This is a genomic window from Porphyromonas cangingivalis (assembly GCF_900638305.1).
GTDB lineage: Bacteria > Bacteroidota > Bacteroidia > Bacteroidales > Porphyromonadaceae > Porphyromonas_A > Porphyromonas_A cangingivalis.
In genome coordinates this window covers 346,028-807,400 of sequence record NZ_LR134506.1, presented here as the reverse complement: position 1 = coordinate 807,400, position 461,373 = coordinate 346,028, and the positions used below count along the sequence as shown (strand labels likewise).

Below are 461,373 nucleotides of genomic sequence, written 5' to 3'. Positions count from 1 at the left end.
TGATCCAATGAAAGGTATTTATGAGGATATAGACAGCAAGGAGACTTCTATCAAGAAGACTGCTTCATATGAATTAACGGCTACAGACTACAATACGATTGCAGGTCTTTTGGATAAGGCCAATCCACATGCGGCAGCATTCAAGGCCATGCAAGCCTTTGATCAGAATGTGACAGCTCAAGAAATGGTGCCTCATCTTCTAAAAGTTAAGTATCCTGAGTGGGGTAAGGGGTCTTCTGTTAATGTCACTTACAATGAAGTGTTACCTATAGATGGTAAGATCTCGGCGTTGGGAGAAAGGGCTTTTGTCGCTCTTAACAAAAAGGATATAAATGCTTTGGGGATTAACTCTCTGACAGATTTGACCAAAGAGCAGATCACTGCGCTCATCAATGCTGCTAAGGCGAAGGCCGGATCTGCCACCTCAATTTTGATCAAACTGACCATAGACAAAGAAAATAAGATCCTATTTGCAGTCAATGGTCAATTGGCCGGAAAAGAGTACTATGTCATTTCATGGGATGAGTTCAAACAGATGGGACTGGAGCGATTTGCCAACTTTTCACCATCTACAAAGCCTGAAGATTATATCCCTACGCTTCTTGCACAGAAGTATCCCTACGCAAAAGAGGGAGATTCGCACATCATGATTTATGCCTTCTACAATAGTGCTAAGAAGACAACTTCTGTCGATGCTGTGAAGTATGAGAAGAAAAACAAGGTTTGGGCTCCGGCACCTCTTGTTCAAGCAAAGACTTCACAGTTTATTCACACCGGTAAGGTTTGGATCTTTGATCCTACGATTGATTTCGAACTAACCTCTGAAGACTTTGCTTATCTTCATGCTTGGGTCAAGCAGAATCACCCCGGATACATCAGTGAGAGGTATAAGGATAACGAAGAGTATTGGTTCGGCGGCAGTGGATACTACAAAAACTTCAATATCGATGGTGGTAAGACTGTCGGAGAGCGACCCGAAGAAGATGGTAAGACGCCCGAAGAGTTGAAAAAGATAAGACTTCAGCGTATTATCGAGGGGCTACAGATGGTGCTTGCACGTAGATATTCTGCAAATCCAGCTCAGGTCAATGGTATCGATCAGATGTACAAGGTCAGAGTTGAGATCCGTGAAAAGAGCGTGAATACAAAGTGGCTTTATACTTTCAAGGGATTGGGCAGCGGTAAGTTCCAACTTGAAGGAAAACCCGAACAAATGTAATTGTGGATCAATAATCCTATGATTTAAATAAGAGGATGCCCTGTCTTAGAGAGGACATGGGCATCCTTTTTTTATACGAATGAAGATGGACAAAAAAGCATTTCAAGAGTATTACCCTTCCGAGTTCAGTCATTGTTTCGGTTGTGGGTGGGGGAATGAGCATGGGCTTCATGTCAAGAGTTATTGGTGTGATGAGGATGCCGGAGAGACGATTGCATACTTTCGCCCCGAAGAGCATCATACAGGTGGATTTCCCGGTAATGTCTATGGGGGATTGATCGCTGCCATCCTCGACTGTCATGGTAATGGTACAGCAGCTGCTGCCGGTTATAAGCATGTGGGGCGAGAGATGGGTACGCTTCCGGCTTTACGTTATGTGACGGCTAATCTCAATGTGAACTATAGACTCCCGACACCGATAGGCGTGGAGCTGGAATTGAGGGGCAAAGTGCTTGAGGTCACGGACCGAAAGGTCAGTATGGCTCTTTCTGTTTGGGCTAATGGTCAAGAGACTGTTTCGGCAACAATGGTATCGGTACTGCTTCCTGTCACTCCCCGGTGATAAGAGGGGCGGAGGTTCAGAATACTACCGATCGGCTCCCTGCTCATACGGGGAGAGAGTCTTCTCTTTCATTACGTTCTGTCGGGCTTCGGAATGCTTTATGTCGTATGACAGAATGTATTCTGGAGTCTGACAGAATCTTTTCTGTTGCCTGCCGGAATAGATTGATCGCTTGATCTTTTATCCTCTGTTTGAACTTTTGCGGGAGCGGGTTGACTCGTAGTATGAGGTTTCGTCGAACGTTAGATTATCTCTTCAGGATGTCCCCTTTAATTCTTATCTTTGTACTCTTAAATATCTATGTTACAAGGTAAGAATGTACTAAAAATATGAAGGGTTATAATAGAAATGAATTCGAGATCATGGCACCTGTAGGGAGCTATGATGCACTATATGCCGCGATACAAGGAGGGGCAGACTCGGTCTACTTCGGTATCCAAGGGCTCAACATGAGGGCAAGATCCTCTAAGAGCTTCACCACTGAGGATTTGAAGAAGATCGTCGAAATCTGCGAGCCTAAGGGGATCAAGACATATCTTACGGTAAATACAATTATCTACGACTCAGATATGTCTCTGCTTCATCAGATCGTGGACTCTGCCAAGGAGGCCGGTGTATCGGCAATTATAGCTTCGGACATCGCTGCGATGTCTTATGCTTATGACAGAGGCGTGGAGGTGCATCTCTCCACACAACTGAACATCACTAATGTGGAGGCACTGAAGTTTTACGCTCGCTTTGCTGATGTTGTGGTGTTGGCACGTGAGCTCAATCTTGATCAAGTCGAACACATTTACCGTGCAATACAGACCGAACAGATCAGGGGGCCTCATGGCGAACTTGTACGTATCGAGATGTTCTCGCACGGAGCTCTTTGTATGGCTGTCAGCGGTAAGTGCTATATCAGTCTCCATGAGATGAACTCTTCGGCCAACAGAGGGGCTTGCAACCAGATCTGTCGTCGAGGTTTTACAGTCAAGGATAAAGAGACAGATGTCGAGATGGATGTCGAGAATCAGTACATCATGTCCCCCAAAGACCTGAAGACAATTCATTTCATGAACAAAATGATGGATGCCGGAGTGAGGGTCTTCAAGATTGAAGGGCGTGCTCGTGGGCCTGAATATGTGCGCACCGTATGTGAGTGCTACAACGAAGCCATCGATGCGTACATCAATGACGACTATACGCAGGAGCGTATCGATGACTGGGATCAGAGGTTGATGAAGGTCTTCAACAGAGGCTTTTGGGATGGGTACTACCTCGGCCAGAGACTTGGTGAATGGACCCACAAGTATGGTTCGTCTGCCACACGTGTCAAGGTCAATGTGGGTAAGGTCGTGAAGTTTTTCAGTAACATCAGTGTGGCAGAGTTCGAACTTGAGAGTGGCTATATCGATGCCGGTGAAGAACTCATGGTGAGCGGTCCTACAACGGGCGCAGTATTCTTGGGATCGGATGATATGCGCATCGACGACAAGGCACGCGAGAAGGTACTCAAGGGGGATAAGTTCTCTTGTCTCGTGCCGGAGAAAGTCCGTCCGGGAGACCGCCTCTATGTCATGAGAGAGGTGGAGGAAAGGAAGAAATATTGAAAACAACATACAAACACGCAAATCTATATGATGAAGAAACTGCCTGAAAAGAAGTATGCTTACCTCATCGAAATGAAGGTGAGAGACTACGAATGTGACTTGCAGGGGGTGGTGAACAATGCAAACTATCAGAGGTATATGGAGCATGCTCGTCACGAATTTTTAGAGACCCTTGGGGATAATTTTTCCAGAATGCACGATAATGGTTATGACGCCATGGTGGCACGTGTGGAGATCGACTACAAAAAGTCTTTGCGCAGCGGTGATCACTTTTTTGTGGGACTTAATCTGCACAAGCAAGGGCCGAAGTTGATCTTCGAACAAGATGTCATCAACTGTGGCACGATGGAGATCGCAGCCAAGGGAAAGATCTCTGTCGTCGTTGTCAAGGATGGTGTACTTACCAGAGGTGAGTATCTCGATGAGATGATCGCTGATTATGTGACGAAGGCATAATAATTTATGGAGTGGAGTAGGGAACAGGTTGCTTTATTGACCCTTAGTTGTGTCGATGGGATCGGCTCTATCATCAGTCAGTCCCTTATAGAGCATTTTGGCTCTGCGTCGGCCGTCGTCGAGGCATCGGCAGATGAACTGCTGGAAGTCCCCGGTATGGGACGTAAACTTGTCTCCGCTCTACACAGCCCTACGGCTCATCGAGCCGCAGAGGAAGAGATGGCTTTGATCGAGAGGATGCAGGGGGCTGTCACCCCGCTATTTTGGGGTGAAGCACCTTATCCAAAGATGTTGGCCTCTTGTTTTGATGCTCCATTAGTCCTTTATGTGAGAGGTACGGTGCCTTCTGCTCCGATGATCAGTGTTGTTGGCACGAGGCGTATGTCTCCTTATGCCGAGGATGTATTACGTACGGTCTTCGTAGAGTGGGCTCATTTGTGTCCGGATCTTGTCATTGTCAGTGGCTTGGCCTATGGGGTGGACTGTGCAGCTCATAAGATAGCCTTGGAGTGTGGGCTACGTACGGTTGCCGTCGTGGCTCATGGACATCATACCTTGTATCCCTCTGCTCACACGGCTTTGGCAAAAGAGATGTGCGACAAAGGAGGTGGAATAATCACCGAGTACACCTTCAATACAAAGGCACTCAAGCAACGATTTGTCTCTCGAAACAGAATTGTCGCAGGGCTATCGTCCGGCACACTTTTGGTGGAGTCTCCAGAGAGAGGAGGGGCACTGATCACTGCGAATATAGCGTTCGATTACTGTCGTTCGTTGTACGCCGTCCCGGGGCGTTATTTTGATGCCAATTCGCAGGGATGCAATAGAATGATCGAGCTTCAGAAGGCAAGCATACTGACATCTCCCTCAGCCATGCTTGAGGATCTCGGACTTGTCTCTCAACCGAAGCAACAATCACTTCCGTTGGAGTATGATGACGAAAGTACCGAAGCAGACAATCCTGTCGTCCGCTTGCTCAAGAGTGTCGATGACATCAGTGTCGAAGATCTTGTACATCGTACTGGAGAAGCCCTCTCAACGGTATCGGCTTTGTTATTCGATTTGGAGTTGGATGGCTTGATCAGACCTTTGCCGGGTGGGCGTTATGCTTGGATTAGAAAATAAATTTAATGTTATGAGAAAAATTTGGCTGGCATTACTTTCTATGATGCTTCTTTCATCTTTCTCGCTGAAAGCAGACTGGTGGGGCGATAAGTACTCGATGTTTGTACACTATGGGCTGTACTCGATACCTGCCGGGGTATGGAACGGTAATCCCGTGAAAGAGGGGTATTCCGAACAGATACTCACCTTTGGGATCGGTTTTTCGGATTGGTACGAAGCCTATACGAGGGAGTTTGATGCCAAAAACTTCGATGCCGAAGCCATCGTTGCACTTGCCAAGAAGGCAGGTATGAGGTCTGTCGTCATGACGGCAAAGCACCACGATGGTTTTTGTCTTTTTCACACGCAGACCACGTCGTACAACTCCTTTGATGGCACACCCGCACGTCGGGATTTGATAGGTGAGCTCGCCGAAGCCTGCCATCGTAACGGTTTGGGCTTCGGTATTTATTTTTCTCTCATCGACTGGCACTTCCCTGCAGCTGTGCCTTTTTCGTCTCACAATGCCGATCCCATCACACCTGCCCATCACGAGTACAATATGGCTCAGGTGACAGAACTTCTGACCAAATATGGAGCCGTCGATGAACTGTGGTTTGATATGGGGTCTCTCTTGCCCGCACAGAGTGAGGAGCTATACAGACTGGTGCACAAGCTTCAGCCAAAATGCATGGTGAGCGGTCGTTTGGGCAATGATTATGCGGACTTCTGCGTTATGCCTGACAATCAGTTCCCTGACTATGATATGATACTTCCGTGGCAGACCGCAGCTTCGATCTTCCCTGAGACCTGGGGCTATCGTTCGTGGCAAGAGAGAGGAGAAGTCTCCACGAAAGTAAATGAGAAGTTGGAGGACCTTGTCAATGTCGTTTCTCGTGGAGGTAAATATCTGCTCAATATCGGCCCTATGGGTGATGGTGGTATCGTCCCTTTCGAGTATGAAGTCTTATCTGCTATCGGCAAGGAGTTAGAGCCTATCAGTGAAGCGATATACAACACCCTGCCTACACCTTACGAGGTCTCGACAGACGTCCCTTCTGCCACACTTTCTCAAGACAAAAAGGATCTTTATCTATTCTTCCGAAAAGACCGACATACAACTGTTTTACCTCGAACTCTCACCCCGATCAAGGAAGCTAAGATCTTAAATGCCAAGGGAAATGTCAAGATCATCAGACAAAAAGGGGCTTCTTTGACGCTCGATATCGAGGGACAACGTCCGTATTTGACTGTCGTAAAGGTTACTTTTGATGAGCCTTTGCGTGTCGACAAACCCATTTGTCAGCACAAGACGCTGTCTCCTCTCAATGCCACACCCTTGTATGCTCAGTCGGCTGTAGACTATTATTCCGGTTTCAGAAGTATTCTTGGCTATCAATGGCATTTACCCTCGGTAGGGGAAAAGGTCAAGGTTGCTTTCACCGACGAGGAATTGGGCAGAAAGTTTGTTTTAGGCCTTGATGAAAATGAGGGCGTGACTCATACGTTTGTTTCTGAACAGACAAAGACTGTGAAGTTTAATCCCAAGACCATCAAGTGGCAAGCACTGAATGTCGTCACTCAGAGAGGCCTCTTTGGAAGTGTCTCAGATGTTATCCTCTCGCACAGACTCTCGGACAAAGTGAAGTGGCAGGCACAGCCTATGACCATGAAGTATGAGAGTGATGTTTACGATCGTACGGCCGTGTACTTGCGCTATGAGATTGAGGCACAGCAGGCTGTCGAACTCCCACTTCGACTATCTTACAGAGACGGTCTTTTGATCTATCTTGATGGAACTTATTTCGAGGGTGATCTCGCTCGACCTATGGATGACAAGTCTGTCTCCACACGTACTGTGCTGATTCCCCTATCGAAGGGCAAGCACACCTTGCTCTTCAAGGTTTATAGTCGTTGGGGTGGATTGTTGGGCTTTTCTATGGAATCCCTGACGGAGTACCATCGGCATACGATGACATTGCCGGTGCCCTCCATGTTTGCTCGTCCGACGACATTGAGTATCATCAAGGAGAAGTCTGTCCCTTTGGCTTCTCCTGCGAGGTTGAACAATGTGCGTGTCGTGAAGTAATCCAAGTCAAAGTCAAAATGATATTGATAGGAGGTTTTGTCATACGACAGAATGTTTTTTCTTGTCCGATAGAAAGTATTCTGTCGCCTGAAGGAGTGTTTTCTGTTGCCTCTCAGAAGTTCTCGTCTTCGATATTAAATCACTGTAAATTCCGTTTCTTATATTGAGCCGATGTTATTGTGCGATTGGCTCACATGAGGTTCTCATATTTTTCATAACTTTACATCATGACTGATATTACACTAATCACAAAATTGAGGGAGGCGAGACAATTTTTCTTAATGTCCGGGCCTTGTGCCATCGAAGGGAGAGATGTCGTCATGAAGACTGCAGAGACCCTTGTGGCTCTATGTGACAGACTGTCTATCCCTTTTATATTCAAAGGGTCGTATCGCAAAGCCAATCGTTCGAGACTTGACTCATTCACCGGTATTGGAGACGAAAAGGCACTGAAGATATTGGCAGAGGTGCGTCGGGAGTTTGGTGTCCCCGTGGTGACGGACATACACGAAGCTCATGAGGCTGCGATGGCAGCTGAGTTTGTCGATGTATTGCAGATACCGGCATTCCTTTGTCGCCAGACAGACCTCTTGGTCGCTGCGGCAAAGACAAACAAAGTCGTTAATGTCAAGAAGGGACAGTTCCTTGCTCCGTCTTCGATGAAGTTTGCAGCCGACAAGTTGAGATCCAGTGGCAATGATCAGATCATATTGACCGATCGTGGGACTTCGTTCGGCTATGGAGACTTGATCGTCGATTATAGAGGGATACCCTTGATGCAGGAGGAAAATGACTGTCCGGTAGTTATGGACGTAACGCACTCTCTCCAGCAACCCAACACTTCGAGTGGAGTGACAGGGGGAGTCCCCGAGCGTATAGATACGATCGCTTCTGCCGCAATAGCAGTGGGTGCCGATGGTCTATTCATCGAGACACACCCCGAGCCTTCGGAGGCTCTTTCGGATGGGGCCAATATGTTGAGGCTCGATGCCATGGAACCACTCCTCAAGAAGATGATCAGAATACGAGAAGCCATATTGTAAAAGAAATAGACCAAAGATATGAAACCAACCCTTTTTATCCTTGCTGCCGGGATGGGTACACGTTACGGCGGACTCAAGCAACTTGACGGTGTCGGCCCGGGAGGTGACACGATCATGGATTACTCCGTTTATGATGCCGTCCGTGCAGGCTTCGGCAAGATCGTTTTTGTGATCAGAGAGGTCTTTGCCAAAGAGTTTAAGGAGCAAGTTGTTGCCAAATATGAGAGCATTGTTCCTGTCGAGATCGTATATCAATCCGTAGATGATCTTCCCGAAGGATTTGTTTGTCCTGCCGGTAGAGAGAAGCCCTGGGGAACAAATCATGCCGTCTTGATGGGAGCAAAAGTGATCAAAGAACCCTTTGCTGTCATCAACGCCGATGACTTTTATGGACGGCACAGCTTCCAAGTCCTTGCAGATGCATTGACCAAGGCGGAAGGTACTCAAGGCAAGTACTGTATGGTCGGGTATTATCTCGGCAATACATTGAGTGAGAGTGGCACGGTCTCCAGAGGGGTTTGCAGTGTCGACGAGCATGGCAAACTGAGGACTGTGGTCGAACGCAAGGACATCGAAAGAGGGGACGATGGCCAAATTGTGTTCAAAGAAGAGGGTCGTAAGACCCCACTTGCAGACAATACTCTCGTCTCAATGAATATGTGGGGATTTACGCCGGACTATTTTGTGCACTCGGAGAAGGCTTTCGTTGACTTTTTGAAAGAAAATATAGACAGTGCCAAAGGAGAGTTCTATATCCCCTCGGTAGTCAATGACTTGATCACGACATCCAAGGCTACATGCGATGTCTTGGAGACTTCGTCTCAGTGGTTTGGGGTGACTTATCCGGAGGATCGCCCCGTCGTCGTTGCCAATCTGAAAAAGCTGGTAGAGGCAGGCGAATATCCCGAGAAACTATTTGCATCGAAGTAAAAAGGAGGATATTCTTTCACGGCTGATAGTACAGAATATCGTATGGCAGAGACCAAAACACTGATTACCATAATGGGGCCTACAGCCAGTGGGAAGACTTCCGTGGCGGCTCATCTTGCCTATCTCACGGATGGGGTCGTACTCAGTGGAGACTCACGTCAGGTATACCGAAGGATGGATGTAGGCACGGGGAAAGATCTTGGTGACTATGTTGTTAATGGCGTACAAGTCCCATACTTCCTCATTGACATCTGTGAGCCGGGAGAGAAGTACAACATATACAAGTTCAAACAGGACTTCCATCGCATATACAACGAACTGCCGGAGGCACAGCCTAAGATCTTTTGTGGTGGGAGTGGGCTGTACATGGAGGCTGTACTTGGCGAATACTATCTTCCTGATGTGCCGGAGGATAAGGCTTTGAGGACTGAATTGCAGGATCATGACTTGCCTGCATTGGTTGAGATGCTGGCATCCTATGGACCTTTGCACAATACAACGGATACTGAAAACAAAAAAAGGGTCATCAGAGCCATAGAGATAGCGGAGTATAGAGCCAAGCACCCCATCACTTCGGCTGACACTGAGCATCAAGCTTTGACCTCAAAGATATTTGTCATCGATGTCGACCGTGATGTGAGACGTGCTCGGATCTCTTCTCGCCTTGATGCAAGGCTCAGAGAAGGGCTCGTAGAAGAGGTAAAGGGATTGCTTGATGAGGGGATCTCTGCCGAAGACCTGATTTACTATGGCTTGGAATATAAGTTCGTGACCGAGTATGTCATCGGAGAACGGACCTTTGAGAGTATGAAGGAGGCGTTGGAGATCGCCATACATCAGTTTGCCAAACGTCAGATGACGTGGCTCAGGGGGATGGAGCGCAGAGGTTTTTCTCTTACTTATATACAGCCGAGAGAGACCCCTATGGAGACGTCCCGATATATCTTGGACAGGCTTATTGACGAACGTATAATAACAATCTAAACAGTATAAGTATCAATCTTTAGATCTCAGTATAGATATGAAACAAATTATTTCTGTAGCCGTTGCTACAATCTTATTAACCCTCTCTGTGTCTGCTTATGCTCAGCAGTCTTTCAGCAAGAGGTTGTGTATCGCTTTTTACAATGTGGAAAATCTCTTCGATACTATCGATCAAGAGAATGCAGATGAAGACTTCACCCCATCAGGAGTGAATGCTTGGGACGAAACAAGATACAAGCAAAAGTTGCACAACATGTCGAGTGTCATTGCAAAGATCGGAACTGCCCAAGGTCCGGATGTCCTCGGTATGGCTGAGGTCGAAAACAGAGGCGTCCTCGAAGATCTCATCGCAATGCCTGCTTTGGCGGATAGGGGCTATGGCATCGTACATTACGACTCCCCCGACCATAGAGGTATTGACTGTGCATTGCTCTACAAGAAGAGCCGTATGGAGATTCTTCACTCTCATCCACAGCCTGTGATCATTCCCGGTGAAGAGGATATCAAGACCAGAGATGTGTTGTATGTCAAGGCTAAGGCTGACGGTGAGATATTGCACTTCATGGTTGCACACTGGCCAAGTCGTTCGGGTGGTGAGGCAGCTTCTGCTCCTCGTCGTTTGGCTGCGGCTAAGACGATGAAACATCTCTCAGACTCTATCTTGTCTACGGATGCCACTGCCAAGATCATCATGATGGGTGACCTCAATGATGACCCTGTCAGCCCAAGCATGAAGGACGGACTTAGCATCAAGTACAAGACAAAGGATCTACAAGGTACAGATCTTTATACTCCTATGTATGACCTTTACAAGGCTGGTTACGGCACACTTGCGTACAGAGATGTCTGGAGCCTTTTTGATATGATGATGGTTTCCGGAAACGTGGTGAATACTCCTGAAGAAGACGGATATAGACTTCTATTCAGCAAGACTCAAGGCTTCGGGGCTTTTATCTTCAATGATAAGATGCTCACACAAGAAAGTGGACGTTACAAGGGCTATCCCAAGCGTACCATCGTCGGTGGACAGTACCAAGGTGGCTATGCCGATCACTTCCCGGTTTATCTTTTCTTAGTGAAGTAAATCGGACACTCATACAATCCAAAACGACATCGGCGGTAGTCATGCATTTTGACTACCGCCGATGTCGTTTTATTTGAGCGATAAAGCCCTAATTCAGACGGGGCTTTTACTTGTTGCCCTTGTTGAAGTTTGCTTTGGCCGAGAAGTAGAGTCGCTGAGCCTGATAGTTTGGGATCGGGGGAGAGTTCTTTTCGATCTCTATGAGAGCTTCCATGATCATGGGGTATTCCTTCTCAAGTCTGGATAGGATACGACCTGCAACATGCTCAATGAGCTCGGACGGAGTTTTCATTTCATCTTGAATGAGTGTGTAGAGATCTGCATAGTTGATCGTTCCGGATAGTTGATCATCCTTCATGGCTTGTGTGGCATCAAACACAACTTCAAGGGTGATATAAAACTCATTTCCGACCAAAGTCTCGTGTGGCATCACTCCGTGTCTGGCATAGGCAACGACTCGTTCCAGACGGATTTTTGTTTCCTTTATTTCCATGCGGTTTCGTATTTTCTTTACGTTAGTATTAACCTATGATCTCGCTTTGTTGCTTGAGGGAGGCATCATGTATGAGGTCAAAGATGTCTCTTGCAAGTTCGGGTGATACACCGTATCGTTCAGCCCTTCGTTCTCGATCCATCATCATCGACTGGTAGCGTTCGGACTGAAAGGCCGTCTTTGAGTTTGTCGATTTCCAATGCCCGATTTCGTCAGAGACTCCGGCTCTTTCGCCAAGAAGACGTAAGATCTCATCATCGATCTCATCTATGCGTTGACGAAGGCGTTCGATATCTTCACCCAAGCAAGGGTTACAGTCTCCGATCTTGAGTCCGGAGATGATCTCTTTGAGTCTGAGGGGTGTGATCTGTTGGGCTGCATCGCTCCATGCTTCGGACGGAGAGCAGTGAGCTTCGATGAAAAGTCCTTCGTAGCACCTGTCCATCGCCTCTTGAGCCACTTCGGCAATGAGTGTACGATCTCCCGTGATATGACTTGGGTCGCAGAAGAAGGGCAGTCGAGGATAGAGCTGTCTCATTCGTGTCGGAATCTTCCACATCGGGAGATTTCGGTAATGGGTCTTATGCCCTGGTCCGAAGCCTCTGTGAATGGCTGCCAAACGTGTAAGTCCATACGAATTGAGCCTTTGTATGGCTCCGAGCCAAAGGTGCATGTCAGGAGCAATGGGGTTTTTGACCATCACTGCGATGTCGTGCCCCTGAAGCTCTTGAGCAATCTCATCGAGAGTAAACGGGTTGGATGTCGTGCGCGCCCCGATCCATACCATATCGACCTTGTGTGCAAGCGCAGCTCTCACGTGGGATGGGCTCGCAACCTCTACACCTATCTTCAGACCTGTCTCTTCTCTGGCTTCGACAAGCCACTTCAAGGCATCTTCGCCGATGCCTTCAAATCCTCCGGGGTAAGTGCGAGGCTTCCACACACCTGCTCTGAAGACACGTACTCCGGCCTCGGCAATACCTCTTGCCGAGAGGAGTATCTGCTCCCTTGTCTCTGCACTGCACGGGCCGGAGATGATCAGTGGCTTATGATCTTCCAAATCCGGGAAAAGGGGAGACAGGGATAGTGGTGTTATCTTTGCGTCCATTAGTTCAGTGATCTTGTGTCGGATGGTTCGTATGAGCTTGTCTGAGTGCTGATGTCGAACAAATGATGTCAAATGTTTGGTATACTAAGCTATACAACTTTTGGGTAGAGTTGTTTGCTTTTATTTTGTTGGGCGTGATGACGGTAAATTTTTATGGATGCATGATCTTCAGAGCTCTCATGACCAGATCATAGGTGTTGCCTAATGTGTCATAGACCTCTGCTCCTGAAGCATTTTTGTGACCACCTCCATTGAAAAACTCTTTGGCAAAGATATTGGTGGGGAAGTCTCCTTTGGATCTTAGAGAGAGTTTCGTGAGGTTGTTTACTTCGAAGATGAAGATCGAGAGTTCGATGTCTTTAGCTTCGAGGGGAACATTGACAAGTCCTTCTGTATCTCCTACGCGATAGTTGAAGTCCATCTTTTCTCTGTTGGTCAAGGTGATGATGGCTGTCTTGTACTCGGAGTAAACCTTCATGTTGTTCATTATCGCATGAGCATTGAGACGTATTTTATCGACGGTAAATCCCCGTTGTACCGCTGCAGTGAGGAAGTCCTTGCGGACGCCTTTCTCAAGCAGTGCAGAGATTGTGGTGTATATATCCGGGTCTTCCGAATTGTATGAGAAGTTGCCGGTGTCCGTCATCATGCCCCAGTATATGGCCTCTGCCACATCTTGATCGACGTGCCTCATCCAGCCCAACTCTTCGATCAAATGGTAGAGTAGGAGACAGGTCGAGGACTGTACCGGATATGAGAAGGTAATGTCCACAAACGGATGAGGGTGTAGATGATGGTCTACCAATACCTTAAATGCCTTTGACTCTTGGAGTGCAGTACTTAAGCTCTCTACACGTTTCGGTTCATTGAAGTCCATGCAGAAGATGATCTCAGCAGACTCTATAGCTGGGATGGCTTCATCATGTTTAGCGAGGGCAATGATAACATCCTCTACACCGTGGAGGACGACAAAACTTTCGGGAAAATAGCTCGGATAGACGACTTTGGTCTCGTGGCCAAGAGTCTTCAGTACCTTTGATAGAGCGAGCGTAGATCCGACAGCATCTCCATCAGGAGAGATATGGGAGAGAAGGGTGATTTTACGAGGTGTGGATAATTGATCTTTTAGAGTTTGTATATCTGACTTTTCGAAAATTGGTTTCATACGTTGGTTTTATCCTTTGGCTTATTAGGATTGTTGTTTCTATTTTTATTTCTTCTGTTTGGTCTGCGACGAGGTTTATTCTCCTTGTCTTTGTTGGGAGCAGAGGTGGTTTTCGCTCCGGTCTCTGCCGGTTTCTTTTTGTAGGGCTTTCTACGATTATTGCTTCGCTTTTGGTTGTTGCTGGGAGCGCTATTGTCCGGAGGCCTTATACCTTCAGGTAGCTCATTGATCTTTACCTTGTAACCCAAAAACTTTTCGATCTCCAAAAATCTACGCTTGTCCTTGGATGAGACGATGGTGATCGCAGCGCCTTTGAGGTTCGTCCCACGTGCAGTACGCCCGATGCGGTGTACGTAGTCTTCGGGGTCATGTGGGACATCGAAGTTCACAACCAGCTCAATGTCCTCCACATCGATACCACGAGAGATAATGTCCGTCGCAACTATTGTTTCAATCTTTCCGGCCTTGAAGTCTCTCATCACCTCTTCTCTTACACTTTGGTCAAGATCAGAGTGCATATCCATGGCCTTAAATCCTCGCATAGACAACTCGCGTTTCATCTGCTTGACCCTGTCCTTGGATGCAAAAAATGTGATGCAACGCTTCGGACGTAGCCTTGTGAAAAGGTCGATCAACAGTGCAGACTTGTCTTCATCATGACAGTAAAATACACTTTGATTGATACTTTCAGGAGGCCTTGACACTGCTATATTCACTTCTACAGGATTACGCATGATCTCTTTTGCCATCTTGCGGATATTTGCCGGCATGGTGGCAGAGAACATGATGGTCTGCACAGACTCCGGAAGGTGCTTGTAGATCTCTATGATGTCGTCATAAAATCCCATGTCGAGCATCCTATCGGCTTCGTCCAAGACAAAGAAACTCACCTCCGATAGATTTACCGTGTTAAGGTTGAGGTGCGAAATGAGACGACCGGGAGTGGCGACGACAATATCGGCACCGAGGCGTAGACCTCTTTTTTGTTGCTCCCACTCTGCACCTCCTGTACCTCCATAGATAGGGACAGCTGAGACATTCACAAAGTAAGAGAAGGCTTCGATTTGCTGGTCTATCTGTTGGGCCAACTCTCTTGTAGGAGCCATGATGACCACGTTGACATGATCCTGACTGTATTCGCCTGACGAGAGGAGGCTGAGTATCGGTAGGACAAATGCAGCAGTCTTGCCTGTACCGGTCTGTGCACATGCAATAACGTCGTGTCCATCAAGGATAGGGGGAATACTTGCTTCCTGTATCGGCGAAGGCTTGACAAAATTCATGGCGTCAAGCCCATCCAATACCCTGTCGTCTAAGTCAAAATCGTAGAAAGTCATCGGTGGTAAAATTATTTGATGGCTCAGTGAGAAGTCAATCCGTATTTTTTCAATACTCTATTCCATTCTGAGGAGCCTTTGTTTTGTTCTATTTGTCTGTTTATGAGTTGAAGGAGTTCAGAAGCATTGTCATTGAGCACCCATACTTGGTGAAGATCAAAGGCTATACCCGTCTCGACGACAAGGCCTTCTACTCGCTTGCTTATAGCCTGAGCAATGTTTCGATCACATACGGTGTAGTCTATGTCTCCCTTTAAGACTGCCAAACACAGACTTTCGGGAGTCTCATCGTTGTGCTCTTCTATCTCGATGGTAGGGTACGAAAAGTCTTGTAGGTTTTTCAGCAACACTTTGATGTCATCTGCATCCTTGGGGATGGAGATCTTGATGTCTTGCATTTCATCAAAGATCTCTGTCCATGATCTGCTCATTGAGTCCGGACGATGCACGAGGGCAAAGCCCGATACATACAGCGGTGCAGTCGTCATGAGAGCCTCCAAAGTCTCATTGGTAGACCAGGCGAAAGAGGTCGCATAGAGCTCTATGTCATTTGAAGAAAGGGCCTCAAGAGCTTCTGCTCTCGAACTGAATGGTACCCACTGTATTGTGGTATCAGGCAACAATAAGGTAAGGAGGTCATGCTGTAGACCGCTGAATTTTCCATCTTTGCCAATATTGAAATCGATAGGCGAAAAGTCGACCCCGACCTTTAATCTTGTGATGTCCGCAAGATCCCGGGATTTCGGAGTTTCGCTACAAGAACGAATGCCCCAAAACAAACCTGAAACAATCACTACGGTCAGCAGGATCCCCCATAAGCGATATTTACCTACGATATCTTTCATCACCCTCTTCTTAGTTACGCAAGTCCACGACCAGCCCCAGTCTCACGATCGCAGGGTACTGTGGATAATGAACAGTTGAGAAGTAATTTGGTTTAAAAAGCTTGGATGACAAGTTGTAGTACTGAATGAAAAATCTTGTACGTTTCAAGTGTACATTGGCATAAGCTGTCATCATAGGAGTATCTCCTCCGAGCATGATGTCGCTTTGGGGCTTAAACATCTGTGTCGTCGGATCATAGTATGGTGCATGATAGGCAGTGTGATACTTCGCATCTACACCAAACTGTATAGTCATGACCTTTGCAACCAAAGCCTTAAGATATAGGTTCGAATACACCGCAAGATCGGGTAGGGGAGCGACAGTCTTGTCGCTGGAGTTTTGCCAGACCAAGCTATTCTCCCAGTTGAGAGGTCCTAATCTCAGTCTGTGATCTACACCGACTGCAATCACCCTAAAGTTCGTCTTCGACTGATTCGGCTGAGACTTCTCATCTACATACATTGGGTTTTGTATGGTTTCGAAGTTGGCATGGATTTCGGTATTGAGAACGGGAATGCGTAGTCGTCCCCCTGCTCTCAGTCTTTGTATCATCACTAAGTCCCTGTCCCACTCATGTAGTGTGGATTTGTATCTGCGCAAGATATAGGATGGGGGAGTGTTGAATAAGTTGCCATGAACATCAAGTAAGACCTCTTTGCTGAAGAGTTTCAGCCTGCTGTTGGCTTCGGCATCTATCCGTAGCTCTCCTATCTGTGCTCCTGCAAATGCAAATTCGCCTTGTACTCGGTAGCCAAAGTTTTTGAAGTTCTTACTGCTCAGACGCCCACCTGCGTAAAAGGTGTTTTCTGTCCTGTTCAGATTATCGTCATAGACACCATATAGTGGTATCTCATAACGCTTGTGATCGAACGAGACAAATGCTGCAATGCCGAACTTCGCCCACTTATGAAAACCCTCCAGCAACTCAATACCCAAGGTGTTGGATATCTTTGTCAGGAGAAGTGTGTCGTTAGGGTAATAGGTTGCATCCAAAGGACGAGGAAGTATGGGCTCCTTGAAATCCTTCAACAGCTCTTGATCCTGACCCAAAAAACGCCTGCGCCCTCTCTCATAATGCACATCGTGGAAGAATGATGTGACAGGAGTAAAGTGCTCCACAAGCCTTACGCTGTCACCATCTTTGATACTATCGGTACGAGCTATCCCCAATGAGTATCTGTGATTGAGACGAGCCGATCCGAAGTGGATACGGTTCCAGACATTTCTATATTTCGTAGGAATATCTTTCAATAAAAGAGAACGCCGACCTTCGGTAAAGTCATCCGGATTGGTGATATAGCGGTCATCCGTGATGCCCCCATTTTCCATGTTTATGGTATTGGTGTTGCCTACAGATAAATAGGCTTGGTAGCGGTTGCCCAGATATGATGCGAAGGCTCTGTAAGTGACATTTTTTGACTTTGTCGATGCGTAATAGCCATTGGCATAGTCATAGTCAAACTGCCCCCCTACATTGATTTTCTTGCCAAGATTGCTCGAAAACAAAGTATGGAAGTTTTCCTCCACATTGTCTGACCCTCCGTTTTTGACATAAGACAGAAGGGTATAAGGTACTTTGACATCGAAGAACCTCATGTCCTTCCCTCTATGTATGAGGTGATCATAAGGATTGGTGAAGAAGAAGTCTCCCCACTGATCGATAGGGCGGTCGAAGTATATCTTGGACTGATAGGGTGAGGCATACGTGCCGGTATAAGCCTCCGCTATACTTTTTCCCTCTATCGATGAACGATGGAAGTAGTTCAGCCTCAAAGTGTCGGCAAAGGCCGGTCTCACATCTCCTGTACGGCGTACGAGATAACTGGCATGGAGGTTGCCTCGTCTGTCATTATCACTGTCGTCATACTTCTCTACTGCATCACGTTTGCGAAACTCAGCTTCGACTTGATCCCTTACCTGAGCCATGAGAGGTGTTTCCATTAGGATCAAGACTGTGAGGACGAGTAAGCCATAGCGGAACGCTTTTATATTGGTATACATAAAAATCTCTGTGCCTATCAACGTTTACGGTGCTCAAACTCCAGTGCTTTAGCTGCACGAACACCTTGCCACTCACCGTTTTTCACTACGATCGTGCCATTGAGGATTGTTGTTTCGATCTTGTTGTGAAGGATTGAACCATCGAGAGGGGTCCATCCACATTTGTAGTGTACATCTTTATCCTTTACCATCCAAGGCTTGTTCGGAGACACGAGGACAAGATCAGCAAAATAGCCCTCACGGAGATAGCCTCTCTCCTCTACTCCGAATAGAGTGGCCGGTCTGTGACACATGAGGTCTACCACATCCGTACGAGAGAAGATGCCTTGATCGGCAAGTTCGAGACACATCGCCAACGAGTGTTCAACAAGGGGACCACCCGATGCTGCCTTGAGTGCCCCCCCTCCTTTTCAGAAAGTAGGTGTGGAGCATGGTCGGTGGCTATGATGTCTATCAGTCTCGTCTTTGCTGCTTCCCTCAGGGCAGTCCTGTCTTTTGCTGTCTTTACGGCAGGATTCCACTTGATACGAGTCCCCAAAGTCTCATACTGAGAGTCATCGAACCATAAGTGATGCACACAGACCTCTGCCGTGATTTTCTTGTCCGTCAGAGGTTGATCTGCATTGAAGAACTCCAACTCCTTTCCTGTCGAGAGGTGTAGGACATGAAGTCTTGCTCCTGTCTCACGAGCGAGGGCAACAGCCTTGCGAGTGGATTCATAGCACGCTTCCTCACTTCTTATCGCTGGGTGAAATCGTACCGGTACATCCTCACCATACTGCAGGGTATAGGTTTCTTTGTTTTGGCGGATGATCTCTTCGCTCTCACTGTGTATGGCTATGAGTACAGGGGACTCGGAGAATATGCGCCTCAGGGTCTCATCCTTGTCCACCAGCATATTGCCTGTCGATGCTCCCATAAATACTTTCACCCCCGGTGTGTGACGAAGGTTCAAGTCCTTGAGTACATCTGCATTGTCATTGGTCGCTCCCATGTAGAACGAATAATTGGCAAAAGATCTGCTTTCTGCCAAAGCCATCTTATCTCTCCATGCCTCTATCGAAGTGGTCTGAGGATTGGTATTCGGCATATCCATGAAAGAAGTTACACCTCCCATGAGAGCCGCCTTACTTTCAGTCTCGATCGACCCTTTGTGAGTCAACCCCGGATCGCGGAAGTGTACTTGATCGTCAATGACGCCGGGAAGGCATAGCATCCCCTTTGCATCGATCATCTCCGATACATCACGTGGAGACTCTATCCCTTCACCCTCCAATACTTTTGAGATACGATCATCTGTGATCTCTATCGAACCTATATACTCTCTACCCTCGTTGATGATGAGGGCATCCTTTATCCATATTATCTTACTCATAAAGTCGTGTGTCCGATTTTTACTGTTTGAGTTTCTGTTGTCCTTTTTGAGGGAAACGTTTTGTCATTCCCCACCATCGGAGCTTCAGCACCCCAAAGAGAGCCTCTCCGAATATGGAGGTATTCATCTTTGATGTTCCCACCACTCGGTTGACAAATATGATCGGTACCTCCTTGATCGTGAAGCCACACAGCTTCGATGTGTACTTCATCTCTATCTGGAAGGCGTAGCCTTTGAAGTGGATCTTGTTCAGCTCTATTGTCCTGAGTACTTCGGCCTTGTAGCATACAAATCCCGCTGTGGCATCTCTTACATCCATCCCTGTGATCATGCGTACGTACACGGAGGCAAAGTAAGACATGAGCACTCGGCCGAGTGGCCAGTTGACGACGTTGACTCCGTTACAATAGCGTGATCCCACGGCAACATCCGCCCCCTCTTTGGCACAAGCTTCGTAAAGTCTCGAGAGATCATCGGGGTTGTGGCTGAAGTCCGCATCCATCTCTATGATATAGTCGTAGCCCTGTGCCAACGCCCAGTCAAACCCCGCCAAGTACGCTGTGCCGAGTCCTTGTTTTCCGGGGCGTTCGAGTAGGAAGATCCTCTCCGGAGTCTCACTCATCATCATCTTGACCTCTGCTGCCGTGCCGTCAGGCGAGTTGTCATCGACGACAAGCACATCAAAAGGCATCTCCAGCCTGAGTACTGCTGTGATGATATTACGGATGTTTTCTATCTCATTGTATGTCGGTATGATGACCAGTCTTTTATCCATCAAAATCTTAATCTGTAATCGTTATCAAAGCACGCATCATCGCTTCGCCAGCAAGCTGTACATCACATAGATGGAAGCTATCGCAAAGAGGACGATCCAAACGTTGGATGCTTCATACATAAACCCTCCGGCTACGACATAAAAAAGCGAACCGATAAAACCCATTCTGTTGAGACGTCTCTCTCGCACACTCCCATCCCTTGCTGTGAGTGAAGCCGAAAGAAAATAGGAGGTGAGTCCTATCGCACCGATGATGAAAATCCACACCGTCCATCCCAGTCTCAGGATGTGAAGGGCAGAGCCCAAGATGATGAGTAAAAATGAGAGATAGAGTATCGTTGTTGCTACTCTCGGAGGTAGTCCTTTTGCTGTCATAGGAGAGATGCTTTTAGTCTTTGAGGAGATATAGATCTTCGTCGTCCGCCTTCATCAAGAAACGTTCTCTTGCATACTTCTCCAGTTTGCTCTTTTTGAACCGAAGTTGATCCAACTTGACACGGTCTTCCTCAATCTGTTTTTTCAATCGATCGCGCTCCTTTGTCATTGACTTGAGTTGGGTACTGTATTCGATCTGACTGAAGATGCTATCCTCGTCAGGGTACAGGAGTGCCAATAACCCTATCACTCCCATTACTGCAAAGGGATTGAGACGTTTTATCCTATTGAATATATCCTTGATATTTTTCTTCTGTATCATAACCAAGTAAATGAGGTTGCACTATCATCCAAAGATACGAAAAATAGATGAACGGTAGGTGTGAGCTGAGGGGGCAAAATTGTCACACCGGTCGAAACACATTAGTGTGATTTGGAGAATTGTGTATTTGGCTTGTTGTTAATCTATCTGGAAAGGAGGATTTCGAGGGGGATGAAAAAGTCGTTTGATTCGACAAATCGATTCGTAAAACTTGATGACAAAGGTCGTAAGATTTGATTTCTCGAATCCTTTGATTTGATTTTATGAGCTTCCTTATCTGAAGGTGATTCTGTAATGTGACGGAGCGTGTGAGGATTTGACCGATTTGGCTGTTTGCTCGATTGTTGGTATCTTTGTGAGCTATTTGCCACCGTCAGCGGATGGTGTTCTTCCGAAACTCGGAAGCCTCGTTGTCCTTCTTGAGACAAGAAGTGCACAGAGGTTAAGTGCAACTTAATTCATTATTTATGAGATCGAAAACTTTCGTTCTTGGTATGCTTTCGATGCTGTTTGTAGCTTTTGCCACCCTATTTATTTCGGCAGCAGACACATCAGCAGATCCCGGTATCGGATACAACCCGGGAGAAAAAATGCCAAGTATCAAGGTGGACGACATAGACCTGCAAGAAGTCAGTGCAAAAGAGGCTACTCTTGTGGTCCTATGGTCTAAGCGCGATGCCAAGTCGCGTATGGTGAACTCTTGGTTGAGCAGTAGTTTTGAGCATCAAGTCGTTTCGATATGTGTCGATGCAGATACGGCAGAAGCAAGACTCTACGCAGATATCGACGGTGTATCGGCTGATGTCACTGTCAGAGGAGGTAGCCAAAGTGAAAAACTGATCGAGGCTCTGGGGATGACAAAAGGATTGAAGTCCCTCATGGTCGAAAATGGCGTGATCGTGGAGACAAATACAGTGGCCATGACATGGGATCAGTTGGCAAACACAGAAAGTGAATTTTCTGAGAGATAAAATCTCTCCCATAAAAAGTCGAAGGACTCGTACAGAGGTGGTGCTGAAACCTCTCTGGACGAGTCCTTTTTGTTTTGTTTATTTCGTGTGCTTTCAAGCGTGTATGATTGCTGTTTTGGGACATTTGAACAGTCGCTATGTATCCGTCAAAGTAAATGCTTGATAATGTCGAAAGAATGAAGTAAATTTGACCATTGATGGAAAGTGATAATGACTTAATTAGCGTCCGGGTATGGGGTATCTGAAATTTGACCGAAACAATATGAGTAACCTGGAGGTGTCTCTCAGCAAAGAAATACTTCGCACAAATCGCCGAGGTGCTTATCACGCTTCTTCGATCGTAGGGTGTAATACTCGAAAGTATCATGGTCTCCTTGTTGTCCCCAGTCCTTTTATGGATGGGCATGGCAACGTTCTTCTTTCCTCATTCGATGAGACGGTCATACAGCATGGCGCAGAGTTCAATCTTGCCGTGCATAAGTACAAGGATGGGACTGTCGCCCCCAATGGGCACAAGTACATAAGGGAGTTCGATATAGATATCATCCCCAAGACTTTGTATAGGGTAGGTGGGGTGGTACTCTCCAAAGAGATTATCTTTTCTCGCGGCACCAACAGGGTACTCATTCGCTATACCTTGCTTGATGCTCATTCGCCTACGATACTTAGGTTCAGGCCGATATTGGCTTTTCGTAACGTGAAGGAGCTGACTACCGAAAATGATGCGATAAATTGGGACTATCAGACCGTAGAGAATGGTATCTCCATGTGTCTGTACGAAGGTTACCCTGAGCTCTATATGCAGTTCTCCACCCCGGTGGAGTGGCATCATGCTCCCATCTGGTATAAGGACTTCTTCTATGAAAAAGAGCAGGAGAGAGGGCACGCCTGTGTCGAGGACTTGCCTACACCGGGCTACTTCGAGTGTAATATACGGAAGGGGGAGTCCGTCATATTTGTCGCCGGTGATGAGCCTACCGATCCGACAGAACTTCACGATATTTTTGAAAAAAATATACAGGTCCGCATCCCTCGTAACAGCTTCACAAACTGCCTGATCAACTCTGCCGATCAGTTTTATCTCAAAAAAGGAGAGGGACAGTGTTATCTTTTGTCCGGGTATCCATGGTTTGGGGTCAAGGCAAGGGATCAGTTTATGAATCTTACCGCGTGTACTTTCGGCATCGGTAAGCCCGACCGATTTGATGAGATCTTTGAGACGGCTTGGCCGGCTCTTGTGCATTTCATGGGTACCGGAGAAGGAGATGATACGATAAGAGGGATTCAGCATCCGGATACGTTACTTTGGGTCATCACTTCGATGCAAGACTACTCAAAGTGGAGGAGCCTTGACGAAACGCGTGAGAAGTATGGCGCATATCTCAAGACGATCATTAACTACCTCACTGACGGACACCATCCGACGATGAAAAAGATGGAGAATGGACTCCTCTATGTCATCCCCAAGGATGGTATGCCCGTGACATGGATGGATGGCAAGATCTATGGGGTTTCGGTGGTGGATCGACAAGGGTATATAGTGGAGATAAATGCGTTGTGGTACAACGCTCTTTGTTTCTATCAAGAACTGGCCGGTGAGAAGGATGAGGCCCTGTCTCATCTGATCGAGAAGGTAGCAGAGTCATTCGTTCGGGTGTTTGTCAATGAGCATAATTATCTCTTTGACTATGTCTGTGAGGGGCGTTCTCAGGATTGGAATGTGAGACCCAATATGATTTTTGCTGCAGGATTGCCATATTCTCCATTGTCTCGAGATTTGCAGCGTTCGGTGCTGGACATCGTTACAAAGGAGCTGCTTACACCCAAGGGTTTGCGTACGTTGAGCCCGAAGAGTCCGTATTACAGAGGGTATTGCAATGGCACACTACACGAGCGAGAGTATGCTTCTAACCAAGGTGCCGTGTGGCCGTGGTTGATGTATCCTTATTTGAGTGCTTATCTCAAACTTTTCAAACTTAGCGGGGTCTCTTTCGTCGAAAGGGTGCTGATCTCGTTTGAGGACGAGCTAACACTGCATGGCATCGGTACACTCAGTGAGATGTATGACGCCACGCCTCCTTTTGTCGGACGAGGTGGGATCTCCTACGCGGGGAGTATAGCTGCCATACTTCGAATACAAAATCGTCTTAATGACTTCTATCAAGAGAATGAAGCCATCGAGACATATTACAGTAAACAGTAACAAAACTGAGGAGAGATATTATACATGAAGGCATTGATGTTGGGATGGGAGTTTCCTCCTCATATACTTGGCGGATTGGGTACTGCGAGTTATGGCTTGACCAAAGGTATGAGCATTCAGCAGGACTTAGAGACGACTTTTGTGATCCCTAAGCCTTCGGGTGATGAAGATAAGTCTTTTATGAATATCATAGGGGCTTCACAAGTGCCTGTCGTTTGGCGTGATCATCCACGTGACTACGTGCAGGAGCGCATCGGACATCTCATGTCCCCCGAGACTTATTATAACTTCAGGGATCATATCTATGCTGACTTTAGTTACATACATACTGATGACTTAGGGTGCATAGAGTTCTCGGGGCGTTATCCGGACAACCTTCATCAAGAGATCAATAATTATTCTATTGTAACAGGTGTCATTGCAAGGAGTCTTGACTTTGATGTGATACACTCTCACGACTGGTTGACCTATCCTGCAGGTATACATGCCAAGATCGTCACAGGTAAACCTCTCGTAGTACATGTCCATGCAACGGATTTCGACAGGAGTAGGGGCAATGTCAACCCCATTGTCTATGCGATCGAAAAGGATGGTATGGATAACGCCGACCACATCATCACAGTCAGTAACCTTACCAGAGCTACAGTCATCGAGAAGTATCATCAAAGTCCGGACAAGGTCACAACGGTACATAATGCCGTCACTCCGCTCAGTCCGAATATCCTTGCCATCTCCGACAAACGTGGAGTCAAGGAGAAAGTCGTGACTTTCCTTGGGCGCATAACGATGCAAAAGGGTTGTGAATACTTTGTCGAAGCTGCAACAAAGGTATTGCAGAGGACAAAGGATGTGCGTTTCGTCATGGCCGGTAGTGGAGACATGATGGATCAGATGATCCAACTTGTTGCAAAGAGGAATATCTCGGATCGTTTTCACTTCACAGGTTTCATGAAAGGTAAACAAGTCTATGAGGTCTTCAAGGCGAGCGATGTATATGTGATGCCTTCGGTATCCGAGCCTTTCGGTATCTCTCCACTCGAAGCCATGCAGTGTGGTGTGCCGTCGATCATCTCAAAACAATCGGGTTGTGCCGAGATCATCAATTATGCCATCAAGGTAGACTATTGGGATACAGATGCTATGGCGGATGCCATATATGGATTGGTCACTTATCCTGCCTTCAATCAGTTTATGAGAGAAGAGGGATTGAAGGAAGTCAACAGTATCAAGTGGGAAGATGCGGGACTTAAAGTGCGCCGTATCTATGACAAGGTGACCGGGATGACAACACAGACATATTAAAAGAGGGACATAGACATGAAAAATATATGCTTTAACTTCCAAGTACACCAGCCTTTCAGGCTGAAACGTTATCGCTTCTTCGACATCGGGAATGATCATTACTACTTTGATGACTTTCAGAACGAAGAGATATTCAAGCGTATAACAAGAGAGACCTATATGCCTGCTAACCAAATGCTCCTCGAGATGATCAAGAAGTCCGATGGAGCAGTTAAGGTATCGTTTGCCATATCAGGGACAGCTATCAGTCAGTTTGAGATATTTGCCCCTGAGCTCATAGATAGCTTTGTCGAGCTCAGTAAAACCGGTTGTGTAGAGTTTCTCGCACAGCCTTATGCACACAGTTTGTCGGCATTGGGAGATCCTATCGAGTTCCGATCTCAAGTAGAGATGCACTCTCGCAAGATCAAGATGATGTTTGGGCAGGAGCCGAAGGTCTTCCGAAATACCGAGCTCATCTATTCGGACGAGATCGCAACAGAGGTTGAAGAGATGGGGTTTTCGGGGATCATTACGGAAGGTGCCAAGCATATTTTAGGCTGGAAGAGCCCCAATTATTTATATAACTCAGCCACTCCTAAAGGTCTTCCACTCTTTCTGCGCAATCAAAGGTTCAGCGATGATATCCTCAAAAACTTCAGTCGTTATGACTGGCGAGAGTATCCCTTGACTGCCGATAAGTTTGCCGGATGGTTGGGGCAGTTGCCGGAGGACGAAGAGGTTGTTTATATTGATATGGCTTACGAGGTCTTCGGGCAGGCTCAGCCTACTACATCGGGCATCTTTGACTTTTTCAGAGCCCTGCCGAGGTTTTTTGATGAAAAAGGGCTCAGGTTTGCAACTCCATCGGAAGTTATTCGTGACTGTAAACCTGTCGGGGTGGTGTCAGTCCCCTTTGCAATCTCATGGTCGGAGGAAGAGAAAAATACCAGCACTTGGCTGGGAAATGCCCTTCAGTCGGAGGCTTTCAGAAAACTTATTGACTGGGGAGAGCGAACTCGTCTCAGTCAAGACCGAAGATTATTACAAGATTGGCTATATTTGCAGAGCAGTGATCACTTCTTGTATATGACCACCACGAATAAGGACGTTCGACTATTCAGTCCGTATGAAAATCCTTACGATGCTTTCAATAATTACATGAACATCCTTAGTGATTTTCACCTGAGGGTCGAAGCCCAGTATCCCAGCTCGATAGAGAATGAGGAACTCAATGCGCTACTCCTTACAATCAAAAATCAAGGGGAGGAAATCGAGGCTCTGAAGGCTCAGCTGGAAAAGAAGAAAAGAGGAACAAAGAAACAAAGTAATATACCTAACAACTAACTACTTAACAGAACAAACCTATGCAAGAAATTGAATGGTCAAAATTGAGCTTTGGTTACTATCCAACAGCTTGGAATGTGAGATGTTACTACCGTGACGGTAAGTGGGGTGAGATCGAGGAAACTCAAGACACCAACATCAGTATGCACATGGCTGCTACTTGTCTTCACTATGGACAAGAGGCATTCGAAGGTCTTAAGGCTTTCAAGGGTAAGGACGGTAAGACTCGTCTATTCAGAGTAGAGGAAAATGCGCTCCGCATGAACCGCTCTTGCGAAGGAATCATGATGCCTGAGATGCCTGTCGAACTCTTCACTGAAATGGTGACTAAGGTTGTCAAGCTCAATATCGATTACCTTCCTCCTTATGAGTCAGGTGCATCACTTTACATCAGACCTCTTGTGATCGGTACAGGGCCACAGGTCGGTGTGCGCCCAGCCAATGAGTATCTCTTCATCATCTTTGTTACACCTGTAGGTCCTTACTTCAAGGACGGCTTCAAGCCAACTCCTATGGCTATCCTTCGTGGGTACGACCGTGCGGCACCTCTCGGTACAGGTACGATCAAGGTGGGTGGTAACTACGCAGCCGGTATCAAGGCAGGTCACATTGCTCACGAAAAGGGATATTCGGCTGTTCTCTTCCTCGATGCAAAGGAAAAGAAGTATATCGATGAGTGCGGACCTGCAAACTTCTTCGGTATCAAGGGTAACAAGTACATCACTCCAAAGTCTGAGTCCATCCTTCCATCTATCACAAACAAGAGTCTGATGCAGGTTGCAAAAGATCTTGGTATGGAAGTAGAGCGTCGTCCAATCCCGGTCGAAGAGCTTGCAGAATTTGACGAAGCCGGAGCATGTGGTACAGCAGCTGTCATCAGCCCTATCCTTCGTATCGATGACCTCGATGACAACCACAGCTATGTCCTTGCAAAAGAAGGTGAAGCCGGCCCTGTATGTACCAAGCTTTATAATGCTCTTCGTGCAATCCAGTATGGAGATGCGGAAGACAAGCATGGATGGGTGACTATCATTGAGTAATCAGGTATTCTGATCCAAGCATAAACGCTTTCGGGGCGACACATAATGAGATGATCCGGTCTCTTATGTGTCGCCTTTTTCGCGCATCATGGGGATGATGGATATTCTCGTCTGTGTCCAAATTGGTTGATCTACTTGCTCCGGTGAAATTCATCACAATTATTTTCACTAACTTTATCGTTAAATAATACTCCGGGGACACAATCCTTGTGGGTAGAAGACAAATCAAAAAGGATGACTTTTCAGAATATATATAGCCAAATCTCTTGTTCCAGATTTCGACAGTTCTTTCTGGTTGCGGTACTCTTTATGCTCTCATCGGAGCTGTTGGCACAGGAGATCGACTCTCAAGTGATCGCTGAAGATAAGTTTGTCAGCAAACAGTTGTATCTGAAGTCCCTGACTCTTGATACTCCCGGAGATGGGAATGAGTCAGCACGCTTCAATCACCTTTGGATGGCGGGATTGATGGATGCTTCTCAACCCTCTATTCGGTATAATTTGGCTTTGGGTTTTGCAGCCATAGGGATGCAGTCGGAGGCTTTTTCGATGATGCAGAGTGCTTTCGACCTTTCCGGACGACAAGACAAGGAGATCGGAGAGGCTTTGACTGAAATGGCTTACAGGACAAATCGTCTCAACGTGGCTGAAGAGACCTTGAAAGCCCTCACAGAGGCTTATCCTGATGACAAATCCTCATTCATACGACTGGTCGAAGTTTACAGGAGAAAAGGAGAGCCCTCGGCCGCCATAGAGATATTGGATAGATTGATAGAAATGGGGCAGGGAAAGCATCTTTTGATCTTTGAGAAAGCTAAGATCTTGGCCGAGATGGGAAAGATCGATGAGACCCGAAAACTCCTTGAGGAGCAGGTCGCAAGCATGCCTACGGATTTGGAGAGTGTCTCCTATCTTGCTTACCTTTATCTCTCACAAGAGGAGGTGGCAAAAGCCAAAGGCCTGATTAAGGCGACCAGGAGGTACATTGCCGATGCTCCGATATTGGACGAACTTTCTGTGTACATACACATCGCCGATAATGACTATGTACGTGCTGCTAAGGAGATACAAAAGATGGCACACACAGAAGATGCACAGCCTGCTGACATCGAGAAGTTGATGTCCCAGAGTATGTCTGCAAGTCAGGATAAGGTTGCAATGACCAAGGCTCTCATCCCGGTTCAAGAGGACTTGATCGAGGTCTATGAGCAATCAGATGGGATCAAACTCTCCTTGGCGAACAATTACTTCGTTGTCGGAGATTCGATAAAAGGTGAGACTCTGCTCTCTAAGATGATCGATGCGAAGACAGAGGAGACTTTTCCTTATACCTACTTCATCGAGAAATATATTCAGGCTCATCAGACGGAAAAGGTCATCGAACTCTCGGAAGTCGCAATGGGTGTTTTTCCGGACAAGGGAACATACTACGTTTTTGCTCTCATGGGTTATGGAGAATCGAAGGACAAGGTGAGCTCTGAGATCGTCCTTGACAAAGCCATAAAAATGGTGCCAAAGACGGATCCCGACTATGGTGATATCATGCTGATCAAGGCTGATGCAGAGTCGGAAGCCGGACGGTATGATTCGGCAAGAAACTACTACGAGGAGGCGATACAGTATGCCAAGACTCCTTTGGCGCACAATAATTACGCTTACTTTTTGGCTGTTCATGGCACGAAAGAGGATCTTGACAAAGCTGAAGAGTTGGCCAGCAAAGCGGTACAACGAGTACGCAACTTTCCGACATTTTTGGATACTTATGCTTGGGTGCTTTATCTGAAGGGTGAATATGCACTCGCAAAGGTATACATAGACAGTGCGATCAGTAATGAGGAAGTGCCTAATCATGTTTATTATGAACATCAAGGGGAAATACTCTTCAAGCTGGGTAAGATCGAAGAGGCCATCACTGCCTTCGAAAAGGCTATCCGATTCGGAGGGAAAGCCGAAGTGTTGAATGATAGAATCAAACAAATCAAATCGAAAAATGCTCAGTAATATATCATATCGTAGCCTTGTGGCCGGTGGAGGAAGTAAGGCATTGTTCTTGCTGATTCTTTTTTTTATGACAGGGTGTGGTACATCGAGGCGTGCCACAACTGTGATTAGGACTGTCGGTGCTGAGGCTCTTTCGAAGGGAGATTTTTTGCGCACATACAATCAGAAGGAGGAGCCACAAGTCATTGATGCCAAAGGTTATATCTCGGCTCTTTTTGATGGCAAGGAGGTCGGAGTCGGTGCACGATGGTCCCTCAAGAGGGATGAGGAGTTTGTGCTTTCTCTTCGGGTGTTTGGACTTATGGAGGCCGGTAAACTTACCGTGACTCAAAACAATCTGACCGTCATAGACCGTATGGGAAAGAGAGGGTTGGCTTTGGATAATCTTTCTGAGACTCTCTCTCGAGAACTCAAGGCCTATAACATCGATCCTCGCATACTGACAGCAATGGCACATCATAGACCATTTTCAAACAAACTTGTTGGTGGTAGTGCCCTCAAGGGGATGGACTTTTCTATTGGTTCTCATGAGGGGTTATATAGATTTGAAGATAAAAAGCATCGGATCATACATGACTTTGATAATGGGCTCAATCTTATCCGTAGCTTTGTAACTTTGCCGAGTGGAGAGATGATCAACATCGAATATTCTGACTTTGTGCTGATCTCGCCTCAGATACGTCCCTATCCCAAGTCTATGATCTTGACCGTGATTCCCACCGACGTGCGGAAGCAAGCGAAGGTACAGATCCAGCTGGACAATATCTCTACTCGCTTCAGTCAACGTGTCGATACCTCGATACCTGATGGATATAAGAGAATGACGGTGGATCAACTGAAAGACCTTATAATCGATTTGGATAAATAATGAAACGTCTCTTATTCATTCTGTTTGCTATCGCACTTCTCGTTCCCTTTTCTGAAGCAGATCTATGTGCTCAGAAGTCAAGGAAGGTGCGTCAGTTGGAGAGTAAACGAAAAACACTCAACGAGGAGATAAACAAGATCTCAGCACTCATAAAGGATACCGATAAATCCAAGAGTGTCAGTCTGAAGAAACTCAACCTCCTTAATCAGCAAATCAAGGCGCGTAAGGAGGTCATCGAGACTCTGACCGCTGAGATAGAGGAGGCGACTCGAGAGACGGGGCGTATGCAGTTGGAACTCGACAGTCTCTTGGGGGAGTTCAGTGTGAAGCAATCGGCTTATGTCAAGTCTCTGCAAGCAATGCAGAGTAGAGATAATGCTGAGGAGCAGTTGCTTTTTATCTTGTCGGCAAAGGATTTTGCTCATGGATTGAGACGAGTGAGGTATCTGAAGGACTATGCGACTTGGCAGAAGCAGGAAGCTGTGAGATTGAGAGGCATCCATGCTCGGGTGAAGGGTAAGCAGGAGGAGATCCAAAAACAGGCTCAGGAGAAGACCGCATTGCTTAATGAGCGTGAAAGCGAGAGGGCAAATCTCCAAAAAAGTACCGAGGAGAGTCGACAAGAGATAAATAAGCTGAACAAACAACAAAAGGAGCTCAAGGCTCAGCTGAATAAAAAGAGGAAGCAGGCCGAGGCTCTGAATAGAGAGATTGAGCAACAGATCGCGAAGGAGGTTGCTGCAGCTGCAGAAAGGGCCGAGCGAGCTGCAAAGGCAAAGAAGTCCAAAGAGACAACGACAACCGCCTCGAAGACAAAGACGGCTACCGCCAAACGCCAGAAGGCTCCTGTACAGTATCAGATGAATAGTGATGAGGTCAAGTTGTCTGGGAACTTCCAAAATAACAAGGGGCATCTACCGGTACCGATCACAGGGAGATATTCGATTGTGAGCTCGTTCGGTGAACATGCTCACGAAAGTCTCTCTTATGTCAGAGTCAACAATAACGGAATAGATATTCAAGGACAAGCCGGAGCAGAGGCTCGTGCTGTCTTCGAAGGAGTGGTCACGAGGATTTTTGTGGTCGAAGGATACAACAATTCCATAATCATTCGTCACGGTAACTATCTCACCGTTTACAGCAATATCACGAGTGTGTATGTCAAAAGTGGTGACAAGGTAACAGCCGGGCAAGCTCTCGGTAAGGTTTTTGCAGACCCTGAGATGGGAGGTGCGACATTGTTACATTTTCAGATATGGAAAGAGAGGACAAAACTCAATCCTCAACAGTGGATCAGAAGATAAATAGATAAGTATTATAACGAAGAATGAAGATTTATAGCCAAATAGACGAATTTATATCGTATCATGATGGTACTCCTATTGCTGCAACCATCGGTTTTTTTGATGGTGTGCATCGGGGGCATCAGAAACTTCTTTCAGAGCTCATACAGCGATCAAAAGAGATAAAGGGAGAATCCCTCGTGATCACGTTCGATGAGCATCCTGCCAAGGTACTTTTTCCAGAAGCGACTCCTCCTGTGGTGTTGAGCTCACTTGCGAATAAGATCAACCTGATAGCGGAGATGGGGGTGGATCACCTTATAGTGATACACTTCACCAAAGAAATTTCTGCCATAGAGCCGCATGCTTTTATCTCACCTTTGATGGAGCGTGGAGGGCTCACAGATCTCGTCATGGGGTATGATAATCGGTTTGGCCGTAGGAGCGACATGAGTCTTGATGATTATGACGCCTACATCAAGTCGTGGGGGATCTCTTTGAGGCGAATCACTCCTATGATCATCGATGGCGTGACTGTGAGCTCGTCCGTGATCAGAAGGCTTGTGGCTTCATGTGAGTTTGACAAAGTACAGACATTACTCGGTCGTCCGTATGGCTTCAAAGGCCGAGTAAAGCATGGGCAGAAGATCGGGCGTACCATCGATTATCCGACGGCAAACATTCAGCCCGTTGACCCTGATATTTACCTTCCGGAGATCGGTATCTACATCGCAGAGGTAAGGGTGGGGGATGAAATTCTCCCGGCAATGGCTTATTACGGTGGTCGTCCCACCATCGACGAGTCTCATAGACTTGGTCTGGAAGCTTATATACTCGATTACTCGGGAGATCTTTATGACAGAGAGATTGAGATAGGCTTCAGACACTTTTTGCGCGAAGACAAGAAGTTTGATTCGATCCAAGAGCTTGCCGAGCAGTTGAAAAAAGACGAAGCCGATACACGTGCATACTTCAAGGCGCATGACCTGTCGATGCTGACTCTCAAGGGGGTACTCTTAGAGGACTACAGAAGATGAAAAGGATCGAGATAGCAAAGATCATCCGACAGAAGTACAACGGCTACTTACCAAAATGGGTAGTAAGGCTCATTGAAAAGCTCATTCATCAAGATGAAATCAATGACATACTCGCCCTTCAGAACCATGTCGATGGAGTGGCTTTTGCGGACAAAGTCATGGAGGCTTTGCGATTCTCTGTCAGTGTACACAATGGCGAGCTTTTACCTCAGAGTGGACGGTATATTTTCATATCCAATCACCCTCTTGGAGGAGCTGATGGGGTTATTCTCACCTCGGTGCTGGGTAAGTTTTACGGAGGTAAGATCAACTTTCTTGTGAATGATCTCTTGATGAGTATAACGCAGTTTGGAGACGTGTTCCTACCGGTCAATAAATATGGTCGACAGAGTCGATCACACCTTCAAAAGATCGAGGAAGCACTGTCCTCTGATCGACAAATCGTCACTTTCCCGGCCGGACTTTGTTCGAGAGAGGAAGAGACTGGAGATATCAGAGACCTTCGTTGGTCTCACTCTTTTATCAAGATGGCACGCAAGTATGATAGAGATATCGTGCCAATCTTTTTTGACAGTCAGAACAGTCCAAACTTTTACAAGTGGGCACGAAGGCGTGTTCGCTTGGGAATGAAGTTTAACTATGAACTGATTTTGCTCCCTGATGAACTCTTCAGAGCCAAAGGGACAGATTACAATATCTACATCGGTAAGCCAATCCGATTGGGAGATCTTGACAAGAATGTCCAAGATGACAACTCTTGGGCTCAGTCTCTCAAGGACTACATCTATACTATACCCGTACAGCCTCAATTCCGATAATATCAATACTATGACCCCGGAACCAATAATCGCTCCCATCCCCACAGAGATAATAGCCAAGGAATTACACTCAGGTCTCTTGTTGCGGAAGACAAATAGAGCCGGCAATGAAATATATACATTCAGTGCTCACGAAGCTCCCAACGTAATGAGAGAGCTCGGACGACTGCGTGAGGAGGCTTTCAGATATTATGGAGGTGGTTCGGGGCAATCGGTGGATATTGATCGCTTCGATCTGGAAGTCGATGGTTACAAACAACTTATTGTATGGGATCCTGAGCACAAAAAGATTATAGGGGGGTATCGATATATTTTGGGTGAGGATATCAGGATCATAGACGGCAAGCCTGATATCGCCAGTGCTAAAATTTTTGATCTTTCACCACTATTTGTCCAAGAGTTTTTGCCCAAGACAATAGAGCTTGGCCGATCGTTTGTTAGGCTGGAGTACCAACAAGCACGCCTTTCTCCTAAATCTATTTTTGCACTTGATAATCTTTGGGATGGTCTCGGTGCTGTCTCTATGATGTACCACGAGTATGAGTACTTCTTTGGTAAAGTGACGATGTACAAAGAGTACAATGTCCAAGCCCGAGACCTCATTTTGTTTTTTCTCAGGACACATTTTACCAATGCTCCCGAGCTCGTAACTCCTCTGAATCCCATATCCATAGATACACCTATACAATGTCTGGAAGATGTGGTAAGAGGGAACGACTTCAAAGAGGATTACCACAGACTGAATCAGGCAGTTAGAACTCTCGGAGTCAATATTCCACCACTTGTAAATGCCTATATGGGGCTATCTTCGACAATGAGATATTTTGGCACTTCTATCAATCCGGATTTCTCTGGGGTAGAGGAGTCCGCTATTCTTGTTCCCTTCCTGGAGATCTCCGAGGACAAGAAAAAAAGGCATATGGAGAGCTTTTTGAGGGATGCTGCCAAACGTTTACCTTCGACCCTCCTTCAGCAGATCAGAAGTAAACTTGGCTGTTAGACAGCTGAATTTCCCACCAAGTGCGAAAAATAAAGTACCTTTGCGGAGCGAATAGATGACTTTTTACATAAGATCATGAATATGAGAGTAAGAAATTCCATACGTTATATTTTATTTTTTGTGGTGCTTTTCGTAGGAAATAATGTCATAAACTTATCTGCACAAGCACCCGTACAGAGTATCTTTGACCTCTTGACAAAGGGGGGAGCCAACAAGGGTAAAGTCACCATCACTCAGTCCTCATACATCAGAGGAGTCGTAGGCAAACGCCCCGAGAGCTTCATCGCGATGGATACCCAAGATGGATATTCGAAGATGAAAGGCTATCGCATTCAAGTGTATAGTGGCAATCGCTCAAACAGTAAGAATATCGCAGAAGAGCGAGCTCGTCGTATCGCTGAAGTCAAGCCGGAGTACAGTACCTACGTGCAGTATAAGGCTCCATTTTGGCGACTCCATGTCGGCAACTTCCTTACTTATCAAGAGGCTCAAGCGGCTATGTATCAGCTTAAGTCAGCAGCTCCTTCTTATGCCAAGGAAATGATTGTGGTGAGGGATCAAGTGTTTATCCAACAACTATAACTAAAATATAGCGCATGTCAATTTTAGACACATCAAAAGGGTATCATACCCAAAAAACATCAGACGAGGAAGAAGAAAAAATCATATCCGATCTCGCCGTACACTATAAGTCTACGATCAATATTCTCGGAGAAGACATCAACCGTGAGGGGCTGGTCAAAACGCCTCAAAGAGTGGCTAAGGCCATGAGATTCTTGACACAAGGGTATCGTCAAGATCCGGCTGCAGTTCTTCGTTCGGCGATGTTCAGAGAGGATTATCAGCAGATGGTCATTGTCAAGGACATAGACTTCTATTCGATGTGTGAGCATCATATGTTACCATTCTTTGGCAAGGCTCACATTGCTTATATCCCCAATAAGTATATTACGGGGTTGAGCAAGTTACCTCGGGTTGTTGATATATTTGCTCGTCGATTGCAGGTGCAAGAGCGTCTCACTACAGAGATCAAAGATTGTATTCAAGATACACTTAATCCTATGGGAGTAATGGTCGTCATCGAGGCACAGCACATGTGTATGCAGATGAGAGGTGTACAGAAGCAAAATTCAATCACAACCACGAGTGACTTCACAGGAGTCTTCCAGGATCAGCGTACTCGTGAAGAGTTCATGAGTTTGATCCGATCAAAGTAATTTATGTTGACTGTTTAGTAGCCTATATCAAAGGCTAATAGCTATGCCTATCCTGATAGATCATCCGGGTAGGCATATTTTTTGTCGAGCTCTGACGATTGCCCGAAAAGATTTGTTCTTTTGCATGACTTTTTATGGAGATGAAGACATCGCAAAAAGTACGGCGACTTGAGTATGTACTCAGGTCGCCGTCGCTTTTTGATGTTTAAGAGTCTGGGTTACCAAACCAATACTCTGTCCTCAGGTGCGAGGTACATAGGATCTCCTTCTTGGATATCGAATGCTTCGTAGAACGCCGGTATGTTGCGGAGAGTTTGGTTGACACGCCATTCACCGAGGCTATGTACATCCACCTTGGTGAGTCTGAGGATGGTTTCCTTACGGATATTTTGTCCCCATACTCTTGCATAGGCGATGAAGAATCTTTGTTCGGGTGTCATGCCATCGATGAGCTCTTGCGGCTTATCGCCCATTGCTTTTTTCATAGCTTCGAAGGCTACGATAAGACCACCTTGGTCAGCAATGTTTTCGCCAAGAGTATTATGACCATCAGCGTGTACATCGTCAGCTACGATAATTTGGTTGAACTGATCGACCAACTTAGCTGTCGAAGCATTGAACTTCTCTTCGTCTTCTTTCGTCCACCAGTTGCTCATATTACCATTCTTGTCGTATTTGCGACCTTGGTCGTCAAATCCGTGTGTCATCTCATGACCGATGACGACCCCGATGGCACCATAGTTGACAGGATCATCAGCATCAAGGTTGAAGAATGGTGGCTGGAGAATACCTGCAGGGAAGCAGATTTCGTTTGTGGTAGGATTGTAGTATGCATTGACGGTGTGAGGGTTCATGTACCACTTGTTGACATCCACAGGCTTGTTGAGATCTGCTATGTTCTTTTCTGTCTGATACTTGCCATACTTAGATACAAAGGCATATAGAGACGAGTCATCCACTTCGAGCTCTGCATAGCCCTCCCACTTGTCAGGATAGCCGATCTTTACCTTGAATGCCGCCAACTTCTCTTGTGCATTTTTCTTTGTCTCATCCGACATCCATTCGAGAGAAGCAATTCGTTCAGAGAGAGCAATCTTGAGATTTTCGACGAGTGTGGTCATGCGCTCCTTAGCTGCTGCAGGGAAGTGTTCTTTAGTATAGATCTTACCCACAACTTCACCGAAGGTGTCATCGACAAGCTCTACGGCTTCTTTCCAGCGAGGTTGCATTTCTTGTAGCCCACTCATAAGTTTGCCACTGAAGTCGAAGGATGCCTTTCTGAAGTCTTCACTCAAGTAGTCTGCCGCACCGTTGAGGGTGATGACCTTGAAGTAGTTCTTCAAGTCTTCGAGGGCGATCGTGTTGATGAAGGTATCAAACTTCTTGATGTAGTCTTTTTGGGCAACGTTTAGTGTCTCAAAGTTCTCAAGACCCTTTCTTTGGTTGAAATAAGTCTCCCATGGGAACTTATATGCCGATAGGAAGGCAGATCTCTCAGTCTTGTTCCAATTGAGCTCAGGTTCCCTGAGTTGGATCTTGGTATAGAGGATATCTGAGAGTTTCTTCTCTGTGGCATAGACATTTTTGGCGATGTTCATGGCATCTTCTTCGGTCGCGCCAGAGAGTGTCAAGAGCTTGGAGATGTAGGTGAGATACCCCTCTTGGAAGTTCTTGTAGTTAGGGGCGTCTTGATAGTAGTCTTGGTCGCCCATGATTAGAGAAGGCTGTGCAAGCTCAAGGATGTGACGGCTGCTGTTGTCGTTGTCTATGGTCACATAAGTGTAGAATAAGAACTGGTTGCCGTTGTTTGCAGACTCTGCAAGGAAGTTAACCAAACCATCCATGTCACCGATAGCATCGATACGCTCCAATGCGGCTTTCACAGGGGTCGCACCGTCTGCGTTGAGCTTGTCCTCATCCATTGCGAGGGTATAGAGGGTCTTTGCTTTAGCTTCGTCGGAGCCTGCCACAGAGCCATCCAAGTGCTCGATGATATAGCGAGCGATGCTCTGTGCCGAGTCTCTCAAGACATGGAACGATCCATAGTTACCGTACTCTTCCTTGAGTGGATTCGCAGCCATCCATCCACCATTCACATAGCGGTAGAAGTCTGCCTTGGGGTTTACACTCTTGTCCATGGCAGTCGTGTCAATCCCTGGCACGACCACTCTTTCTTTCTCTTGGCTCTTCTGTGGTTGACAACCTGTGAAGAGCATCGTTGCACATACCATTCCGGCGAATGGTAAAAGAACTTTCTTCATAAAATAAATATTGACTTAGGTTGAAAAAATATGTATGGTTTTCTCATTCAAAAACTCCGACCAGTCGTCATCTCCCGTTTATTGTCGGGGAGAGACATCACTGATCGGAGTCAGATGTTGTTATCTTGGGCTTTGTGTGCCTTTTGTCCTTATCTTACTTGATGTGAGGGTTGATAGTGTGCCACTTATCTACCGGAGGTAGGACCCCCATCTCGATGACTTGATCTCTGAGATCACAGAGGTGCTTGTAACTGCTTTGTAGCTCTGCCATCTCAGTCTCGGTGCCCTTGACATCGGTGTAAGATACACCATCCTTGGTAATCTTTGTCTCCATCGCCATCATGATGTGATCAAACCCACCGGTGGAGACATAACAACCTGAAGGCCATCTGAATGCTTCGCCACCCATGGCAGCTCTGATCATCTCGATGGATACGTACGATGGACTCTGGAAGGACGAGCGACCACGTAGCTTGATGATGTTTGCACCACCCTTTACGACTCTTTCGCGAAGGGCTGCCCAAGCCTCATTTGTAAGTTTATCCGTACCGATAAGATCGGTGAGAGGAGTCCCATCGACTTTTGCCGAAGATGCGAAGACTGCCATTTGTTCTCCATGACCACCATAAGTGCGGGTGTTAGTGACCTTGCTTTGCTCGATGCCGAAGTGCTTGGCGATTTCACTCTGAAGACGGGTAGAGTCGAGACCTGCAAGGGTCGTCAGACGAGATGGATCGATGCCTGCGTAGAGCATGGTCACAAGACCGGTGATGTCTGCGGGGTTGAAGATGATGACGACATGCTTGACGTCAGGACAATATGCCTTGATGTCTTTACCGAGCTGTGCTGCGATCTCAGCATTACCCTTTAGGAGGTCTTCGCGAGTCATACCCTCTTTTCTGGGCGCACCACCTGATGATACGATATACTTTGCACCGGTAAAGGCTTCCTTTATGTCTGATGTGAATGTGATATGGACACCTTCGAAAGAGCAGTGTCGTAGTTCTTCTGCCACCCCCTCAAGCCCATTGGCGAATGGGTCGTAAAGGCAAATGTTTGGAGTCAAGCGCATCATTGCTGCTGTCTGTGCCATATTCGAGCCGATCATACCGGCAGCTCCCACGATCGTTAATTTTTCGTTAGTCAAAAAGTTCATACTCTATTATTCTTTTGAAGGTAAATACTCGGGCTATGCCTCATGTTCACAAATATAACAACTATAATCCGAATATAATATTAATGTCGATGCCAAATTCGTACAAGTCCAAAGACTTGACTTAGATACGATATCTAAATTTATGCTACCTTTGTCGCATCATTTTTTGTAACGAAACAATTATGCGTCCTTCGATAAGCGTTATTTTCACGACATACAATCAACCCCTATGGTTGCACAAGGTTCTTGTAGGCTTCAGCATGCAGACTTTCACCGACTTTGAGGTCATCATTGCCGATGACGGATCAGGGCCGGAGACACAGCAGGTGATAGACGATGCCAAGACATGGGCTACTTACCCCATCAAGCACGTTTGGATAGAAGATACGGGGTACCATAAGTGTGACATCCTCAATATGGCTATCATGCAGGCAGAGGCAGATTATCTCGTTTTCACCGATGGCGACTGTATCCCTCGCAAGGATTATCTGCAGGTGCACTGGGACAATAAGTCTCCTCATCGTTTTCTCTCCGGTGGCGCTGTTCGTCTGCCGATGGGCATCTCTCTTGCACTCACGGATGAGGACATAAGGAGTGGGCGAGCTTTTGACCGTGATGAGCTAAACAAACTCGTCGAGGGAGAGAAGGTCAAGTCTCTCAAGCTCTCGAAGTGTCCCATCATCCCTCCTCTCATGAATGCTGTATCTACCGTGAAGGCTTCGTGGAATGGAAATAACTCTTCGTGTTACAAGGAGCATATCTTGGCAGTCAATGGTATGGATGAGCGTATGAAGTACGGCGGGCAGGATAGACAGCTGGGCGAACGCTTGACCAATATCGGTATCACGGGCAAACTTGTTCGATACAAGGCCACGATGCTGCATCTCGATCACAAGAGAGGCTATGTGACGGAAGAGGGATGGAAGTTCAACAACCAACTTCGCAAAGAAACTCGTTCAGAGAAAGTTACTTGGAGTCCTTATGGTATCTTGAAGGTAGATGAGTGTCCGAGCGAATTGAAAGAGGCTTCGTTGCGACGTAAAAAATCCTGACGTATGACTTGGACAATGAGATTGTCTCTCGTTCTTCTGTCGCGTGTCAGAATACATGCTGTCGCCGGACAGAAAGCATTTTGCCAACGCGTGGAAATATTTCTGTTCCTGTCGGAGAAAAATTGAAAAGTCTCATCTTCCTACTCTGTATAAAAAAGAGTGGAGGGATATGAGCCTGAATATCGCAGGCACATATCCCTCCACTTTTTATCTTATCGTGTACGAAGAGAGGGTGGGAGTGTGAGCTTCTCACCCAGCATGCGGTCTGCCTCGGGAGTCCGTGTGCGGTCGTGACCTCCGGCAGGAGAAAATGTGAGTTCTCCGAAATATATTTTACCTTGAGATAGGTAGAAGTCTACACGTACAAGAGGAAAATCTTGCGATAGTACATCAGCGTAATCAAACATCTTGGAGACCATCTCTCGGTCCAAGTCTGCAGGAAGTTCGCCCTCATCGCCGTATTCGATGTGTAGCCTGTTGAAATCCCGGTCGATGTACCTGAATTTGGTCTGTCCGCTCCCTCTGTCGAAGCAGAGCATGCAGCAATAGGGAACACCATTGAAGCAATATATCTTGTAGTCCACAGGACTCTCTTGCTCCTCATCCGGCTCGATATAAGCCTCAGTCAATATCTTATGAGGGATGTCTTTGTAGTGCATCTCCGCATGAGTGAGGTGAGACTTCCGTCTGTCCCATTTTTTTAGCTTTTTGATTACCTTGGAGACATCGAGGGTAGCCTTATCCTTACAGATAATGTTCATCCCGAAGCCGAAGTTGTACTTGAGAGCAAACTTCTTCGGTAAACTTTCGAAGTCGATCTCATCCGCACTGTCATACACTGCGATTAGGGGTGTGAGCAAGTGTCCCATTCCCTTTTGTTCGATGTACGCTCTTACTGCCCACTTGTCAGCACATCGTGTGTAGATCGGGTCATAAGGGTGTACATGAAGCTTCAGCCACTGTATTTTTTCGTCGAGGCTTTGGGGCTTTTCTAACTTTGGATAATAGCCATGATACCTCTTGAAGGTCCAGAGGATGTTGCACTTCGGAGACAAGCGTGTGAGGAGTTGCTTCAGGATCTTCATACGAGTAGAGGCTTACAGATATTGATCTACACCGAGATCTGCACGGTACGATGTGGAGGCCATCTGCTCTTCGAGGAGTTTTGTGTTGATGTCTAACCTCTCTGTGCTGAACGATTCATGATGAAGGTGATAGACCACACCACCTCCTTTGAGACAAGACTTTTCGACACCACTCTTAAGGAGTCTGATGATGATGTCAAAGTCTTCGGCCCCCCAGCCCTCATAGGCTTCATTGTAGCCATTGACCTTGATCAGATCGTCCCTCCAGAAAGAAAGATTACAACCCAAGGCATGAGATACCCCCTTTTTGCCATAGAATTTGGCAAAAAGCTTACGTATGAGCTTTGATCTCATGGTGTTCGAAAAGATTCTGAATGATGGCGGGAGTATCCCTTCCCAAGGTATGAGGCGTTTTGCGGCAAGTGTCTTTTCGGACATCTCTGGAGAGAGCAAGATGCGCCTTCCGCAGACAAAACCGTTCGGCTTTGCAATCGAGAGGTGATCGGCGACAAAGTGACGCTTGACGATACAATCTCCATCGACGAAGACAAGGTAATCGCCGGTAGCTTTGGCAATCGCTTTATTGGTGATTTTGGCTTTGCGGTATCCATCATCTTCTTGCCATACGTGTACGATGGGTATAGGAGATTGTGTGCGAAGTAGTTCGATCATATCTCGTGTGTCTTCTCTCGAACCATCATCGGCTATGATGATTTCGTTTGGAAGATAGGTCTGTACGAAAAATGACCTGACGACGACATACAAGGCTTCAGTCCAGTTGTATGTGGATATGATGACACTTACCTTGGGGGACGAGTTGTGTTGCTCTTTTGTTACCATGATCTAAAATTGATATACCGTGGCTTATAGGTACTGACTTACCCCTTTTTCAGTGCGATAAGTCCCTTTTTCAAGTTGTTTTTTCAGAAGTTCTCGATTGATCTGCAGTCTGTCCTGACTATTGTACGTGTGTTCCAAATGATACTGGACTGCACCTCCTTTGATACAACATTTTTCGACACCCATGTTGAAGAGTCTCACGACGACATCATCATCTTCGGCGCCCCATCCCTCGTAGGCTTCGTTGTAACCATTGATAGCAAGGATATCTTTCCTCCAATAGGACATGTTACACCCCGAAATATAGTCCAAGACTCCTCTCCCATAGTACTTTGCAAAGAGTTGTCGCATGGTGTTTGACCTGATGTTGTTGAGATAGCTTCGATAGTCTATCGAAGAGGGGTGAGCCCATAGAGAGAGCTTCTTTCTACTCAATGTGGTCTCGGTCGCCTTAGGGTCAAGATAGACCCTCCGTCCACACAGAAATCTATTCTCTTTAAGCAGTGACAGATGATCCTGTATGAAGTGTCGCTCAAGGATACAATCCCCATCAATCTGGACGATGTAGTCCTTGGTACATCGAGCTATGGCCTTGTTGCGGATCTTTGCCGCTCTAAATCCTTTGTCTTCCTGCCATACGTGTACGATGGGTATGGATGTACTTTCTCTGATGGTATCGATCAATGTCTTTGTCTCTTCTCTTGAACCATCGTCGGCGATGACTATCTCGTCGGGCGGTATAGTCTGACAGAGGGCTGACTTGAGTACGAGCTCCAATGCCTGTGGCCAATTATAAGTCGTGACCAACAGACTTATGTCAGGGTAATTCTTTGTTTTGGGCATATTAGGTTGAGAGTAAAGATAATTTGATCAGAAGTGATTGTAGCGATTTTTCCAAAATTTTTTGTGGTAGTGAAATATGAGATCTCGAACTTTCTGAGGGTCTGCACCTATAGCTTTTGCATATTCGTCCGAGAGCACTTCGAAGAATGCTTTTCTACCCCATAGTCTGCAGAAGTTGCGACATCCATCCTCAAGAGACACCGGGACGAACTTCACGCGGTTGATGTCCACCACGCAGAAAGAGTATTCTCCCGGTTCGACTTCATCAAAGAGTATGTTACCAGGAGAGAAATCCTTATGATATACTCCTTTTTTGTGAAGATCTGCTGCAAATCGAGCGAAAGCCCTTACCGTGGCATCACGACCGTTGAGATCGCTGTCCCCAAACTCATACATCGTTCTGCTCAATGGGCTTTGAAATGTCACGAGATAACTATGTTTCACGCAGAGTCCTGCACGATGAACCATGTAGCCGATAGGGGCAGGGGTATCTATACCCATTGCCTTCATTCGGATGGCATTCTCGTACGCACGTACTGCTTTGGGTTTTCTGAATGTTGCATAGATAAACCTATTGATGAGATTGGGTTCCTTGAATCTCTTTGCATTAAGTATGATGCCATTATCAAGCTCGAAGATCTTGATCTCATTTCGCCCTTTGTAGATGGTCGTCCCCTCTCTGTGAAAGGATTGATCCAATCCCTCCACAAAGTCACGATAGTTCTCACACTCCGGGGCAATGACGATAGTTCTCATATTACAATGGTAATTTGTTCAAAGTTAACCATAATAATTCATTCGCTTGTTTTTGCCCGCGGCAATCCTTCTTATCAACTAACTGTACAAGGCTTCACTCGTCTAAAAAGAATGTGTAGAAGGAGTGAAATCGAATCTTACGACTTTCATTGTCGAGCGGTAAAACTTGATGATGAAAGTCGTAAGACTTGATTTTGTCGATCGTACGGATGTTTCTTTATCTTTTCATGAGTAGGGGGATGAGTTCTTTGAAAAACTTTGATCTATCCTCATCTCCCTTGATATTCTCTATCGGGAAGCCTATCACACATGCACGGTGGGCTCTTCTGAAGAATGAGCCTGCACCTACGTTATCTTCCTTATAGTGTAGCACACGACCACCACCTTCGGCAGGGAAGATGGGTGCACACTCAGTGCCTTCGGTCAGTACGAATGTGCGTCTGTCTTGTTCGTTGCGGTGCTCCGTTTGTATGCTACTACCTTCTGTGATACTGACTGGAAGAGGATAGTCGTAGCCCAATATGTTGCGAGCAAAAGCTCTGACAGCATCCGCTTCTGACGAAAGGTCTTCGGGGGCAAATACGGAGTTTAGATAAGAGCCGGATACGAGGATACCACCGCCGTTGAAAGCAAAGGCTTCGAGTGCAAGGCGTATCTCCTCATCAAATGGGGCAAATCTTGCAGGTCTTGCAGGATGTATAGCTTGCTTAGATTTCTGCTTCCCGAGCAAGAGGTCGACCACATCGTAGTTCTCCAACACATCGGGATAAGATCGTATGTATGCTTTAGAAGCCGAGCCGTAAGAGTAGCCGGCATCCAATAAACTTTTTCCATGTCGTTTGATGTAGTCAAAAGTATTGCCTTCGATCACTTGTGGACGACCCGAGTCCGTTGGCATACCGATATCTCTACGATCGGTGATGGCTGTACCTATACCTGCAAAGACTCTCTCTGTCTCGTTGTATTCCATCTCTGCGACTTTGTCATAGCCGTTGATCACGAATACTCGTCCCTTTGCGAATGGTGAGATACCGCAACTTAGTTCTTCAGACTCGAAAGAAACTCCACCCTCATTCGCCGCAACGATCTTGAAGCGGTAGTTCCGTCCGGGTGCGATGGGTACGGTCGTAGTGGTATTCTTTATGATCTTACCTTGATCGAAATATCCCTCATCGATAGCCGTGTAGAGAATATAATGAGAGGGAGTGGCCGTAGGCTCTATGCTGTCTTGTGTGGGATGCCAAGAGAGTCGAGCCAGAGCATCCTCGGCATCGATATCTATCGAAAACTGTCGAACCGGAAGAGGGTGTACCACAAAAGGCAGGTCATACTCTGTCGATAAGTAACGCAGTATGCCTTTGTAGATCGCACGCGCTACGGTAAACTTAAATGCAGGGTCGTGTCCATAGCACATATCTTTGAAGTTTTGGTGCGACAAGAGCTCCAACAGTACCCCGGGGACACTGCCCCAGGTAGCCTCGGAGTAGTTCTTGTCCCACATCCCACGGCGTTTCCAATCCGGGTTGTGAGAGACGCGGACATCTCGTACGATATAGCTCTGAACAATGTCTGTGAGTTCTCTCGCCATGAGTCGATCCATCCCGGAAGGATAGAGACCTTGGTTCCACTTTGTATTGAAGATCGCCAATGTCCCCAGCACATCATCTACGTTTTCGCGCACTCCTGCATCGGTATGAAGGGTAAGGGAGAGATCAATGGGGATATTGAGGCCTTCCTTGTTGGGATTGATCGCCGTGCCTCCGGTGAGGTAGCTTACCCAGACAGATCTGCTCTTGTAGTCATCAGTGTAGTCGTCTTGGCTCTTGAATCCGTTGTAAAGAGAGTCCGGCACACCTGCCCACTGCATCCAATACCTGGCGGCCTCCGCATATCGTGGCATGCCACTCGTCACTTCGGGCGAAGCCGGTACTTTGACCCAGCGTCGTCTCCTCTTCACTTTTGTTGCAGGCATCGAACGTTTGATATTGCCCATCCCACCGCCTATTTTTACAGCATCGGCAGAGATGACCTTCCCCTTGTCTCGTGAGATATTGCTAAGTGATATGCCTTGATCACGTTTCCCGGCTTCAAAAGGGAACGATCCGAGGTAAATCCAAGTCCCTCCTCCCATGGTCTGATTGACCTTGAAAGACGAAGTCCCCCTCGCATGATGTACGGTATAGAGTGCATCCTCCACGCTGTTGGGAAAGCTTTGATAAGAGACATATACCGCAAGGGTCTCATCCCTGACGATGGTGGGGTGCCATCGTACTTCGCTCTCTTTGCGTGTCGATGACAAGTGTAGACGACTTGTCCCTGACTTGAATGGATTTTCGTTGTCTTTCCAAAGGCTTTGGGTGTATCCGAAGCCCTTGGATACTGTTTCCCAACCTTTGTCGGTCTCTACATACTCTCCCTTGGTAAAATGACTTTTGTCATTGTCCACGATGTACTCTTGGGCAGAAAGGTCTCTCTCATGAGGGAGGAGTACTATCGCTCCGCTATTTTCGAGCATCGGTATTACGTATGGGATCATGTAGGAGAAGCTGAGGAGATCCTCTATCGTGCCGTTCATGAGTGGGCGTTGCCACCTCCAGCGTTTTGACTTGTTGTCGTAGAAGTATCCGTGACTCCGCCACAGAGCCAGGTGTCTCCCTTGAAGGGCGGCAGAGGCTGTATGTATCGCATCGACAGGAGTCACCAATGGTCGTTGTCTGTTGTTGCCCGTGGTGAGATCGGACCATCGACCTCTTCTCCGTTCCCCACCAAAGGCGATGGGGATGAGGTCCTCGATGTTGTATTCATTGGTGCGGACACATATTTTCTTCGGACTGTGTCCATAGCGACCATAGAGCTCTCCCAGGCGGTCATAGATACTCTTTACTCTCTCTGTCCTGAATGGTATGTAGCTCGCCTGCTCATTGAGTATGATGAACAAGGTGTCGCCGCTGTAATAATGTCTGAGTGCCTTGCATCGACCGATGTGAAGCTGCAGGGGTTGCGAGTCTGTGATGATCTGAGCCACCTCTTCCAGGCTGACAGAGTCCGGTGGCACTGTCGGTGACTGAGCATGAAGGGCGGTGACTGATATGATGGTTGAGCATAAAACTCCGAAAATACGTTTGTACATATACTGAAAGTACGATTAACTTGTTCAATGATCTAAGTACAAACATACTCAATCTTTCCCTAAACGATACGATTATTGCGTGGATATATTTTCTTTTGGGTTTGGGGACTTTGTCAAGTGGGCTTTGTCAGCATAAGACGAGTGGAGGTGAGGATTCTGTCTTGCGCCGGAATGTATACTGTTGCGGAGCAGAATGCATTCTGCCGTCGTACAGAAAACTGACGAACTGTCGCATTGACATGCTGTGCATTCGCATCCGAACACATATCGCAAATGATGATATTATTACATAATTTATTGTCGTTTTTTGGTTTGCAGCTTATCTCTGTCGCTCAATTATGCTATCTTTGCGCACAATATATATATCATATAATTAAACTAAATCTTTCAATGAAACATCGTTTTTTACTACCCGCTTTGCTCGTTGTGTCATTGGGTGGCATGGAGGTTTCGGCTCAAAGTGTTGTGCCCGAACGCCCTGTGGACATCAATGTCAAGAAAATCTTCAAGAGTAAGCGTCAGAAGGCTAAAGAGGAAGCCGAGAAAAATCAAGGTAAAGCACCCTCTCAGGATGCTCGAAAGTATTCGGAGCTCACAGCCGGGGCTTCAATGTCCGATGGCTTGGTGCGCACTATATTGAAGGATGATAAGCTCTACTTTGAGCTCAATGATTCCATCTATGGTAAGGATCTGTTGATTTCCAATCGTATCTCTAAGACTTCGGACAACACAGACTTCGTTGCCGGGCAGATGGTGACTGATCCTCTCCTCTTCAAGTTGGAAAAACAGGGCAAGAAGGTCTTCATGTATTATGTCCCCACTGTCAATACTATTGATGAGGATGATCCTATCGCACCATCGTTCAAGAAAAATTTCAGTGCTCCTATCCTCAGGGTGTTTGATGTCGTTGTGAGCAATGGCGATAATGCTGTCATTGACATGACTTCTTTCTTCTTGGGTGCGGAGTCCAATATTTCTCCCATAGCCAAGGCCGGCCGTAATGGTGGTACTCAGATCGTTCAGGCTTCGCAGTTCAGTAGCGTGAAGAGTTTCCCAAAAAATGTCGAAGTCAAGAACATCATGTCTTTCCGCAGTATGGATAAGGCCTATACCATCGAGACTCACAGGTCGGTGGTGATCTTGCCTGAAGAGCCTATGCGTATGAGACTTCAGGACAACAGAGTGGGTTACTTCTCATCTAATCGCCTGAGATTTACGACGAACCTCGACAAACTTGATCCTTATCAAATCATCCACAGATGGAGGCTCGAGCCTAAGGATAAGGATGCTTATTTCAGAGGCGAACTCGTAGAGCCTATCAAGCCTATTGTGTTCTATGTCGACACTGTCTTCCCTGCAAAGTGGAAAGGTGCTGTCAAGGCCGGTATCTTGGACTGGAACATCGCTTTTGAGCAGGCCGGCTTCAAGAATGCTGTCATCGTCAAGGATTACCCATCTGCTGCGGAGGATCCAAACTTTGATCCCGATGACTTGCGTTACTCTTGTGTCAAGTACGCAACGACAACCATTGCCAATGCCATGGGCCCCAGCTATGTAGACCCACGAAGCGGTGAGATCCTCAATGCCGATGTCATCTGGTATCACAACCTCACACAGCTCCTACACAACTGGAGGTTCACCCAGACCGCTGCTGTCGATAAGCGTGTCCGCACGACTCGATTCCCTGACGAAGTGATGGCGGAGTCTATGAGATATGTGGCTGCACACGAGATAGGCCATACCCTCGGTCTGATGCACAACATGGGGGCTTCGCACGCATTTACGGTGGAGCAGCTCAGAGATCCTGCCTTTACCCAAAAGTATGGTACTACTCCAAGTATCATGGACTATGCTCGTAACAACTTCGTAGCACAGCCCGGAGACTTTGAAAAAGGGGTAAGACTCACTCCACCCCTCATCGGTGTGTATGACATCCATGCCATCAACTGGGGTTATCGTCTCATCCCGGGCGCAAAGGACTTCAGAGATGAGTACTCTGTGCTTTCTTCTTGGATAGATGCAAAGAAACATGACCCTATGTATGTCTTCGGTGCTCAGCAGATCATCACGCTCGACCCTACCGCTCAGACAGAAGACTTGAGTAACGATCAGATCAAGGCCGGTACGAACGCGATCTCTAACATGAAGTACATCATGAAGCACTACAAGGAGTGGTTGAGTGAACCCGGTAAGAGGGCTGATAACCTCGAAGAAGCTCACAGAGACATGGTACAACAGTTCCTCCGTCACCTCAGACATGTCACTCCATTTGTGGGTGGTCGTATGTACTACGAAAACAGACAAGGGGATGGACAGTATCCTGTGTACTATGTCGATAAGTCTCGCCAAAAACAAGCCATCAAGTGGGTTGTCTCTAATCTTAGAGAGATGAACAATTGGCTCTACGATAGCGAGACCCTTCAGAGTTATGATGCATCGGGTCACGCAAAGGCTGCGGCTGTCTACTACGCGATAGTGCCTTCTGTGATCTCAGACCTCTTGGCACCATACCGCCTCCTCGGCGTGATCGAAGGTAATCGTGCCAAAAAGAGTACAAAGTATTCTCTCGAAGAGATGCTTAATGACGCGACTCGTGAAATCTATGCTGCATCCTATGCAGGTCGCAAGCTCTCGGATATCGATATTGCCATCGAGGATGCCGGCATCAGGACTCTCATTGCTTATGGATCGCCAAAGAGTGCAGCGGCTGCTTCGGCACAGAAGAGACTGACCGAAGCACAAGAGACCGTCGATGCGCTCTTCACCACAATGCCTTGTCATAGCTGTGCTTCTTGTGCTTTGGGTGCAGAGCATAAGCAAGATCAGACCTCATTCGTGCGTATCAATATCATGCCGGCTCGTCCTGCAGAGTATGAAGTGAAGCCGGCAATTCTTGCCAAACTGAACGATGTCCGTAAGCTCTATCGTCAGCGTGCAGCCTCTACATCTGATGCGAAGACACGTAACTTCTATAAACTTTGGGAAGAAAAATTCAAAGACTTGCTCGATCACTGATCATAAAGAAATGAGGATGGCAACATCCCTCTGAGAATCAATAGAGAGAGGATATTTGACGAGGTTTTGTCAAATATCCTCTTTTGATTTTTTATTATTTATTCGTTACTTCTCTGTCTTTGGCAAGCCGAAATTGGAAAAATTTTTACTACTTTTGAACAGTGAAAAGACAGGTGTATATCCGCCTGTTTTTTCTTGAACTAATGATTTAATATTCTGAAATAATGAAGATAATTAAGCGAGACCACCGGCAGGAAGACTTTACGTTTGACAAGATTAAGAGAGCCATAAACAGAGCATTTTTGGCTTGTGAAGAGAAGATAGAAGATAGTGACCTGGATCTTATCTGTGAATATCTTGGTGAACAACTTGTAGGAAGAGACTCCATCACGGTGGAGACTATTCAGGACATGGTTGAGACGGAGTTGATGAAGAGAGGCTACTACAAAGTGGCCAAGGCTTATATCCTCTATCGAGACAAGCGAGGGGAGTTCCGAGCTGTGATCGAAAACTTTAGGAAGATCATCAGTGATGAGGAAATCATCCGTCTCTTGAAGGATGTTCAGGCTTCTTATAGCGCACGTCAGTACAGTCTGGAGCTGTTGTTGGTTAAGTTTCAGGCTTTCTACAAGGACGATGTCAATATCCTTGATACCCTTATCAAAGCTTCTGTCGAACTCATCACACCGGAAGCTCCCAACTGGGAGTTTGTGTCGTCTCGCTTACTTTTACTGAAGACAGAGCGTAGTATCAGACAGCAGGAGCATGACCTCGGATTGACTTCCTTGCACGATAAGCTACGCTACCTCACCAACGAAGGGCTGTATGGTGCATATATGCTGGATGCTTACAACTTCGATGATGTCCAAGAGCTTGAGGCTTACTTGAATGAGTCACGCAATAATCTTCTTACATATAGTTCTCTACATCTGATCTGTAAACGGTATTTGATCACCAATCACAACCATCAGTTGTTGGAAAGACCTCAAGAGATGTTCATGGGGATCGCGATGCACCTTGCCATCCCTGAGGGCGAGCGCAGGGTCGAGTGGGCAAAGAAGATCTATGACATCATCAGCACACTCAAGGTCACTATGGCTACGCCCACGATGAGCAACGCTCGTAAGCCACTCAGTCAGCTTTCCAGCTGTTTTGAGGACGTGATGCCAGATAGTCTCATAGGTATATATAGGACAATCAATAACTTTGCCCAAGTCTCCAAGTTTGGTGGTGGTATGGGCATTTATATGGGCAAAGTCCGTGCTGTGGGAAGTGATATCAGGGGGTTCAAAGGTGTGGCAGGTGGAGTCCTGAAGTGGATCAAACTCTGTAATGATACAGCCATTGCTGTCGACCAGCTTGGGGTGCGTCAGGGCTCTGTTGCTATTTATCTTGATGTTTGGCACAAGGATATGCCTGAGTTCCTTCAGATCCGTACCAATAATGGTGACGATCGCATGAAGGCGCACGATGTCTTCCCAGGAGTTTGTTTCCCAGACTTGTTCTGGCGAATGGTACAGGAGGATATCGACGGTAATTGGTACATGATGTGCCCTCATGAAGTCAAAACAGCCAAGGGGTATAGTCTCGAAGATTACTACGGAGAAGAGTGGGAGAGACGTTATAACGAATGTCTCCAAGATAACCGCATCTCCAAGCGTGCCATCAAGGTAAAAGATCTCATGAGGTTGCTCATCAAGTCTGCCGTCGAGACAGGTACTCCATTTATTTTCAACAGAGATACCGTCAACAGACTCAATCCGAACAAGCATCAGGGGCTTATTTACTGTTCGAATCTATGTACTGAGATCGCCCAGAATCAGAAGGCCATCAAGACAAAGCAAACGATCATCAAGGTCGAGGATGGGCAAGATATCGTTGTCGAAGAGACAATCCCCGGGGATTTTGTCGTTTGTAATCTTGCTTCCCTTGTCCTCGGTAATATCAATGTCAAAGATGACAAGGAGATGCAGGAAGTCATCAGCACGATTGTAAGAGCATTGGACAATGTCATCGACCTAAACTTCTATCCTATCCCCTATGCGGAGATCACCAATCAGAGAATGCGCCCCATAGGGTTGGGTACGAGTGGATACCATCATCTGCTCGCCAAGCATGGGATCCGTTGGGAGAGTGACGAGCACTTGGTGTTTATGGATGAAGTCTTTGAGAAGATCAATTACTATACCATACAGTCTTCTTGTCGTTTGGCTGAAGAGAAGGGTATGTACTCTCACTTCAAGGGTAGTGACTGGGACAATGGAGATTACTTCAGAGATCGTAACTATAATGATGAGAAGTGGATGGCTCTTGTTGCCGAGGTGCATAACAAAGGCATGCGCAACGGCTACTTGATGGCGATAGCCCCCACAAGCTCGACTTCTATCATTGCCGGTACTACGGCAGGTACTGACCCGGTTATGAATCGTTATTTCCTCGAAGAGAAGAAGGGAAGTATCGTCCCTCGTGTCGCTCCACAACTGTCTGATGATACGTTTTGGCTCTATAAGACGGCTCATCAGATAGATCAAAACTGGGTCGTTGATGCAGCAGCCGTTCGTCAACGTCACTTGGATCAGGCACAGTCTGTCAATCTGTATATCGATCAGACTGTCACCTTCCGAGGTGTCATGGATCTTTATTTGAGGGCATGGAGCAAAGGGGTGAAGACCCTCTACTACGTCCGAAGCAAATCTCTTGAAGTCGAAGAGTGCGAGACCTGCTCCGCTTAAGCCTCCAAGGATCACTATATTATCTAACAACAAAAAATGACAAGATATGCAAGAACTAAAGAAAAAAGCTCTTTTCAACGAGTACGGTGACGTCGAGGTGAATAAGCGTCGTCTGATCAATGGAAATACGACCAATCTTAACGACTTCAATAACATGAAGTACAGTTGGGCTTCGGCTTGGTATAGACAAGCGATGAACAACTTCTGGATTCCGGAAGAGATCAACATGAGTCAGGATGTCAAGGACTATCGTCTTCTTTCTCCTCAAGAGAAAGTTGCTTATGACAAGATTCTTTCGTTCCTTATTTTCCTTGACAGTATTCAGACCGCAAATCTCCCTTATGTCGGAGAGTATATCACTGCCAACGAGGTTAACCTCTGTCTCACCATACAAGCGTTTCAGGAGGCTGTACACTCTCAGTCATACAGCTATATGCTGGATACGATATGTTCGCCCGAAGAGCGTACGACCATCCTCTATCAATGGAAGGATGATGAGCACCTCCTTGCTCGTAACAAGTTTATAGGGGACATCTACAATGAGTTCCAAGAAAACAAGAGTCCTGAACAATTGCTCAAGACCATGGTGGCCAACTATATCCTCGAAGGTGTCTACTTTTACTCCGGATTTATGTTCTTCTACAATCTCGGACGTAATGGAAAGATGCCCGGATCGGTACAAGAGATTAGATACATCAATCGTGATGAGAACACCCACCTTTGGTTGTTCAGATCAATGATCCTCGAGCTTCAAAATGAGATGCCTGAACTCTTTACGGAAGAAAATAAGACCATCTATCGTGAGATGATCAAGGAGGGTGCAGAGCAAGAAATGAACTGGGGGGACTACGTCATCGGTGATGAGATCGAAGGCTTGAATAAGCAAATGGTCAGAGATTATATCAAATATCTCGCTAACCAGAGGTCTCGTAGCATCAATCTCGGTACTATCTATGAAGGTTATGATGATGAGCCAGAGAGCATGAAGTGGGTGTCTCAGTACAGTAATGCAAATCTCATCAAGACAGACTTCTTCGAGGCCAAACCAAGTGCCTACGCTAAGTCTACCGCTATCGAAGATGACCTATAATCCATCATAATTGTTTGTCTCTTTGTCAAGAGGGGCGATTTTGAAGAGAATAAGTCGCTACTATTGGGGGCAGTGTTGATTCTATAGAACAATACTGCCCTTTTTTATATTAGGATGTAACTTTAAAAAACAGGAGTTGAGAGATTGAGTATTCTTATTCATTTTGTCATCGAACGAGACTTAAAATGAGCTAATGTCCTTTCAACTCTTTCAAAGTATCAAAATTGTTGTTATCTTTGAAGTCCCAATGTGAGGCTATGTGTAAATGGTCTTACAACAGAAGAAAATTTTACTAATCTATAAGACTTTATTTAACATGAAAAAGTGGCTATGTGAACCATGCGGTTGGATCTACGATCCAGCTGAAGGCGACCCAGATGGCGGTATCGCTCCAGGAACTGCGTTTGAAGATATTCCAGATGATTGGGTATGCCCAGTCTGTGGTGCAGGTAAGGAAGACTTCGTTCTTGTTGAAGAATAATACTTACCCCAGCCTTTAAGCTTGGAATAAGATAAAAGGGACTGTGTCGTGACTATGATTTCGACACAGTCCCTTATCTTTTTATTTTTCTTTTATCTGTTTTTAGGGAACATTCCGTTTTTCTTACGACCTTTGCGGAGGCTTGCCTCGATGTCGGAGCAGGGCACTCAATGATACACGATTTATGATAAAGAATTTACTATTTGACCTTGGGGGGATTTTCATCAGGTTGACCAGAGATAAGAGCGTGGCACACTTCCGCTCTTTGGGGATACATGATGCTGATGAGATGCTTGATCCTTATTGTCAATCGGGGCTTTTTCTTGACCTCGAACTGGGACGATATGATTCGGTTTCTTTCGCCGAGAAACTCTCCGAGGTTTATGGGCGTAATATATCTGAGGAGGATGTGTTCAGGGCTCTGTTGGACTTCGTGAGAGAGGTGCAACCGTACAAGTTTGACTTTATCTCTGAAGAACTCCCCAAGGATCTTCGTCTCTTTTTGATCTCAAATACCAACGACTATGTCTATAAGTGGGCAAACTCTCCCACATTTCTTCCGAATGGCAGACCTCTCGATACCTACTTTGAGAAGGTGTATGCTTCGTGTAAATTGGGGATGTGCAAGCCTGAGATAAGGCTCTTTGAGCACATTATCAAAGATGCCGGTATAGATCCCGGTGAGACACTGTTTATTGATGATGGACCCGAGAATGTCCGTGTGGCACGCTCTTTAGGTTTTGTGACTTATTGTCCCGAAAACGGAGAGGATTGGACATCTGTGCTTCGAAAGATGCTTTGATACATTCAATATTGTATGGGAGGTCTTATATTTTCTTACAAAACGATTGCTGCATCGTCATCAGGTATTTTTACGGAGAAGAGGAGTAAGTTCATATCTTTTGCTTTTCCGATATCCTCGGAGGAGGAGGCAGCCATGCATATCGAAGCGATACGTAAAGAGTATTACGATGCCCGTCACGTGTGTTGGGCATATGTATGTGGTGAGAAGAGTAGGGTGGAGCGACTCAATGATGATGGAGAGCCATCATCTACAGCGGGCAAGCCAATTTTGGGTCAAATCCATAGTAAAGAGCTTACCAATACTCTTGTGGTTGTCATTCGTTATTTTGGTGGGGTGAAGTTGGGTACAGGAGGGCTCATTCAGGCTTATAAAGCGGCGGCACTCGAAGCTCTCGATGCTGCAGAGATTGTCGAGCACGAGCTGCTCACAAGATATGTGTTGGAGTTTGATTTTGACTACATCAATCCCGTGATGATGCTTCTGCGAAATTATGGTGCCATCACGATAGACAGTGATACTGATGTCAATGGTTATATTTGGACGGTGGATGTTTATGATAGGGATGTCGAACGATTCGAGCAGGAGGCAGAGACGCTTTACAAGTTGAGCGTAAAAAAGAAAACAGAAGAGGATGAATGATTTACGATCATTCATCCTCTTCTGTTTCATCATCGCTCCACCAGTCGTAGAAGTCATCGGGAGTGATGAATTGTTCCAAATCTCGTCGCTCTTTCTTTGTCGGACGCCCTGTGCCTCTTGCTCTATCCACAAATCCCGAAAGCTTTTGGAGTTCTAGAGCTTCATACTCTTCGGGTGGCGTGATATTCTTCAGAAATTCTGGTACGAGCTTGGCTCCCATACGGTTTTGGGTCAGTGCAAGTACTTCGAAGGAGAGTGTGATAGGTGCTTTACGTACCCTAACGACATCTCCGACCTTTATCATTGCTGACGGTTTGACAGCAGTATCTCTTACAAAAACCCTGCCTTTCTTACACGCATCTGCCGCTATTGAGCGAGTCTTGAACAGACGTGTTGCCCAGAGCCACTTATCTATCCTGACCTCATTCATCGTTTGGGCGTAGTGTTTGAGGAGCTTTGCCTACTCCTTTTTTGTTAAAAGCATTCATTGTGATGGCAGGTCCTGCAAGGCAGAATGAATGGATGATCTTTGCTGCTTCATCACAAAATGCAGGGATTTCCTTTTCTTCTTCTTCAGTAAAAGGTGATAGCACAAAATCCACCTGCCCACCCTTGTGAAAGTCCGATCCTATACCGAATCTCAGTCGTGAGTAGGCTTCGGTACCGAGAGTGGCCGAAATGTGCTTGAGACCGTTATGCCCTCCTGCACTTCCTTTTGTCTTTAGTCTCAGGGTACCAAATGGCAGAGCCAACTCGTCTACAATGATCAATACATTTTCGAGGGCTACGTTTTCTTTTTCCATCCAATACCTGACGGCGTTGCCACTGAGGTTCATGTATGTTGAGGGTTTGAGTAGAACCAATTCTTTGTTTTTGACCCTCATGCGGGCTGTCGCACCATATCGCCCATCCACGAAGGCAGGGATACCCTCGGGATGAAGGTGATTGACCACTCTGAAGCCGATGTTGTGACGAGTCCCACAGTACTCTTCCCCCACGTTTCCCAGTCCTACGATGAGATATTTATTGTTACTCATTTCTTGTCCTTTTTTTCTTGCTCTAAGGCATTCAAATAGACTTCTGCCTCTTGTTCCAACTTCTCATACCACTCTTCGCCAAAAGCGCGTATCAATGGCTCTTTCAAGAATTTGTATAACCTAAGTCCCAATTTCTCTCCGAGAGCCCTTGCCGGCTCACAGATCGGTGACCAACGGTGATAATTCACTGCAATGAAGTCTGTGTACTGTGTCAGTCTTATGGGGTAGAGATGACAAGAGATTGGTTTGTAAAAGATGTCATTTTTCCCCTCGTTGTATTCCTTTTCGAATGCACAACGACAGCTTCCACCTTTTTCCGGGCAGGTGAAGACGCACTCGCCACCATCGATGATGTTTGTGACGAGGTCTCCGTCTCCATCATAGTACATGAGACCATGCTCGGAGATGTAGTCTTTGTTCTTTTGAGGCAGGAGGTGTTCGACGAGAGGGTAGGCTTGGCATATCAAATCCTTCTCTACCTCCAACAATGGAGCTCCGGATTCTCCTTCGATACAACAAGCTCCACCGCACTTCTTCAGGTCACAGCAGAAGAACGTCTCTATGACTTCGGTACTGACTATAGTATTTTCTATCTCTATCATAAAAGTTGGAGAGGCAACCTGTGCCGACACAAATGGAAAAGAGCCAAGGACAGACTTAATCGTGTGTCTCTTGACCCTTTTCCTGTGATGTTATCTTATTGTCTGTTTTGTATACAGGCGATAAGGGGGGATTACTCTTCGCCTTCTTCAGCGTCTTCGTCTTCAGCCTCGAGAGCAGCCTTAGCAGCAGCACCACGAGCAGCACGAGTAAGACGTACAGCAGCAACGACTGCGTTCTTTGCGTTGAGGAGTTCGATGTTTTCGAAGCTGAGCGAACCTACTTGGATAGTCTTACCAAGGCCGAGCTTAGATACATCGATAGTCAACTTTTCAGGAACATTGCTGTAAAGAGCTTTAACCTTGAGCTTACGCATATCGAGGCTGAGCTTACCACCGGCACGTACACCGACAGCATGACCTTCAAGGACGACAGGTACCTCGATGATGATAGGTTTGTCTGCCTTGACTTCAAGGAAGTCGATGTGAAGGATCTTGTCTGTTACGGGGTGGAATTGGATGTCTTGAAGGATACAAGTCTTTGTTGCGCCACCGACAGTCATCTCGATGAGATAAATGTCAGGAGTGTAGATGAGCTTACGTACTGCATCTTGAGACACAGTAAGAGCTGTGTTGTCGTTGAATCCGTAAAGGATTGCAGGGATAAGCTCTTGTTTTCTGAGAGCCTTAGAGCCCTTCTTGCCTAAGTCCGTACGAACTTCTGCTGATAGTTGGAATGTTTTCATTTCTTGTCTGTTTTTTGTGTTACTCAAAATTAGCCTCTTCACTAATCTCCCATCACACGACAGGGCTTTTGAAAAAGCATAGCAAAGGTACGAAAAATATTTGATCCTCAGACTATATGACTTCACCAAATGGCCTTAACGATGCCAAGTTGGTCTTATTTTTGCCGAGCTTTGGTAAAATTTTGTTGTGTACATCTCACCCTTTTTTGAAAAGAACTATATTTGTCGGAGTTGTTGACTTGGTACATTGCGGTGTAAAGCCTCTCAAAAAAGTCGTAAGATTCGATCTCGAAAGTCGTAAGACTTGATGAAACGAGTCGTAAGACTTAATTGCGAGGATCCTTTGACCTTGAACCCCCATCGGGCTATTTTTGTTCTTGAAGCAACTACTTGTGTCGGACTTACTATCGCGACTGTATGCTTTTACCTTGGTCCACACTGCATGAGTTTTGTACAACTTGAGTCTTAATTTTAGGAGCTCAAAATAATATATCGTAGAATGCTGATGAATCAACAATCAGAGCCTCAAGTGGCAATCATAGGCACCGGTATCACGGGTTTGTCTGTTGCCGCCCGGCTCGAACAAGCGGGGATCCCCTTCATCATGTTTGAAAAAGAACATCGAGTGGGAGGGCAGATTCGCACCCTTAGAGAGAAGGGTTACACTTTTGAAGTCGGGCCCAATACGGGAGCGATGTCTACTTCCGAGGTGGCAGAACTATTTGAGTATGCTTCGCCTCTTGCTGTCTTGGAGACGGCCCAAAAGGAGGCTGCATATCGATGGATATGGAAGGGAAAGAGGTTCCATACGATCCCTTCGGGGCCTGTAGGGGGACTTTTGACGCCTCTCTTTACCTTGAAAGATAAGTTTCGGATACTTCTTGAGCCTTTTCGTAAGAAGGGTACTGATCCCTATGAGAGTGTGGGTGATCTTGCTGCCAGACGCTTGGGACAGAGTTTTGTCGACTATGCCGTAGATCCTTTCATCGGGGGGATTTATGCAGGTGATCCTTTCAAACTCACAACACAGTTTGCTTTGCCAAAATTGTATCAGCTCGAACAAGAATATGGGAGCTTCATAAAAGGAGCGATAAAAAAAGCCAAACAGCCTAAGTCGGACAGAGATCGGAAAGCCACAAAAGAGGTCTTCTCGGCAGAGGGAGGGCTCGAAAATCTCGTCTCCGCACTTGTGACGAAGATCTCTCGTATGGGGACGATCCTCACGGGGGTAGAGAAGATCACCACTTCGTATGTGTCTCCCAATTGCTGGGACATCACCTATGAGACCGGTGATGTCGCTTCTGCTGTGAGGGTCAGCCATGTGATCTCCACGGTACGGGCAGATTTGCTTGAGGATGTGCTACCGAAGGAGATCGCTTCGTCACTTTTACCCATTTCTTCGCTCGAATATGCTCCGATCACTGAGATTGCTGTCGGTTTTGATCACCTGCCGAGTGTAAGGCGAAATGCTTTCGGTGGGCTTGTCCCGAGTCGAGAAAAAAGGAAAATCCTGGGTATTCTTTTTCCCTCTTCGTGTTTTCGTGGGCGTGTGCCGTATGATGATAGCGCATTGTTTACTATATTTATGGAGGGTATAAGGAATGCCGATGAGTTCAGAGGCTTGTCAGAGGATGAGATTGTCAAGATCGGGCTGGGCGAACTTTATGACATGATGAAGATCCCTAAGGAGGTAGAGCCAAGTCTGATACATGTCTCTCGGTACGAAAAGGCAATCCCTCAGTATATGGCTTCGTCCGAACAGCGACTGGAGAGGATGAGGGAGTTGGAGAGTACTTATACCGGTCTGCATCTTGCCGGAGGCTTGTCCGAAGGTATAGGATTGGCACATAGGATCACTCAGGGTACTAACCTTGGAAAGGCTGTTGCAGAGTCTTTCCTCAAGAACAGAATGATATGATGGAAATGAAAGAACAAGGTCTTGAAAATCAAATGTCTCAGGCAGACGATCCTGTGACACTGGTCGAGGTCTATACCACATACAGTCTGCAGGCTGCTTATGGTGTAGTGGGGTACTTGTCTACTTATGACATAGAGGCTCTTGTCGAAGGTGAGACCATATACAGTGCCGTCGGAAGTGCTTATCTCGGAGATAGAGGGGTATCTGTCATGGTACGTAGCTCTGATCGGCAGAAGGCTGTGGATGCTCTCATTGCAGGAGGGCAGATCCCCGGCTCTGACACCGTCGACAATAAAAAGTGGTACAGTCCTTTGCCGTTCATGAAGGATGCTCCACTATGGGTACAACTGCTTGTTATTATACTTATTGTGGCTCTCATATTAGGGGCTTTGGCACTTTATCTCTTTCTGAACCCAAACAGTAACGGACTTGGAGCGTAATAATCATCTTAAAAGCAGAAGGCCTCGTCGTCGACTGTCTACCTCGCAGATCGTTTGTATCGTTTTGCTGTGGTTTTTCTTGATCTATATATTGCTGACAAATAGTCCTCGGATCGATGGCCCGCTCATTGTGATCATTCTCATGAGTGGAGCATTTGTGGGGATTCCGGTCTACAAAGAGTTAAAACGAAGAAAGGAGGAGTGATTAAAGTCACTCCTCCTTTCTTCGTTTGTTTTCGAAGTATATTTCGATGTTTCGCTTCATTCCTTCGTACTTAGCTCGGGTAGCTGCCGAACCGAAGAAGAGTGATGCGTATGTCTCTTCATCAAAGTTTCGGATATCATCCTCCGACAGGGTCAGAATCTTGGATGATGCCGGGAAGAGGCGTGTCTTGATCGGTCGGTGGTTGTAGGGACATACATCTTGACACGTGTCGCATCCATAAATACGTGAGCCGAGAGCGGCGCGTAAATCGGATGGAATCTCTCCCCTGTGCTCGATCGTCAGATAAGACAAGCAACGTCGGGCATCAAGCCCTTCTGATGATAGTGCTTGGGTAGGACAGGCTTCGATACACTTGGTACAGCTCCCACAACTGCGATGAACGGGGTCGGATGGCGTGAGATCCAAACTGGTCAGTATCTCTCCAAGGAAAATATAACTGCCAATTTTGGGGATGATGAGATTTTGATTTTTCCCAATGTGGCCTATTCCGGCTCTTTGTGCCCAATATCTTTCGGAAATGGGGGCTGTATCAATACACACTCTATAGGTATGTGATCCGAATGTATCTGTCATACGTTCGGCAAAAGAGGTCAGGACTTTTTTCAGCACCTTGTGATAGTCCCTGCCATAAGCATACTTGGATATCTGTGGTGCATCGGGAGCTTGTAGTGCTGTCGGATAATAGCTAACCGCACACACGATCATGGTACGTGCTTCCGGAAGCAGGGTACGTGGATCTTCTCTGAGCGAACGGTGTTCGACAAGATAGGACATGTCCGCGTGCTTGCCCTCGGCAATCCACTTGTCATACTTGTCCATATATCGATCTTCGACAGGGGACATAAGAGATGCCACCCCGACACGATCTATCCCCAACTCTGTGGCGATATCATCGAGTCTTAAGACCACATCGTTCATGGGTTAGGGTAAAAATTCGAACGAGTACCCTTCTTCAAGGAGATAGTCCAATGCTCGAGGAAGAGCATATCTGAGATTTTTCTCCGCTTTCAGTGAGTCATGAAAGACTATGATAGAGCCATCTCTGACGTAACGCTTGACATTGTCGAGTGTTTTTTCGGGTGTCATCCTTTTACTATAATCGCGAGTGACGAGATCCCACATGATGATCTTGTACTTCTTGCGTAGCTTGAGCAGTTGCCTCAGACGAAGGTGTCCGTGAGGTGGTCTGAAGTAGGGTGAGTTTATCAGCTCATCTGCTTTTTCTGTGTTCTCGATATAGGTTTTTGTCCTAACTTTTATCCCTTGAATATGATTGAAGGTGTGGTTGCCTACCTTGTGTCCTTCGTCGAGTACTTGTCGAAAGACATCAGGGTGCTTGCGGACATTGTCACCGACACAGAAAAAAGTGGCCTTGATGCTACGCTCTCTCAGCACTTCAAGTACCCATGGTGTAACTTCGGGGATAGGACCATCATCGAAAGTCAGATACACGACCTTCTTGCCCTTCTGTCTGATGCGCCAAAGGGCTTGAGGGAAGCATATTCGATAGAATAGAGGCGGACGTTCGATCAACATAGATATCCGTTTTGGGGGCTGTTTTAGCCTTGTTGGCGATCCATGAATGATCTCAACTGCATGTACTCTTTTTCATAAGTCTCAAACTCCGCTCCATACTTCTCCTTGAGTGTGCCCTCTACTTTGTTGAACTCGAAAAGCTCGCTGATGATGTATAATTGTAGTTCGATCTCTCTGATCACGGAGACAAACTTACTTGTGTCAAGACGATAGTACCATCTCAGTGCGCTTAGTCCGCTCTCTATCAATGCGGCAGAGATCTCTTCTGCCTTTGCGATGTCGCCGGCATTGTAGAAAGACTTGATCAAAGGTAGTGATGAGTAATTGTGAGGTACAGCTCCCGGATGGATCGCTTCCAATGAGAGGTTTAGGATTTCCTTGGCGCGTATGGTGTCTCCCTTTGCCATGAGTGCATCTGCAAGCGGAGCAAAGATCATGTTTCGATAGGTCTCGCAGGTGCGGCGTGCATTTTCATCCATATATACTCCGGGTCTGTCGGCACCACCCCAACGGAACTTATTCTTGACATTGTCATACATCCGATCTACATCGATTTCGGTTCCTGTCCCCTGTGTTCGGAAGGGCATCACTTGATAAGCCATACCCGTCTGGCGGAAGTTGGGCGTCATGCCCAAGCGCTCAGAGTCTCCCACAGTGATACAGTAATAGAACGGTCTGGTCATTTTGCTCTGCTCGTACATGTGTAGGATGGTAAGTTCGTGCTTGCCCAATACCTTTTTCTGAGAGAAGTCAAAGTGCATCTTTTGGTCACCCATAAGTGCGGAGTCTGAAGGATAGATGATTTTCTTTTCCAAAAGTTCTGCAGGGTTGTAAGCAAAACTTAGTTTGCCACTTGGGATATGATCTATCTCTTGTGCAATCTCAGGTATCCTCTTCAGTCTTGGATCATCTGACACTGCGTATGCAAGTGCATTCGCCACATCTACGGTGTCCTTGAGAAGGGGTAGGACATAGACCAAACTTCTCTTTTCGCCCCCATACTCTTTCATGCCCCAAGCGATCGGGAGAGCTTTAGAGTCGTAAGAGTCTTTCCTCATCTGTTCTATGTACCAATCTGCTTGCAAGTAAGAGGTGTTGCAGACACGAAGATCTTTGCGTACACCTTCTACCTCCTGAGCATACCAGAGAGGGAATGTGTCGTTGTCTCCGTTACAGAAAATGATGCCGTTAGGCTCGCAAGACTCCAAGTAATTACGCCCGAAGTCTGCAGCCAAGCGTCTGCCGTGCCTGTTGTGGTCGTCATAATTCTCTGCAAGGACCAATGCAGGTACCCCCATTGCCAACACTGTGGCAATGATGGCTCCTGCTGCTTTTCTGTCTTTGAGATAACGTTCGATGAGACTGTATATGGCAGGCACCGCAAATCCTATCCATATAGAGAAGGCATAGAATGAACCTGAGAAAGAGTAATCTCGCTCCCTCACTTGATAAGGGGGCTGATTGATATAGATGACGATGGCCAATCCGGTCATAAAGAAAAGAGCCAATGTGATCCAAAATGCCTCTTTGTTTCTCCTTCGTCCATTGATCTGATAGAAAAGCCCGAGCAATCCGAGGATCAACGGCAACATATAGTATCTGTTGTAGCCTTTATTGTCTTTGACGAAGTCAGGAAGGTCGTCTTGTGGTCCGAGGAAAATCGCATCAATGAATGGGATGCCTGTTATCCAATTCCCCTTGGTGATTTCGCCTTGTCCTTGAAGGTCATTTTGGCGACCGCTGAAGTTCCACAAGAAATATCTCCAATACATATAGTTCACCTGATATGCAAAGAAGTATCTGAGGTTGTCACCAAAGGTCGGTACCTCGACGCTCTTATACGAGCCCCTCTCATCGACATTCATTGTCTTTCCTGTCATGTCCGACCACAACCTATAACCCTCAGGGTAATGAGGCTGTGTATTGTTGTACATACGAGGGAAGAGCATATTCATGTCGTCACGATAGACTATTTCTCGCACTGTCGTTGCCTCGTATCGGTCCTTATCTTCCGGAGAATTTTTCTGTGCCGGCTTCCATACGGTACTTTCTTTTGTCTTCATTGAGCCATCACTTTCGTACGCAGGAAGAGAAGCAAAAGACTGACCATACAGTAACGGACTCTTGCCATACTGGTCTCTGGAGAGGTAATATCGGAGAGAGAAGACATTTGAAGGTGTATTCTGGTTCATTGGGATGTCCGAATTGGCACGAATGAGTATTACCCCATAAGTAGACACGCCAAGGAAGAACACAAACATCGAAATGACCATCACGTTAATGGTACGCAGGTGCAGGCTTGAGGCTTTGAAGAGATATATCGACAGTCCTATGATGATGAGCGTAGGGATGATCCACCCCGAGCCCATAAATGGGATACCCATCAAAATCACCGATGCCAAAAATCCTATCCGTATAAGCATAAGGTTGGCTGGTCGACGGAGGGTCGAGATATAAGTCCCGATAAGTGCTGTGAATAGAAGAATGATGTGTAGCACGAGCCCGCTGTTGAATGGCAGACCGAGCGTATTGACAGCAAAGACATCAAACCACCCTGCGACTTCAGGAACTCCTTGTACTATACCAAACATGATGATGGCAATGAGGACAAATGATAGTACAGTCGCAATGATACCACCCTTGAGGGTAGGGTTGTCATACCTCTTGAAGTAGTACAAAAGCCCCATGGCAGGGAGAGCAAGGAGGTTGAGCAAGTGTACTCCGATGCTTAGCCCCATGAGGTACGCAATAGCGACCAACCAGCGATCAGAGCCCTCATCATCAGCCACATCTTCCCATCTCAACATTAGATAGAAGACAAGGGCGGTGAAGAAGGAGGAGAATGAGTAAACCTCTGCTTCTACCGCACTATACCAAAATGTATCTGTGAAAGCATAAAGAAGTGATCCCACCAATGCTCCTCCGAGAGATACTAACACCTTTTGGGTCGGAAGTTCGGAGAGCATACTTCCCCATTCTCTGACCATGATAGATCTGCGTATGAGGTGACTTATCGTCCTGAAAAGAAGCAAGATCGTCAGACCACTCAGTATGGCACTCATCGCGTTTGCGGCCACAGATATGGACGATGGATCACCGGGGAAGAAGTGCGAGAAGAAATTGTACACAAGCATATAGAATGGGGCTCCCGGAGGGTGCCCCGCTTCCAACTTGTGAAATGTTATGATGAACTCCGGGCAGTCCCAGGAGCTCGAGGATTTTTCCATCGTGATGAGATAAACCACTGTGGAGAGTAAAAAGACGACATAGCTAAGTATGCGTTCCCAGTTTTTGTATTTCTTCTGCAACATCTCTGTATTGTAGTTATTCGGTATCGGTAAGGCTTCAAGGCCTTCCAACTATGTTATATACGTATCGTAAGTTCTGCAAATTTAGCAAAAATCGCACAACAACACTTGATTTATCTGTCTTCCCAAGTTCAAATTCAAGATGGTACTCTGAGGGTCTTTTGAACATTGAAAAAGTTGATACTTCGGGTGCCATCAGTGATATCTTTATTTGGAGAGGATCATTGAAGTGATAGCGGGAGGTTTGAGATCGTTATACTCAATAGTGAGATTAGTAGTATCATTATCACCGTTGTTCGGGCGTTGATGATACAAGACTTAATGAGGTCCGTATGTGTCAATTCTCTTGGGCTATCGCCTATATACGGCTTCTCGACCAGTTTTCCGTGATAGATGTTGGGTCCACCGAACTGACAATCAAGTATCCCGGCCAGGGCTGATTCGGGATAACCAGAGTTGGGGCTTGAGTGGTGACGGGCGTACCGCTTGATCGATCGAAATCCCCTCGCACTCGGAGGGATGGACACCATCAGCAGGGCGGTGATGCGTGCAGGAAGGTAATTGGCGGTATCGTCAAGTATTTTCGCCGCAAACCAGCCAAAGTCTCTGTATTTGTCATTCTTATAACCGATCATTGAGTCGAGCGTATTGATCATCTTGTACGCCATCATCAGAGGTACACCACCGATGGCATAGAAGAAGAGTGGAGCGATCACACCGTCGCTGAGATTTTCGGCAAGGGTCTCAAGGGTGGCTGTACGTATCTGTTGGAAAGACAGGTTGGATGTATCCCGTCCGACAATGTAGCCTACTTGACGCCGGGCGGAGGTGATATCCTTTTTGTTGACTTCTTTCTCGACTTTCAGAGCTTCATCGATAAGACTTCTATTGCATATACCGTAGAAGAAAAATACGGAATTAACGGTCCATCTCAGGATATCATAGTCTCTTAAAGACCATTCAATAAGTGCAAAGACTGCATAAGTGAGAAGCACAAGTACTGTTGCGACCAGTACCCCTTTGACTTTCCTGTGAAGCCCTTGGTTGAACTTCTTGTCACAGAAGGCTATGAGATTGCCAAATACCCGTATCGGGTGTGGGAGACGATAGGGATCACCTATGATGCTATCAAGTGTAAATCCGATGAATAGAGGGATCAGTAGATCGAAGTCGAATGCCATACTTTAGACCGTTTGTAAGTACATCTTTATACCGTGGCAGAGGAGACTGTTCAGATCATCCCCCTGCACCGATACTCGGAAGTGTTGTGCTGTGAGTCCTCTGAAGTTGTCGGCGTTTCGTATCAGTAGTTTGTGCTGAGTTGCCAGATATTCCTTGAGGTCCGCTGCAGTACCTTTCAGGAGCTTGCAGAGGAAGAAGTTACACAGAGAGGGGTAGACTTCGAGACCCTGTATTTCACCAAGCATTCGCTGCAGTTGTTCAGACTCGTCACAGAGAGCGTGAGCATCGGGGCGGAGTCCGTTATAATTGCGAACAATGAAAAGGCCGGCACTAAGTGCGAGGCTATTGACACTCCAGGGGATGCGATAGGACTGCAATGCCGACACGACTTCTGTAGATGCTATGGTATAGCCCAGTCGAAGACCCGGTATGGCAAAGGTCTTGGTCAGAGAGTGTACTGAAATAAGGTTGGGAAATTCGCTATGTAGAGGGATGAGATCTGCAGACGACGGACATAACTCTCCGTAGGCATTATCGATGATGATAAAAGTATCCGGATGCTCGGCACACAAAGCTCTGATCTTTTCGATAGGCATGATGTATCCATCGGGATTGTTGGGTAGGGCGAACCACAGAGTCCTACTACCTGCAATAGACGAGATGTTGATCTCCTTTAGATCAAGGTATGTTATGTCATGCTTGTACAAGGCGCAAGCATCTTCGTATTCTGCAAACGAAGGGTAGGTGATGATGCTCTTTGATCCCGAGAATAGATGTGCAAGGAGATAAAAGCTCTCTGCCGAACCATTGGTGATCAAGATATCTGTACCCTCATTTAGGTGATGATGCTCTCGAAGGGCTTGTGTGAGTTGGCGTGCTTGTGGATCGGGGTAGTTGTGAATACGAGATACCTCCCGGCACAAATGCTCTGCCACAAGGGTGCCATGATGGGAGTAGGGGACATTCGAACTAAAGTCGCCTATGATCCCATCGGGGTAGTTGTAAGCATCATCTCCATGTCCCGTAATCATAGTTCCAAAGTCTTATAAACGTAATCAATGTCAATGTGATCCCGAATGAGTTGTGCCAACTGGTCGTATCCTTCTTCTTTTTTGGCTTTGTAGTCAATGCCCGACGTGAATGTTGCATCGATCTGTCTGACGACAGAGGTAATCACCGATGCATTGTCAAATATACCGTGGACATAACTTCCCCATACCTTGTCGTTGAGGTAGTAGCCATCTTCTTCTCCATTGCTCAGAAGGCAAAGAGGGCGAGGGGTTGTTGTCGTCGTCTTGCCGGCATGTATCTCATAACCCTGTCCTTGTGCATTACCTTTTACAAAGTTGAATGTACATTGACTTGTTTGCTTACCCTTTTCAAGTACCGTTACTGTCGGGATGATCCCAAGACCGTCGACTTCGGAGATGGAGCCCTCTATACCATGTGGGTCGAGTACTTTCTCGCCCATCATCTGATAGCCTCCGCATATCCCGTAGAGACATTTCTCTGATGCTATATGCTGTCGGAGCACCGAGTCTATACCTTTTTCTTTGAGGACGATGAGATCTGATATCGTGTTCTTGGATCCCGGGATGATGATGATATCTGCTTGTGAGAGAGTCATCGGATCATCCGAATAGTAGAGGTGAACGCCGGGTGTTTGTTGAAGCATATTGAAGTCCGTGAAGTTGGACATATACTTCAGAAGTACCACACCTACGTTTATCTTGTCTGCGACAGGGGTTCTGCTACTGTGATCTATGGCGACGCCATCCTCTTGCTCGATGAATATATCCTTGGCATAAGGGACGACACCTACGACCGGAATACCGGTAAGATCTTCGATGATCTTTCGCCCCTCATCGAACAGTTTGAGGTCTCCTCTGAACTTGTTGATGATGATCCCTTTGATGGCTTCTCTTTGCTCCTTTGGGAGCAGTGCAATCGTCCCATACACACTCGCAAAGACCCCCCCTCTGTCGATGTCTGCCACAAGATAAGTCGCAGCTCCGGTTCTGAGGGCAACACGCATATTGACGATGTCTTTCTTCCAAAGATTGATTTCCGATATACTTCCGGCTCCCTCTATAACGATAGGATTATGCCTCTCGCTGAGCGTATTGTAGGACTTGATCACTTCTTCAAACAGGGCATCCCTATCGGTCTCATTGAAATACTCTGAGGCTGACTTGTTGCCCGAAGGTTTGCCGTTGAGGACCACCTGTGATGTGAGGTTGTTTGTCGGCTTAAGGAGGACAGGGTTCATCTCTACACAGCAAGGTATCTTACACGCTTCGGCTTGGACTGCTTGTGCTCGACCGATTTCGAGGTTGTCTATGGTGGCATAGCTGTTGAGGGACATATTTTGCGCCTTGAATGGTGCAGGACTGTACCCATCTTGCACGAACATACGGCAAAATCCCGTATTGATGACAGACTTCCCGACATCGGAGCCTGTCCCTACGAACATTATAGGACGGAGTTTCTTCATTGCCTGTTATTTGCTGAAAGTGGAGAGATTAATGTCTTGATAAGTGATGAGTTGCCCATAGTCTATGGTTGTCTGGAATGCCTCTTCTATGCTGATGCCTTCGAGTAAGTGCATGAAAGCTCTGATCACTCCGGCATGAGTGACTATCAGGATGTCCTCATCCTTTCGTGGCAAGTCTGCGATGAAATCACGTACACGCTCCACGAGAGCCTTGTAAGATTCTCCGTCTGGCGTGGATGTATTTATGTAGTCGTCGAACCACTCTTTCCCTTCCTTTGTCTCGAAGATTTGATCCCACGTCCATCCCTCCCAGACCCCGAAGTTGAGTTCTATCAATCTTGAGTCTTCTATGACTTCCGGACTCAGATGATCAGCAAGGAGCTTACATCTTGACAACGGACTTGAATATACCTTTGTAAATAACCCTTTGCCAAGGCGTGAAGATATTTCTGCCCATTCTTCCGTGTAGGATGTACGCAGGGCTACATCCATTTGACCATAGCAGACGCCTTGAGGTACGGCTACTTGAGTATGACGTAGTAGGGTGAGGGGCATGGACAGCTCAGGGGAATATACCAAGCGTTACGCTTGCAGAGAGATAAAAAGCGACTTCGCAAAACTGCTCGAGAGCTCCCAGCGTATCTCCCGTATATCCTCCTATACGTCGCTCTGTGTACCATTTCATCACAAACAATATGATTGTGTATATTGGCACGGCGACAGCTGAGACTTGCCAAGGCAGCAGTGCCAAAGGGGCTATGGCAAAGAGGGTGGCGATAGCGGTGGTGACATTGTCTATCCCTATACGTAGATGTAGTGACTTGCTCCGTTGATTTTCATTCCTCGCGTAGGTCGAGAGCCTTGAGGTTATGATTGACATCAGGCGAGCCGAAGCTCCCGAGGCTATGAATATCCAAGGGATATAAGTCGAAGGGATGGATAGAAGGAGGCTGTACTTCGTAAGAAAAATCATGATGAGAGACAACACACCATAAGCTCCTATATGGCTGTCCTTCATGATCTCCAAGGCTTTTTCTTTGTCATGAGCACCTCCGAAAGCATCGAAGAAGTCCGACAGCCCATCCTCGTGAAGAGCACCCGTCATGACGACGCCCGCAATGATACCGAATAGTATGCTGACATACTGTGGTAAGACGAGATCAGACAATACATATACCAATGCCGAAATGCCTCCCACCACAATCCCTACGAGAGGGAAGTAACGAAAAGCCTTAATCAGGTTTTCGTCCGAATAGTCTACCTTTCCTATAGGTATTCTGCTGTAAAAAAGGAAGGCGTGTCGAAGCAAATTCAGCTGGTTTCGACCTACGAGAAGATACTTTGGAGCCTTACGCATCGCGGTTGTCAGTGTTTGTTGAAGGAAAGATTGATCAACGGCAATCTATTGGTTCGTGTTGTAGAGTGGAGCCTCGTCTGTGCCCCGACAGAATTTTTTCTGTTCCGTGATAGAACGAATTCTGTCGCTTGTCGGACAAAGCCGAAATATTTATCTCGATTTGATACTTTTTTTCAAAAATATTTAGGGTGAAATACTTTTTATTCAGACGTTTTTGGATGAGATTACCTATGTTTCTCGACCTCAAAAACTCCGGTTTCGTCAAAGCTCGCCATCTCGTTGAGGAAGACAAGTGCTGACTGTATGATGGGGTAAGCGATAGCAACTCCTGTCCCTTCACCTAGTCTGAGATCCAAGTGTAAGATAGGGTCACCCTTCATGTACTCGACCATGGATTTATGTCCCGGTTCTTTTGAAGCATGGCTGAAGATGACATTGTCCAAGATATCTGGCTGCATCTCATAGGCTGCCAAGAAGCCGGATGAGGTGATAAAACCATCGGCTATGATCAACATATTGAGTCGTTTGGCTTCAAGGACTGCGCCACATATCATAGCGATCTCTATACCTCCGAAAGTGGCAAGGGTTTCAAGAGGTGTCTGAGGGTTATACTTTTCTGAGACTTCTTTGAGGATGTTGTATTTATGCTTCAGACCATCATCGGTAAGACCGGCTCCTCTCCCGACTGCGACGTCGAGAGGAGTACCCACAAACTTATGCAGAAGAAGTGAGGCCGGAGAGGTATTGCCGATGCCCATCTCTCCAAAGCCAATGACATTGCATCCTCTTTCGTACTCTTGACGGACATACTCAGCTCCCTTGTTCATCGCTGTTTGACAGAGTTCTATGGTCATCGCCGGTTCGTATCTCATGTTGCGTGTACCTCTTGCCAGTTTACAGCTCTCTACATTGAGCTCTTCGGGGAAGTCATAGTCCACACCGCCATCGATTACTCTCAGGTGGATGTTGTGTTGCTTGCAGAACACACTGATACCGGCACCTCCGTTGACGAAGTTTTGCACCATCTGCCACGTGATCTCTTTAGGGCAGGGACTGACACCTTCGTCTGCTATGCCATGGTCTGCAGCAAAGACAAGCATTGCCGGGTTGCGTAGCCCTGGCGAAAGGGTTTGTTGTATCTTACCTATTTTGAAGGCAATCTGTTCCAATTTGCCCAAAGAGCCCAAAGGTTTGGTGCGAGTATTGATTTTTTCCCAGAGTTGTTCGTCAAATGTTTTCATCAAAGAGGGTATTTAATAACTCATTATTTGATCTTTACGGGTATGCCTGAGACGGTCAGATAGACCTCATCGGCGGATGATGCCACATGCTGATTGATCCACCCATGTATGTCGGCAAAGTGACGTGTGGATTCATCTATGGGGTGTAGCCCCATGCCGATTTCATTGCTCACCACGATGAGGGTGAAGTCTTGTTCGATGAACTTGTTCCACTCTTCTTTAGCTTCCGACAGGGTGGGTTGCATCTTGTATTCGTTGTCGTGATAAATATTTGTCAGCCAGAGTGTTATACAGTCGAGTAGAACGACTTTACCCGACAGATCGTTCCTGCTGAGATACTTTTCTTCCTCCAGTGTCTCCCAGCCACTCCCCCTTGCTTCTTGATGCAATCTGATACGCTTGTCGAAGTCTGCATCCCAGTGCCTTGCGGTTGCGAGATAAATCCGATGAGCCGAAAGACTTTCTGCAAGGTTTTGTGCAAAAGCACTTTTACCCGAGCGTTGCCCTCCTGTTACAAATATGATCTTATGCATAACTTTTGGGGTTAGGTTATTAGAGTTCTGCAGACTTCAAACGCTCTGCATTTTCAGCCACTGTGAGGGCATCTATGAGAGGTTGTATATTACCTCCAATGATATCGCTGAGTTGATACAGAGTGAGGTTGATACGATGATCGGTGACACGCCCTTGAGGATAGTTGTAGGTACGTATTTTAGCCGACCTGTCACCCGTCGAGACCATGGTCTTGCGCTTGGAGGCTATCTCGTCCAGATACTTCTGATGTTCAAGGTTGTAGATGCGTGTCCGTAGTTCGGTCATGGCCTTGGCCTTATTCTTCAACTGAGATCGCTCGTCTTGGCTTTGCACGACAATCCCGGTGGGTATGTGTACCAACCGAACGGCAGAGTAGGTCGTATTGACGGACTGACCTCCGGCTCCGGAACTGCAAAAAAGGTCTATACGTATGTCAGACTCCTTGATGTCTACCTCAAACTCGTCTGCCTCGGGCAATACAGCCACTGTGGCAGCCGAGGTGTGTACACGCCCTTGGGTCTCTGTCTGCGGCACTCGTTGCACACGATGCACCCCGGACTCATACTTGAGTGTGCCATAGACACCTTCCCCTTCGACAGTGAAAACAATCTCCTTAAATCCTCCCAAAGTTCCTTCACTCATTGATGTTGTCGTGCATCTCCATCCACGAGATTCGCAGTAACGTACATACATCTTGTACAGATCTCCCGCAAAGAGTGCGGCCTCATCGCCTCCCGTGCCCCCACGTATCTCGATGATGGTGTTTTTGCTGTCTTCGGGATCCTTGGGGACGAGGAGTAGCTTTATTTCTTCTTCAAGGTGAGGGATCTCATCTTCAATCGAGGATATCTCTTCTTTGATAAATCCTACCATGTCCTCATCTTTTTCTGAAGATAGGAGTTCTCTATTTTCTTGGAGCTGATCCAAAAGTGACCTATACCTATCTGTCGTGACGACGATCGCTTCCAAGTCTTTGTACTCACGACTGAGCTTTTCGAACCTCGCCCTATCAGAGATCACATCAGGATCCGAGATCATCGTCGTGACCTCGGCGAACCTTTCCTTCAGACCTTCTGTCCGTTTGAGTATATCAAGTCCTTCTGCCATTGACATCAGTATTCAAAACGTCCTAACGGCGTATCCAAGATGAGTTGATTGTGCTCCGTCTCCTCAACACGACCAATGATCTTGGCATCGATGTTGAAACTACGAGAGATCTCAATCAACTCGCCAGCTATATCGGCAGGCACATACAATTCCATGCGGTGTCCCATGTTGAAGACTTTGTAGAGTTCCTTTGCCGGTGTTTTCCCCTCTTCCATGATTGTTTTGAATAATGGGGGGATGTCGAACCAAGCATCCTTGATGACCCTTTTCCCTTTGACGAAATGCATAACCTTTGTCTGAGCTCCTCCGGTACAGTGGATCATGCCATGAATATCTTTTCTATGCTGTCTGAGGACTTCTGCGATCACAGGGGCATAAGTACGAGTAGGGGACAGGACCAACTTCCCAAAGTCAACACCTGTACCCGGTACAGGGTCGGTGAGATTCTTCTTTCCACAGTAGATCACATCATCAGGTAGTCCTGTATCGTACGACTCAGGGTATTTCTCTGCAAGATAATGCCCGAATACATCATGTCGTGCAGACGTAAGTCCATTGCTACCCATACCACCATTGTAGGCATCTTCATAAGTCGCTTGTCCATACGAACAAAGGCCTACGATGACATCGCCTCCCTTGATGTTTGCATTGTCTATGACTTCGTCACGACGCATACGGCAAGTTACGGTGCTGTCCACAATGATTGTGCGTACAAGATCTCCCACATCGGCAGTCTCTCCACCGGTCGAGTGTATGCCTACACCTTGATCTCTCAACGACTGAAGTATCTCTTCTGTCCCATTGATGACAGCTCCGATGACCTCTCCGGGGATGAGTCTCTTGTTGCGTCCGATGGTTGATGATAAAAGTATTCGGTCTGTTGCGCCCACACAAAGCAGGTCATCGATATTCATGACTATGGCATCTTGTGCAATCCCTTTCCATACGGATAGATCTCCCGTTTCCTTCCAATACAAGTAAGCCAACGAACTCTTTGTCCCTGCACCATCGGCGTGCATCAAGTTACAATACTCGGGATCGCCACCAAGCAAGTCCGGAGTGAGCTTGCAAAAGGCTTGAGGAAAGAGTCCTTTGTCTACATTTTTTATCGCGTTGTGTACCTCCTCTTTGTCGGCAGAAACACCTCTAAGGCGATACATTTCGTTGGGATTTATAGTTGCCATAGTTTCGATTTATTTATTGCTAATGCAAATATACCAAATATTATGCTGAGATATTCTCTTTTGTTTTTCTCTGACAATGAGCCGAGCAGAGGGTTATTTTGGGTCTGATGTCCTATAGTAAGCATGCTTCTCTGCAGAGACAGTCTCTTTGCCATTTCTGACATTGTAGACGGATATGGTAAATGTGATAAGGCTGTCTTGAGGAATTTGTTTCCATGGGATGAGGATCTCATTTGTAAGACTTCTGGCGACCATGTGACTGCCACGATCGACATTCACTTCCTCGTTGGTAGAAACGTAGATGACATACATGACTCTTTCATCTCTTGATGCATCATACTGCCAAGACAGATGAAGTCCATCCTTTTGTTCTTTGATTTCTATCTGTGAGGGCTTTGTGTCAGATGCTCTGCCCTCTGCTTTGAGTGGAAGGGTGGGGCGTACAAATAAGCTGTCTTTGAGTTGCTCATAAAGACCGAATGTAGGTGATACCACCTGATCTGCTCGGAAAAAAGCCATCCCCGAAGTCTTTTCATGCTGTTGGACATACCTGACCTGAGCCAAGACCTCATCCAATTTCCAATTCCCTTCCCCTTTCATCAATCTGTAGGATCCAAGACCGACGATGATCGGTGTCTTAAATACATTCGTCCAATCCTCCACGAAAGGATAAAACAACTTCTCCTTGTAGTACAACATCGGAGCCAACGCATCTATCTTTGTCTCCTTTTCCCATTGAAGAGGATCTTGATGTACGCTTTCGAGAGCTGTCCAACCCACTTCGCCCAATGATTTCACTTCTCTGTACTTACCGAGAGGGGAGGCACTGACTTCTATCTCGGGACGAATTGCTTTGACTTGTTCGTATATGCCGGAGACTATCCTGTTGATGTTTGCTTTACGCCACTCTTCTTTGCTGAGTCTCGATCCGGATCTGGCATAAGTTTGCCTGTCGGGGAAGTCATCTTTGTTCGAAGGATAGCGGATGTAATCCAACTGAACACCATCTATCTCATACTTGCAGGCCAGTTCCTTCACGATTTTCCTTAGGTGCTTGATGGTCTCCTCTGAAGAAGGATCCATATACCACTCACCTTGGTATTTAAGGCAATGTCTTGGGTTGTTCTTGACGTATGCATTTGAGCCCAAAGTCTTGACATAAGACGCGGAGCCAAGTGGTAATGTCACAAGCCAAGCGTGGACTCTCATACCCCTCTTGTGGCACTCATCGATTGCATATTTCAGAGGATCATAAGACAGTGAAGGCAAGTATTTCCCTTTGATAGCGGGACTTATGGGTTCTATCGAAGAGGGGTATATCAAGTCACCCCTCCCTCTGACTTGGAGGTAGACGGTATTGATGCCTGCGTTGTATAGCCTGTCGAGAAAAGCAGACAACTCTTGTTGCTGTCTCTTCTCATCTTTCTGTGTCTGTGCCGGTCTTTTGGGCCAGTCGAGGTTGAATATCGTTGTAAGCCAGACGGCACGTACCTCATACTTCTTTGTGATGATGCTGTCAGGCTGTGCCTGTGCCGAAGCTCCGACAGCCTGGCCACACATGAGTGTGGAGACTGTCAGTGCGGTGAGGACTATGAGCCTTTTCATGGCTTTTATCCTTTGGAAGTGAGATGAATATGGTCTATCAGACGCACTTCTCCGCAGAATACCGTAATGCATCCGACTACATCTTCTGCTTCGTCCCATGTCTTTACGTCTTCGAGAGTACGACCATCGACAATGCTGAAATACTCGACTTTGAGGAGTGGATGCTTGTCGATCATATCGACCACAAGCCGATGGACTTCATCTACATCTGAACCCGACTTTTGAGCCTCTGAACCCGCTTGAAGAGCTTCAAATATCTTGGGCGCAGCACTTCTTTGCTCGTCTGAAAGTCTGTTGTTTCTCGAACTCATTGCAAGGCCGTCAGCCTCTCTGATGACAGGGCAGGGGACAATTTCTATCTCTTTCATATCCTCCGATACCTCTATCATGCGACGAATAACTGCTATTTGCTGGAAATCTTTTTCACCAAAAAAGGCTTTGTCCGGATTGACCAGTCTGAAGAGCTTGCTCACTACCCATGTGACCCCCTCGAAGTGGCCGGGGCGGTGGGCACCTTCCATGACTTCTGCCACTCTGCCGATGTCAAACTTAGGAGCAGTCTCTCCGGCTTCGTACATTTCTTCAGCCGAAGGGGCAAACATGATGTCTACGCCCGCGAGTTGGAGGAGGGCCTCATCTTGTACGGGGTCGTGAGGATAAGTGACCAAGTCATTTTTGTCGTTAAACTGTGTCGGGTTGAGGAAGACGCTTGCGACACAGAAGTCGGTCTCCTCTTTGCATCGTTCGATAAGACTGAGATGACCGGCGTGTAGCCCCCCCATCGTTGGCACAAAGCCAATAGTCATACCCTCAGACTTTGCTCTCTTGACTGCCTCCATGAGGGCAGATTTTTCTCTTATGATGATCATGTCTTTATCTTTGCGTTAGTGATTGTATCAGACCCCAAAGTTACAAAACATATACCATAACCGACGGTGTTTCCCAATTTATCAGCTTGCAATGCCCAAAACACAAGGTCGTAGGATCTTCAAAATTAATCCTTACGACTTTCGATCACGAGTTCTACGATCTTCTTCATCAAGTCCTACGACTTTTTTCAGAGCATCGAGAGATCTTCTTTTTTGCTCTTATATAACCTATGAGAGTCTTACGAAAGATAAATATGACAATCTCTGAGCGAATATTCATCGCCGGCTTGTCAGTTGCGAAAAAACTTATACCTTTAGTCCTGAAATGTCAAGATGAGACCTCTTCGTGTGTCTCTATAATCACAATAAATATATGTACACCATAAAAGATGAATTTCAGAAGTTTGCTACCAAGCATCTTGGTATCAGCTCTCAGACGCTCCATGACTACAACAGCATCGTAGCTCAGGGTGGAGGATATATCTCTCCAAGTATTATCGAGGAGAGACAGTTAAATATTGCACAGATGGATGTGTTTTCCAGATTGATGATGGATCGTATCATCTTCCTCGGTGCTCCTATCAACGACTATGTGGCCAATGTGATTCAAGCTCAGCTACTTTTCCTCGATACAAGCGATCCGGGCAAGGATATTTCGATTTATATCAATTCGCCCGGTGGGTCGGTATATGCCGGTTATGGTATATACGACACGATGCAATATATCAGTTGTGATGTGTCCACGATATGCACCGGCATGGCAGCTTCGATGGCTTCTGTCATTCTTGTTGCCGGAGAGAAGGGCAAACGTTTTGCTTTGCCACACTCTCGCGTGATGATCCACCAGCCTCTTGGAGGTATGCAAGGGCAGGCTTCAGATCTTGAAATCGCAGCCCGAGAGATCCTCAGAGTCAAGCAGGAACTCTATAAGATCATCTCCGATCACTCAGGCATGAGTGTGGAGCAGGTCGAGCGAGACAGCGACAGAGATTATTGGATGACTTCGGAGGAGGCTCTCAAGTATGGAATGATCGACAAGGTGCTTGTTCGTGAAAAGAAGACTAAGGAGTAAGGCGGACAATGGCAAAGAAATCTCAAAACAATAAGTTTAAGGAAGAACAATCCTGCAGTGTCTGTGGGCGACCCGAGTCGATGCTTGAGTTCCTCGTGCCTGGACCTGTGGGAAATATCTGCAACGAATGTGCCACCTCTGTTCACAATGCAGTGCAGGAGGCTATGCGACAGATCAGACCGGACTCATTCGAGATCCATCAGATGAGTGAGCTACCCAAGCCTAAGGAGATCGTCGAGTATCTCGACCTCTTCGTGATGGGACAACAAGCTGCGAAGAAGTCCTTGGCCGTTGCCGTTTATAATCATTATAAAAGGTTGCTTCATCTGGAAGATCTTTATCACAGCGAAGATAAAGATGAGGTCGAGATCGACAAGAGCAACATTATCATCGTCGGACCTACGGGTACCGGAAAGACATTGCTTGCAAAGACGATATCCAAGCTCCTGAAGGTGCCTTTCACCATCGTGGATGCCACTGTGTTTACACAAGCCGGCTATGTCGGAGAAGATGTGGAGAGTATATTGACACGCCTTCTCCAAGCAGCAGACTATGATGTGGATGCTGCTCAGCGTGGGATTGTCTTCATCGACGAAATAGATAAGATAGCCCGTAAGGGTGACAACCCATCGATCACAAGGGATGTCAGTGGCGAGGGGGTTCAGCAAAGTCTGCTCAAACTCCTTGAGGGGACAGATGTCAATGTGCCTCCACAAGGTGGACGTAAGCACCCCGAGCAGAAGATGATCGTGGTCAATACGGAGAACATTTTATTTATCTGTGGTGGGGCATTCGATGGCATAGAGCGAAAGATTGCTCAACGTCTCAACACTCGTGTGGTCGGTTACACAGCCGGCAAAAACTCAAAAGATATCAGCAAGGACGATCTTCTCAAGTATGTGACACCTTCGGATCTCAAGGCTTTCGGGCTAATCCCTGAGATTATAGGCCGTCTTCCTATCCTTACTTATCTCCAACCATTGGATAGAGATACGTTGAGGACAATATTGACTCAGCCCCAAAATGCGATCTCCAAGCAGTACAGCAAACTCATGGAGATGGATGACGTGGATCTCAAGATCGATGATGAGGTCTACGACTTCATTGTCGACAAAGCTCAAGAGTACAACATCGGTGCAAGAGGGCTTCGGTCTATCTTTGAGAGTATTATGATGGATGCGATGTATGAGATACCTTCGCAGGATGTGAGTGAGCTACACATCACGAAAGAGTATGCCGAAAAACATTTTCGACATACCGACATCGAACATATTGTAAATACTCAATGAAATACCTAACTTAGTTGATAGATTGGGCAGTGTGGGGGGATCCTCTTTTGCCTGTCGGATCTATCTAACTGATCGGGATTTATGGAAAGAACAGAGATTTTACATCAAAAACTAAGGCACTACTTTGGATTTGACAGCTTCAAAGGATACCAACAGCAGATCATCGAGAATATCCTTGATGGACGAGATACCTTTGTGCTCATGCCCACAGGTGCAGGTAAGTCTCTGTGCTACCAACTTCCTGCATTGATGCTGGATGGGACGGCGATCATCATATCTCCGCTCATCGCCCTCATGAAGAATCAAGTCGATGCGATACGTCAGCATACGGAAAATGATGCGGTGGCTCACTTCATCAATTCGTCGCTGAATAAGGTGACACTTGATCAGGTCAAGGAGGACTTGAAGTCGGGCGTGACGAAATTGCTCTATGTGGCTCCGGAATCGTTGACGAAGCAAGAGAATATTGACTTCTTGAAGACCATCGGAGTGTCTTTTTATGCCATTGATGAGGCTCACTGTATCTCCGAATGGGGGCATGACTTCAGACCCGAATACAGGAGGATACGAGAGATCGTCAACGAGATACATCGTAGACCGATGATCGCTCTTACCGCAACAGCTACACCTACGGTACAGGGAGATATACAAAAAAATCTCGGAATGGTGGAAGCAGATGTCTTCAGCAGTTCGTTCAACAGAGAAAACTTGTACTATGAGGTGCGGGAGAAGACGAACGATGTGGACCGCGAGATCATCAAGTTCATCAAGAGTAATCCGGGCAAGACGGGTATCGTATATTGTATGAGCCGTACGAAGGTCGATGAGTTCGCAAAGATCCTTTGTGCCAATGGTATCAAGGCTCATGCCTATCATGCCGGACTCGATGCCGGCCTGCGCTCCGAGAGTCAGGATGCTTTCCTCAACGAAGATATAGATGTCATCGTGGCAACCATTGCCTTCGGTATGGGTATAGATAAGCCGGATGTGAGATTTGTGATCCATTACGACATCCCTAAGAGTCTTGAGGGCTATTATCAGGAGACGGGGCGTGCCGGAAGAGACGGAGGAGAGGGTATCTGTATAGCATTTTATTGTGATAAAGATATGCAGAAGCTGGATAAGTTTTTGCACAACAAAAATAAGAGTTCTAATGAAAGAGAGATAGGTCGTCAGCTCCTCATGGAGACAGCCGAATATGCTCGGACCTCCATATGTAGACGAAAATACCTCCTCCACTACTTTGGAGAGATATATGAGCATGACAACTGTCATAACTGTGATAACTGTAAGAATAAAAGAAAAAAAGTGGAAGCAAAAGAGACTCTGCTTAACATGTTGGAGGGCATCACAGCCCTGAAAGAAAAAGTGAAAACAGAATACCTGATGGATTTTCTATTGGGTAAAAAGACATCTGACATAGAGACATTCAAGCACGATGAACTGGAAGAGTTCGGTAGCTGTGAGGAGGTGTCTTCTGAGGTACTCGATCTTATCTTGAGAGAGGCAATGATCAATGGGTACATCGATAAGAACATAGAAAAACTCGGAGTCCTGAAGCTTACAAAGAAAGGGAAAAGCTTCATCAAGACCCCTACATCATTCAATATCTCTGTACCTGATGAAGATGATGACGAACAGGTAGAAGAGGTCAAGAGTAGTGGTAGTAGCGGAGGTGCGACCGATCCACAGCTCTTCTCTATCCTTAAAGATCTGAGAAAGAAGCTTGCCAAGAAACTCGATCTGCCTCCTTATGTCATATTCCAAGAACAGAGTTTGCAGGATATGGCTACGTTTTATCCTATTACACTCACGGAGTTGCAGAACATATCCGGTGTGGGACAGAACAAGGCTCAGAAGTTCGGTACAGAGTTTGTCAAGGTCATTGATGAATACGTCAAAGAAAATGAGATCGAACGCCCTGAAGATATCCGTATCCGAACAGTCCCCAATAAGTCAAAACTGAAAGTCTCCATCGTCCAGCTTATCGACCGTAAGGTGTCGTTGGAGGATATTGCAAATACCTTTGACTTGGACTTCGACGAACTTCTCAACGAAATAGAGACAATCGTATATAGTGGTACAAAAATCAACCTCAACTACTTTATCACCGATGTGATGGATGAGGAGCATATCGAAGATATATACGAGTACTTCAAGAACTCCGAGACAGACAGCCTCGAAAAGGCTTTGGAGGAGTTGGGTCCCGATTACGAAGAGGAGGATATCAGGCTGGTTCGTATCAAGTTTTTGTCCGAAATGGCCAATTAAGTCGATTTCTATCTGAGACATGACTACTGTAGACTTATCGCCAATCACGAAGTACTTCCCCGGCTTGTCTTCTGAGCAAGTAAGGCAGTTGGGGCTTTTGCCTTCTTTGTATGAGGAGTGGAATACAAAGATCAATGTCATCTCCAGAAAAGACATTGATAACATTGTCACTAACCATATCTTGCATTCGCTTGCCATCGCAAAATTCATTTCTTTCAGAGACGAGAGTAAGATATTTGATATCGGCACCGGTGGCGGATTCCCGGGCATTCCATTGGCGATACTCTTTCCTCAGTGTCGATTTACACTCATAGATAGCATCGGCAAGAAAATCAGAGTAGTGACTGCAGTTGCTGAGGCTATCGGTCTGAAAAATGTGACTTGTGTGCATGGAAGGGCTGAAAGCATCAAGGATGATAAGTGTGATTTTGTTGTCAGTAGGGCAGCCATGCAGACTTCTGATCTTGTGGACATTGCTCGAAAGTTGGTGGATACAAGGAAACAAAGGAACTCTATGCCCAATGGTGTGATAGCTCTCAAAGGAGGGGATCTTCAGGCCGAGTTGCATCCGTTTCGAAACCTTGTCTCTGTCGAGGATCTGAGTGACATTTTTCAGGAAGAGTTTTTCGAGACAAAGAAGATTGTCTATCTACCTCTTTAACCATTCTTGATTCTATTATGATACAATACCACTCATTTACCTTTAATTTTGCCGGAGAGCAGACTTATCTTGTTTGGGATGAGACTGCCGAAGCCTGTATCATCGATCCGGGGTGTTTCACTCCTGATGAAGAGGTAGCTCTGACAAGATTTGTAGAGGAGAAAAACCTTAAGCCGGTCAGGGCTATATGTACACACTTACACTTTGATCACTGTATCGGGGCTCCTTTTGTCAAGGAAAAATGGGGCCTGGATCTTGAAGTGCCCGCATTGGAGATAGAGATGCTGCCTTCTCTTAAGGATCAACTTCGCTTGTTTGGACTTGGGCATATTCCCGTAGCGGAAATGTCGCCTGTCCCTTTGAGCGAGGGGGGGAGTGTTGCTTTCGGTAATGCCGAACTTAAAATCTTGCCTGTCCCCGGGCATTCTCCGGCGCATGTCGTCTTTTATGCAAATACCGTGGGAGTCGTTTTTGCCGGAGATACTTTATTCAATATGGGTATAGGACGTACAGACCTTTGGGGAGGCGATTATGACACATTGATCTCGGCGATAACGGCTCAGTTGTTCGTCCTCCCCGATGACACTGTTGTGCTACCGGGGCATGGGCCTGCAACGACTGTGGGCTACGAGAAGAGGAATAACCCTTATTTCTCCAAATGATAAACATTTTGCCTTCGTCATCAGTTAATAAACTATGAGAATAAATCAACTAATAATAACCGCATAAACAGATGAACACAAACGACTTTTCAATCAGACACATCGGGATAAGCCCTGATGATGAGAAAGTAATGTTGGATAAGATCGGAGTGAAAAGTATCGAAGAACTAATGAAGCAGACCATGCCTTCAAACATCTTCCTCGATGCTCCTCTCAATCTCCCTGAACCAATGACCGAACGCGAACTTATCGAGCACATCAACGAACTTGGTGCTAAGAATAAGGTCTTCTCGTCATACATCGGTATGGGATGGTACGACACTTGTACCCCTGCTCCGATCCAGCGTAATATCCTCGAAAATCCGGCTTGGTATACTTCTTACACTCCATATCAGGCTGAGATCTCTCAGGGGCGTCTCGAAGCTCTCTTCAACTTCCAGTCGATGATCACTGATCTCACTGCTCTTCCTCTCACCAACTGCTCTCTCCTTGACGAAGCCACTGCCGGTGCTGAAGCTGCCGCAATGATGTTGAACACTCGCAGCCGTGCAAAGAAGAATGCAGCGAAGCTCTTCGTGGCGGATGATGTATATGAGTCTACATTGAAGGTGATCATGACACGTTGTGAGCCTTGGGATGTGGAAGTCGTCGTCGGCTCATTGGAGTCTTTTGACTTCGGTGCAGACTATTTTGGTGTAGTCCTCCAATATCCTAACGAAAGAGGTGAGATCTTCGACTACAAGGCGTTCACCGAAAAGGCAAAGGCTGCAGAGATCAAGGTGGCAGTCGCAGCGGATCTACTTTCTCTTGTCCTCCTCACACCTCCCGGAGAATGGGGAGCAGACATCGTGTTCGGTACAACTCAACGATTTGGTATCCCGATGTATTTCGGAGGTCCATCGGCAGGTTATCTTTCAGCTCTTGATGATTTCAAGCGTTATATTCCCGGCCGTATCGTTGGACTCTCAAAGGATACTTATGGTAAGCCTGCATACAGACTTGCGCTCCAAACGAGAGAACAGCATATTAAAAGAGAAAAGGCAACATCAAACATCTGTACAGCGCAAGCACTCTTGGCTTCGATGGCCGGTATGTATGCCGTCTATCATGGCCCTAAAGGCTTGAGAGACATAGCAGGTCGTATCCACACTTATGCAGTACTTTTGGCCGAAAAGCTCGAAGACCTTGGTTATAAGCAAGAGAATAAGCTTTTCTTTGACACCCTTTATATCTCCAACATCAGTGAGGTAGAACGTGAGGCAATCAAGTCAACAGCACTTGACTGTCGTGTGAATCTTCGTTACTTCAAGAATGGCGCGATCGGTATCAGCCTTGACGAAACAACACAGGAGACTGACCTGGGTACACTTCTCTATATCTTTGCGCAAGGTAAGGGTATTGAGACTGTTCCTACTGTGGATGTGCCATCTGAGTGGAATGGTATCGAAGGTGGCTTGAAGAGGACATCAGACTTCCTTACTTACGAAGTCTTCAACAGCTATCATACAGAGACTGAGCTCATGAGATACATCAAGAGACTTGAACGTAAGGATATATCTCTTGCTCACTCTATGATTTCTTTGGGGTCTTGTACAATGAAGCTTAATGCGGCTTCAGAACTCTTCATCCTAAGCAACCCCCAATTTGCACTGATGCACCCTTATGCTCCCGAAGACCAGACCGAGGGTTATATCGAAATGCTCGATACACTAAAGTCTCTCCTTGGAGAGATCACAGGGCTTCCTGCTGTTTGTTTGATGCCTAATTCAGGGGCGTCGGGTGAGTATGCCGGCCTTCGTACCATCATGGAATACCACAAGGCGAACGGTCAGGGACACAGAGACATTATCCTGTTGCCATCGTCTGCTCACGGTACAAATCCTGCAAGTGCAGTTCAGTGTGGCTACAAGACCGTGACGACCATTTGTGACGAGAATGGTAACATTGATGTTGAAGACTTCCGCAAGAAGGCTCATGAAAACAAGGATCGTCTTGCAGGTACGATGATCACTTATCCATCTACACACGGTATCTTTGAGCCTGAGATCCGCGAACTTTGCCAGATTGTTCACGATTGTGGTGGTCAGGTCTATATGGACGGTGCAAACATGAATGCACAAGTAGGATACACCAATCCCGGATTTATCGGTGCTGACGTCTGTCACTTGAATCTACATAAGACCTTTGCTATCCCTCATGGTGGTGGTGGTCCCGGTGTAGGCCCCATCTGTGTGGCTAAGCACTTGGAAGCATATCTCCCTTCACACTCTGTTATGTATGGGGATGATCGTATTCCTGTGTCTGCAGCACCATTCGGTAGTGCTGTCGTCTTCGGTATCACTTACGCATATATCAGACTTCTTGGTGAAGCTGGTTTGAAGCGTTCGACAGCCGTTGCAATCCTTAATGCCAACTACATGGCTGCTTTCCTTGAAAAGGAATATGGTATCGTATATACCGGTACACAAGGACGTGTAGGGCATGAACTCATTCTTGAATGTCGTAAGATTAAGGAAATGAGTAATATCGATGAAAGTGATATCGCTAAACGTCTCATGGACTTTGGGTATCACGCACCAACCTTATCATTCCCCGTTCATGGCACACTCATGATTGAGCCAACAGAGAGTGAAAGTCTTGCCGAACTTGATCGCTTCATCGCAGTGATGACTAAGATCAGACAAGAGATCCAGGAGGTCATCGATGGTAAGGCTGATAAAGAGGATAATGTTCTTAAGAATGCTCCACACCCACAATACGAAGTGGTTGCAGACGAATGGACACATGCTTATCCACGTTCGAAGGCGGCATTCCCTCTTGAATATCTCAAGGAGAACAAGTTCTGGATCAATGTCAGCCGTATCGACAACGGCTTTGGTGACCGCAATTTGGTGGCTTCTCTTGCTTGCTGTGTATGGAATGAGTAAGCTGCATAGCAACAAAAAATAGATCAAAAGGCAGGTAGGGTTTACTCCTATCTGCCTTTTTCCTGCTATTGGGGGCTTACACACTTTTTCCCCTGGGGCATGCCCCAGGGGAAAAAAACTTTGAGTTTTTCGTGTTATTACTCATTACTCATTTATTTGGTGCTCCACTCTTGGAAATAGGGTAACCTCCTTGCGTAAGTCCTTTCGGTCATTTCTCGGGCTACAGAGCCCAAGAGAAAGACGACGGCATCAGCCGAGGGTAGAGCCCCACGCATACGCAGCGTACGCTTATAGCTGCGATTGAGACGCTCCACCCAATTCGTCGAGTAAATCATACGACGAACACCCTCCGGGAACATCAGGTAGGTGAAGTAGTTTATATTGCGAGGTGCCGACAAGGAGAGCAGGCTCCGGTAGCTTTTCCCCCAACGTTCTGCAAATGTACACAATTTCTCAAATGCCTTGATGGGTGTAAGACTTGTACCCGAGATCGGAAACAAGTCTTCCAACTCCTGCCTCATCCGATCCTTGTCCCTCTTCGATACGGCATTAAGTGCGTGACGCTTGAAATGAACGACACACAGCTGATGGGAGGAGTGAGGGAAAGCCGAGGCGATGGCTCGTTCAATCCCTTGTAAAGCATCTGAGATGATCAGGTCTATACGTTCGACTCCACGTGTTTTGAGGGCTTTCAACTCTGCCTCCCAATTCAACGCTCCTTCCGTGGGATGATTCACCACACAAAGCACCTCCCGACTACCGTCAGGAAGCAACCCCAACATCGTGTAATAGGCTTCCTGAGCCACACGATCATCCCGCCGTGTGTAGGCAAAGGTAGCATCGATGTACACCGCCAAATAGTGGGGCGACAGTTGGCGTTCCAACCACTTGTAGATCTCCTCTTTACTCGTGTTGGTGAGATAACTGACTTGCTGCTTGCTATAGTGATAGCCGTAGATCCGTTCGCACACCGAACCAATGTCTTCGCACGAAAGGCCTCGGGTATAAAGCTCGTGAAACAACAAGGCTCGTTCGCTCTCTTGGCTGGAAAGGATTCCCAAAATCAGGGGTTGGAAATTCCCCGAACGTGTTCGAGGAATCCGTAATTCAAAGCTACAGCCGTAGCCTCGCCATCGACGAGGACGGAAACCATTGCATTGTTCACCCTCATGCTCTTCGACAAAGAGAGCACGTTCTTGCTTCGAGAAGGTGTCCAATAGTACACGGATAAGTTCGTTAATACCTGCCTCTGATGATAGCATTTCAGAAATAAATGCCGACTTTTGTGTTGTTGTAAGCTCCATTGTTCTTAGGTTTATTTTTTTCTTACCTCAAAGTTAAGGACTAATGGGGCTTACACACTTTTTTAGGACAGTATCGTTATTACCTCTTTTTTGTGTTAGACATCAGCTCCTTGACAGCAGTTTTGAGTTGGGTATCCTCGTTGTGTAGATACTCTTCGGGGGTATTATATACAGTAATGTCGGGTTCGAGCTGTGTATTTTCGAGCACTGTGCCTTTGGAGTCGGTTACTGTCACTTGAGGAATTCCGAAAACAATGGATGGATCGATCTGTCTTTCCCACCATACGGCGGTCATTGTGCCAGGCACGGGTGCTCCGATGAGTTTACCGATACCCATTTCTCTATATACGACGGGGAAGCCATGAGCATTCGAGTAGTTCCCTTCGCCCATAAGGACAGCAGAAGGTTTGGTCCATTGTGCGAATGGGTCACTACCGATATAGCGGCCACGAGGGGTAAATCGGCCATATTCCTTACCTGTCAAGAGGATGACAAGGTCTTCGTGGAGCCAACCACCGCCGTTGAAACGAGTATCGATAACGACAGCATCACAATGGCGATATTTACCAAGCAGATCTTTGTAAGTCTGGCGGAAAGACCTGCTATCCATCCCTTCGATATGGATGTAAGCGATCTTATCGTTTGACCACTTCTTCACCATCTCTGCACGTTGAGCTACCCAACGACGATAGAGTAGGGCTGACTCACTACTTTGTGAAATGAGTTTTATGTATTCGTCTGCTTTCTTGCCGGTTCTCGGGTCTAAGAACGTCACGAGTACACGATTACCAACTTTGCCGTTGAGATACTTTTCGATAGGGGTGTTTGCAGTGATTGTCTCGCCATCGATGTTTAGTATGATTACACCTTCACGAGCTATGGTCTTAGATCTGTCGAGAGGACCACCTTTCATGATTTCTTTGATCTTGAGACCATCCCCCTTGTGCGTCTCATCGTAGAAGACACCGAAAGATGCTGTTGGGGTCGATGAGCCACGGGCGGCATAGCGAGCACCGGTATGAGATGCATTGAGTTCGCCGAGAAGTTCTGAAAGAAGATCAGCAAAGTCATGCTTATTATTGATATAAGGTAGCTGGCTACGATAGTTATCTGCGTACATCTTCCAATCTACACCGTGGAGGTTCGGATCGTAGAACTTATCTTCGACTTGTTTCACGACGTGGTTGAAGATATACTCTCGCTCCTCTTCAGGTTTATAGTCAAAGTTGGCATCATAGGTAATCGCCTTAGGCTTGCCTCCTTCGATCTTCTGTATGCCTTTGAATGTAATGACATAGAGAGTCTTGTCATCCTTGCCGAGAGTGAGCGAGCCCATTGCTACATTGGGGAGAAGGACCTTTGTTGACTTCGCGACGAGGTCTACTTCATAGAGGTTGCTTGCATTGTCGAAGTGTGCGATATAGTACAACTTCTCGCCCTTTGAGTCCATGACAAAGTCAGACTGACTGCCCGAAGCTCTGGTCATACGTACGGTACGATAGTCAAGACCATCGAAATTGAATGTGAATGGTGCTTTGACGGGCTTTTCTTCGACCTTCTTAGCCTTACTCTTCTTACTTTTCTTTTGCTTTGTGTCTTCTTTCTTCTCCTCTTTCTTCTTTGGTGTTATGAGTTCACGCTCCTCCTTGGATAGATTGAAGTGATCGAAAGCCTCTTGATCCAAGAATGCCATGTACAAGTCTTGTTCGGAGCCCCAGCTACCATGACTGCGATAGCCTGCTCTGTCCGAGAAGAACGCTACTGCTTTACCTCCGAGTACAAACTTTCCGTTTGTGTCAGAATAACCACTCTGTGTGAGGTTATGTGTTTCTCCTGAGCCGTCTGCTTTTATAAGAGCAACATCCTTGTTGTTCCATCCTCCGATGCCGATGTAGTCGGTTACGATCCACTTTCCATCAGGGCTCCACTCGAACCACTGGTCACCGTCCGCATACGAATAATTGTATTTACCATCCATGACTACACGCTCGCGCTTACTCTTCAGGTTGAGCACTACGATACTTGTGCGGTCTCTGAGGAAGGCAATTTCTTCGCCGTTTGGGCTGAACTTTGGATCGAAAGAAGGCTTTGCATCGTCTGTGAGCTTTGTTTCTTTAAGTTCTCGAGCATAGGTAAACCCTTGATCATCTTTGTTTACTAACTCACTCATGAAAATATCCCATTTGCCATCACGCTCAGCGGCATATACGAGCTTACGACCATCCGGGCTGAATACCACACTTCGCTCCTGTTGGGGAGTGTTTGTGATGCGCTTGGTAGTGTTGTATTCGACAGAGGTCACAAAGACTTCTCCTCTTACGACGATCGCAATCTCCTTGTTGTCCGGAGATAGAGCCATCTCTGTTGCACCGTTGGAGAACTTGATGGTGCGTGTGTCCATCGGAGCGTTGTCTGAATACACTTGTATTGCGACCTTCGATGGCTTACCACCCTTGGGGAGATAATACAATTGTCCATTCCAAGAGTAAGCCAAGTTGCCGGCGTTATCTGTGGAGACATACCTCACCGGATGATCCTTGTATGTGGTCAACTGGATAGGCGTTCCGTCATTGATAGGTCTCTTGTAAATATTGAACGTGCCATCTTGCTCTGATGTGTAGTAAAAGGCTTCCTCATTGGCTAACCACAACGCATTGCGATCCTCGCCCTTGAAGGACGTCAACTTTCTATGACCTTTACCCTTCTCATAAAGCCAAATGTCTCTGGTGATGGATGAGGTATGATGTTTGCGGAAAGGGTCTTCATATCCTTTGATATCGGTATAGAGTATTTTATCCCCTTTGAGCGAAGGCTCGATCATAGAGAGGGCACTGAACATGGTTGGACGACCTCCCGATACCGAGATGCTGTAAAGCTGTGTGAAGTTACGGTAGGGAAATATCCCCATTTGTGTGTCTGGGCGGATATTTGCATCGAAGATTAGATGCTCATTGTCTTTGAAAGCTACGGGGCGTTCGCCGACACTGTTGAAAGTCAGACGCCTTGCCGTACCACCTTCTCTGGAGGTTACATATACATCGAAAGAGCCTTCTCTATCCGATGCAAAAGCAAGTTTTGTCCCATCGGGGCTCCATACGGGTTGAGTGTCGTGTGCAGAGTGTGATGTTATTTGGGTAGCACGTCCACCCTGAGTAGGGACAGTGAAAATGTCTCCTTTGTAGGTGAATGCGATGACCTTACCGTCGGGAGAGAGTGCGGTGTGTCGTACCCATTGTGGTGTCTCTTGCGCCACCACTTCGCCGGAGATAGCTACCCCGGCCAAAAGGCTTAAGATGATCTTTGGTGACATCATTTTTAGTGGTTGCATGAGCGTATGATTTAAGGACAGGCATTAGTGAGGTCTTATCTTCGTGACAGGCTCTGTGTTTATTTCAATGTCAAAGATGGCCACTGACCGTAAGTCAAAGGCTGTATCTTTTCAAGTTGAGAGGTCTGATGTAACGAATAACTTGATGCCCCTCTTCTTGACCTTTGTCTTGATGCTTGTTCTTATATCAGGCTCAGGTTAATAAAATTGGTATTTGTTTGATTATAAATGTATTGTGTCTCCATATATACAAAGGGTGAGAGTAAATGTCCAAAGACACTACTCTCACCCCTATATCGTGGTGTCAGTCCTGTCGGTTAGATAAACCTTGTGAGACTTCTTCCCAATTCATTACTCGGGCATGACGAATGGGTAAGTGTACTCAGTGGGAGACAAGAATGTTTCCTTGATGTTGCGAGGGTTGACCCATCTGAGGAGATTGAGAGGTCCGCCAGCCTTGTCGTTGGTTCCCGATGCACGAGAACCTCCAAATGGTTGCTGACCTACGACAGCTCCGGTGGGCTTGTCATTGATATAGAAGTTTCCGGCAGAGTATCTCAATGCATCCATGACTTCTGTAATCGCATATCTGTCACGAGAGAAGATAGAGCCGGTGAGACCATAAGCTGTAGATGTGTCCACGAGCTTGAGGACCTTCGCAAATTCATTGTCTTCGTATACATATACTGTGAGTACAGGCCCGAAGATCTCTTCGACCATACTCTTATATGTAGGATTGGTTGTCTCGATGACGGTAGGTTGTACGAAGTAGCCGACACTTTTGTCGCATTTGCCGCCGATGACGACCTTCGCATCACTCGCTTTCTTCGCATGGTCGATGAAGCTCTTGATGTTGTCAAACGAAGCCTCGTCGATTACAGCATTGATGAAGTTAGAGAAGTCATTGACATCTCCCATTTTCATGCTCGAAAGCATCTCTTCAAGAAGTCCCTTGATCTCTTTCCAGAGAGATTTAGGAAGGTAAGCGCGAGAGGCTGCCGAACACTTCTGACCCTGATACTCGAATGCACCACGAGCGAGAGCCACAGCCACTTCTCTCGGATCTGCCGATGGATGGGCGAGGACAAAGTTCTTACCGCCGGTCTCACCCACAATTTTGGGATAGCAGCGATAGTTTGAGATATTGTTACCAATACCTTGCCATAGCGCATTGAATGTACCGGTAGAGCCGGTGAAGTGGAAGCCTGCAAGTGATGGATCTGCGAGTATCTCCTTACCGATCACACTACCTTGACCGGGTACGAAGTTGACAACCCCTGCAGGAAGGCCAGCCTCTTCGAAGAGCTTCATGAGGAAGTAGTTTGAGTGAAGAGAGGTGGTCGAAGGCTTCCATACACAAGTGTTACCCATCATCGCAGGAGCGAGGTTGAGATTGGCAGCAATAGAAGTGAAGTTGAAAGGCGTGAGTGTGAAGACAAACCCTTCGAGTGGGCGGTATTCCAAACGGTTGAATACTCCTTGCTCCGAAAGGGGTTGTTCAGCATATATCTTGCCGGCATAGTACGCACTGAATCTCAAGAAGTCGATCATCTCACATGGAGCATCGATCTCAGCCTGCATGGGATTTTTGGACTGCCCGACCATGACAGAAGCATTGAGGTCATAACGGTACTTGACGGCACATAGCTCGGCAAGTCTCATCATGATAGAGGCACGCTCCAACCAAGGCATCTTAGACCATTCCTTATGCGCTTTATTAGCCGCTTTGATAGCAGCCTTTACTTCCTTAGGACCGGCCTTGTGATAGGTGGCGATGACTTTCTTGTGGTTGTGAGGCATCACGACCTTTCCCACATCACCTGTGCGTACTTCTTTGCCATCGATGATGAGGGGGATTTCGATCTCTTGAGTTTCCCATTTCGAGACAGCAGCTTTCAGCAGCTCTCTCTCCTTTGTTCCCGGAGCATAAGACTTCACGGGTTCGTTTACGGGTCTTTCAAATGCGTATAAAATGTTGTCCATAATATAAAGTTTACTTATTTGTTGAAGTTCTTTTGACACTATAACTGATAATTCGGTTTTATTGTTGCGAGTGCTTGTAGATCTCGCCCATCATACACCTTGCAGATCCTCCGCCAAGTGTCTCTATCGTAATCAAGGATGGAGCAAGTATCCGAGCGTAACTCTCTATGTGTCGTACCTGATCAGGTGTCAGGCTATCATAAGCTTGGCGTGACATGACCATTAGAGGATAGCCGGTGTCATGTGTCCTCACAGAGAGCATGTTCCCTGCATATTTATATACTTGATCCAACGAAATCTCTATAATGTCGTGTCCTGTACTTTTGAGACTATCGAGTATCATGGCTCTTTGATGATCATCTCTGATACATTCGAGACATATCACGGCAAACTTCTCTGCCAATGCCATCATTACATTGGTATGATAGATCGGCAATCCCTCCTTGTCCAAGGCATCGAATATCACCGACTTATATCCCATTTCGTTACAGAAGATCTCAAGTAGTGGCTCTGAGATACGCTCGGAGCGACAAGCATAGACAATCTTATTGGCTCTGTCCAAAATAAGGCATCCTGTACCTTCAAGCATCAAACCTCTTTCGCGGTATGTGCGCAAGTCCGTGATTGCAGTCGGGTTGAAAGCTGACTTTATGGTCTGAAAGAGTGCATTTTTGTAACTCTCCTTGTTGCGGTTGTCCGTATACATAGGATAGAGTATCATCGTGCCATCTTCGTGCGTCGAGAACCAATTGTTGGGGAACAACGAGTCGGGAGTTGCAGGTGATGCAGTGTCCTCTGCCACCACTACCTTCACTCCATTGGATCTGAGGAGGGAAACAAACGCATCAAACTCTGCGAGTGCGAGTTCGTGCGATCGTTCTATGAGTTCCGGATCTGCTGTCTGAAAATGATTGTCTGCAGCAGTATGAGTATTGAAAGTGAAGTTGTACGGCCTCACCATGAAGACGGTATCAGTCGTCTGTTTTGCTTTATTTTCCATAGAGCAGTGGCTTGTGGATTCTTTATTGAGATAGCTCTTCAAGTGCAGCTCTGATGATTCCTATGGCTTCGTGGAGCTCACTCTCTGTGATGCACAAGGGGGGCGCAAATCGAATGATGTGTCTGTGTGTAGGCTTGGCTAGCAATCCTTTGTTTGCCATCACTTCACAGACATTCCATGCTTCGTATCCATTTTGAGGCTTGACGACCACAGCATTGAGAAGACCTTTACCTCTTACGACAGAGATAAACGGGCTGTCAATAGCCTCTAATTCATGACGGAAGATCTTTCCGAGGCGTTCGGCATTCTCCATCATGTTTTCTTCTTTTACCACAGTCAAAGCAGCTGTTGCTACTTTGCACGCAAGTGGAAATCCCCCATAGGTCGATCCATGTTCTCCCGGCTTGATTGTCAGCATCACTGAGTCATCTGCGAGCACCAATGACACAGGTAACACACCTCCTGAAATAGCCTTACCAAGAAGCACAATATCTGGGCGTACACCCTCATGGTCACACGCCAACATCTTACCTGTGCGAGCTATACCGGTCTGGATTTCATCGGCGATGAAGAGGGCATTGTGCTTCTTACAAAGTTCGACTATACCCTTAAGATATCCTGCATCGGGCACAACCACTCCGGCCTCACCTTGTATAGGCTCTGCCAGGATACCTGCCACACGAGGACCGTACTCTTCCATCACATCTGTAAGTGCCGAAAGATCGTTGTAAGGAACCTTGATGAAGCCCGGTGTGTGTGGCCCGTAGTCCGAGAACGAATCAGGGTCGGTCGACATTGAAACGATACTGATCGTGCGACCGTGAAAGTTACCTTCACAGACAACGATAATTGCTTGATCTGCAGGTATCTTCTTGACACGATAGCCCCAGCGACGGGCTAGCTTAAGCCCCGTTTCTACAGCTTCTGCACCACTATTCATGGGCAACATCTTGTCGTATCCGAAGTAGTTATGGATGAATTCCTCAAATGGCCCGAGGCTGTCGTTGTAGAAAGCTCTCGAGGTAAGACAAAGTGTATCTGCTTGTTCTTTCAGGGCTTCCACAATTTTGGGATGACAGTGTCCCTGATTGACAGCAGAATATGCTGACAGGAAGTCGAAGTATTTTTTGCCATCGACGTCCCATACATACGCTCCTTTACCTTTGGATAGGACGACACCGAGGGGGTGATAGTTATGTGCACCGAATTTATGTTCTTGATCAATAAACTGTTGAGCTTTAGGTGAAATGTTAAGCATAGTTTAGGTTTCTATTTTATAGTTTGAGTATTATGATAAATGTCTTTTCTGCTTTTGCATAAGTCCCTACAAGATATATAAAAACATCTGATTGGACAAGAAAATCATGTACTTACTGTGTAATCTATGGCCAACAGTCGTAGACGAGTAAAAAGAGATGGTGGACAAAGCTTATTTCAAGGTAATAGCTATCTCAGATTTAACTGACTTGTTTTTTGTCGTGTGCCAAAATATTCCATGGACTGACAGAAAATGAGGAGAAGTGATGCAGAAGGGAAATTATGATTGACTTTCAGAAAGATTCGGGATGTCTTTGTTTGTGAGGCGGATCAGAGGACAAAAGAGACCTCTTTGAATGCGTATTGATAGGTGCAAAGGTCTTCGACATGACGGAGACATAGTTGTCCTACGGGTGTTACTCCAATGATTGCAGCATCGAAGCGTCGCCCCTCCATGTCTCTAAATACATGTGTCATCCCATCTCGACGGAACAGGCGGCTGTGGTAATTCTCTCGAAGCTCTGTGATATGTGAAGGTAATTGATTGTAGATTTCTTGCAGATGCAAGAGTAGTCTTTCGCTCATGTCAGATAGAGGATAAGTGTTCCCTGTCTCAAGGGCGATAGAAGTAGGGTTGGGTGCATCGGAGACAAAGAGCTTCTGATTGATATTGAGTCCGATGCCTACAATGCTCGAAGATAGGTCGGCATTGATCCATTCATTTTCGATGAGGATACCTGCTACTTTGTGTTCGTTGATGTAGATGTCATTTGGCCATTTGATTTTTACTCTCTGAGATGGGATAAACTCGTCCAAAAAAGAACACAGCCCGAGAGATACAAATATATTCAGATCAAAAGGCTCGAACCCATCATATCTATTGGGATGAAGCAGGATCGATAGGGTGATGTTTTTGCCCGGTTCGCTTTCCCAACTATTGCCTCTTTGACCTCGGCCTTGGGATTGATTATGTGTAGACACGACGGTCCAAGAAGGCAAGTCCGGCCGATCAGTGATGAGAGCCTTGAGATAGGAATTTGTGGATCGGACTTCGTCCAGTTGGATATGATAGATGGTCACTGTTCAGTCGATTTGGGACAGCTCAACCTTGAGCCTTTTGGGGAGTTTGTCGTAGACAAGTCGGTAGGAATGGTGGACTTCTGCTATTACGGAGTTTTTGTCCATATCCTTGTCTCCACGAATCGTATTCCAATGTGTTTTGTTCATGTGATAACCTGGCTGGACGGCTTCATATCTCATTCTCAGCTCTATGGCTCTTTCGGGATCACACTTTAAGTTCATTGCAGCGTAAGGTTCATCCAGAGATAATATCAAAAATATCTTGCCTCCCACCTTATAGACTAAATGATCCGGACCGAATGGCATCTCTTCGGTCACATAGGGTAGGGAGAGGGCAATATCTCTGACTTCTTCGATGGTGATCATTTCTTTTCCTTTTTCCTTTTGATAAAGTGAAGAACCAACAATACTATGAACGAGCCACAGAGGACTATCGTGCCAATGTAAGCGATAAGTTCGGTCGCACGTACACTGCGAGGGGTGAACTCGAAGACGATCTCGTGCTCTCCTGCTGGTACTCTCAGTGCTCTCAGTGCATAGTCTGCTCGGAGTATCTCAGCTTCTTGGCCGTCTATCGTTGCATTCCACCCGTCAGTATAATAGATTTCTGAGAAGACTATGAGATTGTCCGTCGCTTTGCTCGATACCTTGTAGGTGATGCGGTCGGGGCTATAAGAGGTTTGAGATATGCTCGCAAGGCTGTCTCGTGTCAGACTCATTCCTTTTACCTTGTCTGAAAATGGAGGTGCGAGTACTGCAACCTTATTGAGCGGTTGGCTTCCAATGGCTGAAAATTCCTCATTGGCATCCTTGGCTTCGTAGATCCGGTCGACAAACCATGCAGCACCGTATGCTTCGTCATCAGTGATAAGGATGGCTCTTGTGCGTGTGGAGTCGGGGGTTATATAGTACTTCGTATTGAGAGCACGGAGGACATTCGTGTTCTGTTTGGAGAGATAGCCCTCTATGAGGTCTTGGTAGCGTTGTAGTTTGGCTGCGTGATACCCCCCTACAGATCTATGGAGATAAGATGTCGTGGCATCGTTGAAGGTACTGACAGTGAGATTCATCACTCTATGTGGGGATTTGTCTTTGAGAATTTCATCATCGATAGCAGTGCGTGTATGTGCACGTCGACTTACTTCCTGAGCTTCGAGATATTTACTGTCGTTTAGGTAACGCTTATCCACACTCCAGAGATCAATGAATGTGAGGGCTCCGATAAGAGCAAAGGCGACTGTTGCATTAACTTTTTTGAAGTAGAGTAGGGCAATAAGGCCTGCTCCCAAAGCTATGATGATGAGACTCCTGAGGGCATCGGCCTTGAAGATGCTTTCACGTACGCTCTGGAGATCGTTGACAAGTAGCTGAAAGTCCGGCTGCTGTGCTGTGTAGCTGGCAAAAGCTGAGGCTTCCATGCGGCTGATAAATCCTCCGCTGAGTGAGGGCATCAACCACATGATCAAAGCAACTCCTCCGGTGAGAATCAAAGAGGTATACGTAGCCCCCTTCTTGTCTCTCAGTATCTGTGGATCATGTCCTATGAGATATAGTCCCCATATAGCGAAGAGTGGAATGGTCATCTCAGCAACAACGAGGATGGAAGAGACGGTTCGGAACTTATTGTACATCGGGAAGTGATCAATAAACAGATCCGTGAGCCACATCATGTTGTGTCCCCACGAGAGCATGATGGTAAGGAGAGTAACCACTGCAAGAGCCCACTTCATCGACCCTTTGCTCACGAAGAAGCCGAAGAATGCCAAGGTCAGAACAAATGCGCCCACATAGACCGGACCTGCAGTGAATGGCTGATCGCCCCAGTATCTGTTTTGCTGGGCGATGAACTGCAAAGCTTGTGGATGTTGTACTGTGGCACCGATAGATGCAGTTTCCACCCCGATGTGTGACGAAAAACCACCCTTTGCATCAGGGATCAAGAACGTCAGCATTTCATCAATGCCGTAGCTCCACTGAGTGATGTACTCTTTGTCTAATCCGTTGCTTTTTGCCGGTGCCTTCGTTTGTGACGAGTTGTTGAGGGTAAGCTCGCTGCCACCACGCATCGTCTCCTTGGAATACTTATATGTATGGTACAGGTTAGTCGAGTTGATTGCAACACCTACTATACCTGCCAATACAACCGAAGTAAAGGCTTTTGTGAAGTGTTTCCAATCTTTGTTTCGATAGGCCTCAATACCCCATGCAATGACCATCGCAAACATAAGGAATGCGAAATAGTAGCTCATCTGTATGTGGTTCGAGTAGATCTGAAGTGCGGTAAATAGAGCCGTTACCCCAAAACCGAATAGATATCGGCGATGATGGAAAGCCAGTACAAGACCTGCGAGTGTCGGTGGTATGTATGATAGGGTAAGCAGCTTCCATATATGTCCTGCATCAATCAGGATGATAAAGTAAGAGGAGAAGGCCCACATGATTGCTCCTAAAACCGAGAGAAGAGGACGCACACGGCAAGCCCTCATAAGGATATAAAAGCCTATGAGCATCAAAAACATCAGATAAGTCTCACCGGGTAGGATATTGAAGGGGACTTTGAGTTGATAGACGCCTTGTATGCCCTTGATAACACCTGACGATGGATAGGTGGGAGAGATCTGATACATCGGCATACCTCCAAACTGACTACCTGTCCAAAGGGGGGAGTGTCCGGTTTTCTCTCTTACCTCCACGACATCACGTGCCACACCTGCAGCTCCGGCTCCATCCATCTGAAAGAGTTTGCGCCCCTCAAAAACTGCCGGATAGAAGTATGCCAACGAAATGACTATAAATGCAATAACGATTGCTATTGTCTGTGTGACACGATGTTGCCACCACTTTTTTTGTATCTCTTCTTGTGTATTCATTGTTTGGAAATTAGTCATAGAAATTCTTGTCAAACTTGGTGAAGTTGCCTTGCCTCATCAGGATTTGCTTACGGAACGAGTGTAAAAAACCCAATCCATACCCAAAGAGTTGAACGTAAGAAGCAATCACACCGTGCACCGCAAGATCCATCCATCCTGTACGGATAAATAGATCGCAGGTGATCAACAGTGCATATATGAGTGGGAAGATCAGCCAATAAGGGTTGTGAATAAGAGCCAAAAGAATGAGCACGAGATGACCAAGGACAAACAGTGCCGGCAACCAATGCACGAGCTTGAGTGTCCCCGGATGAAGTTTGTTGAGAGTGATACGAGCGATCCCACTATTGTAGACCTGTCGGAAAAACTGTCGATATGAGACTCTACGCTTGTGATAGAGCCAAGCTTCTTCATAACACTCAGATCTATATCCCGCTTCAAGGATACGCATACTGAGATCCAAATCCTCTCCAAAGCGCATGGCTCTGAAGCCTCCTACCGATCGATAGACTTCGCAATCGATCCCCATATTGAAGCTTCTTGGGTAGAATTTGTCGAGTCTCTTCTTTCCGCCTCGGATACCCCCCGTGGTGAAAAAGGAAGTCATGCTATAATCAATGGCTCTCTGGATGACAGTGAAGTCTTCACTGGCACGATCCGGACCTCCCCAAAGAGGGACAGGGCGTTCTCTTCGGGATTGTTCTACCTTTTCGAGATACTCGGTGGGTAACACCGTATCTGAGTCCAAGATGATGAGGGTCTCTCCTTGAGCCAGAGATGCCCCCTTATTGCGAGCTCCTCCCGGTCCCGTGTTCTCTTGATACACGTAGCTGACTTCTATACGATCCCGAAAACTCTCCACTATCTCTTTCGACGAGACTTTCGAACCATCTTCCACAACAATAACCTCAAAATCGATATCGCCTGAAAGACAACAAATAGATTCCAACAATTCTTTGATTTCGTCGGGTCTGTTGTAAAGTGGTATGATAAAGGAATATCTCGGTGTCATTACGTATTGTCAGTGCTCTTGTTTACTATACAAAGATACTTCTTTTCGGTTATCTCGTATTATCCTTACCGTGTGGTGAGTGAAAAATGTAAGTCCTATCGAGTAAAGTTTGATTGCCGACAATTTCTCAAATATGTCACATGATAAACGCTTGCTTGTTTAGAGTTTATTTTCATGCTTTGCAGTCTTCTTGCGGAAAACCTGAAGGTGATGATAGATATACATCGAAATCCGTGAGGAGAGTTTGAAGCAATGAATGTGAAATTTGGTGTAGTTCGCAGAGCCTTTTCAGACAGAGGCGAGTGAGACATACATTTCTCCAAGAGGTTACAGGATGGTCTGACAGGGTGGGTAAGGGGATGTCTGAGAGACGGTGAGCAAGGTGAGTGAGTTTTGAATATCGGAACTCTTGGTCGTAAAGGTGTTCTTCGAAGCGCATGGTGCAGATCGTCTTTTTTCGCTTCAATGTATCGAGAGCTTCTTCTGAATAGTGACGTCCCAGCATCCGATAAAGGACCTGAATATCAAATTCTGCATTATGAAAGACCAACACAGAGGTGTCTGATATGCTGTCAAGAAGTATTTTGCTCACTTCGGACTCATCTTTCCCATATTCTATGATCTGTTGGGTGTCAATCTTGTGAACTTTACGTGCAGAGGGGTTCCCCGGATATTCTTGGCGAATGAGAAGAGTTTTGTGAGAGATCACTTGAAAGTCCTTCGATAGGTGCAACCATGAGATTTGTATCGCATCAGGGATATCCCCTTTTTGGGTGATAAGCCCATTGGTCTGAATGTCAAGCACAGTAAACTCAATCTTTGCTTCTCTTGGAGCTTTAGGGGGGAAAAAGGGATTCTCAGGTTGAGAGACCTGTGTGGAGTTAATAGGGAGCAGTTCTATTTTATCTTCCTTTTTACTCATCCATGAAGATAACAGTAGCCATACCAACCCGATTGCAAGAATGATGATAAGTACAGTCATGGCTTTCTGATGATGAGGGCTACTCGGGTTTGATCAACTGTGTCCCACAGATGGCACAGTAATTGTCTTGAGGTTGATTGCTCTCATGTCCACAGTGGTGACAGAAGACCGAAGCATGTGGTTCGAGCTCTGAAAGATCTTTGTGCGTCTTGCCATGGACAGACTCCTTGACCACTTCGGCACTGATGATACCTGTCGGTACAGCGATGATGGAGTAACCAAGAAGCATCACAACAGTAGATACAAACTGTCCTAAGGGTGTGATCGGTGTGATGTCCCCATAGCCTACGGTCGTGAGTGTGATCATTGCCCAGTATATGGATCTGGGAATGCTACTGTAATTGGGATTAACCGGGCTTTCGATGATGTACATGAGGGTGCCAAGGAGGGATACAAGTACAGCAATCCAAAGCATGAAGACGCTGATCTTCTCATAACTGTGCCGAATGGCTTTGGAGAAAAACTTGCCTTGCCGGACAAAGGCTCCCATCTGTAATACCTTGAAAACTCTCAACAAGCGTACACTACGCAGGATGAGCATATAGTGTGCTCCACTGAATGCTATGGCTATGTAGCTGGGTAGTACAGCAAATAGATCTACGAGACCAAAGAATGAGAAAATGTATTTCCTCTTTTCCAGACTTGCATAAATACGTACACAATACTCAATCGTGAATAGGATGGTACATATCCATTCAAAGATGGAAAGGAAACGATGAAGGGTAGTGCCTATCTTGGTGATCGTATGGATAAAGACTGCTGTGACACTCAATAGAACCAAAGTGAGGATCACGATGTCAAACCTCCATCCTTCCTTAGTGTCGTTGAAAAAGAGAATGCGGTACAGCTTGCGTTGATCATACCATGGCATTTCACCATAGTTCCCTACCTCATTGATACAGAGTCTGTGTCTCTGTGTACTTTCTTTGTGTGGGTTTCGGTATTTGTCCATAATACTAAACGTTTTTAGCTTTGTTTTTGTATATGTATTTCCATATTTCCAACACATTGAGAAGCCACACGATAGACATTGGTAGTAAGACGAGTAGTTCGCTCACAAGGTTAGTGTCTGAGGCAAAGAGCCCCAAAGTGATTCCCGTGTAACTAAGCCCAAGAGTCACCCCTCCGAGGGTATATTTGGTCTTTTCGGAGAGAGTTCCGAATAACATCCAAATCACTGTTCCTGACATTGAGATCACCGAGGTATAGAGGGTATTCATACCACTGAAAAGGCCGATGAAAAGTATAATCGAACCGGAAAAGAGAGGTAACAAGCTCTGTGGAGTCTCGAGCTTACGTGCTTTGAGACATGGCAGGAGTTGAATGTGAAAGAGATTGATGACCAAGAGTCTGAGTAACCAAGGGGGTAATATCTCATATTTTCGAATCAGATGAATGACTGAAAATTCGTTTGGCAACTCTGCGACTGTCGGGATGCTCCTAAATCCTGTTATCCATCCTTTATAAGAGACCCATAGAGCATCCATAGACATGACTGTCAGTGGCAAAAGAAGCAGGATGATAGTGGCTACCAGGGCTGTGATGCCAAACTCCTTTTTATTCTTGGTGAAGAAGATGAGGAAGTATCCCAGCAGTGGATGTATTGTTAGCACACTCGCTATGCTGACAAGTACAGCACTGATCTTGGGTCTTGTCTGAAGGTACAGAACAGCAAGTACGAGCATGGGTAGTACTAAAAGTATCGGAGTGAAGTGTATGACACTGACAACCAAGGCTGGTGACAGCATGAGGATTGCAAGTCTGTATGAAACTCCTTTTTGATACCATTTATATGCGCTCCATCCCAATATCAATATGTACATCACAATAAAAAGGTGGTCTGTGATGTATGTCTTGGGAAAGAGGGTAGGGACAATATCCCAAAGTGGACCTAAGCCAAGCCTGTCATAGTAGTCGCACACGTCGGTATTTACTATTGTGGACATTAGAATTCCGAGGTGAAGTGGAACTCTATCTCAGGGAAGTCTTGTCTTGCCATGTTGAGAAGATAGCCACTGTCAGCCATATAAACATCACGACCGTGGATGTCCACAGCCATATATTGCGCCTTGCGCCGCTTGAAATCTTCGAGTGCAGCTTGATTGTCGGATGAGATCCAGCAAGCCTTGTACAAGCTCACGGGTTCCCAACGGCACTGTGCTTGGTACTCGTGGAGTAGGCGATACTCGATGACTTCGAACTGGAGTTGTCCCACTGTGCCAATGATCTTACGACCATTGAATGTGCTGGTAAAGAGTTGTGCAACCCCTTCGTCCATGAGTTGGTCGATCCCTTTTTGGAGCTGTTTGGCCTTCATCGGATCCGCATTTTCAATGTATTTGAACATCTCAGGGGAGAAGCTGGGTAGGCCTTTGAAATGCAGATTTTCTCCCGATGTCAGGGTGTCTCCGATCTTGAAGTTTCCAGTATCCGGAAGCCCGATGATATCACCTGCAAAGGCATTGTCGACAATCTCCTTTTTTTGAGCCATAAAAGCAGTCGGGCTACTGAATTTCAGATTTTTACCAAGACGTACGTGCTTGTAGTTTGTGTTGCGCTCAAATTGTCCTGAACAAATCTTGACAAACGCGATACAACTGCGGTGGTTGGGATCCATATTGGCATGGATCTTAAAGATGAATCCTGTGAAAGGCTCTTCGTATGGATCTACAGCTCTTTCCTCAGCCTGAGTTACACGTGGTGCGGGAGCTATGCGAACGAAACAGTCGAGGAGCTCCTTTACCCCGAAAGTGTTGAGTGCTGAACCAAAGAATACCGGTGCAACTTCGGCGTTTAGGTATCGTTCGGTATCGAGTGAGGGGTAGACTTCGTTTATGAGTTCCAAGTCATCTTTTAGCTTCTTTGCTTGAGCTTCTGAGATATATTCTGTGAGTTGGGCACTATCGAGGTCAAGCTCTACACGTTCAGAGATTTTTTGTTTGTTAGGCGTGTAGATATCTAACCCCTTCTCATAGATGTTGTAAACTCCTTTGAACCGTTCGCCCGAGTCGATGGGCCAAGATAGAGGAGTAACCTTGATCTGGAGCTCTTCTTCGATTTCATCCAACAAGTCGAACGGATCTTGACTCTCTCTGTCCATCTTGTTCACAAAGACAATTACAGGGGTCTTACGCATACGACAAACCTCCATTAGTCTCTTTGTTTGTTGCTCCACACCACGAGCTCCATCGATGACAATGATAACACTATCCACTGCAGTCAGCGTACGGTAAGTATCCTCTGCAAAGTCTTGGTGACCGGGAGTATCAAGGATGTTGATTTTGTAGCCCTCATAGTTGAAGCCCATCACAGAAGTCGCTACGGAGATCCCTCTTTGTTTTTCTATCTCCATCCAGTCTGAAGTGGCAGTCTTTTTGATTTTATTGCTTTTGACCGCTCCTGCCACATGGATTGCACCACCAAACAAGAGTAGCTTCTCTGTCAGTGTTGTCTTCCCGGCATCAGGGTGAGCGATGATGGCAAAAGTGCGACGTCTGGATATTTCGGCTTGATTGTACTGCATGATATAATGATATGTTGTAGATATTTTTCTTAGTTCATTGATAGTTCCAACTCATAGACTTCCTTCAGAGCCTCTTGCCAAGGTTGGGAGATATCTGTGATCTTGCTTTGGATTTTGTTGATGTCTAATGTCGAATATTGAGGTCTATTAGCCAAAGTATTATATTCCTTTTGGCTACAAGGAGTGATCTCAACGTTATGGGTCAAAGTATCTAGATCCAAGATCGCTCTTGCGAAGTCAAACCTTGAGACTTCTCCGACATCAGCATAGTGGTAAAGTCCGAATTCGAGCACATCCCCTTGCTTTATATTTTGAATGACGCGAACCACTGACTTGGCCAAACCGAAAGCAGATGTCGGACTGCCAACCTCATCATTTACTACCCTCAACTTAGCATCCTCGAGAGCTTTGCGACGGATAATATTGTAGAAGTTCTTGCCATAAGGGGAGTATAACCATGCTGTGCGCCACACGTAAGCCGTAGTGCATGTGGATAGGACTCTGGCCTCTCCTTCGAGTTTTGTCTCTGCGTAGAAATTTGCAGGACAAGGTTGATCCTCCTCTTTGTAAGGGTGTGAAGACTTCGGACAGCCCTCTCCTCCAAATACGTGATCGGTACTGAAGTGAAAAAGTATTTTATTGTGTTGTTGACATAGAGCCGCCAACTGATCGGGAAGTTCGGTGTTGAGTCGTATGGCTTCGTTGCGATTGACCTCTGCATCATCAACACCTGTAAATGCAGCCGCATTGACAACAATATCGGGCTTGTAGAAGTTGAAAAAACGTTCGACTTCTTCCGGGATGGTGAGATCTATAACACTTCTTATTGTAGGCAACCATTTGATCCCTTCCACTTCACCAAAGTTGCGAATGATTGCATTTCCGAGTTGTCCTCCAGCCCCGGTCAGCCAGACGGTGAGTTGTTTCTTTTTTTTCATACTTCTGTGGCGTTATCGACTTTTATATTACCGGCCTCTATCTCACAAAATCTATCTGCAAGAATAGCCAAGAATGTACTGATCTGTTTGATTGACTCAAGGGTTTCTGCCGATACCTCTTTCCCTTGCATCTTTAGGCTGAGATAGCCATAGATACCGACAAAGCAAGTCTCTATTTCGTTTTGTTTTGTGTCATTGCTGAGTGACCGCAGTTGAATGATCGCAGGCAAAGTTTTATAGTACACTGTCGAATATATGGACTGCACGGGCATCTTAAGCAATTGCTGGTGGATAGTGTTCAGCCTGAAAAGGAGATTTTGTATCGTCGGAAGGTGTCCCGAAGTCATCAGGTTATTGAGTACCATCTCATTTTTAAGAGTTATGTACCAATCGATAACAATTTGTGTGGGACCTTCGGTATTTTTATAGTTGTTCAAGACATACTTCTCGATGGCCTCATCATCTCCATTAAGAGCTCTTATGATGTCCTCTACCTGAAACATATATAAGATGTACTCAGATATGTTCTCTTGTCTCTTTTTCTGTGCTACAAACATAATGATCTTATATTGTCAAATGTCGTTATTCAAAGATCCAACTCCACAACGGTAATGCCTGCTCCTCCAAGATCGACGTGTTCGTCCTTATATCGCTTTACGAGAGGAATGGCCGATAGCTGTTGTCGAATAGCTTCTCTCAGTGCACCGGTCCCTGTACCGTGTAGGATACGTACCGGTGAATAGGCAAAACGTATGGCATCATCAATGAAGTAGGTTACACTTTGCATCGCTTCATCCACCCTCATGCCTCTGCAGTCCAGTTGAGGCTTGAAGTTCAGACGCCGATCATCTGCCATGTTCTCGATAGCTACCGGTTTTCGCTTTATGATCCCCGTTGCCTCCCTCATGCTTGGTTTGAGTTTACTGATAGGGAGTATCATGACTAAACTGCCCATTCTTACACGAGCCTTATTTTTCATAAGCTCAATGACCTCGCCGACTTCGTTTGACCCCTCTACGGTCACACTACCTCCGACAACGATCTTGGCTTCCACTATTTTTTTTGTGACAGTTTGGGTCGTTTTATCTTCTTTGGGTGCTTTTTCTTTTTGGGTGATGTTATTGAGTAGATTTTGCTTTTTCTCCTCCAACTTACGTCTCAGAGCCATAGTAGACTCTTTTTCTGCCTTCTTCTCTTTGATTTCACGTATAGTCTTCTCTACCGTAGCATTGGCTGAAGACAAGATCTGAATAGCCTCTTTTTCAGCCTTGGAGATAAGCTCCTTGCGATCGGTTTTGAGCTTTTCCAGACGTTCGTTGAGTTTTTGTTTGAGTTGTTCTAATTCCTTCTCCTGTTTGTGTATTTTAGTCCGCTTCTCTTCCCAATACTTCTTGTCCCTCATGATGTCCTGGAGATACTTGTCCTGCATCACGTAGTCCGTACCGACAAGATTTGTGGCATAGTCCAAGATGTCTGTGGAGAGACCGATCTTGCGTGCTATCTCTATGGCAAAAGAGCTCCCCGGTTTGCCGATGAAGAGCTGATAGAGCGGGCGAATTTCTTGTCTGTCAAAAAGCATGGCACCATTGACCACCCCTTTGTGTGTCTCAGAGAAGTCTTTGAGATTTCCATAGTGAGTAGTGATCATCCCATAGCAACCAATCTCAACGAAACGATTAAGTAAAGCTTCCGCAATCGCACCTCCGATGATCGGCTCTGTCCCCGAACCAAATTCGTCAATCAGTATGAGTGTATGTTTGTCTGCATTTTGACTAAAATACTTCATGTTGAGCAGGTGAGATGAGTACGTGCTGAGATCGTTTTCGAGTGATTGTTCATCCCCAAGATTGAGAAATATCTTCTTGAAAAGACAGCAAGTCGAATGATCCAATATCGGTATCGGAAGACCGCACTGAAGCATATATTGTAATAGCCCCACAGCTTTGAGCGTCGCTGACTTTCCTCCTGCATTCGGTCCAGAGATGACAAGGATACGATCTTCGTGAGAGAGTCTGATGTCAAGAGGGACTATCTCTTTCTTTTGGGACCTGAGGTGTTGTTCGAGAAGAGGATGTCTCGCACCGAACCACTCCATTTTCTTGTGGGGGGTAAGGTGTGGGACGATGGCTCTGAGTCTTGCTCCCAATCTCGCTTTGGCTTTTGCAAAGTCAAGGACGCCGATGAGCGTACAGTTGAGTTGGACAGCAGGCAGTTCAGGACGAAGGACACCTGTGAATTCCTTCAAGAGTTTTGTGATTTCGCGTTTTTCTTCGCTCAACTTCTCCCTGATCTTGTTGTTCATCTCAACCAATTGCTCCGGCTCCACAAAAAGTGTACGCCCCGTAGCAGACTCATCGTGTACAATCCCTTTAAGCTCTCGCTTTGCAGACGGTACGATCGGTAATAGGAGTCTTCCTTCTCGCACCGTGGGGTGCGCATCTTTCTCTACCCAACCCTGAGACTGAGCATGCTTCAGGAGGCTTTGCATCGTTGTGCCGATGGAACTGTTGAGACGTCTCAATTCGTGACGAATCTCTCTCAACTCCTTTGAGGCCGTATCCTTTATGTTTCCTTCCTCGTCAATCAGGTTATGAATACGACGACGGATATCGGGCAGACTGTCTATTCCGGATACTATCTTGGAGAGCGTGGGATAGCTATCATCGTCATCTTGTGGGCGATCGAACACCTTGACGATATCCACACACGCACTGAGCAAGTCAGCCAAGGCGACAACTCCTTCGACAGGTAAAAAAGAACCTTCGGGTCTGATCCCATGGATATGAGTTTTGAGATCGCCAAATCGTAGCGAAGGGACATCCTTCCCGGATTGCATCAGGTGCATCATCTCCTTGACCTGAGTAAGACGCTCTGTGATCTCTTTGGGGTCGGTCAAGAACGTCATTTGGTCTGTGAAGTGCCGACTTACCTCGTTGTCACAGAGACGTCTGAGGTCTGCTCGGATCACTCCGAAGTCCAGTCTCTCTTCAAAACTCGAAGGGAAGATACACTCCTTTTTGTTTGTTGATCTACTGCTATTGTTCCTCATTTAGAAAAAGAAGCGACGTATGTCATTGACATTGGCGTACAGCATGAGGAACAGTAGGAAGAACAATCCTGCCATCTGTATGCGTTCCTGTACCTTGACAGACAGTTTCCTGCGAGTAATCATTTCGTATAGGAGGAAGAGAATATGACCTCCATCCAGCCCCGGGATGGGTAGGATGTTCATCACCGCAAGGATGATCGACAAAAAGGCTGTCATGCTCCAAAATTCAAACCAAGAAAATCTCTCGGGGAACAAGCTCCCGATCGTACCGAGCCCTCCGATCTTTGAGGCACCCTCTTTTGTGGCGACATACTTGAGAGAAGAAACATAAGTGCTAAGCCTTTTACCTGTCCTCGATATGCCTTGTGGTATGGATTCCAACAGCCCGTACTTTACGGTCTCCATGCCGAAGATAAGGTCAGGGCTTGTAAACATTACACCCAACCCGGCCATAGACGTATCGACATAACTTTTGATGTTCATGAGCTCTCCTTCTCTGATGATGGAGAGGGAGATGGAGTCTCCTGCATTTTTTGATATCTCTGCGGCGACAAGTCCCATTTGTTTGATCGAATTTCCGTTTACACCTACGATCTTGTCACCTGCCTTCAATCCTGCTTTTTCTGCTTCACTTTCCTCCAAAACCTGTCCGATCACTGCCGGAAGTCGCAAGCGATACAAGGCACTATCGGAAGCGATGATTGCTCTCATGATGTCCGAAGGGATTGCAATGTCAAGGAGCTTTCCCTCTCTCTTTATAGTGAGGGTTTTACCTTTTGCGATCATCGTAAGGACGGACTCATCGAAGTACTTTATCTCTTCTTTGTCCACAGCGATCAAGGCATCTCCATCGAGGAGCCCCATACGGTGCCCTACACTCGAATATACTAAGTTGTCATCGATCTTCTGCATTGGGATCTTTGTGTCACCCCAAGCGTAAGAGATCCCCGAATAGATGGCTATCGCTAAGATGACGTTGAAAAGTACTCCGCCGAGCATCACGAGCAGGCGTTGCCAAGCCGGCTTGGCTCTAAACTCCCATGGCTGAGGATCGCTTTCGAGCCCTGTAGTATCCATTGACTCGTCGACCATACCTGCTATTTTACAGTAACCGCCGAGAGGCAACCATCCTAAGCCATATTCGGTAGCACTACCTTTGGGCTTGTACTTGAAGATCGAAAACCAAGGGTCAAAGAAGAGGTAGAACTTGTCTACTTTGATCTTGAATAGTCTTGCAAAAAGGAAGTGACCTAACTCATGTATAAATACCAAAATCCCAAGTGAAAGGATCAATTGAAGTACTTTGATTAGAAAAATGCTCATATGTCTGCGTGCAAAAATAAAAAACTTAACGGTGACGAGACCAAGCTCTGCTGCGTTGGCGAGCTTCGGTATCTATATCTTTGAGCTGGGCTACATTGGATATGTTACGGGAGCCCATACTCTCCATTGTACCTCTGATAAGGCGCGGTATGTCAGTGAATGAGAGGTTGCCTGCCAAGAAACGCTCGACGGCTATCTCATTGGCTGCGTTCATCACACATGGTGCAGTCCCGCCGATCTCGATGGATTCAAACGCCAAATCGAGACAAGGGAAAAGATCCCTGCGAGGGGTTTCGAATGTCAGTTGACATAGATCTTTCAGAGAAGGGAGAGGTAGTTCTATATCTACTCTGTGAGGGAATAACATACCATAGGCAATAGGCAGTCTCATGTCAGGAAGACTTAGCTGAGCCTTGACGCTGCCATCCTTGAAGCCTACCATAGAGTGGATGATGCTCTGGCGATGGATGGCTATCTCTATCTGCTCGGGGGGAACTCCGAAGAGCCAGTGTGCTTCAATCATCTCCAGACCTTTGTTCATCAATGTTGCAGAGTCGATAGATACTTTTTTACCCATATCCCATTTAGGGTGCTTGAGAGCTTGTTCGGGAGTGACTTTCTCCAATTGCTCTGCTGAGTAGTCCACAAACGGACCTCCCGAAGCTGTCAGATAGATGTGAGATACTGCATCCTTTTTATCCCCATGTATGGACTGGAATATAGCCGAATGCTCAGAGTCCACGGGGATGATGGGAGACATCTGCTGTCTACTGAGTTGCATGATGAGCTCGCCTGCTACCACAAGGGTCTCTTTGTTGGCCAAGGCTATCGTACGTCCACTCTCCATCGCACTTACGGTAGGGGCAAGTCCTGCGAAACCCACCATTGCGGAGAGTACAGTGTCCGCCTCATAAGACGACGCTATATCACATATAGCCTCATTGCCCACGAGTATCTCAATATTTTCACCCGAGAGTTCCTTCTTGAGGTGCTTATATTGCATGTCATTGGCTATGGCTACCACTTGGGGCTTAAACTCCTTGGCTTGATGGATGAGAAGATCTACATTGCTATGACATACAAGGGCATATACCGAGAGCAAGTCTCTATGACGAGAGATGACATCGAGAGCCTGGGTGCCGATCGAGCCTGTACTTCCGAGTATGGTTATTTTTTTAGGATTCATTTGTTGAAGACGAACAATTGTTGCTTATCGTGCTAAAGGGCTTTGCTTTAGATGAGTTATGGATGTCCTTCATCCCACCGTGAGGGAATGAAAAATCTTTACAAAGTTACAATTTTTGTCGATATTCTTGAGCGAAATACGATTAACGTAGACTACTGGAAGTTGATATTTCAAATATGATTTTGATGGGTGCATCTGGTGTTTGATCAGCTTGTCAGACTCATATTACCGAGTTTGACTTCCGGTTTGATTGAGTTGTACAGATTGATTTTGATGCATCAATGCTTTTTGCTCATGAGCAAGCATTATCTTCTCCCGAAAACACACCACCCCGACAGATCATGCTGATATCCATCGGGGTGGTATGCTTTTTATGTGATCGAATTCTTAATTCGCCTGAATGGTCGCTATCAAGTGAGATATATTTTCCGTAAAGAGCTTCACTGCCATCGCAAGAAGGATGATCCCGAAGAATTTACGCATGACATATACACCACCCTTTCCGACCATCTTTTCGACCCAGCTCACATGGCGGAGTACGAAGAAGACGATAAGTAGGTTGAGGATGGTTGCAATGATGATGTTCGATACATGGTATTGTGCTCTGAAAGAGAGTAGGGTGGTGAACGATGCAGCACCTGCGATGAGAGGAAATACAAGGGGTACAAGTGTCGCAGAACCTGAAGGGCTGTCATCCTTGAAGGCTACGACCCCAAAGATCATTTCGATGGCAAGCACGAAAAGGATGATGGCACCGGCAGCAGCAAACGATTGAAGATCCACATGTAGAAGGCTTAGGAGTGCTTGCCCGAGGAAAAGGAACGAAATCAATATAATAGCCGAGTACAAGAAGGTCTTGAAAGGCTCGATTTTTTGTCCTTTTTCCTGGAGGTTGATCACGATCGGAATCGCTCCGATGATATCGATCACTGCAAACAATACGATAAACACACTGGAAATCTCAGTGAGATTGATACTTTGTAATAGTTCTGTCATAAAAATACGATTAAAAAATGGAGTAGGTTTAGGTGTTGTTCTTGGGTGCAAAGGTAGCAAAAAAGATTAGTTCTATATTTCTTTATTTGTGCAAATGTGCTACCGCCTTCGGCAACACTTGTGCCTTTCATTCTGTTTGGGAGACAGAAAGTATTCCGGTGCGTCACAGAAAGCCCTCTGTCCTCCGACATAAGCTTGTCTGTCCACTGAGGTAAAGACTTGAAAATGATGCATGAGGCTCGGACGCCATGACGATGTCATTATGCGGAGCAGGCATTTTGTCAGACAGTCTGACATAAGTGCAGAGTTTCGCAACGATGTTTCCTTTTGGCATCGAACTTGCAGGGTTGCTTGATACAGTGAGATCAAAAATAAAATATAACCAAATATAAACGTCACACTTTTTAATCATGAGTAATCAGAATAAAAAAGGCTCGATAGGGGTACAGAGTGAAAACATTTTCCCCATCATCAAGAAGTTTCTTTACAGCGATCATGACATATTTTTGAGAGAACTTGTCTCAAATGCAGTGGATGCCACTCAGAAGCTCAAGACCCTCGTCTCCAAAGGTGAGAGCAAGGCGTCTACCGATGATTTGTCGGTCACTGTCCGTATCGAAGATGATAAACTGATCATCTCTGATCGTGGTATCGGTATGTCAGCAGAGGAGATTGATAAGTACATCAATCAGATCGCTATCTCAGGAGCAGAGGAGTTCCTCGACAAGTACAAAGATGATGCTGCATCAATCATCGGCCACTTCGGTCTGGGATTTTATTCTGCTTTCATGGTAGCCAAGAGAGTGGAGATCTATACTCAAAGCTATCGAGATAGTGAGCCCTCTATACGTTGGAGTTGCGAAGGTAACCCTGAGTTTTCCATGGAAGAGGCCGAAAAGCGTGAGAGAGGTACAGACATCATCTTGTATATCGATGAAGAGAGTAAGGAGTTCTTGGAGCCTGAGAAGATCCAATCTTTGTTACAGAAGTACTGTCTCTTCTTACCCGTGCCCATCATCTTTGGAAAGAAACAAGAGTGGAAGGATGGCAAGATGATAGATACTGATGAGGATCAAATCATCAATAACACAGAGCCTGCATGGACAAAGAAGCCAGTGGACTTGAAGGATGAAGACTATCAGAAGTTCTACAAGGAGCTCTATCCAATGAGTGAGGAGCCTCTCTTCTGGATACATCTCAATATCGACTATCCATTCAATTTGACAGGGATCTTGTACTTCCCTCGTATCAAGAACAACATGGATATCTCTCGTCACAAGGTTCAATTGTACAGCAATCAAGTTTTCGTCACAGATTCTGTCGAGGGGATATTACCGGACTTCCTGACCATCCTTCATGGTGTGCTTGACTCTCCTGACATACCTCTCAACGTATCTCGATCTTACCTCCAGAGTGATGCAAATGTGAAGAAGATCTCGGCATATATCACACGTAAGGTGGCGGACAAACTGAACGAACTCTTCAAGGACGAACGTGCGACTTACGAAGAGAAGTGGAGTGCCCTCGAACTCTTTGTCAAGTATGGTATGCTCACAGATGAGAAGTTTTATGAAAAAGCTGAGAAGTTTGCTCTCTTGCGTAACACCGAGGACAAACTCTACACGTTTGAAGAGTATCGCAATCTCATCTCAGGCACACAGACCGACAAGGACGGTAAAGTCGTCTGCCTCTATGCAGTGGATAAGGAAGCTCAGTACAGCTATATCAAGGGTGCTACGGATAAGGGTTATGATGTCCTCTTGACAAACGGTCAGCTCGATATGCCGTTCATCAGCATGCTCGAACAGAAGCAACAAGGTACAAGGTACGTTCGTGTCGATAGCGATACACTCGAAAACCTTATTCCCAAGAATGAGGAGAATAAAGACAAAGCCAATGTCTCTGAGGAGGAGAAGGAGATTGTATGTGCACTCTTCGAACAGCAGTTGCCGGAACTCTCCAAGGCTCATCTCCATATCTCTGCATCTCACCAAGGTTTTGATCAGAAGCCTATCGTCGTAGTGCAAAACGAGTTTATGCGTCGTATGAAGGATATGTCGAGCTTCCAACAAGGGATGGGATTTGGAGACTTCCCTGACTCTTATGAAATAAACCTCAATCTGGACAGCGCTCTCATCCGTGGTATTGTCGAGGTCTTTGTAAGTTCGGACAATCAGGAGTACAAGGCTTTGTCTGCCGACAAGAAGGGATACGATGCACGCCTTGATGTCCTATACAGCCAGTCAAACAGCGGAGATTTGGACGATGCTGCGAAGGAAACCAACAAGAAGGACATCGAAGAGACCACAAAGCAGATTTCTGAGATCAAAGATAAGCTCAATGGAGTGTACAAAAACTTTGGTAACGAAAATAAGGTCATCTCTCAACTCATCGACCTAGCTCTACTTTCAAAGGGAATGCTTACAGGTGCTTCTTTGGACAGCTTCATCAATCGTTCATTGGAGATTATCTCTGACAAGAAGTAATACTTAGGAGCATATATTTTGATCATTGATACCCTGCATGATGTCCTATCGGGCATGGTGCAGGGTATTTTATTTTTCATCTTTGCCTTTAAGGGACTGTCGCATTTTCTGACTATCTTTGATACTCCACAATCAAACAGATATTTTCAATGAAAAGAATAAATATAGCACTGGATGGCCACTCCTCTTGTGGCAAGAGCACAATGGCTAAAGTACTTGCTAAAAGGATAGGTTACACCTACATAGATACCGGAGCGATGTATAGAGGTGTGACGCTTTTCTCGATCCAAAATAACCTTTGGGATGGAGACAAGCCCCTTGTAGATGAGATCGTCCGGAGTTTGGATGATATCACGTTAAGATTTAAGACGGATGGGGGAGCGAATCGCCTGCTGCTCAATGGCGAAGATGTCGAAGATCAGATACGAGGCATGGAGGTCTCCAACAAGGTCAGCCCTATCAGTACGATAGCCGAAGTGCGTGCGTTCCTCGTGAAGCAACAGCAAGAGATGGCTACGGAGAAGGGCGTGGTGATGGATGGTCGAGATATAGGGACTGTAGTTTTGCCCGATGCCGAGCTAAAGGTCTTTGTCACTGCAAGTGCCAAGGTGCGAGCTCAGAGACGATATGATGAACTGAGAGCCTTGGGTAAGGAAGTGACCTATGATGAAGTGTATCAAAATGTAGTGACACGTGACCGTATCGATAGTACTCGTGAGGCAAGTCCCTTGAAGCAGGCCGAAGATGCGGTCCTCTTGGATAACTCTGACTTGACAAGGGATGAGCAGAATGAGATACTCTATCGCATGTTCGTCGAAAAAACAGCTTGATCAGTAAAGAGATGATAGATATAGAAATCAATAAGTCTTCGGGGTTTTGCTTCGGGGTGATCAATGCTATCAAGCATGCAGAGGAGGAGCTCAAGACAGAGGATTCTCTTAATTGTCTGGGAGAGATAGTACACAATAGCCAAGAGGTCGAAAGACTGGCAAACAAGGGGCTGAAAACAATAAATTATAAAGATCTTGAGGGCCTTCGTAATACCAAAGTCTTGTTCAGAGCACATGGTGAACCCCCCGAGGTATATGCATTTGCCCATGCTAATAATATCAAGATTGTCGATGCGACCTGCCCTGTCGTCTTAAGGCTTCAGAAGCGTATCCGCACCAAGTATGAGGAGACTCGTGATGTGCAGGCGCAGATAGTGATCTATGGCAAGATAGGCCATGCTGAGGTGAATGGACTTGTGGGACAGACCAATGGTGAGGCTATCGTGGTACAGAAGCTGGATGAGATAATAAAAATAGACTTCTCAAAGCCTGTTATTCTCTTTTCTCAGACAACGATGTCGAAGGAGGGTTTTGCCGAGCTGATAGAGAACATCAGTGAACGTATGGCAGATGGTGTGGATTTTGAGTATTTTGACACCATATGTAGACAAGTATCCAATCGTATTCCCGACCTTGATGAATTTGCGAGGGAGAAGGATTGGATATACTTCATCGCCGGTAAAAATAGCTCGAACGGCAAGGTATTGTATCAGATATGCAAGGATGCAAACCCTAACACAACATTTATCTCGACTGCTGATGAGATCATCGAGCCCCTACCTGATTGGGTACACCACGTAGGGATATGCGGAGCTACATCTACGCCTAAATGGCTGATGGAAGAGGTGGCAAAGAAGTTGAAAGCTATCAATCCCTGATGAGATTAAAGCTCCTTTTTGAGGGTGTCGAGCCTTAAAAAGATGAATAATAGGATGCTGAAACTCAATAGTGATGACCCTCCGTAACTGAAGTAGGGGAGCGGTATCCCGATAACAGGAACAAGACCGATGACCATCCCTATATTGATGACCAAATGAAAGAACAAGATACAGGCTACAGAATAACCGTATATTCGTGCAAAAGGATCGCTCTGTCGTTCGGCAAGATATATGAGGCGCAGAAGTAGTGCGAGGTACAGAGCGAGGACAAGGGTACTGCCGATAAATCCGCTCTCCTCTCCTACGGTGCAGAAGATGAAGTCTGTATCTTGTTCCGGTACATACTTCAGTTTGGTCTGGGTGCCATTGAGAAAGCCTTTGCCTGTAAGCCCCCCAGAGCCTATCGCAATCATGCTCTGATTGACATTATAGCCTGCTCCGGCAGGATCATCTTTGATACCGAGAGATACAAGAATGCGGTTTTGCTGATGGTCTTGGAGTACGTTGTTGAAGAAGTATTCTATCCCCATAAAGCATGCCACAGCAGTCAAGGTGAATGCTAGAGTAAATCCCAATCGTCGCCCTCTATTGATAAATAAATTGATGATGAGGTATACTGAGAAGAGAGCCAGACTGATCATTGCGGCATAGCCGAAGTCCACATCCACAAAGAAGGATGTGACGAAAGCAGAAGAAAATGTGATGATAGGAATGACTGCTGCAACGATCTTGAGATGCGGCAGATGCCCATACATCTCTATTGCAAGATAAGTCGATAAGTAGATGACCGATAAAACAACCAATGTGTCTGCTGATGTCTCGCCCCACATGACTCCCGAAAATTTCATCGCAAGGATGAATATGAGTGCTATCACGACACCAAGGGCGATGATACTCCCTGTGAGTCCCTCTCTGTACATGACGAGAAAGAAGGTCGCAAATACGACTGCAGAGCCAGTCTCATTTTGAAGTACAATGATCAACATCGGCAGTAAAAAGATCAGTAGAGAGACAAGTAAGTCTTGCTTGTTTGATATGCTGAATTCGTATCTGGAGCACCATTGTGCCAGCATCAAGGCTGTCGTCACTTTGGCAAACTCAGCGGGTTGGAGGCGCATCGTGTCGGTGATCACAAGCCACGAATGTGACCCTTTGATGTCGGGTGCTATAAATATCGTGACTATCAGCAACAACAGCATAAACACATATATCCATGGGGTGAATGCCTTGATGAAGGTCCCGTCTGAAGAAAGGATCAGGACAATAAATACGAAAGATACTCCTAACCACATCAACTGCGAACCGGTGCGACCGTGAAGATCGAATACCTCTGCATTCTGAATATCATATCCTGCGGCATAGATCGTAATCCAACCGAGAAAGACAATCAGCAGATACAGACCGACTGTGATGTAATCTAAGTTGCGAAAAAGTGATGTAGATTCGATTTTATTCATAATCAGGGTTAGGGGACTATACTATTGACCATCCTTTTTTCAATATCCAGACTGCTCTCGGATATCTTTCCGGTGAGGTAATACTCCATCATCAATTTAGCAATAGGTACTCCAAAAGAAGCACCGAATCCGGCATTCTCGACATAAACACAAATAGCTATTTGCGGATTTTCTCTGGGAGCATAGCCCATAAATGCAGAGTGGTCTTTACCATGGACGTTTTCTGCCGTTCCGGTCTTTCCGCAGACTGATATGCCCGATATGGCAGCCCCTCGACAAGTGCCTCCCAAGACAGCTGCTGCCATACCTTCGTCTATGACATCAAAGACCTCTTTGGGAATATGAGTATCCATCTTTTTAATTTTCAGTGAATCTTTAGGATAGTTAGATATACCCTTCACGACATGAGGGGTGTAGTAGTATCCTCTGTTGGCAATGATTGCCCCCAGGTTTGCGATTTGAAGTGGTGTGGTGAGGATTTCGCCCTGCCCGATGGCTATAGATATGATACTGCTGGAGTTCCATTTTCCGGCATGGATCTTGTCGTAGACATTGGCATTCGGAATGTAGCCTCGTCTTTCTCCTGGCAGGTCGATATTGAGTTTATAGCCGAAGCCCATATTGACCATGTTATCTTTCCAGTTTTCAAAAGCCTCTTGGATATTATGAAATCGCTTGTTATCCTCCAATAAAGCCCTGAGGCCCCAGCAAAAATAAGCATTGCAGGAGGTTGCCAAGGCAGGAACGAGATTGATCGGCGAGCCATGTGGGTGACAAGCAGGGCGATTTCCTAAGAGTGGGTAGCCATGATGACAAGAGTATAACGTATGTGGTGTGATGACTTTTTCTTTTAAGAATACGGCTCCTTGAGCAGGTTTGAATGTCGATCCGGGAGGGTATGTGCCCATGATAGCTCTGTTGTACAAAGGCTTTTGAGGATCTTGTTCAAGTAGCTTATGATTGTTTCCTCTTTCGCGACCTACAAGGAGAGAAGGATCAAAGCTCGGAGCAGATACCAAGCAGCGTATTTCTCCGGTAGAAGGCTCTATCATGACTATTGCACCTCTCTTGCCTGCCATCAATTTCTCTCCATAGGTCTGTAAATCAATATCAAGGGCCAATTTGAGATCGTGTCCGGATATCACATCTCTGTCATATTTGCCATTTTCATAGCTCCCTTGTATTCTACCATGAGCATCACGAAGTAATACCGTTACCCCTTTTTCCCCTCGGAGGATAGACTCATATTCTTTTTCTATTCCTGTCCGTCCTGAGTAGTCCCCCGGTACATAGTATGGATCATTGTCAAGATCCTTTTGATTGACTTCTCCCGTCGTACCTAATACAAGTGCAGCGGAATGATAGTTGTAGTCTCTTGCCATACGATACTCCACATAAAACCCCGGAAATTTATGTAGCTTCTCTTGAAGAAGACCTACTTCCTCCAACGTAATCTGAGACATGAAGAGTTGGGGAAGGTATGGGGAGTAACTTTTGTTGAGTTTTTTGTCTTTGATATACTTCATCTTTTCGATGAAGTATTCTTTGTCTATGCTTAAAGTATTGCAAAGATCAAGGGTGTCGAAGTCTTTGGTTTCTCTCGTGATGACCATGACATTGGCTGTCGACTTGTTGTACACAAGCAGCTTGTCATTATTGTCATAAATCATCCCTCGTGATGGATAGACCGCTTTTCGGAGGAATGCGATGCTATTGGCTTGTAACTTGTAATCTGAGTTAATTACTTGTAGGTAAAAAAGTCTCAAGACATAGATCAATACCACAAGTACAAATGTAGATGATATGAAGTACTTTCGGATTGCGTATTTTGAATTTTTCCGCTGTGACATGGTTGTTACCTTTTTCTAAACCCTGAAAGGGCATCCAGGATCATCATGAGAGGTACGGAGATAAGAGTAGAGCATAGGATATATGGTATTGTCTGCTCATATAGTGACAGAGAAAATGCCTCTAAAAGAAGCAACACGGCAATGTGTAAGAAGCACAGTATGAGTATATACAACAAATATTTATATCCCTTGACCGAATAGAACGAGGGGGAAAAATCTTCATCTTCTTTATCCATTTCATCTGCAAAAAATAGGTGAATGATAGGCATACGCAGGTAGCTTATCAGTGTCGCAGAGGCCATGTTTAACCCAGGAGTGTTCATGAAGGCATCTAAAATTAGCCCTGTAATGGCTCCGAGAAGGATTATTATCCAAGAGGGCGTGTGTACTGATAACTTGAATATAGGGTAAAGATAGATGAAAGGTATAAAATAGTTGAATACCCTGATATTGTTAAGAAATATAACTTGAACAAATACCAGTATGGCCAACTGAATCAGGACACTTATATACTTTCTTTTCATACCTCTATCGTTTATGTGTCAATATAGCATCCAGATTTTCTCGCTCCTCTCTATCATAATTGGTCACCACATAGACGTACTTGATGTTTTCAAGTTTCATGCTAAGCTCTACTTTCAGAGCGCAGAAATTATCGTCGATAGAGGAGCCCTCCTCCAAGATTGTCCCGACAAAAATCCCTTCAGGAAAGATTGCGGAGTAATTGCTCGTATAGACAGAATCTCCGGGAGCATACGATATATGCTTAGGCAAGTTGGTAAGGAGCGACTGTTGTGGGGTTTCACCATCCCACTTCAATATCCCGATGTATTCACCATTTTTAATCTTGCAACTGATCGCAAAGTCTTTGTTCGTCACAGGTAGTACCTGTGCATATCTCTTACCAACGGCCTTTATGATGCCTACGACACCCGAAACTCCAAGCACCGCCATGTCCTGATGCACCCCATCCTTGCTCCCAAGATCTATGGTAAGATAGCTACTGTTGCCATATGTGATGTTTCCAACAACTTTTGCTATTCTATATTCGTATGGGAACGGCTGGTCTATACTGTCTTTCATTACTTTCCGGTAGGATAGGGAGTCTATGGTGAGACGCTCAATGGTACTTCGGAGTCGAAGCACTTCTCTTTCGAGTTGGGCGTTACGACTCATAAGGGTAATATTGGCCTCTTTTAGCCCGAGGTATGAGTTAGCTACTGTGGCGGTTTCAGTGATTTTGCCGGTGATGAAGTTTGTCGAACTGAGTATGATGCTACTGTGGTAGTTGCTACCCCGATACAATAGGATAATAGCAACGACCTCCAATAGTACAAACAAGATGAGATACCCTTTGGATTTGAGCAATTCAAAAAGTTTAAGCATCTATTTTCTCTCTCTTCGATTTAATTAGACTTTTTTCGTAGCACACTCTCTTTGTCCCTATACACGGATACCAAGGAAAGGCTCTACACCTCCTTGGTATCAGGTTTATGAAAGGTATATCGATGCTTTTACTTGAAAAGCAACGTGTATTTGGTCGTGTTTTGTAGGGCTATATGTGTCCCTTTTGCGACAACGTGCAATGGATCTTCCGCCACCACAAAGTCTATCTTAAACTTATCACTCAAACGCTTTGCCAAGCCTTTGAGCTGAGCACCACCACCTGCGAGATAAATACCGTTCTTTACGATGTCGGCATAAAGTTCGGGGATTGTGTTGTCGAGTGCATTTCCGATTGCAGTTTCGATTTTTGTGATGGACTTATCGAGACATTCCGATATTTCTTTGTAGTTGACAGATACCGCTTTCGGTAAGATGCTGACAAGGTCTTGTCCGATCACCTCATAATCCGCAGGTTCATCATCCAGATGCGCAAGTGCCGACCCTACATTCTTCTTTATCTCTTCCGCTGTACGCTCACCGATACGAACACTGTGTTTGATCTTCATATGATCTACGATATCTGCGGTGAACTCATCTCCTGCGACCTTGATCGACTTGTTAGAGACGATCCCTCCCAAGCTGATGACAGCGATCTCTGTCGTTCCTCCACCTATATCTACAATCATGTTGCCGGTAGGCTCCATCACATCGAGACCTATCCCCAAAGCTGCAGCCATAGGCTCATGGATAAGGAAAACTTCATTTGCCCCTGCCTTCTCTGCAGAGTCGCGTACAGCACGTATTTCCACGTCTGTACTGCCGGAGGGCACACATACCACCACTTTGAGTGATACCGGAAGAAATCTCTTCTTGGGGTTTGCCATCTTGATAAGCCCCCTTATCATGTGTTCCGAAGCCACAAGATCTGCAACCACACCATCCCTAAGCGGACGTATGGTCTGCAGGTCATTGTTCTCCTTTTCAAATCGTCTGTAAGCTTCGTATCCTACCCATTCAACCTTCTCCGTCTTTCTGTTCATCGTGACATACGAAGGTTGATCGATGATGATTTTGCCATTTTGGATAATGACTGTATTTGCTGTACCTAAGTCGATTGCTAATTTCTGTGTAAGTGAAAAGAAACCCATCTTAGTGTTATCGTTTGTGTTATTGTTTCTACTTTTAGTTACTTATTCAGAGCATTACTCAATGTCTGAAGTGTCTGATCCCCGTGAAGCACATCGCCATATCGTGCTCATTGCAGTAGTCTATGGAGAGTTGGTCTTTGATAGAGCCTCCGGGTTGGATCACGGCTGTCACACCTGCCTTGTCTGCAATCTCCACACAGTCTGAAAAAGGGAAGAAGGCATCTGAAGCCAATACTGCTCCTTGGAGATCAAATCCCATTGCCCTTGCTTTTTCGATAGCATGACGGAGAGCATCTACTCTCGATGTCTGTCCGTAGCCGGCACCAAGTACCTGTCTCTCCTTTGCAAGGACTATTGCATTGGATTTACAGTACTTTACGACTTTCATCGCAAAGAGCATTGTCTCGATCTCATCCTTCGTCGGCATCTTCGTTGTGACGACTTTTAGATCATCTTTTGTCTCTATGCGAGTGTCGCGCTCTTGTGCGAGTAGACCACCTAAGATTGTTCGGTAGGAGTGGACAGTGTCGTCTCGACCTTTCTTGTCCAGCAAGATAATTCGCTTCTCTCTCTTTCCAAAGATGTCGAGAGCTTCTTGTGTATAAGCAGGGGCAATCAAGACTTCAAAAAATAGTTTGTCTATCTCTTCAGCAATCTCCTTGGTGACCTCTCTGTTGATGACTATGATCCCCCCAAAAGCCGATACAGGATCACAAGAAAGAGCTGTGATGTAAGCCTCAAGAGCTGTCGCTCTGCTCGCAATGCCACATGGGGTATTGTGTTTCAGAATAGCACAAGTCGGATCGTCAAACTCTTCGACAAGATGAACGGCAGTATCCACATCCAAAAGATTGTTGTATGAGAGCTGCTTGCCTTGGATGAAGTCAAAACGGTCACGGATGTCTCCGTAAAACTCGCCCTTCTGATGTGGGTTTTCTCCATATCTCAGGCTTTCGGACTGACCGAAGGATAAAGTTAGTCCTTCATCTGTGTCAAGAGAACCTTGAGCAAAATATCTCGAAATGGCTGTGTCGTACTGTGCTGTGACGGCGAATGCTTTCTTTGCGAATTGCTTACGTTGCTCAAGTGTCGTCTCTCCATTCTGACTGTCAAGTATCTTTGTTAGTTCGGCATAACCATCCTTTGCCGAGATGATGACGACATCTTTATGATTTTTTGCTGCCGCACGGATCAATGATACACCTCCGATATCAATTTTCTCGATGATTTCTTCAGTCGTGCCTCCATTTTTTACAGTATCGACAAAAGGGTAAAGATCAACGATGACGAGATCGATAGGTGAGATGTCATACATTTCACACTGATTTTTGTCCTCTTGATTGTCACGACGTGTAAGGATTCCCCCAAATATCGAAGGGTGTAGGGTTTTGACTCTCCCTCCAAGAATGGATGGATAAGCCGTAAGGTCCTCAACAGCCGTACACTCTATACCTAAGTTATTGATGAACGCCTGTGTACCTCCCGTAGAGATCAGTTCGACTTCATGACGAGACAGACACTTGATGACATCTTCCAGTCCGTCCTTGTTGAACACCGATACTAATGCTCTGTTTATCTTGATATTACTCATTGATCACTTCACTATGCAAAACTCTCTGATAGATTAGGCTCATTTTACTCAGAAACAGCCAAAACTCCCTCAAATAGTTCCGCCGATTTAATACTCTAACTCAGAATACAAAAGTAATGATAATTGCTGGATTATAAGGCTAAACAGAGGTACTTTTATAGTCTCTTAAATGAAGTTGTGAATGAACCTCTCAAAAGTCGTATGAGATGCCTACAAGGGTTGTATGACTCGTGATCGAAGATCGTAAGATTCAATTTCGCTGCGCTATGTCTGCTGTCAGATAATGGAGATGTTTTCCGGAGAAATGGTGAGGGCTCCCAATGGCATCATGGCATTGATGAGATGGATACGATCTGCTTCGAGGGTGTCTTGTATGGTGAGGTCTGCAGTCCGGATTACCCCTTGATCAAGGTAATACTGACGACGGGTACCTGCCAGTAGAGGGCGATCGGGGGTGAGATATTCGCCATTTCTCTCGATCACGACATTGGTATATGTCGTGTCTGTCAGGAGGTTTTCTCGGATGATCAGAGGTTCTTGCCCCTTTGTGCAGAGTGCTGAAAGTGGATCAAAACAGGTACGGTCGCTCCACTTGTCGGCATATTCGATACTGTCAGTAGATTCGATGAGTAGTAAGGCATGAATGGCTCTGATATGGTATGGAATAGCTCGGCAGCCGATGATGTTTGTGCGATACTCTACGGTACATCTCAAAGACGGGTGCTCGGACAGATTATCTCGGCGTATGAGATCGCAGATGGCTGATGTTACTTCTTCCAGGCTTGGAGGACAGAAGCCATGTATCTGCCCACTCCTACACATACGTTTGTGATGTAGGTCGACGCGTTGTAGAACCCCATGAACGACCTCAAAGGTCTCGATCAGGGTAGAAGAGCTGTTGCCGGGTATCATGTCTTTAAAGCAAAGGAATGTACACCTTTTGGATCACCTCTTTGTACTCTTCTTCAGGATTGCTGTTGATGGTGATGCCACCACCGCTCCTAAAGTTTTTATGCCCCTCTCCAACCTCCTCGATGAAGCGTATCAAGACACCTGTATCGAGAGTTTTTCCATCATAATAACCAACGATTCCCGTGTAGTATCCGCGCGGATCACCCTCTGCTCTTCGGATAATGTCAAGGGTTGCCTCCTTGGGAGCTCCGGAGATGGATCCCGCAGGAAGCAGACGGTCTATTATGGTTCCTAAGCGATCATGATACTGCTGAGAGAGTCTACCGACGATCTTTGAGCTGACTTGAAGGAGCCCTCGACCGTTTGGGAGCTGAATTGCATCTATATATCTGAACTTTTCCACACGTACATAATCCGATACTATATTGAGATCATTTCGTATCAAGTCCACGATGGTATTGTGTTCGGCAGTCTCTTTGTAGTCGTTGAGGATGATTTCTTCAGCATTAGGTATGGAGGCATCTATGGTGCCTTTCATCGGGTGTGAGGCAATCTCTCCTTGGGCATTGATGGTGATGAATATTTCGGGCGAAAAGCATACAAATCTGCCCGGGACATAGAGTTTGTAACGAGCTTGAGTCGCAAAGAAAACATCCCTCAGGTGTGCATTGAGCTGAACAGGAGTGGATACGGTCAGGTTGCAAAGAAAAGTGTCACCTCGTCTGAGTCCGTGATCGACGATATCAAACTTCTCCTTGTACACTTCGTAGGGTATCGGATTCGCGTGGAGAGTGATGTCTTTTTGTGGGGCAACGGAGGGAGCGTTGGTACTACCATTGATGGAGAAAAGCACCTCTTCTTGTGCCATAGGATTGGGGATAAAGATCCCTTTCTTTTGTTCGAAATCCAATATGAAAAGGCACGCCTCCCGACGCTTGCCGAAGGCGTTTATTTCCTCTATCACTTCTCGATAGCTCTTCTCGTATGATCCTGTCATAGTGTCATAAATGAATTGGTCTGTACAAAGGTAGTTATTCTTCTGTGTTTATTTGAAGTGCTGTTTGTTGATGAGGCGGACAGAATTGGTTATTTTTGTCGAGATATTTAGTTAAGACACGATATTCATTATTTATTAAATGAAGATATTTGTTTCATGGAGTGGGGGGAAAGATTGTATGTTTGCCTTATTCAGGCACCTACAAGATCATCCAGGTACAGAGGTGCATGCACTGTTGCACATGAAGAGAAAGACTTCAGCGCATGGCTTTGGGGAGGATGTCATCATTGAGCAGGCCGAGGCCATGGGGATCCCTTTGTGTATCCAAACTGTAGGGCCGGACGGATATGAGGCTGCGTTCAAGGGCGCATTGGAGCACTTCAAGGCGGAAGGAGTCTTTACGGGGCTCTTTGGTGATATTTATCTCGAAGAGCATAAGGTCTGGGTGGAGCGTGTTTGCAGTGAGGTCGGGGTACGACCACTTTTCCCTCTTTGGGGAGAGACGACTCCTGATCTCATCAAGGATTTTGTGTCGTCCGGATTCAAGACACTTGTCGTTGCCATGCGCTCAGATCTCAAGCCGGATGTTTTTCTCGGACGAGTCATTGATGAGAAGTTTATAAATGAGTTTGGACAGCTGAGTGATGTTGATCTTTGTGGAGAACATGGTGAATATCATACTTATGTCTTTGATGGTCCATTGTTCAGGAGGCCGGCTACATACGCTATGGGAGAGATTTATGAAGAGAAAAAGCATAGGATTTTACCTATACATGCAAAACAATAAATTGGTATGAAAGAAACAGGATTGGTACACATATATACCGGTAATGGAAAGGGAAAGACTACGGCGGCCGTAGGGCTCACAACGAGGGCTTTGGGTGGTGGATTCAAGGTGTTGTATTGCTCTTTTCACAAGAGACCGGAGAAGTATCAAAATTGTGAATACGACAGTCTTAGAGCCTTGGGGGCAGAGGTCTTACACTTTGCCAAGGGGCATCCGGGGTTAGACAAACGTATAGATCCCTCGGTGCAGGTGGTTGAGCTTGCAGAAGCTCTGCCATATCTTGCTCAGAGACTTAAAGAGGATCCGCCACAACTTTTGGTCATGGATGAGATCATCATTTCCGTGAGGGATAAGTTTTTGTCCGAAGAAGCATTGATAGAGTTCGTGAAAAATAAACCCGCCAACACAGAGCTTGTGATGACGGGTAGGGGAGCTACGCCTGCTCTTATGGAAGTGGCTGATTATGTCTCTGAAATATGTAAAATAAAGCACCCTTTCGACAAGAATATCCGTAGTCGTAAAGGTATAGAGTATTGACTTGGGGTGTAAGTGAAGAGAAGTAGAACCATGCGGATACTTATTGTGCGTCATGCCGAGACGATCGAGAATACTTTTAGGATTTGTCAAGGGCAAATGGATGGACAACTGTCCGAAAAGGGACATTGGGAAGCAGAGCAGGTTGCTTTGAGATTAAAGGATATAGATATATCTGTCTGCTATACAAGTGATTTGAAGAGGGCTTCAGATACCTGTGCTCGTATAGCTGTCATGAACCCTCACCTCTCCTCCGTCCGACCCGATGTGAGACTGCGAGAACGCTTCTTCGGTTCCATGCAAGGTAAGGTCTTTCCTCCTGATTATGACGAGACGCACTATCCTCCGGAAACTGAGCCTGTGACGGATATGGCTCAGAGGCTGAGAGACCTATTGAATGACTTGATAGACCTATATGCCGGTACGGACAAAACAATCTTGCTGGTCAGTCATGGATTTACGATAAGGGTATTGGTTGCCATCCTGAGAGGCTTCGCTCTCGAAAAGGTCTGGACTGTCCCTGAGATATTGAATACATCAGTGACTGTTTTTGACCATACTTTAGATAAGGGTTGGATCGAACGATTATTTAATGATGCGTCACACACCACAGTGTGATGTATCATTATTTTTTGTTTCTGAGGTGACCGACAAGGTTACAGAGGATGTATGCCCCGATAGTCGGGACAAATGCTCCCAAACCCATGAGGGGGATGCTTACAACAGCGACACCGAGCACAATGAACAGCCCCTTGTCTTTCTGCCAAGTCGGCCTTCCACCTTTGAGCGAAAACATCGGAACCTCGCTGATGAGAAGCCATGACATAAAGATTATAAGTACCGGCCAAAGAGCGTAAACCTTATATGCTATCATCCTTGGAAGTCCTTCTATCAAGGTCACATGAGTTGTGATCCAGTAAGCCAAACTTGCCCAAAAAAGGGCGTTGGCCGGAGTAGGTAGGCCGATGAATGATGTTGATTGTCTCTCATCGTGATTGAACTTTGCCAATCTATATACGGATGCCGGAACGATAAGAAATGCCAACCAAGGAAAGAAGAAGCCCAATTGTTGGAGTGCAACTGTCATCATCATTGCAGGTGCTACTCCGAATGAGATGGCATCAGCCAAAGAGTCCAAGTCTTTTCCTAAAGGTGAGAAGGCATTCAGCTTACGAGCCATAAATCCGTCAAAGAAGTCTGCGACAAGCCCCACCCCCATACAAATCATTGCAGTGGTGAAAGCCCCATGCGCAGCAAAATAAGCACCCATGGCACCACTTGTTGCATTTGAAAGACTTAGGAGATTTGGGATGTGCTGTCTTATCTTCATCGTCGTGGCAAGGTTGTGACTTTATGCTTGGGGAAGGTGGGCAAGTATGGTCTGATTACCTGTCACCTTCTCATCCATCTTGACAAGAACTTCGCTTCCTAATGGGATATAGACATCGACTCGTGAGCCAAACTTGATAAATCCCATATGGTCATCGATGTAGCACTCTTCTCCTTCTTTGGGGTAAGTCACGATGCGCTTCGCAACTGCTCCGGCCACCTGGCGAACTAAGATGTCATGCTTGTCCATCGTGCGGATGACCACCGTAGAGCGTTCATTCTCCACACTGCTCTTGGGCAAATAGGCAGCCATGAAACGCCCTTCATGGTGCCTCACATACTTTACGATACCATCGACGGGGTACCAGTTGGCATGTACGTTGAAGATGCTCATAAAGATCGAAACCATGATGCAGTCCTGCTGAAGGTATTCGGGTTCATAGACTTGTTCAATGGCAACAATGGTACCATCTGCGGATGCAATGACCTTCCCTTCCGGATCCGAAGGAAACCTCCTCAGGGGCGAACGAAAGAAGTTGAGCACCAAGCCAAACAAGATGAGTGTGATCGGAAGCACGATATAGAAGGCGATCTTCGAATTCAACGCGTAGTACAGATATATATCTGTGAAGAAGAACAGTATAAATACTCCGATCAAGAATCCTGTCCCTTCGCTATGTAGTTTGACTTTGCGCTTTCTGTATAGTTTCATCTATATGATTATAGTTATTTTCAGATACAATAAGGATTTTACTTTTACAAAGGTACGTAAATACTCTAAATTCCCTAATTATTCTCACAAAACTACCTACCATCGGTGAGTTGGCATGACTCACGAGATCATAGTCCTTTTTCCAAAGATCTTATGGGCAAGGACACTGCTCGTCCAACCTATGAGAAGGATGACCATGACGATACTCAGGATGTCTGTCCAAATGACCTTTACTGGATAGGCATCCAAAATAAAGACCCCGGAGGATATATTCTCAAGCTTGATAAACCCAAATATCTGCTGCAGGTAAGTAACCCCAAGCCCCACGACAAGTCCTATAATCAGCCCTGTGATGGAGAGCAACCACCCCTCAAAGAGAATAATTTTATCCAGCATCGACTGCCTTGCACCGAGGATGTTCAGCACTTTGCTATCTTCCTTTTTTTCGATGATAAGCATGCCTAAAGTACTTATGACGCTGAAGAGTGAGAGAAACAAAACGAAGATGAGCAAGGCAAAAGATATCCACTTCTCGACCTTGAGGACCTTGTAGATATCAGGATACTGTTGGTACTTGTCCTGTAGAGTCAGATGCTTGGGCAGAGCCTCTTGTAGTTGTTTGACTTTGGTCTTGTCCTGGATTTTCCCCATGAAAATTGCAGTGACTGCATCCGAGGGATATAGCTGAAGTCTTTGGACGAGTGAAAGAGGAACAACAACCAAGTTTTCGTGCTCAGGTTGATCTGTCTGGATAATTCCTGTGATGGGAACACTGACCTTATTGAAGCTCCTATGCGGCATAGTCATGGAGATACGGCCCTCTCTCTTGGCGACGACTAACTCCATAGGCTCCATATAACCAATACCCGCACCCAATCTTGCTGCTACGCCGAGCTCCGACATCGCTGTCGGTAGGGTTTCGTCTCCGACTCCGGTTTCCCCATCGACGACGAGCGATGCTATCGGCAAGAGTGAGAAGTAGGTCGAGTCTACTCCCAGAAGGTTGACGATCGTGTGGTTGTTGGCATAGTTGGCGATGGCTTGGCTCTCAAAGGCAAGAGTATGATGCTCTCCGACAGCTTCTTGAAAAGATGGTAAGCCCACACACTCTTTGGCAGAGAAGACCTTACCATCCTTGTGTACTATCCTGTACTCAGGAGAGATGGTTGAGATCTGAGAGGTGATAAAGCCCTCAAAACCATTGAAGATCGAGAGAATACACACCATTGCAGCTGTCACGATGGCAATGCCTATCACTGCCACTATGGCAATGATATTGACAGCATGGGTACTCTTTTTGGAGAAAAAATACCTGCCGGCAATCAAGCTTGCTATACTGATTTCGTTTTTCATATCTCAATCCGATCGCAAAGAGTGCTTACTGCTCTTCGTCTTCACTCACGGGAGAGGTAGGATTTTGACGGAGAAGCTCGTCAATGCGTTCGGCATAAGAGATCGACGTGTCCAAGTGAAAGATGAGTTCGGGTATCTTTCTCAACTGTGATCCTACCTGCTTACCGAGGTCGAATCTTACTGTCGCAGCACGCTCTTGTATAGCCTTGATGACCGCTTTCGAGTTGTCTTCGGGAAAAATGCTCAGATAAACCCTTGCGATGCTCAAGTCGGGAGATACTCTGACTTCTGTCACCGAGATCATCATCCCTCTCATCTTTTGAGTTTCCAGACGAAATAGTTCGCCCAACTCCTTCTGAAGTAATCGTGATATTTTTGTTGTTCTTAATGAGTCCATAAGCTATATTCTTTGGTTTAATTTCTTTTTACATTGGTGATGTGCCTTATGTCAGGCATCGATGACTTTTTTGTCGCTAACAGAATGTTTTCTGACATTTGACAGAGTATTTTCTGTTGCGTTTCAGAATGCTTTCTGTCCTATAACAGAATACTATAAAACGAGCATATATCCTTCCGCAAACGCTCCCTTTAAGCAGAAATCTTATACATGATGGTGAGACCGTCTCTTATCGGGAGGATGAGCTTCTCAAACTTCTTGGATGCCATCATCCTATCGTTGAACTTCCGAATGGCTACAGTCTGCTCGTCTTGCTCTTTCTCATCGATGACTTTTCCATCCCACAACGTGTTGTCGGCTATCACAACCGCCCCGATAGGGAGTCGGTCTTCGATCATTTCAATATACTCGACATAGTGACGCTTATTGGCATCGATGTAAACCATGTCGAACTCCTCCAGAGGTAGTGTCGGAAGTATCTCCAATGCATTGCCTATGAGAGGGGTCACTTTGTCAGAGAAGCCCAGACTCTCAATGGCATCTGTGATAAACGGCTTAAGTTCGTCAAAGATCTCTATCGTGGTGATGCTCGAACCGTCCGGTAGAGCTTCGGCCATGCAGGCAGTAGCATAGGCAGAATAAGTCCCCAACTCCAATATCTTGCGTGGTCTCTGCATCCTTACAAACATCTTGAGCAGACGACCTTGGAGATGCCCCGACATCATACGAGGGCTCACAAGTCGCAAGTTGGCCTTGCGAGCCAAAGCCGCTAATGTCTCAGGTTCCGGATCTGTGTGGGCTTCGATATACTCTTCGAGAAGTAATTGTCTTTGATGATCTTCAATCATTTTATTGCTCCTTGTTCTCGAAGAAGTCTATGGCATCCTTGACTCTGTTGAGCTCAAGCATCGTTGTACCCAACTTATCATGCAGACTCCCACCGATGTATGCCACCATGTCGTCCTTCTCGATGTGCTTATCATTCATCAGACTCTTTAGAGCCTTGATGTAGTAGCCTCTCTTGCTCGACCCTCTCTCCTGATATACTGTCCATATACCATAAGAGAGTGCAAGCTCACGAGTGACCCGCTCATTGTAGCAGATCGCATATATGGGAGCCGAGCCACGATAGGCCGAAAGATTACGGGCTGTCCGTCCCGAATAGCTGTCGGTGATGATGGCCTTCACACCCAGCTTCTCGACGCTCTTTACGGCTTGATTTGCAAGGAATGCGGTGACGTCCATCCTTGTGTTGTCGGGTTTTATCCTTGCTCTATATACACGATGGGTTTCGGCTTCGCTGATGATACGACGCATGGTGCGGACTGCTTCGACCGGATATTTGCCATAAGCGGTCTCTCCGCTGAGCATGACTGCATCGGTACGAAGGACAATGGCGTTCGCCACATCGGAGACTTCTGCCCTTGTGGGACGAGGAGAACTGATCATGGAGTGCAACATCTGTGTTGCCACGATGACAGGAGTCTTCTGAAGCACACATTTTTCGATGATCATGCTTTGAATGGCAGGGATCTTCTCGAGGGGTATCTCTATCCCAAGATCACCACGTGCGACCATGATACCATAGGCCACATCGATAATCTCATCTATGTTACTTACCCCTTCCTGGTTCTCGATCTTCGCAATGATTTTGATCGGACTGTTGTGCTGATCCAATATCTCTTGGATCGCCAATACATCTTCTCTGTTGCGAACGAATGAGTGAGCGATGAACTCCACATCATTCTCTATACAATACTGTATTGTGGCCCTGTCTCTCTCCGTGAGCGAAGGGAGGTTGATCTTTACACCGGGGACATTGACGCTCTTGCGGGCACCGAGTACCCCATCGTTAAGCACACCACACTTCAGTCTGTCACCTTCGTTGGCGAGTACCACAAGCTCGATCTCTCCATCATCGAAGAGGATGCTGGCACCTACGGGTACATCGTGAACAAAGCCGGTATAATTGACAGATATTTGTTCGAGTGTCGTCTTGATCTCCGGATTTGCCACAAGGTCTATGTGCATACCCGTAGTAAGCAGCAAAGGCTCATCGCAGGTGGTTGTACGTATCTCAGGCCCTTTCGTGTCCATCAAGACCGCTACAGACCGACTGACAGATCTTATGTTGCTGATGACCTTGTCGAACCCCTCTTTGGACATATGTGCCGAGTTGAGACGGATGACATTAACCCCCTCATCGACAAGACTCTTCAAGAAGGGTATGTCACATTTAAGATCCGATATGGTGGCTACTATCTTGGTAAATTTATTCATGTTCGGTGTTTCTATTTTCGTGATGTGAGATGTGCGATCGCCAATCTGTAGCCATCCAACCCCAGTCCCATTATCATACCTGCACATACATCTGTCAGTACAGTGATGTGCCTGTGTGGCTCTCTTGTTGCTATCTGAGAGATGTGTACTTCAATGACGGGAGGAGCAATTGCTTTGATGGTATCAGCTATCGCATAAGAATAATGAGATAGAGCCCCGGCATTGATCACTATGCCATCTGATGCCCTGGCGCTATCTTGGAGGTAGTCAATGATCTCTCCTTCATGATTGGACTGAAAGTAGATGATATTGCATGAGGGAAAGACGGCCCTCAACTTTTCGAGATAATCTTCGAAAGTCGTAGAACCATAGATTTCCGGCTCTCTTGATCCAAGCATATTCAAGTTTGGGCCGTTGATGATATGTATTGTTTTCATAAGTCAATCTCTTACTTTTCGTTCAGTACCAGTATCTCCAAAGGGCAGTCCAGCTCTATCAAGCGTTTTTGATGATCAAGACCGATGATCCAATCTTCTACAAATGGGACGTAGATCTCCTCTCCCTCTTTTGTTTCGAGGATGAGCAGGATATTTGCAGTACTCTCATCGATGGCTGAAAGTGTCCCGATTTGATCACCCGATGAATGGATAACCGAATACCCTATCAGGTGATACAGAGAAAGCTCTTCCATATTGTCGAGATCTACCTGTTCGTCATACAGAGACTTCAATACATAGACCTTTGCTCCTCGCAATCTCTCCGCTTCTTCGCCTGAAGAGACCCTTGATACTGCAGTGATGAGATGATCCCTCGTGCCACTCATCTCTTGGACTCTGAAGGGCACCGGGATCCCGTCTATCTCAATGAATATAAACTCAGGTTCAAGTTCAAGCAATGCCTCGTTTTCCAGCGTGACAACGAAGTTCCCCTTATGTCCATGGGTTTTGCGAATATTTCCGTAAGGGACGAGTTGGCTATTGTCTATATGATTGACCATAACGAAGATTATTCTACTCGTGATATAGATGCTCCGATGGCATTGAGACGAAGATCTATCTGTTGGTATCCTCTGTCGATCTGATCGATGTTAGCAATCTTGCTGACACCATCTGCAGACATTGCAGCTATCAACATGGCAATACCTGCACGTATATCGGGAGAAACCATGTTTGAGGCTCTCAGTCGGGTCATCTTATCAAGCCCTATGACAGTGGCTCTATGTGGATCGCAGAGGATGATCTGAGCCCCCATATTGATGAGGTTATCCACGAAGAAGAGACGACTCTCAAACATTTTCTGGTGAATGAGTACCGAGCCCTTCGCTTGTGTGGCAGCCACCAAAAAGACACTCAACAAGTCTGGGGTAAGCCCCGGCCAAGGTGCATCTGCTATCGTCATGATCGATCCATCGATAAAACTCTCGATCTCATAATGATCTTGTGAGGGTATGAAGAGGTCATCACCCTCTTGATCGATACGTATACCCAACTTTCTGAATGCGTCAGGGATGATACCGAGTTCTTTGATACAAGCATTTTTTATCCTTATCTCAGACTCTGTCATGGCAGCCATACCGATGAAGCTGCCGACTTCGATCATATCCGGTAGCATCTCATGCGTTGTGCCATCAAGCCTCTCTGCCCCTACGATGGTAAGCAGGTTACTGCCTATGCCTGAGATAGTGGCTCCCATACGGACAAGCATCTTACATAGCTGTTGGATGTATGGCTCACAAGCAGCATTGTATATCGTTGTCACGCCCTCGGCGAGAACGGCAGCCATGATGATGTTAGCTGTCCCGGTGACAGAGGCTTCGTCAAGGAGCATATAAGTCCCTTTGAGTCTGTCTGCTTGTATTGAATAGATTTCTTGCTTGCTGTCAAACTCGAAGTGAGCTCCCAGTTTGATAAAGCCCTCGAAGTGGGTATCGAGTCTGCGTCTGCCGATCTTGTCACCGCCCGGTTTTGCGATGATCGCTCTACCAAATCGACCGAGGAGAGGTCCAAGTATAAGAACCGAGCCTCTGAGTTTGGAGGTCTTTTCAAGGAAGGATTTGGAGTAGGCAAAGTCGAGATTGATGTCATCGGCGGTAAAGCTATAAGAACTGTCATCGAGTTTTCTGACTTTGACCCCGAGTTCCATCAAAAGAGCGATCAGGTTATTAACATCCAAAATGTTCGGAATGTTATGAACGATCACCTCTTTATCTGTGAGAAGACATGCTGATATGATCTGCAAAGCCTCATTTTTAGCACCTTGTGGGATGATGTCTCCTTTGAGTTTCTTTCCGCCTTCAATTACAAACATTGCCATAACTGTACCTCCTTGTTGTTTTTTGAAAAAATGAAGAGAAGAAGTTACTTCCTTTTCTTTTTCGTGTTGTTATTTTTCTTTTTCTGTTGGCTATTAGAGTTTGGTGTACCGGTACTGAGTAGATCCTTCGGGTCGGGTAGACCACAAGTAAATTCGTCAAGGTAGATTTCACCCTTAGACATCTCAAAGAGGTCTGTAAATATACGTGTATTTGCTACGTTATTCTTGTTCCATACGATGTAGTCACGCTTCATCTGTATGGCGATGAGCTTCTCATATTCATCTCTCTCGGGTCCTTTAGGCATCTTCAGCACGATGTCGATCATCTTATCGATGCTGTGTCCATAGTGCCTGTATCGGGGGGTGATGTTCTGATGAGAGGGCAGGTGAGCAGCCGGACGACAGTTGTACTGCTCTGCAGTCGATACCTCGTATGGGAAGTCTATATCAAGCTTGAAGCCTGACATGATGTATAGATGATCCCAAAGCACTTGCCAATAATCCTCCCTTTCCTTTTGGTTGGGGAAGAAAGAACTCATCGTGTTCACAATCATCTCGGCACAACGCTTGCGTTCGTCTCTATCTTTCAGATCCACACAGTAGTCCACCATATTTTGTATATGACGTCCGTACTCCGGTAGCTGTAACTTTTTAGCTTTTGTGTTGTAGTCCTTTAACATTGTATGTTGTTCCTCTTACGACAATCTTTTCTTTATCTCTGCTGTCTGCTCTTCATATCCCGGTTTTTCGAGGAGGGCAAACATATTCGTCTTGTAGGCTTCGACACCGGGTTGATCGAACGGATTTACTTCAAGGAGGTAACCACTGATTCCGACAGCTTTTTCGAAGAAGTAGAAGAGCTGACCGATATAGTATTCATTGAGTTCAGGAAGACTTATCCTTATGTTGGGAACACCTCCGTCCAAGTGTGCAAGTCTTGTGCCGATTTCAGCCATCTTATTGACCTCATCGACCCTTTTACCGGCGATGTAGTTCAATCCATCCAGATCGGCTTTATCTTCCGGGATGATCACCTTATGCCTTGGTGTTTCTATGCTCAAGAAGGTTTCGAAGATGTTACGCTCTCCTTCCTGTATCCACTGCCCCATGGAGTGTAAGTCTGTGGTGAGGTCGACCGCCGCATTGAACAGCCCCTTGTTTTCTTTACCCTCGCTTTCCCCGAACAGTTGTTTCCACCACTCTGCGATAAAGTGCATTTTGGGATGGAAGTTGGCAAGTATCTCTATCTTCTTTCCATGCAAGTACAAAGCATTGCGCACAGCTGCATACTGTACCGCGAGATTGGTCTCTGCCATCGTCTCTGTGGTGAGTCTGTGAGCCATATCCAAAGCCCCTTGCACGAGAGCCTTGATGTCAAATCCTGCGACTGCAATCGGTAATAGTCCGACCGGAGTAAGTACCGAAAATCTTCCACCGATATCATCGGGTATGACATATGTCTTGTAGCCTTCTGTTGTTGCGAGAGAGCGAAGAGCCCCTTTTTGAGCATCTGTTATCGCGACGATGTGTGCACGAGCAAAGTCTTTACCTTCTTGTGCCTCAAGAAGAGCCTTGAGCAAGCGGAAGGCGAGTGCAGGCTCTGTTGTCGTCCCGGACTTGGAAATGTTGATAAGTCCGAACTTACGCCCTTTGAGTAGCTCCAATAGCTCGTATAGGTAATCCTCGCTGATGTGGTTGCCCGCATAGAGTAGGGTAGGTGTATCTCCACCTTTGAGGTGTGCGAAGCTATCAGACAAAGCCTCTACGACAGCTTTCGTACCGAGGTATGAGCCCCCGATGCCTATTGCGACGACGAACTCACAATCCCTACGGAGCATGTCTGCAGTCGATTGTAGGTCAGACAGTAGTTCGGGAGACACTTCAGAGGGAAGGTTTACCCAACCCAAGAAGTCTGAACCTTTTCCATCTCCTTTATGCAGAGATGTATTGCACTCAAGTCCTTTTGGCAACAAAGCCTTATAGGCTTCCTTTACCTTCTCGTTCGTGAGAGCGTTGCTTATATCCAGTTTTATCATTTCCATAATTTTGGTAGTCTTTTCAGTTTGTGTCATGACAGAATCTTCGAGAGCTCCTCTATCGCCTTTACGGGGTCTTTACGTTCGTAGAGGATTTGATAGACGATGTCTGCGATGGGGATGCTTGCTTTGACACCGAGGTTGACCTCGTGTATACACTTTGTGCCATAATAGCCTTCGGCAATCATCTCCATTTCGAGTTGAGCCTGCTTGACCGAGTATCCTTTACCTATCATCGTACCGAACGTCCTGTTGCGACTGTACCGCGAATAAGCTGTCACAAGCAAGTCGCCCAAGTACTCGGTCCCTTTTATGTCTCTTTCGAGAGGGTGTACCGCGTCGATGAATCTTGCCATCTCACCGATGGCGTTAGATATCAAGACGGCTTGGAAGTTGTCTCCATGTCTGATCCCCTGACAGATTCCGGCAGCTATGGCATATACGTTTTTAAGTACACTGGCATACTCTATACCGGTGACATCATCGCTTACCCCACACATTACCTGAGGCCCTTGGATGACCTTTTGCAGTTGCTTTGCTTTATCTATGTTGGCACAGCTCACTGTCAGATACGAAAGTCGTCCCAAAGCCACTTCCTCCGCATGACAAGGCCCACTGATAGCTCCTATCATGTCGAGAGGTATACCATATTCGTCTGCAAGATAGTTTGAAATCAATACATTATCCTCCGGCACTATCCCTTTGATCGCATTGAGTACAAACTTTCCCTCAAGCATCTCCGGTGTCATCTTTCCCAATATGTTCTTGATATAGGGCGAAGGGGTCACAAGCAGTATCGTATCAGAGTCTTCGACAATTTTGGGGATGTCTGTATAGAAGTTGATCCTGTCGGTCTCAAACTGCTGATTGGTGAGGTAGGAGGGGTTGTGCTTATGTTGTCTGAACTGTCTCACAGTCTCCTTGAAGCGAAAGTACCAGTTGATATCCGGCTGTGTTGCCAGTATGATCTTGGCAAGGGCTGTCCCCCAACTGCCACTACCTATGATGCCGATACGACCCGGAGTCCATTTCGAATCAGATTTCTTTGTGTTCATTTCTTCCAATGTTCCTATTCATGACCCCATCATCCGGATAAGTCTGTCTGATAAAGTCGGGGTCAATGAGTGAAAAATGGGCAGAGCCATCACAGTCGACATGATGGCTCCGTTGTGTATTATTCTGCTTTTGGCTTCATCTGAGGGAAGAGTAGGACTTCCTGTATGCTCTCTTGTCCGGTGAGAAGCATCACGAGACGATCCATCCCTATACCCATACCGCTTGTAGGAGGCATGCCATACTCAAGCGATCTGATGAAATCCTGGTCGATGAACATAGCTTCGTCATCTCCTTTTTCGGAGAGTTTGAGCTGCTCTTGGAACCTCTCCTTCTGATCAATCGGATCATTAAGCTCGGAGTAAGCATTTGCGATCTCTTTACCGTTGATCATAAGTTCGAAACGTTCTGTAAGCCCTTCGATACTTCTGTGCTTCTTCGTCAGTGGAGACATCTCCAGCGGATAGTCGGTGATGAATGTGGGCTGTATGAAGTGTCTTTCACACTTTTCGCCGAATATTTCATCGATGAGCTTACCCTTGCCCATGGCAGGTGTAGTCTCTATATGCAAATCCTTGCAGACCTTACGCAGAGCATCTTCGTCCATGCCGGTGATGTCCACACCAGTATGCTTGAGGATGGCTTCGGACATGGATACACGAGGGTAAGGAGCCTTGAAGTCAATTTCCTTCCCACCTACCTCTACTTTCGTACCACCGGTGACTTGGATAGCGATGTGCTCCAATAACTGTTCGGTCATATCCATCATCCAATTGTAGTCCTTGTAGGCCACATAGATCTCCATGGCTGTGAACTCAGGATTGTGCGTGCGGTCCATCCCTTCGTTGCGGAAGTTGCGACTGAACTCATACACTCCATCAAATCCTCCCACGATGAGGCGTTTGAGGTACAACTCATTGGCGATGCGTAGGTAGAGAGGTATGTCGAGTGCATTGTGATGCGTCACGAACGGACGTGCTGCTGCACCACCGGGAATGCTTTGAAGTACAGGTGTATCCACTTCGAGATAGCCTCTTTCGTTAAAGAAGTCACGCATGGCATTGAACACCTTGGTGCGCTTGATGAAGATATCCTTCACTTCAGGATTGACGATCAAGTCCACATAACGCTGTCTGTACCTCTGTTCGGGATCTGTGAAGGCATCATAAGTGACACCATCCTTGACCTTTACCACCGGGAGCGGACGAAGCGATTTTGAGAGCACCGAAAGCTCCTGCACATGGACAGATATCTCGCCCATCTTGGTGCGAAACACAAATCCTTTGACGCCTACGATATCCCCGATATCGAGGAGTTTTTTGAATACGGTATTATATAGCTCTTTGTCTTCGCTCGGACAGATGTCATCGCGAGAAATGTATAGCTGGATGCGTCCGGTAGAATCCTGTAGTTCGCAGAATGCAGCCTTACCCATGATACGACGGCTCATGATACGACCGGCCATGGATATCTGGCGCACAGGGGCCTCATCTTGGAAGTTTTCTTTGACCTCGACTGCGTATCCATCTACGGGAAATAGTGCGGCCGGGTATGGGTCGATGCCCATCTCCCTCATCTTCTGAAGACTCTCTCTTCTGAATTGTTCTTGTTCGCTTAGTTCGTGAGTACTCATTATGTGTATATAATCTAAGTTTTCCGATGATAAATCAGGAGTGCAATTCTCCTAATATGCAAAGATAATCATTTATCGATTAAACCGAGGTAAATCCTTTCGAGATTCAGAGCGTTGGGATGCATAGATTCAGAAACTTTTTGTAAACATTTAGGTTGCCATGGATCGAGAAAAAAAGTCGTAGGATTCGATGAATCGATTCGTGCGATTCGTTTTATCGAATCTTACGACTTAAATTGTAGCATCCAAGGACTTGTTTGAGCGACATTACATAGCCAAGGGCATTTCTGGTATCCTCTACACATAATGCGAGTGGAGGGGAGTGTTGTTATTCTTTTTATTTATAAGGGTTTGACAGGTATTGCAGTTTGTGTTTCTTGTGTTCGGTAATGGGTTTCTTGAGGTTCGATCTTTGCCTCGACAGAATGCATCTTCGAAAGTGTGGCAAGACTACATATTTTTACGTATCTTTGTTGGTCGAAAGGTAAAATAATCCTATCTGTATAAATACAAATTTATATATCCTTAATAGATGATGCAAAAGAAAAAGGTGAGATCATCCGATACAACTGAGACTAAACAGTTGGTCGACTTTAGTACTGTATTTTGGCACGGAGCCGATCTTAGTAAGCTCAAGATGCACTTGATCGATAATATCGACTTGATCAGTGCTGTACCTGAGCGTTCGGCAGAGACCATATCACGCCTCTTGTCACGTCGTATAGAGGTGCGTGAGGACGAAGTCTTGGTGACTTCCGGGAGTACAGGTGCCATACACCTTATTGCCAAGAGGACGGCGGGCGCAAGTTCGCTTGTCATCTCACCTACGCATCAGGAGTTCAAAGTCGCCCTTGCTCGAAACGGACATCAGGTAACCGAGGTCGATAGCTGTGTGGACATTACGAAACTACCTCTCGAGGGGATCCAATACTGCTGGCTCTGTACACCAAACATTTCGGACGGTAGGCTTTGGAGCCGAACTTCACTCTTGACACTGTTCAAGGAAAATCCAAATGTGACCTTTATCGTGGATATTTCCATGGCTGCCTTTGTCATAGAGGAGACCTTGAAGCCTTCAGATATCAAAAATCACAAGAACCTGATCCTCGTCTCTTCATTTTCAAAGGCATATAATGTCCCCGGAATGAGAGTGGGGTATGTCGTGGCTCGCAAGAATATCATCGCTGAGCTTCGCGAGAGTAGTACTCCTTGCAACATTTCGGCCTTTGCGGTGGAGGCGATCCGATTCATCCTCATTCACCCTGCACAGTTTACCCTCCCGGCGCGTAAGTGGCACCGCAGTGCTACAGAGCTCAAAGCGAGACTTAGTGCCATCGATGGCTTAGAGATCTTACCTTCATCGACAGCGTTCTTTGTAGTGCGTTTGCTCGATATGGATGCTGTCAAGCTCAATGAATACCTGATGAATGATTGTGGCATGAAAGTGGCTGTCTGTACCGACGGTCTGGAACTCAAGCCCAATGAGTTTAGGGTGAATGCTTTGGATAACGAGTCCAACAGAGCACTTGCCGATGCTATTGCAACTTGGATGAGCAATAGATAAGGCTTGGCATCGGGATGTTACAGACATTACTCAAAGGGATACTGATAGGTATTGTCGTCTCGGCACCGATGGGACCGATAGGGATGTTGTGTGTCAGACGCACGATGTCTCGGGGTAAACGCTATGGGCTTTTGACGGGATTGGGAGCCACTGTCAGCGACCTTATATATGCGTTTCTGACCCTGCTTGGGGTGGGCGCATTTATCGACTTTATCCTCAAGTACACAGATCATCTACAGTTGGCCGGTAGTCTTTTTATGATTCTCTTTGCACTGTATGTGTTCTTTGGCAATCACTCTTTGGATCCATCCCGAAATAAGAGGTGTAAGGATAGCTCTGATGGTACACCTTTTTACTCCGATGAGAAGAAATCAGACTTTCAGGTGTTTCTCTCTGCTTTTTTATTGACATTTAGCAATATCCTCATCGTCGCGCTGTATATCGGGCTCTTTGCTCAGTTTTCCTTCGTATCTGAGGGAGCGACTTATTACAGTTTGCTGATGGGGTTGCTGGGTATCGCCATCGGAGCTATTTCTTGGTGGTACATAGTCACTACCATATTGGTAAAAGTCAAGGAGTGGTTCAACGTGACGAGCCTCAAATACTTCAACAAAGGGGTCGGTAGCATCATCTTTGTTTTAGGTGTTTATGGTGTCGTTGTGGCTCTTATGAACTTATTCTGTGTGAGTTAGTAATCAATTATAATGTATAACAGCACTTTTGAGTGATTTTTTTTGTACCTTCGCTCGAAAGTTGTAATAAAAAATCAAAAATATGGATAAAATAAGCTATGCTTTGGGACTAAGCATCGGCAATAACTTTAAGGCCTCGGGTGTAAACTCAATAGCAGTGGAAGACTTCGTAGCCGGACTTAATGATGTGCTCGCAGACAAAGATCCTCAGATCTCTTACGAAGATGCTAAGGTGGTCATCAATGAATATTTTATGAAGCTACAACAAGAAAGATTTGAGAACAATAAGGCTGCCGGAGCTGAGTTCTTGAAGATCAATGGTTGCAGAGAAGATGTGACCACTCTTCCTTCCGGTCTGCAATATCAAGTCCTCGTGATGGGAGACGGCCCTAAGCCTACGCTCAGCGATAGTGTGAAGTGCCACTACCATGGTACGCTCATCAACGGTGTTGTCTTCGACTCTTCTGTCAATAGGGGAGAACCTGCTGTGTTCCCTCTCGGTGGGGTGATCAAGGGTTGGACAGAGATCCTTCAATTGATGCCTGTGGGGTCGAAGTGGCGTGTCACCATCCCTTACGATCTTGCTTATGGTGAGAGAGGGGCGGGACAGGCGATCGAGCCATACAGTACGCTTATCTTCGACATCGAACTCCTCGGTATTGAGAAGTAAATAATCTGACATAAAAAATAAAAGTAAAACAAAGAATTTAACTATGAAGAAGATTGTATTTTCATCTATCCTCGGACTTGTTGCAAGTGCAATGGTCTCTTGTGGTGGTGGCGTCTCATCAAACGTCTCTATCAAAGCTCCTATCGACAGTGCTGCTTATGCTATCGGTTTTGCCAATGGTCACGCTCTTGTTGCATCATTGAAGGGTTTTCCCGGTGACTCTCTCGATGGTAAGCTTGTTGCTGCCGGTCTCTATGACGCTCTTGTCAACAACCCGGGCAAGATGACAGTGGAGTCTGCTCAGCAATTCATCCAGAAGTATGTCGAAGACATGCAGGCACAGATCAAGACAAGAAACATCGAAGAGGAAAAGACATTCCTCGAAAAGAATAAGTCTGAAGAAGGTATCATCACCACAGAAAGTGGTCTTCAGTACAAGTACGAAGTAGAAGGTCAAGGTGCGAAGGCAACTTCACCTAACGATACTGTCGTTGTTCACTATAAGGGTACCACATTGGATGGCAAGCAGTTCGACTCTTCATACGACCGTGGTGAGCCTGCTGTGTTCCCTCTAAACTCAGTTATCTCAGGTTGGACAGAAGCATTCCAGATCTTCCCTGTCGGTAGCAAGATCACAATGTGGCTTCCTTCATCGCTTGCTTATGGTGAAAGAGACCTTGGCGAGTTTGGCCCAAACCGTCTCCTTCGTTTCGACTGCGAACTTATCGAAGTGCGTCCATTCGTTGAGTCAAAGAAGTAAGACTTAGTTTCGCGACTCTTATTTCGAAAGACATATTTTGAGGCAAACCTTCCGGAAAAGAGGGTTTGCCTCTTTGTGTTTTCATAAATGATGTGGAGATCAAGGATAACCATACAACTTTTCTGAAGCTGGATAGGATGTGTGCTGTCCGGTCAGCATCCCCTGACCTTTTGAGACGCCGTGTGGGTAACTCCTTTCACACCTCATCGAAATTGACTACATTTGTACAACTGAGGTGATAGTAAGCACTTTCAGCATTATAGATCAAGATAAAACGTTATGACGAAACTTAGTGTAAATATCAATAAAGTTGCTACGATAAGGAATGCCAGAGGTGGCAATAATCCGGATGTCATTCAGGTAGCTAAGGATGCCCAGGCTTTTGGCGCACAAGGTATCACCGTCCACCCTCGTCCGGATGAGAGACACATCCGCTATGCCGATGTGTATGCTTTGAGAGAAGTAGTACATACAGAGTTCAATATCGAGGGTTATCCTTCGGAAGATTTTATCCGATTGGTCTCGGAGGTGAGACCGGAGCAGGTTACTTTAGTACCGGATCCTCCCGGTGTGTTGACGAGCAATGCCGGATGGAGGGTACGTGAGAACTTTGACTTTCTCAAGAAAGTATTGGAACACTTCCATGACAAAGGGATCCGAACATCGATCTTCATAGATACCGACTTGACCAATATACGTGATGCTGCAGAAGTCGGTGCAAATAGGGTTGAACTTTACACCGAGCCTTATGCACAGATGTATCATCAGGATCGAAATTTGGCAGTCGCACCATTTGTCAAGGCCGGACGCTATGCCAAGGAGTGTGGGCTCGGACTCAATGCCGGCCATGACTTGGATCTTGACAACCTTGAGTTTTTACACCACAGTTTGCCCGAACTTGATGAGGTTTCCATCGGTCATGCACTTATCTGTGATGCCCTGTATATGGGACTGGAGACGACGATACGAGAGTATCGCAAGAAGTTGGGACACAAAGGATTTTGATGTCATATCCGGATAATAAAAAAGAAAACAAAAACATATACTTAAACATTTATGTCAGTACTACTCCAAATCGCTACGGATACCGTAGCATCAGCTATGCCCAACCTTTCCACACCTGAGGTTATGGCGAGTGAACCACTAACATTGTTGAGCCTTGCCACAAAGGGTGGTTGGGTCATGCTCATCTTGCTTCTCCTTTCGATCATAGCATGCTATATTTTTGTCGAAAGATTGCTTTTGATCAAGAAGTCTGCTAAGATTGATCCCCACTTCACGAACCGCATCAGAGACTACATACAGGAAGGTAAGATCTCTTCTGCACTTACACTCTGCGAGACTCAGAGTACACCGGGAGCTCGTATGATCCATAAGGGTATCCAAAGACTTGGCCGTCCTATGCAAGACATCTCGGCTGCAATAGAGAATGTCGGAAATATCGAGATTGCAAAGCTTGAGCGTCACTTGCCATTCCTCGCAACCATCGCGGCCGGTTCACCGATGATAGGCTTTTTGGGTACTGTGACCGGGATGATTCGTGCCTTTTATGACATGGCCAATGCCGGGACAAACGTTGACGTAACCCTCCTTTCGGCGGGTATCTATGAGGCTCTCGTGACCACCGTCGGTGGGCTTATCGTAGGGATCATTGCACTCTTTGCATACAACTATCTCGTAGGGCTTGTCGACCATGTCGTCACCAAGTCTGAAAGTCAGGCCTTGGAGTTCATGGACATGATCAACGAACCCGTCAAGAGATCTTAACTCCATTTACACTCATTCGTTATGAAGCTAAAAAGAAGAAGCAAAGCCGTAGATATCTTCAGCATGGCATCGATGACAGACGTCGTGTTCTTGTTGTTGATATTCTTCATGGTCTCTTCTACCTTCGTTATTCCAAGTGCGCTGAAAGTGTTGTTGCCACAGTCCAAGCAACAGACTGCGGCCAAGCCTCTCACACGTGTCACCATAGACAAAGACCTGCATTATTATGTCGCTGTAGGTAAGGATAAGGATAGAGAAGTGACTTTTGATGAGTTGGAGCCATTTTTGCTTGGTGCATACGAACAAGACCCCGAAATGTTTGTTGCCCTCTATGCCGATGAGACAGTCCCCTACAAGGAGGTCGTAAAGGTTCTAAACATAGCTGTCGAAAACAAGTATAAGATGGTACTTGCGACAAGACCGCTCAAATAATATCCTCTATCATGATAGAGAATAATCGTAAACAAAATAAGATCATCGCAGCCATTGTCGCAGTTATTCTGCACGCCCTCGTGCTGGGAGTACTCTTCTTCATCATCTTACCAGCGGTGAAGATCGAAGAGCAGGGAACTGTATTGGTCAATATCGGAGATATCGACCTCTCTTCGGGGACGTTTACGCCTTCTCCCATCGAGCCTGTTTCGACACCACCTTCTGCTCCCGCTCGACCCTCTGAGCCTGAGACACAAGAAGCCGAAGAGCTACTCACCCAAGAGGACACAGAGGCTCCTGTCGTCACGCCTCCCAAGAAGAAGGTTAAAGAACAACCCAAGCCAAAGCCCAAACCCAAACAAGAGGTGAAAAAGCCTCAGAAGGTTGAAAAGCCTGTGGATACGGAGGCTAAGAGGCGAGAGGAGGAAGCTCGAAAAGCAGAGGAGCTGCGTCGTCAGGAGGAGCTCCAAGAACAACGTCGTCGTGAGGCTATCAGCAAGTCTGTTTCGGGAGCTTTCGGTACCGCAAAGTCCAAGGGTAGTGGTAGCGGAGATACAGGGGACAGACGTGAAGGGTCTCCTGATGGAAATGTCACCCAAGGTGGAAGTAATCAAGGTGTCGGAGGATTTGGGTCATTCAATCTCTCCGGTCGTAGCCTTGCCGGTAGTGGGCTTGTCAGACCTGCTTACACGGCGCAAGAAGAAGGTGACATAGAGGTTGAAATCACCGTTAATCCTCAGGGCGAAGTTATTAGAGCTAGGATAACCAGGACTAAAATTGAAAGTCCGGAAATGCGTCGTAGTGCAATAAATGCAGCTAAAGCCACGAGATTCAATCCTATTGAAGGAATAAGTAACAATCAGACCGGTACGATCACTTACCGATACCGATTGAGATAAACAGGTATATCAAACTAAAATTAAACGGATAACATAGTCATGAAAGCATTACTATTTTTTGCCAATGGCTTCGAAGAAACAGAAGCGATAGGGACATTGGATGTCCTCCTTAGAGGAGGCATTGATGTGCGTACAGTATCAATCACTGATGATCTTACTGTCGAAGGAGCACACGGACAGAAAGTCATAGCCAATACCACAATCTCTGAAGTCAAGGACGAGCTTGTTGATGCCCTTGTGCTACCCGGGGGATGCCGGGTGCGGCCAATCTTGCAGAATGCTCTGTGCTCAGAGACATGCTGATCAGGCATCATGCCGAGGGAAAACTGGTATCAGCAATCTGCGCAGCCCCTATGGTACTTGCAAACGCCGGGCTTCTCGATGGTATTGATGCTACTTGTTATCCCGGTTTTGAAAGCGAACTACCCAACGCAAACCATAAGACTTCAGGTGTGGTCAAGGTCGGTCAGATCATCACCGGCCGTGGTCCCGGCTATGTCTTTGACTTTGGTCTTGCTATCCTTACCTCATTGGCAGGACAGTCCGTTGCCGATGAAGTCGCAGCCGGCTTACTCTTAGGTGGAAGATAAAAGCGTCTACCACTTTAAGCATTAAGAGAAACGGGCATACTTTCGAGAGTGAAAGTATGCCCGTTTCTCTATTTTTATTAGGGTTGTATTATCTCCCAAGTCTATGAGATCAGGTATTACGTTCAAGACTATAAGTAGTGATGCCGAGTTCTTCGTAAGACTCCAAGAGAGCTTCTTCGTCATCAGAGATCAATAGGACATGATCCCCCTCTTTCAGCACCGTATTCCCTTTGGGGATTTTGTAGTGACCGTCACGCTGTATCATCAGTGCCAACGTATGATCAGGTAGAGGTAGGTCTTTGAGCTTATTACCCTTCTCGATCATCGACTTGTTTACAATGATCTCGCTGAGTGCGCTCTTTATTTCATCGGGTAGGTCAAAGCTCGCAAATTTCTTCTCCTTCTTACTTCTGTCGATGAGATCGAGCTTGTCAGCCATATAAGTCACCGTACCTCCCTGGATCACGAGAGACACCAATGTGATGAAGAAGACGATGTGAAAGATGAGCTGTGAGTGTTCGACACAAGCAAGCCATGGATAGGTGGCAAAGATGATGGGGGCAGCCCCGCGAAGACCGACCCAACTGATATAAGCTTTAGCTTTAAGAGTAAAGAATTTTGGGAAAGGAAGCAGGGTCAAGAATACCGACAATGGACGACCAATGAAGATGATAAACACCCCTATGAGCAGAGCCGGAATAGCTACGCTCCATAGATCCTTTGCATTGACAAGCAGCCCCAGTGTGAGGAACATGATCAACTGCCACAACCATGCAAAGCCATCGAAGAAGTTTGCGATGGTCTTCTTGTTCGATATACGAGCATTCCCCACGACCAAACCTGCAATGTAGACCGCAAGATAACCATTTCCGCCTAATTTGCTTGTCGCTGCAAAGATAAATGAAGAGCATGCCAAAAGTAGTATAGAATACAGTGATGTCGATGGGAGCACAAAGCGATTGAGCATCCATACAGCCACTTTCCCCAAGACATACCCCAGGATAGTCCCAAATATGAGTTGCTGAGCCAACAATAGTAGGGCAGACCAAGTGTTGAACTCTCCCGCTTGTATGACTCCTATGAGTAGGATCGTAAGAAGGAAAGCCATCGGGTCGTTACTACCACTTTCAAACTCAAGTGTGGGCTTGAGTCTCTGCTTGAGTTGAACACTTTTCGAGCGCAGGATGGAGAAGACCGATGCCGAGTCCGTAGATGACATGACAGCACCGCAAAGGAGTGCTTGGGGATAAGTCAGAGAGATCCCATCAAATAATAAGAAGAGATAATAGATAAATGTCCCTGTAAGTACTGCAGTGATCAAGACCCCTATCGATGCCAATGCCGCTCCAGGCCCTATGACGGGTCTGATGTCTTTGAAGTCGGTGTCCATCCCCCCCGAAAAGAGGATGACCGTCAGTGCCAATACGCCAATGAATTGAGCTACATCAGGGTTGTTCAGCTCTATCCCGAAGCTGCCTGAGCCTGCGAAGATCCCAATACCCAAGAAAAGAAGTAGGGTGGGCATCCCCAACTTAAAGCTGGCTTTGGACAGAAAAAGCCCAAAAATAACGAGTATGGATCCGTATAAAAGTAAGAACTCTGCTGTTACTGGCATGGCGTAAATATATGATTTATTGGAAGGACAAATATAATCATTTTTATCTACTTCCAGACCGTTTGTTTAGTCGGTTTGAGACCGAAAAAGATAAAGCGAATAGGCTCTAAATGCATGGGTATGGAGGAGAGAAAAAAGTTCTACGACTTGATGATGAAAGTCGTAGAACTTGTGATCGAAGATCGTTTGAATTGATTTTGATGATCCTACCACATAAATTTGAGGCATCCCCCGGATGAGAATAGTTTGACAAACCACAGAGGCTGATACGATGAGCTTACATCGCATCAGCCTCTGTGGTTTTTGAGCAAATCAAATGGTTCTTGAGGAGAATTTACAAGTTTGACTTACTACGACTTATGTCTCCAAGGTAACCTCCGTGGTGTCTCTTCGAGTAGGCTTCGTAGTCAAATCCGATGGCAGTCATGACTCCCACTACCAAGAGGTCTCCGATGACGGTCATCACCGTTGTACTTGTAGTCGGGGTAAGTCCCAAAGGGCAAACTTCCTTCGGAGCACCGGTGAATAGTGCGACGGTGGCATTCTCTGCAAGTCTGCTTTCCGGATTGCCGGTGATACAGATGTAAGATATGCCGGGGACAAGTCGTTGGGAGAGATCTATGAGTTCGAGTATCTCTCTGGTCTTACCTGAGTTTGATATCAGTAGCATCACATCGTTGGGGCACACGATACCGAGATCTCCGTGTTGCGCTTCACTGGGGTGTAGGAAGAATGCCGGCGTGCCTGTCGAAGAGAATGTCGTTGCGATATTGGCTGCGATCTGACCGGCTTTGCCCATACCTGAGGTTACAACCTTACCGCCCTTGCGATGTACCTGATCTATGATGAGCTTGATGGCCTCGTTTACCTCTTGACCTACGGGGATATTTCTTACTGCTTCTGCTTCTTTTTGAAGGATGTCACGGAGTGCATCCGTATTCAATAGATCTGTGTATTTATCTTTTTCCATCAATTTGTTTGTATCTATCAATCGGGGCGGTGAGAAATAAAGAAGTTAATTAGTAAATTTGCTTCATTAACAGCTTACAAAATTACAGATTATCTTGAGTACGGCACAATTTAAGCAGAGCTATTTTCTGAAAAAGTTACCCAATGGGCTTACCATAGCCCTTTTCCCAAATAAAAGTAAGGTCATTTACTGTGGTGTAGCCATCAAAGTCGGGAGTAGGCAAGACCCCGAAGGTCTGCATGGCTTGGCACACCTTGCTGAGCACATGATATTCAAGGGGACAAAGCATCGGAAATCTTGGCATATCCTCAACAGAATGGAGTCCGTGGGTGGAGAGCTCAATGCCTTCACTTCGAAAGAGGAGACTTTTGTCTACACCATTGCTCCTCGCAGTGAGGTACGCAGATCTTTGGAGTTGCTCAGTGATATCGTGCTCAATGCGACCTTTCCTGAGCGTGAGCTGGAGAAAGAGAAGGATGTCATTGAAGATGAGATCAACCTCTACAAAGATACTCCCTCAGAGCAGATATATGATGACTTCGATGGTCTTTTGTACCCTGACCATCCCCTTGGGCGTCCCATCCTCGGAGATGAGAAGAGCCTGGCTCAGATGACTCAGACAGATCTTCTGACTCATACTCGTAAGCACTTCAGAGCTGAGAATATGGTGTGCTTCTGCATGGGGCAGATCTCTGAAGAGCGTTTTGAGAAGTTGTGTGAAGAGTATTTCTCCGGAGCACCCTCAGGTGAGCTTATCCAAAAATCGGAAGAAACGGTCTCCTCAGATCTTTTGTCTCAGTTTGTTACCGTATCCAAGCCTACTCATCAGGCGCATACTATAATAGGAGGTTTTGCGCCGACGATGTACGAGAAGTCTCGTGCAGAGGCTTCGCTCTTGATGAATTATCTTGCAGGGGCGAGCATGAACTCTCGTCTCAATATCATGTTGAGAGAGAAGAGAGGATGGGTGTACAATGTCGAGAGCAGTCTTACCTCTTTGACAGACACGGGGTGGTGGCAGATTTATTTCGGTTGTGATCCATCGAACGCCGATAAGGCACGAAAGGTCGTCAAGGATGAATTGGACAGGCTGATGGAGTTTGGGATGAAGGAAAATACTCTAAGGGCATGGATCAAACAAGTCAAGGGACAGTTGGCTCTATCTTCCGAACAACACGAAAGTCGCTTCCTCAACTTCGGTAAACAACTCTTACACTTCAATGCCTATAGGAGTGTAGATGATGTCTGTGCTTCTTTAGACCTGATTACGACAGAAACCTTGGCTCGTATGACCGTCCAACTTTTTTCGAGCCGATGCACGCTCGTATATGAGGGCATACAGGATTAAATACTATCTTTGAGGAACTTTGAAGAAACAAAACCAAAACTAACACTATAATACATATTTACCGTTATGACTTTTGATATCGCAATTATCGGTGGCGGGCCTGCCGGATACAATGCTGCTGCAGCTGCTGCCGGCAAAGGACTGAAGACCGTTTTGTTTGAAAAGAATAAGGTGGGTGGTGTCTGTCTTAATGAAGGATGTATCCCCACAAAGGCTCTCCTTCACTCTGCCAATCTCTATGATGAGATGCAGGAGAGCTCTAAATACGGCATCAAGGTGGAGGGCGCGATCGCTCCTGATTATAAACGCATCGTAGCCAGAAAGACAAAGATTGTCAAGAAGCTCATCGCCGGTGTAGCCATGAAGTTGGAAGCAGCCGGAGTGACTACTGTCAATGCCGAAGCACGACTTGATGGCGAAGAGAATGGCCTTGTCCGTATCCAAGCCGGTGAAGATACTTATACTGTCAAGCACGTCATCATTGCGACCGGCAGCGAGACCGTCATCCCTCCTATCAAAGGGCTTGATACCGTGGAGTATTGGACCAGCCGTGAGGCTCTTGATGCCAAGGAACTTCCGGAAGACATCGTAGTCATCGGAGGAGGGGTTATCGGGATGGAATTTGCGAGCATATTCACAAGCATGGGAGTCAAGGTGACTGTCGTCGAGATGATGCCTGAGATCCTCGGAGCGATGGACAAAGAAACCTCTGCAATGTTGCGCGAAGAGTACGCTAAGAAAGGCATAAAATTCTACCTCAACACCAAAGTCACCGAAGTATCTCCCACGGCCGTTACTGTAGAGACAGCCGAAGGGGTGACAGAAGAGATCCCCGCATCTCGTATCCTACTCAGCGTAGGACGTCGACCGGTGAGTGCCGGTCTGGGTCTCGATACGCTCTCTATCGAGATGAATCGCAATGCTGTTGTTGTCAATGAATATATGCAGACCTCAGATAAGAGGGTCTATGCAGCAGGTGATATCACCGGCTTCTCTCTCCTCGCTCATACCGCTATTCGTGAGGGTGAGGTAGCCCTCAATCACATCCTCGGAGGGGCAGACGATCCCATGTCATACAGAGCGATCCCGGGTGTCGTGTACACTCATCCCGAGATCGCGGGTGTCGGTCGTACCGAAGAGGATCTTCAGGCAAAGGGAGAGACCTATAAGGTAGTGAAGTTACCCATGTCATATTCAGGACGCTTTGTCGTCGAGAATGAAGGTGGTAATGGCCTATGTAAGCTCATTACAGACAAAGACGATACCATCATTGGTTGCCACATGATCGGTAATCCGGCTTCCGAACTGATTGTCTTGGCTGGTATTGCTATTGCGGATAAATCGAAGGTCGAAGAGTTCAGAAGACACGTCTTCCCTCATCCGACAGTGGCCGAAATCATGCACGAGGTCCTCTTTCACTAACTGAAGGGGCGTTGGTTGAGAGATTTATCGGATCTATATAGATAGGCTAAGGCTGACACGTCGAACGTGTCAGCCTTAGTTATTTTTGTTTGAGTGATTGGTATCGATGGATTTATTTATATTTGCCATGTAATCAAATGAGCTTCGATATGACAGAGATATTGGAAAAACTAAAGGAAATAATGCACTTCGTTGTCTTTGATGTCGGAGGTAGCAACTTCACTGTGCTTACACTCCTTTATTTGCTCTTCGCGTCCCTTCTCCTTGTGTGGGGGACACGTAAATTGAGTGGCATCTTGGATAAATATATACTGGGACGACGCATCAGTGAGAGGGGTACAAGGCTTGCCATTGTCTCCATCATCAAGTACATAATCCTTGTGGCCGGGTTCATCTTTATTTTTGACTCTGCCGGGTTTAATTTAGGTGCATTCAGTTGGCTCCTTGGAGCTCTCGGGGTGGGGTTGGGTTTTGGTTTGCAGAACATCACGAGCAACTTTGTTTCAGGTATCATCATTCTTTTTGAGAGACCGATCAAGGTCGGTGACCGCATACAAGTCGGTGGGGTTTCGGGTGATGTCGTGGAAATATCGATGAGATCGACAACCATTGTAACCAATGATAATATCTCCGTAATCGTGCCCAACAATGAGTTTATCAATGGAAATGTGACCAACTGGTCTCACAACGACAGACGTGTGCGCTTCCATTATCCTGTGGGAGTGGCATACAAAGAAGATCCCGCGAGGGTCAAGGAGATTGTCCTTGGTGTTGCGAAGAAGCATCCCGGAGTCCTTCAGACCCCTCCCCCTGATTTTTGGTTTGTCGAGTATGGTGATAATGCCCTCAACTTCGAACTTGTGGTATGGACCTCCTCTTATATCCAGAAGCCTGTCGTCCTCAAGAGCGAACTTTACTATGAGATATTCAAAGAGTTTTCTCACCACGGTATCGAGATCCCATTCCCACAAAGGGATATCCACATCCGTACGCAAGGAAACTCATAATCTCCATTTATCTCAATCTTGATTTAGAAGATTGTGGCAAACGAAGGGCATATCAAGATAGTTCAAGATATGCCCTTTGTTTGCTATATGCTTAGGAAGCTTTTAATTTAAGGGGATCAGATACAACACTTTCAGATAAATCATCCTTCGTCTGATTCTGTTGTTCGACAGCAAATACCCAGACTTACTGTCTTGCCCAAGATCTTCGATGCATCACAAGAAAAGGGAGTAATGATTTGGATAAATCAAAATAGATATGTTACTTTGCCCTCGGAAACTTAGGGGTGCTACGGTTTCTGCAGGTTTTGCAGAAGTAGTGGCTGAGATTAGACCCTTTAACCTGATCCGGATAATGCCGGCGTAGGTAAAGACCGTTCTTCTATTTCACTATGGTGTACACAGGCGTCACGTTGATGTGATCGAGTACAGACCATCACCCATAAGGCTTTCGAGAGACTTAATTCTGTTGTGATGGTAAATATAGTGAATCCGACCATGCAAATATTACTGAACAAACGCTCTGTGGAGGTGCCCGAAGGTATGTCTCTGCAGGCTCTTGCTGTATCCCAAGATCTCGACACGAAGTATGTCGCCATTGCGGTCAATATGCACGTGATTAAGAGAGACAGCTGGGAGCAGACACTACTAAAAGAGGGGGATTGTATCACCATTATCGGTATATCCAAGGGAGGGTAATTTTCGTGAAATGTCAATCTTGAAACTTCTTAACTACATAAATTTATGATGAAACAAAAAGATCAAACCAAAGACCTTACCATTACTTCCGGACCTCTACCGGGTTCTGTCAAGATATATGTCGAGGGCAGTCGCACCGATTTGAAGGTGCCGATGAGACGTATCGACCTTTCGCCTACCATCGATGAGGATGGTAATAAGATCCAAAATGAATCCGTCATCGTCTATGATACCTCGGGACCATATACCGATCCTGATTATGTCGTAGATGTGCAGAGAGGTTTGCCACGATTTAGAGAGAGATGGATAGAGGAGCGTGAAGATGTCGTCCGTCTCAAGGAGCAAAGTTCGGAGTATGGACGCATGAGGCGCAAGGATGAAACGTTGGATCATCTGCGCTTTGCTCATCTCAACGAACAGCCGTTGGTGGCAAAAGATGGTCATATAGTGACACAACTTCACTATGCTCGCAAAGGGGTCATCACTCCCGAGATGGAGTATGTAGCCATCCGTGAAAATCAGCTTTGTGATCAGATCAAGGAGAAATACAAAAAAGAGAAAGGGGAGTCTTTCGGAGCAAATATGCCCGAATACATCACGCCTGAGTTTGTGCGCCAAGAGATTGCTGCCGGTCGTGCGATCATCCCTGCAAATATCAACCACCCCGAGGCTGAACCGATGATCATAGGGCGTAACTTCCTTGTCAAAGTAAATGCGAATATCGGTAATTCTGCAATCACGTCTTCCATTCAGGAAGAGGTCGAGAAGGCCGTCTGGGCGATGCGTTGGGGAGCCGATACGATCATGGACTTGTCCACCGGACGCAACATTCATGAGACAAGAGAGTGGATTATCCGCAACTCGTCTGTCCCGGTGGGTACCGTACCCCTCTATCAAGCTCTCGAAAAGGTGAAAGGAAAAGTAGCCGATCTTACATGGGAAATCTATCGAGACACACTTATCGAACAAGCCGAGCAGGGGGTAGACTACTTCACCATCCACGCCGGTCTACGTTGGCACTTCATCCCCTTAACCAAGGATCGTGTGACGGGTATTGTCTCTCGTGGTGGTGCCATCATGGCAAGCTGGTGTACCACTCACAAGCGTGAAAGCTTCTTGTACGAACACTTCGAAGAGATATGCCAAATCTTGTGCAAGTATGATGTCGCCATCTCCATCGGAGACGGATTACGTCCGGGATGTATCGCTGACTCCAATGACGAAGCTCAGTTTGCTGAGCTACGTACCTTGGGTGAACTAGCTCAGATCGCAGACAAGTATGATGTACAGGTCATCATCGAGGGTCCGGGGCACGTACCGATGCAGAAAATCAAGGAAAACATGGATCTCCAGCTAGAGTACTGCAACGAAGCACCATTTTACACACTCGGACCTCTTGTTACAGACATCGCACCCGGATATGATCACATCACTTCTGCCATAGGAGCTACGATGATCGGTTGGTATGGTACATCTATGTTGTGTTATGTCACACGAAAGGAACACCTCGGCCTGCCTAATAGAGATGATGTCAAAGAAGGTGTCATCACGTACAAACTGGCTGCACATGCAGCAGACTTGGCAAAGGGACACCCTGCGGCATATTATCGTGACTACGCAATGAGTAGGGCGAGGTATGAATTCAGGTGGAAGGATCAATTTCACTTGGCACTCGACAGTGAGACTGCCTTGAAGTTTCATGACGAGACTCTGCCATCGGAAGGTCACAAGACAGCTCACTTCTGCTCGATGTGTGGCGAACACTTCTGTTCGATGCGTGCGAGCCGAAAGTTACGCAAACAAATAGATCACGAAAATGCAGGTTGTAATCACACCGCCTGAGGCGTCAAGATACGAAGCCGAAATAGCGGATAAACTCTTCGAGGAGGGTTTGCATACGTTGATCCTACGCCTACCGGGCAAGGGTGTCGACAAGTATGTATCCTTCCTTGAGGAGGTATCATCATGTCATCATCACAAGATCATAATCAGTGATCACTATGGGTTGCTTGAAGACTTTGACCTCGGAGGGATCTATGTACCCTCGTCCAAAAGGCATTTACCTCTGCCCATCATTGCTTCACAACGGATCATCTCAACAAGTATTCACAGCCTTGACGAGCTTTCGGATCTGCCTTTTACCCCGGACTTCGCTCTATTGAGCCCTGTCTTTGACAGTATTTCCAAGTCCGGTTATCTTGCAAATGCTCAACTCTCTCAATTGAAAGAACGATTGGCAGCTATACCTACACCGATCTTGGCAATGGGGGGAGTCACAAGTGCCAATATAGCTCGGTGCTACGAAATGGGTTTCGACGGTATTGCTGTCTTGGGAGACATTTGGGAGAAGAAAGGCTGGGAGATTTCACGTTTTAGGGCTTATCCCGATACTGAGATCTTGTCTCTTGCCGGTCACGATCCCTGTGGTGGGGCAGGTATCACCGCAGATATCCGAGTGGCAGAGTCTTTGGGGGTACGATGTGTCACCATCCCCACAACCCTTACTATTCAGAGAAAAGACTTATTCACCTCTTCGGTAGCTACCGAAGAGAATTATATCGCAGATAATCTTTCTCTGAACTTGGCCGGTAATCATATCCGTATCGCCAAAATAGGAATGGTTCCCTCTTTGCTCTCTCTGTCTCTCATGATCAAGGAGGTCAAGGAAAGAGGAGTGAAGCGCATCATCTGGGATCCTATCATCAGTGCCACGGCTGCTGAAAGAGCTGTCCTTGCCCCTGACAGATGTGATGAGATTACTGACCTTATGAGATCCATATACCTCATCACACCCAATTTACCTGAGTGTAAGGCTTGGTTCGGTACGGTCTCTGAAGATGAGCTACAAAACATTGTGGATGCCACCGGCTGTCATATCCTTCTCAAGGGGGGGCACCATGTGGAGAGTTCGGATAAAGTCTATGACTTGCTCATCCGTCCTTATCAGTCCCCGATGACATTTACGGTCGCACGCCATGGCGCTCCCAAGCACGGTACAGGTTGTACTCTATCAAGTGCCATTGCATCGTATCTCGCGTTAGGACACGACCTACCCAGGGCATGTCAGGAAGCACAGAGGATGGTCTCCCGTATGATGAGTTCGCACTCTGACTTGTTACCGGCCGTCGGCCTAAAGTTGGCAAGAAGAGATAAAAAACGATTATTGCGCTATCATAAGTTGCAATACATCACAAATACCGATGATCCGAGACTGCTGATGAAGAGGTGTAGTGCCGTGCTGGAGGGAGGCGGACGTTGGATACAGCTCCGGCTCAAGGACAGTACCACAGAGCAACGCACCATACTCGGACGCAGACTTCGTGAGCTTTGTGATCAGTATGATGCCGTACTCATCATAGATGATGATGTCGAAGCTGTGCTACGCGCGGGAGCTGATGGAGTCCATCTCGGACGCGAGGATATGTCTCCTTTGGAAGCACGTCGTCTCCTCGGACATGGCAAGATCATAGGATCGACTTGTAACACTTCTGAAGATCTCTTGCGGGCTTATCATTGTGGCAGTGACTATGTAGGTGTGGGACCATTCAGGATGACAACAACAAAGAAAAGACTCGCGCCGATCTTGGGGGGAGAAGGGGTGAAGTCGTTGGCAATCTTCAACCACACTCTGAGGCACCCCATGCCTATGATTGCGATCGGAGGGATCACCCTTGAAGATGTGGAAACAATCATGGATACAGGGGTATCCGGAATTGCAGTCTCCGGAGTGGTGGACATCTCCCAAGACATGAGTGGTATATGTGCCGACTTCATCACACAGATCAAAAAATCAGATAGGGGACATGCGGTAGTCTGATGAATGACAGAATATTTTCTGTCATAGGGTAGAATGAATTCTGCTACCTGACAGAAAAAGATCAAAATAGGACAACCTAAATACTAAACAGATGAGATACAGAAATATATTATGAACACAAATCTAATCATTGCAGGACGAGAGTTTCGTTCGAGACTCTTCCTCGGTACAGGAAAGTTTGCATCCAATCAGATAATGCACGATGCCATCGTGGTATCTGAGAGCGAATTGGTGACTGTCGCGCTCAAGAGGGTAGATGCCCACAATTCAAACGAAGATGACCTCCTCACATCTATATCAGCTCCGGGCGTCAACCTTTTGCCCAATACTTCGGGTGTGCATACCGCCGAAGAAGCCGTATTTGCAGCACGTCTGGCACGTGAAGCTCTCGGCACAGAGTGGGTCAAGCTGGAGATACATCCCGATCCGAAATACTTGATGCCCGATCCTTTTGAGACACTCAAAGCAACAGAGATACTTGCCAAAGAGGGGTTTGTTGTGATGCCTTATATCCAAGCGGATCCCATCCTTTGCAAACGCCTCGAAGAGGTCGGAGCAGCCGTGGTGATGCCATTGGGAGCACCCATTGGTACAAACAAAGGCTTGGTCACTGAAGAACTGTTGAAGATCATCATCGAGCAAAGCAATGTCCCCGTTGTCGTGGATGCAGGCATCGGTGCTCCTTCTCATGCTGCCAAGGCATTGGAGATCGGAGCAGATGCGGTCTTGGTCAATACAGCTATCGCTTCTGCAAGTGATCCGGTCGCCATGGCAGAGGCTTTTCGTTGGGCAGTTAAGTCCGGACGTATGGCATACGAAGCCGGTTTGGGCGCGACATCTGACTATGCATCTGCCACTTCTCCTTTACAAGGATTTTTCTAACATTTTCGACTCATATATATGACCTTTTACGATATATTGAAGGATTGGGACTGGGATACTGCGAAAGCATCGATCTTTGCGAAGACCGATGCCGATGTGCGCAGAGCTCTGTCGGCCTCTTCGCTCCAACCGGAAGACTTCAAGGCTCTTATTTCACCTGCTGCCGAACCATATCTTGATACAATGGCTATCAAGGCGGAGGCGTTGACCAAAAAGAGATTTGGAAAGACCATCCAGCTCTACGAACCTCTATATCTGTCTAATTACTGCACCAATAGTTGTGTCTACTGTGGGTTTAATCACGCCAATAAGATACTCCGAAAGAAACTCACACTGGAAGAGGTGCGTCTCGAAGCCGAAGCCATACTCAAACTCGGCTTCAAACACATTTTGCTCGTGGCGGGAGAGGCTCCACAGGTTGCAGGAGTAGATTACTATGTGGATGTGGTCAAGTTGCTCAGACCTCTTTTTGCTCAGATATCCATAGAGGTCCAGCCTCTGAATGTCGAGGACTATCAGAAACTTGTCGAGGCCGGAGTGAGTTATATCTGTGTTTATCAAGAGACTTACAACGAGAAGAACTATCCTATCTATCATCCTCGAGGGCTCAAGGCAGACTTCAGATACCGTCTCGAAACTCCCGATCGTGCTGCTCAAGCCGGGATGAAGAAGATAGGTATAGGCGCACTTCTAGGGCTTGAAGACTGGCGTACGGATGCCTTTTGCACGGCAATTCACTTGCGGTATCTCGAAAAGACATATTGGCGCACCAAGTATTCGATCTCTCTACCAAGGCTTCGTCCGCACGTGGGGAGTTTTATGCCCAATGATCCGATATCGGATAAAGAGTTGGCTCAATTGATTTGTGCTTATCGCCTTTTTGACCCACAAGTGGATATTTCACTCTCCACGAGAGAGTCTGCAAGGTTCAGGGATATGGCCATGCACATCGGAGCAACAACAATGAGTGCCGGTAGTAGCACTCAGCCCGGTGGCTATGTCGAGCAAAATAAGGAGTTGGAGCAGTTTTCGATCAACGATGAACGTTCACCCTCTCAGATGCAAGATGCGATCAGAGCTCAGGGCTATGAACCCGTATGGAAGGATTGGGACGAATGGATGTAAGGTATTCGAGACAGACGGCATTGTCGGAGATCGGCAAAGAGGGCCAACAGAGGTTATCTCAGGCTTCGGTGTTCGTTGTCGGTGCAGGAGGACTCGGAGCTCCGATACTGCTCTATCTTGTGGCCATGGGAGTTGGACGCATCGGCTTTGTCGATGATGATCGGGTAGGAGAGTCCAACCTCCAAAGACAGATATTGTATACCACCGAAGAGATCGGTCAACCGAAAGTCAATAGAGCTTACAATCGACTCGCGGCTCTCAATCCGGATGTTCGGCTCGAACCCTATGAGACCCGTCTGACAGCCGAAAATGTCTCCGAGATCCTAAAGGATTATGACATCATCGTCGATGCTTGTGATAACTATGCCACAAGACTATTGGTTGATGAAGTATCTCAAAGAATGCACAAACCCTACGTGTATGGGGCCGTCGAAGGATTTCAAGGGCAAGTATCGGTATTCAATCACAATGAGAGCGGAAGTTATCGAGACTATCTTGGCTGTGTGGACAGAAGTGTGGATGAGGGTAGAGTGATCAATGTACCAGGTGCACTGCCCGGAGTCATCGGTTCGATCCAAGCGATGGAAGTCCTCAAGCTCATCGTGGGGTGTGGAGAACCACTGAGTGGAAAACTGTTGACAATAGATTTACTTCAAAACGATTATACTATTTTTATGTTGTAAGGGGAGATAAAGGGCTTCCGGAGGGCACTTGTATTCCGGGTGCTTCCGGGAGATCCTTTATCTTTAGTTCCTCAATCTGGTGAACTGACTCTCGAGATCATAGAAATATCTCTTGTTTTCGATGGTCTGTGTTTGAATTTTACTATTTTTGTAGCAGAAAACTTGAGGTACTCTTGAGTGCCATGATTATTGCGGTAGTAGCTCAGTTGGTAGAGCGTCGGCTTCCCAAGCCGAAGGTCACGGGTTCGAACCCCGCCTACCGCTCAGATTTGTTTTAGGACTGTCATGGTGTGTCATGATATGCGACCTTATCTGCGTCGCATCGATGTCTGTCTTGTGTTTGACCACTCTGAGCATACTAAGAGTGTGTACCGAGATTTTCATTGTGGCACACACTCTTGATTCGGCTGGTAATCTTTGGGGTGACCGGCCTTTTGTTGGTCCTTATATTTTGGTATCTTACTCGTTGAATATGCAAAAAGTCTTGATAAAACTTATCGCCCTGCCTGTATTGTTTGATACCTTCGAGAGTTATTTTTGTACCGGTTATCCCCATATCTAACCCATAAATAAATGACATTTCCCCCTGATCAAGATATAGATAGAGTCGAAGATGAACTGTATGTCGATGAAATCTCTCCTGCCGTGGAGAGTAAGGATATCAAGCATAATTATATCCTCACGGGGATGTATAAGTCTTGGTTTTTGTCCTATGCCTCCTATGTCATACTTGAGCGTGCCGTCCCTCATATAACAGATGGACTAAAGCCCGTACAGCGTCGTATCTTGTACACCATGTCACGTATGGATGACCGGTTGATCAAGGTCGCGAACATTGTGGGATATACAATGCAGTTGCATCCTCATGGGGATGCAAGTATAGGGGATGCTTTGGTGCAGATCGGACAGAAAGATCTGTTGATAGACTGTCAGGGTAACTGGGGTAATATCCTCACGGGAGACGGCGCAGCTGCTGCCCGATACATCGAGGCTCGCCTTTTACCGTTCGCAAAAAAGGTCCTATTCAGTCACAAGATCACCGAGTACAAGCCATCGTATGATGGAGCTAACATGGAGCCTGTGCACCTGCCGGTGAAGTTTCCTCTATTGCTCGCTCAAGGAGCAGAGGGTATCGCTGTCGGTCTGTCTTCAAAAATATTGCCTCACAATGTGAAAGAACTGCTTGAGGCAGCTGTGGCATACTTGCAAGGAGAGACATTTGAACTTTATCCCGACTTCAGTACAGGAGGCCTTATCGATGTCTCTCGATACAATGATGGAGAGAGGGGGGGAGTGATCAAGGTAAGAGCCAATATCATAAAGAAGGACAATCGTACCTTGGTGATCGATGAGATACCATTTTCTCGTACGACCTCTTCGCTCATCGAGTCGATCCTAAAGGCCAATGAGAAGGGCAAGATCAAAATAAAAAAGATAGATGACAAGACTGCTGAGAAGGCAAATATCGAAATACAGCTTGCTCCCGGCTCATCCCCCGACAAGACTATCGATGCTCTATATGCTTTTACGGACTGTGAGATAAGTATTTCGCCGAATTGCTGTGTCATTCGGGATGATAAGCCGGAGTTTTTGTCCGTGAGTGATGTCTTGAAAGATAATTGTGAGCGGACAATGGACTATCTCCGTAGGGAGCTTGAGATACAGTTGCAGGAGGTGCAGGAGCGTCATCTTTCGGTTTCTCTTGAACAGTTGTTCATCAAGATGAGGATATACAAGGATCCTGAGTTTGAACAAGCGAAAGACTTGACGATGGCTTTGGGACACATCCGAAGCCGACTACAAGATGTCCTTGATACACTCATCCGAGAGGTCAATGATGAGGATCTAAAGATGCTTCTCGAGATCCGAATGGCACGTATCCTTCGCTTCAACGAAGAGAAAAGTGCCCAACTTATCAAATCTTTGGAAACAGAGATAAAGAAAATCAACACTCATCTCAAAAACATCCGTAAGTACACCATACGGTGGTATCAAGACTTGTTGGATGAATATGGACACTTGTATCCTCGTAGATCAAGGATCCAGAGCTTCGACTCCATCGAGGCTGTCAAGGTGGTCGAGATGAATGAGAAACTATATGTCAATAAGCAGGAAGGCTTTATAGGCACATCGCTCAGAAAAGACGAGTTCGTTTGCAATGTTTCGTCCATCGATGATGTCATTGTCTTCTTGAAAGATGGTACTTATACGATAGTCAAGGTCGCAGAAAAGTCTTTTGTGGGCAAGGATATTATCCATGTGGCAAGATTTGTGCGCAATGACAACCGTACAATATATAACGTCATCTACAAGGACGGAAAGAGCGGTATCAATTACATCAAGAGATTCAATGTCACCAGTGTCAACAGAGATAAGACTTATGACTTGACGATGGGCAACACCGGATCTCGTGTGCTGTACTTTTCAGCTAACCCTAATGGTGAAGCTGAGACTGTAAAAGTGGTCTTGAAACCGAAGGCGAAACAAAAACAACTTGTGTTCGAAAAGGATTTCTCTGAAATTCTGATCAAAGGGCGTGGATCAAAAGGGAATATCCTAACCAAAGGGGAGATCTACAAAGTCTCTTTGAAACAAAAAGGTACTTCGACCCTTGGAGGTCGTATGGTATGGTTTGACTCTGTCATCAATCGAATCAATTACGATGAGAGGGGAGAGTTTTTGGGTGAATTTTTAGGCGAAGATAGGATCCTTGTCATCCTACAAAATGGAGAATGCTACACGACCTCATTTGCCGAAACCAATCACTATGAACGTGATATCCTTATCATCGAGAAGTATGACCCCGATAAGGTCTGGACTCTAATTTACCATGACAAGGAGGGCAAAGAGTGGTATATTAAACGCTTCACTATCGAAGAGAATAGGCGTGAAAATATGCTCATGAGCCCCAACAATGAGTTGCTTGTCCTGTCTGATGAGATGTTCCCTCAATTTGAGGTGCTCTTGCGCTCAGGAAAAGGCAATGAGTCTGTTGTCACTCTCGATGCCGATGAGTTTGTCGGTACTCGTAGTATCAAAGTACGAGGAAAGAGGGTCAGCAATCATGCCGTCATAGAGGTCAAGGAAGTAGACCCCAAACCTGTACCTGTAACAGAGTCCGATGATAACGATGAGGCAACCAACACCGAAAGTGTTGATGGGGTGTCGCTTGAAGAGGATATTGAAGAGACGTTCAAACTCATAGAAGAGGTGACAGGACAACAGAGACTGAACTTCAATGCACAAGAACCCGAAGAGTAAATCATATCATTGAAAATTATTATCGACACATGGATAAGAGCAGGTATATGTTGTATCGCAAATTGATTGTTGTGGCATTATTGTTATTGAGCAGTCCATCTATCGGATACGCACAAGCAGAGGATAGTGGATTCAAGAAATTCACAAACAAGGTAAAAAACTACTTGCATGGAGATCCTTGGCAATACGACTCTTTACTACACACAACGCATACAAAGATACTCTTGGGGATAGGACAGAACAGAATAGCTGATAGCTATCTGAGCCCGACAACGCATATCGGTGGAGATCTGAGACTGAAGGTGTTGGTCGATGCTCCAAGGAGGGAGAAGAGATGGTATTGGAGTCAAGACATCGAGGCTCTATTTTCTACACCTAAAAACCCTGCAAATGGGTCTGTTATCTATCATTTTGGGGGAGAGTATTCAATAGGTCCGCTTTTCAGCTTGTATGATAAGCACAATCTTCGAGTCAGTGCCGGGCCTTTGCTTGACCTGAATGCGAAAGGTAATCTGAAGCTCTCAAATACAAACAATGTCTTCAATCTGAAAGCGTCCGTCGGTATAGATGGTGCATTACGTGCGGTCTATCGTGCCCACTTGGGATCGTATCCTTTGATTTTAGGCTATTCTACTCAGCTGGCTTTATTTCACTTGACGTTCAGCCCCGAGTATGGTCAGTCTTACTACGACTATATATCAGAACAAAATAGATCTTCCATTAAGCTGACTCCCACTTTTGCCAATGCCCGATTTAACTTCAAGCAAAGGATGACAGTCGACTGTCCGATACACAATGCAACGATAACTTTGGGTATGGAACACCTTTATCATCAATCGATGATACACAATATCAGTTACAAAGAAAGCCATGTGCTATTTCTTATCGGTTACTCTTTCGACTTTGTCAAAATGTCCGGAGGACGTAGCCTACGATCTAAGTTTGTCAGAAATTCGTATCATCCCTAATCAATAAAAAGTCATGAAAAAGCATTTGTTATACTTCGTTCTATTGATTGGTTCGCTATTGTCTTTTATTGGATGTGTCAGGGAAACTCCCCTCAATACAAATCATAAGGAAAACTTTGATGCCTTGTGGAATATCATCAATGAGCGTTATTGTTACCTCGATGAGAAGAACTTGGATTGGGATACGATGTACACACACTATTCCGGGTACTTAAATGTAGTCAAGGGTGACGATCTTAGATTCTTCAAAATGCTTAGCACAATGTTGAATGAACTTAAAGATGGTCATGTCAATCTCATCTCAACGTTTAATGTCGGCCGATACAACGGTTGGCAAGGTGATCCAAGTGAAGGCTATAATCACTACACACGCAAAAAAATATTGGGAGATAATTACTTGTCATCCGGTGGTATGCGCTACGTCAAGGGGGTATCAAATATTGATAAGGACATCAAGATAGGATATATACTCTATGAGAGCTTCTCTTCTTCATTGGGCGACATGAACTTTATATTCAACTTCATGAGCGACTGTCATGGCATCATCATTGACGTTCGTGGTAATGGTGGAGGACTCGTAGATAATGCAAATAGACTTGTTTCGTATTTCATTGAACAAAAGGAGCTGGTTGGCTTTTATTCTTACAAAACCGGTCCGGGACGTGACAAATTTTCTGAACTGAAGCCTGAATATATAGAGCCTCACAAAAGTGTGAGGTGGCTCTCCAAGCCTGTTGTTGTGCTTCAGGATAGGGGATGCTACAGCGCAACAAATGACTTTTTATCCAAAATCAGAGTAGCCAAGAATGTCATCCGCATAGGACTACCTTCGGGAGGAGGTGGGGGGATGCCGGCAGTCTCCGAATTACCTAATGGTTGGCGTGTCAGATACTCGGCCGTGAAGGGCTACAGTCGAGATAAAGTCAGCTTGGAAAAGGGGATTGCTCCCGATATTTACATGGCGAACGAGATATTTGATGTGCAACCTAATGCCAAAGATCGCATCATGGGAAAAGCTATTGAATATATTATCGCAGCATACAAAAAAACAAATTAATATGACTACACAAAATACATTTCTACAGGTAGAGGAGGATATCATCAAGATGCTCAAGACCGTATATGATCCAGAAATCCCGGTCAACATCTATGATCTTGGATTGATCTATGATGTTGATGTGCAGGATAACGGAAAGGTCTTAATAACAATGACGCTTACGGCTCCTAACTGCCCTGCGGCAGATTTTATCTTTGAGGATGTCAAAATGAGAGTAGAGGCTGTCAAGGCTGTAAAAGAATGCGAGATAAAACTTACATTCGAGCCGGAGTGGCATCGAGATATGATGAGCGAAGAGGCGAAGTTAGAACTCGGTTTCTTGTGATCTAAACTATTTCTTGCGTTCCTTGTTATCTTTACATGAGGACAAAAACATACTTCATATCAGATATTCATCTGGGATCTCCTTATCATACGAACCTCAAGGTCGTGGAGAGAAGGCTGGTTCATTGGCTGGAGCAATGTAGGTCAGATGCAAAAGCCATTTACATGGTAGGAGACATTTTCGATTATTGGTTTGATTATAAGTATGTTGTACCTCGTGGTTATGTCAGAGTATTAGGGACATTGGCATCACTCGCTGACGAAGGTGTGGAGATACATATCTTTACCGGTAATCACGATGTATGGATGTTTGATTATTTTGAGAAAGAGTTGGGAGCAGTCATACATCGGGGACCTTTGGTAACCGAAATAGATGGTAAGGTCTTCTACATTGCTCATGGAGATGAGTTTGATTTTAGAAAAAAAGGATTTCGACTTGTTCGTAAGATTTTTCACTCTCGGGTATGCCAAAGATTATACGCAATGATACACCCCAGATGGAGTGTGGGGCTTGCACAAAATCTTTCGCAAATCAGTCGTAAGAAAGGCTTACAGAAAAACAATGGCTATCATGATGAGTATCAGGGAGAAAAAAATGAGTACTTGATACAGTATGCTCAGAGTTATATGAAGTCTCATCCAGATCAAACCGTCAATTTCTTTATATTCGGACACCGACACATAATGCTTGATTTGATGCTTTCTCGCAATTCCAGAGCAGTTATCCTTGGGGATTGGCTACATTTCTTCAGCTACGGTGTTTGGGATGGAGAGAGTTTTTATCTGGATCAATACAACTTTGAAAATACCTAATATTAGCTATTTATCACGACTTGTAGACCGTCTCATTTCTTGTACATTTGTAATAGACTCAGACGAAAAGATAGATTTATCAGTAGTATGCAAAAGATTAAAACATATACAGCGAGCACCAAGATGTGTGATCTCATCAGTGAGAATTACAATATGTTGTTGCTCATTTTCAGATTTGAAATTCCTCTTGGAGTAGGGGAGAAAACCATTCGAGAGATCTGTGAAGAGAATGATGTGGACGAGAAGACTTTCTTGTTTATTGTAAACTTCTTGCTCTATAGAGAAGGCAAAGACGCTTCAGATCTTCACAAGTCATTATCGATGCCTTTGATCATCAGGTATCTCCAAAACTCTCATAACTACTTTCTGGACTATAGATTGCCAACAATAAGGTTGAATCTCTTCTCTGCCATTGAAGGGTGTCCACCTGATGTCACTTATGCTATCCGAAAGTTTTATGATGAGTACGTAGAGGAAGTAAACAAGCATATGCAGTATGAAAACAAGTATGTTTTCCCTTATGTAGAAAAACTGCTTGAGGGTAACAAGGACTCAAAGTACTCTATTGAGATATTCCGAAAACGCCATGATCAGGTGGAGCTTAAGATGATGGAACTCAAAAATATCCTGATCAAGTATTATCCGGCTCAAAGTGGATATAAACTGAACACAGTACTGCATGACATCTTCTCTTGCGAAGAGGAGTTGAAAGATCATAATGATGTCGAGGATCATATCTTTACTCCTGCTATCATCGAGCTGGAAAAGGAGTTCATGTAATATCCTAAAAACACTTAAACTGAAGGCTTATGACCCCACGTACATATAAAGTCGTTGTCGCTATACCTTCGACACTGATCCAAAACTTTGTGGAAGCTCAGTTTCGTAAAACAGTTGCATTCAAGAGTAAGTTGACTCTTTGCAATGACATATATACTCTTCCGGATTTGCTGAAGGCAGAGACTCCGGATATCGTCGTAACATCGCCCAACGTTGTGGGCGATGTCATGTTGCCTCTCGTGAAGGAGCGTCTGGGACTCCCTGACTGTAAGTTTATCGCTGTTTGTGTGGGCAGTATGGATGAGCAACTTCTCCGTAACTATGACGGTAAGTTCTTGATTACGGACAAGGAAAATGACTTCATCGAAAATATCGAAAAACTCTTGTACGAAGAGGTAGATGAGCAAGAAGACCTAAAGGAGAATACCCTCACTCCGAGAGAGAAGGATATTGTGGTGTGTGTGGTCAAGGGTATGACGAACAAAGAGATTGCATCAGAACTATATCTCTCGACACATACTGTCATCACTCACCGTCGAAACATCGCAAAGAAGCTCCAGATACATAGCCCCGCAGGTCTCACGATATATGCCATAGTAAACAATTTGGTAGAGTTGTCTGATATTAGAGATATCTAAGATTTTCTCTTTCAGATCCATCTGCATTCATATTATCATCGATCGATGGCAGGTATTTATATACATGTCCCTTTTTGCGTCTCTAAATGTAGCTATTGCGATTTCTACTCAGTAGCGACATTGAAGAAGATGCAAGACTATATACAAGCTCTAAAAAGGGAGCTAAAAGTCCGACGGTACGAACTGGATGGACATACCGTAGATACGGTTTACTGGGGTGGAGGCACCCCTTCTTTGTTGTCTGAAAAGCATATCAGTGAAATTATGTGCTTGCTCAGAGATACTTATAACATCTCAGACAATGCCGAGATCACGATTGAATGCAATCCTGGCGACTACAACAAACAAAGGATCTCACATATCATAGGGTCGGGCATCAATCGTTTTAGCCTTGGAGCCCAGTCTTTTTCTGATGATACGTTAAAATTACTAGGCCGTCGTCACTCTGCAAAGGAGACTGAGACCATGTTTACTGCCATCAGAGAGCTTGGGATACACAACATCTCTTTGGACCTCATATATGGCATCCCGGGTAGTGATATTGATGATCTTAATCGGGATATCGATACGCTCATAAAACTACATCCGACGCATATATCTGCATATCATCTTATCTATGAGGAGGGGACTCCTATGTACTATGCTCTCGAACAAGGACGAATATCTGAGTTGCCCGAAGAGTTGAGTTTGGAGATGTCGCACACCGTGAGCCAAAGGCTACAAGATGCAGGGTACGAACACTATGAAGTCTCCAGTTATGCTCTTCCCGGTATGAGGTCACGTCACAATTCCTCTTATTGGCAGGACATCCCTTATATCGGACTTGGCCCATCTGCACATAGCTATATACACCCGTGGCGTTCGACCAATCCATCGAACTTAACCCTTTATGTGGAAAGTCTTACCCAACAAGATTTTTTGTTGCGAGACTTTGAGTATATCACGGCAGATCTGGCTTTTGAGGAGTACCTGATGACCCATTTGCGTACCTCTGACGGTATTTCTTTGGAGACTGTCAGGTCAAGATTTGGGCAGGAAAAAGCGGCACATCTGCAGACTCGGATCAACTTATATGTTTCCGAAGGTTTGATGGCAGAGCACAATGAACGAATACGCTTTACTCAAAGAGGACTCGATATTTCGAATACGATCATTTCCTCACTGTTCTAAAATAAACATATTTATACAGCTAAAAGTAAGTAAAAGAAATAGCCCTCAAGGTTTTCCTTGAGGGCTATTTCTTTGTCTAAAAGTGAGATTATTCTTTCTCTCTGATGATCTCCATACCCTTGAGGATTGCAGCCTCATTTAGAGGTATGAGTTTATGGTGACGCTCAGGAAGTGACTTCTTAAGGCCAAGAAGTACGTGTTCGATATCAACCATCGGAGCAAGTTTGAGAAGGCCACCAAGCACGATCATGTTGAAGACCTGAGTGTTGTTCATTTCCAAACTTGCATCCATAGCATCTATCTTGTAGAGCTTGATGTCATCTCTCTTAGGCTCAGTATGTATACCATATCCATCATAGATAAGCATACCACCAGGCTTAACTTTGCTGATGAACTTGTCCAACGAAGGTTGGTTAAGGACGATCGCGATGTCGTAGCTGTTGAGGATAGGAGAGCTGATCTTCTCATCGCTGATGATCACAGTAACGTTTGCTGTACCACCACGTTGTTCAGGACCGTAAGAAGGCATCCAACTTACTTCCTTGTTACCCATAAGCCCGGAGTAAGCAAGGATCTTACCCATAGAGAGTACACCCTGTCCTCCAAAACCAGCGATAACTATTTCGTATTTCTTCATAATCTTTGATCTTTAAGTTCTTGTTTTTTACTCGTCCTTTAAGTCTCCGATTGGATAGTGTGCAAACATATTTTCGACCATCCAGTCATTAGATGCAGCAGGAGACAGCTTCCAGCCTGAGTTACATGTAGAAACGATTTCTACCACTGAAGTACCCTTACGGTTGAGGGAGTTTTCGAATGCCTTACGGATAGCTTTCTTAGCCTTCTTTACCGAAGGGGCATTATGCACAGACTGTCTTGTAACATAACATGTGCCATCAAGTTCCTTAAGAAGGTTTGAGATCTTGAGAGGATAACCGTTGAGTTCGACATTACGTCCAGCAGGACAAGTCGCAGTCTTCATGCCGGGTAGGGTAGTAGGAGCCATCTGCCCCCCCGTCATACCATAAATACCGTTGTTGATGAAGATGATGGTGATATTTTCACCTCTGTTACAAGCGTGGATGGTTTCTGCTGTACCGATAGCTGCGAGGTCACCGTCGCCCTGGTATGTGAAGACGAGCTTGTCCGGGTTGAGTCTCTTGATAGCAGTTGCAAGAGCAGGTGCTCTACCGTGAGCTGCCTCTTGCCAGTCGATATCGATGTACTTATATGCGAATACGGCACATCCTACAGGAGCGACCCCTATACTCTGTTCGCCCATATTCATTTCTTCGATGATCTCCGCAACGAGCTTGTGCACCACACCGTGGCTACAACCCGGGCAGTAGTGCATCTGGGTATCATTCATTAGCTTTGGCTTTTGATACACCAAGTTTTCGGGTTTGATAATATCTTTAATATCCATGTTGTTGATATTATTTATGGGTTGTAATTTTTATTTTATTGTAGACCGCTTGATTCACGCTCTTGTAATGAACTTGATGAAGTAGAATATCAACCTCACCCCAACTGCTGTCCCACCAAGGATATAGAACAATGTCTTAGACTCCGGAAGGGCAAAAAACACAATCACTGCAGCCACAGCAAGGAGCAGGAAGAGCAGTGTAAGTATCTGTAAGAAGCGTGCCATATTCTGTTTACAAGTGAGAGAAGTCAAGCCAAAGCCTTATAGGTTAAATTCTTTGCGAAGAGCATCGAGAACTTCGTCCGGAGAGAAAAGCATACCGCCCATACGTCCGTAGTGATATACAGGCACTTTACCATTGACCGCGAGTTTCACATCCTCTACCATCTGACCTGCATTGAGTTCTACCGACAAGAAGCCTTTGACTCTTTCAGCAAGGCGTTGGATCTCTTTGGTTGGGAAAGGCCATAGTGTGATGGGGCGTAGGAGACCCAACTTGATACCTTGTTCTCTTGCAAGCTCCACAGTCTTCGAGCAAATACGGCTTGAAGAGCCAAATGCCACAATGATATAGTCAGCATCATCACACATTGTTTCCTCAAATCTCACTTCATGCTCCTCGATGCGAGCGTATTTAGCTTGGAATCTATGGTTATTCTGCTCCATCACTTGAGAATCAAGCTCAAGAGATGTGATGACATTAGGCTCTCTCGTACTTGGCTTACCGAGTGTAGCCCAAGGACATTCCTTGCGGATTTCCTCCTCAGTTCTTCTTGGTCTCATAGGAGGAAGAATGACCTTCTCCATCATCTGGCCGATCACACCGTCAGAAAGGATGATCGCAGGGTTAAGGTACTTGAATGCCAAGTCAAATCCGAGGGCAACGAAGTCCACCATCTCCTGCACCGAGTTAGGAGCAAGTGTGATGAGACGATAGTCGCCATGTCCACCACCTTTTACAGTTTGGAAATAGTCTGCCTGACTGGGCTGGATCGTACCGAGACCGGGGCCACCACGCATCACATTGACGAGGAGACATGGGAGCTCAGCACCTGCGAGGTAAGATACCCCCTCTTGCTTGAGACTCATACCGGGGCTCGAGGAAGATGTCATGACTCTCTTACCACAGCCTGCACCTCCGTAGACCATGTTGATCGCTGCGACTTCACTTTCTGCTTGGAGTACGACCATACCTGTTGTCTCCCAAGGTGCGAGTTCAGTAAATGTTTCAAGAACCTCACTCTGAGGTGTGATAGGATAACCGAAGTATCCATCAGTACCATAACGGATAGCGGCGTGGGCAATGGCCTCATTGCCCTTCATCAGTTTAATTTCTTCTGACATAGTAGTTTTTGGGTTGTTTTTCGTTAATACCTTTTGTTCTTTACCAACGAACTGTCGTTCACCTGCGGTCCTGAAGTGTTAGGATAACTCTGGAAGCACAGTTTGACAGCACCTTCTTGTCGTCGGTTACAACTTCACTTTGTACACTGTGATGCAACCATCAGGGCATACCGTACCACAGTTGGCACAGCCGATGCACAAGTCCGGCTCTTTCATGTAGGCATAGTGATAGCCTTTGTCATTTACTTCATCAGGGTGAAGTGAAAGTGTCTTAGTAGGGCAAGAGACAACACAGAGGTTGCAGCCCTTGCAGCGTTGAGTATTAACAACTACCGCTCCTTTGATCTTTGCCATAAAATATATTAGATTAATATTTAGATGAGCTATGACTCCTCTCCAAGCTGTCTGCCAGAGGCGTTCGACCCTGGGTTTAAGATTTTAGAGAAGAATGTATTTATTTGCTGTCAAAGATAGTAATATACTTGATAATAACCATACCTATCAAAGATTATTTACTGCGATTATAACAATAAATATTAATCATATATAGGTATTTGACACAATTCGTATAAAGAGCGTCATGCAGACCCTGATTTTCAAGGCACAATTCCACTCTCTATGGCAGCTCTTGTGTCTGCCGAAAGTGCAAGTAGCCCCCTCACATCCTGAGGATACTGAGTGCTATCTATCTGTGGGTGTATCTTGAGGCGGATGTGTCCACGCTTGGGGATGATGTCATCCTTACTAAGTATCTGATATGCACCACTTATAGATATAGGGATGACAGGAGCACCTGTATCCATGGCTATCTTGAACGCCCCTTTTTTGAACTTCCCCAGCCTGCCATCAGGACTCCGTGTACCTTCCGGAAATATCATGACATGATATTCGTTCTTGAGCACCTGATTGGCCATGTACACAACATTGGCAGCTCTCTCCGGACTCGAATTGTCAACAAAGATAAATCCACACTTGCGACAAGCCCAGCCAACAAATGGCACTCTGCTGAGAGAACCCTTAAGTACCCACTTGAATGGGATGTGGGTATATCCGTACAAGGCCCAGATATCAAATGCACTCTGATGGTTGCAGGCGATCACACAATACTTATCTGTGGGGATGTTTTCTCTCCCCTCTATGGTAATACGACATAAGGACAAGATAATGGTCAGTTTGCTCCACACCATCCCGGGATACATGGTTGCGAAGCGTTCAAGTCCGATGATACTTCCCACGGCAGCGACCACAGCAGTCAGGATGGTGATGATGGCAAACAGAGGTGTAAATATCAGTACAATGTATATTACATACAGGATCCGACCCATTGTTATTGTTGTTAAGATTAATGTGTTAGATGCAGGGTTAAAGTTACTTATTTCTTGCTTGTGTATATGCATCGAATAGTTGTACGCAAATGTAATGATTTTTTGACAATACATTCCGAAATGCCGATCATTTCTCCTTATCCCTCCGAGTGGGGTAATGCACAAGGGTAGAGCATTCTCTAAGAGATGAGTATGTACGAGAGTTTTTTCTTGAACGAGCGATCAAAAAAAGTCGTAAGACTTGATGACGAAAGTCGTATGATTCGATGCATCGAATCATACGACTTAAATTCGCTCCTTCAACACCTGATTTTGTTCGGGTCGAGAGCACTTTTCTCAGTGGACTCGTGGTGTCATTTAGGCAAATTTACTACATATCATTGCGCCCACATATACTATAATAGTTATATTTGTGGGTTGTTAGAAGCCCATTGGGGGCTGTGAAGTTTGAATTAAATTAAATCACTTAGCATAACATAACAATAATGGAGAACAATGTTGTAGATGTCCGTGCGTTGACGGAACTTATCGAGCGTGAGAGCCGATTTTTGGATCTTTTGGACACCGGGATGAACTCTGTCATCGTCGGGCAGAAGCACTTGAGAGAGAGCTTACTCATCGGCTTGCTGGCCAATGGACACATCCTCTTGGAGGGGGTGCCGGGTCTCGCGAAAACATTGGCAATCAAGACTCTCGCATCACTTATGGATGCTGAGTTCAGTCGTATTCAGTTCACCCCGGACTTGTTGCCTGCCGACGTGATAGGGACACAGATATACAGTCAGAAGAATGAGTCTTTCAGTGTCAAACAAGGCCCCATCTTCGCCAACCTTGTTCTCGCCGATGAGATCAACCGTGCGCCTGCCAAGGTGCAGAGTGCTCTCCTCGAGGCGATGCAGGAAAAGCAGGTGACGATCGGAGAGGAGACATTCAAGCTACCCGACCCATTCTTGGTCATGGCGACACAGAACCCCATAGACCAAGAGGGTACGTATACCCTTCCCGAAGCTCAGACCGACCGTTTCATGCTCAAGGTAAATGTCGGCTACCCCACGAAGGAGGAGGAGCGTAAGATCATCTTGGATCAAATCAAGGAGACCAAGGCCGATGTCCGTCCTGTCGTGACCATCGACAACATCAAGCATGCTCGCAGCATAGTCCACCAAGTGTACATAGATGAGAAGATACACAAGTATATTGTGGATATCGTCTTTGCAACAAGATTTCCGGCCGAGAGTGGGCTTCCCAATCTGACAAACATGATCAGTTATGGGGCATCTCCTCGTGCGTCGATCAATCTTGCTTTGGCAGCGAGAGCTTATGCCTTCATCAAGCGTAGGGGATTTGTGATACCTGAAGACATACGTGCGGTATGTCATGATGTCCTTCGTCATCGCATCGGTCTCTCCTACGAAGCCGAAGCAAACAACTTGAAGCCCGAAGAGGTCATCAACGAGATATTGGACAAGGTCGACGTGCCTTGATCCACAGACTTCCGAAATTGTCCTTCAATACAACAAAAATACAGCGAACGATGATAACAGACACCAATGAACTCCTCCAGAAGATAAGGCGCATAGAGATCAAGACGAAAAATCTCTCTCGCAATATCTTTGCCGGGGAGTATCGGTCTGCATTCAAAGGTCGAGGGATGGCGTTCAGTGAAGTCCGAGAGTATCGGCACGGTGATGACATCCGAGATATAGACTGGAACGTAACGGCGAGATATGCCAAGCCTTACATCAAGGTGTTCGAAGAAGAGCGTGAACTCACCGTGCTTCTTCTCATAGACGTGTCTTCGAGTGGACGCTTCGGTACACACGAGCGTACCAAGAGACAGCTCATCGCAGAGATTGCGGGCACGCTGGCATTCTCCTGTATCACGAACAATGATAAGGTCGGAGTACTCTTCTTTTCTGACAGGATAGAGAAGTTCATCCCTCCTGCCAAAGGCCGCAAACACGTACTACATATCCTGAGAGAGATCTTACTGATGAACCCGGAAGGACAGGGGACAGACCTGTCTAAGGCACTCATATATGCCAACAATATGCAGAAGAAGCACTGCAGTATGTTTGTCCTCTCTGACTTCATCAACGAGATGAACTATGACGCGACCGTAAGTGTCGTAGCCAAGAAGCACGATGTCATGGCGGTGCAGGTGTACGACCCACATGAGGCAAACCTGCCGGACGTGGGGCTGCTCAATGTCCGCGATGCGGAGACAGGAGAGATGATGCTGATCGATAGTTCATCGAAAGCAGTGTTGTCGGCTTACCGAAAATACTGGGATGAGATCTGTGAGTATATGCAGACGACATTCTCCAAGTACGATATCAGTTTCGTATCGACAGCAACCAATAAGGACTATGTCCCCAGCCTCATCCGTCTATTCTCTACTCGAAAACGATAGGAGATATGAATCATTTAACGAAGAATGTAAGGATATTATCCATTGCCTTTATCTGTCTTTTCGTAGGTATTGTCTCATCTTTAGCCCAAGAGGTGAGGGTACTGCCTACGCTCGAAAGGAATGAGATACTGATAGGAGAGCAAGTCAAGATGCAGGTGCGTGTGATCCATGAGAAGGCTACACCCGCACGCCTGATCCTTCCTCCGGATACACTGGTCAGTGGGGTGGAGATCATCGACTATGGCCTCGTGGACTCTCTAGAGGTCAATGACAAACTCAGGGAAGCCGTGTATAGTGTCGTCATCACCTCGTTCGACTCTGCGATGTATGTGCTTGATAATATTCAGGCTCTGGTGGGAGACAGTCTTCACAAAGCATCCGAGACACCAACCCTTCTGGTGAATACGGTTCCGGTGGATCTCTCCAATCCTGAGCAATATAATGATATAAAGGGGGCTTGGAATACTCCCTTTGTGTGGAAAGATTATCTCATGTATGTCATCTCAGGACTTTTGGTGCTGATCTTGGCATTCGGAGGGTATCGATTGTGGCTGTACATCAAGAGACCTAAGGAAGCTTCCGAGGTCAAATCGGCGGAGCCTGAGAAAGAGCCTTACGAAGAAGCGATGGAAGCTCTGAGTGCCCTGAAGAGTCGGGGACTATGGGAGAACAATCAGACCAAACAGTACTATACCGAACTCACAGACATCCTCCGTCGATACATATTCAGAGTATATGGCATAGCTACTTGGGATCGCACAAGTACAGAGATCCTCGAGGCATTCAGACTCGGTGTGACCAAAGATCATTCGTACACCGCCCTCCAAAGGATATTGTCGACTGCAGATCTTGCAAAGTTTGCGAAATACATCCCCTCTGCCCAAGACAACATCGGGATATTCAACCTCTCTGAAACATTTGTGAACGAGAATCGTCCTCAACAGACAGATGAGATCACAAGTGAGCCGACAACGTCGGGAGAATAAATCTTTATAACCCTGTATCAGAGTATTACTATGATATTTGCTTATCCGTCGGTCTTTTTTGTGTTGCTGGTAGTCCCGCTGCTGGTAGCTCTTTACATATATAGAAGAAAGGTACCTGCGACATTTACACTGTCGACAACAAAAGGGGTTTCCCATATCTCCAAAGGCTGGAGGACACATTTGTTCTGGTTGCCGTTTGCCCTCCTCTTGGCAAGTATAATCTTTGTGGTTATTGCCTTGGCGAGACCCCAACGCACACATTCCAAAAGCAATTCAACGACAGAGGGTATCAACATCGTCATGGCGATGGACATCTCGACAAGTATGCTTGCAGAGGACTTGAAGCCAAACAGGCTTGAGGCCGCAAAGGATGTGGCAGCACAGTTTATATCTTCGCGCCCCAACGATAATATCGGCTTAGTCGTCTTTGCAGGCGAGAGCTTCACCCAGTGCCCTATGACCACAGACCAAGCGACTCTTCTCAATCTGTTGCAGGGTATCCAGACAGGCATCATCAATGATGGTACGGCCATAGGTAATGGACTTGCAACAGCCATCAGTCGTCTGAAAGATGTCGAGGGAAAAGACTCCAAAGTCGTAATCTTGCTCACCGATGGATCAAATAACTCGGGAGAAATCACACCTCTGACAGCTGCCGAAATCGCACAGGCACTGGGTGTGCGTATCTATACGATAGGGGTGGGCACACAAGGGACTGCACCTTATCCCTTTCAGACACCTTTTGGGATACAATATCAGAATGTTCCCGTGGACATAGATGAGGGCACTTTGCAGTCTATTGCCGAAAAGTCAGGCGGGCATTATTTCAGAGCGACCGACAATAACAGCCTGGAAGCCATTTATAGCGAAATCGATAAGATGGAGAAGATAAAAATCAAGGTGGAGACGTTTACTCAGAAGGAGGAACTATTCTTACCCTTCTTGCTTGCAGGACTCGTGTGCTTGGTATTGTGTTTCCTTCTTCGCACGACACTTTTGAGGACGTTGCCATAAACAACAGAATAAGTATTATATATGATACGTTTCTTATATCCATATTTCTTTTTTCTATTCATTCCGATAGCCTTTTTGGGGCTGTTTTCATTCTTCCGTATCCTAAGATTGCGGAGGATCATAAAACAGTTCGGAGACTCGGCCTTGGTGAAAGACCTCATGCCTGATCTCTCCTTCAAGCGTAAGGTGGTCAAGGATATTATAGTGGTCTCTTCTTTGGTCTTGATGACCATAGCGTTGGCGCGACCACAGATGGGAAGTAAGACCGAAAAGGTAAAAAAGGAGGGGATAGAGGTCATCATATGTATGGACATCTCCAACTCCATGCTTTCGGATGACGTCAAGCCGTCAAGGTTGGAGCGTGCAAAAGGGATTGTTTCGAAGCTTGTGGACAATCTCAGCAACGACAAGGTCGGTCTGATACTTTTTGCCGGAGATGCTTTTGTACAGTTACCGATAACATCTGACTTCGTTTCGGCAAAGATGTTCTTGTCGACAGCCACCCCCGATCTCATAGCGGCACAGGGGACAGCCATCGGCAAGGCCGTAAATCTTGCTGTACGAAGCTTTACGAGCAATGAAGCCGTAAAGAAGACGATCATCCTCATCACTGATGGCGAAAACCACGAGGATGATGCTCTCAAAGCTGTCAAAGAAGCAAAAGACAAAGGTGTCCTCGTCAATGTCATCGGGGTCGGCACACCTCAGGGTGGTCCTATACCGCTTGAAGGAAGTCAAAAATATCTTCTTGACGAAAACGGTCAAATGGTCATTACCAAGATAAACGAGGTGATGGCACAAGAGATTGCTCAAGAGAGTGGGGGTGTCTATATCCTGGCCAATGATGTATCTACGACGACACGAATCATCAGAAAAGAACTGGACAAGATCGAAAAGAGTGAATTGGAGAGCACCGTTTATAGTGCTTATGATGAGAAGTTCCACTACTTCCTGATTCCGGCACTGTTACTTCTGATATTCGATGTCATCTATCTTGATCGCAAGAACAGGTACCTGAGAGGGATGAAACTATTTGGCGAATAAATTGGTTATCATAGAAGATGAAACGACTAATAATTATGGCTTTGCTCCTCTTTGTTTCGGGAGGATCTCATGTCGTCTTCGGACAAAAAGAGGTAAGACAATACTCTCGCAAAGGGACCAAGCTTTATAAGAAAAAGGAATACTCCAAAGCTGAGATAGAATATCGCAAGGCCTTGGAAATAAATCCCAACGATAAGGTATCAAACTACAACCTTGCCAACACCCTTTACAGTACCAAGAGGGGAGAAGAGGCTATGAAGCTATATGCTTCGCTCATGGAGACGCAAAAGAACTCTCCCGGCGAAAAGGCGGATGTGGCTCACAACTTGGGTAATGTCTTTATGTCAGATAAAAAGTATGAGGAAGCCATTCAGGCTTACAAGGAGTCACTAAGAGCTCGCCCGGATGATGAGGAGACTCGCTATAATCTTGCGCTGGCTCAGAAACTGCTGGAGCAACAAAAACAACAACAGCAGCAACAACAACAGCAAAAGCAAGACGACAAGCAACAAGAGAATCAAGATCAAAACAAAGATCAACAAAACAACGAGCTGCAACAAGATCAGCAGGAGAAAAAAGAGGATAAAACCCAACAGCAAGAGGATCCTTCAGAAGAAAAGATGTCCAAGGATAATGCTCAGAAGATCCTTGAAGCCTTCTTGAAGGATGAGAAAGATACACAGAAGAAGGTAGACAAGGCGAAACAACTACGCAGTCGCTCCGGAAAGAATAAAAAACAATGGTAAACATCACTCGCACAGAAACAATGAAACGAAGAATATCAGGCATATTTCTTTTAATCCTTATTTCCTTGGGATGGAGTCATTCGGCATTTGCTCAAGGGAAGACAGATTTTACATTGTCTGTCCCTGATGAGATATATGAGGGCGAGCAATTCAAGATCTCTTTTACAGTCAATGCCGATGGTAAGAAGTTCAAGATGGATGAACCCTCAGGGCTGAATGTACTCTACGGTCCAAGCCAATCCTCAAGCCAACGTATAGCCATCATCAATGGCAACCGGACTTCCGAACAGCACACCACATTCACTTATGTTTTGCTTGCTGAAAAAGCGGGAGATTACGAGATCCCTGCGGCCACAGTAATGGTCGGATCTGCGACTTATAAGACTCAAAGCCGAAAGATCAAGGTTTTTCCTTCTTCTGCTCGTCGATCAGGATCGGCAGCCAACACAAATGGAGGAAGTAGGGGAAGTACAGGGATATCTGATAATGATGTCTTTGTCGTTGCGACAGCATCTAAAACAAGTATCTATGAACAAGAGGGGACATTGGTCACTTTCAAAGTTTACTCTCTTTTGGACTTCAATTTTGAGGATGTCAAGTTCCCCGACTTTGAGGGGTTCATTGCTCAAGATGTACCGGCTCCACAAGTTCAACAACTTAAAGCAGAACAGTATAAAGGAAAGGTTTATCGTACCATCGAGATCAAGCAAGTCTATCTCTTCCCTCAGAGGTCAGGTCAGTTGGTTGTACCATCAGGTACCATTGACCTTGTTGTTTCAGTACCCGTTCGTGCACAGTTTGACAGTGAGGAAAGCATTTTTGACAGCTTTTTCTCTACGTATCAGAATGTACGAAAAACAATAAAATCCAAGCCTATCAGCATACAAGTCAAGCCCCTTCCGACACCCAAGCCGGAAGGCTTTGATGGTGCTGTAGGTCAGTACTCTCTATCGGCCGAACTCCCTCAATCAGTCGTAAAGGCTAATGAAAGCCTCACTGTAAAGCTCACACTGAAGGGGGAAGGAAACCTCAAGCTGACACAGATCCCGACACCTGCTTTCCCTGAAGGATTTGAGGCCTATGACCCAAAGGAAGATGATCAGATCGATGTTACACTCAGCGGAGTCAGAGGAAGTAAATCTAAAGAGTTCTTTGCCGTGCCTCGACATGCAGGAGACTTTGTTATTCCGAAAATTGATTTTGCCTACTTTGATCCGACCACGGCGACCTACAAGACCATAAAGATCGATGAAATTAAAGTCCATGTAGACAAGGGTGATGTGACGACTCAGACCTCCGTCTCCAACTTCACGGACAAGCAGGAGATCAAATACCTCGGTAAAGACATTCGTTATATCAAGAGATCTACAAGTAGCACTCGTGCCAATACCCCCAGCCTGCCACTTTATGTTTTAGCTTATGCTCTCGTTGCTGTCGGAGGCTTGATTGTGTTTGCGATCGTGAGGGCTAAGCGCAAAGAGATGGGGGACCTCTCTATATACAAGAGCAAGAGAGCCGGCAAACACGCCAAACGTTGGCTCAAACTTGCAATTCTGAAGAAAAATTCGGGAGACCATACAGCTTACTTCGAAGCTCTTCTCAAGGGGCTTTCCGATTATCTGAGTAGCAAACTTCAACTCCCATTATCAAACCTCTCCAAAGATACGATAGCAGAGACCATGCAGGCACGTGGTGTGGAGAGTTCTCTTATCAATAAGACTCTTTCGGTGCTGTCTACACTCGAACTCGCCCGCTATACCCCCACAGGAGAAGTCGGTGAAAAAGATCAGTTGTACAACCAATGCGCCGAAGTCATTGAAAGTTTAGAGTCACAAAAGTTATAAGAAAGATGAAAAAATATATGTCGAAGTACCTTTTACTACTTCTCTTTGCCTTGTCGTATGTCACTGCCTTTGCTCAGGCGGATACCAAGGATGCTGACGAGGCTTATGCCAATGCTGAGTATGCTAAAGCAATAAGTCTCTATGAAGAAGCCATCACCAATGCTCCGGAGCCAACCTCTGAACTTTACTACAATCTCGGTTGCGCTTTCTTCAAGGATAATCAAATTGCTCCTGCCGTCTTGGCATTCGAGAGAGCTTACCTTATTGATCCTTCGGACTCCGATATCAAATATAATATAGAGCTTGCCAACTCTCGCACGTTGGATAAGATCGATGTCGCTCCGACATTCTTCTTTTCTCGCTGGATGGACAGCTTGTCTCATTGGTTCATGCTTAATACATGGCTCACAATGGGTATTGTGCTGTTTACTCTTGCTGTTGTTTGTTTTTTGTTGTTCTTATTCGGTAGAGAACGTCTCGTGAGGATGATCAGCTTCTATGCTTTTATTGTCTTCCTTTTTCTCTGTGGTGTGTCGAATGCGATGGCATACAAGTCTTACCATTTTTCACATGACGACACCGGAGCTATTGTGATGTCTGAGATCGTCACTGTCAAGAGTGCTCCTGATATGTCTTCACAAGATCTTGTAATAATTCATGCCGGACTGAAAGTAGAAGTATTGCAGAAGGTCAATGGTTTTGTCGAAGTCTCGTTACCCGATAAGACTGTCGGCTGGATCTCTGCTACTGACATTGAAGTCATCAATGTTTTCACAAACCTGTAAAATTAATTACTCCACCTACCAACTTATTAGATTATGCTCGAACAATGGGTTTTGATTGAGAAGGACTTCTTCCTTCTACTCAATAGTCCTCATACATCATATTTGGACTCGGTGATGTATCTCATCTCAGACAAGTTGGCATGGATACCGTACGGTATAGTGTTTTTTGCACTTTTATTTTACAAGCAGAAGCCCAAAGAGATATTGTGGCTGTTCATTGCAATGGGGTTGCTGATCTTTTTGGGAGATCAGATATCGTCACAGATCTTCAAGCCCTTCTTTCAGAGATACAGACCGACACATCATCCTGAGACAATGGACTTGGTCAAGACTGTGATAGGATACAAGGGTGGGAGCTACGGCTTCATCTCGGGGCACTCGGCCAACTTCTTTTCGGCAGCCACCTTTACAGCTCTTTTGCTTCGCGATCGATTGTATTCTATAGCTGTGTATACCGTCGTTGTGACTGTCGCTTATTCGAGGATTTACTTGGGGGTACACTTCATTACAGATGTCATCCCGGGGATTTGTGTCGGACTACTTTTGGGTTGGTTTGTGTATCAGATATATGTCATGGGGCGAGAAGTCTTTCTCGGCATCCCTTCGGAGAAAGTAAAGACTCCCTATATCCGGCCTCAGAACCGCATCTCGAAGATCGCTTATTCCATGGTACTCTTCTACATCAGTTTATGGATATTTTCTCCGTTTATCTTCAAGTGGTATTTCCTAAATTAAGAGAATTCATAGCCATAATAAGAAGGTCAGGGGATGTATCTAACATGATACATCCCCTGATTTTTACTCCAAGGTCATTCGGATCTGGGAGAGCTCCCATTCAAGCATAAAGTCAAATAGAAACTTTTCGATGAATCTGCGTTGACGTTTCACATAATCAAGCGCAACAGCAGAAGTACACATCAGTATCAATACCCCATCGCTATCTATCGTTGCCTTTATCTCCAACTGTCTCAAGGTCTTATCAGGGATCTTTGTCCAAGCTTCTTCGAGAGCTTTTTGTCTCTTTATAGCCTTGAGCACAGGGAGCTCATCATCCATCTTGTTGAGGAGCGTATCTACTCTTTCGGAAGTATATCGTTTCATGGTTTTATTTCGGTAAATACACCATCTTGGGCAGTAAAGATAGAGTAGGTGGCTTCCGGTAATCTCGACAATATCTGATCCAAGTATTTACGGTTGGTATCGGACATGAATATCTGCCCAAACTCTTCTCCGGAGACAAGCCTGACGATGCGATCCACTCTATGAGCATCAAGCTTATCGAAGACATCATCGAGCAGAAGCAAAGGCATGTTGTGGGGTTGAAGGATACGTAGCAATCTGAACTGTGCAAATTTCAATGCGACCATAAAGGTCTTATTCTGTCCCTGCGAACCGATCTTGCGTATCAGCACTCCATTGAGCAACATATCCAAATCATCTCTATGAGGTCCCATGGATGTGTGCCCGAGTGCAATATCTCTTTCCCTCGTTTCTTTCCAGATCCGAAGAAATGTCTCAGCAGCGGCGATCTCTTCAGTCTCCAACGAAGAGTGATATACCAGACTCACGTCATCGCTATTGTCCGAGATATAGTTATAATATTCGTGAAAGATGGGGCGGATCCTATCCAACCACTGAGACCTGTAGCTCATGATGGTCTCGGCATGAGGTGCCATTTGTTCGTCAATGATATCAAGGAGTTCGGTGCTGAAGCTCCGCTTTTTGAGCATGCTGTTACGTTGCTCAAGAAGTTTACGATATGATATGAGCGCAAGGAGATAGGGGGATGACTCTTGGGATATGATCATATCCATAAACTTACGTCTCTCTTCACTCCCCCCACGTATGAGCTCGAAGTCCGCCGGTGATATCATCACCAACGGAAACGCACCGATGTGATCAGAGATCTTGGTGTACTCCTTCTTGTTTCGTCTAAACACCTTAGACTTCCCGATCCTGATACCACAATAGAGATGCTCATCCTTATCTCCGATCTTGTATTTCCCATCCAATATAGCCATCTCAGCTCCATTTCTCACCACCATATGATCCGGCAGATATACACACGTACGTGCAAAAGATAGGTAGTAGATGCTATCGAGAAGGTTGGTTTTTCCCATCCCATTGGAGCCTATGATACAGTTGAGCTTATTTGAAAAAGACAGGGTTGTAGCCTCAATGTTTTTGTAATTGGTCAAGGACAACTGTTGTAGTATCATACTTTTTGAGAAAAATGAACCGAAAAACTTTCTTTACTTGATTGCAAAGTTACTCAAATCCGACCACTATATGCACCTCGAGAAATAAAGTTGTTGAACCTTCGAAATCAAGTTATACGACTTGATGATAAAAGTCGTATGATTCGTTTCATCGATTCAAACGACTTTTTTGAGCAGAATATAATGGCTGTTACGAAAGACTTCCTGACCACCCTCGATCAAGTGAGTCTCCTGAGGTCTGATTTTTAATGTCAGACACTGTTCTTTCAAGCAAAGAACTTTACTAATCTTGTTTATCAGAAAATGAGAGAAAGAGAGAGAATGATTGACATTAAAATAGCTACCTTATTGGTAAACTTTAATAGTCCATTGAGACGCTTACCTTTTAGTTTTTGGATGCCATAGACAGCAACAAAACAAACGAAAGTCAATAATAGGGCAACAATAATAGCTGCAATGGTACTACCCTCTGTATAAAGCCCTAACATGATCACAAAGATCGATAGCAATGTATTGAGTGCATATAGGCGAGGGCCGGACTTTACTCCCATACGCACAATGATAGTTTTCTTTCCACTTTTAGAGTCTTCTTGGTAGTCTCTATAGTTATTTACGACCAGTATGTTAGCCTCCCATAAGCCAATACCGAGAGCCAAAAACATGAGATGCAAAGGCGGGGGACCGGCTACGACATAGTAAGTGCCCAAGACAGGGATGAGCCCAAAGAAAATAACAACAGCCAAATCTCCTAAACCATGATGGGATAGGGGAAATGGTCCCGAAGAGTAAGCAAAGATACCTAAGAGTGTGGCTAAGCCGATCAAAAGGATAATCCATCCGCCCATCCAGACCAAAATGCCACCTGCAAGAGCACAGGTCAAAGTCGTAATAACGAGTGCACCGAACATTTGTCCCGGAGTCACAACCCCTTTGGTCAAAAGCCTCTCAAAGCCAACACGATCTGCAGTGTCTTTCCCTCCTTTATAGTCGAAGTAGTCATTTGCGATATTACTCGAAATCTGAGCACTGAGAGCAACGATCAGACATAAGAAGTACTCCAAAAACCTAAAGCTCTCGTCTGCCCATAATGCCCCTCCGGCAATAATGAGTGGTGCGATCGAAGCTCCCAAAGTATGTGGACGAATAGCATACCACCAAGTCTTCAGAAATGATCGTCGTGATGGGGGAGTAGATAGATTGTTTGAGACCGTGCCGGAAGAATTCACTTTTTAGGACTGAATAGTTTTTTGCTGAGTTTTTGAAGAGCATCTATCTTATCCTCGGTACGTATCACCATGGATACATTGTGATTGGATCCTCCATAAGAAATCATACGTACCGGTATATCTTCGAGAGCTTTGATGATATCCGCCTCAAATCCGACATTTTTCCAGTTGAGATCCCCTGCGATACAAATTATGGACATATTATTGTCGATGGAGACTGTAGCAAAACGCTTCAGCTCCGAAAGGATCTCTTCCAGTCTGCTCTGATTGTCTATCGCCACTGTTACAGCCACTTCTGATGTCGTAACAAGATCGATGGGTGTCTGATGTCGTTCGAAAACTTCAAAAACTCTACTCAAGAAGCCATGAGCCAATAGTAGTCTCGTACTCAGCACCTTAATTGTTGTGATACCATCCTTCACTGCTACCGCCTTAATCTTTTCAGGTTCGATGACATTGGAGATCAATGTTCCGGGTGCGGATGGATCCATGGTGTAGAGAAGACGCACAGGGACGTTCTGCATCTTAGCCGGATGGATACAAGTAGGGTGGAGGATTTTTGCTCCGAAATAAGCGAGTTCGGCAGCCTCATCGAAGTGAAGATTACGCACGGGAGATGTCCCCTCGACAATTCGAGGGTCATTGTTATGCATACCATCGATGTCTGTCCATATCTGCACTTCCTTCGCATCTATACAAGCCCCCAAGATAGAAGCCGTATAGTCACTCCCCCCACGTTTGAGATTATCGATCTCGGCATAAGCATTACGACAGATATAACCCTCCGTAAGGAAAAGTTTAGTATCAGGATATTGAGAGAGTAGCTTCTTGAGGGATTCCGAAATGCGTTCAAGATCCGGCTCACCGAACTTATTGGTCACCATAAAGTCCAATGCCGGAAGTTTGACTGCGGCGACACCGATCTCGGCCAAATGAACTTTCATCATTTCCGTGGAGATCAGTTCTCCAAGAGCTAAGACACACTTTTCCTCAAAGTCTGAAAAAAGTTCGTTCTTGAAGCTTTCGATATAGTCCATCTTCTCTTGGACAAAAGCCGTGACCCGCACTCGAGACTCTGCAGAAGAGTACAATGAATCTATGACCCCTTTGTATTTATCGGATAGCACTTCGATCAAAGAAAGTGCTCCCTGAGGGTTTTGATGACGAAAGTGTTCACAGATCTCTACCAAAATATTGGTAACACCTCCCATCGCAGAGAGAACCACGATCTTCGTCTTAGCATCATTGATGAGACGCCCCACTTCCTTTATTCTTTCGGAGGTACCCACAGACGTCCCTCCAAACTTCATGATCAACATCGTTTATATCGTACCGTAATTGTCATTTTAATCTGCCTGGATTTGCATCTCGATGAGTTTCTCGTTGTCTATCTTTATGATGCGAGCAGGATATTTCTTCACCAAGGCATAGTTGTGAGTTATCAAAAGTACAGCTGTGCCATTCTCTGCAATGTTTTGAAGCAATTGGATGATTTGTTCTCCGGTCTCGGGATCAAGGTGACCGGTAGGCTCATCGGCCATGATCAGACTCGGAGTATTGAGAAGAGCTCTCGATATAGCGACTCGTTGCTGTTCTCCCCCTGAGAGTTCATGGGGCATCTTGTATCCCTTACTGGCCATGCCGACCTGATCCAGCACCTGATTAATCCTTAGAGCAATCTCCTTACTATCCTTCCATCCGGTAGCCTTGAGTACAAATTCAAGATTTTTGTATACAGAGCGGTCTGCCAGCAACTGAAAATCCTGAAATACAATACCTAAGTTACGTCTCAAATAGGGTACTCTTTTTCTCTTGATCCTTCGCAAATCAAAGTCCATAAATCTCGCATCACCATCCTTTATAGGGATATCCATATAAATCGACTTTATGAGCGTAGACTTCCCGGATCCGACCTTACCGATAAGGTAGACAAACTCGCCCGGATATATATCCAAAGAGGCTCCGGACAAAATAACATTCTCATCCCTGCATAAGGTGATATTTTCGAGAGATAATATAGGTGTAGCCATAACTTCTGATCTATTTTGCAGAGTGTCCACAAAATTACGTAAAAAGAATGACATACATTCGGGATGAAAAATGATACAAAGGCTCAACGTAGGTTCGTAAACCAACAAGTGCCAAATCAGCTCAGTCACAAAAAATCAGAAATTACTTGCCGATGCAATATATTTACCTCTCTATCAATTAGGCGATTAGCTTTTTAATCGGTAGAAGCCCCCATAGAATAAATGAAAAATTATCCCAATCTCACTGTTTTATATAGGTTGTGCAGTTAAATTGCGTTTCTTAGTTCTTAATCGTTCAATCTTCTTTCAGGTGTTGCACTCTATAAATACGCCAGTTCGTTCTAAGAAAATATGTCACAATACAACTAAGTATCTGTAAATCAATATATTTACACTTTCTATTTCAATAGGATAATCGCAAAGAAGAGCCAATATCTAAGTCTTTGGGAGCCAGACACAAGTAAAAAGACATATGAGAGCAATGTAAGCATCTAAAAAATGCGTAAAAAACAAACATCATAATAATCAACACATTATATCTCTTCCTTATATCGAACTGACGTTGTCTAACTTGTCGCATCACCTTAGGCAACTGTCGTCATCAGATTAGACAACGTTTTTTCATGGGGCCTATATTTTCAGGCACTATCCACACTTTGTGTACTTTCAATCTGTCAATAGGGGAAGAAATACAGAAATGCAGAAAGTGCATCAGGTTTGTAGGCCGAGTTTTCGATAGACACCGTGTCGTTCCTTGGTAAAAAGCGTCCCGATATTGCGACTGAGAAAATCCTTAAAGGCTCGTTCTTTAATTCCGATACGCTCTGCGATCAGAAGGGCTTCGGCGGTCTGAAAGCTTTCGGGTAACTCAGTCAGAAGCTGAGGTTGCGATCTCTTGTATAAATGAGGGAAAATACTAGTAAAATATCAGATGGATGTTATAGATTATTTATATAAGAAAGAGTACATTTGTATTAGTTAGTCGGACTCATGTACAAGTTATTATATTGTTTTGAAAAGTCATGAATATAATAAAGCGATTTTTTCATCCTGTAGGTCAGGGGGCATTTTATTCTGAACATTTTTATACATCGGATGGGGGGAGCTATAAAGTGGTGTATGATTGTGGAACTACTCCATTATCAGCGGAAAGAAAGAAAGTCATTAAACAGGAAGTAATTGAACAGGCCTTCTCCAAAAAAGACACTATAGATATATTATTCATATCTCATTTGGATTGGGATCACATCTCTCTAATCCCCACTCTAATCGAAAGTGTAAAGGAGGTTCGCAATGTTGTCTTGCCCCATGTGGACAATGATTATCCTATTTTGCTCTCTCTTGTCAACTTTCCCAAAGCCTTGAAGGATATTAAAGGAAAGGTCGTACAGATTATAACATCACCAGAAGAGTACTTTAATAAAGAGACAAAAGTATGGCGAATTCGTTCGGTAGAGGAAGATGTCCCAAGGGAGAATATGAACCAAGATATTCTCTTTCTTGATCAAGATACCTCAAGTATTGATCCCCTCTTATCTAGTGGAAAAAAGCTATCACTAAAGGGACTAAAATTTTGGTGTTATATCCCTTTTAATTACTACTCGAGCAAAGAGTTTCGAGAAGAATTAGCAAAAAAGTTGTGTAATGACAAAGACTTTCAGGAGTACTTCAAAAACACATTAGGAGTGGAGCGTGACATTTCCGTGGAGGAAGCTTTGGATGTCTTGAGAGATCCACAAAAGGTAAACGATATTATCAAGGATAAATCAGTAAAGACGAAATTAAAGGATGATATCTATGATCAGTTGGAAGGCAAAATCAATCCCCACTCCCTAGTGTTGTACTCCGGTCCAATAGAACAGAAGGCCTATCGAAATCATTTTTATCATCAGAAGGTCGAGCAGGCCCATAATCAACTCTATCACAATCTAACGACTTGTTCTATTTCCTGCTCAGACTTTCTTAAAGACGATCACTCTCTCAAATGGCGTGTCGCTTGTATTTATAATGGTGATTCCAACTATGAGGAAAAAAAACTGAAGAAATGGCTAGATGGATTGTGGAACAATGTAGGTACGATTCAAATTGCTCACCATGGAAGCAAAAGATCACATGATTTTGACTGTCCTAGAGGGACTAGCTTCTTGTGCCCAATTTCTTATGGTACAAGTAACACATATGGGCATCCTAGCTCTGACGTTCTAATAGATCTAGCGATAAAAAAGAGATTTCCAATCTGTATCACCGAACATATAGATTCTAAATTCATTCAAATAATCTTTGTGATATTTAGTGAGTGAGCATCTTCGATACCGTATAAATATCTGTACCAAGAGAAATCTGTATCATGGCGTAGGGGTGACGAAAGCAATGAAAAGTGATATGCTTCGTAATCTGCAGATTCAAGTATCAAGTGCCAAATCAGCGCAGTGAGAAAAAATCAGAAATTACTTGCCGATGCAGAAGTTTTTGAAGATGGAGTGAAGGATGTCGTCTGAAGATACATTGCCTACGACTTCTCCGAGGTGGTTTATGGCAGCTCTTAGGTCTTGTGCCAAAAGGTCGCCAGGAATACTTAAAGAAAGACCATTGAGGACTGTTTCGAGATGAACCATGGCATCTTGTATCGCTGTCGCATGGCGAAGATTTGAGACAATGATATCATTTTCTCCTACATTCAGATCTTCAAAATGTCGGAGTATCTCTTCCTTGACTTTGGCAATATCTTGGTGATCTTTCGCACTTATCGCCATGATCGTAGATATGCCTGACTGTTTGAGCACATGAGTTATTTGCTCTATTTCATGGGCACTCACTATATCCCTTTTATTGATCAGAGCACAAATACTACTTTTGGAGGCATGTTGGGTTATGTTCTGAAGGAGTGTATGTAGATCAAGCTCTTTGTCTGAGGCATCGATCATCCAAAGGGTGAGAGAGGCTTGATTGATCTTTTCAAAGGATCTGTTAATCCCGATGCTTTCGATAGGATCATCTGTATCTCGTATACCGGCTGTATCTATAAACCTGAACTCTCGTCCTCCGAGTATCACCGTATCCTCTATCGCATCGCGGGTAGTGCCATGGATATCCGAGACAATGGCTCTATCGTCTTCCAAAAGTGCGTTCAAAAGGGTAGACTTACCGGCATTTGTAGCCCCTGCAATGGCAATAGGGATCCCGTTTTTGATGACCCTGCCTTTCTCAAAACTACTGCTTAACTCCTTCAGTTCACCTAAAATCGAAGAACAAGAATCTGTCAGAGCCTTTCGATCTGCAAATTCGACATCTTCTTCACTGAAATCCAACTCCAATTCAAGTAACGAGCAAAACCTGATAAGGGTCTCTCTAAGGGCTTCTATCTTTCTGCTAAAATGTCCACGCATTTGACTCATAGACATCCTGAGAGCAGCTTTATTCGTACTTGAGATGACATCTGCTACAGCCTCGGCCTGGCTAAGGTCCATCTTACCATTGGCAAAGGCTCTTTTCGTGAACTCTCCACCCTCTGCAGGTCGTACACCCGAAGCAATCAGCAACTTCATAACCTCACTCAAGATGTACGGTGAACCATGGCACGATATCTCCACCATATCCTCTCCGGTATAGGATTTAGGGTTGACGTAAGTGACGACCACGACATCGTCGATATACTCATCATTTTGGGGATCCACAATCCATCCATAACTCACGTGTTGGGATAGGGGATCATAGTCCTTTTTGCTCAAAGGCTTAAATACCCTTTTGAGTACATCAAAGGCAATAGTCCCCGATATCTTTATGACGCCAATGGCTGATCTCCCCATGGGAGTAGCAAGTGCGCAAATCGTTTGATTGATGGAGTAAAACGACATAATCTAAACAAACAGCTGTATTATGAATAAAACAAAGCGAGGGTGCATTGTCTTCAGACTCATGTACCCTCGCCTTATGCATCGGTATACGCTACCGATCACAATTAGCTAAGCTCTTACTCCATCAAAGTATATAAAATGGAGCAATGAACTTTATTACTTCTTTGCTCTGTTACCGTAACGGTTCATGAACTTATCTACACGTCCTGCAGTGTCGACAAGCTTAGCCTTACCTGTATAGAAAGGGTGTGAAGAGCTGGAGATTTCAACCTTGATGAGTGGATAAGTCTCACCGTCGATCTCGATGGTTTCTCTTGAATTTGCAGTCGAACGTGTGATGAAGATTTCTTCGTTAGACATGTCTTTGAAGACAACCTTGCGGTAATTTTCAGGATGGATGTCCTTTTTCATTGCTGTATATTAATTTGTTGTTTATATTTCTTTCGTTGTGCGGTAACCGGATAATTTCTGCGCAAAGATAGTCATATTTTCTTAATTATCAGCATATCTGTCACAATCATTTTGAAGCCTAAGCAATCTCCCAGAGCATACTCAAACCTAAGAAAACTTCACAGTGATATAAAATAAGGTATCCCTATCACACATGCCCTCACTTGATTACTCTTCATTAAATCATTCACTTACAATGAGATTAACCTGTAGTAAAAAAGACGAACGAGCAATAACTTCAAGTACTGTCACCTCAGTCTTCAAGTGGCATAAAAGTCTGATAAGTATTATCATCGTAGTAAACGATGATCTTTTCGACCTTTCGAGCCACCTGCGCAGTGACAACCTCGATTTGGGGTGTGAGTGCAGGCGAAATTTGAAGAGTAGGGGGCTGATAAGAGGGCACATGAGGGGACTCCGAAAAGACATTTTCCGTCATTTCAGTAAACAACGGGATATTGGTCTGCTTAGCTTGTTGCTCTCTATAGCCTTCTTTCACCATTGGAAATTCACCGCTAAGTAGCCACTCGTGCCTATAGTGAGGATAGGCTGTCAATATCTTTTGAATGACTTTGGAGCTTGGATGATTACGTCCTGTGAGGACATGGCTTAGAGTCGATTTGTTAATGCCTGTCTTTTCTGCAAACAAAATTTGACTGACTCCTTCTTGCTCTATTATTTCCTTTATGCGAATAACAATATGATCCATAGAACACTAAAAGTATCTTAATTTAGAAAGATATTTCCCATTTGTAAAAGTACACATATATATCCACATACACAAGTCCATAACAATACATATACACATATACTCATACATTCAGATCATAATCACAATAGTTACATCTCATCATAGAAGATACTGTTACCACATATAGAAAAATACATATAAGCAACTGACAATAAACAAAATAAAAACATTTAAAGACGTTTGTTTACATGTAACTTATATTGAGATGTAAGCGAAAACCTATCAGTATTATAATATTTACACCAAAATAAGAGCAAACAACTGATTACCATTTGATTGGATCAATCATATGAGGGGTTATACCTTCAAATATAACTAAATATTAAGTTTAATGATGAGTATAATATACCAGATAAAAACAAGAGTATTATATGTGTATACATATATCAATTCATGTCAACTCAAATGTCTAATCTCCTAAAGGTGTTTATATATGTACAACCATATCACCCAAAACTATTCACAAACATAAATATTGCGATGTATTCATTGGTATCTTTTTCATGTATCGAGAAACAGTCAAAATGAACGAGGATATTAGGTATGGTAGGTATGATAACGAAATAAGCTGTAAATTTGGGGCTGATAATAAAAGGAGAGAAAAACAATCCAAAGCAAATGAAACGAATACTCATAATCAATCATCATGACTCGTTCGTATACAATCTCGTACAGATCATACGAGAACGGACAGACTGTGCTTATAAGTTTATAAATACAGAGGATTTAGATGAAAATTTAAGTTTGTTGAAAGATTATGAATATATCCTACTTTCTCCCGGGCCGGGACATCCGGAGGAGTTTCCTCACCTGATTCCTACAATTCTAAGATGTGTGGAAACGCACTCCATACTTGGAGTTTGCTTGGGAATGCAAGCTATTGCACTTGCATTTGGAGGAAAAATAGAGTGCTTGCCGAAGCCAAAACACGGACACAAAAGCCGGATAACCATCAGTGACAACGGAAGTAGAAAGTTGTTCGAAGGGCTTTCAGCACCTATATTTGTAGCGAGGTACCACTCTTGGGTTGTCAGCAAAGAGCATTTGCCTTCTTGTTTGAGTATAGATGCTTATGATGAAGACATCAATATTGCAGCGTTGTCACATAAGAAATATCCGATTTGGGGGGTACAGTTTCATCCGGAATCTGTGATTACGGAACAAGGTCGGGCAATAATAGACAATTGGTTAAAGTAGGACGTAAATACAGAAAAGAGCTTTCGTGATATTAAGTGTGCTATTGCTTACAATCTTCAGCTTTGTTTATGTACCCACCACCCCTCGTCATCAAGTCTTAGCCACTTATAATTTGTTTATCCAAAACAATAAAAACATGGTGTAGCGAAAATGAATTTCACTACACCATGTTTTTATCTTAATATGTCTTGTCTGTTTTTACTTATCGAGTATAATTGCGGATTTTTTCTTGTACTTCATAAAACTCCTTAATCATATTTTCAAGAATGCGTGAAGCGGGCAAAATCTCGTCGATAGCAGCACTGATTTGGCCAATCTCAAGTTCTCCATTTACCATATCTCCCTCAAAAATACCTTTCTTACTACGACCTCGCCCTAAGAGTTCTCTCAGTTCATCTGCCGTTGCCCCTCTACCTTCAGCCTCTTCGACAGCAGTAAGGAAGTCGCTCGTCAACAGACGAGTAGGGGAAACCTTCTTCAAAACAAGTTTCGTATCTCCCTCTTGAAGAGTGAGACATCTGGCCTTGAAATCGGGATGAGCCGAACTCTCCTCACTAAGCGCAAAGGCAGTTCCGACCTGAACTCCCTCAGCACCAAGACTGAAGGCTGCCATCATGGCACGTCCCGATCCAATGCCTCCGGCCGCAATCACCGGAATCTCCACTGCATCCACTACAGAAGGGATAAGACACATTGTGGTTGTCTCCTCGCGACCGTTATGTCCACCGGCCTCAAAACCCTCTGCCACAACAGCATCCACACCTGCATCTTGACTCTTGAGTGCAAATTTACTGCTACTCACCACATGTGCAACTTTTATACCTTCCGCCTGTAAGGTCTTTGTCCATGTTTTGGGATTACCAGCAGAGGTGAAAACAATAGGGACGTGTTCGTCCAAAATAATCTTCATGATAGCATCAACATCTGGATACATCAAAGGTATGTTGACACCAAAAGGCTTATTGGTTGCTTTTTTAGTTTTTTGAATGTGTCCTCTGAGTATCTCAGGATACATTGAGCCTGCTCCAACGAGACCCAAACCACCGGCCTCTGAGACAGCTGTTGCAAGTTCATGACCACTACACCAAACCATACCACCGGAGATGATAGGGTATTGTATCTGAAATAGTTCTGTTACTCGATTTTTCATTGTAAAAACGCTCTTTAATGCTTTAGTCTTGTATTTTTCATTGAGTAAAATTACCTCAACACCCACAAAGTTAATAGGGTTTTCTATAATTGTCAGTACTTTTCAATCAAAAGATTTGAAGATATTGAGATTTCTCATGCTAAGATGTCTATTTTCTATGTTGAATCTCAAGATACCTCTATGGTTATTTTGTATGAATATTGATTTGATCCGTATGTTCTTTGCCTCGCCCTTAATAAACTTAACATAACGGTGATTATAAACCCATTGATAAATGTTGAATAAGCTCTTATAAAAGAGATTAAAGGAAATCCCAAAATCAATAAAGGAAATACCCAAAATCAATATTTATAGAGACTCATCGAGCACTCCTGACAATTAAAGGATATCCTCATTGTAAGATCACTATGAGTTGATTTTAATAGCCACGGCTCATAAAAGCAGCCTTGATATCCCTGCAAATGTGGGCACATACCGAGACTATAACGTATACAGTGTTTGGTATACATCAAAGGCTTCTGTGATCGTTTTTCCATCTCGTAAGCCATCTCAGTTACAGTAGAGCCATGTTTCGCATAAAATAACTGAGCAGATCGATTAAATACATTTGCGGTATAATTCACCGTAGCTTCAGGATACGTGCTGTCGTTTAGTGGTTGAGGTCTGGTCGGACGTATTTTTAGCGCAAAAGATCTCAATTCGTCATTCAACTGTCCCAAAGCCTTTTGACGCATACCGGTCAACAGACTTCTTGGAATGAAGATGTCGTCCAATCCGGGACTGATATTGATGTCGGAAACCTTATAAAAAGTGTTTCCGCACTTATTGAGGACATTAGTAATAGAGGTAATAGCATCTCCACTCAGCGACTTTTCCATCTTAATGGATTCTACAACCGATGTCCGAATACCATCAAATGTCTCTACAGAGAGACATAGTTTATTATCTTCCTGTTCATAAAGGCGAAAGTGTATCGGTAGCTTTCTTTCAGCTGTCTCTTTTGCCATCTGTCGCTCAAAATCTATATCAAAATTTCGATATAGACTCATGCCGATTTTCAAGCCTTCGGAAGGTTTATTCAATGTTATCTTATCTCCTTCTGAAACATTTACCTTTATCCCCGAAGTGCCTCCCTGTGGCAAATAAAATGCCAAACCATCTCCATTTGAGATGATCTTGCCAGGCTCCCGTTGTAACCTGATAACACTGCCTTTTATTGACGTGACAGTCCCTACTCTTTCACCCATCGACTTGGGACTGTCAAAGGCTGCCAAATTATCCTCCTTACGACCATTTTGGGCAAAGGCCGTATATCCCCTATTGAAAACTCTATCAATCTGTGGAATAAACTTCAAATCCACCTCTCCATGAGAACGCCTCGAATATTCAGGATGTTCGGCTATAAAAGCATTGATTACCAGATTATAATGAGAGACAACATTTTTGACATAAGATAAATCTTTGAGTCTTCCTTCTATCTTGAAAGAGGTAACCCCGGCCTCTATGAGATCGGCAATCAGTTCTGTACGATTAAGGTCTTTGATAGAAAGTAGGTGTTTGTTACGCTGCAATACCCTACCCTTTCCGTCTATCAAATCGAATGGCAGACGACAGACCTGTGAGCATGCACCTCGATTAGCACTTCGATCGTGAAACTCGGCTGCAGCATAGCACCTTCCACTATAAGAGACACATAAAGCTCCGTGTACAAAGCACTCTAACCTGATATCGGGGAGAGTCCTATGCACCCTTCGTATTTGATTAAGGCTGAACTCTCTGGGAATGACAACCTGCTCAAAACCTTGATCGGAGATGAACTTTATACGTTCGACAGACACATTGTCCATCTGGGTGCTGGCGTGCAAAGGTATCGGAGGCAAATCCAGCATCAACAAACCATAATCTTGGATGATGATTGCATCTGCCCCTATATTGTAGAGTTGATGGATCAGTTTTCGGGCTTCAGACAATTCTTCATCCTTGAGTATGGTGTTGAGTGCAACGTAAACTTTTGCACCGAAAATATGCGCAAAAGAAATCAAACGCTCTATGTCCTCAAGCGAATTTCCGGCACCGGCTCGAGCCCCAAAAGATGGAGCTCCGATGTACACAGCGTCAGCCCCATGCCTGATGGCCTCGATGCCATAATCTGCATTTTTTGCCGGAGCAAGAAGTTCAAGTTGACGATCCATTCAGGTATTGATCCGAAAAAGATTAGTCCAGCTTCTCACCGAAAGCGAGGTCTCCGGCATCGCCAAGACCCGGCACGATATATGAGTGATCATCGATCACAGGATCTATCGCGGCCACCCAAAGGGTGCTGTCTTCAGGAAGTTGCTGTTGCAAGTAGTCGATTGCAGGCTGACTTGCAATGATGGAAGCAAAGTGGACATTTTTAGGTTCTCCCTTTGTGAGCAAAGCTCTATATGCCAATTCCATAGATCCACCAGTTGCCAGCATCGGGTCAGAGAGTATGATGGTCTTGTCGTTGAGTGATGGTGAGGCAATATATTCGATATGGATGTCAAAGTTCAATCTATCCTTGTACTTACGGTAAGCTGACACAAATGCATTTTCAGCACGATCGAAGTAGTTACCAAATCCATGGTGGAATGGTAGACCCGCTCTCAATATTGTGGCGATCACGACCTTATCTTCGTCCAAAGACTCACGAGATATACCAAGAGGTGTCTGGATATCATACTCTTTGTAAGACAATGTTTTACTGATCTCATAAGCCATGATTTCACCAAGCCTTTCGATATTACGTCTAAATCTAAGCCGATCGTTTTGGATGTTCACGTTTCTGAGCTCGGACACGAATCTGTTAAGCAACGAATGTTGCTCCGATAGATTTATAACTTTCATTTTACAATATTTTGTGTGATGTATTAAAGTCTGATTTCTTTCTATTCCTATTTCTCTTTGTTGTGCATGATAGCCTTGTAGACATCCTTTCGAGCCATGATGTTTGAGACATAGGCCACTGTCTCTCTACCTCTCAAGAAGCCGTACTTACATACAGGATCATTATAATACTTCGGATTGCTCTTCAGAAGCACATACTCTCTGACATTGTCATCCCAGAGATCCGGCGAAGCACCATACTTCTTCGCCAATCGGCGGGCATCCTGTATGTGTGCAGGCCCTGCATTGTACGAAGCCAAGATGAACTTTATCCTCTCATTCTCATCCTCGATATCCTGATAGCTTTTTGCTATGGCTAAAAGACAGTCGACAGAAACACGGACAGATACTGCGGGATCTTTGAGTTCTTCCACAGTGGCTCCGAATGCCCGACCTGTTGCCGGCATGATACCCATAAGTCCGGTAGCTGTACTCCACCCCACTATATCACTCTGAAATCCGGATTCCTGAAAAGCAATCGCTGCCAATATAGTCCAATGCCACCCCAACCTCTCGCTCTCTTTGATGAAGAGATCATCATAGGGAGATATTGCCCCCTCAGGTATATCGACCTTGGTATATCTGGGGTAAGCCACCGGATCGCCAAAGTAAAGAGCAAAATTCATCGTATTTTCAGCCTCTCTACTCAAATTTTTGCTATCAAAAAAGGCCGCCAAAGTATCAGCAAGTGAGGTGTTTCCTTTGTGAGTCACCCATCCATAGCGTATCGGCGTACTTAGCTTTGTCTTGACGTCCAACCCCTTGTAATGCTGAGCAAACATACCGGCGATATGGCGATCGGCTACAGTGTAGTCGATACTATCCTGCGCTACCAAAGTCAAAAGATCAGGGACAGAGAGGGTGTCCACATATTCTATGGTGAAGTCTTTATCCGGGCCTATTTCATCCTCTATCTGCCGAAGACGAAAATCCTCGACACTGTTCCTCACGACATGGATCTTTTTATCTGCAAGATCAAGGACTGAAGCCACCTTCTGAGCCCCTTTTCTCTGAAGCAAGACCAATGAAGTATTCAGTGTGGGTCCGCAGAATAAAAAATCTTCCATGTGGCTTCTTGTCATCGCCATAGGAGTGATGCAAATGTCAATGGAGTCATCCCTCACCCACTGTTTGAGGGTATCCAAGGAGTGAGACAGTCTTATGGACAGAGTTAAGCCCTTATCTGCTGCAAAGTCACGGATCTTGAAGTACTCAGCACCCATTTCCTTGCCACGATATATAAAAAATGCGGATGGGGACGTTGTCGTCCCTATCCGCAAAGTATCACTATTTTTAATGTCTTCCCAGGTCCTAAAACTTCGATCTGCCTCATCTGTACTACCATTGACACATGAGGAAACACTCATCAGGCTTGTGCATAACAACAAGCCTGTTATGAATAGACTTTCGACTGTCTTCATATATCGAAGTAACTTGTAATCTCCACAAAGTTACATCTATTCTCGCGATCAGCCAACAATGATGACATACAAGTCATCCCATCGACCGTATAAAAAACAGAAAAGGTAGCTTACAGAATATCCAACTCTTGGAAACACTTCTTCAGGCGCATAACAGCCTCATCGACCTGCTCCTTGGTATGAGTCGCCATCAGAGCGACACGCACCAATGTATCTTGGGGAGCACAGGCGGGCGGTATCACGGGATTGATGAATACCCCGGCATCGAATGCTAACTTCGTCACGATGAAAGTCTTCTCCATATCCCTTACATATAGAGGGATGATAGGCGACTCTGTAGGTCCGATCTCGAAGCCCTCTTCTCTAAACCTCTTGAGTGCATAACGAGTCACATCCCAAAGGTGATCAAGTCTCTCAGGCTCCGTCCTTATGATACGTAGAGCTTCCAATGCTGCTGCTGTAGCTGCAGGAGTGATCGAAGCACTGAAGATATATGTGCGGGCGTTGTGACGTATCCAGTTAATCAGCGTACTGTCACCGGCAATAAATCCTCCGATCGAAGCAAGAGATTTACTGAATGTCCCCATAATGAGATCCACTTCTTCGGTAAGCCCGAAATGGTGACAGACCCCCTTGCCCTGCTTCCCAAAGACTCCTATACCATGAGCCTCATCTACCAAGAGAGTAGCATCGTACTTCTTTTTCAATCTGACGATCTCAGGGAGATTTGCAAGATCTCCTTCCATCGAGAAGACGCTATCTATAATAATGAGTTTGACGGCATTGGGATCACACTTTTGGAGCTGCTTTTCGAGATCCTCCATGTCGTTATGCTTGTATTTCAACTGCTGTGAAAACGACAATCTGCGCCCATCTACAATAGAAGCATGGTCTCTATCGTCACAGATGATATAGTCATTACGACCAATCAAGCAAGGGATCACACCCGAATTGACGGTAAACCCGGTCGGGAAACACAAAGCTTCGTCCTTTTCGACAAATTCGGCAAGTTCTTTTTCCAGCTGCACGTGAAGGTCAAGCGTACCATTCAGAAATCTTGATCCGGCACAGCCCGAACCATACTTCCGCAAAGCCTCGACACCTGCCTCTATCACTCTGTTGTCGCCGGTAAGCCCGGTGTAAGCATTGGAGCCAAACATCAGGACTTTCTTTCCTCCCATGTCTACTTCAGTGCCCTGTTTCCCTTCTATTTCACGAAAATAGGGATACAGCCCACGCTCCATGTACTCTTTGGGTGTATTGAACTTCGCGAGTCTCTCTTGTAGTATTCCCATAGGGTATTTTATATATTATTCGTTTGTGAGGTTCTTTGTATTCAAGCGACAAAGTTAGGAAAAAACACTCAAAGCACAATCACATCATATTTGTGCGAGAAGAGAGTCAAATAGACATAACTTGATGTGACGAAAGTACCCATCCAAAAGCAGGCCTGGTTATGAGGGAGATAAATGGTGTAAATAAAGTCCTACGACTCGATACAACGAATCTTACGACTTTCATCGTTAAGTCTTACGACTTGATTTATCTCCTCCTACAACTTTTTTTCGGTCTCTCATGTATTCCCAATTAAGTATTGTCATAACTTTGACTTATCGTAAGTCACCACAAAAGGCCTGAGCACGTATCGGATCGATTTAGACTTACCGCCAAACTTTTTAAGAATCAAACAGCTAATCATCTCTGTATGAAATCAAGGCTTTTCAAGTACTGCATCCTCATAATAATTCTATCGCTTTTCACCTCGGCCAAAGCTCAAGAAAGCATCGGTCTGAGATTCTTTGGTCTCAGCATACATCCACATGGAGAGGCTGAGAATGCCTCGATCATGCCTCTACGTCTGGATAAGGAGGCCTATTTTGTTCAAAATCTTGGTGGTATCCTCTCCTATGAACTTCCCATATACAAGGATTTTATTCTTACTAAGACGGCTATAGCCTTGTACTCAGACTGTGCGGCACAGTTAGGAGGATTCGTACACTTGGGACTCCGAGCACGCATCTTTACCCTCGGTCGACATTCCTTGTATGGGGGCTTGGGACCAACCCTCATCTTTCGCAAAAACTGGCTAAAAATACCGGAATACAAAGACCCCGGATATTTCAAAGGAGGACAAGATGCCATCTTTCAACATCTATTTATTTGGTATGCAGGTGATTTTGACTATCGTTACAAAATCACTGACAGGTGGGATCTCGCTTGCACATTCGTACCCGGATATCCTGACCTCATCAGCCTCTCGATTGGATTCAACTATCGACTGCGATAACCTATAGTATTCATAATGTAGTCTTCATACAACGTGTAAAAGGGAGCTTAGGTAGGAGCATTTTCTTGTTCAGTTATATGTGATTGCCCGTTCTTTTGATGGATTTATTATTATATTATCGTAACTTTGTCTGTTGGTGAAGTAGTGCCAAGACATTATCGCAGAGATAAAACTTGTCACTGTAGACACCATAAGATTTATCAACCTCAAAAAATCATCGATACAGTGAATACTTCAAGTGGCACAAAGTACATCTTTGTAACGGGCGGTGTGGTTTCTTCTCTCGGTAAAGGTATTGTAGCCGCCTCTTTAGGCAAACTCCTACAAGCAAGAGGATACAGGGTGACAATCCAAAAGTTTGACCCCTACATCAACATTGATCCCGGGACTCTCAACCCCTACGAGCATGGCGAATGCTATGTCACAACCGACGGACATGAAGCAGACTTGGATCTCGGCCACTACGAAAGGTTCCTGAACATCTCCACCACCAGAGCCAACAACATCACCACCGGACGCATCTATCAGAACGTCATTCAAAAAGAGCGTCGGGGAGACTACTTGGGCAAAACCGTACAAGTCGTCCCACACATTACGGACGAGATCAAAAGGAATGTGAAGCTCTTGGGAAGCAAAGGCGAGTTTGACTTTGTGATCACAGAGATCGGTGGCACTGTGGGTGACATAGAGTCCCTACCCTTCTTGGAAAGTGTCCGACAGTTGAAGTGGGAGCTGGGTGCTAATTGCCTTTGTGTACACCTTACTTATATACCCTTCATCGCTGCTGCCGGTGAGGTCAAGACAAAACCCACACAACACTCTGTCAAACACCTACAAGAAGTCGGGATCCAACCTGACATCCTTGTCCTCCGTACAGAGCATGAATTAAAAGAAGACATCCTCGCTAAGGTCGCACTCTTCTGCAACGTCCCTGTCGAGGCCGTTGTACAATCCTATGATGTGCCCACGATCTATGAGGTGCCACTCGTCCTTCAAGAGCAAAAGATGGACGAGGTTATCCTCCGCAAAGTAGGACTTGAGATCGGCGAAAAGCCCGAACTAAAAGCGTGGAAGGACTTCCTGAAGATGAAACAAGAAGCTAAAGATGAGGTCGTCATCGGTCTTGTCGGGAAGTATGTCGAACTACAAGATGCTTACAAGTCGATCGACGAAGCTCTCCAACAAGCGGCAATATATAATAATCGCAAACTTGTACTCAAACACATCCAGTCCGAAAGGATAGATGAGGCAAATGTCGCTAAGACGCTCAAAGGGCTTGATGGCATAGTTGTCGCTCCGGGCTTCGGGACACGAGGTGTGGATGGCAAACTACATACCCTCAAGTATGCAAGAGAAAACGACATCCCGATGCTGGGGATATGCTTGGGCATGCAATGCACCATGATAGAGTTTGCACGTAATGTCCTCGGTTGGACCGATGCCAACACCACAGAGATTGATCCCAACACTACACACAAAGTGATAGACATCATGGAGGATCAGAAGTCTGTCATCAACCTTGGTGGCACGATGCGACTCGGATCATACAAGTGTCATTTGACTCAGGGCACAAAAATTGCGGAGGCTTATGGCAGTACAGATATAGAAGAGAGACACAGACACCGATTTGAGTTCAACAACAAGTACAAAGCTGACTTTGAAGCAGCCGGTGTGATATTCTCAGGGCACAACCCTGATTCGGGACTTGTCGAAGCTGTCGAGCTTCCGGACAAAAAGTGGTATGTGGCTGTACAGTACCACCCCGAGTACAATAGTACCGTGGTGAAGCCCAACCCACTATTCATATCTTTCGTCAGGGCGAGCATCGCTGAACATGACTCCAAGTAAGAGACATTAAAAACATCATAGAGAAAATCAAAACTTTACACATAACGAAGAATTTACTTTAAGACAACGAATGGATAGAAACACGATCATTGGATTTGTCCTCATGGGAGCGGTACTTGTGCTCTTCACATGGTTGGGACGTCCATCCGAAGAGCAGTTGGCGGAGCAGCAGCGTTACAACGATTCTATTGCCGCAGTACAACAGAAGAAAGAAGCTGAGGCTACCCTTATAGCTGAAACGGCACCAACTACCCTACCCCTCACAGAGATGAGTGACTCTGCTCTTATCGCCGAACGTATGCGTGTATTTGGCGACCTTGCACAAGCGACCTCAGGGACAGAGGAGACACTCACACTCGAGAATGATTCGATCTCAATATCCCTATCGACCAAAGGTGGGATGATCGTCTCTTCTGAATTAAAGAAGTACAAGGACTATAGAGGAGAAAATGTGAGGCTCATCCGCGAGGGTGAAGCCGAGTTCAACTACACGTTCATCACCAATACAAACCGAATAATAAACACCAAGGACTTGTTCTTCTCCCCTCGGAGGGTCGATGATAAGACCATACGCATGAGTCTAATCACCGAGAATGGCAGAGAATTGGCTTTTGTCTACCGCCTGACGGATCGTTATAGAGTGAATGTTCAGGTCGAGAACAAGGGCTTCGAACAAGTGATAGCTTCTAATGCCTTCTACCTTGATGGCCAAATCAAACTCCCTATTTACCAAAATGAGAAGAGTCGTAAGACAGAAAGCAACTACTCAGGACTTGCTTACGAACATAGTAGTGGAGACGTCGAAAAACTAAATACCGGGAAGGATGTCAAGGAGGATATCAGTGGATCGGTGAAGTGGATCGCATTCAGAGATATGTTCTTCTCCACCATTGTGTACAGTGATCTCGGCCTGGAGAGCGTGTCACTCAACAGCAAACTCAACTCAGATGAGAACCACCTAAAGATGTTGGAGTCAAAGTTTGTGTTGCCTTTGGGCAAGACCGGCGAGGCGCAACCCATGCTCACAATGTACTTGGGACCGAATGACTACTCCCTCCTAAAGTCTATCGATGCTGATATGGGAAGGGATACTCAGTTTGCAAAGATCGTAGACATGGGAGACTGGTTCAGGTTTATCAACATCTGGCTTGTCATACCTGTCTTCAACTTCCTGGAGACAATGTTCAGTAACTATGGTCTCATCATCTTCCTGCTTACACTATTCATCAAGCTTCTCCTCAGTCCTTTCACCTACAAGTCTTTCATCGCACAAGCAAAGATGAGAGTCCTTCGGCCACAGGTAGAGGAAATCAACAAAAAGTATCCGGGTGATGACAATATGATGCAACGTCAGCGAGCGACTATGGAGCTCTACAAACGTGCAGGAGCAAGTTCTCTCGGTGGCTGCCTGCCAATGCTTCTCCAAATGCCGTTCCTCATCGCGATGTATCAATACTTCCCTACGAGCATCAACCTCCGTGGTGAGAGCTTCCTATGGGCTAGTGACCTTTCGACTTACGACGACATCATCCATCTCCCCTTCGAGATCCCATTCATCGGTAGTCACATCAGTCTCTTCTGTCTCCTCATGACCATCACTCAGGTGATCTATATGAAGATCAGTCAGGCAAACCAACCCGATGCTCCGGGCATGCAAGCTATGAAGCTCATGCCTTATATGATGTCTATCATGCTCTTTGTTTTCCTTAACCAAAATGCATCGGGGCTCAGCTACTACTATCTCCTTTCGATGCTTATCTCTATCGCTCAGACCGGAGTATTCAGACTCGCAATCAATGAGAAGAAGCTCCTCGCTCAGATGGAGGAAAACAAAAAGAAGCCAATGAAGAAATCCAAGTTTATGCAACGCCTTGAGGAGATGCAAAAGCAGCAAATGGAACTTCAAAAGCAACAAAAAAGAAAATAAGATCAGTAGAGATATTGATATTTGAAAGATTATCAATACCTTTGCACCCGAAAATACCCAAAAAGGGATGTATCTCCCGAGTGGGTATGGCATACAAAGTTTTATAAACAGCTAAACAACCAATTTAATGGCAACAAGAATTAGATTGCAAAGACACGGTCGTAAGAACTACCCATTCTATAAGATCGTAGTCGCAGACAGCAGGGCTCCACGTGATGGAAAATTTATTGAAAGATTAGGTTCTTATAATCCGAATACTAATCCTGCTACAATAGATTTGGACTTCGATAGAGCTTTGTATTGGATCAATGTCGGTGCACAACCATCAGACACTGTGCGTAGCATCCTTTCAAAAGAAGGGGTACTACTCATGAAGCACCTCCAAGGTGGTGTCCGTAAGGGTGCATTTGATGAGGCAACAGCAAAAGCCAAGTTCGAAGCATGGCTCAAGGACAAAAAAGAAGGTCTTGCTTCTATCAAGGACAAGGCTATCGAAGCTAAGAAGGCCGAAGACAAGAAGCGTCTCGAAGCTGAAAAGGAAGTAAATAAGGCTAAGGCCGAAGCTCTCGCTGAAAAGCGTGCAGAAGAAGCAAAGGCTAAGGCTGAAGCAGAAGCAGCGGCAAGAGCAGAGGCAGAGGCTGCTGAAGCACCCGCAGCAGAGGAAGCTACAGAAGAAGCACCTGCAGAAGCCGAAGCGTAACCTTAACAGCAATAACAAATAAGAAAACCTCCCGAGACGCCTCCAAGACATCTCGGGAGGTTTTTACGTTAAGGATCGAAGGTTCCCTCATCCTATTCATCTATCAATACTTAGACATAGGAGCTCCAACGAAAGCAGTCATTTGGGCAAGAAAAGCCCATATTCTCTTTCGTATTTTGAGATTTATTTCTATCTTTGCACCGTAATTGATGGTCGGGTAGCTCAGCTGGATAGAGCAACAGCCTTCTAAGCTGTGGGTCCTGGGTTCGAATCCCAGCCTGATCACAAACCAAAAGGACTTGATGTCTGCTATTCAGCGACATCGAGTCTTTTTTCTTTTAGGATAGCAATGATAGTTTTTTGAAGACTTTCAAGAGAGACTTCACAATTCGTCAAAAAGTCACACTCTTCACTTCATACAAATGATAGAAACATAAGTGATTAGACGAAAAAAAACGAGATCAACTATAAGAAAACCGAATAAAAAGGTTTATCTTTGCAAAACCTTGCGGTGTGACAGATCGATAGTCTTAGAGAAGACTCACAGACAACCTCAAGACAACCAAGTAGGGAAGACCTTATAAGTGATCGATGATCACCGATCGATCCATAAGTGCACCCTATGAGAAAGCAGAGATAAAAGCATATAACATATTAATTGTACAAATAAAGAAACAAGTTATGACTAAAGCGGAAGTTGTCAACGAAATTAGCAAACGTACTGGTTTGGAAAAGCGTCTTGTCCTAGAGACTGTCGAAGTGTTTATGGATGTTGTGAGAGACTCACTCGTGGCAGAGGAAAATGTCTATCTCCGTGGCTTCGGTAGCTTTATCGTAAAGACAAGAGCTCCTAAGACAGCACGTAATATTTCAAAGAACTTAACGATACAGATTCCAGAGCGCAAGATCCCTGCATTCAAGCCATCTAAGGCGTTCACATTGGACAAGAAATAAGAGAAATAACTAAAAGTCAAACTAAATAAATTAAAGCTATGCCAAGCGGAAAAAAAAGAAAAAGACATAAAATGTCTACTCACAAACGTAAAAAAAGACTCAGAAAGAATAGACACAAAAAGAAAAAATAAAGACCTGAGAACTGGCTTTTATACTAGTCTATCTTGTGTGAATGTTGATGAGGTTAATCCTCATTCAAGCACAGAGTTTAGATTTATCATAGCTGAACAAACCTATGTTATTTAAGGATAGAAAGCCGAATAACATCGGTTTGTTCGCTTTTTATTACTACAATAAACTATTTTTGAGTGAAAAGTGAACTAATCATTGATGTCCAACCTAAAGAGGTATCAATCGCAGTCTTGGAAGATAAGCGATTGGTAGAGCTCCAGCAGGAAAAACAAAACATCGAGTTTTCCGTCGGAGATATTTATCTCGGAAAGGTTAAGAAAATCATGCCGGGACTCAATGCAGCTTTCGTCGACATCGGACACAAAAAAGAAGCCTTCCTACATTACAGAGATTTAGGAAGCAACTTTTTGTCTGCACAAAGCTTCCTCGAGTCTCACGCCAAATATGGAAAGAACTTCTCACCTGAAAGAGTTAAACTGGAAAAAGAAATAGATAAGGATGGGTCGATAGCCGATCGCCTCAAACCCGGAGATGAGGTTTTGGTAGAGATAACCAAGGAGGCGATATCAACAAAAGGCCCAAGACTGTCTGCCGAACTATCCTTTGCTGGGAGATACTTGGTTCTCCTACCCTTCTCGGACAAAGTCTCAGTATCCAACAAAATCAAAAAAGCCGAAGAGCGTAACCGTCTCAAACAGCTCATCCTTAGCATCAAGCCTAAAAATGTAACCGTCATAGTACGCACTTCTGCCGAAGGGGTCAAGGTAGCAGAGCTTGATCATGAAATCAGGATGCTCGTGAAGAGATGGAACAACACAATAGCAAATATTGCAAAGAAAAAGACCTCTCGCATACTATACAAAGAAAGCAGTCGTACGCTAAGTTTGCTAAGAGACACCTACAGCTCCACATTCACGGATATCTACATCAATGACAAAGAGCTTGCGGAAGAAACAAGAGACTACATCGAACTGATCGATCCGGGCAAAGGAAGTATTGTCAAGCTATACAAGGAATCAAGTCCGATATTTGATGCCTTTGATGTCACAAAACAGATTAAACACCTTTTTGGTAAAACTGTAACCTATAAGAGTGGAGCATATCTGGTCATCGAACAGACAGAAGCGATGCATGTGATCGATGTAAATAGCGGAAATAGAGCCAAGGGTAGCAATCAACAAGAGGACACAGCAATAGACGTCAATCTCTCAGCAGCCGAAGAAATTGCAAGGCAGCTGCGCCTGAGAGATATCGGTGGTATCATTGTTGTAGACTTTATCGATATGTCACAAGCTGCCAATCGTCAGAAGCTCTTCGAAAAAATGAATGAGTACATGAAAAACGATAGGGCAAAGCACACAGTATTGCCTATCACAAAGTTTGGACTCATGCAGATTACGAGACAGAGAGTAAGACAGGCTTTGGCGATCGAAACCGAGGAAACTTGTCCCACTTGCCACGGCACAGGTCAGGTACAACCATCATTGTTCTTCACCGATGAGTTGGAACAAAAGATCCGCCACTTGGTAGAGTACGAAAAGATCAAAAAGTTTGCACTGCATGTACATCCTTACGTGGCAGCCTATATACAGAAGAGAAAAGGGCTTGTAGGCTTAGGCTCTTCACTGTACACCAAGTGGAGAAGTAAATATGGCAAGGGACTCACAGTCATTCCCGATGAGTCTTTAGGAATGTTGAGCTACGAGTTCTATGACGGCGAACACGACAGTTTGTCGCATTTCTTGGAAGAATAATATAGCACTAGTTTAACTGTTTTGAGAACACATAGAAGTCTTCTCCAGATTAGGAAAGACCAGTAAACGCAAAGGGGCGATGTCAACAAATTGACACCGCCCCTTTACGTTGCTATAATCTACACTTGTACCTGCAAGATGTAGTTCCGCACGTAGGTATGTAAGTTATCAGAGAATTATTTCGTATTTTTGTAGGCAAATTGTTTTTTCTCAATTTGAAAACCTCTAAGTAATATGGCTATCTACACCGAACACGTTTCTCGCACTTTTGGCGAATACTTGTTGATCCCCGGATTAACCACTAAGCAATGTACTCCGGACAACATAAGCCTAAGAACTCCACTCACCAAGTTTACAAAAAATAATCCCGAGGCAGGGATGTACCTCAATATACCATTCGTCTCTGCAATCATGCAGTCGGTTTCTAATGATACGTTGGCTATCGAACTTGCAAGAAATGGTGGTCTTTCATTTATCTTTGGCTCTCAGAGTGTAGCCTCACAAGCAGAGATGGTACATAAGGTGAAGAAGTTCAAAGCCGGATTCGTCACCAGCGATTCTAACCTTACACCAGCACACACATTGGCAGATGTACTTGCATTGGTAAAAAAGACCGGGCACTCCACGGTAGCGATCACTGATGACGGCAACCCTAATGGCAAACTTCTCGGGATAGTCACCAGTCGAGACTATCGCCTCAGTACGGACTCCAGAGATCGTAAGATTGAAGAGTTTATGACACCTTTTGCGAAACTCACTGTCGGCAAATTAGGGATTACCCTATCGGAAGCCAACGATATAATCTGGGAACATAAGCTCAATACACTTCCTATTATAGATGAACAAGGACGCCTTTGCTACTTTGTTTTTCGCAAAGACTATGATAGTCATAGACAAAACCCTTATGAGCTATCTGACAAGAAGGATAAAACCCTCTTGGTAGGTGCAGGGATTAACACGAGGGACTATAAGGAACGTGTTCCCGCCCTTGTTGAAGCCGGAGCGGATGTTCTATGTATTGACTCTTCTGACGGTTATAGTGAGTGGCAAGCAGAATGTCTCAAGTGGATCAAGGAGCGATATGATATCCCTGTCGGTGCAGGTAATGTTGTCGACGAAGAAGGTTTCCTTTATCTTGTCGAAGCAGGAGCAGACTTCATCAAGGTTGGTATCGGCGGTGGATCAATCTGTATCACTCGCGAACAAAAGGGTATAGGTCGTGGACAAGCAACAGCAGTCATTGAAATTGCAGAGGCTCGTGACAGATACTTCGAAAAGACCGGTACATATATCCCTCTATGTAGTGACGGTGGTATCGTTCATGATTACCACATGACTTTGGCCTTAGCCATGGGAGCAGACTTTTTGATGATGGGACGCTATTTTGCTCGCTTTGACGAAAGTCCCACAAAAGTTCTTAAGGTAGGGAATAACTACGTGAAAGAGTACTGGGGTGAAGGCTCAAATAGGGCTAAAAATTGGCAACGCTACGACAGTGGAGGTGAGGAAGGCCTAACCTTTGAGGAAGGGGTAGATAGCTATGTGCCGTATGCAGGAGCCATGAAGGACAACCTTGCTGTCACTTTGGGTAAGATGAAAGCTACTATGTGTAGTTGTGGCTCAACAGATCTCAACCATCTGAGAAAATATGCAAAGATAACATTGGTCTCCAGCACATCCATTGTAGAAGGTGGTGCACACGATGTTATACTAAAAGAATAATTGTCCTGACAGATACAAACTAATCCCCCTGCACTTTTATCATTCATTGATTAAGGTGCAGGGATTTCTTTTACGATCAAAATCTGACCTAAGATAATACCAATCGTGTAAAATTTGTATCTTGAATCGGCACTCTAAAATTCTAAACTCTTTATCACAATGAAAGCAAAGCTCAGCCTTCTTTTTATCACTCTATTCATGTCATGCTCCATCAAAGCTCAAACAAGCCCCTTTTTCAATTTTGAGGATGTCTATCATGAGTCCTTCATCGGTGTAGGTCTGGGCACAATGAAAATGCAAAAAGATCTGGAGTCGAACCTCGGTGTTGTACTTAGCATAAATTTTTGTGGTGGTTTCATCAGCTACATGATAGGTTTGCCCAAAGAGCAGTATTCGGATGGGATTGGCAGCAAGATTAAGACCAAAGGTACACTCCTTCATGCAGGGTATCAAATTCCCTTTCACGACAGATTTAGGCTTGCTCCGGTGATTGGCTATGCATCTTTCCGCAAATATGATCATGAAGGTTTCGAAAGAAAGAAAAGTTTAGATTTCGGAGCAATGATGATCATAGATCTGAAAAACATAAACCTATACGCCACGTATACAAAATTTGGTTTCTACGCGGGATGCTCGATCGAAGTCGGACGATATCTCACGATGGCCTTTCCCTTGTGGTGAATTATTCAATAGCGAAAATACCTCAACCACTTCTTACAACACCTATAGAGTCGAGATCTTTAGGTGTTTTTACCATATTACATAAAAGAAGAAAGACACCCATAACCAAACTGATTATTGATGTCTTTCTTAAAGAGTCGGGGTACCAGGATTCGAACCTGGGACCCCCTGCTCCCAAAGCTTTCAGGAATCAGCTTTATAGCGTTGATATTTAACCTCTTATATTCTTATGTTTTGAACTTGCAGGGATTTTGCAGATTGCGGAATGATGGTATCAATCCCTTTTATTTCTCTTCTTCGGGCGAAGAGCTCCTGCAATGCCAAACATTACGCCACCGAAAATCATCATACAGATGGTAGCAATTATAAGTTTTGTTAGTGTCATAGCGTATTAATTTAAGTATTTAATTAATCTTTAGATGTCAGTGCCAAATGCTTGCAGAGGATTTAGAAGTGCTTCCCTAGACCTCGATACATGTCTATAGTGTTGATGCATGGGATGCCGAACTGTGCACAGACATCGGGGATTTTTATCTTCTTCTTCGATTGTGGTGTGGAGATCTCCTCTGTAACTATTGTGTAGCCATTCTTTTTAGCATACGCAATAAGCCAAATGTCAGCAACCGAATCATTGAGAAACTTCCGTTTTGCCTCTTCTTTGTAGTTCGAATTATTGATCCACTGTGAGATCTGTTGAAATTCTGAAACACTAACCGAACTATCAAGAAAAAAATCTTGAGGCAACCGTGTCCTACACCAATCCAACAGGTCATCTCCACCATTTTTAATCTCTTGAAAAACCTTGTCAATACTAACAATATTGCCATCATTCTTTATGCCTAGAATACTATTCCAAAAGGACGGTACCACATCAAAAGGGTAATGCCGGCGGTGAGCTTCAACGAGTATGCTTGTGTCGATCAGGTGCTTGTTCATAAGTGAGATTTATTGAGGAGATTATCGTATGTTTTAGCAGATAGCCCAGATAGTCTGAATGCATCTTTGTATAGAATATTGTTGGAGGTTACAGCACTGTTAAGGAAAGCGGTAAACCGTTCCCCTAGTCTCAACTTGTGGGTTGCATAAAAGTTGCCTCCACTACTTGTCTTAGGCTTATTTGCTTTCTGCTGTTGTTCTCTATAGAAGTCAAAGAATTCAGAGCGAGATAGTATGCCGAGATCAAGAAGACGGCGTGCAATTACTATTTGACTCACCTTGAAACTCTTTGCGAGAGAGGGGATATTCCCTGACTTTGGGGAGAGACTGAGTAAGTCAGATTCTGGGACAAGGAACTCTGCAGCTATCTTATCTGCAAGGGCTTCATCCTTATCATTTGCAAGTTCGGTCAATACTCCAGAAAAAGCGCGGCTATTACCCAGCCATACATGAGCCAGCTCATGCGCCAATGTAAACGACTGTGCCGCCTGTGCATCTCTGCCATTCACAAAGATGAATGGAGCTATGTCATCTATGAGCACGAAGCCTCGACACTCCTCTACATCTATAGTTCGTCTAGTATTGGTACCAACCGTTCCACTTATGGAGACAAAGATGCCAGCCTCTTCTATGTGTTGCTTGAGTATTTTTTTCGCATCCTCCCAATTATTTGCATCCATAGCGAGGGGAGACGGCAGCCCGAGTGTGTTACGAATATCTGCCGCCACCTCTTTGTAGTCTACGTTACTCTCTCCGGCATACCTGCCAACAAAGGGTAGAGGGTCAAATTCTAACTCTTCCATATACTCTCGGACCCACTCTTGTCGATACCGAACGTTGGCGATCATATCTCGCAGATTAAGACTCATAGTGTCAGACCTTCCCGAAGTACGGAAGAGTGGTATAGGCACTGGTTCGTCTATAGGGGCGTCAAGTAGTAAGTATGGGAATGGGATATGAAAGGAGCTTGCAAAATCCTCAAGCTGTTTAAGGGTTGGGTGTTTTTCCCCGAGTATCCAGCTCTCCACCTTGCTGTCAGTGCTCATCACTTCGTCTAAGTTCCTATCTGCTCTCTCTATCGCCCACTTCAACATCTCCGGGCGAACCTCTATTCTTTTCTTTGCCATAGCTCTATCTCCTTTTTCTACAAAGATAGGGTATTCGCATTATATGTTTGATAAATGCTCTTTGCTGTCATAAGTGTTAGATGGTTGATTATTGTCTTTTGCTGAGGTAAAGCGAATAATTAACTGAATTCTTTGGCATTGTAGGTGGTTATCATCTCGCCTGTTATGCTTTGTCGGCGCAATTTAACCTTGAGTATTCTTTGCAATCTCTATGGATCTGTCTAATTCTTTTAGCAATTGACTCTCTGTCACAAGGCAGATCTTTGCATCACCGGAACTGTTGAGTTTATAAGCGGTCATCATCTTTTTGGGGCCAGGTTCATTACCCATCACTAAAAAATCAGTTTTAGTAGAGACCATTGCTGTTACTTTTGCACCGATTTTTCTTAGACTTTCTTTAATATCATCTCTGCTAATCATGGAATATACCCCGGTTACACACACTCGTTTATCAAAGAAGATGCTACTCTGATCCATGGTTATTTTTTTGTGATAACTGCTCTCCGTGCTTTCATTAACTCCGTCACGTCCATAGTGTTTTTTGCGACTACCACCCCTATTAGAGGTATTATCCAATGCCTCTTCCATAAGAGAGTTTAGCTCCAATAAACGCTGTTCATCCTCGGTCATGTATAATTGGAGTAGTTGAGCGCATGCTCTTGAGTCGCACCCTGCATCATGCGCAAGTCCAGAATCTATCCCCATAACATTACAAGCTACCTGAAGTTTTAATCCAGTGAGGTGATAAGTATCTATAACATCTACTATCTTCGGCCTCTCAAGCTCATATCGATCTATTGTTTTCATGAGGACGTTCAAATCAAATACTGCATTATGTGCCACCACAACGGCATCATCAAAATGGTGTTTTATCTGATTCCACACTCCAGGAAATTCAAAAGCCTCTTCTGTCATCTCAGGACGTATACCATGATACCGGAACATACTTTTATCATAGTAATTCTGAGGAGGCTTAATAAGGAATGTTTCAGTCATACCGAGTCCTCTCTTATAATGAACAGGAGTTATTCCTATTTGGCATGGCATATGATCCCTTGTAGCCGTCTCAAAATCAATGACTATGATCTTATTGCGTTCATAGGTCGTTTTTGGTAAGTTATATCTGATTCTTTTTATGATGTCCTGGTGTGAAAAACTCATGATCTTGCATTGCTGAGGCAAAACGAATAATTAACTTAATTCTCTGGTATTGTAGGCTGCTATCATCTCGCCATGCTGATGATCGACTCAACGACATAGAGTCCTCGCACTTGAGATATCTCGACCTCGAAGTCATCATACTCTTCTTGGTTCTCGCTGCGTGCCACCCAATACTTCTTTTCAAGGGCTTTGTCGGTGTGTCGTCTCAAGTACTTGACAAATGATCGATATTCGCCGGTTGTTCGGTCTTCGAGGACTACAGCGAATATTCGGCCAAACTCGATGGCTGTAGGCTCATCGATCCTGAAAGAGTAAGGACATATGGCGATACGTGATCCCGATGGTATTCGTGGGTCCATGGAGTTGCCATATACCGTTATGATTTCGCTATTCTTAGGTATGTTGGGGATATACCAATAAGACACTATGGGAGATGATAAGTTAACCTCTCCAATGTCCCCACCTCTAAAGGCTGCTTCTCTTTCAGGGATAAGGGGCAAGCCAATCGCTATGGCCTTGCGGTAATCCTCCTCGTCAAGTTCTTTGCCATCCTTGAGGATGTTACTCTCTTCCGAGATTAGCATATCTCCTTCTCCTGTGAGTAGCCACGTTGTGGATATGCCTGGAAATTTATCGACAATTCTGTCTATATCATAACTATTCCTCTTTCTCCATTTGCTGAGTAAATCATCGGAAACTCCTATAATTTTGGCAAATTCAGAGAAATTTTTGAGTTTGTAATAATCAATTATCTCTTTGATATTCAATGAGACATCTGCAGTAATGTTATTAGCCATACAAAAATGTCTATTATTCCACTTGATTATTATACACTTTTGTCTATATTTGCATTATCAAACTAACTAACTAAGGTTAAACGGGTATAAAAAAGGCTGTCAGAGAAACGGTGGTATCTCTGATTAAGCACGTAATCAACGCCCGTGCAACACTTTTGCGACACTAATATACAGCTTTTTTCTTATCCCGTTTCACTTTAGTTAACTTTTAACAAACAAACTAACGAAATAATCATGACGGTAAACAAGGTGACTAAAGACAGTATCAGGCTGATCAAGCCTGGGTGTAAGAAGATTTATGTACCCGGCTCAGGGCTTAAAATTAGAAGCGCACAGGCCCTGGCGTATCAAATGAACTCGAACAAGGAGGTGGAAGACGGCTACAAGATCGTGACCTCTGCCGACTTCAAAAATGGAACATTGGTAATTTCTAAAGTAAAGGAGTAATCATGGATAGCACACTGTTAAAAATTCACTCAAAATTAAAGCTTGTTCTTATTCTCTCGCTATACCCGAAAGAAGTAGCACCTGCGTTGGAATATGTGCTAACTGGAAGTGAGGAGGCACTAAGAAATCTCGTTGAAGAGGAGGAGAAGAATAAGCGGACAGATTACTTAATCAGTTTCCCGGGTTTTCCAGGATGCCCTACAGCCATTAAACACTTTGAGGAATTCAGGCGGATGGGGCTTGATAATGATCAGATTGTAAGGCTGAACCTCATCCTTCACTTCCGCAATTCGGTCCTATTGGCCTATCACAGATACCTACATAACAATGACACAGATGCTCTCCAAGAGGCCTATGACCAACTTAAAGAGCATCTGTGGGTGGAGTAATGGTTACTTGGTTAAAAACACGGTAAGCGTCAAGACATCATGGCTGGGGGTTTTGCTGGCTCCCAAGCCTCTGTAAATAGTGGCAACAGAGACAGAAATATCTTGAATTCTGTATCCTTCTGGGATAGAATTCAGCGCTGCAGACCAATCATACTTCTCGCCATCTTTAAAAGAAGATGTTGATTTAACAAAGGTTAAAACTTTCTGATCATTCATAATGCAAAATTTATTTAGTGACACCACAAAGATAGGTAAAGGGGGAGATTATGCAAAAGCTATTTAGTGACATTTATAGCCACCCCCCTACCTATCTATAAAACAAGCGGATATGATACAAACGTTCAACTATAACAACTCTGACATCACATTCCAAAAAGGATCATCGGTGATGGTCAATGCCACTGAAATGGCAAAGAGCTTTGGGAAATCGGCTACACATTGGCTTAGAAATCAGCAAGCAAAAGATTACCTGGACGAATTAAGCAAGTTGCGAATTTGCAACTTGGATGACTTAGTGCAAGTTAGACACGGAGGGTCAGATAACGGCACCTGGATGCACGAAGATGTTGCCATAGAGTTTGCCCGCTGGTTGTCTCCGGCCTTTGCAATCTGGTGCAACGACCGTATCAAAGAGCTCATGCGTGACGGAGTGACAACGACCGCCACCGACGATGAAGCAATCATCAAGGCGATAGAGATACTTCACCGCAGGATCGAGGAGGGCAAAAGATGTATAGAGACACAGCAAGCATGTATAGAGACACAAAGTGAACAGCTGCGGATACAGGCTCCGAAGGTAGCGTATTATGATGCTGCGATGGATAGCAGTGCCACCTACTCCACCACGGCCATAGCAAAAGATCTCGGAACCAACGCACAGGCCTTAAATCAAAAGCTTCATGTCCTCGGTATCCAGTTCAAGCGTAACGGCACATGGTTCTTGTACAGCAAGTATGATGGTAAAGACTACATCAAAGTCATTCCCCAATACTATACCCGTGCAGACGGCACTATGGGCAATAACCCTCAGACTCGGTGGACTGAGAAAGGGCGACAATTCTTACTCCAACTCAGAAAGGAGGGAAAGCTATGATAAAGAACATCACAATCGATGACGTACACCCCAAGAAGCTGTATAACATATCAGAGACGGCACGTATTCTCGGGAAGCATAGGGGTACCATCCAAACGTATATAGACAACGGCATTATACAAGATAAGGTAAGCACCCTCAAGCCAAAGCGTGGATGCTGCGGTAGGACTATGTATAAGCGTGGTGTGCTTGGTAGTGAGATCATAAGAGTTTACGGTTCATTTTAACTCAAACAATGAAGCTATGAAAAATTGGAAATATAACCTGCAGATGGCAGGCATTGTAACGGTACTTGTAGTCTTTGCCTATATGACAGGTGTGGTCATATTCAGCAAGGGAAATGTATATCTGAAGCTTTTGACGTCCGGTGTCTTTTTCGGTCTTGTATGGCTTGCTTGGGAGGTCAGGTTGGAGCTAAAAAGAGAGGGTTACTAATATGCTGATTAACAGTGGCTGGATAAAGCTAAACCGTGATATAACCAATCATTGGTTGTGGCAGGATTCTGACCGTCTTAAGTGGTGGTTGGATATGCTTATCATGGCTACATATGTCAAGACCAAGGTGATTTTGCGCTCTCATGTAGTCGAGTTGGAGCCGGGTCAATTTGTCGCATCTGTGCCATTTTTAGTTAAGCGTTGGGGAAAGAGTAAGCCAACTGTAACACTTTACCTCTCAAACCTGCAGAGTGATGGTCTTATAACTCGCAAAGTTCTTTACGGGTCAGAATGTATTATAACTATCTGTAATTACGACTCTTATGGATGTTCAGTTGACCGCCCGAATGACCGCCCGAATGACCGCCCGAATGACCGCCCGAATGACCCAAATAAAGAATATAAGAATATAAGAACAAAAGAAAGTATATCTAAAGATATACCAAAGAAAAGCCCGCCCGCAAAAAAAGAGGATGAAAAAAAAGCTTATGCCGAATACGTACTCTTGACCGAAAAAGAGCACAAAAAGCTCATCGAGGAATATGGGGACGATGTGGTAAAAGAGCTGATCGACATCCTCGACTGCTACAAAGGGTCAAAAGGAGTCAAGTACAAGAGCGACTACATGGCGATAAGGGGATGGGTGAAGGACAAGTACAACGAACAACAAAATCAAAGCCGAAAATATGGAAAGAACAGCATACAGCGCTCTTGCGAGCCACCTACAATCGGGGGCGACTATACGACCAGTCTCTAAGTTGCCAAGCCATATCACCATCGACGTCGCTGAGGAATACTTGTGGGTTTGCTATGAGCACGAGGTCAAGCGCAGAGGAGGTGAGCTTGTTCGAGATGTGGCGACAATCGAGCGGATGAAGCTTGTGGCAATGTGGCTGATCCAAAGTAAGAGACCATGGATCCTGATGTACGGGATGGAGTGCGGAACCGGAAAGACAACATTTGCGAGAGCGATATGCAGTCTGATGAACTACTTTTACGACAACAAGAGCCCCTACCCTAACCTAAGGACGGTCGCCAGACAGGTTACGGCAATAGACCTCTGCAAGTCTTACATCGATGACAAGGAACAATACAGGAGATATGCTGCATGTGATACTCTCTTCATCGATGACATGGGGATCGACCCTGCATCGGTCAAAGACTTCGGTAACGAATACTCACCGTTGCTGGAACTTCTCTACAAGAGATACGACAATCGCCGGACAACGATAATCACCTCAAACATTTCCGACACTCAGATCAGAGAGCGATACGGAGCTCGAATAGATGATAGACTTCGGGAGGTTTGTGCGAAAATCAACTTCCAGGGTGAGAGTTACCGGAAGTGACAGAGACCATACCGAGGAGTTCCTCGACATGGTGTAAAACCGAGAAAAAGAAAGTTTGCGAATGCAGGACAACTGACAGAGACACGGAATTTACCCTCTGACGCTTCGCAGGTGTTGAAATAATCAAAAAGACGAACAAGTTATCACGAAGAAAATAATCTCGACGATAACGAGCTAAAAACAAACAAGGAAAAGAATATGAACATACAAGATTTGCGTATAGGTGATATGGTCCAATATAAGGCAACGAAGTTTCCAATGACCGTTGTCGGGATATTTACCACCCTTGGAGATGACCCAAAGAAAGGTACTGTTAACCTTGACTTTGACGGTAATGACGGTGATGTTTTCGAAGAGAATGTGGAGGATCTTGAGTTTTGCGACTTGAGATATCATCTCAAAGACTGGGCTGAGGTTGGTAAGTCAGAATTTTATTGCCCACTTCATGGATTCCCTTTCAAACTTGGGTATCATGTAGATGGATGGGGCGGGCAATACTTCAGGTACACAGTGATCCTAAGTGGAGATCTGCATCACAAGGTCGGAGAAGCACAAACCCTTGCAGAAGCGAAAGCTCTTGCCGAAACGCACCTCAATGAGATGGTCGATCGTTTTTTGAAAGGGATTAGTAAGTGATCGTTGTGCCGATATACGGCAAGTCGTGAAAAAGAAATTGAACAAAGTTATGGCAGTAAGTGAAGGTTTCAGGGCAGCAGTCAAGTCTTACCTTGAGGATAGGGCTAGCACAGACGAGCTATTTGCGATCAAGTATCAAAATAAAAGCAAGACTCTCGATGAGTGCCTGAACTACATCTTGATCGAAGTCAAGAACATGAAGGTCGAGTGTCTTTCCGATGCTGAGGTATATGGGCTGGCGGTACACTACTATGACGAAGAGGATATCAAGGTCGGCAAGGCACCACGGTGTCGTGTCGTGGTGTCATCTGACTCATCTGTACAGACCGGAGACATCAAGAGGAAAAGGAAGTCGGAGAAAAAGATCTCTCCTGTTGCATCATCAATTCAAATGCCACTGTTTGACCTATGAGACCGAGAACAAAAATACAGAGACGTGTGTGTGAGCTCGCAATGGGACTACCTGAAGTGACGGATGCCCAAAAAGAGTGGGCATATAGTCGCCTGATAGATCATGTTGCTTACAGGAGGAAGAAAGAGATTGCGTGTCTCGAATGTGGGTATGTGTGGTCGAGGGAGAAAGGCGATGAAAGACGAAAGACCTGCAAGTGTCCTAACTGTAGCAAGAAGCTCAACATATGCGACACAAGGAAGGCTAAACTTCACCAGGAGGTGTACTATGCGATAGTAGATGTCGTTGGAGAGTTTCAGCTCATCCGCTATGTGTACTTGGGAACAAATCACAGGTGGGGCGAGTCTGCCAGGGTCACAACCTGGGAGATATGTCAGCACTGGGTACTCGACTCATCGAAATACATCGTTTATGGAAGAAGGCGAACCTTGGGATTGTACTCTCCGTTTTGGTCCGGAGAGATGGAGATTAGGCCTTCAGGACGGGATCTGTATAGATCGCCATTCCTCATCTTCGCCGATGGGGTATATCCTAAGTACCGGATACATGAGCAATTCGAAAAGTATCATCTTCACTTGGGTTTTGGGGAAGTTTCTCCCTTGAGATTGTTTGTGGAAGTTCCCAACGATAACAGGGCGGAATCCCTCCTGAAGATGAAACAATACGATGCGCTGAGGTATTACTTCCATTCATACTATAACGTCAATAAGTATTGGAGGTCAATCTGTATATGTAATCGTAATAACTACACGATACATGATACAAGCATGTGGGTGGATTATTTGGATGCACTTCAAGGTCTTGGAAAGGATGTGTATAACGCCAAATATATATGCCCTAAGGATCTCAAAAAAGAGCATGACAAATATGTGGATCTGTACCAAAAGAAACGACAAAAAGATTTTGAACAGGCGCGACTCGGCAGAGAGCGAAGGGAATTAGCCAAAGAGGAGGCAACGTATAAGAAGGGGTTTAAGAATCACATCTCTAAGTTTGATGGTCTGAAAATCACCGGTGCAGGCTTGACTATTGAGCCACTAAAGAGTATAGAGGAGTTCAAGCAGGAGGGAGACGCAATGCACCATTGTGTCTATAAGTCCAGATATTTTCGATTTGATGACAGGCTTATACTGTCGGCAAAAAAAGATGGGCAGCGCATCGAGACTATAGAGTTCAGCCTAAAGTCTCTTCAGGTGGTCCAGTCTCGTGGAGTGTGCAATAGCAACACGGAATATCATGATGCTATAATCAGGCTTGTAAATAATAATGCGAGAAAAATACAGGAGTTGGCAGAGGTGAAATAAATACTGAAATGAAAGAGATAAAAGTAATGGGAGAAAGCGTTATCCCAATACCACCAGGGTATAAAGCTGAGGTTGTAGACAGCAGTGTGATAATATCAAGTGCTATTCGTGCAGGAGATATCGTTACTATATCGTTAGGGGTCTGGAGCCACATTGGTATTTTCGAACGGATTAATGGTGAAAGGGTTTGTTTGTCAGCTTCCGTCGTGCGAGCTGAGGCAGGCAAGGCTATTATCCACGATAAAGATAGTTCGCTGCCATTTGATCATATAGCGATAGCAACCAATGAGGAGAAAGAGATCTTTTTAAGAGGGCTTAATGCATTAGGGTATGATTGGAGCCCTGAAAGGAGGGTGTTGTATCGTTTGGCTCCTCGTGCTGGGGTGGGTGAAGTGTACTACTTTATTAATGATCGCTTTTCTGTATCGTTTGCCATAGAAGTAATGGTGTACGTAGATAATGAACGTCATATGAGAGGTAACTACTACCTTAACAAAGGGGAGTGTGAAGCCCAAGCTAAGGAGTTGTACGATAAGTTTATTAATCAAGTTAGGTATAAAGACGATGATAGAGGTAAAGGGGGTTGTTAAAGAGGTTTATAAGCGAACCTTTGTCCTTACAAGGGATGGTCGGGAACTAAAGAAGAGAGAGTTTACTATCGAGCCGGATGATGACTCCGATGGTGAAGTGTACTTCGTCCTTTTCCCTACAATGTGGTACGATCCGGTAGATGATATTAAGACCGGTGATAGGGTTAAGGTGGTCTTCTCAGCTCGTAGTAGGAAGTATAACGGTAAGTATTATACAACCCTTACGGCAAAGAAGGTGGAGAAAATGGTTGAGGATAAATAAGAGTAGTGTGATGTCGTCTGATACTAAATATGACGTGATAGTTGCGATAGATCCTGATGTGGATAAGTCGGGGTTCTGCTTGTATGAAAGAGATGCGAATACTATATCTCTGTCCAACATCGGATTCCCGGAGCTTGTGCTTGAGAACTTGAATAATCTCAAGTCAAGCACTGAAGCAGGTAAGTCTGTCCTAGTAGTTGTTGAGGCCGGATGGCTGAATGTGTCAAATTGGCATATCCGTAGAGGTGTAGGAGCAAGAGCTATTGCAGAGACCGGCAATCGTACCGGGAGGAATCAAGAGATAGGCCGAAAGATTGTTGAAGTGTGCAAGTATCTCAACCTTGAGGTCGAGGAGCAGAAGCCATTGATCAAGTCATGGAATGGTCCTGATAGAAAAATTACTCATGAGGAGCTTAATCAGGTCCTTTCCACCTACGGGTTTCCGCCATTTCGGAGGACTAATCAAGAAACTCGGGATGCGTGTCTGATACTTATTACTCGCTTGCGGGTACCAAAAGACATGTTTCATCGGTATAGTAGAGCAGGTAAACGATATGGGCAAGGGCAGAAGGAGAATTAATCTCTCTATAGATGTGGATACATACAAGGAGCTTCAGCTTGCACAGCGAACTTATGGCTTTCGTAATACCTGTGAGATTGTCACCTCTCTTGTCAGGGTGTTCGTTGATAGGCAACGATCTAAAGACATGCAAGTGTATGATCTCTCAGAGTCTGACGCAGAGTATATTGATGGGATGTTCTCCTCCTTGTCGGATGTAGAGCCTCAACCGGTTGGTGAGGTGCCCGTGAGGCATAATAACAAAAGTCTTAATGATTATGGCGAAAGATGACACATATAACAAGATGATCTCTAGTGAAAGGTGGAGGCGGTTGAGAAAATGCAAATTGTCTCAGAATCCTTTGTGTGAACGTTGTCTCGCTGATGATAGTGTGACATCGGCAACGGAGGTTCACCACATACACCCCGTAGAAGAAGCCTATACCGTGACAGAGAAGGAACAACGGATGTATGATGTTCATAATCTTATGTCGGTCTGTAGGGCTTGTCACGTGGCAATACACACGGAGATGGGGCGCAGCGGTAAGGTTATCTCAAAGGAAAGAGCGAAAGTTCAGGTTGATGGATTTATTAAAAAGTTTTTAGAATAGTTCCATGCCCCTGGGGGGGGTATTTTTTAAGCCCCCCTACCCCTGCATATCTCACCCCGCCCCCTTTCGTGTTTGTGAGAAGATTTTTGGATTTGCGGAACTTTTGACACTGAGGAATAAAAACAAGACAAGATGGCAAAGAAGGTAGATGATTACAAAAAAGATATTATTCGGATACTGAAATCCCAAAAAACGTACAGCAAGGCTCTCGATTTGCAGATCAAATCTCTTGCAAGTGCAATGCGTAATCTTGATATGTCGAATGAACAAATAGATACGTTGGAGGAGACAACAGTTTTGGAGGAGACAAGGTATGGCAAGAAAATGGCGCCTCACCCTGTTTTCAAAATAGCAAAAGAAAGTCAAGAGCTTATCACAAGACAAATGAAAGTTCTGGGGCTGACCGTTGAGGAGCTTGGTGGTGGTGATGAAGAAGACCCACTTGTGAACTTAACAAAGACCTTAAACAAGAAGCGAACCAAACCCACCATCCTGAAAAAGGAATGACCGAAGAGGATAAAGACAAACTAAAGCAAGCCAAAGTAGACATCACACAGGAGTTATCCGATGTCGAACTGTCTGCTTACAAGCTCGAACAAGTTGACCAAAGGATTGATAGCTATATCCGTGAAGTAGCCGGCAATCCTGATGGACACAACCTGTTCGAGCAGTTGTCTGTTATGCGCTTCCTTCGGATGTACGACAAGTATGGGGTTAATGTCACTGAGGTACAAAGGTTCTTCACCTTGTATGAAAGCCTATACTTTCCGGGGACACGAGGAGAACGAACCTATAGACTTACGCCTGTACAGACTTTTCAGTTTGCGAGCATATATGCCTTTTGGCATGAGGGTAAAAGGGTCGTTCGTGAAGCGCTGCTATATGTGCCTCGTAAATTTAGCAAGACGACCAGCAGTGCATCCTTGGCTATAGATGATCTACTATATGGGGATGCCAATGCGGAGAGCTACACAGGCGCGAATAGCCATGATCAAGCAAAGAAGTGTTTTGACGTTATAAGGGGATGTATGAGGCGACTTGATCCCAAGGGGCGTCGATATGTCGTAAACGAACAAACCATCAAAAGCCGTCGCAAGGATCGATCTGCCTTTGCTCAGTGTCTTACGGCCAATGCACGCACCAAAGACGGACTCAATGCAAGTACCGTTATCCTGGATGAGTTCAGTCAGGCACGAAATAGTGAGCTCCTAACCGTGCTAACGACCTCTATGGGTGTTCGGGAGAACCCCCTAACCGTCATCATCACCACTGCATCAGATGTCTTCGATGGACCATTCTATGAGATGTTACAGGGGTACAAGTCGATCCTACTAGGAGAGTATGAAGACGATAGTGTCTTTGTGCACATCTTTGAGCCTGATTTGGATGATCCCGAAGACAGCGAGGATACGTGGCGCAAAGTGCACCCGCATCTTGGCGTAACTGTGAGTATGGACTTCTACCGGCAGGAGTACAGGAAGGCTCTGCGTAACGGTGGAGATGCGATGCTGGCTTTCAGGACCAAGCTACTGAACGTATATTCGGAGAACCAACAGAAGTCATGGATCAGCAGTACACTGGCCCGACATATCAGCCGACACATCAATGTCTCTAGTATCAAGGGACGTCCGGATGCGATGGTGGCCATTGACCTCAGTGAGAGTGATGACTTCAGTGCAGTCACTATGGCGATGTACAACACAGTGGGTAAGTCATTCAGTTTCCATACGGCCTACTTCTTTCCCGAGGGGGCGTTATCAGATCATCCCAACGAGTCTCTTTACCGACTATGGGCAGAAAAGGGATACCTAAAACTGACTAAAGGCGAGGTTATTGACTATTCAGAGATTGTTAAGTATGTGCTCTATCTCAATCAGTATATTAGAATACTTGGCATTGGGTATGACCCATGGAAGAGTCAGGAGGTTGTCAATATGCTTGCTGCATCAGGTGCAGCAAACGTGCTTAAGGGGGTCAAGCAAACCTATGGAAACTTTACAGCCCCCGTCGAAAGCTTTGAGCATGGAGCAAAGACAGGTAAGATAATCATCGATGACAACCCAATCAACGCATATTGCTTCGGAAATGCGATAATCGACGAAGATAAATTAGAAAATAAAAAGCCAATTAAAAGAAAGCAAACCGCTAAGATAGACGGAGTTATAACCAAGCTGATGTGTTTAAGACTCTTTATCGACTACGAAAGGTAGAAAAAAGTGGTACCAAAAACCATGTTTCATCGGTATAGTAGAAGCACTATACAACATGGAACTATTAAATGGCATATTTACCTTGTTTCGAGGCGACAGATCTACTGCTAAAAAGCCTGTAGATACATCTGTTACACCTCGCACGTATGGTCGGTTTGTGTCGTTGGGGGCTAATCCTCTCAACGTAGCCACTGTCTACAGCTGCATAGACTTGCTGTCGGATAGTGTTGCCAACCTTCCAATGCACTACAAGAAGCTAAAAGGTGGAATCTTCGAGGATGATTTGTCAGATCGTATGCACTACCTGCTGAATGTGCAACCTTGTAACGACATGAATGCATTTGATTTTTGGAAGACCCTTGTAATCCATCTACATGTCAAAGGTAATGCGTATGTGCTCCCAATATGGGACTACGTAAATCCAGGATTGCTGGAGCTCCGCCTATTGGACCCTACTCAAGTCAACCATGACAAGACTTCGGGAGCGTACACAGTCAGCAATGCCGGCTCAGTACTTAATGGAGTCTATTCCGAAGAGGAGATCATACATGTTAAGAACTTTTCCCTTGATGGGAAGATCGGTATATCCACGCTGGAATACGCTCGCATCACTTTGGATATTGCAAGTAGTGGTGATGGAGAGACGCTTAAGAGGTTCGAAAATGGGGGCAACAGTAAGGGGATTGTATCCAATGATACATCTGTGAGAGGCTTTGGGGAGTATCAAGATACAGAGCTGGAGAAAACAGCTATAGACATAGATGCGAAGTTCAAAGGTGGTGCTAATACAGTGTCTCTCCCGGGACAAGTACAATATCACCAGCTGTCCATGAGTAGTTCTGATATGCAGTTCTTGGAGAGTCGCAAGTTTACGGTGAGAGACATATGTCGCTTCTTCAGGGTCCATCCATCGTTTGTCTTTGACGATACTTCGAACAATTACAAGAGTGCCGAAAATGCGAGTACTGCCTTCCTGTCAACAACTCTTAACCCCCTACTCCGAAAGATCGAGGTGGAGTTCTTGCGTAAGTTGGTATCAGCAGATCTTGCACACAAGAGGAAGTTCGAGTTTAACCGAGAAGCTTTGTATGCTATGGATTTGGCTGGCAAGGTCAGCTATCAATCACAGACCATAGCCACGGGACTATATACGGTCAACGAATGGAGGGCAAAAGAGAATAAGCCTCCTGTGGAAGGTGGGGATAGAGTCTTAGTATCCGCAAACTTAAAAGGTATCAACGAAATCATAACAGAAGCACAGAGCGAATAATATGGAAGAGAATCAAATTATCACAAGAAGCTTATTCACACCCGGAGGGGTGCACATACGAGAAGCACAAGAGGAGGGAAAAGAGAGTCGCACGATAGCTGGGTATGCTATCCTTTTCGATACGCCATCAAGAGCCTTGTATAAGGATGACGAGTATGAGATGTACGAAATCATCTCTCGAAATGCCATTACACAAGATATCCTTGATGCATCAGACATTAAGATGACCCTTTTCCATTTCAACTCGATGCTCCTTGCTCGGAGTAAGAGCGGTAAAGGGACATTGACGTACGGTATAGATGCTAAAGGCATATACTTTGAGTTTGAAGCTCCCCATACTATGGAGGGGGATAAGGCTCTGGAGTTGGTAAAGAGAGGAGATCTTGACGGCTGTTCATTCCAATTCTCTACGAAGTATTATGACCTAAGTTATGTCAGTCGGTCATCTGTCACTGAAAATGGAGTGGTAAAGGAAACATTCGTTGTAGAGAAGATTACAGGGTTATATGACTTTACCCTTACTGCCAACCCTGCTTATGTTGAGACATCTTGTGAGGTGCGAGACTTGGTGGATGGACTAAAGTCCCCAAAGGTAAAAGAAACCCCAAAAGAAGTCTTGGCACAGATCAGCGAAATGCGAAGAGAAGCTAAGATCAAATTATAAATCCTTAAAAACAAATGAGTATGAAAAAGAAACCAACTCTACTAGTAAGAGAACTGATCAACAAGTATCAGGCTAACTGCGATCGCATTAACGAGATTGCGGACTTGTGTGAGAGAGAGGCTCGCCAAAGGAATGATGCTGAGCAAAAAGAGTTTGACACTCTCTGCCGAGACAATCAAATGATTCAGATGCGCATCCAAGTGTCTGCTGCTGATTTTGTGCGAGACAATCCTGGGTCTAAAGCCGAGGCTGAAGCGCTTATCCGTGAGAATGCGCAGTCCGGGAAGCATACCGAAATCCGTTTGATGCGAGATTTCATGATGGTCTCAGATGTGCAGTCTGCAGGAGTCATCCCAGTTAACGTTATGGATATTATCCGTCCTTTAGCTGAGGGGCTTATCCTGGATAAGGTCGGATTGCCCTTTAATACGGGTCTTGCCGGTGACTACATCTGGCCGACCTATGAGGCCGTGGAAGCAACTATCGCAGGCGAAGGGGTTGCCCTCTCAGATACAAAGTTTACGCTCAGCAAGCTCACAGCAACTCCTCAACGTGTAGGTATTGCTATCCCTGTCACGAGACAGACAATCAACCGTACCTCAGGTATCATTGAGATGATCATTCTAGAAATCATGCCATTGGCATTCTCCAAGCTTCTCAATAAGATTGTGTTCAGTACCACAACAGTATCAAATGCTACTACCCTCAAGGGTCCATTCGTCGACAAGGTGTCAGGAGCTACAGAGTGGAGCGGAGATCCATCATTCCTTGACTTCAACAAAATGAAAGCAAAGGTTCTTGAAACAGGTGTTGATGGAGACCACATGTGTTGGGTCATGACCAAGTCCAGAAAGGCAATCGCCGAGGCTACCCCCAAGGATAAAGGTAGTGGTATCATGGTATGTGAAAACGACATGATCGCAGGCCTTCCGGTGTTCACCACCAACTACATCGGTCAAGAGTACATCGGTCTTGGAGACTGGAGATATCAACCGATGGGATTGTTCGGTGACATTTCTTTCATCGTGGATCCTTACTCGCAGGCGAGAAAAGATGCTGTAGACTTCGTAATGAACGCAGACTACGGTACTACCACATTGATGGATGAGGCATTTGCGCTCGCTAAGATTAACGGCTAAGGAGGATTGAGACGTGTCTGTAGTTAATATAGAACTTTTGAAAAAGCATGTTCGGAGTGATGAGTTTTCCGAAGATGATGATTATCTCCAACATCTCTTAGATGTGGCAGAGGTTCATGTGTTGACATCGGTAAATAGAACCCTTGCAGAACTTACGAAAATAGGAGGTGGAAAAGTACCTCTTGAAATACGGCAAGCGATACTCCTATTGGCGGGTCATTGGTATAATCAGCGAGAAGCGGTATCGACAACCGAAATGCGTGAGGTTCCATACACACTACAGGCACTCATCAAACCTTACAGAAAACTGTCTAACCGATGCAAGCAGGACGAATGAAACACCGCTTAGAGCTTCTAAAGCCCGAGAGAGCAACAGACCGAATGGGTGCAGAAGATGTGACTTATGTCCGTCAGAGAACTGTACATGCGGAGCGAGTAAAGATGCAAGGGCGTAGGAGCAATGAAGTTGGGGAACACTTTCCCGATTACAGCATAGAGTACAACATTCGTGATGCTCATCCCGTAGAAGAGAACTGGAGAGTCAGGCAGCTTGGTGGTCATCTGTACAATATTGTGGCAATCATACCCAACATAGATAGAGGGTTTAATACCCTTGTCTGCGAAAGGGTGAATGAGTAATAGTATGGCAGTAGATTACGATGACTCCAAGTTGTCTAAGCTCTTTTACGACATGGAGCCTAAACGTAGGCTTCAGGCTATAAAGGGGGCATTTCGCAGGGTGGCCGGTGTTGTTCGAAAAGAAGCCTTGTCAAATCTCCGACAGGACATCAGATCGAACAGGCAACTGGAGAAAGGCCTTCGGGCCGTTGTCTTCAAGCGTGTGGCGGGGTTCAAGGTTACAGTGGGGACTAATAAAAAGAAGAACCAGGGCTACTATACCAACAGCAGAGGACAAGCCTATAAACCGGTCCTCATGTGGCTTGAAGATGGTACAGCCGATCGAAAGACCCGAAGGCATTGGCGCACCAAAGTGTCGAGGTCAACGGGAAAATTAAAGCGGTATGGGTATCTGAAACGAGCCGGTGACAGCACATCTAACAGGGTCACAAATGAGCTAAGGCAAGAATTAACAACAAGCATTGTAAAAACAGCAGAGAAGTATGGGTGTAAATAAGACGTCTATCAGTGCAGGAGAGATTATACGACACTTGCTTATGGAGAGTGCTGAGGTCAAGAAAAAGACCAATAAGATCTATCCTGTTATCGAAGATAAGGCCGACTTGCCATACATCGTGTATCGTCGCATCAGCCAAGAGAATGTACCCGTAAAGGACAGACAAGGAGCGGATACCATTGCGGTAGAAGTTCTCTGTCTGACACAGAAGTACACGCAAGGGGTTGAGCTTGCTGAGGCTGTCAGGTATGCTTTGGAGGGTAAGAAGTGTACGCTCGGAGATCTTACTATGAGGAGTTGTGTTCTTGTCGATGGTGAGGAGACCTGGCAAGCTGATGCATACATTCAGCAACTAGTATTTAACATCAAAATTTAAGCAAATATGGGAGCAAAAAGTGGATATTGTAACGGTAGCGATATGCTATTGTTCGTCGGAGGTAAGGCCGTCGGTAGCTGCACCACACATACAACAACATTCAACAGTGAAACGAAAGACAGAGCTGTTAAGCCACCCGCAAGTGCCGGTGTATCTACAGGACTCTGGAAGAATAAGGGGGTTGTCGGTCTATCTGTGTCTATCAGTGCGGAAGGCTTGGTTTTCTACGATGAGACAGAAACGGGTTTCAAAGAGCTTTTCAATATGTGGAAGACAGGAAAGTCAGTTGAGGTTAAATGTCTTGAGAGGGAGAACAGTGCGCAACCTTATCTTGCAGGGAAGTTTGTCATCTCAAGTCTGGAAAGAACAGACCCTGCACAAGATGACTCCACCTACTCTATTTCCCTTGAGAATGACGGTATGCCTACCACGATGGATGAAACTAAAATCACAGACAACGTAGAGTGATGAAAAAAGGACACATCATGGTAGGGGGTGTCTCCTACCCCTGTCGCCCGACAATGGGTGCCATGCTCAGATTTAAGAGAGAGACGGGAAAGGAGATTACTGAGCTGTCTTCAGACAGCGTGACAGATCTTTGTATCTACTTGTACTGTTGTGTAGCTTCGGCTTGTGCTGCAGACAAACTGGAGTTCGGATATACCCTTGAGGAGTTTGCAGATGTCATCCTTCCGGAGGATATGACAGATTGGGTGCTGTCTATGCAAGAGGTCAGCGAGAAGTCAGAAGCATCCGAAGATGCGAAAAAAAAAGCACGCTAACCATCAATGAGTATCTCGGTATCGCATTAGGCTGTATAGGACTTAGCTACTCAGACTTCTGTCTATTGACTTTTGATGAGTTTGAGGCAGTGTATAAGGCCTATGCAGACCGATGCGAGTTCGAGTATAAAGATAACTGGATGCGGACACGTACCGTAGCATACATCGGCATTCAGCCACACATAGATAAGAAACATAAGATAACACCTGATAAGTTGCTCCCATTCCCTTGGGATCAAAAGGCAACTCTCCAAAGAAGGCGTATAACACCACAGGAGCAACGTGAAAGGATGAAATTGTTGGAAAAAAGACTAGCAGAAAAAGAGCTGTAATATGGCGGGAAGTACTGTAACGATAACATTTAAGTTGGATGGAGATGCCAAAGGCTTTCAGGACCTTGCAAAAAGTGCAGATGGTCTAAAGAAGTCTATGGAAGGTGCTCTCAAACAAGCTCAACAGCTTAAAGGAAGTGTGATAAATTTTGCAGCTTTAGCTACCGGTATAGATGCAGCACAAAGAAGTTTCCAACAATTACATCAGACGATAAAAGGATTAGCTACAGCTTACGCTGTTCAGGAAACAGCTGAACGAAAGTTAGAGACCATAATGGCTCAGCGAATGGGAGCCACACAAGCGGAAGTTCAAAGTATAAAAGACTTGGCGAGCGCACAGCAGGAATTGGGTGTAGTTGGAGATGAAGTGCAACTATCAGGAGCGCAACAGTTGGCTACCTTTTTGGATCAAAAAGCGAGCCTTGAGACACTCATACCGGCAATGAACAACCTTATTGCTCAGCAGAAGGGCTTGGAGGCTACAACATCCGATGCCGTCGGTGTGGGGAATCTGATGGGAAAGGTCATGCAGGGACAAGTTGCAGCTCTGACCAAAGTTGGTGTTACATTCTCCGAAGCTGAGGAAAAGGTTCTTAAGTTTGGTACGGAACAGGAGCGTGCAGCGGTATTGGCTCAAGTCATCACCAACAATGTCGGTAATATGAATGCCGAATTGGCCAAGACGGAATCCGGTAAGCAGAAGCAGCTTGAGAATACATTAGGAGATATACAAGAGCAACTAGGCGGACTCGTAAACGGGGCATTGCCTTTTGTGACGATTGCAGCGCATGCAGCTACAACGACAGCAAGCCTTATCACGCTTGTGTCCGGCATCAACTCAATGAAGGCAGCTCTCATTGGTGGAACAAAAGCATTTGCCGTATCTACTATAGCTTTTGTGAAGAATAAAGCTGCAATAATCGGTGTAGCAGTAGCGCAAAAGGCTGTGCAGATTGCTACAGTCGCATGGACCACAGTGCAGAAGATATTAAATGCAGTGCTTACAGCAAACCCTATAGGGCTACTTATTACAGCAATAGGCGCACTGGTTGCAGGTGCTATATATGCATATAATCACTTCGAGGGCTTTCGCTCTGTGGTTAATAGTTTGTGGTCCGCCATAAAGCCATTGGCAGACCTAATAATGCAGAAATTGTCTGCAGCTCTCAGTTGGCTTGCAGATAAGGCTAAGCAGGCATGGGAGTGGTTGAAGCGTCTACTTGGTTTGGGTGGGAGTACAGCTGAGGTCACTGTTGATGTTAAGACTGACGACAAAGGAGGAGCGGATGTATCTAACCTCCTCGATAAATATAAGGATTATAAAGATCCTTCTAAGGTCTCCAAGAAGTCAAAAGAGGAAAAGCCCCGCTGGAAAGAAGGTGCAGAAAATCTAAAAGACATCACCGGAAATATCCAAATCCTTAACGATAAGCTCCAGCAGGCTACCAAGATTGAAGCTGTTGAGATCAACAAGCAGATAGAGGCATGGGAGAAGAAAGCTGAGGCAATCAAGAACGCAGGTAAGGCGAAAGAAAATGACGATCCGGTATGGTCTTCGGAGGCTCAAACACTGAAGGAGATTACAGACAACATCAATATACTAAATGATCAACTGCAGAAGGCTACCAAGATTGAAGCCGTTGAGATCAACAAGCAGATAGAGGCATGGGAAAAGAAAGCCGAAGCAATCAAGAATGCAGGTAAGGAGGTATCCAAGATAGGAACCGTTAACGAAGGTGCATCGACACTAAAAGAGATCTCCAAGAATATTGAGGTATTAAATGAGAGCCTGCAGACTGCTAGCATCAACGAGGCATCCATGATCAATCAACAGATAGCAGCATGGGAGAAGAAAGCTGAAGCAATCAAGAATGCAGGTAAGGAGGTGCAAAAGACCTCTATATCCAGCGAAGAAGCTCTAAACAAGAGTTGGGGCGGGATCAAAGGCATGGGAGACAGCATAGAAAGGATCACTGACGCTGTGGAAGGTAACGGATCTGCGTGGCAAGTGTTGACTACTGTAGTGGATGGCTTCCTCAGTTTGTATCAAGGCTTTAAGACAGTGCTGGAGATAATGAAGCTCCTCACCGGTGCCAGTACGGCATTGACTATTGCCAAAACTGCTGAGGTTGGTGCTGAGGTTGGTGCTACTGCAGCACGTGCGACAAGTGCCGCAACAAGTGTCGGAGTATCTGCGGGTGTTATAGCGGCCAATAAGCTTGAATCTGCGAGCTTCAAAGAGTTGGCAGCTGCTAAGTATATGGCGGCTCATGCTTCTATCCCCTTTGCCGGCTTCGGTATAGGTGCAGGATTTACGGCTGCGATGTTGGCGTCTGTTACTGCTGCGGGTATACCTGCATTGGCATCAGGAGGGGTTGCAACCGGCCCTACTCTCGCATTGGTGGGAGAGTATGCTGGGGCAAGCAGTAATCCTGAGGTGATAGCTCCGCTCGATAAGTTGAGATCCATGATATCTGATGCTCCACAATCGCTCGATGGCAGAGTGACATTTGAGATAAAGGGGCGTAGCCTTGTCGGTATCCTTTCGAAGGAGAATAACTTAAAATCACGTAGCTGATATGTTGCACGTCAGATATTCCGGCTCGTTCGTCAGCCGTCATGGTGTTGTCTGGAAGGTTGAGATATATCAAAAATCCGACCTCCCTTATGTCGTGGAGGATCTTGTATTTGATGCAGAATCACCGCTTGTCATAGAATGGCAAGACACCAAGAAGGAGGATGTCTTATGTGGTAGCTCTGCCAGCATCAGGGTCATCAGCACCAGTGATCGTCGCTTCGAGGATTTATACACGATACGCATTGCTGATGTTCGTATGGATGTCTATAGGGATAATGCTCTGTATTGGTCAGGTATGCTGGATCCTGAATTTTATGAGGAGCCGTATGAAAGTCTGAAGGATTACACAGTCTCTCTAACATTTAGCGATTTTGGGATACTGAAACGCTTAAAGTATGGCCTCGGAGGAATGAAGACCCTGAATGATATCCTCAGATATGCGCTGTCTCAAAGTGGCATCAACACATCCGGGGTTGATGAAGCATTCATAAGCACCTCATTGCTCCCTACTGGGAATAGAATGAGTCTTTCAGACCTTAAGGTGAGGAGTGACAACTTCTACAACGAAGATGGCGAAGCGTCAGAGTTAAGTGAGGTCTTAGAGGGGGTATATCAGCCCTTAGGATTAAAGATAGTGCAACGCTGTGGGAAAATCTATGTGTACGATCTTAATGCGTTGTATCATAACTCTGAGGGTAATCCCATTTTGTGGGATGGAGACAGCAGTACAATGGGGGTAGACTCCGTATACAATAACATAAATATCTCCTGGAATACATATGCTCAAAGTGGCAATCTCCTGTCAGAGAAGTGTTGGACTATCCCTACAAGCTCAAGAAAGACGGCATTAAACAATTCGGACGGGTTGCTTTATGGAGAAGCCAGACTCTATTCTTACCACTACAATATGGAGTCGGCCGAACGATGGCTGGATACTTCCGCTTGTGGCTTTACCCTATGGGTGTCGGCTGTGGGTAAGAATATAGAACTGTTGAATCCCTTGAGTTCATTCTACAAAATCGTACCACAATACGATGGGCAAGAGAGTGAAGGCATTGCTCTCATGTTCAGAAGTGTGTCGGTGCACCCAGCAGGGAATGGATCAGCAAATGTGAGAATGAGGAGAATAGGATACCTCATGAATGACTTGGCAGGGACTATGTCAACCATAGGTAAACCCATATTTCGAACTCAGAAAGTACCCATACCGCCGGTGGCAGATCCTGAAAGATTGTCCATACGTATCAGTATTGAATTGTTGATGGATCCAAGGGTAAATCCATTTGAGGGTGCTGTTGATTGGGAAAGCCTACCACAAAAGGAATGGGAAACGTATTGGAAGTCTTATGGAAACTTTGTGTATGTGCCGGTGGCATTGAGGTATCAACCGGATGGGTCTGATGATATATACACGTGGGTTAATGCTGAGGTTATATCCAAGAATGCTCCTGTTGCAGACACAGACTTGTCTAAGACATTAGGATATTGGACCCTGAAGAAAGATCAAGTTGGATACTTGTCTTATTATGATGTTGAAGATCGACTTGTAGAAACCGGTGTTGTCGGATGGAAGTCCAATAGACAAGCTATAGGGCCAACATGGAGAGAGCTTAGTGCGAATATTGGAAGCGCACCGGCAGGACAATATATACCCTACCCCTACTTTGGTGGGGGTGGCGGTCACCTATGGCTTGAGGTGTTGCAGGGATGGCAAATCATAAATAGAGTGATAGGAGATAGGGAGATCTTCCATAGTAAAGAGTCAGACTACGAACTGAGCAAAACAGAGGTTCAGAACGAAGGTGATCTATGGAATAAGATTTCATGGATACTCATGCAACCTCCTAAATTGGAGCTTATAAATAATGATCAGTTTGATCAGACAATAAATACGGACGATGTGCAGTATACATCAGAGTTAAACCCATTTGCAAGGGAGCCTCTGGATATTGACACAGTGTGTGGTAGCTCGAAAGGCAGTGTGCCAACAGCCAGAGGAGCATACTTCAATGCCCATACCGGAAGACAGATTACAGAGCTCACAAGAGCCGGCCGAACATCACAGATAGAACGGTTGCTCATGGGAACCATATACTCTCAATACGCCACAAGGCATACAACTCTTTCCGGGGAGGTTATCACAGATACCGGAAGGCTATGTACTTATATCGATACTAACCAACCTAATAAAAAATTTATGATCCGGTCGGAAGTTCAAGATGTGATCACTGATGCAGGCCAAGTGACATATGTTGAGCTGTCACCAGACGAATACAAAGACTAATATGGATGAGAAAGAATTCACGGTAAAAGTGTTTACGACTCCGGGGCGTCCCAGGAGTAAGCGACTCAGAGAGTTGGGTATTACGGCGGCTAATATATCTGCTAACAATGTTATCAACATGAATAATTCCAAGGTTGTTGAGGGGCATACTCACAACAATAAGTCGGATATAGATGCGATAACAATAGATCGAGCAGGCTATCTCTATATTACCCGACCTGTATTTGAGGCAGGTCCGGTAGCAGGGACTTATGACAAGAAGAGAGTGACCGAGAAAGTAAGGGCAGGAGTTGCTGACCTTGCGCTTGACTTGGCAAAAGATAGTCCGATATGGAGACGATTCTTGTCTCGTCAAGAGGATGATACTGCAGAGGGTCTTATCTCTTTCCTTAGGGGTGCTAACTTCGGAGAGTATGCACCAGGACTTACAGGCTTCGGAGGTCATATAGACGACAAAGGTCGTGCAGAGCTTGAAAGTCTCTTTTTGCGCTCATTCTTGGAGGTGCCAGAGCTGAGGTACAACCGAGTTAGAGTTGTCACGGGTGAAGAATGGAATTCAAAAGGTGGGGGTATCATCGAGAGTGTGGATGAGGGGAACAAGTCCTTCCAACTCAAATTGGAAGCAGGCGAACATCCGTCTGTTGCTGTTGGGGATATCTGTAAGCTCGTGTACAACACAGGCGAGGGATTTGGCACGTGCTATTTCAGGGTGCTGTCCGTATCGAATGACGGTGTGGTCAGATACGCTCTCCGTGAGGGGTACGATATGCACCCAAAGGCGATGAGCCACTTTGTTGCTTATGGCAACTTCTTCGACACCTCAAGACAAGCATCGGCATACAGTACAACGAGCTATACCCGATACCTCAAGGGGGTGAATGATTGGGAGATCGGCAAGCACAACATAGCCATGCAGTTTGGCGACCTCTCCAATCTTCGAGTGCACGGAATGCAACTTGATGGCTATTCAGCCTATCTGAACAATGTGTACTTTACCGGCACGATCCTTCAGCTATCTCCCGAGCAGATCAAGGAGATTGCCGACAAGGTGGATAGCCCCTACTCCGTCACCCTATCTTCCTACGACAAGGTTGTGAAAGAAGGGGCGACAGAATTAAGGCGATCGATGAAGGTTGTGACCGGGAATCATCAAGTGGTTACGGGTGGAAAAGAAGTAACGGTGTCGGAATATAATCTTTCAACGCATATCACCGTATTGAAAGGCAGCAAAGAATTGCTCTACTCAGAGATTGTGGAAGAAGGGGCATATACTGTTACGCTATCGGCCGTTGGAGTAACAGCCACCATCAATGCCGGAAATATCATAATCACCAGCGTTGGTAGTGAGGGGGGCAAAGTAGACATCCTTGTAAACTGTGAGGGGAAGGCTATTGTACCTCAAAGCTTCCGGGTAACGGTTGTGAAAGATGGTATAGGCAGGTATGTAGAGTCAAGATATATGCATGTCGACAATATGCCTGAGGTTCCTATGGGGCGGTTCCCGAAAGGGTGGAGTAAGAGTAATCAAGCACCTTCGGAAACAATCAGTATCGTAGATGTACGTAGCTTTGCACGGCAGGGAAGTAGTTATGTACTTGATCTGATTAATACGGACCAGGGTAGCATCTCGCACATGACGGACGAAGAGGAGCAATATATAACCTATCGTGTCGAGGGTCGAGATCACTCGGGAGAAGGCGTATATCTCCGACTATTCGATCTCTATACCGCAAAAACGCTCTACGATAGACATCTGTATGGCTCATTTGACGAGGGGCTGAGACTACACATACCTCAAGGAGGGCGCATTGTTCTGTCCGTCAGAGGTAGGCGCAAGGGATCCCATGAGCAAACATACACGACCGTCCGTCTCACACGTGCCGATAGCTCGGTGTGTTGGGAGACACGTGCCGAGATCACCCCGTCTCTCCATGACATAGATAATCCGCAATCTTCTCCAACATGGAGTGCTCCGGCTATATATAAGATTGTGCCGAAACGCACTCATCTAACCCCATCACACGTGATGTCAAAAGTATCTGAGACAGGTAGCTATACTCCAGCATCGTATACAGTTGCTCACATGGATGATGACAACAATCTCATCCGTACATCGATGGTGTTATATACGTCATCGGATGGCATTACGTGGAATCGCAAAGAGGGTCGCAAAGATGTATCATCGATGGATGTGGTATTTAGTGCTGAGGCATTATACTATAAGGTGCGTACATATCGATGGATCGACGAGAGCACCGTATATGCTTCAGAGTACTTGCACGAGAGTAATGGTGTGATTATCGGCGACGGACGAAATGGGCGAAATGGGCAAGACGGTAATGACGGCAAGGCGCCGAGGATTAACTCTCAGGGGTATTGGGAGTATTGGGATGGCACAAAGTGGATTAACACCGGTGTGAAAGCTCAAGGTGCTGACGGTCGTGTCGGGGCTATGCCTGTGCCTACAGGAGCATACAAACAAGGACGTCAATACTTTTACAACGACGAGGTGCGACATATAGTACTGTACCGAGCATCAGGCGACGACAGGGCTTACCCCTATGTCGTGAAGAATTACAGCAACTCTGCTGTTACCGTTCCTCCTACAGGGAGGAGTGATGATTCATATTGGAAGCGATTTAACTTCTTCGAAATGGTCGCTACTGATCTATTGCTTGCAGACGGTGCGTATCTTGCAGAGTTTATTTTCAAAGAGGGTAAGCTTATGTCTCAGAGAGGGCTGTTTGAGGGGCGAGAAGTGGACATCTCGGAAGTCCCAGACGGCAAAATCGGTGCTTTCACCCCCAACATTGTCATGAACGGCGAGACAGGGGACGTATCTATACGTGGCAGCGTGGCAGCTCCATTTCAGTGGGATTACAGCGGAGGTACGAGGGTTAAGGAGTCGATAGTCGTCACCCGAGACAACTACAACTATTTCAACGGCTCGTCCTACCGCCTATATGCCCACGACAATGGAAAGGTGGCATATATCCAAAATGCCCATAATCAAGCTGTGCGTATCATCATCAACACCTATATGCAGGACATCGCCAAAAGCCCCCACAAGGAGGTCGAGCTTGTGGAGATTACCATACCACCCGGGGCAGTCCTTGCAGGGGTGATTATACCATCCGTGCGTGAGCTGTTGGAGTTCCCGACCGGGAGTTACAAGGAGATCATCAATGGTGTGCTCACATCAGTCAATTACCGCACAGGGCTATATCCTATAACCCCGATGGAGGAGACGGAAGAGACAACAACCGGATACCGAAAGTTTACGGTTGGGTACACCGTCACCAAGCCAGCTAAGGAGATCAAGATCGTAGCTGCAGGGAGGGTGAGTGATAGAGGTGCTGCTCTTCAAAAGCTCGGTGCTTTTTCCGGTGCATCCAGATATAGCACAGGCAGGTATCAGGTCTATCACAATATCGGTCATGTCAACTACGTACCTACCGTTACGACACAAGGGAGTGGCACGCTCATAGCTATGCTAAAAAACATAACCGGCACGTACTTTGAGGTCGAAGTATCGGATGATGCAGGGAACTACGAAGACGGAGGCTTTGCCTTTCAATGTGTGGCGGAGGTGTAAAAAATAAGTGGGTGCGGTAGCGACCACACCCACTCAAATATTTTAGAAATACTGTCTGTCAATGTTGATTTTTGGCTTTGAGCTCTCGGTATTGTTTCCCTGTACATGGAACGGCGGTATAGGCGCTCTGGAAGAGTTTGTAAACCTCTTCGTAGTTGCCAGCTTCGTAAGCAACTATCACTTTTGTATAAGCCTCTTGCAATACCTTATTGGGGATATACCCAATTGTGTCTTTATCTTCTTTGGTGGTGAAGTAGACATCTTTACCTCCGATAAAGAACTTCTGCAGTTGTCCCTTTGTGCGAGGGGTATCTCCGATAATATCGCTACCAAACATCTTGATTGCAATGTTTTCGAGGTCTCGTTGTGTTTCATGGATGACACGATCCGCATCTTTAGTCATCCCATGACCGATAAGGTGCACAGCCCAAGCCTGCTTAACGACCTCAAGAGGAGTCAGAGGTTGCTCCTCATCGGACTCGGCACGAGGTGCAGTGCCGGAGATGACATTGATAGATATTTGAGCATCCTGCTTGAGCATGCCGTTAGGCTTATCGGTCTTGCAGGAGACCACAAAAAGAATCAATAAAATAGATAGTAGATGTCTCATAGTTGTAAGTATTTAGTTTCGACACAAATATATAAAAATAAATTATATGAATACAAACGCAAACACGATTGACATTCAGAACTTCACGCTACTGAGTGCGGTAAGTCTGCTTGATTTTCTTCTTGTCTGTCAGGCAAGTGGAGAGAATGGGCGGATATCGATACAGTTGCTCGTAGATGCCATTCAGGCAAAGGTGAAGAACGGCGAAGATGGTAAGCCCGTTAGGCTCGACGTCCAGGGCGACAATGTGATGTGGCAAGTAGAGGATGACGACTCTTGGCATATCCTTATCCCGATCGAGAGGATTAAGGGACCAAAAGGAGACCAGGGAGAGCCGGGACAATCCATAAAGGGAGACCAGGGAGAGCCGGGTCTTCCTCTTGAGTTTGCCTGGCGTAGTACAGAGCTTGGTGTACGTATCAAGGGGCAAGGCGAGTATCAGTATGTCAACCTCAAGGGTGAAACCGGAGCGAAAGGAGCAGACGGTAAGATGACCTTCGAGGAGCTGACCGAAGAGCAACGGCAATCACTCAAAGGCGACAAAGGCGACAAAGGGGAGCCGGGTCTTCCTCTTGAGTTTCATTGGGATGGAACTCGTCTCGGAGTTAGGGTACAGGGACAAGAGTCGTATCAGTATGTAGGCCTAAAAGGGAAAGCCGGAGCGAAAGGCGCGAACGGCAACGATGGCGCCAAAGGTGCAGATGGTAAGAGTGCCTACCAACAAGCTCAAGAAGCCGGCTATGCGGGATCAGAGCAAGAATTTATTGCAGTTCTTCTTGAGTCCGCTCGAAACGTTGGCAGTAATACGGCGACATCTTTCACCAATCTACCAATCAATAAGAGGTTGGTGGAGGTAACAACGGGCAATGCATCCTCTTTTTCGCTTGGGGGAACATTGTCGATCGGCTCTATACTCCACATTGTGGTATATCCGACAGCTGAATTTGAGCTGCCGTTGCCGAACAGCGGAGATTGGGTGAGTAAAAAGGCATCATTGAAATTGAAAAGTGGTGAGGTCTCAGAGATTAGTGTTCTCAAGACGGCAACCAAGTATCTAATAACAGCTTACTGATATGATAGGGAGAAGAATGCTCTTGGGTGGTGTTACTGGCGAAAATTATCAATCGGGTCAACTGATCGTTATCCATCAAGATGGGCATGGATCCTCAATAAGTAGGGATTTTGGTGAGACTTGGGAGATGTTACCACTCAACGGTGATATAGCAAGGCAAATTGCCGTATCGAACAATGGAAAATATATCGCTTATTGCGGTTACTATAGCGGGTTATTCTTTAGTGAGGACTTTGGTCGGTCATTCAAAAGCCTGACAAGCACATCGGGATACGCTAATGTATCAATGTCAGATGATGGCAGGTATATTGTCGCAGCTCCCATGAAAGGGACCGGTCTTCAAAAGATTCTGTTATATCGCAATGGCGCAGTACAAGAGAAAAGCTTGAATGGTGTGGTATATGATATTGATATATCATCTGATGGAATGTATATGTGTGTAATGGCGGGGAATGGGCTGCATGTCAGTAGCGACTACGGAGAGTCTTTTCTGAACATTCCCCGGTACTACAGCAATACGAAAGCTGAACACGTTGTCATGGATGCAACTTCGAGTCCTCGACGGATCATCGCTTTCTCTGGAGGCAATATCGGAAGAGATTATGTTGTGTCAAATAATTACTTCGATGCACAAGGCTTTAGGATAAGGTACTTCTATACTAAGTGCATAGATCTATCTATATCAGATAATGGGCAGATACTTACTGCGGTGAGACCGAATTTTTCGATGGTGAGGTCTCGTAATGGAGGTAATAATTGGGAGGAGACAAGTGGTCTTCCGGGCGGTGGATATGACAGTAGAGTGGCTTTGTCAAAGGATGGTCAGATACAAGTATATACGAAGGGTAATAGAGTGCACTACTCCAACAACTCCGGTGCAAGTTTCAGTATCAAGACTCCAACATCACCTAACAGTATACAAGCAATCGCAATAAACGCAGGGTTATGAAACAGTATTATTACATCAGAGAAGGCATAATTATTGCCTTTGGCTGGAAATTGGATGAAAGGTATAGTTTGGGAGAGTCTTATGAGGACTCTATAAGAGTGTATGTGCCATTGAGTGCGGAGCAGGTGGCCTTTCACAAGAAGTATCCTAATGCTTCTGCACTTGAGGTGTGGAACAAGAAGCTTGAAGTCATTGAGGTTGATACAATCGAAGAGACAAGGCAAAAGAAACTTCAGGAGCTATACGAGTACAACAATGGTGACGAGGTGAACTCTTTCACCTTCATGGGGCGAAAAATGTGGGTGAGTCTTCAAGAGCGTATAGCCTTTCGACAAGCTGTTGAGGCTAAGATCGCACTTGGTATAGAGTCCATAACTCTACCCATCGAGGGGCTGATGTCTACTCCGCTGCCTTGTGCGACAGTCAAGACCATGCTTGACCGATTGGAGGTCTACGCATCGGATGCAGACACAAAGATCAAGTATCATGAGTCGGTCATCCGAGGATTGAAAAAGGAAGAAGAAATCAATAAGTATAACTACAAGGAGGGGATGCCCTCTCCACTAAATTTTGACAATCTATGATTACACTACTAATCTTACTATCACTTGCGATACTTCTTGCCTACGTATCGTACACGCTCCTATCACACAAGAGCGTACCATCATCTATCAGCGCAACGTACTACCGACTAAGGCACAAAAGCCTATTCAGCGTTGCGATGTTTTCGAGTGCTGCCCTTCTCATGCCGGCTATGCTGGAGATAGTACCTGAAGATGTTGAGTTTCTCGCATTTCTCGGATGCGGAGGTATGCTGTTTGTTGCCGTTTCTCCCCACTTTAAGGGAGAGACGGTGGAAGCTAAGATACATGCGGTTGGAGCAACTGTTTTGCTCATTTGCTCTCAGCTCCTTGTCGCCCTGTTGACACCTTATCTCCTATTCGCATGGGGATTTCTTATCGCATATCTTGTCATTCGCTTCAAGAGAGCTGAGGAGATTGTGTCTATTAAGACCTTTTTGTCGAAATCTAAAGCTTTGTTTTGGACGGAGATTGTCGCAATACTAACCACATACACTACGCTACTATGGACACTGTATATCTAAGAGTTAAGGAGATGACAATAGGCGCTCTTGCCCTCGTCATCTCAATCCTTTCTCCAATATCTACGGCTCTTGTGCTGCTTATTACTATGTCGATAGTGGACGTCTTTTTAGGGTTTAAGGCAAACCGTAAAGTCTTGGGGGAAGAGTTCAAATTCAATAAGGCTTTCAATGCCATTACCAAGATGGGGTTCTTCTGCATGCTTACGGTGCTCATACACCTCACTTTCCACCTCTATGGAGAGGTGGAGGTGGCATCGGTCGTGGTCAAGTACCTCAGTTGGATCATCATCTACTACTACATCCTCAATATGCTGTACAACGCGGGTAAGATATACCCCGACAGTAAGGTGATACCGTTCCTTGTCGAGATCATGCAGTTGCATATATTGGGGGCTATGATGTCACGTATGGGTATTAACGTTAGCAAGGTCAAACTCCAAGAGGAGCAGGCCGAGAAAAAGAAAGGAGATGAAAAATGAAAACCAATAGGCGGATAGATAAGATCATCATCCACTGTACGGCCACACCCGAGGGAAGACATCACACCGTGGAAGATGTACGTAGATGGCACGTACAAGGCAGGGGGTGGAGAGACATCGGGTATCACTATCTCATATACCTCGATGGCACTATCCACGAGGGACGACCATTAGATCAGATCGGAGCGCATACGGTCGGGCAGAACCGTTACAGTATCGGTGTATGCTACGTAGGAGGGGTCGCCAAGGATGGCAAGACACCCAAGGACACACGCACCGAAGCGCAGCGCATAGCACTTCGAGAGCTTGTAGCGACCTTGCAATGGGATTATCCCAACGCAACGGTACACGGACACAACGAGTTTGCGCCCAAAGCTTGTCCGAGCTTTAACGTGCAAAAGGAATTATAAGAGAAAAACAAGTGTGGCCTTCAAAGTGGCTATATGATACCGTGCTCCTTCAGATCTTTTGTTTTGATAAACTTCGACGATGAAACGGTGCTCATAACATCGGAAAGCACATCTTGACTTATTGATCCTACACACTTTTGCCGGAAGATATCGCTTGTTTTAACGATGAACAAACAAGAGCAGTCAACAAAACTGTCATGGCGGAGGAATGAGTGATCAGGGTCTACTTTCAGTGGCATTTGCAGATCTCGACGATCCTGATGGAGAAAGCTGTTGATACGAGAGTTTATAATTACACCGGCACAAGTTCCATTAGATGAACTCAATCCCAAGAATATATAGTACTTGTTCGCAGCTTGATCATCTCCATTTTTCAAAACGATATGTTTTATTTTATCTTTTGGAATAAGAAAAACCCGTCCATTAACAAGACGCTCTAACAAGAGGTGTTCCGGCATTCCATCTGCTAAAAGCATATTTCAGGATAGGGCGTTTTTGATAGAATTGTGTTCGTTGATCAGCTCGACGACACCACTCGGTGCACCCCCGGAGTTTGCGATGTCAACATGCGACATGATATGATTTGAAGGGTTGTTAAATGCCCTCTCCCAATATTCATCGTGGCTCAGCTCTTTAAGTTCTTGGAAGGTTTTACTGCTGTACATCCTGATTGAATAATCAAGCGTCTCTATATCCGCAATGGAAAGATAATCCATATCGGGTTCTCGTCTGGCAAAGAGTATGCCTTGCGCATCTTCATTCTCAGATCCGATGACGCAGTTAAAAGAGGAGTTCTTATGTTTGTATAAGTCATACAAATGTGTTGGGATCGGGCCATACTTAAGAGCATGGAATTCATCTGCGACAAGTGGCATGCCATAAGTAGCAAGGTGATGCCTCTGTGCAAAATATAGTGTCTTAAGCAGGTGGTATATATCCAGCCCTCCCGTCTTCTGTAAAATGTACAATGACATTTCAATGAGGCTATATTGTTCTAAGTTGTTCATTTATATGCCCATGCAATGATTATCCTGCAACAAAGGTATAACTAACTAACTTATAAAACAAATAATCATTATACTTTTAACAATTACCTGTTTGCCATATGAAACAAAACATTATAATCTTGATAGTCATATCGTGTCTATTAAGTAGTTGTGTCTCCAAGCGCAAAACAATCTCCGAGGAGGTGCAGATCAAGACAGAAGAGATTACTTCGGAGACAGCACGAGAAGAACGGAAAACCATCTCAGAATGGATTAAGGAGCATTCGGGCTCTGTTGTTATTACAGAGACAGAGTACTACGAACCGATAGACCCGATAGGGGGTATTAAGTCAAGTAGCAATGTTTTTCCACCACCGAAAGGGGGTGTTAAGATGGAGCGCAAGACCCTTGTCAAAATCAATGCGACAGAGCAGGCAAAAGATGTCGAGACAACGGAGGTTATAACTAATAAGGTCGCAGCACGAGCCGAAGATACGCACAGAGAGACCAAAATAACCGAAAAGATCAAAGATCACAAGTCGGGCGTGCTACGTTATATAATCATCATTTTTGTAATAAGTGCTCTTCTTGTCGTGTTCTTGCGTCCACTAGGGATGCCGAGATAGATAATTGTTCTGAAATAGTGCTTACTTATGAAAGTAGGCACTATTATTTTATCTATTCTGAGCGCCACGGAATGGTAAAATATATTTACATTTGTTGAGTTTAACCACAAAACACAATGCAATGAAGAAATTATTATTTACAATGATTGCCCTTATCGGGCTGGTGGTCGTCTTCTCGGGTTGCAAACAGCAGAGCAAGTCAGAGGAAATGCAAGAAGCATTTGAGAAAGCATATGCAGAAGCCGAACAAGCACCGCAAACCGAAACGCAATTATTTTTGGGTTTTCAGTTTGGGATGAACAAAAAGCAACTTAATTCATTTCTTGACAGCTTGGTGAATGCAGGGAAGGTGTACACAGATGAGCAATATGCCTATAAGTATGATTTTAAGCTGTCAGAAAGCCTTGATTTACAAATTAGTTTTATTCCAAAATTTGAGAATGATTCCCTATATGCAATAACTTACTTTTTAAGCAGTGAATATAACCTTGGAAAAGAAATGGAAATGATGATGATGTCTTTCAATCAGTCTGAACGAAGAAATAGTTTCCGGGGCTACTATGTTGATGATATTATTGGGGAAACATCATATCACTATATCAAAGATAATATGATGATTACATTTAGAAGAAATGGTTTGTCTTCATATATGGATTACGAGAATGTCCCTATTGCAAGCCGTGTTAAGAAAGAACAAAAAGCAAAGGATGATGAGGTAAAGAAAAAATCAAGTGAAGATTTCTAGCCCAAAACACTTGCAAATCCAAGATGATAAAGTAATGGAATAAAAGAGATAAGACGATGGGATTAACACTAATACAAGACGGTCGAAAGATAGTCTGTATTAGTGTTATTTCTTACCGTATAGAACCCAATCAATGACCCTGCGGTTAGCATCGTCAACCTTAGATCTATCGAAGTCGATGTATATATCCGTAACCGTGTTGTTACCATGCCCCAAAGCATGAGCAATGGTATCTCGTGGTATGTCGAGGCTTGCTGCTATGGTTGCCCAGGTATGACGTGCCCAATATATGGATATATCAGGGTGTAGTGCTTTATAATGATATTTACCACCCCTTCCATATACATCAATCTCCCCTATCCTTTTAAGGGCTTTATTGAGCTTCTTTTGGTAGTTCTGGTAGTCTTTGTAATGATCCGATATATCCACCAGATATTTAATACCTCTGTATCGATCAATAATGGCTCTTGCTTCCGGCTCTACTTTCACGCTATACAGCCGACTCGTTTTTGCTCTAGTATACTCGATACGATCGTGCCTTAGGTCTGTATATCGCAACCCTGCAAGATCCACTGTATTGATCCCAATGAGGAAAAATGTGAGTTTGAACATGTCCAAATACTTTACCTGAGAGTCGGATACTGGATAATTGAAAAGGATTCTGAGGTCCTCAACAGGCAATGACCTTTTAGCGGTCGGGACAGGTCTGATCTTAAATCTCCGGAATGGATAGTGACTTGTGTAGTCATTATCTATAGCATCATTAAATACAGCTCGAATATTACGGAGGTGGATGTTGCGTGCGTTCTTTGATGGTGATGTTTGAGCCAAAAAAGCTTCGAACTTCAATAGCCATTCTTTATTGATGTCTTCAAAACGAATATCCTCATAGTTTGGATCAAATGCTTTGATCCTCTTGTATGTGTGTTCGTACACCTCTCTTGTGCTTGCCTTGAGGCGCATATCTATAGATCGCCTGAATTGCTCCATGAAGAAAACATCCTCTTTTCCTGCATCTCTTGGGTTCAATATAAGCTGCTTTAGATCGGTAGCCTTATATGATTTCATGCGCTTGTCAGAGACCATGCTTAACAGCTCAATATCAATCTCAAACTTACGTTTCAATATAAGAGTGTTTAGTGTTTGGCGCTGCGGATGCTTCACTATTTTTTCTGCACGTGGGTCCCATTCTTCCTGTTTCAGGTTTATTCCAACGGGTAAAAGAGCTGAGGTTCCATTGTGACTGATTGATATAGTGAGAGGGAACGTGCCATTGAGCTTATCTGCTCGTGTATCAAGGTAAAATTTAGTCGTTGCCATCTTGAATTCATTTGCAGGGATTTTGCAGATGTTTTATGCAGAAAAGCATACTTTTCGACATAAAAACTGTTAACAACCCCGAGGTTTAAGTGACAACACAATAAGAAAAGGCGCTAATAACCAAACTTATCATGTTGATTATCAACGCCTTTGTTTTAAGTCGGGGTACCAGGATTCGAACCTGGGACCCCCTGCTCCCAAAGCAGGTGCGCTAACCGGACTGCGCTACACCCCGTCTTTTCTCTTTTGCTCTGCAAAGTTAGGTATTTATTTCAGACCTTCCAAACATTTAGAGCGTTTTTTCTTGTATTTTTTATCACAACTTTTCACATCGATAAGCTAACAAAATACCTATCAGGAAGATAGGCTTAGAAAAAAAGTCATAGCAACTCGAAAGGATCAGCATCTTGAAGTACCGGAAACACTTCTCTAAAACTAGAAAGTTCGCTTTTATCCAAAGTTACTCTCATCACACGCTCCTCATCATTGACTATTTCGTGAAGTAAATCTCCTTTAGGTCCGGCAATGACAGAGTCCCCGGGATAGATCAAAGTCTTCGGTCCCTGCCCCACCCTGTTACAACCCAAAACATAGGCTTGATTATCGATCGCCCTTGCACGAAGGAGCATTTTCCAAGCCTCCTGGCGTGGATAAGGCCAATTGGCCGTACAAAGAAGCATATCATATGGCATCTCTTGGCTATACCTCATCCACACCGGAAACCTCAAATCATAGCAAATAGACAAAAAGATCTTCCATCCTCTCCAATCCACGAGACATCGTCGTTCTCCCGGCTCAAAAAACTTAGCTTCACCACCGGGACCGAAGAGATGTACCTTGTGATACTCCTCTTCTATACCCTCAGAGACATCTACGAAGACACCGGCATTGGCAAGTCGTCCATTGTCCAAGAGTTTGAGCAGGCTGCCGTAGACGGCACAACCATATCTCAGAGAGAGCTCTCTCATTGTTTTTAGACCACGAGTGTAAGCATCTGAGAGCCCATCCTCCATCTTTGTCACGAAGCCCGTTGTCCACATCTCAGGCAAAAGGATCAAATCCACCCCATCGATAGACTCTCGCTCTATGATCGACTGCAAGTGAGAGATATTTTGATCGATATCACACTGTACTTGCTGCATCTGGATGAGGGCAACATTAATCCTATCTTTAGTTCTCATACTGCTTACTCCGCATACTTTTCGGGAAACTTTGCCATATCCGCTCTGTACTTCGATCGAATGTAAGCAATGTCCGCCTCCATATCACCGGTGGGTGTGAAGATCTCAAAAATCCCAAGCTCCTTTTTTTTATAATCAATCCTTGCCAACTCTATCACGATGCCGGCACCTGAAGCAATCCGCCAAAACCCCGTCTTCCACTCTTTTCTCTTTGAACGAGTCCCTTCGGGAGTGACAGCGATATTATAGTCTACTTTTGTTGCCAACCCCTCGATGATCTGATCCACTGTAGAGGTCTTTTTGCTCCTATCCACAGCAAGACCGCCAACCATCTTGAAGAAAAGATTCAGAGGGAATACAAACCATTCCTTTTTGATCAAAAAACGAGGCTTGCGTCCCATCGAAAGATAGTAGCAGAGTCCCAAAGGGAAGTCCCAGTTACTTGTATGAGGAGCGACACAGATTACAGACTTACGAGACACACGTTCGGGATAAATAGGCTTCCACCCAAACATTTTAAGGAGTTTGCCCCAAAAGGGCTTATATTCTATCATACTATAGTATATTCTGTTTATAAATCAGTCGCAAATTTAACTCTTTTCCTCCATATACATACATCAGACAGAGATAGACTCAAGGCTTCAGAGCCTGATCAAACAACTGCTTATAGTGGATGTAGAACTTATCCCAATAGGCTTCCTCAGACAATCCCTTTGCTATCTCAGACACACCGCTGCGTGTCTTGTCAGGTAGAGCGACGAACGACGATATAGTGAGAGCTAAATCCTCCGCAACGGTCTTCATATTGTGATCATTACGATGAAGAACCTCCACCCCACAGTTCCGGATCGATGGTGTCTCATACAGTCCCTTTACCCACATCCCAAATCCGGACTTATCTGTCGTCACTGTGGGGACTCCGAATGCGATACTCTCAAGAGGCGTATAACCCCAGGGCTCGTAGTACGACGGGAAGAGAGTGAGATCGACACCGGACAAGAGTTCATAGTATGTCATACCAACGATCCCATCCCTACCATCCAAATACGAAGGGATATACAGAGGATACACCCTTACTCCCCATTTGTCTCTGTAAGACATGAGATGATTAAGGATAGGATCGTGATGAGGAGCATTAAGCCTATGAGATAAGACGGGGTCTCTCATAGACTTGGAAAAAGTCCCACCGATATCCAAAGCATGAGCAAGATCTTCCCTTGCACCACTGATCCAGCCGGGCACAAGGATGAGTGCAATGACATCCTTCTGTATCGTCTCATCTTCTGCCACCTGAGCCATGGCTTCGATATAGGCATCCAAGCCCTTGTTGCGATACTCACTTCGTCCGGAAGTGGCCACAACCACAGCATCCTTACCCAACTCTTTGCCATACAACGCATGGGTGATGTCGAGTATCCGATGACGAGCCTTTTCTCTGATCTTCTTCATATCAGGAGGAGATGGTACAAAACCGGGTTCAAAACCATTCGGTACTATCACATCTGCAGGCTTCTCCAAGAGTTGGGCACACTCCACATTCGTCACCTCACTTACAGTCCCAAAGGCTGCCGAACGATAAGCTGCAAGTCGTTCAAGGGTATGCTTTGCCTGCACATTCAGTTCTTCAGCCATCTGATTACCATCGAAGTACTGCATATTGTCATACAGAGGTTTGCCATTTCCTGCTATCGAACGCCCGACTGTCGTCGCATGGGTAATGAATACTGTCCTTATCATGGGACAGTGAGATCGGAGGTACAGAAGCCCCATACCTGTAGTCCACTCATTGAAAATCGATATGACCTTGCCATCAAGATCACTCAGTTCCTTCCAAGCCATCATCACCTTGGCCGCGGCAATGCTGAACATACATGCCTCATCATAATCACCATACCCGAGTTCGCTACGGACACCGTACTTCTCCCACATCTCGAAGTATAAGTCTCCTTTCTGTTCAAAAAGGCTGCTAAAGTCCACAAGGGCACACATCGGACGACCTGGAATGCTCCAATATCCCACCTTGACAGGCAATTGTATCATCTCAGATATAGGCTTCCCCCACTTTTCGGTCAAGTCTGTGTCCTGCTCAAAGTCTGTGAGCTCTCGCCCCTTGATCCAAGGCCCTATAAATAGCAGGCGTTCTTCATCCGAAAGGTCCTTCAACATCACTGCAGCACGAGTACTTAGGACAGTATATATGCCCCCTACTTTATTGCACACTTCCCACGAAGTCTCAAATATAAAATCAGGTTGTATCATCACTCTCTATAATCTTTTATTCATGGGCTCTCTCTCATGGAGGTCTCCCTTCTTGTAAAACCCTCAAATGACACAAAAAGTTGCATAGGATACAGAGAGTATCTGTATCTCGACAGAAATATTTCCAATGTTCGACAGAAAGTATTCTGCCCCGAGACAGAACACTTTCTGTCAAAGACCCCTAAAGAGCCATATACACATCATCCCAAAGCATATTTTCAAATTAATTTTACAGAAGATTTCTTGAATATTATCTGTATTTTTGTGGAATAGGGATGTGCTCACAAGCACATCCGTATCGTAGTCCAAATAAATCATTTAATATATTAAGGATGCTAAGATTTCCTCAAGCCAAGATAAATATCGGGCTGAATGTTGTGAACAAACGAAGTGACGGTTATCATGACCTTGAGACTGTCTTCCATGCGATTCCTCTCTGTGATGCACTTGAGATCATTGAGTCTGAGGAGATGAGGACAGACTTCGGTCACTGCGACCGCTTGTGCCCTCCCCGAGACAACCTCGTATGGAGAGCCTACGACTTGCTCAACAATCATGTTGGCGGTACACTTCCACCTGTGGAGATCATACTACGTAAGCAGATACCTTCGGGGGCGGGACTGGGAGGAGGCTCTTCTGACGCCTCGACAGCACTCCTTATGCTGAGAGAGATGTACAATCTTCCGCTGAGCGATGACGAGTTGAGAGCCTTATCGAAGCAACTCGGAGCAGACTGTCCATTCTTTATAGCCCCCTCCCCTCACTTTGCCGAAGGGATCGGAGATATATTGTCTCCCATAGATCTTGATCTTTCGGGCATCCATCTACATCTTGTATTACCGGACATCCATGTATCCACCAAGGACGCTTATGCGGGCATCAAGCCCCAACCGGCTCGATATGACCTTCGCACCGTGCTTCAGGCTCCCATAGAGACATGGAAAGACACAGTCACAAATGATTTCGAGGCAGGAGTGTTCGGACTTCATCCCATCCTCGGAGAGATCAAGCAAGAACTTTATGCCAGAGGAGCAGTCTATGCCTCAATGAGTGGTTCAGGATCGGCTCTGTACTGTCTCAGCCGTGAGGCATTAGATCTCTCCGAACTGTCGAAGATGTACACCGTCAGACATTTTATTTTATAACAATCATATTTTCAACTAAAAATGAATTCATTTTCCAAGTTTCTAATCCTTGGTCTGGCTTCTTCGAGTATGACGATGGCATCGGCACAAGAAGCTAAAAAGACCTCTCCTGACACGCTCAGCATAAGTAACTTCAGAGCGTTTAAGACAGTGGCTTTTCGTTCGCCATTCATGAGTGACAGCATCGGTATAAATGGAGAAAAATACGATGCTAACAGCCTGCTGGGTAGTAGTACTTTCATGAACACCAAAGACAAATCGGCTCGGATAGTCTCTGCGGACAAGTCAGGATTTATTACTACAGAGAAAAAGAATAAGGCTGATGAAAACGTTTCGTACATCACGACCTATGCGACCAACATCAACAGCTCCAGGTATGAAAAAGGCAGTATCCTCATCGAGAGCACATTGCCTTTCAGAGCATTCTTGGATGGTAAGATGATTGCCCAATCAGACAAGGCCGTACACAAAGACTCCATAAAGACACCCCAAAAAGCATCTGTCACAATCACACCTACAGCGCACCAACTCGTCATCCGTACCATAGAGACCTCGAAGGACACAATAGATATGGGGATACGTGTCAGATACGTGAGCCCACACGATGAGACCGGCATATCGGCCACGACGGATGATACGAGATATATCGATCTCGATTTTATGCTTCATGGAGACAACCTCACGAGAGTCTCAGTGTCTCCTTCGGGCAAGTACATGATCATGGGAAAAAGGACTTACTTCGGCGGGAAGCACAATGTCGAGTATTCTCTCTATAAAGGCAACAAAAAGATCCGTACACTGGGACAAGTCGGAAGTGAATCTTGGCTTCCGGGAAAAGACAAACTCTACTTCACACGAGAAAAAAATGGAAATAGAGCCCTCGTGGCTTTGGACCCTGAAACAGAGCAAGAGGAAATCATCCACAGCTCTATCCCTCAGGGCAACTTCTCGATGTCCCCCTCAGGCAGATATTTGATATTCTTTGATCACAAACAAGGCCCAAAAGCAGGAAAGCACTCCACAAGAGTACTCGGCAGAGGAGACAGAGAGCAAAACTTCAGACACAGATACTTTATCTCTTTGTTTGACCTACAGACCGGACTTTACAATCCCATCACATACGGATTTAGGACAACTGCACTACAAGACATGTCGATGGATGACAGCAAGTTGATCTTCTCTGTATCCGAGATAACGACAAAGAGACCCTTCTATACCTCAGACTTTATCGAGTTGGATCTCCGTACCATGAAGGCAGACACCTTGTTCAAAAAGACCTCCGAGATCTCCGAGGTCTCTTACACATCGAAGCCCGGTATCCTGCTTGTTCAAGGCACTGCAGATGCTTTCGGAGGCATCGGTCGTAACCTCCCTGAAGGAGCTATCGCCAACACCTATGACAAGCAGATGTATCTGTACAATGCGAACAGTAAAAAAACGTCCACTCTGACCAAGGACTTCAACCCATCCATAAACAACGTTTACATCTCACCCAAGCTCTTCAACATTTACTTCACAGCCGAAGATGAGGATAGGATGACCCTATATAGCTGTGACTTAGGGAGCGGAAAGATTACCAAACTATCTCACAAGGAGGATTATGTACGTTCTTTCGGAGTCTCCGAGGATGGTAAGATAATGGCATACATCGGTCAAAGTATGAATAATTCCGACCGTATGTACCTCATCTCAGGAAGAAATAATAAAGAAGAGCTTGTCTACGACCTCTCTGCACTAAAGCTGAAGGATTACAAAGTGGGAGTCGGAAAGGTATGGGACTTCACAATGCCTAATGGAGATGTGGTACCCGGAAGATTTTATCTCCCTCCCAACTTTGATGCCAATAAAAAATATCCACTCATTGTTTATTACTATGGTGGGACAGCTCCGACATCAAGAATATTTGAAAATGCATACTCTCCTCACCTCTATACATCTCAAGACTATGTCGTATATATCGTCAACCCAAGCGGCACGACCGGCTATGGACAGGAGTATGCATCTCGTCACGTCAATGCCTGGGGTAAGCGCACAGCAGATGAGATCGTCGCTTCGGTCAAGGGCTTCTGTGCTGCTCATTCATTTGTAAACGACAAAAAGATCGGTTGTATGGGTGCCAGCTACGGAGGCTTCATGACCCAATACCTTCAGACCATAACAGACATCTTTGCAGCAGCGATAAGCCATGCAGGGATCAGCGCACTTTCCTCCTATTGGGGTGAAGGCTTCTGGGGTGTAGGTTACAGTACCGTTGCAAGTGCCGACAGTTATCCTTGGAACAACCCCGATCTGTATGTGCGCCAAAGTCCTCTTTTCAATGCGGATAAGATCAAAACCCCTCTCCTACTTCTTCACGGTACGGTAGACACCAATGTCCCCGACGGAGAGAGCGTACAGATGTACAATGCTCTCAAGATCTTGGGCAAGGAGGTCGAATTTATACGTATTCACAACCAAGACCACTTCATCCTCGAAGAGCCCAAACGCATCGAGTGGACCAATTCGATCTTTGCATGGTTTGCAAAATGGCTCAAGGACGATCCCACATGGTGGGATGATATGCATCCTAAAGTGAACTTATAAAAAGCATTATGCCCTTTGGCTTGATATTGCAAAGCCATACAAGGATATTTAACAGAAGAACAATCAAAATTAAACAAGATTGTAATATCCTTTGTATAGCTTTGCAATGTCATTTAATCACCTCCATAAACGTAACATCAAGGAATGAGAAAAATCATCTACACATTGGGCTTTCTCGGTATAGCCATGACACTGCAAGCACAAGAGGGATCTAAGTGCAAAAAGTGCAGCGATCACAAAACACAGGTGCAAAAGAACGAAGAAGAGATCTCTGCACTCAAAAAACTGAAAATATCCGGTTACATCCAAACCCAAATGCAGTGGGGGGAAGAAAACAGTACCCTCAGAGTCGGAGAAAAGCGTACAGACGCAGATCCCGAAAATTGGAACAGAATCGGAGTCCGCAGAGGTCGTCTGAAACTTGCTTATACCGAACGTTATATGTCCGGAGTCTTTCAGGTCGATCTCTCTGAGAAGGGTATAGCCATCAAGGACATCTATCTCAATGCTCATCTCCCTAAAATGGGACAGAGCAGTGTGACCACTGGTTTATTTCTGAGACCTTTCGGATACGACATCGAGGCTTCGACATCCATGAGAGAGACCCTCGAGCGTGCAAAGATCTTCCCGACACTCTTCCCCGAAGAGAGAGACCTTGGGGTGAAGCTCTCGCTACAGAGCTCCAAAGGCTCTGCCCTTGATTTCCTAAAACTCGATCTTGCCATCATTGCAGGTAATGGGATCAAGAGAGAGACAGACAGCCGCAAAGACTTCATTGGTCGCATAGTAGCAGACAAGAAGTTTGGAGAAAATCTCCAAGGAGCTATCGGCTTCTCTTACTACAACGGTGGTGTTTATCAGGGTTCTAAAGACGTTTATCAGGTCGAAAATGGTGAGTTTAAGCTCAGTTCTTCCGAAAATAACAAAGGCGCCTTTGCTAAGAGAGAATACTTCGGGGTAGAGGGGAGATTTAGCGTTGTTTCACCACTTGGCAAGACTCAGCTCTTGGGCGAATACCTTTGGGGGGTACAACCCGGGACAGCCTTAAGTTCAAGAAGTCCAAACTCTTCTACTCTCTATGTCGGAGACACTTATATTCGCAACTTCAATGGCTGGTACGCTACATTTGTACAAGATTTCGGCACACTGCCCTTTTCAGCTGTGATCAGATATGATAGCTACGATCCAAACACCAATCTCTCAGGAGATCAAATCGGTAAGGCTAACTCCGGAGTCGTAGATCTATCGTACAATACGCTTGGTATGGGGCTCATTTGGTACATCAATAAGAGCATGAAGCTACAAGGCTATTATGACATCGTGACGAACGAGACGAGCAAAAACTTGGCCGGCTATCAGAGCAACCTGAAGGACAATGTCCTTACCTTGATGGTTCAGTATAAGTTCTGATACATCATATTCAAGCCGAAAGGTTGTCATGAAAGCAACCGACGACCAGCACAGAAGCATTTTGGCCACGAAATCAGGTTGTAGAACGCGATAAAAAAGTCGTTTGACTTAATTACGAGAGTCGTTTGACTTGATGACAAAGGTCGTTTGACTTGATGACGAAGGTCGTATAACTTCATTTTTTATGTTCAAGCTCTGAACTTGGACAAGACGATACCTCAAGGATGGGGGGTGAGTCAAACGGGCAGTTATCCACTGCAAGCCGACAGACTTATCCCCCATCCTTTTTGCGTTGAGTCAATATCTCATATTTACCTAAAAGCATTGATAGGATTATCTTATCTTTGTACCTGATTATATAATACCCGAAGATATGGCGACAGAAGAGCAAGGCTACAAGATACCCGAGGCATTTTTGGAGGCGTTTGGATCAACGTTCGGTCAGCAGGAGGCAGATGCTTTCTGTCGCTCTGTGAATCAGCCCTCCCCCGTAAGCATTCGCGTCAATCCTTACAAACTGAACACCCCTCCCATCGGAGGTAAGATCGTACCATGGTGCAGTCTTGGGTATTACCTTGACACTCGTCCTACTTTCGGCATCGACCCTCTTTGGCATGCCGGAGCGTACTATGTCCAAGAAGCTTCAAGCATGTTTGTCTCACAGTATCTATCGGAGCTGTCCGATGACACAAAAATTGCCCTCGACCTCTGTGCTGCTCCCGGAGGCAAAAGTACTCTACTGAGAAGCCTTCTGCCAAAGACCTGTGTCCTCATTGCAAATGAACCGGATAGAGGTCGTGTGTCTGCCTTGCACGAAAACCTCACAAGATTTGGCAGTGACGAAGTCATTGTCACCAATGCCTATCCGAACGAACTTAGAAAATCCGGGCTGATGTGCGATATGATACTCGTGGATGCCCCTTGCTCCGGCGAAGGGATGTTCCGAAAAGACCCCAACAGTCGCAACGAGTGGTCTATGGGTAGTGTCGCATCATGTAGTATAAAACAAAAAGAGATCCTGGATGAGGCATGGCGTATGCTACATCAAGGAGGAATCCTCATATACAGTACTTGCACCTACAATAAAGAAGAGAACGAGGCTCAGCTTGAGTACCTCTCAGAGCATTATGATGTGGCGAAGATCATCTTTCCAGATCTCAAAACACCTGAAGCCATGGGGATCTCAAAAGGCGAGCGAGACGGTGTGTACAGATTTTTCCCACACCATACAGTAGGAGAGGGATTTACTATATTTGCGTTACAAAAAGCCGGTAAGAAACAAAAGGTATCTCAGGAGCAAAGAAATCGAAAAAGAGAGACCCAAAACTCTCAGATCCCCTCTATACTGAAAGATTCCATCAGAGAACAAGTGAACATCACGAACGAGGGGGATGAGTTTGTCTATCTCTCACCTCAAGGAAAAGTCATCGCAGACCTCTTAATAAAAGCGAGGGTACGTGTACTGTCTAAAGGTATCATCTTAGGTAGTGTCAAAGGCAAGGATTTCGTCCCCCATCATTCATGGGCGATGAGTAATATGATAGCTGATCAGGCTCCTTATCCTCATATCGAGGTGGATGAAGATACAGCCCTCGCTTATCTCAAAAGAGATACCATCAATCTTGCTCCCCATAAGGGTTTCGAGTGCATCACATACAAAGGCGTCCCTCTTGGCTGGATAAAAAACATAGGTAACAGGGTAAACAATCTCTATCCCAAAGAACTTGTGATACGAAATCGAAATGCCGTGTCGGAAGAACTCCCCAAACTATTCTAAAAAGAAGAAATGAAACATCTGAGAACACTACTTATACTCCTCTCCTTATCGCTATCGAGCTACTCTCCATGGGCCACAAAGGTATGGGCACAAGAGTCCATCGATATCCCTGAATACAAAGCCGCACTACTTACATGTGGGCCATCGGATTTGGAGACATTCATGCTCTATGGGCATACGGCCATAAGGATATGGGATACCAATGGAGAAGAGGATTATGTCTTCAATTATGGGTTGTTTTCGTTTGATCAGCCCAATTTCTTGATGAACTTTGCACTTGGGAAGCCCCTCTATGCTTTGGGGATAAGCCCCATGTCTGACTTCATTGATGCATACAGATACGAGGGTAGAAGTGTGAGCCAACAAGTCTTGAACCTCTCTCAATCCGAGATAAAAGAGATGTACGACTTCTTGCGGTGGAATGCCTTGCCCGAAAACAGAGACTACATCTACAACTTCTATTTCGATAACTGCTCGACCAAACCAAGGGATTTGATCGAACAGTTCAGCAAAGGGATGAAAATCGTTGGAATGGAGGAAATGCCGACCTTCAGGTCTATCTTGCGACACTACACAAGGACTGATCGTTGGTACACATTCTTGTGTGAACTTCCCCTTGGAGCGCAGACAGACAAGGTAATGAGTCTCTCGGAAGCAGCATTTCTACCACTCATGTTAGAAAAGGAATTGGATCATGCCGTCCGAAGTGACAACAATGAGCCTTTGGTGCGAGCAAAGACGGTCTTGGTACAGGAAACACGCCCCGTGGGCACAAAGAAAGATTCTCCTATCACACCTACGACGATGATCATCGGGATACTATTGGTCTATGCCCTTCTCGTGATGCTAAAGCCTCGAATACCTCATGCTCTCAGTGTGTATAGGAGTCTGCTCTTCATAACCATCTCGGTATGTGGGATAATACTTTGGTTCTTGGGACTCATCTCTCATCACCCACACACATTTCCCAACCTGAATATGCTGCTATTCACCCCACTCTATTTACCCCTGGCAATAACTATATGGTTCTCACAATGTAAGAGGATTAATAATTGGCTCTATTTTATTAACTTTGTAGGGGTATTCCTCTGTGCCGTAGGGGTGATCTTCGGTTACCAGACACTGCCGGAAGGGATGACGATACTGTTCGGTCTGATCTGTGTGGATCATGCACTTTACTCCGGAGTATTGAATTATATCAAGAGTAAACGACAGTAAATCTACGAGATAACGTTGATGAACAAACTGATAGTACCCATCATAGCATTGCTGGCAATGTGCCAGACCCAACAAGTAGAGGCCGGTATACCTCGACTTGTGGTGCTGTTGTCTGTCGATGAGCTACGATCAGATTTGTTGGATGAGATATTTCCTCTTCTACCCGAAGACGGACTCAAAAGGCTCCTCGAAGAGGGACAGGTTTACAATAATGTAAACAACCCTCTACTATCGCCCAACAGCACTGCAAGCCAAGCCTTACTACATACCGGGACAACAGCCCTTGGCAATGGCATAGCCACCCGCAGACCTTTTGTCAGAGCATCAGACGGGAAGGTATCGGCACACAACTCTGTATTTCACGACGAGCAGTATATCGGATATGCGACGTCGTCTCGCCTTTCGCCCAAACGGCTCTCTGCACCGACGATAGCAGACAAACTATGGCAAGCAAGCAAAGGAGAAAGTCTTATCTACAGCTTGGCTCCAAATGCGGAAGAGGCAATAATCGGTGGTGGACAACACGCCGATGGCGTATTCTGGATAGATGATTACAATGGAAAGTGGGTATCCTCCACTTACTACAAGGATGGCTATCCGCCATACATCTACCGCCTCAATGATGGTGAGAATGGCATATACCAACGTCTCAAAAGTACAATTTGGTCTCCTGCGTACGGACAACTTTATAAGTTGCCCTATCTCTTAAGAAAAGGAGTAAATCAGAACTTCAAGCACTCATTCTCCCAAAATGGAGAAGGGATAACAAAGTTCAAACAATCCGCTCTCATCAATGAGGAGCTATCAAAGGCTGTCGATCTCATCTTTGCCAATACAGAGATCGGGAAGGATGAGATCCCCGATCTTGTGAGCCTCAACCTCTTTGCCGGAAATCATGCGGATGCGGATCAGGATGTGACACCGGAGTTGTTGGACACCTATTACAGACTGGACAGAGCGGTCGCCTCCATATTGAAACAAATCGAAATCTGCTCAGGCTTATCTCAGACGCTTATCGCCCTTGTCGGCAATGGCATGGGTCGTGAGCTTTATACCCAGGATGACATCATAGGGTATTTCCACAACGATAGATGCAAGGCTTTGATGAACGTATTCATCATGGCTCAGTATGGTCAAGGAAATTGGATCGAAGAAGTCACCAATGATGGACAGATCTTCCTAAATAGGAAGTTGATCGAGTCGCAGAAGTTGGATCTTCGTGAGGTTCAGCAGAAAGCAGCAGGCTTTTTGCAGGACTTCAGTGGTGTACAGTATGTCGTCACGGACTATGAATTGAGACAGCGTGCGACACTCGAAAGTAGAGAAAATGCCCTATTTCAGAGTTGTCTCAACCGCGCGATACATAAGGAGCGCGGAGACGTAGTATTCGACCTTCTTCCAAATTGGGCATTCATCCGCGCCGAACATCTAACGGATTCGGGACTCTATAAACAAAATGCCATTCAAACGACATTTATTGTCAGGTACCCCAATCCCAAGTCTGCCAAAATCACAACCCCTTTAGACATAAGGGATGTGTCGGCAACTATTTGCCACATACTGCGTATACGCCCTCCGACTTCGGGTAGACTCCCTGCTCTCGGCAGTCATTGAGACTAAAGACCTTAAAAGAAAGAATAAATAATAAAAAGACAATACATACCTAATGGGAATTAACAACCTACTTACCAAGCTTTTTGGGAACAAATCACAACGAGACCTGAAGGAGATCACTCCTTTTGTGGATCAAGTCAAAGAGGCTTATAAGACTATCGTTAACCTTTCTGATGACGAACTCAGAGCTCGGACACAACAGTTCAGAGATGAGATACAAGCATTTGTCCAAGTAGAAAGGGACGAGATCGCAAATCTGAAGGTGGGTATCGAAGACCTTGAGCTACAAGAAAGAGAAGGCATATGGGCTAAGATCGATAAGCTCGAAGAGACCATCATGGATAAGATGGAGAAGAAGCTGGATGAGCTCATGCCACAAGTCTTTGCCATCGTCAAAGATACTGCACGTCGTTTCGCTGAAAATACAGAGATAAGAGTTTCTGCCACTCAGTTTGACAGAGATCTCTCCGTATCTCATGACTTCGTAAAAATAGAGGGAGATCAGGCCGTCTACCAAAATCATTGGATGGCCGGAGGTAACGAGATCACCTGGGACATGATACACTATGATGTACAGCTTTTCGGTGGTGTCGTCCTTCACAAAGGTAAGATCGCTGAAATGGCAACAGGTGAAGGTAAAACTCTCGTGGCTACTTTGCCCGTATTTCTAAATGCCTTGACCGGTAACGGTGTACACGTGGTCACCGTAAACGACTATCTCTCCAAACGTGACTCGGAGTGGATGGGTCCTCTTTACATGTTCCATGGACTTTCGGTAGACTGTATAGACAAATATGAGCCTAACTCCGAAGCACGTAGACGTGCATACAACTGCGACATCACCTTCGGCACAAATAACGAGTTTGGCTTCGACTATCTCCGTGATAATATGGCAAGATCTCCCAAGGATCTTGTGCAGCGCAAACATAACTATGCCATCGTGGATGAGGTCGACTCTGTCCTCGTGGATGATGCACGTACACCTCTGATCATCTCAGGGCCTATCGAATCTTCGGGAGATCAAATGTTCGAAGACTTCAGAGGCAACGTCGAAGTCGTGGTAAATGCGCAAAAGACATTGGCAACACGCCTACTCTCAGAGGCAAGACAAAAGATTAAAAGCGAAGACAAAAAAGAGCAGGAAGAAGGATTCCTACTTCTATTCCGAAGCTATAAAGGGCTACCCAAGAATAAGGCTCTGATCAAGTTCCTGAGTGAAGAAGGCATCAAGACCGGACTTCTAAAGACTGAAGAGTTCTATATGCAGGACAATATGCGAAATATGCATATCGCGACAGACGAACTCTACTTTGTCATCGATGAGAAGAACAACTCAATCGAATTGACAGACAAAGGGATCGACTTGCTAACCGGTAAGACAGATGACCCTCAATTCTTCGTCCTCCCTGACATCACCACACAGATGTCTGAGCTTGAGAACATGGATCTCAGCCAAGAAGAGAAGACCGCAAAGAAGGACGAACTCCTTGCCAACTACTCCATCAAGAGTGAACGTGTACACACCATACACCAGTTGCTCAAGGCTTATACCCTCTTTGAGCGAGATGACCAGTATGTGGTGATGGATAATAAGGTAATGATTGTCGATGAGCAGACAGGTCGTATCATGGATGGTCGTCGCTACTCCGACGGTCTCCATCAAGCGATCGAAGCCAAGGAGCGTGTCACCGTCGAGTCTGCATCGCAGACCAAGGCTACCATCACCCTCCAGAACTATTTCCGTATGTACCATAAGTTGGCCGGGATGACAGGTACGGCAGAAACAGAAGCCAAGGAGTTCTGGGACATCTATAAGCTTGACGTGGTAGTCATCCCAACCAACCGACCCATCGCTCGTAAGGATGAGAACGACCGTATCTATAAGACCAACAGAGCCAAATATTCTGCTGTCATTGAAGAGATTGTCTCTCTCGTGGAAAAAGGGCGTCCCGTCCTCGTGGGTACGACTTCCGTCGAGATCTCAGAGTTACTCAGCCGTATGCTATCGATGAGGAAAATCGAGCACAATGTACTCAATGCAAAACTTCACCAAAAGGAAGCTGAGATCGTCGCCCTCGCCGGTCGAACCGGAACGGTTACCATAGCCACCAACATGGCAGGTCGTGGTACGGACATCAAGCTCACCCCTGAAGTCAAGGCTGCAGGAGGTCTTGCCATCATCGGTACAGAGCGTCATGAGTCTCGTCGTGTAGACAGACAGCTACGTGGGCGTGCCGGTCGTCAGGGAGACCCGGGATCATCGGTATTCTTTGTCTCTCTCGAAGACAGGTTGATGCGTCTCTTCGGTTCTGAGCGTATCTCCAGCATGTTGGATAAACTCGGCTTCAAAGAAGAAGACATGCTCGAAGGACGCCAGCTCAGCAAGTCTGTAGAAAATGCTCAAAAGAAAGTCGAAGAAAACAACTTCGGTATCCGTAAACATCTTCTCGAATACGATGACGTCAAGAACGCTCAACGTAAGGTCATATACACACGTCGCAACCACGCTCTGAAGGGCGAACGTATCGGTCTTGATGTCCTCAATACAATATCTCAGTGTGCGGAGTCCATTGCCCAAGAGTATGCTCAGGGGGATTTCTCAGCCTTCAAGATGGAGCTTTTCACTGTCTTTGCGATGGAAGTCCCCGTCACGGAAGAAGAGTTCAAGCATCTCAATGCCGATGCATTGACAGACAAGATCATGGACGTGGCGACAGAGACCCTCAAACGTCGTATGGAACGCATCGTCACTATTGCAGACCCTGTACTTCAAAATATGTTTGAACAGCAAGGCAATGTCATCGAGACGGTCTATGTCCCTGTCACTGATGGTAAGTTGATGTACAACATCCCATGTAATCTCAAAGAGGCAGTGGAGAGTCACTCAAAGAGTGTAGCGCGTTCGTTCCAAAAGACGATCCTTCTCTACACTATCGACGAAGCATGGGAAGAGCACCTCAGAGATATGGATGAACTGCAAAATGCAGTACGCAATGTTTCTTACGAAAACAAGGATCCTCTCGTTATCTTCAAGGTCGAATCTTTTGAACTCTTCCGTACCATGGTCGAAAGGATGAATAAGAAAGCAACTTCGATCATCATGAGAGGTCAGATCCCTGTCGTTCAGCAAGAAAGCGAAGAACAAAAAGGCGTTGATGTGAGGGAGGCTCACGAAGACCCAAGACTAAAAGACAATCGCAGACGTTATCAAGAGCGCAAAGACGAGTATCAAGAAGCTCAAGAAGCCAGACATCAAGCAGGCCTTGCTGCGAGTCAGGCAGGTAAAGCCGAGAAACAACAACCTTATGTCGCAGGTGAACGTATCGGACGCAATGACCCATGTCCTTGTGGCAGTGGCAAGAAATTCAAGAGTTGCCATGGTAAAAATCTCTAATTAAACAGAATCCAATAAAGGCATCCTTCCTCAGGGCTATACAAAGTCAGCCAGGAGGAGGATGCCTTATTTCATCAGGGACATTGGGGTCCTCCTCTTCTCTTTGGACATCTTAATAGATCGAGAAGTGCAAAAGAAGGGTAGAGTGAAGTAAACCTCACACAATCAGCATTATTTCAACAGAAAATAAAAAAGAAGTTTTTCCATTATGATACTATCTATGACAGGCTTCGGAAAGTCCGTGGTCGAAGCCAACAACAAACGTGTAACCATAGAGATACGATCTGTCAATGGCAAACAGTCAGATATCTCCTTACGTGTGCCAGCAGCACTTCGCCCGCTGGAAATGGAGATGCGTAAGCGTATCAATCAGGCTCTCCTAAGAGGCAAGATCGATGTCTTTCTCACCCTTGAAGACCTTTCGAATCTTCCCAAAACTCAAGTAGATACACAGCTGGTCGGACAGTACTGGGAAATACTCAAGAACCTCTCTGAAGAGATCGGTATCCCTATGCCTGAAGACCCTATGCGTACCCTACTCTCTATGCCCAATGTCTATATCTCAAACAACACCGAAGAGACAGAAGAAGCAACGTATGAAGCCATCACGATGGAAGCGTTGGACAATGCCATCAAGGCTCATATCAGTTTCAGAGTGCAGGAGGGACTGGCTCTGGCACAAGGCTTCCGCAACAACATAGAAAAGATACGCAGTCTTCTTTCAGAAGTTGAGCCCTACGAAAAAGAACGCATCGACAATGTGCGTACTCGTCTCGAAGAAGGTCTTCAGAAGTACATCGAGACTGATTATGACAAGAATAGGCTGGAGCAAGAACTCATTTATTACATCGAGAAGCTCGACATCAATGAGGAGAAGAGCCGACTCTCCAACCACCTTGACTATTTCATCAAAACGATGGATAGCAACGAAGAAGGAGAAGGGCGAAAACTCGGTTTTATCGCCCAAGAGATCGGTCGTGAAATAAATACACTAGGCTCGAAATCAAATCATGCCGAACTACAAAAGATTGTGGTGAAGATGAAAGATGAGTTGGAGCAAATCAAAGAACAGGTCTTAAACGTACTGTAAGCAATGAAGCAAGGCAAGGTCATCATCTTCTCTGCCCCCTCAGGCACCGGGAAGTCTACGATCATCAACCACCTCATCGCTCAAGGGCTACCTCTGGAGTTCTCCGTATCAGCGACTTCTCGTGCACCGAGAGGAGCAGAGGTCAATGGTAAGGAGTACTATTTCCTCACTGAGGAGGAGTTCAGAGAACGTATCTCGGAGGGTGGATTTTTGGAATACGAGGAAGTCTACTCCGGTTGTTTTTACGGAACACTCAAGAGCGAAGTAGACGATAAAGTCAGCCATGGCAAGCATGTCATCCTCGACATAGACGTTGTGGGTGCCCTCAACGTGAAGAAAGTTTACGGAGAGCAAGCTCTCACGGTATTCATCATGCCTCCAAGCTTAAACACTCTCAGAGACAGACTCACGAGCAGAGGTACAGACAGCGAAGAGGTCATCGAGAAGAGGCTCGCGAAGGCTGAGTTCGAAATCTCTCACGCCCCACACTTCGACAAGACAGTGATCAACGATGACTTGTCTCAAGCTTGTGGTGAAGCCTTTACGCTTATCAATGACTTTATCAACAACTAAAATAAACTCCGGCACATCATGGCAAAGCATATCGTCCTATTTTCAGGCTCGTTCAATCCTATGCATATAGGGCACTTATGCCTTGCCAACTATGTTGCAGAGCTACATCCGGATGTAGATGAAGTGTGGCTTATGGTCACTCCGGCCAATCCTTTCAAGTCACACACACACCTCCTCGATGAAGACTTCAGAGTACGCTGGGCGTCTCATCAGATCGGAAAACACCCGAAGCTCAAGGTTTCCACGATAGAGTTGTCTCTACCGAGACCAAGTTATACGTTCCATACCTTGAAGCATTTGCGAGAGCAGTATCCAGATTACAAGTTTACCTTGCTCATGGGTATGGACAGCCTTGAGACTCTCCCCCGATGGTATGAGGGAGAACGCTTGATAAAAGACGAAAACATTCTCATCTATCCTCGTCTTGGTCACGATGTACCACGCTCCTTGTCGCCCCTACCGAAAAACATAACAGTTATCGACGCCCCCATCTTTGACATCTCTGCGACTGAGATTCGAAGTCTCCTCCACCAAGGTCATCGCCTCCCCTACTTCTTGAACATGGAGGTAACCCACCCTCTCTACATCGAGCTCATCGATCAACTGAAGCATCAACCACTCTAAAGAGGTGGCAGTTCTCCAGCCGCTCTCATCTCTTTATGATCGAAAAAGGCTACCTATGATGGGCTCTTTTGAGAAATGGCGAACAACCGATTCCCAGCACAAACCCACACAAAAGTCCACCTATATGAGCTGCATTGTCAATCCCCCCGGCAAGCCCCATGAGTAAGTTCATCCCCACAAAGACACCTGCATTTATCAAAAGAGACTTTACAAACCCTTTGGGATATACTCCGGTGATAAGTAAGGCTATAAATGCTCCGAACAATCCCATTATGGCACCAGAAGCACCGACTCCGACAGCTTCTCCGTTCCACAAGATGCTTGTAAGGCTTCCCAAAAGCCCTGAGAGAAAATATATGAGCAAGTACATCATTCGACTCATCTTATGCTCCAAATCTATCCCCACAAGGACGAGCCAAACCATGTTGGCACACAAATGTGCAACACCTCCATGAAGGAATATCGCTGTCAATAGTCGCCACCACTGACCTTCCATTACCATAGGAGCATAACATGCCCCCCAGTCCAGCAATACCTGAGGGGAGACATAGATAAATCCATGCCCCAAAACTGTCATCAACAAGAAAACACCTACATTGATGTAAACAAGTATCGGGGTGACAAAAAATCCCTTGTGAGGTAGGACAAAAGTCCTCCATTCGTGCCACTCTCGTCTTGCATCCATATCGGGTTTGCCAGCTTTCACCCTTTTCAGTTCGTTTGGATCGATCTTAGGGATGGCAGACATCAGGAACCACAGCACCGTCACAATGAGCAGAGCAATCAGTAGCCGTTGCTTGTTGCTCTCGTTCTTGGAGTAAAGAGACTCACTCATCCTCATCAGAATGATGGGGTCGGATACAGCACCGGGATACAACGAGATGGCCTTCATAAATCCATCATGATACTTCGAGCGACTATCGATCCTTTCGAAATAGACAGAGAAAGATGTCACAGTCTCCGCAAACTTTATTCGCCCTTGCTCAACAAAGAGAGTGTATGCCTTCTCCTTTTTCTCGTGCTTCATCCTATTACTTATCCGCTCTTTATAATGCTCTCCCAACCACACAGAGGGGGTATCGGCATAAGGGACATTCGGAGTCTCTCGGATCGGACAGACGACATAAAGATGCATATTGAAATCCTCAGAGTTTCGTCCACTAACATCATAAGTAGCATAAGAGGGGGATATCTCCTTGTCCGGATGATATGATCTCAATTTATAAAACCTTGTAGGTTTATGCCGATCCATCTCTCTGACAGAAGTAAGCTCTGTCAATGTACCTGTGACTGTCACCATATAGTCCTGCGCAATCGCAGTCGGAATCACCAGCCCGACCCAAGCTACAACAGCATAGAAAAAATGATCTCGTAAGCGTAGTACCTTGACCCTCGGATAGATATAAAATATAACCAAAAGAATTGAAAGCAAAGCCGGCACAACAAGTTCGACAACCTTATCTTTAGGTTGTAAGAGTCCAAACTTGATCACCACGACCCAGTGTAAAAAAGAGTACCCCACCACCAACCCTATAAGGGCCGATATAAAGGGTCTAAAAACAAACTTCAATTTATCTTCCATCATACTTTTATCATTCAGTGAGAAAGGAAAAGGATACATTGGTATCTACATCATTAAGGAGCCTTCAACATCCTAACCCACAATAAACGTATCGATCTGTTCTGTCGGAGAGCGGAACAGACGATGTCATCCGCCAGAATGCATTCTGTCCCGTACCAGAATGCATTCTGCTCACAACCTCGGAAGAAGGCATCCCCGAATCTCAAAAAGTCGATAAAACACTCACTGGCACGGATATAATAAAAGGGGAAGAATTCCGTTTACTTCGAAACTTTCCCCTCTATTTGGGTATCCTTATCCTAAAGTAAGTCACAGCAAAAGAGCTCAAATATCCCTCTTGACTCTATCATGTTGGTCCAAATACGAATACTTTATCGTATTGATCGAGCCATACATGGGTACCTCCCTGAATATAAGAGCCTTGCTGATTTCAGAGTTCATGTATCTGGCACAGTTGATCACACCACCGTGACAAAAGACTGCTATTCTTGAGTGTCTCTTGAGGCGTGCATCCTGAATGAACTCCTTGACTCTATCGAGGAGATTTTGAAGGTTTTCGCCACCGGGAGCAGTAAGGTTGTGGAAGTTGGCAAACCAATCATCAAGATTATCATACATGATGATATCTGCCCACTTTTTCATCTCCCACTCCCCGAGGAAGATTTCCTTGATCCGAGGATCCTCAATAGCATCGGTATAACCACAATAGTGTGCCAACTTCTTGGCACGACTGAGTGGGCTGGTATAGATGGCATCATAGCCAATGCCATCCAGCCGATCCTTGACGGCAGCAGCCTCGACCTCAAAGTTGTCAGAGACCTGTACATCCGTCTGACCATAAGAGTAGCTACCATCTATCTGGAGAGAAGTATGTCTGATCCAGTCTATTATAAGCATAAATGGGTTTTAAAGTTTTGTCTTAATACATACTGTTCTTCCCCTTTCTTTTGGGGGCGAACTCATTCTTGCGCCCTTTTCTCAATTCTCGACTCTTGGGATTGAACGCATCTTTGTATTCGTCATCATTTTGCCTGAACTTGCTTCCGGTCTCTTTACCTGCAGCTTCACGTTCGAGTTTTTTGAATATACCTTTGAGAGGAATGCGTACACCGTCGAGTTCGATTTCATCATTGACAGAGGCTTTGTCTCCTATGGTTATGACTTCGCCATTACGAGTAATTCTTCCTTGACGGATGTATTCTTCTGCTTCTTTTCGCGTGTAGTCGTAATGCTCACTTACTATACGACTGATACGTACTTCCATGTTCTCTGAAAGAAAAAAATTAGGGTTTTCACTCTTAGTTCAAAAAAGGTTATACGATCCTCTACACGCCGCTTTGTATCGTATAAAACACCGCTAAAATAGAGAAAATATATGAATTTAGCAATGACCATAAAGATTTGCGATCTTCCATCTACAAGGTATAAAGAGAAGCCTTGAGTCTTTTGATGACTCAAGGCTCCTCTTTATCCATCACTAGGAATATCGCAACAGACCTTACTGTTGTTTCTTGAGAAGATCACGAATCTCTGTCAAAAGTTGAACATCTGCAGGCGGAGCAGCCGGAGCTTCGGGCTCTGCAGGCTTCTCACGTTTCATCTTATTTATAGCCTTGATAGCCATGAAGATGACAAATGCGATGATCAAGAAGTCAATCACAGTCTGGATGAAGCTACCATAGAGGATTGCCACCTCAGGAGTGACCACCTCTCCGTTTGCGACCACAGCATCAGTGAGCACAATCTTGAGGTCTGTGAAATTGACACCACCGATGAGCTTACCGATGGGTGGCATGATGACATCATTGACCAACGAAGACACAATCTTACCGAAAGCACCACCGATGATGATACCGACAGCCATATCAACGACATTACCCTTTACTGCAAACTCTTTGAATTCTTTAATTAGTCCCATAATCAATAAAATTATGTATTATACCTAAGTACCTATCGTATGAACAAATGCATCATACGTTCGGTAAAGATAGCACTTATATTACAAAAGAAATATTAAAATGCCTATATCTTGACACAAAATCTAAAATTCAACGCTTTTTAAGGATACTATTAACCACCCTTACACTGGAGATCAGCTTCTGACTTTGAGTCACGACATCCACATTCCATACGTGCGAACTACGTCCTTGATGTATGATGGTTGCTATAGCCTTGACTACCTCTCCTTCATGGGCTGAGGAGATATGATTGCCACTGACCTGCATACCGACCTGGATCTCATTCTCATCCAACAGGAGTATCGAGCCGATCCCGGCGACCGTCTCGGCAAGAGCCAAAGATGCCCCACCATGCAAGATCCCCATAGGCTGTCGCGTACGAATATCTACCGGCATTGTAGCCTCCACACGCCCTCTCTGCAGTAGAGTACACTGTATCCCTATTGAAGACATCAGTGTGTTGTGCATGAGGGCATTGAGAGCCTCCGGAGTAAAAGTCTGCCCTCCCTCTTCACCAAGAATATGCTTATTGATCAGATGGACGATACCGTCTTCATTATTGGACTTGGTCACATAAGATGCACATTGCTTGACTGCCTCCGTGGCATTTGCCATGGCGACTCCCAAACCAGCCATCTGGATCATACCGACATCATTATAGCTATCTCCGACAGCTACAAGTTGAGACTTGTCGAGATCAAGATCCTTGAGCAGAAAATCCAAGGCATTGGCTTTATCCACATTGAATGGTACAATATCCAACAAAAATGGAGCAGGGTTATGAAAACTCAATTGATTAGGGAACTCACACTCAAGTGCGTGCCTCACCTGAGCTATCTCTACCGGAGAGCCCATAACCACACATTTGAATGGAGGACGATCGACGGCAGACACAAAGTCCCGTACTCCCTCAATCTTCATACCATTATTGATCATACTTTCCTGAAGTACAGCCTCGTTGGTATCATCTTCGGTAATGATCGCATTACGTTTATAAGAAAGCAGTGGCAAGTCAAACGACTTGACAATATCATAGATTCTTGGAATTAAGTTTAAGTCAATGGTATTACGCACAAGAATCGTATTATCCAAACAAGATGTGACTTTCCCTCCGCTATAAGAAGCGAGATACCCCCCATAAGTCGACAACTGCAACTCCTTGGCATATTTCTCCAGACCATAGGTAGGACGACCCGATGCCAACACGATTTTCATCCCTGCCTTTTGGATATCAAGCAAAGCGTTGAGAGTCATAGGAGATATCTTCTTGTCGTCATCAAGCAAGGTATCATCCAAGTCAAGGGCCATAATTTTGTATTTATCTGTCATAACGTTTTGTTCTATGTGTTTTGTTTCGAAAGGTACTAAAAAAAGAGAAATATCCCCACCTGAATGTAACAATATAATAGCGATGCGAAGCCTAAAGGATTCCCCTCTCAAGGAAAGGTTTCACATCATCCAAGATACTGATTTAATCAAGAGTGCTCAATAGAGACCAGTCGAGATTTCATAACAATTACCTTTTCAGGTACACCGTTCTTTCTGAAATAATATGTACCTTTACTCTGATAAGTATATCTCAGCCACAGAGATGTCTTCGGATCAAATCGTAGTACATAAAACCATATCAGATAGAATGATTGTTTCTGTAATCGGATCGATACACCAAAAGTGTTCTCAAGAGGATCTCAAAGACCTCATGAACAACATCATAGAAGGAAGTAAAGGACATAGACTGAGGATTGACAAGGGGTTCTTCAGTTACTTGGGACGTATGGGTATAAAGTTACCTTATGAGTTGAGCTCCAACGTCAAAGATGATCCGAAGACAGACCTCTTGATCAGCCTTGGAGGAGACGGTACGTTCTTACGGGCGGCAAAGTTGATCGCAGGGACTTCGGCAACAATACTTGGCATCAATACAGGGAGCTTAGGTTTCCTTACGGGGACTTGCCCCAATGAACTCCGGCAGATGTGGGAGGACATCATCGAGGGGCGTTACGAAACAGAAGTCAGGAGTATGCTTGCCATATCAACGGAGATCAATGGGGAGGTGCAGCACTATCCTCCTGTACTTAATGAAGTGGCGATACTCAAGCGTGACACAGCGAGCATGATAGGCGTCCATACTCTTGTCGATGGCGAAAGAGTGGCGACATTTGAGGGAGATGGACTCCTTATAGCCACCCCCACGGGCTCGACAGCATACTCGCTCAGCGTCGGTGGCCCTATCATCCACCCTCACTGCCCCACTCTACTATTGGCACCCATCGCACCTCATACGCTCAATATGCGTCCGATCGTCATTCCTGATGATGTGGTATTGGAGATGAGTGTGACGACTCGCAATGATGCGATCCTTCTCTCTTCGGATGGTTACAGCACCCCACTGCCTGGCTCAGCAAAAATAAAAGTATGGAGATCGGACAAGGAGGTACGTATCGTCCGCCATCCTATCCACACCTTCTACGATACCCTTCGCAACAAACTGATGTGGGGGCAAGATGTGAGAGGCAACGGTCAACCAAAACACTGCACAAAATCGTAAGAATAAGCACGAATATCTCTCCCTTGTGCAATTCCTTTTCAACATCACAAAATCAAAACATAAATACACATAACGATGAAATACTTACGACAGATAATCAAATCCACGATACTCTTATCATCACTGACTCTTACTTTGGGAGTAAGTGCTCCAAGAATTTATGCCCAAACAAAAAAGGAGAAAAAGGTCGACAACCAAATGGAGATAAGACGCTCTACACAGGTCTTTCAATACGTGCTCTCGGGGGTAGAGTCCTTATATGTGGACACCTTGAACATCAAAGACATGACCTCGAGGGGAATCAATGCGATGCTCTCTCAGTTGGACCCTTATACCGAGTACATGACAGACACTGAGAGTAAGGACTTTGAGTTCATGACAACAGGGATATACGGTGGTATCGGTGCATACATACAAGAGAAAGATTCGGCTGTATATGTCCAAAATCCGATGCCGGGCAGTCCCGCCGAGAAGAGTGGCCTCAAGAGAGGTGACAAGTTCGTGATCATCGAGGGGGTATCTGTGATTCCGGGCAATGTATCTAAAGTCAGTGACCTCCTCAAAGGCCCCGTAGGGACAAAAGTCAAAGTCAAAGTCCTAAGGCTCGGAGAGGAAAAGGAGAGAGAGGTAACACTTACAAGAGAAAGTGTCGTTGTCGATCAGGTCGTTCACCGAGGGATCTACGGCGACAATATAGGCTATATCAATCTGATCTCGTTCACCAACAGAAGTGCAAGCGATGTGCGTAATGCCTTCAACGAGCTTAACCGAGATCGTAAACTCAAAGGTCTCATCCTTGACCTACGAAGCAATGGAGGAGGAGTGATGGAAGATGCCATCAAGATACTCAGTATGTTTGTCCCCGAGAAGACGCTTGTCGTCTATACCGAAGGAAAACTTCCGGAAACAACCCAAAAGTATTACACTACAGAAAAGCCCATCGCACCCAATCTACCCATCGCTGTGCTCATCAATGGTGGATCGGCATCGGCATCGGAGATCGTAGCAGGTGCGATACAAGACTTTGACAGGGGAGTAATCATCGGCAGTAAGAGCTTTGGGAAAGGGTTGGTACAGTCCACTCGTCCCCTACCTCACAATGGGATCCTCAAGCTGACCATCGCGCGATACTATATCCCCAGCGGAAGATGTATCCAGCAGCTCGACTATTCGCATCGAAATCCGGACGGATCGGTAGCAGCCATACCCGACAGTCTCGCCAATACCTTCAAGACCAAGAGCGGAAGGTTGGTGAAGGATGGTGGTGGCATACGTCCGGACATCACGATAGAGGACGAGACTCTACCCGTATCGGTATTCAACATGATAAGAGGAGGGTACATCTTCGACTTTGCAAACAAATTGTACCTCAAAGGCAAGGGGCTCCCTGCCCCTAAGAGTATCTCTGACATCAAGATCACAGAAAAAGATTTCGAAGACTTCCTGACTTACTTGGAGAACGAAAAGTTTACTTATGGCAAAATGAGTCTGAATGCCCTCAAGAGTCTCAAAGAGCTCATCAAGTTCGAAGGATACAAGGATCAAAGCAGTGAGGCCATAGCTGCCCTTGAGCAGAGTATCACCCCCGATCTTCGTAAAGATGTCATCCGACACAAGACCATAATCATCAACCAAATCAGGAGCTCTCTGGCTGTCCATTACTTCGGTATGAGTGGACAATACGTCATCGGGTTAGAAACGGATGCATCTTTGAAAAAAGCCCTTGAAGTCCTCTCTGACAAAGACGAGTACCGCAAAGTCCTCTCTCCGCAAAAGGCCGACAAAAAAGCTGAAGAGACTGCCGCATGATGTCCGCTTGACCGGGTCACACAAGTGGCAAGTAAGATCTGACAATATCTGATCGATACGGGTTCTGTCGGACTTCAGATACGTTTCTGATGCTCGACAGAATTGTTTCTGAAGCCTGACAGAACGCATTCTGTCATCTGAAAGAAGAGCAATTCATAATAGATTGAAAACAATGGCTAAAAGCAATAAATATACACACGATGACACATCGGATGGATTGGTATTCTCGACCAATTCTGAACTGCTACAAAAGATACAACTCGGCAACCTTCTCTCTGTGGAGACCCTTGCCCCCGAAAAACAAAGGCTGACTGTACAGCTCGATACCAAAGCTCGAAAGGGCAAGATAGTGACACTGATCTCAGGCTTCGAGGGACAAGAAAAAGACTTGGAAGAACTGGGTAAGCGTCTCAAGACGGCTTGTGGTGTCGGAGGCAGTGCCAAGGATGGACAGATCATTGTACAAGGCTCTTGTGTAGATAAGGTCCTATCTTACTTGAATGAGTGGGGGTACACCAAAACCAAACGAAAAGGCTGAAACAATTCATAGATGAACTCTTCACTCAAGATATACAAGGCTTCCGCAGGATCCGGAAAGACATTTACCCTCACAGCAGAGTACCTCAAGCTCCTTTTTGAGAATGCTGATGATCCCTATGCCTTCCGAAAGATATTGGCCGTAACCTTTACGAATAAGGCAACGGCAGAGATGAAACAACGCATCCTCTCTGAACTCTATAAGATAAGTATCGGAGACAAGGGCGGTGTATATGATCTTGTGAAGAGCAGTACAAGCCTGACAGAAAACGATATCTCCCGCAAGGCTCGACAGATCCTCAAAAACATACTGGAAGACTACTCGGCTTTCAAAGTCCAGACGATAGACTCCTTCTTTCAAGAGATTGTGAGAAGCTTTGCCATGGAAATGAACCGTCAGAGTGCATTCGGTATAGAGATGGACTCGGAGAATGTGATAACCCTATCGCTCGAAAGTCTCATCGAGCGGTTGGACGGACAGTCTCCGAACATCGCCTCACTGAGAAAGTGGATCAGTAAGGTGTACCAAGAAAACCTCGAGAACGAAAGTCATACGAGCACGTTCGAGGACATCAAACGTCTGGCAAGTGCTCTGCTCTTTTCGGAAAGTAATAGTCCGATCCTCAAAGATATCACAGAGATCACGGCAGACAAGATAGATGAAGCCAAGCAGGGCCTAAAAGTGATTATCGAAGAGGCCTTACGGTCATTCACCGATGCGTGTTCGGATATTGTTGCATTCTTTGCTCATCATGGCATAAACCCTCAAGATAGTTATCGGAAGTATCTGAGCAAATTTGGCGAACTACTTACGGAAGATGGAGAAGTCGCAAAGACATTTTTGGAAGACGAGAAGAAGGGCTTCAATGCCTCTATCATCGCAATCGGCTACGAAGATGGGCCTCTCTATGCCAAAAGTGTAAATGCTTCTGTAAAAGCACTCTTTGACTCAAACGAACTTGCAATCAGGGAGAAGGTAAAGAACGTACTTGAAACATACAAGCAAAATAAGCAGGATGTCATCACCTCTCAGCTTCTTCTCAAGTACATCAATGCCATCCCCGGGATGATCGAACTCATCCATGACATCGAAGAGTACCGCATAGAGCATAACTGTCTCATCATCTCAGACATCAACCAACTCCTCAACACAATCATCAATGACTCGGAGCTACCCTTTGTCTATGAAAAGGTAGGGACTCGTATCAAGCACTACATGATCGATGAGTTTCAGGATACAAGCCCCCTGCAATGGGCCAACTTCAACCCCCTACTCCGCGAAAGCCTTGATAATGGGAATCGTAATCTGCTCGTAGGTGATGTCAAACAAAGTATCTATCGCTTCCGTGGGACGGATAGCTCACTGCTCGGATACAAGATAAACAGAGAATTTGACGGCTTTATTTCGGAAAGCAACTTGGAATACAACTGGCGTAGTCAAAAGAATATAGTGGACTTCAACAACGCATTCTTCGACAAAGCCTACGACTTCGAACGATTCTATCAAGAGCAATATGGCCAACAAATCACGGAGAAGACAGATGACATCCAAGCACATGAACATTCGTACATCGATGCAACACAAAAGTTACCCGACGGACGTGAAGAAAGAGGTTACATAACAATTACACAAATCGAGGGAAAGGAAATAAATCTCGAAGATATCGCAGGATCGATAGAGGCAAAGTTGATTCAACTACAAAAGGAACAAGGATACTCTCCGTCTGACATAGCTTTCCTTGTGCGCAACAGAGCGGAAGGAATGCTGATCGCAGGCTTATTGTCCAAACTGGAAGAGATGTATGCAGATGATGATAAACTGTCATTCAATTTCTTATCGGACGACGCCTTATTGATCAACAACTCCATTATCGTACGTTTCTTGATGTGTCTGATCAGGTGCTTCGCTTATCCTGGTCGTGAAGAATACGAGAAAGAGTTGGCTCTGCATATCGAACGATACGTAAGGATGTACGGAAGATATCTGAAAGAGATCAATGTCGATGCACTTTCTCAACGACTTTTGAAGATCATCTCTTATGGTCTTACGGTCTACGAAGCCATATCAAAAGCAGTGGAGATCATTGGGTACATTCCGCAAGAGGATGAGACTTATGTCAGTTCGTTTTTGGACATAATCTTCTCTTTCTCGTCGCAGAAGATAGGATCTTACGGACTCTTTGTCGAATGGTGGGAAGAGCACAAAGACTCTGCCATGATCAACATGGGTGAAAGTCGGACCAACAGTATCACCATAACGACCATACACAAATCCAAAGGGTTGGAGTATCCGGTAGTCATGCTACCTTTCGCTTCGTGGCAAATAACGAGGAAAAGTCTTGCCTCACCTCGTATCATCACAGCAGAGCAACTCCCCAAAAAATTTGGGTTCTTGCCATTTTATATTATTCCGACATCTTACTCCAAGTTCGCACAAAGCTACTTGGCTGATATGGCTGAGACACAGTTTGAGACAGACTATACAGATACTCTGAACTTGCTGTATGTTGCGTTCACCCGAGCTTCGGAGGAGTTGCACGTGTACACCCACACAAACACAAAAAATAACTCTGCTGACATCATCCTCAATAGACTTGATGTTATAAATCAACATCTCATGATAGACATCGAAGAGGACCCTGACACAGGTGTGATCATCTCTCATTATGGTGACCCTACACACAAAAATGCGACAAAAATAACTTCCCAACAACATGATCAGCAAAGAGTGCTCAAAGGGATCACTGCAACCCCTCGCTATGAGGACTTGTTGCTCAGTCGAAGGGGCTATGCGCTCTCATTCGAAGCCGAAGCTGACCGCCGGAAGGGTATCATCCTTCATGAGATCATGTCTCGCACTACGACTCTCGATGACTTCACCCATCATATAGACAAAGAGGTGACCTTGGGAAGACTGACGGAGGAAGAGCGAGAGAACTACACTGAAAAGTTGAAAGAAGCTCTGAAGCACCCGATCATAGGTACTTGGTTCAATAGGGCGTACTCTACGGATGCACTTACAGAACAAGACATATTGACCAAAGAAGGTCTGTATCGTCCCGACAAAGTCCTCATCAAGGATGGTAAAGCTGTGGTGATCGACTACAAGTTCGGGGCACACAATGACGGCAAGTACAGAAAACAAGTAAGACAGTACCTGAACCTCTTGGAAAAGATGGGTTACGAGTCCCCTACAGGATATATATGGTACAATCTTGACAACGATATAGATACAGTAACACTGAAGCAATGAGCAAAAAGATATTATTAGGCACGACCCTTGATGAGATGTATGGTATCATCGCCGAAATAGGAGAACCGAAATATAGGGCAAAGCAAGTCATCGAATGGCTTTATCAGAAGAGAGTAAAGTCGTTCGATGACATGAGCAACCTCCCGAAGGCTTTAAGAGAAAAGCTGAATGAGTCGTATGAGATCGGCAGACACGATGTGATCACTCGCCAGATATCGAAAGATGGTACAGAGAAGTATCTCTTCAAAGTACAGCATAGCCCTGATCAAGCCGTCGAGACTGTTTATATCCCCGAAGCGGACAGAGCCACACTGTGTGTATCCAGTCAGGTGGGTTGTAAGATGAATTGCTCCTTTTGCCACACAGGTAAGATGGGCTTCAAATCCAACCTCAACCCCTCAGACATCATCAATCAGATACTCAGCGTACCGCACCATGAGAAACTGACAAACATCGTATTTATGGGGATGGGAGAACCGTTGGACAACTACGAAGCCGTAGCTAAGGTTCTGGAAATCATGACAGCATCTTGGGGCTTGGCATGGAGCCCCAAAAGGATCACAGTAAGCACAATCGGTCCTAAGGTCGGTCTCACTCGTTTCCTCTCGGAACAACAAGCCCACTTGGCAATAAGCATCCATAGTCCATTCGCCCGGGAGCGACTGTCACTCATGCCGGTAGAAAAAGCGTTCCCAATACAGAGCATCATTGAGACCCTCAAGGGGTATGACTTCTCGGGACAGAGAAGACTCTTTTTCGAATACATCTTATTCGATGGATTCAATGACTCTCTCCAGCATGCAGAAGCACTATGCAAACTGCTTGCTCCACTCGATTGCAGAGTCAACCTCATCAGATATCACTCCATCCCCGGTGTAGACTTGCAATCACCGTCACCACGCGCTGTACAAGCCTTTGAGGACTATCTCAATGATCATGGAGTAAGATGTACCACTCGTCGATCGAGAGGGGAGGACATCTTTGCTGCTTGTGGTATGCTATCTACGAAAAAAGACGAAAATTGATACCATGTCCAACGGAGCAATAAGAGAAGCAAAAATACTCACCGAAGGCAGTATCCCCAAGCACCTCTTCAAGCTTGCCCTCCCCATACTCGGCACCTCATTTGTACAGATGCTGTACAACTTCACGGATATGGCATGGTTGGGGCGACTCAACAGTGAAGCCATAGCCGCCGTAGGTGCGGCGTCGGTATTCATGTGGCTGGCCAGCTCCATCTCCTTGATCAATAAGGTAGGTAGTGAGGTGACTGTTGCTCATGCAATAGGTAAGCGAGACGAAGGCTCCGGACTGCACTTCGCAAATCACAACCTACACCTATCTCTGATCATCGGGCTACTTCTCGGAGGGATTTATCTCCTCTTCGGATCACCGTTACTCAACTTCTATGAGCTTGAACCACACATCCACAAAGGAGCACTCAATTATCTGAGGATTACCTCTCTGGGACTTCCTTTTGTATTCAGTTGTGGAGCCCTTACAGGCATCTACAACGCAGCCGGGCACAGTAAGATTCCATTTGTAATCAGTACGATAGGACTTGTCTTAAATATGATACTTGATCCCTTGTTCATCTATGTGTTCAGCATGGGATTGGAAGGAGCAGGCGTTGCGACGATTATAGCCCAAGGAGTCGTCTGCCTGCTGTTTATCATTCAGATAAGGTACAAAGACCGTTTGTTTGGAGGTGTATCTCTCTTCTCCAAATTATCATGGGATACGTGCTATACGATATTTAAAATCGGAGTACCGGTAGCTCTGTTCAATAGCCTCTTTGCATTCATCAATATGTATCTCGGACGACTGGCATCATTGGCCGGCGGACATATAGGGGTCTTGACGCTTACAACAGGAGGACAACTCGAGGCCATTTCTTGGAACACAGCCCAAGGTTTTGCGACGGCTCTGAGTACATTCATTTCTCAGAATTATGGTGCAAAAAAGATATTACGTCTCCTGGATGCTTATAAATTCACACTACGAATGACTGTCATCTTTGGCTTGGCCTCGACGATGTTGTATGTCTTCGGAGGTGAAGCTCTATTCAGCATCATAGTCCCCGATCCTATCGCATTCAAAGCAGGTGGCATATATCTCAAGATCAGTGGCTACTCACAGCTCTTTATGATCTTGGAGATCACATCTCAAGGCTTCTTCTATGGCATACGGAAAACCGTCCCTCCCGCAATTATAAGTATCGGAGGCAATCTCTTGCGGATCCCTGCCTGCCTCATAGCTCTGGAATACTACCCTTCGGTCGAAACCATTTGGTGGGTCATATCCCTATCAACAATACTAAAAGGTACAATCGCAATGATATGGTATCTTAGAGTACGCAAACAAATACTTTCTGAAGAGTAAAATCTTTTCTCCTGACTTTACCTTTTCAGAAACATATCAAATAGTGCTCCATCCATTGAAATAATATGAGTTTATGAATAGTAAATCCCCCTACAAATCGGAATCTGATTTGTAGGGGGATTTACTATCAAAGCCTGCTGTCAGAGACCTCCGGTGATGTCCCATACGAAGGCGCGGAGACCTTGTTGCTCGGCTCTTTGGTCAAGCTTTCGAAGCCCGTCGAGCAATATCTCGACTTTGTCTTCCGGAACAATGGTCAGCATAGCCGAATTTAATGTAGGCCAAGTGTGCGTCCCATAATGTGGTTCCCCGGTGAAAGATCCCCGACCCTTGACCTGCTCCCATGATGTCATACCTCGAATGTTGAGTCTGTCAAGAAGTTCGAGGACATGCTCATAGAAAGCCTGATTGCATGATATAAATACAGCTTTTGATTTATTCATAGTTGTATATTACTCCTTTCTGCATTATTGAGCGAGTTCTTGAACTCTCTTTTTGTGAAACTTTCTACGTTTGCGTTTGATTCCATTACCTGCAAATATCGCATACACTGTAGGAACAATAACTAAGGTAATCAGGGTCGAAACCGTAAGTCCAAAGGCTACGGTCATACCCATGGATCTCCATAGCTCAGCACCCTCACCACGACCAAAAGCAAGCGGAAGCATACCAAGCACCGTTGTCGCAGTGGTCATAAGTACAGGGCGTAGACGAGACTTACCGGCCATAACGACACTCGCAAGTATGCCATTACCTCTCTCGCGACAGAGTATGGTATAATCGATGAGCACAATACCATTTTTGACCACAATACCAATAAGCATGATAGCACCGATAAGTGCCATGACCCCCATTGGTGTACCTGTGATGACGAGCCCGAGGATAACTCCACTGAAGGCAAATGGAACGGAGAACATAATGACAAATGGATCCACTAAAGACTCAAACTCTGCTGCCATCACAATAAAAACAAGAAGAATGATAAGAATCATCAGTGCAAAGAGATCTCCGAAAGACTCTTGCTGTGTCTCAAACTGTCCGGCAAGCTTCCACGAAGCACCCTCCGGGAGCTCAATCTCCTTCATAACCTCACGACATTGTGTGACAAGGTCACTCATCGCATAGCCTGAAGCTGTCGTCATACCTATACTCATATAACGCTCTCGGTCTTTTCGTTCGATCGTGGGAGGTGTCTCTCTCATTCGGATTTCACCAAGATCTCTGAGACGTATCGTAGCACCTCTTGGAGTGGTGATGAGAATGTTCTCGATCGACTCAAGGCTCTCTCGATATTGTTGTGCATACCGTACCTTGATTGTGTACTCTTTACCATCTTCCCTAAAATAAGAGGAAGTTATCCCGGTAATGGCATTACGCAACGAAGTGGCCGCAGTGGTCTTGGTAAGCCCATACATTGCCAACTTTTCGTCATCGAATACAACATTATATTCCGGAGAAGATGGTTTGCGAGATAGGTTGACCTCAGAACAAGCAGGTTTGCTCTTTATCTTTTCGACAAACTGCTCTGCGACCTTATTGGTTTTATCAAAGCTATGCCCATAAATCTCAAGCTGAACAGCGTAAGGACTTCCACCAAAACCTTCTCCGGCCTTGATGTTATAGCTCTCAACAACGGGATATTGTGACAATTCCTCTCTCAAAGTCTGAGTGAGTTGAGTCGTGGTCATCGTGCGTTGATCAAAAGGAGGCATCAGTACATTAATCGAGATGATGTTACTTCCTGATCCTTGAAAAGCAGCAAAGATGTTATCATCATCAGCCTGACCGACAGTAAAACTAAATGAGGTCAAGTCCTCGGGATACTTGGCACGCATTTCCTCTGAAAACATATTTGCAAAGTCAAGAGCCTTATCTTTACTGTACCCCTGCGGAAGCTCTATCGTACCTGTAATATAGCCTTGATCGTTATCGGGAAGAAATTCAGTCTTCACAAAAGGCATCAACATGAGTGAGCCCAAAAAGATCAATGTCGCTCCAACAATAACGGTCTTACGGTGATATACACACCAAGCCAAGGCCTTTGCGTAAGCCTTATCCAGTTTGTCCAACAGATGCTTGATAGGATCAAAGATCTTGTCATAAACACGACTGTTACGCGCTGTACGTCTGAGCATCTGCGAACTTAACATCGGTGTAAGTGTAAGTGCAGAAATGGTTGAGATGATCATCACTATACTCACCACCCAGCCAAGCTGTCTGAACATCACCCCGGTAAATCCTGTGACCATCGTCAGAGGCAAAAACACCGCAAGCATAGTCAGGGTAGATGCAATCACGGATAGAGCCACTTCGTTTGTAGCGTATATAGCCGCTTGCTTCGGAAAACTCCCTCGTTCAATGTGTGTGGTGATATTCTCCAATACCACAATAGCATCATCCACAACCATACCTATGGCAATGGATAGCGCACTCAATGATATGACGTTGAGAGTATTGCCTGATTCCATCAGATAAATAAAGGCTGCAATCAGTGATATCGGAATTGTGAGAATAATAATAAATGTGGCTCGCCATCGCCCAAGGAAGAACAGCACGACCAAGATAACCACAACAAAGATGATCAAAATCGTCTTCAAAAGACTATTGATCGTATTTGTGATATACTCTGATGTGTCCATGACCTTGATCAGCTTGACGTCTGAAGGCATTGATGCCTGGATCTCAGGAAGGATCTTGTTGATAGAGTTGCATATAGCGACACTGTTTGCTCCGGACTGCTTACGGATTATGATATATCCTCCGGGGATGCCATTATTGTACGATTCCTGCATGCGCTCCTTATCTCCATCGTGCACCTCTGCCACATCTCTGAGGTAGACATTGCGCCCTTGGAAGCCGCCGACAACGATATCCTCGACATCCTTTACATTTTCGAACTCTCCCTGAAGTCTGAAAGACGCAGTCTTACTACCGATATCTATTGAACCGATGGGGATATTACGGTTGGACATCTGAACGGCTTGAGATATCTGCTCTACGGTGAGGTGATAAGCTTCGAGTTTCTCAGGATTGCAGTAGATGTTTATCTCTCGTATGGGAGCACCCACGACTTGTACAGAACCGACTCCGTCAAGACGAGCAATCCTGTTGGTCAAGTTGTCATCGATGATCTTATCAAGTCCCTTGGCACTCTCTACTGCTTGTGCTGAGATGACCATGATAGGGATATCATCCATGCTGAACTTGAATATCAGTGGCTTACTCGCTTCTTTCGGAAGAGCACTCGTGATACGATCCAACTTATCACGGACGTCGTTCGTCGCGACATCCATATTTGAGCCTGACTCGAATTCCAGTGAGACCGTCGAGAAGTTGTCCATTGAGTTTGACTTAATGTGCTTGACATTCGAAACCGTGTTAAGGACATTTTCGACCGAGCGAGAGACGGTATTTTCAATATCCTCGGCACTTGCCCCATTGTAGGTCGTAATGACCATGATCGAATTCATGTCGATCTTGGGATACAAGTCCGTTGATAGTTTTGTCAGTGAGAAGAGCCCGATAATCACGATTGCGACAAAGATAAGCGCAGTGGTGACGGGTCTTCGGACAGCTGATTGATATAGACTCATAACTTTCGAAATAAACGATGATATTACATTGCAACTTGTACAGTCTCTCCGTTCTTCATCGAAGCAAGACCGGTGGTGATAACTTTATCTGAGCTTGAAAGCCCCTCTATGATGACGATATCTTGCCCAACCATATCTCCTGTCTTGATCACTCGATGCACGGCTTTTCCGTCCTCTAAGACATATACATACTTCTGGTTTGTCCCTGGTAAGGTAAGTACAGCAACATCTGCTAAAAGCATGACTTCCTCGGTATTGATGTGCATTTTCACACTGGCATACATCCCCGGACGCACTCTGTTATCGGCATTTTTTAGGTGTATTTCGATCTTGAATGTACGAGTATTGGGGTCTATAGTCGGATATAAGAGTGCGACCTGACCTTTGAATACTTCACCCGGAAACACATCCAATGTCACATCCACCTCCATACCCTTTTTCACTCGTGTGAAGTACTTCTCGCTGGCATTGATGATGATCTTGAGGGGTGCTATTTGCTCGACAACTAATAGAGGCATCGTAGGAGAGTACATATCTCCACTGTCATAGTTACGTTGAGTAATGATTCCGGAAATAGGGCTTTTCAGCAGGGTATTGTCCTTCAGGTTATTGTAAGCACTGGCTGTCACCTCGTAGTTCATCTTCTGAGCTTCGTACTGAGACTTGGATATCCCTCCTACCTTGTAGAGTTCTTCAATGCGTTGGAAGTCTGCGCGAATATTCTGCAAACGAAGCTCCTGTTGCTTGAGAGACGAGTCATCAAGGGTTGCAACGACCTGTCCCTTCTGCACACGTTGTCCTACTTCCACAAGCATTCGTCCGATACGATTTGGAGTCTGTGGAGCAATATTATTCTTCACAAAGGCTTCAACATTAGCCGTATAAGAATCCACTATGTCTACCACATCAATGCGTGGTGACACCACATTCACCCTTTTTATCTCCTGTGTTTCTTCGGTCTTAGCCTGCGATTTTGATGAACAGCTCGACAAGGCAGTCAAACCGGTTACGAAAACAAGGCTGAGAGTAGAGATCGTTAATTCTTTCAATTTCATATTATTAGTAAGCTATTATGTTTCTTATTCAGATATTTCCTCCTAAAGTCTTTTTGTAGTCAGCCTCGTTGGACAGGAAGTCATAGATCGCCTCAAAGTAGTTGAGACGAGACTGTAGCAAGGTGAGATTGGCATCGTTGAGTTCAATGAGTGTCGACATCCCCACATCATAACGCTTGCGGGCAATCTCGTACCCTTTTTCGGCTTGAATTATGGCTTCCTTAGCCGAAGCCAACTTTCGGACAGCAGCCGTCATTCCATCCTTGAACTGCTTTACCTGAGCCTTCAATACGTTGGTAAGGTCGGCACGTCTAAGTTCGGCTTGAGTCACAGCCTGCTTGGCCTGCTTCACCTTAAAGAGCTTTTCACCACCGCTAAAGACCGGTATATTGAGCGAAACGGCAATAACAGAGAAAGGAGTCCATTGATAGTCCTTCCATGAGAACTTGTCATCCATGGCACTATATCTGTAGAAGCCACTCACGTTTAGTGTAGGTAAGAATGCACTTTTTGCAAGCCTTTCCTGTACCTTGAGCATATCCACCTGTTTGTTTGCAAGTTTTAGTTGGACATTATTTGCAGGTAAGACATGTTCCGAAAAGTAAGACTCATAGATACGCCCTTCCTGATCTCGAAGTGCTCCCGAAAGTTCGATCTCTTGATCAACATCCAACGAGAGCAAGATCAAAAGCTGCCTTCTGGTAGCTCCCACACCGTTAACCGCCTGCTGCAACCCGGGTTCGATACTTTTCACAGCGACATCTGCACGGATCAAGTCAAACTCGGCAACCATCCCCTGCTCATATTTACTCTTGATGTCATTGTAGCTATTCTTTGCATTGTCGTAAGTCTGTTGTAATACCTTCAGAGACTCTTGGGCAAGAAGAGCACCATAGTATGCTTTGGTCACCTGATTAAACAGAGACTCTCTGGACTCCTCGGCTTGTAGAAGTGCCAAATTCACAGCTTCGGCCGAAAGGGTGATCGAAGACCAGAGCGAAGCATTGACAAGCGGAAGTCCAACCACGACACCTCCCGTGACAGAGAAGTTTTTACCCACCTCGATACCTTTGTCACTTATATCAGGCATACCCGGAAATGAAAATCCTCCTCCAAGATACATGATCTGCTTCTTGAGGGTGTAGTTATAGTCTCCGGTAAGGCTCACCGAAGGGAATAATTTTGCAATTGTTGCTTTACGATCATACTTGGCCTTGGAGACATCGATATCTGCAATCTTTACTTGGTTGCCCTTTGTCAAAGCGACTTCAAGTGCCTCCTCCAAAGTGAGTGATAGCCTCTGTGACACACCATTCTGAGCCTCTTGTGCCAAGGAGGAAACTGAAACGGCTGAACAAACAATGACCCCGATAATTGAGGTTTTCCAAAAAGAATTCATTATAGGTATAAAATAACTTGTTTTGTATATGCTAATATATCTTTCGGGTCTTCTGTACGTAAAGGTAGACGATTTATGTTACATAAAGTTTAACCACAGAGTTAAAAAAACGGTCATCTTCCACTCATCCTGACAAGAAATCATCAAGGCTACCCCGATGGAGGTAGCCTTGACCTATTTCAGAGAGTTGTGTCATTCTTCTTCATTAAGATGTTCATAAGTATCAAACAAAAAATCATTGTAGGGGAACCGAGACATATGTATCGTTTTGATCCGATCATAGAAAAGGCTCTTCAACTCATTGATACCATCTCCGGTCTTTGCAGATACAAATCGTACATCTGTCTGCGAAGAATGGTTCATCCAAGTCTTTTGGAGTTCCTCGAGAGAGATATTCTCTCTTGTCATCGGTGTAAGATCATCGTCGGCCTTAGGTGTATAAGTAAAAGCATCAACCTTATTAAAAACCAATATAACAGGCTTTTCTTCATCGCCCAAGATCTCCCTGAGGGTGCTATTTACGACCTCGATTTGCTCCTCGAAAGAAGGGTGAGAAACATCCACTACATGTACCAAAAGATCAGCTTCACGAACTTCATCCAGAGTGGACTTGAACGACTCGATCAACTGTGTGGGCAACTTTCGAATAAATCCTACTGTGTCACTTAGCAAAAATGGCAGGTTATGTATTATTACCTTACGGACAGTGGTGTCAAGCGTCGCGAAGAGTTTATTCTCGGCAAAGACCTCACTCTTACTGAGGAGATTCATCATCGTCGATTTCCCGACATTGGTATAACCGACAAGTGCGACACGCACCATCTTCCCCCGATTTTGCCGTTGCACGTTCATCTGACGATCGATGGCTTTGAGTTGTTCCTTGAGACGTGCGATCTTATCAAGGATGATACGTCTGTCTGTCTCCAACTGAGTCTCCCCCGGACCTCTCATACCTACCCCACCTCGTTGACGTTCGAGGTGTGTCCACAGCCCTGTCAGTCTGGGCAACATATAGTTATATAGAGCCAACTCAACTTGTACCTTAGCATGAGCTGTCTGAGCTCGTGATGCAAATATATCAAGGATAAGTCTTGTACGGTCGAGTATCTTGACCTTGAGCTCATTCTCTATGTTGCGTAACTGCTTTGGAGACAACTCATCATCAAAGATGACAACACCGACTTCTTCATCCTCAATAGCCTCCTTTATCTCTTGTAATTTCCCCTTACCCACAAAGGTATCAGGCTGAGGATGCTCCAGCTTCTGTGTAAAACGACGCACTGCAGTCACCCCAGCAGTGTCTGCGAGAAATGCCAGTTCATCCAGATATTCACTGACCTCTGCCTCAGACTGCCCTTGTGTGATAAGGCCTACCAGAAATGCCTTCTCTGAGCCAATATCTGTAATGATAAAATCTTTCATTCGTTTCCGCTGTTAAGTTCCTGAAGCATCGTCTTGATATTATCTATAAGAAGTTTGAGTCCCACAGAATTAAATCCACCTTCGGGAATGATGAGGTTGGCATATTTCTTTGATGGTTCGACAAACTGGTCATGCATTGGCTTCACAGTAGAAAAGTACTGATTCAATACCGAATTCATATCTCTACCACGCTCTTCCACATCCCTTAGCAAACGACGTCCCAAGCGTACATCGGCTGCGGTATCGACAAAGATCTTAACATCCATCAGGTCTCTCAACTCCTTGTTTTCAAGAATCAATACCCCATCAATGATGATCACCTTGGCAGGTTTCACAAGTACTGTCTCCTTAGTCCTATTATGATCCACAAAGGAATAAACCGGATGATGTATCGGTAGGCCGGACTTCAATCTTTTGATATCTTCGATCATCATATCCGTATCAAAAGACTCGGGATGATCATAGTTCAGCTTAGTACGCTCTTCAAAAGTGAGCTCATCATGAGCTTTATAGTAAAAGTCGTGACACAACCCCACCACCTCTTCTCTGGCAAAAGTTTCATGGAGTCTTTTTACAAGCGTAGACTTGCCAGAGGCTGTGCCTCCTGCAACACCTATCACCATACATTTATATCCTTCTTGCATATGTTATTTTTCGTAATGATTTCACTGTGCTAAACACAAAGATAGTGAAAAGGGGCAAGATAAGTGTTCAAATCTCGATATCAACTTAAGGACAAGTTCAGGATCAAATCTTACACCCCTCATCACTAAGTTGTAAGATTTGATTTTTTCACATCTTACGACTTTTTCAATAACCACAGGGGGTGTGTCAAAAAATCTTTTTTGACACACCCCCTAGTGGTTTAATATAGGCTTCTTGGGCTTGTTCCGATATCACTCTTCCTTATTCGTCGAAAGTGTAGCATTGGTCATAGATGATTGACTATCATTTTGTCTTTCTTGGGGCTCCTCCGATGTAGTAGCTCCCGGTGACTTAGGACGTGGTGTTTTACGGAAAATGTCCGAGAAGTTTCTGGGACGCCCCTCCGAAAACCAAATAAAGTTAGGGAAGAACTTATCTGTGTCTATCAGCATTGGAACCGGCTTCATGAGCCCCTTGGTCTGCTCAAGAAGTTTGATAAACTCTATATTTTCGTCCTTAAATTTCATGAAGATCGCACTACTCTGTGTTTTGATATGAGAGCTTAGTGTACTATCCTTTTCCATACTGTAATAGATTGTCTCGGCATTACCTTCTGTGCGAATGGAGTCCAAGTTGTTGTTGCTGAAGTACGCCTTGATGGAGTTTCCTTTCATTTGATTGTAGTGTACTCTGTCGAGTTCTTGAGCAACAATAGCATTTTCCTCAATGACAGCTTCCTTCAGGGCACCATTTCTCATAAACATGGTTGCGGAGTCACCTGTAATTTGAGTTTTACCGTTCCACATGAATGGAGAGCCGAGACACTTCATGATCGAGTCTTTTGAGTTGTAGACCATTGTATCACAAACAGCTTGGACATCCTGACGATAGACACGTACATTCCCCAACCCCTTGATCAATTTGGTGAGAGAGTCAGTCTTGATCATCTCCATAAGTAGAGCATGAGCATAAAGAGTGTCTTTGGAAGAGTACTCCAAAAGATAAGCATTATCCTTGGCCTTACCATATTCTTTGTGTTCGTAGTATTCAGCATATCCTCCTCTCAACTCTACTTTGTCGGCAGTATCTCGCAAGACCACATCTCGATACATCTCTGCAAAACCATTTTTGCGATCATAGTAGAGCGAATCGCTGGTCATGAACCTCGAACCGGAATACATCCTTGAGCGATCAAGGAGATATGCCCGATCTTGCTCCGTATCATATACACCCCTATTCGTCTCTATATGTCCACTGTCTCCTACAATACGTGTAGGTCCCAAGATGGTCGCAATTTTTGTCGTGGTATCGTAGTGCAGAGTATCGGAGTAAAGAGTGAAGTTAGGATTCTCCAACTTTACATTTTCATTGAATATAGCTTTTTTGGTGTCCGTACGGTATTCGCCATAGACCGAATAGAGAGTATTCAATGTATCGACAATCGTTCCATTGTCAAAGTAATATCCTACTCCACCGATGCGGTCGTAGTCAAAACTATCTGTGTATAAAGTCGTTCCCCGATGCTCCATTCTTACGTTTTCTCTCAGTTCGGCAAGCATAGTCCCCCCATTGTATCTCATATATCGACAATAAACATTGAGGGTATCTCCTTGGGTAAATCGCACCTCCCCAAAAGCCTCGAAAGAGTTTTGTTGCTCATACAACAATGCACTGTCACAGTACATATAACCGTTGTTGTGCTTAAAGATAACGTTACCCCTCAAGACCTGAGCATCAGGGTTGATCTCCTTATCGTAAGACCAGACATCGACATTCTCTATGAAAATACGCTCCTTACCGGAGCTACGAGCAACAGAATCTCTTACCTGATCTATCGACTGAATGATATAATCCGGCAGTTCGTCGACATAAGAAGGCATTCCTGCCCGAGAAAGCAGGATAAAGGCTCCAAGGATGAGTAATGTATATAGAGTCTTTATCTTTTTATCCATCCCGGATAGTTAAATTGACATTGTTGATATTCAGGACTGATCTTCACAAATGTCTCTTTCTGCTTTTGCTTGATCCATTTGTCAATGACCTCAGCACGCTTTTTATTCAACACAATTTCCTTGACCGTCTGATAGTCCTCTGTGATATTTGCTCTATGTCCATCTATACGACGCTTGAGCTTCACCACAGCGACCACAGTGTTATTGTTCTTATCCTTCATGATGAATGGAGCAGAGATCTCTCCTTCCCTCAAATTGACAACCTTTGCAGCAATCTCTTGTGGAAGATGCCCCATCTCAAACTTAGATGTCCCATAAAGTGGACTAGCACCCGAGGCATACAGATTGACCATCTGTCCATTGCTGTTACGAGTATCTTCGTCATGAGAGACATAGTTGGCCGCAACCTCAAAAGAGACAGAGTCGGCACGGATAAGTCCGACGATAGAGTCGAGTTGAGCCTGAGCCTTTTGTATATTTTCATCTGAAACTTCAGGCTTAAGCATAATATGACGAAGATTGATGCGATCGCCTCTTTTCTCTATAAGCTGCATGATATGGTATCCCTTAGCGGTCTTGACGATACGAGAAACTTTTGTGTTGTTACCAAGTCCAAAAGCGACGTGAGCAAACTCCGGCTCAAGTTCGGCCTTACTGACAAATCCCATATCACCACCTGAAAGAGCTGTGGCATTGTCTTGTGAATACAGACGAGCGAGGGTAGAAAAACTCTTTGTCCCCGCACTGATCTCATTACTAAAGTCTCTGAGACGAGCCTTGATGTCATCTATTTCCTTTGGAGAGATCTTTGGAGCTACAGTGATGATCTGTGTTTCTACCGTCGTTGGGACGAAAGGAAGACTATCCTTTTCAATTTCGTTATAAAAACGAGTTACTTCTGATGGAGAGAGCTTGATGTCTGCAACAAGTTTGTGTTGCACTTGCTGTACGGTGAACTCCTCACGCATGATCTTGCGAAGCTCTTCTCTGAACTGAGACACACTCTTCCCGAGATAAGACTCAAGATTTTCAACACTACCTATATCCTTAATCGCTTTCTCTATGCGACTATTTACCTCTTGAGAGATTGCAAGTTCATTAGGTTGGATACTGTCGATCTTGGCTTGATTAAGGAAGAGCTTCTGGATTGCCAAGCGTTCAGAGATAACACACCTTGCATTGAGATCGAACTTCTGCCCCTCTGCTTCGTAATATATCCTTTGCTTCTCAATATCGGATAATAAGATCGGCTCATCTCCGACAATCCAAGCTACTTGATCGATAACATTCTTCTTTTGTGCAAAAGAAGAAACACCCACCATAAAAGAGCAGACAAGCAGCGCAAATATCTTAATATAATTATGTTTCATATCTGTTTGATTTATATGACAATCCTATTTATTTGTCTTTTACCTTGCTCCAAGTATCCTTGAGAGAGACGGTACGGTTAAACACGATGTGATCAGGCGTTGAATCCTTATCAACAGTGAAGTAACCTACACGTTGGAACTGATAGTGTTCACCCGGTTTTGCCTTTGCCAACCACTCTTCAGCATAGGCTGTAGGGATGATGGTCTCAGACTCTGGGTTGAGGAGTTCGGCAATATCATTGACATCTGCACCCGAAGGATCTTCTACAGTAAAGAGACGATCGTACAGTCTGACCTCTACCGGCAAAGCATGGGCAACAGACACCCAATGGATAGTACCCTTTACCTTACGGTTGCTTTCAGGCATACCACTGCGAGTCTGCTCATCATACTCGGCATATACCTCAACGATGTTACCATCGGCATCCTTCTTGCAGCCCGTGCACTTAACAATGTAGGCACAACGAAGTCTTACCTCCTGACCGGGTGTCAGACGGAAGTACTTCTTGGGTGCATCCTCCATGAAGTCCTCTCGTTCGATATATAGCTCACGTGAAAATGCGATGTCATGCGTGCCACTGTTCTCATCCTGAGGATTATTTACACTTGGCATATACTCCACCTTGCCTTCGGGATAGTTGGTAATGATGAGTTTGATCGGATCGACGACAACGCTCGCACGCTCAGCCACGTCATTAAGGTCATCACGAACCGCATGCTCAAGTAGTGCTATGTCTATAGTTCCATCATATTTGGTATAACCTATCTTATCTACAAAATTGCGGATGGAGCGAGGCGTATATCCACGACGACGAAGCCCGCAGAGGGTCGGCATACGAGGGTCATCCCAGCCATGAACGAGGTTACGTTGTACCAATTCAAGCAATTTGCGCTTACTCATCATAGTGTAAGTAAGGTTAAGTCGATTGAACTCATATTGGTGAGGTCTGTAATCGTCCTTCTTGAGAAGCTCGACAAGATAGTCATACAAAGGACGATGTACAACGAACTCCAAAGTACATATAGAGTGTGTCACACCCTCGAAATAATCACTCTGTCCATGTGCAAAGTCATACATCGGATAGATACACCACTCATTGCCTGTGCGGTGATGGGGATGATGTATGATACGGTAGATAATCGGGTCACGGAAATGCATATTGGAGCTCGCCATGTCGATCTTGGCACGGAGAGTCATAGCTCCATCAGGAAATTCTCCCTCCTTCATACGACGGAAGAGATCAAGACTCTCTTCAACAGGTCTATCGCGATAGGGGCTGTTAGTCCCCGGAATAGTGGGAGTTCCTTTTTGCTGAGCTATTTGCTCGGATGTCTGTTCGTCGACATAAGCATACCCTCTCTTGATAAGGTCTACAGCAAAGTCATACAACTGATGAAAGTAGTCCGAAGCATAGTAAACATTTTCCCATTGAAAGCCAAGCCAGTTGATATCTTCCTTGATGGCATCTACATACTCTACATCCTCTTTGACAGGATTGGTATCGTCAAAACGCAAGTTACAAGTACCACCATACTTTTGAGCTATACCAAAGTCTATGCACACAGCCTTGGCATGTCCGATGTGCAAGTATCCATTGGGTTCAGGTGGAAAACGAGTCTGTATCCGCCCATCATTAAGACCATTTTTCAGATCCTGCTCGACGATTTGTTCTATGAAGTTTAGTGACTTTTCAGCAACCTCTTTTGTGTCTTTTTCGATACTCATATTTTATTTTCTCTTATGTATTGTTATTCCTTATCCTTAGGTGCTTTTGAGCTTATAGTTCACTCACGAAGACAAAGTTCTTAAGCTTTTCGTTGTCCGAAGAGTGTATATCGGCACCTTTACCCTCCCAAGCTATACGTCCTTTATTGACAAAGATGACATGATCCCCTATATTTGTGACGGACTTCATGTCATGGGTATTGATGATCGTTGTGATATTGGACTCCTTTGTGATCGAATGAATGAGCTCATCGATATGCCTTGATGTCTCAGGGTCAAGGCCGGAGTTAGGCTCATCACAAAACAAATACTTTGGTCCCAGAGCTATTGCCCTTGCAATGGCTGCACGCTTCATCATCCCACCACTGACCTCTGCAGGATATTTGTATCTCGCATCATAGAGTTTGACGCGCTCTATACAATCCTTGGCTATCTGGATGCGTTGTGCCGGTTTATATGTCGAGAACATATCAAGGGGAAACATGATGTTCTCAAATATGGTCATACTGTCGAACAGTGCAGAGCCTTGGAAAAGCATCCCCACCTGCTGACGAAGTGTCTTAAGTTCTTCCGAACTAAGGTCATACAAAGAGGTATTATTGTACAATACTTCCCCCTTATCGGGCGGTATCAACCCCACCACAGTCTTGAGCAGCACAGTCTTACCTGCCCCACTCTTACCGATTACAAGGGAGCACTCTCCTTCCTTAAATGAAGCATCAATCCCTCTCAAGACCTCCTTGGTATCAAACTTCTTCTCTACAGATTTTACCTCAATCATAGCGTTGTCGATTTTCCTCCGTTAGACCAATAGCAGCTGTGTCAATATCAAGTCTGCCACAAGTATGGAAATACTACTACTTACCACAGCCTTTGTGCTTGCCTTACCCACTTGTAGGGCTCCACCCTTGACAGTGTACCCATAGTAGGCAGCGATGCTGGTGATAAGGAAGGCATACACGACGGCCTTAATGATCGAGTAGAAGACATAGAAGGTATTAAAGTTGAACTGAATACCTCTCACAAACTCGGACGGGGGTACATCTCCCGAAAGAATGCAGGCCATATATCCCCCACCAATACCGATAAACATACTCAAAATGACAAGGAAGGGAATCATCAACATCAGCCCCATGATCTTTGGAAGGATGAGGTAATTAGCTGAGTTTACACCCATGATGTCCATGGCATCTATCTGCTCCGTCACCCTCATTGTACCAATCTCACTGGCAATACTACTCCCGACTTTACCGGCAAGGATGAGCCCCATAATAGTGGAAGAGAACTCCAAAAGGATGACCTCTCTGGCCGTAAAACCGATGGTAAACTTTGGAATCAAAGGAGAGGACATATTGATCCCCAACTGTATCGTAATGACGGATCCGATAAAAAACGAAATAACAAGTACGATCCACAGTGAATCTACCCCAAGACTATACATTTCACGCCTCAACTCTCGGAAAAACATCCGCCAACGTCCCGGCTTACGAAAGACCTCCCTGAGGATCATCGTATATTCACCGAATGTTTCAAGTTTATTGCGTAGTATCATAAAAACTCATTGAACTCTTATCTGAATTACATTTCTGTCCCCAAGAGTCAAACCACAATCTCATTGAAACACAAGGCTCGGCTCCACTCATAGGTAAATCTACAGCATAGATAAACAAAGATACGTATTTATCCTAAATACAGCATACACAATAGAGCGAAGTGTGTAACAAGAGCAATTTGATAAATTCCATTTCTTCAAATCATGTTGTAGTAGAAGTGAAAAAGAAGCCTTCCAAGACTAAAAAACATACCTTTGCATAAGCGGTTTCGGAAAAATCAGTTATCCCCCAAGCTCCCCCACCACGAAATATGATTTATCAGACATTTAAGCCACATCCGGATCTACAAGGTTTCATAAAATGCTATTGGATACTACAAGTACCCGCAGAGCCTAATCCACAGAAGCAAAAAGCTATAGCAGATGGATACATTGAGATGATATTTCACCTTGCAGATGATGTCAGGACATACACCGAAGACAAAGGCTATACCATACAGCCACGTGCGATGATACTCGGTCATCCGGTAAAACCATTCTTCTTCGAGCCCACAGGGACTGTAGATACGTTTTCTGTACGATTTCACCCCTATGGTTTTTCCAATCTCATCGATCTTCCTTTGAAAGAGATAACGGATAAAGTCCTGCCACTTGAGGAACTTTTCGGTCAGGAATTTGCCCATCAGGCTATACACCTGATTACCCAAGCTGAGAGTACACAAAGTCGTATCGCTATGATAGAAAGCTTACTTTTCAAGAGGATAACTACCCCACAAATGGTCAACCATATCATCAAAAATACGATCGACACCATGATGATCTCAAAAGGGAGTCCCTCGATCAACGTGCTGACAAAAGAAAACAATACATTCAGGCGTCAACTCGAACGTAAATTTACCCAACACATCGGCTTATCTCCCAAACAGATGGGAAAAGTAATCAGATTTCAGACCGCTCTACACATGCTGTTGAATCAGCCGGAAGAGAAAAGTTATCGGATATCATACGATGCCGAATACTATGATCAAGCTCACTTCATAAGAGACTTTAAGCAGTTCACCGGCCTTACCCCTAAGTCGTTCTTTGAAGCCCCTTCGATGAAAGTAGCCTCCCTGATGTATGCCGAAGAGTGAATGTCGTATTTGTACAATTTTATATCTATCAGACTTTTTAATTTTGTCGGAGGATAAACAAGATCGGAAACAAATATGGATTGCTTTGATCACATTCTTCCCTCAGAAGGTAACAAGATAGATTTGATGACAAATCAAGTCGTAAGACTTAACGATAAAAGTCGTAAGATTCGTTGTATCGATTCGTACGATTCGTTATATCAAGTCGTAAGACTTTATTTACATCATTTATCTCGCTCATAATCAAGCCTGTTTTTGCATGGGTGCTTTCGTTACTCCAAATTAAGGGTATACAACTATCTTCTCGCATAAATATGATATGTATAATTGTGCCCTGAGTGTTTTTTCTAACTTTGTCACTTGAACAAAAAAGAATCTCATAATCAAAGATATAATTTAGTCATGAAGCATATTTTTCTCTGTTCATCATTCAGTCAAGTGGTGCCGCTATTTACAGACTTTGTCACCGCTGAAGAACTTAAAGGAAAGACTGTCACCTTCATTCCCACTGCCAGCCTTACAGAAAAGGTAACATTCTACGTAAAAGCGGGCAAAAAAGCACTTGAAGAGATGGAGTGTATCGTTGAAGAGCTGGACATCTCCTCTGCACACATAGAGGAGATAGAAAGTAAGCTGAGGACAAACGACATCATCTACATTACGGGAGGAAATACCTTCTTTCTTCTCCAAGAGCTAAGGAAGTCAGGAGCAGACAGGGTGATCACATCCGAAGTATTGAACGGCAAGACATACATCGGAGAGTCTGCCGGAGCTATGATATTGTCACCAGACATCGAATATGTCCGTCTAATGGACGATATCGAGTATGCACCGGATCTATCAGATCTGGAGGGGCTTGGCATTGTAGACTTTTACACAGTGCCACATCATACCAATTTTCCATTTGTAAAAGCCGTCCGGAAGATCATCCAAAAATATGACAGTTCGTTGCCACTACGCCCGATCAGCAACTTACAAGCTATCGCTATCAGAGATAAGAAGGTATCGACACTGACTTTAGAAGATTGAGAAGATCATGATTTTTGCATACAAGCACATAAATGGTGGCAATAACTGACAAAAGCAGAAAAGGAGTACCACCACTAAGATGATACTCCTTTTCTGCTTTTGCATAAGCATGGATGCACCTAATCAATACTTCAAGTGCGTCATACGGATACGTTCTTCCTTCTTCAATATCTTTGCAAGGACAAAGTATCCCACGACACCGGAAACAAAAGTACCGGCAAAGACTCCGATCTTAGCTTGATTAAGGAGAGCTGTTCCAACTTCCCCAAGAGGTCCGTAAGACAGATTGGCGATAAACAAAGATACCGTGAAACCAATACCTCCAAAGATCGATACCCCGAAAAGATTCCTCCTGGTCATACCTGAAGGGAGACGAACTACCCCCATACGTAGAAATGCGTAGGTAAAGCCAAAGATACCTAATGTCTTTCCGAAGAACAATCCCAAGAATATAGCAAAAGGCACACTTGCCAATTCCGAAAGCGTGATACCTCCGAAAGTCACACCTGAGTTGACAAAAGCAAACAAGGGCAAGATAAGATAGTTGACGAGTGGATGCAGGTCGTGCTCCATGAACTGCACCGGACTGATGGTACGCTCGACCCTCTTTTCCATCTTACGTAGGGTAATCAACTTTTCATGTGAGATAAAGTCGGACCCTACACCCCCCTCATACGTGGGCTCAAACTTGGAGACCATCTCCTTCATGCTGGACATGAGTTCAGGCAACCTTACCGTTGCCCTGGCTGGTATAGTCAAGGCCAAAAGTACGCCCGAGATTGTGGTATGCACCCCACTGCTCAAGAAAAGAGTCCAGACCCCAAAGCCGATAAGATAGTAGATATAACTCTTATCCAGCCCCTTACGCCCAAGGAGATAACAAATACCCAAGAGCAAAAAGCCCAATAGCAGTGGTGTCCAAGCGATATGTGAAGTGTAAAATATAGCAATGACCAAGATGCCACCGATATCATCCACGACAGCTAACGCAGTCAAGAAGATCTTTAGTGCCACGGGTACTCGCCTACCAAGGAGAGAGAGCACAGCCAAGGCAAATGCAATGTCGGTAGCCATAGGGATGGCAGCCCCCTGACGGCAGGAGCCTCGTGAGCGACAAGGAAAAAGAATAGTACAGGCATCACAATCCCTCCGAGCGCAGCGATAATTGGCAAGAGAGCCTTACGAGCGGAAGACAGCTCGCCTATCATGATCTCCTTCTTGATCTCCAGTCCAATGACAAAGAAGAAGATTGCCATCAATGCGTCATTGACAAAATGCTGTAAAGACATAGTCTGTCCATGATGAGAGAATAAGCTGTATTCGCCTATCTTCACATTGACAGGAGAGTCAAGGATCGTAAAATACATATCCTTCAGTGGGCTATTCGCCAAGATGATTGCTATGATGGCAGCGACGAAAAGTAATACTGAAGGATTTACCCCCTTCACTACGCTACCAAGTCGATGAAGTGTCTTTGTCTGAACCATATATTAGATTATTTATGAAGTTACTTCTACCTTTTGGGTGGGAGCCATGGTTTCATTGCGGACATTGGTACGCTGGATAACACTGTTTGCCAACTGATGGAAAGCAAGTCCCATGATGGTCTCAGTATTGTGAGCTATCGGCTCACCGTCATCACCGGCTTCACGCACACTCTGCACCAAAGGTACTTGAGCCAAGAGATATGTATTCATCTCCTCTGCGAGACGCTTACCACCATCTTTTCCAAAGATATAATATTTATTCTCCGGAAGCTCGGCCGGTGTAAACCAAGCCATGTTCTCAACCACCCCCAAGACCGGGACATTGACCTTCGGATCCAAGAACATATTTACACCCTTACGAGCATCTGCCAATGCCACTTCTTGTGGCGTAGTCACGATGACCGCACCTGTGATGCCTATGGTCTGTATCAAACTCAAGTGAATGTCACTTGTACCCGGAGGCAAATCGAGGAGCAAGAAGTCAAGCTCGCCCCAGTTCCCTTGAGTAATAAGTTGGTTTAATGCGTTTGTCGCCATCGCACCTCTCCATAAGATAGGATCCTCAGGATTGACAAAAAAGCCAATCGAAAGAAGCTTAACCCCATATCTTTCGACAGGCTCGATGAGTTCACGCCCCTCGACATCCGCAAGCAGAGGACGAGCATCTTCGCATCTGAACATCTTTGGCACAGAAGGGCCGAATATATCAGCATCAAGCAATCCCACCCTATACCCTTGCATGGCGAGAGCAACGGCAAGGTTAGCAGTGATGGTACTCTTTCCGACCCCACCCTTACCGGATGATACTGCAATGATATTTTTAACATTGGGTAGTATGGGAGCTTTTTCGGGTGCCTTTGGCTCAGGAAATAAGGCCTGGATATTCCCTTTGACCTCTATCTCGGGGCTGATAAATGTTTCGAGTGTACTTTCAGCTGCCTTGATGACAGACTTTGCAAAAGGGTCATTATGCTTCGGAAATCGTATTGAGAAGGAGACCTTATTCCCATCGATACGAATATCATCTTCGACCATCCCTGCACTGACGATGTCTTCCGAGCTACCCGGATAGCGGACATTACGCAGTGTATCAAGGATAAGGTTTGGATATAATTTTAGTGACATTGTTAATTTAGAGTTTATATGATGAATGTGTTATGTACGTGAAGATAACCAACAAGTGTTACAGTAAGTTTATTTCGCTTCGTCTCTGACGGCCGTAGCTCCGGTATGAATCATGCTCGATCTCGATGTCAGGATCGGTAGAAGCCTCAGAAAGGTTGTCCAACCTCAGAGCCAGATAGTTAATCGTGAGTCCTCTATTGACCCACTGAGACTCGTAGTAGGTACGGATCATCCTGAGCACGGAGTCCTCCGGCACATTGTTGTGAATGTCTTGTATGTCCTCAATTATGGTCAAGCCATTGTGCTCAGCCAAAGCCTTAGTGAAAGTATAAAGAAAAGGGCTGTCGCTCTTAAGATGCAATACTCCGCTGTCAGTATCAAGGATACTCTTATACATCTGTAAGAACCTCACGGAAGTAAGTCTCTTGCGCACTTTCTTCATCTGTGGATCGGGAAATGTAATCCAGATTTCAGCTACTTCTTCGTGTGCGAAAAACTCAGTGAGCATCTCGATGTGTGTACGTAGAAATCTGACATTGTCAAGCCCCTCACGGTGCGCTGTGGTTGCCCCGGTCCACATACGATTTCCCTTGATGTCTATCCCGATAAAGTTCTTATCAGGATAGAGACGCCCAAGCCCCACCGTATATTCGCCTCTACCACATCCGAGTTCAAGGATTATGGGATTATTATTTCCGAAGACTTCCGAATGCCAACGTCCCTTGTAAGGGAAAGCCGCCCCCTCTCTGAGCACCCCAAAAGGATACTCTAAGACATTGGGAAGAGCAGCCATCTCTGCAAACTTTTCTAATTTATTTTTGGACATAAAAGTATATGTTCCCCTCTTGGAGAAGATAAGATAATCAGGGTGCATCGGTAAGAATTGACACCTGCCGACACACCCTTTGAGGTAGTATATTATCAAGTCGATAAAGCCCCCTCTCGATGAGATAAAAAGTCATCATCACAAGAGGACAAGCATATCAGATCTTGTCGTTGGATCCGAGGACGTTGTTCACTTTATGTTTGTAAAGTTCCTTCAAGCTGTCACGTGCAGGACCCAAATACTTACGAGGGTCAAACTCGGCAGGGCTGTCATGGAAGACCTTACGCACCGCAGCAGTCATTGCGAGACGACCGTCTGAGTCGATATTGATCTTACACACTGCCGAACTTGCAGCTCTTCGAAGCTGATCTTCAGGAATACCGATGGCATCTTTGAGTTTACCACCATACTGGTTTATTGTATCGACCTTGTCCTGTGGCACAGAAGAAGAGCCATGAAGGACGATAGGAAAACCGGGGATACGCTTTTCGATCTCTTCGAGAATATCAAAACGAAGAGGAGGAGGGATGAGCTGTCCCTTTTCATTACGTGTGCACTGCTCAGGTGTAAACTTATTTGCACCATGAGATGTACCGATCGAAATAGCCAAAGAGTCCACACCTGTACGTGTCACGAAGTCGACGACTTCTTCAGGACGAGTGTATGTGTGTGATTCTGCGACGACATCGTCTTCGACTCCGGCGAGCACACCGAGTTCACCCTCGACGGTGACATCGTGTTGGTGAGCATACTCCACGACCTGCTTAGTGAGTTTGATATTCTCCTCATAAGGCAAGTGAGACCCATCGATCATCACGGAAGAGAACCCCATGTCGATACAACTCTTGCATAGTTCGAATGTATCTCCGTGGTCCAAGTGAAGACATATCTGCGGATTCTCACACCCCAATTCCTTGGCATATTCAACCGCACCTTGAGCCATATAGCGTAGGAGAGTCTGATTGGCATACTTACGAGCTCCACTGGAGACCTGCAAGATCACCGGAGACTTGGTCTCGACTATAGCCTGAATGATGGCTTGCATCTGCTCCAAGTTATTGAAGTTGAACGCAGGGATAGCATACTTTCCCGCCATTGCCTTTTCAAACATTTCTCGGGTATTGACAAGCCCTAATTCTTTGTAACTTACCATATAGAATGAAGTTAAAAACGTTTGACATTCGAGTCACCTTTAGCACTAAAGCAACTTGGCAACTACTACTTTCTGACAAATATAACCAAATATTCGCGGATTAGAGCCCGGTTTTTAATGTATTTTGTTGCCCACAAGTTCGGCCTCAAAGACAAAACTCATCTGAGGCAAGACAGAAAATCCTCCGACAGCCGACAGAATGTTTTCTGTCTGAGGACAGAAAACATTCTATTGAAGGACAAAAAAGTATCATTTGTCATTCTCTAATCAAGGAAAAGCACGTCCAAATAAAACAAGAACCACACACCAAAAAGAACTGTATATTAATCGCTTAACACATTAAAATCATTTCAGAACATATACCATACCCTCTTTAGACAAATTGTTATCATTTGTGATTTTAATCGATATGATGCACCATGTGTCAGAAAGAATTTATACTTTTGCACATTAACACACAGGATGTGCAATAACTAACACTATATGGTCAAAGAGAATTTTATCAAACTATACGAGACTTCTTTCAAAGAAAACTGGTCTCTACCAGCATACACAAACTACTCTACCGGAAATACTTACAGCTATGCAGACATGGCTAAGTGGGCGGCTAAAGTACACTTGATACTCGAAAAGATCGGTGTCGAACATGGAGACAAAGTCACCATCGTAGCGAAAGACAGTTCGGAGTGGTGTATGGTTTATATGGGTGTGGTCACTTATGGAGCAATCATCGTACCTATCCTGCCGGACTTCCAACCCGAAGACATCCACAACATCATCACCCACAGTGACTCGAAGGTGGTCTTCTCTACCGGCACTCACATGGAGATGCTTCAAAGCGAAGCAATGCCTCAAGTCCACACAGTAATAGATATAGAGACACTCAAGACAGACATGAGACTTACACGTAACGAGGTCGCTCGCAGTCTTGATGTCGAAGCTTTGTTCGCCAACAAATATCCCAACGGCTTCACCAAGGATGATGTTAAATACAAGGAGATAAGCAACGAAGAAGTCCTTCTCATCAATTACACCTCAGGCACAACCGGATTCAGCAAGGGGGTCATCATCACAGCCAACAATCTTGCGGGCAACGTTGTGTTTGCAAAGATCAATCGGATCATTCGCAGATCGGAACGCATCCTTAGCTTCCTCCCCAATGCACATGCCTATGGCTGTGCATTCAACTTCCTTGCACCGATCGAGGCCGGAGCGCACGTGTATATGCTGGGATCACTCCCCACTCCACGCATCTTGATGAAAGCCTTTGCGGATGTGCGTCCACACCTCATCATCAGCGTACCTCTTATCCTTGAGAAGATGTACAAGAATGTCCTTGTGCCCACGTTGCGTAAGTTCTCAATGAGAGTTCTACTCAGCCTGCCTATCGTCAAGAGTATCATCTACGGTAAGATTCGCAAAAAGCTCATCGACGCCATGGGGGGAGAGTTCAGAGAGTTCATCGTCGGAGGCGCGGCACTGAGTGAAGAAGTGACACACTTCTTACACAAGATCAAGTTTCCATACACCGTCGGCTATGGCATGACCGAGTGTGCCCCACTGATCTCTTACGAAAACAACAAAAAATATGCCCCACTTTCTTGCGGTAAGATACTCCCCGGCCTGATGGAGGTACGCATAGCCGATGTACCGGAGTCACAAGAGCCCGGTGTGGGTGAGATCCAAGTACGTGGCGAACATGTGTGTAAAGGGTACTACAAAAATGAGAGTGCAACCATGGCTCTATTCACTTCCGATGGGTGGCTACGCACAGGCGACCTCGGCATGATCGACAAGCATGGCAACATCTTCATCAAAGGTCGCAGTAAGAGTATGCTACTCGGACCCTCAGGGCAGAACATATACCCTGAAGAGATCGAAGCAAAACTCAATCTTCTCCCTTACATAGCAGAGTCTCTTGTACTACAAAGAAAAGACCATCAACTCGTCGCTCTCATTTATCCTGATGAGACGACCCTCAAGGCTGACAACATCACGACACCCGAAGGTATCCAAAAGGTGATGTCAGAGAACCGTGCCTTACTCAACCAAAATCTTGCGGCGTATGAGCGTGTCGCGGAGTTCAGATTGATGGATCAGGAGTTCGAAAAGACGCCTAAAAAGAGTATCAAGAGATACCTCTACAAAGCAGACTGATCTCCACAACACACATAATATTTGAACCTTGAAGTGCTGAATGAAGTCTTGCCTTCATCCGGCACTTCTTTTTTCGATAAAATTCGTTTGGGACGAATCCACCCATACAGTCTCGGAGTTATCCGATTCTCCGTGCAAACAAAAGAGAGATATATTGGTTTTACCTAAAAACCGTTTTTACCACCATAACACCTCATATAAAGATATGTCAAGAGGAAAGATAATCATCGCAGGGCTCGGTCCGGGAGGCAAAGAAGACATCACCCCTGCCGTATATGAAGCAGTAGCGATGTCGGATGTCATTGTCGGATATAAATATTACTTCACATTTGTAGAAGATATCATCAAGCCCGATGCCGTGTGTATAGACACAGGGATGAAGAAGGAGCGTGAACGCGCCGAAGAGGCTTTCAGATATGCAGAGGAGGGAAAAGTCGTGTGCGTGATCAGTTCGGGCGATGCAGGCATCTACGGTATGTCTCCTCTGATCTTCGAGATGAAGGATGAGAAGAAGAGTGACATCGAAGTCGTTGCCCTACCGGGCATCAGTGCATTTCAAAAGGCGGCATCCCTCTTGGGTGCTCCCATGGGACACGACTTCTGCGTCATCTCGATGTCGGACCTCATGACTCCTTGGGATAAGATAGAGAAACGCATCATCGCAGCTGCACAAGCGGACTTCGTGACAGCCATTTATAATCCTCGCAGTGTGGGGCGTTACTGGCAACTCAACCGACTCAAAGAACTATTCCTCCTTGATCGTGATCCCAATACTCCTGTGGGCTATGTACGCCAAGCTGGACGCGAGGATCAGGAGGTGACTCTGACGACACTGAAAGAGTTTGAACCTGAGGCCACAGATATGTTCACGGTAGTGATTATCGGTAATTCTCAGACATACAACTCTGAGGGACGTATGGTGACACCAAGAGGCTATTATCGAGACGAGGACATCGAAGCGGACAAGATCGGTCAGGAGATCATGATCAAGAGCTTCCGCACGATAGACAGCGAGCTAAAAAATAGAGACATACCTTTGGGTAAAAAGTGGTCTCTGCTTCACTCCATACATACAACGGCGGACTTCGATATGGAGAACATCCTGTACGTGGACGAGGGCGCGGTCGAAGGTCTACACGAGGCCTTCGTATCGGGTCGTCTCAAACACATCATTACAGACGTCACTATGGTGGTATCAGGCATACGAAAAGGAGCACTCGACCGTATGGGCATAGAGGCGAAGTGTTACCTCAATGATCCTCGTGTGGCTGAGATGGCAAAAGAGAAGGGTATAACCCGTACACAGGCCGGTATCCGTTTGGCAGTGAAAGAGCATCCGGATGCCCTATTTGCTTTCGGCAATGCACCGACAGCTCTCATGGAGCTATGCGAACTTGTCCGCAAAGGACAAGCCAACCCGTCAGGCATCATCGCTGCACCGGTGGGCTTTGTCAATGTAAGAGAGTCGAAGCATATGGTCAAACCCTTTGTCAATGTCCCTAAGATCATCGTCGATGGTCGTAAGGGAGGTAGCAACCTCGCAGCGACACTCGTCAATTCGATATTGTCTTACGATGATGCTCACCTGCTTCGTCCCGGCAGAGACCTGTAAGTTTGGCTTATGTTTTACGTTATAGGCATAGACGATAATAGGGAGCAACACCTTGCTCCATCAGTGTTAGAGATCATTGAGAGGCATCGTGTCTTCTCGGGAGGAGCCAGACACTATGAGATCATAAAGCCCTACCTCCCCTCCGAACACGAGTGGATACCCATCATCGTACCGCTATCGAAGGTTATGGATGCGTACCGCGAGCATGAGGATGTGGTCGTATTTGCCTCAGGTGATCCTCTGTTCTTCGGCTTTGCTAACACACTCTTACGAGAGATACCGGAGAGGGGAATCAAGGTGTACCCATTCTTCAACTCATTACAACTCTTGGCTCACCGTCTCTTGATGCCTTATCAAGATATGCACATCGTCTCCCTGACCGGCAGGCCATGGGATAAGTTTGACGAAGCTCTCATCACGGGGTACGAAAAGATAGGTGTACTGACGGACAAAAATGTACATACACCAAGAACCATAGCCCAACGAATGCTTCACTATGGCTACGACAACTACACGATGACCGTAGGAGAACTCTTGGGAAACTCAGAGTGCGAACAAGTATCGACGCATACTCTCCAAGAGGTGTTGGATAAGGAGTTTGCTTACCCAAACAATCTCATCCTGCATCGCACCTACAAAAAGGTCAGAAGACTGGGACTGCCGGAGAGTGAGTTCTATCTACTCAACGGACGTGCCAAAATGATCACAAAGATGCCGATACGCCTGCTCTCGCTCGCTATGCTGGACCTTCGTGAAGCTAAGACATTTTGGGATATAGGCTTCTGCACGGGCTCGGTCAGCATAGAAGCCAAGCTACAGTTCCCTCACCTTCAAGTGATCTCTTTCGAACGTAGAGAGGAGGGCAATAGTCTGATGGAACAAAACACACAAAGATTTGGCACCCCGGGCATTGTCGCAGTGTATGGTGACTTCGCAGACTTGGATGTCTCAGCATACCCTACACCGGATGCAGTGTTTATCGGAGGTCATGGAGGACGGATGTCAGAGATCGTACGCAAGATGAGTGCTCTGATGCCTTCGGGTGCTCCGATCGTATTCAATTCGGTTTCGGAAGAAAGTCGTCGGCTCTTCGAGAGTGCGGTCAAAGAGTGTGGATTACTTATGCAACCGGGAATCCGCCTTGAGGTAGACGAGCACAACCCGATAGAGGTAATGAAAGCTATTAAGAACTAATTCTGATCACACAAAATAAGCATAGATATCATGCCCAGTCAACCTATTTCAAAGGCAACAACATCAGAACCGACACTGGCTATAATCCTCGTATCCGAGGATAGCAAACATTTGGCTCTTACGATACAAAAAGAGCTTCCAAGTGCCAAGATCTTTGCCAAGTCAGCAATTGAAGGTGGTGAGGTAGTCTCTTCGCTTGCGGAGACAGTCGCCCACCTCTTTGACCAAGTCGAAGGCCTGATATTCATCGGTGCAATGGGTATCTGTGTCCGTAGCATCGCACCACACATAAAAGATAAACATACGGACCCGGCTGTCGTCAACATCGATAGCACCGGTCGTTATGTCGTCTCGGTCCTCTCAGGACACGTGGGAGGAGCCAATGACCTGACCTCTCACTTGGCTCGCATATTGGGAGCTGAGGAGGTAATCTCAACGAAGAGCGACAGCACGGGACTATGGGCACTCGATACACTTGGGACTCGTTTTGGTTGGAACACCCGCTCGTCAGAGTCAAACTTCAACCTTCCGCTAACCTTGTTTGTCAATAGGAAAAAGACGGCCCTGCTCCTCGACATCAGAGACAAAGGGACGGACTACCTTGAACGCACTGCACCCGATCACGTGACCGTCTTCTATACCTATAAGGATATCCCCTTGGCAGGATATGAACTATTGATTGCAGTTTCGCCTTTCAAATATCCCGAGACTACTATCCCGACAATATATTTCCATCCGAAAGTGCTTCGTCTTGGATTGGGTTGCAGACGTCTATGTTCGCCGGCAGGTATCCCCGAGTATATTTCTTCGTATCTCTCTGAGCACAATATAGCGGTGGAGTCCATCGCCTCAATCTCGACGATCGAACTAAAAAAAGAGGAGCCTCTATTACACACATTGGCCGAACAATGGGGAGTACCAACCAACATCTATACAGCACAAGAATTGGAAAAGGTAGATATTCCCAACCCATCTGCAAAGGTCGAAGAGGTAACATCCTCTCCGAGCGTATCGGAAGCATCTGCTCTGCAATCATCGGAGTTCGGACTTCTCATCCTCGAAAAACAAAAGGGGAAACTCTCAGAGGGCAATGACTTTACCTTTGCATTAGCTATGGACAGATCTGCTTTGCGTAGCGGTCACATAGAAATAGTAGGTGCAGGCCCGGGAGATCCCGAACTTGTTTCGGTGAGAGGTAAGCACTTCCTTGAGAGGGCGGATCTTATCCTATATGCGGGTAGTCTCGTGCCCATCGAACTGACTCACTATGCAAAGCCTGGTGCAGTCGTACGAAGCTCTGCATCAATGAGTCTTGAAGAACAGTTCGAGATTATGAAGGAGTTCTACGACAAAGGAAAACTTATCGTTCGCCTACATACAGGAGACCCTTGTATCTATGGAGCCATACAAGAGCAAATGGCTCTCTTCGACGCCCACGGAATATCATATCATATCACCCCCGGAATATCCTCATTTCAAGCTGCGGCAGCTGCACTTCGCAGTCAGTTTACCATACCAGAAAAGGTGCAAACTATAATCCTAACACGAGGAGAAGGGCGCACACCGATGCCCGATGGTGAAAAACTGCACCAACTGGCTCGATCTCGCAGCACAATGTGCATCTTCCTAAGTGCGGGTATCGTCGATGATGTCCAACAACAACTTCTCGAACACTACCCACCGCAGACGCCTGTTGCAGCCTGCTATAAACTGACTTGGAAGGACGAGCGCATCTATCGTGGTCAACTCCGGAACTTAGCTAAAATTGTAAAGGAAAATGGACTCACACTTACAACAATGATCGTAGTGGGTGATGCCATAGACAACCGACAAGGCTTGTCTCGCCTGTATGCAGACGAATTCAAACACCTATTCCGAAAGTAATACCCAAGCATATGTCTACAACTTTACCCATCTGTGTCTCCCTCGGCCCGGGAGATCCCGAACTGATCACCTTAAAGGCTCTAAGGACATTACAAAAGGTTGATACCATATACTGCCCTGCAACCATACTCAAAGAAAAGGTAGTCTCTCGTTCATTGGACATCATGCTGGAAGTTGGGATTGACAAACAAAAGATCGAGCTCTTTCATGTCCCAATGAGCAGAGAACGCAGTGGTGCTGAGGAGGCTTACCTTACAGTTGCAAAAAGAATTCGTGAAGATTATGAGAGTGGCAAAGAAATCGCATTCGTTGCAGAGGGCGACTGTGGGTTTTACTCATCAGCACATTATATTTCGGATTACCTCTTTGAGATGGGAATAGACACAGGACGTGTGGCAGGCGTACCGGCCTTCATAGCTTGTGGTGCATTGGCACGGCTACACATCGTAAGCCAAGATGAAGTGCTCAATGTCATCCCGACAAATATCACGACCGAACGTATCTCAGCCATCTTGGGTCAGGGTGGAACCGTCGTTATCATGAAGCTGTCCCTGCACGAAGAAGCCATCAAGAAAGCGATGCAAAGCATCCCGGATGCCACATTTCATTACTTTGAAAATGTCGGACTACCGGATAGGGAGATCTACACGTCTGATAGGGATTTCATCCGCTCTCGAAAGTTTCCTTACTTTGCCATAATGATCATCAAGAGATAGTTTCGTCTATGTCAAATGTCTCCCACGACACATCAGTCGTACCTCCAAAAATTCTCATCATCGGAGGCACAACCGAAGGCAGAATCGCAGTACAGACTTGTGACGAAGCCAACAAACCCTATTATTACTCTACCAAGAGCGACTCTCAAAAGATCGATTGTGTCCATGGTATAAGAATTTCAGGGGGCTTCGATGCCATGGAGATGACAGACTTTTGTAGACAAAATGATATCGGACTTATCATCGATGCTGCTCATCCTTTCGCGATGAATGTACATCGAAATATAGGAATGACCGCCAATGTATGTGATATCCCGGTCGTGCGCATCGAACGAAAGTTTCCCGAACGTAACGACCAAATGCACTGGTTCGACACCTATACTGAAGCCATAAGTTATATGGAGAAACAAGGTATCACAAGACTATTGGCACTTACCGGAGTCAATACCATCAAAGCACTAAAGGACTTTTGGCAGCGACACGAAGAGACTTATTTCCGTATAATGAAACGCCCTGAGTCTCTCGAAGAAGTAGACAAAGCCTCTTTTCCCAGAGAGCGTATCCTCTTCTATGATGAGACAAGAGATGACAGAAGTCTCTTTCAACGCATCCGACCACAGGCAATCATAACCAAGGAGAGTGGAGATGCCGGAGGGTTTACAGACAAGACCGATGTAGCTCTCGAAATGGGGATCCCCGTCTTGGTGATACGTCGCCCAGCCTTACCTTATCCTCCCCATTCTATCGTCTACGGCAAGTATGGACTCAGACGATCCATCGAAGAGATACTACCGCTCTTCTATGACTTGAAGATCGGCTACACAACCGGTTCGTGCGCAACAGCGGCAACAACGGCTGCAATGACAACACTACTTACCGGAAAGATACTTGGCGAATGTACCATATCTCTCCCAAACGATGAACCTATAACCATACCTATCGAAACCACAGACATCTCTTCGGAAGAAAAAGTAACGTGTGTGGTAAAAAAATACTCGGGGGATGACCCCGATGTCACAAACGGTACAGCCATCTGCTCAACTGTCGCTCTGAATGACACCCATTCCGATATTCGCTTTTTACAAGGAAAAGGGGTGGGGGTGGTGACTCTTCCCGGCTTAGGATTGAAGATCGGAGAGCCAGCAATCAACCCCACCCCTCGCATGATGATGATACGTGAAATCACTCGCCTCCGTCACCTTTACTGCGAAGACACATCCATAGGTGTGGACATCATCATCTCTGTCCCTGCAGGAGCAGAACTCGCCAAACGAACCTTCAATCCCAAAATTGGCATCATCGGAGGCATCTCCATCATAGGCACCTCCGGAATAGTCAAGCCTTTTTCATCAGAAGCATTTGTCAATTCGATAAAAGCAGAAGTACGCGTAGCTAAATCTATGGGACTTGACCGCCTTGTTATCAACTCAGGAGCGAAAAGCGAAAAGTATCTTAGAGCCCTTTATCCTGACCTACCCTCTCAAGGATTTGTTCACTATGGGAATTTTATCGGAGAGACAGTAAAAGCTGCAGCTGAAGAAGGCTTCAAGCACCTCACCATGGGCGTAATGATCGGTAAGGCAGTCAAACTTGCAGAGGGCAACCTTGATACCCATAGCAAGAAAGTGGTGATGAACAAAGACTTCATCCGGTCTCTTGCCCAAGAAGCAGGGTGCACATCGAACGAAATTGAGGCTATCTCAAAAATTACCTTGGCCAGAGAAATATGGGAAATCATTCCGAAATATCGCACCAAGGATCCACAAACCACAACTCCATTTTATACCCTCCTTGCTCACAAATGCTACGAAGTCTGTGCCCCTCTGATTCCGGAAGGAACCATTACAATCTTCCTCATAACAGAGTCCGGTGAACTCATTCACTAAAGCTTGCAAAAAATACTATTGTGTTATTACAATAGGTTCAATGGTATTATTCTGATAATGAGCAACAGATGGGATATTGAAATAATCATATAGAAACTCATAAGCATTGTGTTATTTTTTTCATAATAAGGACAAGAACAAGTATTTACTTATATAACATCACAAAGCACAAGTAAAAGCATCCACAGATCATAAAAATATTTACGAACAAACCCAGCAAACATATCAGATATTAAATAATCAAAAAATAAATCCCCGAAGATAAACTCTCACCAAACACAGACATGTCGACAGATAAGGACAAGAGGCAGATAAAAGAAATAAAAAAAGACGGGATTCTATCGTTTTAATATCGAGATAAAGAACTCCCTATATATTTTATCATATCCTAGCACCTAATACAGTTGTTAACTCTTAGTTATCACAAGGGTTGCGGTTGTTAATATTACTATTATGCGTTCTTTTTTTGTATATCTTTGGGCTCATATATTTTTAGTTTTGAAATGCTCCTCCGGGCAGGATTTTATGTGTACCCCTTATACTGCCTGCGGGGATCATTTTTTTCATCACTCAATCAAATTGTGTTAAGGGTGTACTATTTCTTATGATGAATAGACTATTTGTAAATGTTGGACGACTACTCATAGGGCTATCCCTGATTTTGGGAACGAACTATGCCCTGACCAATGAGGTTCGTGCACAAGTGAAGAAGAAGGTGGTTTCCGTTTCCTTCAGAGAAAAGAGCCTGGCATCAATACTGGATTTCATTTCGGCTCAGACGGAATATAGTGTTACCTATGACAATGACGTCAAGTCTTATCCTAAGACATTGACAGTTTCTTTTGACAATGCTGCACCACTAAAAGCCATCCAAGAAATCCTTAATGGCTCTCCATTTACCTACAAGGTAGAGGGGAAAAAGGTAACAGTCTACAAACTTCAAACGGCCTCAACTGCTGCACAGACCGGCAAGTCAATAACCGGGGTTGTGCAGGAAGCCAATGGTAGCCCCCTACCCTATGTAACGATACAGCTCAAGGGGACAAAGTCCGGTTGTAGGACAGGGCTTGACGGAGACTTCAAGTTGGAGGTCAATGCCAATCAGGGAGAGATCATCGTAACCAGCGTAGGGTTTGAACCACAGACTGTAAAGTACACCGTGGGCAAACCGATAAAAATAGTAATGAAAGAGTCTGTAAACACGCTTGGGGAGGTCTCTGTCATCGCTTATGGGGAGCGTAACACAAGAGAGATCGTCGGCTCAATGTCTTCGATCAAAGGAGAACGCATACAAGACATGCCTACTCCTTCAGTCGAAACATTACTTCAAGGACAAATGTCCGGGGTCGAAGTAACCAACCTCTCCGGTTCTCCTGGTGGTGGCGGCACAAGCATTGTAATACGTGGACATAGCTCTTTGAATCAGAAGGGTATAAACAATGGTTCTCCGCTATTCGTCATTGACGGTGTACCGGTGAAGACAGACTCTTCAGAAGAGACTGCCGGGATCAACCCGTTGGCAAGTTTGGATCCATCGACGATCGAGTCTGTAGAGGTTCTTAAGGATGCTGCGTCAGCGATCCTTTATGGTTCTCGTGCAGGTAATGGGGTCGTTTTGGTCACAACAAAAAAGGGGAAAGCCGGAAAAAGCGAGTTCAACGTAAGTGTTTCTCAGTCTTTTACATGGCTACCTCGTACCCCTCTTCAAGTGATCGGTAAGAGAGAGAGAGACTTCCGTATCAAGCAGGCGAAAAAGCAGGTCATTGCGAACTATGATTGGGGAACAGAAAGTAGTATCATCCCCAAGAACCATAAAGACAGCTATGGCTGGGATCCTAACTATGGTGGTTCCTACGACTATTTATGGCGCAATGGTAACCTCTTGGATGAAGACAGACGTTTACCAACACTCGTACAGGACTCTCTCAACACATTCTATAACAACAGAACGAACTGGTACGATTATGCATTCCGTGTCGGAAAGGTCGTAAAGGCTGACCTCACTGCGACAGGTGGGACAGAGAACGTAAGATATATGATAAGTACCGGTGTGTACGATGAGAGTGGTATTATGATCAACTCAAAGTTCAGCCGTGTCAGCTTCATGTCCAATCTTGATATAAACCTAACACCAAAACTCAAGGGGTTTGCAAACGTGAATCTCGCATACATGAGCAAAGCTGGAGGTGATCAGGGTCGTGCACAGGGACTAACAATAGACCCTAAGCAAACCCCTTCTCTACTCCCTGGGAAGGGTTCTATAGCAGAAGAAATAGCTGTACAACAGCTTCGAGATATTGAAGAGAAAAACAGCAACTACAACGTAAGACTCAATCTTGGGCTACAATACAACGTAATCAAGGGCCTTACTCTTAGTTCTTCAGCTGCTGTAAATCACTACTTGACTCGATCTAACCGATTTACACCAAACTACCTCAACTTTAACAATCTCACAAGCTCACAAGGACGAGTCTATGGGATGACTTCTATTCAAAATGAGAATATCTTCAACTACACCAAAAACATCGGAGATACTCACAATTTTGATTTCACAGGTGGTGTCACCTTCAACAGAGATGCGATAGAGTCTATCACAGGCATGGCATATGGTGGACCGGGTAATAACATCCACTATATAGGGGACGCTTGGCCTCAGATCCGCATCGATGCAGCCGGAAATCACGAAGCTCTCCAAAAGGTTACTACAAACTTTGAAGAGCAGATCATGATGAGTTATTTGGGGCGCTTCTCCTACAACTACAAGAAGAAGTATCTTGCAGACCTTTCGTTACGTTCTGACGGATCTTCTGTATTTGGTAGCAAGGTAAGGTGGGGTATGTTCCCTGCTGTCGCTCTTGGTTGGGCATTCAGTTATGAACCATTCATGAGAGACTTCTGGTGGTTGAGCTTTGGTAAGCTTAGAGCTTCATGGGGACGTTCGGGTCAGAAGTTCCAAGAAGCCTATCTCGCTCACGGTATCATGCAAGAGAATAACAACTTTTTTGGAGAGTTGGGCTTGCAGCCATCGATCATCGCCAATAACAAATTGACTTGGGAGAAGAGTGATCAGTACGACTTCGGTCTTGACCTTGACCTCCTCAACTATCGCTTGAAGCTAAAACTCGACTACTACTACAAATACTCCAGTGCTCTCCTAATGCAGATCCCCCTCCCCGGAGACGTATATCTGTTGAGCGAAAAGTGGGACAACTCTTCTGCCATATCAAATGAAGGTGTGGAGCTTGAGCTACACGCAGATATCCTAAGAGATAAGGCATTCAATTGGAGTGTAGACTTCAATATCTCTCGCAACTGGAATATGTTCAGAAAGTCATATGGCAATATTGACTTGGATGACAAGGTCCTTGGACGTCCGATCTACGGAATCTACACCTACAAGGATGAAGGTATTGTCCAAAGAGAAGAAGAAATACCTTACTATTATGACCAAAGAGGTTATCGTCGCCCTCTCTACATAGGTGGCGAACAGTATCCACTCAGAGTCGGAGGACGCAAGATCAAAGACCAAAATTCTGACGGAAGGATCGACCTTCAAGACAGATACTATGCCGGCAGTACGATTCCTCTTGCTTATGGAGGTTTTACCAACACTTTCTCGTGGAAAGGCTTCAGGCTGAATATGCTCTTCAACTATTCGCTCTCTCGTAAAGTAATGAATATGGTGAAAAGCAGTGCATTTAACTTCAACAAATCTTTCGGCACACTCATGGATGATCCCGAAAGGTATAAATTCTGGGAAAAGCCGGGTGACAATGCGGACTACCCATCATTGGAATTCTCTGATAATGGTTATAGAGGACAGTTCGATGGAGATATCGCATCCAATATAGAGAATGTCAGCTTCCTCAGACTTAAGCAGCTTATCCTATCTTACACCATACCGGAGACATACACTAAAAAATTGGGGATGAAGACCCTTCGTGTATATTTGTCCGGAGAGAACTTGTTCTTGCTCACAAACTACTCAGGTATAGATCCGGAGATCATCGATCCTCATACAGGGAAGGATACCGGAGATAGCTATCCGCTCAACAGAAAGTTTACTGTTGGTCTGAATATTAAATTTTAACAGAACATGGAAATATGAAAAAGATATACGCCCTGACCCTGTCTACTCTTCTCCTTAGTTCATGCAACTTGGACTTGATCCCGGAGAATGCCTTGACCTATACAAATGCATTTGTCACAGAGACAGACCTCAATACAACAACGTCGACCATACATCTTCATCTCTCTACGATTCCGGATCTTGCCATCGGGTATGAGCTTGGAACCATCGCTGACGAAATCAGAGATGGAGAAGAGTTGAGGGATTGGAGTCCTATCGCTGTAAAAAGAAGAAACCCTAGTTGGACAAATTTCTACAACACGATATACTCTTCCAACCTCCTATTGGACAATATCCATCGTACGAAAAACTTGTCTGAGGATCGAAAGAATTATCATAGAGGGCAGGCCCTTTTTGCAAAGGGTTTATCCTACTTCTCCTTGTCAAGAAACTTTGGAGTAGCCGTAGTCACTGAGAATTCAGAACGACTGACTGCATATCCGCTCAGTTCAATGTTGGAAGTCATCGACGCCTCCATATCTGCAGCAGAAGAAGGCTTCTCAATCTTGCCTGTACATGCCGAACTTAAACGTATGTCAGGAACTCCGGTTCCCAACAAACAGTTTGCATCTAAAGGCTCATGCGCAGCACTTCTTGCCCATGCCTATGCTTGGAAAGGGTCATTGATTGATCTGTTTAAGCTTGATGGTGACTCTCAGGAGGCTTATAGGAAGTCTATAGAGTACGCATCGAAGTTGATTGATGGTACAGTGGGTAACTACTCACTACAGCCCAATCCTGAAGAGCTATGCAAGGCTCTGTCCAACCCGATGCAGGAAAATCCGGAAGAAATTTTTGTTTTCGCATTTGACCGTTACAGATCAGAATATACAGTGTCATCTAACCCTTATTCGGGATATGTAAGCTGGCCAACGAACAAATATGTCTTGCTTGGAGATATAAAATTCTCGACAAACTACCGTTTGTACACCTCTACTGTAGAGAAGATGTATCCGGATGCGGGAGACCAGAGACGTCAAGCTTACTTCTATGAGTGGGGCACTCCTCATGTCGTGGACGGTCAGGATTATGCCATCATGAATAAGTATAGAGAAAGTGTCTATACCATCGACCAGTTTGACCCCAATGGAGGATATTATCGCTCTCTCAATGCACACTATACTTTCTGGCGCTTGGCTGACATCATCCTACTCCGTGCCGAATGTTTGGCTAAGCTTGGCAGAGACGGTGAGGCTACCAGAGATCTTAATCAAGTTCGTGAGCGTGCCGGAGCGACTGCGTTTCCTGCACCTCATGATGGCGATCTTAAAAAAGCAATTTTCAGAGAACGTGAACGAGAACTTCTTGCTGAGAGTGATCACCGATACTACGATATATTGAGGAATAACTATGTGTCCACAGAACTTCGTGGAAAGTTCAATGTATTGACCCCTGCAGAGATTAGAGATGGAGCTTTGTTCTTGCCAATCCCTGTTTCAGCTTATCAAGACAAGAGCGGACAAGTCATCAATACACTCATTTATCAAGGTAAATATTGGAGTCTATACATGTAATTCATTTGACAATTTATTATGATGAAACATATATTGAATTTTACTATTGCAGCCGTAGTCACCATGTTTACTATGGCATCATGCACCAAGTTTGATATTGTCGATACAGGCTCATCGAATGGCGATCATGACATGGTCATGTGGGACTATTTCAAAGCTGATCCATACAATTGGGACTCAATAATGGTGATGGCTAATCATGCCGGAGTCAAAGACATATTTGACGGAACGAGTAAGTATGGTAAGGATATCACCTTCTTCGGTATCACGAACCACAGTATTCGCAGATACCTCCTTACAAATGATCTTCAAAAGGTTACAGACATACCCGCAGATGAATGTAGAGAGATCATTCTCTCAAATCTCATCGCAGGGGCAATGCTGGTGGACGACTTCATCGAAGGGAAACCATCTGAAGACACAAATGAGCTCATCGGAACAGGAGGCAAGAAGTACACCACTTTCTCTGGTAAAACACTTTGGATTTACACCATAAAAGAACCTTTTGGTGGAGTACCTCAAGCCGGAGCGAAGTCCATTCAGATCGTCGCACTCGACACCCAAAAGAGAATCAGGGTTGCCTCAACCGATATTAAAACTCGTACCGGAGTTGTGCAAGCTTTGGACTACAATTTTACGATAAAGGACATTTAATCATTTTAGAGTATGAAGACAAAATATATACTATCCATCATGGTAGGCCTTCTCCTCGGATTATTCTATTCTTGCAATAAAATACCGGTGGGATATCTCAACACATCAAAGGCAGTATTCATTCCGGACACGATCTATGTTGCGCGCAACATAGATCCGGAGTCACCTCGTGCCAAAAACAATGCACCGTGGACTACCCTGCCGATCCAAGGCGTAGCAGGAACAAACCCCATCAATTACGAATACCACTCTGTCAAGGTTGACAAAGGAGGTGATGCTACAAAGTTTGAACAGATGGTCAGAGCGGGGCACGTATCGACAAGGGGAGGTATGATACAGATCTTCCAAGAAGGTGTCAAAGAAATACCTAATGGCAACTATACCATCAGCATTCGCGTCTACAACGAAGGGCACTCTCACATCCTCAAAGATGCAGTGACCTTCATTGTACAGGATGTGGTAGAAGAGTAATCATAACAACACATTAAAACACAAAACTATGAGAGCTAAAATATTGTTTATTGCCTATTTGGCAGTCTCTCTCTTTGCTGTACAAGCACAGGAGAGCAATGAGAAAGGAATCAAATTCTTTGAAGGGACTTTTGAAGAAGGACTTGCCCTCGCTCAAAAAGAACAAAAACTCCTCTTTGTAGACTTTTATGCACAGTGGTGCGGTCCATGTAAGAGAATGGCAAAGACCGTATTCACTCAAGAAAAGGTAGGAGCGTATTTCAACGACAAGTTTATCAACATGAAGCTTGATGCTGAGGCTGATCAGAATAAAGCCATTGCAGAAAAGTACAAAGTTGAAGCATTCCCTACTCTTGGGTTCTTCAAGTCAGATGGTACACCTATTGCAATCAATACAGGATCTATGGGAGCAGAGGCACTCATCGAAGCTGCCAAGATTGCAGCAGGCGAAGCCATTGGTTTTGAGGAGTTGTACAATATGCATCGCAAGGACAAGAATAACCTTGAACTCCAACAGCAGCTCCTTCGTCAAGCACCAAGCTTTTTGTCTACACAAGAAGGAATCGATGCTGACAAGTGGATCGTGCGTATTCGTAAACTATATCGCTCATATATCGAGGCTAAGAAAGGTCCTGCACTGATCAATGCACAAGACTATATCATCATCTCGGCTTTGGGACGAACTGAAGAGGAAGGAGTATCAGAAATGGTGGAATTCATGGTCGCAAACTTGCCTCAGTGGAAAGAAGCCGTAGGAGATGCAGTAGCTTACTACATCATCGAGCACAATGACAACACGATGACTCGTCTTGTCAAAGAAGGGGATGCTACTTACAAAACCTATTTGGAACGCATCAAAACTGATTACAAGGGAGCCTATGATGTTGTTACAGGGACATCGATTTCTCCTTATGAGAAGTCCAAGCTCTACTACGATGCCATATATACTCTTTACAAGCACAAAGAGCCTGACACGTACATCAGTCTCATGAAAGAATACTTTCAGAAATTGGGTGACGAAGCTCTCTCATCAGACTATGGTAGAGTAGCTCAGGAGTTGTACTATGCAACCGGGGACAAACTCAAACCGGAGCATCACCGCCAAGCGATAGAATGGATCAAGATCGCACTCAAGTCAGAAGAGAGCGTCATGGACAAAGCTAACTTTATGGTAATGATTGGAGACTCTTACAAGAATATGAAGGAGTATGTAGAGGCTCGTAAGTACTATAATCAAGCCTTTGCCGAATCTCTTCAGATGGTGGATATGCCTACTGCCCAACAGATGATCCAGTATGCTATCCAGATGAAGTTACAAGAGTTGGAGCTCCTTGAGCGTTGATCAGCATCTCTATGATTTATAAACTTCAGGCATTTTTTAAGACTGATAAAAATATGAGATTGCCCAATATTATTTTATCTATAGTGCTAAGTGTCATGGGTGTTTTTTCTGCCATGGCACAACCTAAGGGAATTCGAAAGGATGTACTTCCCAATGGGATGACATACTACATAGCGAAGACCAACTACAACCCCGGGGAGGTAAACTTCTATCTTTTCCAAAATGTAGGTGCTATTCTCGAGGATGATAATGAGCAAGGCTTTGCCCATTACCTGGAACACATGGCATTCAATGCCACAGATCACTTTCCTCGAGGTGTCATGACCTTTTTCATGGAGCATGGCATCAAGACTTTTGATGCATCGACCGGTATCAACGAGACTCGTTATCAGATTGGCTCGATACCTACCTCCAATACCGTTCTGATCGACTCTGTGATGTTTATCATCAAGGACTGGTGCAATGGTATATCCATCAAGCCTAAAGATGTGGACAAAGAACGAAACATCATCATGGAAGAGTGGAGGGTGCGCAATACTGTAGATCGCAGACTCACAGAGTCTATAGCTTCGGTACTACATAATGATACAAAATATGCGTATCGCAATGTAATCGGTCATGTAGAACAATTGAAAAAGGTCAAAGCCAAAGATCTGAAGAAGTTCTATAAGAAGTGGTATCGTCCCGATCTTCAGAGTATCATGATCATTGGAGATATTGATATCGACTTGTACGAGGCAAAGGTCAAGGAACTATTCGGATCGATTCCGGCTCCCAAGAAGGCTCCTGTCAGATCAGAAATAACCATCCCCGACAATACGACACCGGAGTATTTCAGATTTATCGACAAGGAGAATCACCACAACTCCTTTGGTATCTACCAAAGAGTCTATCTTCCGGCCGATCGCAAGGACAGAGACTATACCTTTGAAAGTCTTTGTATACAGATCTTCAATTCTCTTGCGCCATCACGCTTCGGACTTATCCGCAACGATGGCACAGAGACATTCCTCTCTGCATCCGTCAGCTATGGCCCTTTTGTACGTTCATATCATCAAAATGCATGGGATGTAGTGCCATATGCAGGCCGTAGCTTGGAAGCCTTGGAACAAGTCTTGAGTGTCAGGGAGTGGATTCGTCGCGAGGGATTTGGCAAAGAAGAGTTTGAGCATGTCAAGGGAAGTATGTACCAAGGCATGAAAGAGGTATTGGCTCAAGGCAACCTTGAAGCTCCTTACAATCTCATGGAGCAGTTCAAACAAAACTACCTCTATGATGCACCTCTTAAAACCCTTCGCACGACGCTATTGGAAAACTCTGAGCGTCTCACAGAGATTGAGTGGGATGAGTTTAACGACTGGATTCGTTCTTGGATGAAAGATGAAAATCTTGCATTCATCACTTATTCTGCGACTCCGGAGGAAATGAATATCACTCTTGATGACTTCAATAGGATCCTAGCGAAAGTGAAGGCTGCCCCTACCATGAAGCCTGTCAAGATAGATCCCATACCTGCTCAGCTCATAGATTATGAGATACCTCAAGGTAAGATCATCTCAGATAAGGTCATCAAGGGACTTGATGCCAAGGAATGGACGCTTGCCAATGGAGGGCGAGTTGTGTATAAAAATGTCCCTGAAATGTCAGGCATGTTCTACTTCGTTGCCTCAAGTGAAGGAGGACGTTCTGTCATTGAGCCGGAAGACCTCCCTTCATACTCAGCGATGCAGTCTCTGCTGATGAGATCGGGGCTGTATAAGTACAACCGTAATCAGCTACACAACTGGGTAAAAGACAAGAAGTTTGAGGTATCACTTTCTTTGACAGACTATACCGAAGGCTTGGGTGGCAACTCTGCCGTCGAAGCCGCAGAAGACTTCTTTAAGTATGTACATCTCATCCTCTCGAAGCATCGCTTCGAACGAGAAGACTTCAATAGATTTGTAGAGCGCAAGAGACACATATTCAATGGTCGTGGCACAGCTGGTATGACAGCGGTACAAGATTCCATCAATGCCCTACTCTACCCGGCGTCATTATACAACCCTGAAGAAAACACTGCGTTCTTCGACAAGATGAAGTACGACGACCTGTATCGTTTATTTGAAGGACGCTTTGGAAATGCAGGAGAATTTACATTCTGTGTCATCGGAGACATTTCCGAAGAGAGAGCCAAGGAGCTTGTCCAACGCTACATCGCATCACTTCCGGGGAAGCCGGTAAGCCAGCGTGAAAAAGTACGCTACATGGACTTCTCTTCTCCCGAAAAGGAGATCGTAAAGGAATTTTACGTAGAGAAAGAAGGAGATTCGGGCGAGGTAGAGTTGTCGTTCTCTAACTCTAAAGAGCTCTCTAAGAGCGAGGTTGCGGCACTGAAAATACTTGAAGGCATCTTACAAAATCGACTCTTTGCGGAGTTGAGAGAAAAAGATGGCGGCACTTACAGTATCGGAGTAAACACGTCTTACACTCACTTGCCTCAGCCTTCTGAAACATTGGGTATCAGGTTCAGTACCGAAAAAGACAAGGTTAAGGACTTGAAGGATAAGACTTATCAGATATTGGAAGACATCATCGCAGGTAAGTTCACCAACGATGAGTTCAAAAAAGTCCATGTCCCAATGATCCTCGAAAGTCGTGAAAATGCTCAAGATCCATCTGAAAATCCTCTCCTTTGGATTGTCCTTCTCAATACTTATGTAGAGACGGGAGAAGTGCCTTCTATCAAGTCTGATTTCTCTTCAGAGGATATCGAAAAGATATCGAAGGAAGATGTCATCAACCTATCAAAGAAGATTATGGATGGAGCGAAGAAACGTGACATTGTCGTCAAATCTTTCAAACAAGCTCATTACGGTAGGATACAAAACTAAAGCGTAAAGCTTGATAAATATCAACTCTCAAGGATTCGATGTAAGCATCTTTCATATAGCTTACATCGAATCCTTGCTTTTTCCCCTCTTCCTCCATAGCCAGGAGTTCTCGATGAATCCCTCCAAAAAAGTCGTTAAACTTGATGACGAAAGTCGTTAGACTTGATGACGAAGGTCGTTAGATGTAACATCATCCCTTCAGCAACCTCCTGACAATCCGATTATCGTTGAATTTCCCCATGGCAAATCCCCAAAACTCTCGAATGAAAACAATGACTTCGGATCGAAACTTCAGTCTTTCTCTGTCTCCAAGACGAAATATGCTTACCACAAAGCTCCGCCTTTGATGATATCTGCACTTGGGAGTCGACACCAAGACACGAATTTATAGAAGAGACTAAGAGCGCAATCTCTTTAGAAATGTTATCTTTGTGGAGAAACATATAAAAAAGTTCTATTATGAGACGAAATGCTTTTTTCTACGTATTGGTAGCTATATCTCTCCTTACGGGATGTGGTCGTTCTAAGGGAAGACAGACACCATTTGAAGCCAGCGGAAGAGCCCTTCAACTGGTTGCAGTATTGCCGGATGCACACAACAACGAAGAGTTCAAAGCGACTATCGAAGAGACCTTTTCAGGTCCTATCGGCATACTTCCTCAAGAAGAACCGGCTTGTGATATGATGTACACTTCCCACTCGGGGTTTGACAAGCTTTTCAGAATCTTTCGCAACATCCTTTACATAGACATCGACGAGCAGAAATACACTCGTGCGGGGCTACATATCTCCAGAGATGAATTTGCAGGAAGTCAGCTCATCATCACGGCAAAATCACCTACACTTGAAAGCATGAAGGAGCTCCTGATATCACAGAGGGAGTATCTCTCTGATTTGTATTACAAGGAGGAGTTGAGCCGACGTCGTAGAGATCTGGCACATACCTATTCATCCAAGATGACCAAGATGATCGAGGACTCTATCGGTGGTGTGACTGCCAATCCGATGGTAGAGATAAAGTATGTCAATGGGAAGAAAGGCTTCGTCTGGGGGTCCACACAAGATCCCAAGGGTCGTATCGACATCGTAGTGTACGACTTCCCTTATACCGACCCCAACACATTTACCACAAACTATCTTGTACGTATGCGTGACTCTGTCATGATGGCAAACATACCGGGCGAGTATCCCAACTCATATATGTCCACAGAGAAACGCTTTCCTCAGAAATTTACAGCTTTCGAATTGGACGGTGTGTACCGTGCCGAGATGAGAGGCTTGTGGCAAATGGAAGGAGACATGATGGGTGGTCCATACGTGATGCATGCCTTGGTAGACAATGCCAATGGGCGAGTTGTCGTGATCGAAGCATTTGTCTTCGCCCCGGGCAAGGATAAGCGCAACCTCCTCCTCAACGGCGAAAGTGTCCTCTATACTCTTCGCCCCACAGGTACAGAGGTACAGACATCTACCATAAAAGTAACCAGATAAAAACAATAACAGGGTCTTCTTACACTTCAGAGAGAGTGTGTGCCGAGACCGGCACTTCCAGAGACACCTCACAACAGCTCATCATAAAACTATTTGAAAAAGACTACAGATAAAATGATTAAAGTAGGTATAACACACGGAGATTACAATGGTATCGGATACGAAGTCATACTAAAGGTTCTCTCCGAGCCTGCCATATTTGACTTGTTCACACCGGTGATCTATGGTTCGCCACAAGTCCTTTCGTACTACCGAAAGATGCTGGACATCAACACCACCACACCGATCAATATCATCAAAAAGGGGAGTGAGGCTCAAGATGGGCTCATCAACATCGTTGCGACAAGTGAAGAAGGTGTAGAGGTAAAGGTCTCTCCCGGAGAGCCCTCAAGATATGCCGGCACGCTTGCTGCCAGAGCTCTCATGGATGCCAGAGCAGATTTGGTGGATGGGGCCATAGATGCAGTCGTCACAGCCCCTATCAACAAGGACACAATACAGTCGAGTGACTTTTCTCATCATGGGCACACGGAGTTCTTCAGCGAACCGTTCCCCGATCATAGACATATGATGCTATTTGTATCGGGCGATCTCAGAGTGGCTGTGGTGACATCGCACTGTCCACTCAAGGATGTTTCGTCCAAACTGACAAAGGAGCTTGTATATCAAAACATCATCGACCTCGAACAGACTCTCAAGAGAGACTTCGGGGTGATTAAACCTCGTATAGCTGTCCTCGGTCTAAACCCTCATAGTGGAGAGAACGGTCTCTTGGGTACAGAGGAGATAAATGTCATCACACCGGCTCTCGAAGCAGCATGGCAGGAGGATAAATTTGTCTTCGGCCCCATATCTCCTGATGGTTTTTGGGGCAGCCATATGTACGAAAACTTCGATGCAGTGTTGGCTATGTATCATGATCAAGGGCTCATTCCCTTCAAGCTCATGGCTATGGAAGTCGGGGTCAATGTCACTTGCGGACTACCGGTTGTACGCACCTCACCGGATCATGGGACGGCCTACGACATTGCAGGCGAAGGTCGTGCCAACGAAGAGTCCATGAGAAATGCCATATATCAGGCCATAGACATCATCCGCCACAGAGGTCGATATGATGAGGCAAGACAAAACCCTCTTAAAAAGAGATTTGTCGAGCGTGGACATGACAACATCAAGCTGGATCTCACGGGAGATAGTGACGAACATTAAGAGAGAGAAAGAGAGAATACGAATGAACAAAGTTGTTCAACAAAGAATATAAAACCTAAGAATTATGTTCAAAGACAAAACAATAGTGTACACCTCAGGCACTTTTGATATGTTTCACTACAATCATCTGAGGATGATCAACTATGCCAGAGCCATCGCCGACATCCTCATCGTAGGGGTCAGCACCGATGAACTGGTACAAACCTACAAACCGGCTCCTATCATCCCCTTCAACGAACGGATGCAAATCATAGAGGCACTAAAAACTCCGGATATCGTCATCCCGCAACACTCACTCAACCATACAGAGATCGTCAAGAAACTCAACATCGATGCCTTCGTCGTGGGAGATGATTGGTATGGCAAGTATGACTATCTCAAAGATTTGGGTGTACAGGTATTTTACTTCCCCTACGGGACAGGAGTGTCGACCACAGAGATCAAGAAAACGGTACACGCTTCGTATGAGTCTCAGCTCAATCACGAGAGACAAGCGAAACCTGACAAACTGGAGGATCTGGACTAAATGAGCAAGACAAAAAGGTTTGACAACATACTCATCACGGCCGGTACAAAGGGAATTGGCTATGCCGTAGCAGAAACTTTTGTAAAGGAGTGTAAGCATTTATGGCTTACTTATGGCTCGGATCATGAGCATGCCAAGGAGGCAAAAAAGAGGCTCTCATCCCTTGCCCCGGATACTTCGATCCATATCATTGCATGCGACGTCACAGCCCCTCGATCGGCACAGGCTCTATTAGAAGAGATGTCTTCACATGACTTCGTGCCGGACTTGATCGTCATGAATGCAGGAGTGACGAACCGTAAGTCGCCCTTCGAGATATCAGATGAGGAATGGTTGTCGGTATTTCAAGGCAATGTGCACTTCCCGACCCAGCTGATCAAGGGGGTAGTGCCGTCCATGAAGAGCGGAAGTGCAATCATATTTACGGGTTCTATGATGGCAATACACCCCCACTCTGTCTCGTTGTCCTACGGCGTGACAAAGAGTGCGGTGCATGGGCTTGTGACCAATCTCGTCAAACACCTTGAGCCTTTCGGTATCAGGGTGGCCGGCATAGCTCCGGGATTTGTAGATACAGAGTGGCAGAAGACCAAACCTACCGATGTACGTAAAAGTATAGAGGGAAAAGTGGCTTCGCATAGATTTGCATCACCGGAGGAAGTAGGACAAGTGTTTAAGATGGTCGCAGAAAATGAGTATTTCAACGGTGATATCATCTCACTCTCGGGAGGTTATTCATACAAGTAAAAATAATGAACGAACAAGATAAAGAGTACCTGAGTTCTCTCAAGTCCTTGGAAACTGAAAACTACGTGGATCGCAAGTTTTACAGACCATTGGGCTTCAAAATTGCAAAAGCGATCCAACACACCGGGATCACCCCAAATGTAGTGACCATCATAAGTATATTTGTAGGGATGGGTGGAGCGTCTATGTTCTACTTCACCGGACAGATGGGGTTTATATTCTTGGGAATACTCGGCTTGATCTGTGCCAATATACTTGACTGTGTAGATGGGCAGTTGGCTCGCATGACTGGGATAAAGTCGGAGATAGGACGTATCCTTGACGGTATAGCAGGAGACCTTTGGTTTCTGACCATATATGCAGCGTTGTCACTGAGATTGTATGATGAAATAGGGTCAAATTGGATATTCGTCATCGCCATACTATCGATATTCTCGCACTTCACTCAGGCGGCTCTCACCGACTACTACAAAACTTTGCACCTCTACTTTGTGAACCCCAACAAGGGTAAGGAATTTGACACGCCTGAAAGCGTGCAGAGCCGCCTTAAAACGATGCCGATGGGGATAAACAAAGTATTTACGACATTGTACCTCTACTATACAAAACTACAAAGTAAGCTCACACCAAATCTGGGTGAGATGGTACAAAAACTCAATCGTGCATATCCGGAAGATAGGATACCGGAAAGCCTCAGATTGAGATATAGACAAGGTAGCATCATGGTCATGAAGTGTCTCGACCTATTGACCTTCAACGGTCGATCCATACCTTTGTTTATCATCCTGATCACAGGACATGTTTGGTTTTACTTCCTATACGAGATTGTATTTCTGAATATCATCTTGATCGTATCGAAAAACCAACATGAGACGCTATGCAAATTTATCTCTGAGGAGATAACAGATCACAAAAACTAACGGAACATAAACCAAATGGAAAATAAAGAGGTCATTTCAGTAGAGGACTTATCGAAAATACTTGGCCCCTTCTTTAAGAGTAAATTTGGACGAGTGGTAGGAAAACGCCTACTCAAAACTCTTAAAATCGATAAGATTAACACCATACATAAGACGTACTTCCACCTCAAGGGTCGGAAGTTTACGAGTGCAGCACTGAAGCACCCATTCATACAAGTATCTTATGAGGTACACGGAGAAGAAAACCTCAAACAGATGAAGGATGGTGCATTCATCGCTATAGCCAACCATCCATTTGGCGGACTTGACGGACTTATGCTCATCGATGTGGTCAGCAAGGTAAGGCCGGACTTCAAAGTAGTTGCAAATAGATTTTTGACCTACATAAAGGCTCTCGAAGATAGCTTCATTCCCGTTGTGCCAAGACAAAACAAGGCAAACTACAACCATAATGCAACCGAGAATGTTAATAGTATAAAGATGATTGGAACTCACATCAAGGAAGGGAAGCCTGTAGGCATCTTTCCGGCAGGAGGTGTGGCCAACAGCAAGTTTGGCAGTGAAAAGGGAAATGAACAGTTGTGGCAGATGAGTAGTGTAAGGATCGTTCGATCTGCTGAGGTGCCTGTATATCCGATATATTTCGAGGGAAGTAACTCAAAGACCTACTACAAGTTCAATAAGATCAGTTACATATTATCTGTACTAAAAACACCTTCCGAACTGTTCAACAAGAAAGGAAGTGTCATAGGCGTATATGTGGGCGAACCGATATCTCCGGAAGAGATCAGTAAGATCTCAAGCAATATAGAACTTAGAGACTTCTTGATGGAAAAGACCCTTAATCTGCCATCGAAGTACAAAAAACAACAGTAAAAGAAATACTTATCCGAATGAGTCTAACGAACAAGCGTAAAGATGTACTTTTCTATATCATATTACTTGTACTCGGAGCAGGGGTACTGTGGTATGTATCATCCGTATCGAGCACACCTGAAGATGCCTTGGTCGAGAGCAAAGGACTAATCAGCCGAATAGCTGATAGTTTTGGTACCTTCATACATTTTGTACGAGAACATCTTTCCTCGCAGTTTGGACTTCTACTCATACAGATCATTGTAATCCTCCTTTTTGCAAGGGCAGTTGCGTGGTGCTTTACAAAGATTGGACAGCCATCGGTGATAGGAGAGATCTTAGCCGGGATTATCTTAGGGCCTTCGGTATTAGGGCTCCTATTTCCAAATGTATTCGAGACCCTTTTTCCCTCCGAAAGCCTGCACAACATATCACTACTGAGTCAGTTTGGCCTCATCCTCTTTATGTTTGTCATAGGGATGGAGCTGGAGTTGGGAGAGATAAAAAAGACCCTTCGTAAGACATTGGTCATCTCTCATGCAGGTATCATCATACCTTTTGTCTTGGGTGCAATACTCTCTATCGCCCTTTTTGATGATTATGCAGGTGCTCATGGGGAGTTATTGCCTTTTGCTCTCTTTATAGGTATATCGATGAGTATAACTGCCTTCCCTGTACTTGCACGTATCATACAGGAAAAGGGGCAGATGAATACACATATAGGAGTATTATCGCTTTCGAGTGCAGCCAGTGGAGACATCACCGCATGGTGTCTCATCGCAGTAATCATGGCAATAGCTCAAGCAGGATCGGCTATGAGTGCGCTCTTCACGATTATCTTTGCCTCTGTGTATATGCTGGTGATGTTTTATATCGTACGTCCGATATTCAAGCTCGTCGGCAAGCTATACAATAACTCGGAGGTGTTGACAAAAGGTGTGATAGCTATCATATTCCTGACATTGTTGATCTCAGCATATCTGACAGAGATATTGGGTCTCCATGCACTCTTCGGTGCCTTCATAGCAGGAGTGGTCATGCCTGAAAATCTAAAGTTCAGGAGACTACTCACAGAAAAAGTGGAGGACGTTTCCTTGTCCATCTTCCTGCCACTATTCTTCGTAGCATCCGGTCTTCAGACAGAAATAGGCCTTCTCAATACCGGTTATCTATGGATGATCACACTGGTGATTACAGCGATAGCAGTCATAGGGAAACTCGGAGGCACATATATTGCGGCTCGTGTGGTAGGAGAAAACAAGTACAACAGCCTCTATATGGGTATCTTGATGAACACCAGAGGTCTCATGGAGCTGGTGATCCTATCCATGGGTTACCAACTGGGCATCTTATCTCCCATCATCTATGCGATGCTGGTACTTATGACCCTCGTCACGACCTTTATGACGACTCCGCTCTTGGAACTACTTGACAAGATAATGAAACCAGGTCGAAAGGCCGTTCAGAACCTATCTAACAGCATGCAGGTACTGTTCTCTTTCGGGAGGACCTCGACAGGCATGCTCATGCTACAACTCATGCACACCTTCTTTCCGAATAAAGGGAAAGGGGCTCAGATCTCATGTCTCCACATGACGGTCGGAAGTGATACAAACCCAAGACAGGCGGAGCACTTCAGAGAGCAAAACTTTGCACCCCTGAAAGCATCTTCCAAAGAAAGAGGACTTGAAGTGGAAGAATATTATGAGGTAACGGATAATCCTGTAAGCACTCTTGTCAATACCACAAAGTCTACCGAAGCTGATCTCCTCCTCATCGGAGCACCGATAGAGCTTTCGAGACTCCCAGAGGATGAAGAAATCAATAAACTTCACAAGAATGTGGTCAACAAAGTAGGACACACACTCGCAGGTGCAGGTGCCTTCTTCAATGTAGCACAACTTTTAAGAGATAAGACGAAGTATCTCATCGACAACACACCTAACTCCATCGGTGTCGTCATTGATCGTGGGCTGAGAGAGCCGGTACGCAGCCTTTGTGTCATCCATGATCCACAGGCAACGGACAAAGAGGATTATGTTCATCTCGTGAACGGATTACTTCGATATACGTTGGCTGAAAAACACTTTATTTCGATCGGGACAGGTAATGACATAGAAGAGATGACGAACTTCTACCAAGCAGACCCTATGACAATGAAAATCAGTTTTGCGAAAGAGGAGTTGGGAAAATACGACCTCCTACTGATCCCTTACAATACGTTCAGAAATATGTCTGCACAGTCACCTGAACTACTCGAATACGTCCCGACAACCATTTTGCTTTGCGCACGTCGGAAAAGTCCGTTTCCTACACTGACAGAGTAGTGTAAGCCTTATAATAGTCTTATCTAAAACCGAAATCAAATGAAATTCCTAATAATAACCAACCCCACATCGGGCTCCAAAGTTTTGAAAGGGAGACCCCATGAAAAGACAGCATTGGCACTCCTCAATGCAGGTCATGAGGTGCGTGTTGTCTCGACCGAATATGCAGGTCATGCAACAGAGGTTGCTATTGAGGCATGCAAGTCAGATGTAGATGTCATCTGTGCTATCGGAGGTGATGGGACAGTCAATGAAGTAGCATCGGCACTCATCGGCTCAGACAAAGTCTTGGGGATCATTCCGAACGGTAGTGGAAACGGACTTGCCAGAGAGCTTAACATCCCTCTCAATACAGATAGTGCCATAGAGACCCTGCTCAATCACTCTGTCGTCACAATAGACTCATGTCGGGTGAATGATCGTCCATTCCTTTGTACTTGTGGGATCGGGTTTGATGGCTCTGTTTCGGAAGAGTTTTCTGAAAGCTCCATTAGGGGACCTATTGTATACATCAAAGACTCCGTACAGACATTCTTTTCCCACACCCCCGCCACCTATCACCTCAAGATCGATGACAAAGCAATAACGACAAAGGCCTTCCTTATCGCTTTTGCAAATGCATCTCAATATGGCAACAACGCTTTCATAGCTCCCAATGCAAGCCTGACAGACGGTATCATCGACGTGACGATCATCAAGGAGTTTCCGATAGTAGATGCAGCCCAAGTCGCTATACAACTCTTCTCAAAAGGCTTGGATCAAAACCCATACACAGAGCTTTATCAAGGGAAAGAAATAAGCGTGACCACAGACACCCCCATACCATACCACGTAGATGGAGAGGCCGTAGGCTCTACCGACTCCATTCAAATAAAAATGCTCCCGGCAAGTCTGAAAGTTATCTCCGGAGACTTGACCGCAAGTGAGGAAACGGTATCTGACTTCTTCAACAGTATCACCAACAACATCATCGGTCTTCACAATGACCTGATGAGCAAACTTGGCATCAGGCACTTCGACCAAGATGAGTAAGACGACTTCAAAAAAGACCAATGCCGTACGCATAGTAGAAAGCTCGGGGATCCCTTTCGAACTGAAAGAATATCCTGTCACTGAAGAACATCAAAGCGCAGTCGATGTTGCCCTTGCGATCGGCGAATCCCCCGAACACATCTATAAAACGCTATTACTCACAGGTGATAAAATACCATTTATAGTAGCTGTCATCCCGGCAGAGGGGAGTGTAGACTTAAAAAAGATTGCCAAGATATCGGGCAACAAAAAGTGTGAGATGCTCCCTATGAAAGCTCTTTTGGACACGACGGGATATGTGCGTGGAGGATGCTCTCCAATAGGAATGAAGAAGCAATTCCCGACCTATATAGAAGAGTTGAGCACGTTGGAAGAAAAGATCATCGTAAGCGCAGGCAAGCGAGGACTGCAGATTGTACTATCTCCGCATGATCTTATAGCCATCGTCTCAGCAACCGTTGCTGACATTATCGAATCGTAAAATCTATTGGTCATCCTATGCGTTTCTCTACCATTTATCAGCCCCTACTCTCGGTCTTTGTAGTATTCAGTCTGCTATATGCCTGCTCGTCTACAACCGACAAAACAAAAACTCAAGAATCTCTTTCAGAAGGACAAGACACTCTTACGGCAACACTCTACTTCGCAGGTGATATCATGATGCACTTGCCACAAGTAAAAAGTGCAACAATAGCCCCGGAAAAGTATGACATCCATCAAAACTATAAGCACATAGCACCTTACGTAAAGGAAGCTGATCTTTCGATTGCCAATCTGGAAACGACATTTGGAGGAAAACCCTACCGTGGCTACCCGCAATTCAGCAGTCCTGATACTTTGGCACATGCTCTAAAAGATGCCGGATTTGATGTTCTGACAACTGCCAATAATCACTGTGTGGATAGAGGTAAACATGGACTCCTTCGCACCCTTGATATACTTGATAAAGTCGGACTTAAACATACCGGTACATATAGAGACAGTATCGAAAGGGCACAAGAGCATCCACTACAACTCAAGATCAATGGCCTTAACCTTGCTGTGCTATCCTATACTTATGGTACCAATGGCATACCGGTACCGACGCCGACGGTTGTCAATCTTATCGACACCCTCATGACTCAGGAAGTGAAAAGGATAAAAGACACAGAAACGCAAGATTTCATCATAGTCTGTATTCATTGGGGAAATGAATATGAGAGAAAAGAGAGCAGATATCAAAAGGCCTTGGCCAAGCAACTTTTTGAAGCCGGAGCGGACTTGATCATCGGCTCTCACCCGCATGTGGTACAGTCGGCTTATCACTACACGGACACTACAACTCAAAGAGAAGCTCTGGTGGTGTACTCGTTGGGCAACTATATTAGCAATCAGACCAAAGATCCGGCGACCAGAGGGGGGCTATCTGTAACCTGTACACTTCAAAAGATGCCGAATGGAGACAAAAGTATAACCGATGTCAAGTACTTACACTCTTGGGTCTCAAAGACAGATAACCAGAGCAAGCGGACGTATCGAATTATCCCCATCTCCTACTCTGACAGGGATACCGGACTCATCCATCCTACAGAACACGAGCGATTCCGTCGCTATGTAGAATACTCCAAGACCATCACCCTCTCAGACAGTATATATCCATTCTGACCCATGACCTATGAACGAGCAAAAAATATCCATATACCAAGTATTACCGAGACTATTTGACAACAAATGTGAGAACTGTGTACCTAACGGAGACATAAAAACGAACGGAGTCGGTAAGATGAATGCTTTCACTCCCAAAGCTCTCGCAGCCATAAAAGACCTTGGCATCACACACATATGGTACATAGGTCTATTGGAACACGCAACAAAAACAGTATTCAGAGGACTTCCTGCCGATCATCCGGCGACAGTCAAAGGGGAAGCAGGTTCGCCTTACGCCATCAAGGATTATTATGATGTTTCCCCTACCCTTGCAACAAGCATCTCCAAACGAATGGAGGAGTTTGAGGGGCTTGTCAAACGAACTCACGAAGCAGGCCTGGGCTGTATCATTGACTTTGTACCCAATCATGTGGCCCGTACATACGCATCTGACTCTGCCCCTGAAGGTGTGCCGGACTTCGGTAGTAATGACGATACAAGGGTAGCCTTTGATCCACAGAACAATTTCTACTACCTTCCCGATCAGGCCTTGACTATGGGAGAAGGCACTTCTGCATATATAGAAAATCCCGCAAAGGTTACAGGCAATGACTGCTTCTCCTCTATGCCGACCCATCATGACTGGTATGAGACTGTTAAATTGAACTACGGTGTGGATTATCTGAATAACAAAGCCCCTCACTTCTCTCCTATTCCCGATACATGGAAAAAGATGCTGGATGTCCTCCTCTATTGGGCGGATAAGGGTGTCGATGGCTTTAGATGTGATATGGCAGAGATGGTACCTATAGAATTTTGGTGTTGGAGTATAAGCGAGGTACGAAAGTCTCACCCGAAGATACTTTTTATTGCTGAGATATATCAGACCGACCTCTATCAATCCTACATACAGGCAGGATTTGACTATCTATATGACAAGGTCGGTCTTTACGATACGCTGATTAAGGTACTTCGTGGCGAATGTCCGGCGTCTGAGATCAGCCGAATACACTTTGCACAAGAGCATATCAAAGGACATATGCTCAGGTTTATGGAGAATCACGATGAACAACGCCTTGCTTCTGACTTCATCATTGGTGATGGAGATAAAGCTTTTCCGGCAATGGTAATATCGACCTTGCTTGGTTCGACAGATGGCATTATGACTTATTTCGGTCAAGAGGTGGGAGAGCGAGGCATGGATATCGAAGGCTTCTCGGGCTTGGATGGTAGGACGACCATCTTTGATTACTGGAGCCTGGGTAGCATGAGACGATGGATCGGCAAACGGAATACTTATAGTGGAAAAGACTTGACAAAGGACGAGATATCCATTCGTGAAAAGTATCGAACACTCCTCAACACCATGCTGAATCACTCGGCCCTCAACAAAGGTAAATTCTTCGACCTGATGTATGCCAATAACAAACAAAGCATCGATCATCAATATGACTACTGTTTTCTCCGTAGTGATGGGACAGAGACATTCCTTGTTGTGGTTAACTTCTCTTCTCATCTCAGACGGTATGATGTTACGATACCTTCTCATGCCTTTGAAATATTGGGGATCAAAGACCTCACCCCGATCATCCTCGAGGAGGTCTTTACCGGAAATCGAGGAGCAGCGATGCTCTCTTCTCATGAGCCCATCGAAGTTGTGGTTCCTCCTCATGGGGCCGCAATATATCGCATGGTTTAATCCCCCAAAACATAAGCGGGCTTACCTTTTTCGAGAAGGTAAGCCCGCTTATGTTTTACATCTGATTATTTACAGACCAAAAGCTTCTTTGATCTTATCTACATAGTCAAGGCGTTCCCATGTATAGAGTTCGACCTCTGTTGTGATAGGCTCTGTGTATCTGGAATTGAATGTCTTTGTAACCTTGCGAGGATCACGTCCCATGTGACCATAAGAAGCAGTCTCACGGTAGATAGGACGGCGGAGCTGTAGGCGTTGCTCGATGGCAAAAGGACGAAGATCAAATATTTCGTTGATTTTTTCAGCAATTTCTCCATCAGAGAGAGAGACATTGGCACGTCCATGGGTATTAACGAAGACACTCACAGGCTGAGCGACTCCAATAGCGTAGGCCAACTGCACCAAGATTTCGTCAGCGACACCAGCAGCAACAAGATTCTTTGCAATATGACGAGCCGCATACGCCGCCGATCGATCCACCTTACTGGGATCCTTACCACTGAAAGCACCACCACCATGAGAGGCTGCACCACCATAAGTGTCTACAATAATCTTTCGTCCGGTGAGACCGGTATCACCATGAGGTCCCCCGATAACAAACTTACCGGTAGGATTGACATGAAGGATAAAGTCGTCATCCATCATGCGACCAATGGTCTCAGGATATTTAGCCTTTACGCGAGGCAAGAGGATGCTCCTCACATCCTCCTCGATTTTAGCCTGCATCATACGGTCTGCTTCAGCCTGAGTCTCGGTCTCTGTAGCAGAGATAAACTCATCATGCTGTGTACTGATGACGATCGTATGTATCCTGCGAGGTGTGCGATCATCATTATACTCGACAGTGACCTGGCTCTTGGCATCAGGACGAAGATAAGGCATTAGATATAGCTCATGCTTGCGGATATCTGCGAGTTCATAAAGCAAAATATGTGAAAGTTCGATAGGAAGTGGCATCAGGCTCGAAGTCTCATTTGTAGCATATCCGAACATCATCCCTTGGTCCCCCGCACCTTGTTCAGACGCCTCTTCTCTCACAACACCTCTGTTGATATCCGAGCTCTGCTCATGAATAGCCGAAAATATCCCACAAGAGTCTGCATCGAACCTATACTCACTCTTTGTATAGCCGATATCAGCAATCACTTCTCTCACAACCTCCTGTATATCCACATAAGCCGACGAATTGACCTCTCCGGCCACGACGACCTGACCGGTCGTGACAAGGGTCTCACACGCCACCTTTGATTGAGGGTCAAGGGCAAGAAAATGATCCAGAATAGCATCAGATATCTGATCGGCAACCTTGTCTGGATGTCCCTCAGACACAGACTCAGATGTAAATAGGTAACTCATAGTCTTTCTATTTTTAGTGGTTTTATAACTTTATACCTGTGCACAAAGAAAAGAGTCCGATGTCCAAGGACTGTGGATCGGAAGTGCTACATAAACGATAAAAACGTGAGGAATGTCTCGGAAGAAAAGATACTCAAACCTGAGTCTTTTTAGCATTTTTTATCGCGTGGTTGCAAGCATACAAATCTATCCACGTATCAAAGAGAAAAGGAACCTTATATCCTAAGTGCTCCACAAAGTTAGAAATTATTTATCACAATAGGACTATTATTCGCAAAGAAACAGTGAGATTTACATACAACTATTCCCAAGACACTTGACAAAAGGGCGTGTATCATAGGCCTAAAAGACCTTGATACACACCCTCTACTTGTGGTTTATTCAGTTATATATTTTTAGATTGTAAGCTTCACGCCACAGAAGACACTGCGAGGAGCCTTAGGTCCATAGATATAAGCAGAAGCTCTGTTTGGGCCTTCATCGAAATCCTTCTGATAAGCATTAAAGATGTTATTCATACCAATGTTGAACTCCATAGAAGTCCCCGAAAGGTTGAGCGTGTAAGCGACCTTGGTACCAAGAGTGAAGAATGAAGGGGTCTGTACAAGTTCATCTTTTTCAGAAGTAATATAGTCACCGACCTTTTCACCGGCTTCGTGACCGATCCACATCTTGCCCGAATAGTCACCAAAGAGGTTGAATGCCAAGTTTGAGGTGGGAGTCCATCCAAAGACAAAGTAGCCATAGACATTAGGTGTCTTCATAAACTCTCGGCTCTTGAGCTCACGGACACCAATCTCGGTCTCCTCATCAAAAAGACTTCTTTGGAAAGTAACACCTGTCTGAAGGTTGAAGAGCTTAGCATAAGCCAAACGCGCCTCAAGATTCACCCCATAAACAGAAGCCTTTCCTGCATTTACAACCTCTTTGTACTGAGGCTTTTCTGAATCCTCTATCACCACGGCATTGAACTTGTCCAAAAGACGAGTATAGAACCCTTCTGCCATCAAATTGATCTGAAGGTTTTCGATGTCATGGTTGTACCAGTCGATCGATCCGGTAAAGCTTCTTGATTTTTCTTCTTTCAGATCCTTACTCAATACTCTTGGAATACCTTCACCACCAGCAAAGTCTACGTGCAACTCTTCATCAAAGTACTGTGGTGCACGGAACCCATGAGCATATGACAAGCGGAAGTGAAGATCGTGAGTAGGATTATATCTGAATGTCGCACGAGGAGTAACGATATTAAGCTTCTTGAGAGACTCGACACTCTGCTTCTCATCAGTATTGAGTGCAACATTGTCATAACGTAATCCAAGAAGGAATGCAAAGGTGTCATTCTTCCATTCATTTTGTAGGATGCCGCTACGTGTAGAGACCTTCTGAGCAAGATCCAATGGACGATAACCACTATTATCGTTCAGCTTGTTGTAGTTGTACTCAAAACCTGCAGTAAGCTCTGCGGGCATAAAAAGAAGTTTCTCAAAATTGTGAACATACTGAAGACCTGCTTGCATGGTCAAGTCTTTAGTGAGACCATAGTTGGTCAATGCTGATGGATCATCAGGCACAATGATCTTGTCGCCCTTCTTTTCAGGGACATAAGCACCGCCACCATAATAACTATTACGGACAGTGTTTGATCCTGCAGCAAAAGCGGTCAAATAACCATTACCATCAAACATATAACGGTCGTATCTTAAGATCCCCGTGTGGATACGGTGTCCAAGGCTCTCTGCTATGTTTGCCTCATGTTCAGGACGTTCGAGTCTATCTCCACCACGACGTCCTTCTTGAGTATAGAAGTAGTCAAGAGTCAACTTGGCCAAAGGAGAGATATTTGCAAAAGCATTTGCTCCCACAGTAGTGCTGAAGAGGCGTGGCATCTCTGTATAACCGTCCTTACCCCCCTCGATACGACTACCGGGACGGACAAAGTCGAGACCATCACGATGCTTCACACGACCAAAAAGGGTGATACCGACCTTAGAGTCCGGTGTCAAGACAGAGGTAGTAAGGCCGACATTGTGTGCTGGCATATTGAAGTTATCTTGGAAAGACTCCAAAGTATACTCAGCTGTGGCCGAATTATGAGTCGGTGTCTTTGTGATGATGTTGATAGTACCACCGATAGCCGATGATCCATAAAGAGCAGAACCTCCACCACGTACGACCTCTACACGGTCAATCATTGATGTAGGCAACATTTCAAGCCCATAGACAGCAGCCAAAGAGCTAAAGATCGAACGGGAGTTGATCACCACCTGAGAGTATGCGCCATCAAGACCATTGATACGCACTTGATTGAAGCCACAGTTCTGACAATTATCCTCGACACGAATACCGGGATTAAATTTAAGAGCTTCGTCAAGGGAAACCGAGTTTGTAGCAGTAAAGAGCTTTGAATCAGTCACATTGACAAGTACCGGAGCAAGGTGACGACGTGTCTCCGTACGATTTGCTGACACGACGACCTCTTCGATATTGAAATGCGATGGGGTAAGCGTCACATTGATGTCCTTGCTACCCTCCGGCACAATGATCTCCTTCGTCTCGTATCCTGTGTAACGAACACGAAGGGTCACCCTCTTGCGAGGCAGATTATTGATAACAAAAGCTCCATCTTCATCAGACAACAAGCCGATAGACGTCCCCAAAACTGTGATCTGAGCACGAGGAAGGACTTCACCACTTTTTGCATCAGTGACTCGCCCCTTCAACTTATAGACTTCACTGGTTTCGATTGCTCTTTCCTCCTTCTCTATCATGTTAGACGCAAAGAGAGGAGTACAAATAGATGATGCGGCACTCAACATGAGCACTGCGTAGATACTATATTTCATTGTAGTTGATTTGTTTATATTTATTTTTCTGAATACACAACCGATCCTCCTGTCAGCCAAAGAGAGACAAAAGGAAAATACTGCAAACAAGTTAAGACATCAAAGATGCAACTTAAACATGCATAGGAGGTGCACGCAAAGAAATGACAGTACAAGGATAGGCTGTGATGAGAGAAAAGTCCTTGTCTGTGTAGAGCGAGACATGCAATGTCTCTAAAGCCTCCGGAACGATCGGCGAAAAAAATCCGCCAACACAGGAGAAAAGATTTGAAACTTGATGATAAAACACCAACTCTGTCGTAGTATGATCATCTCTCGAAGAAGCATCATTATCTCCCCAATAATCAGGATGAGAGTGTACGACAATAGCTCCATTAATCACGTGAGCATGCGTCTGGGTAATCACACACCCCAAATAGAGTGTCATGATAAAGGCCAAGAAAGCCCCGCCAATCTGATGCATACGTAGTTTCATGGCGCAAAAATACATATTATATTCAATATCTGATTTAAGTCAATAGCATTTTAACGAAAAGACACCAAAATAATTCCAAAAACAACTATTAGTACAAAACACATCTATTAACTCGTCGTGAAATGTAAGGTTCAGACAAATTCAAAATCTAATCTCTGATATTTATGCCCAAAACACATAAAATGCAAGACAATAAGATTGAGAGCATGTTCAAGTACATCATCAAAGAGGGGTTGCAACAACAGAACAACAAGCCATAATTTCGCCACATACTACGCTTACGAGATAAGCAATCTAAGTTTATCATATTTGCTAACTTTCCCGCAAGAATGACAATAAAAAGCAGCCAAGATTTTAATATCTACATCTATGAGTGTATCTTTGATCTTGAAAATATCAAACATCTTAATTATACTTATTTGTCTATGAAACTTATCGGCAACTTGGTCTGGCTGGTACTTGGAGGACTTGAGGTCGCTCTGGAGTATTTTTTAGTGGGAGTAATCCTTTGTATCACAATCATAGGAGTCCCATTCGGGATACAGTGTTTCAAACTGGGAGTACTGATGCTTTGGCCCTTCGGCTCACATGTAAGTGAAGTAAGCATCAATCCTCTCGGATGTGTAGGCAACCTTATATGGTTTATCTTCGCAGGTTGGATCATTGCACTCACACATTTTATTTTTGGCATCCTATTGTGTATTACCATTGTAGGTATTCCTTTTGGACTCAAACATTTCACCTTTGCAGGCTTGGCCCTCACCCCCTTTGGTAGGGAGATCACAAACAACATATAATAATCATGGTTGATAGAGAGATGGGGGCTATCGGAGTATTTGACTCCGGCTTTGGTGGACTCACAGTCCTGCGAGAGTTGAGACGAGTACTACCTGATTATGACTTTATCTATTTAGGAGACAATGCGCGTGCACCATATGGCTCACATAGTTTCGATACAATATACAGATACACACGTGAAGCAGTATCATACTTATTTGACCAAGGATGTCCACTTGTCATCCTCGCTTGCAATACGGCCTCCGCTAAAGCTCTGCGTAGTCTCCAACAAATAGATCTCCCAATAAGCAAAGATCCAACAAGACGAATCCTGGGTGTAATCCGTCCGACAGTAGAGAGTGTTGCGGAGTTCTCGCGCAACGGACACATCGGCATTGTAGGCACCAATGGCACTATTTCATCCAATTCGTACAGCATCGAGATAGCCCACCTTTACCCTGAAGCAAAAGTCTCTCAACTCGCATGCCCAATGTGGGTACCGCTCGTAGAGAACAACGAAATAGACGACAACCCGGGCACACAATACTTCATTCGTCGAGATATCAGTCGTCTGCTTTCAAAAGATCAAGATATAGACACAATACTACTTGGATGCACTCATTATCCCCTGCTCCTCGCAAGGATAAGGGAAGCCCTCCCTCGAGAGATCTCACTTGTCAGTCAGGGAGCCATTGTAGCATCTTCCCTACAGGACTATTTACATAGGCATCCCGAGATGGATATCCGGTTATCCAAAACTTCTCAGATGTCTTATCGAACGACTTCGGGAAAAGATGAATTTTTATCCCTTGCTTCTGTTTTTCTTGGCGAGGACATTAGCTCGGATAGTGTGATACAAATCGTCCTACCACACTGTGATAGACTATAAGTGGATTATATTTTATTCCATTTGGTCGTCAGAGACAGCCCAATCTTAGAGAATCCCCTTAGCTAAAAAGTAAAGTCCCAAAACAAAGTCTTCTAACACTTTGCCTTGGGACTATTTACTTTTACTTTATTTATACTTACTCGAACAGATCGTCTATACCTTGCGAAGGCACGACCTCAGGGGCTTTCCTTGTAGTGGGTTCTTCCTCACAAGGATTTCTATAAGCTTCGGGGATTTGAAACTTTTCACTTGTCGAATAGCCCAAAGACGAATCTGCGTATAGCTTCTTGAAGAAGAGTGCCACAACAGGAAGAGCCATCGAGGCTCCCTGACCATGCGCCATCCTGTCGAAGTGAATGGATCGATCCTCACCACCGACCCAACAACCTGTGGTCAATGATGGTGTAAAACACATAAACCATCCATCCGAATTGCGCTGAGTCGTACCGGTCTTACCACCCATCTCAGCCTGAATACCGTACTTGAATCTCACACGGCTACCGGTACCTCCATCCATCACGCTCTTGAGCATATGGAGGGTTTTGTATGTTGCAGCTTCAGGGAGCACCTCATTCATACGAGGGCTGAAGTTCGCCAATACATTACCGTACTGATCCTCTATCCTTGTGACAAATAATGGTTCGGTACGTATCCCACCGTTCGAGAATGTAGTGAAAGCACTCACCATCTCTGAGACAGAGATATCGGGTGTCCCCAAACAGATCGAAACTACCGGATCAAGAGGACCTGTGACTCCAAAAGACCTTAGGAGCTCGACAAAGGTATAAGGAGAGAGACGACTCATAAGCCAAGCTGTCACCCAGTTATCCGAGACTTGTAGCCCCCAATTGATGGAGACCATCTCTCCGACACGCTTAGCCCCAGGGTTACGAGGAGCCCAGATGCGTCCATTCTCATCGACGAGTTGTGGTTGAACGTGTAAAACTTGATCACAAGGACTAAATCCTTCATTCATTGCCATGGCATATAGGAGGGGTTTCATCACAGAGCCGACTTGACGACGTCCTGCGGTAACCATATCATACTGGAATGCCCCATAATTGACACCACCCACATAAGCTTTCACTTGCCCTGTATTGGGATCCATGGCCATAAAACCGGTTCTCAAGAATGACTTATAATATAAGATCGAGTCCCTCGGAGTCATTATCGTATCTCTCTGTCCACCATAGGTAAACACACTCATCTCAGTGGGCACATCAAACGTCTTTAGGATCTCTTTCTTACTTAGCCCCTCGGATTCCAAATGACGGTAACGATCACTTTGCTCGATAGCTCTGGATATGATCGAGGCTCTCTCCTCATCGGTGATTTTGACTGAGAACGGTCCGGTCTTTCGTCCTTTCTTTTCTTTGAAAAATTCAGGTTGAAGGGTATTGCTGAAATGCTCAAAAACAGCCTCTTCAGCATACTGTTGCATACGAGAGTTGAGACCTGTATATATCTTCAAACCATCGGTATAGATATTATAATTGTTACCTTCAGCGTTCTTATTTTTGTTGCACCAGCCATAAAGAGGTTGAGTCTCCCAAGCCAAAGAGTCCCTTTTGTACTGATCTTTCATCCAACCTCTATAATTGCGAGGATTAGGCTTTTCGGCCATCATCACTTTCTTGAGAAATTCCCTGAAATAGGTAGCAAGCCCTCCCTTGTGTGTCTGCACATTGAAAGACAACTCCAAAGGAAGTCGGACAAGCGAGTCACACTCATGCTGAGTAATGTACTTACCGTCTGCCATGAGCTGCAATACGACATTTCGTCTTTCGGTAGTGCGATCCAAGTAGCGGATGGGATTGTAATAAGAGGGATTCTTACACATCCCAATAAGGGTTGCAGCCTCTTGTATGTTCAGATCTTTCGGGAGTTTGTTGAAGTAAGTCTTTGTCGCAGACTCGATACCGACAGCTTGGTAGAGGAAGTCAAACTTATTGAGATAAAGGTTGATGATCTCCTCCTTGGTATAATATTTCTCAAGTTCGACGGCAATGACCCACTCTATCGGTTTCTGAAGAGCACGTTCAAAAAGGTTGCCTGCCTGTGGAGAGTAAAGCTGCTTGGCCAACTGTTGCGTAATGGTACTCCCCCCTCCGGAACTCTTTTGACGTAGCAAACCTGTCTTAACCACTGCACGCATAAGCCCTCGGAAGTCAATTCCGGAGTGATCCTTGAATCTCTTGTCTTCGGTGGCGATAAGAGCTTCCACCAAGTAGGGAGACAGATCCTCATAGGTAATGAAGATACGATTATTGTTCTTCAACGCGAACGCACCCAAAGTCTGTCCATCTTCGGATATCACCTGAGATGCATACTTATCAATGGGGTTCTCCAAGTCCGCAATAGGTGGCATATAGCCGATCTTCCCCTTTGCGATAAAGATAAACATCACCACACTGCCAATGAGTGCAGCGAACACCCCTAACCACAATAATATCAACAGATACTTAAACCAATTCTTCATCTTCTTATTCCTTTGTATCTATGTTTCATAACGCATTGCTCGAACGAGGAAGAGACATCTCTGATGTATCTATTCCCTCCAACCTCAGCAACTCAATCTTCCGACCAATCCCGGCTGCATATCCGGTCAGGCTGCCATCACTACCTATGACACGGTGGCATGGGACTATGATACTTATGGGATTATGCCCCACAGCACCTCCGACAGCCTGTGCAGACATTACCTTGATCCCTTTCTGCTTGGCGATACGATCGGCAATATACTTGTATGTCACTGTCTCCCCATAAGGGATTTCCCTCAATATCTCCCAAACCATGAGCCTGAACGGAGTATCTTCCAATCGTATCGGAAGGGTAAAATCGAGTTTTTCGCCTCTGAAATAACAGTCAAGCCAATGTTTGGTTTGCTCGAAGATAGGCAAATTTACCTCTTTTTGTTCAGAAGGTTGCAAAAAGTGTTTGTCTCCTTGAAATGAAAGCCCGGTCAATACCTCTCCATCACCGGAGAGAATCATTTTACCTATGGGCGATATGTAAGAACTTATGTACTCCATGTCCGAGAGGGGCTATCATCTTTCGATCCTAAGAAGACACACATCAGGTCTTTCACCGAATTGCTTCTGAAGAGTAGCAATATCCTCATCGCTATTGCACCTCAAACGAAAAACATAAGTGCTTGTACCCTCATCTTTATTTATCTCGACAGAGTAGTCTTGTACCCCTACTCCATAACGTCTGATCTCAGATCTTATATCCAGACAATCGGGGGCGTTGTCACGAAACATCATCGTCAAAGAGATTTCATTTTGATTTATCTCCAGATGAGACTTAAGACTCTCGAGCGAAATGAGGATCAGTAGTACGATGACCGTGATCAACAAACCTGTAATATACATCCCTGCGCCAACAGCCAATCCCAATACAGCAGAGACCCAGATAAGAGCTGCCGTAGTCATCCCTTGTATCTGATTACCACGCCCTCTGATGATGGCACCAGCACCGAGAAAACCGACACCGGAAACCACTTGTGCCGCAATTCGTGTATAATCCCCCATACCAAAACTGAGAGGTATATATATCGAACACAACATTGCGATACACGAACCTATCGTGATGAGCGCAAACGTACGCAATCCGGCGTTGTGATAACGTAGCTGACGATTATATCCGATGATCACACCCAAGAGTGCACTATACAGCAATCTTATAGGCACATCCTGTACTTCCAGTCCGTCGTGATAGAGGAAAGGAAGCCAATTATTCAGTATCTCAAAAGACATACACCTCTTCGTTTTTTAATCAAACCGATGGGAATCAAACCTCCAAAGCTCCGACAAGATCGTTTATATCAGTCACCCCATGCCTTTGCATGTAGTCTTCTATACCGGAGAGTATCTTAAGGGGAGCCAATGGGTCGACAAAGTTGTAGGTACCAACCTGTATGGCAGAAGCTCCACAGAGCATAAACTCAATGGCATCCTGCCAAGTACATATACCTCCAAGCCCCACAACGGGGATATTAACCGCCTTAGCGACCTGCCACACCATCCTGAGAGCGATAGGCTTAATACAAGGTCCCGAGAGCCCCCCCGTGACGGTCGACAGTTTAGGACGACGTCTCTCGGCATCGACAGCCATACCCAAGAATGTATTCACAAGGGAGACAGCATCTGCGCCATTGGCCTCAGCCGTACGAGCCATCAGGGCAATATCACTGACATTTGGAGAGAGCTTTACGATCAAAGTCTTAGGATAGACCTCCCTCACCGCCTTTACGATGCTTGAGATACCCTCACAAGTCACCCCAAAAGCCATCCCTCCTTCCTTGACATTGGGACAAGAGATATTGAGCTCGATCGCTTTTATCTTATCCAAGCCTGCGATCACCTCCGTTGTCTCGAGATAGTCCTCTATCGTAGAGCCACTGACATTGACAATAATCTCGGTACCGAGTGCGGTTGCTTCAGGATATATGTGTTCTGCAAAGTAGTGTACCCCTTTGTTCTGCAAACCGACAGCGTTCAGCATACCCGATGCAGTCTCTGCCATACGACAGGGTGGATTACCCTCACGGTGATGGAGGGTTGTCCCCTTGGCAAATATTGCCCCAAGCCGGGAAACATCATAGACATCATTCATCAAGATACCATCTCCGAAAGTCCCGGAGGCTGTCGTAACAGGGTTTTTGAGCTCCAATGCTCCTATTTTCACTTTGAGATTTCTTTCCATCACCACAAAAGATCTTGAGTATTAAAGACAGGGCCATCCGTACATACACACTTATGTCCTTTGGTCGTAGGCTCGACACAACATAGACAGACACCCATCCCACAGGCCATCATATTCTCGAGCGACACCTCACATCTCAGGTCCTTAGACTTTGCCCACTTCGCCACAGCCTTCATCATAGGAGTGGGACCACAGACATAGACATCCGAGAAGTCTTCGTTGAGTATCGAATGATCGGTGACAAACCCCTTCTCTCCGATGGATGCATCCTCTGTGGTAAGGTGCAAAACGCCTGTTTCTTCGAACAAGGCAAGATCCGGAAAAGCATGAGCATCCCGACCTCCGAGGAGAAAAATAGGCTCAATCCCTTCAGCCTTCAATTTTGTCCCAAGACTCAGCATCGGTGCGAGTCCTACCCCACCTCCGACAAGGAGAGGACGTCGCCCCTGAGGAGCTGAAAAAGTATTACCGAGAGGAAGTATTGTGCTGATACGATCTCCGACCTTAGCCTTTGACAACTGTTCGGTGCCATTTCCGGCAACACGGATCAGCAAGCCTAATCGGCGATCATCGCTGTAATATACTGAGATAGGTCTACGCAAGAAGACTTGATCACAGCCCTTGACTTCAAGTTCTACAAACTGCCCCGGCTTACACTCGGGAAGAGTTTCTCCATCCATCGGTGACAGCTCCAAAAGGAACAGCTGTGGCGAAAAGAGTTTGACTTCTGTGACAATAAGGTCTACACATGAGATCCTTTTGCCCTGCATTTTTGTGCCTGTCATATTAAAAGATTACATTATTTACACTCGCAAAGATACGAAAAACGCATCTAATGCAGACGATCAGGAGGATCCGAAAGCTCCTGATCAAGTAATCATAATAACATCATACCTAAAGCTGAAAACACAAAAAAGCACCCCGAGCACGGACTGTACCCGGGATGCTTCCACTCATCTATAAAACTCTAATACGTTGAGGACTGTTGCCTCGAGATCTTTCTAAAATCTATTAAAGACCCAAAGCAGCAATCCAAGTGCTGATTCTATCATCAGTTTTGTCGTCCTCATTGACTTCGTCGCAGCAAAGACCTACGAGCTTGCCATCGACTTCTGCCTTTGATTCGTTATAGCTATATTCTTCAGGAGTGTAAGCTCCGATAAATGTACATCCACAACCAGATAGTTCTTCGTAGATGATACCGACAGCATCGCAGAATGTATCATCATATGCACTGGAGTCACCACAGCCGAATAGACCGACCTTCTTACCTGAAACGTGTCCCTTAAGATCGTTGAGGAAGTCGAACCAGTCATCTTGAAGCTCTCCATAACCCCAAGTAGAAGAGCCAAGTAGAAGGACTTCATAGTCACCCGCAGTGGCAGCCGCTGCATTTGCAACATTGTGCACATCAGCAGCATCTACACCAAGCTTACCTGCAATTCTATTTGCCAAATCTTCTGCTGTACCAGTAGCCGAACCGAAGAAAATTCCAATCTTTTTCATAGTTTGATAATATCTGTTTATTTGTTGTTATTAGTTACATCGCAAAGCTACGTAAGAATATAGGTTGTCACAATCCCTATTTATTATCATTCTTTCATCGATTTGTACCTACTGTTCGGTATGAATTATCCAAATTCTTTATGATCCCTGAATAGTAGCAAGAGGGAGAGAAGCTATGCTCCTCTCCCTCAATCTATATAGTCAGACACAGTACGTCAGTATCTTACCTTCTTAACCGCATCCATTTCTCTCCTCTGATCCTTATCCTTGAGGGCTGCACGCTTGTCATATTGTTTCTTCCCCTTTGCGATACCAATGATGAGCTTAGCCAAACCTTTATCACTGATAAACAGCTTAACGGGAATGAGAGTGATACCTGTGTTTTTTGCTTCGGAGGCCAAGGTTCGGATCTCTCGACGATTGAGTAGGAGCTTACGATCCCGACGAGGCTCATGATTATTGTACGTACCATAGAAGTACTCGCCGATGTACATATTCTTGACCCATATCTCACCATTGTGCACGATACAATAAGTATCTACCAATGATGCCTTACCGAGACGGATAGACTTGATCTCCGTACCGTAGAGCACAATACCGGCGGTATAGGTATCGAGGATCTCGTAGTCAAAGGTTGCCCTCTTATTTTTTATTGAGACTTTATAGTCAGGTTTCTTCTTTGCCATCAAATGTATTCGTTGTCCCGTTCTTTTATATTCATTAGGGTTCGGGAACACAAAGATACTCATAATTCGTCAATGCAAGGATTTGCGACATGCCCACCAAAAGATGAGAAAGATCCGGAATCAAGCCTGACGACTCAATGAAGAAAGTCTTATGACTTGATCAAATAGGTCGCTTGAACTTCTCCCGGAACTTCGTTAATCATACTGTATCATTTAGAACAACAGAAAGAGTTTTGGATGGCGACAGAATCCATTCTGTTTGGGGACAGAACAGATTCTGTCGTCTGACAAATGCATGACTTATGGAGAGTTTTTTGATCCATGGCCTACCCCACGTCTTCATTGCCTCTCGGCTTGTCAATAATAATATTTATCTTTGTATAATATGATTTCCGAGCTTCGGTTCTCACAAAATATTGAACACAAAGTCACTGAATAAAAAATATGACTTCAACCAATCAGTTGATCCCCGAATGGGCACCCCAAGATGCGGTACTCATAGCGTGGCCGACCTCCCGGATGGACTGGGCGTACATCCTTGATGAGGTAGAGGCGACCTATGTGAACATCGCTAAAAGTATACTTCGTCACGAGGCATTGATTGTCTTGTGCGACGATGCTCAACACATACGTACCCTCTTGGGGGACGGACACAAGCACAAACTCATACTTGTGGACGGACTACAACCCAATGACACTTGGGCGAGGGACTTTGCTCCGCTGTCTTGTATGAGGGAGGGCAAGAGGAGTATCGTGGACTTCGGGTTCAATGCCTGGGGGATGAAATTTGCGGCGAATGTCGACAATACCTTATCAAGGATCTTGTATCACGAACGGGAACTTTTTGCAAAGGATGTCGAGTACATCAATGCCCTCGATTTTGTGTGTGAGGGAGGTGCTTTGGAAACCGATGGACATGGGTCGCTGCTATCGACGGCTTCTGTCCTTTGGGAAGCCAACCGAAACCCCAATACCCCACGAAGTGAGCAGTTGGCAAGACTGTCTAAAGAGCTTGGCACACCGAACATCCATGTGCTGGGTGTCCCTGCCATGGAGGGGGACGATACAGACGGACACATAGACACACTGGCGAGGTATTGTGATCCTCAGACCATCGTCTACAACTATACAGCCAATCCCGATGATGCCACATTCGAGACCATGCAGGCCTTCAGGGCGGAGGTAGAGGCTCTGAAAGATGTGAAAGGGCAACGCTATCGCACCTTTGCTCTACCTATCCCCTCTCCTCTCTATGACGAGGATGGACTACAACTGCCTGCGACTTATGCCAACTTCCTAATCATCAATGGTGCCGTACTTGTGCCTATCTACGGTACATCTGAAGATGAGACGGCATTGGAAATCCTCAGCTCCGTCTTCTCTGATAGAGAGGTCATCGGCATCGACTGTCGAGCCTTGGTAAAACAACATGGCTCGCTGCACTGTATCACAATGCAGTTCCCCAAGGGGTTCATCAACCCTGATTTGCTATAACATCAAGAATAAAAAGAGATATGAAAGTCGGAATTATTCAACAACATAATACTCCCGATCACTCAGACAACAAACAAAGGCTCGCAACCTCAATACGTAAGGTGGCAGGCGAAGGGGCTGAGTTGATCGTACTTCAAGAGCTTCACAATGGTCTGTACTTCTGTCAGAGGGAGGATGTATCGTTGTTTGATGAGGCTGAGACCATCCCCGGTCCTTCGACAGAGTATTTCGGAGAGTTGGCCAAGGAGCTTGGCGTGGTCATTGTCCTATCTCTCTTCGAAAGAAGGGCACCCGGGCTTTATCACAACACTTCGGTCGTCCTCGAAAAGGATGGTTCCATGGCGGGTAAGTACCGAAAGATGCACATCCCCGATGACCCGGCTTATTATGAGAAGTTTTACTTCACGCCGGGAGACTTAGGCTTCAAGCCGATAGAGACGTCTGTGGGTCGGCTGGGAGTACTGGTCTGCTGGGATCAGTGGTACCCCGAGGCTGCAAGGCTCATGGCACTCGCAGGCGCAGACTTGCTCATCTATCCGACGGCCATCGGATGGGAGAGCAGTGATCCCTCGGCCGAAAAGGATCGCCAGCGTGACGCTTGGGTGACCGTACAGAGAGGGCATGCCGTGGCGAATGGTCTTCCAGTGGTATCCGTCAACAGGGTAGGATACGAGAGGGATGAGAGCGGAGTGACAGGGGGAATTACTTTTTGGGGGACGTCTTTTGTCGCAGGTCCTCAAGGTGAAATGCTCGAAATGCTCCCGACAGACTGCGAAGCTACCGCAGTCGTCGACATCGATATGAAAAGAAGCGAAAATGTACGCCGTTGGTGGCCATTCCTACGTGATCGCAGGATAGAAAACTATGGCGACATTTTGAGACGATTTATCGACTGATAACACTGACCAACCCATCCTAATGCTGGAGATCATAAAACAAGATCCGTGGCTCGAAGCCTACGAAAAGTGCATCCTATCGAGGCATGACTATGCAGTATCGAGAGAACGAGAACTCTTGGGGAGTACCCATAAGAGTTTGTCGGACTTTGCATCGGGCCATCTGTACTTCGGTCTCCACAAGACCGAGGGGAGATGGGTGTTCAGAGAATGGGCACCAAACGCCACAGAGATTTACTTCTTGTGTAGGACAAATGATTGGAAGCCGTCCGAAGGCTTCCGCTTGTCTCGTCTGAAAGGAGGAATATGGGAACTTAGTCTGGATCACGATCGCATTTCGCACGGAGATCATTACAAGCTCCTGATACGATGGAGCGGAGGAGAGGGCGAACGCATACCGGCATGGAGCCGATATGTCGTGCAAGATCCTCACACTTACCTCTTCTCTGCAGTGGTATGGAGTCCGAATACTTCCTTTAGCTTCAAGCACGAGAGACCGATTCTCGGAGATCGTCCTCTATTGATCTATGAGACACACATCGGGATGTCGGGCGAAGAGGAAAAGGTGAGTTCCTATAGAGAGTTCAAAGAACACATACTCCCACGAATAGCAGCAAAGGGATACAATGCCATCCAAATTATGGCGATTATGGAGCATCCCTATTACGGCTCTTTCGGTTATCAGGTCTCGTCTTTCTTCGCTCCTTCATCACGCTTTGGCACACCTGACGAGCTCAAGGCTCTCATAGACGAAGCTCATCGCTTGGGGCTACTCGTCATCATGGATCTTGTTCACTCTCATGCTGTAAAGAATGAGGTCGAAGGCCTTGCAAAGTTTGACGGCACACATACCCAATACTTCCATGATGGAGAGAGGATGATGCACCCACTTTGGAATTCGATGTGCTTCGACTATGGGAAGAGCGAGGTTCTCCACTTCCTTTTATCCAACTGTAAATACTGGCTGGATGAGTTTAACTTTGACGGCTTCAGATTCGACGGTGTCACATCCATGCTCTATTATTCTCACGGTATGGGTCAAGCTTTTATCAGCTATAAAGACTATTACAACGGTCATCAAGATGGGGATGCAATCATGTACCTGACATTGGCGAACAAATTAATACACGAAATGCGCCCTTCGGCAATCACCATCGCCGAAGAAGTCAGTGGGATGCCCGGACTTGCACTGCCTTTCGATAGAGGTGGATATGGTTTTGACTATCGTTTGGCAATGAACATCCCGGACTTTTGGATAAAAACCATCAAGGAATTGCCTGACGAGAAATGGCATCCCGGCGCAATATGGTGGGAACTCACCAATAGGCGGAATGATGAGAAGACCATATCTTACGTCGAGAGTCATGATCAGGCATTGGTAGGTGATAAAACCCTTGTCTTTCGCCTGATGGACAAAGAAATGTATTGGCACATGGACAAGGCTGATACTGATGCCACCGTAGAGAGAGGGATATCCTTACACAAGATGATACGCCTTGCTTGCATCTCTACGACCAATGGAGGGTACCTCAACTTCATGGGCAACGAGTTCGGACACCCGGAATGGATCGACTTTCCGAGAGAAGGTAATGAATGGAGCTACAAATATGCCCGCAGACAATGGTCACTGCAGGACAATGGCTTCCTTAAATACGAGTGGCTTGAAGCCTTCGACAGAGCGATGGTGCAACACATCTCAAGCATCAAAAATATCGATACCCTGCCCCTACAACAGCTCTGGAGTCAGGATGACGAACAAGTCCTGGCCTACTCAAGGGGAGAGTATGTGTACATCTTCAATTTCAATCCCACCAAGTCTTGGGTCGACTACAAGATATTGGCACCGACCGGAGAATATCAGATCATACTGGACAGCGACGATAAGCAGTTTGGGGGACAAGGGCGAAACGACAGATCAATCAATCACTTCACAACACCGGATGCGTTGTACACAAAGGAGGGCAAAGGCTTCCTAAGCCTCTATCTTCCCTCTCGCACTGCATTGGTGCTACAAAGAAGGAAACAATCATCAGGACATAATGGATAAAGTAGAGCTATATCCACTCAAGTTTGCCCCGATATACAAGAGTAAGATATGGGGTGGCACTCAGATACATGAGTATAAAGGGTTGCAGTCTTCGGCCAAGGACATTGGGGAGAGCTGGGAGATCTCACCGATGGATGGAGATGTGTCTGTTGTATCCGAAGGAGTACTCCAAGGCAAAAACCTCGAAAGCATCATAAAGGAGTATGGTGAGGAATTGCTTGGCAAAGAGGTCATGAAAAGGTATGGCAGCACGTTTCCCCTACTTGTCAAACTGATCTATGCCAACGATGACCTGAGTATACAGGTACACCCGGACGACCAATACGCTTTGGACAAGCACGATTGTAGAGGAAAGACAGAGATGTGGTATATGCTCAAAACCTCACCTGATGCCTGCATATACAAAGGTTGGAGCAGAGCCTTTTTATCAAAAGAAGCTCTTCGCGAGGCCATCAAGACCGAAAAACTGATGTCATATCTTGCTAAGTACAAAGTCCGATGTGGTGATGCCTTCTACCTTCCTGCCGGTAAGGTGCATACCATCGGCAAGGGATGTCTCCTCCTGGAGATACAAGAGGCCAGTGATATCACCTATCGTCTGTATGACTTTGGTCGTAAGGATGCGCATGGAAAACAGAGAGAACTACATCTCGAAGAGGCCTTGAAGGTACTTGATTATGATGTCGAAAAACAAGAAAATCGCCAGCCTGACACATTACCGATCACCTCAGAGTACTTCAAAGTTTCGCTGAATACAATAGTAGAAAGTAAAGAACTTATACTTACAGATAGAGACTCTTTCACAATCCTATTCTGCGTGGAAGGAAATGCTGTGATCACGACAGACAAAGGTTCTTCGTCTCTCCGTCAGGGAGAGACCCTACTCCTACCTGCAAACATCCGACAATGTACCATAAGTCCTACGATTGTCGGAGAAGGTCTGTCTATCATTGACTGCTTTGTGCCTACGAAATAAGTCTCATGCAGGAAGACCATGTTTGACAAGAGCCTTATAGACTTCATCTTAGCGCATCTGAGGGATGATCTACTACAACTTATCCTTCATCAGAATAAGTATCCCGATGTAGACATCAAACAAGCTGTAAAGTGTATCGAAGGACGCCGAAAACTAGAGAAGAAGCTCCCCTCATGGGCGACTTTTCATGACGTGGTGATCCCTGATCCCGTTATGGTAGAACAAGCCTCAAGCTACGAAACTGCACTCTACAAGACGAGATTTGTCCCCTCTTCAGACAGTATTGTAGTTGACTTGAGTGGAGGTTTGGGGGTAGACTCGTCCCTCTTTGCACGTGCGACAAAGAATAAAGTCCATTATTTGGAAAAAGCACCCGAACGTGTTGCGCTGGCCTCACACAATTTTTCAGCCATGAGGCTTCATAACATCATACCTCACCAAGGGACAGCTGAGATAGAGGGAATAGAATTGATTAAAGCCCTATCTCCAGACTTAATCTTCGTAGATCCTGATCGCAGGGCACACAGCCAAAAGAGATCCTACTTCATCGAGGACAGTACGCCGAACATAGTTGAACTCTTACCTCAAATACAGTCCGTCAGCCCAAAGTCTGAAATACTCATCAAGCTATCTCCAATGATCGACCTGACCCATCTCAGACAAGTTTTGGAGAGCCCCTGTGACATTCATGTCCTTTCACTCAACAGAGAGTGCAAAGAGCTCCTTGTACACATTACCTCCCATCAAGGCAAAGAGAGGATCGAGGCGATCGAACTTTTCAAAGACTCGTCGCTCATCCTACAAGGGGAAGCTTCAAGAAGCACTCCACCTTTATGTAGCCCGATCATCTCATCCTACTTGTACGACCTTCACCCATCAGTCGCGAAGATAGGTATCGAACACTTCCCCACCCTTTCGGTCAAGGTGCATCAACCTCATAGACACACCCATCTCTATTTCAGTGAAGAACTCTTAGAAGATTTTCCCGGGCGTAAATTCAAGGTGCTCCACTCGTTCCGATGGCAAAAAAGTCTTCTAAAAGAGCTAAAAGGACGCCAGTTCAATGTTATTGTCAAGAACCTCCCCATGACTCCTGAAGCCCTCACCAAAGAACTAAAAATCAAAGATGGTGGGGATCTATATCTCATCTGCTTCTCTTGTGGCGACAAAAGCCAAAGACAGGTAATAGTTGCAGAACGAGTTGGTTGATTTCTAACGCGCTTTTAACTCAATAAAGTCTTCACACAAAATTGAAACCATCACCATCAAGCTGTTTTCATTTGCACAGGAAAGATGTACCGTCGTACGAAGAAACCGATACTGTCCTAAAAAAGTGTGTAAGCCCCATTAGTCCTTAACTTTGAGGTAAGAAAAAATAAACCTAAGAACAATGGAGCTTACAACAACACAAAAGTCGGCATTTATTTCTGAAATGCTATCATCAGAGGCAGGTATTAACGAACTTATCCGTGTACTATTGGACACCTTCTCGAAGCAAGAACGTGCTCTTTTTGTCGAAGAGCATGAGGGTGAACAATGCAATGGTTTCCGTCCTCGTCGATGGCGAGGCTACGGCTGTAGCTTTGAATTACGGATTCCTCGAACACGTTCGGGCAATTTCCAACCCCTGATTTTGGGAATCCTTTCCGGCCAAGAGAGCGAACGAGCCTTGTTGTTTCACGAGCTTTATACCCGAGGGCTTTCGTGCGAAGACATTGGTGCTGTGTGCGAACGGATCTACGGCTATCACTATAGCAAGCAGCAAGTCAGTTTTCTCACCAACACGAGTAAAGAGGAGATCTACAAGTGGTTGGAACGCCAACTGTCGCCCCACTATTTGGCGGTGTACATCGATGCTACCTTTGCCTACACACGGCGGGATGATCGTGTGGCTCAGGAAGCCTATTACACGATGTCGGGGTTGCTTCCTGACGGTAGTCGGGAGGTGCTTTGTGTGGTGAATCATCCCACGGAGGGAGCGTTGAATTGGGAGGCAGAGTTGAAAGCCCTCAAAGCACGTGGAGTCGAACGTATAGACCTGATCATCTCAGATGCTTTACAGGGGATTGAACGAGCCATCGCCTCGGCTTTCCCTCACTCCTCCCATCAGCTGTGTGTCGTTCATTTCAAGCGTCACGCACTTAATGCCGTATCGAAGAGGGACAAGGATCGGATGAGACAAGAGTTGGAAGACTTGTTTCCTATTTCGGGTACAAGTCTTACACCCATCAAGGCATTTGAGAAATTGTGTACATTTGCAGAACGTTGGGGGAAAAGCTACCGGAGCCTGCTCTCCTTGTCGGCACCTCGCAATATAGGCTACTTCACTTACCTGATGTTCCCGGAGGGTGTTCGTCGTATGATTTACTCGACGAATTGGGTGGAGCGTCTCAATCGGAGCTATAAGCGTACGCTGCGTATGCGTGGGGCTCTACCCTCGGCTGATGCCGTCGTCTTTCTCTTGGGCTCTGTAGCCCGAGAAATGACCGAAAGGACTTACGCAAGGAGGTTACCCTATTTCCAAGAGTGGAGCACCAAATAAATGAGTAATGAGTAATAACACGAAAAACTCAAAGTTTTTTTTCCCCTGGGGCATGCCCCAGGAGAAAAAGGGAGAACTAACCTTACACACTTTTTCGGACACTACCAAGAAACCTCCTCTGGCATTGAATAGGAATAGATCCGGGAAACAAAAGGTTCGACCTGAGTAACATTGGCAGATTTAGCCATATTACTCAGGTCGAACCTCGTCTTATTACCGATTGAGGTATTTTACCCCTTCATTCCACAACAATTGTGCTCATTACAAGTAGCAGGAAGACCTCTGAAACGCTTATCAACGACATCTTCAAGCCTGTGCTTCAACGGTTCGAGTTGGATGGTATCCAACACATCTGACATGAATGCGATCGTGAGCATCAACTTAGCCTCCATGTATGGAACCCCCCTCTGACACATATAGAAGAGAGCCGAAGTATCAAGCTGACCTGTCGTCATTCCGTGCGAACACTTCACATCATCGGCATAGATCTCCAACTGAGGCTTGGAGTACATCTTTGCAGTTTCTGAAAGAAGCAGGTTACGATTATTCTGATAAGCCTCTGTCTTCTGTGCATCTCTTGCGACATAAATACGTCCGCAGAAGCTACCGACAGCACGGTCATTGAGACTGTACTTGAAGAGTTCGTTACTGTGACAGTTGGGGACAGAGTGGCGGATCAATGAGTAGTTGTCAGCCTTCTGCTCGCCATCGAGGATGCAAAGCCCACTAAGATCGAACGAAGCTCTATCACCCCTCAAGTCAGAATAGAAGTTGTTACGAGTCTGTCCATTATGGATGGTGAGACTACTTACGACAACACTGCTATTACCCTCCTGATGTACATGAAGATTATGAAGTCGTATGGTGTTTTCGCCGGACTCTTCTACATCATAGCATTCAACATGCGCACCTTCTTCGGCATAAATTTCGATAACACTATTCCGAAGAGACTTCTTGTCTGTTGCGGCATGATCACAGAAAAGCAAAGTCGCTTGGCTGTTCTCTTCAGCAATAACAAGGAACCTCGGGAAGGTCATTGTCTCAGGCGCAATTCCGGACAAGTTAATGATGTGAAGAGGGCTCTCTGCTCGAACATTCTTAGGAAGATACACGACTAAAGCATCTTGGGCGAAGAGTGTATTGAGTGCAGATAACGGATCGTTTACCACCGACTCCATCTTGTTGTAGTGCTTTGCAGCCACTCCGGGGTGCTTCTTCTCGAAGTCAAAAATACTACCGATATAAATACCCTTGGTATCGTCTTCAGGCATCTTATATATGCGGTCGTCCAAGACGAAGCTCTGCACACTCGACATGTACGAGAGTCTGCAAGGATAATCCCTCAAAGGATCGACTCCAAAGGACTTACGAGCGAAGTTGAACTGCCACACCTCCTTGAGGACGGCATCAATGTCAAACCTCTTGTAGCCTTCACTCCATGTGCGTGGCAACTCATTCTGAACAAGGTAGTCGTGTGCCTGCTGACGAGCTTGATTAAGCAACTCGGGGGCATTGGCACATAGCGTTTCCTTGTCAAGAGCAAAGCGATCCAGAAATGATTGAGTTATAGTTTTCTCCATGCTTTGTTCCTTTCTAATTTAAAGATTGGCATCTTCCTTGAGCCAATCATAGCCTCTATCTTCGAGCTCCAACGCCAACTCAGGGCCTCCCGAACTAATGATACGCCCATTCATAAGAACGTGTACAAAGTCCGGCTTGATAAAGTCCAAAAGCCTTTGGTAGTGAGTGATAACGATTGTTGCATTTTCGGGAGTCTTAAGACTGTTGACACCGTGAGCAACGACCTTGAGTGCATCAATATCGAGACCGGAGTCGGTCTCATCAAGGATGGCGAGCTTGGGCTCAAGCATCGCCATTTGGAAAATCTCGTTTCTCTTCTTTTCACCACCGGAAAATCCAACATTGACGGGTCTGTTGGCAAGGTCACTCTTAAGCTGAACAAGCTCTTTCTTCTCTCTCATCACCTTGAGGAACTCAGACGGAGAGAGCGGAGACTTGCCATGGGCCTTGCGTTGCTCATTCAGAGCAGTACGCATGAAGTTGACCATGCTGACACCGGGTATCTCCACGGGATACTGAAAGCTGAGAAAGAGGCCCTTGTGAGCTCTTTCTTCAGGGTCTAGTTCGAGGATGTCCTCCCCTTCAAAAACCACTTCTCCCTCAGTCACCTCATAAGCAGGATGACCGACAAGGACAGAAGACAATGTACTTTTACCCGAACCATTGGGTCCCATGATAGCATGGACTTCACCCGGACGAACAGTGAGATTGATACCTTTGAGGATCTCTTTTCCATCTATCGAAGCATGTAAGTTCTTGACTTGTAACATATCTTTGGGGTATAATTATTTTCTATTTAATATTTTGATGTTTGGATGTGTATACTTTTAGATCTCTCGGCATTAACCGACAGAGCCTTCGAGAGAAATGGTTAGAAGTTTTTGAGCTTCCACAGCAAACTCCATAGGGAGATTGTTCATGACCTCTTTCGCATATCCGTTGATGATAAGCCCTACGGCTTCTTCAGGGCCTATACCACGCTGATTGCAATAGAATATCTGATCCTCGCTGATTTTTGAAGTTGTAGCTTCGTGCTCCAAGATAGCGGTATCATTCTCCACCTCGACATAAGGATAAGTATGTGCACCACACTTGTCACCCATCAACAAACTGTCGCACTGAGAGTGGTTACGTGCATTCTCTGCATTCTTTCCAATCTTGACAAGACCCCGATAGGTGTTGTCGCTCTTACCTGCGGATATCCCCTTCGACACGATTCTGCTCTTGGTATTTTTACCGAGGTGAATCATCTTTGTACCGGTATCGGCCTGCTGATAGTTGTTGGTCACAGCCACCGAGTAAAACTCGCCGATAGAATAGTCACCGGCCAAGATACAGCTCGGATATTTCCAAGTGATTGCAGATCCTGTTTCGACCTGAGTCCAAGAAATCTTCGAATGATGGCCACGGCAGATACCACGCTTCGTAACGAAGTTATAGATACCACCCTTCCCTTCCTTATCGCCGGGGAACCAGTTTTGGACTGTCGAATATTTGACTTCTGCATTGTTCTCTGCGATGATCTCGACAATTGCAGCATGAAGCTGATTTTCGTCCCTCATAGGTGCGGTACACCCCTCAAGGTATGACACATACGAGTCATCATCCGCGACGATGAGTGTACGCTCAAACTGTCCCGTATTGATCGCATTGATACGGAAATAAGTTGACAACTCCATCGGGCAACGTACCCCCTTCGGGATATACACGAAAGAACCATCGCTGAAAACAGCTGAGTTGAGGGCAGCGAAAAAGTTATCCCTATACCCAACGACCTTCCCCATGTACTTGCGTACGAGATCCGGGTACTCCTTGACGGCCTCGCTGAATGAGCAGAAGATGATCCCCTTCTCTGCCAATGTCTCTCTGAAAGTTGTCTTGACCGAGACACTATCCATGACCGCATCCACAGCCATACCGGCAAGCATCTTGCGTTCATGAAGGGGGATACCAAGCTTGTCGAACGTTTCAAGAAGTTCAGGATCAATCTCTCCGTCCTTTTTCTTCTTAGGCGCAGCAAAATAGATAACATCTTGGAAATCTATTGCGGGAATCTTTAGATGTGCCCAGTCCGGCATCTCCATATCCTTCCACGCTTCGAAAGCTTTTAACCTAAACTCGAGCATCCATTCCGGCTCGTCTTTCTTCTTAGAGATGAGGCGAATGATATCCTCATTAAGCCCTTTCGGGATATACTCTGTATCTACATTTGTGGTGAACCCATACTTATATTCCGAGTCCGTTACATCTGCAATTATCTTATCTGATTCTGATAGTATTTCTGTCTCTGACATAAATTAAAACTTTATGTATTCACATTGCCTCTTATAAACATTTATCTATTCCATATTGTTCGGAAAAGCTCCAAAAGCCTTGGATAAATGGTACTCTTTTCATAATCATATCCCCATCCCAATCCTTGATTGATGGCATCCCATGCCGCAGCCAAGGCCGAAAGTATGAGTACTGCACTACAAAAAGCCAATACTCCACCCAAAAGTCGATTGAAGATCCCAATAGGAGTCGCATTGAAGAGGCCGGTAAAGAGCTTTGAGACGATGGTACCAAGCAATAACGTACCTACAAAAACAATCAATCCCCCTACTCCCGAAATCAGCAATGGTTCGGTATTGGTCTGCATTATCAGCCGCCCCAAAGTAGGACCGTATTGTAAAGACAAGTAAACAGCCAATACTATCACTACAATAGAAATAACCTGCTTGACAAATCCGTCAAGCAGGCCTTTCAGTGTTGCGACGATCAAAAGAGCGGATAGCACAATGTCCAACCAATGCATGATCGTTTGATTATTTTATGGAATTAAAGCTTCTTCTTTACCTCAAACTCTTCGTATGCCTCAATGATGTCTCCTACCGCAATGTCATTGAAGTTGTCGATATTGAGACCACACTCAAATCCGTTCCCGACCTCTTTCACATCATCCTTAAATCTCTTCAAAGAGCCAAGAGCTCCGGAGAAGACGACGATACCGTCACGGATGACACGCACCTTATCGGTACGAGAGATCTTACCATCCTTAACCACACAACCGGCGATGGTGCCCACCTTTGTGATACGGAAGGTTTCACGCACTTCAAGGTTGGCGGTGACACGCTCCTTGATTTCGGGCGAAAGCATACCTTCCATAGCTTGCTTGACATCGTCAAGAGCTGTATATATGATGGAATAAGTACGTATTTCGACACCTTCATTTTCAGCCAATCTACGTGCTGAGGCAGCCGGTCTCACTTGGAATCCAATGATGACCGCATCCGAAGCCGAAGCCAAGATGACATCTGAGTCAGAGATCTGTCCGACCGCCTTATGGATGACGTTGACACGAATTTCATCTGTCGAAAGTTTCACGATAGAGTCAGAAAGAGCTTCCACCGAGCCATCCACGTCACCCTTGACGATGACATTAAGCTCTTGTACCTTTCCCTCTGCAATACGCTGTCCAAGACTTTCGAGCGTAGGGATGCGTTGTGTACGCTCACGTTGCTCACGCTTCAACTGTGTGCGCTTGCTCGCTATTTCACGTACCTCTTGCTCTGTCTCAAGGACATTGAATGCTTCACCTGCCTGTACCGCACCGTTGAGACCCAAGACCTTTACAGGATCTGAAGGTCCGACACTTTCGACATTTGCGCCTCTTTCGTTGAAGAGAGCCTTGACCCTACCATAATGTATACCGGCAAGGATATGGTCTCCCACACGGAGTGTACCCTCATGGATAAGGACCTTGGTTGTGTAGCCACGTCCCACTTCCATTGTCGACTCAAGGACAGTACCTGCGGCTCTCTTATTGGGGTTGGCCTTCAGTTCGAGGATATCAGCTTCGAGGAGGACCTTTTCCAACAATTCATAGATACCGGTACCCTTCTTGGCAGATATTTCTTGAGACTGATACTTACCACCCCAGTCCTCCACAAGATAGTTGAGGTTTGCCAATTCTTCCTTGATCTTTTCCGGATTGGCATGAGGCTTATCCACCTTGTTGATGGCAAAAATAATGGGGACGCCTGCCAGCGAAGCATGGTTGATCGCTTCCTTGGTCTGAGGCATCACACCGTCATCGGCAGCCACAACGATGATAACAATGTCTGTCACCTTCGCACCACGAGCACGCATGGCCGTGAAGGCCTCATGCCCGGGGGTATCGAGGAAGGTCAACTTGCGACCATTCTTCAATTTCACACTATAAGCCCCGACATGCTGAGTGATACCACCGGCCTCACCGGAGATGACATCGGTGTTACGTATACTGTCAAGAAGAGATGTCTTACCATGGTCTACGTGTCCCATGACTGTGACGATAGGGGCTCTTGGCAATAGATCCTCTTCATTATCCTCTTCCTCTTGGATCGCATCCAACACTTGTGCCTCGACATAGACCGGCTCATAACCATACTCATCGAGAATAAGATCTATCGTTTCCTTTTCGAGGCGTTGATTGATCGAAACCATCATACCAAGGTTGAAGCAAAGCATGATGATATCGTTGACAGGGATGTCGATCATCTGAGCCAAGTCATTCGCAGTCACATACTCTGTGAGTCGAAGAGTACGGTCTTCTGACTGCATCTTTTCGAGCTCATCCTGCTCTCTACGATGTGCTTCTCTCTTATCTTTACGATACTTGGCAGCCTGAGCAGTCCCCTTGTTCTTCTTGCTTTGCATCTGAGCAAGGGTCTCTTTGATCTGCTTTTGGATGTCCTCTTGAGTCACCTCAGGTTTTGGAGGAGGAGCAGCTTGTTTTCTTTTTGCCTTACGTCCGACCTCTTGCTTTGGAGGACGAGCAGCATTTTTATCCTTTGGATGTTTATCTTTCTTCTCATCACCGGTGACCTGCACTTTGGACACGTCTACCTTCTGAGCTCCTCCTATGCGGTTACGCTTCTTGCGCCCCTTCTCATTGCTCTTAGAGCCACGACCGGTGTTGCCCAATGTTGATAAATCAACGACACCGACAACCTTCACCCCGACTGTAGGAGTTTCGCTCTTGAGACGGAAGATGTTTGAATCTTCCTCCTTAGCTTCGGGAGCATCTTTCGAGGTCTTTTCCTCCTTTGTCACCTCATCTTTTTGTCTATCGGCAGAAGTAGAAACTTTAGGAGTCTCTTCTTTCTTCTCTACGACCTTAGGCTTTTCCTCTGCGATGGGAGCAGGAGGAGGAGTGACAGTAGCTTTTTTCTCTTCCACGACCGTTACCTTAGGTTCTTGTACCTTAGGTTGCTCTTTAGGTTGCTCTTTAGGTTGCTGCGGCACCTCCTTTGCAGGCTCGGGCTTAGCTTCCTTCTTCTCTACGGACGCCTCTTCCTTTGCCGGAGCAGGCTTAGGTGTAGGCTTTTTCGCATCAAGGTCGATGTACCCCTTGATCTTCAAGCCCCCCTTGGAATCCTCCGAAGCCGGCTCAGTCTTTGGAGCCACATCAGCCTGTGTGTTCTGCTTTGGAGCTTCTGTCACCACTTTAGATCCTACCTCCTTGGGGGCAGTGTACTTAGCGATGAGTGCATCTCGCTCCTCTTTGCTCTTATCTTTACAAAACTCATGCACGAGCATTTTGAGCTCTTCTGCAGAAATTTTTGAGTTTGGATTCTCGTCTATTTCGCTTCCTTTTTTCCTAAGGAACTCCACCACACTTGGAAGCCCCACATTGAGGTCTCTGATGACTTTATTTATTCTTATACTGGGCATATATTCCTAATATACTTTTTTCTTTTTGGTTGGATCACAAGAGTAATACATTCAAGGGGCATGCAGGTATGATCTCGACAAGTAGCAAAGCAGACATTCTATACAACCGTACTAAATATCAAGCTGATATCATACCCTCCCAAGCATTACCTTTCTTCGAGAGTTTCATCTTCATCATTGTCCATCGGTTCGACGGGCACTTCTTCTTGAAGCTCTTCCTCATCTTCAAACTCTGCACGTAGGACTTCGAGTACATGATCGATAGTACTTTCCTCAAGGTCTGTCGCACGGATAAGCTCTTCTCTCGACTTTCTCAACACCGCCTTAGCCGTATCGCAGCCGATGCTCTTGAATGTATTGATGACCCATACATCGATTTCGTCATCGAACTCATCAAGATATATATCTTCCTCATCCACAGTGTCAGCCTCATCTCTGAAGACCTCAATCTCATATCCGGTCAAGAGCGAAGCCAACTTGATGTTATTTCCACCCTTACCGATCGCAAGAGAGATCTGATCCTGACGAAGAAGCACTTCGGCATGCTTGGTCTCCTCGATAATCTTTATGCTCGACACCTTTGCGGGACTGAGTGCACGTTGGATAAAGAGTTGAAGGTTTGAGGTATAGTGAACCACATCAATATTCTCATTGTGTAGCTCCCTCACGACACCGTGGATTCTTGAGCCTCTCATACCCACACAAGCACCGATCGGATCTATACGCTCATCATAAGACTCGACAGCGATCTTAGCCCTCTCACCAGGGATACGAGCCACCTTCTTGATGCTGATGAGACCATCGTTGATCTCAGGCACTTCAAGCTCGAAAAGTCTCATCAAAAACTCGTTCGACACTCTCGAAAGAATGATCTTGGGGTTATTGTTGTTGTATTCCACCCTATCGATGATCGCGCGGATGCTGTCCCCCTTACGGAACCTATCCCTTGGGATCATGAGGTTACGAGGAAGGATGAGCTCATTGCCATCATAGTCAAGAAGCAAGACCTCTTTCTTCCACACCTGATATACCTCTGCCACTATGAGCTCGCCCACTTTCTGGCTGTAGTAAGCATAAAGGCTGTCCTTCTGAAGTTCAAGGATCTTGGACGAAAGGGTCTGACGAAGATTGAGGATCGCACGGCGACCGAAGTCTTCGAAATAAACTCTATCCACATACTCCTCCCCGAGGTCAAAGTCCTCTTCATTCTCATTCACCTCCGATAGAGAGATCTGCTGCATAGGGTTTTCGACCTCGCCGTCTTCAACGACGATACGACGACGCCAGATCTCCAAGTCTCCTTTGTCAGGGTTGATGATCACGTCGAAGTTACTATCCGTACCGAACATCTTGGCAATGACGTTACGGAACGACTCCTCCAGGACTTTTACGAGTGTTTCCTTATCGATATTCTTGAGACTTTTGAATTCCGAAAAAGACTCAATCATACTTACCGATTCTCTTTTCTTGCTCATGTGTGTATACCGTGTATATCTTATTGTTATTTCTTATTGTTCTATTTTTTCAAAAGCGAATGTTGTAGACCGCCTTCTTGATATCCTTATACGCGATAGTGAGATCTTGCTCGACAGGTTTCTTACGTCGCCCCCCTTCGGGGATCACCATCCTGATGACAGTAAGAACAATGGACTCGTCTCCGACCTCTTTCAGCACACCAAGTTCTTTCACGCCTGTTGTCAAGAGCACTTCAAGCTCCTTGTCGACATATTTACGATACTGTCTTGTTGAGCGCAGAGGTGTTGTGATTCCTGCTGAAGAGACCTCCAACTCATAGTCCTCCACCTCACGGTCGATCTTTGACTCGATAAAACGATTGAGTGCAATGCAAGTATCAATATCCACACCGTGATCATCATGGTCGATCTCGACGATGACCTTATTACCCGATGCCACTTCTACATGAACGATAAAAAATCCTTCGTGGGTCGAAACAAATTCTTCGACGACCTCACGCACCTTGCTTACTTCAATCATAGAGTTTAGAGTTCGCTTTTTACAAATACAAAAAAGAGAAGACAGTACCTGTCTCCTCTGAAACCATACTATTTCACCGCAAAGATACAAACTATTTACTTCTTTTACAAGACTTTTGCACTTTGTTTTACAAAACAAATAACGGCTCTTTTATGAATTACAGGCCATTTCGCCCCATCTTGGAGAATGAAGTCCGCCCCCGAAGCAAAGAAACCGATATTTACGATCAGCCTCGAGCTCAGATTGAAGCACCTATACCCTCATATCAAAGAATGCAAGCACACTCTTCCAATCGGGAAAATCCACAGTTCCAAAATGAATATGCTGACCGTCAAAGCTATCCACTCCATTTTTTGTACGATCATCGATGATTACCGCTCCCTTGTTAAGGTTTTTATGATGAGAAAGAATAAGCTTCTTATAAAGGACACTTCCCTCATCTTTACCGAAGTAGTGCTGTATCCATTTCAGCTTATCACACCAAGCAGAGGGATTGAGCCAAGGTGCAGTGGATAGAACATAGACATCGTACCGTTCGGAAAGCTTGTGCACCGCCTCGACGGCTCCATCCATCGGCTCCATCAAAGCGAAGATCCCCGGCACCTCATCCAATCGTCCCTCATAAGCTTGAAGTGTACCCTGATCCAATCGGTCAATGCCCGATTGAAAGTTGACAAGCACATTATCCATATCGATGTAGAGTACAGGTTTTGCAGTCATGATTTTATCCTTGACTAATTAAGGTGGTTAGAGGACAGTAGGAGAATTATACTAAAGTTGAAGAAAAAAGTTTACCCCGATATACGCAAAATAATATGTGGCACCGAGCCAAATCAGCGCCTTCAAGATCAGGTAAAGTCTCTCCCTCATGACCTCCTTATGCCATGAGAACTTGCGAACCATCGAATACACCTCCAACAAAAACATGAGAGCCAGTCCAAGGAATGCGACACCTTTCAACGACACCACAACACCGGACTCTCCGGCTCCCTTGAGTTCGAGAATAAGGAGAGAAAAACCTATAAAAGCTATGATAAACCTAATGGCATAGTTGAGATATTTTATGTCCTTCATTGCAGTAAAATATTATTCCAGATTTAATTTGAAGCACACAAAGACGACTTCAAAATGCCTACAAATATACACATTTATTAACAGCCCACAACTCAAATAATAATTAACACACCCTCCTTCCCCTAATACTGAATCTAAAACCACCATTACACGGATAAAAAAACAAGACGTTGAAGACAACAAATCGAGTCGTAAGATTTGATAACGAAAGTCGTTAAACTCGTTGCATCGAATCCTACGACTTTTTTCGGCACATTGAAAATCCTCTCTACCATCATGATACTACTTGTTTTTTCGCGTTGGATAATCAAAAGGATACCACTCATCGGGGACCATGGGGCTGAATGAGCTTAATTTTGGATCGACCTAAACGGAAATGTGGGGATCTCGTGATTTGATGTATCTTTGTGCGTTCATATTAAAAATAAGATGGTTTCAATTACAGGACTTACAGTAGAATTCGGAGGGACGACCCTCTTCAGTGACATATCTTTTGTGATCAACCCGAAGGATCGTATCGCCCTGATGGGTAAAAACGGCGCGGGAAAAAGTACACTCTTGAAGATACTTGCAGGTAAGAAGCAGGCAACAAGAGGCAACATCTCGGCACCGAAGGACTGTGTGATCGCCTATCTCCCCCAGCATCTGATGATCGAGGATGGGAGGACTGTATTTGAGGAGACCGCTCAAGCGTTCGCTCACCTTCATGCAATGGAGGCCGAGATCGAGGAGCTGAACAATGAGCTTGCGACACGTACGGACTATGAGAGTGATGAGTATATGGAACTGATCGAAAAGGTCTCTGCTCTGAGCGAGAAGTTCTATGCCATCGACGCAACGAACTATGAGGAGGATGTCGAAAAGGCTCTGATAGGTCTCGGCTTCAGCCGTTCGGACTTCACTCAACCGACAAGCAACTTCAGCGGAGGGTGGCGTATGCGTATCGAGTTGGCAAAACTTCTTCTGCAGAAGCCCGATGTCCTCTTGCTTGATGAGCCAACAAACCACCTTGACATCGAGTCGATACAATGGCTGGAGGACTTCCTCATCAGCAACGGCAAGGCTGTGGTAGTGATCAGCCACGACAAGAAGTTTGTGGACAGCATCACGACACGTACGATAGAAGTCACCATGGGACGCATATACGACTACAAGGTAAACTACTCGAAGTATTTGGAACTACGTAAGGAAAGACGCGAACAGCAACAGAAAGCTTACGATGAGCAACAGAAATTCATCGCAGAGACGAAAGAGTTCATCGAACGATTTAAGGGTACTTACTCCAAGACCCTTCAGGTGCAGAGCCGTGTCAAGATGCTTGAGAAGCTCGAAATCCTTGAAGTAGATGAGGAGGATACATCTGCACTGAGACTCAAGTTTCCTCCCTCGCCCAGATCGGGCACCTACCCCATCATCATGGATGGTGTCGGCAAGAGTTATGGAGATCATGTTGTCTTCAAGAATGCCACCTTTACCATCGAGCGTGGCGATAAGGTCGCCTTTGTCGGTAAAAATGGTGAGGGTAAGTCGACCCTCGTGAAGTGCATCATGAACGAAATAGATTTCGAGGGATCTCTACAGCTGGGGCACAACGTACAGATCGGATATTTTGCACAAAACCAAGCCTCTCTGCTCAACGAAGACCTGACGGTATTTCAGACGATAGACGATGTGGCCAAAGGTGACATCCGGACAAAAATCAGAGATATCCTCGGGGCATTTATGTTCGGCGGTCCGGAAGAGTCTCAGAAGAAAGTCAAGGTACTGTCGGGAGGTGAGCGTACGAGATTGGCGATGATCAAACTTTTGCTTGAGCCTGTGAATCTCCTCATCCTCGACGAACCGACGAACCACCTGGATATGAAGACCAAGGACATCCTCAAACAAGCCCTGATGGACTTTGACGGCACGCTCATCCTCGTCAGCCACGATAGAGACTTCTTAGATGGCTTGGTGACGAAAGTCTATGAGTTCGGAAACAAAAAAGTCGTCGAACACTTGTCCGGCATCTATGAGTTTTTGGAGAAAAAGAAGATGGACTCGCTTCACGAACTGGAAAGAAAAAAATAACACAAAAAGAGATGGAGATCGAAGACTGCGTTCTCCATCTCTTTTTTGTACCCGGAAAGAAGGTAGATTTATTTTGAAAGAAGTCAAATAAACTTATTATCTTTGCTTACATGAGTTCCGAAGTCGAACTCAACAATATCATCAACACATGTCAAAGTTTAAACGAATACTACTCAAACTCAGTGGTGAGTCTCTCATGGGAGATCAAGGCTACGGGATCGATCCGGATAGGCTCGAGTCGTATGCCGATGAGATCAAGGCCATCGCAGAAAAAGGCGTCCAAGTAGCCATCGTCATCGGTGGTGGCAACATATTCAGGGGGCTATCGGGTGCGACAGCAGGATTTGACCGTGTCAAAGGGGATCAGATGGGTATGCTCGCAACAGTCATCAACAGCCTTGCCCTTAGTTCGGCTCTCTCTTCAAAAGGGGTGCGTACTTCGGTCATGACGGCAGTACGTATGGAGCCCATCGGCACCTACTACGACAAATGGAAAGCCATAGATACCCTCGAAGCCGGAGGGGTCGTCATCTGCGCAGCAGGGACGGGCAACCCCTACTTCACCACAGACACAGGGTCTTCGCTCAGAGCAATAGAGCTGGAGTGTGACGTGATGCTGAAGGGGACTCGTGTCGATGGTATATACACTGCCGATCCGGAAAAAGATCCGACAGCGACACGTTTCGATGAGATCACATACGATGAAATCTACAAGCGTGATCTCAAGGTCATGGATCTCACCGCAACAGCAATGTGTAAGGACAACAAGATGCCGATAGTGGTCTTCGACATGGACACCCCGGGCAACCTCACCAAGCTGATGAGTGGGGAGAAGATCGGCACCCTTGTCAAACTATAATACAGTAATCAACACATACAATTATTTTATACAGTCTTATGAAGGATATCGAAACAATTTTGAAAGAGTCTAAAGCGAGCATGCAAGACACCATCGCTTTTTTGGACGAAAAGTTGGCAAAAATCCGTGCAGGAAGAGCAAATCCAAAGATATTGGATGACATCCTTGTCCCTTACTATGGTTCGCCAACTCCGCTAAATAATGTAGCGAACGTGAGTGCTCCGGATGCAAAGACCATCATCGTAACCCCTTATGAGAAGTCTATCATCAAGGATATCGAAAAGGCTATCATGGACTCTGAGGTAGGTATCACTCCCGAAAACAATGGCGAGATCATCCGCCTCGGTATCCCTCCTCTCACAGAAGAACGCCGTAAGCAACTCGCAAAGCAAGTCAAAGGCGAAGCTGAAAATGCCAAAATCAGCATCCGCAACACTCGTCGTGATGCAATAGACCTTCTCAAGAAAGGTACGAAAGAGGGGCTTCCTGAGGATGCTGCAAAGAATGCTGAGAATGATGTGCAAAAGCTCCATGATCAGTTTGTCAAGAAGATCGATGATCTCTACGCAGCAAAGGAAAAAGAAATCATGACCGTCTGATAAAGCCCTCAGCCACACAATAAAAAACGCCTACCAAAGGGAGGATATGCCGGAATACAAGACAGGTGTCGTCGTCACAACAACAGGGAGCTTCTACACAGTAAAAGTGGAGAAGGAGACTTTTGTCTGCAAAGTCAAGGGTTCTTTCAAACTCAAAGGAATACGCACGACTAATCCCGTTGCCGTAGGAGATATTGTGTCCATTGAGGTAGGCGAAGATAATAATGTTCAGAACGCGGGTTGGATCACCAAGATCCATCCGCGTTCAAACTATATCATAAGACGGTCCTCAAATCTATCAAAACAGGCACACATCCTTGCTGCCAATATAGATAGGGCACTCCTTTTGGTGACTGTCAACTATCCTGTCACATCAACGACATTCATCGACAGATTTCTATCGACAGCTGAAGCCTATAATGTCGAAGCCGCGATCGTCTTCAACAAGACCGATATCTATGATGCCAGTGACATGGAGGAGATGCAAAAACTCAGGAAGATATACGAGGGTGTCGGGTATCGATGCTTCGAGATCTCAGCCCTTGCCAACAAGGGATTTGAGGCACTCATGGACTATATCCGACACGGAGTGACCCTTGTCAGTGGGCACTCGGGTGTGGGCAAGTCAACGTTCATCAACGGTATCATCCCCGATGCCTGTCTCAAAACTGCAGCCATCTCCGAGGCTCATAATACGGGGATGCACACAACAACCTTCTCGACCATGCTCCCTCTCTCAGATGCTGAGGAGGGCTATATCATCGACACTCCCGGGATAAAGGGCTTCGGGACATTGGAGTTCGAGAAGGAGCAGGTGGGACACTTCTTCCCCGAGATCTTCAGGCTATCAAAAGAATGTCGGTTCAACAACTGTACACATATCCACGAGCCGGGATGCTCGGTACTTAGGGCTGTAGAAGACGGAACAATAGCCTCGAGCCGATACCGAAGTTACCTCAGTATCTTCAGAGATGGTGACGAGGATAGCAAGTACAGGAGTGCCTACTGAATACTAATGATGGTATCACAATTGACTCTAAAATTTTTAACACAAAAAATATAATTGGTGTATGAGAAGCACAGACACAAAGTTTACTTTGGATGCGATCCTGCCAAAGTATCCAAAGTTTGAAGAAGGGATCAGAAGAGCTCCGGACAGAGGGTTTCGCCTGACCAAGGAGCAAACCAAAGTTGCTCTTAGAAATGCCCTCAGATACATTCCCAAAGAACTACACAAGGAGTTAGCACCTGAGTTTTTGGAAGAACTAAAGACTCGTGGCAAGATCTATGGCTATAGATTCAGACCTGAAGGGAACCTGAATGCCAAGTCCATCGACGAATATCCGGGTAAGTGTATCGAAGCAAAGGCTTTCCAAGTCATGATCGACAACAACCTATGCTTCGATGTGGCACTCTACCCTTATGAGTTGGTCACTTACGGAGAGACCGGTCAGGTATTCCAAAACTGGATGCAATACCAGCTCGTGAAGAAATACCTTGCCGAACTAACAGAGAACCAAACCCTCGTGATCGAGAGTGGACACCCTCTCGGTCTATTCGAATCAAAACCCGATGCCCCTCGTGTGATCATCACAAACTCCATGATGGTGGGTCTGTTTGACAACATCAAGGACTGGGAAGTAGCAGCACAGATGGGTGTAGCGAACTATGGTCAGATGACTGCAGGTGGATGGATGTACATAGGTCCTCAAGGCATCGTCCATGGTACATACAACACACTGCTCAATGCCGGACGCCAACGTCTCGGTATTGGCGCAAATGGCGACCTCAAGGGTAAACTATTCGTATCCTCCGGTCTTGGGGGTATGAGTGGAGCTCAACCTAAAGCCGCAGATATTGCCGGTGCAATCTCCATCGTCGCAGAAGTGGATGAATCTCGTATCATGACAAGATATGAGCAGGGTTGGGTGAAGCACATCGCAAGAAGCATCGAAGAAGCATTTGACTTGGCTGCCAAAGCTGATGGTGCGACATCTATAGCTTACCTCGGAAACGTAGTACATCTCCTCGAATATGCCGTGGAGAAGAATATACACATAGACCTTCTTTCGGATCAGACAAGCTGTCATGCCGTATATGAGGGTGGATACTGTCCGGCATCACTGACTTTTGAAGAGCGTACAAGACTCCTCAAGGAAGATAGAGAGGCTTTTGCGAAGGAAGTGGACAAAGGCTTGAAGAGACACTTCGAAGTCGTCAAAAAACTTGTGGCTCAAGGCACTTACTTCTTTGACTATGGTAATGCATTCATGAAGTCTATCTATGATGCCGGAGTAATGGAAATCTCCAAAAATGGCATCGACGACAAAGATGGCTTCATCTGGCCAAGTTATGTGGAGGACATCATGGGACCCGAACTATTCGACTATGGTTATGGTCCATTCAGATGGGTGTGCCTCAGTGGCAAGCATGAGGATCTCATCAAGACTGATAAGGCTGCCATGGAGTGCATCAACCCCGATCGTCGCCCACAAGATAGAGACAACTGGATATGGATACGTGATGCCGAAAAGAACGCACTTGTCGTAGGGACACAGGCTCGCATACTTTATCAGGATGCCCTCGGTCGTCTCGAGATCGCATTGAAGTTCAATGAGATGGTGCGTAAAGGTGAAGTAGGACCTATCATGCTGGGTAGAGACCACCATGATGTGAGCGGTACCGACTCGCCTTTCAGAGAGACAGCAAACATCAAGGATGGTAGTAATGTCATGGCAGATATGGCAGTCCAGTGCTTTGCAGGAAATGCGGCTCGTGGTATGAGCTTGATTGCCTTGCACAACGGTGGAGGTGTAGGTATCGGGAAGTCGATCAACGGTGGATTCGGTATGGTTCTTGATGGCTCAGAAAGAGCTGACAACATCCTCCGCACAGCCATGCTTTGGGATGTCATGGGCGGTGTCGCTCGTCGCTCATGGGCAAGAAATGCGAATGCCATGGAGACAAGCGAAGCGTTCAATGAGAGTCACTCTGAGGGTTATCACATCACGATACCTTATCTCGTGGACGATGAAATCATCGACACAATCATCAAGTAAAACAATTCATTACAACACAATAAAAATCAACAATCATTATGGAGAATAATAAGAAAGTCATCGAATGCGTCCCTAACTTCAGTGAAGGCCGTGACAGAGCTGTCATGGAAGCAATCCTCGAACCTTTCAGAACAACCCCTGAAGTCAAACTACTCGACTATAGCAATGACGAAGACCACAACCGTATGGTGGTGACTCTCGTAGGTGAACCACAGGCAGTAAAGACTGCCGTCATCGCAGCCGCAAAAATAGCTGTCGCTAAGATCGACCTCAACAAACACGAAGGTCAACACCCTCGCATGGGTGCGGTGGATGTCATCCCATTCATACCTATTCGCAACGTGTCATTGGAAGAAGCTGTCGAACTCTCAAAAGAGGTGGGTAAAGTCATCGGTGAAGAAGTCGGTGTACCTGTATTCTTGTACGAAAAGTCTGCAACAACTCCGGATCGTGAAAACCTAGCAAAGATCCGCAAGGGTGAATTCGAAGGCATGGCAGAAAAAATCAAAGATCCTGCTTGGCGTCCGGACTTCGGTCCTGCAGAACGTCATGCAACAGCAGGTACGGTCGCTGTAGGTGCTCGTATGCCTCTCGTGGCTTATAATGTTAACCTAAACACATCTGACCTCTCTATCGCAGATGCTATCGCAAAGAAAGTCAGATTTATCGGTGGTGGTCTCCGCTTCTGCAAAGCAATGGGTGTCGAACTGACAGACAGACACATCACTCAGGTATCTATGAACCTTACAGACTATACCAAGACTTCAGTGTACCGTGCTCATGAACTTATCCGTATCGAAGCTCGTCGCTATGGAGTAGAGATCGTAGGTGCAGAGATCGTAGGGCTTGTGCCTCTTGCTGCTCTCGTAGATACAGCTGAATACTACCTTGGACTTGAAAACTTCTCTATCGACCAAGTCCTCGAAACAAGAATGATGGAATAATCCGTTATGAAATCCAATCTATACGTCCATAATATCGGACAACTCATCACTTGCCGAGGCTCCTACAAAAAAGGAGCCCAGGCAATGGGAGATATAGGTCTCATCGAAGGGCCTTGTGCTGTTGTCATCAAAGACGGTCTTGTTGCTTTTGCCGGAAAAGAAAACGAAGTGCCACAAGATCTTGTCAACGGTATGGAGTGCTTAGATGCCGAAGGAGGTGCAGTACTTCCCGGATTTGTAGACTCTCATACACATCTTGTCTTCGGAGGTTATCGTGAGGATGAGTTTCAGTGGAGGCTCGCCGGCGAAAGCTACATGAGCATCATGCAAAAAGGTGGGGGTATAGCTTCCACTACAAGAGCAACGAGAGCCGCAACACACGAGGAACTTAGACGCTCTGCATTGCTCCATCTCAGGAATATGCTCTCAATGGGTGTTACAACCTGCGAAGCCAAGAGTGGTTACGGCATGGATCTTGAGACAGAGCTTCGTCAGCTCGAGGTTACAAACGAACTGAACGATCTCCAACCTATCGACATTCATCCAACCTTCATGGGGGCTCACGATACTCCATTGGAGTTCAAAGGCAATCCAACAGGTTATATCAAGTACATCATATCCGATGTGCTGCCCGTAGTCAAAGAGAAAGGACTGTCCAAGGTGTGTGATATCTTCACTGAGGATGGGGTCTTTGACCACGAGCAAACTCGTTTGCTTTTGAATGCAGCAAAAGAGATGGGCTTCAAAGTAAAGATGCATGCAGATGAAATCGTACCGTTCGGAGGTGCAGAACTTGCTGCCGAACTTGGATGCCTTTCTGCGGATCACCTTCTACAAATTTCAGATAAGGGGATTGAAGCTTTGGCAAAGAGCGATACCGTCGCAACCTTGCTCCCATTGACAGCATTCAGCCTTAAAGCAGACTATGCTCCTGCTCGTAAGATGATCGACTCCGGCTGTGCTGTTGCTGTGGCGTCAGACCTCAATCCCGGCAGTTGTTTCTCAGCATCCATCCCACTATTGATTGCCCTTTCGACCATCAACATGAAGATGACTCTTGAAGAAACAATCTCTGCAATGACGATCAATGCGGCTAAAGCTATCGATATGCAAGATCGTATAGGCAGCATTGAAGTCGGGAAACAAGGAGACATTGTGATCTTACAATATCCATCATACAAGTTCTTGTCTTACCACTTTGGCATGAACATCGTCAAGACCACAATCAAGAGCGGTGTCCCTTACCATAATCAAATCACCAATATTTAATCATTCAAAAAACCTAAAATAAATATGCTTAAAGACCTAAAAATAACCGAGTTCATCGACAAAACGGCAGGTTCAGATCCCGTCCCCGGAGGAGGGAGTATCTCTGCTCTTTGCGGCACCATCTCGGCAGCACTTACACAGATGGTTGCACAACTCACTATCGGCAAGAAGAAATATGTGGAAGTCGAAGAAGAGATGAAAGCAATAGCTCAAAAGGCAGAAGGCATTCTCAACGAACTCATCTTGGATATCGATAGAGATAGTGATGCTTACAACATGGTATTCGATGCCTTCAAGCTTCCAAAGGAGACAGACGAAGAAAAGGCAAAGCGTAGCGATGCCATCCAAGAAGCAACAAAGCATGCAGCTCTTGTGCCAATGGAAGTAGCAAAGAAGACATTCTCTCTCCTTCCACTCATTCAAGCCGTCGTTGAAAAAGGTAACCAAAATGCCATCACCGATGGTTGTGTAGCGATGATGTGTGCCCGCACAGCTGTGCTTGGAGCACTTCTAAATGTCCGTATCAACTTAGGATCACTCAAGGATGAAGCTTTCGTAACAAATCTTGCTACAGAGGCTAAGAAAATGGAAGAAGAAGTACAGAGTATCGAACGCAAGGTACTCGAAATGACCTATTCAGCCATCTAAAGTCATGAAAAAGACATTTGTCATCGGCAAAGAAGATCTGACACTTGATGCTCTGGAGCTGTTTATCTCAGCTCCGGAGATCAAGGTCGAGCTATCTCAAGAGGGGAGAGCACGCATACAAAAATGTCGTGACTACCTCGATAACAAAGTAAAAACCTCTGACCGTCCGTTGTATGGCATCACCACCGGATTCGGATCATTGTGTAATCGCTCCATCTCTCTTGAAGACCTTACTACCCTACAAGAAAACCTCGTCAAGAGCCATGCTTGTAGCTGTGGCAACGAAGTCAAAATCGAAATCGTGCGCCTGATGTTGGTACTCAAAGCTCACGCCCTTTCTCTCGGATACAGTGGGGTTCAAGTAGAGACAGTGGAGTGTATCATCAATATTCTCAACCATGGGATCACCCCCATTGTCTATGACAAGGGCTCATTAGGAGCCTCAGGGGATCTTGCCCCTTTGTCTAACCTATTCTTACCTCTCATCGGGGAAGGAGAAGTGTACCACAGAGGTGTCAAGAAGACAGCCAAAGAAGCATTTGCAGCAGAAGGGTTACAGACCATCACACTAAAAAGTAAAGAGGGTTTGGCACTGCTCAATGGCACACAATTCATGTCTTCTCACGGAGTCTATGCTCTCATCCAGGCTCGCAAGATCTTCAAGATGGCAAACTGTATCGGCGCACTTTCGCTTGAAGCTTTTGATGGCTTGGTTGCACCATTTACGGCAGGCTTGCACATCGTGAGACCACACAAGGGTCAACAAGTCGTTTCAGAAAATATGCGACGCTTACTTGCTGACAGCCCCATGCAGTCAAAAGCTAAAGTTCAGGTACAAGACCCCTACTCTTTCCGCTGTATGCCACAAGTCCACGGAGCGAGCTTTGATAGCATAGAATACGTATCCTCTGTCGTCACACGTGAGATCAACTCGGTCACCGATAACCCCACCATCTTCCCCGACGAAGATCTCATTGTAAGTGGTGGCAACTTTCATGGTCAGCCCTTGGCATTGGTGTATGACTTCCTCGCTGTGGCACTTGCAGAGCTTGGTAATATCTCAGAGCGAAGAGTCGCTCAACTCATCCTCGGCTTGAGAGGTCTACCTGAGTTCCTTGTCGCAGCTCCGGGTCTCAACTCCGGGTATATGATACCACAGTATGCGGCTGCCGCTCTCGTCAGCCAAAACAAGATGTACTGCTACTCTGCAGCTTCTGACAGCATCGTAAGTAGCAACGGACAAGAAGACCATGTCTCTATGGGTGCGAACGCTGCAACAAAGCTCCTTCCTCTTATTCAAAACTTGGAGACCATCTTCGGTATCGAGTTGATGAATGCAGCTCAAGCATTTGACCTTAGAGGAGCAGATGCGAAGACCTCGGAAAGACTTTCGAAACTACATAACGACTTCCGCAAGCACGTACCTATGGTACATGACGACGTAGTTATGTATAAGTTGATCCAAGATGCAACAGCATTTGTACACACTTATGACTTCGGTCAGTTGCTTGCTTAAAGCGCAATAATACTCGACCACATCAATAAAAAACACCCCGATACTCAAGTATCGGGGTGTTTTTTATTGATGTAATCTTTATTTCTTAGAAGTCAGCATTGTTTGGAGTACGTGGGAACGGTATGACATCCCTGATATTGCTCATACCCGTAACGAAGAGGAGAAGGCGTTCAAAGCCAAGACCAAATCCGGAGTGAGGCGCAGTACCGTACTTACGAGTATCCATATACCACCAGATATCATCCATAGGCACACCCATTTCGTTGGCACGAGTAAGGAGTTTGTCATAATCCTCCTCACGCTGAGAGCCTCCAATGATCTCGCCGATCTTTGGGAAGAGGACATCCATCGCACGCACAGTCTTTCCATCATCATTTTGCTTCATGTAGAACGACTTGATCTCTTTTGGGTAGTCTGTCAAGATGACCGGTCTCTTGAAGTGTTGTTCGACAAGATAGCGTTCATGCTCGGCAGCAAGATCTGCCCCCCAGTAGATAGGGAACTCGAACTTTTGGCCCTTAGCCACAGCGTCTTCCAATATTTTGATACCTTCGGTATAACCGAGACGGACGAAATCATGCTGAAGGACAAATTCCAATCGACTACGAAGCTCCTTGTCTATCATGTTGTTGAGGAACTCGATATCATCGGCACAGTGATCCAAAGCCCACTTCACCAAATACTTGATGAACTCCTCAGCCAAGTCCATGTTGTCCTCTATCTCATAGAAAGCCATCTCAGGCTCGATCATCCAAAACTCTGCGAGGTGTCGTGGTGTATTTGAGTTTTCGGCCCTGAACGTAGGACCGAATGTATATATCGAACCCAAAGCCATCGCAGCAAGCTCTCCTTCGAGCTGGCCGGACACAGTTAGGTTGGCGTGACGGCCAAAGAAGTCATGCTTGAAGTCGATCGTCCCTTCATCATTGCGAGGAGGACAGTCCAAGTCCAAGGTAGTCACCTTGAACATCTGCCCGGCACCCTCACAGTCCGAAGCTGTGATGATAGGTGTATGAAAGTAGTAAAATCCTTTTTCATGGAAAAACGAGTGGATCGCTATCGCCATATTGTGACGAATCCTGAACACTGCACCAAAAGTATTGGTTCGGGGTCTCAAGTGAGCGATCTCTCTCAAAAACTCCATTGTATGTCCCTTCTTTTGGAGAGGATACGTGAGCGGATCTGCTACACCATAAAGTTCGATCTTCTCCGCTACCATCTCGACGCTCTGTCCTTTGCCTTGCGACTCGACGAGTTTACCGATCACATTGATGGCAGCACCTGTCGTGATCTTCTTCAATAGCTCCTCATCAAACTTCTCAGTATCGACGACTATCTGGAGGTTGTGTATGCACGATCCATCATTAAGAGCGATGAAGGCCACGTTTTTACTCCCACGTTTGGTGCGCACCCAGCCTTTGACCTGTGCCTCACGACCTACCATATCAGTCCCTTTGACGATATCTGATATCCTTAATCGTTTCATTGCCATATATGTGTTTATTTGTATAAGATTATTTTTTAGTGTGTTTCGGGTGTTGTTTATTCAAACGCACCCATTCTAAGCATATTCACCTCATCTTGAGACAAGTATCTCCATTTGCCGCGGGGGAGGTTCTTCTTTGTCAGACCTGCGAAGTACACACGATCCAACTTATAAACATGGTAACCGAGGTGTTCGAAGATACGACGAACGATACGGTTGCGCCCCGAGTGGATCTCTATCCCCACCTGAGTGTGATCATCTTCAGAAGCATAGCTTATCGCATCTGCGTGCATCTCTCCATCTTCGAGTTCGATACCATCTGCGATCTTCTGCATATCCTCGACAGTGACTTCTTTATCGAGCCATACGTGGTATATCTTCTTCTTTTTAAATGAAGGGTGTACGAGCTTCGATGCCATATCACCATCATTTGTGAGCAGAAGGACACCTGTAGTATTTCGGTCAAGACGTCCGACAGGATAGATGCGCTCCTTGCAAGCATTCTTCACGAGGTGAAGCACTGTCAATCGCTCCTGTGGGTCATCCGAAGTGGTGACACAGTTTCTTGGTTTATTGAGGAGGACATATACCTTGTTTTCAGGCTTCACCTCCTTACCATCGACGACGACAGAGTCCTTGAGCGTTATCTTTGTACCGAGCTCGGTCACCACCTCTCCATTAACAAGGACTGTCCCATTTTGAATGAGCTCGTCAGCTTCTCGTCTTGAGCAAACGCCCGAATTTGCAAGGTACTTATTGAGACGGATTGGTTCGTTTTCATCAAAGTAGTCGTTTTCGTACACGATAGGTGTAGGACGGGGGGTGAACTTCTGTCCCGGCTTCGACTTCTTTTGGAACTTCTGCGGATACTTGTTGTCATTATTGTATCCGCCACCACGTCTCATTTGATTGTTGCCATAGCCTTCGTTATTGCCATAACCACGACGTTGTTGAGGACGTCTGTTATTATTGTTACGCCCCTGCTGATATCTGTCATCGCCATTGTTGTAAGGCATTCTGTACTCAAACTGTTGGCGGTTATTTTCTCTCGCTTGGTTGTAACGCTCCTTATAGTACTCCCTCTGAGAGTTGTCGTGTCCGGACTCGTAGTTGTTGTATCCCCCCCTACGATCGTATTCGTCCATGCGGGAGTAGCGATCATTGCCATAGCTACCATAATTGTTGCGATAACGATCCTGACGCTGATAGTGATCACCACCCATGCCACGACGATTGTCATAAGGACGATTGTACCTATTATTGTTGTCAAACCTCTGCTGAGGATTTTGACCATACCCACCGAAACGTTCTTCTTGGGGATTGCCCATCGCCTTCACCTCGGATATGCGCATACGGCGACGTCTCTGAGGCTGTTGATCATCTCTATTCTCATCAAGAGGCTGATCTTCGGTCTTCTGAGTCGCAAGGAATCTATCCCTATAGCTGAAGTCTTCGTTGGGATACCTATTGTCATACCCTCTGCGAGGATATTCTCTATTGGATTGATATTCCCTTTGGTTGTTATCTTGTTGTGGATAGTATCCGCCACCACGATTATCATTCCTTCTGGGGTAGCCACCACGATCCGGTCTATTGTCATAGCGGTTATTGTTGTTACGAAATCCCCTGGGGCGATAGTTTGGCGCAGACTCTTCGTTGTCAAAACCATTTTCGTAAAGGCCTTCTCGATTGTTTACTCGCTCGAAGCCATCATTATTGGTAGAGTACGAAGCACTCCTCTCTTGAGAATCAGTGTGTTTTTTCTGTTCCTCAGTCTTTTCTATATCCATTTTGTCTAAACTTGTTTTAGAGACTTACAGCCTCACGGTTGCATCTTTGATTTTGTTCTAATACCTCACGTTGTGCTGCAACATTGTTTGTTGCCAATGATTTGTTTGTTATTTACGGATGCAAATATAGTCATTTTTGTGATTTAATCGATCAACTAACCCCCTTAGTAACATCAAAATTAAGCTTATCTCGATGTATCCGGGAAGAGTTAATCTTTTTTGTCTGTTTTTCACCTATTCTGAGGGTGGACAGAAAGCGTTCTGCCAGGCACCGGAATGTATTCTGTCCACCCTCAAAAAAGGTTCTGTCGTACCACCCTCGGCGACACCTTCGGAAATTCGATAATAAATGTTGGGGGATTTGATTATTTGAGGATATTGTCTTATTTTTGAAAGAACGAATTCAATCATCAAAACTAAATAATAAAACTATGTCACAGATCAAAGATTACATAGCTCAGAACGAAGACAGGTTCATGCAAGAGCTTTTCTCTCTCATCCGCATCCCATCTATTTCAGCAAAGTCCGAACACAAGGGCGATATGGTTGCTTGTGCCAACCGATGGGCAGAGATCCTCACATCAAGCGGGTTGGACAATGCAGAGGTAATGCCTACCGACGGCAATCCGGTCGTTTATGCAGATAAGATCATCTCTCCTGATTACCCTACCGTGCTTGTCTATGGGCACTACGATGTGATGCCGGAAGAGCCTGTTGAACTATGGAAGTCTCCTGCGTTTGAGCCGGAGATCCGCGATGGGCACATCTGGGCTCGTGGTGCTGATGACGACAAGGGACAGTCGATGATTCAGGTCAAGGGGTTTGAGACTGCAAATAAGCTCGGTCTTGTGAAGTGCAACGTGAAAGTTATCCTCGAAGGTGAAGAAGAAGTGGGCTCTCCATCTCTCGCTCCGTTCTGCGAGAAGCACAAGGAAAAGCTTAAAGCTGATGTGATCCTTGTGAGCGACACAGGTATGTTGGCGAAGGACATCCCTTCGATCACCACAGGTCTCCGTGGTCTTGCATATTGGGAGATCGAGGTCACCGGTCCGAACAGAGACCTTCACTCCGGTCACTATGGTGGTGCGGTGGCAAACCCAATCAACGAACTTTGTGTCCTTATGTCCAAGATGATCGACGAAAATGGTCGTATCACCATCCCTGAATTCTACGACGATGTGTTGGAGATCTCTGCAGCCGAAAGAGAGATGATCGCTGCAGCTCCATTCAACGAAGAGGAGTACAAGAAAGCTCTCGATGTAAAGGCACTCAAGGGCGAAGCGGGCTTCCATACCCTTGAGCGTAACAGCTGCCGTCCTTCGTTCGACATCTGCGGTATCTGGGGCGGTTATACAGGCGAAGGTGCGAAGACCGTATTGCCATCCAAGGCTTATGCGAAGGTTTCTACTCGTCTTGTGGCGAACCAAGATTACCGTAAGATTTCTCAAGACTTCGTGAAGTACATCGAGGCGATCGCACCTGAATACATCAAGGTCAAGGTGACACCGCTACATGGTGGTGAGGCATACTTGTGCCCTATTGATATGCCTGCATACAAGGTGGCTGAAGAGGCTTATCTCGCTACATTTGGCAAGAAGCCTCTCGGTCTACGCACAGGTGGTAGCATCCCCATCATTGCGACATTCGAACGCATCCTGGGCATCAAGACCATCCTCATGGGCTTCGGCTTGGAGTCTGACGCCATCCACTCGCCCAACGAAAACTTCCCGGTAGACCTCTTCTACAAGGGGATAGAGACAGTGGCTACATTCTACTCTAAGTTTGGTCGCTGATAGATAATCCAAACATAAACCAATGATGGAACGAGGTCGGAAACTGCACCTCGTTCCGTCTTTGCTAAATAGATATGGCGATATTAATCAAAAATGCACTCCTACTTGACGAGACCCGCAAGGATATCCTCATCGAGGGAAATAGGATAAAAGAAGTCGGATCGATAGAGGCATCGCTACATCCCGAAGCCGACATCATCGATGCCACTCGGATGGCTGTCATACCGGGCTTTGTCAACTGTCACACCCATGCGGCGATGACTTACTTCAGAGGCTATGGAGACGACCTGGATCTGATGGACTGGCTGGAGAATATGATCTGGCCTGTCGAAGCTCATCTCACCAAGGATGACATCTACTGGGGCTCTCGTTTGGCTTGCCTCGAGATGATCAAAAGTGGTACGACAGCCTTTCTGGATATGTACACCTATCCCGAGGCTACCGCTCAAGCGGTGATCGACAGCGGTATGCGTGCCGTCCTCTCATACACAATGTTTGACAGATGGGACGATACTCGTGCCAAGCTCGACAGAGAGCGTTGTAGCTACTACTATGACCTCTTCTCCAAGATGCCCGAGAGGGTACAGTTTGCAGTTGGTCCACATGCGATCTATACGGTGTCGGCTCCACAGCTACAGTTTGCACACAAGTTTTCCGAAGAGCACGACTGTCTCGTCAATCTTCACCTTGCAGAGACCTACAAGGAGTGGCAGGACAGCACAAGGGAGTTCGGCATGACACCCGTAAGATACCTCAAGAAACTCGGCATCCTCTCTCCACGACTTGTCCTCGCACACTCACTGTGGATGGACAGTGAAGAGCTTCAGATGCTGGCAGACCATGGGTGTTCGACAGTGCATAATCCCGCATCGAATATGAAGCTGGCTTCGGGCTACAACTTCAGATACATCGAGATGAAGGAAAAGGGCATCAAGGTAGGCCTGGGCACCGATGGTTGCTCTTCCAGCAACAACCTTGACATGGTCGTAGCGATGAAGCTGGCATCCCTTCTCGGCAAGGCTTGGAGATTTGATCCGAAGGCACTCAGAGCAGACCAGATACTCGAAACAGCAACAACGACAGGTGCAGAAATACTTAGGATAGACGGTGGACGTATCGAAGCAGGAGCCCTCGCAGACTTGTGCCTCATCGACTTGACTCTCCCTGAGATGACTCCACTGCACAATCTCACATCCAACTTGGTCTTTGCTGCAGCAGGCAACTGCGTAGATACGACGATCATCGATGGGCAGATCCTCATGCGCCATCGTCAGGTAAAAGAAGAAGATATGATAAAAGCCAAGGGACAGGAGGTCACCAATGATCTCTTCGAACGAAGCCGTAGGTTAAACAGTAAATAGAAGTAAACTTTACTATGATTCCATTCGAACATTACAAAGAGGCTGCAGAGTACTTGCGCCCATTCATTCCACAAAATACAAAGTGTGCCATCACCCTCGGCAGTGGGCTTGGAGAGCTGGGCAACAGCATCGTGGCATCAGCCGTCATCCCCTACACAGACATCCCACACTTCCCGAAGTCCACAGCCATAGGACACAAGGGTAACCTCATCATCGGGACGCTTGATGGCAGCCCTGTCATTGCTATGCAGGGACGTTTCCACTACTACGAAGGCTACACGATGGATCAAGTCTCTTTTCACGTTAGGGTATTCAAGTTGTTGGGCATCGAATTTCTTTTTGTCTCAAACGCTGCCGGAGGAGTCTCTCGCGGATACAAGGTGGGCGACTTGATGATCATCGGAGATCACATCAATCTTCTGCCAAACCCTCTTATCGGGCCAAACATGGCAGAGTTTGGCGTACGCTTCAGTGATATGACCAGAGCTTACGACCGCGAACTCATCAAGAAGGCTGAGCAGATCGGCAAAGACCTCGACATCCCGATGCACAAAGGGGTATATGTGGGGTGGACAGGACCTTCATACGAAACGCCGGCCGAATACAAGTTCCTCAACATCATCGGTGGGGATGCCATCGGTATGAGCACCGTACCCGAGGTCATCGTTGCTCGTCACTGTGACATCAGAGTATTCGGTATGAGTGTGATCACCAACGAAGGCTACCACTTCGAAGACGACTTTGTCAATGACGGAGATGATGTCATCAAGCAAGCCAACGCAGCAGCAGGCAAGATGGGCAAGATCTTCACGACCCTCATCAAGTCTTTGTATTGATCTGACAAACAGTCATCACTCATATATGTGTAAGACAAAACACACCGATAAGTTAGTACTCATACTCGTATGTGTACTAACTTATTTTTTACAGAGCTGCGTCACTCGTAGTGCCCTTTATTCATGGCAAAACTACGAGTCCGTGACCATCAGTGCAATGAATGCCGGTGACAAGCACCGTGCAAAGAGACTCTCTCAATACAAGAAACTCATCGCAGACCAAAAGGCAGGACTGAGAAAAACGCCTCCTCCGGGGATATTCCTCGAGTACGGCTACGAGCTTGCCATGAGCGGAGAGATACAAGAAGGGATCAGGATGATGAAGCAAGAGATACACAATTATCCCGAAAGCCGAATCTTTGTCGAACATATCATAGCAACGTTTGAACAATGAAAAGACCACTACAGTTCGTTCTCACTCTCTCCCTCCTACTCCTCTCTGTCGGATGCACCCCGAAATTCAGTCGCAGGCACATCCCCTCAATGGGCTACGAAACGATCAAAGCAGAGAAGACCCGCACCGTCCTTATCCTACCACCTATCGGTAAGATGTTGGACAATAAAGCAAAAGCCTTCATATCCTCCGTGGTATCGACAACACTTGCAGAGAAAGGGTACTATGTCCTATCTCCTCCAAGTGCGGAGAGAATCATGGAGGGCTTTGACAAAGCCGATCCCGAGTGGTATGTCGAGAACTCTACACGCCGTCTCCATCCTCAATACGGAGCTGACGCAGTGGTGCTGATCAGGGTCAATTCGTGGAATGTCAACATCTTTGGCGGCACCAGAAACTTCGATGTCTCTTGCCTTATCAAATCCGTGCACTCGGACAAGATCCTATTCGAAAATCGCATCTATAGGGAGATCGGTTCTCCCAGAAGCTATGACCAAGATTTCGCAAGCATGGCTATTACGGACATCTTATTTTATCTACTCGTAGGTCCGAGAGACGTTGGCAGAGAAGGGATTTCTCAGCTCTTAGCCCCATTCCCCGACGGACCATACGCTCCCAGATACAATCTTCTCTGATCATTCTATCTACTTTTGATTCAAAGACTATACACGTGACGGCTATGCACTTAAAACTTATTTTACTCACACTCTTGAGCCTTGGCAGTTATTGCGCCAAAGGACAAGCTCTGATCAAAGTCAAACTTCATGATAGTGTCGTAGATAATTCTATTCAAGAAATCTTGGATTTTGAGAATCTTTTCGTCAAACAATTAGACTTCGAGGGGAGTGCTCTTGAAAACAAGAGCTACGTGATCACCTTGGATGAGTTCAGTAGGGGGCAGAAGGTACGCTCTACTACACTATTTGATGGATTGGAGGATAATATCTTTAAGGTTAAAGGGGGCAAAACCTCTCTCAAGTTCTTTTTGAAAGTAGCCGAAAGAAGATTGAAAGTCTCAATCAGAGGATCTTTCTTTGCAAGCAAAAAGATGTATTTTCAGCTTAAAATGGGAGCTGACTCCTATACAGTCAAAGACTTATTTGCCAACAAAGAAGAACTTTTCATTCCCTCAGATAAAGCAAGTCCCATTTTTGCTATCATCACGCCATCCCTCCGCCCTGATGGTAGTGGAACATATTGTGATGTCGTACAATCCGGGATAAAGCCAGAAAAGTGGTATGAACAATTTAAGGTTCCTCACTATTTCGTTATAAGCATACAATTCAATTAATACCACAAGTCTTCATAACCTCTCCATACCACCATAGATCAAAAGGATTATAAAAACATCAACAACCTACGACAACGCGAGTCTAAAGCTTGGCCTCACGTTAAACATGTCTTACTCTGCCCACAAGCACATAGGTATACAACCTGACTTTGGGGGCTGAGTAAGATATGTTGACCATTGACAGAGATATCAGTCTGAGAATAAAGGCATGAGGAATGAAATCACGTATTTTATTGCTATCTTTGACGAAATTACCGTAAATGTATATGATTGACAACTTGTCATTAAAAGAGATTTTTCCTGCACGGATACCTACTCCGTGCTATGTACTTGAGGAGACACTCCTGAGACGAAACCTTTCTCTCATCTCGCGAGTAGCAAAGGAAGCCGATGTGGAGATCATATTGGCCTTCAAGGCCTACGCCTTGCACAAATCTTTCCCTATCTTCCGAGAGTATATCAAAAGTTCGACCGCAAGCTCGATTAACGAAGCACGTTTGGCTTATGAAGAGATGGGGAGCTTGGCACATACTTATGCTCCGGTGTATAAGGAAAGTGAGTTCCATACGATCATGTCTTGCAGTAGCCACATCACGTTCAACACCCCGACACAGTTCGAGCGTTTTTATCCCATGGTGAAAGCCTTCTCGGAGCACTCCATCAGTTGTGGTCTCCGTATCAATCCCGAGTATTCGGAGGTAGGGACAGACCTTTACAATCCCTGTGCTCCGGGCTCCAGACTTGGTACGATTGCAGATGAGCTACCCTATCCTTTGCCCGAAGGTATCGAGGGTTTGCATTTTCATACCCACTGCGAGAGCAACTCCTACGATTTGGAGAAGACCCTTGAGATAGTGGAGGACAAGTTTGCCCGATATCTACCTCACATCAAATGGATCAACATGGGAGGAGGACATCTCATGACCCACAAAGACTACGATGTCGAACACCTCATAGGTCTACTCAAGGCATTCAAAGCCCGACATCCTCACCTACACGTGATTATGGAGCCAGGAAGTGCATTTGGCTGGCAGACAGGTTATCTCGTCACCCAGGTGCTTGATGTCGTCGAAAACAAAGGAATAAAGACCCTCATCATGGACGCTTCGTTCACGTGTCATATGCCGGACTGTCTCGAGATGCCTTATCAACCGGCTGTCAGAGGTGCAGAAAAAGAGAACTCTCAAGTTCACAAATACCAATATAGGATAGGGGGGAATAGTTGTCTCAGTGGCGATGTCATCGGAGATTGGTTCTTCGACCATGCACCGGAGGTCGGAGACTTGCTCATCTTCGAGGATATGCTTCACTACACGACGGTAAAGACGACAATGTTCAACGGCATTGTACACCCATCGATATACCTACACAAAGCAGATGGGAATTGGGAGGAATACCGCACGTACACCTATGAAGACTACAGAGATCGTATGTGCTGAAAAAAATGAATAAAGAGTAAAAGAATAGATATGGCATTTTTCGGACTATTTTCAAAAGAAAAGAAAGAAACGCTGGATCAGGGATTGGAGAAAACCAAAACATCGGTCTTCTCCAAGATATCTCGTGCCGTAGCGGGCAAGTCTAAGGTAGATGATGAGGTACTGGATGACCTGGAAGAGATCCTTATCACATCAGATGTTGGTGTGGAGACCACACTCAAAATCATCCGTCGCATAGAGGAGCGTGTCGCTCGTGATAAGTATATGGGGACCTCGGAACTCAACAAGATACTTCGCGAGGAGATCGCAGCTCTCCTTGCCGAAAACAACACAAAGGATGGCACTGCATTCTCCATCGATGGAGAAAAAAGGCCTTACGTCATCATGGTTGTCGGTGTCAATGGGGTGGGCAAGACAACAACAATCGGTAAGCTCGCTCACCAATTCAAGGAGAGTGGCTACAAAGTCGTCCTTGGTGCTGCCGACACCTTTCGTGCCGCTGCCGTGGATCAGCTCTGTATATGGGGTGAACGCGTAGGTGTCCCTGTGGTCAAACAACAGATGGGATCTGATCCGGCTTCGGTTGCCTACGATACAGTGGCTTCGGCTACAGCAAATGGGGCAGATATCGTCATCATAGATACGGCCGGCCGTTTGCACAACAAGGTGGGTCTGATGAACGAACTCACAAAGATCAAAAATGTGATGAAAAAGGTCCTCCCCGAAGCTCCACAAGAGGTACTCCTTGTCCTTGATGGCTCGACAGGTCAGAATGCTTTCGAGCAAGCAAAGCAGTTCACCGCAGCCACAGAGGTCAGTGCCCTTGCGATTACCAAACTTGATGGGACGGCAAAGGGGGGCGTCGTCATCGGGATCTCAGACCAGTTCAAGATCCCGGTCAAATACATAGGGCTTGGAGAGAAGATGACCGACCTTCAACTCTTCAATAAGGTAGAATTTGTGAACTCTCTATTTGGCGATGCGAAAGAATAAGGTCGACGTCATTACCCTCGGCTGCTCAAAGAACCTTGTCGACTCAGAAATGCTGATGAAACAATTTGCTTCATCGGGTTATACGGTCGCACATGATGCAGAGCAGGTCAATGGAGAGATTGTGGTCATCAATACTTGTGGATTCATCGAAGCGGCTCGACAAGAGTCCATCGACATGATCCTCAACATCATCGAGGCCAAAAAGCGTGGCGATGTCGGGAAAGTATATGTTATGGGGTGTCTCTCGGAAAGGTACATGGAAGAGCTGAAAGCTGAGATACCCGAAGTCGATGGCTATTATGGCAAGTTTAATTGGAAAGGCCTGGTTTCCGAACTTGGAAAGGCATACCATACCTCACCTGCCGACCTTCGTGTACTTACCACTCCTCGACACTACGCGTTTGTCAAGATTTCAGAGGGGTGTGACCGCAAGTGTGCTTACTGCTCCATCCCCATCATGACAGGTAGGCATGTCTCCAGACCGATGGAAGACATCTTAGCTGAAGTCAGGGGTATGGTTGCGGGAGGTGTCAAGGAGATCCAACTCATTGCCCAAGATCTCACCTATTATGGTCGAGACCTCTACCACAAGTCAAGACTTGCAGATCTGCTCAATGCCCTCTGTGAGATAGAGGACCTCAAACGCATACGTCTTCATTACGGTTATCCTGCACACTTCCCTTACGAGATACTTCCTGTCATGAGAGCGCAGGAGAAGATATGCAAATACATCGACATCGCTCTCCAGCACATCAGTGACCCGGTATTGGAGAAGATGCGTCGTCATGTCACCGACAAAGAGACACGTACACTCATACAACGCTTCCGTGACGAAGTTCCCGGCATACATATACGTACCACGATGATGGTAGGACACCCGGGAGAGACCGAGGAGGACTTCGAACGCTTACTCGACTTCGTTCGAGAGACGAGGTTCGAACGCTTGGGAGCCTTCATGTATTCTCACGAAGAAGGGACTTACGGCTACGAACACTACGATGACGACATCCCTACGGAGGTCAAGCAAGAACGCTTGGATCGCCTTATGTCTCTCCAAGAAAGTATAGCCTTTGAGATCGCCGAACAAAAGATCGGCCAGACCTTGGATGTCATCATCGACAGAATCGAAGGCGACTATTATATCGGTCGTACGGAGTATGACTCTCCCGACGTGGATCCAGAAGTACTGATACCGATGTCAGCACAACCACTGGAGATCGGAGAAATATACCCCGTGCTCATCGATGAGTCCAGAGACTTTGACCTTGTAGGGCATGTCGTAGAAGCATAATCAAAGCTATGGAAACAACCCAAACGATACTGAAGGAACTCAATCGTTGGCTACTTGGCCAACTCGGAGAACGTCGTGCCGTCTCCCTCCCTTATCTCGGGGAGATCGGTACGAACCTTCTACCTGCTCATATCAAAGAAAGTGGTGGACTCCGGACAATGTTTCCCCCTTCGGTATCCTTGGTGTTTCGGCCTGACGAATTCCTGCTCGACAGTCGTCACTACAGTTCACTTGACCTCACACTTCCGCCGACACTCTCAGGGGAAGACGTAGTATATGCTCTCAGCGACCTCCTCGGATTGCCCAAGAGTGTTGTTGCAGAGACCCTCGATGCTGAGCTTCAAGAGTTGCTCAAAGCTCTGTTTAGGGGAAAGAGAGTATCACTCTTGGACATAGGAGACCTTTTTGTCACCGATGAAGGTGAAGATCTTCTACTTCTCAACTTCGAACCCTCCTCCTCGGTACTTGATCACCTCAATCGTCCCTTTGCCCCCTATGCCCCCACCCCACTGAAGATGGGGGTGGACTTCAAGGAATTGACACACTATGGAGAGAATGACGAAGGTCTCTCACTGACATCGCTTCAAAGATTCAGGATAGTAGAGGTCGAAGCCCCTCAGATCGTAGTTGCCTCATCGGTAGAGATCGAAGAGCCAACCCTCCCGGACGAGGATATGAAAACCCTTCCTAAAGAACCGACAATGAACGAAGAGGAGGAAATGCTCCCCCGAAAACAAAGACCCAAAAGTCTCGTATGGTTGCTACTGATCGGTTTGTCTCTATTGCTTGCAGGCGGATATTGGTTACTCTTTCACCAAAAGACAGACTCGTCTTCTCTCTCTCCGACACAGACAGCAGTAAAAGACACTGTACCCGAAGCAGTATTACCTGCTGACACAATGCCTATAAGCAAGGAAAAGCCGGCAATAGATACCCTCACCATCACCTCCGGTCGTAGTCTGTACAGCTATGCCAAGGAGTATTACGGCCAAAAGATGTTTTGGATCTATATCTACATCGAAAATGCGGCCATCATCAAGGATCCCAATAGGATATCCTTGGGAACGAAACTCGTGATCCCCGACTTGTCAAAGTTTGAGATCAATCCGGATATGAGGATTGCCGTAAAAGAAGCCATGGTTTGGGAATCCGTGATCATGTCGAAGAAGTTCACCACCTATGAAGAGACACGCCCCATCGTGCTCGAACGTTTGGCGAAACAATAACTCAGTCTGTCCGAAGACGAAATAACAACCATCCCCCTACACTGAAAGAAAATCAGTGTAGGGGGATTCTTATTGGTGAGACTCCGTCCATCCGAAGTCGTACTATCCAAACAACAAGTCATTTTTGATCACTCCCATGAACTCCTCCAAGATACGCTCCTTTCTCCTCCGACCAATAAACTCAGAGCATAAGAGACAGAGTTTGCTACTAACACACTGAAGATGAATCGGTAAAATATAACTTCAGCAATCTACAACGAATAATATCGGAAAGGGTTTATCAGACAGAAATAAAATAAATCACCCAAAAACTGTTGTCGTTCTGACTTTTTTTGCATAGTTTTGGCGACAAGTACAACAAACAACCAATCAGGCACAACAGAATGAATAGAAATATGTACATGATGATGGCTATGATGATGCAGATGATGTTTGCATCGGTTGTCTCGTGTACATAAGTTCCCGAATACTTTGTAATATACATAGATAGGCCGCTGCAATCGTTAAGACTGCAGCGGCCTTTTTTTGTTTACTCAATCAATCATAACACTCCTAAAAGCATTAAGAAGATGATTACAAAAACAGCAACCCAAGCACTACACTCAGCTTACGACCCATCGTCAAACAATGGTTCTACCGCAATCCCTCTTTATCAAGCGACCGCTTACACATTTGAAAGCAACGACCATGCCGCCGGAGTATTTGACCTCCAAAAACCGGGATATATCTATACTCGCCTCAACAACCCTACCACCGATATACTGGAACAACGCATTGCCACCCTCGACGGAGGCATCGGCTGTATAGCGACAGCCAGCGGAATGAGTGCAATCAGTACCACACTCCTCACTCTGCTTAAGAGTGGCGACCATATCGTTGCCTCTTCGAGCATCTATGGCGGGACTTACAACCTCCTCAGTGTCACACTCCCACGTTTGGGCATCAAGACGACCTTTGTAGATCCCGAACAACCTAAGTCTTTCGAAGAGGCCATAAAGCCCCACACAAAACTCATCTATACCGAATCATTGGGCAATCCCAAGCTGGATTTTGTAGACATAAAAGAGGTCTCAAGGATAGCTCATTCGCACGGGCTTCCACTCGTCGTGGACAATACCCTCACTCCCCTACTCTTCAAGCCCTTAGAGCATGGAGCTGATATTGTGATCTATTCTCTCACAAAGTTTTTCTGTGGGAACGGGACTGCAATGGGAGGTGCAGTGGTAGATGCAGGCAAGTTTGATTGGAGCAATGGCAACTTTCCTGACTTCACCGAACCAAGCCCCGGATATCACGGACTTATCTACAGCGATGTTTTCAAAGAAGCTGCATTCATCATACGAGCAAGGGTAGAAGGATTAAGAGACTTTGGGAGTTGCATCAGTCCCACCAACAGCTTCATCATCCTGCAAGGATTGGAAACATTATCCTTGAGACTCAAACAAGCCTGTAACAATGCACTTGAGATCGCCCAATGGCTCAAAGAACACCCCTTGGTAGAGTGGGTGCACTATCCCGGTCTCTCTTCTGACAAACATCATGAGGTATGCTCACGCTATCTCAATGGTGGGTTCGGGAGCCTTATCACATTCGGTCCCAAGGGAGGATACAACGCTGCGAAGTCCGTAGTAGATAGTACAAATATATTCCGTATCGTGGCAAATCTCGGAGACACCAAGTCACTCATCATTCATCCAAGCAGCACGACACACCGCCAGCTGAAAGAGGATCAACAACTAAGTGCAGGAGTAACACCGGATCTCATTCGCCTCTCGATCGGACTCGAAGACATCGAAGATCTGAAAGCAGATCTCCATAATGCTCTAACTCAATCGATACAGAAATGATAAAGAAAATCATCATAAAAGATTTCCGTTCGGAAAAGGGGATAAATCTCTCTGACATTCCTCTCACTTACGAAGTAGCAGGCCCTCCTATCGGCACAGCCCCCATCGTTGTCGTGAACCATGCTCTTACCGGCAATTCTTCCGTGACAGGAGAGCAGGGCTGGTGGAACAAGTTGATCAGTGACGAGGGAGGGATCCCCCTCTCTCACTATACCATCCTCTCCTTCAACATCCCCGGGAATGGATACGATGGGACAGAAAGCAAAGACCCCGAGAGCTTTTCTCTCAGAGACATAGCCACTCTATTCATAAAGGGTATAGAGCACCTCGGCATCACAGAAGTGTACTGTATCATAGGAGCCTCCATGGGGGGGCACTCACGTGGCAGATGGCGCATTTAAGTCCGAAGTTGGCCCAAAAGATATTCCCCATAGCTTGTGATTATAGAGCCTCGGACTGGCTTCTGACTCAGACATTGATACAGAAGCAGATACTCGCCAATTCATCTGATCCTCTGAGAGATGCCCGCATACACGCCATGTCCTGCTACCGAACACCTCAGTCGCTCAACATACGATTCGATGGCAAACAAGAACAACAGCAGGGACAAGAGCAACTCTACGATGTCGAAAGATGGCTTCTCTATCATGGAGATACCCTGAAAAAGAGGTTCAAACTCTCCGCCTACAAGGTGATGACCCACCTCACCTACTCCATTGCAGTCTGCCAGACGGCATCTGAACTTACTCAGATACAATCGGACATCCACATGGTATCGATAGACAGTGATCTACTCTTCACTCATGATCGTGCAGTGGAGACCTACAATGAGCTTTCGAGACTTAAAAGCAACGTCACGCTCGACACTATACACTCCATACACGGACACGATGCATTCTTGATGGAGTACGAACAACTGAACAAGATTGTCAAACCTCACTTTCCTATACACTGATGAAAATATTAAAATTCGGTGGCAAATCTCTTGACAACGGCCTTGGCATAGCCAAAGTTGTGGAGATCATCACAGACAACCATAAGAAAGGACTCTCTCCCATCGTGGTAGTATCTGCCCGAGGGAATAGCACGGACACGCTTATTGCACTCATAGAAAAAGCCCGAAGAGGAGAAGAATTCAAAGAAGACTTATCTCTTTTTTTGCAACATCAGACGGAGCCCTCTGACATAAAGTTTGAAAACGAGCAAACCCGGCTCCTGAATCTACTCACGGGCATCTCGCTCGTGGGTGAATGCAGCCCTAAGCTCAAAGACGAGATCATAAGCTATGGGGAGATACTATCGGCAAGGTTTGTCGCCCATAGACTTGAACAGCAAGGGTACAATGCCATTGCGATAGATTCCGGAGACTTCTTCTTGACAGACGCACAGTTTGGCTCAGCATCTGTACACATAGAGACTTCAAGGGTCAAATGCCGAGAAGTGTTTGACCAACTATCCCGATCCTGTATCCCCATCGTTACGGGTTTTATCGCACGAAGCAAGGATGGCCACCGCACCACACTCGGAAGGAACGGCAGCAACTACAGTGCAGCTCTGCTTGCAAACTTTCTGGATGCGGACATGATGGAAAACTACACCCATATAGATGGGATATACACTGCCAATCCGACGGTGGTGCCGGAAGCACGCAAGATGGACGAACTCTCATACTCCGATGCTTCAGAGCTTTCCCAATTCGGCGCAGAGATACTTCACATCAAGACCATCGAGCCTTTGCAAGAAAAAAACATCCCTCTGTGGGTACTCAATACTTTCGGCTACGGCTCCAAGCAGAACGGCACCCTTGTCACTGCAAGTCCGAAAGCCAAATCTGTAAGAGCATTGGCCTCTCTTACTCAAAAAGCACTGATACACTTTGAGGGACGCAATATGCTCGGACGCTCAGGGATAGATGCGCGGATATTCGCAGCATTCAAGAGTGTGGATGTAAGTGTCAGCCTTGTGTCCCAAGGGTCGACAGAGCGTGGTATAGCCATAGTGGTCGATGAGTCGGATGCAGATAAGGCCGTGGAAGCTCTTCACCAAGAGTTTCGCCAAGATATTTCGGAAGGTAAGACAACCAAGATCTACGCAGAGAAAGGGCTTGCCATAGTCGCCATCATCGGGCTCAATCTGTCTGAGTTTGACCGCCCATATAGGGCACTCGTCCGCAATCGTATTGTCCCTCTCCTCCTTAACAACTCTGTGCCGGACAATACCCTCTGCCTACTTGTCCGAGGAGAAGAGGAGAGAGTCAAAGCTCTCAATGTGATCCATGGAGAGATGTTTGAGCGACCCAAGCGTGTCCACCTCGCAGTTATAGGTCATGGCACAGTCGGAGGTGCTCTCATAGATCAGATTATACACCAGCATGCACAACTGAAAGAGCAGAAAAACATAGACCTAAGGATCTTTGCCATCGCCAACTCCCGGCAGTTGCTTCTTTCTCGAAAAGGGATCGGGGAAGGCTGGCAAGAGCAGCTACAACAATCCACACACGAGGGCAATATGGCAGAAGCCATCGTAGAGTATGGTCGGAAGTTTGCGTTGGAAAACATGATCTTGGTCGACAATACCTCTTCTGAAAGCATCGCAGCCGAATACTCATACTTTGCGAGCAACGGTTTCGACATCGTCTCCTCCAACAAGAAGTCCAATGTAGCACCCTATTCGGAGTACACACACCTAAGAGAGACACTCAAGAAACACAGGAGAAGCTACCGATATGAAACAAATGTGGGAGCCGGCCTACCACTGATAGACAATCTCAAACTGCTCCACTTGGCAGGCGAGCGCATCACACGTATTCACGGACTTTTCTCAGGGAGTCTGAGCTACATCTTCAACACTCTTTCGGAAGACCCCTCCCGGTCTTTCCGTGACATCGTCGAAGAGTCCGCCCGAAGGGGGCTCACAGAGCCTGACCCTCGTGAGGATCTCAGTGGAGAGGATGTTGCCCGAAAGGTTCTGATCTTGGTGAGAGAACTGGATGTGCCGGCTGAGCTCTCCGATGTGTCGTGGGAGAACCCTGTTCCGGAAGAGTTGAGAACACTCTCTCGGGAGGCGTTCGAGGCACGCTTCGGGGAACTGGAAAATAAGATTGAAGAGTATCGAGCCTCTTGCTCACCCGACGAAGTCCTCAGATATGTGGGAGACATCGTCTGGGACGAGACCAATCAGAAGGCCACCCTCACAGCGGCACTCAGACGAGTCTCCAAAAATTCGCCTTTGGGCAGAGTGAGTGGAGCAGACAGTTGTTTCGAGATCTATACCGAAAGCTACGGAAGCCACCCGATCGTGATACAAGGAGCCGGAGCCGGAGCAGTCGTGACGGCACGGGGTGTATTTGGCGATCTGCTGAGATTGGCCGAGGGCTACGAGAACTGAAAATGAGGCATCGCTTTTCGCTCCGGAAATGACAAGAGCGATTCGGACAGAGAGGATATGAATAATACTCCTTTTTTGTCCGGATCGCTCTCTTTTTTACATCCCTGAAAACAGTCCATACTCAAATCATCACTACCTCCCAAAAGTCGTAGGAAGGTTCAAATCAAATCTAACGACTTTCGATATCGAGTTTAACGACCTTCATCATCAAGTTTAACGACTTTATTTATCCCCTACTACAACCATCGATGGATACAGAGCAAAACAGTTCACCGAAGGATAGGAGCTTTCATTTTCAGCATCAAGAGTAGAAAAAAAAAAAAAAAAAGGACATAATCTTTTGTTTTTCCAAAAAATCTATAACTTTAAGGCTGATCGACTGTAAAAGAGAAAGTGGTCGACATCCGCTTCGACTCTCATATCGACAACATCTAATATTTAACCTGATATGCACCACTCTAATCTACTTGTCCACCGACGAAAAATCGTCTTTGGGTTCTTTCTCCTATGTTCTTTATTACTTACGACAAACTCAAAAGCACAAGATGTCGAAACTCATGGAGGAGTGAGTGTCAGCGGAAGGATCATCGACAAAAAGACGGATCAAGGCATACCCCACGCCACTCTCTTCATCAAAGAGGTACAGAGGGGAGCTGTCGCAAATGAAAACGGATTTTTCAACCTCCATCTGACACCAGGACAATACTCCGTCATCATTCGTTCACTGGGCTATCGTTCACAACAAGCATCCATCAGAGTGAGCGAGAGTGATTCCGAGTTCAAATTTGCATTGTCTCCCATCTCTTATGCCCTGGGGGATGTCAACGTAAACCTCAGCAATCGCAACGAAGACCCGGCTTATGCGATCATGCGCAGAGTCATGAACCGTACGCCCATATATGAGAAGATGATAGAAAAATACGTATCTCTGACCTACACCAAGGGCTCTACGATGCTGGAGAAAGTCCCATTTTATCTTCGAAAAGTCAAAAGTGATGGTATATCCATGAACGATCTTGTGGGCAAAAGATTTGTCATAGAGGGAGAGGTAAAGACCACTTACACCGCGCCGGAGGATTATGACTATCATACTCTGTCCATGCGCTCATCCGTCCCCGAAGAGCTAAATAAGTCCGGAAAAGGGCTGGGTATCCTGAACTCCATGATGAGCAACATCTACGGCAAGAATATAGGCCTCGGACAAGGTGGCTCTATCCCGAGCCCTATCAGACTGAATGGTCTTTACACATACAAATACAAGTTACAAGGCATCAACACCGAAGGGGAGGAGACGATATATCACATCTCCTTCGTCGATCAAGAGACAAACAGTGCCATGGGAGACCTATGGATATCTGACAAGGTATGGACTCCGGTGCGAGTGATCGTTAACCTGAGGATACAGGCGGTCATGGATCAAAAGTTAGAGGTCACTCTCAATCCCGTCAGAGAGGATGTCTATATGCCGACCTCTTATGCACTGAACATGAACCTTGCGGTATTGGGCATCAAAATGAACTTCAAGTACTATTCCTCGACATCCTACAAAGAACTCAAACTCAATGAAAGTATGCTGGCACTGAAGGAAGAAAGAGCTGAGGATGAGCAGAAAATCCTGCCCAAAGAGGATCTGCTGACTCCTACAAAAAGGTCAACCCAAAGGCGTATAGAGAAAGATCTGATGCTCATCGAAAACAAGATGGATACCTTAGGGCTTCAGTTGAAAGACAAGTATATGATACCGATCCGAAGAAAAAGCATCAAAAGCACAATGGACTCGCTGGCACTATCCAAGGACTCGACCTACTGGAAACATGTGATCACAACGCCTCTTACGGAGGATGAACTAAGGAGTTATGCCATAAGGGATTCTCTGATGGCCATAAGCAAAAGAGAGAAAATCCTCAGCCCCAAACGTAAAGGCGAACGCACGGGACAGGATCCTGTCAGTACAGTCCTTTTCGGATACGATAAGCTCTTCGGTCAAAAGTGGACGGTGGGTATAGATGGATTGGCACTCATGCTCTTCAAAAACTACAGGTACAGCGATGGTCTTTGGATGGGACCGTCATTCTTTCTGAAGTACCACAACCGTAACTTCGATAATCCTTTTTCGTTCGAACTCTCTCCGGGGATCTACTATACCACACTGAACAAACAAATATACTGGGATGTACAAGCTGACATCAAATATGCAGGGATGAGACGGGGTGCATTTTCGCTAAGTGCCGGGAGACATAGCGAAGACATCGGAGACACGAAGATGAGCGTCATTGAAAACCTCGAAAACAACTTCTTTACCCTCATTGATGGGAGATACACTTATATGTTTTACGACAAGACATACCTGCGGGCTGAAAATAAGATCGATCTCTTCAATGGTGTCACTCTGACATTAGGTGGGGAATATAAACGCAGTGCATACCTCCCTGATAATCACGTCTGGGGTATCACCAAGCAGGAAAGGATGAGTTGGTTGAACTTCATGAACGCCCGTATGACATCCGATCGTTATTACAGTATGGACACCCATAACTCCGGCACTATCGATGTGAGCCTGACATTCAACACCCATCCATACTACAAAGTAAACTTGGGACAGAAGTCGGTACTGAATGAGAAGAATTTCGACAGAGAAGTCTTAGAGGTCTCTCGTTCGAGCGATAGAGACGGAAAGAGGACTTTGTCCATCAGCCTTGATACAAGCACCAATGATGCAGACTGGAGATACCGTAACTATGCCTTCTTCACTCTGAAGTACAAACACGCCCTCCCGAGACCAAATACATTGGACAGTGATTATAGTCTCTTTGTGGCCTCGGTATATGGCGTATCGTCTCTATCCCGATTCTATGTGATACAGTACGACTTGGCATTCGGCTTCTATCCGCACCGTACTCGTATGTATGTCGATGACATGCACTATGTCAAACGCGCCAATACCAGCGAGATGAAAAATCGTGAACTACTCTTCTATACACTTCCACCATACACTTATGCCTCACAAATGTTTGGTAAAGCCAATATCTCAGCACCTCTACCAAAAATCCTCGGTCATGTCTTTGGAAAAATGAAAGGACTAACTCAGGAAAAAATCTTTCTGAAAGGATATTGGGATAAGGTTTCTCCGACAAAACCGTATCTGGAAGCAGGTTACAGCATAGGACTTCCCACGGGGACGCAAATAGGCGTATTTTACGGTGGGTATAACTTCAAGGAAGATAATGGTTTAGCCATCAGGGTAGGACTCAGGCTATGATCGGATCGTCCCAATGATATAAAAAAGAGCCTGCATCTGTCTCTCGGGAAACCCAAAAGTCGATGCAGGCTCTTACTTTAAGCTAAAATGACCTTTTGCTTGAAAGCTATACCTCAAAGAAATAGGTGATCATATCGTAAACACTCTTGGCATCGGGATACTTCTGGATCTCCTCTTCTGTGAGTGGGCGTGTTTTGGTCGCATTCATAAGATAATGCCCGGACCAAATGGGAACAAAGGAAAGCATACCATCAGGATAACGGTAGTAGTTTTTGCTCCAGCCGTTATCTCCTAAGATATTGATCTTTATCCCCTTGTATTCGCCATTATTTGTTGCTATGGGGAAGAGTGAAGGCTGCCCAAGATGATGGACATCTTCCTTCGCAGGCAAAAAGCTTACACCTTGATCGAAAGGACTTGTTCTCTCCAAGCCTTTATCGCTATTTCCGACCTGTACCCAAGTAATAGACTGATAATGAAGTTTGGACCCCTTCCACAACTGAGGCACCCAACAATCATAGTGGATGCGATACCACCCCTCTTCCTCCGGAACGAAAGTTGCGATATAACAAGGATCAGCAGCTGTAGGCTCAAGTCGGATCACATTCCCTGACGGAGTAAGGACCTCCCACCGCCCTTTCTCCATGTCTGCCAACCAGCCCTTGAGAGGGGTACGATCAGCCATAGAAAACTCACCGAAATAAAGACAGACCTTATGAGCAGTGCCTTTCTCCCCCTTAAGTGCCGTCTCCAACCACATCGTATGTGCAAACGATGTACCATACACAAAGAGCATCAAAAGTGCTCCAAAAAGAATCTTAAAGTTCTTGTTCATTGAAAATATGTTTTTGAATAAATATAATTGTCTCAAGGACACAATAACGGAGATTAACGCCGAGATGATCTTCTGATTAATGCAGTCCACCTTTATTATTTTTCCAAAGCCTAAAGGTCTAATTTATTATCAACCTTTGCAATCACACAAAGTAGGTAAAATGATATTATAAGCTCACCGTTTATTGGTAAAATGCTCATCAATCACGTCTGCTTCGATATGATTCCAAAACACGATAAATACAAGAAGGGGACCTCAGCTCAATCCAGCCAAGATCCCCAACTATGATTTTATACCCTAATAGTGTGTCTTACTTACAAGTGCACTTTTTAGTACACTTGCAAACTGTTGCTTTTCGATCGTGTCTCTTCAGCTTAGTGTAGAAATGCTTAATGGCAACGTATGTGTGATAGCTTTTTTCAGGAGAAAAAACCTTCTGAATCTCAAGTCCGAGTTCTTCTTGTAGTAGAGCTTGACTACGTTCTAAATCGACCAAAAGACGAAGTTTTTGGATATACTCGTCGTCCGTCACCTTCTTTTCTTGAGTGACAGACTTATGGATGTCGATCATCTGAGACCAGATCTTAAACTTTTTGGTGTCAATAGCTTCAAGGATTTCGTTGAGTTTTTGAACCTCAGCATCGGTCAAAGCAACCTGAGATTTGATATAAGTCATCCTTTCGGCACGGAATTTCTCTATCCTATGCTTTGCTTTATCACTTGCTCCAACAATTGTCTGAGCTTTCAAAGGAGATAAGATAAAGCCTAACATCAATATAAAAAGCAACTTGTATTTCATATCCAAACTTATTTATGTTGATCATGATTGGGTTCGTTCTCAAAGATCTCGTCTCGAAGAGACAGATCATCCATAGAGTAGCTTATGAATGCTTCAACATCATCCTCTGATACGAATACTATATCAGTTCCTTCAGATGCGGAGTTCAAGGCAACAGCCTCCTTGGATATCTCTTGTCGACCCTCATCGAAATAAGAGACACCTTTGAAGAGTAAGAATATCCCTACAAACATTGCAGCAAGATACAAATACGGTCTGAAGAGCTCAAATCGAGAGACCTCTGACTTAACAGAGGAGACGACCGGATCTTCCTTCTTTATCTCCGCAAGCATCTTCGCCCTCAGATCCTCAAAATACCCATCGGGTGCACTGAAAGGATGAATAGGGTTATCACTTTTGTCTTGATTGTGTTTCAACATCTTATCTTTCATAACAGATGATCTATATATACCACTCCTATACCGAAGACGAATAACGAGGAAAAAGGTTTAATCGTCAGCGTCTTCGACATCAAGATATTGTTTGAGTTTGTTCAGAGCATGATGATAATTGGCCTTCAATGCTCCGATACTTGTGCCCGTAATCTCTGCGATGTCGCTATACGACAACTCCTCAAAATAACGCATCTGAAAAGTAATCTTCTGCTTCTCGGGCAATTTATCAATGGCACACAAAAGTTCGGCCTCGGCTTCGTCACCATCAAAATAAGGATCACTCATGAGTGTCTGAGTGAGATCATAGGTATCCGTAGTGATGGGAAACTTTCGAGCAGCATTGTCTTGTCTGATGTAAGAGATAGCTTCATTCGTAGCAATACTGTACATCCAAGTGGAAAGCTTTGATTTACCTTGAAACTGAGCAATATTCTTCCAGACTTTGATCAAAGTGTTCTGTAGTACATCATCAGCATTGTCGTGCGAGAAAACGATGCGCCTTATTACCACATATAAAGGTCTGGAGTAACGATCTACAAGAACACCAAAAGCCTCCTCAGCAGTCGACGGCTGTGTAAGATAAGGCAATAACTCCTCGTCAGACAGGTCTTGCAACAAGATGTTTTTGTCTCTTCTCATCATCCTGCCACATCCGAACTTCGGCCTTGATCTACAACTTTGTCAGTATCAGGAGATGGTGCCTCAGCATTTTTTCGCTTCAACTCAGGATAAGAGATACGAGAGTGATACATCGTCTTAAGCTTCTCATAAAAAACCTTCTTAATGATCTCCACATCCCTAAAAGTAAGCGGACATGACTTCAACAATCCTTCATCGACGATAGTATCAACAATCTTATCTATATGCTCCGCAATCTTCTGCTCCGTGAGATCTTTAAGACTACGAGACGATGCCTCCACAGCGTCTGCCAACATCAGGATTCCCGTTTCCTTGGTAAACGGATTTGGCCCGGGATAGCGAAAGATGCTCTCATCAACAATGACATCAGGGTTCTCATTCACAAACTTGGTATAGAAATATTTGACCCTGCCGAGTCCATGGTGTGTACGGATGAAATCGATAACCATCTTGGGGAGACGGGCTCTCTCTGCCATCTCTATACCATCCGTCACATGACGAATGATCATCTTTGCACTTTCGTCGTATGGCAGTCGGTCATGAGGATTTTCTTCACCTTGATTTTCTGTGAAGTAAGTAGGATTTTTCATCTTACCAATATCGTGATAAAGAGCTCCGGCTCTCACCAATCGAACATCCGCATTTATCTTTGAAGCTGCTTCAGAGGCAAGAATGGATACCTGAAGAGAGTGCTGAAAAGTCCCCGGAGTGACCTCTGAAAGCTCCCTCAAGAGAGGGCTATTGATGTCTGACAGCTCGACCAAACTGATGTTGGACACGTATCCGAAAAGCCTCTCAAAGAGATATACCAAGACATAAGTAAACATCAAGAAAATGAAGTTTATGGCAAGGCTAAGTATCGTGTATAAAGAGATGCCCTTAAAGTTACCATCTTGGAACAAAGAGAACGACACATACGTAAGCAACATTGCAATAAGTACCATGAACGTACAGCGGATCAAGTCCGATCGTTGCGAAAGATTACGCAGGGTAATGATGGCAACCATACCTGCAACAAACTGCAACAAAACAAACTCCATCTGAAACGGTGCCATAAGTGCAGCTATCAACACTGTAACCATATGCACCAAAAATGCAGTACGTGAGTCCATGAATACACGCACAAGAATAGGAACCATGGCATATGGGATGATATAGATATCTATGACCCCATAAGATACAGACAATTCTGTCAAGAGCGCATACCACAAGATCACGCCGAGGAAAAAGAATGTGTTTTTGATCTGTGCTATGACCTGAACTCTGAACGAGAGGAGGAAGAAATACAGTGTCAAGAGTATGATCAATGTAAGCACAAACTGTCCGATCCGGATGAGGACACGCTCCTTTGTCGTGCCGAGTTTACTTTCGTACTCCAACTTGAGAGACTCGAGCTCTTGATAGATCTGATCTGTGACGACATCCCCCTTATTTACGATGCGTTCACCGACCTGAACGCTCCCCATCACGGGAGATATGCCGGCAAGCCTTGTCCTGAGCACCTTCTCCGTAGTAGTTTGATCCAACAAGAGGTTCGGCTCGATATATTCGCTTATGTTTGCCCCTTTCAGTACATCCTTACTGATGCCTCTTGGGGCATTATTGATGATGTCTTCATAGGCTGAGACGATCGTATAGATCTCTTCATAAGGCACCTTACGAGCGATCTTATCTTCCCCCTTCATCACGAAGCATTCACCATTTTCCGCGGCTTGTATGCTTTGATAATCTTCCGAACTGACGACACCTCTCTTGTAGATTTCATTGAGAGCATAGTCGATGTACTTGTCGTGCTCATTCTTCAGCTCACTGCTCCCGATATTCCTAAACAGTTTTTCTCTTTGTTTTGAGTAGACGGTCTCATCAAATGCTAAATAAGGCACCATTGTCCTCGTTGCACTATCTTTCTCAATCTGAAGTTGAGAAGGGGTTTTGAGGACTTGGAAGTCGAATGGAGCCGTCAATAGCTCGTAGTGCCATGGACGTCCCACCGAGTACTCATACTTGAACTTTGCCTTGCTTGGGTAAAAGAAGGTTATGATCATTGCCGTCACTATGTACAGCAATATAGTCTTAATCTGAACAGACTTGTATAGCTTCATTTTCTTGACAGGTTCTATCTATTCGAGAGATCTTATTTACTTATTCTGTAAGCAGAAAGCGAGAAGATGGATTCGGACGATCGTCCTCTTCCCTTCTCGCTTCTTTATGTACGCTTAATATTAGTGTTTGGGAGCAAGTCCTCGCCTTTGTCTCGCGGAGATGAGTGTGTTTCTCATCAAGGAGATTATTGTCATCGGTCCCACTCCTCCCGGGACAGGAGTGATGTACGAACACTTAGGTGCCACATTTTCAAAGTCCACGTCCCCAGTGAGCTTAAATCCACTCTTCGTCGTGTCATCCTTCACTCTCGTCGTACCTACATCAACGATGACTGCCCCCTGCTTCACCATATCTGCAGTGACAAACTTGGGAGAGCCCATAGCTGCGATAATGATATCGGCCTCACGAGTGATCTCTTTGAGATCCTTTGTGCCACTATGGCAGACCGTCACGGTAGCATCTCCGGGATACTGCTTGAGCATCATGAGTTGTGCCATAGGTTTTCCAACGATGTTGCTACGTCCGAGGATGACACATCTCTTACCTTTCGTCTCTATATTGTATCTCTTGAGGAGTTCCAGAATCCCTGCAGGAGTAGCAGAAACAAAAGAAGGTAGACCGATGCTTGTTTTCCCGACATTTATCGGATGAAAACCATCAACATCCTTGGTCGGGTCGACCGATTCAATGATCTTTTGCTCATCGATATGTTTTGGGAGAGGTAGCTGGATGATAAATCCATCAAGGTCTTCATCCTTGTTCATCTTATCGATTTCTCTAAGAAGTTCCTCCTGAGTGACATCCGGTTCGTATCTGATCAGACTTGACTTAAATCCAAGCTCCTCACAAGTCTTCATCTTGGAAGCTACATAAGTCTCGCTTCCGCCATCATGTCCGACAAGGATAGCTGCCAGATGAGGAGCTTTATATCCGAGACTCACGATCTCTTTTACTTCCTGAGCTATTTCTTGTTTAAGTTCACCGGATGTTTTCTTTCCATCAAGTAGTTGATAAGTATGGTTGTTTGATTCCATAGTATATGGTAGCAATTATTGTGGTTATAAACTGATTTGATGGTAAAACACAGCTATCCGCCGAAAGGTTTAGCGTCTGAAGTTCTTTGCAAGATTTTTCATTCCTCCTCCACTCATCAGCTTCATGACCTTACGAGTCTGCTCGAACTGTTTGAGGAGTTGATTGACATCCTGCACCTTGGTACCACTGCCATCGGCGATACGTTTACGACGTGAGCCATTGATGATGGCAGGATTGGTTCGCTCTTCGGGAGTCATGGAGAAGATGATCGCCTCTATGCTCTTGAACGCATTGTCATCGATATCAAGATCCTTTATCGCCTTACCGACACCGGGGATCATGGCCATGAGATCCTTGATGTTACCCATCTTCTTGATCTGATTTATCTGATCCAAGAAGTCGTTGAAGTCAAACTGATTCTTTGCGATCTTCTTCTGAAGCTTACGAGCCTGCTCTTCGTCATACTGATCCTGAGCACGCTCCACGAGAGATACCACGTCCCCCATACCGAGGATACGATCCGCCATACGGTTGGGATGGAAGACATCGAGAGCTTCAGGCTTTTCGCCCGTACCGATGAACTTAATCGGCTTATCTACGACGGTACGAATCGAAAGAGCTGCACCACCACGAGTATCACCATCCAATTTCGTAAGGACGACGCCGTCGAAATTGAGACGATCATTAAACTCCTTTGCTGTGTTTACGGCATCCTGACCGGTCATGGCATCCACCACGAACAAGATCTCTGTGGGTTGGATAGCCGCCTTGATACGACTGATCTCATCCATCATCACCTCATCCACAGCAAGACGACCCGCCGTGTCGATGATGATCGTGTCATTGCCATCCCTCTTTGCCTGAGCAATCGCATTTTGTGCGATAGAGACCGGATCCTTGCTATCGGGTTCGGTATACACCGGGAGCTGAAGCTGTTCGCCAAGGACACGAAGCTGCTCGATCGCAGCAGGGCGATAGACGTCACAGGCTACCAGCAAAGGCTTGAGTCCCTTCTTATTCCTTAGGAAGTTACCGAGCTTTCCTGTAAATGTAGTCTTACCCGACCCTTGAAGACCGGACATCAAGATGATGTTTGGCGATCCCTTCAGGGAGATCTCAACCGCACTGCCCCCCATAAGAGTCGTAAGTTCATCATGGACGATCTTCACAAGGAGTTCGCCCGGTTTGATGGCAGTAAGGACATGCTGTCCCATGGCCTTCTCACGTACGGTGTCTGTAAACTGCTTTGCCACCTTATAGTTGACATCGGCCTCAAGCAATGCTTTTCTGACATCGCGCACAGTCTCAGCCACATTGATGTCCGTGATCTGACCTTCACCCTTTAGTATCTTAAACGAACGTTCTAATCTCTCCGAAAGATTGTCAAACATATCTTATTTCCGAATTAAATATAGTTTATAGTATCGATGTTTACTTCTCGACAGTGCCAGACTACCTGTCACTGCGCACAAATTTAGTAAAAAAGAGCGACATAGCAGATCTCGTACACGACCTCAACCATCGAGCAAAGTCGACAGATGTATGAGCTAAGCATCAGAACTTGGTAATGATCCCTATCGTCGGCAAGACGGCACCATAAAAAACATTCAACTGTCTTATTTTCTGCCTATTTTGAGGATCTACCGGATCATCCATGACTCGTCCTTCCTCATCCTTATTGGTGTAGATAGGCGCATTTGTAGACTTGAAGTTGTACACATTCTGAACATCGACATAAAGGTTAAGCATCCACTTCTTGAAGTAAAACTCCTTATCTATACGCACATCCAACTGATGCGATGCAGGAAGACGGAGCTGATTGAACCTCTTATAGTCGATATAAGCCTGATTACTTACGCTCCAAGCCTTTTTGTCCGTAGACTTCTCCATATCTATCGGCGAATATGGAGCGCCACCGATGTATCTCCAGCGAGTGGCGATGTTCCAACTCTTCCCCAGCTTGTAGCTTGCCATGATGTTAAGCATGTGCTCTGTATCCCAAGAGGAGGGCACATATTGCCCCTTGCCATTGGTAAACTCGCTACGGAACAAAGTATAAGTTGCCGTAAGATCAAGGCCGTGCCAAGAACGCACCTGTCCGACCAACTCGACACCATAAGCACGCCCCTCCTCGGTGGAGGAGATGGCTTCATCACCGACTTGGCCGTACTCCACACCTTTACTCGCAAGACTGATGCTATCTGATAATGAAAGTGGATAGTCATCGTAGAACTTATAAAAACCCTCGACACTAAAACGAAGCACATCACTCGGACGATAGTCCAATCCCACTACAGTCTGATCCGACTTGATGTACTTGATGCCATCGTGACGATTGACAAGGACACCCTTCTCATCCTTGAATCCGAGAGTCGTATATGCGGGTTGCATGGCATACCTGCCGATGTTACCATTGATATCAAGCTTCGAGGTGACGGCATAAGAGACCGAGAAACGAGGAGACAACTGATTGAGCGGATTGCGCATATCACTGTTGTAGGTATTCCCCATCAGGTTGACACCCAAAGAGAGCTTCAAGTCATCATTAAAAAAACTCTTCGAAGCTTGAGCGAATGCCTGATAACTAAAGAGATTGATATTACTACTGTAAGTCGCCGGCTTCAGTTCACCATTAACATAGCTGAGACGCTCGGTCTCATTCTTATAGTTGGCATACTCTATCCCCGCTCCGGTCATCAACTTGAATGGCAACGCCGTAAAGGTACGCTCATACCTCAATTTATTTTCGACCTCATCCGACATATAGTCAGAAATTTTGGGACGGGTCTTATCATTGTCCATGTACTTGAAATTACTATTCCTAAGCATATTTCGACTAAGCACCCATGTATCTATGTGCTTATTCCCAAAGTGTTTGTAGACTGCACCTATGGTATAATTCCACTGTCTGAACTCCGGCAAATAGCTTAATAAATACTTCTGACTCTCCGTTCCTGTCTTTTCGAGACTTCTGTTGAGTGTCATGTGATCTATCGCTCCGAGGGCAATGATACTGATTTCATTTTTCGGGTCTATCTGATATTTGTACTTGATTTGAAAGTCATTGTAAGTCGGCAAAAAAGGCAGACCGATAGCCTTAAAGAGGAGCTGAAGGTAAGACTGTCTTGCCGAGACAATGAATGTGGACTTTTTACCCAACGGGCCATCCACGGTGAGGGCGGCATCCGATGCTCCGACAGATAATTTTGTGTGCACACGATCTTTACTACCATCTTTCTGCTTGATATCCATGACAGAACTCAAGGTATTTGCCTTATTTGCAGGGAAAGCTCCGGTATAGAAAGTGATCTCACGGATGAAGTCCGGATTGAGAATACCGACTACTCCACCCGAAGCACCTTGTGTCGAGAAGTGATTGATCACAGGCAACTCTATACCATCGAGATAGAAGACATTTTCGGCCGGCCCACCACCACGCACGATGAGGTCGTTACGATTAGGATCCGTAGCCCCCACCCCCGGCAAGGTCTGTACGAGCTTGGAGACATCCCTATTGGCTCCGGCACTCTTTTCGATCTGCTGCACCCCGATAGAGAGGACTGACAAAGGGCTATCTACACGTTTAAGAAGCAGGTTGGGACGCACTGTCACCTCATTGAGAGAGGTAGCAAACTCCTCGACAGGTATCTCCAAATAAGTCGTCTGATTGCCCTGCACTTGTATCTCCTCAGAGAGCTTAGTCTCGAAGCCCACAGCACGTACCATGAGCTTTAAAAATCCGGGCTTCACGTTATTCAGGACAAACTTACCATCCATATCCGAGGAAGTCCCCACAGATGTTCCCTGTATCACTACGGTTGCAAACTCCAACGGAGCATTGGTACGGGCATTGAGCAGTTTACCCTTTATAGTCCCTGTCTGAGCATGCACGGACCACACCAAGCCACAAAGCCCTGCGACCAACAATATAATCTTTCTACTGATCATCATTGCTAAATATAAGTTCTAAATACGTTTGACAATATGGCAATGGCTAACCCTCTTCTCTTTTTGGAGGCAAAACTTTAGCCCGAACAAACCTTAAAAGTAAATCTCGGATACCCATCATTCCACTTTTCATAAAACATACACAAGGCACAAAAAGTTCCGAATACAAAAAGACACTTTAACCACTCTCCCTTTTGGCGGTTAAAGCATGATTGGAGAAATTGCTTTATAAAGCCGAATAGAGCAAAACCACACATTAAAATTTAATAAAACAAAGTAGGATGTAAGCATATCTACAAACACTCATGAGGAAACATACCGACAAAATACGCACATCAAAAAGCCCCTCAAAAATACTCTTTCCAAACAACAAACGACTCAAAGCGAAGCAAATAATATCAACACAACTATTGCGTATAAAAACCAAAAAGTGTACCTTTGCAGGGTTGATCCAAGGAGTGAAAGCTCAGGAGAGACGTAATTACTAACACTTTCAAGAAACAAACGTTTTAGAATCATGTATTTAGATTCAGCAAAAAAGAAAGAAATCTTCGAGAAGCACGGAAAGTCTAACACTGATACCGGTTCACCTGAGAGCCAGATAGCATTGTTTTCATACCGTATCTCACACTTGACCGAACACCTAAAGGTCAACAGAAAGGATTATAGTACAGAAAGATCTCTTAAGATGCTGGTAGGTAAGCGTCGTCGCATGCTCGACTATCTCGCAAGCAAAGACATCGAAAGATATCGCGCAATCATCAAGGAGCTCGGTATCCGTCGTTAAAACGACAGGGTATGGGATAGTTTCGGCAATCCCATCATGATCACCTAAAGACAAAGAGTGCCCCAAGGTCATACCTTAGCACTCTTTGTCATTTCTTCAGATAAGCGGATTTGTGATGATACTGTTCCATCTCGACAAAAAAATCTCGCAAAAAGATTTGGAAGTATCGAAATTTATTCCGTATCTTTGCAAACGCAAAACCACTCCTACCAGTGAGAAGTCACAAAATACAGAGGAGTAAGATTTGGCCCATTCGTCTATCGGTTAGGACGCAAGATTTTCATTCTTGAAAGAGGGGTTCGATTCCCCTATGGGCTACAAATAAAAAGAATAAGAAAACTAAAAAGTAGTCATGGCAAATCACAAGTCAGCACTTAAAAGAATCAGACAAAACAAGACTCGTCGTCTACGCAATAGATACTACGGCAAGACAATGCGTAATGCAGTCCGTAACTTCAGAAACATCACAGACAAGGCTGAAGCGATGGCAAAGTTGCCAGAAATCACTTCGATGCTTGATCGTATGGCTTCTAAGGGACGTATCCACAAGAACAAGGCTGCAAACCTAAAGTCAAAACTCACAAGACAGGCAAACGCACTCTAAGTCTTGGACGCTTGAGGTGTATGCTTTGACCGCAATGGTTAGGGGCACATAACACACAAGGTCGAGTTAACAAGAAACATTGGCCCATTCGTCTATCGGTTAGGACGCAAGATTTTCATTCTTGAAAGAGGGGTTCGATTCCCCTATGGGCTACCGTAGCTATCCAATATATATATGTGTATTGGATAGCTTTTCTTTTTTTCATCCGGAAGGAGATAAATAGGACAGCCGACAAGAGTGAAAAGACAGACACATATGGATAGCACCCTCGACAGACATCAGCTGTGGCAACTCTTCAAGACCTTCTCCCTCATAGGCTCATTTACATTCGGGGGAGGTCATGCCATGCTACAGCTCATCAGAGAAGAGATTGTCTCCAAGCACAAGTGGATGACGGATGAGGAGTTTATAGACCTCTTCGCCGTGGCTCAATCGCTACCCGGGGTCTTTGCCGTCAACATCTCTATCTTTGTCGGTTATCGTCTTCAAGGATTTTGGGGAGCTTGCGTGTGTGCTCTTGGGACAACCTTACCAAGCATGCTCATTATCCTCATCATTGCAATGTACCTGACACAGTTCAGGGAAAATCCCTATGTCGAGAAGGTGTTCAAGGGCATACGCCCGGCAGTGGTCGCCTTGATTGCAGCACCGGTGGTAAGTACTTGGAAGACGATGAAGTTGGGTTGGAAAAAAGTCTGGATACCGGCTCTATCAGCGATATTGATATGGCATTGGGGTATCAACCCTGTTACGATCATCATCATTGCAGGTCTGCTGGGATGGCTATATGTCACCTTTATCAAGAAGCAAATCACTCACCAAAACAAATAACAGGGTATCATGATCTATCTCGAACTACTTTGGGTGTATCTGAAGATCGGACTTTTCGGTTTTGGCGGTGGCTATGCGATGCTCTCACTTATCCAAGAGGAAGTTGTCCACAAACATCATTGGCTCACGATGCAAGAATTTACGGATATTGTAGCCATTTCACAGATGACACCGGGTCCCATCGGCATCAATAGTGCAACCTACATAGGCTATACTGTCACAGGGAGTGTTTGGGGTAGCATATTAGCAACCGTGGCGGTGAGCTTGCCTTCATTTGTATTGGTACTACTGATTTCGCTTTCGTTTGCAAAATTCAGACAGAACAAGCATGTAGATGCTGTATTTACAGGAATCCGGCCTGCCGCTGTCGGGCTCATCGCAGCTGCGGCACTACTGCTTATCAACGGAGAGAACTTTATAGACTATAAGAGTTATTTCCTTTTCGGGGTGGTATTGCTTTTCGTGCTCAAAAAGTGGCTTCATCCGATCCTGCTCATCATCTTGGCCGGAATATCGGGACTTATACTGTACTGAGGATTCTCTTTGTGAGTTTGAGCAATTGATGTAACTTTGCTCCGAAACATGGCCAAGAGACTCTTGTGCCGAAGAAACACGGTAATCCACAAAAGCATTTCATCCAATGATCCTCTGTATCGCCGAAAAACCATCTGCAGCAAGAGAAATAGCCCAAGTCATCGGTGCTACATCTCGCCATGATGGCTATTTCGAAGGAAACGGATACAGAGTGACTTGGACTTTCGGACACTTGTGCACCCTGAAAGACCCGGGAGATTATCGCCCCGAGTGGAAACGCTGGACACTTTCATCCCTACCTATCATACCCGAAAGGTTTAGTATAAAACTATTAGAAGACAAAGGGATAGATAACCAGTTCAAGACCATAAAAAGACTTGTCAGTGAGGCTTCTGAGGTAATCAACTGCGGGGATGCCGGACAGGAGGGCGAACTGATACAACGATGGGTACTGCAACTTGCGGAATGCAGCTGCCCTGTGAAGCGTCTCTGGTTGTCATCCATGACGAGCGAGGCAATCAGCGAGGCATTCCAAAACCTCAGAGACAGCAAGGACTTCCAAAACTTATATTACGCCGGGCTGAGTCGTGCCATCGGAGACTGGATATTGGGACTCAATGCAACACGTTTGTATACGTTGAAGTACTCAAAACCAGGGGAGCGCCTGCTCTCAATAGGCCGTGTGCAGACCCCTACCCTTGCCTTAATCGTAGAACGCTTTGAGGAAATACAGAGCTTCAAGCCTGAACTGTATTGGGAGATCAAGACCTTGTATAGAGACACGACCTTCGCATCGACAAAAGGTCGATACGCTACTGTCGAAGAGGCTCAAGAGGTCATAGAACGTATAAAAACAAGTGATCTGAAGGTCACCGATATCAAAACAAAAAAGGGAAAAGAGGGTGCACCGAGGTTGTTTGACCTTACGTCTCTACAAGTAGAGTGTAACAAGAAGTTCTCATACACTGCCGAAGAAACTCTGAGATACATCCAATCGCTGTATGAGAAAAAACTGACAACATATCCTCGTGTGGATACAACCTATCTCACTAATGATATCTACGATAAATGTCCAAGCATCCTCAATGGTCTACATCAAGTAGTTCCACATCTGATCGAACCCCTAAGATCAAAAAAACTCACAAAGTCCAAGAAGCACTTTGATGACTCTAAGGTCACGGATCACCACGCAATCATACCTACAGGATATAAACCTTCTGGGCTTTCGACCTTCGAACAAAATGTATATGACATCATACTCAAGCGTTTTGTCGCTATATTTTATCCTGACATGCAGTATGAAGCGACGACAGTCATGGCAGACATAGAAGGCATAGAATTCAAGGCGACAGGTCGCATAATCACTGATCTCGGGTGGCGTGCAGTGTATGACCTGACAACCTCGGATGAGGATGAAAATAATGGAGAAGAGGATAAAAATGTTCTGCCCACATTTGCGAAAGGTGAACGAGGACCGCATATCCCAGATCTACTTGAAAAAGAGACACAGCCTCCCAAAAATTATACAGAAGCATCTCTGCTTGTGGCTATGGAGACAGCAGGTAAATTGGTGGACGACGAAGATCTGAAAGATGCCATGAAGCAAAAAGGGATCGGCCGCCCATCTACTCGTGCGGCAATCATCGAAACTCTACTGAAAAGAAAGTACATCCGAAAGGAACGAAAGAGCCTCATCCCGACGCCTATGGGTGTCGAGCTTGTACACATCATCAATAATGAGCTACTAAAAAGCGTTCGCCTGACAGGAGAGTGGGAATACAAACTAAGACTGATCGACAAGGGAGAATATGCACCGGAATCGTTCTTAAACGAACTGAAGGAAATGGTTTCAGCATTGATGTTAGAAGTAAAATTAGACAATCGTTCGATGCAGTCCCTGCTCGAAAGCGCAAGTGAAAAGGCAACATCAAAGAAAAAAAAGAAGGATACAAATCTCATCAAAGAAGGAGATGTGTGTCCTAAGTGCGGTCAGGGCGTGATCATTCGAGGTAAAACCGCTCTCGGATGTTCTCGATTTAGAGAGGGATGCGACATGAGAGCTCCCATTCCCGAAAACTAAAAAGTCTTCACCAATCGTGCCAGATAAGTAGCATAATCGCTTCCTTTATATCTCTGAACAAGCTCATAAAGGCTTTCCTTTTCAATCCATCCATTGTTAAGAGCGATCTCTTCCAAGCAAGCGACCTTGAGACCTTGACGTCTCTCGATGGCTCTGATAAAGTCTCCGGCTTCATAGAGAGACTCGTGTGTACCTGTATCAAGCCAAGCAAACCCTCGCCCAAGAGGCTCGACCCTTAGCTGCTTTGCCTCAAGGTAATGTTGATTGACAGTGGTGATCTCTAACTCACCTCTGTACGATGGCTGAATCTTGGATGCTATGTCCACCACCGAGGAGGGATAGAAGTAAAGCCCAACGACTGCATAATTACTTTTTGGCACAAGGGGTTTCTCTTCTATTGAAATAGCTCGCCTATCCTCATCAAACTCAACAACTCCATAACGCTCAGGATCTCGTACATAATACGAGAAGATTACAGCTTCTTCATTCTTCTGAACTTGATCGACAACGGTGCGCAAAGTATGCGTAAATGACTGACCATAGAAAATATTATCTCCCAAAATAAGACAAACACTATCGTCTCCAATGAAGTCTCGACCGATCAAAAACGCTTGAGCAATCCCTTCGGGTTTCTCTTGTACCTTATAGCTCAGAGAGAGTCCCCATTGGTGACCATCACCTAACAGTTTCTCAAACAAAGGACGATCATCCGGTGTCGTAATGATAAGAATATCACGGATCCCCGCCAACATAAGTACAGACAACGGATAGTAAACCATCGGCTTGTCGTACAGAGGAATTAATTGCTTGGAGAATGGCAATGTCGCGGGATAAAGGCGTGTACCTGAGCCACCGGCAAGTATTATACCTTTCATAAATGATAAAGAAGGTTTAAGTATTGTTTCGGAGCCACTGTTCTAACTGATCCACCCTGAGATGACGGAGTAACACTCTATTGTCTTGATCTAAGAGAAAGATAGTAGGGAATGTCCGTAGATAATAAAGCTGTTGCTGTCTGATTGCTTGCTCACTCTCATATCCCATCATCATCCAAGTCGGACACTTTTCTCTAGCAGACTGAGCACTTCTTGTTTCACTAGTCATATCGACACACAGGACTTTTACCTTTTGCTCTGCAGCAAGAGTCAAGAAGACATCAGAAGATTTAATCAAATCCAGCGTCTCTATGCAAGTCTCACACTCGGACTCGTAAAAAATCAAAATAGTCAAAGGACTCGCAATATCGTGAAGACTTATCTTACGGCTATCGGACAAGCGGATGGAGAAATTGGCGGCTATGTCTCCCACCTTATTCTTTGCGTATCCGGTCAGTCTTTCAGAAAGACGGATACTGTCCGCATAGGTAACGACTGAACTCCTCAAGACCTGCCCTACAAATAAAGCATATAGATCTTCATTATAGATAGGAGAGTTGGAGTGATCCAAATACATCTCTGCAAAGTCCAGAAAATGAGCATAGAAGTCGGGAGTAGACTTACCAAGAGCCGTAACAACAGAGTTAGAAAATGACTTTTTATCCGCAACAGTTCCGATGGCAAAATAATCCACGATAAACTGCTCCATGGAGGGGATCCCCTCAAACATCTGCGTGGTCAATGAATCGTAAGGCAGCCAAACATTATTGACGATATAAGAAGCTCTCTCTTCCGGAATGGATATAGAGTCCGGAGGGATAGGCAAAGCCGGGGGAAACAGCCTCCCGGCTGTATCTTGTCCCTTTTGAGATGGCATACAAGCAAGCATCCCAGGAAACAAAACACAGCCGAGAAATAGATCATGAAGAAGTCTCTTCATCTTATTTTTTGAACTTGGACCAGTCTACATTTTTCATCGATCCGGTCTCTGCAAACTGCTTGTGGTACTCAAAACAAGCACCTAAGTGTTGAGGGGTTTGTCCCTTCACACCCAAAGCAAGGTATTCTCTCAAGTTCTCACGATAATCAGGGTGCACACAGTTTTCGATGATACACTCAGCTCTCTGGATAGGAGACTTCCCTCTGAGGTCAGCGATACCATATTCTGAAATGATAATCTTCACCGAGTGTTCACTATGATCCATGTGGGACACCATCGGTACAAAAGCACTGATATTTCCATTCTTTGCAGTCGATGGCGTAGTAAAGATGGAGATATACCCGGATCTTGTAAAGTCTCCCGAACCACCGATACCATTCATCATCTTAGTACCAAGCACATGAGTAGAGTTAATATTACCAAAAATGTCAGCTTCGAGAGCTGTGTTTATGGTAATAAGTCCCAAGCGACGAATGACTTCAGGATGGTTAGAATACTCTTGTGGACGAAGGAGCAACTTGTCCTTGAAGAACGATAGGTTAGCATACAAATCCCGAATAACCTCTCTGGAGATTGAGAGTGAACATCCGCTGGCAAATGTCACCTTCCCCTTCTTCATCAAGCCTATCACCGCATCTTGAATAACCTCAGTGTACACCTGAAATTTAGGAATTTCAGGATTATCACCCATTGCTCCCAAGACTGCATTCGCAACATTACCTACACCACTCTGAACAGGAAGGAACTCGGCTGGAATACGCCCAGCCTTCATCTCCTGAACCAAAAATTTCGCAACATTCTCTCCGATGGCCTTTGTCACATCATCAAGAGGAGCAAATCCACCATCATCATTGGGTTCAGATGTACGCACGACCCCGACAATCTTCTTTGGATCCACCTTTACGTAAGGAAGCCCTACACGATCAGAGACCTCATAGATAGCAATAGCTTCACGGCAAGGGGGATCTTTGGGCTCTGCAATATCGTGGATACCACGAATTTCCTTCGGATGCTTATCGTTAAGCTCGACGATGATACGATCAGCCATGCGACAAATAGTTGGTAAGATTCCCACCGCAGCAGTGGGGACGATCTCACCGTCTTCGGTAACATCTGCAGCCTCAACGATAGCGACATCCACCTTACCCAAAAATCCATATCTCAACTCTTGTGGGAGAAGCGAAAGGTGCATATCAAAATAGTGTGTGTTACGAGAATTCAAAAGTTCTCGAAGATCTTTGTTGGACTGATATGGTGTTCTAAATTTTATTGCATTTGCCCTTGCCAAAGCACCATCTAATCTGTCTCCGGTAGATGCACCGGTAAACATACCGATCTGAAACGGACGCCCGGCTTCGTGCTCTCGGATCGCTCGTTCTGCAATAGCTTGTGAGACCACCTTAGGACAACCGGCAGGAGTAAAGCCACTGAAGCCCACATTATCATCATGATTGACAAACATAGCAGCCTCTTCGGCAGTAATAAAGTTTAAGGCCATGATTTTTCAGTATTATTCTATTTAGTTATTGTTTAACGATTATCTTTGGGGCGCATTTGAAGGAAAGCTCCACCTCTTATCTAACAAACGTACTAAAACTTTCGTTGTAATATTTCACTCAAAATTACAGCACGACGAAGATCTTCGGTACTGTCACCCAATATCTCGACACCCACAGGTTTCTCTTCCGCAATCTCTTCGAGCATCTCGATAGGTTTTATAGGTACTGACCGAGGAGCCTCTTTCATGACTATCTCTTCCCTATTGTAATCATATTTAGGCTTAGTCTCATAGTTTCGCGCCTCTTCGACATACATTTCAGTTTCATCAAAATCATACACATACGGCTGTTCGTTCAGCTCTTCGAACTCGCCTTGATCTACGTCTTTGTACGCAGACAACTCCTTGTTCAAAAACTTAAAAATGATGATCAATAAAACTAAAAATAGGGCTATAAATACCATTGTCAAAAGCTAATAGCGTTAGTTTTCGTACATTTGTCCTCAAATGTACTTATTACTTTCTCCGAAAGCAAATTCGGAGAGACTTTTTTACCTATACACCACATTTTATTTCCACAAAATGAGTTTGAATACAAACGATAATCTTCACACGAATACTACCACAACAAAAAAGCTGTATTTGGAGACCTATGGGTGTCAGATGAACCTCGCAGACAGTGAGGTCGTGCATTCTATCATGCAGATGGATGGCTACGAGATGACCGAAGACATCAATGAAGCGGATGCGGTACTCCTCAACACTTGTTCTGTAAGAGAAAATGCAGAACAAAAAGTCTACAACCGCCTCAGTCAGATCGATGCCCTCAGACGCAAACAAAGACCCAATATGATCATCGGTGTCCTCGGCTGTATGGCAGAGCGAGTCAAGCAAACACTCATCGACGATCACCATGCCGATCTTGTCGTCGGACCGGACTCATATCTTGACCTTCCGAACCTTGTAGGTGCAGCAGAGAAGGGGGAAAAAGCCATCAACATAGAGCTGTCAAAAGAGGAGACTTACAAAGACGTCATCCCACTCAAGATGGCTGGTCTGCACATTTCAGGCTTTATCTCGATAATGAGAGGGTGCAACAACTTCTGTACCTACTGTATCGTCCCCTATACCAGAGGACGAGAGCGCAGCCGTGAAGTGCAGAGTATTCTCAACGAGCTCGATGCGATGGTCGAAAAAGGTTACAGAGAAGTGACACTCCTGGGTCAGAATGTAAACTCTTACAAGTACACGACACCCGAAGGAGAGGTCATCGACTTCACTGCCCTACTCGACATCCTTGCAAGCCGTGCGCCCAAGATGCGCATACGCTTTACCTCCCCCCATCCCAAGGATATGAGCGATGAGACCATCGCCATGATGGCAAAGCATCCCAACATCTGCAAACACATCCACCTACCGGCACAGTCAGGTAGCAACAAGGTCCTCAAGCTCATGAACCGCAACTATACACGCGAATGGTACCTTGACCGGGTCGCAAAGATCAGAGAGGCCATGCCTGACTGCGGCATCTCGTCAGATATCTTCTGTGGATTTCACAACGAGACTGAAGAAGACTTCCAAGAGACCCTGGACCTCATGAGAGAGGTCGGTTACGACTCCGCCTTCATGTTCAAATATTCCGAACGTCCGGGCACCTACGCTGCAAAAAATCTCGAAGACAATGTCCCCGAAGAGGTCAAACTCGACAGACTCCAACGCATGATCAATCTCCAAAATCAACTCTCCGAAGAAAGCAATAAGAGGGATATCGGTAAGATCTTTGAGGTACTTATCGAAGGCTTTTCAAAGAAGTCCAGAGAACAATTATTTGGTCGCACTCAGCAGAACAAGGTAGTGGTCTTCGACAAAGGAGACTCACGCATCGGACAGTTCGTCCACGTCAAGATCGATCAAGCCTCATCTGCAACGCTAATCGGGCATCTCGTCTCATCTACAGAATAATCGAGCCATGCAGACTACGGAAAATCATCTGTCACAAGACATCATAGACAGATACAACATCCCGGTCCCGAGATACACCAGCTACCCTCCGGCCAATCTCTTCACATCGGACTATACCTCGACATCCTATAGAGACGATATCATACGCTCCAACATTCACGGCGCATCCGATCTGTCGTTTTACATCCACATCCCATTTTGTCGTAGGATATGCTCCTACTGTGCGTGCAACAAAGAGCTTTTCCCTGCACAACGAAATGGGATAGAGACCTATATCGATTATGTCATAAAGGAGTTCAGTATGATACGCACGCATCTTGACCCGATGCGCAAGATCTCCCAGATCCACTTCGGAGGAGGCTCCCCGACTGCGATACCCATACACTTCATAGAAAAGGTACTGACAGAGATAACATCTGCATTTGCCCTAACCCCGGAAGCAGAGATCGCCATCGAGTGTCATCCGGGCTATTTGGGGCAAGAAGAATGGAATCACCTTCTGCGTATGCCATTCACACGATACAGTCTGGGCGTACAAGACTTTGATGACAATGTACTCAAGGCTGTCAGGAGAACGCCATCCAAGCTACCTGTTAAAGAGATTGTGGAGATGATACACGCCCAAGGCAAACGCGTCAATCTCGATTTCATCTATGGTCTTCCACTTCAGACACCTGAAGGCTTTGGAGATACGATCCGAAAAGCAGTTGCGTGCAGGCCGGACAGACTTGTCACCTTCTCATATGCTCATGTCCCCTGGATCCATACAATACAGAAAGAGTTGGAAATCTTAGGACTGCCTGACATGAAGGCAAAAAAAAGTATGCACGAGACCGCCTCACTTATCGCCACCTCGGCAGGCTATGAAGTCATCGGGCTTGATCACTTTGTCCTCAAAGATGATCCTCTCTATATTGCATTGAGAGAAAGCACCCTGCATCGCAACTTCCAAGGCTACTGTCCCAAGGAAATATCAGGACAAGTCTATGCCCTTGGAGTGACAGGCATATCTCAATTGGAAGGCTCGTATGCACAGAACATAAAGACTATACCCGAGTATTATGCCTCCATCGATCGAGGAGAACTACCAACACATATCGGGTACAGTCTCTCCGATGACGAACGCTTGGCACGAGACATCATCAATGACCTCATGTGCAACTATAAGAGTTCTCCACTTGACATAGCATCACGTCATGGCAGAGAAGCAGACTCGTTACAAGAGATCAACTTCTTAAGACATCAGGATCTGAAGATGATGATCCGAGACGGTCTGTGTACTCTCGACGACGGCAAAATAACGATCAATCCCTCCGCCCATCTCTTTGTACGCAATGTAGCAGCAACCTTTGACCTACACTACGATCCACAGAAGACAGTAGGTTACTCCAAGCCAATCTAAGTAACAGAAGCTGAAATGATATTTATCCGAATAGACAGAGTTCTTTCGGACAAGACCGATCATTAAGCTGTCCGATGGGTACCGGAATGAATTATGTGGTTCGATAGAATAAATTCTATCGAACCACATAATTCATTCTGTCAAGGTCAAGACATTTGAGAGAGTAATCATTCATGGGGTTTAACCTTTTCAAAATGCAATTCGGGAAGGATGATTTGAATCTCCCTATTTTCATCCTCTTTGTACCAATAGAGGACAAAATTAACCTTTGCGCATTTCAATTTATAGTTTTTATCCTTCAAGACCTGAATTTGCTTGAGAAAAGCCCGCGAAAACCGAATGATCGGACACCCATTCAAACTCAGACCTCCATCACTGTTAATCTGTAATGGGGCTCCACTGACAGCACGAGAGACAATGGACTCCCGACCTATGAAATAATCTAAATGCACATCCCGATATGTAAGATGCATTGCGACACTATCAAGAGGATGATATATCTCTGTATCTGTGATCCAATCCGCACCGACACTTGAGGCTCTATCAAGGCTAACCGAGTTGGCAGGGCTGACGCATTAAAATTGTATTGTCATTATTTGTTGAGGCTTCATTCGAGCAAGTTTTTTCTGAACACGAGGGATTGAAGACTTCATATTCGTTTTCAGTCGCTCTATAATGAGTAAATTAATCTTTTGAATGATATCCATAATCTGCGCTACATTCTTTGTTCTCTTGTGCGAGGCATCGTGTCCGAAATAGACATCCAAACAGTGATGTAACTTGTTCTCTATGGCCCAATGTCCACGAATAGTCTGTTTCAATAAAGAAAGATCTGTCAATGACGAAATGTAGTAGGCTGCTTCTTCACTCATTTTATCGCTCTTTTTATCCCTTCGTTTACGTACAACTTTGTGTATCGACCTCAAGCCTTTCCAGCGAGCCAACACCTCGTTGGCTTCTATCTCCAAGGGATTGAGGATACTTTCATAGCGACGTGTTTCTATGCGTCCGTGAGATAGTTCCGTTTGCTCGTCAAGGAGGGTATGTTTCTGAAACAGAGGGCAGAAATAGGATTCTATCTCTTGCAGACTCAAACTTTGATTCCCTTTAACACACAATACATAGTCTCCACCCTTATCAATGATTCCTTCGGCAATGGCAGTTTGTGTTCCTATGGCATCAATGGAGACAACAGATCCGTTCAAGTCAAGCAAATGAAGAAGTTGATGTATAGCCGGTATTTCGTTTGTTTTTTGGTCGATGTAGAGTTGGGCAAGACTGCACATGTCTTGTGGCGAAAAGGCAGAGACGACATGGGATTGTGTATCAAAAGAGAGTTTCTTGACTCCTCGCATCGTCTTGCCATCAATGCAAATATGCTTACCCGAAGTCACCGAGATAAACCCTTCAATCCATCGTTTGTAGGCCCCCTCAAAGGCTTCTACATCCAACAGACTGATGCTTCTGTTGAGGGTGTCATGAGAGGGCATGGTATGCGTAAGGCGATCACCGGTAAGCTTTTCGTATAGGCTTTTCAATTCTTCCTCATATTCCTCAGCATAATCTTCAATCTCATACCAAGAGGTGTTGCCTGAGAGTGTAGAGAGAAAAACGATCAGAAGTAAAAAGTCAAGAGGGTAAACTTTTTTACGGTCTATCCGTGGGTCTGAAATCATGCAGAGACTTTCAAATAGAGAATGATACATAACTAACGTCCTTTTAATGACCATAAAAGTAATTAGAAAGTTCCTTTTTTAATGCGTCAGCCCTGGGGTGAAGACCTTCGCCAAACTTCCAAAAACAAAATCCCCCACCTATCCTCATTGGACAGATGGAGAATTTCGTATCAGTATATTGTACTATTGCCTTATAAGCCACGAGCTTTGAGAAGTGGCTTTGCATCAGGCTGAGCGAGGCCAGTGAAGTCGGTGAAGATCTGCTCGAGAGGTAGAGTATTACCCTTGGAGATAACTTTTTCACGATAAGCTTGACCCAATTCGCGATTGACACCTCCAGCCTTTGTGAAGACATCTCCAACATTCACAGCGAGGACTTCTGACCAGAGGTAAGAATAGTAACCAGCTGCATACCCACCACCCCAAACATGGCGGAAATAAGTAGGATTGTAACGAGGTGGAATCTGAGGATTGAGGAGACCGATCTCTCTGAGAAGATTTTCTTGGAATACAGGTGCATTTTCGGCCGAAGGGACTTGATCTGCAGTGAGCATATGCCAGCCAAGATCTGATGAGGTAGACGCAAGATTTTCACCTAATGCGTATGCCGCATGATAATTTACAGACTTGAGCATATTTTCCTTCAAATCAGCAGGCATTGGCTCATTTGTTTGATAGTGCTTGACATAGTTGTCAAAGATATCGGGTTGTGAAGCCCAGTACTCATAGAACTGCGATGGTAGCTCAACGAAGTCGCGAGCAACAGCTGTCCCGGAAAGTGTGTTATACTTACAATCTGAAACAATACCATGAAGAGCGTGCCCAAACTCATGGAACATTGTAGTGGTCTCATCCCAGTTGATCAGACAAGGCTCTCCTTCTGCAGGCTTAGCTACGTTGCATACATTGTATATGATAGGCTTTGCATTGAAGAAGTGTGATTGCTTTTGGAAAGCACCCATCCACGCACCACCTTGCTTGGTTGGACGACGGAACATATCAACATAGAAGAGTGCCATGATGCTACCATCTGTGTCGTGTACGTTGTATACCTTCACGTCAGGATGGTATACGGGAAGATCTGTGCGCTCAGAAAAAGAAAGACCAAATACCTTCTCTGCTGCATAGAATACACCCTTGATGAGAACTGTATCCATATTGAAATATGGACGAACTTGCTCATCTGTGATATTGAACTTTTCAGCCTTCATCTTAGCTGAATAGAAAAAACGATCGTAAGGCTGCAGTTGGAAATCTGAGCCCTGAGTCTTGCGAGCATACGCTTCGATCTCTGCTGTTTCCTGTTGGCTCTTTGGAAGATATTCGACAATAAGGCCGTTCAAGAATGAATAGATATTCTCAGGAGTCTTTGCCATCGCATTACTTACAGTATAGGCTGCAAAGTTTGGATACCCAAGTAAAGCTGCTTTTTGGGCACGGAGCTTTGCCATCTCGACGATGATACCATAAGTATTGTTCTCAGAAGTCTCATCAGTCCTGTGAATGGAAGCGTTGTAAACACGCTCTCTAAGGGCTCTGTTTTCAAGAGAAGCAAGGACTGACTGCTGAGTGGTATTTGTAATGACAATATAATAATAAGGAGCCTTACCTCCGGCAGACTCAGCATCCTTCTTGCACTGATTGATCTGACTTTGACTAAGACCCGCAAGCTCTTCTTCTGTGTCAACCCACACACCTGCGGCTACAGTGGCATCAGTTACCTTGTTGCCAAACTGTTGCTGAAGATCAGCAAGTTTAGAATTGATTTCCTTGAGTTGAGCCTTTTTGTCAGCATCAAGCTCTGCTCCTTCACGTACAAAAGAATCATAGACCTCCTCCAATAACTTGAGATCTTCTCCGGTGAGTGTTGCACGCTCGTTTTCGTAAACGGCCTTGATCCTCTTGAAGAGACCCTCATTGAGGCTCTTCTCATTGCTCCATTCTGTAAGGATCGGCATCACTTCTGCCTCTATCTCACGAATTTCAGAAGTCTTGTCAGCACCGGCAATAGCAAAGAAAACGCTGGAAGCTCGTCTCAAAACATCACCGGCTTTCTCGAGAGCAAGGATTGTGTTTTCGAACGTTGGCGCCTCTGAGTTGGCTACGATTGCGTCGATCTCTTCCTTTTCGAGGCGAATACCCTCTTTCATTGCAGGTAGATAGTGCTGAGTTTGGATCTGATCAAAATCTGGTGCCCCAAATTCAAGCGTACTTGCTGTCAAAAATGGATTACCTTCGAGACCTGAATCGGTCTTCTTAGATCCACAGGCAGTTGTCAAAAATGCCATACAGATAATAGAAAAAACTTTTTTTGTCATGATTAGGAGAATTATTTCACTTAGAGTTCATGAATGTTGGCTTTTCGCAAATATACAAAAAATCTATTGTGTATCTTGTTGTTATATTTACGACAAAAAAACTAGAGAGGCTCTCGGATATAAACACTATATCACGAGAGTCTCTCTGTTTCTGAGAGATTGAACTATCGTCAAAAATCTTAGTCTACGTTAAGGTTTACTCTCTTGAATGCAAGCACAGTAAGTGTTTTTGACACACCCTTAAGTACCTGCTCTACCGTTTCCTTAGGATTCTTGATAGACTCCTGCATCAAAAGGGTGTTCTCCTTGTAATACTTTTGAAGAGCACCTTCAGCGATACGATCAAGAAGATTTTCAGGCTTACCGGCTTCACGAGCCTTGTCACGAGCAATTTCCAACTCCTGATCGATGATGTTTTGTGGAACGCTGTCAGGTGTCACTCCTACGGGATTCATTGCAGCAACCTGCATAGCTACATCACGAGCTACTTGATGCTCAAGACCTTCGTTGAAAGCTACGATTGTAGCCAATTTGTTACCTGGGTGGACATACTCTACTGTAGCAGCCCCCTTGACAAACTCATAAGAGCTAAGCTCCATCTTTTCACCTGTGATACCTGAGCGGTCTGTGATACGATCAGCTACTGTACGACCATCTGCAAGAGTTGTAGCGAGGAGAGCCTCCTTGCTTTCAGGCTTGCTACTCATCGCAGCTTCAAGGACTTCACGAGTCATGCCGACGAAGTCTTCATTCTTTGCAACGAAGTCAGTTTCACAGTTGATCGCAACAATGCAAGCAAAATCGGAGCCATTGCTCTGAGCAAGGACACAGCCTTCTGTTGCTTCACGATCCGAACGTTTCGCAGCTACTGCTTGGCCTTTCTTACGGATGATTTCCATTGCCTTATCGAAGTCTCCATTAGCTTCTTCAAGAGCCTTCTTACAGTCCATCATACCAGCGCCACTCATCTTTCTGAGATGGCTAATGTCTGCCATTGATACAGCCATAGTTATATTCTTTTGTTTTAGGTTTGTTATTCAGTCTATTATTCTTTAATCTGAGAGACTTTGTAGTTCTGCGTTTGATCCAAAAGATACCGCTGAACTACAAAGTCTATCTCCTCCGAAGCAATCAAGTATAGAGACTTGATTATTCGTTGTCTTCAGTTTCCTTTTGGAACTTGTCAGCCATGCGAGCATTCATTGCTTCGCTATCTTCCTTCTTTGTGCGCTCACGACGAACACCACCTGTACGAGCACGACGTTCACGACGTGGTGCTGCATCTTCGTTGTTTTCATCGTCTTGCTTTTCGATCTTACGTTCAGTCGCACCTTCCTTGATTGCTTCTACCATTGCACCGAGGATAACCTCAATAGCCTTAGTGGAGTCATCATTTGCTGGAATCATGTAGTCGATATTTGAAGGGTCAGAATTTGTATCCACGATACCAAATACGGGGATACCAAGTCTGTTTGCTTCACGAACTGCGATATGCTCCTTCATCACGTCGATGACAAAAAGAGCAGAAGGGAGACGCTTCATGCTTGCGATCGAACCAAGAGTTGTTTCGAGCTTAGCACGTTGGCGATTGATCTGAAGTTTTTCTCTCTTAGAGAGGTTATCGAATGTACCGTCAGAAGTCATCTTATCGATGGTGTCCATCTTCTTGACAGCTTTACGGATGGTTGGGAAGTTGGTAAGCATGCCGCCTGGCCATCTTTCCACTACATAAGGCATCGAAGCAGCTTGAGCAAGTTCAGCCACGGCTTCCTTTGCTTGCTTCTTTGTAGCAACGAAAAGGACAGTCTTGCCGTTTTGAGCCATTTTCTTTAATGCTTCTGCCGCCTCATCTATTTTGGCAACTGTTTTGTGTAGGTCAATGATGTGAATATCATTGCGCTCCATAAAGATATAAGGAGCCATTGCTGGATTCCACTTTCTTCTGAGGTGACCAAAGTGTGCACCGGCCTCAAGGAGTTGTTCAAATGTTACTCTTGACATAGTTGTTCGTTTACTTTCTGTTTGTTTTCAACCTACGAGTAGGGGTATTTCTACACAGTCCTTATTGTATTTTTGGAGGACAACCCATCTCACAGATTTAGATACTAAACGTGGATTAAATATTGCTGTATTCTTATCTCTTTTCTTAGGAGAACACACCGAAGTACGCTGTACCCGACATCCCTCCAAAGGCGAAGACGATGTATTAACGCTTAGAGAACTGGAATCTCTTACGAGCCTTTGGTTGACCAGGCTTCTTACGTTCTACTGTACGTGGGTCACGAGTCATGAAGCCTTGTGCACGAAGTGCAGCCTTATCTTCAGCGTTGATCTTCACGAGAGCACGTGCGATACCAAGACGAGCGGCTTCACTCTGACCTTTGAAACCGCCACCCTTTAGGTTCACATAGATGTCATACTTTTCTTCTACACCGAGAGTAGCAAGAGGTTGTTTTACGACAAACTGTAGGAGTGATGATGGGAAGTAAGCAGCGAGTTCCTTTTTGTTGATCACGATTTTACCACTACCCTCTTTCACGTAGACACGAGCTACGGCTGCTTTTCTTCTACCTAATGCGTTGATAACTTCCATAGTTGATTACTTAGATAGTTTTTAGTTCGACAAGTTTAGGTTGTTGTGCAGCATGCTTGTGCTCGCTACCGCCATAGACATAAAGGTTGTTGATGATCTTGTCTCCAAGCTTGTTCTTTGGAAGCATACCCTTAACGACCTTACGGAAAAGACGGTCCACACCCTTTTGTTTCAATCTCTCCGGAGAGAATGCCTTCTGACCTCCGGGGTATCCCGAGAATGTCAAATACTCTCTGTCCGTCCACTTTAGACCTGTTAGGACGACTTTGTCTGCATTGATGACGATAACGTTGTCACCACAGTCAACGTGAGGAGTAAAGTTAGGCTTATTTTTGCCGCGCAAGATCTTCGCGATCTCACTGCACAGACGGCCTAATGAGTGACCTGTAGCATCGACTACAACCCACTCTTTGTTCACAGTTGCCTTGTTTGCAGAAATGGTCTTGTAACTTAAAGTTTCCACTTTCTATAAATAAATTAATTTGGTTAATAAAAAAGTTACGCGAAGCCGTCACCTACTACCAAGAGTGGACACTCTCATGCGATAGCGGACATCCGACCTGCTCACTTCTATTCTTCTGAATATAAAATTCGGCCTACAAAGGTACACATTTCTTACCGATTAAACAAGACCATCATCCCCAAATCCAAGTTCGCAGGTTCTAGTATCAAGTACGAATTCAAACCATAGATTTATCATGACAAATTAGAAAAAGTAAAAATCAAGGCGCAAAAGTGAGGAAATCATCTCAATCATCTACCTTAAGGGATTATCCTCCAAATAAAATCGATAAAGTTCTTCTTGAGAACGCTCAAAAATCTTTGAAGCCCCCTTTCTTCTTGGCAAATTACCATTCATATTGACCCAGTGTCCTTGTGATGTATCATCCAGCCCTTTCTCTACAATCATGGAGAGTTCTTTCTTGATATCTTCATCATACACCGGAGAAACCACCTCAATACGCCTATCCATATTACGTTCCATCCAGTCGGCGGATCCTATGAAGTAAAGAGGATTGTCGTTATTACAAAAGATAAAAATACGAGAATGTTCCAAATACCTGTCTATTATAGCATTGACAAAAATATTAGGATTACAATAATCCGGCACAATAGAGCAGTTTCCCCGTACCAAAAGCTCAATCTTCACGCCGACTTCTGCAGCCTTATACAAGAGATTGATGATACGAGGATCCGTGATATGGTTCACCTTCACTTTGATGTAGGCATTCAGTCCCTTTCTCTTATTTTTGATCTCCTTGTTGATCAGGTAGACAAAACGATTTCTCATATCATTAGGTGCCACCAAGAGATTTTTGAACGAAACATTCAAGTAAGGCTGTTCGATAAATGTAAACACCTTGTTGATCTCATTTACGATCCGCTTATCTCTCGTCAAAAGCATATAGTCCGTGTAAATCTTGGCTGTCCCCTCATGCATATTCCCCGTGCTCACACAAGCAATATCTCCATTCTTTGTCGAAATATGAACCAACTTACTATGGATTTTCAACTTCTCAGGCCCAAACACGACCTTTATCCCATTAGCCATCATCTCCCGACTCCAAAGGATGTTGCTCGCCTCATCAAACCGAGCCAAAAGCTCCACGACAGCTGTCACCTTCTTTCCATTTCGAGCTGCAGCGATGAGAGCATTCACCACATTAGACTCTCTTGCCACCCGATACAATGTAACCTTTATCTCCTTGACATCATCACTGATGGCAGCTTCCCGCAAGACACGGATAAATCTATCAAAACTCTGATAAGGGAAATGTAACCCTCTATCTTTAAGCAGAATTTTATCTATGATACTTTGAGAAACACCGTCTCCATATTCCACAATTGGGGGCTGTGGAGCATACAATAAGTCGTTTCTATCACATGAAGGGAATGTCATCAAGTCTTTGGTGTTGTGGTATCTTCCTCCGGGGATCTTGGCGTCTTTCCTATCTAATTGAGCCTTTTTGAAGAGTTTATCTCTCATCGGCTTAGGCATTTCTTTATCAAAGACGACTCGTAGAAGGTCCCCTTTGCGTCGCTTATTCAGTCCCTTTGATATACGCTCCAAGACGCCTCCATCATTATCCTGATCATCCATCTTGACCTGAGAGTCTTTGGTGAACTTGAACGTATAGGCCTGGAAACTGTTGTACTTCTTGCCAACAAAAATGTACTTCAAGTTATGTCGAATGACATCATCCAAAAACATGATGTACACATTCCCATCACTGTTATCAGAAAGCCTGATAAAACGCCCAAACTTCTCAACCGGCTGACGAATGATGGCAATATCCTCCTGTAACACACGCCCATCCGGTGATATCTCCTTGAGCTCTACAGCCAAGTAAATAGACTCATCCAAAACATCGGTGATTGATTTTATCTTTTGCAAAAAGATCGGATTGGTCGAAGCATTTAACTCTGTCATGTAGAAGTTATGCACCTCATCCTCCAATTTCCCTTGAGGCAGCTCCGTTTCCCGTATGATCCTAATCCCCTCCTGTCCCAAAGCGGAAATAAGATGAGCAAAAGTATCTTCAAATGCGCTATTGAGGTCAGCATTTATCTTATATATCTGCCTAAGGCGAGAGACCGTTTCTCGTCTCATTGCATCAGAGACAGCCGGATCGAACCCATCAATGGTACGCCTGAGCAAAGCGATCCGTACCCTAAAGAACTCATCCAAGTTATTAGAGTATATACCAAGGAACTTGAGTCTTTCGAGCAAGGGCACATCCTTGCGCTGAGCCTCAAAGAGTATACGTCTGTTGAAGTAGAGCCAACTAATATCTCTATCAACATAACGAAGTTTGCCCCCTATCTCTTTATGCTTCATATCTTAAATATCCAATTAGAACACTAAGTTAAGGAAAAAAAAGATGGTGCATATCGAGCCCCTCATTCGAGAAGAATCAAAATCACATCGGATCAAAGAAGAAGACATTTATTTTCATGAGATTAAGAAATACTTATGAGGGATTGGCTTAATAGTCGGTTATGGTCGAGCTAAACAAAAAAGAGAGAGCTTCGAAGACATCTGTCTCCAAAGCTCTCTCGACTGTAAAAGTGGCGGCTACCTACTCTCCCACTTGCGTAGTACCATCGGCGTGATTGGGCTTAACTGCTCTGTTCGGGATGGGAAGAGGTGGATCCCCAATGCTATAGCCACCTTAATTATTTCGTTATTTCCCTCTCTTCTTCCTGACCGTTTCTTTACACCGGTCATCAGAGAGATATATTAAGGCATATCTGACAAGTCCAAGATAGAGAAGTAGAAATCGTCTACTCAAAGAAACTCCCCGAAAACCTCTCGGTCTTCGTTCGTCCCATTCTCTCGATTCATCTCGCGCAGGTTCGATGTCTGTTCTATGAGACCGAACCCATACGAATTCTTTACACGTATACGACTTCGTAACAGTTTGGAACATCTGTGTTACTCTTTTCGTTTTGCTTATGATTTTTCTCTTTTGTTTCCTTCTATTCTTTTAGGTCCTTTACTTCCTTCAGGATCTTCTGAAACCCAAAAAGAATACAAGAAAACGATATAAAGCGTTCGGGCTATTAGTACTACTCGGCTTTTACATTACTGCATTTACACCTGTAGCCTATCAAGGTCATCGTCTATAACCACCCTATAAAGATATCTAATCTTGAGGAGGGCTTCGTGCTTAGATGCTTTCAGCACTTATCCTTACCGTACGTGGCTACTCGGCAGTGCTCCTGGCGAAACAACCGATAAACCAGTGGTACGTCCAACACGGTCCTCTCGTACTAGTGTCAGACCCTCGCAAATATCTCGCGCCCACAACAGATAGAGACCGAACTGTCTCACGACGTTCTGAACCCAGCTCGCGTGCCACTTTAATGGGCGAACAGCCCAACCCTTGGGACCTTCTCCAGCCCCAGGATGTGACGAGCCGACATCGAGGTGCCAAACCGCTCCGTCGATATGAGCTCTTGGGAGCGATCAGCCTGTTATCCCCGGAGTACCTTTTATCCTTTGAGCGATGGCCCTACCATACGGAACCACCGGATCACTATGCTCAAGTTTCCTTCCTGTGCGACTTGTGTGTCTCCCAGTCAAGCGCCCTTATGCCATTACACTCTGCGACCGGTTACCAATCGGCCTGAGGGCACCTTTAGAAGCCTCCGTTACGCTTTTGGAGGCGACCACCCCAGTCAAACTACCCACCATACATTGTCCTCATAATCCACGAGTTAGTATCCAAACATCAAAAGGGCCGTATTTCAACAACGACTCCACAAATACTGGCGTACCTGTTTCTCAGTCTCCGGCCTATCCTACACATCTAATGCCCAAATACAATGTAAAGCTATAGTAAAGGTTCACGGGGTCTTTTCGTCCCGTTGCGGGTAATCGGCATCTTCACCGATACTACAATTTCACCGAGTTCGCGGTTGAGACAGTGCCCAGATCGTTACACCATTCGTGCAGGTCGGAACTTACCCGACAAGGAATTTCGCTACCTTAGGACCGTTATAGTTACGGCCGCCGTTTACTGGGGCTTCAATTCAGAGCTTCTCCATATGGATGACTCCTCCTCTTAACCTTCCAGCACCGGGCAGGTGTCAGACTATATACTTCATGTTTCCAGTTTGCATAGCCTTGTGTTTTTGTTAAACAGTCGCCTGGGCCTATTCTCTGCGACCTACGTCTCCGTAGGCGTCCTTTATTCCGAAGTTACAGGACCAATTTGCCTAGTTCCTTAACCGCGAATCGCTCGAGCGCCTTAGTATACTCAACCCAACCACCTGTGTCGGTTTACGGTACGGGTCCCTACATTGATTAACGTTTAGCGGTTTTTCTTGGAAGTCTGTTTACGCCCTTATCACTTCCCCCGAAGGTTCCGTGTACTATCAGGTTCGACTCTCGGTGCGGATTTGCCTACACCGATCTTAATCTACACCCTTCAACCTACTATTCCGTCAGTAGGCAGGACTATCACTACTCCGTCACCACATCACTCAATGCGGGAGTATGGGAATATTAACCCATTCATCCATCGGGTACGCCTAAACGGCTATCCCTTAGGTCCCGACTAACCCTGATACGACGAACGTTGATCAGGAATCCTTAGTCTTTCGGCGAGGAGGATTCTCACCTCCTTTATCGTTACTTATACCTACATTTGCTCTTCCAAATAGTCCAGTACAGGTCGTCCCTGTGCCTTCTACCCTTTTTGGAATGCTCCCCTACCGATACTTACGTATCCCACGGCTTCGGTAGACAACTTATGCCCGATTATTATCCATGCCACAATCCTCGACTAGTGAGCTGTTACGCACTCTTTAAATGAATGGCTGCTTCCAAGCCAACATCCTAGCTGTCTGTGCATCGTGACCGCGTTTAATACAACTTAGTTGTCATTTCGGGACCTTAGCCGATGGTCCGGATTCTTCTCCTCTCGGACATGGACCTTAGCACCCATGCCCTCACTCCTTGGCACTGCCTATAAGCATTCGGAGTTTGTCTGGACTTGATAGGCGGTGAAACCCTCGCATCCAATCAGTCGCTCTACCTCTTATAGTATATTCCAAAGGCTGCACCTAAATGCATTTCGGGGAGTACGAGCTATCTCCAAGTTTGATTAGCCTTTCACCCCTACCCTCATCTCATCCGAAAACTTTTCAACGTTTAACGGTTCGGTCCTCTATGTAGTGTTACCTACACTTCAACCTGGACAAGGGTAGATCACTTGGTTTCGCGTCTACTGTAAATAACTATCGCCATTTAAAACTCGCTTTCGCTTCGGTTCCGTGTCTTAAAACACTTAACCTCGCTATTCACAGTAACTCGTAGGTTCATTATGCAAAAGGCACGCCGTCACACATTAATTGTGCTCCGACCGCTTGTAGGCAGACGGGTTCAGGGTCTATTTCAATCCTCTCGTCGAGGTGCTTTTCACCTTTCCCTCACGGTACTTGTACACTATCGGTCTCTAAGGAGTATTTAGCCTTGGGAGATGGACCTCCCGGATTCACACAGGATTACACGTGTCCCGCGCTACTCAGGTATCTCGTCATGCAGGTCTTCTGTTTCGAGTAAAGGGCTGTCACCCACTGTGGCCGGCCTTTCCAAACCGTTCCTCTACATACCTCCTGTACACTTTGTTCGAGACCCTACAACCCCGATATTGCCGAAACAACATCGGTTTGGGCTCCTCCCCGTTCGCTCGCCACTACTAAGGGAATAACTATTGTTCTCTTCTCCTATGGGTACTAAGATGTTTCAGTTCCCCACGTTCGCTCAAACACGCATCGTGTCTGTGACGTGCCGTTAAACACGCCGGGTTGCCCCATTCGGAAATCTGTGGATCAAATCGTATGTGCCAATACCCACAGCTTATCGCAGCTTATCACGTCCTTCATCGCCTCTTAGAGCCTAGGCATCCACCGTCTGCCCTTATCTGCTTTATATCGAATCTTTACCAAGACCTCCTAAGAAATCTTGATTATGTCTTCAATAAGCAAAAAAGTAACTTCCTAATGAACTATTACGTTTATTTCGTATACTTCGTAAACTATACTCTTTTAAAAGTATAGCGCCCGAGATAAATCCTTCCGCCACAACCGTCCGACTTGCGCCAAACAGCAGAAGCGTAGAACTCGTTTCTCTCGTTTACGTTTTCTATTCTCTATTCTTTACTTGTCAATATGTCTATGATCGCTATTTATACTGTCCATCACCCTCAGAAGAGTGAAGGAATAGTGGAGGATATCGGATTCGAACCGATGACCCCCTGCGTGCAAGGCAGGTGCTCTAGCCAGCTGAGCTAATCCCCCTAATATTATACTTTTACTTGTAGTCCCTGGCAGAGTTGAACTGCCGACCTCTACATTATCAGTGTAGCGCTCTAACCAACTGAGCTAAGGGACTGGCTTGATGCTCTGAGCCAAAGGCTGCAGTATAAAATAGGGTTATGATACTGAAGGTGACAAGCGTATAAGGGAGCATTGCCTCGTAAGTCTTCTTAAAGTTTCAACGAATCCTCTATCAATAATTCTGATGCTCCAGAAAGGAGGTGTTCCAGCCGCACCTTCCGGTACGGCTACCTTGTTACGACTTAGCCCCAGTTACCGGTCTTACCCTCGTGCGATCCTTGCGGTGACGCACTTCAGGTACCCCCGACTTCCATGGCTTGACGGGCGGTGTGTACAAGGCCCGGGAACGTATTCACCGCGCCATGGCTGATGCGCGATTACTAGCGAATCCAGCTTCACGGAGTCGAGTTGCAGACTCCGATCCGAACTGAGATAGGGTTTGGAGATTCGCATCCTGTCGCCAGGTAGCTGCCCTTTGTCCCTACCATTGTAACACGTGTGTCGCCCCGGATGTAAGGGCCGTGCTGATTTGACGTCATCCACACCTTCCTCGCGCCTTACGACGGCAGTCTCGTCAGAGTCCTCAGCTCTACCTGCTAGTAACTGACGATGTGGGTTGCGCTCGTTATGGCACTTAAGCCGACACCTCACGGCACGAGCTGACGACAACCATGCAGCACCTACATACATGCCCCGAAGGGAAGTCAGGCTCTCGCCCAACCGTCATGTACATTTCAATCCCGGGTAAGGTTCCTCGCGTATCATCGAATTAAACCACATGTTCCTCCGCTTGTGCGGGCCCCCGTCAATTCCTTTGAGTTTCACCGTTGCCGGCGTACTCCCCAGGTGGATTACTTATCGGTTTCCCTTGGGAGCATACCATATATCGCATACTCCGAGTAATCATCGTTTACTGCGTGGACTACCAGGGTATCTAATCCTGTTTGATACCCACGCTTTCGTGCTTCAGTGTCAGTTGCGGTTTGGTAAGCTGCCTTCGCAATCGGAGTTCTGCGTAATATCTATGCATTTCACCGCTACACTACGCGTTCCGCCTACCTCATCCGCACTCAAGCTCCACAGTTTCAACGGCAAGACTATGGTTGAGCCACAGCTTTTCACCACTGACTTATGAAGCCACCTACGCACCCTTTAAACCCAATAAATCCGGATAACGCTCGTATCCTCCGTATTACCGCGGCTGCTGGCACGGAGTTAGCCGATACTTATTCTTAGGTTACTTGCTTACAGCTACACGTAACTGCTTGTACTCACCTACTAAAGAAGTTTACAATCCATAGGACCGTCTTCCTTCACGCGACTTGGCTGGTTCAGGCTCTCGCCCATTGACCAATATTCCTCACTGCTGCCTCCCGTAGGAGTCTGGACCGTGTCTCAGTTCCAGTGTGGGGGATAAGCCTCTCAGCTCCCCTATCCATCGTTGACTTGGTGAGCCGTTACCTCACCAACTATCTAATGGAACGCATGCCTATCTGTCAGCAATAAATCTTTCCTAAAGTCCCCATGCGGAAACTAAAGTGTATGCGGTATTAGTCCGGATTTCTCCGGGTTATTCCCCACTGACAGGCAAGTTGCATACGCGTTACGCACCCTTACGCCGGTCGCCACCAAAATTAGCAAGCTAATCCCGTGCTGCCCCTCGACTTGCATGTGTTAAGCCTATCGCTAGCGTTCATCCTGAGCCAGGATCAAACTCTCCATTGTTGAAATAAATTTGTTTGTTGTTCCTTTGCTCAGATTATTGTGTCTATATCTATGTATAAACCTGTTGAGAATTCTCTTCAAGATGTTTGACGTGGCAATGTCGATATTTAAAATATCTTATCCCCTTGTACTACTTGTCAAAAATTATCCTTCAATATCAATATGTCTATGATCTCTTTTTCTTTCACCCGAAGGCCATTTCAGACCCAAAGGTTCTGCAAAGTTAGAAACGATTTTCTTTACTTCCAAATTTTAAACCAAAATTTATTTTCGATCCGTTCAGAAGCGCGCTCGCCTCTCGTTTGCGGTTGCAAAGATAGACACTTTTTTCTTTCCACCAAACTCTATACTAAACTTTTTCACGATACTCGACGGATCGAGGAATGTCTAACACATTAAATAATATTATACGGCAGTGATACCCATAATATGCTGTATACTTGACAATTACAATAAACAACACAAAATCAGAAATATTTCTCATTTTGCATTGAGTTTTTTTTGAACACCACCACAAAGCAAGACAAGATCAATCTAAAATACCCTTTTCGGAGCAGAAACAGTAGACCTCACACGCTTTCAGAAATAACAAATAATATACAATAGAATGCATTCTGACCGGGGACAGAATGCATTCCGGCCTGCAACAAAAAGCATTCTGCCCCCGATCAGAACAGTGAAACATCCACAGAGATCAAAATAGGTATTTTGGCGATTGTGCTTAGGCCTAAATAGATTATCTTTGTGTGAATAGTAAACAGACAGTAAGAGTATCTTTTGATGAAACACAATAAAGACTCGATGACCGTTATCGGCATCATTCCAGCCAGATATGGTTCGACAAGATTACCTGGTAAGCCACTACTGAAAATCGGTGATAAGTCCATCATCCAACACGTTTATGAGCGTGCATCGGCAGTGCTGTCTTATGTCGTGGTCGCGACAGATGATGAGCGCATCGTGGAAGCAGTGAAAGGCTTCGGAGGGAATGTCATACTGACCTCGACGGAGCATCGCAGTGGCACAGACAGATGTGAAGAGGCTCTTCGCAAATGTGGTGTAAAGGCAGATGTGGTCATCAACATACAAGGTGACGAACCATTTGTGTCTGCTGAACACATCAATGGCCTTATCTCTTGCTTCGAACAGTCTGATACAGATATAGCGACGACTGTGGTACAGTTTTCCCCTTCAGCGACTTATGAGGACATCGTAAATCCCAACGTGGTGAAGGTGGTGGTAGCCCACGATGCTCGTGCATTGTACTTCAGCCGTAGTGTCATCCCTCATCTGAGAGGTGTAGACACGAAGGACTACCCAACCCGACACACATTTTTGAAACATCAAGGTATGTATGCTTACACAGCAAAGGCTTTGCATGAGATCAGTCGCTTGTCTCCCGGAGCACTTGAAGAGTGCGAAAGTCTTGAGCAACTCCGCTGGTTGCAAGAAGGATACTGCATTCGGACAATAGTGACAAAGACAAACTCCATCGGAATAGATACGCCCGAGGATCTCGAACTTGCTCGCAAGTATATCGAGACCCTAAAGTAAGCCAACAAGTCAAATGATAGATCAAGCTACGGTAAATAGGATCATCGACAGTGCCGAGATCGTGGGGGTTGTAAGTGACTTTGTGACCTTGCATCGTCGTGGTCAAAACTTCTTGGGACTATGTCCTTTCCATGAGGACAGTCGCCCCTCTTTTACCGTATCTCCTGCCAAAAATATCTGTAAGTGCTTTGCTTGTGGCGAGGGTGGCACACCGCTCAACTTCCTCATGAAGCATGAGCACATGAGTTATGTCGAAGCCCTTCGCTATCTGGCAAAAAAGTATGGCATCCCGATTGTCGAAAAAGAGGTCACGAAGGAGGAGATTGAGAGAAAGAATAACAGAGAAAAACTACTCAACGCGAATGCTTTTGCGAGAGATGCCTTTGCCGAATGCTTGAACTCGTCCAGCGAGGGGAGAATGATCGGTCTTAGCTATTTCAAAGAAAGGGGCTTCACGCCCGAAACCATCAAGGCCTTCGACTTGGGGTACTCTCCGTCATCACGAGACTTCCTGAGTAACAAAGCCAAAGAGGCCGGTGTCGATCGCAGCCTTCTGGAAGCTCTTGGTCTGGCCATCAAGCAGGATGATGGGAAGTATCTGGACAGATTCAGGGATCGTGTCATCTTCCCGATACACTCACTGAGTGGAAGTATCGTGGGCTTCGGTGGTCGTATCCTCAAGAGTAGCGACAAACTGGCAAAGTACATCAACTCGCCGGACAGTGATATCTATAACAAGAGGAAAGAGCTATACGGCCTTTACTTTGCCAAACAACATATATCCAAACAGGACAAGTGTCTCATCGTCGAGGGTTATACGGATGTACTGTCGTTCCACCAGAGTGAGATACGGAATGCCGTAGCTTCGTCAGGGACGGCTCTTACGATAGAGCAAGTACGTCTCATCAAGAGGTTTACGAGCAATGTGACCCTCATCTTCGACAGTGATGCTGCCGGTATCAAGGCAGCCATGAGGGGTATTGACATCTTGCTGGCTCAGGACATGAACATAAAGGTCGTGCTCCTGCCGGACGGCCATGACCCGGACTCCTTCGCCAAAGCCCACTCACCCGAGGCTATCAAAGAATACATAGATGAACACGAAGAAGACTTCATAAGATTCAAGATCAACCTCCTAAGCAAAGACGGAGCTTCGGATCCCCATGCCAAAGCCATGCTGATCACGAACATTGTGGAGTCCGTGGCCTTTATCTCTGACGACCTGACGAGAGAAGTCTATGCAAGAGACTCTGCGGCTCTGCTTGATGTCAGTGAAGAGGTCATCTTTTCGAAGGTCAGCAGTATTCGTAAGGAAAGGGCTGCCCAAGAGCAACGCGAGCGTGAACGCGAACGCAACAGAGAGCAGATAGCCGAGCATGTCACAGAGACCGACCCTGATCCGGCAGACTTCGAGCCGATGGACGAAGATACGAGTGTGAGGGTGGACACACCCATCACACCGCCGGAATCGATTTCTCAGGATGAAGCCAATACTGATTTTCCTTCTGAAACGGAGTTGTCCCTACTCTCACACATCATTCGTTATGGAGATATGATCATCTCCGAAGAGGATGCCGATGAGCAGTGGACAGTGACCGAGATCATTGGCGAACAGGTCAGTGACTTGCGTGAAGAGGGACATCTGTCCTCGGTATTCACGCGGATCATGGATGAGTGCATAGGAGGGATACAGGAGGCCAAAGGGGAAGGGATCCCAGCATTCAATCCTACCAAACACTTATCTTACCATCCGGATGATACCATACGTGAGATTGCAAACAAATACATCACCGAGGAGTATCAACTCAGTAGCTTACACAAGGAGTATGAGGCTGAAAAGAAATCGGGTGAAGCCATCATGCGGCTCATAATGACAGACATCCTGACACTGAAGTACAAGATTATCGAAGGAGAGATACTGAAAGAACTAAACATCATAAAAGCACTGAGTGCTCAATCAGAGACCGGAGAGATATCCTCTCACGTGACACGCATGCAAGAGCTTAACGGCATCAAGAGACAAATTGCCGAGCTCCTCGGGGACAGGGTACTCATGCTCATATCGAAATAAAAATTATCTAATCAACTTAATATCTAAAATAAAATACATGAATGTAATCGAGGTTAGAGATGTCGTCAAAGACTACACCAAGCACAGAGCCTTGGATCATGTCTCCATGTCCGTACAGAAGGGCAAGGTACATGGTCTCCTTGGACCTAATGGTGCAGGGAAGACGACACTCATTCGCATCCTGAACAGGATCACAGCTCCCAACCAAGGGACCATCACGTTTGACGGACATCCCTTTGTGCCCGAAGATTTGGAGCGCATCGGCTACCTCCCTGAAGAGAGAGGCCTTTACCGGAAGATGAAAGTGGGCGAACAGGCCATATACTTGGCTCAACTCAAAGGTCTATCTCATAAAGAAGCCAAAGCAAGACTGACCCAATGGTTCGAAAAGCTCGACATAACAAACTGGTGGGACAAGAAGGTCGAAGAGCTGTCCAAGGGTATGGCACAAAAGGTACAATTTATCTCCACTGTCATGCATGAGCCCAGTCTGCTGATCTTCGATGAGCCTTTCAGCGGCTTTGACCCTATCAATGCAGAGATACTCAAAAGAGAAATCTTGGAGCTCCGAGACAAGGGTAGTACAATCATCTTCTCTACACACAATATGCAAAGTGTCGAAGAGGTGTGCGACAACATCACTCTGATCAACAAGTCCAAGGTAGTCCTTGATGGCGATGTACGCTCTGTCAAAGACAGATACAAAGGCAACAAATACAGGATAGTACTCGACGGAGCAGTCTCCATCTCCTCTAATCTGAGAGAAAAGTACAGTATAGAGGAGGAGGCACAAGACGGCTTCGGGCTATCACTTTTCACCGTGGCCAATCCTCAGAAGTTGGCTTCGTCCGAGATCATCACAGACTGGTGTCACGCCGGTAATATAACAAAGTTTGAAGAAGTGATCCCGAGTATGCATCAGATATTTCTGGATGTCGTAGGTGGGGTAAACTCTGACAACACAAACAGAGAAAGGAGTTGCGATGAATAAGTTTGGCATAGTACTCAAACGAGAGTACCTCACTCGTGTACAGAAGAAATCCTTCTTGATCTTTACGATCCTGACCCCATTCATCTTTATCGCCCTCATGGTCATACCCGCAGTGATCGCTCTCAACTCGAAGGACACGACAAAAAAGGAAGTCATCGTCATCGACAATACTTCGAAGTATCAGGATCTGTTCAAATCCGATGACATCTATACCTTCACGAAGGGTGACAAGAGCATCACCGAATACCGCAAAGAGGCCAATGAGGACATTTATGCTTACGTCCTCATCAACGACGACCTGCTCAAAGACCCTAAGGCCATCAGCATTCACTCCGGTAAGCAGATCCCTCGCGAACTTCAGGATAAGGTCGAAAGACTGCTCCTTCCGACCCTCAAGAATGAGCGCATCGAGTCCTTCAACATCCCTAATCTCAAAGAGATACTCCAAGAGAGCAATGTCACTCTGAATATCTCTACAATACGGTGGGAGAAAGACGGAAGCGAACAAGAAGCCTCGGCAGCTATCGCCAGCATCGTCGGTCAGGTCTTCAACATCCTCATCTATATGTTCATCCTCATGTACGGCATGATGGTGATGCAGAGTGTGAGAGAGGAGAAGAAAAACCGCATCGTCGAGATCATCATCTCTTCGGTCAAGCCACAGACCCTGCTCTTTGGCAAGATCTGTGCCATAGGTCTCCTTGGATTTACACAAATGTTCATCTGGATTGTGATAGGTATATTGGGGATCATAGGTGTACAGTTCTTCGCCCTTGGATCGATATCTTTCAATTCGGCCGAAATCAACCAACACATCTCTCAAGCCGGCATGGATCAAGCTACGATGGCAGAGGTACAGAGCATCGTCAATGCCATCTCCGGATTTGACTTCACCGGTCTGCTTTTTGCGTTTGTCTTCTACTTCATCTTTGGCTACTTCATATATGCAAGTATCTTTGCAGCGGCAGGTGCTGCAGTAGACAATGACGAAGATGTGAATCAGATGGTCACCCCCATCACCTTGTTCATGCTCTTTGCCTTTTATGCAGGCTTCTATTCGGCCAATAATCCCAATGGTCCCCTTGCCCTTTGGACATCATTCATCCCATTCACATCACCGGTCGTGATGATGGTACGCATTCCATACGAACCACCGATGTGGCAGATATTACTGTCTGCTGTGATATTGGTCGCAGGGACTTTTGCCCTCGTATGGGTAGCGGCAAAGATCTTCCGTGTGGGCATCCTTCTTTATGGAAAGAAGCCATCATTCAAGGAATTGTGGCAATGGCTACGTTATTATTAATGACTTCCCCAAAGCGATTTATATCTATGAAAAAGATACTTTTAGTCCTACTGAGCTTTGCCCTTTATCCGATATTCATAACCTCGGCTCAGAGCATCAAGTTTGAGATCGAGACAAGCGTCGGCACCATGAGGGGTCATCTCTACGATGATGTACCAAAGCATGTCGAGATGTTCGTCAAGTATGCCGAACGTGGAGATTACGATGGTACTCTTTTTGCGAGGGTCATCCCTAAGTTTATGATCCAAGGAGGATCTGCAGACTCTCGCAATGCCAAGCCCGGTGCTCGTATCGGAGCAGGGGATACCGGCAAAGAGATTGCTCACGAGTCGAGCCAAGCCCACTTCTACAAGAAGGGAGCACTCGCAGCTCCGAAGCAAGAGCCAAAATACAATCCCAAGCGTAAGTCTGACATGTCTCAGTTCTTCATCGTCCAAGGCGAGCTCCAGACCGTGGGCAGACTGGACACTCTTGAATTGGTCAAAAATCGTCCTATCAAACGCAAAGCTTTTGAGAAGTATTACACCCCGATAAAGGCAGAGATGGACTCCCTCAAGAAGGCCGACCCTCGTGCATACAATGCCAAGGGACAAGAGATCAACAGACTCATAGACTCTGTCCTCATGGCATCTCCGGATAAGCGGATCTTCACGCCCGAACAAAGGGATGCCTACACCAAACACGGAGGTCTCCCCTCGTACGAAGAATCATTCACCATATATGGCGAAGTAACTGAGGGGCTGGACATCATCGACATCATCGCCAACCAGAAGAGAGATAAGTTCGACCGTCCGCTGAAGGACATCAAAATAATAAAAGTCAAGATATTGCGCCGGTAAACTCAGTAATACAGACAAGATTTCCCCAAAAGCAGTCTAAGCCTCCGACAGGCTTCAGGCTGCTTTTCTCATACACTGTCTCATCCCAAACTTGTCAGACTTCAGAAACACACTCATAAAAAGTCGTAAAACTTGATGAATCGATTCATACGACTTTCGTTATCGAATCTTACGACTTAATTTATCGCCTCCTGCAACTCAAAAAACACGAAGAAAAGAACACTTAATCATCCGTCACAAAACTTGGCAAGATCGGACACATCACCCTCCAAACAAGATGTGTATCTTTGTGACAAACAGATATAGAAATGAAAAAAAGCACTGAATACATCCATCAACAAAAAGTCAACGATACGATCGACTATATCAGTGCACATCTGTCTGATCGACTCACCCTACATCTGTTGTCCGAGCGGGCACACGTCTCCCAAAGGCAACTTCTCCGCATCATGCAATCCTCCCTCGATGAGTCTCTGCACAGCTACATAGCCAGACAAAGATCGGAGCGAGCAGTGCTATACATGCAAATGGATGACCGACCTATCGCAGAAATTGCAGAAATGGTCGGATATGAGAGCTCACAATCTTTCGGTAAGGCATTCAAGAAACACTTCGGTATCTCTCCGAGGGGTTATATGACACAACTTCGAGAGAGACTCCAATCTCACACAAATGAGTGTCTCTCCTCCCACGAGTCCCCACCCCCATCCGTAGTCTCTGAAGAGGATGACTTGAATTTGGTGTACATCCGAATATTGGGGAAATATGGAGAAGAAGAGCCCTATCGCATTGCGTGGGACAAACTCCTTTCTTTTCTCTCGGAAAAGAAATCTATTTCGGCACACACAAGATTTATTGGTATCAGTTTTGATGACCCAAACGTAACAAAGCCCACCAACTGTCGCTTCTATGCGTGTGCCACAGTCGAAGGCGACATCACTCCGAAGGGAGAGTTCGGTACCATACGGATACAAGGAGGTAAATATGCAGTATACACTCTGATCGGCAGTCAAACAGGTCTGCAACCTCTCTACAATCGCATAATGCTAAATCCGGGGTATATCATACGTCATGGCTTAGCCTTCGAAGAGTATATCAATCATACGAGAGGTGGCACAGAGGAGCAGACTATAAAGATATACATACCCATAAAGTAGTACTAACGACAAATACCAAGAGCATGGCAAGACCGACAACAAAAGAACAACTTATCGAGAGTAGCCAAGAGGGATTTGAGAAACTCTTTGCCCTCATAGACTCGATGACAGACACGGAGCAGCAGACCTCTTTTTCATTTGAGGACAGAGACAAAAATATACGTGATGTTCTGGTACATCTATACGAATGGCATCAGTTATTACTCAAGTGGATCACAGCAAACCAAGCCGGGCAAAAGGCGAACTTCCTACCCGATCCGTACAATTGGAAAACTTACCCACAAATGAATATTGTTTTTTGGGAAAAGCACCAACATACGCCTTTCGACCTATCTGTCTCTATGGTGAAGCAAAGTCATGAAGAGGTTATGGACTTGATAAAGCATTTCACAAACGAAGAATTATTCATCAACAAACACTTCTCATGGACAGGTACGACAAGTCTTGGTGCCTACTGTGTATCCGCCACCTCAAGCCACTATGACTGGGCGATGAAGAAGATCCGAAAGCATAAAAAATCCATGAAAGGATAAAGACATTGTCGGGCAAAGATGAAAAGGAGCATTACTTTGTGTGGCTAAGTTATTTTTCTATATTTACCACACAATGATGATTAAACAAAGCATCAGCCCTATGATCTCGTTTTCAAAACGTTTTTTGAGGCTTATGAACAGATTCAAAATCAAAACAGTATGATCAAGAAATTAGCCTGCTTACTACTTGCCCTTCCGATGTGCACCTATGCTCAATCACCTCTCAGCGCACGCCAATCCGACCCGAAAGAAATGGGATGGATGAGGGGATTTCCACCAAGCAGAGAGAAAACGATATCTGCAAGGGATGGAAGCTTCTTCCGTTTTCCGGCACTACGATACAGCGTTTGCCATATGCGCACGTTTATGCCAACGACCGAAGTCAGCCCTGCTCGATACCAAAGATATCACTTCAAGAGCGAACCGGATAGAAATATAGATGCTCTGACTTTTGTCCCCTCAGGTAGTTCTGAATCGATGACTTGGGAGGAGTCCCTCTACGAGAACTACACCGATGGCATAATCATATTGCATAAAGGAAAAATTGTTTACGAAAGATACTTCGGAGAGCTCAAGCCACATGGTGTACATGCAGCGATGTCTGTAAGTAAGACACTGACAGGGACACTAGGAGCTCTGCTTGTGGCAGAAGGTGTGCTGGATGAACAGAAGAGGGCATCCGACTATGTCCCCACCCTGAAAAACTCTGCCTTCGGAGATGCTACGATCAGACAGATCTTGGACATGACGACGGGAATTAAGTACAGCGAGGACTACTCCGACCCGAAAGCTGAAATATGGGCCTTCTCTGCGGCGGGTAATCCGTTCGCTCAACCTCAGTCTGAGGATGCTCCACGAAATTACTACGAATACCTGATGACCGTACAAAAAGAAGGGATGCATGGACAGACATTTGGATACAAAACCGTCAATACCGATGTGATGGGATGGATCATATCCACCGTGACCGGCAAGCCAATCCCACAGCTACTCTCCGAACGTGTATGGCAACCTCTCGGCACTCATGTGGAAGGGTACTATCAGATAGATGGCTCGGGCATAGCCTTCGCCGGTGGTGGCTTCAATGGTAACATGAGAGATATGGCCATGTTTGGGGAAATGGTTCGACAAATGGGAAGGTTCAACGGCAAACAGATACTTCCTGCTCAAGTCGTTCAAGACATCATGAATGGGGGGAACAAGGAGGCTTTCGCACGCTCTTCGCATGGCTCTCATCTCAAGGGCTGGAGCTATAGAAACATGTGGTGGGTGCTGCACAACGAACATGGTGCTTTCACGGCTCGAGGTGTACATGGGCAAGCAATATACATTGACCCCAAAGCAGAAATGGTCATCGTCCGATTTGCTTCACACCCAGAGGCTAAAAACACGAAAAATGACCCGACCTCTCTGCCGGCTTATCATGCTGTGGCAAAGTACTTGATGAGCAAGAAATAAAAGCAAATAGAAAATTGTTTGACCAAAGTTGTTTGTACAACCGAAAAAGGCTATCCAACGAGACGTTGGATAGCCTTTTTCGGTTCAGTTAGGCATCAATACTCTTGCCAGCTCTTGATCTGAATGTCTTCGAGAGAAAGTTTGCAGAAAGCTGTGATAAACGCAGAGGCAAGGCGCGCATTCGTGATGAGAGGAATATTGAGGTCGGTTGCAGCACGGCGAAGCTTATAACCATTGGTGAGCTCTCCGGCAGATAAGTTCTTATTGATATTGACGACAAGATCCACCTCACGAGACTGCAAAAGATCGAGTGCTTGCGGTTGTCCATGCTCGCTCGGCCAATAGCAGACCTTGGATGGGATACCGTTTTCGTCCAAGAAGGCGTGAGTTCCCTGGGTCGCATATATCTTGTAGCCCTTACGATGAAGTGCCTTTGCCGCCTCAAGCATATCGACCTTCTGTCGCGCTCCACCGGTAGACATAAGGATAGCCTTTTCGGGGATGCGCTGTCCGACGGAAAGCATCGCCTTGAGGATGGCTTCGTTGGAGTCAGAAGCAATACATCCGACTTCACCCGTAGAGGTCATATCCACACCGAGCACAGGGTCAGCCTTCTGCAGACGAGAGAAAGAGAACTGTGATGCCTTGATCCCCACATAATCGAGATCAAAGGCATTCTTCTGAGGGCGTTCGTATGGCTCCCGAGCATGATCTTTGTGGCGAGATCGATGAGGTCGATCTTCAAGACTTTACTGACAAATGGGAACGAACGAGAGGCTCTGAGGTTACACTCGATGACCTTGATCTCGTTGCCCTTGGCAAGGAATTGGATATTGAATGGTCCGGAGATATGGAGTTCTTTCGCAATCTGGCGTGTGATGCGCTTGATACGACGAATGGTCTCAATATAGATCTTCTGAGCGGGGAACTGTATCGTAGCATCCCCGGAGTGGACTCCCGCAAACTCGATATGCTCACTGATAGCGTATGCGATGAGTTCGCCATGATCGGCAACAGCATCCATCTCGACCTCCTTGGCATGCTCAATAAAGGAAGAGACAACAACAGGATGCTTTTGAGACACATTGGCTGCAAGCTCCAAGAAACGTCTCAACTCGTCATCGTTCGAACAAACGTTCATCGCCGCTCCGGACAAGACATAAGAGGGACGGACAAGGACAGGATAGCCGACTTGTTCGACAAAGGCTGTGACATCTTCGAGAGAGGTCAGCTCCTTCCATGCTGGTTGGTCGATACCCAAACGGTCAAGCATGGCGGAGAACTTATGCCTATCCTCTGCATTGTCAATGTCTTTAGCCTGTGTACCAAGGATAGTCACACCCTTGGCTGCGAGCTTGACGGCGAGATTGTTGGGAATCTGTCCCCCGGTAGAAAGGATCGTACCTCTGGGCTGCTCAAGTTCGATAATATCCTGAACACGTTCGAAGCTCAATTCATCGAAGTATAGACGATCCGAAAGATCGTAGTCTGTACTGACAGTCTCAGGATTATAGTTGATCATGATAGAACGCAGCCCGGCCTTGCGAATGGTCTTCAAGGCACTGACACCACACCAGTCGAACTCAACAGAACTACCGATACGGTAAGCTCCCGATCCAAGAACGATAACACTTCGATTGTCATGCTCGGGCTGTACATCATGTACATCTCCACCATAAGTAAGGTAAAGATAATTGGTAAGGGCAGGATACTCGGCAGCAAGAGTGTCGATTTGCTTGATCACAGGGACAATACCCATTGACTTGCGATAAGTGCGCACTTTGTCCTGAACACCTTCTATATCATCGATGGTATGCTTGTAGATGGCACGTGCAATCTGAAAGTCAGAAAAGCCTTCTTTCTTTGCTCTCTTCATCAAGTCCTTAGAGACTTGAGTGATGTCTGTAAGTTGCTCCAGCTCTTCGGCAGTATCTACGATTTTGCGTAGCTTACGAAGGAAGAAGAGATCAATCTTCGTAAGTTGATGGATATCTTCGATGGTGTAACCTTTGCGGAAAGCCTTACTGATGACGAATATACGATTGTCTGTGGGCTGACGAAGTGCGCCATCAATATCATCGAGGACAAGTTCTTTGTTCTCAACAAAACCGTGCATACCCTGACCGATCATACGTAGCCCTTTTTGGATACTTTCTTCAAAGGTACGCCCGATAGCCATGATCTCCCCGACAGACTTCATACTGCTACCCAGCTCTCGAGATACTCCGTGGAACTTGCTCAAGTCCCAACGAGGGATCTTACATACGACATAATCAAGGGCCGGTTCAAAACAAGCTGATGTGTGCTTGGTGACGCTATTCTTAAGATCGAAGAGCCCGTATCCCATACCCAACTTGGCCGCAACGAAAGCAAGGGGATAACCCGTAGCCTTGGATGCCAAGGCTGACGAACGGCTCAGACGTGCATTGACCTCTATGACACGATAGTCCTCGCTCTCTGTGTCGAGGGCATACTGCACGTTGCACTCTCCGACGATACCGATATGACGGACGATCTTTATGGCGATCTCTCTCAACTTTTGATGTTCACTATTGGTAAGAGTCTGAGAGGGAGCTATGACAATACTCTCACCTGTGTGGATACCGAGAGGGTCAAAGTTCTCCATATTACATACTGTGATACAGTTGTTGTATTTGTCACGCACCACTTCATACTCAATCTCCTTCCAACCCTTGAGACTCTTTTCGACAAGGACCTGAGGCGAGAACGCAAATGCTTTTTCACAAAGGACATCAAGCTCTTCTTCATTGTCGCAGAAACCGCTACCTAACCCTCCAAGAGCATAAGCTGCACGGATGATGACAGGATAACCGAGCCTCTTTGCTGCAGCTCTTGCGGCTTCGATATTTTCGCAAGCCTCGCTGCTGATGGTCTTCACATCGATCTCATCAAGTTTCTGTACAAAGAGTTCACGGTCTTCGGTATCTATGATGGCCTGAACAGGAGTACCCAACACTTCGATGTTATACTTCTCCAGGACTCCGGCACGATGCAGAGCCACACCGCAGTTGAGCGCGGTCTGTCCACCAAATGCCAAAAGGATGCCGTCGGGACGTTCTTTCTCGATGACACGCTCCAAGAAGTATGGAGTCACAGGCAGGAAGTACACCACATCGGCAACACCCTCGGATGTCTGTACCGTAGCGATATTAGGATTGACAAGGACGGTGGATATACCTTCCTCTTTGAGGGCTTTGAGTGCTTGTGAGCCGGAGTAGTCAAACTCTCCTGCTTCACCAATCTTCAGTGCTCCCGAACCGAGCACCAACACTTTATTGTATTTCTTTATAGCCATAGTATCTGTCAGGGTCTTTTATTTGGTCAATAAAGCGACGAAATCATCGAAGAAAAATTGTGTATCTGTCGGTCCGCTACATGCTTCGGGGTGAAACTGTACGGAGAACATCTGTCCCGACTCGTGGATGAGACCTTCGTTGGAACCGTCGTTAAGGTTGATGAAGTAAGGCTTCCACCCTTCGGGCAGGGTATCGGGATCAATCGCAAAGCCGTGGTTCTGACTGGTCACAAAACATCTGTCTGTACCAACCATACGCACTGCCTGGTTGTGGGAGCGGTGTCCGTACTTCATCTTGACCACATCTGCCCCTATGGCACGTCCGATAAGCTGATTCCCCATACAAATACCGGCAATAGGTTTACCCATAGTCATTGCCTTGCGGATATGCTCTATGGTTGGGATACAAAGGTTGGGATTACCCGGACCATTGCTGATAAATATACCGTCAAAGGTCATCGTCGTAAAGTCATAATCCCAAGGCACTCTATGCACGGTAAGACCTCTTTTCAAAAGGTTACGAAGTATGTTTTCTTTCACACCACAGTCGACAAGGACAATCTCCTTGCCCAAAGTCCCCTTGTAAGTAATGACTTCTTTTGTCGAAACTCTCGCCACAAGGTTGATCTCATCCGTATTCACGAAGTCTATATCATCCCCATCCTCGATAAGGATCTTACCCATAAGGGGACCATGATCACGCAACTTCTGTGTGAGAGCTCTGGTGTCTATCCCCGTAAGACCGGTCACGCCATCGCGCTTCATACCTTCCTCGAGGCTCTCTGTGGCATTCCAGTGACTATACCCTTCACAATAATCGTGAACGATGAAGCCTTCCGGATGCATCTTATGGCTTTCATGAAACACGGTAAGTCCTGTTTCCTCGTCCTTCTCCAATGTAGGCAGACCATAGTTACCCACCAAAGGGTAAGTAGACACAAGTATCTGTCCCTCAAAGGAAGGATCCGTAAGGCTCTCGGTGTATCCGGTCATTGCAGTGCTGAATACAACCTCGCCACTCACCGGCTTCTCAGCCCCGAACACTTCCCCCTCATATCTCGTCCCATCGCTTAGGATTAGGACTCCCTTTTTTCTCATATAGTCGTAGCTTTTGTGTAGTTATCAGATTTTCTTGAAGTCATTCTCGTAGTAATCCATATACGCTTTGTTGACAAGATGCGTGCCTCCCGGTGTAGGATAATCTCCGGAGAAGTACCAGTCTCCGGGATGATTTGGGATCGCATCATGAAGCCCTTCCATAGTCTGATAGACGAGCTCTACCTCGGACTTGACAAAATCAGGCTTGAGCAACTCCACGATCTTAGTATTGATCTCCTCCATCGTGAAGGGCTCATAGATAGCCTTGACAAAGTTTTCGGATCGACTCTGCCCCTCTTCCATCGCCTTGCAGATACGTGCATAGGTGTCATGGATGATGACTTGCTTCCCTCTCTCTATGAGCAAAGCGATTGCGGCACGGAATGCCACAAACTCCTTCATCTTACTCATATCGATACCATAATAGTCGGGATAGCGTACTTGTGGAGAGGAAGATACAATGACGATCTTACGAGGACCAAGCCTGTCGAGTATGCTGATAATGCTCTCCTTCAATGTCGTCCCCCTGACGATGCTGTCATCGATGACGACAAGAGTATCTTTTCCCCTATCTATGGATCCATAAGTCACATCGTACACGTGCCCGGCAAGGTCGTTACGGCTGGTTCCTTCAGCAATGAACGTCCTCAATTTGATGTCTTTGATTGCCACCTTTTCTGCACGTATCCTCTTATGGAGAATCTTTTCGATGTCTTCTTTCGAGAGGTTTGAACCCGAAGTGATCTTCTCTGCTTTGAGTTTGTTGAGATGCTCATCAAGACCCTCCACCATGCCGAAGTAAGCAACCTCTGCCGTATTTGGGATGAAAGAGAACACGGCATGATCCAAATCGTTGTTGATGCTCTTTAGGATCTGAGGAGTAAGGTTCTTACCCAATTGTTTACGCTCCTTATAGATGTCAATATCGCTACCACGAGAAAAATAGATGCGCTCGAACGAACAAGCCTTATTCTCTTTGGGTTCAAGTATCTTCGTAAGATTTATCTTTTCTCCGGTACGATCGATAGTGATGGCATGCCCCGGTTGAAGTTCCTTGACCTGATCATACGTGAGGTTCATCACCGTTTGTATCACCGGACGCTCCGAAGCCACGACGACGATCTCCTCATCAATATAGTAAAATGCAGGACGGATGCCCCAAGGATCTCTCATCACATACATCTCGCCACTACCCGTAAGGCCACACATGGCATAGCCCCCATCCCAGTCAGGCGAACACTCCTTGAGAGGTGTCGTCATATTGATACGAGCCTCGATGTCGTTGGTGATATCCATTCCGGTAAGACCCTTCGCTTTACTTTCTCTGAAGCGATGCTCCACCTCTCTATCGAGACGATGCCCGATCTGTTCGAGCAGAATATGTGTATCCGAAGTGTTGCGAGGGTGTTGTCCGACAGAAGCAATCTTGTCGAAGATCGTATCCACCGAGGTAAGATTGAAGTTGCCACACACAGCAAGGCTCTTTGCTCGCCAGTTGCTACGACGCATCATGGGATGGACAAACTCCAAACCCTTCTTTCCCGTGGTACTGTATCTCAAATGCCCTAAATAACATTCCCCAGCAAATGGCACATGTTCTGTCGCATAGACAGGATCGCTCAATTGGTCTGGGGAAACGGTATTAAAAATAGAATGGATAGAATTAAATATTTCGGTGATGGCAGTATTGCCAAGAGCACGCTCACGATACATATACTCCTCACCCGGCGAAGCTGCAAGCTTGACACAGGCTATACCTGCGCCCTCTTGTCCACGATTGTGTTGCTTCTCCATCAAGAGGTACATCTTGTTGATGCCATACATCCATGTTCCATATCGTTTATGGTAATACTCAAGAGGTTTTCTCAAGCGTACCATAGCGATACCACACTCATGTTTCAGTGGTTCCATATAAATGATTGTCTGTGTAAATCTACGATTTTAGGGGTCTACCATATATCAGTACAAAGATAGCTTTTTTGACCTATATGGGAGATGGTGTGTTCGAAAAAATATCACTCAAGTCCCCCTACCCGGGGACAAATAGAAAGGAGGTCTCTCATCACACTGTTTTGATGAGAGACCTCCTTTTTCATTATTCTGTAGACACAAATTCTAAGATTACTTATTCTTGTTTTGAGCCTTGACGAACTTACGGTTATTGATCAAGTAAGCTATCGGAGTCGCAACAAAGAGAGTTGCGTACGTACCGAAGATAACCCCGATCATGATTGCGAACGTGAAGCTGCGGATATTAGCTCCTCCGAAGAAGAAGATCACCAACACCACAAGCAATGTACTGAAGCTGGTATTGAACGTACGAGCAAGAGTTGAGTTGATCGCTTGGTTGAAGACATCAAATCTGTTACGCGTAGGATAATCCTTGAGTGTCTCACGGATACGGTCGAAGACCACCACCGTGTCATTGATTGAGTAACCGATGATCGCAAGCACGGCTGCGATGAAGTTTTGATCTATCTCCATGGAGAATGGCATCACCTTCCACAAGATAGCATAGAGCGAAATGATGATGAGGGTAGTCACAGTCACCGAAGCAAAAGCACCGATAGAGAATGCCACATCTCTAAATCTGATCAAGATATAGATCGCCATAAAGATGAGAGAGATGATGACCGCAATGACCGCACCACTCTTGATGTCATCCGCCATACTTGCACCCACCTTCTGTGAGCTTTGGATGTACTTGTCCACAAACATCTCGTGAGAGACATTGTCTCCGATGATAGGCTTGAGCCCCTCGTAAAGTTTATTTTCAATATCTGCATCTACTTCAGGAGTATTCTCGATGATACGATAGTTCGTAGAGATGCGGACCTGATCAGGGGTACCGATAGTGATCACACGCACACGACCTTCAAATGAAGGACTGAGCAGATCGGCAACTTCGGCTGTTGTGACATTTCTGTCGAACTTCACGACATAGTTACGTCCTCCCGTAAAGTCAATACCACTATTGAGACCGATAGTAAACATAGCAACAAGACCTGCTGCGATGATACCGAGAGGAAGGATGAAACCTGTCGTCATCTTACCGACGATGTTGAGCTTCGCATCCACCATGAAGTTCTTAGAGATCGATGTGGTGTATGTCACCTTGTCCATCTTACCCTTACGAGCAAGTCTCTCAAATACGAGACGAGTGATGAAGACTGCTGTGATGAACGAACAGATAAGACCGATGATCAATGTGGTAGCAAATCCACGAATAGGACCTGTACCGAACATATAAAGAATGATACCGGTGATGATGGTCGTCACATTAGAGTCAATGATCGCAGAGAATGCGTTCTTGTATCCATCCTCGATAGACTTAAGCATAGACTTACCGGCACGGAGCTCTTCTTTGATACGCTCGAAGATAAGCACGTTAGCATCCACAGCCATACCGAGAGTAAGGACAAGACCGGCAATACCGGAAAGTGTCAAGACTGCGTGTAGAGATGCAAGGATACCAAGCGTCAAGAAGAGGTTGAGGATGAGAGCACCGTTAACCACCAAGCCCGGAAGGATACCGTACATCACACACATATAAATCATAAGGAGGATAAGGGCGATGATGAAGGAGATGATACCTGCATTGATTGCTTCCTTACCAAGCGATGGACCTACGACATCCTCTTGTACGATACGTACAGATGCAGCCATCTTACCGGACTTGAGCGTGTTTGCCAAGTCATTTGCTTCGTCTACGGTAAAGCTACCTGAGATTTGAGACTGACCGTTAGGAATCTCGCTATTGACATTAGGCGCAGAGTAAACCACATCGTCAAGGACGATAGCGATAGAGCGACCGATGTTTTCCTTTGTGAGACGCGCCCATTCCTTAGCACCCTCAGCGTTCATAGACATAGAGACCCCCGGGTCTTGTCTGCCACCTTGATTGATGATCGTGCTCTCAGCAGTAGTGATCACATCACCTGATAGAGCAGCAGAGCCATCGCGACGAGTTTGCTTGATAGCATATAGTACATATATCTTGGAGCCCTCAACCTGCTCCTTGGCACTCCACTTAAGTTGGAGCTGACGAGGGAGGATTTCTTTGACTTGTGGGACATTGAGCATAGAGTCGATGGCATACATATCAGCCGCTCTTGCCACACCGACAGCAGGCCCCATATTTTGGAGCTGAAGGAGAGAGAGAAGTGGATGATCGTTGCTGACAGTAGCAGTCTCAGCCTCTGCGACGCCTGCCGCCATAGCCAAGCTGTCTACGCCAGACACAGTTGTCTCGACAGCAGTAGAATCAGCTTCTTCAACAACCACTTCGGGTTCAGTATCAGATGATCTCTTGGAGAGTTGTGCAAGGATCATGTCTGCCCTCTGGAGGTGAGGAATGATTTCAGTTGCAGTAAATGTTTCCCAGAACTCAAGGTTAGCACTACCTTGGAGGAGTTTACGAACACGTTCAGGCTCTTTCACACCGGGAAGTTCGACAAGGATACGACCATTCGTCTCAAGTCTTTGGATGTTCGGAGCGACAACCCCAAATCTGTCGATACGAGTACGAAGAACCTTAAACGAGCTATCGATAGCATCCTTTACCTCTGCACGGAGTACCTTCTCCACCTCTGCATCTGTCGAAGAAGTGGTGATACGATCCTTGAGCTCGAGTGTACCAAAGATTGCCGCAAGTCTTGCTCCCGGATCTATACGGTGAAACTCGTCGATAAACACAGAGATAAAATCCTTCTGCGAACGCATCTGGATGTCTTTGGCAGACTCCATGGCTGCGAGGAATGTAGGATCTTGGCTATTGCCGGAAAGGTTCTTGACAACGTCAGCGACATTGAGTTCGAGGATGACGTTCATCCCCCCTTGAGGTCAAGACCGAGACCGATCTCATTGTCTCTTACCTCCTTCAGGGTATATCCGAGCCACACTTTCTGAGACGAAAGAGAGTCGAGATACTTGATCTCTTTCATCGGATCTCCTTGAGCATACTCCTTGGCCTTGTTTGCATAGTGCCCTGACACGAATGAGAATGACAGGTAAAACGCACATACCAAAACCATTACGAATGCTACTCCTTTAACTAAGCCTTTGTTTTGCATTTGTGTTGTAAGTTGTTATGATATTTATTTAAATTATTTTGTCTATGCTACATAATATCAGGGAACAAAGATAAGATTTTTTACCATAAATGACACTATTACACACTACTAATTCAGTGATTTCTCTCTCTTCTCAGACAAGAGAGAGAAATCAAGACGGATGTTGGAAGAGATTTGAGAGAAAGATTTGAGTTCAAAAAGGCTCATTTACACCTGCTCTGACACCATAGTTCAATACCGTTGCCACAGACTCAAAACAAGTTGATGTGACACTCCTTATTACCCTCTCATGCCCTCCCCTTTGGGAGGAGGACAGAGCTCGCTTTGTGAGATGACAGAAAGTTTTCTGACAAGGGATAGAATACGTTCTGTCACCTAAATTCAGCAAAAGAAATCTCCCTCCCAAAACCGATAGAAGTTAATCTTCAAAGTTTTGAGAGGGAGTTTTGATTCAATCCTTGTGTCCGTCAGAGCTAACGACAACTATCTCTTTTTGCAGACGATTTGATCCTTGTAGGAGAGGTTGATGAATTTGTACTTTTCGGCTCCGACCTTGGGCAAGATGCGGCGGTAGAAGACTGGTATTTTTTTCAGCTTCTCATCCAAGCCATCCAAGTCATCGATCACGAAGACATAGTCTCCGACCCTCGGATAGAGCCAGATCTCCTCTGCAGACACCAAGTGGATGGATCCGATGAACTCTCTCCACTCCTCGTTCTCTCGGAGGTAAGCCCCCAAGGTATAAAGTGTCTCAGAGGCGGTTTCACTACTGAGGACTCCCGTTACGAGAGGGACATGAGCCGAAGCTCCGGCTCTATTACTGAAGACTTTGCCTGTATCGTCGACATAGTAGGACTGACCGGCTGTGTAATATCGTATGATGGGGCACCTCTCGGTGATCTCGATATTCATCGCCTTGCCCCAAGGTGATACATAAGCGGTGACTTCCGAAATGTAGGGAGACTTCACAAGGAGAAGACTTTCGACCCTATGCGCATTGACTTCTCGTTCGACAGTATCATTGGGGTTGAAAGGCAACATCGCCAATACATCCTTGGTCGTGAGGAAGCTATATTCTTTCCCCGTGTGCAATAGACTGACCGAGGTCTTTCTCGGAATGATGATACGCTCCCCTCCCCCGTCACTTATTCGTCGAACAGCAACAAGAAGCGTGTACCCCAACAGTGTGACACACACGAGCACACCGACCAACTTCAATAATCTGTACAGATATTTCATCGCGTCACCTTATGATGGTCTTGAGATATTCTTTTACTTTGGGCACTTCAAACTCTATATCGCCAGCCCCCATCATCACGAGGACATCAAAGTCATGCTTGTGGAGCTCTCCGATAAGTTCGGCTTTAGAGACGACACACTTCTGAGACTTGTCGATATACTTTAATATCGAATGAGAAGAGATTCCCGGTATAGGGAGCTCCCTGGCAGGATAGATATCGAGGAGGATTACGTCATCACATTGGCTCAGGCTTTGCCCAAACTCTTGTTGAAAGTCTGCTGTGCGACTGTATAGATGTGGCTGAAACACCACTGTGATCTTCTTGTCAGGATACAACTTTCGTATCGATGAGAGCGAAGCATCTATTTCATCGGGATGATGAGCATAATCATCGATAAGTATCGGATGCTCCGATGAGACAAGCACACGCTCAAAACGTCGATGAACACCTCTGAAAGAAGCGAGTCCGTCTCTCAGTTCGTCCTCTGTGCAGCCACAAGCCTGAGCAAGTCCAAGAGCAGCAGTCGCATTGACAACATTGATTTCTATCGGAGTGCCGATCTGCATACGCTCATAAACACCTCCGGGATAATGCCAATCAAAATAGAGTTCGCCTCCCTCATAAGAGACATTGTCATATCTATATTCAGATGAAGACCGTCCCCCATACTTGAGAGCCCTTGTCCCATTACCCAAGCGTGGCACAATGTGTGTCTCCTCATCATGCATCAAGATCAGACCACCGTCTGCCGTAAGCGATGTGAAGTGCTCAAAAGCCTCAGTAAATGCAGCAGCATCACCATAAATATCAAGATGATCAGGCTTCGTCGATGTGATGATCGACATGTAGGGGCTCAGGCGGTGAAAAGAGCGATCATACTCATCGGCTTCGACAACCACGTAAGGGCTATTCTCATCGAGCATTAGGTTCGAATCATGATTGAGAGATACACCTCCGAGGAAGGCATTAGCACCGACATGAGACTGTCGAAGCAAGTGTGCCAATAGTGTACTGGTAGTAGTCTTTCCATGTGTGCCTGCAACACAAAGAGCCTTTGATCGCGCAGTGATAAGGCCAAGGACTTCCGAACGTTTGTGAAGTACCATCCCCTTACCCTCATAGTAGAGGCGGACGTTATTGTCACGTGGAATAGCGGGTGTATAAACGATAAGACAGTCATCTCCCCGAAAGCTCTCAGGAATCAAAGCCTCATCATCGACATAAAAGATCTGTGCACCTTTTGACACAAGACTTTGAGTAATGGGCGTCTCCACACGATCATAGCCCCCTACAGCATAACCATAGTGCAGGAAGTAACGGGCGATAGCACTCATCCCGATCCCTCCAATACCGATGAAAAACACCTTACGAGGAGTTCCGCTGTCGTCTATATCAACTGCTTTTGTCATACAAGAGTATCGTATATTATTTCCTTTTATTTTGAGCGATGATGTATTCTATCTCATCGACAATCCTCTTTGCCGAATCCTTCAATGCCAGCTTGGAGATATTACGGCTCAGGAGTGTTCGACGGTCATCGTCATCGACAACATCAAGAAGTAGAGAGGCAAGCTGTTCGCGAGCATCGCTGTCCTTGACCATGATTGCGGCTCCTTCATTGACGAGAGCCATTGCATTCTTGGTCTGATGGTCCTCCGACACATTGGGAGATGGGACGAGTATCACAGGTAGTTCGAGCAAACAAAACTCAGAAATAGACCCTGCTCCTGCCCTTGAGACAACTAAGTCTGCCACTGAGAAAGCCAAATCCATCTTGTACACAAAGTCGGTCACAACTATGTTGTCACAGTCCCCAAGAGCCTGCACCTCGGCCTTGGCTTTGCCTATGTATCCCTTACCCGTCTGCCATATCACTTGGATATCCTTGCGCTGTGCGAGTCGCCCCAATGCTGCTGAAATGCTGTCATTGATCGTCTTTGCACCCAAACTACCACCAATGACAAGTACAGTCTTGCGATCCGGACGCAGACCAAAGTACTCATAAGCCTCCGGAGCATGCTTGGGGACTTCGAAGAGATCCTGACGAACAGGATTACCTGTCAGTATGATATTTTCCTTGGGAAAGAATCGCTCCATCCCCTTGTATGCCACGCAGACTTTCTTTGCCCATCGACCGACAATCTTATTGGTAACACCGGCGTAAGAGTTCTGCTCTTGGACAAGGGTGGGCACCCCCAGCAGATTGGCAGTAATGAGGGTCGGAGCACTGGCATACCCCCCCACTCCGATAGCAATATCCGGAGCAAAGGCTTTGAGCACTTTACGGACAGTAAAGAGTCCCTTGATGAGGCGGTACAAGATAGGAATATTTTTATGTAGACGTTTACGGTCAAGCCCCTTCACAGGCAGGGTAAGTATCTCATACCCTGCGGCAGGTACTTTCTCTTCTTCCATACGCCCCTTAGCCCCGACAAAGAGAAACTTTGCCTGAGGATCACGACGCCTTATCTCGTTTGCAATGGACAAAGCCGGAAAGATATGGCCCCCCGTACCGCCACCACTGATGATGTACTTATGACTTTCCATATAATTGGGTTATCTATGATCTTGATCGTTGTCCTCGTATTCTACTATCTCAGGCACTTCCTCTGTCTCGACAGCAACACCACCTGCTTCGGCTATACGATGCTCACGCTCGTGCTCGGCTGCATTGCTGACAGACAGAAGGACGGCAAAGTAAGCTGCCGTGATAATGTAAGATGTCCCCCCGCGACTGATGAAAGGCAAAGGCTGCCCCGTCACCGGAAACACTCCTGTGGCGACCAACATATTTATCATTGCCTGCAAGGTAATCGCCAGGCCGATACCCATAAGCATCAGCTTGAGATACATACTGTTCGTTCGCCCGGCAATGATCGCAATACGAAAAAACAATATGATATAAAGAGCCAATACAACGAGGCTACCTGCAAGGCCATACTCCTCGACGATCATAGCATAGATAAAGTCCGAATAGGGCTGAGGTAGGAAGTACCTTGCCTCACTATCCCCCGGACCGACCCCGGTGATTCCACCACGTGCCATCGCCTTCTTGGACTGGACGATCTGATAGTCCTTGTTGTTCATGTCCAACTTACTCTCACCATCCTCATCTGTAGACTTGAAGAAACGCTCTATACGAGCCTTTCCTGTGGCGAGACGCCCCTTACCTTCAAGCATGGATGATGGCAGTATCATGAGGACGGCAAGACCGAGACCACCTGCAGCGACAAGCCCCAAGAAAGTCATAGTGAGCATCTTCCTGTTAGCTTGTGCGATGATCCCCATCAGAAATACCACCGCACCGATGAGCAAAGCCGTAGATATATTT

The 461,373-nt window shown here is 45.6% G+C and carries 385 protein-coding genes, 7 tRNA genes, 3 rRNA genes, 7 pseudogenes and 1 riboswitch (2 of these 403 only partly in view); of the genes and pseudogenes, 218 read left to right on the top strand and 184 right to left on the bottom strand.

Features of this window, described 5'->3' with window-relative positions:
- The 10 genes from EL262_RS03420 to EL262_RS03375 form a co-directional block, all read left to right on the top strand.
- On the top strand, nt 1-1,219 hold the 3' portion of the coding sequence (locus EL262_RS03420) for a hypothetical protein (protein WP_025838133.1). It extends 56 nt beyond the left edge of the window; only the last 1,219 of its 1,275 coding nucleotides appear in the window; its start codon lies beyond the left edge, outside the window; it ends in the stop codon at nt 1,217-1,219.
- Nucleotides 1,220-1,304: 85 nt separating this feature from the next.
- Complete coding sequence (locus tag EL262_RS03415) at nt 1,305-1,781, top strand: PaaI family thioesterase (RefSeq protein WP_025838134.1); 477 nt, start codon at nt 1,305-1,307, stop codon at nt 1,779-1,781.
- Nucleotides 1,782-2,110: 329 nt separating this feature from the next.
- Nucleotides 2,111-3,376 (top strand): peptidase U32 family protein, encoded by a 1,266-nt coding sequence (locus EL262_RS03410; protein WP_025838137.1) that lies wholly within the window; start codon nt 2,111-2,113, stop codon nt 3,374-3,376.
- A 30-nt stretch (nt 3,377-3,406) separates the two neighbouring features.
- On the top strand, nt 3,407-3,832 hold the full coding sequence (locus EL262_RS03405; protein WP_036846552.1) for an acyl-CoA thioesterase: 426 nt from the start codon (nt 3,407-3,409) through the stop codon (nt 3,830-3,832).
- Nucleotides 3,833-3,838: 6 nt separating this feature from the next.
- Nucleotides 3,839-4,957 (top strand): DNA-processing protein DprA, encoded by a 1,119-nt coding sequence (locus EL262_RS03400; protein ID WP_025838141.1) that lies wholly within the window; start codon nt 3,839-3,841, stop codon nt 4,955-4,957.
- 10 nt (nt 4,958-4,967) lie between these two features.
- Nucleotides 4,968-7,025 carry an alpha-L-fucosidase gene (locus EL262_RS03395; protein WP_078735738.1) on the top strand — a complete coding sequence of 686 codons (2,058 nt, stop codon included), beginning with the start codon at nt 4,968-4,970 and terminating at the stop codon, nt 7,023-7,025.
- 236 nt (nt 7,026-7,261) lie between these two features.
- Complete coding sequence (kdsA, locus tag EL262_RS03390) at nt 7,262-8,068, top strand: 3-deoxy-8-phosphooctulonate synthase (RefSeq protein WP_025838143.1); 807 nt, start codon at nt 7,262-7,264, stop codon at nt 8,066-8,068.
- Between the two features lie 18 nt (nt 8,069-8,086).
- Nucleotides 8,087-8,998: a nucleotidyltransferase family protein gene (locus EL262_RS03385; RefSeq protein ID WP_025838145.1), complete on the top strand. Its 912-nt coding sequence runs from the start codon at nt 8,087-8,089 to the stop codon at nt 8,996-8,998.
- A 42-nt stretch (nt 8,999-9,040) separates the two neighbouring features.
- Nucleotides 9,041-9,982 carry a tRNA (adenosine(37)-N6)-dimethylallyltransferase MiaA gene (gene miaA, locus EL262_RS03380; RefSeq protein WP_036850857.1) on the top strand — a complete coding sequence of 314 codons (942 nt, stop codon included), beginning with the start codon at nt 9,041-9,043 and terminating at the stop codon, nt 9,980-9,982.
- Nucleotides 9,983-10,019: 37 nt separating this feature from the next.
- A complete protein-coding gene (locus EL262_RS03375) occupies nt 10,020-11,066 on the top strand; it encodes an endonuclease/exonuclease/phosphatase family protein (protein ID WP_025838150.1) in 1,047 nt (348 codons plus the stop codon).
- A 106-nt stretch (nt 11,067-11,172) separates the two neighbouring features.
- On the opposite strand, the gene folB is transcribed toward EL262_RS03375, so the two are convergent.
- The 10 genes and pseudogenes from folB to EL262_RS03325 all read right to left on the bottom strand — a co-directional run bounded on the left by folB (nt 11,173) and on the right by EL262_RS03325 (nt 20,902).
- Nucleotides 11,173-11,559 carry a dihydroneopterin aldolase gene (folB, locus tag EL262_RS03370; RefSeq protein WP_025838151.1) on the bottom strand — a complete coding sequence of 129 codons (387 nt, stop codon included), beginning with the start codon at nt 11,557-11,559 and terminating at the stop codon, nt 11,173-11,175.
- Between the two features lie 28 nt (nt 11,560-11,587).
- Nucleotides 11,588-12,667, bottom strand: coding sequence for a chorismate mutase (locus tag EL262_RS03365; RefSeq protein WP_025838152.1), 1,080 nt, complete (start codon nt 12,665-12,667; stop codon nt 11,588-11,590).
- A 151-nt stretch (nt 12,668-12,818) separates the two neighbouring features.
- Entirely contained in the window at nt 12,819-13,832 is a 1,014-nt protein-coding gene (locus EL262_RS03360; protein ID WP_025838154.1) for a DHH family phosphoesterase, read from the bottom strand.
- On the bottom strand, nt 13,829-15,169 hold the full coding sequence (locus EL262_RS03355) for a DEAD/DEAH box helicase (protein WP_025838156.1): 1,341 nt from the start codon (nt 15,167-15,169) through the stop codon (nt 13,829-13,831). Before EL262_RS03355 ends, EL262_RS03360 begins: the two co-directional genes overlap by 4 nt.
- Nucleotides 15,170-15,192: 23 nt before the next feature.
- Nucleotides 15,193-16,014: a transporter substrate-binding domain-containing protein gene (locus EL262_RS03350; RefSeq protein WP_025838158.1), complete on the bottom strand. Its 822-nt coding sequence runs from the start codon at nt 16,012-16,014 to the stop codon at nt 15,193-15,195.
- 10 nt (nt 16,015-16,024) lie between these two features.
- Nucleotides 16,025-18,055 (bottom strand): putative porin, encoded by a 2,031-nt coding sequence (locus tag EL262_RS03345; protein WP_078735739.1) that lies wholly within the window; start codon nt 18,053-18,055, stop codon nt 16,025-16,027.
- 17 nt (nt 18,056-18,072) lie between these two features.
- Nucleotides 18,073-19,430 (bottom strand): annotated as a pseudogene (locus EL262_RS03340) (dihydroorotase).
- A 19-nt stretch (nt 19,431-19,449) separates the two neighbouring features.
- On the bottom strand, nt 19,450-20,205 hold the full coding sequence (locus tag EL262_RS03335; RefSeq protein WP_025838164.1) for a polyprenol monophosphomannose synthase: 756 nt from the start codon (nt 20,203-20,205) through the stop codon (nt 19,450-19,452).
- Between the two features lie 36 nt (nt 20,206-20,241).
- Nucleotides 20,242-20,580, bottom strand: a complete 339-nt coding sequence (locus EL262_RS03330; RefSeq protein WP_025838166.1) for a hypothetical protein — start codon at nt 20,578-20,580, stop codon at nt 20,242-20,244.
- Nucleotides 20,581-20,593: 13 nt separating this feature from the next.
- Nucleotides 20,594-20,902, bottom strand: a complete 309-nt coding sequence (locus EL262_RS03325) for an FtsB family cell division protein (RefSeq protein ID WP_025838168.1) — start codon at nt 20,900-20,902, stop codon at nt 20,594-20,596.
- Nucleotides 20,903-21,369: 467 nt separating this feature from the next.
- Between EL262_RS03325 and EL262_RS03320 the strand changes: the two genes are divergently transcribed.
- The 13 genes from EL262_RS03320 to folE all read left to right on the top strand — a co-directional run bounded on the left by EL262_RS03320 (nt 21,370) and on the right by folE (nt 35,968).
- Nucleotides 21,370-21,873 (top strand): hypothetical protein, encoded by a 504-nt coding sequence (locus tag EL262_RS03320; protein ID WP_126464349.1) that lies wholly within the window; start codon nt 21,370-21,372, stop codon nt 21,871-21,873.
- Between the two features lie 232 nt (nt 21,874-22,105).
- On the top strand, nt 22,106-24,076 hold the full coding sequence (locus EL262_RS03315; protein ID WP_078735740.1) for a glycogen debranching enzyme N-terminal domain-containing protein: 1,971 nt from the start codon (nt 22,106-22,108) through the stop codon (nt 24,074-24,076).
- 24 nt (nt 24,077-24,100) lie between these two features.
- On the top strand, nt 24,101-25,378 hold the full coding sequence (locus EL262_RS03310) for a glycosyltransferase (protein ID WP_025838171.1): 1,278 nt from the start codon (nt 24,101-24,103) through the stop codon (nt 25,376-25,378).
- Nucleotides 25,379-25,393: 15 nt separating this feature from the next.
- A complete protein-coding gene (locus EL262_RS03305) occupies nt 25,394-26,704 on the top strand; it encodes a glycoside hydrolase family 57 protein (protein ID WP_078735741.1) in 1,311 nt (436 codons plus the stop codon).
- A 20-nt stretch (nt 26,705-26,724) separates the two neighbouring features.
- On the top strand, nt 26,725-27,744 hold the full coding sequence (locus EL262_RS03300; RefSeq protein WP_025838173.1) for a branched-chain amino acid aminotransferase: 1,020 nt from the start codon (nt 26,725-26,727) through the stop codon (nt 27,742-27,744).
- Nucleotides 27,745-28,053: 309 nt separating this feature from the next.
- A complete protein-coding gene (locus EL262_RS03295) occupies nt 28,054-29,745 on the top strand; it encodes a tetratricopeptide repeat protein (RefSeq protein WP_036853611.1) in 1,692 nt (563 codons plus the stop codon).
- Entirely contained in the window at nt 29,735-30,613 is an 879-nt protein-coding gene (locus EL262_RS03290; RefSeq protein ID WP_164715431.1) for a DUF4292 domain-containing protein, read from the top strand. The genes EL262_RS03295 and EL262_RS03290 overlap by 11 nt, the downstream gene beginning before the upstream one ends.
- Nucleotides 30,613-31,917 carry a murein hydrolase activator EnvC family protein gene (locus EL262_RS03285; protein WP_025838182.1) on the top strand — a complete coding sequence of 435 codons (1,305 nt, stop codon included), beginning with the start codon at nt 30,613-30,615 and terminating at the stop codon, nt 31,915-31,917. The genes EL262_RS03290 and EL262_RS03285 overlap by 1 nt, the downstream gene beginning before the upstream one ends.
- Before the next feature lie 23 nt (nt 31,918-31,940).
- Nucleotides 31,941-32,933: a bifunctional riboflavin kinase/FAD synthetase gene (locus EL262_RS03280; RefSeq protein ID WP_025838185.1), complete on the top strand. Its 993-nt coding sequence runs from the start codon at nt 31,941-31,943 to the stop codon at nt 32,931-32,933.
- Nucleotides 32,930-33,751 (top strand): 1-acyl-sn-glycerol-3-phosphate acyltransferase, encoded by an 822-nt coding sequence (gene glsA, locus EL262_RS03275; RefSeq protein WP_025838187.1) that lies wholly within the window; start codon nt 32,930-32,932, stop codon nt 33,749-33,751. The genes EL262_RS03280 and glsA overlap by 4 nt, the downstream gene beginning before the upstream one ends.
- Before the next feature lie 10 nt (nt 33,752-33,761).
- Nucleotides 33,762-34,751 carry a glycine N(alpha)-acyltransferase GlsB gene (gene glsB / locus EL262_RS03270; RefSeq protein ID WP_025838189.1) on the top strand — a complete coding sequence of 330 codons (990 nt, stop codon included), beginning with the start codon at nt 33,762-33,764 and terminating at the stop codon, nt 34,749-34,751.
- A gap of 81 nt (nt 34,752-34,832) precedes the next feature.
- Nucleotides 34,833-35,333, top strand: a complete 501-nt coding sequence (locus EL262_RS03265; RefSeq protein WP_036853626.1) for an SPOR domain-containing protein — start codon at nt 34,833-34,835, stop codon at nt 35,331-35,333.
- A 14-nt stretch (nt 35,334-35,347) separates the two neighbouring features.
- Nucleotides 35,348-35,968: a GTP cyclohydrolase I FolE gene (gene folE, locus EL262_RS03260; RefSeq protein ID WP_078735744.1), complete on the top strand. Its 621-nt coding sequence runs from the start codon at nt 35,348-35,350 to the stop codon at nt 35,966-35,968.
- Nucleotides 35,969-36,186: 218 nt separating this feature from the next.
- On the opposite strand, the gene EL262_RS03255 is transcribed toward folE, so the two are convergent.
- Nucleotides 36,187-38,229, bottom strand: coding sequence for a M13 family metallopeptidase (locus tag EL262_RS03255; protein ID WP_025838192.1), 2,043 nt, complete (start codon nt 38,227-38,229; stop codon nt 36,187-36,189).
- Between the two features lie 154 nt (nt 38,230-38,383).
- Nucleotides 38,384-39,385, bottom strand: coding sequence for a malate dehydrogenase (locus EL262_RS03250; RefSeq protein WP_025838194.1), 1,002 nt, complete (start codon nt 39,383-39,385; stop codon nt 38,384-38,386).
- Nucleotides 39,386-39,567: 182 nt separating this feature from the next.
- Between EL262_RS03250 and EL262_RS03245 the strand changes: the two genes are divergently transcribed.
- Nucleotides 39,568-40,437: a glycosyltransferase gene (locus EL262_RS03245; protein WP_078735745.1), complete on the top strand. Its 870-nt coding sequence runs from the start codon at nt 39,568-39,570 to the stop codon at nt 40,435-40,437.
- Nucleotides 40,438-40,649: 212 nt separating this feature from the next.
- Here EL262_RS03245 and EL262_RS03240 read toward each other — a convergent pair whose 3' ends face one another.
- The 5 genes from EL262_RS03240 to EL262_RS03220 all read right to left on the bottom strand — a co-directional run bounded on the left by EL262_RS03240 (nt 40,650) and on the right by EL262_RS03220 (nt 47,091).
- Complete coding sequence (locus EL262_RS03240; protein ID WP_025838196.1) at nt 40,650-41,522, bottom strand: ATP-grasp fold amidoligase family protein; 873 nt, start codon at nt 41,520-41,522, stop codon at nt 40,650-40,652.
- 12 nt (nt 41,523-41,534) lie between these two features.
- The gene (locus EL262_RS03235; RefSeq protein ID WP_078735746.1) at nt 41,535-42,362 is read right to left on the bottom strand and encodes a glycosyltransferase family 2 protein; all 828 of its coding nucleotides are present in this window, start codon (nt 42,360-42,362) and stop codon (nt 41,535-41,537) included.
- A 24-nt stretch (nt 42,363-42,386) separates the two neighbouring features.
- Complete coding sequence (locus EL262_RS03230; RefSeq protein WP_025838199.1) at nt 42,387-43,205, bottom strand: glycosyltransferase family 2 protein; 819 nt, start codon at nt 43,203-43,205, stop codon at nt 42,387-42,389.
- A 27-nt stretch (nt 43,206-43,232) separates the two neighbouring features.
- Complete coding sequence (locus EL262_RS03225) at nt 43,233-43,961, bottom strand: lipopolysaccharide kinase InaA family protein (RefSeq protein WP_036853613.1); 729 nt, start codon at nt 43,959-43,961, stop codon at nt 43,233-43,235.
- A 217-nt stretch (nt 43,962-44,178) separates the two neighbouring features.
- Nucleotides 44,179-47,091, bottom strand: a complete 2,913-nt coding sequence (locus EL262_RS03220; protein WP_126464348.1) for a golvesin C-terminal-like domain-containing protein — start codon at nt 47,089-47,091, stop codon at nt 44,179-44,181.
- 390 nt (nt 47,092-47,481) lie between these two features.
- Between EL262_RS03220 and EL262_RS03215 the strand changes: the two genes are divergently transcribed.
- The 6 genes from EL262_RS03215 (at nt 47,482) to EL262_RS03190 (ending at nt 55,853) form a co-directional block, all read left to right on the top strand.
- Nucleotides 47,482-50,106 carry a zinc-dependent metalloprotease gene (locus tag EL262_RS03215; RefSeq protein WP_159442735.1) on the top strand — a complete coding sequence of 875 codons (2,625 nt, stop codon included), beginning with the start codon at nt 47,482-47,484 and terminating at the stop codon, nt 50,104-50,106.
- Between the two features lie 224 nt (nt 50,107-50,330).
- The gene (locus EL262_RS03210) at nt 50,331-52,838 is read left to right on the top strand and encodes a ribonucleoside-diphosphate reductase subunit alpha (protein ID WP_078735749.1); all 2,508 of its coding nucleotides are present in this window, start codon (nt 50,331-50,333) and stop codon (nt 52,836-52,838) included.
- A gap of 46 nt (nt 52,839-52,884) precedes the next feature.
- Complete coding sequence (locus tag EL262_RS03205) at nt 52,885-53,928, top strand: ribonucleotide-diphosphate reductase subunit beta (RefSeq protein WP_025838201.1); 1,044 nt, start codon at nt 52,885-52,887, stop codon at nt 53,926-53,928.
- 316 nt (nt 53,929-54,244) lie between these two features.
- The gene (gene rd, locus EL262_RS03200; protein ID WP_078735750.1) at nt 54,245-54,409 is read left to right on the top strand and encodes a rubredoxin; all 165 of its coding nucleotides are present in this window, start codon (nt 54,245-54,247) and stop codon (nt 54,407-54,409) included.
- 184 nt (nt 54,410-54,593) lie between these two features.
- Complete coding sequence (locus EL262_RS03195) at nt 54,594-55,211, top strand: HAD family hydrolase (RefSeq protein WP_025838203.1); 618 nt, start codon at nt 54,594-54,596, stop codon at nt 55,209-55,211.
- 15 nt (nt 55,212-55,226) lie between these two features.
- Nucleotides 55,227-55,853 (top strand): IMPACT family protein, encoded by a 627-nt coding sequence (locus EL262_RS03190; RefSeq protein ID WP_078735751.1) that lies wholly within the window; start codon nt 55,227-55,229, stop codon nt 55,851-55,853.
- 7 nt (nt 55,854-55,860) lie between these two features.
- On the opposite strand, the gene EL262_RS03185 is transcribed toward EL262_RS03190, so the two are convergent.
- The 4 genes from EL262_RS03185 to EL262_RS03170 all read right to left on the bottom strand — a co-directional run bounded on the left by EL262_RS03185 (nt 55,861) and on the right by EL262_RS03170 (nt 58,235).
- Nucleotides 55,861-56,283: an RNA-binding S4 domain-containing protein gene (locus EL262_RS03185; protein ID WP_078735752.1), complete on the bottom strand. Its 423-nt coding sequence runs from the start codon at nt 56,281-56,283 to the stop codon at nt 55,861-55,863.
- Nucleotides 56,276-56,890 (bottom strand): aminoacyl-tRNA hydrolase, encoded by a 615-nt coding sequence (gene pth / locus EL262_RS03180; RefSeq protein ID WP_025838207.1) that lies wholly within the window; start codon nt 56,888-56,890, stop codon nt 56,276-56,278. Before pth ends, EL262_RS03185 begins: the two co-directional genes overlap by 8 nt.
- Nucleotides 56,887-57,492, bottom strand: a complete 606-nt coding sequence (locus tag EL262_RS03175; protein ID WP_025838209.1) for a DUF3109 family protein — start codon at nt 57,490-57,492, stop codon at nt 56,887-56,889. The genes pth and EL262_RS03175 overlap by 4 nt, the downstream gene beginning before the upstream one ends.
- A gap of 131 nt (nt 57,493-57,623) precedes the next feature.
- The gene (locus EL262_RS03170; protein WP_025838211.1) at nt 57,624-58,235 is read right to left on the bottom strand and encodes a 50S ribosomal protein L25/general stress protein Ctc; all 612 of its coding nucleotides are present in this window, start codon (nt 58,233-58,235) and stop codon (nt 57,624-57,626) included.
- A 505-nt stretch (nt 58,236-58,740) separates the two neighbouring features.
- Here EL262_RS03170 and hemG point away from each other — a divergent pair.
- Entirely contained in the window at nt 58,741-60,153 is a 1,413-nt protein-coding gene (gene hemG / locus EL262_RS03165; protein WP_078735762.1) for a protoporphyrinogen oxidase, read from the top strand.
- Entirely contained in the window at nt 60,150-60,593 is a 444-nt protein-coding gene (locus EL262_RS03160) for a hypothetical protein (protein WP_126464347.1), read from the top strand. The genes hemG and EL262_RS03160 overlap by 4 nt, the downstream gene beginning before the upstream one ends.
- Nucleotides 60,594-60,804: 211 nt before the next feature.
- Here the strand turns inward: EL262_RS03160 and queG are convergent, their stop codons facing one another.
- From queG to panC, 14 genes are all read right to left on the bottom strand, one after another.
- Nucleotides 60,805-61,728 carry a tRNA epoxyqueuosine(34) reductase QueG gene (gene queG, locus EL262_RS03150; RefSeq protein ID WP_234394718.1) on the bottom strand — a complete coding sequence of 308 codons (924 nt, stop codon included), beginning with the start codon at nt 61,726-61,728 and terminating at the stop codon, nt 60,805-60,807.
- Nucleotides 61,729-61,740: 12 nt separating this feature from the next.
- Complete coding sequence (locus tag EL262_RS03145; RefSeq protein WP_025838217.1) at nt 61,741-62,355, bottom strand: polysaccharide deacetylase family protein; 615 nt, start codon at nt 62,353-62,355, stop codon at nt 61,741-61,743.
- A 23-nt stretch (nt 62,356-62,378) separates the two neighbouring features.
- On the bottom strand, nt 62,379-65,666 hold the full coding sequence (locus EL262_RS03140) for a DUF2723 domain-containing protein (protein ID WP_078735763.1): 3,288 nt from the start codon (nt 65,664-65,666) through the stop codon (nt 62,379-62,381).
- A 218-nt stretch (nt 65,667-65,884) separates the two neighbouring features.
- Nucleotides 65,885-66,844, bottom strand: coding sequence for an adenosylcobinamide-phosphate synthase CbiB (gene cbiB / locus EL262_RS03135; RefSeq protein ID WP_126464346.1), 960 nt, complete (start codon nt 66,842-66,844; stop codon nt 65,885-65,887).
- Between the two features lie 3 nt (nt 66,845-66,847).
- Nucleotides 66,848-67,876, bottom strand: a complete 1,029-nt coding sequence (locus EL262_RS03130) for a pyridoxal phosphate-dependent aminotransferase (RefSeq protein WP_025838221.1) — start codon at nt 67,874-67,876, stop codon at nt 66,848-66,850.
- Entirely contained in the window at nt 67,873-69,339 is a 1,467-nt protein-coding gene (locus tag EL262_RS03125; RefSeq protein ID WP_078735754.1) for a cobyric acid synthase, read from the bottom strand. Before EL262_RS03125 ends, EL262_RS03130 begins: the two co-directional genes overlap by 4 nt.
- A gap of 6 nt (nt 69,340-69,345) precedes the next feature.
- Nucleotides 69,346-69,831 carry a histidine phosphatase family protein gene (locus EL262_RS03120; RefSeq protein ID WP_244919658.1) on the bottom strand — a complete coding sequence of 162 codons (486 nt, stop codon included), beginning with the start codon at nt 69,829-69,831 and terminating at the stop codon, nt 69,346-69,348.
- Between the two features lie 70 nt (nt 69,832-69,901).
- Nucleotides 69,902-70,696 carry an adenosylcobinamide-GDP ribazoletransferase gene (gene cobS, locus EL262_RS03115; RefSeq protein ID WP_036846243.1) on the bottom strand — a complete coding sequence of 265 codons (795 nt, stop codon included), beginning with the start codon at nt 70,694-70,696 and terminating at the stop codon, nt 69,902-69,904.
- Between the two features lie 224 nt (nt 70,697-70,920).
- Nucleotides 70,921-71,937, bottom strand: a complete 1,017-nt coding sequence (gene cobT / locus EL262_RS03110) for a nicotinate-nucleotide--dimethylbenzimidazole phosphoribosyltransferase (RefSeq protein WP_025838222.1) — start codon at nt 71,935-71,937, stop codon at nt 70,921-70,923.
- A gap of 23 nt (nt 71,938-71,960) precedes the next feature.
- Complete coding sequence (gene cobU / locus EL262_RS03105) at nt 71,961-72,470, bottom strand: bifunctional adenosylcobinamide kinase/adenosylcobinamide-phosphate guanylyltransferase (RefSeq protein ID WP_025838225.1); 510 nt, start codon at nt 72,468-72,470, stop codon at nt 71,961-71,963.
- Nucleotides 72,471-72,489: 19 nt separating this feature from the next.
- Complete coding sequence (prfA, locus tag EL262_RS03100; protein ID WP_025838227.1) at nt 72,490-73,578, bottom strand: peptide chain release factor 1; 1,089 nt, start codon at nt 73,576-73,578, stop codon at nt 72,490-72,492.
- A gap of 5 nt (nt 73,579-73,583) precedes the next feature.
- A complete protein-coding gene (locus EL262_RS03095) occupies nt 73,584-74,762 on the bottom strand; it encodes an AIR synthase related protein (protein WP_051522735.1) in 1,179 nt (392 codons plus the stop codon).
- Nucleotides 74,763-74,855: 93 nt separating this feature from the next.
- Complete coding sequence (locus tag EL262_RS03090) at nt 74,856-76,367, bottom strand: glycoside hydrolase family 10-like protein (RefSeq protein WP_159442736.1); 1,512 nt, start codon at nt 76,365-76,367, stop codon at nt 74,856-74,858.
- A gap of 5 nt (nt 76,368-76,372) precedes the next feature.
- On the bottom strand, nt 76,373-77,236 hold the full coding sequence (gene panC, locus EL262_RS03085) for a pantoate--beta-alanine ligase (protein WP_025838230.1): 864 nt from the start codon (nt 77,234-77,236) through the stop codon (nt 76,373-76,375).
- A gap of 373 nt (nt 77,237-77,609) precedes the next feature.
- Here panC and clpP point away from each other — a divergent pair, with 373 nt between their 5' ends.
- The 6 genes from clpP (at nt 77,610) to gcvP (ending at nt 86,118) form a co-directional block, all read left to right on the top strand.
- Complete coding sequence (clpP, locus tag EL262_RS03080; RefSeq protein WP_036846227.1) at nt 77,610-78,308, top strand: ATP-dependent Clp endopeptidase proteolytic subunit ClpP; 699 nt, start codon at nt 77,610-77,612, stop codon at nt 78,306-78,308.
- Between the two features lie 8 nt (nt 78,309-78,316).
- A complete protein-coding gene (gene clpX / locus EL262_RS03075) occupies nt 78,317-79,597 on the top strand; it encodes an ATP-dependent Clp protease ATP-binding subunit ClpX (RefSeq protein WP_078735757.1) in 1,281 nt (426 codons plus the stop codon).
- Between the two features lie 81 nt (nt 79,598-79,678).
- A complete protein-coding gene (recQ, locus tag EL262_RS03070; protein WP_078735758.1) occupies nt 79,679-81,868 on the top strand; it encodes a DNA helicase RecQ in 2,190 nt (729 codons plus the stop codon).
- A 19-nt stretch (nt 81,869-81,887) separates the two neighbouring features.
- Nucleotides 81,888-82,529: a 16S rRNA (guanine(527)-N(7))-methyltransferase RsmG gene (gene rsmG, locus EL262_RS03065; protein WP_025838233.1), complete on the top strand. Its 642-nt coding sequence runs from the start codon at nt 81,888-81,890 to the stop codon at nt 82,527-82,529.
- A gap of 17 nt (nt 82,530-82,546) precedes the next feature.
- A complete protein-coding gene (locus EL262_RS03060; protein WP_025838236.1) occupies nt 82,547-83,191 on the top strand; it encodes an MBL fold metallo-hydrolase in 645 nt (214 codons plus the stop codon).
- A 71-nt stretch (nt 83,192-83,262) separates the two neighbouring features.
- A complete protein-coding gene (gene gcvP / locus EL262_RS03055) occupies nt 83,263-86,118 on the top strand; it encodes an aminomethyl-transferring glycine dehydrogenase (protein ID WP_078735759.1) in 2,856 nt (951 codons plus the stop codon).
- Between the two features lie 152 nt (nt 86,119-86,270).
- Here gcvP and EL262_RS03050 read toward each other — a convergent pair whose 3' ends face one another.
- The 19 genes from EL262_RS03050 to EL262_RS02960 form a co-directional block, all read right to left on the bottom strand.
- Nucleotides 86,271-87,422: an IS256 family transposase gene (locus EL262_RS03050; RefSeq protein ID WP_126464345.1), complete on the bottom strand. Its 1,152-nt coding sequence runs from the start codon at nt 87,420-87,422 to the stop codon at nt 86,271-86,273.
- A 79-nt stretch (nt 87,423-87,501) separates the two neighbouring features.
- Nucleotides 87,502-90,750, bottom strand: coding sequence for a S41 family peptidase (locus EL262_RS03045; protein WP_420874819.1), 3,249 nt, complete (start codon nt 90,748-90,750; stop codon nt 87,502-87,504).
- A 351-nt stretch (nt 90,751-91,101) separates the two neighbouring features.
- Entirely contained in the window at nt 91,102-92,733 is a 1,632-nt protein-coding gene (pruA, locus tag EL262_RS03040) for an L-glutamate gamma-semialdehyde dehydrogenase (protein WP_025837865.1), read from the bottom strand.
- 58 nt (nt 92,734-92,791) lie between these two features.
- On the bottom strand, nt 92,792-93,733 hold the full coding sequence (gene ctlX / locus EL262_RS03035; protein WP_025837863.1) for a citrulline utilization hydrolase CtlX: 942 nt from the start codon (nt 93,731-93,733) through the stop codon (nt 92,792-92,794).
- Nucleotides 93,734-93,755: 22 nt separating this feature from the next.
- Nucleotides 93,756-94,991: an ornithine--oxo-acid transaminase gene (gene rocD, locus EL262_RS03030; RefSeq protein ID WP_025837861.1), complete on the bottom strand. Its 1,236-nt coding sequence runs from the start codon at nt 94,989-94,991 to the stop codon at nt 93,756-93,758.
- 329 nt (nt 94,992-95,320) lie between these two features.
- Nucleotides 95,321-96,070: a biotin--[acetyl-CoA-carboxylase] ligase gene (locus tag EL262_RS03025; RefSeq protein WP_025837859.1), complete on the bottom strand. Its 750-nt coding sequence runs from the start codon at nt 96,068-96,070 to the stop codon at nt 95,321-95,323.
- 3 nt (nt 96,071-96,073) lie between these two features.
- Nucleotides 96,074-96,436, bottom strand: coding sequence for an MmcQ/YjbR family DNA-binding protein (locus EL262_RS03020; protein WP_126464344.1), 363 nt, complete (start codon nt 96,434-96,436; stop codon nt 96,074-96,076).
- Nucleotides 96,433-98,940, bottom strand: a complete 2,508-nt coding sequence (locus EL262_RS03015) for a YfhO family protein (protein WP_234983419.1) — start codon at nt 98,938-98,940, stop codon at nt 96,433-96,435. The genes EL262_RS03020 and EL262_RS03015 overlap by 4 nt, the downstream gene beginning before the upstream one ends.
- 10 nt (nt 98,941-98,950) lie before the next feature.
- Entirely contained in the window at nt 98,951-99,952 is a 1,002-nt protein-coding gene (locus EL262_RS03010) for a glycosyltransferase family 2 protein (protein ID WP_025837852.1), read from the bottom strand.
- Between the two features lie 172 nt (nt 99,953-100,124).
- Complete coding sequence (locus EL262_RS03005; RefSeq protein WP_025837850.1) at nt 100,125-100,934, bottom strand: 3'-5' exonuclease; 810 nt, start codon at nt 100,932-100,934, stop codon at nt 100,125-100,127.
- Nucleotides 100,935-100,953: 19 nt separating this feature from the next.
- On the bottom strand, nt 100,954-101,886 hold the full coding sequence (locus EL262_RS03000) for an ion transporter (RefSeq protein ID WP_025837847.1): 933 nt from the start codon (nt 101,884-101,886) through the stop codon (nt 100,954-100,956).
- 4 nt (nt 101,887-101,890) lie between these two features.
- Entirely contained in the window at nt 101,891-102,880 is a 990-nt protein-coding gene (locus tag EL262_RS02995; RefSeq protein WP_078735605.1) for a hypothetical protein, read from the bottom strand.
- Nucleotides 102,880-104,457, bottom strand: a complete 1,578-nt coding sequence (locus EL262_RS02990; protein ID WP_036846192.1) for a peptide chain release factor 3 — start codon at nt 104,455-104,457, stop codon at nt 102,880-102,882. The genes EL262_RS02995 and EL262_RS02990 overlap by 1 nt, the downstream gene beginning before the upstream one ends.
- Nucleotides 104,458-104,486: 29 nt before the next feature.
- Nucleotides 104,487-105,395 carry a dTDP-4-dehydrorhamnose reductase gene (gene rfbD, locus EL262_RS02985; protein ID WP_025837842.1) on the bottom strand — a complete coding sequence of 303 codons (909 nt, stop codon included), beginning with the start codon at nt 105,393-105,395 and terminating at the stop codon, nt 104,487-104,489.
- Nucleotides 105,392-105,952, bottom strand: coding sequence for a DUF4924 family protein (locus tag EL262_RS02980; RefSeq protein WP_025837840.1), 561 nt, complete (start codon nt 105,950-105,952; stop codon nt 105,392-105,394). The genes rfbD and EL262_RS02980 overlap by 4 nt, the downstream gene beginning before the upstream one ends.
- A 29-nt stretch (nt 105,953-105,981) precedes the next feature.
- Entirely contained in the window at nt 105,982-108,444 is a 2,463-nt protein-coding gene (locus EL262_RS02975; RefSeq protein WP_078735606.1) for an endonuclease MutS2, read from the bottom strand.
- Nucleotides 108,445-109,767, bottom strand: coding sequence for an RIP metalloprotease RseP (gene rseP / locus EL262_RS02970; RefSeq protein ID WP_025837838.1), 1,323 nt, complete (start codon nt 109,765-109,767; stop codon nt 108,445-108,447). It lies immediately after the preceding gene.
- Nucleotides 109,768-109,792: 25 nt separating this feature from the next.
- Nucleotides 109,793-110,953 (bottom strand): 1-deoxy-D-xylulose-5-phosphate reductoisomerase, encoded by a 1,161-nt coding sequence (locus EL262_RS02965; protein ID WP_078735607.1) that lies wholly within the window; start codon nt 110,951-110,953, stop codon nt 109,793-109,795.
- Nucleotides 110,954-111,340: 387 nt separating this feature from the next.
- Nucleotides 111,341-111,949 (bottom strand): MarC family protein, encoded by a 609-nt coding sequence (locus EL262_RS02960; protein ID WP_025837836.1) that lies wholly within the window; start codon nt 111,947-111,949, stop codon nt 111,341-111,343.
- A 410-nt stretch (nt 111,950-112,359) separates the two neighbouring features.
- Here EL262_RS02960 and htpG point away from each other — a divergent pair, with 410 nt between their 5' ends.
- The 3 genes from htpG (at nt 112,360) to EL262_RS02945 (ending at nt 116,143) form a co-directional block, all read left to right on the top strand.
- Nucleotides 112,360-114,435: a molecular chaperone HtpG gene (gene htpG / locus EL262_RS02955; RefSeq protein ID WP_025837834.1), complete on the top strand. Its 2,076-nt coding sequence runs from the start codon at nt 112,360-112,362 to the stop codon at nt 114,433-114,435.
- 149 nt (nt 114,436-114,584) lie between these two features.
- Nucleotides 114,585-115,265 (top strand): (d)CMP kinase, encoded by a 681-nt coding sequence (gene cmk, locus EL262_RS02950; RefSeq protein WP_025837831.1) that lies wholly within the window; start codon nt 114,585-114,587, stop codon nt 115,263-115,265.
- Nucleotides 115,266-115,276: 11 nt separating this feature from the next.
- Nucleotides 115,277-116,143: a 4-hydroxy-3-methylbut-2-enyl diphosphate reductase gene (locus tag EL262_RS02945; RefSeq protein WP_025837830.1), complete on the top strand. Its 867-nt coding sequence runs from the start codon at nt 115,277-115,279 to the stop codon at nt 116,141-116,143.
- A gap of 5 nt (nt 116,144-116,148) precedes the next feature.
- Here EL262_RS02945 and rodA read toward each other — a convergent pair whose 3' ends face one another.
- The 8 genes from rodA to EL262_RS02905 all read right to left on the bottom strand — a co-directional run bounded on the left by rodA (nt 116,149) and on the right by EL262_RS02905 (nt 125,484).
- The gene (gene rodA, locus EL262_RS02940) at nt 116,149-117,600 is read right to left on the bottom strand and encodes a rod shape-determining protein RodA (protein WP_025837829.1); all 1,452 of its coding nucleotides are present in this window, start codon (nt 117,598-117,600) and stop codon (nt 116,149-116,151) included.
- 8 nt (nt 117,601-117,608) lie between these two features.
- A complete protein-coding gene (locus EL262_RS02935; protein ID WP_078735608.1) occupies nt 117,609-119,450 on the bottom strand; it encodes a penicillin-binding transpeptidase domain-containing protein in 1,842 nt (613 codons plus the stop codon).
- A gap of 5 nt (nt 119,451-119,455) precedes the next feature.
- Nucleotides 119,456-119,974 carry a hypothetical protein gene (locus EL262_RS02930; protein ID WP_036846168.1) on the bottom strand — a complete coding sequence of 173 codons (519 nt, stop codon included), beginning with the start codon at nt 119,972-119,974 and terminating at the stop codon, nt 119,456-119,458.
- 4 nt (nt 119,975-119,978) lie between these two features.
- Nucleotides 119,979-120,836, bottom strand: a complete 858-nt coding sequence (gene mreC, locus EL262_RS02925) for a rod shape-determining protein MreC (protein WP_025837826.1) — start codon at nt 120,834-120,836, stop codon at nt 119,979-119,981.
- A 128-nt stretch (nt 120,837-120,964) separates the two neighbouring features.
- Nucleotides 120,965-121,984, bottom strand: coding sequence for a rod shape-determining protein (locus EL262_RS02920; RefSeq protein WP_025837824.1), 1,020 nt, complete (start codon nt 121,982-121,984; stop codon nt 120,965-120,967).
- A gap of 58 nt (nt 121,985-122,042) precedes the next feature.
- Nucleotides 122,043-123,575, bottom strand: a complete 1,533-nt coding sequence (gene purH / locus EL262_RS02915) for a bifunctional phosphoribosylaminoimidazolecarboxamide formyltransferase/IMP cyclohydrolase (RefSeq protein ID WP_025837822.1) — start codon at nt 123,573-123,575, stop codon at nt 122,043-122,045.
- Nucleotides 123,576-123,851: 276 nt separating this feature from the next.
- Complete coding sequence (locus EL262_RS02910) at nt 123,852-124,487, bottom strand: aminotransferase class IV (RefSeq protein WP_025837820.1); 636 nt, start codon at nt 124,485-124,487, stop codon at nt 123,852-123,854.
- A 4-nt stretch (nt 124,488-124,491) separates the two neighbouring features.
- Entirely contained in the window at nt 124,492-125,484 is a 993-nt protein-coding gene (locus tag EL262_RS02905; RefSeq protein WP_025837819.1) for an aminodeoxychorismate synthase component I, read from the bottom strand.
- Between the two features lie 139 nt (nt 125,485-125,623).
- Here EL262_RS02905 and EL262_RS02900 point away from each other — a divergent pair, with 139 nt between their 5' ends.
- Genes EL262_RS02900 through EL262_RS02890 form a run of 3 tightly spaced genes read left to right on the top strand, consistent with a single transcriptional unit; the run spans nt 125,624 to nt 127,423 of the window.
- Complete coding sequence (locus EL262_RS02900; RefSeq protein WP_025837818.1) at nt 125,624-126,271, top strand: Dph6-related ATP pyrophosphatase; 648 nt, start codon at nt 125,624-125,626, stop codon at nt 126,269-126,271.
- A 6-nt stretch (nt 126,272-126,277) separates the two neighbouring features.
- Nucleotides 126,278-126,808, top strand: a complete 531-nt coding sequence (locus EL262_RS02895) for a cob(I)yrinic acid a,c-diamide adenosyltransferase (RefSeq protein WP_025837817.1) — start codon at nt 126,278-126,280, stop codon at nt 126,806-126,808.
- 30 nt (nt 126,809-126,838) lie between these two features.
- Nucleotides 126,839-127,423 carry a histidine phosphatase family protein gene (locus EL262_RS02890; protein ID WP_025837815.1) on the top strand — a complete coding sequence of 195 codons (585 nt, stop codon included), beginning with the start codon at nt 126,839-126,841 and terminating at the stop codon, nt 127,421-127,423.
- Nucleotides 127,424-127,430: 7 nt separating this feature from the next.
- Here EL262_RS02890 and pssA read toward each other — a convergent pair whose 3' ends face one another.
- From pssA to lysS, 13 genes are all read right to left on the bottom strand, one after another.
- On the bottom strand, nt 127,431-128,135 hold the full coding sequence (gene pssA, locus EL262_RS02885; RefSeq protein WP_025837814.1) for a CDP-diacylglycerol--serine O-phosphatidyltransferase: 705 nt from the start codon (nt 128,133-128,135) through the stop codon (nt 127,431-127,433).
- A 21-nt stretch (nt 128,136-128,156) separates the two neighbouring features.
- Nucleotides 128,157-128,846, bottom strand: a complete 690-nt coding sequence (locus EL262_RS02880) for a phosphatidylserine decarboxylase family protein (protein WP_025837811.1) — start codon at nt 128,844-128,846, stop codon at nt 128,157-128,159.
- A gap of 120 nt (nt 128,847-128,966) precedes the next feature.
- A complete protein-coding gene (locus EL262_RS02875; protein WP_025837809.1) occupies nt 128,967-130,199 on the bottom strand; it encodes an ABC transporter permease in 1,233 nt (410 codons plus the stop codon).
- A gap of 25 nt (nt 130,200-130,224) precedes the next feature.
- A complete protein-coding gene (gene rbfA / locus EL262_RS02870; protein ID WP_036850669.1) occupies nt 130,225-130,596 on the bottom strand; it encodes a 30S ribosome-binding factor RbfA in 372 nt (123 codons plus the stop codon).
- A 191-nt stretch (nt 130,597-130,787) separates the two neighbouring features.
- A complete protein-coding gene (locus EL262_RS02865; RefSeq protein ID WP_078735609.1) occupies nt 130,788-131,444 on the bottom strand; it encodes an O-methyltransferase in 657 nt (218 codons plus the stop codon).
- Nucleotide 131,445: 1 nt separating this feature from the next.
- A complete protein-coding gene (gene pyk, locus EL262_RS02860) occupies nt 131,446-132,876 on the bottom strand; it encodes a pyruvate kinase (protein ID WP_036846137.1) in 1,431 nt (476 codons plus the stop codon).
- Between the two features lie 11 nt (nt 132,877-132,887).
- Nucleotides 132,888-133,313 (bottom strand): type II 3-dehydroquinate dehydratase, encoded by a 426-nt coding sequence (locus tag EL262_RS02855; RefSeq protein ID WP_025837807.1) that lies wholly within the window; start codon nt 133,311-133,313, stop codon nt 132,888-132,890.
- 11 nt (nt 133,314-133,324) lie between these two features.
- Entirely contained in the window at nt 133,325-133,873 is a 549-nt protein-coding gene (rimM, locus tag EL262_RS02850; protein WP_025837805.1) for a ribosome maturation factor RimM, read from the bottom strand.
- Nucleotides 133,874-133,881: 8 nt separating this feature from the next.
- Complete coding sequence (gene murA / locus EL262_RS02845) at nt 133,882-135,189, bottom strand: UDP-N-acetylglucosamine 1-carboxyvinyltransferase (protein ID WP_078735610.1); 1,308 nt, start codon at nt 135,187-135,189, stop codon at nt 133,882-133,884.
- A 44-nt stretch (nt 135,190-135,233) separates the two neighbouring features.
- The gene (locus tag EL262_RS02840) at nt 135,234-135,869 is read right to left on the bottom strand and encodes a DUF4290 domain-containing protein (protein ID WP_025837804.1); all 636 of its coding nucleotides are present in this window, start codon (nt 135,867-135,869) and stop codon (nt 135,234-135,236) included.
- A gap of 15 nt (nt 135,870-135,884) precedes the next feature.
- Nucleotides 135,885-137,231 carry a glucose-6-phosphate isomerase gene (locus EL262_RS02835; RefSeq protein ID WP_078735611.1) on the bottom strand — a complete coding sequence of 449 codons (1,347 nt, stop codon included), beginning with the start codon at nt 137,229-137,231 and terminating at the stop codon, nt 135,885-135,887.
- A gap of 26 nt (nt 137,232-137,257) precedes the next feature.
- Nucleotides 137,258-138,280 (bottom strand): NAD(P)H-dependent glycerol-3-phosphate dehydrogenase, encoded by a 1,023-nt coding sequence (locus tag EL262_RS02830; RefSeq protein WP_036850657.1) that lies wholly within the window; start codon nt 138,278-138,280, stop codon nt 137,258-137,260.
- Between the two features lie 119 nt (nt 138,281-138,399).
- Nucleotides 138,400-139,911, bottom strand: a complete 1,512-nt coding sequence (gene lysS, locus EL262_RS02825; RefSeq protein ID WP_078735612.1) for a lysine--tRNA ligase — start codon at nt 139,909-139,911, stop codon at nt 138,400-138,402.
- 532 nt (nt 139,912-140,443) lie between these two features.
- Between lysS and EL262_RS02820 the strand changes: the two genes are divergently transcribed.
- The 9 genes and pseudogenes from EL262_RS02820 to EL262_RS02780 all read left to right on the top strand — a co-directional run bounded on the left by EL262_RS02820 (nt 140,444) and on the right by EL262_RS02780 (nt 147,285).
- Nucleotides 140,444-141,475: an aminotransferase class I/II-fold pyridoxal phosphate-dependent enzyme gene (locus tag EL262_RS02820; protein ID WP_051522699.1), complete on the top strand. Its 1,032-nt coding sequence runs from the start codon at nt 140,444-140,446 to the stop codon at nt 141,473-141,475.
- A 14-nt stretch (nt 141,476-141,489) separates the two neighbouring features.
- The gene (locus EL262_RS02815; RefSeq protein WP_025837802.1) at nt 141,490-142,167 is read left to right on the top strand and encodes a LysE family translocator; all 678 of its coding nucleotides are present in this window, start codon (nt 141,490-141,492) and stop codon (nt 142,165-142,167) included.
- Nucleotides 142,168-142,249: 82 nt separating this feature from the next.
- Nucleotides 142,250-142,837 carry a BamJ family beta-barrel-assembly machinery protein gene (locus EL262_RS02810; protein WP_025837800.1) on the top strand — a complete coding sequence of 196 codons (588 nt, stop codon included), beginning with the start codon at nt 142,250-142,252 and terminating at the stop codon, nt 142,835-142,837.
- A 43-nt stretch (nt 142,838-142,880) separates the two neighbouring features.
- A complete protein-coding gene (locus EL262_RS02805) occupies nt 142,881-143,597 on the top strand; it encodes an FKBP-type peptidyl-prolyl cis-trans isomerase (protein WP_025837799.1) in 717 nt (238 codons plus the stop codon).
- Between the two features lie 279 nt (nt 143,598-143,876).
- Nucleotides 143,877-144,602, top strand: a complete 726-nt coding sequence (locus EL262_RS02800; RefSeq protein ID WP_025837797.1) for a pyridoxine 5'-phosphate synthase — start codon at nt 143,877-143,879, stop codon at nt 144,600-144,602.
- A gap of 51 nt (nt 144,603-144,653) precedes the next feature.
- Nucleotides 144,654-145,364: a MotA/TolQ/ExbB proton channel family protein gene (locus EL262_RS02795; RefSeq protein WP_025837795.1), complete on the top strand. Its 711-nt coding sequence runs from the start codon at nt 144,654-144,656 to the stop codon at nt 145,362-145,364.
- A 21-nt stretch (nt 145,365-145,385) separates the two neighbouring features.
- Nucleotides 145,386-145,796: an ExbD/TolR family protein gene (locus tag EL262_RS02790; protein WP_025837794.1), complete on the top strand. Its 411-nt coding sequence runs from the start codon at nt 145,386-145,388 to the stop codon at nt 145,794-145,796.
- Nucleotides 145,797-145,807: 11 nt separating this feature from the next.
- Entirely contained in the window at nt 145,808-146,695 is an 888-nt protein-coding gene (locus tag EL262_RS02785) for an energy transducer TonB family protein (RefSeq protein WP_078735613.1), read from the top strand.
- 39 nt (nt 146,696-146,734) lie between these two features.
- Nucleotides 146,735-147,285 (top strand): annotated as a pseudogene (locus EL262_RS02780) (DJ-1 family glyoxalase III).
- Between the two features lie 109 nt (nt 147,286-147,394).
- On the opposite strand, the gene EL262_RS02775 reads toward EL262_RS02780, so the two are convergent.
- Nucleotides 147,395-148,900, bottom strand: a complete 1,506-nt coding sequence (locus EL262_RS02775) for a potassium/proton antiporter (protein ID WP_025837791.1) — start codon at nt 148,898-148,900, stop codon at nt 147,395-147,397.
- Nucleotides 148,901-149,234: 334 nt separating this feature from the next.
- Complete coding sequence (locus tag EL262_RS02770) at nt 149,235-149,843, bottom strand: SIS domain-containing protein (protein ID WP_025837789.1); 609 nt, start codon at nt 149,841-149,843, stop codon at nt 149,235-149,237.
- A gap of 121 nt (nt 149,844-149,964) precedes the next feature.
- Here EL262_RS02770 and EL262_RS02765 point away from each other — a divergent pair, with 121 nt between their 5' ends.
- The 18 genes from EL262_RS02765 to hemW all read left to right on the top strand — a co-directional run bounded on the left by EL262_RS02765 (nt 149,965) and on the right by hemW (nt 169,861).
- The gene (locus EL262_RS02765; protein WP_025837788.1) at nt 149,965-151,218 is read left to right on the top strand and encodes a M16 family metallopeptidase; all 1,254 of its coding nucleotides are present in this window, start codon (nt 149,965-149,967) and stop codon (nt 151,216-151,218) included.
- Nucleotides 151,219-151,284: 66 nt separating this feature from the next.
- Nucleotides 151,285-152,640: a dihydrolipoyl dehydrogenase gene (gene lpdA / locus EL262_RS02760; RefSeq protein WP_025837786.1), complete on the top strand. Its 1,356-nt coding sequence runs from the start codon at nt 151,285-151,287 to the stop codon at nt 152,638-152,640.
- Nucleotides 152,641-152,789: 149 nt separating this feature from the next.
- Entirely contained in the window at nt 152,790-153,647 is an 858-nt protein-coding gene (locus EL262_RS02755) for a mechanosensitive ion channel family protein (RefSeq protein WP_197721274.1), read from the top strand.
- 270 nt (nt 153,648-153,917) lie between these two features.
- Nucleotides 153,918-154,031, top strand: a riboswitch (TPP riboswitch).
- Between the two features lie 111 nt (nt 154,032-154,142).
- Nucleotides 154,143-154,343 carry a sulfur carrier protein ThiS gene (gene thiS, locus EL262_RS02750; protein WP_025837782.1) on the top strand — a complete coding sequence of 67 codons (201 nt, stop codon included), beginning with the start codon at nt 154,143-154,145 and terminating at the stop codon, nt 154,341-154,343.
- Between the two features lie 48 nt (nt 154,344-154,391).
- Nucleotides 154,392-156,185, top strand: a complete 1,794-nt coding sequence (gene thiC / locus EL262_RS02745; RefSeq protein ID WP_078735656.1) for a phosphomethylpyrimidine synthase ThiC — start codon at nt 154,392-154,394, stop codon at nt 156,183-156,185.
- Nucleotides 156,160-158,160, top strand: coding sequence for a thiamine phosphate synthase (thiE, locus tag EL262_RS02740; RefSeq protein ID WP_078735614.1), 2,001 nt, complete (start codon nt 156,160-156,162; stop codon nt 158,158-158,160). The genes thiC and thiE overlap by 26 nt, the downstream gene beginning before the upstream one ends.
- 111 nt (nt 158,161-158,271) lie before the next feature.
- Nucleotides 158,272-159,042: a thiazole synthase gene (locus tag EL262_RS02735; RefSeq protein WP_078735615.1), complete on the top strand. Its 771-nt coding sequence runs from the start codon at nt 158,272-158,274 to the stop codon at nt 159,040-159,042.
- Nucleotides 159,043-159,060: 18 nt separating this feature from the next.
- Nucleotides 159,061-160,167, top strand: coding sequence for a 2-iminoacetate synthase ThiH (thiH, locus tag EL262_RS02730; RefSeq protein WP_078735616.1), 1,107 nt, complete (start codon nt 159,061-159,063; stop codon nt 160,165-160,167).
- Nucleotides 160,158-160,850 carry a HesA/MoeB/ThiF family protein gene (locus tag EL262_RS02725; RefSeq protein WP_025837776.1) on the top strand — a complete coding sequence of 231 codons (693 nt, stop codon included), beginning with the start codon at nt 160,158-160,160 and terminating at the stop codon, nt 160,848-160,850. Before thiH ends, EL262_RS02725 begins: the two co-directional genes overlap by 10 nt.
- Before the next feature lie 191 nt (nt 160,851-161,041).
- Nucleotides 161,042-161,114 (top strand) — tRNA-Gly (locus EL262_RS02720).
- Between the two features lie 309 nt (nt 161,115-161,423).
- Nucleotides 161,424-164,111 carry a DNA gyrase/topoisomerase IV subunit A gene (locus EL262_RS02715; protein ID WP_078735618.1) on the top strand — a complete coding sequence of 896 codons (2,688 nt, stop codon included), beginning with the start codon at nt 161,424-161,426 and terminating at the stop codon, nt 164,109-164,111.
- A 29-nt stretch (nt 164,112-164,140) separates the two neighbouring features.
- Nucleotides 164,141-165,079, top strand: coding sequence for a hypothetical protein (locus EL262_RS02710; protein ID WP_036853512.1), 939 nt, complete (start codon nt 164,141-164,143; stop codon nt 165,077-165,079).
- A gap of 13 nt (nt 165,080-165,092) precedes the next feature.
- Entirely contained in the window at nt 165,093-166,136 is a 1,044-nt protein-coding gene (locus EL262_RS02705) for a S41 family peptidase (protein ID WP_025837773.1), read from the top strand.
- A gap of 1 nt (nt 166,137) precedes the next feature.
- The gene (locus EL262_RS02700) at nt 166,138-166,461 is read left to right on the top strand and encodes a metal-sulfur cluster assembly factor (RefSeq protein WP_025837771.1); all 324 of its coding nucleotides are present in this window, start codon (nt 166,138-166,140) and stop codon (nt 166,459-166,461) included.
- Between the two features lie 35 nt (nt 166,462-166,496).
- Nucleotides 166,497-167,273 carry a UDP-2,3-diacylglucosamine diphosphatase gene (locus EL262_RS02695; RefSeq protein WP_025837769.1) on the top strand — a complete coding sequence of 259 codons (777 nt, stop codon included), beginning with the start codon at nt 166,497-166,499 and terminating at the stop codon, nt 167,271-167,273.
- Nucleotides 167,274-167,360: 87 nt separating this feature from the next.
- Nucleotides 167,361-168,053 carry a hemerythrin domain-containing protein gene (locus tag EL262_RS02690; protein ID WP_231551956.1) on the top strand — a complete coding sequence of 231 codons (693 nt, stop codon included), beginning with the start codon at nt 167,361-167,363 and terminating at the stop codon, nt 168,051-168,053.
- A 29-nt stretch (nt 168,054-168,082) separates the two neighbouring features.
- Nucleotides 168,083-168,691: a response regulator transcription factor gene (locus EL262_RS02685; RefSeq protein WP_025837765.1), complete on the top strand. Its 609-nt coding sequence runs from the start codon at nt 168,083-168,085 to the stop codon at nt 168,689-168,691.
- Between the two features lie 45 nt (nt 168,692-168,736).
- On the top strand, nt 168,737-169,861 hold the full coding sequence (gene hemW, locus EL262_RS02680; protein ID WP_025837763.1) for a radical SAM family heme chaperone HemW: 1,125 nt from the start codon (nt 168,737-168,739) through the stop codon (nt 169,859-169,861).
- Between the two features lie 88 nt (nt 169,862-169,949).
- Here the strand turns inward: hemW and EL262_RS02675 are convergent, their stop codons facing one another.
- From EL262_RS02675 to EL262_RS02655, 6 genes are all read right to left on the bottom strand, one after another.
- Nucleotides 169,950-170,498 carry a 2-oxoacid:acceptor oxidoreductase family protein gene (locus EL262_RS02675; RefSeq protein ID WP_025837762.1) on the bottom strand — a complete coding sequence of 183 codons (549 nt, stop codon included), beginning with the start codon at nt 170,496-170,498 and terminating at the stop codon, nt 169,950-169,952.
- Nucleotides 170,499-170,525: 27 nt separating this feature from the next.
- Nucleotides 170,526-171,287, bottom strand: a complete 762-nt coding sequence (locus EL262_RS02670) for a thiamine pyrophosphate-dependent enzyme (RefSeq protein ID WP_036846082.1) — start codon at nt 171,285-171,287, stop codon at nt 170,526-170,528.
- Between the two features lie 54 nt (nt 171,288-171,341).
- Entirely contained in the window at nt 171,342-171,512 is a 171-nt protein-coding gene (locus tag EL262_RS10025; protein WP_164715430.1) for a hypothetical protein, read from the bottom strand.
- A 36-nt stretch (nt 171,513-171,548) separates the two neighbouring features.
- Complete coding sequence (locus EL262_RS02665) at nt 171,549-172,631, bottom strand: 3-methyl-2-oxobutanoate dehydrogenase subunit VorB (protein ID WP_025837760.1); 1,083 nt, start codon at nt 172,629-172,631, stop codon at nt 171,549-171,551.
- Between the two features lie 126 nt (nt 172,632-172,757).
- Entirely contained in the window at nt 172,758-172,985 is a 228-nt protein-coding gene (locus EL262_RS02660; RefSeq protein WP_036846080.1) for a 4Fe-4S binding protein, read from the bottom strand.
- A 242-nt stretch (nt 172,986-173,227) separates the two neighbouring features.
- Entirely contained in the window at nt 173,228-173,956 is a 729-nt protein-coding gene (locus EL262_RS02655; RefSeq protein ID WP_036846079.1) for a lysophospholipid acyltransferase family protein, read from the bottom strand.
- 485 nt (nt 173,957-174,441) lie between these two features.
- Between EL262_RS02655 and EL262_RS02650 the strand changes: the two genes are divergently transcribed.
- Genes EL262_RS02650 through EL262_RS02610 form a run of 9 tightly spaced genes read left to right on the top strand, consistent with a single transcriptional unit; the run spans nt 174,442 to nt 183,523 of the window.
- Nucleotides 174,442-175,440 carry an AAA family ATPase gene (locus EL262_RS02650; RefSeq protein WP_025837757.1) on the top strand — a complete coding sequence of 333 codons (999 nt, stop codon included), beginning with the start codon at nt 174,442-174,444 and terminating at the stop codon, nt 175,438-175,440.
- 50 nt (nt 175,441-175,490) lie between these two features.
- Nucleotides 175,491-176,369 carry a DUF58 domain-containing protein gene (locus tag EL262_RS02645; RefSeq protein ID WP_078735620.1) on the top strand — a complete coding sequence of 293 codons (879 nt, stop codon included), beginning with the start codon at nt 175,491-175,493 and terminating at the stop codon, nt 176,367-176,369.
- A 5-nt stretch (nt 176,370-176,374) separates the two neighbouring features.
- Nucleotides 176,375-177,355: a YfgM family protein gene (locus EL262_RS02640; protein ID WP_126464341.1), complete on the top strand. Its 981-nt coding sequence runs from the start codon at nt 176,375-176,377 to the stop codon at nt 177,353-177,355.
- Nucleotides 177,356-177,385: 30 nt separating this feature from the next.
- Nucleotides 177,386-178,369 carry a vWA domain-containing protein gene (locus EL262_RS02635; RefSeq protein WP_025837750.1) on the top strand — a complete coding sequence of 328 codons (984 nt, stop codon included), beginning with the start codon at nt 177,386-177,388 and terminating at the stop codon, nt 178,367-178,369.
- A gap of 21 nt (nt 178,370-178,390) precedes the next feature.
- Nucleotides 178,391-179,413, top strand: coding sequence for a VWA domain-containing protein (locus EL262_RS02630; RefSeq protein WP_025837748.1), 1,023 nt, complete (start codon nt 178,391-178,393; stop codon nt 179,411-179,413).
- Nucleotides 179,414-179,430: 17 nt separating this feature from the next.
- Nucleotides 179,431-180,159 carry a tetratricopeptide repeat protein gene (locus EL262_RS02625; RefSeq protein WP_025837746.1) on the top strand — a complete coding sequence of 243 codons (729 nt, stop codon included), beginning with the start codon at nt 179,431-179,433 and terminating at the stop codon, nt 180,157-180,159.
- A 20-nt stretch (nt 180,160-180,179) separates the two neighbouring features.
- On the top strand, nt 180,180-182,003 hold the full coding sequence (locus EL262_RS02620; RefSeq protein ID WP_159442729.1) for a BatD family protein: 1,824 nt from the start codon (nt 180,180-180,182) through the stop codon (nt 182,001-182,003).
- A 5-nt stretch (nt 182,004-182,008) separates the two neighbouring features.
- A complete protein-coding gene (locus EL262_RS02615) occupies nt 182,009-182,788 on the top strand; it encodes a tetratricopeptide repeat protein (RefSeq protein ID WP_025837745.1) in 780 nt (259 codons plus the stop codon).
- A gap of 33 nt (nt 182,789-182,821) precedes the next feature.
- Nucleotides 182,822-183,523 carry a phosphatase PAP2 family protein gene (locus tag EL262_RS02610; RefSeq protein WP_025837744.1) on the top strand — a complete coding sequence of 234 codons (702 nt, stop codon included), beginning with the start codon at nt 182,822-182,824 and terminating at the stop codon, nt 183,521-183,523.
- Nucleotides 183,524-183,586: 63 nt separating this feature from the next.
- On the opposite strand, the gene EL262_RS02605 is transcribed toward EL262_RS02610, so the two are convergent.
- From EL262_RS02605 to EL262_RS02585, 5 genes are all read right to left on the bottom strand, one after another.
- Nucleotides 183,587-183,889 (bottom strand): hypothetical protein, encoded by a 303-nt coding sequence (locus EL262_RS02605; RefSeq protein ID WP_025837743.1) that lies wholly within the window; start codon nt 183,887-183,889, stop codon nt 183,587-183,589.
- Nucleotides 183,886-185,007 (bottom strand): DNA replication/repair protein RecF, encoded by a 1,122-nt coding sequence (gene recF / locus EL262_RS02600; protein WP_025837741.1) that lies wholly within the window; start codon nt 185,005-185,007, stop codon nt 183,886-183,888. The genes EL262_RS02605 and recF overlap by 4 nt, the downstream gene beginning before the upstream one ends.
- 296 nt (nt 185,008-185,303) lie before the next feature.
- Nucleotides 185,304-186,233: a 1,4-dihydroxy-2-naphthoate octaprenyltransferase gene (gene menA / locus EL262_RS02595; RefSeq protein WP_025837738.1), complete on the bottom strand. Its 930-nt coding sequence runs from the start codon at nt 186,231-186,233 to the stop codon at nt 185,304-185,306.
- Nucleotides 186,230-187,552 carry an aspartate kinase gene (locus EL262_RS02590; RefSeq protein WP_025837736.1) on the bottom strand — a complete coding sequence of 441 codons (1,323 nt, stop codon included), beginning with the start codon at nt 187,550-187,552 and terminating at the stop codon, nt 186,230-186,232. Before EL262_RS02590 ends, menA begins: the two co-directional genes overlap by 4 nt.
- Before the next feature lie 27 nt (nt 187,553-187,579).
- On the bottom strand, nt 187,580-188,263 hold the full coding sequence (locus EL262_RS02585; RefSeq protein ID WP_025837735.1) for a cell division ATP-binding protein FtsE: 684 nt from the start codon (nt 188,261-188,263) through the stop codon (nt 187,580-187,582).
- A gap of 1,022 nt (nt 188,264-189,285) precedes the next feature.
- Here EL262_RS02585 and EL262_RS02575 point away from each other — a divergent pair.
- Nucleotides 189,286-190,563 (top strand): MBL fold metallo-hydrolase, encoded by a 1,278-nt coding sequence (locus EL262_RS02575; RefSeq protein WP_025837733.1) that lies wholly within the window; start codon nt 189,286-189,288, stop codon nt 190,561-190,563.
- On the opposite strand, the pseudogene EL262_RS02570 reads toward EL262_RS02575, so the two are convergent.
- From EL262_RS02570 to EL262_RS02555, 4 genes and pseudogenes are all read right to left on the bottom strand, one after another.
- Nucleotides 190,556-190,657, bottom strand: a pseudogene (locus tag EL262_RS02570) (site-specific integrase); the annotation flags it as partial. The gene EL262_RS02575 and the pseudogene EL262_RS02570 sit on opposite strands and share 8 nt — an antisense overlap.
- Before the next feature lie 53 nt (nt 190,658-190,710).
- A complete protein-coding gene (gene mnmE / locus EL262_RS02565; RefSeq protein WP_174706346.1) occupies nt 190,711-192,117 on the bottom strand; it encodes a tRNA uridine-5-carboxymethylaminomethyl(34) synthesis GTPase MnmE in 1,407 nt (468 codons plus the stop codon).
- A gap of 156 nt (nt 192,118-192,273) precedes the next feature.
- Complete coding sequence (locus EL262_RS02560; protein WP_025837729.1) at nt 192,274-192,528, bottom strand: type B 50S ribosomal protein L31; 255 nt, start codon at nt 192,526-192,528, stop codon at nt 192,274-192,276.
- A gap of 292 nt (nt 192,529-192,820) precedes the next feature.
- The gene (locus EL262_RS02555; RefSeq protein ID WP_025837727.1) at nt 192,821-193,276 is read right to left on the bottom strand and encodes a helix-turn-helix domain-containing protein; all 456 of its coding nucleotides are present in this window, start codon (nt 193,274-193,276) and stop codon (nt 192,821-192,823) included.
- 660 nt (nt 193,277-193,936) lie between these two features.
- Between EL262_RS02555 and EL262_RS02550 the strand changes: the two genes are divergently transcribed.
- The gene (locus EL262_RS02550) at nt 193,937-194,515 is read left to right on the top strand and encodes an anthranilate synthase component II (protein WP_036853510.1); all 579 of its coding nucleotides are present in this window, start codon (nt 193,937-193,939) and stop codon (nt 194,513-194,515) included.
- A 202-nt stretch (nt 194,516-194,717) separates the two neighbouring features.
- Here the strand turns inward: EL262_RS02550 and EL262_RS02545 are convergent, their stop codons facing one another.
- From EL262_RS02545 to spt, 5 genes are all read right to left on the bottom strand, one after another.
- Nucleotides 194,718-195,665 (bottom strand): NAD(P)H-dependent flavin oxidoreductase, encoded by a 948-nt coding sequence (locus EL262_RS02545; protein ID WP_025837723.1) that lies wholly within the window; start codon nt 195,663-195,665, stop codon nt 194,718-194,720.
- A 341-nt stretch (nt 195,666-196,006) separates the two neighbouring features.
- Complete coding sequence (locus EL262_RS02540; RefSeq protein WP_025837721.1) at nt 196,007-197,857, bottom strand: peptidase U32 family protein; 1,851 nt, start codon at nt 197,855-197,857, stop codon at nt 196,007-196,009.
- Nucleotides 197,858-197,879: 22 nt separating this feature from the next.
- Complete coding sequence (gene upp / locus EL262_RS02535) at nt 197,880-198,533, bottom strand: uracil phosphoribosyltransferase (protein WP_025837719.1); 654 nt, start codon at nt 198,531-198,533, stop codon at nt 197,880-197,882.
- Between the two features lie 47 nt (nt 198,534-198,580).
- Nucleotides 198,581-199,795: an MltF family protein gene (locus EL262_RS02530; RefSeq protein WP_051522692.1), complete on the bottom strand. Its 1,215-nt coding sequence runs from the start codon at nt 199,793-199,795 to the stop codon at nt 198,581-198,583.
- A 308-nt stretch (nt 199,796-200,103) separates the two neighbouring features.
- Entirely contained in the window at nt 200,104-201,288 is a 1,185-nt protein-coding gene (gene spt / locus EL262_RS02525) for a serine palmitoyltransferase (protein ID WP_025837716.1), read from the bottom strand.
- Between the two features lie 410 nt (nt 201,289-201,698).
- Between spt and EL262_RS02520 the strand changes: the two genes are divergently transcribed.
- From EL262_RS02520 to EL262_RS02480, 9 genes are all read left to right on the top strand, one after another.
- Nucleotides 201,699-202,280, top strand: coding sequence for a hypothetical protein (locus tag EL262_RS02520; RefSeq protein ID WP_025837713.1), 582 nt, complete (start codon nt 201,699-201,701; stop codon nt 202,278-202,280).
- A 225-nt stretch (nt 202,281-202,505) separates the two neighbouring features.
- Nucleotides 202,506-204,128 carry a CTP synthase gene (locus EL262_RS02515; RefSeq protein WP_025837710.1) on the top strand — a complete coding sequence of 541 codons (1,623 nt, stop codon included), beginning with the start codon at nt 202,506-202,508 and terminating at the stop codon, nt 204,126-204,128.
- A 70-nt stretch (nt 204,129-204,198) separates the two neighbouring features.
- Nucleotides 204,199-206,055 (top strand): membrane protein insertase YidC, encoded by a 1,857-nt coding sequence (gene yidC / locus EL262_RS02510; protein WP_078735625.1) that lies wholly within the window; start codon nt 204,199-204,201, stop codon nt 206,053-206,055.
- A gap of 127 nt (nt 206,056-206,182) precedes the next feature.
- A complete protein-coding gene (locus tag EL262_RS02505) occupies nt 206,183-206,755 on the top strand; it encodes a 30S ribosomal protein S16 (protein WP_025837708.1) in 573 nt (190 codons plus the stop codon).
- 211 nt (nt 206,756-206,966) lie between these two features.
- Nucleotides 206,967-207,040, top strand: a tRNA-Arg gene (locus tag EL262_RS02500).
- Nucleotides 207,041-207,436: 396 nt separating this feature from the next.
- Entirely contained in the window at nt 207,437-207,709 is a 273-nt protein-coding gene (locus EL262_RS02495) for an HU family DNA-binding protein (protein ID WP_025837706.1), read from the top strand.
- Between the two features lie 308 nt (nt 207,710-208,017).
- The gene (locus EL262_RS02490; protein WP_025837704.1) at nt 208,018-209,595 is read left to right on the top strand and encodes an Rne/Rng family ribonuclease; all 1,578 of its coding nucleotides are present in this window, start codon (nt 208,018-208,020) and stop codon (nt 209,593-209,595) included.
- Nucleotides 209,596-209,829: 234 nt separating this feature from the next.
- On the top strand, nt 209,830-211,317 hold the full coding sequence (locus tag EL262_RS02485; RefSeq protein ID WP_036851166.1) for an IMP dehydrogenase: 1,488 nt from the start codon (nt 209,830-209,832) through the stop codon (nt 211,315-211,317).
- 159 nt (nt 211,318-211,476) lie between these two features.
- On the top strand, nt 211,477-211,998 hold the full coding sequence (locus EL262_RS02480) for a hypothetical protein (protein WP_025837702.1): 522 nt from the start codon (nt 211,477-211,479) through the stop codon (nt 211,996-211,998).
- 447 nt (nt 211,999-212,445) lie between these two features.
- Here EL262_RS02480 and EL262_RS02475 read toward each other — a convergent pair whose 3' ends face one another.
- The 5 genes and pseudogenes from EL262_RS02475 to EL262_RS10255 all read right to left on the bottom strand — a co-directional run.
- A complete protein-coding gene (locus EL262_RS02475; protein ID WP_051522803.1) occupies nt 212,446-212,934 on the bottom strand; it encodes a DUF4411 family protein in 489 nt (162 codons plus the stop codon).
- Nucleotides 212,931-214,061 (bottom strand): ImmA/IrrE family metallo-endopeptidase, encoded by a 1,131-nt coding sequence (locus tag EL262_RS02470; RefSeq protein WP_025839115.1) that lies wholly within the window; start codon nt 214,059-214,061, stop codon nt 212,931-212,933. Before EL262_RS02470 ends, EL262_RS02475 begins: the two co-directional genes overlap by 4 nt.
- Before the next feature lie 183 nt (nt 214,062-214,244).
- Nucleotides 214,245-215,222, bottom strand: a complete 978-nt coding sequence (locus EL262_RS02465) for an exonuclease domain-containing protein (protein ID WP_025839117.1) — start codon at nt 215,220-215,222, stop codon at nt 214,245-214,247.
- 62 nt (nt 215,223-215,284) lie between these two features.
- A complete protein-coding gene (locus EL262_RS02460; RefSeq protein ID WP_234394776.1) occupies nt 215,285-215,806 on the bottom strand; it encodes a S24 family peptidase in 522 nt (173 codons plus the stop codon).
- Nucleotides 215,807-215,815: 9 nt separating this feature from the next.
- Nucleotides 215,816-216,019 (bottom strand): annotated as a pseudogene (locus EL262_RS10255) (helix-turn-helix domain-containing protein); the annotation flags it as partial.
- A 234-nt stretch (nt 216,020-216,253) separates the two neighbouring features.
- Between EL262_RS10255 and EL262_RS02455 the strand changes: the two are divergent.
- Entirely contained in the window at nt 216,254-216,466 is a 213-nt protein-coding gene (locus EL262_RS02455) for a hypothetical protein (protein ID WP_078735626.1), read from the top strand.
- A gap of 2 nt (nt 216,467-216,468) precedes the next feature.
- A complete protein-coding gene (locus EL262_RS02450; RefSeq protein ID WP_025839120.1) occupies nt 216,469-216,855 on the top strand; it encodes a hypothetical protein in 387 nt (128 codons plus the stop codon).
- Between the two features lie 3 nt (nt 216,856-216,858).
- Here EL262_RS02450 and EL262_RS02445 read toward each other — a convergent pair whose 3' ends face one another.
- Nucleotides 216,859-217,071: a hypothetical protein gene (locus tag EL262_RS02445; RefSeq protein WP_126464340.1), complete on the bottom strand. Its 213-nt coding sequence runs from the start codon at nt 217,069-217,071 to the stop codon at nt 216,859-216,861.
- 112 nt (nt 217,072-217,183) lie between these two features.
- Between EL262_RS02445 and EL262_RS02440 the strand changes: the two genes are divergently transcribed.
- From EL262_RS02440 to EL262_RS02315, 27 genes are all read left to right on the top strand, one after another.
- Complete coding sequence (locus EL262_RS02440; RefSeq protein WP_025839121.1) at nt 217,184-217,948, top strand: phage antirepressor KilAC domain-containing protein; 765 nt, start codon at nt 217,184-217,186, stop codon at nt 217,946-217,948.
- Nucleotides 217,945-218,175, top strand: a complete 231-nt coding sequence (locus EL262_RS02435; protein WP_025839122.1) for a hypothetical protein — start codon at nt 217,945-217,947, stop codon at nt 218,173-218,175. Before EL262_RS02440 ends, EL262_RS02435 begins: the two co-directional genes overlap by 4 nt.
- A gap of 16 nt (nt 218,176-218,191) precedes the next feature.
- Nucleotides 218,192-218,383, top strand: coding sequence for a hypothetical protein (locus tag EL262_RS02430; RefSeq protein WP_036853980.1), 192 nt, complete (start codon nt 218,192-218,194; stop codon nt 218,381-218,383).
- Nucleotide 218,384: 1 nt separating this feature from the next.
- A complete protein-coding gene (locus tag EL262_RS02425) occupies nt 218,385-219,140 on the top strand; it encodes a hypothetical protein (RefSeq protein WP_078735627.1) in 756 nt (251 codons plus the stop codon).
- Nucleotides 219,070-219,732, top strand: coding sequence for an ATP-binding protein (locus tag EL262_RS02420; protein ID WP_078735628.1), 663 nt, complete (start codon nt 219,070-219,072; stop codon nt 219,730-219,732). The genes EL262_RS02425 and EL262_RS02420 overlap by 71 nt, the downstream gene beginning before the upstream one ends.
- A gap of 198 nt (nt 219,733-219,930) precedes the next feature.
- Nucleotides 219,931-220,368, top strand: coding sequence for a hypothetical protein (locus EL262_RS02415; protein WP_025839128.1), 438 nt, complete (start codon nt 219,931-219,933; stop codon nt 220,366-220,368).
- 49 nt (nt 220,369-220,417) lie between these two features.
- Nucleotides 220,418-220,780: a PcfK-like family protein gene (locus tag EL262_RS02410; RefSeq protein ID WP_025839130.1), complete on the top strand. Its 363-nt coding sequence runs from the start codon at nt 220,418-220,420 to the stop codon at nt 220,778-220,780.
- A gap of 26 nt (nt 220,781-220,806) precedes the next feature.
- Nucleotides 220,807-222,084 carry a PcfJ domain-containing protein gene (locus EL262_RS02405; protein WP_164715429.1) on the top strand — a complete coding sequence of 426 codons (1,278 nt, stop codon included), beginning with the start codon at nt 220,807-220,809 and terminating at the stop codon, nt 222,082-222,084.
- An 8-nt stretch (nt 222,085-222,092) separates the two neighbouring features.
- Complete coding sequence (locus tag EL262_RS02400; RefSeq protein ID WP_025839136.1) at nt 222,093-222,674, top strand: hypothetical protein; 582 nt, start codon at nt 222,093-222,095, stop codon at nt 222,672-222,674.
- Nucleotides 222,649-222,936 carry a DUF3127 domain-containing protein gene (locus tag EL262_RS02395; RefSeq protein ID WP_025839139.1) on the top strand — a complete coding sequence of 96 codons (288 nt, stop codon included), beginning with the start codon at nt 222,649-222,651 and terminating at the stop codon, nt 222,934-222,936. The genes EL262_RS02400 and EL262_RS02395 overlap by 26 nt, the downstream gene beginning before the upstream one ends.
- A gap of 10 nt (nt 222,937-222,946) precedes the next feature.
- Entirely contained in the window at nt 222,947-223,516 is a 570-nt protein-coding gene (locus EL262_RS02390) for a hypothetical protein (protein ID WP_025839141.1), read from the top strand.
- Between the two features lie 13 nt (nt 223,517-223,529).
- Entirely contained in the window at nt 223,530-223,787 is a 258-nt protein-coding gene (locus tag EL262_RS10020; protein ID WP_148296765.1) for a hypothetical protein, read from the top strand.
- A 70-nt stretch (nt 223,788-223,857) separates the two neighbouring features.
- The gene (locus EL262_RS10015) at nt 223,858-224,106 is read left to right on the top strand and encodes an HNH endonuclease (protein ID WP_159100552.1); all 249 of its coding nucleotides are present in this window, start codon (nt 223,858-223,860) and stop codon (nt 224,104-224,106) included.
- Between the two features lie 132 nt (nt 224,107-224,238).
- Nucleotides 224,239-224,613 (top strand): hypothetical protein, encoded by a 375-nt coding sequence (locus EL262_RS02380; RefSeq protein ID WP_025839148.1) that lies wholly within the window; start codon nt 224,239-224,241, stop codon nt 224,611-224,613.
- Entirely contained in the window at nt 224,610-226,316 is a 1,707-nt protein-coding gene (locus EL262_RS02375; protein WP_078735631.1) for a terminase TerL endonuclease subunit, read from the top strand. The genes EL262_RS02380 and EL262_RS02375 overlap by 4 nt, the downstream gene beginning before the upstream one ends.
- 55 nt (nt 226,317-226,371) lie before the next feature.
- Nucleotides 226,372-227,586, top strand: coding sequence for a phage portal protein (locus EL262_RS02370; RefSeq protein WP_078735632.1), 1,215 nt, complete (start codon nt 226,372-226,374; stop codon nt 227,584-227,586).
- Between the two features lies 1 nt (nt 227,587).
- Nucleotides 227,588-228,250 carry an HK97 family phage prohead protease gene (locus EL262_RS02365; RefSeq protein ID WP_025839150.1) on the top strand — a complete coding sequence of 221 codons (663 nt, stop codon included), beginning with the start codon at nt 227,588-227,590 and terminating at the stop codon, nt 228,248-228,250.
- A 20-nt stretch (nt 228,251-228,270) separates the two neighbouring features.
- A complete protein-coding gene (locus tag EL262_RS02360) occupies nt 228,271-229,389 on the top strand; it encodes a phage major capsid family protein (protein WP_025839152.1) in 1,119 nt (372 codons plus the stop codon).
- A gap of 37 nt (nt 229,390-229,426) precedes the next feature.
- Complete coding sequence (locus tag EL262_RS02355) at nt 229,427-229,726, top strand: head-tail connector protein (RefSeq protein ID WP_159100553.1); 300 nt, start codon at nt 229,427-229,429, stop codon at nt 229,724-229,726.
- The gene (locus EL262_RS02350) at nt 229,723-230,028 is read left to right on the top strand and encodes a head-tail adaptor protein (RefSeq protein WP_025839155.1); all 306 of its coding nucleotides are present in this window, start codon (nt 229,723-229,725) and stop codon (nt 230,026-230,028) included. The genes EL262_RS02355 and EL262_RS02350 overlap by 4 nt, the downstream gene beginning before the upstream one ends.
- 4 nt (nt 230,029-230,032) lie before the next feature.
- Nucleotides 230,033-230,524: a hypothetical protein gene (locus EL262_RS02345; protein ID WP_126464339.1), complete on the top strand. Its 492-nt coding sequence runs from the start codon at nt 230,033-230,035 to the stop codon at nt 230,522-230,524.
- The gene (gp17, locus tag EL262_RS02340) at nt 230,511-230,900 is read left to right on the top strand and encodes a tail completion protein gp17 (RefSeq protein ID WP_025839158.1); all 390 of its coding nucleotides are present in this window, start codon (nt 230,511-230,513) and stop codon (nt 230,898-230,900) included. Before EL262_RS02345 ends, gp17 begins: the two co-directional genes overlap by 14 nt.
- Nucleotides 230,901-230,906: 6 nt before the next feature.
- The gene (locus EL262_RS02335) at nt 230,907-231,368 is read left to right on the top strand and encodes a phage tail tube protein (protein ID WP_025839160.1); all 462 of its coding nucleotides are present in this window, start codon (nt 230,907-230,909) and stop codon (nt 231,366-231,368) included.
- Nucleotides 231,368-231,682, top strand: a complete 315-nt coding sequence (locus EL262_RS02330) for a hypothetical protein (RefSeq protein ID WP_078735635.1) — start codon at nt 231,368-231,370, stop codon at nt 231,680-231,682. Before EL262_RS02335 ends, EL262_RS02330 begins: the two co-directional genes overlap by 1 nt.
- Nucleotides 231,683-232,015: 333 nt before the next feature.
- Nucleotides 232,016-234,592 (top strand): phage tail tape measure protein, encoded by a 2,577-nt coding sequence (locus EL262_RS02325; protein ID WP_025839164.1) that lies wholly within the window; start codon nt 232,016-232,018, stop codon nt 234,590-234,592.
- Between the two features lies 1 nt (nt 234,593).
- Nucleotides 234,594-236,876, top strand: a complete 2,283-nt coding sequence (locus EL262_RS02320; RefSeq protein WP_078735637.1) for a hypothetical protein — start codon at nt 234,594-234,596, stop codon at nt 236,874-236,876.
- Nucleotide 236,877: 1 nt separating this feature from the next.
- Nucleotides 236,878-240,471, top strand: a complete 3,594-nt coding sequence (locus tag EL262_RS02315) for a hypothetical protein (RefSeq protein ID WP_078735638.1) — start codon at nt 236,878-236,880, stop codon at nt 240,469-240,471.
- 58 nt (nt 240,472-240,529) lie between these two features.
- On the opposite strand, the gene EL262_RS02310 is transcribed toward EL262_RS02315, so the two are convergent.
- Nucleotides 240,530-241,081, bottom strand: coding sequence for a hypothetical protein (locus tag EL262_RS02310; protein WP_126464338.1), 552 nt, complete (start codon nt 241,079-241,081; stop codon nt 240,530-240,532).
- A gap of 46 nt (nt 241,082-241,127) precedes the next feature.
- Between EL262_RS02310 and EL262_RS02305 the strand changes: the two genes are divergently transcribed.
- The 6 genes from EL262_RS02305 to EL262_RS02280 are packed head-to-tail and all read left to right on the top strand — an operon-like array spanning nt 241,128 to nt 245,096.
- Entirely contained in the window at nt 241,128-242,153 is a 1,026-nt protein-coding gene (locus EL262_RS02305; protein WP_025839178.1) for a collagen-like triple helix repeat-containing protein, read from the top strand.
- A 1-nt stretch (nt 242,154) separates the two neighbouring features.
- Nucleotides 242,155-243,102 carry a beta propeller repeat protein gene (locus EL262_RS02300; RefSeq protein WP_025839180.1) on the top strand — a complete coding sequence of 316 codons (948 nt, stop codon included), beginning with the start codon at nt 242,155-242,157 and terminating at the stop codon, nt 243,100-243,102.
- The gene (locus EL262_RS02295) at nt 243,099-243,686 is read left to right on the top strand and encodes a hypothetical protein (protein WP_025839183.1); all 588 of its coding nucleotides are present in this window, start codon (nt 243,099-243,101) and stop codon (nt 243,684-243,686) included. Before EL262_RS02300 ends, EL262_RS02295 begins: the two co-directional genes overlap by 4 nt.
- Nucleotides 243,683-244,207 carry a glycosyl transferase gene (locus EL262_RS02290; RefSeq protein ID WP_126464337.1) on the top strand — a complete coding sequence of 175 codons (525 nt, stop codon included), beginning with the start codon at nt 243,683-243,685 and terminating at the stop codon, nt 244,205-244,207. Before EL262_RS02295 ends, EL262_RS02290 begins: the two co-directional genes overlap by 4 nt.
- A complete protein-coding gene (locus tag EL262_RS02285) occupies nt 244,189-244,686 on the top strand; it encodes a hypothetical protein (protein WP_078735641.1) in 498 nt (165 codons plus the stop codon). Before EL262_RS02290 ends, EL262_RS02285 begins: the two co-directional genes overlap by 19 nt.
- Nucleotides 244,683-245,096 carry an N-acetylmuramoyl-L-alanine amidase gene (locus EL262_RS02280; RefSeq protein ID WP_025839189.1) on the top strand — a complete coding sequence of 138 codons (414 nt, stop codon included), beginning with the start codon at nt 244,683-244,685 and terminating at the stop codon, nt 245,094-245,096. Before EL262_RS02285 ends, EL262_RS02280 begins: the two co-directional genes overlap by 4 nt.
- Nucleotides 245,097-245,125: 29 nt before the next feature.
- Here EL262_RS02280 and EL262_RS02275 read toward each other — a convergent pair whose 3' ends face one another.
- Together EL262_RS02275 and EL262_RS02270 are read right to left on the bottom strand one after the other, a co-directional pair.
- Nucleotides 245,126-245,572: a hypothetical protein gene (locus tag EL262_RS02275; protein ID WP_025839192.1), complete on the bottom strand. Its 447-nt coding sequence runs from the start codon at nt 245,570-245,572 to the stop codon at nt 245,126-245,128.
- 3 nt (nt 245,573-245,575) lie between these two features.
- Complete coding sequence (locus EL262_RS02270; protein ID WP_025839193.1) at nt 245,576-246,103, bottom strand: Panacea domain-containing protein; 528 nt, start codon at nt 246,101-246,103, stop codon at nt 245,576-245,578.
- A 119-nt stretch (nt 246,104-246,222) separates the two neighbouring features.
- On the opposite strand from EL262_RS02270, the gene EL262_RS02265 reads away from it, so the two are divergent.
- Complete coding sequence (locus EL262_RS02265; RefSeq protein ID WP_078735642.1) at nt 246,223-246,708, top strand: hypothetical protein; 486 nt, start codon at nt 246,223-246,225, stop codon at nt 246,706-246,708.
- Nucleotides 246,709-246,829: 121 nt separating this feature from the next.
- Nucleotides 246,830-247,453, top strand: a complete 624-nt coding sequence (locus EL262_RS02260; RefSeq protein ID WP_025839199.1) for a hypothetical protein — start codon at nt 246,830-246,832, stop codon at nt 247,451-247,453.
- 105 nt (nt 247,454-247,558) lie between these two features.
- On the opposite strand, the gene EL262_RS02255 is transcribed toward EL262_RS02260, so the two are convergent.
- The 5 genes from EL262_RS02255 to EL262_RS02235 form a co-directional block, all read right to left on the bottom strand.
- Nucleotides 247,559-248,773, bottom strand: coding sequence for a site-specific integrase (locus EL262_RS02255; RefSeq protein WP_025839201.1), 1,215 nt, complete (start codon nt 248,771-248,773; stop codon nt 247,559-247,561).
- Nucleotides 248,774-248,933: 160 nt separating this feature from the next.
- Nucleotides 248,934-249,008: transfer RNA gene (locus EL262_RS02250), tRNA-Pro, on the bottom strand.
- A 145-nt stretch (nt 249,009-249,153) separates the two neighbouring features.
- Nucleotides 249,154-249,954 (bottom strand): nitrilase-related carbon-nitrogen hydrolase, encoded by an 801-nt coding sequence (locus EL262_RS02245; RefSeq protein ID WP_036853548.1) that lies wholly within the window; start codon nt 249,952-249,954, stop codon nt 249,154-249,156.
- 5 nt (nt 249,955-249,959) lie between these two features.
- Entirely contained in the window at nt 249,960-250,508 is a 549-nt protein-coding gene (locus EL262_RS02240) for a 1-acyl-sn-glycerol-3-phosphate acyltransferase (protein WP_036846031.1), read from the bottom strand.
- Between the two features lie 79 nt (nt 250,509-250,587).
- Complete coding sequence (locus tag EL262_RS02235) at nt 250,588-252,213, bottom strand: glycosyltransferase (protein WP_036853546.1); 1,626 nt, start codon at nt 252,211-252,213, stop codon at nt 250,588-250,590.
- A 332-nt stretch (nt 252,214-252,545) separates the two neighbouring features.
- On the opposite strand from EL262_RS02235, the gene ispE reads away from it, so the two are divergent.
- The 10 genes from ispE to nadD all read left to right on the top strand — a co-directional run bounded on the left by ispE (nt 252,546) and on the right by nadD (nt 267,641).
- Nucleotides 252,546-253,358 carry a 4-(cytidine 5'-diphospho)-2-C-methyl-D-erythritol kinase gene (gene ispE, locus EL262_RS02230; protein WP_025838003.1) on the top strand — a complete coding sequence of 271 codons (813 nt, stop codon included), beginning with the start codon at nt 252,546-252,548 and terminating at the stop codon, nt 253,356-253,358.
- A 21-nt stretch (nt 253,359-253,379) separates the two neighbouring features.
- Nucleotides 253,380-255,941: a S9 family peptidase gene (locus EL262_RS02225; RefSeq protein ID WP_025838001.1), complete on the top strand. Its 2,562-nt coding sequence runs from the start codon at nt 253,380-253,382 to the stop codon at nt 255,939-255,941.
- Nucleotides 255,942-256,085: 144 nt separating this feature from the next.
- On the top strand, nt 256,086-257,351 hold the full coding sequence (locus EL262_RS02220; protein ID WP_078735644.1) for a hypothetical protein: 1,266 nt from the start codon (nt 256,086-256,088) through the stop codon (nt 257,349-257,351).
- Between the two features lie 373 nt (nt 257,352-257,724).
- The gene (locus tag EL262_RS02215; protein WP_025838000.1) at nt 257,725-259,128 is read left to right on the top strand and encodes a methyltransferase RsmF C-terminal domain-like protein; all 1,404 of its coding nucleotides are present in this window, start codon (nt 257,725-257,727) and stop codon (nt 259,126-259,128) included.
- Nucleotides 259,129-259,137: 9 nt separating this feature from the next.
- Nucleotides 259,138-260,346 (top strand): lipoprotein N-acyltransferase Lnb domain-containing protein, encoded by a 1,209-nt coding sequence (locus EL262_RS02210; RefSeq protein ID WP_025837999.1) that lies wholly within the window; start codon nt 259,138-259,140, stop codon nt 260,344-260,346.
- 18 nt (nt 260,347-260,364) lie between these two features.
- Nucleotides 260,365-261,960: an alkaline phosphatase family protein gene (locus tag EL262_RS02205; RefSeq protein WP_025837996.1), complete on the top strand. Its 1,596-nt coding sequence runs from the start codon at nt 260,365-260,367 to the stop codon at nt 261,958-261,960.
- A 52-nt stretch (nt 261,961-262,012) separates the two neighbouring features.
- Nucleotides 262,013-265,354 carry a preprotein translocase subunit SecA gene (gene secA / locus EL262_RS02200; RefSeq protein WP_025837995.1) on the top strand — a complete coding sequence of 1,114 codons (3,342 nt, stop codon included), beginning with the start codon at nt 262,013-262,015 and terminating at the stop codon, nt 265,352-265,354.
- 208 nt (nt 265,355-265,562) lie between these two features.
- Nucleotides 265,563-266,444: a YicC/YloC family endoribonuclease gene (locus EL262_RS02195; protein WP_025837993.1), complete on the top strand. Its 882-nt coding sequence runs from the start codon at nt 265,563-265,565 to the stop codon at nt 266,442-266,444.
- Between the two features lie 3 nt (nt 266,445-266,447).
- On the top strand, nt 266,448-267,017 hold the full coding sequence (gene gmk / locus EL262_RS02190) for a guanylate kinase (RefSeq protein WP_025837990.1): 570 nt from the start codon (nt 266,448-266,450) through the stop codon (nt 267,015-267,017).
- 18 nt (nt 267,018-267,035) lie between these two features.
- The gene (nadD, locus tag EL262_RS02185) at nt 267,036-267,641 is read left to right on the top strand and encodes a nicotinate (nicotinamide) nucleotide adenylyltransferase (protein WP_025837988.1); all 606 of its coding nucleotides are present in this window, start codon (nt 267,036-267,038) and stop codon (nt 267,639-267,641) included.
- A gap of 49 nt (nt 267,642-267,690) precedes the next feature.
- On the opposite strand, the gene EL262_RS02180 is transcribed toward nadD, so the two are convergent.
- The 5 genes from EL262_RS02180 to EL262_RS02160 all read right to left on the bottom strand — a co-directional run bounded on the left by EL262_RS02180 (nt 267,691) and on the right by EL262_RS02160 (nt 272,510).
- A complete protein-coding gene (locus tag EL262_RS02180) occupies nt 267,691-269,226 on the bottom strand; it encodes a rhomboid family intramembrane serine protease (protein ID WP_159442731.1) in 1,536 nt (511 codons plus the stop codon).
- A gap of 321 nt (nt 269,227-269,547) precedes the next feature.
- A complete protein-coding gene (locus tag EL262_RS02175) occupies nt 269,548-270,120 on the bottom strand; it encodes a histidine phosphatase family protein (protein WP_025837983.1) in 573 nt (190 codons plus the stop codon).
- Nucleotides 270,121-270,142: 22 nt separating this feature from the next.
- Complete coding sequence (locus tag EL262_RS02170) at nt 270,143-270,487, bottom strand: S4 domain-containing protein (protein ID WP_025837982.1); 345 nt, start codon at nt 270,485-270,487, stop codon at nt 270,143-270,145.
- 234 nt (nt 270,488-270,721) lie between these two features.
- Nucleotides 270,722-271,141, bottom strand: coding sequence for a large-conductance mechanosensitive channel protein MscL (gene mscL / locus EL262_RS02165; RefSeq protein ID WP_025837979.1), 420 nt, complete (start codon nt 271,139-271,141; stop codon nt 270,722-270,724).
- A gap of 130 nt (nt 271,142-271,271) precedes the next feature.
- Nucleotides 271,272-272,510: a Cof-type HAD-IIB family hydrolase gene (locus tag EL262_RS02160; protein WP_078735646.1), complete on the bottom strand. Its 1,239-nt coding sequence runs from the start codon at nt 272,508-272,510 to the stop codon at nt 271,272-271,274.
- Between the two features lie 307 nt (nt 272,511-272,817).
- Here EL262_RS02160 and EL262_RS02155 point away from each other — a divergent pair, with 307 nt between their 5' ends.
- The 6 genes from EL262_RS02155 (at nt 272,818) to EL262_RS02130 (ending at nt 281,710) form a co-directional block, all read left to right on the top strand.
- A complete protein-coding gene (locus EL262_RS02155) occupies nt 272,818-273,729 on the top strand; it encodes an NAD(+)/NADH kinase (protein WP_164715427.1) in 912 nt (303 codons plus the stop codon).
- 75 nt (nt 273,730-273,804) lie between these two features.
- On the top strand, nt 273,805-275,538 hold the full coding sequence (locus tag EL262_RS02150) for a S41 family peptidase (RefSeq protein ID WP_036853046.1): 1,734 nt from the start codon (nt 273,805-273,807) through the stop codon (nt 275,536-275,538).
- 172 nt (nt 275,539-275,710) lie between these two features.
- Nucleotides 275,711-276,076 (top strand): translation initiation factor, encoded by a 366-nt coding sequence (locus EL262_RS02145; protein ID WP_025837976.1) that lies wholly within the window; start codon nt 275,711-275,713, stop codon nt 276,074-276,076.
- 12 nt (nt 276,077-276,088) lie between these two features.
- Complete coding sequence (locus EL262_RS02140; RefSeq protein WP_078735648.1) at nt 276,089-279,328, top strand: UvrD-helicase domain-containing protein; 3,240 nt, start codon at nt 276,089-276,091, stop codon at nt 279,326-279,328.
- Entirely contained in the window at nt 279,325-280,353 is a 1,029-nt protein-coding gene (gene rlmN / locus EL262_RS02135) for a dual-specificity RNA methyltransferase RlmN (RefSeq protein ID WP_025837969.1), read from the top strand. The genes EL262_RS02140 and rlmN overlap by 4 nt, the downstream gene beginning before the upstream one ends.
- Before the next feature lie 19 nt (nt 280,354-280,372).
- Nucleotides 280,373-281,710 carry an MATE family efflux transporter gene (locus EL262_RS02130; protein WP_025837967.1) on the top strand — a complete coding sequence of 446 codons (1,338 nt, stop codon included), beginning with the start codon at nt 280,373-280,375 and terminating at the stop codon, nt 281,708-281,710.
- A gap of 140 nt (nt 281,711-281,850) precedes the next feature.
- Here the strand turns inward: EL262_RS02130 and EL262_RS02125 are convergent, their stop codons facing one another.
- The 11 genes from EL262_RS02125 to EL262_RS02075 all read right to left on the bottom strand — a co-directional run bounded on the left by EL262_RS02125 (nt 281,851) and on the right by EL262_RS02075 (nt 296,424).
- Nucleotides 281,851-282,153, bottom strand: coding sequence for a PG0541 family transporter-associated protein (locus tag EL262_RS02125; RefSeq protein ID WP_025837965.1), 303 nt, complete (start codon nt 282,151-282,153; stop codon nt 281,851-281,853).
- 24 nt (nt 282,154-282,177) lie between these two features.
- Nucleotides 282,178-285,303, bottom strand: a complete 3,126-nt coding sequence (locus EL262_RS02120) for an efflux RND transporter permease subunit (protein WP_078735649.1) — start codon at nt 285,301-285,303, stop codon at nt 282,178-282,180.
- Nucleotides 285,304-285,326: 23 nt separating this feature from the next.
- Entirely contained in the window at nt 285,327-286,358 is a 1,032-nt protein-coding gene (locus EL262_RS02115; protein ID WP_025837962.1) for an efflux RND transporter periplasmic adaptor subunit, read from the bottom strand.
- 28 nt (nt 286,359-286,386) lie between these two features.
- On the bottom strand, nt 286,387-287,757 hold the full coding sequence (locus tag EL262_RS02110; RefSeq protein WP_036853543.1) for a TolC family protein: 1,371 nt from the start codon (nt 287,755-287,757) through the stop codon (nt 286,387-286,389).
- A 192-nt stretch (nt 287,758-287,949) separates the two neighbouring features.
- Entirely contained in the window at nt 287,950-289,179 is a 1,230-nt protein-coding gene (hflX, locus tag EL262_RS02105; protein WP_025837959.1) for a GTPase HflX, read from the bottom strand.
- Nucleotides 289,176-289,823 (bottom strand): uridine kinase, encoded by a 648-nt coding sequence (udk, locus tag EL262_RS02100; protein ID WP_025837956.1) that lies wholly within the window; start codon nt 289,821-289,823, stop codon nt 289,176-289,178. The genes hflX and udk overlap by 4 nt, the downstream gene beginning before the upstream one ends.
- A gap of 252 nt (nt 289,824-290,075) precedes the next feature.
- Nucleotides 290,076-291,776, bottom strand: a complete 1,701-nt coding sequence (locus tag EL262_RS02095) for an OstA-like protein (RefSeq protein WP_025837954.1) — start codon at nt 291,774-291,776, stop codon at nt 290,076-290,078.
- Nucleotides 291,761-293,146: a peptidylprolyl isomerase gene (locus EL262_RS02090; RefSeq protein ID WP_025837952.1), complete on the bottom strand. Its 1,386-nt coding sequence runs from the start codon at nt 293,144-293,146 to the stop codon at nt 291,761-291,763. Before EL262_RS02090 ends, EL262_RS02095 begins: the two co-directional genes overlap by 16 nt.
- A 28-nt stretch (nt 293,147-293,174) precedes the next feature.
- On the bottom strand, nt 293,175-294,872 hold the full coding sequence (locus tag EL262_RS02085) for a glutamine--tRNA ligase/YqeY domain fusion protein (protein ID WP_025837950.1): 1,698 nt from the start codon (nt 294,870-294,872) through the stop codon (nt 293,175-293,177).
- Nucleotides 294,873-294,924: 52 nt separating this feature from the next.
- Entirely contained in the window at nt 294,925-295,653 is a 729-nt protein-coding gene (locus tag EL262_RS02080; protein WP_036853035.1) for an ABC transporter ATP-binding protein, read from the bottom strand.
- A 21-nt stretch (nt 295,654-295,674) separates the two neighbouring features.
- Nucleotides 295,675-296,424, bottom strand: a complete 750-nt coding sequence (locus EL262_RS02075) for an MlaE family ABC transporter permease (protein ID WP_025837946.1) — start codon at nt 296,422-296,424, stop codon at nt 295,675-295,677.
- A gap of 311 nt (nt 296,425-296,735) precedes the next feature.
- On the opposite strand from EL262_RS02075, the gene EL262_RS02070 reads away from it, so the two are divergent.
- Nucleotides 296,736-297,557, top strand: a complete 822-nt coding sequence (locus tag EL262_RS02070; RefSeq protein WP_025837944.1) for an AraC family transcriptional regulator — start codon at nt 296,736-296,738, stop codon at nt 297,555-297,557.
- 402 nt (nt 297,558-297,959) lie between these two features.
- Nucleotides 297,960-298,586: a Type 1 glutamine amidotransferase-like domain-containing protein gene (locus tag EL262_RS02065; RefSeq protein ID WP_025837942.1), complete on the top strand. Its 627-nt coding sequence runs from the start codon at nt 297,960-297,962 to the stop codon at nt 298,584-298,586.
- 123 nt (nt 298,587-298,709) lie between these two features.
- On the opposite strand, the pseudogene nhaA reads toward EL262_RS02065, so the two are convergent.
- From nhaA to EL262_RS02045, 4 genes and pseudogenes are all read right to left on the bottom strand, one after another.
- A pseudogene (gene nhaA / locus EL262_RS02060) lies at nt 298,710-300,073 on the bottom strand (Na+/H+ antiporter NhaA).
- Between the two features lie 12 nt (nt 300,074-300,085).
- Nucleotides 300,086-301,198, bottom strand: a complete 1,113-nt coding sequence (locus tag EL262_RS02055) for an Mrp/NBP35 family ATP-binding protein (protein ID WP_025837940.1) — start codon at nt 301,196-301,198, stop codon at nt 300,086-300,088.
- A gap of 58 nt (nt 301,199-301,256) precedes the next feature.
- Nucleotides 301,257-302,024 carry a tRNA (guanosine(46)-N7)-methyltransferase TrmB gene (trmB, locus tag EL262_RS02050; protein WP_025837938.1) on the bottom strand — a complete coding sequence of 256 codons (768 nt, stop codon included), beginning with the start codon at nt 302,022-302,024 and terminating at the stop codon, nt 301,257-301,259.
- Between the two features lie 157 nt (nt 302,025-302,181).
- A complete protein-coding gene (locus EL262_RS02045) occupies nt 302,182-303,177 on the bottom strand; it encodes a class II fructose-bisphosphate aldolase (protein WP_025837936.1) in 996 nt (331 codons plus the stop codon).
- A gap of 483 nt (nt 303,178-303,660) precedes the next feature.
- Between EL262_RS02045 and EL262_RS02040 the strand changes: the two genes are divergently transcribed.
- From EL262_RS02040 to EL262_RS01930, 23 genes are all read left to right on the top strand, one after another.
- On the top strand, nt 303,661-305,334 hold the full coding sequence (locus EL262_RS02040) for an AMP-binding protein (protein WP_025837934.1): 1,674 nt from the start codon (nt 303,661-303,663) through the stop codon (nt 305,332-305,334).
- Nucleotides 305,335-305,539: 205 nt separating this feature from the next.
- Nucleotides 305,540-306,946, top strand: coding sequence for a precorrin-3B C(17)-methyltransferase (cobJ, locus tag EL262_RS02035; protein ID WP_078735650.1), 1,407 nt, complete (start codon nt 305,540-305,542; stop codon nt 306,944-306,946).
- Between the two features lie 9 nt (nt 306,947-306,955).
- Entirely contained in the window at nt 306,956-308,140 is a 1,185-nt protein-coding gene (locus tag EL262_RS02030) for a bifunctional cobalt-precorrin-7 (C(5))-methyltransferase/cobalt-precorrin-6B (C(15))-methyltransferase (protein ID WP_025837932.1), read from the top strand.
- A 30-nt stretch (nt 308,141-308,170) separates the two neighbouring features.
- Nucleotides 308,171-310,024, top strand: coding sequence for a precorrin-4 C(11)-methyltransferase (gene cobM, locus EL262_RS02025; protein WP_051522706.1), 1,854 nt, complete (start codon nt 308,171-308,173; stop codon nt 310,022-310,024).
- A gap of 11 nt (nt 310,025-310,035) precedes the next feature.
- On the top strand, nt 310,036-310,740 hold the full coding sequence (cobI, locus tag EL262_RS02020; RefSeq protein WP_025837928.1) for a precorrin-2 C(20)-methyltransferase: 705 nt from the start codon (nt 310,036-310,038) through the stop codon (nt 310,738-310,740).
- A gap of 8 nt (nt 310,741-310,748) precedes the next feature.
- Complete coding sequence (gene cbiD, locus EL262_RS02015) at nt 310,749-312,626, top strand: cobalt-precorrin-5B (C(1))-methyltransferase CbiD (protein WP_051522705.1); 1,878 nt, start codon at nt 310,749-310,751, stop codon at nt 312,624-312,626.
- Between the two features lie 604 nt (nt 312,627-313,230).
- Nucleotides 313,231-316,716: a SusC/RagA family TonB-linked outer membrane protein gene (locus EL262_RS02010; RefSeq protein WP_078735651.1), complete on the top strand. Its 3,486-nt coding sequence runs from the start codon at nt 313,231-313,233 to the stop codon at nt 316,714-316,716.
- 14 nt (nt 316,717-316,730) lie between these two features.
- Nucleotides 316,731-318,269 (top strand): RagB/SusD family nutrient uptake outer membrane protein, encoded by a 1,539-nt coding sequence (locus EL262_RS02005; protein ID WP_025837924.1) that lies wholly within the window; start codon nt 316,731-316,733, stop codon nt 318,267-318,269.
- Between the two features lie 18 nt (nt 318,270-318,287).
- On the top strand, nt 318,288-318,923 hold the full coding sequence (locus EL262_RS02000) for a fasciclin (RefSeq protein WP_234394700.1): 636 nt from the start codon (nt 318,288-318,290) through the stop codon (nt 318,921-318,923).
- Between the two features lie 12 nt (nt 318,924-318,935).
- Nucleotides 318,936-319,394, top strand: coding sequence for a hypothetical protein (locus tag EL262_RS01995; protein WP_025837920.1), 459 nt, complete (start codon nt 318,936-318,938; stop codon nt 319,392-319,394).
- A gap of 28 nt (nt 319,395-319,422) precedes the next feature.
- Entirely contained in the window at nt 319,423-320,736 is a 1,314-nt protein-coding gene (locus tag EL262_RS01990; protein WP_025837918.1) for a thioredoxin domain-containing protein, read from the top strand.
- A 113-nt stretch (nt 320,737-320,849) separates the two neighbouring features.
- Entirely contained in the window at nt 320,850-323,609 is a 2,760-nt protein-coding gene (locus tag EL262_RS01985; protein ID WP_159100513.1) for a M16 family metallopeptidase, read from the top strand.
- Nucleotides 323,610-324,068: 459 nt separating this feature from the next.
- The gene (locus EL262_RS01980) at nt 324,069-325,100 is read left to right on the top strand and encodes a DUF4837 family protein (protein WP_051522703.1); all 1,032 of its coding nucleotides are present in this window, start codon (nt 324,069-324,071) and stop codon (nt 325,098-325,100) included.
- A gap of 114 nt (nt 325,101-325,214) precedes the next feature.
- The gene (gene pdxA / locus EL262_RS01975; protein ID WP_025837916.1) at nt 325,215-326,309 is read left to right on the top strand and encodes a 4-hydroxythreonine-4-phosphate dehydrogenase PdxA; all 1,095 of its coding nucleotides are present in this window, start codon (nt 325,215-325,217) and stop codon (nt 326,307-326,309) included.
- 64 nt (nt 326,310-326,373) lie between these two features.
- Nucleotides 326,374-326,835, top strand: coding sequence for an FAD synthase family protein (locus EL262_RS01970; protein ID WP_025837914.1), 462 nt, complete (start codon nt 326,374-326,376; stop codon nt 326,833-326,835).
- Nucleotides 326,836-327,582 (top strand): SDR family NAD(P)-dependent oxidoreductase, encoded by a 747-nt coding sequence (locus EL262_RS01965; protein ID WP_025837913.1) that lies wholly within the window; start codon nt 326,836-326,838, stop codon nt 327,580-327,582.
- Between the two features lie 5 nt (nt 327,583-327,587).
- Nucleotides 327,588-328,502: a CDP-alcohol phosphatidyltransferase family protein gene (locus EL262_RS01960; RefSeq protein ID WP_025837911.1), complete on the top strand. Its 915-nt coding sequence runs from the start codon at nt 327,588-327,590 to the stop codon at nt 328,500-328,502.
- A gap of 15 nt (nt 328,503-328,517) precedes the next feature.
- Entirely contained in the window at nt 328,518-329,378 is an 861-nt protein-coding gene (locus EL262_RS01955; RefSeq protein WP_025837909.1) for a lysophospholipid acyltransferase family protein, read from the top strand.
- A 17-nt stretch (nt 329,379-329,395) separates the two neighbouring features.
- Nucleotides 329,396-331,684: a cation:proton antiporter gene (locus tag EL262_RS01950; RefSeq protein ID WP_036853538.1), complete on the top strand. Its 2,289-nt coding sequence runs from the start codon at nt 329,396-329,398 to the stop codon at nt 331,682-331,684.
- 39 nt (nt 331,685-331,723) lie between these two features.
- Nucleotides 331,724-332,716, top strand: coding sequence for a diacylglycerol/lipid kinase family protein (locus tag EL262_RS01945; RefSeq protein WP_025837905.1), 993 nt, complete (start codon nt 331,724-331,726; stop codon nt 332,714-332,716).
- Nucleotides 332,709-333,197 carry a Cys-tRNA(Pro) deacylase gene (gene ybaK / locus EL262_RS01940; RefSeq protein WP_025837903.1) on the top strand — a complete coding sequence of 163 codons (489 nt, stop codon included), beginning with the start codon at nt 332,709-332,711 and terminating at the stop codon, nt 333,195-333,197. The genes EL262_RS01945 and ybaK overlap by 8 nt, the downstream gene beginning before the upstream one ends.
- A gap of 17 nt (nt 333,198-333,214) precedes the next feature.
- The gene (locus tag EL262_RS01935; RefSeq protein ID WP_025837901.1) at nt 333,215-334,360 is read left to right on the top strand and encodes a CapA family protein; all 1,146 of its coding nucleotides are present in this window, start codon (nt 333,215-333,217) and stop codon (nt 334,358-334,360) included.
- A gap of 10 nt (nt 334,361-334,370) precedes the next feature.
- Nucleotides 334,371-336,041, top strand: a complete 1,671-nt coding sequence (locus EL262_RS01930; protein ID WP_025837899.1) for an alpha-amylase family glycosyl hydrolase — start codon at nt 334,371-334,373, stop codon at nt 336,039-336,041.
- Between the two features lie 69 nt (nt 336,042-336,110).
- On the opposite strand, the gene metK is transcribed toward EL262_RS01930, so the two are convergent.
- The 3 genes from metK to EL262_RS01915 form a co-directional block, all read right to left on the bottom strand.
- On the bottom strand, nt 336,111-337,397 hold the full coding sequence (gene metK / locus EL262_RS01925) for a methionine adenosyltransferase (RefSeq protein WP_025837897.1): 1,287 nt from the start codon (nt 337,395-337,397) through the stop codon (nt 336,111-336,113).
- Between the two features lie 395 nt (nt 337,398-337,792).
- Entirely contained in the window at nt 337,793-340,243 is a 2,451-nt protein-coding gene (locus EL262_RS01920; protein WP_078735653.1) for a TonB-dependent receptor, read from the bottom strand.
- A 112-nt stretch (nt 340,244-340,355) separates the two neighbouring features.
- The gene (locus EL262_RS01915) at nt 340,356-340,718 is read right to left on the bottom strand and encodes a hypothetical protein (RefSeq protein ID WP_025837896.1); all 363 of its coding nucleotides are present in this window, start codon (nt 340,716-340,718) and stop codon (nt 340,356-340,358) included.
- Between the two features lie 425 nt (nt 340,719-341,143).
- Here EL262_RS01915 and EL262_RS01910 point away from each other — a divergent pair, with 425 nt between their 5' ends.
- Both EL262_RS01910 and murI read left to right on the top strand, forming a co-directional pair.
- A complete protein-coding gene (locus EL262_RS01910; protein WP_025837894.1) occupies nt 341,144-341,515 on the top strand; it encodes a YccF domain-containing protein in 372 nt (123 codons plus the stop codon).
- Nucleotides 341,516-341,520: 5 nt separating this feature from the next.
- Nucleotides 341,521-342,384 carry a glutamate racemase gene (murI, locus tag EL262_RS01905; protein WP_051522701.1) on the top strand — a complete coding sequence of 288 codons (864 nt, stop codon included), beginning with the start codon at nt 341,521-341,523 and terminating at the stop codon, nt 342,382-342,384.
- A 136-nt stretch (nt 342,385-342,520) separates the two neighbouring features.
- Here the strand turns inward: murI and EL262_RS01900 are convergent, their stop codons facing one another.
- The 7 genes from EL262_RS01900 to smpB all read right to left on the bottom strand — a co-directional run bounded on the left by EL262_RS01900 (nt 342,521) and on the right by smpB (nt 349,283).
- A complete protein-coding gene (locus EL262_RS01900) occupies nt 342,521-344,863 on the bottom strand; it encodes a transglycosylase domain-containing protein (RefSeq protein ID WP_078735654.1) in 2,343 nt (780 codons plus the stop codon).
- A 25-nt stretch (nt 344,864-344,888) separates the two neighbouring features.
- Nucleotides 344,889-345,416 (bottom strand): methylated-DNA--[protein]-cysteine S-methyltransferase, encoded by a 528-nt coding sequence (locus EL262_RS01895; RefSeq protein ID WP_025837891.1) that lies wholly within the window; start codon nt 345,414-345,416, stop codon nt 344,889-344,891.
- Between the two features lie 15 nt (nt 345,417-345,431).
- Nucleotides 345,432-346,142: an MgtC/SapB family protein gene (locus tag EL262_RS01890; protein WP_025837889.1), complete on the bottom strand. Its 711-nt coding sequence runs from the start codon at nt 346,140-346,142 to the stop codon at nt 345,432-345,434.
- A gap of 34 nt (nt 346,143-346,176) precedes the next feature.
- Nucleotides 346,177-347,091, bottom strand: a complete 915-nt coding sequence (locus tag EL262_RS01885) for a dihydroorotate dehydrogenase (RefSeq protein WP_025837887.1) — start codon at nt 347,089-347,091, stop codon at nt 346,177-346,179.
- The gene (locus EL262_RS01880) at nt 347,091-347,876 is read right to left on the bottom strand and encodes a dihydroorotate dehydrogenase electron transfer subunit (protein WP_126464334.1); all 786 of its coding nucleotides are present in this window, start codon (nt 347,874-347,876) and stop codon (nt 347,091-347,093) included. The genes EL262_RS01885 and EL262_RS01880 overlap by 1 nt, the downstream gene beginning before the upstream one ends.
- Before the next feature lie 226 nt (nt 347,877-348,102).
- Nucleotides 348,103-348,597, bottom strand: coding sequence for a flavodoxin (locus EL262_RS01875; protein WP_025837883.1), 495 nt, complete (start codon nt 348,595-348,597; stop codon nt 348,103-348,105).
- Between the two features lie 215 nt (nt 348,598-348,812).
- Nucleotides 348,813-349,283: an SsrA-binding protein SmpB gene (gene smpB, locus EL262_RS01870; protein ID WP_025837881.1), complete on the bottom strand. Its 471-nt coding sequence runs from the start codon at nt 349,281-349,283 to the stop codon at nt 348,813-348,815.
- 444 nt (nt 349,284-349,727) lie between these two features.
- On the opposite strand from smpB, the gene EL262_RS01865 reads away from it, so the two are divergent.
- From EL262_RS01865 to EL262_RS01840, 6 genes are all read left to right on the top strand, one after another.
- Nucleotides 349,728-350,777 carry an agmatine deiminase family protein gene (locus EL262_RS01865; RefSeq protein WP_025837879.1) on the top strand — a complete coding sequence of 350 codons (1,050 nt, stop codon included), beginning with the start codon at nt 349,728-349,730 and terminating at the stop codon, nt 350,775-350,777.
- Nucleotides 350,778-350,797: 20 nt separating this feature from the next.
- A complete protein-coding gene (locus EL262_RS01860; RefSeq protein WP_078735655.1) occupies nt 350,798-351,673 on the top strand; it encodes a carbon-nitrogen hydrolase in 876 nt (291 codons plus the stop codon).
- A 22-nt stretch (nt 351,674-351,695) separates the two neighbouring features.
- Entirely contained in the window at nt 351,696-353,720 is a 2,025-nt protein-coding gene (locus tag EL262_RS01855; RefSeq protein WP_025837877.1) for an alpha amylase C-terminal domain-containing protein, read from the top strand.
- Nucleotides 353,713-354,696, top strand: a complete 984-nt coding sequence (locus tag EL262_RS01850; RefSeq protein WP_036853537.1) for a type I phosphomannose isomerase catalytic subunit — start codon at nt 353,713-353,715, stop codon at nt 354,694-354,696. Before EL262_RS01855 ends, EL262_RS01850 begins: the two co-directional genes overlap by 8 nt.
- Before the next feature lie 18 nt (nt 354,697-354,714).
- A complete protein-coding gene (locus EL262_RS01845; protein ID WP_025837874.1) occupies nt 354,715-355,905 on the top strand; it encodes a THUMP-like domain-containing protein in 1,191 nt (396 codons plus the stop codon).
- Between the two features lie 181 nt (nt 355,906-356,086).
- Nucleotides 356,087-357,238 (top strand): IS256 family transposase, encoded by a 1,152-nt coding sequence (locus EL262_RS01840; RefSeq protein ID WP_126464332.1) that lies wholly within the window; start codon nt 356,087-356,089, stop codon nt 357,236-357,238.
- 230 nt (nt 357,239-357,468) lie between these two features.
- Here the strand turns inward: EL262_RS01840 and sufD are convergent, their stop codons facing one another.
- The 9 genes from sufD to EL262_RS01795 all read right to left on the bottom strand — a co-directional run bounded on the left by sufD (nt 357,469) and on the right by EL262_RS01795 (nt 367,585).
- The gene (sufD, locus tag EL262_RS01835; protein WP_036853721.1) at nt 357,469-358,818 is read right to left on the bottom strand and encodes a Fe-S cluster assembly protein SufD; all 1,350 of its coding nucleotides are present in this window, start codon (nt 358,816-358,818) and stop codon (nt 357,469-357,471) included.
- Between the two features lie 18 nt (nt 358,819-358,836).
- Nucleotides 358,837-359,589: a Fe-S cluster assembly ATPase SufC gene (sufC, locus tag EL262_RS01830; protein WP_025838533.1), complete on the bottom strand. Its 753-nt coding sequence runs from the start codon at nt 359,587-359,589 to the stop codon at nt 358,837-358,839.
- 72 nt (nt 359,590-359,661) lie between these two features.
- The gene (gene sufB / locus EL262_RS01825; protein ID WP_036845863.1) at nt 359,662-361,113 is read right to left on the bottom strand and encodes a Fe-S cluster assembly protein SufB; all 1,452 of its coding nucleotides are present in this window, start codon (nt 361,111-361,113) and stop codon (nt 359,662-359,664) included.
- A 41-nt stretch (nt 361,114-361,154) separates the two neighbouring features.
- Complete coding sequence (locus EL262_RS01820) at nt 361,155-361,616, bottom strand: CvpA family protein (RefSeq protein WP_025838531.1); 462 nt, start codon at nt 361,614-361,616, stop codon at nt 361,155-361,157.
- Between the two features lie 23 nt (nt 361,617-361,639).
- Nucleotides 361,640-364,516, bottom strand: coding sequence for a translation initiation factor IF-2 (gene infB / locus EL262_RS01815; RefSeq protein WP_025838529.1), 2,877 nt, complete (start codon nt 364,514-364,516; stop codon nt 361,640-361,642).
- 146 nt (nt 364,517-364,662) lie between these two features.
- Nucleotides 364,663-365,991, bottom strand: a complete 1,329-nt coding sequence (gene nusA, locus EL262_RS01810; RefSeq protein WP_078735818.1) for a transcription termination factor NusA — start codon at nt 365,989-365,991, stop codon at nt 364,663-364,665.
- 49 nt (nt 365,992-366,040) lie between these two features.
- Entirely contained in the window at nt 366,041-366,511 is a 471-nt protein-coding gene (rimP, locus tag EL262_RS01805) for a ribosome assembly cofactor RimP (RefSeq protein WP_025838527.1), read from the bottom strand.
- 252 nt (nt 366,512-366,763) lie between these two features.
- Complete coding sequence (locus tag EL262_RS01800) at nt 366,764-367,231, bottom strand: 5' nucleotidase, NT5C type (RefSeq protein WP_025838525.1); 468 nt, start codon at nt 367,229-367,231, stop codon at nt 366,764-366,766.
- Nucleotides 367,232-367,282: 51 nt separating this feature from the next.
- Nucleotides 367,283-367,585: a hypothetical protein gene (locus EL262_RS01795; protein ID WP_025838523.1), complete on the bottom strand. Its 303-nt coding sequence runs from the start codon at nt 367,583-367,585 to the stop codon at nt 367,283-367,285.
- A 429-nt stretch (nt 367,586-368,014) separates the two neighbouring features.
- Between EL262_RS01795 and EL262_RS01790 the strand changes: the two genes are divergently transcribed.
- The 9 genes from EL262_RS01790 to hutH all read left to right on the top strand — a co-directional run bounded on the left by EL262_RS01790 (nt 368,015) and on the right by hutH (nt 378,549).
- Nucleotides 368,015-369,655 carry an ABC-F family ATP-binding cassette domain-containing protein gene (locus EL262_RS01790; RefSeq protein ID WP_078735817.1) on the top strand — a complete coding sequence of 547 codons (1,641 nt, stop codon included), beginning with the start codon at nt 368,015-368,017 and terminating at the stop codon, nt 369,653-369,655.
- A 148-nt stretch (nt 369,656-369,803) separates the two neighbouring features.
- Nucleotides 369,804-370,514, top strand: a complete 711-nt coding sequence (pyrH, locus tag EL262_RS01785) for a UMP kinase (RefSeq protein WP_025838521.1) — start codon at nt 369,804-369,806, stop codon at nt 370,512-370,514.
- A gap of 38 nt (nt 370,515-370,552) precedes the next feature.
- The gene (gene frr / locus EL262_RS01780) at nt 370,553-371,113 is read left to right on the top strand and encodes a ribosome recycling factor (RefSeq protein WP_025838518.1); all 561 of its coding nucleotides are present in this window, start codon (nt 370,553-370,555) and stop codon (nt 371,111-371,113) included.
- Between the two features lie 46 nt (nt 371,114-371,159).
- Nucleotides 371,160-372,122, top strand: a complete 963-nt coding sequence (rsgA, locus tag EL262_RS01775; RefSeq protein WP_025838516.1) for a ribosome small subunit-dependent GTPase A — start codon at nt 371,160-371,162, stop codon at nt 372,120-372,122.
- 61 nt (nt 372,123-372,183) lie between these two features.
- Nucleotides 372,184-374,172 (top strand): urocanate hydratase, encoded by a 1,989-nt coding sequence (locus EL262_RS01770; protein ID WP_036851479.1) that lies wholly within the window; start codon nt 372,184-372,186, stop codon nt 374,170-374,172.
- A gap of 38 nt (nt 374,173-374,210) precedes the next feature.
- Nucleotides 374,211-375,116 (top strand): glutamate formimidoyltransferase, encoded by a 906-nt coding sequence (gene ftcD, locus EL262_RS01765; RefSeq protein WP_025838514.1) that lies wholly within the window; start codon nt 374,211-374,213, stop codon nt 375,114-375,116.
- A gap of 6 nt (nt 375,117-375,122) precedes the next feature.
- The gene (gene hutI / locus EL262_RS01760) at nt 375,123-376,385 is read left to right on the top strand and encodes an imidazolonepropionase (RefSeq protein WP_025838513.1); all 1,263 of its coding nucleotides are present in this window, start codon (nt 375,123-375,125) and stop codon (nt 376,383-376,385) included.
- Nucleotides 376,386-376,409: 24 nt separating this feature from the next.
- Entirely contained in the window at nt 376,410-377,033 is a 624-nt protein-coding gene (locus EL262_RS01755; protein WP_025838512.1) for a cyclodeaminase/cyclohydrolase family protein, read from the top strand.
- A gap of 4 nt (nt 377,034-377,037) precedes the next feature.
- Entirely contained in the window at nt 377,038-378,549 is a 1,512-nt protein-coding gene (hutH, locus tag EL262_RS01750) for a histidine ammonia-lyase (RefSeq protein WP_025838511.1), read from the top strand.
- Between the two features lie 85 nt (nt 378,550-378,634).
- On the opposite strand, the gene asnS is transcribed toward hutH, so the two are convergent.
- The gene (gene asnS, locus EL262_RS01745) at nt 378,635-380,035 is read right to left on the bottom strand and encodes an asparagine--tRNA ligase (RefSeq protein ID WP_078735816.1); all 1,401 of its coding nucleotides are present in this window, start codon (nt 380,033-380,035) and stop codon (nt 378,635-378,637) included.
- Nucleotides 380,036-380,091: 56 nt separating this feature from the next.
- The gene (locus tag EL262_RS01740; RefSeq protein ID WP_231551961.1) at nt 380,092-381,387 is read right to left on the bottom strand and encodes a pseudouridine synthase; all 1,296 of its coding nucleotides are present in this window, start codon (nt 381,385-381,387) and stop codon (nt 380,092-380,094) included.
- 869 nt (nt 381,388-382,256) lie between these two features.
- Here EL262_RS01740 and EL262_RS01735 point away from each other — a divergent pair.
- From EL262_RS01735 to EL262_RS01670, 15 genes are all read left to right on the top strand, one after another.
- Nucleotides 382,257-383,618, top strand: coding sequence for a dipeptidase (locus EL262_RS01735; protein ID WP_025838506.1), 1,362 nt, complete (start codon nt 382,257-382,259; stop codon nt 383,616-383,618).
- 74 nt (nt 383,619-383,692) lie between these two features.
- Nucleotides 383,693-384,979: an amidohydrolase gene (locus EL262_RS01730; protein ID WP_025838505.1), complete on the top strand. Its 1,287-nt coding sequence runs from the start codon at nt 383,693-383,695 to the stop codon at nt 384,977-384,979.
- Between the two features lie 14 nt (nt 384,980-384,993).
- On the top strand, nt 384,994-385,815 hold the full coding sequence (locus tag EL262_RS01725) for a purine nucleoside phosphorylase I, inosine and guanosine-specific (protein WP_025838503.1): 822 nt from the start codon (nt 384,994-384,996) through the stop codon (nt 385,813-385,815).
- 25 nt (nt 385,816-385,840) lie between these two features.
- Nucleotides 385,841-386,209, top strand: a complete 369-nt coding sequence (locus EL262_RS01720) for a DUF4810 domain-containing protein (protein ID WP_025838501.1) — start codon at nt 385,841-385,843, stop codon at nt 386,207-386,209.
- A complete protein-coding gene (locus EL262_RS01715; protein ID WP_025838496.1) occupies nt 386,206-386,844 on the top strand; it encodes a GNA1162 family protein in 639 nt (212 codons plus the stop codon). Before EL262_RS01720 ends, EL262_RS01715 begins: the two co-directional genes overlap by 4 nt.
- A gap of 44 nt (nt 386,845-386,888) precedes the next feature.
- On the top strand, nt 386,889-387,500 hold the full coding sequence (locus EL262_RS01710; protein WP_025838494.1) for a hypothetical protein: 612 nt from the start codon (nt 386,889-386,891) through the stop codon (nt 387,498-387,500).
- A 266-nt stretch (nt 387,501-387,766) separates the two neighbouring features.
- Nucleotides 387,767-388,939 carry a carboxynorspermidine decarboxylase gene (nspC, locus tag EL262_RS01705; protein ID WP_025838492.1) on the top strand — a complete coding sequence of 391 codons (1,173 nt, stop codon included), beginning with the start codon at nt 387,767-387,769 and terminating at the stop codon, nt 388,937-388,939.
- A 30-nt stretch (nt 388,940-388,969) separates the two neighbouring features.
- Nucleotides 388,970-389,932 carry a signal recognition particle-docking protein FtsY gene (gene ftsY, locus EL262_RS01700; protein WP_025838490.1) on the top strand — a complete coding sequence of 321 codons (963 nt, stop codon included), beginning with the start codon at nt 388,970-388,972 and terminating at the stop codon, nt 389,930-389,932.
- Nucleotides 389,919-391,223, top strand: coding sequence for a 30S ribosomal protein S12 methylthiotransferase RimO (gene rimO, locus EL262_RS01695; protein WP_025838488.1), 1,305 nt, complete (start codon nt 389,919-389,921; stop codon nt 391,221-391,223). Before ftsY ends, rimO begins: the two co-directional genes overlap by 14 nt.
- Nucleotides 391,224-391,231: 8 nt before the next feature.
- On the top strand, nt 391,232-392,449 hold the full coding sequence (locus tag EL262_RS01690) for a LysM peptidoglycan-binding domain-containing protein (protein WP_025838486.1): 1,218 nt from the start codon (nt 391,232-391,234) through the stop codon (nt 392,447-392,449).
- A gap of 569 nt (nt 392,450-393,018) precedes the next feature.
- Nucleotides 393,019-394,296, top strand: a complete 1,278-nt coding sequence (locus EL262_RS01685) for an O-acetylhomoserine aminocarboxypropyltransferase/cysteine synthase family protein (RefSeq protein WP_025838484.1) — start codon at nt 393,019-393,021, stop codon at nt 394,294-394,296.
- Nucleotides 394,293-394,697, top strand: a complete 405-nt coding sequence (locus EL262_RS10130) for an alpha/beta fold hydrolase (RefSeq protein ID WP_244919657.1) — start codon at nt 394,293-394,295, stop codon at nt 394,695-394,697. Before EL262_RS01685 ends, EL262_RS10130 begins: the two co-directional genes overlap by 4 nt.
- Nucleotides 394,685-395,251, top strand: a complete 567-nt coding sequence (locus EL262_RS10125; protein WP_244919656.1) for a homoserine O-acetyltransferase family protein — start codon at nt 394,685-394,687, stop codon at nt 395,249-395,251. Before EL262_RS10130 ends, EL262_RS10125 begins: the two co-directional genes overlap by 13 nt.
- Complete coding sequence (locus EL262_RS01675; protein ID WP_025838480.1) at nt 395,251-397,683, top strand: aspartate kinase; 2,433 nt, start codon at nt 395,251-395,253, stop codon at nt 397,681-397,683. Before EL262_RS10125 ends, EL262_RS01675 begins: the two co-directional genes overlap by 1 nt.
- Nucleotides 397,684-398,248: 565 nt before the next feature.
- The gene (locus EL262_RS01670; protein ID WP_025838478.1) at nt 398,249-400,942 is read left to right on the top strand and encodes a DUF5686 and carboxypeptidase-like regulatory domain-containing protein; all 2,694 of its coding nucleotides are present in this window, start codon (nt 398,249-398,251) and stop codon (nt 400,940-400,942) included.
- A gap of 106 nt (nt 400,943-401,048) precedes the next feature.
- Here EL262_RS01670 and EL262_RS01665 read toward each other — a convergent pair whose 3' ends face one another.
- From EL262_RS01665 to EL262_RS01630, 8 genes are all read right to left on the bottom strand, one after another.
- A complete protein-coding gene (locus EL262_RS01665) occupies nt 401,049-401,777 on the bottom strand; it encodes a hypothetical protein (RefSeq protein ID WP_025838476.1) in 729 nt (242 codons plus the stop codon).
- A gap of 310 nt (nt 401,778-402,087) precedes the next feature.
- Entirely contained in the window at nt 402,088-402,576 is a 489-nt protein-coding gene (locus EL262_RS01660; RefSeq protein WP_078735814.1) for a hypothetical protein, read from the bottom strand.
- Between the two features lie 8 nt (nt 402,577-402,584).
- Entirely contained in the window at nt 402,585-403,007 is a 423-nt protein-coding gene (locus tag EL262_RS01655) for a hypothetical protein (protein ID WP_036853709.1), read from the bottom strand.
- A 57-nt stretch (nt 403,008-403,064) separates the two neighbouring features.
- Nucleotides 403,065-403,649 (bottom strand): RNA polymerase sigma factor, encoded by a 585-nt coding sequence (locus EL262_RS01650; RefSeq protein WP_051522753.1) that lies wholly within the window; start codon nt 403,647-403,649, stop codon nt 403,065-403,067.
- A complete protein-coding gene (locus EL262_RS01645; RefSeq protein WP_025838469.1) occupies nt 403,649-405,751 on the bottom strand; it encodes an HD family phosphohydrolase in 2,103 nt (700 codons plus the stop codon). Before EL262_RS01645 ends, EL262_RS01650 begins: the two co-directional genes overlap by 1 nt.
- A gap of 120 nt (nt 405,752-405,871) precedes the next feature.
- Nucleotides 405,872-406,786 (bottom strand): bifunctional methylenetetrahydrofolate dehydrogenase/methenyltetrahydrofolate cyclohydrolase FolD, encoded by a 915-nt coding sequence (folD, locus tag EL262_RS01640; protein ID WP_025838467.1) that lies wholly within the window; start codon nt 406,784-406,786, stop codon nt 405,872-405,874.
- Between the two features lie 69 nt (nt 406,787-406,855).
- Entirely contained in the window at nt 406,856-408,178 is a 1,323-nt protein-coding gene (ffh, locus tag EL262_RS01635; RefSeq protein WP_025838465.1) for a signal recognition particle protein, read from the bottom strand.
- A 163-nt stretch (nt 408,179-408,341) separates the two neighbouring features.
- The gene (locus tag EL262_RS01630; RefSeq protein ID WP_078735820.1) at nt 408,342-410,735 is read right to left on the bottom strand and encodes a TonB-dependent receptor; all 2,394 of its coding nucleotides are present in this window, start codon (nt 410,733-410,735) and stop codon (nt 408,342-408,344) included.
- Nucleotides 410,736-411,252: 517 nt separating this feature from the next.
- Here EL262_RS01630 and rpsO point away from each other — a divergent pair.
- The 7 genes from rpsO to EL262_RS01595 all read left to right on the top strand — a co-directional run bounded on the left by rpsO (nt 411,253) and on the right by EL262_RS01595 (nt 415,571).
- The gene (gene rpsO / locus EL262_RS01625; RefSeq protein WP_025838461.1) at nt 411,253-411,522 is read left to right on the top strand and encodes a 30S ribosomal protein S15; all 270 of its coding nucleotides are present in this window, start codon (nt 411,253-411,255) and stop codon (nt 411,520-411,522) included.
- Between the two features lie 246 nt (nt 411,523-411,768).
- Nucleotides 411,769-411,840 (top strand) — tRNA-Glu (locus EL262_RS01620).
- A gap of 34 nt (nt 411,841-411,874) precedes the next feature.
- Nucleotides 411,875-412,126 (top strand): 30S ribosomal protein S20, encoded by a 252-nt coding sequence (gene rpsT, locus EL262_RS01615; protein ID WP_025838459.1) that lies wholly within the window; start codon nt 411,875-411,877, stop codon nt 412,124-412,126.
- A gap of 81 nt (nt 412,127-412,207) precedes the next feature.
- Nucleotides 412,208-412,279: transfer RNA gene (locus tag EL262_RS01610), tRNA-Glu, on the top strand.
- 102 nt (nt 412,280-412,381) lie between these two features.
- Nucleotides 412,382-412,957, top strand: a complete 576-nt coding sequence (locus EL262_RS01605) for a chromate transporter (protein WP_078735813.1) — start codon at nt 412,382-412,384, stop codon at nt 412,955-412,957.
- Nucleotides 412,958-412,966: 9 nt separating this feature from the next.
- Nucleotides 412,967-413,491, top strand: a complete 525-nt coding sequence (locus EL262_RS01600) for a chromate transporter (RefSeq protein ID WP_025838457.1) — start codon at nt 412,967-412,969, stop codon at nt 413,489-413,491.
- 106 nt (nt 413,492-413,597) lie between these two features.
- Complete coding sequence (locus EL262_RS01595) at nt 413,598-415,571, top strand: DNA topoisomerase 3 (RefSeq protein WP_025838455.1); 1,974 nt, start codon at nt 413,598-413,600, stop codon at nt 415,569-415,571.
- Here the strand turns inward: EL262_RS01595 and rfbA are convergent.
- From rfbA to EL262_RS01575, 4 genes are all read right to left on the bottom strand, one after another.
- On the bottom strand, nt 415,568-416,446 hold the full coding sequence (gene rfbA / locus EL262_RS01590) for a glucose-1-phosphate thymidylyltransferase RfbA (protein ID WP_025838452.1): 879 nt from the start codon (nt 416,444-416,446) through the stop codon (nt 415,568-415,570). The two genes, EL262_RS01595 and rfbA, sit on opposite strands and share 4 nt — an antisense overlap.
- 16 nt (nt 416,447-416,462) lie before the next feature.
- A complete protein-coding gene (locus tag EL262_RS01585) occupies nt 416,463-417,323 on the bottom strand; it encodes a DUF5106 domain-containing protein (protein WP_159442739.1) in 861 nt (286 codons plus the stop codon).
- Between the two features lie 64 nt (nt 417,324-417,387).
- Nucleotides 417,388-418,884 carry a butyryl-CoA:acetate CoA transferase gene (locus EL262_RS01580; RefSeq protein ID WP_078735811.1) on the bottom strand — a complete coding sequence of 499 codons (1,497 nt, stop codon included), beginning with the start codon at nt 418,882-418,884 and terminating at the stop codon, nt 417,388-417,390.
- A gap of 92 nt (nt 418,885-418,976) precedes the next feature.
- The gene (locus EL262_RS01575; protein ID WP_164715426.1) at nt 418,977-419,354 is read right to left on the bottom strand and encodes a hypothetical protein; all 378 of its coding nucleotides are present in this window, start codon (nt 419,352-419,354) and stop codon (nt 418,977-418,979) included.
- Between the two features lie 112 nt (nt 419,355-419,466).
- Here EL262_RS01575 and miaB point away from each other — a divergent pair, with 112 nt between their 5' ends.
- Both miaB and hemN read left to right on the top strand, forming a co-directional pair.
- Nucleotides 419,467-420,846: a tRNA (N6-isopentenyl adenosine(37)-C2)-methylthiotransferase MiaB gene (gene miaB, locus EL262_RS01570; RefSeq protein ID WP_025838445.1), complete on the top strand. Its 1,380-nt coding sequence runs from the start codon at nt 419,467-419,469 to the stop codon at nt 420,844-420,846.
- Nucleotides 420,847-420,853: 7 nt separating this feature from the next.
- Nucleotides 420,854-422,248: an oxygen-independent coproporphyrinogen III oxidase gene (hemN, locus tag EL262_RS01565; RefSeq protein ID WP_078735810.1), complete on the top strand. Its 1,395-nt coding sequence runs from the start codon at nt 420,854-420,856 to the stop codon at nt 422,246-422,248.
- A 575-nt stretch (nt 422,249-422,823) separates the two neighbouring features.
- Here hemN and EL262_RS01560 read toward each other — a convergent pair.
- The 12 genes from EL262_RS01560 to EL262_RS01505 all read right to left on the bottom strand — a co-directional run bounded on the left by EL262_RS01560 (nt 422,824) and on the right by EL262_RS01505 (nt 437,406).
- Nucleotides 422,824-423,954, bottom strand: coding sequence for an ISAs1 family transposase (locus tag EL262_RS01560; RefSeq protein ID WP_078735819.1), 1,131 nt, complete (start codon nt 423,952-423,954; stop codon nt 422,824-422,826).
- A gap of 161 nt (nt 423,955-424,115) precedes the next feature.
- On the bottom strand, nt 424,116-426,212 hold the full coding sequence (locus tag EL262_RS01555) for a M3 family metallopeptidase (protein ID WP_025839577.1): 2,097 nt from the start codon (nt 426,210-426,212) through the stop codon (nt 424,116-424,118).
- Nucleotides 426,213-426,421: 209 nt separating this feature from the next.
- Nucleotides 426,422-427,249 carry a translation elongation factor Ts gene (tsf, locus tag EL262_RS01550; RefSeq protein ID WP_025839579.1) on the bottom strand — a complete coding sequence of 276 codons (828 nt, stop codon included), beginning with the start codon at nt 427,247-427,249 and terminating at the stop codon, nt 426,422-426,424.
- 142 nt (nt 427,250-427,391) lie between these two features.
- The gene (gene rpsB / locus EL262_RS01545) at nt 427,392-428,243 is read right to left on the bottom strand and encodes a 30S ribosomal protein S2 (protein WP_025839581.1); all 852 of its coding nucleotides are present in this window, start codon (nt 428,241-428,243) and stop codon (nt 427,392-427,394) included.
- 205 nt (nt 428,244-428,448) lie between these two features.
- Entirely contained in the window at nt 428,449-428,835 is a 387-nt protein-coding gene (gene rpsI / locus EL262_RS01540; protein ID WP_025839583.1) for a 30S ribosomal protein S9, read from the bottom strand.
- 10 nt (nt 428,836-428,845) lie between these two features.
- Nucleotides 428,846-429,298 carry a 50S ribosomal protein L13 gene (rplM, locus tag EL262_RS01535; protein WP_025839585.1) on the bottom strand — a complete coding sequence of 151 codons (453 nt, stop codon included), beginning with the start codon at nt 429,296-429,298 and terminating at the stop codon, nt 428,846-428,848.
- A 294-nt stretch (nt 429,299-429,592) separates the two neighbouring features.
- Entirely contained in the window at nt 429,593-431,674 is a 2,082-nt protein-coding gene (locus tag EL262_RS01530; RefSeq protein WP_025839587.1) for an RNA degradosome polyphosphate kinase, read from the bottom strand.
- A 228-nt stretch (nt 431,675-431,902) separates the two neighbouring features.
- Nucleotides 431,903-432,011, bottom strand: a 5S ribosomal RNA gene (gene rrf / locus EL262_RS01525).
- A gap of 368 nt (nt 432,012-432,379) precedes the next feature.
- Nucleotides 432,380-435,276, bottom strand: a 23S ribosomal RNA gene (locus EL262_RS01520).
- 292 nt (nt 435,277-435,568) lie between these two features.
- Nucleotides 435,569-435,642: transfer RNA gene (locus tag EL262_RS01515), tRNA-Ala, on the bottom strand.
- Nucleotides 435,643-435,662: 20 nt separating this feature from the next.
- Nucleotides 435,663-435,736: transfer RNA gene (locus EL262_RS01510), tRNA-Ile, on the bottom strand.
- A 138-nt stretch (nt 435,737-435,874) separates the two neighbouring features.
- Nucleotides 435,875-437,406 (bottom strand): 16S ribosomal RNA (locus tag EL262_RS01505).
- The 16S, 23S and 5S rRNA genes sit together here with 2 tRNA genes alongside, the layout of an rRNA operon.
- A 780-nt stretch (nt 437,407-438,186) precedes the next feature.
- Between EL262_RS01505 and kdsB the strand changes: the two genes are divergently transcribed.
- The 8 genes from kdsB to EL262_RS01465 all read left to right on the top strand — a co-directional run bounded on the left by kdsB (nt 438,187) and on the right by EL262_RS01465 (nt 447,315).
- Complete coding sequence (gene kdsB, locus EL262_RS01500; RefSeq protein WP_338047375.1) at nt 438,187-438,960, top strand: 3-deoxy-manno-octulosonate cytidylyltransferase; 774 nt, start codon at nt 438,187-438,189, stop codon at nt 438,958-438,960.
- A 13-nt stretch (nt 438,961-438,973) separates the two neighbouring features.
- Complete coding sequence (gene dnaG / locus EL262_RS01495) at nt 438,974-441,031, top strand: DNA primase (protein WP_025839272.1); 2,058 nt, start codon at nt 438,974-438,976, stop codon at nt 441,029-441,031.
- A 37-nt stretch (nt 441,032-441,068) separates the two neighbouring features.
- Entirely contained in the window at nt 441,069-442,022 is a 954-nt protein-coding gene (locus EL262_RS01490) for an ABC transporter ATP-binding protein (protein WP_025839269.1), read from the top strand.
- Nucleotides 442,015-443,328 carry an ABC transporter permease gene (locus EL262_RS01485; RefSeq protein ID WP_036845712.1) on the top strand — a complete coding sequence of 438 codons (1,314 nt, stop codon included), beginning with the start codon at nt 442,015-442,017 and terminating at the stop codon, nt 443,326-443,328. Before EL262_RS01490 ends, EL262_RS01485 begins: the two co-directional genes overlap by 8 nt.
- A 26-nt stretch (nt 443,329-443,354) precedes the next feature.
- Entirely contained in the window at nt 443,355-444,167 is an 813-nt protein-coding gene (locus EL262_RS01480; RefSeq protein WP_025839267.1) for a peptidylprolyl isomerase, read from the top strand.
- 308 nt (nt 444,168-444,475) lie between these two features.
- Entirely contained in the window at nt 444,476-445,324 is an 849-nt protein-coding gene (locus EL262_RS01475; RefSeq protein WP_078735944.1) for an AraC family transcriptional regulator, read from the top strand.
- A 23-nt stretch (nt 445,325-445,347) separates the two neighbouring features.
- Nucleotides 445,348-445,857: a ClbS/DfsB family four-helix bundle protein gene (locus tag EL262_RS01470; RefSeq protein ID WP_025839266.1), complete on the top strand. Its 510-nt coding sequence runs from the start codon at nt 445,348-445,350 to the stop codon at nt 445,855-445,857.
- 159 nt (nt 445,858-446,016) lie between these two features.
- Complete coding sequence (locus tag EL262_RS01465) at nt 446,017-447,315, top strand: serine hydrolase domain-containing protein (protein ID WP_036854065.1); 1,299 nt, start codon at nt 446,017-446,019, stop codon at nt 447,313-447,315.
- Between the two features lie 95 nt (nt 447,316-447,410).
- Here the strand turns inward: EL262_RS01465 and carB are convergent.
- The 8 genes and pseudogenes from carB to EL262_RS01425 all read right to left on the bottom strand — a co-directional run.
- Nucleotides 447,411-450,631: pseudogene (carB, locus tag EL262_RS01460) on the bottom strand (carbamoyl-phosphate synthase (glutamine-hydrolyzing) large subunit).
- An 18-nt stretch (nt 450,632-450,649) separates the two neighbouring features.
- Nucleotides 450,650-451,729: a glutamine-hydrolyzing carbamoyl-phosphate synthase small subunit gene (carA, locus tag EL262_RS01455; protein ID WP_112318811.1), complete on the bottom strand. Its 1,080-nt coding sequence runs from the start codon at nt 451,727-451,729 to the stop codon at nt 450,650-450,652.
- Between the two features lie 24 nt (nt 451,730-451,753).
- Entirely contained in the window at nt 451,754-453,640 is a 1,887-nt protein-coding gene (locus tag EL262_RS01450) for an amidophosphoribosyltransferase (protein ID WP_036845696.1), read from the bottom strand.
- 210 nt (nt 453,641-453,850) lie between these two features.
- A pseudogene (gene secDF, locus EL262_RS01445) lies at nt 453,851-456,801 on the bottom strand (protein translocase subunit SecDF).
- A 483-nt stretch (nt 456,802-457,284) separates the two neighbouring features.
- On the bottom strand, nt 457,285-458,040 hold the full coding sequence (locus EL262_RS01440) for a cell division protein FtsQ/DivIB (protein WP_036854062.1): 756 nt from the start codon (nt 458,038-458,040) through the stop codon (nt 457,285-457,287).
- 4 nt (nt 458,041-458,044) lie between these two features.
- The gene (gene murC / locus EL262_RS01435; protein WP_025839259.1) at nt 458,045-459,451 is read right to left on the bottom strand and encodes a UDP-N-acetylmuramate--L-alanine ligase; all 1,407 of its coding nucleotides are present in this window, start codon (nt 459,449-459,451) and stop codon (nt 458,045-458,047) included.
- 16 nt (nt 459,452-459,467) lie between these two features.
- Nucleotides 459,468-460,589 carry an undecaprenyldiphospho-muramoylpentapeptide beta-N-acetylglucosaminyltransferase gene (gene murG / locus EL262_RS01430; protein WP_078735945.1) on the bottom strand — a complete coding sequence of 374 codons (1,122 nt, stop codon included), beginning with the start codon at nt 460,587-460,589 and terminating at the stop codon, nt 459,468-459,470.
- Nucleotides 460,590-460,598: 9 nt separating this feature from the next.
- On the bottom strand, nt 460,599-461,373 hold the 3' portion of the coding sequence (locus EL262_RS01425) for an FtsW/RodA/SpoVE family cell cycle protein (protein WP_051522808.1). Its footprint extends 524 nt past the window's final position; only the last 775 of its 1,299 coding nucleotides appear in the window; its start codon lies off the right edge, out of view; its stop codon occupies nt 460,599-460,601.

Bases quoted from the DNA above. Each gene is read 5' to 3' on its own strand.
- EL262_RS03415 (WP_025838134.1), top strand. From the start codon at position 1,305: ATGGACAAAAAAGCATTTCAAGAGTATTACCCTTCCGAGTTCAGTCAT.
- EL262_RS03410 (WP_025838137.1), top strand. From the start codon at position 2,111: ATGAAGGGTTATAATAGAAATGAATTCGAGATCATGGCACCTGTAGGG.
- EL262_RS03405 (WP_036846552.1), top strand. From the start codon at position 3,407: ATGAAGAAACTGCCTGAAAAGAAGTATGCTTACCTCATCGAAATGAAG.
- EL262_RS03400 (WP_025838141.1), top strand. From the start codon at position 3,839: ATGGAGTGGAGTAGGGAACAGGTTGCTTTATTGACCCTTAGTTGTGTC.
- EL262_RS03395 (WP_078735738.1), top strand. From the start codon at position 4,968: ATGAGAAAAATTTGGCTGGCATTACTTTCTATGATGCTTCTTTCATCT.
- EL262_RS03385 (WP_025838145.1), top strand. From the start codon at position 8,087: ATGAAACCAACCCTTTTTATCCTTGCTGCCGGGATGGGTACACGTTAC.
- miaA (WP_036850857.1), top strand. From the start codon at position 9,041: ATGGCAGAGACCAAAACACTGATTACCATAATGGGGCCTACAGCCAGT.
- EL262_RS03375 (WP_025838150.1), top strand. From the start codon at position 10,020: ATGAAACAAATTATTTCTGTAGCCGTTGCTACAATCTTATTAACCCTC.
- folB (WP_025838151.1), bottom strand. From the start codon at position 11,559: ATGGAAATAAAGGAAACAAAAATCCGTCTGGAACGAGTCGTTGCCTAT.
- EL262_RS03365 (WP_025838152.1), bottom strand. From the start codon at position 12,667: ATGGACGCAAAGATAACACCACTATCCCTGTCTCCCCTTTTCCCGGAT.
- EL262_RS03360 (WP_025838154.1), bottom strand. From the start codon at position 13,832: ATGAAACCAATTTTCGAAAAGTCAGATATACAAACTCTAAAAGATCAA.
- EL262_RS03355 (WP_025838156.1), bottom strand. From the start codon at position 15,169: ATGACTTTCTACGATTTTGACTTAGACGACAGGGTATTGGATGGGCTT.
- EL262_RS03350 (WP_025838158.1), bottom strand. From the start codon at position 16,014: ATGAAAGATATCGTAGGTAAATATCGCTTATGGGGGATCCTGCTGACC.
- EL262_RS03345 (WP_078735739.1), bottom strand. From the start codon at position 18,055: ATGTATACCAATATAAAAGCGTTCCGCTATGGCTTACTCGTCCTCACA.
- EL262_RS03335 (WP_025838164.1), bottom strand. From the start codon at position 20,205: ATGGATAAAAGACTGGTCATCATACCGACATACAATGAGATAGAAAAC.
- EL262_RS03330 (WP_025838166.1), bottom strand. From the start codon at position 20,580: ATGACAGCAAAAGGACTACCTCCGAGAGTAGCAACAACGATACTCTAT.
- EL262_RS03325 (WP_025838168.1), bottom strand. From the start codon at position 20,902: ATGATACAGAAGAAAAATATCAAGGATATATTCAATAGGATAAAACGT.
- EL262_RS03320 (WP_126464349.1), top strand. From the start codon at position 21,370: ATGAGATCGAAAACTTTCGTTCTTGGTATGCTTTCGATGCTGTTTGTA.
- EL262_RS03315 (WP_078735740.1), top strand. From the start codon at position 22,106: ATGGGGTATCTGAAATTTGACCGAAACAATATGAGTAACCTGGAGGTG.
- EL262_RS03310 (WP_025838171.1), top strand. From the start codon at position 24,101: ATGAAGGCATTGATGTTGGGATGGGAGTTTCCTCCTCATATACTTGGC.
- EL262_RS03305 (WP_078735741.1), top strand. From the start codon at position 25,394: ATGAAAAATATATGCTTTAACTTCCAAGTACACCAGCCTTTCAGGCTG.
- EL262_RS03300 (WP_025838173.1), top strand. From the start codon at position 26,725: ATGCAAGAAATTGAATGGTCAAAATTGAGCTTTGGTTACTATCCAACA.
- EL262_RS03295 (WP_036853611.1), top strand. From the start codon at position 28,054: ATGCTCTCATCGGAGCTGTTGGCACAGGAGATCGACTCTCAAGTGATC.
- EL262_RS03290 (WP_164715431.1), top strand. From the start codon at position 29,735: ATGCTCAGTAATATATCATATCGTAGCCTTGTGGCCGGTGGAGGAAGT.
- EL262_RS03285 (WP_025838182.1), top strand. From the start codon at position 30,613: ATGAAACGTCTCTTATTCATTCTGTTTGCTATCGCACTTCTCGTTCCC.
- EL262_RS03280 (WP_025838185.1), top strand. From the start codon at position 31,941: ATGAAGATTTATAGCCAAATAGACGAATTTATATCGTATCATGATGGT.
- glsA (WP_025838187.1), top strand. From the start codon at position 32,930: ATGAAAAGGATCGAGATAGCAAAGATCATCCGACAGAAGTACAACGGC.
- glsB (WP_025838189.1), top strand. From the start codon at position 33,762: ATGACCCCGGAACCAATAATCGCTCCCATCCCCACAGAGATAATAGCC.
- EL262_RS03265 (WP_036853626.1), top strand. From the start codon at position 34,833: ATGAGAGTAAGAAATTCCATACGTTATATTTTATTTTTTGTGGTGCTT.
- folE (WP_078735744.1), top strand. From the start codon at position 35,348: ATGTCAATTTTAGACACATCAAAAGGGTATCATACCCAAAAAACATCA.
- EL262_RS03255 (WP_025838192.1), bottom strand. From the start codon at position 38,229: ATGAAGAAAGTTCTTTTACCATTCGCCGGAATGGTATGTGCAACGATG.
- EL262_RS03250 (WP_025838194.1), bottom strand. From the start codon at position 39,385: ATGAACTTTTTGACTAACGAAAAATTAACGATCGTGGGAGCTGCCGGT.
- EL262_RS03245 (WP_078735745.1), top strand. From the start codon at position 39,568: ATGCGTCCTTCGATAAGCGTTATTTTCACGACATACAATCAACCCCTA.
- EL262_RS03240 (WP_025838196.1), bottom strand. From the start codon at position 41,522: ATGAAGATCCTGAAGCAACTCCTCACACGCTTGTCTCCGAAGTGCAAC.
- EL262_RS03235 (WP_078735746.1), bottom strand. From the start codon at position 42,362: ATGGTAACAAAAGAGCAACACAACTCGTCCCCCAAGGTAAGTGTCATC.
- EL262_RS03230 (WP_025838199.1), bottom strand. From the start codon at position 43,205: ATGCCCAAAACAAAGAATTACCCTGACATAAGTCTGTTGGTCACGACT.
- EL262_RS03225 (WP_036853613.1), bottom strand. From the start codon at position 43,961: ATGAGAACTATCGTCATTGCCCCGGAGTGTGAGAACTATCGTGACTTT.
- EL262_RS03220 (WP_126464348.1), bottom strand. From the start codon at position 47,091: ATGTACAAACGTATTTTCGGAGTTTTATGCTCAACCATCATATCAGTC.
- EL262_RS03215 (WP_159442735.1), top strand. From the start codon at position 47,482: ATGAAACATCGTTTTTTACTACCCGCTTTGCTCGTTGTGTCATTGGGT.
- EL262_RS03210 (WP_078735749.1), top strand. From the start codon at position 50,331: ATGAAGATAATTAAGCGAGACCACCGGCAGGAAGACTTTACGTTTGAC.
- EL262_RS03205 (WP_025838201.1), top strand. From the start codon at position 52,885: ATGCAAGAACTAAAGAAAAAAGCTCTTTTCAACGAGTACGGTGACGTC.
- rd (WP_078735750.1), top strand. From the start codon at position 54,245: ATGAAAAAGTGGCTATGTGAACCATGCGGTTGGATCTACGATCCAGCT.
- EL262_RS03195 (WP_025838203.1), top strand. From the start codon at position 54,594: ATGATAAAGAATTTACTATTTGACCTTGGGGGGATTTTCATCAGGTTG.
- EL262_RS03190 (WP_078735751.1), top strand. From the start codon at position 55,227: ATGGGAGGTCTTATATTTTCTTACAAAACGATTGCTGCATCGTCATCA.
- EL262_RS03185 (WP_078735752.1), bottom strand. From the start codon at position 56,283: ATGAATGAGGTCAGGATAGATAAGTGGCTCTGGGCAACACGTCTGTTC.
- pth (WP_025838207.1), bottom strand. From the start codon at position 56,890: ATGAGTAACAATAAATATCTCATCGTAGGACTGGGAAACGTGGGGGAA.
- EL262_RS03175 (WP_025838209.1), bottom strand. From the start codon at position 57,492: ATGATAGAGATAGAAAATACTATAGTCAGTACCGAAGTCATAGAGACG.
- EL262_RS03170 (WP_025838211.1), bottom strand. From the start codon at position 58,235: ATGAAAACATTCCAACTATCAGCAGAAGTTCGTACGGACTTAGGCAAG.
- hemG (WP_078735762.1), top strand. From the start codon at position 58,741: ATGAATCAACAATCAGAGCCTCAAGTGGCAATCATAGGCACCGGTATC.
- EL262_RS03160 (WP_126464347.1), top strand. From the start codon at position 60,150: ATGATGGAAATGAAAGAACAAGGTCTTGAAAATCAAATGTCTCAGGCA.
- EL262_RS03145 (WP_025838217.1), bottom strand. From the start codon at position 62,355: ATGTTGATCGAACGTCCGCCTCTATTCTATCGAATATGCTTCCCTCAA.
- EL262_RS03140 (WP_078735763.1), bottom strand. From the start codon at position 65,666: ATGTTGCAGAAGAAATACAAAAACTGGGAACGCATACTTAGCTATGTC.
- cbiB (WP_126464346.1), bottom strand. From the start codon at position 66,844: ATGGCATTCGACTTCGATCTACTGATCCCTCTATTCATCGGATTTACA.
- EL262_RS03130 (WP_025838221.1), bottom strand. From the start codon at position 67,876: ATGATTACGGGACATGGAGATGATGCTTACAACTACCCCGATGGGATC.
- EL262_RS03125 (WP_078735754.1), bottom strand. From the start codon at position 69,339: ATGAAGAAACTCCGTCCTATAATGTTCGTAGGGACAGGCTCCGATGTC.
- EL262_RS03120 (WP_244919658.1), bottom strand. From the start codon at position 69,831: ATGGATGTAGCCCTGCGTACATCCTACACGGAAGAATGGGCAGAAATA.
- cobS (WP_036846243.1), bottom strand. From the start codon at position 70,696: ATGCGTAAGGCTCCAAAGTATCTTCTCGTAGGTCGAAACCAGCTGAAT.
- cobT (WP_025838222.1), bottom strand. From the start codon at position 71,937: ATGAAAACATTTGACGAACAACTCTGGGAAAAAATCAATACTCGCACC.
- cobU (WP_025838225.1), bottom strand. From the start codon at position 72,470: ATGCATAAGATCATATTTGTAACAGGAGGGCAACGCTCGGGTAAAAGT.
- prfA (WP_025838227.1), bottom strand. From the start codon at position 73,578: ATGGCAGAAGGACTTGATATACTCAAACGGACAGAAGGTCTGAAGGAA.
- EL262_RS03095 (WP_051522735.1), bottom strand. From the start codon at position 74,762: ATGGCAACTATAAATCCCAACGAAATGTATCGCCTTAGAGGTGTTTCT.
- EL262_RS03090 (WP_159442736.1), bottom strand. From the start codon at position 76,367: ATGAAAAGGCTCATAGTCCTCACCGCACTGACAGTCTCCACACTCATG.
- panC (WP_025838230.1), bottom strand. From the start codon at position 77,236: ATGATCATCATAAGAGAAAAATCTGCCCTCATGGAGGCAGTCAAGAGA.
- clpP (WP_036846227.1), top strand. From the start codon at position 77,610: ATGTACACCATAAAAGATGAATTTCAGAAGTTTGCTACCAAGCATCTT.
- clpX (WP_078735757.1), top strand. From the start codon at position 78,317: ATGGCAAAGAAATCTCAAAACAATAAGTTTAAGGAAGAACAATCCTGC.
- recQ (WP_078735758.1), top strand. From the start codon at position 79,679: ATGGAAAGAACAGAGATTTTACATCAAAAACTAAGGCACTACTTTGGA.
- rsmG (WP_025838233.1), top strand. From the start codon at position 81,888: ATGACTACTGTAGACTTATCGCCAATCACGAAGTACTTCCCCGGCTTG.
- EL262_RS03060 (WP_025838236.1), top strand. From the start codon at position 82,547: ATGATACAATACCACTCATTTACCTTTAATTTTGCCGGAGAGCAGACT.
- gcvP (WP_078735759.1), top strand. From the start codon at position 83,263: ATGAACACAAACGACTTTTCAATCAGACACATCGGGATAAGCCCTGAT.
- EL262_RS03050 (WP_126464345.1), bottom strand. From the start codon at position 87,422: ATGGAGCTTACAACAACACAAAAGTCGGCATTTATTTCTGAAATGCTA.
- EL262_RS03045 (WP_420874819.1), bottom strand. From the start codon at position 90,750: ATGCAACCACTAAAAATGATGTCACCAAAGATCATCTTAAGCCTTTTG.
- pruA (WP_025837865.1), bottom strand. From the start codon at position 92,733: ATGGACAACATTTTATACGCATTTGAAAGACCCGTAAACGAACCCGTG.
- ctlX (WP_025837863.1), bottom strand. From the start codon at position 93,733: ATGGAAAATAAAGCAAAACAGACGACTGATACCGTCTTCATGGTGAGG.
- rocD (WP_025837861.1), bottom strand. From the start codon at position 94,991: ATGCTTAACATTTCACCTAAAGCTCAACAGTTTATTGATCAAGAACAT.
- EL262_RS03020 (WP_126464344.1), bottom strand. From the start codon at position 96,436: ATGATCACCATCGAAGAAGTCAGAGATATTGCCCTCTCCCTACCCTAT.
- EL262_RS03015 (WP_234983419.1), bottom strand. From the start codon at position 98,940: ATGAATACACAAGAAGAGATACAAAAAAAGTGGTGGCAACATCGTGTC.
- EL262_RS03010 (WP_025837852.1), bottom strand. From the start codon at position 99,952: ATGACACCGAGATATTCCTTTATCATACCACTTTACAACAGACCCGAC.
- EL262_RS03005 (WP_025837850.1), bottom strand. From the start codon at position 100,934: ATGACTGTACTTATCATCATTCTTGCAATCGGGTTGGTATGGCTACTG.
- EL262_RS03000 (WP_025837847.1), bottom strand. From the start codon at position 101,886: ATGGACAAATACCGAAACCCACACAAAGAAAGTACACAGAGACACAGA.
- EL262_RS02995 (WP_078735605.1), bottom strand. From the start codon at position 102,880: ATGTCCACAATAGTAAATACCGACGTGTGCGACTACTATGACAGGCTT.
- EL262_RS02990 (WP_036846192.1), bottom strand. From the start codon at position 104,457: ATGCAGTACAATCAAGCCGAAATATCCAGACGTCGCACTTTTGCCATC.
- rfbD (WP_025837842.1), bottom strand. From the start codon at position 105,395: ATGAAAAAAAAGAAACAACTCACCGTCTGGCTGACCGGGGCTGGAGGA.
- EL262_RS02980 (WP_025837840.1), bottom strand. From the start codon at position 105,952: ATGTTTGTAGCACAGAAAAAGAGACAAGAGAACATATCTGAGTACATC.
- EL262_RS02975 (WP_078735606.1), bottom strand. From the start codon at position 108,444: ATGAGGAACAATAGCAGTAGATCAACAAACAAAAAGGAGTGTATCTTC.
- rseP (WP_025837838.1), bottom strand. From the start codon at position 109,767: ATGAGCATTTTTCTAATCAAAGTACTTCAATTGATCCTTTCACTTGGG.
- EL262_RS02965 (WP_078735607.1), bottom strand. From the start codon at position 110,953: ATGAATCCTAAAAAAATAACCATACTCGGAAGTACAGGCTCGATCGGC.
- EL262_RS02960 (WP_025837836.1), bottom strand. From the start codon at position 111,949: ATGACAGAACTATTACAAAGTATCAATCTCACTGAGATTTCCAGTGTG.
- htpG (WP_025837834.1), top strand. From the start codon at position 112,360: ATGAGTAATCAGAATAAAAAAGGCTCGATAGGGGTACAGAGTGAAAAC.
- cmk (WP_025837831.1), top strand. From the start codon at position 114,585: ATGAAAAGAATAAATATAGCACTGGATGGCCACTCCTCTTGTGGCAAG.
- EL262_RS02945 (WP_025837830.1), top strand. From the start codon at position 115,277: ATGATAGATATAGAAATCAATAAGTCTTCGGGGTTTTGCTTCGGGGTG.
- rodA (WP_025837829.1), bottom strand. From the start codon at position 117,600: ATGAATAAAATCGAATCTACATCACTTTTTCGCAACTTAGATTACATC.
- EL262_RS02935 (WP_078735608.1), bottom strand. From the start codon at position 119,450: ATGTCACAGCGGAAAAATTCAAAATACGCAATCCGAAAGTACTTCATA.
- EL262_RS02930 (WP_036846168.1), bottom strand. From the start codon at position 119,974: ATGAAAAGAAAGTATATAAGTGTCCTGATTCAGTTGGCCATACTGGTA.
- mreC (WP_025837826.1), bottom strand. From the start codon at position 120,836: ATGCTTAAACTTTTTGAATTGCTCAAATCCAAAGGGTATCTCATCTTG.
- EL262_RS02920 (WP_025837824.1), bottom strand. From the start codon at position 121,984: ATGGGTTTCTTTTCACTTACACAGAAATTAGCAATCGACTTAGGTACA.
- purH (WP_025837822.1), bottom strand. From the start codon at position 123,575: ATGAGTAATATCAAGATAAACAGAGCATTAGTATCGGTGTTCAACAAG.
- EL262_RS02910 (WP_025837820.1), bottom strand. From the start codon at position 124,487: ATGATACCCGGCAACAGCTCTTCTACCCTGATCGAGACCTTTGAGGTC.
- EL262_RS02905 (WP_025837819.1), bottom strand. From the start codon at position 125,484: ATGACAGGATCATACGAGAAGAGCTATCGAGAAGTGATAGAGGAAATA.
- EL262_RS02900 (WP_025837818.1), top strand. From the start codon at position 125,624: ATGAAGATATTTGTTTCATGGAGTGGGGGGAAAGATTGTATGTTTGCC.
- EL262_RS02895 (WP_025837817.1), top strand. From the start codon at position 126,278: ATGAAAGAAACAGGATTGGTACACATATATACCGGTAATGGAAAGGGA.
- EL262_RS02890 (WP_025837815.1), top strand. From the start codon at position 126,839: ATGCGGATACTTATTGTGCGTCATGCCGAGACGATCGAGAATACTTTT.
- pssA (WP_025837814.1), bottom strand. From the start codon at position 128,135: ATGAAGATAAGACAGCACATCCCAAATCTCCTAAGTCTTTCAAATGCA.
- EL262_RS02880 (WP_025837811.1), bottom strand. From the start codon at position 128,846: ATGAAACTATACAGAAAGCGCAAAGTCAAACTACATAGCGAAGGGACA.
- EL262_RS02875 (WP_025837809.1), bottom strand. From the start codon at position 130,199: ATGAAAAACGAAATCAGTATAGCAAGCTTGATTGCCGGCAGGTATTTT.
- rbfA (WP_036850669.1), bottom strand. From the start codon at position 130,596: ATGGACTCATTAAGAACAACAAAAATATCACGATTACTTCAGAAGGAG.
- EL262_RS02865 (WP_078735609.1), bottom strand. From the start codon at position 131,444: ATGATTGAAGATCATCAAAGACAATTACTTCTCGAAGAGTATATCGAA.
- pyk (WP_036846137.1), bottom strand. From the start codon at position 132,876: ATGAATAAATTTACCAAGATAGTAGCCACCATATCGGATCTTAAATGT.
- EL262_RS02855 (WP_025837807.1), bottom strand. From the start codon at position 133,313: ATGAAAACAATACATATCATCAACGGCCCAAACTTGAATATGCTTGGA.
- rimM (WP_025837805.1), bottom strand. From the start codon at position 133,873: ATGGTCAATCATATAGACAATAGCCAACTCGTCCCTTACGGAAATATT.
- murA (WP_078735610.1), bottom strand. From the start codon at position 135,189: ATGGCAATGTTTGTAATTGAAGGCGGAAAGAAACTCAAAGGAGACATC.
- EL262_RS02840 (WP_025837804.1), bottom strand. From the start codon at position 135,869: ATGTTAAAGGACTACAACACAAAAGCTAAAAAGTTACAGCTACCGGAG.
- EL262_RS02835 (WP_078735611.1), bottom strand. From the start codon at position 137,231: ATGGAAATGATAAAACTGGATATAAGCAACGCTCTCACGAACGAGAAG.
- EL262_RS02830 (WP_036850657.1), bottom strand. From the start codon at position 138,280: ATGAACACAAAGAAATCTGATTCGAAATGGACTCCGGGTCGTATCGGC.
- lysS (WP_078735612.1), bottom strand. From the start codon at position 139,911: ATGAGTACTCACGAACTAAGCGAACAAGAACAATTCAGAAGAGAGAGT.
- EL262_RS02820 (WP_051522699.1), top strand. From the start codon at position 140,444: ATGATGCAAAAGAAAAAGGTGAGATCATCCGATACAACTGAGACTAAA.
- EL262_RS02815 (WP_025837802.1), top strand. From the start codon at position 141,490: ATGTTACAGACATTACTCAAAGGGATACTGATAGGTATTGTCGTCTCG.
- EL262_RS02810 (WP_025837800.1), top strand. From the start codon at position 142,250: ATGGATAAAATAAGCTATGCTTTGGGACTAAGCATCGGCAATAACTTT.
- EL262_RS02805 (WP_025837799.1), top strand. From the start codon at position 142,881: ATGAAGAAGATTGTATTTTCATCTATCCTCGGACTTGTTGCAAGTGCA.
- EL262_RS02800 (WP_025837797.1), top strand. From the start codon at position 143,877: ATGACGAAACTTAGTGTAAATATCAATAAAGTTGCTACGATAAGGAAT.
- EL262_RS02795 (WP_025837795.1), top strand. From the start codon at position 144,654: ATGTCAGTACTACTCCAAATCGCTACGGATACCGTAGCATCAGCTATG.
- EL262_RS02790 (WP_025837794.1), top strand. From the start codon at position 145,386: ATGAAGCTAAAAAGAAGAAGCAAAGCCGTAGATATCTTCAGCATGGCA.
- EL262_RS02785 (WP_078735613.1), top strand. From the start codon at position 145,808: ATGATAGAGAATAATCGTAAACAAAATAAGATCATCGCAGCCATTGTC.
- EL262_RS02775 (WP_025837791.1), bottom strand. From the start codon at position 148,900: ATGCCAGTAACAGCAGAGTTCTTACTTTTATACGGATCCATACTCGTT.
- lpdA (WP_025837786.1), top strand. From the start codon at position 151,285: ATGACTTTTGATATCGCAATTATCGGTGGCGGGCCTGCCGGATACAAT.
- EL262_RS02755 (WP_197721274.1), top strand. From the start codon at position 152,790: ATGACAGAGATATTGGAAAAACTAAAGGAAATAATGCACTTCGTTGTC.
- thiS (WP_025837782.1), top strand. From the start codon at position 154,143: ATGCAAATATTACTGAACAAACGCTCTGTGGAGGTGCCCGAAGGTATG.
- thiC (WP_078735656.1), top strand. From the start codon at position 154,392: ATGAAACAAAAAGATCAAACCAAAGACCTTACCATTACTTCCGGACCT.
- thiE (WP_078735614.1), top strand. From the start codon at position 156,160: ATGCAGGTTGTAATCACACCGCCTGAGGCGTCAAGATACGAAGCCGAA.
- EL262_RS02735 (WP_078735615.1), top strand. From the start codon at position 158,272: ATGAACACAAATCTAATCATTGCAGGACGAGAGTTTCGTTCGAGACTC.
- thiH (WP_078735616.1), top strand. From the start codon at position 159,061: ATGACCTTTTACGATATATTGAAGGATTGGGACTGGGATACTGCGAAA.
- EL262_RS02725 (WP_025837776.1), top strand. From the start codon at position 160,158: ATGGATGTAAGGTATTCGAGACAGACGGCATTGTCGGAGATCGGCAAA.
- EL262_RS02715 (WP_078735618.1), top strand. From the start codon at position 161,424: ATGACATTTCCCCCTGATCAAGATATAGATAGAGTCGAAGATGAACTG.
- EL262_RS02710 (WP_036853512.1), top strand. From the start codon at position 164,141: ATGGATAAGAGCAGGTATATGTTGTATCGCAAATTGATTGTTGTGGCA.
- EL262_RS02705 (WP_025837773.1), top strand. From the start codon at position 165,093: ATGAAAAAGCATTTGTTATACTTCGTTCTATTGATTGGTTCGCTATTG.
- EL262_RS02700 (WP_025837771.1), top strand. From the start codon at position 166,138: ATGACTACACAAAATACATTTCTACAGGTAGAGGAGGATATCATCAAG.
- EL262_RS02695 (WP_025837769.1), top strand. From the start codon at position 166,497: ATGAGGACAAAAACATACTTCATATCAGATATTCATCTGGGATCTCCT.
- EL262_RS02690 (WP_231551956.1), top strand. From the start codon at position 167,361: ATGCAAAAGATTAAAACATATACAGCGAGCACCAAGATGTGTGATCTC.
- EL262_RS02685 (WP_025837765.1), top strand. From the start codon at position 168,083: ATGACCCCACGTACATATAAAGTCGTTGTCGCTATACCTTCGACACTG.
- hemW (WP_025837763.1), top strand. From the start codon at position 168,737: ATGGCAGGTATTTATATACATGTCCCTTTTTGCGTCTCTAAATGTAGC.
- EL262_RS02675 (WP_025837762.1), bottom strand. From the start codon at position 170,498: ATGAAGAAATACGAAATAGTTATCGCTGGTTTTGGAGGACAGGGTGTA.
- EL262_RS02670 (WP_036846082.1), bottom strand. From the start codon at position 171,287: ATGGATATTAAAGATATTATCAAACCCGAAAACTTGGTGTATCAAAAG.
- EL262_RS10025 (WP_164715430.1), bottom strand. From the start codon at position 171,512: ATGGCACGCTTCTTACAGATACTTACACTGCTCTTCCTGCTCCTTGCT.
- EL262_RS02665 (WP_025837760.1), bottom strand. From the start codon at position 172,631: ATGTCAGAAGAAATTAAACTGATGAAGGGCAATGAGGCCATTGCCCAC.
- EL262_RS02660 (WP_036846080.1), bottom strand. From the start codon at position 172,985: ATGGCAAAGATCAAAGGAGCGGTAGTTGTTAATACTCAACGCTGCAAG.
- EL262_RS02655 (WP_036846079.1), bottom strand. From the start codon at position 173,956: ATGGGTCGGATCCTGTATGTAATATACATTGTACTGATATTTACACCT.
- EL262_RS02650 (WP_025837757.1), top strand. From the start codon at position 174,442: ATGGAGAACAATGTTGTAGATGTCCGTGCGTTGACGGAACTTATCGAG.
- EL262_RS02645 (WP_078735620.1), top strand. From the start codon at position 175,491: ATGATAACAGACACCAATGAACTCCTCCAGAAGATAAGGCGCATAGAG.
- EL262_RS02640 (WP_126464341.1), top strand. From the start codon at position 176,375: ATGAATCATTTAACGAAGAATGTAAGGATATTATCCATTGCCTTTATC.
- EL262_RS02635 (WP_025837750.1), top strand. From the start codon at position 177,386: ATGATATTTGCTTATCCGTCGGTCTTTTTTGTGTTGCTGGTAGTCCCG.
- EL262_RS02630 (WP_025837748.1), top strand. From the start codon at position 178,391: ATGATACGTTTCTTATATCCATATTTCTTTTTTCTATTCATTCCGATA.
- EL262_RS02625 (WP_025837746.1), top strand. From the start codon at position 179,431: ATGAAACGACTAATAATTATGGCTTTGCTCCTCTTTGTTTCGGGAGGA.
- EL262_RS02620 (WP_159442729.1), top strand. From the start codon at position 180,180: ATGAAACGAAGAATATCAGGCATATTTCTTTTAATCCTTATTTCCTTG.
- EL262_RS02615 (WP_025837745.1), top strand. From the start codon at position 182,009: ATGAAAAAATATATGTCGAAGTACCTTTTACTACTTCTCTTTGCCTTG.
- EL262_RS02610 (WP_025837744.1), top strand. From the start codon at position 182,822: ATGCTCGAACAATGGGTTTTGATTGAGAAGGACTTCTTCCTTCTACTC.
- EL262_RS02605 (WP_025837743.1), bottom strand. From the start codon at position 183,889: ATGAAACGATATACTTCCGAAAGAGTAGATACGCTCCTCAACAAGATG.
- recF (WP_025837741.1), bottom strand. From the start codon at position 185,007: ATGATACTACAACAGTTGTCCTTGACCAATTACAAAAACATTGAGGCT.
- EL262_RS02590 (WP_025837736.1), bottom strand. From the start codon at position 187,552: ATGTTGATCATGAAGTTTGGAGGGACGTCTGTGGGTACCTCCGAAAGA.
- EL262_RS02585 (WP_025837735.1), bottom strand. From the start codon at position 188,263: ATGGCTACACCTATATTATCTCTCGAAAATATCACCTTATGCAGGGAT.
- EL262_RS02575 (WP_025837733.1), top strand. From the start codon at position 189,286: ATGAATATAATAAAGCGATTTTTTCATCCTGTAGGTCAGGGGGCATTT.
- mnmE (WP_174706346.1), bottom strand. From the start codon at position 192,117: ATGTCGTTTTACTCCATCAATCAAACGATTTGCGCACTTGCTACTCCC.
- EL262_RS02560 (WP_025837729.1), bottom strand. From the start codon at position 192,528: ATGAAAAAGGACATCCATCCTGAAAATTACCGCAAGGTTGTCTTCAAA.
- EL262_RS02555 (WP_025837727.1), bottom strand. From the start codon at position 193,276: ATGGATCATATTGTTATTCGCATAAAGGAAATAATAGAGCAAGAAGGA.
- EL262_RS02550 (WP_036853510.1), top strand. From the start codon at position 193,937: ATGAAACGAATACTCATAATCAATCATCATGACTCGTTCGTATACAAT.
- EL262_RS02545 (WP_025837723.1), bottom strand. From the start codon at position 195,665: ATGAAAAATCGAGTAACAGAACTATTTCAGATACAATACCCTATCATC.
- EL262_RS02540 (WP_025837721.1), bottom strand. From the start codon at position 197,857: ATGGATCGTCAACTTGAACTTCTTGCTCCGGCAAAAAATGCAGATTAT.
- upp (WP_025837719.1), bottom strand. From the start codon at position 198,533: ATGAAAGTTATAAATCTATCGGAGCAACATTCGTTGCTTAACAGATTC.
- EL262_RS02530 (WP_051522692.1), bottom strand. From the start codon at position 199,795: ATGGGTGCTGAGTACTTCAAGATCCGTGACTTTGCAGCAGATAAGGGC.
- spt (WP_025837716.1), bottom strand. From the start codon at position 201,288: ATGGGAATACTACAAGAGAGACTCGCGAAGTTCAATACACCCAAAGAG.
- EL262_RS02520 (WP_025837713.1), top strand. From the start codon at position 201,699: ATGAAATCAAGGCTTTTCAAGTACTGCATCCTCATAATAATTCTATCG.
- yidC (WP_078735625.1), top strand. From the start codon at position 204,199: ATGGATAGAAACACGATCATTGGATTTGTCCTCATGGGAGCGGTACTT.
- EL262_RS02505 (WP_025837708.1), top strand. From the start codon at position 206,183: ATGGCAACAAGAATTAGATTGCAAAGACACGGTCGTAAGAACTACCCA.
- EL262_RS02495 (WP_025837706.1), top strand. From the start codon at position 207,437: ATGACTAAAGCGGAAGTTGTCAACGAAATTAGCAAACGTACTGGTTTG.
- EL262_RS02485 (WP_036851166.1), top strand. From the start codon at position 209,830: ATGGCTATCTACACCGAACACGTTTCTCGCACTTTTGGCGAATACTTG.
- EL262_RS02480 (WP_025837702.1), top strand. From the start codon at position 211,477: ATGAAAGCAAAGCTCAGCCTTCTTTTTATCACTCTATTCATGTCATGC.
- EL262_RS02475 (WP_051522803.1), bottom strand. From the start codon at position 212,934: ATGAACAAGCACCTGATCGACACAAGCATACTCGTTGAAGCTCACCGC.
- EL262_RS02470 (WP_025839115.1), bottom strand. From the start codon at position 214,061: ATGGCAAAGAAAAGAATAGAGGTTCGCCCGGAGATGTTGAAGTGGGCG.
- EL262_RS02465 (WP_025839117.1), bottom strand. From the start codon at position 215,222: ATGAGTTTTTCACACCAGGACATCATAAAAAGAATCAGATATAACTTA.
- EL262_RS02460 (WP_234394776.1), bottom strand. From the start codon at position 215,806: ATGCTAATCTCGGAAGAGAGTAACATCCTCAAGGATGGCAAAGAACTT.
- EL262_RS02455 (WP_078735626.1), top strand. From the start codon at position 216,254: ATGACGGTAAACAAGGTGACTAAAGACAGTATCAGGCTGATCAAGCCT.
- EL262_RS02450 (WP_025839120.1), top strand. From the start codon at position 216,469: ATGGATAGCACACTGTTAAAAATTCACTCAAAATTAAAGCTTGTTCTT.
- EL262_RS02445 (WP_126464340.1), bottom strand. From the start codon at position 217,071: ATGAATGATCAGAAAGTTTTAACCTTTGTTAAATCAACATCTTCTTTT.
- EL262_RS02440 (WP_025839121.1), top strand. From the start codon at position 217,184: ATGATACAAACGTTCAACTATAACAACTCTGACATCACATTCCAAAAA.
- EL262_RS02435 (WP_025839122.1), top strand. From the start codon at position 217,945: ATGATAAAGAACATCACAATCGATGACGTACACCCCAAGAAGCTGTAT.
- EL262_RS02430 (WP_036853980.1), top strand. From the start codon at position 218,192: ATGAAAAATTGGAAATATAACCTGCAGATGGCAGGCATTGTAACGGTA.
- EL262_RS02425 (WP_078735627.1), top strand. From the start codon at position 218,385: ATGCTGATTAACAGTGGCTGGATAAAGCTAAACCGTGATATAACCAAT.
- EL262_RS02420 (WP_078735628.1), top strand. From the start codon at position 219,070: ATGGAAAGAACAGCATACAGCGCTCTTGCGAGCCACCTACAATCGGGG.
- EL262_RS02415 (WP_025839128.1), top strand. From the start codon at position 219,931: ATGAACATACAAGATTTGCGTATAGGTGATATGGTCCAATATAAGGCA.
- EL262_RS02410 (WP_025839130.1), top strand. From the start codon at position 220,418: ATGGCAGTAAGTGAAGGTTTCAGGGCAGCAGTCAAGTCTTACCTTGAG.
- EL262_RS02400 (WP_025839136.1), top strand. From the start codon at position 222,093: ATGAAAGAGATAAAAGTAATGGGAGAAAGCGTTATCCCAATACCACCA.
- EL262_RS02395 (WP_025839139.1), top strand. From the start codon at position 222,649: ATGATAGAGGTAAAGGGGGTTGTTAAAGAGGTTTATAAGCGAACCTTT.
- EL262_RS02390 (WP_025839141.1), top strand. From the start codon at position 222,947: ATGTCGTCTGATACTAAATATGACGTGATAGTTGCGATAGATCCTGAT.
- EL262_RS02380 (WP_025839148.1), top strand. From the start codon at position 224,239: ATGGCAAAGAAGGTAGATGATTACAAAAAAGATATTATTCGGATACTG.
- EL262_RS02375 (WP_078735631.1), top strand. From the start codon at position 224,610: ATGACCGAAGAGGATAAAGACAAACTAAAGCAAGCCAAAGTAGACATC.
- EL262_RS02370 (WP_078735632.1), top strand. From the start codon at position 226,372: ATGGAACTATTAAATGGCATATTTACCTTGTTTCGAGGCGACAGATCT.
- EL262_RS02365 (WP_025839150.1), top strand. From the start codon at position 227,588: ATGGAAGAGAATCAAATTATCACAAGAAGCTTATTCACACCCGGAGGG.
- EL262_RS02360 (WP_025839152.1), top strand. From the start codon at position 228,271: ATGAAAAAGAAACCAACTCTACTAGTAAGAGAACTGATCAACAAGTAT.
- EL262_RS02350 (WP_025839155.1), top strand. From the start codon at position 229,723: ATGAAACACCGCTTAGAGCTTCTAAAGCCCGAGAGAGCAACAGACCGA.
- EL262_RS02345 (WP_126464339.1), top strand. From the start codon at position 230,033: ATGGCAGTAGATTACGATGACTCCAAGTTGTCTAAGCTCTTTTACGAC.
- gp17 (WP_025839158.1), top strand. From the start codon at position 230,511: ATGGGTGTAAATAAGACGTCTATCAGTGCAGGAGAGATTATACGACAC.
- EL262_RS02335 (WP_025839160.1), top strand. From the start codon at position 230,907: ATGGGAGCAAAAAGTGGATATTGTAACGGTAGCGATATGCTATTGTTC.
- EL262_RS02330 (WP_078735635.1), top strand. From the start codon at position 231,368: ATGAAAAAAGGACACATCATGGTAGGGGGTGTCTCCTACCCCTGTCGC.
- EL262_RS02325 (WP_025839164.1), top strand. From the start codon at position 232,016: ATGGCGGGAAGTACTGTAACGATAACATTTAAGTTGGATGGAGATGCC.
- EL262_RS02320 (WP_078735637.1), top strand. From the start codon at position 234,594: ATGTTGCACGTCAGATATTCCGGCTCGTTCGTCAGCCGTCATGGTGTT.
- EL262_RS02315 (WP_078735638.1), top strand. From the start codon at position 236,878: ATGGATGAGAAAGAATTCACGGTAAAAGTGTTTACGACTCCGGGGCGT.
- EL262_RS02310 (WP_126464338.1), bottom strand. From the start codon at position 241,081: ATGAGACATCTACTATCTATTTTATTGATTCTTTTTGTGGTCTCCTGC.
- EL262_RS02305 (WP_025839178.1), top strand. From the start codon at position 241,128: ATGAATACAAACGCAAACACGATTGACATTCAGAACTTCACGCTACTG.
- EL262_RS02300 (WP_025839180.1), top strand. From the start codon at position 242,155: ATGATAGGGAGAAGAATGCTCTTGGGTGGTGTTACTGGCGAAAATTAT.
- EL262_RS02295 (WP_025839183.1), top strand. From the start codon at position 243,099: ATGAAACAGTATTATTACATCAGAGAAGGCATAATTATTGCCTTTGGC.
- EL262_RS02290 (WP_126464337.1), top strand. From the start codon at position 243,683: ATGATTACACTACTAATCTTACTATCACTTGCGATACTTCTTGCCTAC.
- EL262_RS02285 (WP_078735641.1), top strand. From the start codon at position 244,189: ATGGACACTGTATATCTAAGAGTTAAGGAGATGACAATAGGCGCTCTT.
- EL262_RS02280 (WP_025839189.1), top strand. From the start codon at position 244,683: ATGAAAACCAATAGGCGGATAGATAAGATCATCATCCACTGTACGGCC.
- EL262_RS02275 (WP_025839192.1), bottom strand. From the start codon at position 245,572: ATGCTTTTAGCAGATGGAATGCCGGAACACCTCTTGTTAGAGCGTCTT.
- EL262_RS02270 (WP_025839193.1), bottom strand. From the start codon at position 246,103: ATGAACAACTTAGAACAATATAGCCTCATTGAAATGTCATTGTACATT.
- EL262_RS02260 (WP_025839199.1), top strand. From the start codon at position 246,830: ATGAAGAAATTATTATTTACAATGATTGCCCTTATCGGGCTGGTGGTC.
- EL262_RS02255 (WP_025839201.1), bottom strand. From the start codon at position 248,773: ATGGCAACGACTAAATTTTACCTTGATACACGAGCAGATAAGCTCAAT.
- EL262_RS02245 (WP_036853548.1), bottom strand. From the start codon at position 249,954: ATGAGAACTAAAGATAGGATTAATGTTGCCCTCATCCAGATGCAGCAA.
- EL262_RS02240 (WP_036846031.1), bottom strand. From the start codon at position 250,508: ATGATAGAATATAAGCCCTTTTGGGGCAAACTCCTTAAAATGTTTGGG.
- EL262_RS02235 (WP_036853546.1), bottom strand. From the start codon at position 252,213: ATGATACAACCTGATTTTATATTTGAGACTTCGTGGGAAGTGTGCAAT.
- ispE (WP_025838003.1), top strand. From the start codon at position 252,546: ATGCTAAGATTTCCTCAAGCCAAGATAAATATCGGGCTGAATGTTGTG.
- EL262_RS02225 (WP_025838001.1), top strand. From the start codon at position 253,380: ATGAATTCATTTTCCAAGTTTCTAATCCTTGGTCTGGCTTCTTCGAGT.
- EL262_RS02220 (WP_078735644.1), top strand. From the start codon at position 256,086: ATGAGAAAAATCATCTACACATTGGGCTTTCTCGGTATAGCCATGACA.
- EL262_RS02215 (WP_025838000.1), top strand. From the start codon at position 257,725: ATGGCGACAGAAGAGCAAGGCTACAAGATACCCGAGGCATTTTTGGAG.
- EL262_RS02210 (WP_025837999.1), top strand. From the start codon at position 259,138: ATGAAACATCTGAGAACACTACTTATACTCCTCTCCTTATCGCTATCG.
- EL262_RS02205 (WP_025837996.1), top strand. From the start codon at position 260,365: ATGAACAAACTGATAGTACCCATCATAGCATTGCTGGCAATGTGCCAG.
- secA (WP_025837995.1), top strand. From the start codon at position 262,013: ATGGGAATTAACAACCTACTTACCAAGCTTTTTGGGAACAAATCACAA.
- EL262_RS02195 (WP_025837993.1), top strand. From the start codon at position 265,563: ATGATACTATCTATGACAGGCTTCGGAAAGTCCGTGGTCGAAGCCAAC.
- gmk (WP_025837990.1), top strand. From the start codon at position 266,448: ATGAAGCAAGGCAAGGTCATCATCTTCTCTGCCCCCTCAGGCACCGGG.
- nadD (WP_025837988.1), top strand. From the start codon at position 267,036: ATGGCAAAGCATATCGTCCTATTTTCAGGCTCGTTCAATCCTATGCAT.
- EL262_RS02180 (WP_159442731.1), bottom strand. From the start codon at position 269,226: ATGATGGAAGATAAATTGAAGTTTGTTTTTAGACCCTTTATATCGGCC.
- EL262_RS02175 (WP_025837983.1), bottom strand. From the start codon at position 270,120: ATGCTTATAATAGACTGGATCAGACATACTTCTCTCCAGATAGATGGT.
- EL262_RS02170 (WP_025837982.1), bottom strand. From the start codon at position 270,487: ATGGAAGTACGTATCAGTCGTATAGTAAGTGAGCATTACGACTACACG.
- mscL (WP_025837979.1), bottom strand. From the start codon at position 271,141: ATGGGACTAATTAAAGAATTCAAAGAGTTTGCAGTAAAGGGTAATGTC.
- EL262_RS02160 (WP_078735646.1), bottom strand. From the start codon at position 272,510: ATGACAGATAAATACAAAATTATGGCCCTTGACTTGGATGATACCTTG.
- EL262_RS02155 (WP_164715427.1), top strand. From the start codon at position 272,818: ATGATTGTTTCTGTAATCGGATCGATACACCAAAAGTGTTCTCAAGAG.
- EL262_RS02150 (WP_036853046.1), top strand. From the start codon at position 273,805: ATGAAATACTTACGACAGATAATCAAATCCACGATACTCTTATCATCA.
- EL262_RS02145 (WP_025837976.1), top strand. From the start codon at position 275,711: ATGGCTAAAAGCAATAAATATACACACGATGACACATCGGATGGATTG.
- EL262_RS02140 (WP_078735648.1), top strand. From the start codon at position 276,089: ATGAACTCTTCACTCAAGATATACAAGGCTTCCGCAGGATCCGGAAAG.
- rlmN (WP_025837969.1), top strand. From the start codon at position 279,325: ATGAGCAAAAAGATATTATTAGGCACGACCCTTGATGAGATGTATGGT.
- EL262_RS02125 (WP_025837965.1), bottom strand. From the start codon at position 282,153: ATGAATAAATCAAAAGCTGTATTTATATCATGCAATCAGGCTTTCTAT.
- EL262_RS02120 (WP_078735649.1), bottom strand. From the start codon at position 285,303: ATGAGTCTATATCAATCAGCTGTCCGAAGACCCGTCACCACTGCGCTT.
- EL262_RS02115 (WP_025837962.1), bottom strand. From the start codon at position 286,358: ATGAAATTGAAAGAATTAACGATCTCTACTCTCAGCCTTGTTTTCGTA.
- EL262_RS02110 (WP_036853543.1), bottom strand. From the start codon at position 287,757: ATGAATTCTTTTTGGAAAACCTCAATTATCGGGGTCATTGTTTGTTCA.
- hflX (WP_025837959.1), bottom strand. From the start codon at position 289,179: ATGAAAGATTTTATCATTACAGATATTGGCTCAGAGAAGGCATTTCTG.
- udk (WP_025837956.1), bottom strand. From the start codon at position 289,823: ATGCAAGAAGGATATAAATGTATGGTGATAGGTGTTGCAGGAGGCACA.
- EL262_RS02095 (WP_025837954.1), bottom strand. From the start codon at position 291,776: ATGGATAAAAAGATAAAGACTCTATATACATTACTCATCCTTGGAGCC.
- EL262_RS02090 (WP_025837952.1), bottom strand. From the start codon at position 293,146: ATGAAACATAATTATATTAAGATATTTGCGCTGCTTGTCTGCTCTTTT.
- EL262_RS02085 (WP_025837950.1), bottom strand. From the start codon at position 294,872: ATGAGTATCGAAAAAGACACAAAAGAGGTTGCTGAAAAGTCACTAAAC.
- EL262_RS02080 (WP_036853035.1), bottom strand. From the start codon at position 295,653: ATGATTGAGGTAAAATCTGTAGAGAAGAAGTTTGATACCAAGGAGGTC.
- EL262_RS02075 (WP_025837946.1), bottom strand. From the start codon at position 296,424: ATGATACTACGCAATAAACTTGAAACATTCGGTGAATATACGATGATC.
- EL262_RS02070 (WP_025837944.1), top strand. From the start codon at position 296,736: ATGATTTATCAGACATTTAAGCCACATCCGGATCTACAAGGTTTCATA.
- EL262_RS02065 (WP_025837942.1), top strand. From the start codon at position 297,960: ATGAAGCATATTTTTCTCTGTTCATCATTCAGTCAAGTGGTGCCGCTA.
- EL262_RS02055 (WP_025837940.1), bottom strand. From the start codon at position 301,198: ATGTCACTAAAATTATATCCAAACCTTATCCTTGATACACTGCGTAAT.
- trmB (WP_025837938.1), bottom strand. From the start codon at position 302,024: ATGTCCAAAAATAAATTAGAAAAGTTTGCAGAGATGGCTGCTCTTCCC.
- EL262_RS02045 (WP_025837936.1), bottom strand. From the start codon at position 303,177: ATGGTAAGTTACAAAGAATTAGGGCTTGTCAATACCCGAGAAATGTTT.
- EL262_RS02040 (WP_025837934.1), top strand. From the start codon at position 303,661: ATGGTCAAAGAGAATTTTATCAAACTATACGAGACTTCTTTCAAAGAA.
- cobJ (WP_078735650.1), top strand. From the start codon at position 305,540: ATGTCAAGAGGAAAGATAATCATCGCAGGGCTCGGTCCGGGAGGCAAA.
- EL262_RS02030 (WP_025837932.1), top strand. From the start codon at position 306,956: ATGTTTTACGTTATAGGCATAGACGATAATAGGGAGCAACACCTTGCT.
- cobM (WP_051522706.1), top strand. From the start codon at position 308,171: ATGCCCAGTCAACCTATTTCAAAGGCAACAACATCAGAACCGACACTG.
- cobI (WP_025837928.1), top strand. From the start codon at position 310,036: ATGTCTACAACTTTACCCATCTGTGTCTCCCTCGGCCCGGGAGATCCC.
- cbiD (WP_051522705.1), top strand. From the start codon at position 310,749: ATGTCAAATGTCTCCCACGACACATCAGTCGTACCTCCAAAAATTCTC.
- EL262_RS02010 (WP_078735651.1), top strand. From the start codon at position 313,231: ATGATGAATAGACTATTTGTAAATGTTGGACGACTACTCATAGGGCTA.
- EL262_RS02005 (WP_025837924.1), top strand. From the start codon at position 316,731: ATGAAAAAGATATACGCCCTGACCCTGTCTACTCTTCTCCTTAGTTCA.
- EL262_RS02000 (WP_234394700.1), top strand. From the start codon at position 318,288: ATGATGAAACATATATTGAATTTTACTATTGCAGCCGTAGTCACCATG.
- EL262_RS01995 (WP_025837920.1), top strand. From the start codon at position 318,936: ATGAAGACAAAATATATACTATCCATCATGGTAGGCCTTCTCCTCGGA.
- EL262_RS01990 (WP_025837918.1), top strand. From the start codon at position 319,423: ATGAGAGCTAAAATATTGTTTATTGCCTATTTGGCAGTCTCTCTCTTT.
- EL262_RS01985 (WP_159100513.1), top strand. From the start codon at position 320,850: ATGGCACAACCTAAGGGAATTCGAAAGGATGTACTTCCCAATGGGATG.
- EL262_RS01980 (WP_051522703.1), top strand. From the start codon at position 324,069: ATGAGACGAAATGCTTTTTTCTACGTATTGGTAGCTATATCTCTCCTT.
- pdxA (WP_025837916.1), top strand. From the start codon at position 325,215: ATGATTAAAGTAGGTATAACACACGGAGATTACAATGGTATCGGATAC.
- EL262_RS01970 (WP_025837914.1), top strand. From the start codon at position 326,374: ATGTTCAAAGACAAAACAATAGTGTACACCTCAGGCACTTTTGATATG.
- EL262_RS01965 (WP_025837913.1), top strand. From the start codon at position 326,836: ATGAGCAAGACAAAAAGGTTTGACAACATACTCATCACGGCCGGTACA.
- EL262_RS01960 (WP_025837911.1), top strand. From the start codon at position 327,588: ATGAACGAACAAGATAAAGAGTACCTGAGTTCTCTCAAGTCCTTGGAA.
- EL262_RS01955 (WP_025837909.1), top strand. From the start codon at position 328,518: ATGGAAAATAAAGAGGTCATTTCAGTAGAGGACTTATCGAAAATACTT.
- EL262_RS01950 (WP_036853538.1), top strand. From the start codon at position 329,396: ATGAGTCTAACGAACAAGCGTAAAGATGTACTTTTCTATATCATATTA.
- EL262_RS01945 (WP_025837905.1), top strand. From the start codon at position 331,724: ATGAAATTCCTAATAATAACCAACCCCACATCGGGCTCCAAAGTTTTG.
- ybaK (WP_025837903.1), top strand. From the start codon at position 332,709: ATGAGTAAGACGACTTCAAAAAAGACCAATGCCGTACGCATAGTAGAA.
- EL262_RS01935 (WP_025837901.1), top strand. From the start codon at position 333,215: ATGCGTTTCTCTACCATTTATCAGCCCCTACTCTCGGTCTTTGTAGTA.
- EL262_RS01930 (WP_025837899.1), top strand. From the start codon at position 334,371: ATGAACGAGCAAAAAATATCCATATACCAAGTATTACCGAGACTATTT.
- metK (WP_025837897.1), bottom strand. From the start codon at position 337,397: ATGAGTTACCTATTTACATCTGAGTCTGTGTCTGAGGGACATCCAGAC.
- EL262_RS01920 (WP_078735653.1), bottom strand. From the start codon at position 340,243: ATGAAATATAGTATCTACGCAGTGCTCATGTTGAGTGCCGCATCATCT.
- EL262_RS01915 (WP_025837896.1), bottom strand. From the start codon at position 340,718: ATGAAACTACGTATGCATCAGATTGGCGGGGCTTTCTTGGCCTTTATC.
- EL262_RS01910 (WP_025837894.1), top strand. From the start codon at position 341,144: ATGAAACTTATCGGCAACTTGGTCTGGCTGGTACTTGGAGGACTTGAG.
- murI (WP_051522701.1), top strand. From the start codon at position 341,521: ATGGTTGATAGAGAGATGGGGGCTATCGGAGTATTTGACTCCGGCTTT.
- EL262_RS01900 (WP_078735654.1), bottom strand. From the start codon at position 344,863: ATGAAGAATTGGTTTAAGTATCTGTTGATATTATTGTGGTTAGGGGTG.
- EL262_RS01895 (WP_025837891.1), bottom strand. From the start codon at position 345,416: ATGGAGTACATAAGTTCTTACATATCGCCCATAGGTAAAATGATTCTC.
- EL262_RS01890 (WP_025837889.1), bottom strand. From the start codon at position 346,142: ATGTCTTTTGAGATACTGAATAATTGGCTTCCTTTCCTCTATCACGAC.
- EL262_RS01885 (WP_025837887.1), bottom strand. From the start codon at position 347,091: ATGGAAAGAAATCTCAAAGTGAAAATAGGAGCATTGGAGCTCAAAAAC.
- EL262_RS01880 (WP_126464334.1), bottom strand. From the start codon at position 347,876: ATGACAGGCACAAAAATGCAGGGCAAAAGGATCTCATGTGTAGACCTT.
- EL262_RS01875 (WP_025837883.1), bottom strand. From the start codon at position 348,597: ATGAAAAAGATTGGAATTTTCTTCGGTTCGGCTACTGGTACAGCAGAA.
- smpB (WP_025837881.1), bottom strand. From the start codon at position 349,283: ATGGCAAAGAAGAAACCTGACTATAAAGTCTCAATAAAAAATAAGAGG.
- EL262_RS01865 (WP_025837879.1), top strand. From the start codon at position 349,728: ATGACTTCAACCAATCAGTTGATCCCCGAATGGGCACCCCAAGATGCG.
- EL262_RS01860 (WP_078735655.1), top strand. From the start codon at position 350,798: ATGAAAGTCGGAATTATTCAACAACATAATACTCCCGATCACTCAGAC.
- EL262_RS01855 (WP_025837877.1), top strand. From the start codon at position 351,696: ATGCTGGAGATCATAAAACAAGATCCGTGGCTCGAAGCCTACGAAAAG.
- EL262_RS01850 (WP_036853537.1), top strand. From the start codon at position 353,713: ATGGATAAAGTAGAGCTATATCCACTCAAGTTTGCCCCGATATACAAG.
- EL262_RS01845 (WP_025837874.1), top strand. From the start codon at position 354,715: ATGTTTGACAAGAGCCTTATAGACTTCATCTTAGCGCATCTGAGGGAT.
- EL262_RS01840 (WP_126464332.1), top strand. From the start codon at position 356,087: ATGGAGCTTACAACAACACAAAAGTCGGCATTTATTTCTGAAATGCTA.
- sufD (WP_036853721.1), bottom strand. From the start codon at position 358,818: ATGGAGAAAACTATAACTCAATCATTTCTGGATCGCTTTGCTCTTGAC.
- sufC (WP_025838533.1), bottom strand. From the start codon at position 359,589: ATGTTACAAGTCAAGAACTTACATGCTTCGATAGATGGAAAAGAGATC.
- sufB (WP_036845863.1), bottom strand. From the start codon at position 361,113: ATGTCAGAGACAGAAATACTATCAGAATCAGATAAGATAATTGCAGAT.
- EL262_RS01820 (WP_025838531.1), bottom strand. From the start codon at position 361,616: ATGCATTGGTTGGACATTGTGCTATCCGCTCTTTTGATCGTCGCAACA.
- infB (WP_025838529.1), bottom strand. From the start codon at position 364,516: ATGCCCAGTATAAGAATAAATAAAGTCATCAGAGACCTCAATGTGGGG.
- nusA (WP_078735818.1), bottom strand. From the start codon at position 365,991: ATGAGCAAGAAAAGAGAATCGGTAAGTATGATTGAGTCTTTTTCGGAA.
- rimP (WP_025838527.1), bottom strand. From the start codon at position 366,511: ATGATTGAAGTAAGCAAGGTGCGTGAGGTCGTCGAAGAATTTGTTTCG.
- EL262_RS01800 (WP_025838525.1), bottom strand. From the start codon at position 367,231: ATGACTGCAAAACCTGTACTCTACATCGATATGGATAATGTGCTTGTC.
- EL262_RS01795 (WP_025838523.1), bottom strand. From the start codon at position 367,585: ATGAAGGACATAAAATATCTCAACTATGCCATTAGGTTTATCATAGCT.
- EL262_RS01790 (WP_078735817.1), top strand. From the start codon at position 368,015: ATGGTTTCAATTACAGGACTTACAGTAGAATTCGGAGGGACGACCCTC.
- pyrH (WP_025838521.1), top strand. From the start codon at position 369,804: ATGTCAAAGTTTAAACGAATACTACTCAAACTCAGTGGTGAGTCTCTC.
- frr (WP_025838518.1), top strand. From the start codon at position 370,553: ATGAAGGATATCGAAACAATTTTGAAAGAGTCTAAAGCGAGCATGCAA.
- rsgA (WP_025838516.1), top strand. From the start codon at position 371,160: ATGCCGGAATACAAGACAGGTGTCGTCGTCACAACAACAGGGAGCTTC.
- EL262_RS01770 (WP_036851479.1), top strand. From the start codon at position 372,184: ATGAGAAGCACAGACACAAAGTTTACTTTGGATGCGATCCTGCCAAAG.
- ftcD (WP_025838514.1), top strand. From the start codon at position 374,211: ATGGAGAATAATAAGAAAGTCATCGAATGCGTCCCTAACTTCAGTGAA.
- hutI (WP_025838513.1), top strand. From the start codon at position 375,123: ATGAAATCCAATCTATACGTCCATAATATCGGACAACTCATCACTTGC.
- EL262_RS01755 (WP_025838512.1), top strand. From the start codon at position 376,410: ATGCTTAAAGACCTAAAAATAACCGAGTTCATCGACAAAACGGCAGGT.
- hutH (WP_025838511.1), top strand. From the start codon at position 377,038: ATGAAAAAGACATTTGTCATCGGCAAAGAAGATCTGACACTTGATGCT.
- asnS (WP_078735816.1), bottom strand. From the start codon at position 380,035: ATGAAACGATTAAGGATATCAGATATCGTCAAAGGGACTGATATGGTA.
- EL262_RS01740 (WP_231551961.1), bottom strand. From the start codon at position 381,387: ATGCGCATATCCGAGGTGAAGGCGATGGGCAATCCCCAAGAAGAACGT.
- EL262_RS01735 (WP_025838506.1), top strand. From the start codon at position 382,257: ATGTCACAGATCAAAGATTACATAGCTCAGAACGAAGACAGGTTCATG.
- EL262_RS01730 (WP_025838505.1), top strand. From the start codon at position 383,693: ATGGCGATATTAATCAAAAATGCACTCCTACTTGACGAGACCCGCAAG.
- EL262_RS01725 (WP_025838503.1), top strand. From the start codon at position 384,994: ATGATTCCATTCGAACATTACAAAGAGGCTGCAGAGTACTTGCGCCCA.
- EL262_RS01720 (WP_025838501.1), top strand. From the start codon at position 385,841: ATGTGTAAGACAAAACACACCGATAAGTTAGTACTCATACTCGTATGT.
- EL262_RS01715 (WP_025838496.1), top strand. From the start codon at position 386,206: ATGAAAAGACCACTACAGTTCGTTCTCACTCTCTCCCTCCTACTCCTC.
- EL262_RS01710 (WP_025838494.1), top strand. From the start codon at position 386,889: ATGCACTTAAAACTTATTTTACTCACACTCTTGAGCCTTGGCAGTTAT.
- nspC (WP_025838492.1), top strand. From the start codon at position 387,767: ATGATTGACAACTTGTCATTAAAAGAGATTTTTCCTGCACGGATACCT.
- ftsY (WP_025838490.1), top strand. From the start codon at position 388,970: ATGGCATTTTTCGGACTATTTTCAAAAGAAAAGAAAGAAACGCTGGAT.
- rimO (WP_025838488.1), top strand. From the start codon at position 389,919: ATGCGAAAGAATAAGGTCGACGTCATTACCCTCGGCTGCTCAAAGAAC.
- EL262_RS01690 (WP_025838486.1), top strand. From the start codon at position 391,232: ATGGAAACAACCCAAACGATACTGAAGGAACTCAATCGTTGGCTACTT.
- EL262_RS01685 (WP_025838484.1), top strand. From the start codon at position 393,019: ATGATTACAAAAACAGCAACCCAAGCACTACACTCAGCTTACGACCCA.
- EL262_RS10130 (WP_244919657.1), top strand. From the start codon at position 394,293: ATGATAAAGAAAATCATCATAAAAGATTTCCGTTCGGAAAAGGGGATA.
- EL262_RS10125 (WP_244919656.1), top strand. From the start codon at position 394,685: ATGGCGCATTTAAGTCCGAAGTTGGCCCAAAAGATATTCCCCATAGCT.
- EL262_RS01675 (WP_025838480.1), top strand. From the start codon at position 395,251: ATGAAAATATTAAAATTCGGTGGCAAATCTCTTGACAACGGCCTTGGC.
- EL262_RS01665 (WP_025838476.1), bottom strand. From the start codon at position 401,777: ATGAACAAGAACTTTAAGATTCTTTTTGGAGCACTTTTGATGCTCTTT.
- EL262_RS01660 (WP_078735814.1), bottom strand. From the start codon at position 402,576: ATGAAATACAAGTTGCTTTTTATATTGATGTTAGGCTTTATCTTATCT.
- EL262_RS01655 (WP_036853709.1), bottom strand. From the start codon at position 403,007: ATGAAAGATAAGATGTTGAAACACAATCAAGACAAAAGTGATAACCCT.
- EL262_RS01650 (WP_051522753.1), bottom strand. From the start codon at position 403,649: ATGAGAAGAGACAAAAACATCTTGTTGCAAGACCTGTCTGACGAGGAG.
- EL262_RS01645 (WP_025838469.1), bottom strand. From the start codon at position 405,751: ATGAAGCTATACAAGTCTGTTCAGATTAAGACTATATTGCTGTACATA.
- folD (WP_025838467.1), bottom strand. From the start codon at position 406,786: ATGGAATCAAACAACCATACTTATCAACTACTTGATGGAAAGAAAACA.
- ffh (WP_025838465.1), bottom strand. From the start codon at position 408,178: ATGTTTGACAATCTTTCGGAGAGATTAGAACGTTCGTTTAAGATACTA.
- EL262_RS01630 (WP_078735820.1), bottom strand. From the start codon at position 410,735: ATGATCAGTAGAAAGATTATATTGTTGGTCGCAGGGCTTTGTGGCTTG.
- rpsO (WP_025838461.1), top strand. From the start codon at position 411,253: ATGTATTTAGATTCAGCAAAAAAGAAAGAAATCTTCGAGAAGCACGGA.
- rpsT (WP_025838459.1), top strand. From the start codon at position 411,875: ATGGCAAATCACAAGTCAGCACTTAAAAGAATCAGACAAAACAAGACT.
- EL262_RS01605 (WP_078735813.1), top strand. From the start codon at position 412,382: ATGGATAGCACCCTCGACAGACATCAGCTGTGGCAACTCTTCAAGACC.
- EL262_RS01600 (WP_025838457.1), top strand. From the start codon at position 412,967: ATGATCTATCTCGAACTACTTTGGGTGTATCTGAAGATCGGACTTTTC.
- EL262_RS01595 (WP_025838455.1), top strand. From the start codon at position 413,598: ATGATCCTCTGTATCGCCGAAAAACCATCTGCAGCAAGAGAAATAGCC.
- rfbA (WP_025838452.1), bottom strand. From the start codon at position 416,446: ATGAAAGGTATAATACTTGCCGGTGGCTCAGGTACACGCCTTTATCCC.
- EL262_RS01585 (WP_159442739.1), bottom strand. From the start codon at position 417,323: ATGCCATCTCAAAAGGGACAAGATACAGCCGGGAGGCTGTTTCCCCCG.
- EL262_RS01580 (WP_078735811.1), bottom strand. From the start codon at position 418,884: ATGGCCTTAAACTTTATTACTGCCGAAGAGGCTGCTATGTTTGTCAAT.
- miaB (WP_025838445.1), top strand. From the start codon at position 419,467: ATGAGTTTGAATACAAACGATAATCTTCACACGAATACTACCACAACA.
- hemN (WP_078735810.1), top strand. From the start codon at position 420,854: ATGCAGACTACGGAAAATCATCTGTCACAAGACATCATAGACAGATAC.
- EL262_RS01560 (WP_078735819.1), bottom strand. From the start codon at position 423,954: ATGTATCATTCTCTATTTGAAAGTCTCTGCATGATTTCAGACCCACGG.
- EL262_RS01555 (WP_025839577.1), bottom strand. From the start codon at position 426,212: ATGGCATTTTTGACAACTGCCTGTGGATCTAAGAAGACCGATTCAGGT.
- tsf (WP_025839579.1), bottom strand. From the start codon at position 427,249: ATGGCTGTATCAATGGCAGACATTAGCCATCTCAGAAAGATGAGTGGC.
- rpsB (WP_025839581.1), bottom strand. From the start codon at position 428,243: ATGTCAAGAGTAACATTTGAACAACTCCTTGAGGCCGGTGCACACTTT.
- rpsI (WP_025839583.1), bottom strand. From the start codon at position 428,835: ATGGAAGTTATCAACGCATTAGGTAGAAGAAAAGCAGCCGTAGCTCGT.
- EL262_RS01530 (WP_025839587.1), bottom strand. From the start codon at position 431,674: ATGAAGCATAAAGAGATAGGGGGCAAACTTCGTTATGTTGATAGAGAT.
- kdsB (WP_338047375.1), top strand. From the start codon at position 438,187: ATGAAACACAATAAAGACTCGATGACCGTTATCGGCATCATTCCAGCC.
- dnaG (WP_025839272.1), top strand. From the start codon at position 438,974: ATGATAGATCAAGCTACGGTAAATAGGATCATCGACAGTGCCGAGATC.
- EL262_RS01490 (WP_025839269.1), top strand. From the start codon at position 441,069: ATGAATGTAATCGAGGTTAGAGATGTCGTCAAAGACTACACCAAGCAC.
- EL262_RS01485 (WP_036845712.1), top strand. From the start codon at position 442,015: ATGAATAAGTTTGGCATAGTACTCAAACGAGAGTACCTCACTCGTGTA.
- EL262_RS01480 (WP_025839267.1), top strand. From the start codon at position 443,355: ATGAAAAAGATACTTTTAGTCCTACTGAGCTTTGCCCTTTATCCGATA.
- EL262_RS01475 (WP_078735944.1), top strand. From the start codon at position 444,476: ATGAAAAAAAGCACTGAATACATCCATCAACAAAAAGTCAACGATACG.
- EL262_RS01470 (WP_025839266.1), top strand. From the start codon at position 445,348: ATGGCAAGACCGACAACAAAAGAACAACTTATCGAGAGTAGCCAAGAG.
- EL262_RS01465 (WP_036854065.1), top strand. From the start codon at position 446,017: ATGATCAAGAAATTAGCCTGCTTACTACTTGCCCTTCCGATGTGCACC.
- carA (WP_112318811.1), bottom strand. From the start codon at position 451,729: ATGAGAAAAAAGGGAGTCCTAATCCTAAGCGATGGGACGAGATATGAG.
- EL262_RS01450 (WP_036845696.1), bottom strand. From the start codon at position 453,640: ATGGAACCACTGAAACATGAGTGTGGTATCGCTATGGTACGCTTGAGA.
- EL262_RS01440 (WP_036854062.1), bottom strand. From the start codon at position 458,040: ATGAAATATCTGTACAGATTATTGAAGTTGGTCGGTGTGCTCGTGTGT.
- murC (WP_025839259.1), bottom strand. From the start codon at position 459,451: ATGACAAAAGCAGTTGATATAGACGACAGCGGAACTCCTCGTAAGGTG.
- murG (WP_078735945.1), bottom strand. From the start codon at position 460,589: ATGGAAAGTCATAAGTACATCATCAGTGGTGGCGGTACGGGGGGCCAT.